Source organism: Jeotgalibacillus proteolyticus, from assembly GCF_050107735.1.
Lineage (GTDB): Bacteria > Bacillota > Bacilli > Bacillales > Jeotgalibacillaceae > Jeotgalibacillus > Jeotgalibacillus proteolyticus_A.
Genome location: NZ_JBNILO010000003.1, coordinates 1 through 444,199, shown reverse-complemented (window position 1 = coordinate 444,199; position 444,199 = coordinate 1). Strand labels below are relative to the sequence as shown.

Sequence of the window (444,199 nt, the reverse complement as noted above, 5' to 3'; positions counted from 1 at the left end):
ATCCGGGTGGGAGACAGTGTCAGGCGGGCAGTTTGACTGGGGCGGTCGCCTCCTAAAGAGTAACGGAGGCGCCCAAAGGTTCCCTCAGAATGGTTGGAAATCATTCGAAGAGTGTAAAGGCATAAGGGAGCTTGACTGCGAGACCTACAAGTCGAGCAGGGTCGAAAGACGGGCTTAGTGATCCGGTGGTTCCGCATGGAAGGGCCATCGCTCAACGGATAAAAGCTACCCCGGGGATAACAGGCTTATCTCCCCCAAGAGTCCACATCGACGGGGAGGTTTGGCACCTCGATGTCGGCTCATCGCATCCTGGGGCTGTAGTCGGTCCCAAGGGTTGGGCTGTTCGCCCATTAAAGCGGTACGCGAGCTGGGTTCAGAACGTCGTGAGACAGTTCGGTCCCTATCCGTCGTGGGCGCAGGAAATTTGAGAGGAGCTGTCCTTAGTACGAGAGGACCGGGATGGACGCACCGCTGGTGTACCAGTTGTCAAGCCATTGGCATCGCTGGGTAGCTATGTGCGGACGGGATAAGTGCTGAAAGCATCTAAGCATGAAGCCCCCCTCAAGATGAGATTTCCCACACGCAAGTGGTAAGATCCCTGAAAGATGATCAGGTAGATAGGTTCGAGGTGGAAGCATAGCGATATGTGCAGCTGACGAATACTAATCGATCGAGGACTTAACCAAATCGAAAAAGGTGTAGGCGACTGTCCAGCTTTGAGAGGCGTTGGAAGCTCGACTGACGTGACGCATTTTGTCACAGCAGGCAAGGTGAAACGACCGAAAAGCTAGGAGCCGAAACTGGATTCAACGTGGTGATTACTCGAAAAGCAATGTTTGTGTTGATGTCTTATCCAGTTTTGAAGGCGCGAGCCTTTCTATAATAGCGTCTAGTGATAATTGCGAAGAGGTCACACCCGTTCCCATGCCGAACACGGAAGTTAAGCTCTTCAGCGCCGATGGTAGTTGGGGGTCTCCCCCTGTGAGAGTAGGACGTCGCTAGGCGGTATTACATACTATAGTGGAGAATTAGCTCAGCTGGGAGAGCATCTGCCTTACAAGCAGAGGGTCGGCGGTTCGAGCCCGTCATTCTCCACCATCTTGCCGGTGTAGCTCAATTGGTAGAGCAACTGACTTGTAATCAGTAGGTTGGGGGTTCAAGTCCTCTTGCCGGCACCAGTTTTCTTTGAGCCATTAGCTCAGTCGGTAGAGCATCTGACTTTTAATCAGAGGGTCGTAGGTTCGAATCCTACATGGCTCACCATTAAATGTTCAGATGACAAACAAGTACATGCGGGTGTGGCGGAATTGGCAGACGCGCTAGACTTAGGATCTAGTGCCGCAAGGCGTGGGGGTTCAAGTCCCTCCACCCGCACCATATACTATGCGGGAGTAGTTCAGTGGTAGAACACCACCTTGCCAAGGTGGGGGTCGCGAGTTCGAATCTCGTCTTCCGCTTAGATAATTAATTTGCGCCCGTAGCTCAATTGGATAGAGCGTTTGACTACGGATCAAGAGGTTAGGGGTTCGACTCCTCTCGGGCGCGCCATACATATTTCGGGGAGTAGCTCAGCTTGGTAGAGCACTTGGTTTGGGACCAAGGGGTCGCAGGTTCGAATCCTGTCTTCCCGACCATTTAATTATCCACTCTAGGGGCCTTAGCTCAGCTGGGAGAGCGCCTGCCTTGCACGCAGGAGGTCAGCGGTTCGATCCCGCTAGGCTCCACCTTATTATAAAATTTCATTTGGCGGCGTAGCTCAGCTGGCTAGAGCGTACGGTTCATACCCGTGAGGTCGGGGGTTCGATCCCCTCTGCCGCCACCATATCAGGGACCTTTAGCTCAGCTGGTTAGAGCAGACGGCTCATAACCGTCCGGTCGCAGGTTCGAGTCCTGCAAGGTCCACCATTGTTTTCCTGGAGGAATACCCAAGTTTGGCTGAAGGGATCGGTCTTGAAAACCGACAGGGGAGTCAAATCCCGCGGGGGTTCGAATCCCTCTTCCTCCTCCATTTTTTATTTCTAATACTTGAGGCTTATGAGATAATATTTATCTTAAGCCGGCAACGACGCGGGGTGGAGCAGTTCGGTAGCTCGTCGGGCTCATAACCCGAAGGTCGCAGGTTCAAATCCTGCCCCCGCAATTACCAGGGTCCCGTGGTGTAGCGGTTAACATGCCTGCCTGTCACGCAGGAGATCGCCGGTTCGATCCCGGTCGGGACCGCCATTTTTAATCATTTTTTTGTTAAGGCTTTGTAGCTCAGTCGGTAGAGCAATGGACTGAAAATCCATGTGTCGGCGGTTCGATTCCGTCCAAAGCCACCTTTATATCATGTTATTGCTGTGGCGGTTGTGGCGAAGTGGTTAACGCACCTGATTGTGGTTCAGGCATTCGTGGGTTCGATTCCCATCAGTCGCCCCATATTTATTTAATTTCATACTCTTTGCGGGTGTAGTTTAGTGGTAAAACCTCAGCCTTCCAAGCTGATGTCGTGAGTTCGATTCTCATCACCCGCTCCAAAGGGGCCTATAGCTCAGCTGGTTAGAGCGCACGCCTGATAAGCGTGAGGTCGGTGGTTCGAGTCCACTTAGGCCCACCATTCCACAGTAGCTCAGTGGTAGAGCTATCGGCTGTTAACCGATCGGTCGTAGGTTCGAGTCCTACCTGTGGAGCCAATTATGGGGAAGTACTCAAGTGGCTGAAGAGGCGCCCCTGCTAAGGGTGTAGGTCGCGTAAGCGGCGCGAGGGTTCAAATCCCTCCTTCTCCGCTCTTTTGGCCCGTTGGTCAAGCGGTTAAGACACCGCCCTTTCACGGCGGTAACACGGGTTCGAATCCCGTACGGGTCATTTTAAAAACACATTCAACTTGAATGTGTTTTTTTAGATTTTTTTTTTGCAGAATAGGTTTGCAGGTTGAAACGGCTTGCTTGTCAGTAGAATTGTTATTATGAGCAAACAGGCGCAAAAAAGGAAGTCCAATCGTTCTGGACTTCCTTTTTTGGTTATTCATTTTTGTTATAGATTCTTCTATCATTGCCTTCAAGGTCGGTGCCGACTTCTTCTTCTTCGTTTTCATCGGATAGTTCATTAATGGAGTCATCTCCATCTTCATGACTTTCATACATCTCATCGTAATCCTTTTCGTCTCCTGCCATATCTGAAGGTGTTTCAGATGTGCCATACCTGGCAGCTTCACTAAAGCTGTTTTGATAATCTCGAACTTCTCCATCTTCAGAGCGAAGCGGATGGTCAGAAGAAGGAGAAATAACTGATTCCTCACTTGGCCTGCTATCTATATCGCCTGGAGTCTGCTCTTCTGCGGCTTCTACAACAGTCAGGGCAGTTGGCATGGCTTCCAGCCGTTCAATAGGGATATCCTTGCCTGTTACCTTGCATACTCCATAGGTGCCTTCTTCAATTGCCTGAAGAGCTGCTTCCACTTTTTCAAGCTCATCTTCAGAATGCTCATTCAGAGCCATATCGAGTTCTCTGTCAAACAAGTCGGTTGCGTTGTCTGCAGGGTGATTATCGTATTGAGAAAGTTCAGTAGAATACTCGTCCACATCTGCTTTATCATTCTGGTCTTCAGAAAGTTCTCTTTGCTGTTTCAATAATCTTTCTTTGAATGTATTTATTTGCTCGTTAGATAACACGTTAACCACTCCTTAGTAAAATACAAGCTGATACGCTTAGTTTATCCTCTGTGCAAAAAATGAAACCTTTTAGCAGAGTGAAAAACACAATGCACATTGAGTATTTGTTTACTTTCTCATCTCTGAATTTTTGAAGGCAGCAGATAGGTAAAAGAAAAGGAAGGATCGCAAACAGGTTTTGTTTGCGATCCTTCCTTACACATCAAGTAAAGTAACCGATTAAAAATCCAATGGACAGTAAAAATCCAAAAATAGTGTTTGTCTGAGCAGTTGCTTTCATGGCAGGCATCATTTGAATGGGCATGGTTTTCCCGATAAATCCTGTTGTTGCCTTAATGGCTTTTGGCACACTCAGGAAACTGATAAACAGCCAGGGTGACACAATGCCTGAAATGATTAAGACAACGACTGACCCGTAAGCTACAGCAAACATGGCGGCAAGCAAATAGATTGCATTTTTGCGGCCAAGTAAGATGGCTATAGTTTTACGACCATTTTCCTTATCCCCGTCAAGGTCTCTGATATTATTTGCTAATAGAATAGCACCTACTAATATAGACACGGGTAGTGAAACAAGCATAACAACTGAGTTTATTGCAGAAGTTTGAATGTAAAATGAAATGAGGATAATGACAAACCCCATAAAGAAACCTGCTGTCAGCTCGCCAAAAGGCGTGTAGGCAATTGGAAGAGGACCACCGGTATAAAAATAAGCTGCTGCCATACATACTAATCCTATTGCCCCTATCCACCAGGAGCTGTTGGCGCAAATATAAATTCCGAGCAGAAGTGCAATTCCAAACAGGAGGAAGGCGAGCCTGATTACTGTCTTAGGTTTAACCCCATTTCGAACAATGGCTCCGCCAATGCCGACAGATTTTTCATTGTCGAGTCCTCGGGTGAAATCGTAATACTCATTAATCATATTGGTTGCTGCTTGAATTAAAATGCTTGCCAGTAGCATGGCTAAAAATAATGGCCAGTTTAGATCGGTGTATTCCAGTGCCAGTACGGTTCCAAGTAAAACTGGAACAAATGCGGCAGTCAAGGTATGGGGACGGGTAAGCTTCCACCATATCTGAAAGCCTTGGTCACGCTCAGGCTGAAGGTGCATATGCTGTTCTCTCCTTAAAAGTACTATATGTTAATGAATGGTGAAAAATAGTCCATAGTAAAGTGTATTAAAATAACGCTTTATTTGTCAATGACCCAGAAAGATTTCGACAATTACCATTACCTTTATTATACTGCATTTTCAACAGGAATAAATGCGAAAAGAAAGAGTTGCATAATTCAATGTATTCCCCTCTTAGAACGAAGTGAGAAACGGTTGTGTTTCGTTGACATGATTATGAAAACAGGTGTATCTTTAAGAGAGAGAAACATGTTCGTAACAGTGATTTTTAGGGGGAAACATGGTGAGAATTTTACAACAGTCACATGGGCTTGCTGATTTTGAAGAAGCAATCAGAATCGCCCATCAATCCAAGCGGGAAGTTCTGTTTAGTCAGGTTGCACGAATCGACAGCGTGGCTCCTCTGCAGTTCTACGAAGCGGGGTACAAGCTGTATCAGGGAGAGCGCTCTTTCTGGCAGGATCGAACTGGAGAGCTTACCCTTGTCGGGGCAGGAAACGCTCAGACTTTTACTTCCAATAAAAAAAATGAACGGTTTATAGATATAAAACAGCAATGGAAGGAATTCCTGTCAGAAGCTGTCTGTACAGGAGAAAAAGAAACGGGTACTGGACCTGTAGCAGTAGGGGGATTTTCATTTGATCCCAGACAGGAAGCCGAGCTGGAATGGACCAATTTTTCAAACGGTTATTTTCATCTCCCATCTTTCATGCTTACGATCAATGCACAAGGAGACTGTTTTCTGACCAGCAACATCGTCTGTTCAGAATTTGATGATTCCAAGAAGCTTTGGGAGCGTATGCAAAAAGAAAGGGATCAGCTTTTGAATGAAACAGAAGAGTCCATGAAAGATGTATCTGTCATAAACATGACCGAAATAGAGCCTGAGAGGTGGAAGACTTCTCTTACGTCTGTGGTAAGGCGTTTAAAGAAAGGTGAAATGGAAAAGGTCGTACTTGCAAGAAAAATCCTGGTTGATTTTGACGGTAAAAAAAGATCAGATACGGTTCTTGAACGTTTGAGGGACGATCAGGCCTCAAGTTTCATTTTTTCACTCGAGGTGCTCGACAGCTGCTTTATCGGAGCCACTCCTGAACGGCTGGTTAAGAAATCCAAAAATGATATTTTATCCACCTGTCTCGCAGGCTCCATTGCCAGAGGGGGAACTTTAGAGGAGGACCGGCATCTGAGTGAACTTTTGCTACATGATGAAAAAAATCTTCATGAGCATGAACTTGTCGTAAGGATGATAACGGACAACCTGAAAGACCTCTGCTCAGATGTGAAAGTGCCCACGTCGCCTGCTCTTATGAAGATTCGTGATATACAGCATCTGTATACGCCAGTTAAAGGAGTTGCTCAAGAGGGAATGTCTGTGGTGGATTTTGTGGATCGTCTTCATCCTACACCTGCTCTTGGCGGTACACCTACGCATTTGGCGATGGATGTTATACAAAAGGAAGAAAAAATGAACAGGGGATTTTATGCAGCTCCCGTTGGCTGGATGGATGCCGAAGGAAATGGGGAATTTGCTGTAGCCATCCGCTCAGGTCTCCTTCATGACCGTCACGCTTACCTTTATGCAGGATGCGGTGTTGTAAAGGATTCAAATGCTGAAAGTGAGTATCAGGAGACACTGATTAAATTCCGTCCTATGCTTCGGGCAGTAGGAGGGACGATGCAATGAACCACCAGCAAACACTTACAGCCTATGTCAGCACGTTCATACAGCAATTAGTCCATGGAGGGGTAACCAAGGCCGTGATCAGTCCAGGCTCAAGGTCTACTCCTCTCGCTTATTTACTGCAGGATCATCCTATGATTGACTGTCATGTGAATGTAGATGAGCGCTCAGCCGCTTTTTATGCATTGGGGATGGCTAAAGTCAGCCGCAGTCCTGTAGTTCTCGTCTGCACGTCGGGAACAGCGGCGGCAAACTATTATCCTGCTGTAGTAGAAGCACATTATGCACGAATCCCGTTGATTGTGCTAACAGCAGACCGTCCGCACGAATTGAGGGAAGTAGGAGCGCCTCAGGCTGTCAATCAACTTCATTTATACGGACAGCATGTAAAATGGTTTGCCGATATGGCGCTGCCAGAGGATCGGGAGAATGTCTTACAGCATGTTGTCAGAACAGCCATCAAGGCAGTTGCAAAGGCAAAGGATGCTCCGATGGGGCCAGTCCATTTGAATTTTCCATTTAGAGAACCGCTTTCTCCTGTTTTAGGCCAATGGGAGACAGTGAAAAGGAAGCCGGTATCCATTGTAAGCAGTAAAAACACGTTATCTGATGAAGCTGCTGACTATATTGCCTCACAAGTAAATGAAGCAAAAAAAGGAATCATTATTGCAGGACCGGCAGCAGAGCCCAGTGCTAACCGGGCATTGCTTCAGCTGGCTGATAAGACTGGTTTTCCAGTGCTTGCAGATCCGCTCAGTTTTTTAAGAAGTGATCTGTCAGATCGGAATGCACTGATTGAGGGCTATGACGCATTTTTAAAAGATGAGAATGTAAAGCGGCTTTTAGCACCTGATTGTATTATTCGTTTTGGCGCAATGCCTGTTTCCAAACCGCTGCTGCAATTTATAGCTTCTTTAGAAGAAGTGCCCCACCTCCTGGTTGATCAGGGCACAGATTGGCGGGATCCATCTTCATCTGTCACAGATTACATTGACTGTGATGAGAAGAGTTTCAGCGAAGCGGTTTCTTCCCGGTTAACAGGCCAATCAAATAGTGAATGGCTTGCTTTATGGAAAAAAATAAACGAGACGACCATCAGTGAAATTGAGCGTCATATACACGATGAAAAAGATGAAGGTGCTGTAGTCGGTCGTGTACTTCAGTCTCTACCAAAGAATTGCCATGTGATGGCGGGGAATAGTATGCCGATTCGGGATCTGGATACATTCTGGACACGATTTTCTGCACCTTTTACTTTATGGGCAAATAGAGGGGCAAATGGAATTGACGGGGTAGTCTCTACTGCCTTGGGAATTGCCGCTGAAACTAAGGAGCCGGTGTATCTGATTATCGGTGATTTGTCGCTGTTCCATGATTTAAATGGCTTGCTTGCAGCTAAGCAGCACCCGGTTAACCTGCACATTATTGTATTAAATAATAATGGTGGAGGAATCTTCTCATTTCTCCCACAGGCAGAGGAACCTCTTCATTTTGAAACGCTGTTTGGCACACCGCCTTCTCTGGATTTTTCTCATGCAGCTAAGCTGTATTCACTTTTCTATCAAAAGCTGGAGTCAATTGAGGAAGTACAGTCAGGTCTTAATCAATTAATAAAAGAAAAAGGCGTTACCCTAACGGAAATTCAGACCGACCGGAATGAAAATGTACATGGGCACAGAGCGCTTTGGGCCAAAGTAAAAGCAGCTGTCAATGGAATGAACTGATGGAGATCATGATAAGGGGAGCTGTCTATCATATTGAAGTAAAAGGTGAAGGAAAACCGGTCCTGTTTCTTCATGGATTCACGAGCGACAGTTCCACATGGGAAACCATTATAAATAAGCTTTCCAAGTCTGCCATGTGCATCGCCATTGATCTGCCGGGTCATGGAAAGACGGTCATGCCCCATAATGATCTCTCCCGCTTTTCCATGGAGGAAGTCTGCAGAGATCTTGAGTTCATTTTGGAACATCTGAACATACGGGCTGCTGATGCTGTAGGCTATTCTATGGGAGGCAGAACAGCTCTGTCCTTTGCTGCATTTTATCCTGATAAAGTCAGGAAATTGATTCTTGAAAGTGCTTCTCCCGGTCTGGAAAACACGATGGAAAGAGAAGCGCGTAATAAGCAGGATGATCAGCTGGCTCAGTTTATTTTAAACGAAGGAATAGCGGCTTTTGTGGATAGGTGGGAAAACATCCCCTTGTTTGAAACGCAAAAAAAACTGGATATTGAAGTGCAGCAGAAAATACGCAAAAAACGGATGCAAAATAAGCCAGAATATCTGGCAGCCAGCCTGCAGGGAATGGGTACCGGCCGTCAGCCATCCTGGTGGGGAGAGCTTAATAAGATCAAACATGAAACGCTGCTTATCACAGGTGAAAAAGACCGTAAATTTTGTCAAATAGCAAAAAAAATGGCGGATCAGATGCCAAATGCAAAAAAAATGTTGATTCCTGAAACTGGTCATGCAATTCATGTGGAACAACCCGAAAAGTTTGGTACAATAATAGAGGAGTTTTTATATACCGACTAGGCAACTGGTCTACTACATATGAAGGAGGTTTCTTTTCATGACTCGAGAGTGGGTACAGGAACGAAACTACGAAGATATTTTGTACGAAACGTACAATGGTATTGCTAAAATTTCGATAAACCGACCGGAAGTGCGCAACGCGTTTCGTCCGAAAACGGTTATGGAACTGATTAATGCTTTTGCTTATGCCCGTGATGACGCAAGCATTGGGGTAATTGTGCTGGCTGGAGTAGGAGAAAAAGCATTCTGCTCAGGCGGAGACCAAAGTGTCCGCGGGCACGGCGGCTACGTGGGAGAAGATGAGATTCCCCGCTTAAACGTACTTGATCTGCAGCGTTTAATCCGTGTGATTCCAAAACCTGTTGTAGCAATGGTATCAGGCTACGCAATTGGGGGCGGACACGTGCTGCATGTAGTATGTGACCTGACTATTGCGGCAGACAATGCTGTATTTGGACAGACAGGACCTAATGTAGGATCATTTGATGCAGGCTATGGCTCAGGCTATCTTGCACGAATTATCGGACATAAAAAAGCAAGAGAAATCTGGTTCCTTTGCCGTCAATATGATGCTCAGGAAGCGTTGGATATGGGTCTTGTAAACACCGTGGTCCCTCTTGATCAGCTGGAAGATGAAACGGTTAAATGGTGCGAGGAAATGCTTGAAAAGAGCCCGACTGCCCTTCGTTTCATTAAAGCGGCAATGAACGCAGACACAGACGGTCTTGCAGGTCTTCAGCAATTCGCCGGGGATGCTACACTGTTGTATTATACTACTGAAGAAGCAAAAGAAGGCAGAGATGCTTTTAAAGAAAAACGCAAGCCTGATTTTGGCCAGTTTCCGCGTTTTCCATAATGAATGTATTCAAGCCTGCGGGAAATCTGCAGGCTTGTTTTTTTTAGCTGCACAGTAACCAAGGGATTCTTATTGTCCTGCCTTCCCCTTTATTACATGTGTAAAATGAGAATGCTATAATTAGTTGATAAAATAATTTGATCAAAAGTTATGCAGCAGGAAAGGAGCAACAAAAGTGAATCCAACCAGTCACTGGCTCACCAAGAGGGCTGCCCTGACCCCAAATCGATCAGCATTGTCCTTCCAAGGAGCTAATTGGACATTCAGGCAGCTGCTTGAGGAAACCAACTTAATGGCACGTAAATTGCAGTCATTTCAACTAACAGAAAAACCGGTAGCGCTGCTTATCCATAATACAGCAAAAGCTGTTTTTTTAATTCATGCTTTACAGAAACTCGGAAAAGAGACCGTCATTCTTAATGCAAGGCTGCAGGTACAGGAATGGACGTTTCAATTAATGGACAGCGGAGCGCAGTGTTTAATTGTCGAAGACCGTCTTGAAAAAGACGCTGAAACTTGTTTGGAAATCCTTCCCGTTTATACAATAGGCCATATTGAACGGCAGATGCCGTCCACCGAACCTTTTACTGAAGGCGACCGTATAAACTGCTCCATTATGTACACCTCTGGAACGACTGGAAAACCAAAAGGAGTACAGCAATCCTATGAGAATCACTTTTCAAATGCCATGGGAGCAGCGATTAATCTCGGACTTGATACGAAAGACCGCTGGCTTTGCGCCGTTCCCATTTTTCACATAAGCGGCTATTCTATTTTAATGAGAAGTGTAATATATGGAAACCACGTCACGCTGTATGAGAAATTTGATGAAGAGGCTATTCACAAAGAATTAACAGGGGGAACTGTGACCATGATTTCAGTGGTTTCTGCCATGCTCTCGCGACTTCTTGCGGTAAGGGGCAATGAGCGATATCATACTGATTTTAGATGTATGCTGCTAGGAGGCGGCCCGGCTGCTGAGCATGTGTTAGAAGAATGTTTTGAAGCAGGTATCCCGGTTTATCAAACGTATGGCATGACTGAAACCACCTCCCAGTTTGCCACACTTGGTCCTGAAGACAGCCGAAGGAAAATTGGGTCATCAGGCAAGCCTCTATTTATGAATGACATAAAGATCGTGGATCAAAATGATAAAGAATGCATGAAAAATACAGCTGGGGAAATTACGGTAAAAGGACCTGCAGTGTTTAGCGGCTACTTGAATCGTCCGGCTGCTAACGAATCATCCTTTAAAATGGGATGGTTCTATACAGGGGATATCGGCTATTTAGATGAGGAAGGGTTTTTATACGTTCTTGATCGCAGATCGGATTTAATTATTTCAGGGGGAGAAAATATTTATCCTGCGCAGATTGAAGCAGAACTCACTTCTCATCCCGGTGTTATAGAAGCAGCTGTAGTGGGAAGAAACGACTCGAAATGGGGGCAAGTTCCCGTTGCTTATGCAGTAAAATCCTTACCCGCTCTTAGTGAACAGGAGCTCATAGCCTACTGCAGAAAACGGCTTGCAGGGTATAAGGTGCCAGCAGAGATTATGTGGATGGACAAGCTTCCAAGAAATGCATCAAATAAACTGCTGCGCCGTGAGCTGAAGAAGAAAGGCGGAAAGCTGTGAAAATCACTCAATTTGATCTTCATGTAATTGAAATGGATCTCGTTGCCCCGTTTGTGACAAGTCTTGGCAGTGTATCCGGCAGGAGAGGGATTCTTGTAGAAGCACGCGATGAGAGTGGAGCAACCGGATACGGGGAAGCAGTAGCCTTTTCAACCCCTTGGTACACAGAAGAAACGGTGGCAACCTGCTTCCATATGATAAAAGATATCCTGGCACCTATGCTCTTAAATAAGTCTTTTTCTTGTCCCAAGGAGGCCGCTGAGAGGATGGCAGCAGTCAGGAAAAATCCAATGGCAAAAGCTGCTCTTGATATGGCAATATGGGACATCTACGCGAAAAAAAAGGGAGAGCCCCTTTCAAAAGTGATAGGCGGTACAAGAAAAGAAGTTCTGGCAGGGGTTGCAGTGGGAGCAGACACAATAGAAAAGCTCCTTGCACAGGTAAACCATGCAAAAAATGACGGATACAAAAGAGTTAAAGTGAAAATAGGACCGGGGAATGACCTCGAAAGACTCCGGGCTATTCGTCATTCTTACCCTGAAATGGCGATATTAGCAGATGCAAACTCCTCCTATTCCTCATTTGAAAAAGACTTACATGAACTAGATGCCTTTGGACTTCAAATGATTGAACAGCCGCTTCATCCCGATGATTTAGTTCAGCATGCTGCGCTTCAAAAAAAATTAAAAACACCGATTTGTCTTGATGAGAGCATTACTTCATTTCAGGACGCCTGGAGTGCGATTCAGCTCGGCAGCTGCAAGGTGATCAATATAAAAATAGGACGGGTCGGCGGTATAACAGAAGCGATCCGCATTCACGATCTTTGTGAAAAGCATGGCATTCAGGTCTGGTGTGGAGGAATGCTTGAATTCGGCGTTTCCCGGGCACATAATATTGCGTTGGCTACACTTAAAGGGTTTTCAATCCCTGGAGATATTTCATCCTCTAAGCGCTACTGGAAAAAGGATATTACAACACCTGAAGTACAGGTTAGCAACGGAATTATACACCCTTTTAAAGGGGCGGGCATAGGTGTGGAAATTGACTGGGAAAGAGTAGAGGAAGTGCGCACTCAGCACGAGGTAGTAAAGTGAAGGGCCAGCTGAATGAAAGTGAAAATGAAATATAGAAAAAATAAGAGCCGCTCCTTTTTCTTGGAGACCGGCTCTTGATTATTATTCTGCCTGAAGGGCTGTGCGTAGAGTTTCGATATTTTTTTCCATTAAAGAAAAATAATCTTCATCGTTGTCAATGTCTTCTTCAGTCAGGACTGAAAGATTATGGAGTTGGAGTGCCTCTGCACCGATCTCCTGCTGAATCACTTCAGTTAAATTGGAAGATACATTTTGCTCGAATAGGATATGCTGAATGTTATTTTCTTTAGCAAGCTCTATAACCTCTGTTAATTCACGCTGCGATGGTTCGTCACTTGTTGAGATGCCTGCAATGGAATTTTGTTCAAAGCCGTAGCGATTTTCCCAATATCCATAAGCTGCATGGGACACAAATAAATGATTGATTTGTGCATCATCAGCCAATTGCTCAAAGGATTCATTCACTTCATCGAGCTGCGAAATCACTTCTTCATAATTTTCATTAAAGTAGTCTTCCTGCTCCGGCATCTCTTCTACTAGAGAATCTCTTACCGCTTCTGCGAGAGATTTTGAAAGAACCGGATCCAGCCAAACATGAGGATCTACATCTCCATGGTCATGTCCTTCATGTCCCTCGTGAGCATGATCTTCTTCATCGTGAGCGTGCCCTTCTTCGTCATGAGCATGTTCTTCTTCGTCATGAGCGTGCTCTTCTTCGTCATGAGCGTGTTCCTCTTCATCGTGAGCGTGCTCTTCTTCATCGTGAGCGTGCTCTTCTTCATCATGAGCGTGCTCTTCTTCATCATGAGCGTGCTCTTCTTCGTCGTGAGCATCTTCCTCTTCATCGTGGGCATGATCATGACCTGCGCTGCCTTCAAGCTCCTCATCCGTTATATAATCAGCAGTGGGAACCATGACCAGTTCCTGGCTTTCCAGTACATCGGTTGCACTATCTACAAAGCCTTCGAGCCCAAGACCTATATAGAAAAACAAATCAGCTTCAGCAAGCTTAATCATATCCTGCTGAGACGGTTCATACGTATGTTCATCTGCACCTGGTGGATAGATCGTCTCTACTTCCACATACTCTCCGCCTATTTTTTCCGCAAAGTCCTGCAGAGGATAAACGGTCGTGTACACTTCCAATTTCTCATTTGAATCAGATGTTGATTCTGTATTACATGCTGCCAGGATCCAAGTGGTGGACGCAAGCAGCAGTACCCAAGCGGATTTTTTCACTTTTACTGCACCTCATTTTTAAATAGTAATAATTACGATTTATATTCAACAAGGCATAATATACTATGGATTCTTAAATAATGCAAGGAAAAAACCATCAAGATTTATTTTTCTTTGATGGTTTCTTTTCAGGAACATAATCGATTCCGCCACGATGAAATGGATGGCATTTTGAAATTCTTTTGACAGTCAGCCACCCGCCTTTTAGCGCACCGTGCTTTTGAATGGCTTCCATTCCATATTGGGAGCAGGTGGGATAAAACCGGCAGCTTGGAGGAGTAAGGGGTGAAATAAACTTCCGGTAAAAAGAAATAATGGATAGCAGTAGTTTACTCAATTAGAAATCACCTTTCATCAATTGATGAATTTGAAGGAGGTTCTGTATTTTTAACAGGCTTGTTTTTTTCTGGAAGAGGATCAACTGTATGCTCATAATCATATCCGCGGTTCGTTGCAATAATAAATAGAGCAGTAATTAAAACAATGACCAAAATAGACAGAAACATAAGACCGCCTAAAGACATGGAATTCAACTCCTTCCATTTCAGTTTAGCATCCAACGATGTTTTTTTCTTGTTTCATGTTTTAAGAATCTTCAGGAGGCAGCTCGCATTAAAAAGTCAATTGGTTTAAGTTAAACAACTTGTGGTAAACATTAAATATAGATTACCCATTAGGAGGATGAACAATGCCACAAGATCAATTAGTTCAAAATGTAAATCGACAAATCGCAAGCTGGACTGTGCTTTACACCAAGTTACATAATTACCACTGGTACGTAAAAGGGCACCAGTTTTTCACGCTTCATGAAAAATTTGAAGAACTTTACAACGAAGCGGGTGTTCATATTGATGAGCTTGCTGAAAGGCTTCTTGCTTTACAGGGAGAACCTGTTGCTACGTTAAAGGAATCGCTGGAGCTTTCGCTTGTTCAGGAAGCATCAGGAAATGAGTCGGCCGATCAAATGGTGGACGCATTATATAATGATTTTCAAACGCTTATGAACCATTTAAAAGAAGGTATGGAAATTGCAGGAAGCGTTAATGATGAAATGACTGGAGATATGCTGCTTTCTGTTCATCAAAGTCTTGAAAAACACTCGTGGATGCTTCGTTCATTTCTTGGAAAATAAAAAATATCTTAATATGCACCTGCTCTGTAATCCGATTACAGAGCAGGTGCTTTTTTAAGAATAAAACGAAAAATTTAGCAAAAAAAGACTGAGTGATGTCAAATAAAGTCATTGACATCACTCAGTTCCGTGACGGATTTTTATAGAAATGCAACTGTTCTTCAATGGTAAAGGTTCTCGTTTTCTTCAGATGCATTTTCGCTTTGGTCAAGTTTCCCCTTCAGCGATTCTACTATGTAGAGTCTGATAAAATAAGCAAGCTCGTCTTCCGACATATCTTTCACCATTGAAAGAAGTTCATCCCGGTTAAGCTGCTCCAATATGGTAAAAGCAATAATATCCAGATCTTCCTGGGTTCCGCGCAATTTTCCTCTGTACATTTCAAGAATTTCATCTACAAGTTTCATCAAAGGTTCATCCCCATTTCGCGTTGTGTCATGCTGGCCAAAATTCAAAGGGGTAAGTGGTATATAAATAACTATACCCAATATCACTGATTTAAACCATTAAAAAAAGCTTTGAAGAGCGCTGCAAATGGACATACTTTAGGAAAAGGAGGGAGAACAATGGACGACATGAAAAAAACATATTATGTCTCGGTGGCGCGAGGTGAAATTAATCGAAGCGGTGAATATTCCCCTTATGAATTTGTTGTAGATGCAACAGATGATCAAATCAGCAAACTCCGATACTTATTTGATCAAAATAATGACATTGGATTTGACAGTGCTGTCCGTGCTCAAACACCTTATGTCCAATATCATGATGATGAGCCGAACCGGCAGCAGGACAGCGTTCTGGTCGAAATTTATTCTTATATTCATGAAATAGGTGACGAAGCTGCAGTTAAGCACATTGAAAGCATGGGGATCGTACCTGCTACAAAAGAGCATCCATTTATTCAGGTGAAGGGCGATCACAAACTGGATGAAAAAATTTCTCCGGTTGATGACCAATGAAGAGGATTAAAGCCAATAAAAGATGAAAAAGAGCCTGAGACAAAAGAGTCTCAAGCTCTACAACAGATTCTCTTCGAGTCAGGCGTACGCTTCAGCAGGAACGGCGCTGAGCCCTCCTCAGGCTTGCATTAGGGGCTCAGCTTGCCGTCATGTCCTGCAGGATTTAAAGTTAAAAAACATATCAACTGAAGCTAAGAAAAAATTATCTCTGTGTTTCAACAGCAGAGTCCAGTACTTCCTGGGGAACGGTGATTTCATCGATCGTGTTAAAATTTTCATACACGGTTTCTGTCTGCTGATCAATTTCCAAAGATTCCCCTTGCATGGTCATAATCATGGTCATATCCATATCCAGACGTGAAGGGAGGAAGGTTTCTTTGTCTATTTCGATTTCATACATGACGTCCTCAAACTGCGTATCCTCGAACAGTTCTTCAGCAGACATACCCATGCCAAGGTCAGGCATTGTTTCACTTGCCTGTTCAATTAAAAACTCGCTAAACTTTTCACCTGAGGCATTCAGCGTTAAAATATAAGAAGAATCATCTTGTTCAAACGAGAAATCTTCCATAAATGGTTCTAGTGCTTTCAACTGCTCGTTAGGCTGATTCTGAGAATTTGATAATTGTATAATCTCGTCTGACATTTCTTTAGGGAGCTTTGTCCATTGCTCTGAGGCAGCGTCATACATATAAAATCCATCTTCAGTGAGATAAGATTCTACAGTCATGGCTTCTTCGCTTTCCATCATGCCTTCACCTGTCGTTTCAACCTTCTGGTAAAGTGCCAGAGGTTCTAAGACCATGTCCATCTCAATTGTGGAAGCGGTCTTCATTTCCATTTCTTCACTTGGGATCGTCAAATTTTGATCCATTTGGATGACAGCTTCCATGCTGGAGATGTCTTCGCCAGCTTGAACAGATTTTTCGTATACTTCTTCCAGTGTTAAATCTGAATTCTCGTTTTCATCTGAACCATCAACAGGATCTGCTGTATCCGAACAGGCTGCTAGTACAAGTGCTAAAGAAGCACTGGTCAAACCGATTGTCCATTTTTTTCGCAAAGTGAATCTCTCCTTTTGATTTTTTTTAGATGCTGTACTATAGGTAGTACGATTAAAAGTAGAAAAAGTTTCATATTCCGACTAAAAGTTTCCACAGATAACAAATTAAGACCAGTTTTGGGTTGTTTAAGGAGGGGTTATTTGCACGTATTTAATGATTTTGTAGGGAAAAGAGTTCATTTTTCTTTTGAAAAGCTTCCTTTTGGGGAAGAACCAAAACATGTGTGGATTTTAACCCGCTATCAACATAAATGGATCGTAACAAAACATAAGCAAAGAGGGCTTGAATTTCCTGGCGGCAAGGTGGAAGCAGGAGAAACCCTAAAGGAAGCAGCGATTAGGGAAATTAGAGAAGAGCTGGGTGGAGAAGCGGGTGAACTGCATTATATTGGTCAATATAAAGTGGAGGATCAGTTTCCGTTTATAAAAGCGGTTTTTTTCACAGAACTCGTCAAGGTCCATTCTCAGGAGCACTACTTTGAGACTGCCGGACCACTACTAGTGGGGGGGCAGTTACATTGCTTGAGAATGGGAGAGGAATTCAGTTTTTTAATGAAGGATCATGTGCTGATTCATGCACTGCATTTTTGGGAACACCATCTGAACAGAAAGGGGTGAAAACATGAAAGATGGAGAGATCATATCCAGAATTCCGTTTCCTTCCCCTAATCCCCGCGTAGCTCTTTTTCTTATTACAATGTGGTCAGCGGGATTAAAAGTAAAAGGGCTTTTAGCTGAACCTGAAGGCAATGAAAATCTCGATGGGTTTTTATATTTAAGAGGAGGCATAAAAAATGTAGGAATGGTGCGTCCTTCAAGAATCGCACAATTTGCAGATCAGGGATTTATTGTTTTTGCTCCTTATTATCGCGGAAACAGAGGCGGCGAGGGAAATGAGGATTTTGCAGGGAAAGATCGGGAAGATGCTTTTTCAGGCGTTCGTCTGCTCCAGCAGCATCCACGTGTTCTCAATCATAAAATTCATGTATTCGGCTTCTCAAGAGGAGGCGTAATGGCGCTCCAGGCCGGAGTTGAATTCTCTTCCATTGCGTCTGTTGTAACATGGGGAGGAGTATCAGATCTGACATTAACGTATGAGGAACGAAAAGATCTGAGAAGGATGATGAAAAGAGTAATCGGCGGTACACCTGCTAAAAAGGAAGACGCTTATAAATACAGAACTCCACTTTATGAATTGGAGGCCATGGAAGCACCGGTGCTTATTATTCACGGAGCAAAAGATACGAATGTTACTATTGAGCACGCATATCGATTAGAAAAGAGACTGAAAGAACTGAACAAAAAAGTGGAAACGATGTATTATGATAAATTTGATCATGTATTTCCACCGATTTATAATAGAAAGACCGTAAAGGAACTTTGCAGCTGGATGAAAATGCAGAAGGCTGATTTAGAATAGGAGGAGAGATGCAAGTGGGAATGCCGCTAGAAGTAAATACCATGATTGTGACAAAAGGAAAAGAGCACAGGCAGCAGGAAAATTTTTTTCAGCTTATTAAAGAAGGCTACCGTTTATACCCCATGCATGTACCGCTCGAAGTTAAGAGAACGAAAGAAGGGGAATTAAGCGGAACCGGGCAGATTCACCGGTTAGAGTGGAGAGACCAGTCCACCATCATTTCCTATGAGCTTTTAACACTTCAATCGAGCAACTGATAGAGCCGTGTTCAATTTTGCACCAATGAAAATTGAGGGCAGAATAAGACTGCGCAAGGTAAAGCTTGGAAAAGGGTTAAACTCACATCCTTGAACGCAGTAAACTGGTCAAAAAGCCTGAGACACTGTTGTCTCAGGCTTTTTGCCGTTTCAATTTTAGCAAGTACTATACAATCGGTCCGCCAAGCTTAATGATATTTTCATCCACATTGGAGAACTTGTTAAAGTTTTCTTTAAATTGATTTGCCAGTTCTTCAGCTTTGGCTTCATATTCTTTTTCCGACGGCCACGCGAATCGCGGAATCAGCACATCATCCGGTACACCTGGTACATGGGTAGGTGTTTCAAGTCCGAACAATCCGCTTTTCGTTGTTTCAGCATTGGTAAGTTCACCGTGCAAGGCAGCACGCACCATAGCACGTGTATAAGACAATTTCATGCGGCTTCCTGTACCATAAGCTCCCCCAGTCCAGCCGGTATTAACTAAAAAGACCTCCACGTCATGCTGTGCCATCTTCTTTCCAAGCATTTCAGCATAGACTGTCGGACGAAGAGGTAGGAATGGCGATCCAAAGCAGGTGGAAAAAGTTGCTTCCGGTTCCGTCACGCCCCGCTCAGTACCGGCGAGTTTTGAAGTATATCCGCTAAGAAAGTGATACATCGCCTGTTCTTTCGTTAATTTTGAAATGGGAGGCAGCACGCCAAATGCATCAGCTGTCAGAAAGATGATGGTATTCGGGTGTCCGGCTTTACTTGGATCCACAATGTTGGAAATAGCCTGAAGCGGATAAGCGGCTCGTGTATTTTCCGTTAAAGAGGAGTCGTTATAATCGGCTTCTTTTGTATCCGGATTTAATACAACGTTCTCCAGTACAGATCCAAACCGGATGGCATCGAAAATCTGCGGTTCTTTTTCCCGTGACAGCTGGATGCATTTTGCATAGCAGCCGCCTTCGATATTAAAGACGCCATTATCCGACCATCCATGCTCATCATCTCCGATTAAACGTCTGTCCGCATCCGCTGAAAGAGTGGTTTTGCCTGTTCCGGAAAGACCGAAAAATAAAGCTACATCACCTTCCGCTCCGATGTTGGCCGAGCAGTGCATAGGCAGAATATCTTTTTGCGGCAGAAGATAATTCATAATGGAAAAAATAGATTTTTTCATTTCCCCAGCATATTCAGTCCCGCCGATCAGGATGGTTCTTTTTTCAAATGACACGATAATAAAGGTTTCAGAACGGGTTCCATCAGTGGTTGGATCAGCCTTTACCGAAGGAGCAGATAAAATGGTAAACGGTTTTTCTCCGCCATTGTCCCATTGATCGCCCTGCTTCTGCCGGATAAACAGCTGGTGAGCAAACAAATTGTGCCACGCGCGTTCGTTAACGACACGGATCGGAAGTCTTGAGGTTTCATCCGCTCCGGCGAAACCTTCAAATACAAATACTTCATCAAGATCGTGAAGGTGATTGATGATTTTCGTGTAAAGCCGGTCAAATACGTCTGCGGAAATCGGCTGATTCACGTTTCCCCAATCAATCTGATCTCTAGTCGATGGTTCATCAACCGTATATTTATCTTTTGGAGACCTGCCTGTATATGTACCGGTCTCGGCTTTTACGGCGCCGGAGGAAGTAAGGGCACCCTCACCGCGCTCGAGAATCTTTTCTACCAAATTTGGCACTGAAAGATTCAGGTGGACATGGTCCTTATTTAGCAATTCAGATACATCAGTTGTTTTTCGGATTATGTTCATTATAATTCCCACCCCTAATAAAAAAATATCATGCACCTTTGTTCGACATTAGTATAACACATTGAGTTAAATAGTCTATACTATTAAAGTGATTTACTTACTTATTCATTCTAACAGAAAAAAGTACTTTGTGAGTTGACATCCAGGTTTCATTTGCGTATGATAGTTTTTTGAACGGATACTCTTATCCCGAGCTGGTGGAGGGACAGGCCCTATGAAACCCAGCAACCTGCTCTGCAAGAAAGTCCCCGTGACTTTTGCGATTCACTCACATGGAGCGAAGGTGCTAACCTGTAGCAGGGCTAATTATGCCTTGAACGATAAGAGTGAAAGGCGCGCTTTCCACAAAACCTTTCCTCATGAACCAAGCGGGGGAAGGTTTATTTTATGTCGTGCCATGACTTGGATGATCTACAAAAGGTTAACGTTCGATCTCTAAGGGTAATGAGTACCGTCCAACATATACGCTTCACAAGGAGGAGACACTATGTCAACAAAACGTCATTTGTTTACGTCTGAGTCTGTTACAGAAGGACATCCGGACAAAATTTGCGATCAGATTTCAGATTCTATTTTGGATGCTATTTTAAAGGATGATCCGAATGCCAGAGTAGCATGTGAGACATCTGTTACTACGGGACTCGTGCTTGTAGCCGGAGAAATTTCAACCTCTACGTATGTAGACATTCCTAAAATCGTTCGTGAAACCATAAAGGGAATTGGCTACACCCGTGCAAAATACGGTTTTGATGCAGAAACATGCGCAGTACTGACTTCAATTGATGAGCAGTCTGCTGATATCGCTGCCGGTGTGGATGTGGCGCTAGAAGACCGTGAAGGCAAAATGTCTGATGAAGAAATTGAATCCATTGGAGCAGGAGATCAAGGCTTAATGTTCGGCTTTGCCTGTAATGAAACAAATGAATTAATGCCGCTTCCGATCTCTCTTGCTCATAAATTATCACGTCGTTTAACAGAAGTACGCAAAGAAGAAATTCTTCCTTATCTGCGGCCTGACGGTAAAACACAGGTAACAGTAGAATATGATGAAAACAATCAACCGGTTCGTATTGATACGATTGTTATTTCCACTCAACACCACCCGGAAGTCAGCCTTGAACAGATCCAGCGCAATCTAAAGGATCATGTGATTAAGCCAGTTGTTCCGGCGCATTTGATCGACGAGGAAACAAAATACTTTATTAACCCGACGGGCCGTTTTGTCATTGGCGGACCACAAGGGGATGCTGGATTGACAGGGCGTAAGATTATTGTGGATACGTACGGAGGCTATGCTCGTCACGGAGGAGGTGCCTTCTCCGGTAAAGACGCAACAAAAGTTGACCGATCAGGTGCTTACGCTGCACGCTACGTTGCAAAAAATCTAGTCGCAGCAGGACTTGCAGACAAGGTTGAAGTTCAGCTTGCCTATGCAATTGGTGTAGCACAGCCTGTATCAATCTCGATCGATACATTTGGTACAGGAAAAGCAGAAGAAGATGTACTGATCGATCTTGTGCGCAGCAATTTTGACCTGCGTCCTGCAGGCATTATCCGTATGCTTAACCTGCGCCGCCCAATTTACAAACAAACGGCAGCCTATGGCCACTTCGGTCGTAATGATCTTGACCTTCCTTGGGAGCAAACGGATAAAGCGGATGCTTTGAAGGAACAGGCAGCTAGATAAAAAAGAATGATGTATTTTAGAGTCAGCTGGGAATTTCCCAGCTGATTTTTTTTGGATATATTTATTAAAATAACTGCGGTATCATGACAATAAGCAATGTAATCCTTGCAGAAAAGAATTTTAGTAAAGGCAGGAATGTAAATGAAACAATTTTGGGTGAGGTTCAGCCTCTTTAGCTTTATTTGGATTCTTATCATCTTATTTCAAAGCGAAAACAGACCTGTAAGCATTCTGGTTTTTGCAGGTGCATTGAGCGTCTACTTTTTTTTATCTCTTAATAAAGGCCTCTTTTTCCTGTATGTTGGACTGACACTCTTCATTTTTCCTCATGCGTTTTGGCTGCAGACAGACGCTGGTCTGGCTGTTTTAGCTCTGCTGTACCTTTCAATTGAAGCATCATTCCGATTAAAGCAATCTTATTTACTTTCTTATCTTTTACTGAATTTATTTTTTTCTCTCATCATAACCTGGCTTAGCGAGGGTCGGTCAGTTGAATGGCTGCTTCTGAGTGCACTTGTTTATTTCCCTGTTTTCAAGCTAAACAGAATGATCCTGGAACGCAATGAACAAAAAGAAATTTATGAAACCCTTTTAAATGAATACCGTAAAGTAAAGCTATTAAGCATCTCTGGAGAACGGAATGCCAGGCTTGAGGAACGGACAAGGATTGCCCGCGACATCCATGACTCAGTAGGGCATCGATTGACAGCACTTATTATGAAGCTGGAGGTCCTCACGATACAGGACAACAAAACGGGTTACGGAGAGCTAAAACGAATGGCCCAGGAGAGCTTGAATGAAACCAGACATGCGGTTAAAGCGCTGCAAACAGAAGAAAACGAAGGAATTGCAACCGTCGTGCATTTAATAAGAAAGCTCGAAGCGGAGAGCCATATTCTTGTGCAATTTACGATGAAACAAGGAGTATTATCCATCCCAATATCAAATGAAACAAGCGTTGTGCTTTATCGCGTCATACAGGAAGCCTTAACAAACGCGATGCGGCATGCTCAATCAAGAGAAGTGCATATAACGTTAGGAAAATCTGCTGCAGATTCATTATCATTCGAGATTAGAAATTCTATATTTAGAGCAGAGGCTTTTTCATACGGTTTTGGGTTAACCAATATGAAAAAAAGAGCAGAAGAGCTTAATGGAAGTTTGGAAGCCTACCAGACTGAAAAAGAATTTATTGTCAGAGGCGCAATTCCGATTCTATGGGGGGAGACAGTATGAATTTGAACATTTTGCTTGTTGAAGATCAGGCAATAGTAAGGCAAGGACTTAAGATTATACTTGAACAGGACCCGTCCATCCGTGTGGCACATGAAGCAGAAAACGGACGAAAAGCCATTGAAATCCTGCAAAGTCATATTGTCGATGTGGTTTTGATGGATATCAGAATGCCGGTAATGAATGGCATAGAAGCAACCCGTGAAATCAAGAAGCAGTGGCCGGCGATAAAAGTGCTGATCCTGACTACCTTTAACGATGAAGAATATGCGATGCAGGCTCTAAAAGAAGGAGCGAACGGATTTTTGCTGAAAACCTCAGAATCCGGGAAGCTTCTTGATGCTGTTTACAGCTGTATGAACGGGGGCTTAACCATTCATGATGAAGTAGCTGCAAAAGTGATGCCGCGATTATTGCAGCGGGATAAAAAAGAAAACCCCTCTAAAGCAGCCCACCCGTTTACATCTCGTGAATTAGCCATTATCAAATTAGTTGGGGAAGGGCAGACAAATAGAGAGATTGCAGAAAAGCTGTATTTATCTGTTGGGACGGTAAAAAATCATCTGACACTTATTCTCCAAAAGCTGGATCTTCGGGACCGGACTCAATTAGCCATTTATGCCGTTCGAAATGAATTGTCCGAACGCTGAAAGTAGATTAAAGTCCCAGTTTAAAATGTATAAAGTAAACATCGTTGAGTTTTCGGAGGGACAGTGACCATTTAAAAGGGGGAAGCAACTTGCAACGGATTTCAAAAAATAAAGATTTTGATGTCCTTGCAGGAATTACAGTAGCTGTTGGGATACTGGCTTATGCTTTTGTAAGGCATGATATTGTTTTTTATTTGATGATCACAGCTATCTTTGTTGAAGCTTATATTTATGAAAAAGACAGAAAACAGAATTATTTGAAATATACTTTATCTTTTGTTCTTCTAATTATCTTCCTGTATGTCCTACTGAACTGGCAGATTTTAAATTAAGTAAAAAAGCATTACATAACGAGAATGCATTCACGATCAGCTTTTTACTCGTGAGGGCATTCTTTTCTATATTTAAAATGACGCAGGTCACTTCAACAGAAGAAACTTATGACCTCAGCCACTTTTATCCACTTTGGCTGGAGCATAAGCTAAATGAACAGGAGGGTGAGGAAATGCTTGAATTAATTAACTTGTCCAAGAAGTTTAAACAGGTTTATGCTGTAGAAAATTTAAATATGTTTATTGAAAAAGGGGAAATTATCGGACTGCTTGGTCCAAATGGAGCTGGAAAATCCACCGCCATTTCCATGCTTTCTTCTCTTGTAGAACCTTCATCAGGCGATGTGAATTTCAACGGAAAAAGCATTCTGAAAAACCCTGCACCACTAAGAAATATTGTAGGCATGGTTCCACAGGACATCGCACTTTACAGTGATCTAACTGCTGAAGAGAATCTTCAGTTTTTCGGAAGAATTTATAACATTAAAGGTCTTGAATTAAAAAGAAAAATAGATGAAGTGTTAAAGCTCATTGGTTTGACAGACAGACGCAAAGATGTTGTGAAGAAGTATTCGGGAGGAATGAAGCGGCGGCTGAATATTGGTGTAGCTCTTTTACATGAGCCCGAGTTTCTTATTATGGACGAACCGACAGTTGGCATTGATCCGCAGTCGAGAAATTATATTCTTGAAACGGTCAAACGCCTTAACAGGGAAAAACAAATGACCATTCTTTACACGAGTCATTACATGGAGGAAGTAGAATTTTTATGTGACAGAATCTACATTATGGATCAGGGAAATCTAATTGCTTCCGGCACAAAAGATGAAATCAAAAGCATCCTGTCGGCAGAAAAAGTGATCTCATTGAAAGCTGATAATATGAATGAAGCGTTTATCGCGAGTTTAAAAGAAAATCCTCTTGTTAACCGCGTGGTGGTTAGTGAAAATGAAATAACGATTATGGCAGGAAAAGAAGTGAATATTTTCTCCCCGCTTATCAAAATGGCGGAGGATTCGCAGCTGGATCTGCATTCTCTAGACATTAAAACTCCTACATTGGAAGACGTTTTTCTCCATCTGACCGGAAGAGCATTAAGAGATTAGAGGTGAAGCTCAAATGATATGGCAATTTATAAAGAAGCAAGGCTTGCTTTTATGGAGAAATCCGATGCAGCTGCTGTTAGTAGTCGGTCTTCCAATTGTGCTGATTACAATTTTAGGGACGGCTCTCGGAGGGACCATGAATGGAGAGCCTACAAAAATCAATTTGAAAGTTGCACTGATTGAACACGAAGATGAAGAAAAACAAATAGACCGGTTTATTGAAGATTTTTCAGATGAAATCCCTCCTGAAATGATTGAAAGCATTCAGAAGGATGAGGATTTCAGGTTTATTCAGACATTAAAGAGTAAGGTTTTTGGTCATGAAGACATCAAAGCATTTATTGATTTTCAAGAAATGGATTTAAAGGATAAAGATCAAATCCTCAATGATTCAACCTATACATCCGCAATTGAAGTTCCCGAGCATTTCACCTATGAAATGTTAGAAGGAATGCTGACTAATCAAAACAATCAGCCAGCGCTTCTTGTGCTGAACAATGAGGGCAGCCAGGTTGGAGCAAAAATAGTGAATGATATTCTCGTACACTATCAGGAAGAGATTGGGTTTGCAAATTTCCTAACGTCCAATAATTTAGATCCAAGCATCTTGCAATCCACAGAGGAGATGCGTTTTAGTGAAACAGTCTCCATCAATCAAAGTCAACCCGTCACCTCTAAAGGGTATTACACAGTGGGAATGGCTGTAATGAATGTGCTGTTTGTCGCTTCGACCATAGGGACATTTGCTTTTCTTGAGAGAAAGATCTTTGTTTTTAACAGGATCATACTCGCCAATGTCTCCCGATGGATTTACTTTAGCGCTGTCTGTCTTTCAGGTACTCTTTTTTCATTTTGCCATCTGCTGATCGTATTTGGATTTGCCTGGGTATTTTTTGACGTATCCTGGGCGAATATACCACTCTTTTTACTCGTTTCATTGGCTTTTGCCATTTCAGTGGGGGGAATCGCTGCTTTATTGACAGCCATAAGCTACCGTTTTAAATCAGAAGTTGTTACGAGTTTCTTTTCAAGTATTTTAGTTACTATTATGGCGGTTTTAGGGGGAAGTTTTTTTCCATTAGGAGATTCTTCTGTGTTACTTCAAACACTCGGTAATTTTACACCGAACGGAGCTGGAATGTCTGCATATTTAGCCGTTCTGCGCGGAGATGAATTAGAAGCAATCAGTGAGCACCTTATTTTTCTTGTCTGTTTTGGTTTTGCCGCCATCGCAGCTGCGGCTTTCAGTTTTCCAAAAAGGGGGTCAAACATATGATTGGAATTTTTCTGGCAAGGATAAGATTGTTTATTCGTAAGCCGCTTACCTTTGTTATTTTTACCGGTATGTCGATCGGTTTTGCACTCGTTTTGGGAGGGTCAGGAGGTCCTGCAACTGTTCATGTCCCGCTTTATGCTGAAGATCAAGAGGTGCAAGACTCTTTTATTGGAAACGCATTGGAGGAAAATAAGACCTATTCTTTTGACTGGACATCAAAAGCGGAACTGGAAGAAAGAATAACGAACGGAAAAGCAGAAGCGGGTGCCATCCTTACAAATGAAGGGTATCAGCTTATTGTAGGCGTCGATTCTCCGAATGAAGCACTTATTGAAAATACACTATCAGATTTGTATCGAAAGCAGTATCAAGAAGAGGAAATTATGGCTGCATCAGGAAGAGAAAATCAGGCTGATCAGGAAAAGCTGCTGAATGAATTAAGGCTCTCTCAGGAAGCACCCGTTTTCACCATTTCAAACAGCCATTTTAGAGGAACAAACACCTGGATGTATGACAGTACGTTTCAAACCTTGTTTGGTTTTACTCTCTTCTTCGTTATTTATACGATTGCGTATAATGTGCTGCCTATATTAATTGAAAAGAAGGATGGAATATGGGACCGTATTATTTTATCACCGGTAAAAAAATGGGAGATGTATACGGCAAATTTACTGTACACGTTTTTTGAAGGATACCTACAGGTAGTGATCATTTTTCTGATATTCCGTTACTGGGTGGGAGTGGACTTTAACGGCCGGTTCATCGAGGCTCTTTTGATCGTAATCCCCTATGTATTTGCTATTGTCGCTATGTCGATATTTTTGACCGCACTTGTAAAAACGACTCAGCAATTTAATGCTGTGATTCCGATTCTTGCAATCAGTATGGCGATGATTGGCGGTGCTTACTGGCCGATCGAGATTGTGGAAGCAGAATTCCTGCTGGCTTTATCTAAAATAAACCCTCTCACCTATGGGATGGAAATTCTAAATGGGGTCGCAGTTTACGGTTTTCAAGTGGAAGAATTGCTTTTTCCAATTAGTATTCTGGTCATCATGGGAGTCGTCATGATGGGTCTCGGCATTCATTTAATGGAGAAAAGACATGTTTAACTAATTTATGCGGCTTTTACTATGAAACGTTTACGAACCGAAAGGAGAGTGCACAGTTGGATTTCTTATTGAATTTTATCATTATTGCTTTATTTATTTTCCCATTTATTGCATTCATTCACGAAGCAGGACATGCGTTTTTTATAAAAGTTTTTGGCGGTGAGATAAATGAATTTGCCATAGGGAGTGGCGATGTATTATGGGGAAAAAACGCGTTTAGGATAAATAAAGCTTATTTTGCAGGGGGAAGAGTGATTACTGTAACGGATGATTTATTTAGTAAAAATCAGAAAGTATTTATTATATTAGGTGGTGTACTCTTTAACCTTTTTTCTGCACTGGCACTAGACTTATACACTGGATATTCTTTTTTTGTTTTTCGAAATTATTTAGATAGTTTCGTTTTTGTGTCTTATATAAATGTATTCATTAACTTACTACCCTTTACCACGATCAACGGGAAGAGTGACGGGAAAAAACTAGCAGAGCTTTTTTAAAAGATAGTTTACGGATAGACCCTTTCATCAAAAAACTGGAGATATGAGAATGGGATGGCGGTATCATGCTGCAGGCAAAATAAGCTATTTCAAACTGCCATTCCTGAATTGGTTAAACCGATTCATGCATGCTGTATGATTTAAAGAAAAATAGAGGGATCATCTTCAGCCTTTCCTTATGGGACCCTTGCAAGAGAAGGAATATAGGGCAGCGTCTATACATAATGTAATGGAAAGGAAGGTGAAGCCTGATGATTATGAAAATCAGTGCAGCCGGCGCATCAGCTGCTTTTATCTGTTTGGCTGCTAAATTAATTCAAACCCTTGGGGTGACCCAGCTTACACTCGCGGAAGTGAAAAACAGCATTAACAGTTTAACAAAGGATTCACAAAAGTTGATTCAATCTGCCGAGCAGGCAACGGTGGACATCCAAAGTAAAGTTAAACTGCTGGATCCTTTGTTAGAGTCTGCGAAAGATGTAGGCGAAGTGGTTCACAGCGTCACGGATAAAGTTAAACAAGCTGGAATGGCAAAGAATATAGTGAGTGAACCTTCTGTGAATAATCCACAGTCCGGTAAAACGTTTCCTTTAAGTTCAGACATTTATACACCAAGCCATGAAAAAAATGTAAACCTCATCAGTTCTACACCTACAGGCGGCGTAAAGATAAAAATTAAGTAATCCACTACGTATACAGGCTGTACTCAAAACTTCTTCCTAAATGAATGGGAAGGAGTTTTTTCATTTTTAAATGAACAACAAAACCTTGCGCGTTGAGGTGCCTGAGAAAGGAATATACAGCAGGCTTGTACATAAAATGATGAAAAAGGGAGGGTTTTTTCAAATGACAATAGAATACAGTGTTGCAGCTATCGCTATTGCTTTTATCTGGCTTGTTGTAATTTTAATAAGATTGCTGCAAAAGGCGACGGTAACGCTTGGCGAAACGAATCAGACCCTTGCTGAAGTAAGAAATGCCGTACATGGTCTGACGGAAGAATCAAGCAAGCTTATCTCAACAGCTAATCAGGTTACGGTGGACGCAAAATATAAAATGCGTACAGTCGATCCGCTGCTTGAATCTGCAAAGGATGTGGGGGAAGTCATTCACAGCATTACAAATTCTGTGAAAGAAGCAGCTAATACGCGAAGTGAGGGAATGCCCTCACGACCAAAAAGAACCCCGGCCCGTCCTATAAAGAATTTGCGTTAGCAAGGGACAGGATTTTCTGAAGAGCGGCATATCAATTCTTAAGCTAAGCCTTTATTTTCAAAATAAAGATATAGAAGAATATCCCTGCGAAAAAACAGTTCGCGAGGATATTCTTTTCATTTTTCATCCTATGCAAGACTCCTATTATTTCTGGCGATCTACTAGACAAAATGGTACAATTTACTTCTACCATTCTATCCTCGAAACATCCTCATTATCTCACGGATTTAATCAATACATTTAGGGGGACATCCCGGTGACAACCGTTATACTGGCTGAAAAACCATCGCAGGCTAAAAGTTATGCGGAGGCTTTTTCAAAAGCAAAAAAACAAAGTGGATACTTTGAAATAGAAGATTCATTATTTACAGGAAAAGTATATATTACCTGGGGATTCGGTCATTTAGTTTCCCTGCAGGAGCCTCATAAGTACAAGCCGGAATGGAAAAAATGGAAGCTTGAGCTGCTGCCGATTATGCCGGATACCTTTCGTTTTACCGTTCCTTATAATAAGAGGGAGCAATTTAACATCATCAGCAGGCTCCTGAAGGAAGCAAGCGAGATTATTGTCGCAACAGATTCTGACCGTGAAGGAGAAAATATTGCCCGATCGATCATCACTCATGCAGGCATGGCGCATAAACCAACGAAACGATTATGGATCAATTCGCTTGAGAAAGATGCGATTAGAAGCGGGTTTCAATCCTTACGAGAAGGGCGTGACTACCTTCCATTATATATGGAAGCACAGACCAGGCAGATCAGCGACTGGCTGGTGGGCATGAATCTATCGAGACTGTATACTCTTTTGCTTCAAAAAAAGGGAGTAGATGGTCCATTCAGCGTAGGAAGAGTTCAAACGCCGACTTTATACATGATTTGGCAGCGGCACCATGAAATTGAGCATTTTAAACCGGAGCCGTATTGGGATCTTTTCGCTGATGTGAAGACTGCAGAGGGAAATTTTTCAGCCAAGCACGATAAACGTTTTACCAAAGAGGCAGAGGCGTATGGGCTGCTGGAGAAGCATCAGATTGAGCCGGGGCAGCCAGTAAAAAGCGAAATTTTAAAGGCTGAAAAAAAGAAAAAGAAAATGCAGGCGCCAAGTCTTCACAGCTTGTCTTCGCTGCAGGCCAATATGAATCGGCGCTTTAAATACAGCCCGTCTGCTGTATTGCAGACCGTTCAGGATTTATATGAAAAGAAAATCGTCTCATACCCCAGAACAGACTGCACGTTTATTACAAAAAATGAATTCCACTATCTGCATCATCAGCTTGATCAAATGAAGGCCGCAGCAGGAGTCCAGTTTGAAACGCATTACAGCCGGCCAAGACCGAAATACGTCCAAGACAGTAAGGTGCAGGAGCACTATGCCATTATTCCGACAAAAAAAGTGTTGACTCCGGACAAAATTAAGGGATTGGGACCTAAAGAACGAAATATATATACAGAAATTCTGCGTAGTGTGCTGGCCATGTTTCATGATGACTACCACTATGAAGAAACAAAAATTGAAGCATCTGTTCATGAACTGATATTTAAAGCAAGCGGCAAGGTGGAACTGAAAAAGGGCTGGAAGTCGCTATTTGGAGAAGATAAATCATCCAAGAACCAGGAGGAACAGCAGCTTCCTGCTGTCTTTCAAGGGCAGGAGGTTCTGTCGGTAGTCAATCCGAAAGAAGGAGTGACAAAACCCCCTAAGCCTTATACAGAAGGTCAGTTGATCACCATGATGAAAACGGCCGGTAAGACGGTCGAAGATGAAAAGGCACAGGCTATTTTAAAGGAAACAGAAGGCATCGGCACTGAAGCTACACGTGCTGCGATTATTGAAACACTGAAGAAGCAGGGGTATATTACGATTGCTAAAAATATTGTGACCGTTACGCAAAAAGGAATTACACTGTGTCAGGTCATTGATGGAACCCTCCTCAGCAGTCCGGAAATGACAGCTAAATGGGAAGCCTATTTGAAAAAGATTGGACAGCAGAATGGAAGCCAGCAGGCATTCATTGAAAATATACAGAAGTTCATCACTCACCTTTTAGAGGCTGCACCGAAAACGATTGATGAGAAGCCTCTTAAGAAAACAGAGAAAACGATGGGCGCTCAAAAAGTGCTGATCCAATGTCCAACCTGCAAAAAAGGGAATATTACGGATAGGGGAAAATTTTATGGCTGTTCAGAATATAAAGAAGGCTGTAAACAAACCTTTCCAAAAGTGCTCCTTGGCAAAAGACTGACACCCAATCAAATTAAGGCTCTGTGTGAAAAAGGAAAGACAGCCCCTCTAAAAGGATTTAAAAGCATCAAAGGCGGAAGATTTAATGCTGCTCTGCTGTTTAAAGACGGAAAAATTGAATTTGAATTCGCAAAATAAAAAGGCCTGAGATCCGCTTATGCGGTCCCAGGCTTCTTTTTGGTTTCCATCATTTTACGTACTTTTTCTTTGTGCTTGCTTGCAACGAGAATATAGAGAAAGTCCCCTGCAAGTATTTCGGTTTCGCCATAAGGCGTGATAAGCTCTTCATCCCTGACCATAGCGCTGATGGTGACTTCATTTGGCAGATCAAGTTCGTGAAGTTTTTTTCCTACTAATGCAAGATCTTTATTGGTTTGAAATTGAACCATTTCTGCATTTGCTTTGCCAATAGAGATCAGTTCAATTGAGTGATGAGGAGTGTCTTTTTTCGGACCGGTTAGCTTCAGTATCTTGGCTACATATGAGATCGTTGAACCCTGCAACAATGTAGAAGTCAGTACGATAAAAAAGACGACGTTAAAAAATAGCTGTCCTTTTTCAATCCCTGCTACAATAGGAAAGGTTGCAAGCACGATCGGAACAGCACCTCTCAAGCCCGCCCAGGAAATAAACAATTTCTCTTTGTTGGAATACTTCATCCCGATTGTGGATAAGTAAACGGCAATCGGCCGTGCAACGAAAATGAGCACGAAGGACAGTAGCAATCCATTTAAAATGATGTTCATTGTAAAAACTTGTGCAGGGAAGACCAGAAGACCCAGGATAATAAACATCAGAATTTGAGACATCCATGCAAATCCTTCGTTAAACTGAAAAATGGAATAACGGTAGGTCAGTTCTGAGTTTCCGATGACCAGAGCGGCTACATAAACTGCTAAAAATCCGCTCCCTCCTGCAACCTGCGTCACACTATAAGATAAAAGAGCAAAGGCAAGAGAAAAGATAGGATAAAGTCCACTCGAGTCCAACTTTATGCGATTGATCGAAACAGAGGCGATTTTACCAAGAATTAAGCCAAAAATAAGCCCAATTCCCATTTGCCAGAAGAAAGAAGGGATCATTCCCCAGATAGAACTTCCCTCAATGGTGATTAACTCAATAAAAGCCAGAGTTAAAAAAACAGCCATCGGGTCATTCGTACCTGATTCAGCTTCAAGCGTAGCACCCATTTTCGCTTTAATATTTCGTTCTTTTAATACTGCAAAAACGGCTGCCGCATCTGTTGATCCGACAATTGCCCCGAACAGAAGACCTTCAAGAAGGGTAACATCGAAGAGGAGAAACGCAATATATCCTACAATTCCTGATGTAATCAGTACACCAAACGTGGCAAGTGATAAGGAGGGGAGCGCAACAGAACGGACTGTCGCCCACTTCGTCTGCATCCCGCCTTCAAACAAAATAATAATCAAGGCCATGACGCCGATCAGCTGTGCGAGATTCATATTATCAAAATAAACAATCCCAAGCCCGTCACTGCCAATAATCATGCCCACAAGAATAAACAGCACAAGTGAAGGCAGCCCGAGTTTGTTGGAGAACTTTGCTACAATGACCCCGCAAATAAGCAAAAGCCCTCCTAACAGAACAAATGAATCAATTCCAAATGACTCAATAAACATGGTATTCCCCCTACTAAAACCCTATCGTTTTTTTCTTTGTTTTTCTTCTTCCTTTTTATACAGAACCGCTTTCTCCGCATACTCGCGGCTGATTCGTTCCATGTCCTCGATATCTTCAGGAGTTAATTTGCGCACCACTTTAGCGGGACGTCCAAATGCCAGCGTGTGGGGAGGAATTTTTTTCCCTTGTGATACCAGGCTTCCAGCTCCAATAAAAGCCCCTTCACCGATTTCGGCTCCGTCTAAAATAATGGAGCCCATTCCAATAAGGGCTTTCTTTTTAATTGTGCAGCTGTGCAGGATGACCTGATGGCCAATGGTGACTTCATCTTCAAGAATAAGAGGAGTGTTGGGACTTTGATGGAGGATGGAGTGATCTTGAATGTTTACTTTTTTTCCAATAACAGTGGGTGAAACATCACCACGGATGGTTGTGCCAAACCAGACACTTGATTGTGCCCCGATTGTCACATCTCCAGAGACCGTAGCATTTCCCGCAATGTAAGCGGAAGGATCAATCAATGGATAATGGTCTTTATACGGCAGGATCATGATATTGCTCCTTCTATGTATAGAATATATGATATAGTGTATTTTATCACAATATGTTTATATATGTGTGTGCAAAGACTTGAGGCTTGAATAAATTGAAGCCGATTTTGTATGCTTATACAAGTTTAACAGAGTGCATGAAGACAAGCAGGCAAGGGGGAATACTCCATGTGGAAATGGGAAACAGACGAAATTGCTCAAGGAGTGATCGTGATCATACACGGTGAACTTGAGCATCATGCCAGATACGGCTGGCTCATTGAAATGTGGCGATCAAAAGGCTACCATGTGATTATGGGTGATTTGCCCGGACAGGGTATGGCTAAGCGAACAGCAAGGGGGCATATTGACTCCTTTAATCAATATATAGAAGAAGTAAGACGGTGGCTCGAAGCATCCTATCAGTTTGATTTGCCCGTTTTTATTCTGGGACATGGAATGGGCGGGCTGATTGCTGTACGCCTTCTTCAGCAATTGCATGTGGAAACGGCGGGGCTCATTTTGTCCTCCCCCACGTTTGCACTAAAGCACACCCCGTCAAAAGTCAGTCATTTGCTGTCAGGCGGATTAAATAAATTGGCGCCGGAACACAAATTTAATTTTGATTTTCCGATTGATAAAGCAACCAGGAATCAGGAAATCATTGAATTAGATAAGGAAGATCCTATTTATGTGAATCGCGTGTCGGTGCGCTGGTACCGGGAGTTGCTGATGGCAATGAAGCAGGTGCCGCTTGAAAACAGCTCTTTTCCTCAGATCCCCATCCTTCTGATGCAGGGAGGAGAAGACTACCTAGTCGAAACTGCAGTCGCAAAAAAGTGGTTCCGGGATATGGATTTGCTGGAAATGCATTACAAAGAGTGGCCGCAATGTTATCATGAACTTTATAACGAACCTGAAAGAGATGAAATTTTTGCTTATACGGAATCCTTTACACGAAACAGACTTCGCAATATTGGATATGATGTTTAAGAAGAGGTGATTAAAGTGGTGCCTGCAGAACCGTTCTTTTTAATGAATCAAGTATATCGAAAAGTTTTCCCGGCCGTTCACATTCAATTGAATGGCTGGAAAGATCAGGCGAGTCGAATTCCGAATCAGGAGCTTCGGAAACAGGCGGTGGATAGTCTCGAACAAAAAGCCTTTCATTGTGAAGGCGGAGGAATTATGGCGCTGCTTGCACTGGCGCATAGAGAAGAAGCCATTCGTTTTATCGTAGCGTATCAAACGATTAGTGATTACCTTGATAATCTATGCGATCGGAGCACTTCACTTGATCCTGAGGATTTTTCCTGTTTGCATGAAGCGATGGAAGATGCATTGACAGCAGGTGCACCACTGCGTAATTATTATCGCTGCCGTGACCAGCAAGACGATGGAGGCTATCTTGGAGCTCTGGTCTTAACGTGTCAGGATGTGCTGAATAAGTTAAGCAACTACGATCAAATTAAACCCCAGCTTCTTGAGTTGTCCAGGTATTATTGTGATCTTCAGATTCATAAGCATGTTGATGTGAGTGAAAGAGAACAGCGTCTTAAGCGATGGTTTGAGGGCCACACTAAACAGTTTCCCGAGATGCAGTGGTACGAGTTTTCCGCCTGTACGGGTTCAACTCTGGGAATCTTTTGCTTAGTGTCCTACGCATTTCGCGAAGACTTCAAACCATCCTTTTCCACAGCGATCCGGAACGGCTATTTTCCTTACATACAAGGCTTGCACATCCTTCTGGATTATTTAATTGACCAGGAAGAAGACTTAGAAGAGGGAGATTTAAACTTCTGCTTCTACTACCCGGATCATCAGTCGTTGTTTGATCGTCTTCAGCATTTTGTTGAGGAAGCAGACAGGCATACAAATGAACTTCCTCACAGACGTTTTCACCAGCTTATTAACCGGGGACTGCTTGGGGTATATCTCTCAGATGAAAAAGTAAATAAGCAGAAAAGCGTAAGGCAGCTTGCAAGAAAGATGATACGCTCAAGCGGAGCGGTTAGTTTTTTCTTTTATTTGAATGGGAGAGTGTATCGAAACATACAAAAATGGATGCCTGCAAGAATTTCAGAAAAACGTTTATAAGTATATTATGTAAAGACTTCGATGAGAAAATATGCCTGTTTCTTATCAGTCATATTTGTCGAAATTGCGAAACATACAATGAAGGAATGGGAGTTATACAGACTTCTCATTCTCTTTTTTTCTGTAATCATGATAAAATAAACTCAGAAACTATTTAAATGGAGGCGTATAGATGGGAAAAAGGACACTACTTTTAATAGCAACAAATATTCTCGTTATGATTACGATTTTCGTGGTGTGGACGCTCATTGCCAATTTCACTGGCATCGGAACGTCATTTGAAACAAGTTCAAACAGCATTGGAATTAATTTTATCGCAATTGGTGTCTTCAGCTTAATTGTCGGCTTTGCCGGTTCATTTATTTCATTAGCGATGTCCCGCTGGATTGCGAAAAAGATGATGAAGGTCAAAGTATTAGATCCGGATGGTTCGCTTTCTGCTCAGGAGAGGGACATTGTTGACAAGGTGCACCGTTTATCACGTGCTGCCGGTTTAACTCATATGCCGGAGGTCGGTATTTATGCTTCCCCTGAAGTAAATGCTTTTGCTACAGGACCTTCTAAAAAGAAATCATTAGTCGCCGTTTCACAGGGACTGTTGAACAATATGGATGATGATGCGATAGAAGGCGTTATCGCTCACGAAGTCGCTCACGTAGCTAATGGTGATATGGTCACAATGACGCTGCTCCAAGGTGTTGTGAATACATTTGTCGTGTTTTTCTCCAGAATTGTAGCAATTCTAGTTTCACGCCTTGTTCGTGAAGAACTGGCATGGATTGTGCAATTTGCAGCCGTTATTGTATTCCAAATTCTATTCTCCATTCTCGGCAGCCTTGTTGTCAGCGCCTACTCCCGCCATCGTGAGTACCACGCAGACAGAGGCGGCGGCGACCTTGCAGGAAATGACAAAATGGCACATGCCCTTCGTTCGCTTAAAGCGTATGCAGACCGTGCACAGGTAAAAGACCACACGGATGATACCGCTATTCAAACCATGAAAATCAGTGGTAAAGGCGGGTTGAAGCTTTTCTCAACTCACCCTGACTTGGATGACCGAATTGCCAGATTGGAACGAAGATAATCGCCCTCTAAAGAGGCTGGGACAAAACTTAAAAAAGTTTAAAAATATGGATATATTTATTAATAGTAGTAGGTGAGCGGAGCGGAAGGCGGCGTCTCCTGCAGGACATGACGGCAAGCTGATTCTTTACAGAGCACGGCTCTGAAAAGGCTCAGCGCCGTCCCTGCGGAAAGCGTCCGACTGAAGCGCAGTGAACCGGTCGCAGAGCTTGAGACACTTTTGTCCCAGGCTCTTTTCTATTCAAAAAAGCATAATATCGATAATCAAAGAATCGGGAAGCATTCTGACCGATAAAATTACAGGCACATGATTCGACTTTTCTTTCGTTGTTTAGAATAATACCTTTATAAAGGAGTGATGAATATGACAGTAAAACTAAGTATTCTCGATCAGTCTGCGATTTCTGAAGGAAGTACTGCTGAAGAAGGACTGCGACAAACGATAGAGCTGGCTCAGCGGGCAGATGAATGGGGCTTTCACCGGTTCTGGGTTTCAGAGCACCATGATGCTGCAACGCTTGCAGGCTCAGCGCCTGAAATACTGATTTCCCATTTGGCTGCTAAAACAGATCGGATTCGTCTGGGATCCGGAGGGGTGATGCTTCCGCATTACAGTGCGTATAAAGTAGCGGAAAATTTCAAAGTACTGGCTGGACTCGCACCTGGGAGGATCGATGCAGGAATTGGCCGGGCGCCAGGCGGCATGCCGCGGGCTTCTTATGCTCTTGGTGAGGGTAAGCCAAGGGATGTTCACCGATATCCTGAGCAAATCGATGAACTCCTGCAGTATTTGCATGATGACCTTCCAAAGGAACACCCTTACTACGGGTTGAAAGCGACTCCGGTTACACAGACAACGCCAGACGTATGGGTGCTCGGGTCAAGTCCATCCTCTGCTTTAACGGCTGCTCAAAAAGGGCTTCCTTACACATTTGCTCTGTTTATAAATGGGGAGGGTGGACCTCAATATATGAACCACTATCTGGGCAATTTTACTCCTTCAGCTTATTATCAAAAACCGCAGAATAATGTGTCGGTGTTCACGGTTTGCGGTGAGACAATGGAAGACGCGGAACGCATCGTATCGAGCCTGGATTTGTCCATGATTATGCTTGAACAGGGCAAGCCATCTAAAGGGACCCCGAGTCCTGATAAAGCACAGAATTATTCCTATTCTTCTTATGAACAGGCGCGGGTCCTTCAAAACCGCAACCGGATGATCGTGGGAGACATCGATCATGTAGAGAAGGAAATTCACCGGATCAGCGAAGAATACCAGACAAATGAAGTGATGCTGACAACCATTGCTTATGATTTTCAGGATAAATTGAAATCCTTTGAACGAATTGCAGAAAGAATGCTGTAGTCACAAAGTTATCCCATAACAGGACTGCTGCAATGTTTGCTCTTAGATGATGGAATAAAAAAGGTCTGATGAAGTGAATTATTTTCTTCATCAGACCTTTTTGTATATGACTTAAAACCTTTCGGGACCAGGATCATGATACAATTTAATAAATTATCTATATTTATTCACAAAAAGGAGGAAAGACATGAAAGCATTTGAGGAGTATACAGCAGGGATTGAAAACCTGGATCATAGAAGCAAAGCAGAGGAAATTTACTCATGGATCGCTCATCGATTTCCGCACCTTGAACAGCAAATGAAATGGAATACGCCTATGTTTACTGATCATGGTACATTTATTATTGGCATAGACAAAGCGAAGCACCATATGAGCTTTGCACCGGAAGAAGCAGCCATGAAGCAGTTTGCCCAGTTAATTGAAGAAGCAGGCTACAGCTCAACAAAAGGGTTATTTCGTATAAAGTGGAACCAGCCGGTGGATTATGAATTATTGGAAAAAATAATTGAATTTAATATTCAGGAGAAAGCGGACTGTTCGACCTTCTGGCGTTAAAAATCTTTTCCCGGCATCCGCCGCTCAGGTATATTTTTTAGGAGACTGAGATATAACTCGAAAATTTTTGTAAATGACCCAGTATCTACTGTGAATAAAGAGGTGAGCGGAGCGGAAGGTGGCGACTCCCTGCAGGATATGACGGCAAGCTGAGACTTTACAGGGCAAAGCCCTGAAAAGGCTCAGCGCCGTCCCTGCGGAAAGCGTCCGCCTGAAGCGCAGCGAACCGGTCAAAGAGGCTGAGACACTTTTTTGTCCCAGCCTCTTTTTGTTTGCACGAACCACGCCTGTCCTGCTTGTTAAACTTCATATCGAGCTGTCTGATGTAAAAATGGCAAGTGTTTGAGGCATGAAAGAAGAAGGTAAAGTCTGATAAGGTTCTTTATATTTAACGGAAATTATAAAAAAGAAAGGAGTCGTATTTCATGAATAAAGCATGGTGGAAAGAAGCAGTCGTCTACCAGGTGTACTGGCGGAGTTTTTACGACAGCAATGGCGACGGAATTGGAGATCTTAAAGGTGTAATAGAAAAGCTGGATTACATAAAGAAGCTTGGTGTGGATGTAATTTGGCTGAACCCATTTTATGAATCACCGGATCGTGACAACGGGTATGATATTTCAAATTATGAAGCGGTAATGACTCAGGCAGGTACGATGGAAACGTTTGATATTCTTCTGGAGGAAATTCATCGCAGAGATATGAAAGTCATATTGGACCTCGTTGTAAATCATACATCTGATCAGCATGAATGGTTTTTGGAATCCAAGTCTTCCAAAACAAACGCGAAAAGAGACTGGTATATTTGGAAGGATGCAAAAAATGGAGGAAAGCCGAATAATTGGCGATCTTATTTTGAGCCCTCCCCCTGGACCTGGGATGAAGCAACGGAACAATACTACTTTCATTCATTTGCTGTCGAGCAGCCGGATTTAAATTGGGAAAATGAAGAAGTGCGCAAGGAGATCTATCGAATGATGAGGACCTGGCTTGATAAGGGAATCGATGGCTTTAGGATGGATGTAATTAATTTACTAGCAAAGCCGGAAGGATTCCCAGATGCAGAAGATCCCGATCATATATCCTACCTTGCTGACAACCCCGGCATTCATGACTATCTGCAGGAGATGAATCGGGAAGTGCTGAAGGATTATGATACGATGACAGTAGGAGAAATTCCATTCGTTACACCAGAAACAGGTTTGTTGTATGTAGACGAAAACCGTCATGAATTAAATACTCTATTTCATTTTCAGGTAGCAGATGAAATGCCTGTGATGGATCTTCCTAAGTATAAAGCGATTCAGCAGGCTTGGTATGACGGGCTTCATGACAGGGGCTGGAATTCTCAGTTTTTAAACAATCACGACCATACCCGGCAGGTTACCCGTTATGGAAACGATCAGGAATACAGAGCGGAATCAGCAAAGCTTCTGGCTACAATGCTGCATACGCTTCCCGGAATGCCTTATGTCTACCAGGGAGAAGAAATCGGGATGACAGGTGTCCGGTTTGACTCCATTAAGGACTACGAGGATATTGCCATGAAGAATAAATATAAGGAAGAGGTTGAAAAAGGCCGGGATCCGCAGGAAGTGTTTGAAAGTCTGCTCCTGCTAAGCCGGGACAACTCCCGCACACCTATGCAGTGGGATGATGGAGAGCAGGCAGGTTTTACAACAGGGACACCATGGATTAAAGTAAACCCAAATAAGAAAGAAATCAATGTTAAGCAGGCATTGAAAGATCCTAACTCGATATTTTACTATTACCAGCAGCTGATCGCCTTAAGAAAAGAACAGCCCGTAATGGTTTATGGAGACTATGAGGATCTGTCCCGGAAATACGAAACTCTTTATGTCTACACACGATCGTATGAAAAAAAGACATGGCTCATTTTGCTGAATCATTCAGATAAGGATCAGCGCTATAAATTCGAAGAAAGATGTATTGGAAGACCTGTTCACTGTGTAATCGGGAATTATGACAGAGGAGAAGCCGGAAGGATGCATTTAGAACCGTCCATCTTGTTAAAGCCTTATGAGGCCCGTATATATGAGTGGAGTGAATAACAAGTAATAAAAGGTCATTTTCCGCTCCGATAAATCGCTGTTATGGAGCGGAAAATGAACCTCTTGATCTGTTCTTAAAATGGTGGCAGAGTTCTTACAGCTGAACAGTTTAAAACATATTCCTTTTATTCCACACATAGTTCAGTATAATAGTTGATATAGCAACTATAATACAAAGGAGCGGTTTAAGATGACTATGCAAAGAGAAGTCAAAAATCATTGGTCAGTTGAGTACGAAGAGGCTTCTTTTCCTTTTATTCAAAAGGGGTGGGTGCTTCCTGCAGGAAAATGGAAAGAGTTTGATCCATTCATTTTAATGGCAGAAGACTGGTTTAAGCGGGGGGCATTTTCAGATCATCCACACCGTGGGTTTCAAACCATTACCTATGTGGTAGACGGCAGGCTGGAGCATATTGACAACGGAGGAGGACAGGATATCCTTGAGCCCGGTGATGTTCAATATATGAATGCCGGCTGGGCAGCAAGACATGCAGAAGAGGCAGTTGGGGAGGATATCGCTCATACTCTTCAGCTTTGGCTAAATTTGCCGAAGGATTTAAAGAAAAGTGACACAACATATCAGAATATATATGGAGAAGATGCACCGGTTGTGAAGAGGGGCGGCAGTTCAGTTAAGGTTTTTTCAGGAGAAATTGAAGGGGTTCAAGGCCCGCTTCAATCGGCTGTCCCCATTACACTTGCTGAGATATCAATGGAAAAAGGTGCTTCTTATACGCATGTTCTTCCAGAAACACATAATGCATTTATGTATGTGCTGTCAGGAGAATTGGAGGCAGGCAGTGGGGCAGTAAAGCTGTCCAAGCATGGAGTGGCATCCCTTTCGTATAATGAAGATGGAGATCAATCCCGATCAAGTGAATTCAACTTAAAAGCCAAAAGCAGAAAAGTTAAAATCCTTATTTATTCAGGAGAACCGATTAAAGAAGAAATTGTGCCATATGGTCCCTTTGTCATGAATTCAATGGATGAAATTAAACAGGCCTACGGCCTATAGGGATTTTCATGATGGAAAATTTGGCCCTCCGGCAAAGTAAAGAAAAACCCTAAACAGAAAAAGAATGAGGTAGACAGAGCTGAAAAAGTCCGCCTAAAGAGCATTGAACATAAAAAAGCCTGAGACAAAATTTTGTCTCAGGCTCTTCTTCAAGCTTTATAAATTTTTCTTCAATAGATAATCCAGTATTTCTCAGTACAGAACAGTCATTCTGAATGATTAAAAGGAGCCGGCAGCAACTGCAGCTTTTTCTAAGCCGTTTTCAATAATTTCTTCTGCTTTGTCAGGGAATTGGTTATGTCCTTCCACAATAACAGAAGTAATATCATGCACACCCCAGAAACCGAGCATCGTCTCAACATAATTAACAGCCATTTCAGAGGACTGTGCAGGTCCTTCAGAATATACGCCGCCGCGTGCATTTAAAATGGCAACTTTTTTATCTTCAAGCAGCCCGACAGGACCTTCAGCTGTGTAGCGGAATGTTCTGCCTGCTTGTGCCAGATAATCAAGGTACGTATGCAATACAGCAGGAACCGTAAAATTCCAGAGCGGGAATGCAAATACGACTTTGTCTGCTTCCAGGAATTGATTCAAATATTTATTTACAAGTACCGTAGCTTCTTCTTCCTCTTTAGTCAATTCCATGTTTTTAGACAGTTTGAACATGCCATTGATCATGTCAAGGTCGTAATACGGAAGTTTCTCTTCAAATAGGTCCAGCTCTGTAACCGTATCTTGCGGGTGTGTTTCTTTATAATTTTCAAGGAATTCTTTGTAAAGTTTCACGCTCACTGCCTGCTCAATCGGACGGGAATTTGCTCTAATAAATAGTACGTTTGCCATTGTAAAAACCTCCAGAATAGTATGTTTGCCACTTTAGGTGGCAGTATCGTGCAGCAACTAATGATTTGAATCCTGCATTCTTTAAATAGATTGGACATTTCGGCTGATTTTAGTCAACAGCCGCTCCAGTTCCGCTAGTTCATCCCCCGAAAGATCTTTGCATACAACTTTGTTAAATTGCTCTGCAACGGGAATAACCTGATTGCCTAAGTCTCTGCCTTTAGACGTCAAGTATATTTTTGTGACCCGTTTGTCCTGTAACCACTGAAGCCTTTTAATTAATTCTTTTTTTTCAAGACTTGAGGTCATTCGGGTAATATTTGTTTTATCTTTATTCAGCATTTTGCCCAACTGATTTTGAGTGAGCCCGTCTTGCTCCCATAGCAGCATCATAATCAGGTTTTGCTCAGGCGCCAGATTAAACGGCTCAAGCTTTGATTTAATAAAGCTGGTCAGAACAAGGTCCGTCTTATGAAGTTTAATGCTAATATAATCCTGAAAACGAAGATTCAAAACCATCACCTCAATTAGTTGCTATACAAACTAATTATTGATTATAAGGACTCCCTAAGGGAATGTCAACTGAATAGACTCTATTGAAATACATGGAAAAAAGCAGATCATATATGAAATAAAAAAAGCTGCTCTGACTGAGAAAGTCAGAGCAGCTGATATTTAACTTCTGCCAATGATAGCTTTTTTATCCGTTCACGACCATTCCACCGTTTACATGAATCATTTGTCCTGAAACATAGGAGGAGTCATCACTGGCTAAGTAAACATATGCAGGTGCCAGTTCTTCCGGCTGACCAGGGCGCCCAAGAGGGGTTTCCTCTCCAAAACTTTCAATATTTTCTTCCCCAAAGGTTGAAGGAATAAGGGGAGTCCAGATTGGCCCCGGTGCCACACCATTCACGCGAATTCCCTTTTTAGCAACTGACTGGGCGAGCGAGCGGGTAAAGGACGTTCTTGCTCCGTTCGTTGCGGAATAATCAAGCAGAATTTCTTTTCCGGCGTACCCCGTGATCGATGCAGTATTAATAATGGAGCTGCCTGCTTCCAGGTGTGGAAGAGCTGCTTTTGCCAGGAAGAAATAGCCGAATACATTAGTTCTGAACGTTCGCTCCAGCTGTTCCTCTGTAATATCTTCCAGTCTTTCCTGCGGATGCTGTTCTCCCGCATTGTTGACAAGAATATCAAGGCTGCCGAATTCATCAATCGTTTTCTGGACGACTTCCTGGCAAAATGCTTCCCGTCCCACATCACCGGCAAGGATCATGCACTTCCGATCCTCTTCTTCGACCATCGCTTTTGTTTTCTGTGCATCTTCATGCTCGTCTAAATACACAATGACTACATCTGCACCTTCTTTAGCAAAATGAACGGCTACAGATTGCCCAATGCCGCTGTCTCCTCCTGTGATTATAGCTGTTTTTCCAGCAAGCTTTCCACTTGGCTGATACGACTTGCCGCGGTAAGCCGGGCGGGGCTCCATTTCCGTTTCTTTGCCAGGCTGCTGATTTTGCTGCTGAACTGGAATTTCTTCATACTGACGACCCGGTTGTTGATTAGTCATGAAAATCCCTCCAAGAAAAGTTAATTTATATGAGATGTATTCCCAATTCAAGTAAAACGAAACTTCAAACTCGATTTAATTAAGATTGAGTTAATTAGAATAGTAACGGGTGAAGTTTAACAAAAGATAACGAATTTTTAGGCATAGTAAGAAAAGGAATAGAGAGATTGTGACATAACTCAAAAAAGCGCTTTGCATGAGAGGAAGGGAGAGTAAGGTGGCAACTCATGCAGGAGATTACAGTTTGCTATAGCCTGAGGAAAGTGTCCTCATGTAGTGCAATGAAAAGAAGAAAGAGCCCGGGACGCTTTGTCCCAGGCTCTGGTGGTTAAAGCCTGCTAATAAGTTTGCCAGGCTCTTTCATACATCTGAAGGAGAATCGGTTCGATTAAAGTATTTGGCTGGTAGTCAAATGATTCGCCATCCTGATTCTCAATTTCACGGTCGATGTCTTTTCCGAAAACCGTTAAACCCTGCAGGACTTCGTCATCTAAAAATCGGGTTTCAGCCTTAAGTTCAATCGTATCCACTACGTCTGCGATTTCTTCTCGTTTCGCCATGACAAACCCCCAGTCCCCAAAGCTTGGGATATCGACATGAAGATTTTCTGTGTGCAACCCTGCCTGCTGAACGGTGTAATCAATCGTCCAGTAGACATCTGTTGCAAACGTAGGGGAGGTGGATTGTATCATGACCGCTCCACCGGGGTTAAGATGATTTCGGATAAGCTGATAAAACTGCAGCGTATATAATTTATTTAAAGATTCGTTATTTGGATCAGGCAGGTCCACAATGATAACATCCCAGAAACCATCTGCTTCCTCGAGATAAGAAAAAGCATCCGCATGTTGAACGTTGACTCTCGGATCAGAAAATGAATCGCCGTTTAGTTCAAGCAAATCGTAATTCGTATTGGCAAGCTCTACAACTGCGGGATCTAAGTCCACCAGATCCACATGTTGAATATCGTCATATTTCCAAAGTTCTCGCAGCACAAGCCCATCACCACCGCCCAGCACCAATACATCTTCCGGATCTTTTACGCTTGCTACGGCAGGATGGACAAGTGTTTCATGATACCGGTACTCGTCTGTTGAACTCATTTGAAGCTGTCCATCCAAAAACAGTCTGACATCACCTTGTTCTTTTGTTAAAATAATTTGCTGGTAATCGGTCTGATCATGATAAATGATTGGATCTCTGTAAAGCTTTTGTTCAAAAGTAAAAGCAACTTCGTCTCCCCAGAAAACACCGGACAGCAGTATAAGAAAAATGGATGCGCCGGAAATCAGATGCAAGCGAAATCGGGCTATTTCTTTTTTAAAATAATATAAGACCCAAAGTGCAACACCAACATTAATAAGTGCCACCATGAAAGCGGTTTTTACAAGGCCGAACTCCGGGCGGAGGTAAAAAGCAAACAGCAGACCGCCAATCAGTCCCCCAGCGTAATCGGAGAACAGAACCCGTGCAGTGCTTTTACTCAGTGTAACCCCGATCTCATTTGCTTTCCGAATCAAAATTGGGAGTTCAAGACCTGTTAAACCGCCGATGATGAGCGTAATGGAATAGAGAAAAATCGCATCTGTTCCACCTGGCAGAAAAGCTGTCACACCGAAAAATAGAAAAGTGGAAAAGCCGCCAATTAAGCCAATAGCATATTCGATCCATATAAAAGAGGTAATTAGATTTTTGGTGACACGTTCACTAATGGACGCTCCGATGCCCATTCCAGTTAAAAAAAGTGAGATGGTGAGCGTATACTGCTTCACACCATCTCCCAAAATGTAAGAGCCTGCCGCTCCGAATAATACTTCAAAAATAATTCCGCATATCGATACAATTCCAGAAGCCCAATAAATGGCTTTGCTTTGTTTAATTCCTAAATCATTCAGGCTCTTCATCATATAAACTCCTTATAACTGCCTTCAGTTAAACGTGAGGCGTTTGTTACGTAATGGACGCGCCGATCACAAACGCAAGTCCGACAGAGACCCCAAAGCTGATAATTCCAACAGCCAGATTTCCTTTATGTAACTGTTCTTCCACTGAAAATTTACGGGTGAATAACTCGAAAAGCAAATAGGCAATAAGCTGCAGAACAACGCCGATACCGCCCCAAATTAAGGTCTCGGTAACTGCAAAACTATTATAAATCGCGAAGGCAAGGATGATGCATATGCCGATAATTTTACCACTGATCGAAAGTGCAACAGCTTTATTGCCGTTTAACACCTCATCCCAATCTTTATATTTCTTTGTTAATACCTCAAAAATAGTCAAACCGATTACTACGATAACAATGGCAATGGCAAAATACATAATGGTCAGTAAAAATGGTTCCATCATTCAATCTCCTCTCAATGTAAGTTATTTTCCGGCTCCGGTGCCGCCGCCGCGATTGCTAGAAGCGCCTCGAATCGTCGGGGTAGACGTTTTTCCAACATAGCTGCCTGAAGAATTATAGCCGCCATAGCAGCGTTCAGGATTTAAATTACAGGTTTGATTTCGCTGTGTGCTCCAATTGTTTCCGAAAATATTTCCAAGCAGACTTGCTAACAAGTACCCTTCAAAGAAGCCTGGGCTGTAATTATTTCGTACAAATTCTTCTTCTGCCACTTCGATCATTGTATTTGAAGCATTATCCTCTGATTGGGTTAACGTAACAAAATACTGATCATAAATAAAGATTTGTTTTCCTTGATTTTCTTCGCTCATCTCAGTGGGTTCTTCATGCTCCTGAAGTGAATCTGCAACAGAGGCAATATCCTGATTTTCAGCTCTGTACACACGGGCATACTGATCACTGTTTTCTGTACTGGCAATCGTATCGTATAAAGGATATGTATTGCTGATATATTCTTCGATCCCATCTTTAAAAATGGAGCCTGAACCATTTCCGCAAGCAGCTACAAATAGAAGGACGGCTGCGATCAATACAGATAAAATAGATTTTTTCAACTTGTTCACCTGCCTTTCATTGTTGCTTGGTACAAAAAGGGATAGGATCTGTTAGACAGATCCTATCGTGTTGTTGATTATTACGCTTTGCCCATTTTCTTTTTCAGCGCTGCAAGCTCGTCATCTACGCCGTTATCCAGCTGCTTAAATTCGTCATCCAGGCTGCGGTTTGATGAACGCATGTCTTCACTTGTTTCAGCTTCAGCTTCAAATTGAAGGACCTTTTCTTCCATTCGGTCAAAACCGCTTCTGGATTCATCAGACCCGATTCCTGACATCGTACGGTTCATTTTCGTACGTGTCTGAGCTGATTCAGCACGGGCTTTAAGAGAATCTTTTTTCAGTTTCATTTGATTGTATTCATTTTTCATTTCATCAAGTTTCTGGCGAAGAACAGCTGCATCTTCTTTTGCTCTGGTATAAGATTCCTGAAGAGAGGAAGCCTGTTCTGCATGAACTTTCTTATCTTCCAATGCGCGTCTTGCCAAATCTTCATTTCCGGCTTCGATCGCTTTCATTGCCTGTTCTTCACGTTTTGAAACCATGCTGTTGGCATCTTCCACTTTCTTTTGAAGCAATTTTTCGTTTGCAATTTGCTTCGCTACAGCACTCTCTACTTCGCGGATATCCGCTTCCATATCGCGCATAAACTGATCAAGCATTTTTACCGGATCTTCTGCTTTATCCAGCATGGCATTTAATTCTGAACCTACAACCGTTTTTACCCGTTTAAAAAATTGAAACATGTGAATTCCTCCTGTATATTCTTTTTTTTATTGAGAGCCGGCAATAATTTTCAGCTCGTATTCTTCAATCTCATATCCTGTGCTTGCTTCAACATCATTTCCCCAGATCTCAATAGAAAGGGCTTTTTCGTCCTCGTCATCATAATAGGAGAAATACTTGCACTGGGCACCATCTACATTTTGGCTTCTGCCTTCTCCACGCACGGTTGCTGTCCCATGCTCATCCTGGTAATAAACTATGCCTTCATGCTCGATTTTTTTAGGCAGAGGCTCCTGCAGTTTAAGGGATGCTTTTTCATATATGCCAAGCTCAAGCTCATCATCCATTTCCACACTAAGCCAGATCACTTTAGACACACCCTGGAGCTGATACGCATACCACTTGAAGCCATGGTCATTATAGGAAAGCTTTCCTACCACTTCATAGTCCTCGAGGTCGTACGTTACAATATCCTTCACTTTTAAATTCATAACTGTGCGCTCTTCTACAGCAGCTCGTTCTTTCTCCTTGCTGCCAAATAATCTACTGAAAAAGCTCATAACGTCATCACGTCCTTTTTTCACCCTTCCTGATTGGCTACATTCATTAATACGGCCAGGATAGAAAAAGGTTTCTTAAATTGAGAAAAAATTTTAATCCTCTTCCTCAACGATACCATTATATTGGCTTTAATGAAAATTTCTATTGCGGGGTGTAAATCATTTTGAAATACTAAATAGAAATACATGGAAATGTGGAGGGGCAGCATGATTAAAAAGCTGGATATTCAAAACCGGGAGACAGCAAGGAAAGTGTTAGCTGTTCAGCTTCCTGCTTATCAAATAGAAGCGGAAATGATTGACTATTGGGATATTCCTCCATTAAAAGATACTGAAGAAACGCTGCAGGCATGCGACGAAATTTTTTACGGGTGGTTTATAGATAGTCAGCTTTCCGGGGTAATTTCCTTTAAGAAAATTGGTGATGTAATCGATATTCATCGTCTTGTTGTTCATCCTGGCCATTTCAAAAAAGGAGTAGCAGGAAAGCTGCTGCAATATATAGAAGAAACCTACAAAGGATATGTGTTTCAAGTATGCACGGGCTCGAAGAATGAACCGGCTATTCGTTTATATGTAAAGCATGGGTTTCGTGAAAGGGAACGGATCAAATTGGATGATCGATTGGAAATTTCATGCTTTGAAAAATGATGTTTAGGCTAACAGGAAGATAAGACAAAAAGGAGTATGGCTAAGGGGGTGAGCAAATGCTTGTGAGAGGAATAAACCATTTTCTATTTTCCGTTTCAAACCTGGAAAAATCGATTGAATTCTATGAATCTGTATTTGAAGCAAACCTGCTTGTTAAGGGAGAAACGACTGCCTATTTTGACTTAAACGGAATGTGGATTGCGTTGAATGAAGAAAAAGGCGTACCGAGAAAAGAAATAAAAGAATCGTATACACATATAGCATTTACAATTGATGATAAAGATTTTGAAGAAGTCTGTACTCATCTTCATCAGTTAAATGTCGACATTATTCCAGGAAGACTGAGAGCAAAAGAAGATAAGAAATCAATCTATTTTCAAGACCCGGACGGGCATAAATTTGAGTTTCATACTGGTACACTTATGGACCGCATCGAGCATTATAAGAAAACCAAACCACATATGAAGTTTAATGAGAGAGCTATAAAGGATCTTGCGGATACCCAACCCGGATCTTAGAAATGATCTGCTGGTGTTTTCGTAGAAGAAGTGATTCCTTTACAGCATTTTAAAATTTTCAGCCTACTGTTCCATGCCCCCTTTTTTATCCTTTAATTGGGTTTTTTTATTAGAGTTAGGGGTACATGGTAAAAAAAGGGGGCGTTTTACATGCTGAAAATAACAAAGATAGGCGGAGCGGCTGCTTTAGCTTTTTTGCTGGCAAGCTGTCAGGACGCTGAAAACGAAACTTCGGAGGAAAGTGTTGAATCGGTTAATGAAACTTCTCAAAATGAAACGGATTTAGAAGATAAGGAAGTAACGGAAACTGAAGAAAGCTCTGAAGAAAATAGCTCAAATGGGGATATGGAAGAGGATTCTTCAAGTGATGCATCCGATATTCAATCAAATGCCGAAGAAGGAGCAATAGCGACTGATTACTTCATTCAATCACACACATACATTGCTGAAACCGCCATACTAACAGCATATAGTATCAAACGCAAGGACGGGCAAAACAGTTCACCAGAGGAACGGCTGAAGCAGTCACTCATTGAAAATGATCCTTCGGAACAAGAAATTCTTCGCAACTATACTGAAATGACTGCAGAGTGGCCTGAGCTGCATGTAAATTTTACAGAAGAGGGAAATCAATTATCCACAACCTCTGCTCAAACGAATATGTTTTATGACTCTCTGATCGGCATAAGCGACTTATATGGAATTGAACAAATTATATTTTTCAATCCTGATGGGGAGAAAGATATCATTGTAGCCCAAAGTCCAATCGATGAGCCTATAGTGATTGAAGAGGAGAGAGGTCAAACGCGTGGATATTATACCATCTACGATAAAGACTTGGAGCAAACCTTGTTCCTGCCCGGTGGTGCGCTTGAGGAGAAAACGGCTGATGAAAACGGAGAGGCTTTATCTTTCTCAGATACAATAGAAGCAATGAAGACAGTTGAAAATGAAGGCGCTTTTTACGGTTCGGCCATGATAGAGGGGCTGGAGGTTGTCAGCGCTTCACTCGAAGATGGCATTGCTGAAGTTCATTATACAATGGATGAGGAGATCGTAACGGAAGATGATCAGACGGTGCTTGAAAACGCAATTCAACTCACTGCCCTTGACTTCCACTCAGAGGAACTCCTAATGGTGAACGATACCCTGGAAGAAAGCAAAATGTTTCCACTAATTGAGCGTTAATTGTTTAATAGCCGGAATTTTTCCTCGAACACACCCGTTATAACCACAGGTTGTTAGGAGTTATTGTTAGGAATAAAAAATTAAAGGACATCACTAATTAAAAGTTTCACTTAATGCGAGATGAATAGGGGGGACGCTATGTATAGCACTGAAACGCTGCCCATATGGTTTTGGGCGGCGAACTATTTATTTATAGCACTCACAGCTGCTTCCGCAATATTCAGTATGGTGCAAAAAAAGAATACAGCTGCGGCACTGATCGTATTGCTGATCACGTTCATCATTCCAGTGGTGCATGTCGCCAACGGCATTTCACGGCCGGAGGGGCAAAATGAAATTGAGTATTGGTTTGATGCTGTTCAAAAAGGAGCAGCATGGGCTGTTTTTATATTGGCAGGGTTCAGTTTGCAGCTTGTTTGGTGGGGATGGTTTCTTTTGAAATTTAAACCGTGGCAATCACTAAATGCTGCGAGTGACGGTAAGTGAAGAGTCGAAAAATGAGTTTGAAAGCTTATTGGCGTGTTCAATTGAAAAAAAAGTATAAGATATTTTCTGCAGCAGTTGGAATTTCACTTCTGGGTTTGTTTTTTATACTCAGAATAATTCTATTGTCACTACACATTTAAACATACAGTCTAGGAAGCTGCCGGATGAATTTTCAGGGTTTACGATTGTCCATCTGTCTGACCTTCATAGCAAAAGCTTTGGAAAAAACCAATCTAGACTCAGGGAAGAGCTGCAGGAGTCAGAGCCTGATCTAGTTGTATTTACTGGGGACCTGATTGATTTAAGAAGATACAAGGATGAAACTAGTATGAACGGGATGGATAAGCTGACTAAAATCGCATCTGTCTATTATGTAACCGGCAACCATGAGGCAAGATCAGGGAAATTTAACGATCTGGAAAAGAAACTAGAAACAGCAGGTGTTTTCGTTTTGAGAAACACATCCGTTGTACTGGAAAGGCAGGGGGCATCGATTCAGCTTTTAGGAGTGGATGACCCGCTGCAAGTCATGGATCATAATGAGGCAAGTGCAATGGACAGTGTGCTGACAACTGTTACTAAAGAGATGAATGAAGATGACTTCAAATTTCTTCTTTCCCACCGGCCAGAACTACTCTCTCTATACAGCCAATTTGATTTGGATCTTGTTTTTTCAGGTCATGCACATGGCGGGCAGATCAGATTTCCATTTATAGGCGGTATTATCGCACCGGGGCAGGGAGTATATCCTGAATATACAGCAGGTGTATATAGTAAGGATGACACGTCCATGATCGTCAGCCGCGGCCTGGGGAACAGCCTTTTTCCTCTTAGGGTATTTAATCGTCCTGAAATTATTGTCACGAAACTGATCTCAGATAGAAACGGATAATGCGAAAGTCTGTAAAGCGATCTTGCTCAGGACCGATACCGCTTTGCAGACTTTCGCCATAGGAGGAAAAAGAAAGCAAGGCTGATATAGCCGAAAAGAGGATATAAAAATCCTAATAAGGCGCTGTACGAAAATGAACTGAAAGCAGCACAAAATAAGACAACCGCAATGATGACATACATTCGTCTTGCCCGGATATACGTCGTAATCTGTTTTTCTGCTCCATATACATTGCCCACGATTGAAGTGAAGATTTCACCGAAAATTACGAGAATATAAATCCAGTAAAAGGAAAGCATGGCTCCTTTCATTACGGCTGCCATGGGAATTTCATAATGAGTGAAATCCGGCAGTGTGACGAGCGTCAGGTTACTTGAGATGAGAATAAGGGTTAACACACTTCCTCCTAGTATTCCCCCTATACGCACAGCCGTTTTATCATTAACTTCTGCTGCGAGCGGGACAAGGACCGCCTGAGCCATTGCCAAATTCATAGCGGGATAAATAAACGGCGATGCAAAAGCTTTCCATATGCTGTCCTGATTTGGCACCATAAGCAGATGTTCCATGAAACCATCCCCAGTAACAGAATAAAACATCAGCAGTAAAGTGAAACCAATCAAAAGCGGAACAATGAACGTATTAACCGCTACAAGTCCTTTTGTGCCTAATGTCATAATCATTATCAGTAAGATTATCGTAAGCACCACACCTGCCATCTTAGGCAGTCCCAGCTGTTCTTCAAATAACGCTCCTGCTCCTGAAAGCATCACTGTACAAAAACCTAATAGCATCACAAGCATTATCAGGTTTATTCCTTTTGAAACCCTTCTGCCAAACAAATGCTCATTCAGCTCTTCATAGGAACGGGCCTTTAAATCAATCGCTTTTATCATCAGGCTTGTCCCGAGCGTAATAAAAAAATACCCGCTCATGGCTATTCCAAAAAGCCCCCATATACCATATTGCGAAAAAAATTCTACAATTTCCTTCCCTGTGGCAAATCCTGTTCCTACTACAGTCCCTACATAAACAGCAGCAATCTGACATCCCTTATTCCATGGCTTCACATACATTCCTCATTCCTGCTGGAAATACGTACATTTCACCTAAGCTCCATTTACCGGATTTTAAGGTATGGAACTAGCTTATGTTTTTCAGGATTGCAGTAGAAGAGGAGGGGAAGATATAAACCCTGATATTGTGTTTGTCTCCAAAAAAGAGTATAGTTAAATGAGAATGATAATCAATCGTGATGATAAAAGAGGAGCGGATCGCTATGCATAACCAGGAAATCTTTGATGTCACTGTGATTGGGGGAGGTCCTGCAGGACTTTATTCCGCCTTTTACAGCGGGCTGCGGGAATTAAAAACAAAAATTATTGAGTATCAGCCGCAGCTTGGCGGAAAAATCCATGTGTATCCTGAAAAGATGATCTGGGATGTTGGCGGACAGACTCCTCTGCCTGGTGCAAAATTAATTGATCAGCTGGTGGAACAGGGGCTGACATTCAACCCTGATGTGGTAGTAAATGAAAAAATACAATCAATCAACCGGACCGCTGAGGGCCTGTTTCAATTAGACGCTTCTTCAGGAAACCGGCATCTTTCTAAAACCGTAATCGTTGCAGTTGGAAGCGGCATCTTAAATCCTCAAAAGCTGACGATAGAGGGTGCGGACCGATTTGAAGTAACGAATTTACATTATACAGTTAAGTCATTACAGCGATTTAAAAACAAAACCGTCCTTATATCAGGAGGGGGAAACTCAGCTATTGACTGGGCTAACGAGTTAGAGCCTATTGCAAAAAAAATCTATCTGACCTACAGGAAGGATTCATTAAAGGGGCATGAGGCACAAGTATCACAGCTGCTGAACAGTTCAGCGGTCTGCATGCTTTCAACTTCTATAACGAAACTGGCTGCTGCGCCAGATCATGAAACCATCGAAAAGGTAGAGCTCACCAATCAGGAGAGCGGCGAAGTAACCATACTTGATGTAGATGAAGTCGTCATTAATCACGGCTATGAAATTGATTCAGCGCTTATTAAAAACAGTGAACTCGGCATACAAATGATTGACGATTTTTATGTATCCGGCAGTGCCAGCAGTGAATCCTCCGTGCCGGGTCTTTATGCTGCAGGAGATATTTTAAAGCATGACGGAAAACTTCATCTGATAGCAGGAGCGTTTCAGGACGCAGCCAACGCTGTGAATAAAGCAAAACAATTTATTCAGCCTGAAGCAAGCAGCGCTGCGATGGTCTCCTCACACAATGAAGTGTTTAAAAAGCGCAATAAAGAGCTGGTGAAGGAAATGATGAAGTGAATCAAAGGGATTAAGTGCAGAGCCTGGGGCAGATATGTCTCAGGCTCTTTGAGCGATTCACTTCTCCACAAGTCAGATTATTTTTCTCCTCAAGGGCTTCTGTTATGATGGGAGAGAATCTTATAGAAAAAAAGAACTTTTCAGAGGTGACAGGATGAGCAGTAAAAAAATTATTTTTTTTGATATTGACGGCACGCTATTAGACCATGATAAGAAATTGCCGGCATCTACTAAGGATGCAATCAGCAGGCTGAAGGCCAACGGTCATTATGTGGCAATTGCAACAGGAAGGGCGCCGTTTATGTTTGAGGATTTGCGCAGGGAGCTGTCGATCGATACCTTTATCAGCTATAACGGCCAATACGTGGAGCATAACGGGGAAATGATCGTAAGCAACCCTCTCCATTACGACAGCTTAAAACAATTAACAGAGTCAGCTGCAGTGAAGAACCACCCGCTTGTTTACATGGGGAAAAGCGAAATGAAAGCCAATGTAGAGGAGCACGACAGGATTACAGCGAGCTTTAATTCGTTAAAGATTAAATCCTTTCCAACACATGACCCTTCCTATTTTCATATGGAAGAAATTTATCAGACGCTTCTTTTCTGTGAAGGAAACGAAGAAGAGGCGTATGATGAAAAATTTGAGCATTTTGACTTTATCAGATGGCATCCTCAATCTGTTGACGTGATACCGGCGGGAGGTTCAAAAGCTAAGGGGATTGAAAAGGTCATTGAGGTCCTTTCTTTGAATATGGAAAATGTATATGCATTTGGAGATGGTTTAAACGATATTGAAATGCTGGCTTCCGTTGGACATGGCATCGCAATGGGCAATGGCTGCAATGAAGCAAAAGAAGCTGCAGATTTTACGACAGCTGCAGTTGATAAAGATGGGATTGCAGAAGGATTGAAGAGGGCAGGTTTACTCTAAGCCAATTAACAAACAAGACAGTAAAATGTATTAACAGGAATTATAGAATAAATAGAAGAGGCTGAAACAAAAATGTCTCAGCTTCTTTGACCGGTTCTCTGCGCTTCAGGCGGACGCTTTCCGCAGGGACGGCGCTGAGCCTCTTCAGGGCAAAGCCCTGTATAGTCTCAGCTTGCCGTCATATCCTGCTGGAGTCGCCACCTTCCGCTCTGCTCTCCTACTACTATTCATAAATATATCCTCATTTTTTAAACTCTTTTGATCGGTTCGCTTCAGGCAGAGAGTTTCCTTGTGAAGCTTTAATTTTTCATGACATTACCCAGCAAATGCAGAAGCAGGTTAATTCCGAACTCCGCGTTTTTCAATCGCGATGATAAACGGCGAAGGGGTCTGGGTGTTCATAAATTGATACCTCAGAACGTGAGCCGTTTCACCATCAATGGTTTGAACAAATCTCAGAAGGTAATCCCGCTCAACTGCACCTTCAGGATGACCGTGGTAAATAACCAGGACAATTATTCCACCCGGCTTTACCATCTCAAGCAATTTCTCAATGGCTGTGATTGTCGTCCTCGGTCTTGTGACGAGTGTTTCATCCCCGCCAGGCAAGTATCCAAGATTAAAAATAGCTCCCGAGATTGCTCCGTGGTGGACAGGAGGAATTGCCTGGTCTGCCAGTTCATGCCCTTCCTGAAACAGCATGACCCGGTTTCTTAATTGGTGTTCCTCCAATTTAGATGCAGTTTCATCTATCGCTTCCTGCTGAATATCAAATCCATATACACGTCCATGTTCACCTACAAGCTGTGCTAAATAAAGCGTATCATGGCCATTGCCCACTGTAGCATCCACTACGACATCGCCTTTTTGAACAACCCGTTCAAGCAGCTGGCGCGCATATGGCAGTATGCGGTCTAAATTCATGGCTGCGGACTCACCTCTTTAAAATGTTTTCCCTGATAGGACCCGCGACGGATCAATTCCTTATCAATATCGTTTAAGACATTCCATTTATCCACACTCCACATCGGTCCGATCATTAATTCAATAGGTCCGTCACCAGTAATTCGGTGGATAATCATTTCCGGCGGCAGGATTTCAAGCTGGTCACACACTAACTTCACGTAGTTCTCCTGTGTTAAAAACTCCAGCTTTCCTTTTTCATACTGCTTCACCATAGGAGTGCCCTTTAAAAGATGCAGCAAATGAATTTTTATTCCCTGAACATCCAATTCAGCAACTGCTTTTGCTGTTTCCATCATCATTTCATAGTCTTCTCCTGGAAGGCCGTTAATAATATGAGAGCACACCCGGATTCCACGGTCACGCAGTTTTTGAACGCCTTCTTTATAGCATTCAAAATCATGGGCGCGGTTAATCAGTGTGGCTGAGGATTCATGAACAGTTTGCAAACCGAGTTCGACCCATAGATAAGTTCGCTCATTCAGCTCTGCCAAATAATCCACAACATCATCCGGTAAACAGTCAGGACGGGTTGCAATGGACAGTGCCACCACATCATCAAAGCCGAGAACCGTTTCATATTTTTCACGCAAAACGTCTACAGGTGCGTGTGTATTGGTGAAGGCTTGAAAATAGGCCATGTACTTGCCGTTTTTCCATTTTTGATGCATTCTGTCTTTTACTTCATTAAACTGCTGCTCTAGCGGATCCACCCGGTTGCCTGCAAAATCCCCGGAACCTGCTACACTGCAGAACGTACAGCCGCCGTGAGCAACAGTGCCGTCGCGGTTTGGACAGTCAAATCCTCCGTCCAGTGCAACTTTAAAAACTTTATGGCCAAAATGGTTTCGCAGATGGTAATTCCATGTATGGTACCGTTTTTGGTCTTCCGCATATAAAAACGGATTTAATTCACTCATATTAATTACTCCTTTAAAAGCAGGTTCATCACCTGTTTTCTTTATCATCTATAGCGCATTCTATCATGTTCCAGCAGCCATCACCAATCAATTGAAGGGTAAATAGGAAAATAGACACGCAGGTGGACTGGTCATACTTTTATTCATACATAGTAGCAACTCAGAGAATAAATTCTTAATTAAATGAACCATATTTTAACAGGCACACAGTTTTTTAAAAAGCCAGTATTCGTCTTCCTATAAAAATATCCAAAAACAACAATAAAGTTATTGTGCATTTCTGGGATTCTAGCTAAACTAATTTGGTGCTCGAAATATAAGATCAAGTGAAAAGAGGAATACGTATGCCGCGAAAATTGTGGGTACTGGTAATCGGAATGATGATAAATGTGACAGGATCATCTTTTCTATGGCCGTTAAATACCATTTATATACATGAACATCTTGGAAAATCCTTATCTGTAGCAGGTCTTGTTCTCATGGCCAATGCAGCTGCAAGTGTAGTGGGGAATCTGCTTGGCGGCTGGCTTTTCGATCGTATTGGAGGCTACCGGTCCATTATGACAGGAATAATCATATCCGTTTGTGCGCTGCTGGGGTTAAACTTTTACCATGAATGGCCTTCTTATTTATTTTTTCTCATCATTATTGGTTTTGGATCAGGGATCGTTTTTCCCTCTATGTATGCAATGGCAGGCTCGGTATGGCCGGAGGGTGGAAGAAAATCGTTTAACGCCATATATCTAGCTCAAAATATAGGCGTTGCTTTAGGAGCAGCTTTGGGAGGCATCGTTGCTTCTGTGTCGTTCGATTATATTTTTCTGGCGAATTTTCTTATGTATGCTGCATTTTTCATGCTTGCTGTTGTGAGCTATAGAGGAATTACCATTAAAGCGAATATCCAAACGAGTGTGCTGCAGGAATCAAGTCAGATTAAAAACAGGACGGCTTTTACTGCGCTTCTGATCCTGTGCGGAGGATACCTGCTTTGCTGGGTCGGATATGTTCAGTGGCAGTCTACCATCGCGACCTACACGCAGCAGATCAATATCACGCTTACACAGTACAGTTTGCTTTGGACAATAAACGGTACACTGATTGTTCTTGGGCAGCCCTTAATTCGCCCTGTCGTCAAAACATTTGAAGAAAATTTAAAAAAGCAGATGATCATCGGGATTGTTATTTTTATGGTGTCTTTTGCTGTAACCGCTTATGCAGGCTCGTTTCAAGGCTTCCTGGCTGCCATGGTCATTTTAACAATTGGAGAAATGCTGATCTGGCCTGCGGTGCCTACCATTGCGAATCAGCTGGCGCCAAAAGGAAGAGAAGGGTTTTATCAGGGAATTGTTAACTCTACCGCTACCGGCGGAAGAATGATCGGCCCTTTTCTGGGAGGGGTGCTTGTTGATTCCTATGGAATGGGAATCCTTTTTGGATTTTTAATTATCCTGCTCTTTATTTCCATTGGACTGACCGTTTTTTATGATCGTCCACTAAAAAAGGAAAAACAAATTGTTTCACTCAATGGTTAAAAGATGGAGCTTATGGTAAAGCTGAATGTAACAAAAGGCTTGCATGCCCATGCTTTATTGCATACAATAATAGAGAAACCAATAGGTAAGACGTTGAAGAGGATTAGTAGGGATTTCATTTCGAGCCAAAAGAGAGCTGACGGAAGGTGCAAGTCAGTCGAATGAATGCCGAACTCGCCTCTGAGTCGATTGTGCGAAGCAGTGCTAGTGCAATCCGTATTCCGCGATAAGGATGATAACTTTTTCAAAGTGCGTGTACACGAATTTGGGTGGTACCGCGGGAGACTGATAAATAAGCTCTCGTCCCATGATAGGGGCGGGGGTTTTTTGTATTTTTATAGGCATTTGTAACTAGAGGAGGAACTGGAATGAGTTTTAATCATCAGAAGATCGAAAAAAAGTGGCAGCAATATTGGTCAGATCATAAAACATTTAAAACATCCGACGATATCGGGAAAAAGAAGTTTTACGCACTGGATATGTTTCCATACCCGTCCGGCGCAGGTTTACATGTTGGACATCCGGAGGGCATGACAGCGACAGATATTCTGTCACGCTATAAACGGATGAACGGCTATAATGTTCTTCATCCTATGGGCTGGGATGCATTTGGTTTGCCGGCTGAACAGTATGCGCTTGATACAGGAAATGATCCTGCAGAATTTACGAAAAAAAATATTGATACATTCCGCCGCCAAATCCAGGAACTCGGCTTTTCCTATGATTGGGACCGGGAAATCAGCACAACAGACCCGAGCTATTATAAATGGACACAATGGATTTTTCTAAAACTCCACGAAATGGGTCTTGCTTACGTTGATGAAGTAGCAGTCAACTGGTGTCCTGCACTTGGCACGGTTCTGGCAAATGAAGAAATCATCGACGGCAAAAGCGAGCGTGGAGGCCACCCTGTTGAGCGCAGACCGATGCGGCAGTGGGTGCTTAAAATTACCGCTTATGCAGATCGCCTGATTGATGATCTTGAAGAGCTTGACTGGCCTGAAAGCATTAAAGACATGCAGCGCAACTGGGTGGGGAAATCTGAAGGCGCAGAGGTTCGCTTTCACATAGAAAATACAGAGGAATCCTTTGAAGTATTCACCACGCGCCCGGATACTCTTTTCGGTGCCACATATGCTGTGCTGGCTCCCGAGCATCCGCTTGTTGACAAGATCACAGCAGTAGATAAAAAAGAAGAAGTTGCACAGTATATCGATAAAATTAAATCAAAAAGTGATTTAGAGAGAACGGATTTAGCGAAAGAGAAAACAGGAGTCTTCACAGGCGCTTACGCCATTAATCCTGCAAACAACCAGAAAATGCCGATCTGGATCGCTGATTATGTCCTAATGAGCTATGGCAGCGGCGCCATTATGGCGGTTCCTGCGCACGATGAACGGGATTATGAGTTCGCAGTTGAATTCAATCTTCCAATCGTTGAGGTGGTTGAAGGCGGAGATGTTTCAAAAGAAGCCTACACCGGAGATGGTGCACATATCAATTCAGACTTTTTAAATGGCCTTGGAAAAGAAGAAGGGATTTCAAAAGCAATTTCATGGCTTGAAGAAAAAGAACTAGGCACGAAAAAGACAACCTACCGTCTTCGTGACTGGCTCTTCAGCCGTCAGCGTTACTGGGGTGAACCGATTCCGATTATTCACTGGGAAGATGGAACAACGACGGGTGTGCCGTTTGAGGAACTACCGCTTGAGCTTCCAAAAACCAAAAATATCAAACCATCCGGCACAGGTGAATCTCCGCTTGCCAATATTGAAGAGTGGGTGAATGTAACCGACCCTGTGACAGGCAAAAAAGGCAAGCGTGAAACCAACACAATGCCGCAGTGGGCTGGAAGCTGCTGGTATTACCTGCGTTATATTGATCCTAATAACGACGATGCGATCGCAGACCCTGAAAAAATTAACCATTGGCTGCCGGTCGATATGTATATTGGCGGAGCAGAGCATGCGGTGCTTCATTTGCTTTATGCCCGCTTTTGGCACAAGGTTCTCTACGATCTTGGTGTAGTACCAACAAAAGAACCGTTCCAAAAGCTGTTTAATCAGGGAATGATTCTTGGAGAAAACAACGAAAAAATGAGTAAGTCAAAGGGCAACGTTGTAAATCCCGATGAGATTGTGAAAACGCATGGGGCCGATACATTGCGCGTTTACGAAATGTTCATGGGGCCGCTTGACGCATCCATCGCCTGGTCTGAAAATGGTCTCGATGGCTCACGCCGGTTCCTGGACCGCATCTGGCGCCTTTTTGTAACTGAAGATGGAGCCTTAACTCATAAAGTGCAAAACAAGCCAAATGACTCGCTTGAAAAAGTGTATCATCAGTCCGTTAAAAAGGTGTCAGAAGATATTGAAGGCATACGGTTTAACACAGCTATTTCTCAGATGATGGTGTTTGTGAATGAAGCATACAAAGCTGAAGTGATTCCAACCCAATATGCAAAAGGCTTTACTCAGCTCCTTGCTCCATTTGCTCCCCATTTAGCAGAAGAGCTTTGGGAAAAACTTGGAGAAACGAATCTCTCCTACTCTGACTGGCCGGCATTTGACGAATCAAAACTGGTGGATAACGAAGTGGAGATTGTCGTGCAGGTGAACGGCAAAATGAAAATGAAACTGATGATTGCAAGAGACGCAGGCAAAGAAGAAATGGAAAAACTTGCGACGAGTGAAGAAACGATACAATCAGCCATTGAAGGCAAAACCGTACGTAAAGTGATTGCGGTTCCCGGCAAGCTGGTGAATATCGTAGCGAATTAAAAATAATAGGCAGCCGGAAATGCCCCTGATGGTTTTAGGAAGTCTCCGGCTTTCTTTTTTGCTATACTGACAGTATGTTTAACTTTGAAAGGATGATTAAAGTGTCTGAACTGAAAACCATAACGCCACAAGAGGTACAAAAGAAAATTGAAGCTGGTGAGCCTATTCATTTAATTGATGTCCGTGAAGAAGATGAAGTAGCAGAAGGCATGATTCCTCAGGCGAAGCATATTCCGATGGGAGACGTCGCCATGCATCTTGATGACTTAAATGAAGAAAATGAATATGTCCTGATTTGCCGCTCAGGAAAGCGCAGTGAAAATGTTGGCTGGTTCCTGCATGACCACGGCTACAAAGTCGTCAATATGACTGGCGGTATGCTTGATTATACTGGGGAAACAAAACCGAAGGCGTAAATGATAAGTTTATTTGCGTAGTTTATTTGTGGCTGGGACAGAGGCAGACCATTATCTGCTATGTTCCAGCCTCTTTTTTCTATCTAAAGAAGCATCTGAATGAAGAATGCAAAATGTTTCCTGCTTGGGATCCCCGTACTACTCTTGGTTTAATACTCTACTTTTACCGCAAGCGTCTTCCACTTTTCAAAAGGAACATTCATGTTTTTACTATCTATTGAATAAAAAGGGATCATTCGCTCTTCATGTTTTTTGTTAATTTCCTCATAGATATACTTATCATCAAACCCACCCGCAGCAGCTGCTTCCTGATTTGCCGCAAAGTATACCTGATCCAGTCTTGCCCAATAGACCGCACCCAGACACATGGGACAAGGTTCACAGCTGGTATAAAGAGTACAGCCTGTGAGCTGAAAGGTCTGAAGTTTCTCACATGCCTTCCGAATGGCTTGAATTTCTGCATGAGCAGTAGGGTCATTAGAGGAGGTAACCTTGTTTTGCCCTGTCGCAACAACAGTTCCATTTTGATCAACCACAATCGCTGCAAAAGGACCGCCGCCTTTTGTGTTGAGATTTTCAACAGCCAATTCGATTGTTTTTTCTATAAACGCCTGATGATTCATGTTCAGCTCCTCCACTCAGTTCATTTTATCTCGTATTCTTTTATATTATATTAGTAAATAGCATCTAGATGATCTCATAAAATCCAATACCTGGGCAGTAATCCATTTTTTGTTGACAACGCTTTCATACGTTACTATAATAAAAGATAAGTTAATATCAGTGGCAGAGAATGAGAGATCACACGACAGTCTTAATTTAATTGGGACTCGTGTGATTTTTTTGTTTGTAAAATCAGTCTCCACTAGGACGTTTCGTAAGAAGGGAGGAAATCAATAAATTCTTGACACATTTCAGTAAGCGTTATCACAATTCACATGCGCATAATGGTATTAAGTTGAGAGGGGTTTAAAAATGAGGGAGAAAAAAGGGGTACAAAGATTACTGATTGTATCAATTATTTTATGTTTGGTCAGCATGATTGGAGCGTCGCTCGTCCAAACATCCGGGGGCAGCATCACCATAAAAGATCTAAGGTGGGAAACGCCATCCGGACATTTGATGAGCGCTCTGCTGCTCATTCCTGAAAATGCTACGGAGGAAACGCCGGCACCAGGGATTGTCACAAGTCATGGCTGGTATAACAATAGAGAGATGCAGGATTTAAATTATGTTGAAATGGCGCGCAGAGGCTATGTGGTGATGTCGATTGATATGTATGGACACGGAAATTCAGATGCGGTTCCACCCTCTGAATGGCCTAATCGTGGAACCGGAATGTATGATGCCGTAGAACTGATGGCTGACCTGCCCTATATTGACATAAACAGTATAGGTGTCACAGGCCATTCAAATGGTGCAAGAGCTGCCAACTGGTCTATTTTAGAAGACAATAAAAAAAGCGAGGAAGATCAATTAATCTCATCTGTGCTTCTTGTAGCGAATGATGCAATGTATACAAATGATCCTGGAGAACCTTTGTATTGGGCAATGAGAACGGATGAACAGGAGTTTGCAAATGTATATGGGTCACGTGACACAGGAATTATTGCAGCACAATACGATGAATTCTTTTTCCGCAGTCTAAGTGAGGATGGCGCTGTAACAGTTCCCCGCAATTATATTCAAACCGAATATGCACAGTCTTTCCTGAATTTCGGCGCAGACCCTGCTGAGGCAGAAGAGCGTGAAAGCTATTCTATTTATCGTCAGAATGTTGACGGAGAGGAAGCTGTGCGGGTAATTTATAATCCGGCCCAGATTCACCCGTGGAATCATTTCTCAGCAAACGTCGTGGAGAGCACACTCGAATTTTTCGATGAAACAGTAGGAGCACCAAATCCTATAGAACCTGCCAGCCAGATTTGGCAATTTAAAGTGCTCTTTAATTTTATAGGTTTAATTGGATTTGTGATGTTTGTTATTAGTTTCACTAAACTTATGCTATATACAGAAACCTTCCGATCTTTAAAAGCTCAAAAAGAGGTAACCGCCCGGACAGCACCTAAAGGAGCAGGGTTGCTGTGGTTCTGGGGTGGACTGATCGTAAGTGCACTTGTATCAGGATTTTCTTATTTGGCCCTATACAACTGGAGCATGGAGAACATTCCTGCCTTCTATAATCAGGCTCCCGTCTTTTATATAGGGATCTGGTCAGCGGTAATGGGAATTACGACCCTGCTTATTTTGTTTTTATCTTACAAGCTCTTTTCTAAAGGCCAGGGGATGGATCTCCGTGATTCCGGCGTCATCATAGGATTCAAACCTCTTCTTAAAACGATTGCATTGGCTCTTATCGTTTGTTCGGCTGCTTTTAGCTTGGTATTTATTGCCGATTATTTCTTCAAAACAGATTTTCGTATATGGATAATAGCAGTAAAAGCTTTTACACCTGACAAAATCTTAATAGCTCTTAAATATCTCCCGTTTTTTCTTGCCTTCTATGTTGCCAATTCTATTGCTGTCAATTCATTTAATTTTGTAGCTGGTGGCAAAAAGAAATGGATCAACATCGCATTGCTTACTTTATTTAATGGGATTAGTGTGGCAGTTTTGGCTGTTATTCAATATACAAGTTTCTTTGTTACAGGAGAAATTTATTTTGCAGATCTTTCTCCTATTATTGGTATCTGGCTTCTGCCTATGATTATTATCATACCGCTTGCTGCAATCGTGACCCGGAAAATCTATCTGGCAACGAATAACCCGTACTTAGGAGGAATCATATACGGAATTCTAGTCACAGTAATTATGGTTACAAATACGCTAACTCAATTGTAGAAATACAATTAAGGATGATGTTAATAGAATCTTATTCATTGGGTTAATATGAGGTGAACAGAGTGGAAGGTGGCGGCTCCAGCAGGATGTGACGTTGAGACTCCGCAGGGCGAAGTCTGCAGAAGGCTCAGAGCCGTCCCTGCGGAAAGCGTCCGTATAAAACGAAGTGAACCGTTTAGAAAAGGTTGAGACACATTTGTCCCAGCCTTTTTTACTTTAAAAACTAGAAATCTTTATAAAAATATGTAACGATTGTTTAGTCAGAATATTAAAAATATGATAAATGCATTTGGCTGAAGGGGTGGGATTAAATGGGGTACGATGCAATTGTAGTAGGAGCAGGACTGGCTGGTCTGACAGCTGCAGCAGAGATAGCAGATGCAGGCAGGAAAGTGCTCATTGTTGATCAGGAGCCGGAGGCATCTTTTGGCGGACAGGCATGGTGGTCATTTGGAGGCTTGTTTTTAGTGGATTCTCCGGAACAGAGAAGACTTGGTATCAAGGATTCGAAAGAATTAGCCTGGCAGGACTGGCTTGGGACTGCAGGTTTTGACCGGGAGGAGGATCAGGATTACTGGGGAAAAAAGTGGGCAGAGGCCTATGTTGATTTTGCTTCCGGTGAAAAACGCGAGTGGCTTTATGGGATGGGCATTCGTTTTTTTCCTGTCGTAGGATGGGCAGAAAGAGGAGGGCAGCTTGCAGATGGGCATGGAAATTCCGTCCCCCGCTTTCATATTGTCTGGGGGACCGGACCGGGCATTCTTAAACCTTTTAAACGGAGAGTTCGGGAGCATATAAAAAGCGGGCTCATTGATTATCTTCCGAGACATCGCGTTAACTCTTTAATACATCTTAAAGGACGCGTGATTGGCGTAGATGGAGAAGTTCTGGAACCAAGTTCAGCAAAAAGAGGAGAAGAAAGCAGCAGGAAGGCGCTTAAAAATTTTGCTGTTCAAGCGAAGACGGTTCTTATATCAAGCGGTGGAATAGGAGGAAATCATTCATTAATAAAAGAACACTGGCCTGATCGACTCGGACCGCCCCCTGAAAACATGATTTCCGGTGTGCCCGCTCATGTGGATGGACGAATGCTTGCCATCGCAGAAGAAGCGGGAGGGAGGCTGGTCAATCGGGACCGCATGTGGCATTACACAGAAGGAATTAAAAACTTTGCTCCTGTCTGGAAAAACCATGGAATCCGTATATTGCCAGGTCCTTCTTCAATATGGCTTGATGCAAAAGGAAAAAGATTCCCATCTCCAAATTTTCCAGGTTTTGATACATTGGGGACACTTCAGACGATCGCGAATTCAGGATTTGACTATTCCTGGTTTATCCTTACTCAAAAAATCATTGAAAAAGAATTTGCTTTATCCGGATCAGAACAAAATCCTGATCTCACTGAAAAAAGCATAAAAAAAGTCTTAAAGCGAATCTTGCCTGGTCCAACAGACCCTGTAAAGGCGTTTATGGATTATGGAGAAGATTTTGTGGTTGAAAACAATTTGGAGGATTTGGTCAGGGGAATGAACAAGCTGGCAGGCTCGAATCTGTTAAATGTTAATGACATTGAAAAGCAATTGGAATCACGGGATCGTGAAATGGATCATTCGTTTACAAAAGATCTTCAAATCACAGCGATCCGCGGGGCAAGAAACTACGCTGGAGACAAATTGATTCGGGTTGCCCCTCCCCATAAGATCCTTGATCCGGAAAATGGTCCGCTGATTGCAGTGCGGCTGCATATCGTAAGCCGCAAAACGCTTGGTGGACTTCAAACAGATTTATCAGGCCGGGTGCTGAACCATTCAGGTAAAGTTGTTGAAGGTCTCTATGCAGCAGGTGAAGCCTCGGGATTTGGAGGAGGCGGTTTGCATGGCTACCGTGCGCTTGAAGGGACCTTCCTCGGCGGCTGTTTATTTACAGGGCGTGAAGCTGGAAGGGCAATGGCACGTGAAGCGGCGGAGAAAAACTAAATAAATAATTTTGACTTACTTAATTTTTAGCTCAGGAGAGGTCCGTGTTCCCGTACATTGAAAATTCATTTTCTATCTTTATTATTCTCAAGAAAAGAGGGGTACTGATAAAATGCTTGAATGGAAAGAGGTTATATAGTAAATTGTTAATTGAGAGTGATTATCAATTTCAAATAATAAAACTTTATAACTGCAAAGATAGGATGGTTTATTTGACGCAAATGAATGATCAAACCACAGACTCACCGCTTTCAAAAGTAATACGGGAACGCCGTTCGATAAAAGCGAATTATACAGACGATCCGGTAGATGAATCACTGATCATGGACATTCTTGATGATGCTGTTTGGGCACCGAATCACGGTCTGAGGGAACCATGGCGGTTTATCTTCGTCTCTTCTGAGGAAAAAGAAAACTTTTTAGAAAAGCTGGTACTAACCTTTCCTAAAGAAATGCAGGAAAACAGGCGTCAGTATTTTAAACAGCCGGCAGCATTTCTTATCATCGTTGTACCGGAAGATCCTCGCCAAAAACAGCGCGAAGAAGATTTTGGAGCAGTAAGCTGCCTTATACAAAATTTTCAGCTGCTGGCCTGGGAGAAAAAGCTTGGTGTTGTGTGGAAAACGAATCCGCATATAGTTGATCCTAAGGTGCGATCTTTGCTTGGGGTGAAACCGGGTGAAAAAATAATTGGATTCTTGCATCTTGGTTTCTTTAAAGAAGAGTCCATTCCATTAGGAAGAACACGGACAAATCCCCGTGAGAAGTTAACGAGATTTCAGGATATTTAATGAGGATGTTTTCTAAATAAAATAAAAGGACAGGTGATGACCATGCTAAGTCAAACATTAATTAAAGGGTTAAATGATCAAATGAATTATGAGTTCTACTCCGCTCATATTTATCTGGCTACAGCAGCTTACTGCTCAAATGAAAGTCTCGATGGTTTTGCGAACTTCTTTCTTGCCCAGGCAGAAGAAGAGCGTTTTCACGCGATGAAATTTTATCAGTTTATTATCGATATGGGTGTTCGTGCAGAAATTGACAGCATGGCTAAACCAAATAATCAATTTGATTCTGTTCTGGAGGCATTTGAGAAATCTTTGGCTCATGAAAAAGAAGTTACAAAGCGGATTTATGCTTTAGCCGATTTAGCCTTGGACGAACGGGAGCATGCCACAATGAATTTCCTGAACTGGTTTATAGAAGAGCAAGTAGAAGAACAGGCGACTTTTGATGCGATTATTCAAAAATTAAGAAGAATCGACAAAGACAGCAATATGTTTTATATGCTTGAAAATGAATTAGGGAAACGGACTTTTGATGGAGCGAACGAAAAATAAAAGTATAAATTAAGGAGGAGGCTGGGACAAATTGTCTCAGCCTCTTTGACCGGTTCGCTGTGCTTCTGGTGAACGCTTTCCGCAGGGACGGCGCTGAGACCTACTGGGTTCTAAAGTAACCGTTATATACTGCAGGAGCAGCCACGTTCGCTCCGCTCTCCTACTACCATATAATAAATATATTATCATTTTTAAAACTATTTTTTAGTTTTGTCCCAACCTCTTTTTTAAGTAATCGATTATTATTTATTTACTAGAGTGGATGGTTTTGAAACTTTGAGCTAATCTGTGCGTAGTAAAGAGAAAGCGAAGAAAATGCAGGGGGAGTTTAAATGGAACTTGATTTTTTCTGGATTGGAGCAGGTCTGACCGCAATGGGCTACTTCATAGGAAGCGGGTTAAAAACAAGCAGAAGTCCCAAAATGGGCTTTTTAGGAATGAGCGGCGATCAAACATTAATGAAAACAGAAGATTTGGCTATTTTTCTCCCGATGAGCAAAGAAGAGATAGAAGAATTATTTGTACAGTACCCAAGTGCCCCAAGGATTGTTGTAAACGGCACAACGTATGTAAACTGGGAGGTTTTTTCTGACTGGCTGTCGAAAACAGATACGTACCGTCCTTAAATTACCAGAAACATAATAATTGTAAGTAACAGCGTTAAAATTGGAATAGAGCCTAGGACAAATTGTCAAAGGCTTTTAGGCGGCTTAACTGTGTTTCATATGAATTTTCTTTCCTCCTCAAGTCGCCTCCTTTCTAACCCTCCCCCCATAATTATGAAAAAACTCCCCCTTTTTTTCCATTCATCAGTTATATTAAAGCCTTTTTTTTGTTTTAATCATAAGTTAATCTTATTGATATACTGTAATTTTATCGAATTTACTTATAAATGTGTTTTCGTTATCCTTACGATAAAGGAGGCGGTTAAAATGGACTTATTGCTAATTTTCTTTACAGGCATCGCGGCCACCACGCTTGGAACGCTTGCAGGGGGAGGGGGGCTCATCAGTCTGCCTATGATGCTGCTGATCGGAATGCCGGTTCATTCAGCGATTGGAGCAAACAAGGTGTCCAATACTTTCAGCTCGTTTTCCGCTTTTGTTTATCTAGTCAGGAGAAAACAGGTTAATGTAAAAGAATCAATTTGGCTCCTGCCGGTAAGCCTGGTTGGAGGAGGGACCGGTGCTGCAATTGCCTCATTTTTGTCATCTCAGACGATGACAATCGCTGCTATATTTCTGCTGATTTTTGCCATGGTAACTTCTTTTTTCAGTAAAGCTTCATTTGAAAAAACAGAGCCGTTTAAAATAAAGCCTGCAAGTGCTGCTGGGGTTTACGGGATAGGTGTGTATGACGGACTTTTCGGACCTGGCCAAGGAACGCTGATGCTTTATTTATTCAGCTGGCTTGAAATTTCATACTTAAAAGCGGTAGGCCTTGTCCGTCTCGCCACTTTTTCATCCTGCATCGGGGCAGCAGCGGTTTATATCACAGCTGGCCACATCATGTGGGGACTGACACTCGCTTTAATGGCAGGTTCCTGGATTGGTGCACAAACGGGAGTAAGGCTGGCGCAGCGAATGAAGACCGCGTATGTAAAGCCAATGCTCCGGATCATTACTCTGCTGCTAATTATTCAGCTCTTGATCGAATACTTGAAATGATTTTATAAATAGATTGCGTGTATATAGAAAATTTGAAATAATTGTATTTATCGTTGCTTTAACCAACGTGTGAAAACGCTTCTAATTATGAAAAGAAACAAAACAAATTAAAAGGGGAAATTGGATGAAAGTCGTCTTATTATTCGGACCACAGGCTGTCGGTAAAATGACAGTGGGACAGGAACTATCCAAAATTACAGACTTAAAATTGTTTCATAATCATATGACGATCGATTTACTCGTTCCGTTATTTGATTTTAGCCCGGAAATGTGGAGATTAACCACATTGTTTCGTGAGGAAATTTTTAAGGAGTTTGCCAGAACCAATCAATACGGATTAATTTTCACTTTTGTATGGGCGTTTGATTTGCGGGGAGATTGGGAGTTTCTCGAAAAGGTCAGTTCCATATTTACTGAAAGTGGGGGAGAGGTCTACTATGTGGAGCTCGAAGCCGAACTGAAAGAAAGGCTTGAACGAAATGTAAGTCCAAACCGTCTTCAGGAAAAGCCGACGAAAAGGAATATAAAACAATCCGAAGAGAACCTGCTGGAGTCTGTTCAAAAACACCGGCTAAACTCCATGCCGGGATAAATACAAAAAGAACATTATATAAAAATAGATAACACAAACTTAAACGCAAAAGAAACAGCAAAAAAGATTAAAGACTTTTTTACTTTATAAGTAAAAACAGAAGACCGAGACGTACTTGTCCCAGCCTCTGTCAATCCTATTATCCGATGTCGCCTGCATTCGTTCCTGCTAACCGCCCTGTTACAAGAGCTGAGGTGATGTTATATCCGCCGGTGTAGCCATGGATATCGAGCAGTTCACCACAAATAAACAATCCTTTGCATTTTTTTGAGTGCATTGTTTTAGGCTCAATTTCTTTAACGGAAACTCCGCCTCCGGTCACAAAGGCTTTTTCAATGGATTGTGTTCCATTGACGGAAAGCTCAAAGGATTTCATCAATTGTGCCATCAGCCGTATTTTATCGCCAGCGATGGTACCTGCCTGCTGATCCGGATCAATTTCTGCGCGTTCCATTAAAAAGTGAAGATAGCGCTCCGGGATTTTCCCCTTCCACACATTCTTGACCGCTTTTTTTGCTTCTTCCTTTGCTTCCTTATGCATCTGCTGAAAAAGCTCCTCTCCTTTAATAGAAGGAACGGCATCGATCCGTATCGTTACAGGGTCGCCTTTTTGCTTTTTCATTTCTTTGACTACATACTGGCTGCAGCGCAGTATAGCTGGACCGGATAAACCAAAATGAGTAAAGAGCATGTCCATTTCATGAGTTACAAGCGGCTTTTCTTTTTTGTTCAGCACGCTGACAGCAGCTCCTCTGAGAGCAAGTCCCTGAAGCTCGCGATTTTGTATAAAGGGTTCTTGTGAGAGAAGCGGCACTTCGGTGGGAAACAGTTCGGTCACAGTATGTCCCGCTTTTTCAACCCATGGATACCCATCACCGGTTGAACCGGTTTGAGGGACGGATTTTCCCCCTACTGCAAGAACAACAGCGTCCGCTTTTATTTCATCGCCGTTCACAAGAGAAATTCCTTCAACTTCCCCGTTGCCGACTAAAAGATCCCGAACCTCGACATTCGTTCGGATCTCCACGTTCAATTCTCCAAGTCTGCGCAATAGGGCATCCACTACCGACTGGGCTTTATTTGATACGGGAAACATACGTCCGTGGTCTTCCTCTTTCAGTGCAACTCCGAGTCCTTCAAAAAAATCAATGATATCTTCGTTGTTAAAAACAGAAAAAGCACTGTATAAAAATCGGCCATTTCCGGGAATATGTTTAATGATTTCTTCTACTGGAAGACGGTTCGTCACATTGCATCTGCCGCCGCCTGATATGGCCAGCTTCTTTCCGAGCTTTGTTCCTTTATCCACAAGGAGGACATGTTCTTTTTTCTCCCCGGCGGCAATAGCAGCCATCAGCCCGGAAGGTCCTCCTCCTACAACGATCACATCATATTTCATCCTTTTCACCATCTTTTCCTGTACGTTCACTTGCCTTATTTTATCCTGCTCAGTTTGGATGTTCAATCATTTCTCTTATTCATAACAGAAAATCAATTGTCAATCAAAGAATGGAGTAGTACACTATTGGTTAGTGTCGAAATATGAGTTTTCCTTAGATTAGGAAGTGAATAGATCAAAATGTCCACATCAACATTAGTAAGAGGAACCTTTATTTTAACGTTAGGTACGTTTATATCGAAATTTTTAGGGCTGTTTTATGTCATCCCTTTTTATGCGCTTCTGGGCAATGAAGAAGGACCGGTATCGCTTTATTCATATGGTTATGTTCCCTATACAATCTTTCTTTCCATCGCAACGGCGGGGGTGCCGCTTGCGGTTTCGAAATTTATTGCCAAATATAATGCGCTCGAGGAGTATGAGATCGGACGAAGGCTTTTCAGGTCCGGGCTTTGGTTCATGACCTTATCAGGTTTTATTTCTTTTTTAATTATGTTTTTGTTTGCACCATTTTTTGCTGAATTGGCAATTCCTGCAAACGAGCAGAAGATATCTGCTGATCAGGTCACGACCGTTATACGCGCAGTGAGCTTTGCCCTTATTATTATACCTTTTATGAGTTTAATACGGGGATTTTTCCAGGGGCATCAGTCAATGGGGCCAACAGCTGTTTCAAATGTAGTGGAGCAAATTGTTCGAATCGTCTTTTTGCTCGTCGGCGTATATGTAGTCCTTTATCTCATGGATGGTTCTATTACAACCGCCATTGCTGTCGCAACATTTGGTGCGTTTGTTGGAGGAGCTGCTAGTTTAGCTTTATTAATCTGGTATTATTTTAAACGAAAGCCTCATCTGGATAAAATGCTCGAAAAAGATCGGGGCAGGGTGGATGTATCGCTTAAAGAAATGTATAAGGAAATTGTTCTGTACTCAATTCCGTTTGTCCTGGTAGGGGTGGCCAATCCACTCTTTCAATTGATGGATATTCTTACCTTTAACCGTGCCATGGCTGAAATTGGCCTTGCAGCAGTATCGGATTTTCAGTTTGGGATTTTAACGTTTACTACACATAAACTTGTGATTATTCCGGTTTCTCTCGCCACAGCCTTTGCGATGACATTGATTCCTGTCATTACCAGCACCTTTTCAAAAGGAAACTGGAAATCTTTAAATCAGCAGATGGATCAAACCTTTCAAATTCTATTGTTCTTAACCATGCCGGCTGCCATCGGTCTTTCATTGCTGGCTGAACCGGCCTATACCGTATTCTACGGGTACAGTGAACTTGGCACTGAAGTGCTGCGGACATATTCACCCGTTGCCATTCTTTTTGCTCTGTATACCGTAACAGCTGCTATGATGCAGGGGATCAACGAACAGCGTTGGAGCGTTCTGAGCTTGCTTGTTGGTCTGCTGGTCAAGCTGTCAATCAATATTCCGCTGGTACAGCTTTTTGAAGTGCAGGGGGCAGTGCTTGCGACAGCCATTGGCTATTTGGCAGCGATCATAATTAATCTGATTGTTCTGCGTCATTTTGCTGCATACAAGTACCGTAAAGTGGTAAGACGCACAATGCTTATGATTATTTTTAACGTCGTTATGGCTGTGCCAGTTTTAATCATTTACTTTGGGCTTGCGTCCTTCATGAACCCGGAAAGCAGGCTGCAGGCTTTGCTCATCCTCGCGATATGCGGTATTGTTGGAGTGTTCGTTTATTTTGTTTTAAGCTTGAAAACACGTTTAGCAGATCAGCTGTTTGGAGACCGGATCACGAGACTCCGAAAGCGATTTACATCATAGATCACGAAAAGCCGGTTCATAAGCCGGCTTTTGGTCTGTAAAAAAGGAGGAAGCTCATTGAGATTAGATAAACTACTGGCAAATATGGGCTATGGCAGTCGAAAAGAAATGAAAAAATTATTAAAATCAGGCGCCGTAATCGTAGAAGGGACGCCTGCAAAAGAAGGCAAGATGCAGATTGACCCTTTAAAAGAGGAAGTGACTGTAAACGGTGAAAAAATTATTTACCGTGAGTTTATTTATATACTATTGAATAAACCACCTGGTGTTATTTCAGCAACAGAAGACCGGCAGCACGAGACGGTAATCGACCTCTTGCCAGTCGAACTATCTGTTTTTGATCCTTTTCCGGTTGGACGGCTGGATAAAGATACGGAAGGTCTGCTTTTATTAACAAATGACGGACAGCTTTCCCATCAACTGCTGTCTCCAAAGAAACATGTCCCTAAGACGTATTTTGCAACCATTGATGGGGAAGTAACAAACGAAGATGCTGAAGCGTTCAAAAAGGGAGTCATGCTCGATGACGGGTACGTAACAAAACCTGCTGATTTGATCATTATCAAATCGGGGACGGTCTCAGAAATTGAACTGACCATTATGGAAGGAAAATTTCATCAGGTTAAACGAATGTTTCAGTCGGTCGGCAAGGAAGTCACGTATTTAAAACGGCTTTCGATGGGCTCGCTGAAACTGGATCCGTCACTTGCACTTGGCGAATTCCGTGAGTTGACGCCACACGAGCTTGAACAACTTCAAAATGGGAAATAAAAGAAACAGCCCTTTCCGAAAAACGGAAAGGGCTGTCTTTAGCTATCTTACGAGATTTTCACTTTTTTGTGTGTCGTCGTCCATTTGCCACGACTAGGACTGCTCACTAAATCGTTATAGGCTAACACATTCAAATCTCTTTGAATGGTGCGAGGTGTGATGCCAAATTCATCAACCAAATCATTTGTTGTTACCGTTCCATTTTCTTTGATGAACATGTACACAGATTTGATGCGAGTCAGCATCCGATTCGTAGTTGGTTTCAAAAAACCACTCTCCCTCATCTTTTTTTCATGGGCAATAACTGCAATAAACCTCTTTGTTGAGTATCGCTCAACGACACATTTTTTTGGTTGCCTCACGACAGCCCCTTTTCGTTAAAATTCGACAATCTCATTGTCTGACAATTTCATTGTACAATTTATTGAATGATTTTTCTAGTCCGAAGGGCAGTTTTTACATGGCATTTACATTTTAACAAGTTTATTTTGGAGGATGTTTTGGAAAAAATGACTCCCTTTTCCTGATACTTCCGTATAAAAGAGAGAAGGAGTTGTTGAGAAAAATGCTGAATGTTGACATAAAAGAAGGCGGTTATGCGCCAAATGATGCCAGAATTGAAAATGTTTGTTTTTCTGTTGGACCGGGAGAGCTTGTTGCCATGATCGGAGCAAACGGAGCAGGAAAAAGCACAACAATAAAAGCGATAATGGGACAGCTGCCATTTCTCGATGGAGAAGTAGAGATATTAAAAGGAATCCGCTACTCATTTATTCCGGAAAGACCGGTTTTTTATGAAGATTTAACACTATGGGAGCATATAGAATTTGTTGCTGCAGTTGAAGATCTTGAAAAATCAGAGTGGGAGCCGCTCGTTCAGTCATGGCTGTCTCGCTTTCGCCTGGAGCGTGTCATTCATGATTTGCCAGGATCCTTTTCCAAAGGCATGCAGCAAAAATCCATGCTTATATTAGCTATAATGTCAAAGCCTTCTTTATGGATCATTGATGAACCCTTTATGGGGCTCGACCCATCCGCTGTAAAGCTGCTCTTAGAAACGCTTCAAGAAGAGCGGCAAAGAGGAGCCGGTATTTTGATGTGCACCCATGTACTTGATACGGCGCAAAGAATAGCGGATCGGATTTTGATCATGAGTCAAGGCGCCCTCTATGTATCAGGTACACTCTCTGAAGTGCTTGAAGCCTGTGATGTGCCTCATGGAACATTGTACGACTGCATTCCGGAAGGAGATCTCTAATCATGCCTCTTACACTTTTCAGAGATCGGTTAAAGAAAGATTGGCGCTATCAAAAAGATGTCTGGTCAAGCGTCATGGACTGGACAATTGTCTTCTATTTGATTTTTCCTGCCCTTTTCTTCAGTGGCTTATTTTACCGGTCGCTTTGGACCCGTCCTCCTGAGTGGTTCGACATGATTAACCCGCTTGGCTGGGTATTGCTGTTTTTCTTTTTTACTCTGTCCGGAAAATGGCGTACATACCTTTTTGAAGCAGATGCGGTGTTTCTCACAAAACGGCCGGAATGGATTAGCCAAATTTTACAGTCTGCATGGGTTTATAACTTTTTTGCCTCTTTTGTTTTCAGTTTAGCGGCATCGATTATGTTTTTACCTTATACAGTTGGAATAGTAGATGCAACGATTCTTCAAAATATCCTGCTGCTGCTTATGCTGACTATTATTCGCACACTCTGTAAAGTATGCCTTTCCTGGATTGACTTTTCTTTTGCAGGATTTAAAAATGGATGGAGAGCTGCCGCTTTTCTCGGATCGCACTTACTTGTCAGCGCATTAATTATGGCAGGAATCGCTTATACACCGTTGCTTATGCTCATGGCTGTTCCTTTGCTTTTTTATTTAGTTAGAAGAGTGTTCAACAGGACAATGGCTGACCCGAAATGGCTGCCCAATCACGGATTGCAGGAAGCAAAATGGAAGGTGCGCTGGATTCGGCTGATTTTTAGCCTCTCAAAAGAAGTGGAAACGCCGCCTCATACGAAATTCAGAACAAGACCATTGCTATTTCGCAAATCCAGACGGATCATTAGACCGATTACTCCTGTGACCGGAATGCTGGAGCTCTTTTTAAAACATCATTTAAGAAACCCTAAATTTATTTATTATTATCTGCGAATTTTAGCACTCATTATTTTAGCTGCCATATTGATTCCAGTCAGCTGGCTGTTTATTGCTGCAGCTGCTCTTTTAGCTTTAGGCTGTACAGCTATTCATAAAATGATGTGGGAAACGCTTATAGAAAAACATGCGATAGGTGTTAAATACAGATTCGATAAAAGTTATGAGCGTGGGAAAAACTGGACTGCTGCGGCTATGTTCACGCCAATTGTGCTCATAGCATTGGCTGCTCTATTAATATAAGTAAATGAACGTCAGACAATTTCTTCAATGCAGTCAAACAATACGTGCTTGTCACAGAACAATCGATTATAATGATAGACATTACGAAAAAGGGGTGAAGATTCAGTGCCCATTCAATGGACAGAAGAAGTTGAAAAGCATAAAGAGGAAATCATTGAAAACCTTCAGCAGCTCGTACAGATTCCAAGTATCTTAGACGAAGAGAATACAACCGAAGAAGCACCTTTGGGCCAGCCTGTAAAAGATGCGCTGGAGTGGATGCTTACACTCGGGGATAAAGACGGTTTCATCACAAAAAACACTGGAAATCTAGCAGGGCATATTGAAATGGGAGAGGGACGTGACATACTTGGAGTTCTCTGCCATGTAGATGTGGTGCCGGCTGGTGATGGCTGGTCTTTCCCGCCTTTTAAAGGAGTGGTGGAAAATGGAAGGCTTTATGCCAGAGGAGCCATTGATGATAAGGGTCCTACAATAGCTGCCTACATGGCCATGAAAATTCTGCGTAATATGGACGTTTCATTTGATAAACGGGTACGAATGATTGTCGGGACAGATGAGGAAAGTAAATGGCGCTGTGTGGATCATTATTTTGAGCACGAAGAAATGCCATCTATCGGTTTTGCACCTGATGCAGATTTTCCTATTATTCACGCTGAAAAAGGAATAATCGACTTTGATTTATTTTTCAGCAAGAATCTGAAGGATGAGAAAGCACCACATATGGAGATGCGCTCATTTGTGTCAGGTGAAAGGTACAATATGGTGCCGGATCGTGCAAAGACTGTATTAATCCCCGTTTTGGATCAGACCTATCTTCTTCAGGAATTTGAGGAGTATTTAAAGGAAAATGAACTGAGCGGAGATTACTTTATTGAAGACGGCGATTTAACCATTGAATTGTATGGAAAATCCGCTCATGCAATGGAGCCGGATAACGGGGTTAACGCAGGTCTTGCATTACTTTCTTTTCTGCAACAATTTGAACTCGATGTAAACGCGCGTGCGTTCTGCCGATTTGCTCAAACAATGCTGCATCAAGACTCAAGAGGACATAATCTCGGTTTAACAGGAAGCGATGAAATCAGCGGTGATTTAACGATCAATACAGGAAAAATCCGCTACAGTAAAGAAGAGGCTTATTTCGGATTGAATGTCCGCTATCCGGTTACATATGATATGAAAAATGCGCTTTCCAAGCTGACTGCCATGCTTGATCAAAAAGATATTGAAATTAAAAATATGGACGATTCACCGCCCCACCATGTAGATGGGAATGATCCTTTTATTAAGACGCTGCTTCGCGTATACGAAGAGCAGACCAATCAAAAAGGGAAGCTATTGGCTATAGGCGGCGGCACATATGCCAGGTCGCTTGAAAAGGGTGTCGCGTTTGGTGCTCTTTTCCCAGGAAGAGCGGATGTAGCGCATCAAAAGGATGAATATATTGAAATTGAAGATCTTTTGAAAGCAACAGCCATTTATGCACAGGCTATTTATGAGCTTGCCTGCGTAAAATAATTTTCTTTATTCTGCTTGAACTAAAGAGTAATCAGAACCCGTTTCCTTTGAGGACGATCACCGATTCAATTTCAACGAGTAAAAGGAGTGAGTGTAATGGCAATAGTACTTTACAACGATCAATTTGTTTCCCGTGAGGAATGCACAGTGGATATCGAGGATCGTGGATATCAATTTGGAGATGGTGTTTATGAAGTCATCCGAATTTACAGCGGGAAGATGTTTACTGGAAAAGAACACATCACCCGTTTGTTTGAATCTGCTGAAAAGATCAGGCTTGATCTTCCATTTACAAAAGAAGAACTGATAGAAAACCTTTACAAGCTGGTTGAAAAAAACAATCTTCATACCGGAACCATCTATTTGCAGGTAACTCGTGGGACATCTGCACGGCAGCACCAATTTCCTTTAGAAGGAAAACCGGTTTTTACTGCTTATACAAAAGAAGTAGCCAGACCTGAAGCTCAGATGAATGAAGGAGTGAAGGCAATTGTTGCAGAAGATGTACGCTGGTTAAGATGCGATATTAAAAGTTTAAACCTGCTTGGAAATCTTCTCGCTAAACAAGAAGCATACTCACAAGGCAGCTTTGAAGCAATTTTGCACCGTGAAGGTACTGTAACAGAAGGCTCTTCTTCCAACGCATTTATCATCAAAAATAATAAGCTCTTTACACATCCTGCAACCAATTTGATTTTAAATGGCATTACCCGCAGGGAACTGATCCGATTATGTCCTGGAATCGGACTTGAAGTAAAAGAAGAGGCCTTTACGCTTGATGACCTTCTAGAGGCTGATGAGGTATTTATTGCAAGCACCACAGCTGAAATAATGCCTATCGTGCAGATTGACGGGAAAGCAGTTGGAAATGCTGCGCCTGGTGAATGGACTCAAAAACTTCAGTCAGTATTTAAAGCTTCCATTCAGGAACAATGTGGAGAATTAGTAAAGGTTGAAAGATAATAAATGACATGCAGCTGCATCTTATCTGGTCAGGAGAAACCTCTGACTGGGGAGATGCAGTTTTTTAGATGAAATTAAACTATTAAAAAATATGCAGAGCAGGAAAGGCTGATGTTGAATAAAGTATTTGATTTTTGCAGAAAAAACGGCTGGAACTCAATTAGTCCCAGCCATTCCAGCCATTACGATTCAAATCGGAACAAATCACTTGATAGATACCGTTCGCCCGTATCACAAGCGATAAATATAACGACAGAATCCTCCGGCATATTTTTTGCGGTCTCAAGCGCTGCATAACAGGCAGCACCAGAGGATGGACCGACAAGAATTCCTTCTTCGCGAGCTAGTCTGCGTGTTATTTCATAGGCATCCTCATCTTTAATCTTATGAATTTGATCATATACAGATTGATTTAAGATCGAGGGAATAAAGCCGGGGCTGGTTCCTACAAGCTTGTGTTTGCCGGGTTTTCCTCCAGATAAAACGGGCGATCCCGCAGGCTCTACTACATGCACCTGCAGCTCAGGAAAGGCTTCTTTTAAAACTTCCCCAGTACCCGTGATCGTTCCACCTGTTCCTGCTGTTGCAACAAATGCACTAAGCGGTTTTTTCAGCTGTTTCACGGCTTCCATAATCTCTAAAGCAGTTGAATGACGGTGTGCATCCGGATTAGCTGAGTTGTCAAATTGCATAGGCAGGAAGCTGTCCTGAATCTCTTCAGCAAGCTCTTTTGCTCTTTTAATGGCGCCGGGCATTTTATCATCTCCAGGCGTCAGCACAACTTCTGCGCCGTAAGCTTTTAAAAGATTAATCCGTTCAGAAGTCATCGTATCGGGCATGACAAGAATAGAGCGGTAGCCTCTGGCAGCAGCATTCATCGCAATTCCGATCCCTGTATTGCCGCTGGTAGGTTCTATAATCGTTGAGCCCGGCTTTAAAAGCCCCTGCTTTTCTGCTTCAATCATCATGTTAAACGCTGCACGGTCCTTTACGCTCTTGCTTGGATTGTAATACTCAAGCTTTGCATAGACTGCAGCGCCGCCTTTTGGCTGAAGCCGGTTAAGCTTAACGAGAGGGGTATCTCCAATTAGTTCTGCTATATTTTGAACGACCTTCATTCTTCATCATCCTTTCAAACTTTCGATCCAATGATAACTCTTTATATTCTACCTTTAACGGCTTCGTCAATCAATTATGTCTACTTGCTCTAAAAGATATACCAAATGGACGAACAGCGGTATAATAAATAAAAAAGGAAATGTTTAACGGAGGTGTCATTCATGTCCACACCACATTATTTTATAGCGATTGAACTTTCTCCTTTTGTCAAAGAAAAAATTGAAAATCAAAAAAGCAGCTGGCAGGAAACACTTGATTTTAAGCAATGGACACATAAACAGGATCTTCATATTACTCTTGCATTTTTGGGAGCTGTTTCGGAAAAAGTGCTGGCAGAGATCCAGACGCAAATGAAAGAAATCATTCCCGCTTTTCCAAGTGTTTCAATAAGAATTAATCACATTCAGACATTCGGAGAAAAAGAATCTCCGCGTATTTTTTGGGCAGGCCCGAATCGGGGGGATGAAATTCAGCCTTTATACGACCAGGTGCAGAAAATCATTCGATCAGCTGGACTGAAATCGGAAGACCGCCCGTTCAGGCCGCATATTACGATTGCAAAGAAATGGCAGGGGTCAAAAAAATTTCATCCGCCTGAAGATTTTGTTCCGTTTGATATGAAAGTCTCATCGGTCTGCCTGTATCGCATTCATCCGCAGGAAACCCCTAAGTATGAAGTTGTTTCTCAATGCAGATTAAGATAAACAGAGACCTCTAAAAAGAGGAGTGGCAAAGTGGCACAATTGATTAAATTGCAGGACTATGTTTCCAGATATGAAAAAGACAGCCTTCGTTACCCTTCACAATTTGTCCGATTAAAAAAACAGCAATGGTCTAAAATTAAGGAGCAATGGGAAGAAGGCTCTGTTTTTTTAAATGACGAGGATGCGAAGCAGTTTAGAAATGATATTCAAGGGAAAGAGGGTCTTGTTAAACGCTTTAGGAAAATCTGGGTGAAAGAAGAGGAGCATCCTCTGTCTGAAGCGGCAGAACAGCCGTCAGAAAGTGACTCCTTTAATTTTGAACCCAAAGTGTATTACCGCCCCGACACCCTTGATGATTTGAAGCATCTTTATATGGATCAGCTTTATCAGATTCAGCTGACATGGGCGAGTTCTACACTCACAGAAAAATCGTATGTGGACGGCAAATATGCAAGAGAAGAACCGCTCCGTTTTTTTCTTCAGCGATTTCCCGATACGTATCTTGTTATGTATGAACCTGTAATGCTCATCAAAAAGGCACCTATTGAGCTGGATATCCTGGTATTTACACCGACGGAACTTTGGTGCATTACTCTTCTTGAAGATGCGGATCAGTCCGCTTATCTTGGTTCAATGAATCGATTCTGGACGGTAAAAGCGGGTGAACAGGAAAAAAGAATGTTAAATCCATCTATTTCTCTGGACAGGACCGAAACCATTATTAAGGGGTTATTTAATCAGCAGAACCTTGACTTTCCGATCAGAAAAGCGATTATATCCAGGAATGGATACATTGATTTTAAAGATGCTCCTTATGGTTTAACTTTACTTGATAAAAAGAGTTTTCCTGACTGGTTCTCTCAGCAGAGAAGCATGCGTGCGCCATTAAAAGGTGCTCAGCTTCGGGCGGTTAAGACTGTACTGGACCTTACCCAGACGACTTCAGTCAGAAGAATGATGTGGTCCGAGGAACTTCAGGAGACGGATCTGCCGGAGAATTCAGAATGAAAGTGATTTTTATCGTGAACCCCCATGCGAAAAACGGCTATGCCTATAAGCGGTTTTTAGCTGTAAAGAACAAGGGGGAAGCGAATTCAATCGAATACTGGGTTACTTCAGCACCCTTTGAGGCAGTTGAAAAAATTAGGCACTACTGTGAAAATCATGTTCATGAGAAGACTCTTTTTGCAGGAATTGGGGGAGACGGGACGATGCATGAGCTGGTCAATGCGACAGCAAGGTTTCCTCATGCATATGTAACATCTATTGCTGCAGGATCGGGCAATGATTTTGCACGGCATTTTTCTTCATTTCCTCTTCTGCCGGAATCGTTTCACGAACTTTCGAATTGGGACGGCACGAATGAAAAACATGATGCCGCACGTTTCAAAGGACAAAAGACTGGATGGTTTGTTAATAACCTCGGAATTGGATTTGATGCAGCAGTGGCAAATTCATCGAACCGTTCCAGGTTTAAAAAATGGCTGAATCGAATAAAGCTGGGAAAATTGATTTACGTATACTATTTGATCTACCATCTTATAAGCTATAAACCTCAGTCTATGAAGGTCCAAATCGATGGCAAAACGTTAAACCTGAAGAAGGTTTGGTTTATTACAATAGCTAACCAGCCTTACTATGGAGGAGGCATGATGATTGCCCCTTATGCAAGGTCAGATGACGGGATGCTTGATTTGACAATCGTGCACCATTTATCACGTCTGAAATTTCTTACCGTCTTTTTTTCTGTCTTTTTTGGTGGTCATCTGCGCTTTAAAGAGGTGACAACTGAACAAGGAAAACAGATAAAAGTGGAAACAGAAGAACAGGCTCTCATTCATGCCGACGGAGAGTTTGGGGGCAGCTTAATTCGAAATCATCCGATATATGTCGAAGTAGAACCGAAAAGCTGGTCATTTGTCCCATCGAAAAAACAAGGGTCTTGACGAAAGCACCCTCTAAACGATAGAATTTTAAAAAGGATAGCTATTGTCTTTTACAGCACCAATAGCTATCCTTTTTTTATTTTTTTATGAAAATGATCCAAGTGCTGCTAAGGCGAATGATGAATTTAAAGCATCGATAGGATTGAAGCTTAAACGGAAAATTTTTCTTTAAAGACAAAGACGTAGAAGGTGAATGAATTTGGAACACTTGTTTGATAAAGAATGGGAAATCATGTCGGCAGGCGGGGCCTCTGGTGAAGCTTTTTTCGCACGGCTTGACGAAGAAAAACTATTCTTAAAACGCAATTCTTCCCCTTTCATTGCTGTCCTTTCAGCGGAGGGAATTGTCCCTCGCTTAAAATGGACAAAGCGTCTTGAGAATGGTGATGTAATTACAGCCCAGCATTGGCTGAACGGTCGTGAACTAAAGGCAGATGAGATGGCAGGAGCAAGAGTGGGGAAACTGCTCAAAAAAATTCATAGCTCCAAAGCATTGACCTCCATGCTGCGCCGTTTGGGAAAAGAACCGTATGAAGCATTCGTGATGCTGGACGAAGTAAAGTCCACTCTGGATATAGAATTAAATATGTTAAAACCAGTACGGGAAGCTATTGAATTTTTACACGAACATGCCAAAAAAGTAACGACAGGCGACTATGTGGTGTGTCATGGCGATGTAAATCATAATAATTGGCTGCTGTCTGAAGTGGATGAACTGTTTTTAATTGACTGGGATGGCGCTATGCTGGCAGATCCTGCTGTAGATGTCGGAATGCTTTTATACTGGTACATACCGGAAAAAGACTGGGAACAGTGGATGGAACAATATGGTGAATCACTAACCGATCACTTCCGCATCCGCATGAAATGGTATGCCGTATGTCAGGCTCTTTTTATGCTGCAGTGGCAAAAAGACAAAGGGCGTCTGCACGACGTAGCCAAGTGGATGAACTTTTTGCAGCGGTGTTTTCAAAGTGACTGTCCGAATGAGAACAAGAAATAGCCCGGTGCCTTTTCTAAGAAACCATTTAGAAAAATGCCGAGGCTATTTTTAATGAGAAGAAGAGGTGCAAGAAAATGAGAACGAGAAATAAACCTTGGGCTGCCGAGCGGCTTGCAGATTACCCTCACTACGCAGTGCCTGTCCCGGAAGATATTAAGGGAAGTTGGTCAGAGGAATTTGGCAATCACAATCCTTTACACATCGAAGTAGGAACGGGTAAAGGCCGCTTTGTTACAGAGATGGCTCGAGCCAATCCGGATGTCAATTACATTGGCATCGAGCTTTCCGAAAGCGTAATTGTCACGGCACTTGATCGTGTTATTGAAGCTGAACTTCCCAACGTTAAGCTGTTGAATATCAACGCAGAAGACCTGACAGCTGTTTTCGAAAAGGGAGAGGTTCAGCGTGTGTATTTAAATTTTTCTGACCCGTGGCCAAAAAACCGCCATGAAAAAAGAAGATTAACCTATAAAAAGTTCTTGGATTTATACAAAACTGTGCTTCCTGAAAAAGGGGAGATTCATTTTAAAACGGATAACCAGGGCTTATTTGAATATTCCCTTCAAAGCTTTTCTGCGTATGGTCTTTTATTGACATTCGTAAGCCTTGACCTTCATAAGAGTGATTTTGAAGGAAACATCATGACCGAGTATGAAGAAAAGTTTTCTAAAAAAGGACAGCGGATTTATCGCTGTGAAGTACAATATCAATAGATTTCCTGCAGAACGTTTCGATGACGTTCTGTTTTTTTGTTATACTAATGCTGGAAGCGTATTCAATTAAAGGAGTGATGAAGATGGATTCGTTCAGCTTTGGAGAATGGACACTAAGATGGCTCGACGGAGGAGTCACCAATATGGATGGCGGTGCTATGTTTGGCGTGGTTCCAAAACCGCTGTGGTCAAAAAAATACCCTGTCAACGATCAAAATCAAATTGAACTGCCTACTGAGCCCATTCTGATTGAAATGGACGGACACCGGGTCTTGCTCGAATCGGGCGTAGGGGCTGGGAAGTTAAGTGAAAAACAAAAACGAAACTATGGCGTGACGAGAGAATCACATATGACAGAATCCCTCAATAAGCTGGGAATGAAAGCAGAGGATATTGATATTGTCATAATGACGCATATGCATTTTGACCATGCTGGCGGTTTAACCCGCAAAGAAGGCGGGGAGCTTGTTTCGGCTTTTCCTAATGCGAAAATATACGCGTCAAAAGTGGAATGGGATGAAATGAGAGCTCCGAATATTCGCTCGAAAAATACATACTGGGAAGAAAACTGGAAATCAATCGAGGATCAGGTCCTACCTTTTAATGGGGAGATTTCGATTTTGCCAGGCTTAAAAATGATTCATACGGGCGGTCACAGTGATGGACACTGCATTGTGCTTTTGGAACAGAACGGGGAAACGATGATTCATATGGCAGATCTGATGCCTACGCACGCTCACAAAAATCCTTTATGGGTACTAGCTTATGATGACTATCCTATGAATTCAATAGCAGCAAAGCAGAAATGGATAAAAAAAGGGATACAAGAAAACTGGTGGTTCATTTTTTACCATGATTCCTTTTACAGGGCAGTAAAATGGGATCAGGATGGAAAGGAAATAATTGAGTCTGTAAAAAGACATTCTTTTGGTGATTAATAGAAAAGAATAAGTTGTCTCAGATTTAGACGCGGGCTATTTTGCTATCTACAGTCGGGGTTGAGACGAAAATTCCTTTCTGCCAACCTGCGAAATAACCTTTTAAGGAGGGGAAAGTTGAAATGACACCTGAAGTCAATCTTCCTGTCCGTGTGACTGAAGTACCTGATTTAAGGGAGGCAGTGGGCTGGGGGAGGAGAGATCAAGATTATCCTCTCTTGCTTGAACGCTGTAATTTCTGGGCAGGGATCCGCAATGAAAAAGGTTTGCTGATTGGATTTGGATATGTGGCAGGGACCGGTCTTGAGCATGGGTATATGGAGGATGTTATGATTCATCCTCACTACCACAAGAGAGGACTTGGCGGTATGCTGGTCTCAATGCTGCTCAATGAAACTGCAGTGCACGGAATAGAGATCGTCACTGTAACCTTTGCTTCTAAGCACACATCTTTCTATGAACATAATGGATTTGTTCTATGTGATGGAGGCATTTGGCGGAAAAAGTGTGTAGTTCTATCATATGCAAGAATATAAAGGCATTACTGTTTTGCTTGTTCCTTCCGGCCTATGACACCAAAAAGAGTTATCCCGGCTGCCACTCCAATTGAGATAGAAATTAACCGGCTGACATCAAGAAGTTCCGGTGCGAAAAATAAATAAAATAAGCAGACAAAGCAGCTTAATGACAGAAAAGAGAGTAAAAAACGAATTACGCTCTTTTTAAGGGCCTCAGCGGGACTATTCTTTAACTGAATAGCTGCTTTTACGATGAAAAAAATAAATAAACCAAAGAGAAAGGCAATGTAAAACAAGACAAAAGGGAAAAACGCTGGATGTGCTGTATTTGTAAACATGCCCCATGCAATGATAACTGTACTGGTTATAAAAACGATAAACAACATGACCAGCAGCCTCACTGTTGCCATTCGTCAGTTCCTCCTTGTTTTGCAGCATACCAAATTCTTCGTGACAGACTGCATAAAAAGATTCCTGTCACTGATAAGACAGGAATCTTTTACTCTCAAATTTTATAAACATCCATTACAGTGCCTGTTTTTGCATCTGCAATAAATTCAAATTGCTCTAACTCATTTCCCTGATGACGGGAGATGCCCCCGCGGTAAACCTGATTTTTAATTGCAAGAATTTCATGCTCTTCGGGTTTCATTTGAATCCATGAACCATCAATTGATCCGCGCTTTTTAAATTGATTTTTAACGTCCTGAAGTACTTTATCGGCAGGAACAGAAACTGCTTTTGACGTGCCCTGGCTGATGGCATACCCTGCAGCTAAGCCGACTGCTGCTCCGATTGTAACATCCTTCCAATTCATTTGATCTCACCTCCGAATTGCTCAAACTATCCTAAGTATACAGAATTCTTCTGTGTAAATCACCTATCTTTTCCATTCCGGCTGAATTGTTCTAAACAGTGGCAAGTCGAAAGAAAGTTCTGTAAAATAAACATGAATCTACATATGGCAGGTAACTACGAGAGGGGATTTTTTTGTGAATCAAGATACACTGGCTTTATTTAAAACGTTAACAGAGCTTCCGGGAGCACCGGGCAATGAGCATGCGGTCCGGGCTTTTATGAAGCAGGAGCTCTCCAAATACTCCGATGAAATCGTACAGGATGGTCTTGGAAGCATTTTTGGACTGAAAAAAGGTCCTCAGGATGGGCCAGTTGTGATGGCAGCTGGACATATGGATGAAGTTGGTTTTATGGTAACAGGAATAACTGACAATGGCATGCTGCGCTTTCAGACGCTTGGCGGGTGGTGGAGTCAGGTTTTGCTTGCCCAGCGGGTTGAAATCATAACAGATGCAGCTCCTGTTACAGGTGTGATCGGCTCCATCCCTCCTCATTTATTAAGTCCTGAGAAACGGGCAAAACCAATGGATATTAAAAATATGCTGATTGATGTAGGGGCAGACGACAGGGAAGATGCTGAATCGATGGGGATTCGTCCCGGTCAGCAAATTGTACCGATTTGTCCATTTACACCGATGGCGAATCATAAAAAGATTCTGGCAAAAGCCTGGGATAATCGCTACGGCTGCGGGATCTCGATCGAATTGCTAAAGGAACTGCAGGGAGAAAGCCTAAATTCTACGCTTTACAGCGGAGCGACGGTGCAGGAGGAAGTCGGACTCAGAGGTGCGCAAACTGCAGCTAATCTGATCAAACCGGATATTTTCTTCGCAATGGACGCCAGCCCTGCAAATGATATGACTGGAGACAAAAACGAATTCGGTCAGCTCGGAAAAGGAACCCTTTTGCGTATACTGGACCGCAGTATGGTAACGCACAGGGGAATGAGAGAATTTGTTCTGGATACAGCCGAATCCAACAGCATACCATATCAGTATTTTGTATCTGCCGGAGGAACAGACGCAGGACGTGTCCATACATCCAATGAAGGTGTGCCAAGTGCTGTAGTGGGCATCTGTTCCCGTTATATTCATACGCATGCTTCCATGATTCATATTGATGATTATGCTGCTGCAAAAGAATTGCTTGTAAAGCTTGTAAAATCCTGCGATCGTTCTACAATTGAATCGATTCGTCAAAATTCATAATTCTAATGACTGAGTCAATTGTGGTAGCAGCCGGCACGCAAAACAAAGCAAAAATTGCAGCGATTGAGAAAGCATTCCATTCTTTATCATACGAGTCTTATCGTATAGTACCCACTGAGGCTTTATCTCAAGTAAGCCAGCAGCCCTTTGGTGATGAAGAAACCATGACAGGTGCAGTTAATCGTGCCAGTAATGCTCTGCTATTAACCTCAGACGCGCGCTTAGGGATTGGCCTGGAAGGAGGCGTCGTGGAGACATCTCATGGTCTTTTCCTGTGCAACTGGGGAGCATTGAAGGATAAGGATACCGATGAGCCCATTCTGGCCGGAGGAGCGCGAATTCGCCTCCCGAATGAAGTAGCGGATCAATTACGGCTTGGTGGAGAACTTGGGCCTGTTATGGACCGCTTCAGCCAAAGAAAAGAAATTCGCCAGCAGGAGGGTGCGGTCGGTATTTTTACAGCAGGCCGCATGACGCGTGCTGATATGTTTTCACATATCGTAACTCTCCTTTTGGGACAATGGGAAATGAATAAGTAAAAATATAACCAGTTTTAACAGGAAAGCCTTCAAAACAAGATACACAGTTATGAAGGCTTTCCTTTTTTTGCGGGGAATCGGATGTCTAAGGAGGAATGGCATTGGAAATCTTTACTTTTAAAAAAGAAGACGGCAAACGTATTGAAGCTTTTGATTCCAATTTTGTGATGTCCCGTATTACCCAAACCTTCAGCCCCTCCATGATCGGGTGCATGTACCTTGAAGAAAACGGAGTGATCGGCTATCATCAGGCCGTAATGCCTCAGCTGCTTTTGATTGTAAAGGGAGAAGGGGAAGTCCGGAGCAATAACGGGGAGTATTTTCATGTGAAAACTGGAGATGCTGTATTTTGGGGAAAAGACGAATGGCATGAAACAAGGTCGGAGGAAGGCTTGATGGCCGTTGTGATCGAAAGTGAAGAATTGACCCCATGGGACTATATCAAAAAATAGAGCTCTGTCTTTTCCTAGGGTGTGAAAAGAGTCGTTGATCAATTTTTTGCAAAGATGAAGTAAGATTTGGATTATTTTTAGAGATAGGGGACATGATGGATGAAAGCTGTTCAAGTGACTGGATATGGCGATGTGGATAAATTACAGGTAGTAGACATACCTGTGCCTGAACCGAAAAGCAATGAAGTTCTGGTGAAAGTAAAAGCGTGTGCGATAAACAACACTGAAATCTGGATGAGAGAAGGCGCCTATGGAGCCGGGTCAAAATCAGGCTGGAAACCGGAAGGCGTAGAATTCCCCCGCACACCAGGCTCTGATATTACGGGGGTAGTAGTGAAGGTTGGGGATCAAGTGGACCCACTAATGATGGACAAGGACGTTGTTTTGTTTCCTTTCACCTCCAGTGGAGAAGAGGGATCGGAGCATATATCAGAAGATATGTCATTTATTGGTTCTGAATACGATGGAGGCTACGCTGAATACGTGGCCTGGCCTGCTGAACTTTGTTATGACATGCCACTTTCCAGCTATTCAGATAGCGCCGTATTTTCAGTCAGCGGTTTAACAGCCTGGCATATGGTAAACCAAATTCATCTTAAGCCGGGAGAAACGGTTATGGTCACAGGGTCTAATGGCGGCGTCGGATCTTTAAATGTACAAATAGCCGCGAAAGTATTTGGAGCTAAGGTAATCGCAATTGTTGGAGACATGGATGCGGAAGAAAAATTAAAGGAATTAGGAGCCGCACATGTTTTATCTTATAAATCAGCTCATCTTTCAAAGGAAATTCTAGAAGTAAACGGAGGGCCGATAGATGCTGTTCTGGATGTTGTAGGCGATGCATTATTCTCTGTTTCTCTTGAGGTCCTTAAGAAAGGAGGAAAGTTCTGTATATCTGGATCTGCCGGCGGACAGAAAACCAGCCTCGATTTTAGAACGGTCTATTTAAAGCATATTACTATGTACGGATCCGTCCTTGGAACGCGGGCCGAATTTAAAGAGATGCTTACTGCCATTTCTGCAGGCAAGATCAAGCCTGTCATCGACCGGACTTTTACTCTGGAAGAAGCAAAAGAAGCGCAAGTCTATTTTAAGAATAAAGGTAAATTAGGAAAGATATTGTTGATCCCTTAATACGGTAATCGCTCATGAGATTACTTTGGATAAGTGAGGGTCATTTAAACCAAAAAAGAATAGTTCAACTGATCGAAAGAGTTTGGGGCATGATGTCTCAGGCTCTTTGATCGCTTCAGGAGAATGCTTTGAGCAGTACGGGAGCTCAGGGCTTCTCACTGCCTTTCACCCCTCAGAGCCTCAAGCACCCGTTATCTCCTGCAATAAGCCGCCATATACTCCTGCCTCATAACAACGATAAATGCTGCCTATAAATTCTTCTTTTTATGTCCAAATCGTTTATAAGGATGATTTTACTTCCTGCTTTTTAATAAACTTGACTGAATAGAAGTGGATGAAACTTAATTAATCTCTATTCCGTAAAAGAAATAAGAGAGGAAGGGTGACGACTATGAAATTCAGTAAATGGATTCCAGTTTTGATCGCCGCTTTGTTTTTTATTTTTCCACATAAAGGTCATGCGGTCGACTATTCAATTTCACAGTTCAATATTGTAGCAGAAGTTCAGGAATCCGGCGAAGTGAATGTTTCAGAAACACATACGTATGAATTTGATAGTGAATTTAATGGGATAACCCGGCATTTAGTCCCTAAGGACGGTTCGGCTATTGAGAACGTAAAAGCAACTGAAAATGGGGAAGAGCTGGAATTGTCTGTTGAAAACGACCTTTATCGTATTTATCGTGCAGGAGAAGATGAAACCATCGAAGTGACCATTACCTATACCATCAAAGATGCTATTCAATCTAATGGAGATCTTGCTGAATTCTACTGGGCTTTTTTTGGTGATGTAAATGAGTCTGACTATGGAAATGTATCTATCACACTAATCCCGCCTTCGCCAACAAGTGATGTGACGGCTTTTGGTTATGATCGTGCTTTTGACAAGGAAAGCATACAGGACAATGGAACCGTTCGTTTTGAATATGGAAAAGTGCCTGCCCAAACAAAGGGGGACATAAGAGCTGCCTGGGATGGTGATTTGTTCAGTTCTTCCATCGTGAATACAGATGAAGATCTTCGCGCTGAATTAGCAGCAGCAAAAAAATCTCTTGAACAGGAGGCTGCTGCCTATAATGAACGTCGTGAACTGATCGCTGTGATTGGAATCTCGGTGCTTGCCATTTATGGGTTGTATCTTCTCTATTTAATAATAACGGGGGTTCGCAGGTCAAAGTCTGTTCAGAAAGAAGCACGCAGCCATGAGCCTTCAGGAAAGGGTATACCTGCAGAGATCATGTCTTTGCCTGCATTGATTTGGTACATGAATGGGCATCTTCCTAATGAATCGATTGGTGCTTCTTTATTAAATTTAGTCCGAAAAGGGAACGTCATTCAGCTTACAGAAAGTGAATTTAAGATTGCACATCGAAGAAATTTAAAGGAACAGGAAGAGATTTTGCTCGATTGGCTCTTTACTGAAATTGGTAGCGGAGATACATTTTCTTTAAAGGAGCTCGAACAGTACACCTCTATAAAGGAAAACCATACTCAGTACCAGCAATCAGAAGCACACTGGAAAGAAGCTGTGCACAGGGAAATGAAGGACCATCAGCTTTATGAGGATAAAACGAATCATCGGCTGGCTGCAGGGTTTTCATCTCTGATTCTTTTGCCTCTGATAATTCTTTTTCCGTTACACGATTTAATGCCTGAACTGTTTGCTGCGGTGATGCTGATGATGGCTGCTGTTGTCTATGCTATTGCTTACTCACCTAGAACGGTAAAAGGTGTTTTAATAAGAAATGAGTGGATAGAGGCGAAGCGAAGCTATTTTAACACTCCGGTTCACGAATGGGAGAATTGGAATGAAGATGAAAAGATGAGAATGTATCTATATGGTCTCGGTTCGAATGATAAAGATATCATGGATAAAAATGATAAACTAATCACTGCCTTCAAACCGTTGCCTGCCGCCGCTGCCTCAGCTTATTCAGTGGATATCTCAACGATAGCCATCCTTTCTGCAGTTACAGGCCCCAGCTTTCACTCTGCTAATGAGTCTGCTTCCATCCAGAGTTCCTCTAACGCCTCGTCAACAGGAGCTGGCGGCGGGGGAGTTGGTGGAGGCGGCGGCGGATCCGGTGCTTTTTAACACAAGCAAAAAAGAGGTCTGGAATAACGAAAAATATAAAAGTAGGCAGTGTATAAGAGTTGTATGGGTTAACTAAAGCGACATCTCGCTGAAGCGAAGTGAACCGGTAAAAGAGGTTGCCGCAAAATTCAAAAAGTTTAAAAATGAGGATGTATTTATTAGTAGTAGTAGGTGAGCCGAGTGGAAGGTGGGGACTCCTGCAGGACATGACGGCAAGCTGAGACTTCGCAGTGCACGGCCCAAGAAGGCTCAGCGCAGTCCCTGCGAAAGCGTCCGCCTGAAGTGAAGTAAACCGGTAAAAAAAAGCTTGAGACACTTTTGTCCCAAGCTCTTATTTTTGTAGTAAGCACTCAAACCCAACAGGTTCAAAAAGAGTTGATTTGGTCCATTAGGTCGCTGAGTATTTTAATGGAGCCCTGCGTATCTTTTTTTAATTCGAGTGAATGGTCTGCTTCAGGAATACAGAATAATGAAAGAGAAGGATTGTGCTTCAATCGATTAAATCTCTCTTCCTGATAATACGGATCCTTACTGCCAATAAAACATAAACCATCCGCATTGTGTTTCAGCATGGCTTGATAAACGTCTTCTTTGTGAAGCAATGGCGTCATCCACACTGCTTTTGCCTCGCTGAATGTTTCCATTTTTAATAAAGAACTGACGGCTATAGTCCCAAGAGATTTTCCCATTAAATAATAATCTTTATACGATTCGTTATCGAGCAGGATGTTAATAACGGTATGCACATCAAAATTAAGAGCTGTAATTAATTCAGATTGCTCAAAATGATCGTAGTCGGGTGTTGAATAGCGGTAGTTGATTTGAAGGACATCGAACCCTCGATCAATATAAACTCCCGTTGAATAATGAAGAAGCGGAGCCTGCGCTGTGTAAACAAGACCTGGAAGGACGATCAGCAGTCCTTTTGGCTGCTCCTGCTTAAATAACGTATATGGAACCACTAACCCTTTATACCCCTGAGTTTCATGCCGCATTATTTCCATACACAATGGTTCCCCTTTCAACTGACAGTAGAATAAAAACATTTGATCTTCCTGCCATTTTTATTTTAATTTTCTTCAAATATGTAGGAAATTGCCTTAAGTGCCTGACCAGGTGTTTCAACTGTTACACTTGCTTTGCGTGAAAGCTCCTTTAATGCATGGTGAAGTTTCTCTGGGCGGATTAAAATCAAAGGCTTATGCATCGTAATGGCAGCACTTGCATCCATCGCGGTATTCCATTGCTTGTATTGCTCGCCAAATAATGCAATAACGAGGTCTGACTTTTGCAAAAGGACCTCAGTACGCAGGTTATTCATTGCTGAAGCCGCATCATCCTTGAAAATGGGAGCCGGCTGTTCCCCTAAAATTTCTTCCCCAATTTGATCAGACCGTTCATGATTTTCCATTGGACCCACAAAATTCAGCTGCCAGGGCAGTTCTTTGGCCATTGATTTCAGCTGCTCACGCCAGTTGCTGTGAATTTCTCCTGCTAAGTAAATGGTTAATTCCATAAGACCACTCCTTTCATTTCTTTCAAAAAGTATATCATAATCAGAATCTTGCTAAAAATTGTCTGCTTTCTTCTATTGTCAAGTGACAGTGCGAACGGGTATCATGGTAAACGAAGCGTTTTAATTCTGCAGGAGGTACCATTCGTGAAAAAATTATTTATAATTGCAGGCTTATCTGCTGTATTGGGTGCGTGCAGCCCATCCATCGAAGAAGAAAAAGAGAAAACGGTAGACGAGGTAAAAGAAATTTTCGAGGATCAGCCTAAAAAAACAAATGAAGAAATAGATGAGCTGTCTTTTAGGCTTCCATTTAATACATCAATAGAAGAAGAGGACCACCATAATCTTGTATTAGAAAAAGGGAATGAGACATTCGTTCTGTTTCATCACCTTAATCGTGAAGCAGGTAATGAAAGTGTCTATCAAATGACAACGGCTTCTGAAGAGTCCTGGCTTGTAAATGAAACATTTACAGAAGGTGGACGTTTTGGGTATGTTCTTGTCAGACAGACGGAAGAAGAAAACTATGAACTTGTGACTGGTGCAGACCATGTAAAACTGACTACTATCTCATCATTAAGCGATTTATCAGACAATGCCAAATGGATGATGGAAACAGTACGTTCTGCAGAATGGAAGGTTGAATAGGTTTCTCTCAAATATGTAACCGGATAGAGGCTGAGACTTTTTTATTTGTCTCAGCCTCTATTTTTCTATATAAATCTTTACATTTTTGACAAGTGTCTTTACACTAGTGATGTTAATAGAATGGGGGATTTGGAGTATGAAGTGGCTTCAGAAAAAGGGTATACGTTTGTCTTTTAAAACCTATTTAATTGATGGACTAAGCTATATGGCATTAGGACTTTTTGGATCACTTATTATCGGCCTTATTATTAAAACTGCAGGTGAACAGCTGAGTCTCCCATTTTTGGTAGAAATGGGTGCCTTAGCGATGACCATAACAGGACCTGCCATTGGTGTAGCGGTGGCGTATGGTTTGAAAGCTCCTCCTCTGGTCCTGTTTGCCGCTGCTGTAACCGGTGCTGCCGGGTATTCCCTCGGTGGACCTGCCGGCGCGTACGTTGCTTCACTTCTTTCTACAGAGATCGGCAAGCTTGCAAGCCAGTCCACCAAGATCGATATTATTGTCACTCCATTTGTGACCATCGCAGCAGGTTACTCTGTCGCTGCTTATATTGGGCCTGTGATAGCGGAGTTTATGACGTCGTTTGGCGGGTGGATCGTATGGGCGACTGATCAGCGTCCTATCATCATGGGCATGCTTGTAGCCATGCTCATGGGACTTGCTCTGACGGCTCCTATTTCCAGTCTCGCAATTGCTTTAATGCTGGATTTGAGCGGGGTAGCTGCCGGCGCTGCGACCATTGGATGCAGTGCGCAAATGGTTGGTTTTGCTGTTGCAAGCTACCGGGAAAATAAATTCAGCGGACTGATTGCCCAGGGAATGGGAACTTCTATGCTCCAGGTTCCGAATATCCTGCGAAATCCGCTTATTCTTCTTCCTCCAACCATCGCCGGGATGCTGCTAGCTCCTATAGGTACAACGATTTGGGTAATGGAAAACAATGCTCCTGGAGCGGGGATGGGTACAAGTGGTTTTGTTGGACAGATTATGACGTTTCAAACTATGGGATTCACTGCTGAAGTCATGATTCAGGTTATCGTGTTGCATTTTATTGGACCAATGGCCATTGCCCTGTTACTATCTCATTATATGAGAAAGCTGGGTCTTATAAGAGACGGGCAAATGAAGATTCATACAGGAGGCAGTGAAAAATGAAAAAACTTGAATCTGTTGAGCAATTTCAGGAATTTAAAAATAGCGGCAAGCATGTGTTTATGTTTTCTGCTGACTGGTGTCCGGACTGCAGGGTAATTGATCCCATCCTTCCGGAAATAGAAGAGAAATTTTCGGATCATACATTTGTTTATGTGGACAGAGATGAATTTATTGACCTTTGTATTGAACAAAATGTTTTTGGCATACCGAGCTTTGTTGCCTTCGATAACGGCAATGAAACAGGCCGGTTTGTCAGTAAAGATCGGAAAACAAAGGAACAAATCGAGAAGTTCTTAACAGATCTGCCAGCGTAACCGGCAAAATGACATAAAATTTAACATGAAATGCTGACCTGCCCCAAAGGAAGGATTTCTCCTTTAGGGTCAGGTCATTTTCATGTACAATAGAGTGTAGGATGAAAAAGCACTCTCCTAAGTCAGGAGGAAACAAGATGAGTAAAAAAATGGATTCCATTAAAATGAAACGGCTGCTTGAAGAACGGCTTAAGCGGGTAGATCGAACGATAAGCTATAATCGTGAAAAAGACGAAATCCGGATTGAAAACAATGATACTCAAAAAGGGATTGACGTTTCCATACCAAGTGTGATTGGGAAATGGAATGAAAAAAAAGAGGCAGCGATTGATGAAGTTGTTTATTATGTGGAAGAAGCGCTTAATGTAATGGGAAAAGAAACGAAAGTAGAGTCAGCTCAGAAGCAGGTTCTGCCTGTTATTCGTTCCACTTCTTTTCCGGTGGAAGCTTCTGAAGGCATGCCTTTTATATTTGACGAGCACACAGCTGAAACACGGATCTACTATGCTGTTGATCTTGGCACTACGTACCGTTTAATCGACAAAGGTTTTATGGATAAGCAAGGCTGGACACAAAAGCAGATAAAAGAAATGGCCCTCTTTAATGTACGATCTCTGCCAACTGAGGTAAAAAAAGATGAAGTAGCCGGCAATGTATTTTATTTTATGAATACAAATGATGGCTATGATGCCAGCAGGATCTTAAATGAATCCTTTTTAAAAGAAATGTCTGCTAAAATGGAAGGTGAGATGACAGTCGCCGTTCCGCATCAGGATGTTCTGATTATCGGAGATATGAGAAATGAAACCGGGTATGATGTCCTTGCTCAAATGGCGATGTCCTTTTTTGCGGGAGGGCATGTTCCGATTACCGCGCTTTCCTTTATATATGACAACGGAGAGCTTGAGCCAGTATTTATCATGGGAAAAAATAAAAGAAGAGAATAAGGAGAAACAGACATGAATGTTTTTTACAACCGTAATGGCATTGGAGATGTATTACTGATTACATTAGCATCGGTCCCTGCAGATGCAAGATCATTTGAACGGAAAAATGATGCAGCGAAGATTATCAACACTGAAACAGGTGAAACAGCAGGGTACAATCTTTTTAATGCTTCTGCCTACTTTCAGACCGAAGAAATTGGACCTGTTGAGATGAATGCAGAAAAACTCGCTCTGCTGAATGAAGCGCTGCGTAAAAATGGCTTCCCTGAAGAGCTTACTGCTGATTTTTCACCCAAATTTGTTGTAGGCTATATTGAATCGAAAGAAAAGCACCCCAATGCAGATAAGCTGAATATCTGCCAGGTTCAAGTCGGTGAAGAGAAGCTGCAAATTGTTTGTGGTGCTCCTAATGTGGACAAGGGTCAAAAAGTAGTGGTAGCGAAAGTCGGCGCAGTGATGCCTGGTGGTATGGTGATTAAAGATGCCGAATTAAGAGGTGTTCCTTCAAGCGGCATGATTTGTTCTGCGAAGGAGCTGAATTTAAAAGATGCTCCACAGGAAAAGGGGATTTTAGTCCTTGAAGATTCATATGAAGCAGGAGAGCCATTTCCTCTCTCTTAATGCTTCAACAATTCTGCCCTGTTTGTTTTCCTATAAGGCTAGGAAGATCAGCAGGGTCTTTTTTGCGGACTGTATTGGCTTTTAAGGACGGTGACAATAGAATCCGGACTATTTAAATACGTCTTCACCCCTTATTCTGTCATAATGTGCACCGTTTTACCCAATTCATGGTTTTGACTCCAATTTAAGAAAAAAACTGATAAAATGTAAAGGAACTTAAAGAAATGAGTGATCGTAATGAGTTGGATTAAAAAAGTTCTGTCCTACCTTCAGCAGGAAGAAAAAGAGGATCAGGTTAGACGGTCTTTACCTCTGTCGAAGAAAAAATCTTCTGCTGCAAAGAAAGTTAACCAGATGGATACCAAAATGGTTTATCAGTATCCGAAGGGAGCATTTCGCTTTCCTATTATACCGGATGAAAAAACAGAACGTCCCCCGAGAGAACAGGGAACTAAGAAGACTGGCAACAATTATGATGCTGAAAGAAAAGCGTCTGAGCGGGTATATGACGAAAAAATTAAAGTGAAAAAAGAAGGTTCAAAAAAGCCTTTTACACCAACAGAAGTTCCGTCACCGATCTATGGTTTTCAAAAAAGGCCGGTTAAACCGGAGATAGAGGAAATCGAATACGAACTTCCAGTAACGGAAAGAAAAATAAATCCGTTTAAAACGGCTGTTTTTACAAATGAAGAGGCGTCTGTTTATAAGCAGCAGACTGAAACGCAAGAACCCGAGCAAAAAGAAGAAGCAGCGGCTGAAGAAAAAACGATGCTGTCTTTCGAACAAGAAACCAGTAATGAGCAGTTGTATTCCGAAAATCCTTTTGAAATCAGGGGAGGAACTTCCTTCACAGGGATTGACAGAGAAAGAACTGAGGAAGAGACTGTCCAATCAGCAGCGAATGAAGAACCATTGGTTGAGACTGTAAGCATTGAGCAGCCTGATACAGAGCCTAAGGTAATGGATGAAAAACCAGCACCTCTCCATCTTGTACCAGATTCAACCACAGATGACGAGGAGGACAGCGATGCAGAGATTGAAAAAGAAAAACCCGCTGTCAGTTCGGATAAAGATGAGCCGCTTAATCGGGAATTGCCAGTTTCTGAACCAGTGAAAAGTGAACAAACGGCTCCAGTTAAAAAAGAAAAAAAAGGCGGCAGCCTGCCTTTTAATGTTTTAATGCTCAAACAAGACAGAAGAAACGCCCGCGACAGAGAGCAAAAAAAAACGGTAAATAATCAGCGGGAGCAGGTCCCATCGCAGGGCACCCCTCATTTAAAGGAACCGCATGAGGAAGACACAGTCATTCCAAATGCTTCACTTGAAACTCCGCAGGAAGAGCTGTCTTATTTTGCTTTTCCTTCAATGGATCTTTTAATGCCGCCGATTCACGCTGAAGTGGATCAGGACTGGCTTGATGAGCAAACTGCCGTGCTTGACGATACATTGTTTTCTTTTAACGTAAATGCAAAAGTAAAACATGTAACACAGGGGCCATCGGTTACAAGGTTTGAAATTTTCCCCGAAAAGGGTGTGAAGGTCAGTAAGATAACAGGCCTTACAGACGACATTAAGCTCAGCCTTGCTGCACGGGATATCAGAATGGAAGCTCCAATACCTGGCAAGATGGCGGTAGGGATTGAAATCCCGAATCCATCAAGCCGCCCGGTTGCCTTGAAGGAAATCCTTGACCACCCTGCCTTCAAAGAGTCGTCTGCTGCACTTCCGATTGCTCTTGGTCTGGATATTGAAGGCCAGCCAGTTGTAACCGATATTGGGAAAATGCCGCATGGACTGATTGCCGGAGCTACCGGTTCAGGAAAGAGTGTATGTATAAATTCAATCTTAATCAGTTTGCTTTATCATTCATCACCGGATGATCTAAAGCTTTTGTTAATTGATCCTAAAATGGTCGAGCTTGCACCATACAATCACATCCCGCATCTTGTCAGTCCCGTTATTACTGACGTAAAGGCTGCAACAGCAGCTTTAAAATGGGCTGTAGAAGAAATGGAAAGAAGATATCAGCTTTTTGCCCATGCGGGAGTCAGAGACATCAGCAAGTATAATCAAAAAGCAAAAGAAGCACGCCAATTCAATCAGAAACTTCCTTACCTGGTTATAGTTATTGATGAACTGGCAGATTTGATGATGATGTCTCCTGCTGACGTGGAAGAAGCCATTTGCCGTATTGCCCAAAAAGCACGCGCATGCGGAATTCATTTGCTGATTGCAACGCAGCGACCATCCGTTGATGTGATAACCGGTTTAATTAAAGCAAATGTGCCAACACGAGTTGCTTTTTCAGTCAGTTCCCAGGTGGATTCCAGAACAATTATTGATACCTCAGGAGCAGACAGGCTTCTTGGAAGAGGCGATATGCTCTTTTTAGGCAATGGAGCCTCGAAGCCGGTGCGTCTTCAAGGTACTTTTGTGTCTGACGATGAGATAGATGCCGTAGTTTCTCATGTCAGAAAGGAACGGGAAGTCAATTACCTTTTCCATCAGGAAGAGCTCTTGGCAAAAGTGGAAATACAGGAAGAGGAAGATGAACTCCTTATTGACGCCTGTGAACTTGTCGTTTCTCACGGAGGGGCATCGACCTCGCTGCTGCAGCGACAGTTCAGAATCGGGTACAATCGGGCTGCCCGTTTAATCGATATGATGGAAAAGCAGGGCTGGATTTCTGAAGCAAAGGGAAGCAAGCCAAGAGATGTGCTAATGACGAATGAAGATCTGGAATCACTGCAAAATACAGGAACAAGTCAATAGTCTATACCATTCTGATTTTCAGCACATAGTTTATTGAAAGAGACAAACGTGCTATAATAAAAAAATATGCGTTTTCAACTAATCTGATTAACACCATCCTTTGCCTCACATATACTGCAACAAGGCAGAGGATCGTTGGAGGTTTAAATATGACAAGTTATCATTTTGTAGGAATAAAAGGATCTGGAATGAGTCCTCTGGCTCAAATATTGCATGACATGAATCATCATGTTCAGGGTTCCGATATAGACAAACATTTTTTTACACAAGTTCCCCTTGAAGAACGTGACATTCAAATTTTGCCGTTTAGCCGTGAAAATATCCGCCCGGGCATGACAGTCATTGCAGGAAATGCTTATCCGGATGAGCATGAGGAGATAGAAGAAGCCCGCAGCCAGGGATTAGAAGTAATCCGTTATCATAAATTTCTCGGTGATTTTATGAAGCGGTATATTTCGATTGGCGTCTCAGGCGCACATGGCAAAACATCGACAACCGGCCTGCTCGCCCATGTTATGCAAGGTGGGGACAGAACCTCGTTCTTAATCGGAGACGGTACTGGAAAAGGAATGGAAGACAGCAAATACTTTGTTTTTGAAGCGTGTGAGTACAGAAGGCATTTTCTTTCCTATTCACCTGATTATATGATTATGACCAATATAGATTTTGACCATCCTGATTATTTTGCTGATGTAGATGATGTTTTTTCAGCGTTTCAGGAAATGGCTATGCAGGTGAATAAAGGGATTATTGCGTGCGGTGATGATGAACAGCTGCAGAAAATGCAGGCGAATGTGCCTGTCTTATTTTATGGATTTGATGAAGATAATGACTTTCAAGCAAGAAATATTGTTACAACGCCTGAAGGAACCACTTTTGATGTACAGGTCCGAAATGAATTTTACGCAACGTTCACCATTCCAATGTTTGGAAATCATACGATCCTGAATGCATTATCAGTTATTGCTCTTTGCCATTACGAAGGCTTCGATACAGAAGTTGTTCAGGCTCAGCTTAAGACATTCAGCGGGGTTAAAAGGCGTTTTACTGAGAAAAAGGTTCAAAACCAGATCCTGATTGATGATTATGCCCATCACCCGACTGAAATTAAAGCAACACTCGACTCTGCTTCAAAAAAATACCCGGGCCGTGAAATTGTGGCCATTTTTCAGCCGCATACCTTTACCAGGACACAAACGTTCCTGAATGATTTTGCTGATTGTCTGAATAAAGCCGATCAGGTTTATCTGTGTGATATTTTTGGGTCAGCAAGAGAAAATCATGGCAAGCTTACAATCCATGATCTTAAGGAAAAAATTGATGGAGCTGTTCTTTTAAGTGCTGAAGACCCTTCTCTACTTTCCAAGCATAAAGACGCTGTGCTCATTTTTATGGGAGCAGGAGACATTCAGAAATTCCAGCAATCCTATGAGGACTGGATTTTAGCCAAAAGCTGATCGTAAAAAGAGGCTGGTATAAAACTCTACAGAATCTAAAGAATGAAGAAGTATATACCTATACTAAATAGGAGAGCGGAGCGGAAGAGGCGACTCCAGCAGGATGTCACGGCAAGCTGAGACTCTACAGGGAATTGCCCCGGAAAGGTTCAGCGGTGTCCCTGCGAAAAGCGTCCTCCTGAAGCGCAGCGAACCAGTCAAAGAGCTTGAGACACTTGTGTCCCAAGCTCTTTTTTTGTTCTTACATCCATCATGATTTAAATCTTTTCGTAATCAGCCAACCGGTTGCATCTTTTGTTCAATGAAAAATTTTTAAATGAGAAGGAATTAAGCTGGTGTAAATAGAAAATATAAGGAATAGCAAGTTTAGTGTATAAATTGCAAGGGTATATCCACTATATGAAATAGGAAGGAGATGAATCATTCATGGAAATCATACTTTACATTAGTGCAGCGATCGCTGCTGTAGGTTTTTTAGTACTTTGCATCAGCCTTGCCACTACACTTACTGCTATGAAAAAAACGCTGGATAATCTCGCAGGTACAGTAGGGGCTCTTCAAAATCAGCTTGACGGCATTACGAAAGAGACGACAGATTTATTACATAAAACGAATGGTCTTGCTGAAGATATTCAGGACAAGTCGTTAAAATTAAATACTGTTGTGGACGCGGTTAAAGGTGTCGGAACGAATGTTCAGCAGCTGAATAACTCAATTGGTAAAATCACGCATTCAATCAGCCGTTCGGTTGAAAATAATGAAGAAAAAATTGCTCAGGTTGTACAGTGGAGCAATGTGGCAATGGAAATTCGAGACAAATGGAAGGCACGCAGCGCAAAGCCTGCCAACTTCTCAACAGATTACCCGGAACCACAGCGTGCACTTCCGCCCGCTGACGAACAGAGATCCTATTAATTTACATTTCCAGTAAGATAAACAGGAGGTAATCTAATGGCTCAATACGATAAACATTCAAACTATGATACGGTTTCAACGAAGGAAAGCAGCTCTAAAGAATTTATCCTTGGAGCAGTAATCGGAGGAGCGATTGGTGCAGCAACTGCTCTGTTTCTTGCTCCAAAGTCGGGTACCGAGCTTCGTCAGGACTTGAATAACCAGGCAGGTCTGCTTAAAGAGAGATCTTATGAATGGAAGGATCAGGCTGTTACTAAGGGAAATGAGTTAGCGTCTACAGCAAAAGAAAAATCAGCAGGCATTACACAGACTGTTCAAAACCAGTCCAACTCCTTAGTTGAAAAAGTGAAATCAATGAAAGAGAAAAATTCGTCTTCAGATCAGGAAGAAACTGCTGATTCAGGAGAGGAAGGTTCAGCAGATCTTCCGAGGAATGAAAGTACGGTATCTTCTATTCCAACCGTAACTCCTGTCGATCCGGCAACTCCAAAAACAGATCCTGCTCCTTTGAGTGAGGATACGAAATTAAATAAGTAATTCACAGAAAAACGGTGAAGCTTTACTTCATCGTTTTTTCTTGGAAATGATCACAAAGGAGTGTTTAATTTGAATAAAATTGATTCAATTGATGAATTTAACGAGCTACTCTCAACTAAGCAGTCATTTTTTCTTTTAAAGCACAGTCTGACATGCCCTATAAGCGCTTCTGCTTATGAAGAGTACAAAAAATTTGATGCCCATAAACAAGCAGACACATACTATCTGGCTGTACAGGAATCAAAAGAGCTCTCAGCATATATTGCGGATCAATTTGGTGTAAAGCATGAGTCGCCGCAGGCACTGTACTTCAAAGATAAAAAACCTGTATGGAGCGCTTCCCACTTTAAGATTAAAGAAAAAGCACTTAAAGATCAGCTGCAGTAGAGGCACATCAAGATTTATCATAGTATCCCTAGCTGTTGAAAAAGCCGCCTTTCCAAATGGAATGGCGGCTTTTGTTGCTGTATACAGCTTATTTAACTAACGTAAAGCTCCAGAACATCACCTGTTTTAATCGGCTCATCAAGAGAAGCATGCACGCCGTTTTTTTGAATAACAACTTTACCGGTAGTACCAGTTGGAGGCTGCCAGTCTGAATGACGAAATACATCCTGAAAAACAAATTCTCTTGAGCTGCTTTTATGGATGATTAATTCTTCGTCATAAATTAAAGAGTCTTCGTCCTTTAACGGCTCATTATTTCGAAAAATGATAGCAGATGGTTGATTCAGAACAATCAGATCTCCATTAAAAGATACTTCTATTTTATGATGGGGAGGAAGAGCTAATTCTGTGAGAAGGAGAGCTGCTGTTGGCTTTGAATGTCCTTTTACTTCAATCACATCATTCTGTTTTACTTCCCCCGATAAAAATTCAGGCCGTAATGGAAGATGATTAACCTTAACTTTTGCATCCCATTGAGGGAAAAAGGTGCGCTTGCCATCTAATATAAGACGAAATGATTTACTCTCATTTTTCTGGATGTCTATACCTGCCTGCCTGATTACTTCGAGATAAGACAGATTCTTATTAAATTTCACTGAATCTCTGTCCTCCAACTCATAATCCGGGGACTGTACTACACCATTCACTCTTATTTCTTTTTTCACCACATAGGAGCTCGTGTTTATCTCAACCTTTATATCAAGTGACTCTTCTTCTAGAATATCGCGAATTCTGGTTGTGAATGGCTGACCCTGTTCTCCTTGTTGAATGATAATGTCATCTCCCGGTCGAATGGGATCGTTGATTTGAGCAGGCAGGCCATTGAGCAAAATTACAGGCGGCTGACCTTCACCCCCGGGTATAGTGAGCTTTTGACTATTCAGCATAATCAATTTTGCTGGCGAAGGTTTGCCTTGCATCGTTGAAATCTTAATTCCGCCAGCAAGAAGGGCATCTGAAATTAAAAGCTGTTTTACTTCAAACAGCCGTACTTCATGTGCATTTAAGGTGACTGAAACGTAATTTATTGGTGATTTCTTAGCGGCAATTGCGATTCCAACGGGGGTGATAAATTCAGGACCCTCCGTGATAGAATCTTTAAAAGTTAATCCTTGCACCGCTTCAATCCCTCTTATAGCTACTCTCGATGAGAGCAGATTCAATTGTTGAGAAAGAATCTCCGGCAGCAGCGGGGTTAGACTTCCACCGCCAACGAGCATGACTGCTTTTGGGGAGTTCTGATTATTTAAGCGCATTATTTCCTCGGAAATGGCCGCAGCCAATTTTTCTGCAGAAGGGCGGAGAGCCTCTATCATGTCATCTTGAGACACTTCGCTTTCAAAGCCCAGAATATCTGAAATGACGAGTGTGTTTGACGTTTGGATCTTTCTCTTCGTTTCTTCTGCAAGCGGAAAATCCAATATAAAATGTTCACTGAGGGATTCAGTTATTTCATCACCGGCAATGGGCACCATGCCATAGGCGACTACTGTTCCGTCATTTGTAATGGCGATATCCGAAGTTCCTGCTCCGATATCAACAAGCGCTATATTCAGCTTTCTCATAGAATCCGGAATCAGCACGTTAATCGCTGCGATAGGTTCTAATGTAAGTGCACCCATAGAAAGACCGGCTCTCTTTAACGAAGCAATCAAAGATTCAACCACTATTCGCGGCAGAAAGGTAGCAATAATTGCTACAGATGCGGTATCGCCTTTTTGATCCTCCAGGGAGCCAATGTTTTGTCCGTCTACCATATAATGCAGTACCGAATACCCAACGCAGTGGTAATGATGGCTATTTTCATCTTCGGCTGCTTTCTCCTGGGCTAATTGAACAGCTTGGAGCTCCATATGTAAAATATCCTGCTGCGAAAGATTCTGATTTTTTGAAAGGGGCAAGTCAAAACGTGCCTGACTTGTAATCAATGCCCGTCCTGCGGCAGCAACCGATACCGACGTCAAAGGACCATAATACTGCTCAAACTCCTCTTTAATTTCAACAATCAATTCAGCAACGGCAGGAACGTGATGAATCTGGCCATCGAGCATTGCCCGGCTCTTATGATCTTTCTGTATGATTTTTTCTACAGTGTAATGGTCTTCCTGATAAGATAAAATAAGACCTACAATTGAACGGGTTCCGATATCCAGGGCAAAAATTCTTTCAGTATTCAATAAGAACTGCACATCCTTTACTGTATTACTTTAACGCTTAAAAGCGTTTAATAAATAAAGTTTTTCGTGACATTCTAAGAAGGTTGGATTATAATAAGGAACAATTGATTAGTTGCTTTCAACATTCTCTTTTATAAAAATAGCAAGTCCTTTGAAAAGAGGGCTGTGCTATCCAAAATGTACCACACTTTGGGCAGAGGGAAAAGATGAAATCAATCAATTAAATTACTTGAAAAAAGGTCTGTTAACAGGTTTCACTCTCTGACAGCTGGATAGACAGTCCGTTTATTCGCCAGCCAGAGGAAGTCAACGCCCACGTTAACTGAGACTCAAAAGAAAGGAATGTTTAATATGAGCAATGTGGAATTGGATCAGCTTAGAAAAAAAGTAGATGAGATGAACCTTCAGCTACTGGACGTTATCAATCAGCGTGCAGAGTTGGTACAAGAGATCGGACGAGTAAAAGAAAAGCAGGGTGTTAACCGTTTTGAGCCAGTACGAGAACGCGCCATGCTGGACCTTTTAAATGAAAACAACAAAGGACCATTTCTCAATTCCACGATTGAGCATATTTTCAAAGAGATATTCAAGGCTGGTCTTGAGCTTCAAAAAGACGATCATCGCAAGGCGCTCCTTGTATCGAGAAAGAAAAAATCGGATGATACAGTGGTAGAGCTTAAGGGTGAACAAGTTGGTAATGGCAAGCCGCAATTTATATTCGGCCCATGTGCTGTGGAATCCTATGAACAGGTTGCTGCGGTTGCCAAGCAGGTGCAGAGCAAAGGACTTAAATTGCTTCGCGGCGGAGCATACAAACCAAGAACCTCTCCTTATGATTTTCAGGGCCTTGGCCTTGAAGGATTGCAGATTCTTAAGCGTGTTGCAGATGAATATGATCTGGCGGTAATCAGTGAAATTGTAAATCCGGCTCATATTGAAGAAGCTGTAGATTATATTGATGTAATTCAAATAGGTGCGCGGAATATGCAAAACTTTGAATTGCTTAAAGCAGCAGGCGCAGCAAAGAAACCAGTCCTGTTGAAACGCGGTCTTGCTGCAACAATTGATGAATTCATTAATGCTGCTGAATATATCATGGCTCAGGGAAATGATCAGATCATATTGTGTGAGCGGGGAATACGCACTTATGAAAAAGCAACAAGAAATACACTGGATATATCAGCAGTGCCAATCCTGAAACAAGAAACACATCTGCCAGTTATGGTGGATGTAACCCATTCAACCGGCAGAAGAGACTTGCTTCTTCCTACAGCAAAAGCAGCTCTTGCTATCGGCGCAGATGGCGTAATGGCAGAGGTACATCCTGATCCGGCAGTTGCTTTATCTGATTCTGCTCAGCAAATGAACTTCGAGCAATTTGATCATTTCTGGGGTGCAGTTCAAGAGTTTTTAGGTGTTCATGCGAAATCCTAGTTGAGAAGAACTCTTCCTGTCTGATGCAATTGCATCGGATGGGAAGAGTTTTTTGTTTGGCTTTATACCCAGCTGCACATACTAATAAATACGAACGTTTTATGTCTTCTTACTCTAATGATTGAAAGCGTTACAACACTAGCGTATGATTATGTACATATGTGAACAAATAGCTGTACAGACAAGTTAATCTTAGATTCTGTCCGCTTTTTCGTGTAAAATGAAAACAAATGAAAATGAGAATGCTTAAAGGAGCGCTTACAATGAATATAACGATTTATGATGTAGCAAGAGAAGCAAATGTATCAATGGCGACTGTTTCACGTGTTGTCAATGGCAATCCGAATGTCAAACCGGCTACAAGAAAAAAAGTGCTTGAAGTCATCGATCGTCTTGGCTACCGTCCAAATGCAGTAGCAAGAGGGCTGGCAAGTAAAAAAACAACTACAGTAGGGGTTATTATCCCTGATATTTCCAATATCTTCTTCGCTGAGCTTGCACGTGGAATTGAAGACATTGCCACGATGTATAAATACAACATCATTTTAAGCAACTCAGACCAGAATGAAGAAAAAGAGCTTCATTTATTGAATACGATGCTTGGAAAACAAGTGGACGGAATTGTATTCATGGGAGGAAATATAACGGAGGAGCATGTGGCTGAATTTAAGCGTTCACCTGTCCCGATCGTTATTGCAGGCTCAGTCGATGCTACAAATGAAACACCGTCTGTTAATATCGACTATCATCAGGCTTCTTTTGATGCTGTATCACGCCTGGTTGAAAAAGGCCATAAAGAAATTGCTTTTGTCAGCGGACCATTTCACGATACGATCAACCGGGCATTAAAGCTTGAAGGCTATCGTGAGGCACTTCAGGAAGCCGGCATTGATTATACAGATGATCTGGTCATTGAGGGCGATTATACGTATGACAGCGGACTTGAAGCATGGTCACGTCTGCAGGAGCTTTCAACAAAACCGACTGCTATCTTTGTAGGTAATGATGAAATGGCGCTTGGCGTAGTGCATGGTGCGCAGGATCAGGGATTAAATATTCCAAATGATACTGAAGTCATCTCGTTTGACAGCACAAAACTCGCTCTAATGGTTCGCCCGCAGCTAACATCTGTTGTTCAGCCGCTATATGATATTGGTGCGGTTGCGATGCGTTTACTCACAAAATTAATGAATAAAGAAGAAATTGATAATCAAACAGTGGTTCTTCCTCATCGAATTGAAGGCAGACAATCAACAAAAAACGAAGGCTAATCAGCCGATTGTATAACGGCAGGGGAGACGGTTATGAAAAATCTTGATTTTCTGACGCCTGCTGGGGTGGCAGCAGGGATATTGATGATTGGTATTGCAGTAGCGTGGAATGGGGGATTGGAGGGCTTTTCTTCCTTTCTCCACCTTCCTTCTTTTTTAATTGTTTTTGGCGGCATTCTGGCTGCCATGCTCGTCAGTTTTCCAATCCGTGAACTTAAACGGTTTGGCAGAGTAAGTGTTCAGTCTTTTAAAAGCTCAAAAGATAATTTAAGAGAAACAGTAGATTTGTTTGTTCATCTTTCAGAGATTGCCAGAAAAGAAGGCATCCTTTCGTTGGAAAAAGAGCTTGCAGAGATTCACAATCCATTCATTAAAAGAGGCATTTATTTAACGATAGATGGTGTCGATGCAGAAACCATAGAAAACATTCTTCACGCTGAAATGATCTCATTGGAAGAGCGCCATCGCAAAGGAAGAAGAATGGTGGAAAAGGCAGGGGATTATGCACCTGCGTGGGGAATGATCGGAACGTTGATTGGGTTGATTTTGATGCTGAAAGATTTAAATGATCCCGCTTCTTTAGGACCGAATATGGCTATTGCTCTTTTGACGACGTTTTATGGCGTCCTTCTTGCGAATCTTGTTTTTAATCCAATGGCTGCAAAGCTTGCGACTTCGACAGAAAAAGAATTATTTACAGGCTGGGTCATTGTAGAAGGGGTCATTGGCATTCACAACGGACAGAACCCAAGAGTTCTTGAGGACCAGCTTGCTGTTTATTTAACCGGGGAAGAGATGACACCTGGAGTCCGTAATGGCTAAAGGTAAAAAACAGATTATCAGAGTTGAGGACCGATCGTCAGATACACCAAAATGGATGATTACATACGCTGATTTTATTATGCTGATTCTTGTTTTTTTTATTCTGTTATTTTCCATTTCTCAAATGGATGAAGAAAAATTTGATGCAATTGCGCAATCGTTTAAGGAGGAGGGCTTATTTGATTCCTCTCCTTCTATTGTTCCTTTTGAAGATCCTATTGACGGAGAGGAGCAAAACGATGAGCAGCTTGACAGTCTCATGCAGCAGATCCAGCAGTATCTTGAAAGTGAGAATCTGCAGGATACAGTTATAGCTTCAAGGACTGATAGGGGGGTGGTCATTGTTTTGCAGGAACAGGTTTTATTTAATTCGGGAGAAGCGGAAATTCTTCCTCAGGCATTTTCTGTACTCGACAAAGTAGGGGAACTGCTTGAAGGAATTCCTAATTTCGTGAGAGTGGAAGGACATACAGATGACCGTCCTATACAAACTGCTCAATACCCCTCAAACTGGGAGCTTTCAACAGCCAGATCAAGCAGCGTTCTCCGTTATATGCTTGACTCCCAAAAGCTTGAAAGTGAGCGTTTTGCCGCGGTCGGCTATGGCGATACAAGACCCGAAGTTCCGAATGACGGCCCTGCCAACTGGACGTTAAACCGAAGAGTAGAAATTGTGATATTAAATCGTTTTTATGAAGAAGAGTCAGAACAGTAAAGAAGCAATGAATAAATACGAATAAATCAAAATAAAGAATGCCCTCAAAAATTTTTCATGAGGGCATTCTTTTTAGTTTAGTGAATGGCTTAAAGCAGTCTTACTTTATGGATTGAGACCGTATAGGGTAAAGCGCTTTCTCCACAGTCTGCTGATTTTTTTCTGAGATCTCTTTTTTTCTTGGAATCTCTTTATATAGCTGATCTGGGTCGGACCAGGTGCTGATTAACGGAACAGGCGATTCCTTTTGCCATTGATTAAGCCAGTCTGAAGAAATCGCATCAGATGGAAGTTTGAAATCGGACATCTCCAGCCAGATTTGAGCCCATGCTCTGGGTACTACCCGCCAAATATCATATCCTCCGCCTCCAACAGCTATCCATCTGCCTTCACAGTACTCATGGGCGAGCTGATGAGCCAGTCTGGGGATTTCACCATATATCTTCATAGTCGATGAAAGGTGAGTGAGCGGATCTAAACAATGGGCATCCGCACCATTCTGCGTCAAGATAACATCCGGTTTAAAAAATTCAACAATTTCCCGAAACGATTGTTCGTATGCTGCGAGAAATGACTCATCTTCCGTAAACGCGTCAAGTGGAATATTGAAGGAGTATCCATATCCTTTTCCATGACCGCGTTCATTAACCGCTCCTGTGCCGGGGAACAGGTAGCGTCCCGTTTCGTGAATAGAGAGTGTACACACGGAGGGATCATCATAAAATGACCATTGAACCCCATCTCCATGGTGGGCATCTGTATCAATATATAACACTTTTGCCCCGTATTTTTCCTGCATGTACTTTATGGCTACTGAGCTGTCATTATAAATGCAAAATCCGGAGGCTTTTCCTCTGAAGCCGTGATGAAGACCCCCGCCAAGATTGACTGCATGCTGTGCTTTTTTTGACATCACCATATCTACAGCTGTCAGCGTACCTCCCACAAGCCTTGCACTCGCTTCATGCATGCCTTTAAATACAGGAGTGTCTTCTGTCCCAAGCCCGTAGCTTTCAGCTTTCTCCCCAGGCAGCTTTCCCTCTCCTGCGAGCTTTACTGCTTCTATATACGCTCTATCATGAACAAGCGACAATTCTTCATCAGTTGCCAGCCTTGGCGGAATAATATCCTCGTCAGAAATGGCGTTTGTTTTTCGCAGCAGATCCAGCGTGAGCTGCAGTCTTTTCTGATTAAACGGATGGTCATTTGAAAAACGGTAATTCAGCAGGTCATCCGAATAAATAAAAACAGCATTTTTTAAAGCGGATGGTTGGGAAGTTGTGGCCATAATACATCGTGCCCTTCCTCGCGCAGATCATCAATGACGGACATGGGATTCATTGTCTGTACGCGAAATACTAAAATCTTATAATTTTCGTCTTTCTTATCTGGATAAACAAGCACACTATGAATATTGGAATGATTTTTCCGAATGATTCCGGCTACTTCAAAAAGCATGCCTGCTCTGTCAGGAACTTTTACTTCAATTTGCGAGCCAGGCTGCTTCGCACCAGTCAGTTGAATTAAGGTATGTAATAAATCTGTTTCAGTTACCATGCCGATTAATTTTCCATCACTCACGATAGGCAGGCATCCAATTTGTTCTTCCATGAACAGCAGCGCAATTTCTTCTACAAAATCTAAAGGGTGTCCTGTAATTACAGGTGTTGTCATGATGTCCTTTACTTTAGTATTAAATAGTTCCCGCGAATCTGCAGGTTGAAAGGGGGAAGGAGAAAACTCCTTAATATCCCTGTCTGTTAAAATTCCTATCACCTTCTGAGAGGAATCCAGTATAGGCAGATGTCTGATTTTAAATTCTGCCATTTTTTCGATCGCCTGTGCCAGGGTGGATTCTGGAGTAAGTGTGTGCACATTTCGAATCATCATATCTTCTATAATCATGACGGACTTCCTCCTAGCGATTAGTACATAAACCGGTTCATAAAGCGCAGCTGATCAAATTGTTCAATGGATGATGGATGAATCCGCTTTCCAATCCTGGCCATTAAACAATTTGCCGGGTGCGAACTGATTTCGGGATCGTCTGTTGCGTAATATTCCAAACCGCCTGCATTCATCATCTTTTCCATTACTTTTCGATATTCCCATACATTCAGACCTGTTCCTTTTAAATCCCAATGCCAGTAGTATTCAGTTGTGATAATAATGTAATCTTCCATGGCATCATCCATCATGGATACTCGAAGAAGATTTTTTCCTACAGACGCACCGCGGAACTTCGGAATGACTTCAATTGCACCAAGCTCAATTAAATTCTCCATTTTGCCGTGAGACCAGCGTTCAAGGGGATCCGGATACAGATACGTTACATAGCCGACGATCGTATTATGATCTCTGGCAATAATAATTCTTCCTTCAGGAAGGTCAGCGATTTCGATCAGTGCTTTATGCTGCTGGGCCGGCGGTCGAAAAGCCACAAGGTCTTCATGAAATTCCAGGGAAGAAAGGTCGTTTGCTGATAAGGGCCCTTCAATCACAATGGAACCTTTCGTTGTTTTGAGTTCCTTTGCATTGTAAATTTTAGTATGGTCCATATGGACGGCTCACCTACATTTCATAGAGGTTCTATCTATAGCATACCTTAAAAAATAAAGCGCTTTCAACTAAAACATTCAGATAAGTCGAATGCCGCACTAAAAAGTCTATTATTTTTAAAAATTGAGATAATTACGTTTTTGTACTATACTGAAGTGGACATTTCTTACATAGGGGGACGATTTTATGAAATTGGAAGCGTTACCATCAGTAAATGGGAAATATAATTTAAAAGACTACGACGAAGCAGTATCAAGCTTCAATTGGAAAGAAGCTGAAAAAAACTTTTCCTGGCATGAAACAGGCAAAATAAATATGGCATATGAAGCAATTGACCGTCATGCTGAAAACGACAAGAAAAACAAAGTTGCATTATATTACAAAGATGGAAGCCGCAATGAAAAATATACCTTCAGAGAAATGAAGGAGCTGACGAATAAAGCTGCGAATGTATTAAAAAGCCAGGGAGACATAGAAAAGGGAGACCGAGTATTTATATTTATGCCCCGATCGCCTGAATTGTATTTCAGCCTGCTTGGTGCACTGAAAATTGGCGCTATTGTCGGCCCTTTATTTGAAGCCTTCATGGAAGGGGCGGTCAAAGACCGACTTGAAGACAGTGAAGCAAAAGCCATTATCACAACACCCGAATTACTTGAACGTATACCTGTAAGCGAGCTTCCAAATCTTAAACACATCTTTGTAGTAGGAGAACAGGTAGAAGAAGATGGTGTTATTATCGATTTCATGAAGCATTTTGCTGCTGCGAGCCGGTCCTTTGCCATTGAATGGCTTGAGAGGGATGATGGTTTGATCTTGCATTATACATCAGGCTCTACCGGAAAACCCAAGGGTGTTCTGCATGTTCAGGAAGCGATGCTGCAGCACTATCAGACCTCAAAATGGGTGCTTGACCTGCGTGACGATGATATCTACTGGTGTACAGCGGATCCTGGGTGGGTCACGGGAACTTCTTACGGTATTTTTGGACCGTGGCTGACTGGTACCACTTCTGTTATTGTAGGGGGGCGTTTCAGTCCTGAAGCATGGTATCAGACATTGGAAGATTACGAGGTTACAGTCTGGTACAGTGCCCCTACTGCATTCAGGATGCTGATGGGAGCCGGAGATGAGCTTGTGAAAAAGTATGATCTTTCTGCTTTGCGCCATGTGCTTAGTGTTGGGGAGCCTTTGAATCCTGAAGTTATCCGGTGGGGGATGAAAGTATTCCAGCACCGCATCCATGATACATGGTGGATGACAGAAACAGGCGGACAAATGATCTGCAACTACCCGACTCTTGATATAAGACCCGGTTCAATGGGAAAACCATTTCCTGGAGTCGAAGCAGCAATTGTAGACGATCAGGGAAATGAGCTGCCCGCGAATCGAATGGGAAACCTGGCATTAAAAAAGGGATGGCCTTCGATGATGAACACCATCTGGAATAATGAACAAAAGTACGAGTCCTACTTTATGCCAAATGGATGGTATGTTTCCGGTGATTCCGCTTATAAGGATGAAGAAGGCTACTACTGGTTCCAGGGCCGCATTGATGATGTCATCATGACGTCAGGAGAGCGTGTTGGGCCATTTGAGGTTGAAAGTAAGTTAGTGGAGCATCCTTCCGTTGCTGAAGCAGGTGTAATCGGCAAGCCAGATCCTGTGCGGGGAGAAATCATTAAAGCTTTTATAGCGCTGCGTGAAGGATATGAAGCATCAGATGAGTTAAAAGAAGAGATTCGCCAGCATGTCAAAAAAGGGCTGTCAGCTCATGCTGCTCCGCGTGAAATTGAATTTAAAGACAAGCTTCCAAAAACCAGAAGCGGTAAAATCATGCGCCGTGTGCTCAAAGCATGGGAACTGGACCTTCCAACTGGCGACTTGTCCACCATGGAGGATTAATAGAAAAAGTAAAAGAGGTCAACCGGCAACCGGTTGACCTCTTTCTTATGCTGCTTGTTATTCCTCATCATCCGCTGTGTCTTCACTTGAGTCAGAAGAATTTTCTTCACCCTCACCGTCATCTTCTTCCTCGTCTTCCGGAGGATCTTCCGGTGGCGGCTCTTCTTCTTCAGGAGGATCCTCAGGCTCTTCGTCTTCCGGTGGATCAGGAGATTCAACGGGTTCTTCAGGTTCTTCTTCATCTTCCTCATTATTGCCATTTCCGTTCCCGCTGCTGTTTCCTCCTGATGGTGGAGTTGAAGCAGGCGGAGTTGACGTTTCCTGTGATTCTTCACTTTCTTCAGGTTCATCAGGTTCCTCCGGTTCAGGAGGAGGTGCTGATCCTATTCGCACTTCGTTTGAACGTGCAGATTCTCTTCCTGCAACGTCAACTGCAACTACTTCATAGGTGCCTGAAGAAAGAGAGGCAGTCAGTGTATCATCGACTTTCCGAATGGCGACTTTGCTGTTTCCTGAATAGACGCGATAACCTACCACATCACTGCTTCCTGAAGGAGTCCATGTAACTGAATCTCCGGAAGCTCTTGCTGTTACAGAACCAGGGCTGCTCCCGTCATCTTCAAGTCTTTCGTCAGCAACAAGCAGATTATCGAAATAATCATTGGTATCAGAGAATAGCTTTGAAGCATCTCCTCCATAAGGATAAAGCATCTTTTCTGCGAAATCAGGACTCAGTAAAGCGCCTGTGGATGAAAATTCATCCGGTGTTGAATCAAGCGCAACATATCTCTGTCCATTGATTGTAACGTATTTAGAAGTGGATAACCCTTCGCTTTCTCCTGAAGGCTTGTACGCTTCCGTTGCTATTGTGCTGACTGTCAGCCCAGCGTCAGAACATGCATCGTCTGCCGGGAGACCTGTAAAGGAGCAGATCGACCGGTTAACAACTCCATCTGGACGTGCGAATTCTTCAGAAGGGTCAATCAAATCAGGATTAACTTCTCTGGCCTGATTCATCATCTGTGCCCAAAGCGTGATGGCTCTGCGGCTTGCTTCTGTTCCCATTGAAGATGGCTGATCATAGCCAAACCAGATGCCAAAAGTAATATTCGGATTTGTGCCGATAAACCAGTTGTCATGAAACTCACTGGATGTTCCTGATTTTGAAGCCCAGTCAGTTGAGAAATTTAAAGCTTGTGGAGCTGCTGTGCCTGAGCCGTTTACCATCGTATCTCTCATCATGTCAAGCGTGACGTAAGATGCGGCCGGTGAAAATATTTTCTCCGGTGCTGTCTCATGCTCAAAAATCACATTGCCTTCCCGATCAAGAATTCGCTCGATCATATAGGGTTCATTAAATTGGCCCATATTTCCGATAGCAGCATACGCAGCGACATTTTCTTCCACTGTCAATCCATGATCCAGCCCTCCCAAAGAAAAGGCAGGATATGAATATTCAGCATCACTGATTCGTTCGGGCCCAGTTTTTTGCAGAAACTCTCCTGGATTGTACCCATCGGCAAGCATCTTGCCAAAAAGTCTGGCAGCAGAAAGGTTATGAGATTTGGCAAGAGCTGTTCTAGCAGGTAAAATCCCATATTCCTGACCTGTTACAAAGTTAACAGGTGTCCACCCATTATGAGTAAAGCTTACGTCAACGACCGGACTTGCTGCTCCAATCAGTCCATATTCAACTGCTGGTGCATATACAACAAGCGGTTTGATAGTTGAGCCGGTAGAACGATAGGTTTTGGTCGCGTGATTGGTCTGTTCCTGTTCAAAATCTCGGCCGCCGGTGAAAGAGATGATTTTCCCTGTATGGTTTTCCATCAAGACAGATCCTACTTGAACAGGGGCGTTTATTTCCACGCTTTCTCCAGTTTCTTCGTCAATGTCAGTAACCAGCTTATCAGGACCATAATTTTCATATTCATTTTTAGCGACTTCCATTGCATCATACAGATCTTTATCGATGGTGGAGTGGATTTCATATCCACGCTGCCCTAGATCTCTTTTGGCAATTGCCTCATACTCATCATTAAGCGACTGACTGTCTTCTACCTGTTCTTTAGGGTAGCCGTCCTGTTCAGCAAGATAATATTTTAAGATATCAACAGCTCGGTCTTCCAGTTCGCTGGTCACATACGGATAGCGGTCTACAGCACTGGAGGAAGGGGGGATAAAGTCCTGTGTTAAATCATAGTTTAGAGCTTCATCATGCTCCTCTTGAGTTATTGAACCTTCCCGGAGCATTCTATAAAGGACTTCCTGTTTCCTTTCTACTCCCGGCTGAAGGCCTTCAGGTGATTTCAATTCACCTGCATTGGTAAAAGGGGTATAGCCAAAAGGCGCCTGTGGCAGACCGGCGATAAATGCGGCCTGAGGAAGCGTCAGATCCTTTGCATCCACACCGAAAATACCCTGAGCAGCTGTCTGAACACCGGCGATATTATTTCCTGAGGAATTCCTTCCCATATCTGCCATATTCAAATAAGCCTGAAGGATTTCTTCCTTATCAAAAAATCGTTCGACACGAAGCGCAAGCAGAATTTCTTTTGCTTTTCTGTCAAAAGAGACTTCATTGGTCAATACCTGGTTTTTGATTAACTGCTGTGTGAGAGTGCTTCCCCCTGTTTGATTTGCAGAGTTGGTCACTTCCTGAAATAGAGCACGCATTATCGCTTTAGGCACGACACCGTCATGCTCCATAAAATATTCATCCTCAGTGGCAATTACAGCATCAATTAATAGGGGAGAAACATCTTCGAGGACAACCTGTTCTCGTTCCAAGTCCGTTCTTATTTTCCCTAAGTACACTTCATTGGCGAAATAAATATCGGAAGTTTCTGTGTAATTATATAAATCCGTCTGAAGGGATTCATAAGAAAGCACTTTTTCGTCCTTTACAAGAGACGCAAAATATCCGGCACCTACTCCGCCTGCAAATGCTGCACCCAGAACTCCAAAAATAATGAGAAGTAAAAAAATATTCCACAAAACCTGATAGGAGATTCTGAATTTCTTTGCAGCACCTGCATTTACAAAAGCAGATTTTATAGAAAGCATGCGTTCTTTAAAGGCAAGTTTGCGATCTGACAATAGTTATCATCCTCCTTAAAACATCTTCTTTATTATAACATATTTTGCAGGAATTCAATGGATATTGCGGCATAATGTGCACGATGAAATCATAGGGGGCTTGACATCCTTCTAATTTGTGTGGTAAAAATACGTTAACTAAACCCTATATTGAAGCATTGAAGAGAATAAGTAGAGAATCCTCCCTGTTATTTAGAGAAGCGGTGGCCGCTGAAAACCGCTACAAAGGATTGATTGAATTACACTCTCTGAGCTGTTTTCTGCCCTGGTGGAAGACCGGATAACCTCCGTTATAAAATGAAGTGGAAGAGACAACGTTCTCTCAAGCTGGGTGGTACCGCGCATAAAAGCGTCCCTGCATAAGCAAGGGGCTATTTTTATGCGCTTTTTTAATTAGAAGCGCAAGCGGCCCGTCTAGACCCGACAAGTTTAAGACCCGGAGCAAAAGGAGGCGGGATTATGCCTCCGTTGATCTGGGACTTAAAACCTCGAGGGTCTGGCCGCTGGAGCTGGATAAAGTAAAAGCGCAAGTGGCCCGTTTAGACCCGACAAGTTTAAGACCCGGAGCAAAAGGAGGCGGGTTTATGCCTCCGTTGATCTGGGACTTAAAACCTCGAGGGTCTGGCCGCTGGAGCTAGATAAAGTAAAAGCGCAAGCGGCCCGTCTAGACCCGACAAGTTTGAAAGCATGAGAAAAGCAGGAGCATCAATTCAAAGTGAAACGATTATCCCGATAAAGGAGGAAAAAAGATGGAATTGCTCAATGATTTAGCGTGGAGAGGAATTATTTATCAGCAAACGGACGAGGAGGGAATGAAAGAACTTCTTGAAAAGGAATCCGTATCTTTATATTGCGGGGCTGATCCAACAGGAGACAGCCTTCATATTGGACATCTACTGCCTTTCTTAACGATGAAACGATTTCAAAATCATGGACATCGCCCAGTAGTTCTTGTAGGGGGAGCAACGGGACAAATCGGTGATCCGAGCGGTAAAAAAGAAGAGCGCTCACTGCTCACGACGGAGCAGGTCGAGTACAATGTGAAATCCATTCAGGCGCAGCTTGAGAAAATCTTTGCTGTTTCAGGCAAGACAGGTGCTGTCATGGTGAATAACCTGGATTGGATCGGCAAAATCGATATGATCTCATTCCTTCGGGACTACGGAAAATACGTAGGCGTGAACTACATGCTGGCAAAAGATACAATTTCATCAAGGCTCGAAACAGGCATTTCGTTTACAGAATTCACGTACACAATCATTCAGGCTATGGATTTTAACCATTTGTACAGAGAATTTGATTGTAAACTGCAAATTGGCGGCAGTGATCAGTGGGGGAATATTACAACAGGTCTTGAACTGATCCGTAAAATGAATCACGAAGCAAAAGCATTCGGCATGACGATTCCGCTTGTCACAAAGGCGGATGGAACCAAGTTTGGCAAAACAGAAAGCGGAGCAATCTGGCTTGATGCCGAGAAAACGTCCCCATACGAGTTTTATCAGTTCTGGTTTAACGCTTCAGATGAGGATGTAGTAAAATATCTTAAGTTCTTCACGTTTCTTGAAAGAGATGCCATTATTGAGCTTGAAAAATCTGTTCAGACAGAGCCGCATTTACGCGCAGCTCAAAAAGCACTGGCGGAAGAAATGACGAGAATGATTCACGGGGAAGAAGCGCTCGAAGAAGCTCAGCGTATTACGGCAGCCCTGTTCAGCGGAGACTTGAAAACTCTCAACAGCACTGAATTGAAGCAAGGATTTAAAGATGTTCCGGCTCACACGGTGGAAAAGGAAGAGTCAGCTTTGTTGATTGATGTGCTGGTGAATGCAGGTATTTCTTCATCCAAGCGTCAGGCGAGAGAAGATGTAACAAACGGAGCTGTATACATTAACGGCGACCGTATTACAGATCTAGATGCGGTACTTGAAGGGGACTTGAGGTTGGATGGTGAATTTACCATTGTACGGCGGGGCAAGAAAAAGTATTTTATGATTCGTTACGCATAATAAAAATAGAGCTTGGGACAAAAGTGTCTCAAGCTCTACGACCGGTTCACTTCGCTTCAGGCGGACGCTTTCCGCAGGGACGGCGCTGAGCCCTCCTCAAGGCTTTGCCTTTCGGGGTCTCAGCTTGCCGTCATATCCTGCAGGAGTCGCCACCTTTCACTCCGCTCACCTATTACTATTAATAAATATATCCTCTTTTTTAAAACTTTTTTGAGTTTTGTCGCAGCCTCATTTTTTGTTTATAATTTAGAATTAATATTAAGATTATAAAAAGGGGAAAAAATGCCGGTTATTAAACATGAAATCACTATCAGCGCACCAATAGAGAATTGTTTTGATCTGGCAAGAGACGTTGATATACATACGAAAACGACTGGTAATACAAGAGAAAAAGTAATTAGCTCGAAGAAAACCGGCCTGCTTGAAAAAGGTGATAGGGTTCAATTTGAAGCTGATCACTTTAAAATAAAGCAGAGGCTGATGTCCCAAATTATTGAATTGGACCGGCCTTATTTTTTTAGGACAAAATGATAAAAGGTGCTTTTCATTCTTTCCATCATTCTCATTATTTCAAGAAAGAAGGCACCCAAACCATAATGACAGATGTATTTGATTATCTATCACCTTTAGGTCCGCTTGGAAGAGCTGCTGATAAGCTGTTTCTTAAATAATACATGAAAAATTTTCTTTCCGTCCGCGCACTTGAATTAAAGCGGATTGCTGAAGATATGTCTGCAGGCAGCAGATTTGTGTTATTTTAATATGCCTTAAAAACACGAACCCACAAAGCCTTTGCTGAGTAGTAATGCTGCTGATCCTCAGTTGAAAATGCTTGTTTATTAAGAAGCGTTACTCATTAAATGCTTCCGGGAGCATCTTAAATCCATCGATCTCTGCGTCTTCTTCTATTTCAATCATAATACAGCGCTTCCCATTATAATTAACCTGCCTTACGAATTCGAGATCCTGGGGGCTAATTGAAATGTTTGCAACTTTCGTATTGATTTTAATCGATTTCGATTTATATTTTGGAACAATGCTGCTTGCTTTCAGTTCATAGGATTCGTTATCCGTAATCATACCGAAAGCTTCTTTAATCTTTTCCCCATCCACTTTCTCGCCGCTGTTACTCAGTACACGCTCCACATCTTTATAATCAAGTTTTGGCGATTCACCTTCGTCATTTTCCTCAATGGCTGTATTGATTTCTCCGTATACTTTTGCAAGAGTGGAGGGGGAGAGCTGGTCTCCAACTACATTCCTGATTACCTGCTCAAACACTGCTTTATCTTCTTTTGCTGTCATAATTTCTTCACTATTTAAAACTTCATCTATAAAGCGGTAGTCAGGCTCATTTGCTTTGCCTGCTGCATAAAGAATATGATTTACGTCAGCAGATTGGTTCGTAAAGCATGGAAAGAGAAAGCCCGTTAGTGGATTTTTAAGGTCAATGACAGGATCCACTTCGATTTTGTATTTAAACTCTTTTTCAATATAGTCAAATTGAATTTCCTTTTTCGGCTCGTCTGTTTTATTAACCGTGCAAAGAATAAAATGATGAGCGTAAACAGCATCGCGGTCACTCGTTTCAGCCTCGTCATTTCGGCTTTTCGTGGGCTTCATGTATTCGGCGCGAATAAACGTAATTACCGTATCTTTTTCATATGGCTGGTCTCTGATCATTTTTTCAGTCATGATCAGCATCTGGTCCTGCCAGTCATCCGTACCGCCCAGTAATCCTTTATGTAAAATCAGCTGACTGCTGTTCTCAGCATCACGCTGAAATTTTAATTCGAATAATTTTTCATTTAATCCTCCCGTAAGCACTTTTTTAAAATTGTTCATAAAAAGTTCCTGCTGATTACTGTCCAACAGTTCAAAAGGCTGTTTTTGAGCATGATAGATTTCAGTGGATTCCTTCATAATATACACATTAAATATTTCAGAGATTCTTAACAGATCATTGTCTGCTTTAAATTGCTTGCGGATGCCGGCAATATCTTTTTTTTCCATTTATATGTTCACTCCTGAATGTAAAGTTAAGGATTTTACTGCACTTATTTTACCATATAGAGATTGGATTTAAGCGATAAATGTTTAGCTTAGTATAACGCTCTGAAAAATAAGAAAAGCCCAGAAACCTTAATAAACAAGGCTTCTGGGCTTTTGGATGGAAAGCTGATCTGCGTTAAAATTAACGAGAGTAGAACTCAACGATAAGAGCTTCGTTGATGTCAGCTGCCAGTTCTGTACGCTCAGGGAAACGAGTGAATGTTCCTTCAAGCTTGTCTGCATCAAATGATACATACTCAGGCGTGTAGCTGTTAAGTTCCATTGATTCTTTAACAATATTTAATTTGCGTGATTTTTCACGCACTCCGATTACTTGACCAGGCTTCACGCTGAATGAAGGGATATCTACACGAGATCCGTCCACAGTAACGTGTCCGTGGTTTACAAGCTGACGTGCCTGACGGCGTGTGCGCGCAAGACCCAGACGGTAAACAAGGTTATCAAGGCGGGCTTCAAGAAGAATCATGAAGTTGTCACCATGCTTGCCTTGCAATTTGCCTGCTTTATCAAACAAGTTGCGGAATTGACGCTCAGTCACACCGTAAGTATGACGAAGCTTTTGCTTTTCCTGTAATTGAAGACCATACTCAGAAAGTTTTTTACGCTGAGTTGGGCCGTGTGGACCTGGAGCGTAAGGACGCTTTTCTAATTCTTTACCTGTACCGCTTAGGGAGATACCCAAACGACGGGAGATTTTCCATGAAGAACCTGTATAACGAGCCATAAGTTGACTCCTCCTTGTGTTTTTATTTTGTTGTAAAATAAAAACCGTACGCGTGATTTATCATTCACTGTCATTTTGTCATCTTGCACCATCGCCCTGCAGCAAGGGTTACGCGATGCACCTAAATGAATAGGAACAAAATGAACAATCAATGCATTCACAATAGGCTGCATTATTTTACACAACAACCATCATATAATGCTCACGTTTGAAAGTCAACCATGAGAAGAAAAGAAGTCTAAAAGAATCTTTTCTGCGCTGCGTATTCTTTCTTGTACAAAAACGGAAGAATGATAAAATATATATAAGACAAATTTCCTATATATCAGCCCATTTTTAGGGTGATGTGATACAATGAATTAATGGTAATATTTGATAAAGAACGTGTTGAGAAGCAGGTGCACTTTGCCTCGTTATTAGATAGATCAGCTGGAGGTGGTTCGATTGTTAAATCTTCCTCATACGATGGATCGGTTTAAAGCAGGAGTTTTTGATATTTTATCTTATTCAATGAATGGACAGCCATCAATTCGAAAATGGTACCACGAATTAAAAAAACTTCTTGTAACCGAATTTGAATTTGATACCGTACAGTATTTTTACATAATAAACAATCGGCTGTATTCGTATGAAAGGGAGCAGCCTGTCCTTCAGCTTGAAGGAGATTTGCTGATAAACAAATTGAAACATACCCATTATGTGATTGCAGACAAGAGCTGTGGAGAGTTGATTTCAGAAAAAGATATTTTAATTTCATGCATGGAAAAGGGTGTGTTGATGGGGTTTATCTCCCTCCGTCCGGAGAAAAACAATACAACAGCAGACTCCCGGTTCACTGCTGAAATGGCAGACCATTTATCCGTTCTTTTTGAAAATGTGATGAAAATGATTTCTACTACAGAAGAACGAAAACGATACCATGAGCTTTTTGAAGTAACGGAAGCTTTTAATTCAATTATGGATGTTAACGAAATTCTGTCGAGAATTATTGAATCGCTTCGTAAAACGTTTCCTGCATTTACGTTTACCTTGCTGCTGTCAGATGATCATGACGATACGAGTAACCTCCCTATTGAATATTTAGATTACCAGACGTCGAATCCAATAATATTACAAGCCTTTGTCACATCAGAATTGCTTATTGATGAGGAGAAGACTACGGCAACGCTGTATGCTCCCCTGAAAGGAAAGCAGGGTGTGTACGGACTTCTTCAGGCGAAAGCAGGGAAGTCGGGGGCTTTTTCCGAAAATGATAAAGAATTCATTAAGATTTTGTCGTTTACAGCGGGAAATGCGCTTGAAAATGCTAAATTGTACGAGCAGTCTCAGCGATTGATCGAGGATCTTCAATTGATCAATGATGTTTCGCATGAATTAAATTCCAATCTGAATTTATCCAATATGATGGCATATTTGGATAAACAAATTTCCAAAGCTTTCTCCCCTTCAGCGATTGGATTCATTTTAACTAAAGGAATAGAAGTCGAAATTTTGGACGGAAGCAGTCAATTTTTCAGGACACCGGAAAGCGAATTGTACATTGAACTTGCGAAGGGTCAGTTTAAAAATGGAGCCGAATCCTTATACATAGCAGAATTGTCATCAAAGATCGGCCGTCAGACGGAATTTCAATCTCTAATGGCAGTTCCGATGATACATAATGATCAGGTAAAAGGGTTTTGCATTGTTCTTCATGAGCAGCCGTACTTTTTTACTTTTGAAATGTATAAGCTTCTACAGTCGATTGTCCATCATTCTTCACTTGCTGTTGCTAACTCCATGCTGCGGGAAGAGCTGCAGGAAATGATCAACAAAGACCATCTTACAGATCTATTCGCCCGAAAATATCTGGATCAGTATATTGAAGAGTCCATGCTTGAGCATAAAACAGGTGTGTTTATTTTAATTGATATTGATGATTTTAAAAAAGTGAATGATACTTTCGGCCATCAGATTGGCGATGCTGTCATTATTCAGCTTGCTGAGGAGTTAAAAAAAGCAGCGCAGTCGATCGGAATAGGAGCAAGATGGGGCGGGGAAGAACTCGCTTTATATTTTCCGGATTTGACTGCAGAAGCAGCACTCAAGGTAGCAGAGGATCTTCTTCACTCAGTACCGGCTCAAACAAACCCGCCTATTACTATTTCCTGTGGAGCCGCTGAATGGCAGCAGCCGCATAGTGATTCATTGATTAAGTTAGTTAAAAGGGCAGATGACGCACTTTATACAGCAAAAAACAACGGAAAAAATCAACTTATCTTTCATCCATATCAGTCACTCGAAGTAAATTAAAACGCAGACGAGGTTGGAACATAATAGAAAAAAGTATTAAAATGAAGCAAAATATATTTATTAGTAAGAGGTGAGCGGAGTGGAAGGTACTCCTGCAGGATATGACGACAAGCTGAGATTTTACAGGGCAACGCTTTGAAAAGGCTCAGCGCCGTCCCTGCGGAAAGCGTTCGCCTGAAGCGCAGTGAACCGGTCGCAGAGCTTGAGACACTTTTGTCCCAGGCTCGTTTTTTAAAAATATAATAATGCAATAAAAAAGAAAATGGCAATCACCCCTTTTCACAATCGTATGCTTCGAATAAAATAGTAAATGAAAGCGATTACATTTTAGGGGGAGCTTTTTATGAGCAAGGGAAAAAAGCGGCCTGAAACCGAGATGATTCATTCAGGGTACAATTCAGCTGAACACTTGGGATCACTAACGCCGCCGATTTACCAGACATCTACCTTTACATTCTCCAATGCAGAGCAGGGGGCAGAGCGTTTTGCCGGAGAAGAAGAAGGATATATTTATTCGCGGCTTGGGAATCCAACTGTCCGCATATTGGAGGACCGTATAACGGCGCTTGAGAACGGGGAGGGGGCACTGGCATTCGGTTCAGGTATGGCAGCTGTATCAGCAGTTTTATTTCACCTGATTCAGTCGGGTGACCATATTTTATGTTCCAGAGGAGTGTATGGCTGCACGTTTGGTCTGCTTGAAATGCTGGAAGAAAAATTCCAAGTTGAGCATGACTTTATTGAAATGTCAGAAGAAGAGCATATAAGAAATTCAATTAAAGAACACACCGCATGCATCTATATTGAAACACCAATTAATCCGACAATGGAACTCGTTGACCTGGCCATGGTATGCCGAATCGCAAATGAATTGAACATTCCGGTCGTTGTTGACAATACATTTTGTTCTCCTTATCTTCAGCAGCCGCTGCAATACGGGGCGGACTATGTCGTTCACAGTGCAACAAAATATATTGGAGGGCACGGGGATGTAGTAGGCGGTTTATTAGTGGGTGATTCGCTGGAGCAAATAAACGCCATTCGTATGACCACGCAAAAAGATATCGGCGGAATTATGTCTCCATTTGATGCATGGCTTCTGCTAAGAGGCTTAAAAACCCTTGCTGTCAGAATGGATCGTCATTGTGAGAATGCAGAAAAAATAGCCACCTACTTAATGGGTCATGATAAAGTAAAAGCGATTTATTATCCAGGAAATAAGAGTCATCCGCAGTATCCAATTGCAAAAGCACAGATGACCAACTATGGAGGGCTGATTTCTTTCCAAATTGAAGGAACAAATGAAACAGCCAGACAGTTTATGAATGAGTTAACTATGATTAAGATTGCAGTTAGTTTAGGTGATGCAGAAACGCTCATTCAGCACCCTGCGACTATGACTCATTCCATTGTGCCTTTAGAATCAAGAGAGAAAATGGGGGTTAGCGATACGCTGTTAAGACTGTCAGTTGGACTTGAGGCATGGGAGGATATATGTGAGGATCTTGAACAGGCGTTTCAAAAACTGAATCATATTGCCCTGCCTGCAACCTGATTCCGAGGTATAATTAAGAATTGATAGAATTCAGGAAAACGAGGAATACAATAAAAAAGCATGCCCTTCCGCATCTTTCACGGGAGGGCATGCTTTTTTTAAACAGTACGTAGTTCAATTATAAGTAGTCGGTTAGAATTTCAACGAATTTCTCCAGCTGCTCCTGATCGGTCTGATCAAAACGATCTTTTACGGGGCTGTCAATATCCAGCACTCCAATAAGCTGTCCGTCTTTTACAATCGGGACTACAATTTCGGATTGAGAAGCGGCATCGCATGCGATATGTCCTGGAAAAGAATGAACGTCTTCAATTCGCATGGTTCTGCGTTCGGATGCAGCTGTTCCGCATACCCCTTTGCCAAGTGGAATTCTGACACAGGCAGGCAGTCCCTGAAAAGGTCCGAGAACTAATTCATCCCTCTCAACTAAATAAAACCCAACCCAGTTTGTTTGCTCAAGAAATTGATTCAGCAGGGACGATGCATTGCTTAAATTAGCTATTTGGTTACTTTCGCCTTCAAGCAGGGCCCGAAGCTGTTTTTGAACGGTGATGTACTTTTCTTCCTTTGTTCCTTTATACATTTCGACAGTAAACAAATCGTTCACCTTCTTTGTGATAGAATATTCTGTCTATTGTGCATAGTTACTCGATATTTGATGATAAGTTTATAAAGGTGTGCAAGCATATCTGAAGAATATCTATAAAGACAGTAATCTATTTTTAGCACAATCTATGATTGGAAGCAATCATTAAGAAGGGGATGGATGGAAATGGCCATTTTACAGCAGCGTGAAACAAAATCTGAGGTCATGATTGCAGCTGTCGACTTATTTTATACGAAGGGTTATCATGCAACAAGTATACGGGAAATTTCTTCTAAAGCAGGAGTAAATGTTGCCACTGTTTCTTATTATTTTGCGGGGAAACAAGGACTGCTCGAAGAATGTTTAGTTGCTTTTTTCGAGCCGTATCTTGACCTTCTTCAAAAAGTGGCAGATTCGTCCATTCTAAAAAATGATCCTGCAAGGTCCCATATGATGGAGGCAGCTTTTTCCCTGATTGAATTTCAGCAGCAAAATCACAGGTTTGCGCGCTTTGCATGGAGGGAAGTCACCATGGACAGTCAGATGGTAAGAGAAATGACTTCCTGCTACTTAAGAAAAGAGCAGTATATCTGGAAGCTGCTCCTTGCTCAGGATATTGAAAAAGGGATATCCATTAAAATATCCCCATCGTTTTTTCTTATACAGTTAACATCCATGCTATCTATGCCGTTTTTACAAAGTCAGACCATTCAGGAGCTTTGGAACATAAACCCTAGCGAAAAACATTTCACTCGCGTTTACAGCAGTATTCTGAAGGAATGGTTTTTAGGTGTAACATGTGAATCTGTTATTACATTAAGCTAATGAATCCCAAAACAAAAGCCCGTCTTTTCCCTGAAGAAGATCTTTTGACTGGTGTGCATCTGAGCCATAGACAAGAGGAATTCCCAAAGAACGTGCTTCCTTTGCAATATCATCTGACGGATAAGGCTCCCGGCAATAGGGTTTATAAATTCCCGCTCCATTATAGTCAAGCTCGTATCCCCGTTGTTTTATCTCCTGCAAAATAGTATTGATCATCTCTGTTTGGGGATAGAAAGGTTTAAAGAGATGCTGAAACTTTCTGCTAAGCGTCATATGACCGATCCGTTTTGGCTTAAAAGGACCCAGATCCGCTTTTACTGAGGCGAGCACGGTTTGATAATAAACAGTATGAACCTCGTCTACTGAGCCATAGCGGGCGACCATATCAGAGAACACGGAATCACTAAAATCCATACAGTCATACTTTCCATCTTTTAATAGGAAGTGCACGGACAGGATGGAATCATCTAATGCTGGTCCGTACTCTGCAATGAATTTGGCCGTCTCTTCTTCAAAGCCTTCAATATAATCAATCTCGAGACCTGCATGAATCATGAGGTCTTTTTTATATTCCATTTTTAAGGAAGATAGATCAAGCAGGTATCGGTCAAGATCTTCAAGCCTCATTCCACTGTCCTGATCTGGAGTTGGATCTTGAAACGACGGCGGAAGAGGGGCGTGCTCAGTGAAAGAAATTTCAGTATATCCAAGATCAAGTGCATGCTCAATATAGGTTTTAAAGGAATCCTTCGTTCCATGGGGACAATAGGGACTATGTACATGGCCATCTCGAAGTTTCATCTGTCTGAACTCCTTTCGCAAAGTAGTTTAAAAAGGCGAATTTTACTAGAAACTTTAAATTTAATTAGAATCCTATATAATCCTGTCAAAAAAATTAGAAAAAGCAAGAAAAATCACTGATAACATGGTATCATAAAGTCATTATCATGAACATCCAATGATTGTTAACCAGGATATCGGTTGTTTGGACAGGAGGCGTAGGATGGAGTACATAATCGGTTCCGTCATATTGATCGTAATAATCATTGCCATAGCCCTATTTTGGCGAAAGAGAGAATATAAAGAAGTGGACCAGCTGGAGGCTGCAAAACTTGACATTCAACATCGCCCAATTCTCGAGGAAATGACAAAGGTGAAACAATTAAATATGAACGGTCAAACAGAAGAATTATTTGAAGGCTGGAGAGCTTCATGGATCCAGGTCGTGGATGTTAAGCTCGCAGAAGCCGATACTCTTTTATTTGATGCTGAAGAATACATTGATAAGTTTCGATTTAAAAAATCGAGAGAAATCAGAGATCAGATCAGACATATGCTGAGCGATGCAGAAAAAGAAATGAATCAGATTTTAGAAGAACTGGAAGAGCTGATGGGAAGCGATGAGAAGAATAAAGAGGAAATGGCAGCGATCCAGACAGATTATCAGCATGCCAAAAATGAATTATTCTCACAGCGTCATACATACGGCAAGGCTTCAGAAGCCATTGAACGGAAAATTGATGCAGTGGAGCCCAAGCTTACTCAATATAAGGAAATGACAGACCAAGGAAACTATCTGGCTGCACGCGAGCTCGTGCTCACGCTCGCTGATGAGGTAGCTCACATTCTCTCCCAGTTTCAGGAACTTCCTGAATTATACAATGAAACCCACTATTCTATTCCTTCGCAGCTTTCAGAGTTGAAAGAAGGATTTGAAGAAATGAGAAATGCCGGTTTTCCTTTATCCCATATTTCGATTGAAGAGGACACTGCCTCCATTCAATCCTCAATTGATAAAGGAAAAACTCATGTGAACCTGCTTGAAATGGATGATGCAAAACGGCTTGTAGCTGCTGTGCATCAGCATGTAGATGCATTGTACGATTCACTGGAAAAAGAAGTGGAGGCCCGCTCATATGTAACAGAGAATTGGGAGGGCACTACTGAGCTGCTGAATCGTCTGATAGAACAAAACCAGGCACTGCAGACGGAAACTGAATTTGTCCGTCAAGGTTACCAGCTTGATCAAAATGACTTTGGCATTCCAAAGGAATTGGATAAAAAGCTTGTGCGAATCGAGAAAAGATTTTCGATTTTAAAAGAGCGCAGACTAACAGGTGATACTGCTTTTTCTGCCTTATCAGGGGAATTAGAAGGAATCAGGACGGAACTTCATGAAATTGAGCCTGCCCAGACTGATTTTAAAGACCGCCTGCAGCGGCTTCGTCAGGATGAAGTAAGAGTGCGGGAAATTGATTATCATCTCAGAGGGCTGCTGAAAGAGCAGGAACGTTTACTGCGTCATGCCAATCTTCCGAGATGCCCAGAGTATATTTCAGCACAGTTTGACAGTGCGTATGATCAGCTTGACCTCCTGGAAAAAAGCTTGAACGACAAACCGCTGAATATTATTTCAATTCAGCAGCATTCCTCTACCTCAGAAGCAATGGTTGAATCGGTTTGCAGAGAAACGGAAGAAATGATTCAGTCAGCTCAATCTGTTGAAAGAGTTATCCAATACGGCAACCGTTACCGGAGCCGTCACGAAACGGTATATATTGGCTTAAATGAAGCTGAACTGCTGTTCCGTAAAGGCCAATATCAGGATGCATTAGAACAGGCAGCAAGTGCTATTGAAAAAGTGGAGCCCGGTGCATTAAAGCGGATCGAAGAGCTGTCCGGCAGCCAAATAGAAGAAACACAATTCGCCAAGCAATAAAAAGCTGGCTTCCAATTTACGTTGGAAGCCAGCTTTTTTATATTTGATTTGCAGAAGGTTTGACAGGGTGCTTTAAAACAATCGCTGTAAATAAACCAATCACTGCACCTGCAACCGCAGGAACAGTCCATCCTACTCCTTGTTCCATTAGAGGAAGAAAAGAGAGAGAGGAAGTCAAAATATTGTCCCCGAATCCTGCAGCGGCAAGCCCATCACTTATCCCTACAATAAACGTTGGAGTAACAGCGCCAATGTATACCGCCTGATAGCCCTTAAAAGAAGAGTGAAGAAATGACAAAAGAATCAACACGATTGCCATAGGATAAATCATGACCAATACCGGAACCGAGAAGGCGATTAACTGAGTTAAACCGACATTTGAAATAACCATGCTGAAACCAGCGAATATAAATACGAAAGCTTTATAGGAAATACCCGGCACCAGCCTTGAGAAATAAGTGGCAGTCGATGACACCAGTCCGATCGAAGTTGTAATGCAGGCGGCAGCAATGGCAAGTCCTAAAATAACCGCACCGCTCGAGCCGTATAGGGAAGAGGCTGCTGCTGATAAGATGGCTCCTCCATTTGACTGCTCGCCAACGGCAGATATGCTTGTCGCGCCTAAATAACTCAGAGCGATGTAAACAAGTGCTAAACCTGCTGCAGCAATTAAACCGGCCAAGATCGTCACCCGCACTATGGATTTTCTGTCTTGGACTTGTTTTTCTTTAATTGCTGTAATGACGACAATAGCAAAGACTAAAGCTGCAATCGCATCAAGGGTCAGGTATCCTTCAATAAAACCTGTAAAAAACGCCGATGTTTCATACCCGGCAGCAGGCTGTCCCGGATCTCCCATCGGTGTAATAAATGCTCCAGCAACGAGGACACTTAACACAACAATCAGGACGGGAGTAAGAATTTTCCCTATGCGATTAACGAGACGTGACGGGTTAAGGGATAAAAGAGCAGTGAGTGCAAAAAACACCAGAGAAAACAAAAATAACGGCCATCCTGATTCCATGACGCTCTCAGACATGAAAGGAAGCAGTCCGATTTCATAGGAAACAGTTGCGGTTCTTGGGATCCCGAAAAATGGACCTATCGCCAAATATAATGTAATTGTAAAGATTATTCCGAAAATTGGGTGTACACGGCTTGCCAGCTGCTGCGGGTCTCCACCAGATTGAGCAATGGCAATTACTCCTAACAAAGGGAGTCCAACTCCGGTAATTAAGAATCCGATTATAGCTAAAGCAAGATGTTCGCCTGCCTGCTGCCCTAATAATGGGGGAAAAATCATATTTCCTGCACCAAGAAATAAAGCAAAAAGCATTAAACCAATTGTAAGAATGCCGCTGAATGACAATGTATGCTGTTTCATAACTACCTCCAATAGACAAACCTTTTTAACACTGAAATAGTTTACCATAGATTGTGAGAAATTTGTCGAAAATTGAAATAGTCAGAATTTTTAAAGGAAGGCCAGTTAAAAGTAATCCCATTCAATATAAAGTTTAGTTCATGAATGCAAAATCAGCAGCGGGAGCAAAAGTCGTATTCTGCGTTTGGTGAGAAATATGATATGATAAGTCAGTATTTAAACCAGTTCATGATTTTAACGAAAGAGTGTGTTTCTATGATTTATCTTGATAACAGTGCTACGACAAAGCCTTCTAAAGAAGTGCTGACTTCTTTTATAACAGTGACAGAAAAGTATTACGGTAATCCCTCTTCTTTGCATGGCCTTGGTTCAACAGCCGCAAACCTGCTGGATAAAGCAAGAGAGCAGGCGGCAGCAATTATCGGTGCAAACAAGGATGAAATCATTTTTACATCCGGGGGCACAGAAGCCAATAACCTAGCCATTAAAGGAATCACAGAATCTGTAAAGCACAAAGGAAATCATATCATTACCACCCAAATTGAACACCCCTCCGTTTGGAATGTATATAAAGAACTTGAACAAAAAGGATTTAAAGTGTCTATCCTGGAAGTTGGGAGAGATGGAAGAATCTCGTTAGATGAGTTAAAAAATCTGCTCACTAAAGAAACGATTCTTGTTTCCATTATGCATGTAAATAACGAAATTGGGACGATTCAGCCCATTGAGGAAGCAGGCAAACTGATTAAGAAGTATTCCAGTGCTTATTTTCATGTGGATGCTGTTCAGAGTTTTGGCAAGATCCCAGTCATGGTAAATCAAAGCCTGGTGGACATGCTTTCCATTTCTGCACATAAATTTCACGGGATAAAAGGAGCAGGGCTCCTCTATAAAAGAGCAAAAGCTCCTATTCTTCCTCAAGTAACAGGCGGAAATCAGGAAAGCGGATTTAGAAGCGGAACGCAAAATGTGGCCGGGGCTGTTTCCATGGCTAAAGCGATGAGAGAAATCACCGAAAAATTTAACTCAAATCACGTGAATGGACTGAAGGCCGAACTGATTCACTATTTCTCAGCCCTGCCTTATACCTGTATTCTTACTCCCGAAGCCTTTTCTGCTCCTCATATTATTAATGTCTCCGTGCCAGGGTTAAAGGGTGAAGTCATCGTACATGCGCTTGAAAAGGAAGAGATTTATATTTCTACAACAAGTGCCTGTTCATCAAAAAAAGCAGAAGTAAGCCGAACGGTTCAGGCAATGGGGTGCTCTCCCGAAATTGCCAAAGGATCGGTGCGTATCAGCATGGCTTACACCACTACAAAAAGTGACATTGACCAATTACAAAAAGTATGGAGCACGGTGATTCCATCTTTATTGAAAGGAATTAAACGAAAATGAAATATGATCGAATTTTAATACGCTACGGAGAAATTTCAACAAAAGGAAAGAACCGCAACCGTTTCGTCAATCAATTGAAGCTGAATATTAAAGAATCACTTACCGGGTTTTCAGCGGTTAAAATTGAAGCAGGCAGAGATCGAATGCATATTTATTTGCAGAATCCTGAAGATGTGGAAGGGATTATCAAAAGACTTAAGCCTATATTTGGCATTCAATCCTTCAGCCCGGTCGTAAAGACAGCCTCTGAGCTGACAGAGATAAAAGAGCATGCAGCAAAGCTCGTTGCATCACTAGTCCAGGAGCAAGCTACCTTTAAAGTATCTGCCAGAAGAGCCGATAAGTCGTTTCCCCTTGATACGAATGAATTAAACAGAGAGATCAGTTCATACGTTCTTAATCAAGTTGAGGGTTTGATTGTTGAAATGAAAAACCCTGAGATTGAACTTGTGACAGAGGTGCGGGAAGAAGGGGTTTATTTATCTGCCCAAAAAATACCAGGTGCGGGCGGAATGCCTATTGGTGCTTCAAATAAAGCTAGTTTAATGCTGTCGGGAGGTCTCGACAGTCCGGCAGCCGGCTATTTTATGATGAAACGCGGAGTGGAAATTGAAGCGATCCATTTTCACAGCCCTCCATTCACAAGCGAACAATCTAAGCAGAAAGTAAGAAAGCTTGCAGCTCAACTGGCTGGATACTCCGGCAGAATCAAGCTTCATATTGTACCTTTTACAGCGATTCAACAAGCGATTCAAAAACAAGTTCCTGAAAACTACACCATGACTTCTACAAGAAGAATGATGCTGAAAATTGCTGACCTTATTCGTGAACAAACGGGATCCAAGGCGATTGTTACCGGTGAAAGTCTGGGGCAGGTAGCGAGTCAAACACTAGAGAGCATGCAGGCAATTAATGCGGTAACAGCTACACCCGTCCTCAGGCCGCTTGTCACAATGGATAAAACGGATATTATCGAAATAGCCAAGGAAATAGGGACCTACGAATTGTCGATTCTTCCTTATGAGGATTGCTGTACAATTTTTACGCCTGCAGCACCAAAAACAAAACCAAAACTGGATAAAGTAGCTTTTTATGAAAGCTTTATTGACTTTGACTTGCTTATCCGTGATGCGGTCAATGCCACTGAAACTGAAATCCTTACACCAAATACACTCTTAAATGAAAGCAGTGATGAATTTTCGGGATTATTGTAAGATAGAACAAATAGGACAGAAATCCAGTTGTATCAGTGATTTGATTACACCTAAAAGCCTTCTGGCCATGTGTTTTTATCTGTGATTTAAGGAGTGCAGAAGAACAGAAAAATAATAGAATAAATTACCAGTGTTAACTTCCGTGTTTCTGCACATTCTATTCTCACAAGGAGGTGAAAACACATGGCAAACAGAAGTTCAAATCAACTGCTTGTTCCAGGTGTAGCACAAGCACTAGACCAAATGAAATACGAAATCGCAACTGAATTTGGAGTACAACTAGGACCAGATTCTACAGCTCGCTCTAACGGTTCTGTAGGTGGAGAAATCACTAAACGTCTTGTTCAAATGGCTGAACAGCAATTAGGCGGTTCTTCAAAATAATTAACCCAATAAAAAGCCGGCAGCTAAATTGAGCTGTCGGCTTTTTTATGTCCAAAATTGCTCCATACCATTCATTTTCTCTTCATACTCCCTTTTATTGAGCATACGGCTTCATCTTTAAAGAAATATTTTGTAAACTTACACTAGTACAAATTATTTTAAGTGTTTTTTACATAGATTTAGGGGGATGTATGATGCAGATTTGGACAAATGGAACGATATATACAATGAAAGAAGAAGGAGAAAAAGCAGAAGCAATTCTTACTCATAACGGCAAAATTGTAGAGGTTGGAAACAAAAAGGATGTGCTTGCGGCTGCAAACGGGCAGGCTGAATGGATTGATTTAAAAGGGAGCACATTGTTTCCGGGTTTTGTAGATAGTCATCTTCATTTAATTGGCGTGGGAGAAACGCTTCTGAGACTGGATCTGTCTTCCATGAGATCAAAACGTGAAGTAATGGAAGCAGTTCAGCTAAAGGCTGAGGAACTGCCGGAAGGAGAATGGATTCTTGGCGACGGCTGGAATGAGAATCAGTGGACAAGCCCTGAAGTGATTACGGCAGAAGAGCTCGATGCTGCTGCCCCAAACCATCCCGTTCATTTAAAACGAATATGCAGGCATGCTGCTGTTGTTAATTCCATCGCACTTCAGGCAGCTAAAATAGACCGGAATACCCCGGATCCTGAGGGCGGACTGATAGATCGGGATTTGAATGGTGAACTAACCGGTTTATTAAAAGATCAAGCGCAGGATTTTATGATTCCGGCTTTGCCTCCAATCGAGGATGAATATATTCAAAATTCATTAAGAGAAGGGCTCAAGCATGCCTGGTCTTTGGGACTGACTGGCGGTCATACAGAAGACTTAAGCTACTATGGAGATTTTACCCGCACTTACCGCGCGTTTCAAAAGGTAATCGAAGAGGAGGGGAATCACTTCAGAGCTCATCTTCTGGTGCATCACCAGGTAATTGAAGACTGGCATCGGCAGGGCCACTCCTTTTTGTCGGGGTCAAGATATGTAGAATTCGGAGCGATGAAAATATTTGCTGACGGTGCATTAGGCGGCAGAACCGCGTTATTAAAAAATGGCTATGCAGACGATGCATCTACAAATGGAGTCGCCATCCATCACCCCGATAAGCTGAAGCAGCTTGTATATAAAGCGAGACAATATGATATGCCCATTGCCGTGCATACCATTGGCGATCTGGCTTTCGAATATATGCTCGATGCGATAGAGCAGTATCCGGCTGTAAATGGACAAAGGGACCGCCTGATTCACGCTCAGATTCTAAATGAAGATCTAGTAAAGCGCGTAGAAAAACTTCCGGTTGTCCTTGATATTCAGCCACGCTTTGTTGCTTCGGATTTTCCGTGGGTGGTAGAGCGGATTGGTGAAAAGAGAATGCAGTGGAATTATGCATGGAAAACACTTTTAGAGCGGGGAATCGCCTGCGCGGGGGGCTCAGATGCTCCTATTGAACCACTTGGCCCGCTGCTGGGAATTCATGCAGCTGTCACGAGAACAAATCCGCTTGATCCGGAAGGCACCGTATATGGCGAAGATCAATGCCTCAGCCTGTTTGAAGCAATCGAACTGTTTACGAAAGGAAGCGCATTTGCCTGTCACCACGAGAACAACAGAGGAATCCTAGAAAAAGGCTATGCAGCAGATTTTACCGTTCTTGAAAAAGATCCGTTTACTACTCCTGTAGGAGACTTGCTATCCATGAAGGTCTATAGAACTGTAGTCGATGGGAAAACCGTTTATAAAGCAGAATGAAGATAATGAGGCTGAGGGTTTGACGAGCAAGTATAATTAGGTTCAAGCCCCCGTCTGCAAAGAGTCCTGCTGAAGCGAAGTGAACCGGTCTAAGAGTCTGAGACATACTTGTCCCAGGCTCCTCTTTTTAATGAAAAGTCAGTACATATCACCAACTGATTAGTAATGAGAGACGATGTATGGCTTAACTCCCCTTGACAGTTTTTAAATCGGGCGTATAATTGATTTATTTCGATTACCTAAAGAATGGAGAACATTATGGAAAATGAGGAAAAAAAGGGGATATTCTTCGCAGCGTTTGCGTATGCATTATGGGGACTGCTGCCGATTTACTGGAAATTCCTATCTGATGTCAGCCCGGATGAAATTTTAGCCAACCGGGTGTTCTGGTCGTTTTGGTTTATGATGGTTTTATTAGCCGCTACAGGAAATATACGCGCATTTAAGGTCGAAGGGCTGTCCTTGCTTAAGAAGAAAAAAAGACTTCTTGCTTTGTTTGCCGCTTCTGCATTAATCAGCTTAAACTGGTTTTTCTACATATGGGCAGTGAACACAAATCAAATGGTAGAAGCAAGCCTGGGGTATTATATAAACCCGTTGGTATCCGTTTTACTCGGTGTCATTGTTTTAAAGGAAGTGCTTTCTAAAGCACAGGTCATCTCCTTTATTTTAGCGCTGATCGGCGTTTTAATTATTACCATTTCCTATGGAGTTTTTCCGTGGATCGCTTTTACTCTGGCCTTCTCATTTGGACTTTACGGACTGGTAAAGAAAATGATAAAAGTAGACCCTGCGATTGGGCTGACACTTGAAACCTTGACGATCATGCCCGCTGCCCTTATTTATATGGGATTCCTGTTTCAAAGCAGTTCTCCCGCTTTATTTTCAGGGGATTGGAACATCGACTTGCTGCTGATCGGAGCAGGAGCTGCTACTGCTGTACCTTTGCTCTTTTTTGCCAAAGGAGCGCAGAAAATACCCTTATATATGATTGGTTTCTTGCAATATATCGCACCAACACTGACCTTAATTCTGGGTATTTTTATTTATAATGAGCCGTTTACCTTAATCGATTTAATTTCTTTTGTGTTTATTTGGTCAAGTTTAACACTGTTTACGTTTTCGCGATCTAAATGGTATATGGCAAGACCTCCAGGTATGAAAAAAGCAGCCAGCCAATAAGTTTAAAACGCATGGGAATAAAAAAAGACAAAGAGCTTGGGACATAACTGTCTCAAGCTCTTTTACCGGTTCGCTGCGCTTCAGGTGGACGCTTTCCGCAGGGACGGTTGCTTGAGCCTTTTCAGGGCGTTGCCCTGTAAAGGCTCAAGCAACCGTCATATCCTGCTGGAGTCGCCACCTTCAGCTCCGCTCTCCTCTTACTATTACTAAATACTTCTTCATTCTTTAAGCTTTTTGGAGTTTTGTCCCAGCCTCTTTGCTGGTTTTAGACAGACGCTTTCAGCAAAGTCTGAGCCTCATCAAATCGTTAGACGAAGCGTCACTGCTATTTATAGAAATGTTCTTTTTACTTTTTCCCAGAAAGAATTGTCTTTTAATTTGACTGTTTTGACGATGTGGTCACTTAACATTAGATCGACTTCTTTTACATGACTAATGCCGAGCGCTTCATTGTCCAGACCCATAACAGGATAATCATTGCCGTCTTGCGTGACTGATAATCTTAATTTTCTCTGCCCGCTTAAAATAAACGAAGATCCAAGTGAACGGAATCGATTATTATTAAGGGAAGCAAGCTCGCTTATCTGCATGCATGGCAGCATCGGATCGACTACAGCACCTCCTACAGATTTACTGTAGCCGGAGCTTCCTGTCGGAGTAGATACGATCATTCCATCTCCTCTGAACGTTTCGAAGTGAAGATCATCAATAAAGACATCCATCACAAAGGTTTTGACAATTCCGGTACGGATGCTGAATTCATTTAAACAAAGAAAGGTTGTCTCATTATCCACGTTTACCTGAATGGTAGGATATTTGCGCACTTCAATTTGTTCTGTGGTCATCGCTTCAATCATCGTGGATAAGTCATCAATGTGAAAATCACAATACAAACTTCTGCTGCCTGAAGTGGAAATTCCGGCATAAAGACAATCCTGGCGGAAACCGGTTTTTCTAACAGCCTGCAGGAATGCACCATCGCCGCCTATACTGACAATAATATTAGCTTCTTTAGAATCTTTTACAACAGAAAATCCATAACGTTCTGCTAAATCGGTGAGAGTAAGAATTTGATCCTTTGTTTTGTCGTCTTTTCTTGCATAAAAGAACATATTTCGACGTTGTTCCATCTTTCCGACCTCCAATAGCATTGTTAGTTAGCCTGTATGTTTGGTACAATATGTAATGCTATCCTTATCTAAGCACAGATGGCAGAAGAATCATTTTCTTCATCTGTTCATATAAGGAATACTTATAAAGTGTACCACGAAATGAAACATATCGAAAACTCAACCGTATGAAAGAGATACGCTTTAAAGGAGGAAGTTAGGAATGACCGCAAAAAGGTGGATTGCTTTAGGAATTGCGGCTGCTTTATTTATTGTGTCAATCGGTGTAAATGCAGCTACAGCTTTTATTACAATGGATTTTGAAGAAGCTTTTTCAGGGACTCAGACAGCAGGACTCCCTGAAGAAGTGATTGAAGGCGGCACGGGAACAGAACGGATCGCTGTTCTTGATTTAAATGGAACCATTCAAGATACAGGAGAGCAAACGGGTTTGTTTGCCGGGGCAGAATATAATCACAGTCATTTTATGGAGCAATTAAATCAAATTAAAGATGATTCAACCATAAAAGGCGTGGTCATGAGTGTGAATACACCAGGCGGCGGCGTCGTTGAAAGTGCTGAAATTCACGATAAGCTTCTTGAGATTCAAGAAGCGGGGAAAACTGTTTATGTGTCAATGGGGGCACAAGCGACGTCCGGAGGCTACTATGTGGCTGCTCCGGCAGATAAAATATTTGCAAGCAAAGAAACCATGACCGGATCACTCGGTGTTATTATGCAGAGCATTAATTTTGCAGGGCTTGCCGAACGCTACGGAATTGATTTCGTAACCGTTACTTCCGGAGAATTCAAAGATATGCTGAGTCCTTCAGAAGAAGTGGATGAAAGAGATCTTGAAATTGTTCAGAGCATGCTCGATGATTCGTATGATGGATTCGTTGAAGTAATTGCAAATGGCCGGGAAATGCCGGAAGAACAAGTGCGTGAAATTGCAGATGGCCGGATTTACAACGGTATTCAGGCTTTGGAACTTGATTTAATTGATGAGTATGGGTATGAAGAAGATGTCATTTCAGGGATAAAAGAAGATCTCGAGATTCCAGATGCAGAGGTTATCCATTATACAATGGCAAACGACTGGGGCTCATTATTTACTTACCAGACGCAAAAAATATTTGGCGGAATGGAAGGGCAGGTCCTCTCAGATTTAATGAATAAAGTTGGCGGACCGCGTCCAATGTACTTATATACTGACTAACAGGGGGCAGCAGATATGGATTATAAAGATGAACAGATGCAGCAGCCACAGCCACAGCCCCCTGCAGAGGAGCAAGTGGTAAAGGAAGAAATACCGTCCTGGAATTCTCAGCACCACGAATACGCAACGCCCCACTACAGCGGCTTTTGGATGAGAGTGTGGGCCTACTTGTTTGATTTGCTGGTTATTGCAGCCATTAATGGACTTATTATTTATCCGGTTCTTCGTCTTACGGGTTCAATGAATTCCTCAGGCGTAGTTAGTATTGGGGGAATTGCAACAAGCATCATGTTTCTCGCTTATTTTGTTTTGATGACTAAGTTCTTTGGACAGACGCTGGGAAAAATGGTGTTCGGATTAAGAGTCAGGTCAGTAAAAGGATCCTCGTTAACTTGGTCTGCTGTTCTTTTCAGAGAATTGATTGGCAGATATGTGCTAAGTATCTTTACGATTTTTGGCCTGCCAGTTTTTCTTTTCTTATATGCAGTAGTCGCATTTACTCCAAAAAAACAGGGGCTTCACGACTTCATTGGGGATACCGCTGTTGTACACGAGAGAACAGTTATCCCAACAGTACAATCCTCTCACGAACCAACGGCGCAAACCGCGGTTAGACACTGATATTGTTTGAATAAAGGTTTAATGAAAAGCTTGTTAATACTAACACAAAATAAGTAAGCAGAAACCTGTCTTTCATTAGGCAGGTTTTTTTATGAATTTTGGACATAATAGGAAAAAAGAGAAGAAAAAAGGAGAATCCATATGTGGATTATAGCTGGTATAGGATCATGCATACTTGTCCTTCTTTTCTATATTTATTTTTCGAAAATTACCATATCCATTCAATTAAACCTTAGAAAAAACCTTCATCACGCAGATATTCAGCTGAAAGTTTTTAACGGGCTGTACAGAAAGAAGTTCTCCATACCTCTTTTTGAACGGGAAGGAACCGCAATTGTCTATTCTGAGCAGACAAACACTGAAACAGATGCAGAAAAATTGTTTTCGATTCAGGATATGAATCAAGCAAAAGAGGTATATGACCGATTCCTTCAACAATTCAAGCACGTGAAAAAGCATACGAAGGATTTATTGAAAAAGGTCAAAGTTGAGAAGCTGGCAACAGATGTAAAAATCGGGCTGGAAGAAGCAGATTGGACTGCTTATCTAACGAGCGGGATATGGGTGCTCAATAGCTGGATCATCCTTGTTTTGTCCCCTATTTTTCAATTTAAATGCAAGCCGCAGCAATCTGTTCAGCCATTATACGGAGTAAATGCATTTGCACTATATCTTTCTTGCATAGCATCGATCCGTCTGGGGCACCTTATGATAATCGGCGTCCGTTTTTGGTTGGATCGAGGATTGCCAAAACATAAAAAGGTTGGTGAAGTTCATGGAGCACCCTATTGAAGGACTAATGGCCACAGCAATGGAACATTTAAAAGAAATGGTAGATGTAAATACCATTATAGGTGATCCTGTTGAAACGCATGATGGAAGCACCATTATGACGGTCTCCAAGGTTCGTTTTGGCTTTGCAGCAGGAGGAAGCGAGTTTCAATCTGATATGGACGGAGCAGGAAATGGTTCAAGCAGTTCAGGACATCCCTTTGGAGGGGGAAGCGGCGGTGGAGTTTCCATTACGCCGATTGCCTTTTTGATCGTTGGAAAAGAAGGCATTAAAATGCATCATCTTAACGAAGGAACACATCTTCTTGAAAAACTAATGGATTTGGCCCCAAGCATGGTATCCAAGATTCAGCATCAGTTAAATCAGGGGTCACAGTACTCCCAGGACCATGAAAAATATCAATAAACGAATTCGAATTAGTTGCTTGTATCAGCACCCTTTCAGTATGATGAACGTGAAAGCGCTAAGTACATAAAAGGAGGAATGATAAAAATGGCAGCTATTACATTTAAAGAAAAACCAGTTACATTGCAAGGCTCAGAGGTAAAGGTCGGAGACAAAGCACCGGATTTTTCTGTGTTAGCCAACGATCTTTCTCCCGTTACACTGCAGGACACAAAAAATACGGTACGATTATTCAGCGTAGTACCTTCCCTTGACACAGGTGTCTGTGATAAGCAGACAAGAAAATTCAATGAGGAAGCTGCTGAACTCGGTAATGTAAAAGTACTTACGGTCTCAGTAGACCTCCCGTTTGCACAGCGCCGCTGGTGTGGAGACAATGGAATCGAAAATGTACAGACCGTCTCAGACCATCGTGATCTATCTTTTGGCAAGGCATATGGTGTTGCCATTGAAGAAATGCGCCTGCTGGCAAGAGCTGTTTTTGTCATAGACAGCAGCGACGAGGTTGTTTACGTAGAATACGTAAAAGAAGCAACAGACCACCCGAACTATGAGGCAGCCATAGACGCTGTAAAAAGAGCAAAATAAAACACGCCCCTGCAAAGTTTTTGCGGGGGTTTAACTATGTAAAGCACTAAAGGGGCCAGGCCCCTTTAACGCTTTACTGTACGAACTCTCAGCCGCTTTTCTTTCTTTTTTGGTGTATGCGCGGTAAAATGGGTTGTTGAGATTTTGGGACAGGAGGGATTACCCGGAATGAATGGTTCTCCGGTTGAAACTGTATTTAGTATGTTAAATGACACGGCCGTTTCTCTGCAGGATGCAAGAGCTTCTTCTTATTTAGAAGCTTTAGCGGAAAGCGGGGAGTACTGGTTTAGTGGTGAAGTAGATGAAGAGCTGGATGAGGTAATAAAAAAAAGGCTTGCTCATGCTTATGAAAGCCATCCATTGGAGAATTACGGTAAAGAAGAAATCCGCAAGGCCTATCAGCTGGCAATTTTGAAGGGGATGAAAGAGCATATACAGCCTAATCACCAAATGACCCCGGACTCGATTGCGATGGTTATCGGCTTTTTGCTCGATAAATTCACATCAAACGAGCAGGAGCTGAAATTGCTTGATCCAGCGCTTGGCACGGGGAATCTGGCTTTAGCGATTATGAACCAGCTTGAAGGAAAAGTATCGCTTACTCATGGAGTAGAAATTGATGAAGTATTGGTGCGATTGGCGTATGTGGGAGCTAACCTGACAGAGCAGCCTCTTCATCTTTATACACAGGATGCATTAGAGCCGTTGTTTATTGATCCGGTTGATGCGGTTATCAGTGACTTGCCCGTCGGCTATTATCCTAATGATGAGAGAGCGGCGGATTATGAGCTTCAAGCAAAGGAAGGTCATTCCTATGCACATCATCTCTTCATTGAGCAAAGCATTCAGCATGTGAAAGAGGGAGGCTACTTATTTTTTCTTGTGCCAAATGGGCTATTTGAATCGCCTTTTGCCTCGCAGCTGCATGAATTTTTACAAAAACAGGTTCATATCCAAGGCTTGTTGAAATTACCTGACTCCCTGTTTAAAAGTGAGCAGGCGGGAAAAAGTGTTTTAATTCTTCAGCGCCAAAAAGAAGGGGTAAACCCTCCACGCCAGGTGCTGCTTGCTGAAATGCCAAAATTAAGCAATGCACAGGCGGTTCAGTCGATGATGAACAAGATCGGATTGTGGATGGAAGAAAATAAAAAATAAGTACGCAGGAACTGTTAAAGAAAGAGTATAAAAAAGAGAAGTGCCGAGAAGACTTAACATGTCTATACTGTATTATTATTTGAAAACAGGCCGGGACAAAACTCCTAAGAATTTTGAAAATGAAGAAGTATTTATCAATAGTAAGAGGAGAGCGGAGCGGAAGGTGGAGATTCCAGCAGGATATGACGGTTGCTTGAGACTATACAGGGCAAGGGCCTGTAGAGGCTCAAGTCCCCGTATCTTCGGAAAGTGTCCTCCTGAAGCGCAGCGAACCGGTCAAAGAGCTTGAGACACTTTTGTCCCAAGCTCTTTTTCTGAAAATAAACACTTCTAAGTGTAAACGTTGTCACAGCAAGCTTTCTCTTGAAGTGCAGTACATTCAGTGATTAAATGAAAAAGACAACATGCAGCGAATAACCAACTATGGTTTTAATAGGATTACGAATTTTTGCAGCGCTAGGTTTTCCACACGCTGCCCAGAATTTTTTTCAGGTTGTGAAAAGAGTCACATCTTCTCTCATCACTAGAACTGCACAAATCATTGAACAGAATTAAACAAGAAGGAGCGAATTCCACTATGACAAAAGTCATTGCAATAAACGCCGGAAGCTCGTCATTGAAATTTCAGCTTTTTGATATGCCGGAAGAAACGGTGATTACAAAAGGAATTATCGAGCGAATCGGATTAGATAATGCTGTTTTCACCATCACAGTGGATGGCGAAAAGCAAAAAGATATTACGGATATTCCAAATCATGACGTAGCCGTTCAAATGCTGCTTTCAAAGCTGACATCCTCGGGCATTATTCAGTCTCTAAATGAAATTGACGGAGTAGGTCATCGTGTCGTACACGGGGGAGAAGTATTTAATGATTCGGTAGTTATTACAGAAGAAACGATTGCTAAATTTGAAGAACTTTCAGACCTTGCGCCTTTGCACAATCCTGCCAACATCACCGGTATTCGTGCATTTCAAAACGTTCTTCCGAATACACCGGCCGTTGCTGTTTTTGACACAGCCTTTCATCAAACTATGCCTGAGAGTTCTTTTTTATACAGCCTGCCGTATGAATACTACAAAGAGTATGGTATTCGTAAATATGGATTCCACGGCACATCTCATAAATACGTTTCACAGCGTGCAGCTGAAATGCTTGGACGTCCGCTGGAGCAATTAAGACTGATTTCCTGTCATTTAGGAAATGGAGCGAGTATTGCTGCAATTGAAGGTGGACGCTCTATCGATACTTCAATGGGCTTTACGCCTCTTGCAGGTGTGACAATGGGAACCCGCAGCGGAAACATTGATCCAGCGCTTATTCCCTTTATTATGGAAAAAACAGATAAATCAGCAGAAGGTGTACTGGATGTTTTAAATAAGCAATCAGGTATGCTTGGCGTTTCGGGCTTCTCAAGTGATTTACGTGACATTGAAATTCAGTCAGCAGAAGGTAATGAACGTGCCCGCCTTGCATTGGATGTATTTTCTAACCGCATTCATAAATACATCGGATCCTACGCTGCAAGAATGAACGGAGTAGACGCCATCATCTTCACAGCAGGAATTGGTGAGAACAGTGAAACCATTCGTGCTGAAGTCCTCAATGGTCTTGAATTCATGGGTATTTACTGGGACCCTGCATTGAACAAAACACGCGGAGAGGAAGCATTTATTAACTACCCTCACTCTCCGGTGAAAGTAGTCGTGATTCCAACAGATGAAGAAGTCATGATTGCAAGAGATGTAACCCGCTTATCTTAAGACTCATCCATCCAGCCTGTATTCCTGATTAAGGAATGCAGGTTTTTTAAATGAATATCTTCTTTTTCAGCCCATAAAATTAAACAATGCAGGTTAACTGTTTTCCTTATAGATGATCCTCAGTCCGGGCATACTATTGGAAAAATGAGGTGGGTTCTCCATGAGCTGGTCAGAGCGTGAAAAAGAAGTATACGAAGACATTACAACATGGCGTAAAGAGCTTGGTTCTTTCAGAGGACATGATTTATCCATGACATTCTCAAGATGGCTGGATGGGTCTTTTAAAAGTCTTCCTCCCACAGTCAAGGAAGAAGTGTTTGCTAAAATGGATGCAGCCCTTTTTCATTTGCACAGTATTATACAGGGATCTCATCTTCACAAAGACACAGTGGAAAGACTGCTGTCGACGGCTAAAGCATTTGATGAGAAAATCAGCTTTCTTCATGAATTTAGCTGCCTGCGAATCGATCAGCTGCAGTATATGGCGATTCAGCAGAGCGGGCGTCACAAACTGTATTCCTTTATTCAGGGCGGGATCGCAGGGACGGGCGGAGCTGTGGCTTTTAGTACAGATTTGCTTGCCATGACCATTTTGAATATAAGGGCTATTCAATTTGTTGCTACAGCATATGGACGTGACGTACAGACTCCTTATGAAATGACACTTTCTCTAAAGCTATTTCACGCTGCCACGCTGCCGATCCGTTATCAGGCAGAGGCCTGGGATAATTTAATCCGTTCATTGGAAACGCATGAAATAAGCTATTTTTTTAATGGAAATGATGAATTAACCAATGAACGATGGCTTGAAGGACCTGTAAAACAATTATTTAAATCCACCGCGATCAGTATGTTCCGCAAAAAGAAATTTTCGGATCTCCCCATTATCTCAATGTCCATTGGTGCTTTTTCAAATTATCAGCTGACCAGAAGAGTAACCGATTTTGCTGAAAAATTTTATCAATACCGTTTTTTATGTGATAAAAAATAAGCTTCAACCAAACTGCCATGTGAAACGAACACGGTAGTTTTTTTTTACATATTTATCTGAAAATTAAAACTTTTAAATTTTTATTATTATCTATTGTAAGTTCTAAAAGGACCTGTTAGTATGTACACATCCTATAAAGAATAAATATACATTATAATAAATAAAAATACGAAAGAGGTTGATTAGTATGAATCAAAATAAAAAAGTTGTTTTAGCGTATTCCGGAGGTTTGGATACCTCTGTTGCCATTCAATGGCTAAAAGATCAGGGATATGATGTGGTAGCGTGCTGCCTGGATGTAGGGGAAGGAAAAGATCTTGATTTTGTGAAGGAAAAAGCGTTGACCGTTGGAGCAACAGAAAGCTATGTGATTGATGCAAAAGAAGAATTTGCACAGGATTATGCGCTGACAGCCCTTCAGGCGCATGCAATGTATGAAGGGAAATATCCATTGGTTTCTGCACTTTCACGCCCGCTGATTGCGAAAAAACTGGTAGAAGTGGCTGAACAAAGCGGAGCACATGCTGTGGCTCATGGATGTACGGGCAAAGGAAATGACCAGGTAAGATTTGAAGTTGCTATTCAGGCCTTAAATCCTGATCTTGAAGTAATCGCACCAGTCAGAGAGTGGGGCTGGTCAAGAGAAGAAGAAATTGATTATGCAAAAAAACACAATATACCAATTCCAATTAATCTGGACAGCCCCTATTCAATCGACCAAAACCTTTGGGGAAGAAGCAATGAATGTGGAATTTTAGAAGATCCTTGGGCAGCTCCACCAGAGGGGGCATACGATCTTACAGCGTCTCTTGAAACAACACCCAATGCTCCCGACCTCATTGAAATAGAATTTGAACAAGGCGTCCCCATTGCTTTAAATGGTAAAAAAATGTCCCTTTCCACTATGATTCTTACTTTAAATGACCTTGCAGGAAAGCACGGAGTAGGGAGAATTGACCATGTTGAAAACAGACTTGTCGGCATAAAATCAAGAGAAGTATATGAATGTCCTGGTGCTGTAACCTTAATGAAGGCTCATAAAGAGCTTGAAGATTTAACGCTTGTTAAAGAAATGGCTCATTTTAAGCCTGTGATTGAAAAGAAAATTACAGAGATGATATACGAAGGACTTTGGTTTTCTCCCTTAACTCCTGCTCTTCAGGCCTTTTTGAAAGAGACGCAGCAGTATGTAAATGGAGTCGCAAGAATAAAACTCTTTAAAGGTCATGCGATTGTAGAGGGAAGAACGTCGCCTAATTCCCTTTATAATGAAAAACTTGCTACGTATACAGCGGACGATGAGTTTAACCATAGTGCAGCGATCGGCTTCATTCAGTTATGGGGACTTCCAACCAAGGTTCATTCCATGGTCCAAAGTAAAAAAGGGGAAACCGTCTCATGAGTAAACTATGGGGAGGACGTTTCGCGCAATCGCCTGAAGAATGGGTCGATGAGTTCAATGCCTCTATCGGCTTTGACCAGCATTTGGTGTTTGAAGATCTCCAGGGGTCTGTTGCACACGTTACGATGCTCGGAGAATGCGGAATCCTTTCTGCTGAAGAGGTCCATGAAATACTCGGTGGACTGGCGCGCCTGAAAGAAAAAGCAGAAAGGAATGAATTAACGTATTCCGTAGGAAACGAGGATATTCATTTAAATTTAGAGCATTTGCTCATAAAAGAAATTGGGCAGGTGGGGGGAAAGCTCCACACAGGACGAAGCAGGAATGATCAGGTAGCCACTGATATGCATCTATATCTTAAAAATAGAGTAGAAGAAATTGGGGTGCTGATCAGAACCGTCCAAAAAGCAATCCTTAAGCAGGCGGAGGCACATGTTGAGACGGTCGCGCCTGGATACACTCATTTACAGCGGGCTCAGCCGATTTCATTTGCGCATCATTTGCTCGCTTATTTCTGGATGCTTGAGAGGGATCATCAGCGATTTGAAGACTCGATAAAACGAATTGACAAATCACCGCTGGGAGCTGGCGCTTTAGCCGGAACGACTTTTCCAATTGACCGCCATCGTTCTGCAGAACTGCTCGGTTTTTCCTCCATCTATGAAAATAGCATGGATGCGGTAAGTGACCGTGATTTTATCGTTGAATTTTTATCCAATGCGTCTATGACGATTATGCATCTTTCAAGGTTTTCTGAGGAACTGATTATCTGGTCAAGCCAGGAATTTCAATTTATAGAGCTTGCGGATGCATTTTCTACAGGAAGCAGCATTATGCCGCAAAAAAAGAATCCTGATATGGCAGAGCTAGTCAGAGGAAAAACGGGCAGGGTGTTCGGTCATTTAATGTCTCTTTTAACGGTGCTCAAAGGATTGCCGCTAGCTTATAACAAAGACATGCAGGAGGATAAAGAAGGCATGTTTGATACCGTTCATACATTGATGGGTTCGTTGAAGATATTTGCCGGTATGATTGACACTATGCATGTTCATAAGGATCGTCTGCAGAAAGCAGTTAATGAAGATTTTTCTAATGCGACGGAGCTTGCAGATTATTTAGCAGCGAAGGGGGTTCCGTTTCGGGAAGCCCACGAAATTGTTGGAAAGCTGGTGCTCGTGTGCATTGGGCAGGGCATTTACTTAAAAGATCTGCCTTTTCCTACACTTAAAGAGGCGTCTCCAGTAATTGAAGAAGATATTTATCAGGTGCTTGAACCTTTACGGGCTGTGGAGCGAAGAGATTCTGCGGGAGGAACGGGCTTTGATCAGGTAAGAAAACAAATAGAACAGGCAGCGTTTCTTGTGCAGTCTGTTCCTTCAAGATAAATGATAAAAGCGGTCCTGTTGAGCAGGGCCGCTTTTATTCGCATTTGACTATTATATAGTGAAATCATCTTTAGCAGGTTCTTTCTCCGGCGGCTGATCGGTCCGGACGACAAGCACGTCACATTTAGCCGCTCTGACAATATGCTCGGAAATGCTGCCAATTAAAAAACGTTCCATCGCATTTAAGCCGGTAGCCCCGCAGATAATAAGATCTGCTTCAACTTTATTGGCAAACTCTTTTGGTACAAGTACTTTTGGGGAGCCGTATTCAACAAACACATTAATTTTGGTCACACCTTTACGTTCTGCTTCCGCTTTATATTCACCAAGCATTTCTTCAGCAAAGCTTTGAGCTCTCTTTGCTACGCTTCGATCATAAGCTTCTACTACAGCAAAGGATCGAGTGTCAATCACGTGAAGCAAATTTAAAGTGGCATTGTTCCGTCTGGCAATATCAATAGATTTTTTGAAAGCCCACTCTGCTTCTTTTGATCCATCGACAGCTACTAAAATATGATCATAACTAAGTGTCATGTTTATCTCCTCCTTAGTTCTATTGTACACCCTGACGGCCTGAATATCTTTACCAATTATTGAATATTTCAAAACAATTTGATTTTTCTTTAACGGCTTTTACCCTTTATAAATTTCATAGCAGTATAAGTGATTCCGGCAAGTACAAAGACGATAAAGCCGGGGGATAAAGAAGAAGGGACCAGCAGATAAATAGGTATAAAAATAATGGCAGTTTGCAATGCTTCAGCGTTAACAAGATTTTTTCCTGCCGATAATAAAATTAGGTCCCCATCCAGAATTCTAGTTTTCTTTATAAATATAAAATCAAATACAATGATGGATGACAGCGGGATCACCGCAGCACCCAGGAGAGAAATGAACTGCTCTGCCTGTTCTACAATAACGGGGAAAAGACTTAATGCGGTTGCGGCTGCTCCAAAGATTACAGCGCTTTTAACCCGTCCAAGTACGGGAAAAGCATTTAAAAGACTGTACCCGCCAGTATATGCGTTGCTCAAATTAATCGAGATCATGGAGACGAGTGCACCAGTCGCGATTAGTAAAAGAAGCAGATAGGAGTCTGTAAGTTCCCCTGCAGCTGCAAACGGATTAAGTGAACCGAGTGCAGCGGCGTAAAATGCGCCAAGAAAAGCAGTAATAATAAAGCCGGATACATTTCCCGCGAGTACACCCCAAAAAGCCTGCCCTGGCGACGCAGCATATCGTGTCATGTCTGAAGATGCACTGACTCCTGATACATATTGAACAAATGCCAGGCTTGAGAAAAAGAAAAAAGAGCTCATTTGAAATGACCCTGTTTCCATAATGGAGGCAGAAGCAGAAAAGCTGTAAGTTAGAATAAGATAGATCATCGCTGCCTGCCCTAAAAACAAAAGAGGCAAAAACCATTTTGCTGCCTTCTTCACTGCATCAAATCCAATTAAAGCTAAAAAAGCCATTCCTGCTGCCAGAATGGGAGCGAGGAGCCAAAGAGGGATGGAGACACCTGTAAGGGGAGTCAGCAGCGAAATAAACACAACCGATCCCCCGATTGTCTGGACACTAAACCAGTAAAGGGAAGTTAACGACCGTATAGGAGAAGCGAAATATCTTGAGAGTTTTGTGCCAATCATTGTTCTGATAACAAATTGTGCAGGAAGACCATACCGAGCTCCTGGCAAAGACAGGAGAGAGACAAGTAAAAAAGCGGCAGCAGCCCCCAGGATTGTTGAAGCAATTGCCCATCCAACCGATAGTCCTCCTGTTAGGACAGCGAGAGCAGGAACCAGCACATTTCCTGTATTTACTGAAAAAGCCAACTGAATACCGGCGTATTCAAACCAATTTGTTTGTTTTTGTTCAATTGGAATGGCCTCAAGACCAAAGCGTTCAATTTCAATCCTGGGCTGTTTATAGATTTTCTGCATGCGGATCTCCATTTCTTTGTAAGCGTACATGTTTTTGTTCAAGTTTAGCATACTACATAAATAATAAAGCAATGATCAATAATTAGAAAAAATAGTTTATTCTAATAACGAAAATAAATTGAGACATCATTCATTTCATTTGTTAAAATGGTAGTGCCTAACACCGTCCTGAATCCTTAAAAGCCGGTGTTTTGCGGACAGATGAGGATTTAGATAAATGGAGGGGCTTTATATGCGTATTGGGATTCCTAAAGAAATTAAGAATAATGAAAATCGTGTAGCAATTACGCCATCCGGTGTTCATCATTTAGTGATCCAGGGACATGAAGTGTTTGTTGAGCACGATGCCGGCACCGGTTCGGGATTTACAAATGAGGATTATATTGCAGCCGGGGGGAAAATTGCTGCAACAGCACAGGAAGCATGGTCTTTTGATATGGTGATAAAAGTAAAAGAGCCTATTTCAAGTGAGTATTCCTACTTTAAAGAGGGTCTTATCCTATTTACATACCTTCACCTTGCTCCTGAGCCGGAGCTTACAAAGGCTTTAATTGATAATAAAGTTGTCGCTATAGCCTATGAAACGGTTCAGCTTTCGAATGGATCGCTGCCTCTGCTGACGCCTATGAGCGAAGTAGCAGGAAGAATGGCGACCCAAATTGGCGCACAATTCCTTGAGAAGATCCATGGTGGAATGGGAATTCTTCTTGGAGGCGTTCCTGGAGTAGCGAGAGGAAAAGTTACCATTATTGGAGGAGGCGTAGCAGGAACAAATGCTGCTAAAATGGCAGTGGGACTGGGGGCGGATGTCACGATTCTTGATTTAAGCCCGGATCGCCTGCGCCAGCTTGACGATTTGTTCGGCAAAGACGTCACAACGCTTATGTCCAATCCGTTAAATATTGCAGAAACAATTGCAGAATCAGACCTTGTGATTGGAGCTGTATTAATACCCGGTGCCAAAGCGCCAAAGCTCGTAACAGAAGAAATGATCAAAACGATGAAGCCGGGGTCCGTAGTGGTGGATATTGCGATTGACCAGGGTGGGATTTTTGAAACGACTGACCGGATTACGACTCATGACGCACCAACGTACACGAAACACGATGTTGTCCATTATGCAGTCGCCAATATGCCGGGAGCTGTTCCCCGGACTTCTACAATCGCACTGACAAATGTGACCGTGCCTTATGCGGTTCAAATTGCTAACAAAGGTTATAAGCAAGCCTGCCTCGATAATGAAGCTTTGTTGAAAGGAATTAATTGTGCGAACGGCTTTGTAACTTATAGTGCTGTAGCGGAAGCTCATGGGCTGGACTATGCCAGCGCCCGGGAATTGCTGATTCCAGTAAAAGCCAACTAAAATAAGTGTGCAGGCTGTGAAATTAAAGGTCTGCAAACTTTTTTGGCAGGCACTTCATTAATGGTGTCAAACTGCATTGAAAAAGAATGTACTCTTGACTGCTCAGTCAGGAATACATTCTTTTTTTGCCGCATATAGCCAAAAAGCCTTTAGTAATATTGAAGTGTTTTAGGAAATTTAGTCAGTGTTTCATACCCGTTTTTTGTAACTAGTACATCGTCTTCAATCCGGACTCCCGCAACGCTCGGGACATAAATGCCAGGTTCAATCGTAAACGTCATGCCTTCTGTAAGAATAAAGTCGCTATCAGATGTAATGGAAGGATATTCATGCACGTTTAAACCAAGACCGTGTCCCAAACGGTGAGGAAAGAAGTCCCCATAGCCTGCATCTTCAATAACCTTCCTTGCAGCCAAATCAAGATCGCTTGCTTTTACCCCCGGCTTAACCATTTCCAGCGCTTTAAGCTCCGCTGCAAGAACGGCTTCATAGATTTTGATTTGTTCCTTAGAAGGCTCCCCAAAAGCAACCGTTCTCGTAATATCGGAGCAGTAGCCTTGATAAACCACTCCAAGATCAAATAGGACAAGATCGCCTTTCTTTATTTTGTTCAGCCCTGGAGTGCCATGAGGAGAAGCAGCGTTTTTCCCAGTGAGAACCATTGTGGAAAATGACATTTCTGTTATGCCTTTTCGTTTTAACTCAAATTCAATTGCAGCAAGGATTTCAAGCTCTGTTTTTCCTTCTGCCAGCTCACTGCATGCGGTCTCTATGGCAAAATCAGCCAGTTCAGCCGCTTTGCGCAGAAGGTCCGTTTCTTCTGAGGACTTAATAACGCGGAGATTATTAAGCTCCTGATCGATTGAATGCACCTTGAAAGTGTCAAACACCTCTTCTAGCTGACGCAGCCGTTCGAGGGTCAAATGGCTGGTTTCAACAGCAAGTGAAGCCACATGAATATTTTGGCCTTGAAGATATGTATGAAGTAATTGGATCGGGTTTTCCGTATCACTGTATCCGATTATATGGTGTTCCCAGCCTGCATGGCGCGCTTCTGCTTCCTCCATCCCAGGGCAGATTAACGTGCTTTCTCCGGTTGCTGGAATGAATACAGCAAGCCATCTTTCATGAGGGTTGCTTCTGAAGCCTGTAGTGTAGCAAACGTTTTCGGTTGAAGTTAAAAACGCCGCATCTAGCGAGTGGTCAGATAAATATTGTTGAATCTGTTCTATTTTTTCTTTCAAAGCTCATTCCTCCTGTTCATATCATGCGTATTGCTGCATTAGAAGCTCCACACTTTAAATTAAATCGTAGCATACTTTTGAAAATTATAAAGCTTCCTGCAGCTGGAGTAATGTAATTTGATTCGGTAGAAGAGAAGTGAATGACAATCAAACAGGTTTTCAGTTAAAACAGAGAGGGAATGGGTCAAATAGAATGCTACTACTGCTAAGGAGGAATTACTCTATGAAAATCTCTTATCACGGTCATTCCATTGTGAAAGTGGAAACAAATGGAACCACTATTTTATTTGACCCTTTTATAAACGGAAATGAACTGACAGATTTGAAGGTTGAAAATGAAAAGCCCGACGTCATTATTCTAACTCACGGACACAATGATCATGTGGGGGACACGGTTGAAATTGCTAAGCAAAGTGATGCTTTGGTTATCGCACCGTTTGAACTTGCCACGTATCTTGAATGGCAGGGATTGAATACACATCCCATGCATATTGGCGGGGGATATGACTTTGAGTTTGGCAGAGTGAAGCTTACGCAGGCCTTTCATGGTTCCTCCTACAGTACGGAGGATAAGCAGATTATTTATACAGGCATGCCCGCGGGTGTTTTGCTGACGGTGGAAGGCAAAACCATTTATCATGCCGGAGATACCGGATTATTTGGAGACATGAAATTAATTGGAGATCGCAATCAAATTGATCTCGCGTTTCTTCCGATAGGCGACAATTTCACGATGGGGCCGGAGGATGCAGCTTATGCCGCTAGTCTTCTGAATGCTAAAACAGTCGTGCCTATTCATTACAACACGTTTCCACCAATTAAACAGGATCCGGAGAAATTCGTGCAGCTTTTACCGGAGGGGCAGGGAAGAGTAATGCATGCGGGCGATACTATCGAATAATAGTAAGAGGAGAGAGGAGCGGAAGGTGGCGACTCCCTGCAGGATTTGACGGGGGCTTGAGACTATACAGGGTAAGGGCCGGAGAGGCTCAAGCAACCGTCCCTGCGTAAAGCGTCCGCCTGAAGCGCAGCAAACCGCTCAAAGAGCTTGAGACATTTTTGTCCCAAGCTCTTTTTGTTTTAATTTTGCTTTGTTTGAACCAAAGGCCTCATAATGAGTATAATAAAAAGGCGAATACATGATCGGATTGAAAGAGAGGGACAGCCTGTGGCTACAAAGCATGAACAAATATTAGCACATCTTGATTCTCTGCCTGTAGGGAATAAAATTTCTGTGCGTCAGGTCGCCAAGCAGCTTGATGTGAGTGAGGGAACTGCATACAGGGCGATTAAGGAAGCGGAAAATCAGGGTCTAGTAAGTACGATCGAGCGAGTGGGCACGATTCGAATTGAGAAAAAAATAAAAGAAAACTTCGAACGCCTGACATTTGCTGAAGTCGTGAACATTATAGACGGACAAGTTGTCGGAGGCAGAGCCGGCTTACATAAAACATTAAATAAATTTGTGATCGGTGCAATGAAGCTTGAAGCGATGATGCGGTATACGGAAGCGGGCAATCTGCTTATTGTAGGGAATCGGACAAGGGCTCATGAATTGGCACTTGAGGCAGGAGCAGCAGTGTTGATTACCGGAGGATTTGATGCGGATGAATCGACAAAAAAACTGGCCAACGAGCTCGAACTGCCGGTAATTTCAACTTCATATGATACATTCACAGTTGCCGCGATGATTAATCGGGCGATTTACGATCAGCTGATTAAAAAAGAAATTGCTCTTGTTGAAGATATTTTAATTCCATTTGACAGTGCGCACTTTTTAACTTCAAAGGATAAAGTATCCCACTGGTCAGCTTTAAATGAAAAAACCCGTCACAGCAGATTTCCTGTGGTGGATCCGCAAACGATGAAAGTCGTGGGCATGGTTACCTCAAAGGATATTCTCGGAAAAGACAGTGAGGAATCAATTGACCGGGTGATGACAAAATCCCCATTAACAGTGAGAGTGAAGACGAGCGTAGCTTCTGCTGCCCACATCATGATCTGGGAAGGAATTGAACTTCTTCCGGTTGTCGATGATCATGACCACTTAGGAGGGGTCATCAGCCGCCAGGATGTATTAAAAGCCTTGCAAATGATTCAAAGACAGCCTCAAATTGGAGATACCATCGACGACATTGTCTTCAAAGAGCTGAGAGTGGATAAAGATGCTGAAAGGCCCTATCAATTTCGGGTAACTCCGCAAATGACCAATCAGCTTGGCGCCATTTCCTACGGTGTGTTCACCTCTCTTGTAACGGAAGCTGCAAATCGTACACTGAAGGAATTTAAACGAAGCGACCTTGTTATAGAAAATATTACAATCTATTTTATTAAACCTGTTCAGCTGGATAACTTGATTGAAATTCAGCCGAGGCTGCTTGATGTAGGACGAAAATTTGGAAAAGTGGACGTGGAGGTATTCAGTGAAGGAAATTTAGTGGGGAAAGCCATGATGATGTGTCAGCTTTTGGATCGCTAAAGCACTCAAACCGGCTCAGTGAGCCGGTTTGAGATTAAGCAGCATGTGACGGCTGCTTATAACGCTGTTACATGAACCTTCAGACGTTTTCATTTTCATACTTTTTCCACTGTGCATCTTCTTTTTCTAAAAATGGAGTAAGATGCTTGTATGCTTTGTAACGCATCCAGGCACTGCCAAAGCCTATTAAGATGAATGCTGCGGCAATTACATAGGTGAGGATCAGGTCGGTTGAGAATTCAAAGTCAAATAGAAAAAGCTGGTTTATTCCAAAAGCGCCCATTCCCAGCCCAAGCGCGATGCCTGCACGGCTGGCCTGCCACTGTTTTTCCACAGGACGGGGAGAGCGTATTTGCTTCGTTTTAAAGTACAAATATGCAACAGCAGATAAAATGATAATAAATACTAAAATCGGCATGCAATAACCTCCAAAAACTTGATCTTCCCATATTGTAGCGGCAATAAACATGAAAATCCACTTTTGATCCTGAAAGGAATGATTCATAATGAAAAAACAAATTCTCGATACGATAAAAAACTATCAATCGATCATCATTCACAGACACGTGCGTCCCGACCCGGATGCATACGGATCCCAGGGCGGTCTGGCTGAACTAATCTCTGCTTCCTTCCCTGAGAAAAACGTTTACACAGTAGGACAGGAAGAAAAATCTTTATCGTTTTTACGCAGGCTCGACACAGTGCCTGACGATTTATATAAGGACTCACTCGTTATTGTATGTGATACGGCAAACCAGGAGCGGATTGATGACGCCCGCTATAAACTTGGAGCGGAATTGATAAAAATTGATCACCACCCTAACGAAGACCCTTATGGCGACTATCTCTGGGTAGACACTTCCGCAAGCTCTGCCAGTGAGATGATCTATGAGCTGTATCTTGAAGGGAAAACCTCAGGATGGCAGATGAATAATGAAGCTGCCCGTCTTTTGTTTGCAGGGATTGTTGGAGATACAGGAAGATTTCTTTTTCCAAACGCTACACAAAAAACATTTCAATTTGCAGGCGAATTAATTCAATTTGATTTTGACCGCAGTGCTATTTTTAATGCTCTTTATGAAATGGAGGCTCATCAGTTGAAGCTGCAAGGCTATGTCCTGCAAAATTTTTCGATGAATGAGAATGGTGCAGCTTATATAAAAATGACGCAGCCCCTTTTGCAGGAGTATGATGCTACCCCTTCTGAGGCATCACTTCTTGTCAGCACGCTTGGAAGCGTAAAAGGAATTAAAGCCTGGGTGTTCTTTATTGAGGAAGAATCGGAAATCCGCGTCAGATTTCGCTCAAAAGGACCGGTTATTAATGGACTGGCCAAAGAGTACGGAGGGGGAGGACATCCTCTTGCAGCAGGAGCTTCGATAAGAAACTGGAATGAATCAGATGAGATTATTCAAAAGCTTCAGGGAATCTGCAAGAACGAAGAATGATAGGAGGTAAGCAGGATGCCGTTTGTTCACTTGCAAGTCACGAGTTCCTTTGATCTCCTGTCCAGTCCCATTACGCTTTCTGCTTTGATTCAAAAAGCAAAATCTGACAGGGCTTCAGCCATAGCGTTGACAGATCGCAATGTTATGTACGGAACTGTGCCTTTTTACAGGGAGTGCATAAAGGAAAACATAAAACCGATCATAGGGTTAACCGCTGATATCTGGATTGAGGAAGATGAACGGGCATATCCACTAGTACTCCTTGCTGAAAATCAAACCGGATATCAGCATTTAATTAAAATATCTAGTGTGCTGCAGACAGGCCATGAAAGAGGCATTCCTCTCAAATGGCTGTCGTCCTATTCAGCAGGGTTAATTGCCCTGACGCCTGGGTCTGAAGGAGAAATAGAAACCTTTCTTTTAGAAAAGAATTTTGAAAAAGCAGCACAAAGAGCCCAGACGTACCGTGGTATCTTTGGTGAAGACTCATTCTTTTTTTCCGTTCAGGACCACGGTCTTGCTAAGGACCAGCAGGTAATAGAGGAGCTTGCTGTTCTGGGAAAGAAGCTTGAAATCCCTTTAGCAGCAGCAGCTGACGTCCGTTACCTAGAAAAGGAAGATGCATTCAGCTACCAAGTGATCACGGCGATCCGGGATGGTCTTAAAATAGAAGAGTCAAAGCTTGAAGGAAATTATGCTTTCACAATGAAGAACCAAATGAAAGAGCTTTTCTCTGATCTGCCTGAGGCTCTTGAGCATACCATAGAGATTGCAGAGCGGTGCAATATAAAAATTGATTTTTCCCAGTCTTATTTACCTCGTTACCCCGTTCCAAATGATGTCACAGCAAAAGAAGTATTGTCACATCTTTGCATGGAGGGCTTAAAAAAACGAAAGGCCGCTTCCCCTGTTTATGAAAAACGTCTTGCGTATGAGCTTTCTGTGATCGACCGGATGTCATTTAATGATTACTTTCTTATCGTATGGGACTTTATGAAATTCGCAAGAGAAAATAAGATTTTAACCGGGCCGGGGCGAGGATCTGCTGCCGGTTCATTGGTGGCGTATGCCCTTTTTATCACGCATGTGGATCCGATTGAGCATGATTTGCTGTTTGAACGATTTTTGAATCCTGAACGGATTACCATGCCGGATATTGATATTGATTTTCCCGATCACCGCCGGGACGAAGTCATTCAATATGTGGCAGAAAAATATGGTTCTAAACACGTCGCTCAAATTAGCACATTTGGTACATTGTCTGCAAAAGCCGTCGCAAGAGATACTGCACGTGTTTTTGGATTTACATCGGGAGAAATGGAGGTCATTTCAAAATCTATTCCGTCCCGATTGGGCATTGTTCTTCATGAAGCCTACGAGGAGTCTGCTTCGCTTCGTCAGTTTGCTGATCAGTCCAGCAGACATCAGCAGTGGTTTGAATCTGCAAAAAAACTTGAAGGTCTTCCACGGCATACCTCCACACATGCAGCTGGCGTTGTAATCAGCGACAGACCTCTTGCGGATATTGTTCCGCTCCAGCACGGCCAGGAGTATGTCCACTTAACACAGTGGCCAATGGACCTTCTTGAAGATATCGGTTTGTTAAAGATGGATTTTTTAGGCCTTAGAAATTTAACTTTACTCGAAAAAATTACTCAATCCATCGTACAAAAAGAAAATAAGCAGTTCCGACTGGAAGACATTCCAACCAAAGACCAGCCTACATTTGATTTGCTGAGTAAAGGATGGACAGTGGGCATCTTCCAGCTTGAATCTGATGGGATGAAAAATGTACTCCGTTCATTGAAACCGTCCTCTTTCAATGACATAGTGGCGGTAAATGCATTATACCGGCCCGGTCCTATGGATCATATTCCTTCCTTCATTAAAAGAAAACATAAGGAGGAACCCGTGCGCTATGCACATCCCGATTTGACCAGAATCCTTGCTCCAACCTATGGAATTATTGTGTATCAGGAGCAGATTATGCAGATTGCTGCTGAAATGGCCGGCTTTAGTTTAGGTCAGGCAGATATGCTGAGGCGGGCAGTGAGTAAAAAAAAGAAAGAAGACCTGGATCGGGAGAGAGAGCGGTTTGTTATGGGATCTACTGGCAGAGGATATGATGAGCAGACAGCGCAGCAAATATACGATCTGATTGTCCAATTTGCCAATTACGGCTTTAATAAAAGCCATGCTGTCGCATACAGCCTTATAGGGTATCAGCTTGCTTACTTAAAAGCGCACTACCCTACTCACTTTATGGCTTCGCTCATGACCTCTGTGACAGGTAATGAAGATAAATTGCGTCTTTATATACGGGAATGTGAGAGACTGAAGATTCCAGTTCTGCCCCCATCGGTTCAAAAAAGCCAGCGATACTTTGCCGTTGAAAAGGAAGGGATCCGCTTTAGTATATCTGCAATAAAAGGAATAGGTAAAGGAGCGGCAATCGATTTAGTTCAAACTAGAGAGCAGAAGCCGTATAAAGACTTATTTGATTTTTGCGTGAGAATGCCGTCAAAATCAGTCAATCGTAAAATACTTGAATCCCTCGTTTTTTCAGGGGCTTTTGATGAATTTGATAAGGACCGATCTACAATGCTTGCTTCCATCGATGTGGCGATTGAACATGCATCTTTGATGAAAAGTGAAGACGGCGGGTTATTTGAAGACGAATTTTCAATCTCTCCAAAATACATTGAAAAATCTCCCATGCCTGCAGAGGACAAACTTCAATTTGAAAAAGAAGTACTGGGTTTATATTTATCTGCTCATCCTGTTTCTTCTATTCAATCCAGGCTAAATAAGCTAGGGGCTCTGTCAATTGACGAAATCAATAGAAGCTCTAAAACCTTTTTAGTCGGTGCGCTGATTACAGACATTCGTATGATCCGCACAAAAAAAGGAGAGGCGATGGCATTTCTGGTTTTAAGTGATGCCACCGGCGATGCAGATGCTGTAGCTTTTCCGGACACTTACCGGCATGCAGCCTCCCTTCTAAAGCAGGGAATTGTGGTGATTGCAAAAGGGAAGGCTGAGGAGCGAAATGGTAAGCTGCAGATTATTTTACAGGAAGTGAAACGGGCGGAAGACTGGAAGAGCGAAACAGAAACACAAAAACTGTTTTTGCGAATCCCTTCCCAGCTTAATGGATCATCCCTGCTGGATCTGGTTCGAAATCTTTGCAGCCGGCACCGAGGAAATTCACCGGTTATTATTCATATAGAAGAAACAAAGCGGACGATTCAACTGCAGCAAAATGAATGGATAAATCTGCATGACGATGTTATTAAACAGCTGAAGGAGCTTTTGGGTGAAACGAATGTAATAATTCAATAAACCATTCCTGCTGTTTTCTCAGTTTATTGACTAAACGAAGGTAAAAATTCATCATCTCATAAATCTGCAAAGGCTGTCCTAATTAAGCACTATTAATCTAAAATATAAGGGTAGTTGAGAGAATAGCCACTCCAGCAGGATATCAGGGCAAGGTGCAGGAAAGTTTCATCTCACTTCCTGCGGAGGACCTTGGCTAAAAATGCAATGAACCAGTCGAAGAGCTTGAGACAGTTTGTCCCAGGCTCTCTACTTTTATCTAGATGCTTTTTTGATTGTCGAATACCCCGGAGCGCTTACATGCAAGCCTCAGTGCTGCGGTAACCTCTTCTCCTATTTAAAGAATCAATTGCAATTTTAAAGTGGTTTTTGATATAGTGGTTTAGAGAATTATGTGGTCTGACCAATTGTAAAAAATAGGGGGAATCCCCCGATCAGGGAGTGAATTACCTTGTCATTACGCGACGAAGCCTTACATATGCACAGAGTGAATCAAGGGAAATTGGAGTCAAAATCGAAAGTATCTGTCAGAAATGCGGAAGATCTGAGCCTCGCATATTCTCCAGGAGTGGCTGAGCCATGTAAAGAAATTTATGATAAACCTGAAACCGTATATGATTATACGATGAAAGGGAATATGGTAGCGGTAGTATCAGATGGGACTGCAGTGCTTGGGCTCGGCAATATCGGACCTGAAGCGGCGCTGCCTGTAATGGAGGGAAAGGCCGTTTTATTTAAAAGCTTCGCTGGCGTAGATGCTTTTCCGATCTGCCTCAATACAACAGATATTGATAAAATCGTAGAGACAGTAAAGCTGCTTGAACCTACTTTTGGCGGCGTGAATCTTGAGGACATTGCAGCTCCGAGATGTTTTGAAATTGAAGAACGCTTGAAAAAAGAAACCAATATTCCAATATTTCACGATGATCAGCATGGCACGGCCATTGTGACTGTAGCAGGCCTGCTTAACGCCCTAAAAATAACAAACCGGGAATTATCGAACATCAAAGTCGTAATGAATGGTGCCGGGGCTGCCGGAATAGCCATTATAAACCTTTTATACAGCTATGGAGTACGAGATATTATCATGTGCGACTCGAAAGGCGCTGTCTATGAAGGACGTCCATATGGAATGAATGCAGTCAAGCAAGGCGTGGCAAAAATCACAAACCGAAGCAGGGTTGATGGCTCTCTTCAAGATGCCATCCAAGGTGCAGATGTCTTTATAGGGGTTTCGGTTGCTGGTGCATTAACTGAAGAAATGGTTCGTACAATGAACGACGAAGCCATTATTTTTGCTATGGCGAACCCTGTTCCGGAAATTATGCCTGAACTGGCGAAAACAGCCGGAGCAAAAGTGATCGGGACCGGCCGTTCCGATTATCCTAATCAGGTTAATAATGTACTGGCTTTTCCAGGGATTTTCAGGGGAGCATTAGATGTGCGTGCAACTCATATAAATGAGAAGATGAAACGTGCTGCAGTAGAGGCCATTGCTTCGTTGATTTCTCCAGAAGAGCTGAATGCTAATTATGTGATTCCTGCACCATTTGATCCGAGAGTGGCCCCTGCTGTTGCAGCAGCTGTAGCAACGGCAGCTATGGAAACAGGGGTAGCCAGAAAGAAAATGGATCCCGAAGAAATCAGGCTGAAGACTGAACGGCTATCTTTAATTGGAAAATCAGAATGATGATCTGCAGTGACTAAATCTACTGCTCAATTAAAAGTCTATTTATCCGTTGTTCATAAGTTAAAAGAAATGATTCAGCGTGACCGTTTGTCTGCTGGAGACCGTCTTCCCTCAGAGAGAGAATTATCTGAACGTCTGAGCGTGGGGCGTTCTTCAGTGAGAGAAGCGTTCCGTGCACTGGAGCTTCTTGGTTTAATTGAAACTAGGCAAGGAGAAGGAACGTTTTTACGGGATTTTAGAGATCATCACCTGGTCGAGCTTCTTGGAATGTTTATTCTTCAGAATGGACAAGCAGAAAAAGATGTACTGGAAATGAAGATATGGATTGAGATGGGCAGTATGAACCGCCTGCTGCAAAATGACGCCTCCACATTAAATTGGTTGTTTGAGTCAATCATGGCTGGTTATCAAAATGGAGAGATTACAACCATTAACCACTTCAAGTCCTCGCTTTTCGAATCTTCAGGAAATCGTCTTGCTTACAAAGTCTGGCTGGTCTTATATGACTTTGACCGAATGTCGAGCAAGGAGTCTGCTGCTCTTGATAAAGAGCTTATTTACACTGTTAAAAAGGCAATGCTTTCACAAGATATGACGATCATACGGACATTTTGTACTGAGCCTGTAACCTTGCAAAGAGCAAAGTAAACATGCATTTCATGTGGTTGAGTTAAAGAGCAATCAGCAATTAGATAAATATTCACATGGGGGAGGATGTACCTTGCTTAAAGATATATTCACAAAATCAAACAAACCGAAAAAGAAAAAATATGCTACGATTCCGCCGGAGAATGCTAAACACGACGTTCCGGAAGGAATCATGACGAAATGTCCAAAGTGTAAAAAGATTATGTATACAAAAGAAGTGAAAAAAAATGCTAAAGTCTGCCTGCACTGTGGTTACCACCACACTATGACAGCTGCCGAAAGAATCAGCAGCTTAATTGATGCAGACACATTTCTCGAGATCAATCAGGAGATGACTTCGCAAAATTCCCTTGATTTTCCGGATTATATGGAAAAAATGGAGAAGGACCGTAAAAAAACCGGTTTAAACGAAGCGATTGTGACCGGCAGTGCGGAAATCAACCGGCATAAAGTTGTCCTTGCGATTATGGATTCCAATTTTCGGATGGGCAGCATGGGATCTGTAGTTGGAGAAAAGATATCCAGAGCCATTGCGCTTGCTGAAGAAATGTCTGTACCTTTTATTATTTTTACAGCAAGCGGAGGAGCCCGCATGCAGGAAGGCGTGCTTTCGTTGATGCAAATGGCGAAAACAAGCACGGCGTTAAAGAAATACAGTGCAGCAGGCGGATTGATTATCTCGGTGATGACACACCCTACAACAGGAGGGGTATCGGCAAGCTTTGCATCACTGGGCGATTATAACTTTGCAGAGCCAGGCGCCTTAATTGGTTTTGCCGGCAGAAGAATTATTGAGCAGACAATCCGCGAAAAGCTGCCGGAGGACTTTCAAACTGCAGAGTTTTTGCTTGAACACGGACAGCTTGATGCTGTTGTTCCGAGGACGGATTTAAGAGATACACTGACAACGGTTCTCGCAATCCATGAGCAGGGGGTATCAGCGTGGTAAATGAACTTGAATTTGAGAAACCGCTTGTTCAGTTAAGAGAAAAAATTAATGAACTTAAAACATTTACGGTTAATTCTGATGTCGACTTATCTTCAGAAATTGAAAAGCTTGAAACCCGTCTTGAAAAATTGGAAGAAGACACTTATATGAATATAAAACCATGGGATCGTGTTCAAATTGCCCGTCACCCTGAAAGGCCGACAACGCTTGATTACATTGATGAACTGTTTGAACAGTTTATTGAACTTCATGGTGACCGGCTATATGGCGATGATCATGCGATCGTTGGCGGAATCGCTTTTTACAAAGGAAAGCCCGTGACCGTTATCGGACACCAAAGAGGAAAAGGAACGAAGGATAATATTAAACGAAACTTTGGAATGCCGCATCCTGAAGGGTATCGTAAGGCATTGCGTTTAATGAAACAGGCAGAGAAATTTAACCGTCCTATAATTTGTTTTATTGATACAAAGGGAGCCTACCCGGGAAAGGCTGCTGAGGAACGCGGCCAAAGCGAAGCGATTGCACGCAATCTATTTGAAATGGCAGGGTTAACCGTACCGGTCATATGTATAGTCATTGGAGAAGGCGGAAGCGGCGGTGCTTTAGCGCTAGGGATAGGAAATCATTTGCATATGCTTGAAAACTCCACTTACTCGGTGATCTCTCCTGAAGGGGCAGCCTCTATTCTATGGAAAGATGCGTCTTTGGCAAAAAAAGCTGCTGAATCCATGAAAATAACCGCTCCGGATTTAAAGGATATGGGGATAATTGATGAAATTGTTTCTGAAGTTAGGGGCGGGGCTCACCATGATGCAAAAAAACAGGCGGAAAAAATAGACGAAGTGCTTCAGGCGTCTCTGAAGGCACTATCTTCTCTTTCTGGCGAAGAACTTATTGCACACCGTCATGAAAAATTTCAAAAGATTGGATCGCATTCTGTTTTGAGCGAAATCCTTTAGGGAATAGTAGACGTGTACTGAATTCAGTACACGTCTGCTTTTTGTACAGTGTGATTCAAAACCCTGCAGCTTTAAAAAGAGATTTTTTACTCATTCAGGCAAAGGGTTCCTTTAAAATAAAACTGATTAGCAGAATTTGGGCGGTGAAAACCTTCCAGAGTTAAAAATTTGCTCGGAATCTGTAGAATTATGTCTAAAAAATGAACTTTGGTTAGAGTGAAGCGTTTACATTAGAACGATTATTTCGTCTATTTTTGAACATGCAGTCTAGATATTGAGAACCCTTCGTCTTCATGGTATTTTTAATGGGGAGAAAGATCACTTGTATACTCAACTTCACTCAAAATAGGTTTTCCATGTGTGAAGTTCTTAACATATATTTACTAATTTTTCCAAAAGGTGGGAATGATAGAATGAAAAGAATCGGTGTATTGACCAGCGGAGGAGATTCCCCGGGAATGAACCCTGCTGTTCGGGCAGTAGTACGTAAAGCGATCTTCCATGGTCTGGAGGTATATGGAGTCTACCAGGGCTATCAGGGATTGATTTCCGGAAATATTGAAAAGCTTGAACTAGGTTCAGTGGGAGATATCATCCATCGGGGAGGAACAAAGCTCTATTCTGCGCGATGTGAAGAGTTTAAAACGGTTGAAGGCCAGAAAAAAGGTATTGAGCAGCTGGAAAAATTCGGAATTGAGGGATTAGTTGTGATCGGTGGAGACGGCTCTTATATGGGAGCGAAAGCCCTCACAGAACATGGCTACCCTTGTGTTGGAGTTCCTGGAACGATTGATAATGATATTCCTGGAACGGATTTTACAATTGGCTTTGATACCGCAGTGAACACCGTTATTGATGCGATTGACAAGATTAGAGATACTGCCACCTCGCATGAACGTACATTTATTATTGAAGTGATGGGACGAAATGCAGGTGACATAGCACTTTGGGCTGGTTTATCCGGCGGTGCAGAAACAATTTTGATTCCTGAAGATCCTCATGATTTGGATAATATTGCTGAACGGATATTAAAAGGACATGCCCGCGGTAAAAAGCACAGTATTATTATAGTAGCAGAGGGAGTTATGTCAGGAAATGAACTGGCACAGAAACTCAAGGAGAAAATTTCTCTTGAAACGCGTGTATCCGTTCTTGGGCATATGCAGCGCGGAGGTTCTCCGACGGTTTCAGACCGTGTACTTGCAAGCCGTCTTGGCGCACGCGCGGTTGAACTGCTTATGGAAAACAAAGGCGGACGCGCAGTGGGCATTGAGAAAAATGCATTGGTGGACTACGACATCATCGAAGCACTGAAAATGGAACGCAAAGCAGATATGGACTTGTATCGCTTATCACAGGAACTGTCGATTTAATCATCTGATAGAAACAATAAAAGAACTATTGGGAGGTACTAAACGAATATGAGAAAAACTAAGATTGTATGTACAATTGGTCCTGCAAGTGAAAGCATTGAAAAACTGACGCAATTAATGGAAGCGGGCATGAATGTAGCACGCCTCAATTTTTCACACGGTGATTTTGAAGAGCATGGAGCGAGAATTAAAAATATCCGCGAAGCTGCTTCAAAGCTTGGAAAAAGCGTAGGGATCCTACTTGATACAAAAGGACCTGAAATCCGTACAAACACGATGGAAAACGGCGCAATTCATTTAGAAGCAGGCAATCAGATCATTGTCTCCATGAATGAAATGGTAGGGACTGAAGAAAAGTTCTCCATTACGTATGACCGCCTTGTTGAGGACGTGGAAGTGGGGTCTAAAATTCTTTTGGATGACGGTTTAATCGGGTTGGAAGTTTTGTCAATCGATCGTGATTCACGAGAGCTTACAACGAAGATTTTAAACAGCGGAACCCTGAAAAACAAAAAAGGCGTAAATGTACCGGGCGTATCTGTTCAGCTGCCGGGCATTACGGATAAAGATGCACAGGATATATTGTTTGGAGTGGAACAAAAAGTAGACTTTATTGCTGCTTCTTTCGTCCGCCGTGCGTCAGATGTGCTGGAAATTCGTGAGCTGCTTGAAAAAAATGGAGCTGCAGCGATCAATATTATTCCTAAGATTGAAAACCAGGAAGGCGTAGACAATATCGGGGAAATCCTTGAAGTGTCAGACGGCCTTATGGTGGCACGCGGAGATTTGGGAGTTGAAATTCCTGCTGAAGAAGTGCCTCTAGTTCAAAAAGACTTGATTAAAAAATGCAACGCAGTAGGCAAGCCTGTTATTACAGCTACGCAAATGCTTGATTCCATGCAGCGTAATCCGCGTCCAACCCGGGCAGAAGCAAGTGACGTTGCAAATGCTATCTTCGATGGAACAGATGCAATCATGCTGTCAGGTGAAACTGCAGCTGGTGATTATCCTGTAGAATCGGTTAAAACAATGAATGATATTGCTTCCAGAGCGGAAACAGCACTTGATTATAAAACAATTCTGTCCAACCGCAGCAAGCGTTTTGAACCAAATATGACAGATGCCATCGGACAGGCTGTAGCGCATACCGCATTAAATTTAGAAGTGAACGCTATTATTGCTCCAACTGAAAGCGGGCATACAGCACGAATGATTTCAAAATACCGTCCTGAAGCAACAATTGTAGCAGTTACAGCAGATTCGGCTGTGTCACGCCGTCTTGCGCTTGTGTGGGGTGTTTATCCGCAGGTAGGAAGACAGACCTCTACAACGGATGAAATGCTGGATATGGCTGTTTCAGAGAGCCTGAACAGCGGATGTGTAAAACACGGTGATCTTGTTGTAATTACTGCTGGTGTTCCAGTTGGCGAGTCAGGTACAACCAACCTCATGAAAATTCACATCGTTGGAGATGTATTGGCAAAAGGTCAGGGAATCGGGCGCAGATCCGGTTATGGCCGTGCGGTGATCGCATCAAATGCTTCAGAAGCGCTTGAAAAAGTGAAAGAAGGCTCTGTGCTTGTAACAATCGGGACTGATAAAGATATGGTGCCTGCACTTGAAAAATGTTCAGCGCTTATCGTGGAAGAAGGCGGTCTTACAAGCCACGCAGCAGTAGTGGGACTAAACCTCGGTTTGCCTGTCATTGTAGGCGTCGACAATGCGACATCTCTTTTCCAGGAAGGTCAGGTAGTAACAGTAGATGCTGAGCGCGGTGTTGTTTACAATGGCCATGCAAGCGTACTGTAAAAGAAAGTAACAGGAATTTTCAAGAGAGGCTGGGCACAATAAGTGTCCAGCCTCTTGTTTATACTTTAAAGTAGGCAGTTAAGTCGCATGATGAACGTTTATGCAGCTATATTCATTTTGTACTTCCATTGATTCGGACTAAGGTTCTCCTTTTATTCATATACTCTCTAGTCCAATGCTTCTTTCTATCGCCCTTTATGCGTATATGCTATAATCGGGTTAAGTTTTCTATATAAGGAGGATCCGCTATTGAGATGGATCATGCTTTTAATTATTGTGGTACCTGCAGCAGAGATTGCCATTCTTCTTTCGGTAGGCAATTTGATTGGGGTCATTCCGACCTTTTTGCTGATCTTAGCAACAGGAGTTTTGGGTGCTTATTTAGCAAAATCAAAAGGCCTGCAGGCGATTAAAAATGTTCAAAATCAAATGGGCATTCAGCAGCCGCCCAGTGAGATCATTTTGGATGGAGTCTGCATATTAATTGGCGGTGTACTTTTGCTGACACCGGGCTTTTTGACGGATATTACAGGCTTTTTGCTTCTCATTCCTCAGACGCGCAACCGATTTAAACCACTTATTTATAAATGGTTCCGTAAAAGAATGAGTAAAGGGAATATGATTATTTATAGATAAAGGGCTGAATAAAACGATAAGGAATGATCCCGTTTAAAGGATCGTTCCTTTTTTTATGTAAATCCAAATCAGCCTGATTGTACCTGCTTTTATCAATGTGCTGACTGTCAGAAGTATGAGAGGTGAAAAAAGCACACCCATTACGCCTACACTTTGAAATGAAATATATATGATCAAAAATGTAATGAAAGGATGAATGCCTAAGGTTTGTCCGATGATTTTTGGTTCGAGCACCTGCCTTGAAAGGGAAATGACTGTCTGTGTAATCAATAAACCGATCATCAGCTGCATGTCCCCGCTTACCCAGCAGTAAAAAACCCACGGAATGAAAAGCAGGCTTGTCCCAACGATAGGGATAAGATCCAGTAAAGCCGAAGTAAGGGCGATGGCTGGAGCGCCTTTTACATCTAAAATTAACAACCCGCATAGGACAATCACAGCTGTAATAGCAGTGAGGAGCATCTGAGCCTGAACGTATGACCAGGTGTAAAACTTTACCGCCTTTATCAAAGAAGAGATATGCACAGACAAAGCCGAACCGAAAAAGGGTTTCAGCACTTTCTTTAAGGCGGATGCTTCTTTTATAAAAAAATAAGCAGAAATTAAAGCAATTACTCCTCCAACAGCGATCCCGGGGAGAGAAGATAAGAAGCGGGACAGCTCAATAAATAGAATTTCTCCAAAGTTTTGAATGAGTACGACTGCCTGATCTTTCAGTGAATGAATAACGTCATCCCCTGATGTTTCTTCAATTACACCCTTAGATAAAAGAAAAGCTTCAGCTTTTGCGATCATCGGGAGTATATAAGAAATGCTTTGTTCAATTGCAGTGCTGAGCTCTGAAAATAATCCGGGAATTTGTTCAATAAAGCGGACGATGTCATGCCAGAACAAAAATCCGAATACTGCGATCAGTCCTGCTATTAAACTGCAAAAAGCGAGAATGGTTATAATAATACTTAATGAAAATGGAATTCTGCAGCTGGCGGTAAGCCATTTAGCAGGATAATACAAAATAAAAGCAATTACTGCGCCTGCAAGTACCGGGAGCATATAAGTATAGGCTAAAATGAAGACGGCAGCCAGGCTCATCATTGCGGCGGCTGTCCATAGGATTCTGGTGGATACAGCAGACTGGTTCATACGCACACCAACATTTCTGAAAGGTTGTTTGTTTATGTGTATGAACAATGGGGAAAATTAATGTTTAGAATAGGAGCTGTCTTGAAAATGAATCAGGCATTACTTTTTTTACTGTTGCTTCTTGGTATTGCTGTGCTGGCTAAAAACAATTCACTTATTTTTGCTGTGGCTTTATTGCTGGTTATTAAAGTAATTGGAGCCGACCAGAAAATTTTCGAGGTGATTCAATCCAAAGGAATTAACTGGGGCGTTACAATTATAACGATTGCCGTTCTTGCTCCGATCGCCAGCGGGGCAATTGGTTTTAAAGAACTGACAGACGCAGTAAAATCTCCCTACGCCTGGATTGCTCTTGCTTCCGGTATTTTAGTGGCATTGATTGCCAAAGGGGGCATCTCCCTGCTTGAAAATGATCCTCATATCACAGTCGCTCTTGTACTGGGAACAATCCTTGCAATAGCGCTGTTTAAAGGGATTGCGGTTGGTCCGCTGATTGGTGCCGGCATCGCGTATTTTGCCATGAGAATCTATGAGTGGATTAGTCAAATTTCATAGTTTATTGGAAAATAAAATCGTAAATTTATGCGTTTTCATTCACAAAGTTCTGATTATTGATTATAATGAAGGATGAAAGCGCATCCTTTGTTACTTTTTGTTGAAAAAAGGTTATTTATTGGCCGAAAAATGAGCATGCGCTCAGGTTCGTTTATTCAGGCCGGTGAACCAGGATGAATCTTCCTTGTTTATGCCTGTACATAAGCTAAATAGGGGCTAAAATACATTTCAAAAGGAGAGATTGGTATGACTGCAACAAGAGGTTTAGAGGGTATAGTGGCTACGACGTCATCCATCAGTTCGATTATTGATGACACACTTACATATGTTGGGTACAATATCGATGACCTTACAGAAAATGCAAGCTTTGAAGAAGTCATTTACTTGTTATGGCATCTTCGCCTTCCAACTGAAAGTGAACTGACTGAACTAAAAAAACAGCTCGCTGATAATATGTCCCTTCCAGAAGAAGTTATAGCACAGCTAAAGGCTATGCCGGTAAAATCTGTACATCCTATGGCGGCTCTTCGTACGGCTGTTTCTTCGCTTGGTCTTTTTGATGAAGAAGCGGACGTCATGGAAGACGATGCAAACTACCGGAAAGCGATTCGTCTGCAGGCTAAAATGTCCTCAATCGTAACTGCTTTTTCCCGTATTCGCCAAGGCAAGGAACCCATTGCGCCTAAAGCTGATTTGAGCTTTGCAGCTAATTTTATGTACATGCTTACAGGTGAAGAACCAGCTGACATTCAGGAAGAAGCGATGAACAAAGCGCTAGTTTTACATGCGGATCATGAACTGAATGCTTCCACCTTTACAGCGCGTGTCTGTGTGGCCACGCTGTCAGATGTATATTCAGGCGTCACTGCAGCCATTGGAGCTTTAAAGGGTCCCCTTCACGGAGGAGCGAATGAGCAGGTCATGAAAATGCTCACAGAGATCGATTCTGTTGAAAATGCAGAAGCAATTGTTCGTAAAAAGCTTGAAAACAAAGAAAAAATTATGGGCTTCGGTCATCGTGTATACAGGCAGGGAGATCCCCGCGCCAAACACTTAAGAGAAATGTCTAAAAAACTTACGGAATTAAGTGGAGAATCAAAATGGTACGAGATGTCAATTAAAGTGGAGGAAGTCGTAACATCGGAAAAAGAGCTTCCGCCAAATGTTGATTTTTATTCGGCTTCTGTGTACCACAGCCTGGGCATCGATCATGATCTGTTTACGCCAATTTTTGCTGTAAGCCGTGTCTCCGGCTGGCTGGCGCATATTTTGGAGCAATATTCAAACAACCGTCTAATCCGCCCTCGTGCTGATTATATCGGACCTGGAATGCAGGAATATGTACCGGTGGATAAACGGGGCTGATATGGCTTTTAGTTTACAAATGATGAATTAACTGATGTAATAAATTAGATGATGATAAGAGGCCGGCTAAATCTTCAGCCCGCTTCTGACAATGAACCTGGAGGGAAATTCTTATGACACAAGGTGAAAAAATTACAGTTGATAACGGGACATTGAACGTTCCAAACAACCCGATTGTTCCATTTATTGAAGGAGACGGCACAGGTCCGGATATTTGGGCTTCTTCTTCCCGCGTTCTGGATGCAGCGGTTGAAAAAGCGTACAACGGCGAAAGAAAAATCGTTTGGAAAGAAGTACTTGCAGGTCAGAAAGCATTTGATCAGACAGGTGAATGGCTTCCTCAAGCGACTCTTGATGCCATTAATGAGTATTTTATTGCCATCAAGGGACCGTTGACTACTCCGATCGGCGGAGGAATCCGTTCGTTAAACGTAGCACTGCGCCAGCAGCTGGATTTGTTTACCTGCCTGCGTCCGGTGCGTTACTTTGAAGGGGTGCCTTCTCCTGTTAAACGTCCGGAAGATACAGATATGGTTATTTTCCGTGAAAATACAGAGGATATCTATGCTGGAATTGAATTTGCTGAGGGTTCTGATGAAGTGAAGAAATTAATTTCTTTCCTTCAGGACGAGCTTGGCGCTAAAAACATCCGATTCCCTGAAACATCAGGAATTGGCGTTAAGCCGGTTTCAAAAGAGGGTACAGAGCGTCTTGTCCGTGCAGCAATTAACTATGCACTGACTGAGAACCGCAAGTCAGTTACTCTTGTCCATAAAGGAAATATCATGAAATTTACAGAAGGTGCCTTTAAATCATGGGGCTATGATTTAGCAGAAAGAGAATTTGGCGATAAGGTCTTTACTTGGGCTCAATATGATGAGATTAAGGACGCACAGGGACTTGATGCTGCCAATAAAGCACAAAGCGAAGCTGAAGCAGCAGGTAAAATTATCGTTAAAGATTCGATTGCTGATATCTTCCTGCAGCAAATCCTGACCCGCCCTGCTGAATTTGATGTAGTAGCTACGATGAACTTAAACGGAGACTACATTTCTGATGCGCTTGCAGCACAGGTTGGCGGAATTGGAATTGCTCCTGGAGCAAATATCAACTACGATACCGGGCATGCCATTTTTGAGGCGACGCATGGTACAGCACCTAAGTATGCAGGACTTGATAAAGTAAATCCTTCATCGGTTATCCTTTCAGGTGTGTTATTGCTTGAGCATCTTGGCTGGAGTGAGGCAGCAGCTCTTGTTCTTTCCTCTATGGAAAAAACAATTGCTTCTAAAGTAGTAACCTATGATTTCGCACGATTAATGGATGGAGCGACAGAGGTTAAATGCTCTGAGTTTGGAACAGCTCTTATCGAAAATATGCAATAAACGGAAAAACCAGTTTTCTGGCTTCTTCATTATCAAATGCGGACTCTCTAATCCTTCTTCTTTTCAGAAGGATTACGAGATCATCCGGCTGATGGGAAGAGACCAGTTTTCTGGTTCTTTCTTTATCATCGCCACTATACGAGATTGGGAGGAATTACAATGGGATTTAAGCGAAACAAGATTTCAATCATTGGAGCGGGATTTACAGGAGCAACTACCGCCCTATTTCTTGCACAAAAAGAACTTGGTGACATTGTGTTAGTTGACATTCCTCAAAATGAAGATCCGACAAAAGGGAAGGCGCTGGATATGCTGGAGGCAGGCCCCGTGTTCGGCTATGATGTCTCTATTAAAGGCACCTCTGATTATAAAGATACCGCTGCATCGGACGTTGTAATTATCACAGCAGGTATTCCGCGAAAGCCTGGCATGAGCCGGGATGACCTTGTTCAAACCAATGAGAAAATCATGAAGTCAGTCACGAAAGAAGTGACAGCGCATTCTCCGGATAGTACGATTATTGTTTTATCCAATCCAGTAGATGCGATGACGTATACAGTCTTTAAAGAATCAGGTTTTCCTAAAGAGCGGGTCATAGGACAGTCAGGTGTGCTGGATACAGCCCGTTTCAATACGTTTGTTGCAGAGGAACTGAATTTATCGGTCAAAGATATTCAAGGTTTTGTCCTGGGAGGCCACGGAGATGATATGGTGCCGCTGACAAGGTACTCGAACGCTGGAGGCATTCCGCTTGAAACCTTAATCCCGAAAGACCGGCTGGACGCCATAATTGAGCGTACACGTAAAGGTGGAGGAGAAATTGTTGCTCTTTTAGGAAATGGTTCCGCGTACTATGCTCCTGCGGCTTCTCTAATGGAAATGACGGAGGCGATCTTAAAAGATCAAAAACGTGTTTTGCCGTCCGTTGCCTATCTTGAAGGTGAGTATGGATTTGAAGGTATTTATTTAGGCGTGCCAACGGTTCTTGGCGGCAATGGTATTGAAAAAATTGTAGAGCTTGAGTTATCTCAAGACGAGAAATCCCAGCTTCAGAAATCAGTTGATTCTGTAAAAAGTGTGATGGGAGCATTAACAACCTTATCATAGTTAGGGTCTCTGGACGATCATGGTCCATTCAACTTGAAGGAATCGTCAATCAGGCGATTCCTTTTTACATCACGAATGATAGAATTAGTGGTAAAATAATGATCAGGCACCAGTATATGAATGAAGGGGGAGATCTACGTGTTGATGGGGAAAAAGAGAAAAATGGGGCGAAATATTGAAGATATGACGATTGGGGAAAAACTAACCTTGACAGAAAAAATAGAAGACAAGGATCTTCTGCTTTTCCTTGGGTTAACTAACGATGCAAATCCGCTGTATATTCAGCATGATTATGCATCTCAAACACCTCATAAAAAACCAATTGTGCCATCTATCATGCTTACAGGCTTTATTACCTCTGCAGTCTCAAAGTATCTGCCTGGGCCGGGGTCGCATATCATTGGTCAAAACCTGAGTTTTCCGAAAGCGCTTCCACACTACGCTACTGTAGAATTTCTATTTGAAGTCATGTCAATTGACCGTCCAAATGCTCAAATTGAAATTAATGTTAAAGCAGTCGATGAACAAGGAGAAGTTGTTGTGACTGGAAGTGTTACAGTATGCCCTCCTCATAAACTTGAACGATTTGAAAACTCAGCACTTGATAATTTCTAGAGATTAGGAAAAAATTACTTTCTTCAACATTCCGGCTTTACTGTTGGAATGATCGGTAATAAGGATATACTACACTTTAAGGAAGCAGGGGCATAAAAAATAAATGATAAAAGAGTCTTTATATATCATTAGTATGAGGTGAGCGTAGCGGAAGGTGGCGACTCCGGCAGGATATGACGGCAAGCTAAGCCTTTACAGGGCAGCGCCCTGAAAAGGTTCAGCGCCGTCCCTGCGGAAAGCGTCCGCCTGATACGCAGTGAACCGGTCAAAGAACCTGAGACACTTTTGTCCCAGGTTCTTTTTTAAGTATGATAAAAGGTAAAATTTTTTTGTTCCGATTTTGGACGGCTTTTCAAAAAGAAAGTGGAGCCCCTTTTGTAGGTGTGATGACCCAATATAAGAGGACTGTATATTCAATAAGGAATAAAAGCCGCCTTAAGTTTAGCAAAGACCTTGAAACTTATCGAAATGCACTTAAATGTGTACTATAATGAAAGTGGTGTTATTGGATGAATAACCGGTTTTACTACACGATGCGGAGGTAGAACATGAGTAAAAAAGTTCTAGTAGTAGATGATGAGCAATCAATTGTAACATTGTTAAAATATAATTTAGAGCAGGCAGGATATGAAGTAATAACTGCCCTGGACGGACAAGAAGGGAAACAAAAAGCAATTGATGACAATCCGGATCTGATTGTACTCGACTTGATGCTGCCTAAAATGGATGGAATTGAAGTATGTAAACAGCTCAGACAGGAGCATATACAGACTCCAATCATTATGCTGACAGCAAGAGACGATGAATTTGATAAAGTGTTAGGTCTGGAGCTAGGTGCAGACGACTATATAACGAAGCCTTTCAGTCCGAGGGAAGTCGTAGCAAGAGCAAAAGCCATTTTACGACGCACAAAGCAGGCTGAACCCCAAGCTCCGGAGGAAGAGGAAGAAGATACTTCATTTAGGGTAGGGGATGTTAAGGTTTTCCCCGACCAATATGAAGCCTTTTATAAAGACAGGCAGTTAGAATTGACTCCAAAAGAATTCGAGCTTCTGCTTTATCTGGTTGAAAACAAAGGGAGAGTTCTGACAAGAGACCAGCTTCTGCAGGCTGTATGGAATTATGACTTTGCTGGGGACACCCGCATCGTAGACGTGCATATTAGCCATATTCGTGAAAAGATTGAGGAAAATACGAAAAAACCACTTTATATTAAAACCATAAGGGGCCTTGGCTATAAAATGGAAAAGCCGAAAAAGGATTAACATGTCCAGCTTTCGAACGAGGCTCTTATTTGCACTAATTTCTTTAATTATATTGGTTCTTGTGGGGCTGGGTGTGCTGCTTGGGGAACTTTTTAAATCGTATTACTTAAACGCTCTGCATTCCAGAATGGAAAAAGAGGTGGAGATTGTTGTAAATGAGGTTGAACTTCAGCCTTTCTTTACAACTGTGGCTTCATCACGTTTTGATGAGTTGAGCGATGTACTCGACATACGAATTATGATGATCAGTGATTCAAGCAATGTAATTTATGACAGTCAAAACAATATAGATATTAATAACCATGACCGTACGATTCAATTGATAGGGGAAGATGATTTGACCCCTGAAGATCCAATCACTCAATACCAGGCAAATGAAAACACGACGTACTATGCTAAAAGTGTGGCTGCAGGAGAGACAGCAGGATTAGTAATTGTCGCTGCCAGTTTTGATGAACTGGAGGCGGTGTACCGTCAAATCTGGACCATCTTAGGGATAACTCTGGGTGCTGCTTTATTAATCATTATTTTACTGGGATCGAGAATTACGAACCAATATACAAAACCCATCGAATCAGCGACTAAAGTCGCGATTGAACTTGCAAAAGGCAATTACCGTGCTAGAACATATGAGGATCGGGTAGACGAGACGGGAATGCTCAGCAATTCTATTAACGTACTCGCCAGAAATCTGCAGGAAATGGTGACACTTCAAGCCATTCAGCAGGACAGACTTCAAACGCTCATTGAAAATATGGGCAGCGGACTGATCATGATCGACCGTCAGGGACATATCGTGCTGGTAAACCGCACATTTTTGGAATTTTTCCGTTTGCAGACAGATGAAGTGATTAATAAAAGATATGTAGATATTATCTCTGATAAGCAGGTTCGTGAAGTAGCAGAAGAAGTTTTTATGACAGAGCAAAGAATTCGTAAACAAATTCACATCTCCTCTGTGTTATCTAAGCTACATTTGGAAGTGTATGGAGCACCGATTATTGGAGATGGAAGTGTGTGGCAGGGAATTGTTCTTGTTTTTCACGATATAACAGAGCTGAAAAAGCTCGAACAAATGAGAAAAGATTTTGTTGCGAATGTCTCTCACGAAGTAAAAACCCCTATCACCTCCATCAAAGGCTTCACTGAAACACTTTTAGACGGCGCAATGAATGATCAGGAGGCGCTGGAGTCATTTCTGACGATTATTTTAAAAGAAAGTGACCGCCTGCAGGACTTAATTCAGGATTTGCTGGATTTGTCCAAGGTTGAGCAGCAGGGCTTTAATCTCGCCGTGGCAGATGTCAATATGACCAATTTGCTCCATGAAGTGACGGCCATTATGAAACAAAAAGCAGATCAGAAAAGCATGAAAATCGTACTTGATGGGGATCAAAATCTTTTTATTGAAGGCGACCATGACCGTCTAAAGCAAATTTTCATAAATTTAATCAGCAATGCACTGACTTATTCACAGCCCAGGGGTGAAATAAGGCTGACGGTGACGGATCAGAAGGAGAATATTTTGATTAACGTTGAAGACGATGGGATTGGAATGGAACAAGAGGAGATTCCAAGGATCTTTGAACGGTTTTACCGGGTAGATAAAGCAAGAAGCAGAAATTCAGGTGGAACGGGGCTTGGACTTGCGATTGTTAAGCATATTGTAGAGGTCCACCATGGAGATATATCTGTAAAAAGTGAGCCAAATAAAGGAACAGCATTTTTAATTTCGCTGCCAAAGAAACATAGGTTCAATAAGTAAGACTTTACATTCACTTTACATTACAAGGGTTTTTTCTTAACATTTAGTTGATAAGATACTAAGTGAAAACCCCTTCATCCAAGGAACCCAGAGAAAAGACGTGAACAGACCCCGTTCACGTCTTTTTTCGTGTTTTGTAATGGAAATGAAACACTCATGAAACTTTCTCCCAACATTAACCGTAGAACAGGTATAACGATTTGGAAAGGAAGATGACAATGAGTGTTAAAAGAATTACAGCGGGGCTGGGACTGATTACAGCCGCGATCCTGCTCATTATTGTTTTATTCACTTCCTGGTATACAGTTGATGAATCTGAGCAGGCACTTGTGATGACTTTTGGTGAAGCGAACGAAACGATAACTGAATCAGGGTTAAAATTTAAAATGCCATGGCCAATCCAGCAGGTTGAAGTTCTGTCTAAGGAAACCTTCAGTCTGCAGTTTGGCTACGAGCAAGAGGATGGAGAAATTCAATCGTTCCCTGAAGAAACGAAGATGATAACAGGCGATGAAAATATTGTGCTGGCTGATCTTGTGGTTCAGTGGAAAATTGTCGATGCTAAAAAGTATTTATTTAATGCAGAGGATCCTGAAGTGGTCCTTTATGATACTACAGCTGCATCAATTCGCAGTATTATTGGAAGTTCAGAAATAGATGATGCGCTGACCTCGGGGAAGGCGGAAATTGAGCTTGAGGTAAGAGAACTGCTTTCAACGCTTATGGAAAAATACGATATGGGAATCTCCATACAGGCTGTACAGCTGCAGGATGTGGAGCTGCCAAATGAAGAGGTGCGCCAGGCGTTTACTGCAGTTACAGATGCCAGAGAAACAATGAATACAAAAGAAAACCAGGCGAATAAATACAGAAATCAGCTGATCAATGAAGCAGAAGGGGAAAAAGACGCAATTGAATTCAGGGCCGAAGGTGAAAAAACAGCCCGGATCGAAGAGGCGCGCGGAGATGTGGCCATTTTTGATAAATTATATGCTGAATATCAGAACAATCCTGATGTAACCAGACAGCGTTTGATTTTAGAAACCCTTGAAGAAGTTCTTCCAGATGCTGAAGTATACATAATGAACGATGATGGCGGCACGTTAAAATATTTGCCCCTTAATCCATTAGAGCGTTCACAGCAGCCTGTACCGCAGGAAGAGACAGAAAGTGAGGAGGGGCAATAATGAGCGATGACAAAAATCCAAACAGCAAAGTATTTGATTTTTCCAGTACTAAAAAAACAAATGGATCTTCCCTTGAGTGGAAAAAATACTCTAAAATAGGCACTTTTATTATATTGTTTGTCGTTCTGCTCATTACAGCATTACTGAATGTTTTCATAGTTAAAGAGGGCGAATACCGGGTTGTTAGACAGTTCGGGGAAGTTGTGAAAATTATTGAAAGTCCTGGTTTGCATACGAAAATTCCTTTTATTCAAAGTGTGACGACTCTTCCAAAATACCAGATGACCTACGATGTCTCTGAAGCAGAAATCAATACGAGGGATAAGAAGAGAATTATTATCGATAACTATTCTGTGTGGCGCATTACGGACCCGAAAAACATGATTTCAAATGCTGGTACCATGATTAACGCAGAGTCACGAATGGAAGAATTTATTTATTCGGTCGTCCGAACAGAACTTGGACAGCTGGATTATGACGAAATTATCAACGACGAAAAGTCTTCCCGTGGAAGTTTAAATGATCGGGTTACTGAACGCGTGAACGAACTGCTGACTCAGGAGTCATTTGGAATAGAGGTAGTGGATGTCCGTATGAAACAAACGGATCTCCCAACAGAAAACGAGCAATCTGTTTTCACAAGAATGATTTCCGAACGGGAATCTACTGCTCAGGAATATTTATCAACCGGAGATGCTAACAAAAACAGAATTGAAGCCCAGACAGATCGCGAAGTCCGGGAGATGCTTGCTGTAGCAAATGCAGAAGCCGATGCAATACGAGCGGAGGGTGAGGCGGAAGCAGCAAAGCTGTATAATGATTCTTTCTCGAAAGATCCTGAATTTTATGAAATTTACCGTACGCTTGAATCGTATAAAACCACAATTGATGACAAAACGATGATTATTCTTCCGGCAGATTCTCCATATGCGAGCTTGCTGTCAGGAGCTTTGGAATAAGCGTTTAGTAAATCAATCCAGAAAGTGAGCCGTTGTTTTCTCTTTCATTTTAGACATGCTAAAATGAGAGAAGCAGCGGCTTTTGTATTTATTAAAAAGTCAGGCTTACGAGATCGCCCATTTAAGGAGGAGTTTACTTGAGTAAAAAATTAATGCTGATTGATGGCAACAGTATCGCATATCGAGCTTTCTTTGCACTGCCGTTACTCAATAATGATAAAGGCGTACATACAAATGCAATATACGGCTTTACCACTATGCTGACAAAAATGATTGATGATGAAAAGCCAACCCATCTTCTGGTGGCTTTTGATGCGGGAAAAACCACTTTTCGTCATAAAACTTACTCGGAATACAAAGGTGGAAGACAAAAAACACCTTCAGAGCTTTCTGAGCAGTTCCCTTTTATCAGGGATCTTCTTGCCGCTTATTCTATAAAGCATTATGAATTGGATCAATATGAAGCGGATGACATAATCGGAACGCTGTCTTTGCAGGCAGAGAAAAAGGGGTTTGATGTTGTCGTTGTGTCAGGGGACAAGGATTTAACGCAGCTCTCCTCTGAACATACCCGGGTGGAAATTACCCGCAAAGGCATTACAGATATGGAGTCATACACACCCCATCATATCAAAGAGAAATATGGTCTTACTCCAGATCAGATTATTGATATGAAAGGCTTGATGGGGGACTCCTCTGATAATATTCCGGGAGTTCCTGGAGTAGGTGAGAAGACGGCCATTAAACTTCTTAAGCAATTTGGTACTCTTGAAGCACTGCTGGATTCAATAAGTGAAGTCAAGGGAGCAAAATTGCAGGAAAAACTGACTGAATTTAAAAATCAGGCAAAAATGAGTAAAGATTTAGCAACAATCACACGGGTAGCCCCTGTAGAACTTAAACTCGAGGAACTAGAGAGGCAGGAGCCTGATCAGGAAAAGCTGCGTTCGTTATTTAAAGAGCTCTCATTCCAGACGCTTCTTGATAAACTGGGGGATAATCAAGAAGAAGATATTGAGTTAAAGGATTTGGATTGGACGTATGCAGAGGAAATTACAGAGGAAATGCTTTCCCCAGAAGCAGAGCTTTACATTGAATTGTTTGATTCAAATTATCACACAGCTGATATTTTAGGAATTGGACTTCATCACAGGGGTGGAACCTATTTTATTCCTGTAGAAAAAGCAAGAGAATCTGCGCTTTTTAAAAAATGGATTGAAGATGAGGAAAATCAAAAATCAGTTTACGATTCCAAGCAGTCTATTGTAGCATTCAGCCGGCTTGGAATGGATTTGAAAGGGATAGATTTTGATCTTTTAATTGCGTCCTATGTGATCGATGCTTCACAGGCAGCTGATGATTTCGCATCCATTGCAAAAAGACACGGCGCTGATGCTGTACAACCAGATGACGTCTTGTACGGCAAGGGAGCTAAAAAGAAAGTCCCGGATGAGAAAATTCTCGGGGAGCATATTGCAAGAAAAGCTGCAGCGATTGGTAAAATAAAAGACCGCTGCATTCGGGACCTGGAGAAAAATGAGCAGTACGATTTATTTGACGAGCTTGAACTTCCTCTAGCTGAAGTATTGGCTGAAATGGAGAAAACCGGGGTACTCGTCGATGTGGACCGCCTGAAGGAAATGGGAGAAGAATTAAAAACAAAACTGGCTCAAATTGAAAAAGACATCCACAGACTGGCTGGTGAATCCTTTAATATAAATTCCCCAAAACAGCTTGGTGTCATTTTATTTGAAAAGCTTTCACTTCCAGCAGTGAAAAAAACGAAAACCGGGTATTCAACTTCAGCAGATGTCCTTGAAAAATTACAGCCGGAGCATGAGATTATAGATCATATCCTCCTGTACAGACAGCTTGGTAAGCTTCAGTCCACTTATATTGAAGGGCTGCTGAAAGTGGTGGATAAAGAGTCGTGTAAAATTCACACAAGATATAATCAGGTTTTAACACAAACCGGCCGATTAAGCTCAACAGATCCAAATTTGCAAAACATCCCGATCCGATTGGAAGAAGGACGTAAAATTCGTCAGGCTTTTATCCCTTCCAAAAAGGACTGGATCATGTTCGCAGCGGATTATTCGCAGATCGAACTTCGCGTTCTTGCACATATTTCCATGGATGAGGGCTTAATTGAAGCATTTAATAATGATATGGATATCCATACGAAAACAGCAATGGATGTTTTTGATGTAAGCAGGGAAGAAGTAACGTCAGGCATGAGAAGACATGCGAAAGCGGTCAATTTTGGAATTGTGTACGGGATCAGCGACTACGGACTTTCCCAAAGTCTCGACATCCCAAGAAAAGAAGCAGCAGAATTCATCAAGCGTTATTTAAGCAGCTACCCGAAAGTTAAGGAATACATGGATGATATTATTAAAGAAGCAAAACAAAAGGGCTATGTTGAAACACTTCTCCACAGAAGAAGATATATCCCTGAAATTACGAGCCGGAATTTTAATCTCCGGGGGTTTGCTGAAAGAACCGCAATGAACACGCCAATCCAGGGAACCGCTGCCGACATCATTAAAAAAGCAATGATAGATATGGCTGACCGTCTGAAACAGGAAGGCTTAAAAGCTGAAATGCTGCTTCAGGTGCATGATGAGCTGATCTTTGAATGTCCTGAAGAAGAGGTTGAAATTCTCCAGCGCATTGTTCCGGAAGTAATGGAAAAAGCAGTCGAGCTTGTGGTGCCGTTAAAAGTGGATTACTCGTACGGCAAGACCTGGTACGATGCCAAGTAATAAATACCGGGGAGTGTAAAGAATGCCTGAATTACCAGAAGTAGAACATGTGAAACGGGGACTTGAACCTTATGTAGTGGGGGAGAGGATCGTTTCTGTACAATTTTCAGAACAAGTAAAGAATTCACACGCGGGTGGAAAACAGGCGATTATAAAAGGAGCGGATCTTGTTGATTTCTCCGAATACGTAAAAAACTACCGGATCACCCGCATCAACCGGCGCAGCAAATACTTATTATTTCATATGGAGAATGAAACGTCAGAAGGCATCCTTCTTTCGCATTTAGGAATGTCCGGTGCATGGTTTGCCATTGATTCAGTAGAACAGATTACAGAAGAAAAATTCCGTAATCATGTTCATGTTATTTTCACATTTGAGAGCGGCAGGCTGCTTATTTATTCAGATATAAGAAGATTTGGCGAACTGCGATTTTTAGAAAAGCTGGAAGATCATCCGCCGATCATCGCGATCGGTCCCGAACCCTTTGACGACAATGCTCAGGAGCTGTTTTTGGCTTCTTTAAACCTGCCAAAATTTCATTCGAAGCCTGTAAAAGATGTGATCATGAACCATCAGGTGATTGCAGGGTGTGGAAACATCTATGCAACAGAGGCATTGTTCAAATCAAAAATACATCCTAACCGGACAGTGTCACGCGTTGGGCTGGGAAAAAGAATTGAATTATTTAATAATATTGTCTCTGTTTTGCAAGAAGGCATCGACGCCGGAGGAAGCAGCATCTCAGACTACCGGAACGTTAACGGCCAGGCAGGATCGATGCAGGACAGACTGCAAATGTATGGCAAAAAAGAATGTCCGTTATGCGGAGCCAATGTAAAACAGGCTGTTATTGGAGGAAGAAACTCTCATTACTGCGGGAAATGTCAGCGGTAAAGAAAGAAGGGACGACAATGATCATTGGTCTGACAGGCGGGATCGCCAGTGGAAAAAGCACCATCGCCAACCGTCTTATCAAGAAGGGGTACACAGTCATAGATGCAGATTTGGCCGCCAGAAAAGTGGTGGAACCAAATCAGGAGGCGTATCGTAAAATAATAGATCAGTTCGGGAGTGAGATCGTCGCTGAGGACGGAACAATTGACCGCGCAAAGCTTGGATCGATTATTTTTACCAGTGAAACGGAGAGAAAAAAACTGAACAGCATTGTTCATCCAGCCGTGCGTAAAGAAATGCTAGAGCAAAAGGAAATGGCTATTCATGAAGGCAGGAAAACGGTATTTCTTGATATACCCCTTCTATTTGAAAGCAAGCTCCAATGGATGGTGGATAAAATCATCGTGGTGTACGTTCAGGAAGACATTCAACTTAAAAGGCTGATGGAAAGAAATCAGTATACAGCGGAGGAAGCACAGGCGAGAATTTCTTCTCAAGCTCCTCTTTATGAAAAAAAAATGCAGGCAGATGCAGTCATAGATAATTCAGGGACAATGGAGCAGTCCTTTCTTCAACTGGAGCAGCTTCTCATTCAATGGAAATCCGTCCCTTAAAACAAAAGGTTTGAGGCTAAGTCAAAACTCTAAAAGTGTAGATATTGCCTAAGAATTTATCAATAGTATGAGGAGAGCGGAGCAGAAGGCCGCAACACAAGCAGGAGATGACGGCTGCTTAAGACTTTTTGCAGGGCAGGGGTTAAGAAAAGGCTTATGATCCCATCACTGCAGACAGCGTCCGTCTGAAGCGCAGCGAACCGGTCAAAGAGCTTGAGACAAATTTGTCCCAGGCTCTTTTTTAAAACTAATCAACATAAGGATGATCTTTACGTATATATGTGAATTTTATCTTTTAAAACGCGGTTAATATGTTATACTAATCTTAGTTATTCATCTATCAGTATAACATTATTAGGAGGATCTAGATGACACAGACTACTATTGCCATTAATGGGTTTGGACGTATAGGAAGAATGGTATTCCGTAAAGCAGTGATGGAACCTAGCCTTACCATTGCCGCTGTTAATGCGAGCTACCCTGCTGAAACACTTGCCCATCTGCTGAAATATGATACGACTCACGGTGTTTTTCAGGGAGAAGTCCGTGCTGAGGGGAATGCTTTAATCGTAAATGGTCAAAAAATCATGTTAATTAATCAGCGGGATCCGCTGAAGCTTCCATGGAAAAACATGAATATTGATATTGTTATAGAAGCGACGGGCAAGTTTAATGCACGTGATAAAGCCGCTCTTCACCTTGATGCGGGCGCTAAAAAAGTAGTGCTGACAGCGCCGGGCAAACTGGAAGATGTCATGATTGTTATGGGAGTAAATGAAAACGCTTTAGAAATCAAAAAGCACGACATCATTTCAAACGCATCATGTACGACGAATTGCCTTGCCCCAGTGGCTAAAGTGCTGGATGAAGCCTTCGGAATTGTAAATGGACTGATGACAACCGTGCACGCATACACAAATGATCAAAATAATATTGATAATCCTCACAAAGATCTTAGAAGAGCCCGCTCATGCAGCCAGTCAATTATCCCAACCTCGACGGGAGCGGCAAAAGCACTTGGCAAAGTACTTCCCAATCTTCAGGGGAAGCTCCACGGTATGGCACTGCGTGTCCCGACACCCAATGTATCACTCGTTGATCTTGTAGTGGATGTACAGCGGGAAGTGACAGTAGATGAGATAAATCAGGCGTTTATTCAAGCAGCTGACAATGGACTGAATGGCATTATCTCCTATACGACAGAGCCTCTTGTATCGGTCGATTTTAATATGAATTCTCATTCTGCCATAATAGATGGATTATCTACAATGGTGATCGGTGCAACAAAAGTCAAAGTGCTCGCCTGGTACGATAATGAATGGGGCTACTCCTGCAGGGTAGTGGATCTTGTGAAACACGTGGCTCACAAAATGCAGATAACTTCATCTCAAATTCCTGTTTCATAGTGAGTCTAACGAAGTTCTGCATAAATGATAGAACTCGTCCCGTTAGAGCTTAGTGAACGGGGGTAGAGCTTGAGACACCTCGTCTCAGGCTCCTTTGTTTTTATATAAAGATCTTTCATCAATTAAGTTATTCCTCTTTTTCATTCTTTTCTTTTTCTCTTTTTTCCTTTAAAACTTTGTGAAAAGGAACCGGCAATTGCAGCAAAAATATCTCCAATCAGCGTAATAAGCGCGGCCATGTTTTTTCCTCCTTAAATTACGGTCTTCTATGCTTACGTTTTTTAGCGCCATTTGTTTCAAAATAAATTAATTGATTGCAATAAGCTGAAAAAAAACGTATACTATTTTTCGTGATCTTATTTGGTTCCACACAAAGCATATCTTTACTTAAAGGGTTAGGACCTCATCGGACTAACTTTCCCCCGTGGTAAGGATCGTATGAACAACCAAATAAAATCAAATTTAATTAAGGGGGAACGATCATGGAAACAATGGGTCGTCATGTAATTTCAGAACTTTGGGGCTGTGACTTTGAAAAGTTGAACAGCATGGAGTTAATTGAACAGGTATTTGTAGATGCTGCCCTAAAAACAGGTGCAGAAGTAAGAGAAGTAGCGTTTCATAAGTTTGCGCCGCAGGGTGTCAGCGGTGTTGTCATCATTTCAGAATCTCATTTAACAATCCACAGCTTTCCCGAGCACGGATATGCCAGCATTGATGTTTACACATGTGGAGATCTTGATCCCACAATAGCTGCTGATCATATTGCTAAGTCGTTGAATGCTAAAACCAATGAAACCATTGAAGTGCCAAGAGGCATGGGACCTGTACGTGTTGGAAAACCAACAGTCAGCGCCGTTTAAGCATACAATTAATTAGTGAAAGCATTATATAGAGTATAAAAAGAATGTTTCCCGACGGTTTCTTTCGGAAAACATTCTTTTTAATATGGAGAAATAGTTGCTTAATCCCTAAACAATAAGCAGGAATTCTGCGTTGGCGGAAAGGGCATCCGCCTGAAACAATTGAACCCGCTTAATTCAATTTACATTCACTGTAAAAGTGTTCAACGTAAAAGAATGTACATTCGTTTTGTTCTTTTCTATAAACATTGATAGAATAGTAGATAGAAGAGTATTACAGGAGGAGATTGAATTGGCAGGAATACGCGGATTATTTAAGCGGTTTAGTTCAGAATGCGAAACGTCAGATCAGCATAGAGAAGAAGAGCTGCAAACACATTATTTTAAGGCATCTTTTGACAAAGCCTTTGGTATGGTGGAAAAATTTTATTCCTCACCAGGCTATTCCATTACTTCAGAGTCAAAAGAGCACGGTGAAATGATGATTCAGAAATCGAGCAATCCGAAAATGTTCATTATAGCGACCATTGTAAGCACCAGGCCATTACATACTGCAGTGGATATTAAAGTTTCTGCTGAATCCACCATCATCGGCGGAGCGTATCCGAAATTAAAACAAGAGATTTTAAAGTGCTATGCTTACTTAGGCAAGGAGCTTAGAAAAGATCAGCGATGAGCCTTCTTGTGCTTTGATCCTATTTTTATTATGATAGAAGCAAATAATCACGTTGTGGAGCTGGTTTTATGAAATGCCCGTCGTGTCATGAAAATACGACAAGAGTCATTGATTCCAGACAAATCGATGAAGGAAAAGCAATCCGCAGAAGAAGGGAATGCGAATCCTGCCACTATCGATTCACTACCTTTGAAAAAGTGGAGGAAATCCCTTTGATTGTAGTGAAGAAGGATGGAATACGGGAAGAGTTCAGCAGGGAGAAGATCTTAAGAGGTCTTATTCGTGCATGTGAGAAGCGGCCGGTGCCTTTTGAGGAATTAGAGAAAATTTCTTCCTCAATCGAAAGAGAACTCCGTAATCAGGGGATTTCTGAGACGCCTTCAGTTGATATCGGAGAACTCGTAATGGACAGGCTGTCAAAAGTGGACGAAGTCGCGTACGTCCGATTTGCTTCCGTTTACCGGCAATTTAAAGATATAAATGTTTTTATTGATGAATTAAAAGAAATAATTAATAAAGAACGAGCATAAGGGAGCTTAAGCGATGCCTTAGCTCTTTTTTTGTCTATTGCATGAAAAGGAAGGGCCGATTTATCATGACAAATATGTGGAGAGAAGTTCAGCCCACAGACGACTACCGTGTTCAATTAAACGGATTGTTGCACGAAACGGACAGGTCGATTATTCAGTCACTTTACCAGCCGCTGGTTGGATCTTCATCCATAAGTTTGTATTTTATGCTTTGGGAAGAAGTGCAGGACCATAATCTTGAGAGTGATCCTGTCACGCATGCGACGCTTCTTGGCATGCTGAACGTTTCAATTGATCAGATCTTTGAAGCAAGAATCCATCTGGAAGGGATGGGTCTGCTTAAAACGTTTGTCAAAGGTGGAGAATCTAAAGAATTTTTATATCAATTGCAGCCTCCGCTGCAGGCAGATGAATTTTTTGAAGACCCCATGCTCAGTGTTTTCCTTTACCGGCAAGTGGGCAATACTCAGTTTCAACGGCTGAAAAAAAGATTTTGTGTACCTTTTGAAGAGCTGACCTCATACAGAGAAGTGACCCGCTCCTTTCAGGATGTCTACGCATCTGAAGCATTAATGAGCAGAATGCCTGAAGACAGCCGTCTGCCTGGTGACAACGAATCGCTTCTTTTTTCTGGACAAAATCCCGGTATTCAAACTGATTTTTCAACATTTGATTTCCATTTGCTTCTCGCTGGTCTGTCTGAAAGAATGGTGCCAAGAAAGGCGATGAATTATAAAGTTAAAAGTATGGTATCAAAGCTTGCGGCTTTATATGGACTTAATGAGATGGATATGAAAAATATTGTCCTCTCGGCAGTTACCGAGGAAAATGAGATTGATTTAGAGGTCTTAAGAAAATCTGCAAGAGATTTTTATCAGCTGAATCGAAATCAGAATCTGCCCGGTCTTGCATCTGCTGTTAACAAGCCCGATCCTCCAGCTAACCACTCAGTCCGTTCAGACTCTAATGATGGAGAGCTGATGGAATACCTTGAAAAAGCCTCGCCGGTGCAGGTATTAAAAGATGCCTCTAATGGAGTGGAACCCTCTAAATCAGAGCTGGCGCTAATTGAGGACTTGCTTTATCATAAAAAGCTGCCTCAGGGAGTGGTCAATGTTCTCCTTCAATTTGTCCTGCTGCGAACAGGGATGAAATTAACGAAAGCATTTGTTGAGCAAATTGCCACCCATTGGGCGCGATCGAATATTACGACAGTGGAAGCTGCTATGGATTTAGCAAAAAAAGAACACAAGAAATACATGGAGTGGAAAGAGGAAACAAATAACGGCACTAAAAAACGAAAAAGCAATAAGACGATTCGAAAAGAGCAGCTTCCTGACTGGTTTAAAAACAGACAGCAGGAAGATAGCCCAAATCAATCTGATGAGGAACTGCAGGATCCTGATTTTGAAGAAAAAAAACGCAGGTATTTGGAGAAGCGTCGTCAAAAGAAGCTTGAGGCAGGTGATCAATAATGGATCCAATAAACCGCACACTGAAGAAACTGGCAGGATCTGATCGTTTTCAGGAAAGATACAACGAAATGAAAAAACAAATCACTTCCAATCCTGAAGTGCAGCAGTTTTTTGAAGATCATAAAGAAGAGCTTGCACCAAATGCACTGGATCAGGGGATGATTAAGCTGTATGAATTTATTAATCGTTCCCATTCATGCAAAAGCTGTCCAAGTCTTGAGGGCTGCATAAACACGATGTCAGGGTTTGAGCCGAAAATTATCATACAAAGCGGCCTGATTGATCTGGAGTACCACAGATGTCCAAGGAAGCGGTCATATGATGAACAGCGGCGGACTGAAACGCTCATTCAAAGCATGTACGTTCCTAAAGATGTTTTAAGAGCAACTCTCGATGATGTAGATATTGATAATGACGACCGCATGCGTGTTCATGAAATAGCGGAAGACCTGGTAGACAGACTGATCAAAGATCCGGAGCATTATAAAGGATTATTCATTCACGGTGAATTTGGGGTAGGGAAAAGCTATATCTTAGGAGCGATTGCGAATGAGCTGAAAAAAAATAATCGCGCAAGCTTTATTCTCTATTTCCCCGAATTTCTGCGTGAAATGAAGCAGTCTCTTGGAGATCAGTCTTTTCACAGCAAAATGGATGCGGTGAAAAAGAGCTCCATTCTTATGCTTGATGATATTGGGGCTGAGTCATTATCCAGCTGGGCAAGAGATGAAGTGCTTGGCACGATTCTGCAGTACCGCATGGCAGAAGAGCTTCCTACATTTTTTACTTCTAACTTTGACTATAAAGGGCTTGAACATCATCTTACGTACTCACAAAGAGGAGAAGAAGAGCCGGTTAAAGCAGCGAGAATTATGGAGCGGATTAAGTTCCTGACGATTCCCGTGCATATGAGCGGGAAAAATCGCAGAAATTAAGCGGATGCCTGAAAAGAGACTTGCTTTTCTAAAGTCTTTGCTCTAAAATGACATCAAACGAAACACACTAATTCCATATCAAAAAGTATCGATAAGGACATGTATGGTTACGACGGATTCCAAGAGAAAAAGGGGCATAGGCTGAAACCCCTTTAATTACGAGTAGCTGATTCACCCCCTTTGAACTGTATGAGCGAAGTCACAGTAGTTCATATCGGATGCAGCCCGTTAGCTGAGCCAGAGATTCTAATCAGACGATTGATTAGAAAGAAGGGTGGAACCGCGAGTTTGCTTATTAAGCCTCGTCCCTTTCCGGGGATGGGGCTTTTTTGTGTTTAATTCAGCCTGTAAACGGCATCTAAATTAAGGAGTGAGAACAATGTCAGAAGTAATCAACATTACATTTCCTGATGGCAATTCTAAAGAGTACCCAGCAGGAACTTCAATTGAAAAAATAGCTTCGTCAATTTCTTCAGGGCTAAAGAAAAAAGCAATTGCAGGTAAATTCAACGATGCAGTAATTGATTTGCGCACCCCGCTGACTGAAAGCGGAGCTGTTGAAATTTTAACTCCTGACAATGAGGAGTCTTTAGAAATCATGCGCCATAGTACAGCTCATTTGCTCGCGCAGGCTGTAAAACGCCTTTACCCGGATGCTAAGCTTGGCGTCGGACCTGTTATTGAAGGCGGGTTCTACTATGATATTGATACAGAATCTTCGATCTCAACTGAAGATCTTCCACGAATTGAAAAAGAAATGAAAAAAATTATCGGTGATAACATAAATGTAGAACGTGAGGTTGTCAGCAGAGATGAAGCAATCGAGCGTTTTAAGGCGATTCAGGATCCCTATAAGCTTGAACTGATAGATGCCATTCCTTTGGATGAGGATGTAACGATTTATAAGCAAAGTGAATTTTTCGATCTATGCAGAGGCATCCATGTTCCTTCGACAAAGCATATAAAAGAATTTAAGTTATTAAGTGTGGCAGGAGCTTATTGGAGGGGCAACAGTGACAATAAGATGCTTCAAAGAATTTATGGTACAGCTTTCTTTAAAAAAGAAGAACTTGATCATCATTTGAAAATGATCGAAGAAGCAAAAGAACGGGATCATCGTAAACTTGGCAAAGAGCTTGATTTATTTACGAGTTCACAATTGGTTGGACAGGGACTTCCTCTTTGGCTGCCAAAAGGGGCGACGATACGCCGTACCATTGAGCGCTACATTGTCGATAAAGAACTCTCCCTGGGATATGAGCATGTGTACACACCTGTTCTCGGAAGCGCTGATTTGTATAAAACAAGCGGACACTGGGAGCACTATGAAGAAGGCATGTTTCCTCCTATGGAAATGGATAATGAAACATTAGTGCTGCGTCCAATGAACTGCCCGCACCATATGATGGTGTATAAACAGGACATTCACAGCTACCGTGAGCTGCCGATACGAATTGCGGAACTCGGCCTCATGCACCGCTATGAAATGTCAGGTGCCCTATCCGGCCTTCAGCGTGTAAGAGCGATGACATTAAATGATGCTCATATTTTCGCGCGGCCTGATCAAATTAAAGAAGAATTCCAGCGTGTTGTTCGTCTTATAGAAGAAGTATATAAAGACTTTGGCTTAAATGAGTATAAATTCCGTTTATCCTACCGAGATCCTGAGGACACAGAAAAATATTTTGACGATGATGCCATGTGGAATAAAGCCCAAGCCATGCTTAAAGAGGCGATGGACGAAATGGGACATGACTATTTCGAAGCAGATGGAGAAGCTGCTTTCTACGGACCAAAGCTTGACGTCCAAGTAAAAACAGCTATTGGCAAAGAAGAAACATTGTCAACGGTCCAGCTTGATTTCCTCCTTCCTGAACGCTTTGACCTGAATTATATTGGGGAAGATGGAAAGCAGCACCGGCCGGTTGTCATTCACCGTGGTGTAGTTTCCACAATGGAACGATTTGTCGCCTTTTTAATTGAAGAGCATAAAGGCGCACTTCCTACATGGCTTTCTCCGGTTCAGGTGCAGGTCATTCCTGTATCTCCAAGCATCCATCTGGATTATGCTAAAAAAGTACAGGATGAATTGCGTTTAAATGGTGCCCGGGTGGAAATTGATCTCCGTGATGAAAAAATGGGCTATAAAATCAGAGAAGCACAAATGAAAAAAATCCCGTACATGCTTGTTGTAGGGGATCAGGAAGCAGAGAAAGAAGAAGTAAATGTAAGAAAATACGGAGAGCAAAACTCTGAAACGATTGCATTTGCGGACTTTACTGCTGCATTGAAGAAAGAAACACATAAAGGATAAGCACTAAAAAAATGATGGTCTTGACCGGTTCATTTCCGTTTGAGGTGCAGTGTCTATGGCGGGGCGGGAGATTGAGCCGCTTTCCCAGCAGGAGTCCGTTGAACCTGCTCGGTCGAATGGATACAGGACCACACGAAAAAAATTCTATACAAACCAAAAAAGGTCCTTATGAATAGTTGCTTATTCATAAGGACCTTCTTTTGATCATTAATTGAGTATAATCATTTATAGTAAAGAGGATAATTACTCCTCTTGCTGCTCAATTTCCTTTTCTGTACCATCCTCAAAGGTAATTTCAATCTCGATTGACTGATACCCTTCTTCAACTTCAAACCCCTCAATTACTGCCTGAACGATTTCTTCATCAGAGGTTTGGTCTGTGAAATCAAGTTCACTCAATACAGGTTCAATTTCCTGATAAGCATCGTCACCAGCAAGAGTGAGGGCATTTCTTTGGTCTTCATAAACTGCCTCTACGTTTTCGTCAGCATTATATGAAACCTCTAAATCATTTTCAGTTCCTTCATAATCAACTTCTAAATCAAATTCAAGGTAGGAAATTGTAGGAACTTCATCCTGTGACTCTGATTCAGCAGCTTCATTTTCTTCAACAGAAGGCGCATCTGCCGGTTCCTCAACTGTTTCATCTTCTTGAGCACATGCTGATATGAGTATGACAGATCCTGCAAGAGTGATTGGCAATAATTTTTTCATATAAAAACCTCCTGATGTATTAAATCAACTGTTCGTATTTAATAATAGCCTAATTAAATTTTTTTAAACAAAATTGGGTTGCAGTATATAGACTGTCATGGTATGATCAAACATGTTGATTAATCGATAGGGATTGACAAGCACTCGCCGATAAGGTACAATCGAAAGAGTGAATTGAATACAAGTTTGTGGTAAAAGAAGAGGCAGCCCGCTTCTCACCTGACTGGCGCATTAAGCAGCTAACAGGTAACACGTGATCCTATTAGACATTGTCTGTCTTTATAGAAAACACTGATGCGGGAAACAGCTTCGTTTCCGGCTTTTTTTGTGTGATCATTTACGAGAAAGCAGTTGAATAGACCCTTTAGCCCCAACCGCGTATTCGCGACATCAATCCGGAGGTGGATTACTATTAGCAAAGACGTATTATTAAACGAAGGTATTCGTGCACGTGAAGTTCGGCTGATCGATCAAAACGGGGAGCAGCTTGGCATTAAATCCAAGAATGAAGCCCTTGAAATCGCAGCTCGTGTAAACCTGGATGTAGTACTAGTTGCACCGAATGCAAAGCCGCCAGTAGCCCGTATCATGGATTACGGCAAATTTAAATTCGAGCAGCAAAAGAAAGACAAAGAAGCGCGTAAGAACCAAAAAATCATAAATTTGAAAGAAGTACGTTTAAGTCCTACGATCGAAGAACATGATTTTAATACGAAGCTTCGCAATGCCCGTAAGTTCCTTGAAAAAGGGGACAAAGTGAAAGCATCTATCCGCTTCCGCGGCCGTGCAATTACGCACAAGGAAATTGGACAGCGTGTGCTTGAGCGTTTCGCTGAAGCATGCAAAGACGTTTCCACCGTTGAAACGAAGCCAAAAATGGATGGCCGCAGCATGTTTCTTATGCTCGCCCCAACGAACGAAAAGTAAGTTTTAAGGAGGACAATACTCATGCCAAAAATGAAAACTCACCGCGGATCAGCTAAGCGTTTCAAAAAGACTGGATCTGGAAAGCTTAAGCGTTCACGCGCGTTCACAAGTCACCTTTTCGCTAACAAATCAACAAAAGCTAAACGTAAACTGCGTAAGAGCTCAACGGTTTCAGCTGGCGATTACAAACGCATCAAACACATGATCTAATCAAACTAAAACAGTACAATGATTTATTAGGAGGTTTTTAATATGCCACGTGTTAAAGGTGGAATCGTTTCACGTAAACGTAGAAAAAGAGTTCTTAAACTCGCAAAAGGTTATTTCGGTTCAAAGCATACTCTTTACAAAGTAGCGAACCAGCAGGTAATGAAATCAGGAAACTATGCTTTCCGCGACCGTCGTCAAAAGAAGCGTGATTTCCGTAAACTATGGATCACACGTATTAATGCAGCTGCACGTACAAACGGCCTTTCTTACAGCCGTTTAATGCACGGACTAAAGCTTGCTGGAATTGAAGTAAACCGCAAAATGCTTGCTGATCTTGCTGTAGCAGACGACAAAGCATTTGCTCAGCTTGCTGATGCTGCTAAAAATCAACTGAACAAGTAATAATATGAATCAGGCTGTCCTTATAGGGGCAGTCTTTTTTACATAACAAAAGCAGTTCTGCTTTGGGGAATAAAAAATCTGATTGATAGATGAGTTCAACGATAAGATTTACAAAGCTCACGTTCAATCAGTATAAGGAGCTGTAATATGAATCCTGCAGTAATCACTTTTATTTTCACACTTTACCTGGCAGTTATGTCACTGGTCGGCTTTTATTGTATGGGAGCAGACAAAAAAAGAGCGAGAAAAAATCAATACAGAATTTCAGAAAACACACTATGGGCCATAACCATCCTGGGAGGGGCTCCGGGAACTTATGCCGGGATGAAAAAATTCCGGCATAAAACGAAACACAACGCCTTTAAATACGGTCTTCCGTTCTTCGCAATTGCATATGGAATGGTCCTGCTTATACTGTGGATTTAAAAAAGAGGAAGAATTGCGATTTCACCGCGTTTCTTCCTCTTTTTTTGCTTTTATCATTAATTCTTTTATCGGACTCTTCCAGTCGATTTGTGCCATCGGGTAGCTGCTTTTAATATCTGTTTCAAGAAAAAGAAAATCCTCGACTGTAAAACCTTGAAGTTTGGAAGGATCTTTTGTCCATACGAAAATGGATAGCACTTCAAAAGAACGGTCTGATTCACCAAGGTACTTTTCACCTTGAAACAGAACACCTTTGTACGTGAGAAAAAAATTCTTTCGGACGTTTTTTGCGTCGTCGTAAAAATAATACTCTTCTTTTTCGTGAGCCAGTTCAAGTTTTCGTTTGGGATCAAATAAATACTTAAAGCCTTTGTATAATAAATAAATAATAAGTGCTAAAATCACCAAACGAAGAACGATCAATATCATTATGCGATCCCCCTGCCTAAAGTCAGTCCTTACTGCTATACGAAATGGATATGAAAAAGGTTTCATTTTTTTAAGGTTTTGAAGGGTTTCCTGCAGCATGATTTCTGGTACACTGTGAGGGAAAGGACGTGCAAAAATGAACTGGACTAAGCTTTATGACATGCAGCAGCAGCTGGATGCATTCATTGAAAAAGAGAAAAATATTGAAAATCAGAATCTGTTTGATAAAAAAATTGTAGCGCTGTTTGTTGAAGCAGGAGAGCTGGCAAATGAAACACGCTGCTTTAAATTTTGGAGTGAAAAAGATTCCTCAGATAAAGATGTGATCCTTGAGGAGTATGTGGATGGAGTACATTTTCTGCTTTCACTGGGGCTTGAAAAAGGCCTCAGATATGAAGGATCTAAAAGAGAAAAGCCAGCTGCAGAGCTTACGGATCAATTTAAAAAATTATATGGAAGTATTCATTCATTCGCTGTAGATACTGATTATCAGACGTATGCGCAAGCCTGGGATGTTTATCTCGGCATCGGCCGCTCGCTTGGATTTACAGAAGATGAGGTCATGCAGGCTTACGTAGATAAAAATGAGATTAACATTTTAAGACAGCAGCAAGGCTATTAAAAACATTTAAGGCAGGTTAGGTCAATTTTGTGAATGTTTAGACGAAATGGTATAATGCTTAATGGAAAGAATGATGGGGAGGCTGAAAAAATGACGAATTTAACTGAACAGCTGCAAATGCTGAAAGATTTAACGGATGCAAAAGGGATCCCGGGCAACGAACGGGAACCGCGAGAGGTCATGAAAAAATACATAGCTCCATTTTCTGATGAAGTGACAACGGACGGCATTGGCAGTTTAATTGCTAAGAAAACCGGTGAGCAGGGCGGACCACGGGTTATGGTAGCAGGACATCTTGATGAAGTAGGATTTATGATTACCCAAATAGATGATAAAGGCTTTCTGCGCTTTCAAACAGTTGGAGGCTGGTGGTCTCAGGTTATGCTGGCACAGCGTGTAACGATTGTTACCAGGAAAGGGGATATTACGGGAGTAATTGGATCTAAACCGCCGCATATTCTGCCGCCGGAAGCACGCAAAAAGTCAGTTGACATAAAAGATATGTTCATTGACATTGGTGCGTCTTCACGGGAAGAGGCAGTTGAATGGGGAATTACGCCTGGCGACATGGTCGTGCCATACTTTGAATTTACTGTCATGAATAATGAAAAAATGCTTCTTGCCAAAGCGTGGGATAACCGTATTGGCTGTGCAATTGCGATTGATGTTCTTCGCGGCTTAAAAGATGCAAGCCATCCAAATGAAGTGTACGGCGTTGGCTCAGTACAGGAAGAAGTTGGGCTCCGCGGAGCTAAAACGGCGGCTTCAGTTATTAAGCCGGATATCGGCATTGCAGTTGACGTAGGCATTGCGGGTGACACACCTGGTGTTACTTCTAAAGAAGCCTCCTCAAAAATGGGGAAAGGTCCTCAGGTTATTTTATATGACGCTTCAATGGTAGGTCATAAGGGCCTTCGTGATTTTGTCACTTCTGTTGCAGACGAGCATGGAATTCCTTATCAATTTGACGCAATAGCAGGAGGCGGAACAGATGCGGGCTCCATTCATCTGGCTGCAAACGGGGCACCATCGATTGCCATCACGGTCGCTTCACGGTACATCCACTCCCATGCTGCAATGATTCATAAAGATGATTATGAAAATGCAGTAAAACTTATTGTTGAACTAATAAAAAAATTAGACCGTGACCAGGTAAATAAAATTACTTTTGAATAATATGTAACCAGACTTCACCTCTTGCGTATAGAAGGAGGTGAAGTCTTTTTTAGGAGGAACGAACATGGTCTTTGTTGAATATGCGTTAATTTTTCTGGCAGCTGCTACACCATGGCTTGAAATTGCACTTGTTATTCCTCTCGGGATCGTAAGGGGGCATTCGCCTGTTTTGGTCATGCTCACAGGATTCCTTGGTAATATGCTGACTGTTGTCCTGCTCGTGGTATTATTTGAACAGGTGAAATCCTATTTTGCAAAAAGATCAAAAAATGATAAACCGAAGAGAAACAAGAGGCAGGAAAGAGGACGGAAAATCTGGAACAAATATGGACTCCCGGGTCTGGCACTTTTAGGACCGATCTTAATAGGAACTCATATCGCAGCTTTTATTGGCATGAGTCTTGGCGCTCAAAAGTCGTGGACGCTGCTCTGGCTGACAATCAGTATTGGCGTTTGGTCGCTTGTTTTTGGTATCGGGACCATGCTTGGGTTTGATTTCTTTATTCAGGGACAGGAAAGCTAAAGAATACTTTATTCATTTCCTTTGCAAAGAAATTCACTCGTACCTTTAAAAAAGTTAAAGCACGCGCTGCGGGCAACTGTTTGGAGATTCCAATCAGCATTCCATCAGCGCGTGCATCAACTTTCTCAGCTGTCTTTACCTGCAGCTTTTTTAATGCTTTAATCCGCCTTCAAGCGTCCCTATCATTTGATCCCGTTCGTCCTTTGAACTTTTATTCCAAATAAGCTCAAACAATACACCTAAACCCGGGAGCAGATGCTCATCCTGACGCTCGATTGAATCCACAATGGTAGCCTCTAATTCCTGTGGAGAATTATCCTTCACATTATGGATAACCGTTTTTCTGATATTTAAATCCATACAAAAAACCTCCTATCGCTTAGAGTTCTATTATTTTCCCCAGTCTCTGCTTTTTTATCCGCAATCGCTCGTATATAATGTAGGGACGACTGGATATAGGAAAGAAGGAATAAAATGAATTTTCTACAATCACTTCAAAACCCGCAGGTAAAAGGGTGGAAAAAGCTTTTGACAAAAAAAGGCCGGGATCAATCCAATTTATTCCTGGTAGAAGGATTTCATTTAGTTGAAGAGGCAATAAAAGCAAATGCAGTAAAAGAAGTGATGATTCGTGAAGGAATTGAAATCCCTGACTGGCTGGACGATTCTATTCCCGTTACAGGGCTGACAGAGGAAGTTACAAAAGTGATTGCAGAAACAGAACATACTCAGGGAATCTTTGCTGTTTGCAAGCAGGAATCCCGAGCTCTGACAGAGTTTAATGCTGAGACCATTTTGCTGATAGATGGCGTTCAGGATCCGGGAAATATTGGCACGATGATCCGCACGGCAGATGCAGCTGGAATTGATCTCGTTATCCTTGGCAAAGGTTCAGCTGACCCTTATAATGCAAAGGTTTTACGATCGGCTCAGGGCAGTCATTTTCATTTGCCGATTGTAAAGGAGGATCTAACAAACACCATTCAGACCTTAAAAGAGAAAGGGATTCCTCTTTACGGAACGGCTCTGCAGAATGCATCCTCCTTTAAAGACGCGCCGTCCGGTGAACCATTTGCCTTGATTATGGGCAATGAAGGAGCAGGGGTTAATAGAGAGTTCCTTGATCTGACAAATCAGAATTTATATGTGCCGATTCAAGGCAAAAGCGAATCACTCAATGTAGCTGTAGCAGCTGGAATCCTGCTGTTTCATTTAAAAGGATAAGAAAAAAGGTTTGAAAGCAGACAGAATTAGTTTATACTAATACCATTAATGCTATAAAAACATTGACGGAGAAAAGTAATCAGGCAAAAACATGCAGGGAGAGCGCCCCTTGATTGAAAGGGTGCTTATGGGATTGCTTGATGAAGTTCACCTCCAGAGTTGACATCGGGACCACATTACGTGTAAAGATGCTCCGGCTGCGAATAGCCGTTATCCAATTAAGAGTGAGCAGTTTATTGACTGTTAACTAGGGTGGTACCACGGAATCCAAGCGCTTCGTCCCTAACCTTTCAGGGGAGAAGTGCTTTTTTGCGTTCAAAAAATGAGTAGAAATAGGGAGGAATTCGTGATGGAAGAAAAATTAAAGCAGCTTAAGCAGGAAGCAGCTGCTCAAGTTGAACAGTCTGTTGATTCAAAGCAGTTAAACGATGTCCGAGTCGCTTATTTAGGAAAAAAAGGTCCTATAACAGAAGTGTTAAAAGGAATGGGAAAGCTTTCAGCTGAAGAACGACCTAAAATGGGAGCTCTTGCCAACGAAGTGCGCGATGACATCACAAAAGCAATTGAAGCAAAACAGCAGCTGCTTGAAAAAGCAGAGATTGAAAAAAAGCTGGCAGAAGAATCAATTGATGTAACATTGCCCGGCCGGCCCGTTAACAGTGGAACGCATCACCCGTTGACTAGCATCATCGAAGACATTGAAGATCTGTTTATTTCAATGGGATACACAGTGGAAGAAGGACCGGAAGTGGAAAAGGATTACTATAATTTTGAAGCCTTAAATTTGCCTAAAGGCCACCCCGCACGTGATATGCAGGACTCATTTTATATCACGGAGGATATCTTGCTCCGCACCCATACCTCCCCTGTTCAAGCGAGGACAATGGAACGTCATAAAGGCAAAGGTCCTGTAAAGATCATCTGTCCGGGTAAAGTTTACCGCAGAGACAATGATGACGCGACTCATTCTCACCAATTTATGCAGATCGAGGGTCTGGTTGTCGATGAAAATATCCGCATGAGTGATTTAAAGGGGACTTTAAATGTTTTTGCAAAAAAAATGTTTGGAGAAGACCGTGAAATCAGGCTGCGTCCAAGTTTCTTCCCATTTACCGAACCCTCTGTTGAAATGGATATCTCCTGTAAAATTTGCGGAGGCAAAGGATGCAGCGTCTGCAAAGGCACGGGCTGGATTGAAATTTTAGGAGCGGGAATGGTTCATCCGAATGTACTCGAAATGGCAGGCTTTGATTCAAAAAAATACACCGGCTTTGCATTTGGAATGGGACCCGAACGGATCGCTATGCTGAAATATGGAATCGATGATATCCGCCATTACTATGCAAATGATCAGCGTTTTCTTACACAGTTCGGACAAAAAGAATTTAAGTAATATAAAAAGGAGGGTATGAAATGTTTGTATCTTATAAATGGCTACAGGATTATGTAGATCTGTCAGGTGTTTCACCGGAGGAGCTGGCAGAAAAAATAACTCGCTCAGGTATTGAGGTAGAAGGCATAGAGGTTTCCGGTAAAGGCATTGAAAATGTTGTCATTGGACATGTGCTATCTTGCGAAAAGCACCCGGAAGCGGACAAGCTGAATATTTGCAAAGTAGATGTTGGAGAAGAAGAGCCCGTGCAGATTATCTGCGGGGCAGCCAATATTGGAAAAGATCAAAAAGTGGCTGTCGCAAAGGTCGGGGCAGTATTACCCGGCAATTTTAAAATAAAAAAAGCAAAGCTCCGCGGGGAAGCATCAAACGGAATGATTTGTTCGCTTCAGGAACTGGGTGTAGAAGGAAAATTAGTGCCTAAAGAGTTTGCTGAAGGAATTTATCATTTTCCAAAGGAAGCAGTAGTTGGAGAAGATGCGATTGAAGCATTGGCCCTAAATGATTCCATTCTGGAGCTTGGGCTGACGCCAAACCGTGCAGACGCCATGAGCATGCTTGGAGTGGCCTATGAGGTGGGAGCCATATTGGACCGGAAAGTTCATTTGCCTGAACTTGATTACAGCCAAAGTGAGGAGCGGGCTTCTGACCGGATCACGATCGAAGTTGAAGCTGAAAAAGAAAATCCGATTTACTTAGCGAAAGTCATTGAAAACGTGAAAATCGGACCATCCCCCCAATGGATGCAGAGCCGGTTAACTGCTGCAGGAATTCGGCCTCACAATAATGTTGTGGATATTACAAACTACGTATTGCTGGAATACGGTCAGCCGCTTCATGCATTTGACTTGGATCAAGTAAAAACAAATAAAATTGTAGTTCGTTTAGCGAAAGAAAATGAAAAAATTGAAACGCTGGATGATGCGATAAGAGAACTTAAGTCTCATCACCTTGTGATCACAAATGGTGAAGAGCCTGTAGCAATTGCCGGCGTAATGGGTGGAGCGAATAGTGAGGTTTCTTTAGAAACGACAACTGTTTTGCTTGAATCAGCTTACTTCGCTCCCCGTTCCGTCCGCCAAACCTCAAAAGACCATGGACTTCGCAGTGAAGCAAGCTCACGCTTTGAAAAAGGAGTGGATCCAAAAAGGGTCGAACTTGCTGCAGAACGGGCAGCACAATTACTTTCACTGTATGCAGGTGGAGAAGTATTAAGCGGCACGGTCGGGACGGACAAAATGGATAAATCAGAAAAACAATTATCCATTACGCTTGAAAAAATCAACCGTGTACTTGGCATGGAACTGACAGTTGATGAAGTTCTTAATTTATTCAGAAGACTGCAGATCGAAGCAAACGCAGATCAGTCCACAATCCATGTATCCGCACCGACAAGACGCGGTGATCTGGTAATCGAAGAAGATTTAATTGAAGAAGTAGCACGGCTTTACGGCTACGACCATATCCCGATGACTCTTCCTGTGCACGAAACGAAACCAGGCGGGCTGTCAACCCGTCAGCAAAAAAGACGGTTAATCCGCCAGGTGTTTGAAGGTGCAGGGCTTATGCAGGCCGTAACGTATTCATTGACAAATGATCAAAAAGCAAAAGAATTTGCTTTGGATGTACGTGAACCGGTTAAACTGATGATGCCAATGAGTGAAGAAAGAAGCAATCTTCGTTTAAGCATCGTTCCCCAGCTGCTTGAAAGTGTTTCTTACAATCTTGCACGTCAGCAGGACAGAATTGCCTTTTATGAAACCGGCTCTGTCTTTTTAGAAGAAAGCAACTCGGAGCTTCCTCGTGAAGATGAGCATCTTGCCGGAGCGGTTACAGGATTGTGGCAGTCTCATGCATGGCAGGGGGAGAAAAAACCGGTGGACTTTTACGCTGTGAAAGGAGTGCTGGATCTGCTTTGGGAACGGCTTGGAGCAGCACAAGACATCCGCTATGAACAAAGCAGGGAAGAACATCTTCATCCCGGCCGTACAGCTGCCATCTATCTTAAGGACGAAAAAATCGGATATATTGGCCAGGTTCATCCTTCAAAGCAAAAAGAACTTGATTTAAAAGAAACATATGTATTTGAAGTGAAGCTTGAATCCGTTTATACCTACGAGACAGCGCCTCTTCACTACACAGCGATCCCGCGTTTTCCATCGATCGTTCGTGATATCGCACTAGTTGTAAACAGTGAAGTGCTGGGCGGAGACCTTGAGCGTATCATTAAACATGCAGGCGGCAGTCTTTTAAAATCTGTTAAGCTGTTTGACCTTTATCAGGGAGAACATATGGAAAAAGGCAAAAAGTCACTTGCCTTCTCCCTCATTTATATGGACCCTTCACGAACACTGACAGACGAGGAAGTAGTAAAAGCGCACGAAAAAGTACTGCATGCAGTTAAAGACCAGGCTGGAGCAGAACTGAGAGGATAAAAAAAAAGGAACATCACCGCAAAAAGCCGGCACAGTGTTTTGCCGGCTTTTTGTATATAGTGACGCATTAAAGGAGTAAAGGGGCCAGGCCCCTTTACTCCTTTAATGCGTTTCACAACCGCTGTGCTTTTTGCGTGTTAGCAAAATGCAGCTTGGCGAAGTGGTTTAATTCGTGCAGTCCTTTTTGTTTTATTAGCTTTGCAGCCATGATATCCACTTTCGCACCGGCTCCTTTAGGAAGAGTAAATCCGGCATCCGCGCTCAAGTCGTCCATTGCGCGCAGAAAGGCGTAACGTGCGATTATAGAAGCCGCCGCAACGGCTAAATGGATTCCTTCAGCTTTTGTACTGAAATAAACATTTTCCCTCATGATATCAGGCTGATTTTTAAGGTGGCGGTAGTAGACATCCTTTTCAGCAAATTGGTCAATTAAAATCCCTTCCGGCTTTTCCGGTGTAATTTTACTTATGACATGCAAAATAGCCTGGTTATGCAGGACTGCCTTTATTTTTCCTTGTGTCCATCCACTAGACTGGCGTTCATTGTACTTTTCGTTCGGCAGGGTCAGCAGACTGTATGGGATTGTTTGAATAAGCTTTTTTGCAATCTCTATAATGGCTGGATCTTTCAGATGCTTGGAGTCCTTTACCCCGTACTCTTGTAAAAGAGCAATCTGGTCTTTTCGGACGTAGCAGGCTGCAACTGTGATGGGTCCAAAATAATCTCCAGTACCCACCTCGTCAGAACCAATGATGGACATGGTGGAAATAGAGGGTGGTAGAACCGCCTTTGTTTTTGCAGCAGTTGACTCTTTTTGGCGAGGTGAAGATGTAGAGGACTTATCCGCCCATTTAGCAGATTCCTTTTCTCCTTCTTTTCCCTGAAACAGCACCTTCCCCGATTTATATGCTGTAATCGAGTAAGCAGAAGATTTCGCTGCAAACACCGCCCCGGGTGGCGTAGTATTTTTTAGAATGTGAGAATAGTGTTTTTTCATGTCATTTATTACATCATTTGGCAGAGATAAAACGGCATTTGGCATATGTAAAGCTCCTTTATTTTGTTCAACCGCGCGATTTTGCGGCTGTTTATCATCTTTTCTTTTCATCTTGAAAAGGTACGTGTTATGATAATGAATAGGATTCTCGAAGAATGGGGGCTTATACGTTGTCTCAGAATGAAAAAAATCGCATAAGCGTTGATATCTATGGACAATCATACTCCATTGTCGGCAGTGAGTCCACGTCTCATATTCGGCTTGTCGCTTCAATGGTTGATGATAAAATGAGAGAGATCAGCAGTAAAAATCCCTCTCTTGATACATCAAAACTAGCTGTCCTAACGGCTGTTAATGCGGTTCATGATTATCTTAAGCTTAAAGAAGAAATAGAAGAATTAGAGAGTGAATTAAAAAAACTAAAGGATTGAATGCTTGATGCTGGATTTGATTTTATTGATTCTGCTAATTATGGGGTTTTTAGTAGGATTAAGAAGAGGATTTATTTTACAGTTTATTCATATGATCGGATTTTTTATTGCCTTTTATGTTGCGTATGTGTACTACGATGTTCTGGCTCCGAAGTTAACGCTCTGGATCCCATATCCCAGTTTTGACAGCCAGTCGGAGCTTGGAATGATTGCAGAGACTGTGAATTTTGAAGATGCTTACTACCGGATCATCGCGTTTGCCATTATCTTTTTCGGTGCAAAAATTGTTATGCAGCTGATTGGCTCGATGTTTGATTCGGTTTCCCAGTTTCCGCTTTTGCGGCCATTGAATGTAGCCGGAGGCGGGGCGCTGGGATTGATTGAGATATACATTGTTCTATTTGTTTTGCTTTATATAGCGGCTATGCTGCCGATTAATTCAGTTCAAAACGCACTAAGCGGTTCATGGCTTGCTGAATTTGTTTTACAGCAAACACCTATATTCTCTGAGCAAGTAAAAGAATGGTGGCTGGAATCTCGTTCGTAAGCCGGGAAACCTGCTTAATAGGATGCCTGGATCTCCATTTTTGGAGCCAGGCTTTTTATTATGTGCTATGTTTTGCTAAGATGAACAGTGAAGCGGAGGGAACACAGATGAATAAAAAAGATCTTATAAAATTACTGGAAACGATTGCCGTTTATATGGAGTTAAAGGGTGAAAACTCATTTAAAATCAGCGCCTTCAGAAAAGCTGCTCTTGCGATCGAAACGGATGATCGGAGTCTGTCACAAATTGGCGATTTTACAGCTCTTAAAGGAGTAGGAAAAGGCACTGCTGCCGTCATAGAAGAGTACATTGAAACAGGCGAGTCAAGCGTGCTGGCATCTTTAATGAAAGAAGTGCCCGAAGGACTTGTGCCCCTGCTGAAGCTGCCGGGACTCGGCGGAAAAAAGATTGCAAAGCTGTATCAGGAATTAAATGTTGAAAATATAGATGACTTAAAAAAGGCGTGTGAAGAACAAAAGGTACGGGGACTTGCAGGCTTTGGTGCAAAAACAGAAGAGAAAATTCTTGCGGTCATTGGGGAAGCAGGCAAAAGACCCGACCGGCTGCCGATATCATTTATGCTTCCTATTGCAGAGGAGCTTGATAAAATTCTTTCCACAATATCTCAAGTCAACCGTTTTTCAAGGGCGGGCAGTTTAAGGAGAGCAAGAGAAACAATTAAAGATTTGGACTACATCGTGTCAACAACGATGCCTGCTGAAGTCAGAGAAAAGCTTACAGCCATTTCAGGTGTGAAAGAAGTCGTATCAAATGGAGATACGAAGGTATCAATTGTACTGGACCGAGGCTGGGACGTATCCGTGGATATTAGACTTGTACAGGAAGAATCCTTCGCTACGACTCTGCACCATTTTACCGGCTCTAAAGACCATAATGTAAAAATGCGTCAGCTGGCTAAAGAACGCGGAGAGAAAATTAGCGAATATGGTGTAGAGTCCGTAGAAACCGGCGAAATAATGCATTTTTCAACGGAAGAGGAATTTTTTAAACACTTCGGTCTGTCATTCATTCCCCCAGAGGTTCGTGAAGACGGGAAAGAAATAGAAAAACATGAAAAAGCCGCTGACTTGATCCAGAGATCTCATATTAAAGGAGATCTTCATATGCACACGACCTGGTCTGATGGTGCCTATTCTTTAGAAGAAATGATTGAAGCATGCAGAGAAAAAGGCTACGACTATATGGCAATTACTGATCATTCCCACTATCTGAAAGTAGCAAACGGACTTTCGGCTGAAAGGCTTGAAAAACAGCTGGATGAAATTAAAAGGCTGAATGAAAAATATACCGATATTGAAATTCTTTCCGGTGTAGAAATGGACATCTTACCGGACGGTTCCCTTGATTATGAAGACAGTCTGTTAGAAAAAATGGATATTGTTATTGCATCAATCCACTCAAGCTTTTCTCAGTCTCAGGAAAAAATTATGAAGCGGCTGCAAACGGCTCTTGAAAACCCTCATGTAGATATCATTGCACATCCTACCGGCAGACTGCTTGGAAGAAGAGAAGGCTATAAAGTGGATGTGGAGAAACTGATTGAAATGGCAGCCAGTACTCAAACAGCATTAGAACTTAACGCAAATCCAAACAGGTTTGATCTAAGTGCCGAATATGTGAAACTTGCCCAGTCTAAAGGAGTGCCGATCGTCATCAATACAGACGCCCACGACCGGACTCATCTGGAGTTTATGGAACATGGCGTGCAGGTGGGCAGAAAGGGATGGCTGGTTCCTGACTCCGTTTTAAATACCCGGTCATGGAAAGAGCTGTCCCGCTTTTTGAACAGGCATAAGTAAGGAGGAAGTTCATTGAACGCAAAAGCACTAAATACATTGGAGTTTACAAAGATTAAGCAATTAGTAAAAGAATTCGCAGCATCTGAACTTGGGACCAATCGAATAAATAAAATGGAGCCATCGGTTTCCTTTGACGAAGTTGTTCAGCTTCAGAATGAAACGGATGAGGCAGCAACTGTACTGCGCATAAAGGGCGGCATGCCGCTTGGGGGCATTTTCGACATACGTCCCCACGTAAAACGGACGCAAATAGGCGGCTCGCTCAGTCCAATGGAACTGGTTAAGATTGCAAGTACCATACGGGCAAGTAAAATGATCCGGATTTTTATAGAGAAATTAGTAGACGAGGAGGAATTGAGCCTTCCGATTCTTGAAAATAAAAAGGAATCTATGGCGGTGCTCACGCCGCTTGAACATCTCATCTATGATGCAATTGACGAAAATGGAGAAGTGCTTGATTCAGCGAGTGCAGAGCTGCGTTCGATTCGTCAGAAAATCCGTTCAAGTGAAAGCAGAATCAGAGAAAAGCTCGAAAGCACAATCCGGTCAAAAAATGCACAAACAATGCTGTCAGATGCGATCATCACGATTCGGAATGACCGATATGTAATTCCAGTTAAGCAGGAGTACAGAGGGCATTACGGAGGGATCGTGCATGATCAATCCTCATCAGGACAAACGGTTTTTGTCGAACCGGAAGCCATTGTGAATTTTAATAATCAGCTACGGGAACAGCGGCTGAAAGAACAGGAAGAAATAGAACGCATCCTGCTTGAATTAAGCCTTGCAGTCAGTGCAGAGGCCTATGACCTGCTGCTGACAACCGATATACTGGGCGATATTGATTTTATGTTCTCAAAAGCCAAATATGGCAGATCCATTAAAGCAACAAAGCCTGAAGTGAATAACCAGGGAATCATCCACTTAAATAAAGCAAGACACCCGCTTTTGCCAATGGAAGAAGCGGTAGCAAACGATATCTTTCTGGGTGAAGACTTTACAGCAATTGTCATCACCGGTCCCAACACGGGAGGAAAGACAGTCACGTTAAAAACGATTGGATTGTGCACCTTAATGGCGCAGGCGGGTCTTCCGCTCCCGGTGCTTGATGGTTCAAAGATCTCAGTGTTTGAATCAGTTTGGGCGGATATAGGGGACGAGCAATCAATCGAACAGAGTTTAAGTACTTTTTCATCCCATATGGTGAATATTGTGAATATCCTGAAGCAAGCAGACAGCGGCAGTCTTGTGCTGTTTGATGAATTAGGCGCTGGAACCGATCCGCAGGAAGGCGCAGCACTTGCCATATCCATTTTGGACGAGGTACACAACAAAGGAGCAAGAGTGGTTGCCACCACTCATTACCCTGAGTTAAAAGCATATGGCTATAATCGCGACGGAGTGGTAAATGCGAGTGTAGAATTCGATGTGAACACTCTGAGTCCCACGTACAGGCTCTTAATTGGAGTGCCCGGACGCAGCAACGCTTTTGATATTTCAAAAAGGCTGGGGCTTGAAGAACATGTGATACAGCATGCCAAAACATTTGTTGGTACTGACAGTAAAGCGGTTGAAGCAATGATCGCATCACTCGAGTCCAGCCGAAAAAGCGCAGAGCAGGATTATGAAGATGCACATGATTATTTAAAAGATGCGCAGAATCTTCACAAAGATATGCAAAAACAAATGAGCGAATTCTGGGATAAACGGGACGAAATGTATGAAAAAGCCCGCCTAAAAGCGAATTCGCTGGTTGAGCAAGCGAAAAGTGAAGCAGAAGAAGTCCTCTCTGATCTTAGAAAACTGCGAATGGAAAAAAATGCAGATGTTAAAGAGCATGAGTTGATCGATGCGAGAAAGAGACTTGAGGAAGCTGCTCCTGCTCCTTCTCCGAAACAAAAAAAAGCGGCATCTAAAAAACCGTCGGCCAGAGTTCTAGAAGCGGGAGATGAAGTCGAGGTTCTTACATTTGGACAGCGGGGAACCCTATTGGATAAGGTGTCTGACACAGAATGGAGCGTGCAAATAGGGATTTTAAAAATGAAAGTGAAAGAAAAAGATCTTGAATTCAAAAAAGCTGAGAAAAAAGCAGAACCAAAGCCCCTCGCATCCGTGAAAGGAAAAGATTTTCATGTTGGCTTGGAACTGGATTTACGGGGAGAAAGATTTGAAAATGCCCTGCTTAAAGTCGATAAGTATATTGATGATGCGCTGCTTGCAGGCTACCCAAGAGTTTCAATCATCCACGGCAAAGGAACGGGTGCTTTAAGATCCGGTGTACAGGAGAAATTAAAGAGTCATCGTTCGGTTAAAAAAGTAAGACTTGGTGAAAGCGGAGAAGGCGGAAGCGGAGTTACCGTTGTGGAATTCAAATAATGATAAAATTTAATTAAGGTGGCTTAGGTATGAATCACTTCTGGCAGCACCCATTAGTTGAAACCGCAGGATATTACAGTGTTGTTGTTTTATGCATGATTGTTTTTCTTGCGGTATTTGAAATGGTGACGAAATATAACAACTGGGAAGAAATTCAAAAGGGAAATTTGGCTGTTGCTATGGCGACGGGAGGAAAAGTATTTGGTATTGCAAATATCTTCCGTTATTCAATCGATCAGCACGATACGTTAATTTCCATGATGGGCTGGGGGGTTTACGGCTTCGTCCTCCTGCTTGTTGCTTATTTTATGTTTGAATTTTTAACGCCCCGCTTTAAAGTTGACGACGAAATACAAAACAACAATAAAGCGGTAGGATTTATCTCGATGGTCATATCCGTTGGTTTATCCTTTGTGATCGGTGCAAGTATTACATAGAGGGGGACAGGCATGGAAACATTAGCAAAAATATTAATTGCTTGCTGTGCAGTATTTATCGTGATTGGAGTCATTTATTTAGCTTTATAATAATAAATTTAAAGATACAGTTTTAAACTGCCGCAAAACATGAGCAGGGCTTTAGCCTGTGTTTTGCTAAAATCTGATACGCTACAGATGTGTAAAATATCAGAAACTGTGTCTTTTTTCTTATCGCTAAATTGTAACCGCTTTCCTTTTCGATTATAATAGAATAAGAAATGAGAATTTTCTAATATTTATATAATACTAAGGGAGGGAATGAAATGGAAAATCAGCCCTGGCTGAATCTTTACCCGGATACAATTCCGACGCATATTGATCTGGAACATAAGCCTGTACATGCTTATTTAACAGAAGCGGCTAAACTTTATCCGGATAAAAAAGCGGTTCATTTTATGGGGAAGGAATTTACGTACAGGGAAATGCATGAAAATTCGTTGAAAATGGCGAAATATTTACAGGATATTGGCATTGAAAAAGGAGATAGAGTTGCGATCATGCTTCCGAACACTCCTGCCTCTGTTATCGCTTATTATGGAATCCTGTATGCCGGTGCGATTGTCGTGCAGACAAACCCGCTGTATACGGAAAGAGAAATTGAATATCAGATGAAAGATTCCGGTGCTAAAGCAATTGTCACGCTGGATATCCTTTTTCCAAGAGTTTCATCGGTTTTCAATAAGACTGATCTTAAGCATATGATCATTTCAGGAATCAAGGATTTCCTGCCGTTTCCTAAAAATTTGATTTACCCTTTTATTCAAAAAAAGCAGTATGGCATGACGGTTAAGGTTGAACATAGCGGTAGCAACCACTTACTCACGGAAATCCTGAAAATATCTTCACCTGATCCGGTTGAACACGCACTCAATTTTGAAGAAGACATTGCCATCCTTCAGTACACGGGAGGTACGACCGGTCACCCAAAAGGAGTTATGCTCACCCACAAAAATTTAATTGCCAATGCCTCCATGTGTGATGCCTGGCTGTACAAAAACAAAAAAGGTGAAGAAATTATATTAGGAATTCTGCCGTTCTTCCATGTGTACGGAATGACGACCGTGATGATTTTATCCATCATGCAGGGCTATAAAATGATTCTCCTGCCAAAATTTGATGTGGATACGGTACTGAAGACGATTCACAAGCAGCGACCTACGATTTTTCCGGGAGCGCCGACCATCTATATTGGCATTTTGAATCATCCCGAACTGAGTAAATATGATCTGACGAGTGTGCAATCGTGCATAAGCGGTTCCGCCCCACTGCCAGTAGAAGTGCAGGAAAACTTTGAAAAACTGACAGGAGGAAAGCTGGTCGAGGGATATGGATTGACAGAGTCATCGCCTGTCACGCATTCAAATTTTATATGGGATCAGAAAAGAATTAAGGGAAGTGTAGGAGTTCCATGGCCGGATACGGATTCAAAAATTATTTCTATGGAAACCGGCGAGCCTCTTCCACCGGGAGAAATTGGTGAAATAATCGTGAAAGGCCCGCAGGTTATGAAAGGATATTGGAATCAGCCGGAAGAAACAGCTGCTATCTTAAAAGATGGCTGGCTTTACACCGGCGACCTTGGCTACATGGACGAAGCAGGATATTTCTATATCGTGGATCGGAAAAAAGATATGATAATAGCAGGCGGATTTAATATTTATCCACGTGAAATTGAAGAAGTTATGTATGAGCATCCAGCCATTCAGGAAGTGGTTACTGTAGGCGTTCCTGATGCATACAGAGGAGAAACAGTGAAAATTTTTGTTGTCCTGAAGCAGGGACAAGAAGCTACTGAAAAAGAATTGGACGATTTTGCCCGTCAGCACCTTGCTTCCTATAAAGTCCCACGCATTTATGAGTTCAGAGAAGAACTTCCAAAAACAGCAGTAGGGAAAATTCTTCGAAGACAGCTTGTGGAGGAAGAGAAGGAGAAGCAGTCAAACCAGAAGTTGGGTTAGTTTTGACGGGAAAGAGTGAAGAAGTCCACTCTTTCCAAATTTAAATTAGTTGGTTTATACTTGACTAATAGAATGACAGTTAGTAAGATGAAATTATGAATGATCATTCATTCATAATTTCTTTTTTTCGTTTGAACATTGATTACAGGTTGAAAGGTGATGACCCATTGAAAAAAGATAAACCAAAATATAAGCAGATTATAGACGCAGCCGTTGTGGTCATTGCTGAAAATGGCTATCACCATTCCCAGGTTTCTAAAATTGCCAAACAGGCTGGAGTCGCAGATGGCACCATTTATCTTTATTTTAAAAATAAAGAAGACATTTTAATTTCTCTATTCGAAGAAAAAATGGGGCAGTTTGTGCGGTCCATACGCGGGAAAATGACCGGTGAGGAAGATGCCATTAAGCAGCTTGAAATTCTAATTAAGAGCCACTTTCAAATGCTTGCAGACGATCATCACCTTGCGATTGTTACACAGCTTGAACTAAGACAGTCCAATAAAGATATTCGTTTGAAAATTAATAAAGTACTAAAAGAATACTTATTAGTTGTGGATGAGGTTTTAAATAATGGCGTCCAGAGCGGATTGCTGACAGAAAATTTAGATATTCGTTTGGCAAGGCAAATGGTCTTTGGTACGATTGATGAGGTGGCCACCACCTGGGTAATCAATGACCAGAAATACAATATTACCAAGCTTGCTCCGGGCATTCATTCATTGCTTGTGAACGGGTTGAAAAAGTAAAGGGGGAAAGCCGATGGGCTTTTTAACATGGGAAAACGATCAGCTGGTATCCATTGCTTCTATCGAACGTCCTCCTGCAAATGCTCTAGCCAGTCAGCTAATTGAAGAAATCGATCAATGGCTGACTGCAGTGGAGCATGATCCTGAAGTAAGGAGCCTCCTTATTCATGGAAAAGGACGATTTTTTTCAGCAGGAGCAGATATAAAAGAATTTACTCAAATTGAAGACGGAGCCGCATTTAGTGAACTGGCAAGAAGGGGCCAGCGGGTATTTGAAAGGATGGAAAGGTTTTCAAAGCCCATTGTTGCTTCCATCCATGGAGCTGCACTTGGCGGCGGGCTTGAATTGGCAATGGGATGCCATATCCGCTATGTAAGTGAATCTGCAAAGCTCGGACTGCCTGAATTGCAGCTTGGGCTGGTGCCTGGGTTTGCAGGCTCTCAGCGTCTTCCGAGGTATGTTGGCTTTGCAAAAGCAGCTGAAATGCTTCTGACAAGTGAACCAATTTCCGGTATTGAAGCTGTCAAATGGGGACTTGCCAATCAGGCTTTCCCTGAAGAAGAAGTTTTCGAAAAATCGAAAGCGCTTGCATTAAAAATGGCACAAAAAAGTCCAATTTCAGTCAAAGCGGCACTGGATTTGCTTCAATACGCTAAAACAGCAGACTTTGAAGAAGGAGTGCAGAAAGAAGCAGACTGGTTTGGGGAAGTGTTTGTATCAAAAGACGCAAAAGAAGGAATTGACGCTTTTATTCAAAAGCGCAGCCCGGTGTTTAAAGGAGAGTAAAGCATACTTAAATGGAGGGATTTTAAATGAATATTTACGTACTAATGAAAAGAACATTTGATACTGAGGAAAGAATTTCGATCAGCGGCGGGAAAATAGCCGATGATGGAGCTGAATTTATTATTAACCCTTATGATGAATATGCAATAGAAGAAGCGATTCAGCTTAAGGACGCACACGGAGGAGAAGTGACGGTTGTGTCTGTTGGATCAGAGGAAGCAGAAAAGCAGCTGCGGACAGCACTTGCAATGGGTGCAGATAAAGGAGTTCTTATTAATATAGAAGATGACGTGGAGGAAAGCGACCAGTTCACAACGGCCCGTATTCTTGCGGAATACTTAAAAGATAAAGAAGCTGATCTAATTATTGCAGGGAATGTGGCAATCGACGGAGGATCCGGTCAAGTAGGACCGCGTGTTGCAGAACAGCTGAATATTCCATATGTCACCACCATTACTAACATTGAAGTTGATGGGCAAACTGTCACAATCGTACGCGATGTTGAAGGGGACTCAGAAACGATAGAAACATCTCTGCCGCTTCTGGTTACTGCGCAACAGGGTTTAAACGACCCCCGCTATCCATCGCTTCCTGGCATTATGAAAGCGAAGAAAAAACCGTTGGATGAAATTGAATTGGATGATTTAGATCTGGATGAAGACGATGTGGAACCAAAGACAAAAACAATTGACATCTATTTGCCTCCTAAAAAAGAAGCAGGACGCATTTTAGAGGGAGAAATAGATGATCAGGTAAAAGAACTGGTTCAATTGCTTCATAAAGAAGCCAAGGTGGTCTGAGCAACTTAAATTAATCATCACTTTCAGGAGGGACAATCATGACGAAAAAAATAATTGTGTTGGCAGAATCACGTGAAGGAGCACTCCGCAATGTATCGTTTGAAGCCATTGCAGCTGGCAAAAAAATCTCAGACGGCGGAGAAATTGTAAGCGTTTTATTGGGAGATGACGTTTCCACTCATGGCCAGGAACTGATTGCTTACGGTGCTGATAGAGTCGTTACTGTACAAAATGAAAAGCTGAAGCAGTATTCTTCAGACGGCTATGCGCAGGGTTTGCTTGCTGTATTGGAATCAGAAAATCCTGACGGGCTTGTTTTTGGTCATACAGCATTGGGAAAAGATCTTGCCCCGCGTATTGCAAGCAAGCTTGGCAGCGGACTTATTTCAGATGTGACGGCGATAGAGGAGGGCGGGGATGAACCTGTCTTTGTTCGGCCGATCTACAGCGGTAAAGCTTTTGAAAAGAAAGTTGTATCGGATGGTCTTGTCTTTGTGACAATACGTCCGAATAATATTGACCCCCTTCCGAAAGAAGAAAGCCGGTCAGGGGAGGTCACTTCACTGGATGTGGAGATAAAAGATCTGCGTACCATTATTAAAGATGTGGTTCGAAAAGCGACAGATGGAGTTGACCTTTCAGAAGCCAAAGTGATTGTTGCAGGTGGCCGGGGAGTGAAAAGTGAAGAAGGATTTGAGCCGCTGAAAGAACTTGCTGACCTGCTGGGCGGAGCAGTTGGGGCGTCACGGGGCGCATGTGATGCAGAGTACTGCGATTACTCTCTTCAAATCGGACAGACTGGAAAAGTTGTAACACCTGATCTGTACATTGCCTGCGGATTATCCGGAGCGATCCAGCACATGGCCGGCATGTCCAACTCAAAAGTCATTGTCGCAATTAATAAAGACCCGGAGGCAAATATCTTTAAAGTTGCAGACTACGGTATTGTTGGCGATTTATTTGATGTAGTTCCGTTGCTTATAGAAGAATTTAAAAAAATTAAAGCATCCTGATTTATCTTGTAAACGAGGTTGGGACAAAACTCAATAAAGTTTAAAGAACGAGTTAGTAACTATAAATAGTAAGAGGTGAACGGAGCGGAAGGTGGCGACTCCAGCAGGGTACGACGGCAAGCTGAGACTTTGCGGGGCAAGGCCCTGGAAAGTCTCAGCGCCGTCCCTGCGGAAAGCGTCCACCTGAAGCGCAGCGAACCGAACCGGTCAAAGAGGCTGAGACACCAGCCTCTTTACTATGGAGAGACATAATAATCGTATTAATAATAATACAGCAGGAAAATGGGAAACATACAGATGTTTTGAAAGCCGCTGTAAGGTGATTTTTAATCATGCAGGCAAAAAAGTGGATTCCCCCATAACGGGGTGCTATACTTTGTCTATATTCGGCATTATAAAGGAGGAAATTAACATGGCAATTGCACATGCAACTGATCAAACATTTACAACTGAAACTGGAGAAGGCTTAGTCCTAGCAGATTTCTGGGCACCTTGGTGCGGACCATGTAAAATGATTGCTCCTGTTCTTGAAGAACTGGATGCAGATATGGGTGAAAAAGTTAAAATCGTTAAGCTTGATGTGGATGAAAATCAGGAAACTGCAAGCAAATACGGTGTAATGAGCATCCCGACTTTAGTGGTGCTTAAAGACGGAGAAGTAGTAGACAAAGTGGTTGGTTTCCAACCGAAAGAAGCACTTGAAGAGCTTCTGAACAAGCACGCTTAATAAATCAGACCAGGCAAACAATGCCTGGTTTTTATTTTGTCTTTTTTTCTTCAGAAATTTTTCGAACATACGACCCCCTATTTTTGCATTTATCCCATTCATTCCTTATGATGAAATAAGTAAACTATTTTCACCTACAGGAGGGCTAGTGATGAATGATCTGCTGAAGAATAAACTTGCTGTCCTGCCTGATCAGCCTGGTTGTTATTTAATGAAGGATCGCCAAAATACCATCATCTATGTAGGAAAAGCAAAAGTATTGAAAAATAGAGTGCGTTCTTATTTTACAGGATCTCATGACGGTAAAACCCAAAGGCTTGTCTCCGAAATTGAAGACTTTGAATACATTGTCACCTCCTCTGATATTGAGGCGTTAATTTTAGAGCTTACCTTAATTAAAAAGCATGATCCTAAATACAATGTGATGCTTAAAGATGATAAATCCTATCCTTTTTTAAAAGTAACAGCAGAAAAGCATCCACGGCTGCTCATTACACGAAAAGTAAAAAAAGATAAAGGGCGCTATTTCGGCCCGTATCCAAATGCGCAGGCAGCAAATGAAACGAAAAAATTACTGGACCGGATGTATCCGCTGAGAAAATGCAGCACCCTGCCGGACCGTGTATGTCTTTACTATCATTTAGGTCAGTGTCTGGCTCCGTGCGAATTTAAAGTGGAAGACACCGTATACCGTCAAATGACAGATGATATTGCCCGGTTTTTAAACGGGGGATTCAAAGAAGTGAAAAGCGACCTTCAGAAAAAGATGGAGTCTGCTTCAGAGAATCTGGAATTTGAAAGAGCGATGGAATATCGTGATCAAATAAATCATATTGAAGCGACGATGGAAAAACAGAAAATGGCCATGAATGACTTTACGAATCGCGATATATTTGGCTACAGCGTCGACAAAGGCTGGATGTGTGTTCAGGTCTTTTTTATTCGTCAGGGCAAGCTGATTGAACGGGATGTTTCGTTATTTCCGATTTATGATGAACCTGAACAGGAATTTCTAACCTTTATCGGACAGTTTTATATGGAACCCAATCACTTTAAACCAAAAGAAGTACTTGTTCCATCACAGATTGATGCGGAACTGGCAGAAAAGCTGCTTGAAGTTCATGTCCGTCAGCCTGTGCGGGGTCAGAAAAAAGATCTGCTGCAGCTCGCAGAAAAAAATGCGAAATTTGCTCTTTTGGAAAAATTTTCTCTTATTGAACGCGATGAAAACAGGACGATTAAAGCAGTTGAACAGCTTGGTGAAGCTATGAACATTCACCCCCCGCTGCGTATTGAAGCGTTTGATAACTCAAACATTCAAGGGGCGGATGCGGTGTCAGCACTTGTTGTTTTTATTGACGGGAAGCCGGCAAAAAAGGAATACCGGAAATACAAAATTAAAACCGTACAAGGGCCGGACGACTATGCTTCGATGCGGGAGGTCATCAGAAGGCGGTATTCGAGGGTGCTGAAAGATGGGCTTCCACTGCCTGATCTGGTGTTGATTGATGGAGGCAAGGGACAGATCGAAGCGGCACGGGAAGTGCTTGAGGATGAACTAGGGCTGGACCTTCCACTTGCCGGTCTGGCTAAAGATGACCGTCATCAAACCTCTAATCTTTTGTTTGGAAGCCCGCTTGAGATGGTTCCGCTGAGCAGACGCAGTCAGGAGTTTTACCTGCTTCAGCGCATTCAGGATGAAGTGCACAGATTTGCCATCACATTTCACCGGCAGCTGCGCGGGAAAAATTCAATTCAGTCAGTTCTCGATGAAATTCCGGGTATTGGTCCTCAGCGTAAAAAGAAACTGCTGAGGCATTTCGGCTCTGTGAAAAAGCTGAGAGAAGCTTCACTCGAAGAAGTAGTGAGTGCGGGAATTCCACCAATGCTTGCTGAAGAGATTGTAAAGAAACTTAAAGAATAGATTGAATGAAAAAAACCATTTTGCTATAATAGGACAAAGTAAATATACACTCACTTTTCTTTTTAAAGTGGGGATAGAGGTGCGAAAGTCAAGAGTATCTGCGCGGAGGAGGATGAATCCGGGGAAGCGCAGAAAAAGGGGCGATCGCCGAAGTCTGCTTTTCTTTCATCAGAAGGCAAACTGGTTCTGTATTTAAAAAATGCAGGGCTGTCAAGATGATGTTTTCATCTTGGAGAGCTATCTCACCTGAGCAGCGATGGACATTTCAGTTCAAAAGCAATGGGGATACTCTTCCCATTGCTTTTTTTGTGCATAAATAACAGCAGGGGCACACGGCTGTTCAGGAATGAGAAATAATTATGTGAGAAGAGGCTTGCAATGAGTTTAATTGTACAAAAATTTGGCGGAACATCGGTAGGATCAGTGGAGAAAATACAACATGCTGCGACAAGAGTCATTCAGGAAATTCAAAATGGTCACCAGGTGGTGGTGGTAGTTTCTGCAATGGGAAAAACAACAGATGAACTGATACGGCTCGCAGCAGGGATTACTGAATCTCCGAATAAGCGGGATATGGATATGCTTTTAACTACTGGGGAGCAAATGACCATCTCGCTCCTTTCCATGGCATTGCAGAGCAAGGGCTGTTCAAGTGTTTCCATGACTGGATGGCAGGCAGGCATTCAAACTGAAGCGGTCCACAGCAAGGCAAGAATTACTCATATCGAAACAGCGCGCATGAAAGAAGAGCTGGCAAAAGGCAAAGTAGTCGTAGTAGCCGGTTTTCAAGGAATGGACGCGAACTTTGAAATTACGACACTCGGCAGAGGCGGCTCAGATACGACAGCGGTTGCTTTAGCATCTGCCTTATCCGCTCAGCGTTGTGACATCTTCACCGATGTAGACGGTGTTTATACCTCTGATCCGAGATTTATAAAGGGAGCCAGAAAGCTTGAAGGAATCTCCTACGATGAGATGCTTGAGTTGGCGAATTTAGGAGCTGGGGTTCTGCATCCCCGTGCGGTAGAATATGCAAAAAATCATTCTCTGCCTCTTACAGTGAGGTCAAGCATAGAGGAAATTGAAGGTACGCTGATTGAGGAGGAATCGAAATTGGAAGAAAATCTGGTTGTCCGCGGAGTCGCATTTGAAAGTGATATCGTACGAATGACAGTTTATGGGCTGGAAAATGAAGTGACAGGCATTTCATCTATATTCACCGTCCTGGCAGAAAATCATATTAATGTGGATATCATTATTCAGAGCCGGACAGAACTGAATTCAACTAATCTCTCTTTTTCCATTAAAGAAGCTGAGCTTGAAGAAACACGCAGCGCACTGCTTCAAAATAAGGAGCGGTTAGGCTTTTCAAAAATCGAACATGAAGCAGGACTTGCGAAAGTGTCCATCGTCGGTTCGGGAATGGTATCAAATCCCGGAGTAGCCGCTCAAATGTTTGAGGTTTTAGCTGAAAATGAAATTGCTATAAAAATGATCAGCACCTCTGAAATTAAAGTATCAACAGTTGTAGAAATGGAGAAAATGATTCCTGCTGCTCAAGCGGTTCATGACAGTTTTTCATTAGCTTCGCTCCAGCCAAGACCGCAGCTCACAAATTGAATAAATAAAACAAGGCGCCAATTTAAACAGCGCCTTGTTTTCATGTAAATTTTATTATTTGATCTTTCTTGAGGGCAGGCCATAAGGATCCTTTGAATCCCATTTAAGAGTAAATTGAATGATGGCGTTTTTTTGACGCTGGCCAATGGCTTCAGTCTGGCATTGCTTGATCATAGCAAATTGTTCCGCAAGAAAGCCTGCTTCAAGAGTAAAATGCTGGGCTTGATTCGTTTGAATTCTCTTTTTTAGAAGCTCTCCCCCAAGTTCAAGCGTCAATTCGTCGTTTCGCTGTTTAAGGATCTTGAGGCTCCCCCAATCCGCCTTTTCAAAAAAATGAATGAGTTCTCCTTCATTTTGACACGGGTGTTTGCGGGCAAGGTTTTTTCCTGCCCAGTAAAGTATTTCATTTGTATGATTTCCAAGTAACTCCGGCAGCAACTCGTCCCGAATGAGAGAATAACCGAAGGATCCTGCAGTGATTTCGTTTTCTTCAGACATGCTGTGACCCTCACTTTCCACTCTTCTATTATACGAGTTTACTTGTTAAAGTGTAAGAGACGCGGGGTGAAATAATGGAATTGTCCCCTTATATTTTCATAAAGAGGGACAAAAGTCACTCATTCTGGTTGTAAGCGTTATAGTAAAATAGCAAAGTTAAATGTCCACAAAAAGTTAACATTCAGAATTATTTTTATGTATACGTTTTCTTGACGGTCAATTCTTATCGGAGTACAATTAAGTTGTCACATAAATGTTATATTGTGCGAAATAGCTTGATTATCGTCGAAATGTTTGAAAAATTTGACGAGATTCATAAGCTGGTATTTTTTGGAGGGGGTAACGTTCGATGGCTAATAGTCGAGAGTTTTACTGGAGGAGGCTGCATTCTTTACTGGGGGTTATTCCTGTAGGGATCTTCCTGATTCAGCATCTGATTGTGAATCATTATGCGACAAGAGGTGAAGAGTCGTTTAACAACGCAGCGCATGTAATGGAGGGCTTGCCTTTCAGATTGATCCTGGAAATTTTTATTATCTTTGTCCCGCTTTACTTTCACGCAATTTATGGCGTGTATATTGCTTTTACTTCAAGAAATAATCCACGACAATATGGAACATTCAGAAACTGGATGTTTATTATGCAGCGCGTAACGGGCGTATTTACACTGATTTTTGTTACATGGCATATCTGGGAAACTCGTATTGCCGCAGCGTTGGGAGCAAAAGTCAACTTTGGAATGATGGAGTCGATTCTGGCTGATCCATTTATGCTGGCATTTTATATAGCAGGCGTTGTATCTACTACCTTCCATTTCGCTAATGGGCTATGGTCATTTTTAGTAACATGGGGTGTAACGATCAGTCCAAGTTCACAAAGAATTTCCACTTATGTGACGTTAGGTATTTTCCTGGCACTTACGACTATCGGGATTCGAGCAATCCTGGCTTTCGTTTAATACACATATTTTACACATATAAATCGTTGAGCAAACGCTCAGTCAGCGGATAAAAGTAAGGAGAGTGTCTAAATGAGCAAAGGCAAAATTATCGTTGTCGGCGGAGGACTTGCAGGTCTAATGGCAACGATCAAAGCAGCGGAAGCCGGCATGGCAGTGGATCTGTTCTCACTCGTTCCGGTTAAACGTTCACACTCCGTTTGCGCACAAGGCGGTATCAATGGGGCAGTGAATACGAAAGGAGAAGGGGATTCCCCGTGGGAACACTTTGATGACAGTGTTTACGGCGGAGACTTTTTAGCAAACCAGCCTCCTGTAAAAGCAATGTGCGATGCTGCTCCCGGCATCATTCATTTATTAGACCGGATGGGAGTAATGTTTAATCGTACACCTGAAGGCCTCCTGGATTTCAGACGTTTTGGGGGTACTCAGCACCACCGTACGGCTTTCGCCGGCGCAACAACGGGACAGCAGCTTCTTTATGCGCTCGATGAACAGGTGCGCCGTCATGAAGTAGCAGGCCTTGTTACAAAATATGAGGGCTGGGAATTCCTCGGCTCCATTCTGGATGATGACGGAATCTGCCGTGGAGTGGTTGCGCAGAATCTTTCCAGTATGGACATTCAGTCATTCGCTGGTGATGCTGTCATCATTGCAACCGGCGGACCAGGAATCATTTTTGGAAAATCAACTAATTCAGTCATTAATACAGGTTCAGCAGCTTCGATTGTCTATCAGCAAGGTGCTTATTACGCCAATGGAGAATTTATTCAAATTCACCCTACCGCGATTCCGGGAGATGACAAGCTGAGACTGATGAGTGAATCAGCTCGTGGAGAAGGCGGACGTGTCTGGACTTACAAAGACGGCAAACCATGGTATTTCCTTGAAGAGAAATATCCTGCTTATGGAAACCTGGTGCCTCGTGATATTGCCACACGTGAAATTTTTGATGTCTGCGTTTTCCAAAAACTCGGCATTAATGGTGAAAACATGGTATACCTGGATCTATCTCATAAAGATCCAAAAGAACTTGATATTAAACTTGGCGGCATTATCGAAATCTATGAAAAGTTCATGGGTGACGATCCAAGAAAGCTTCCAATGAAAATATTCCCGGCTGTTCATTATTCAATGGGCGGGCTATGGGTAGATTACGATCAGATGACGAATATACCAGGTCTTTTTGCTGCAGGAGAATGTGATTACTCTATTCACGGAGCAAACCGACTGGGTGCAAACTCCCTTCTTTCCTCTATTTATGGCGGAATGGTAGCAGGGCCTAACGCAGTGGCTTATATTAATGGCCTTGAAAAGACCGTGGAAGATATCTCACCGGAGGTTTTTGAACGCCACGTAAAAGAAGAACAGGATAAGTGGGATCACATCATGTCGATGGATGGGGAAGAGAACGCTTATGTGATTCACAAAGAGCTCGGCGAATGGATGACTGATAATGTAACGGTTGTCCGTTATAATGATAAGCTTGAGGAAACAGATGCTAAAATACAGGAGCTTCTTGAGCGCTTTGAGAACATTAATATTAATGATACGAATAAATGGAGCAATCAGGGGGCTGTCTTCACACGCCAACTGAAAAATATGCTTCATCTTGCACGGGTGGTTACGATTGGTGCACTTCAGCGAAATGAAAGCCGCGGCGCCCATTTTAAACCTGATTTCCCGGATCGTAATGACGAAGAGTTCCTAAAAACGACGATGGCGAAATTTAATCCGGCCACTAATTCTCCCGAGATTCATTATGAGGATGTGGATACATCCCTAATTGAACCTCGTAAACGGGATTATTCGAAAAAGAAAGGAGCTAAGTAATCATGACTGCAACGGAAACGATGAAAGAACAAAAAATGATTCGATTCGAGATATACAGACAAGATGACCTTGACTCCACTCCTTATATGGAAGAATTTGAAATCCCTTATCGTGCCAATATGAATGTGATTTCCGCTTTAATGGAAATTCGACGCAATCCCTACAATAAAAAAGGGGATAAGACAACACCTGTAGCATGGGACATGGGCTGCCTTGAAGAAGTATGCGGAGCCTGCTCAATGGTCATTAACGGCTCCCCTCGCCAGTCTTGCACGGCTTTGGTTGATCAGCTTGAACAGCCAATTCGTCTTGAGCCGATGAAAACATTCCCTGTCGTCCGTGATCTGCAGGTTGACCGCAGCCGGATGTTCGATTCATTGAAAAAGGTAAAAGCATGGATCCCGATTGATGGCACGTACGACCTTGGACCTGGTCCGAGAATGCCGGAAAAAAGAAGACAGTGGGCCTACGAATTGTCAAAATGCATGACCTGCGGCGTCTGTCTTGAAGCCTGTCCAAATGTAAACAGCAAATCAGACTTTATCGGGCCGGCCCCACTTTCACAGGTACGCTTATTCAATGCACATCCAACGGGTGCTATGAACAAAAACGAAAGACTTCAGGCAATTATGGGAGATGGGGGACTTGGAGCCTGCGGAAATTCCCAAAACTGTGTCCAGGCTTGTCCAAAAGGCATTCCGCTTACTACTTCGATTGCTGCGCTTAACCGTGACACTAACTTGCAGATGTTCCGAAACTTCTTCGGAAGCGACAACGAAGTTTAGGGCAGGACGTAACAATTAGATTAGTGAAATAAAGAAGAGTGAACTCATGAATACCCATTCGTGAATTCACTCTTTTTTTGTGTCGATTTTGCCAATGCATAGCTAAAGTCAGATTAGTTTATTGGAGGATGCTTACTTCATAAGTGAGTAAGCAATATATGACTCCCTGTTTTTGTATAAGCAGCATTTAGTAGTACAGCCTCACCGCAAAGCAACCCTTCCTTTGGAGCACGCAAACAGCGGCAAAGGTAGCGGACGGGAGGGGTATAGGCTATACTGGAAGAATATGAATAGGTATTCATGTTTTAGGAGGGAGAATGTCATAATGAAAAGTAGTTACATAGAAAACCTGGAAGACTGGAGAAGTGAATTCAGCTTTTATTATGAAGTGAAGGTTCGTTTTTCTGAGACAGATCTTTTTGGTCATATGAATAATACAGTTCCATTTATCTACTTTGAACAAGCAAGGATCGAGTTTTTAAAGGAACTCGGTTTTATGCGAAAATGGATGCACCCTGATCATGACAGCATCCCGGTTGTGGCAGATTTACAATGTGACTTTCTTCAGCAGGTTTATTTTGATCAGCATCTAAGAATCTATGTCAAAGCGGCTGGTATTGGCCGGTCTTCAGTGGATCTTCACTACTGCGGTGTAAATGAAAAGCGGGAGGTTGTTCTAACAGGCAGGGGAACAATGGTCCAAATTAATAAGGCCACCGGGAAAAGCAAACACTGGAGTGAAGAGCAGAAGAATGCCATGGAGGAAAAAAGAAATTCTTCATATGTAAAATAGATTGGCAAATCAACGCACTCCTTGCAATGTTGACTCATAAACTGGATAAACTGGCTTCAGTTTAGCAAGTGAGGAGGAAGAAATCCGATGAGTCGATCACAGTACAACAGAGCATCCATTTTAACAAAAAGAGAACGTGAAGTTTTTGGTTTGCTGCTTCAAGATAAAACCACTAAGGATATTGCTGGTGAGCTTTTTATTAGTGAAAAAACCGTGCGCAATCATATCTCTAATGCGATACAGAAATTAGGTGTGAAGGGAAGGGCACAGGCAATAGTGGAGCTGCTTAGAATGGGTGAACTGACATTGTAAAAGGGGATTTTCCCTTTTTACAATTATACATATGAGCCGGTCAAAAAAAGATTCTTGATATTTGCGCTAAAAACGGTCACAATCAAAGTAGAATTAATTCGAAGGAGTGTAGAGGGCTGATGGAAAAGAAAGGTACTCAGGAGCTTCATCCTGCTGGAGTGATGGCAGGAATTGAAAAAGACCTGCGCTATATTTCTGGCATTATTAAACAAAAAGGCCGGGAAATTCTGAGCCAGTATACAATTACGCCACCACAATTTATAGCCTTGCAATGGCTTTTTGAAGCAGGAGATATGACGATTGGAGAACTTTCAAATAAGATGTACCTGGCCTGCAGCACGACCACTGATCTTGTAGACCGGATGGAAAAAAATGAACTGGTAATGCGAGTGAAGGATGAAAATGACCGCAGGGTCGTGCGCATTCATTTGCTGAAAGAAGGCGAGCGGATCATTGAAGAAGTGATCAAAAAACGTCAGCAGTATTTAAATGAAGTACTTGTCGATTTTTCCGGTGAGGAAGTTGAGCTTCTTTCCAAAGGACTAAATCGCTTGCACAACGAAATGAAATAAGAGTGAGGGGCTTTTTTTGAGCAGATCAATTGGTGTAATGGATTCAGGTATCGGAGGGTTGACAGTCGCAAAAGAGATTATGCGTCAGCTGCCCAATGAAAACATCGTTTATGTTGGTGACACGGCACGTTGTCCCTACGGACCGAGACCGAGTTCAGAAGTAAAACAATATACATGGGAAATGGCCCGTTTTTTATACAATCAAAATATTAAGATGCTCGTCATTGCCTGCAATACAGCAACCGCGGTTGTTCTTGAAGAAATTCAGACTGCGCTTGATATACCGGTAATAGGAGTTATTTCTCCCGGAGCACGCTCTGCTGTAAAGTGGACCAAAAACGACCGTATCGGGATATTAGGGACATCGGGAACGATTAAAAGCAGAGCTTATGAGACTTCCCTAGCTGATCTCAGACCTTCTGTTATCTCTTTTCCGCTTGCCTGCCCGAAATTTGTCCCGCTTGTTGAAAGTGGAGAGCATGCAGGGGCAATGGCGAAAAAAATTGTAGCAGAAACACTGGTAGAGCTGAAAAACACCAAAATCGATACATTGATATTGGGATGCACGCACTATCCTCTGCTTCAGCCGCTGATTGAGCAGTATATGGGCTCTTCTATTACAGTTATCTCGTCAGGGGATGAAACAGCCAGAGAAGTAAGTGCAATATTGGCTTACAGGGGTGAATTAAATGCCCGGTATGAAAAAGAATGCCACCGTTTTTATACGACCGGATCATCCAAGATTTTTGGACAAGTAGCCAAGGAATGGCTGCAGGATGATGATCTGATGATTGATATGATTCAATTGCCGAGGGAGTAATGTCCCCCGGCTTTTTTGTTTTCATAAAAGGTGATTATCAAAATCATGGTTCAGTAAAGGCAGACTTTGATATACTATGTAAGAATTAACGCCAAAGACTAGACCTGCATTGCATTTAAATCGTTTAGCTGGCAGAGGAGGACATGGAATGAGGATTGACGGGCGAAAAGAAAATGAACTTCGACCTATTACAATTGAAAAAAACTACTTAAAACATCCTGAGGGATCTGTATTAATCTCAGTTGGTGATACAAAGGTAATTTGCACAGCAAGTATTGAGGAACGTGTCCCTCCTTTTATGAGAGGACAGGGAAAAGGGTGGATCACGGCTGAATATGCCATGCTGCCGCGTGCTACCGGGCAAAGAACCATACGAGAATCTTCAAAAGGGAAAGTACAGGGCAGAACGATGGAGATTCAGCGTTTAATTGGAAGGGCACTCAGATCGGTTGTGAATCTCCCGGCCCTGGGAGAGCGGACCATCTGGATTGACTGTGATGTTATACAAGCTGATGGCGGAACAAGAACGGCCTCCATAACAGGTGCATTTGTAGCCATGACCTTAGCTGTTTCTAAGCTTGTGGAAGATAAAAAAATCAGCTCCTTTCCGATTACGGATTTTTTGGCGGCAACTTCAGTTGGCATTAGTGAAGAGCATGGTGTCATTCTGGATCTGAACTATTCAGAAGACAGCACTGCGAATGTCGACATGAATATGGTGATGACAGGGGCAGGAGAATTTGTTGAACTGCAGGGAACAGGTGAGGAATCCACTTTTTCACATGCACAGCTTTTAAGTATGCTTGAAGCAGCAGATCTTGGAATCCGGAAAATAATTGATGAACAGCAAAAGGCGCTTGGTTCTGCCGCGTCGTTCTTTTCATCAGGGAAATCAAAGGTTGATCCTGTATGAAAAAAGTGCTTATAGCAACAGCGAACAAAGGGAAAGCAAACGAATTTAAAAATCTTTTTGCGCCTCTTGGCTTTGAAGTAACGACATTGCTTGATTATCCTGAAATGGACGATATAGAAGAAACAGGTGAGACGTTTGAAGAAAATGCGATTTTAAAAGCTGAGGCAGCCTCCAGCCAGTTTAACGTCCTCGCTATTGCAGACGACAGCGGCTTATTAATTGATGCGTTAAATGGAGAACCGGGTGTTTACTCAGCCCGTTATGCAGGTAAAGAAAAGAATGACGAAGAAAATATAAAAAAAGTCCTTCAAAATCTCCAGGGCGTTCCTTTTCATGAAAGGACAGCGCGTTTTCATTGCACTCTTGCCATCAGTATTCCGGGCAAAGAAACGTTCACGGTAACTGGAGAATGTGAGGGCAGGATAACCAATGAAAAAATAGGAGAAGGCGGATTTGGATATGATCCGATATTTTGGATTGAAGATCAATCCCGCACTCTTGCTCAAATGTCAGGAGAAGAAAAAAGTGCAATCAGTCACAGGGGCAATGCACTGAAAAAGCTGAAAAGAATGCTGCCTAAAATTGTTAACTGAGGTGATTGGATGAAAATACTTGCAGTAAGCGATAATCATGGAGACAGAGAACGGATTGTGGAGCTTAAAAAACGCTATAAAGACAGCGTTGACGTCATGCTGCATTGCGGTGATTCGGAACTTCCTTTTGATTCGCCGGAAATGGAAGGGTTTGAAAGAGTCCGCGGAAATTGTGATATGGATTCAGCTTATCCGGATGAAAAAGTTGTAAAAGTAAAAGATGCTACGATATTCATCACCCACGGTCATTTATATGGCATCAAGCAGTCTCTGGATAAAATTCATTACAAAGCATCAGAAGAAGATGCAGAAATCACATTTTTCGGGCATTCACATTCCCTCGGAGCAGAAGTTATAGATCAGCGCCTGTATATCAATCCGGGAAGTATACAGCTTCCACGTGATCGCAAGGAGGCTTCATATGCCATCGTGGAAAAAAATGAAAAAGAGGTTACGGTTCATTTTTACGACGAAGGGCATAATGAACTTACCTCTTGGAACGGACAATTAGCTTGAAAAAAGTGGCGCGTAAAACATGCGCCTTCTTTTTTTTGAAAAAATCGTTGACTTTCATTTATTCTGCTACTATAATAATAATTGTCCTTAAAAAATACTACATACTGTCCCAGTAGCTCAGCTGGATAGAGCAACGCCCTTCTAAGGCGTCGGTCGGGAGTTCGAATCTCTCCTGGGACGCTAACGTTATGAATAGCGCTACGACACGTTTTGTTATCCGGTCAGTCAATCCGGTGACAATGCGATGACGTGGCGTTTTTTCGTGTGTCCGTAGGACTTAGCAGTTAGCATCCGTCGGACAACACCAATTGGAGGGCGAACATGACTAAAAGAAAAACATTTGCGGGGAAAGGCGACAGCCGACTATAAGAACTCGATGAACAATCACATATAAGAAGTAATCAAAGTAGGGCGTGAAATGGGTTGAGAAGAACGTATGGCACTCGTAGAAGAAATAACCGATGCTCACTAAACTCACAGATTTAATACTGTTCGAAGAGTTAAGCGATACAGACCCTGATAAAATGCTGACCAATGAGTGCCCAATCCTATCTGAACGTCAGAAGGAAGCAAGGTTAACCGGAAGAAGAAACAACCGAAGGAAGGACGGTATTGTAAGGACAGCAGTACCACTTGAGCACGGCCAGTTCGCTCCAACCTGTGGCGAGGACTATTCACCACATAGAAGAGCGTTCAATAACTCGTTCTAAAACAAAACGCCCCTGTCGGTTAGACGAAGGGCGCTTTTTTATTGCCGTTTTAAGTTGTATACTTGTCGCTCCAGTCGGTCGATCTTGTCAGCAAGGAAACCTATGTCTTCAATCCTATCGCTAGTTGACTGCTCGAATTGACCTCCGGCGCCTTTAACAGACTTTCTACGTTATCGAAACGTGAATCCATTCGTGCGCCCAGGTCGTCGATCTTATCGTTTAACGCTTTGTATTGCTCGGCGTTGGTGTTCCTTAGTTCCATAATTAATTCGATTAGTTTAGCTTCCATTTTGATCGTCCTCTCCTTCGTATATTGTGAATAACTCGCTCGGCGTAACTTTAAGCGCCAGGCACGACTTCTCGATTAGTTGGATAGGTATTATCGTTAGATCGTTGTTATGGAACTTTCGTACTGTTTCAAAGCGATAGTCCGCCTGACGCGAGAACTCACGGATTGACATTCTACGTAGTTCAAGTAACTGCTTAAGGTTTGACTTTATCATAGTTGCAACTCCTACTCCGTTACCTGTTGCTACGTATTTGTATAAGTCACGTGCTCCGGTATCTTTATAGCGAGGGGGTACTCGGCCGCCGTTGGTTTATCCGATTTACAATGATCTTCTTTTACTAAAAGAGTACCATAAACGTGCTTACCGTGGCAAAGATACCTTCGGTCCGGACTTAAAACTTGAGTCACTGTTTCCTTCGCATATCAAGATGAATTCGGCAAGGCAGAACGACTACCACGTCAAACTCGTAAAACTACGAACGTCTTGACTACCGAATAGCGAAGCTATTAGAACGGTCGAACGATAGCGTTGTAGCCGATGCGCGAGGACTATTCTATTGTTCATAAAGTCATAACCGACAATCAGACGGAACTTCTCCATAGTTAGGTTAAGCAAGGACTTTGCAGGACTCTATGTCTACAGCACGTTAAGGTTGTCTACTGTTACGTAATGTTCATACTCCTGGTTAGTGAACCACTTCCGACCGTGTATCGTTCGCTATTATTCGAGCGTGACCTGGAGGAGTTTGCTAACGCTTGGCATCGAGCAGTCTTCGCATGGAAACAAGGAAGGGTACGGAAGAAATTCAATGTTGGCGTTGTTGGTCTTTATAAACTCCTTCGGAGAGTCTACGGCTATGAAACCGCAAGAACAATCCGTTTGACGTAACGATAAGCATAATGGAAACATTCTCAAGCGTCGGTCGGGAGTTCGAATCTCTCCTGGGACGCTACATGTTTCGGTTCACAGCCAGGATATACCTTGGCTTAGAACGCGGAAATGATGCTATCACTCTGTGGTAGCATTTTTTATTTTCATATCTGCGCGACGTTTACCTGCTTATTTAATTGTAAATTCCACTACATTCTTCTATAATGTGTGGAGGAATTAATGTGGATCCCAATAAGCCTATGAGCGCATGAGAACTAAGTCTTTCTTCATTTACAATTTATTTTCTTTCTAACTAAACGTCAAACTGTCTTCCATATTCCGAAGCCTATTGATTGGCCGGTAAGGAACTGAAATATGTCCCAGTAGCTCAGCTGGATAGAGCAACGCCCTCCTAAGGCGTAGGTCGGGAGTTCAAATCTCTCCTGGGACGCTGAAAAACTGAAGAAAGCCTGCTGCATTTTCGTATGCAGCAGGCTTTTTGTGTTTATCTGAAACTAATTCAGCCATTGCATCACATGCTCGACCGTTTCTTCGTATGTTTCTCCTGCTATAGACGTTGCACCGGCTTCTTTCATGGGAACAGCAATATATTCTCCATTTTCACCTCTGATCACCTGTGTGGGCTCAATAAATAAGTTTGAAAGCTGAATGGTGGTTTGATCATCGGCAACTGTTTTCGTTACATCTAAAGTGGCTACACCACCTACATCCGTAAAATCAAAATTTTGACCGGAATAGAAATTTCCAAGTGAATAAAATACTGCCGTGTTGCTGCCATCGGGCTGCTGCAGGATGTCGATTGGCTGTAATACATGGGGATGGTGGCCGAAAATGATATCCACCTGCTCATCTGCCAAAACCTGCGCAAGGGAAGTTTGATAATTGTTTGGCAGCCTTTCGTACTCGTTGCCCCAGTGCATATGAACAACTAAAACATCGGCTTGATCGCGAAGAGCTTTTACTTCTGACCGTATCCGATCTTCTTCTATAAGCGCTACGGAATCTTCAAACCCTGCAGGAACAGGGATGCCGTTTGTGCTGAATGTATAGGAAAGGATGCCGAACGTGATGCCGTCGACATCGATCACACGATGATCTGCCCTGTCTTCAGCGTCTCGATAAGCTCCTGCATAAGGCAAACCGAGTTCATCGTATAAATCAAGTGCGCTCATTAAAGGGGGTATGCCGCGGTCTATTGTATGATTATTGGCGGCGATGATCATATCAACTCCGACATCTTTCAGTTCGATCACAATTTCCTGAGGGCTGTTAAATGAAGGGTAAGCTGATAACCCGAATTCTGTGCCCCCGGGAACAGATTCCTGATTAGCCATTAAAAAATCCGGCGCGGACACAAGCGGCTGAATGGCTTCTAATGATGGTCCGAAATCAAACACCCCCGGCTGTGTTTCCTGCATTTCATAAACCCGATCATGTAGGAGAACGTCGCCTATTGCTCCTATTTGAACTGTGGTTTCTGTGTTATGCCAGACAGGAGAAACCTCTTTAGATAAAAGCTCCACGGACCGTGCCGGCATGGATACAGTTGTTTGAATACTGTCTTCCTGACACGCGGAAAGAATGAAAAATGACACCAACCCCGTGAAAAATAGTTTTATATAACGCATATTTATCTCCCATTTCTCTAAATAATTACATTCATATTACCATAGCGGTAAGATAAATATCATAAATTTAAGTTAAAAAAATCCATATAATTGCTTTTATATATTCAAGTTAAGGTAATGATTTTTTTAAAAAGAGGTAAAATTGAAGAAATGACAGGAGTTTCGTAACTAAATAATTGGAATGAAATCCATTGAACGACAAAGATTTTGAATCTGTCATGGTAAGATGGGGGCGTACATATAGCAATTGGGCCAAAACAGCAGTAAATGAACTTATTTATTTCTTACATTTTAATTGTTCGCTATCGTAAAAAGAATTGAGCATTAATTAATTTACAGGGTAAATATGCTAATAAAATAATCTCTTTTTTTCCCATGTTAAAAATGAGCCCAATCTTATATTGTATATGGTTTTGTTTATATGTATTTCATTTACATTTGGTCAATGCGCCCATTAATACAGCCTTTTAAAAGGCTTTTTTCCCAATGTTTACTCGACATCTTTCGACTTAGGGATAAAAATCTGTGCGTTATAATGAAAGAACAAATGTACGGGCGGACAGTCATATCCTTTTTAAGATTGGTTTGAGGAGGGGATATGCCATTTAAACCAGCAGGAAATATGCAGCTGCATAAAAGTGCTAAGTATGCGCTGTTCTTGCGCTGGTGAATAACATTATTTACGGAGTTCAGAAGTGATATCCAGCGAGTAAAAGATCCATCAGGAATCAAAGAATATTTATACCCTTGCTGTGGAGTAAAATAGCGGCGTTCTTCTATTTCAGAAGGGCGTCGTTTTTATATAAATTTGTTTAAGACTTGTTTATTCCTTACTTAAAATCCTTTTGATAACAAATTATTAAAAAAATTCCGCATATTCATTTGAGAGAGGATATACAAATAAGAACCTACAAAGGAGATGATAAAAATGCTGGACGTTAAAAACTTAATAATGGAATATCAACTAACGGGCAGTGAGGAGTGCTTCAATGAACTTTATGCGGCGTATGCGCCTAAGGTGTTCAGGTATGCGCGAAAGCAATCGTTTCAGCGGAAGTTAATGTGGCAGGATGTGGAATCAGAAGCAAATCAAACATTTTATCAGGCAGTCAAAGTGTATGACACTCGTATAGGTGATTTTGAGCCATTCCTGTTTTTGATGCTCCGCCGCAGAATGATGAATATCAGCCAAAGAGAAAGCACTTACGACGCTAATATAAAGCGGCTTGCGGAATCGGGAAGTGAGCAGATCGAGGATACAATAGAGAATTCGGTCATAAAAAAAGAGCAGCGCCAACTGCTCGAGGATCTCATTGCGAACGCTACCGTATCAAGCCGCCAAGCTCTGATAGCATTCGCAAAGTCATATTCATTCCGCGAAGCCGCCAAGCAACTCGGAACAACTGATAAAACGGTTAAAAATCGAATCTTAAAAATTGCAGAAAAGCGCCAAAACCTTTGGCTGGCCGATTACTTAACCGCTTAATCGAGCATCGGATGACCGCCCGATGAAGAATGTGCAGCTGTAAAAAGAAACACATCCCATAATTCATTATACACAGCAGAGCCCAGTTTTAAACCGTTGATCTGGCAAAATAGTAAAACAATGCTTTGATCCTACAAACATATATTCGCAGGTTGCTTGAATGATAGATTGCTAATGAATGTACACTGCAGCAGCAAAATAATACCGGGGGTGCATGATATGAATGAGCAATTTCAAAATGAAGAGCTGAAAAAAATGTCAGAAGAAATTAGAAAGCTTGAAAACTGGATGGTGAGGCTCGACGAAAAACAGACGACCATTTTAAGGATTGAAAAGCTTGCAGATGAAGCCTATCAGATGGCAGATCAGGCGGAATGGAAAGCGAAGGAAGTTGCAAAAGACGGGCAGGTGAATACAAGAGATCTGCAGGCGCTGGAAACCCGATTTAAATGGTCCGTTGGTGTTGTTGCTCCGTTTTTTATGTGGGTTGTGGGAGAGATTTTTTCAAAATAAACGATTATTCAAGAAGTCTTTTTCAGCCGGTGAATCCTAGATCGGGTTTCCTTTATTCAACTGCCGTCATATGTTTTATACATTATGCACCTTTCCGTTTTGGTTTTTAGCAGTACTCATGCTAAACTCAAATCACTTACAATATCGGAAGGGTGTATGATCCGTGTCCAAACGTCCAGGTAAAAAGAAATTAAACGATCAAAAAGTTGTGCCTTTTCCGCAGCTAAAAGACAGGCTTATAGAAAAAGGTCTTGAGAAGCTGCAAGAGCAGCATCATGCAGAAGCTATACAGCTGCTCAAAGATGCCTATGCTTTGGATCAGGAGGATTCCGTCACCCTGACTTCTCTTGCGGTCGCTTTATATGAGGATCATAAATGGACAGAAGCAAAAGAGCTGTGCGGTAAAATGCTCCATGAAGGTATAGGAGACTATGAGGAAACCCTTGAGCTTTACATTATGAATCTATTTCAGCTGAGGGAGCATGACGAGATTGCAGAGACGATTCAGACGGTCCTCGATGAAGGCGTGCTTTCTTCAGAGCGAAGGGAGCGCTTTGAACATCTGCTGTCCATCAGCTATAAGCAGGACCAGCAGGATCAGCATGAAGAAAACTCCTTCCAATCTTTCAGCCTGCAAAAAGATCTTGAGCAGCAAATGGTACAGGTGGCAAACCTTTCAAAGCAGAACATTCACCCCATAAAAGAGTCTTTGATTGATGCCATACAACTAAAGCAAACACACCCTTTTATTAAAACCATGCTGCTGAATATTTTAAGAGAACAAGGAATACAGACAAGCATTCTTGTAGAGAAATGGGGAAGAAAACAAGAGGTGATCCCCTCTCATTTAAAAGAGCCGTTTGAATCAGAGCGATTCGAAGAAGTGCTGACGCGGATTCAAAATGAAGCGGGTCATGAAGATCCAAATCTTGTTGAATTGGCAGTCGATTTAATGAGAAGACATCTTTTTCTACTTTATCCGTATACGTGGGCAGAGCAGGATCCGTCTATTATTGCCAAGGCATACTTGCATTTAGGTGAAAGGTATATGGGACTTGAGATGGAATGGAATGAACACGAAACGAACGGAATCGCAGATGAGATTGAAACATTAGAAATGGTTCCCATTATATGAACTGATGCATAGCTGTTGAAAGAGTGTTATCCTATGTTATAATACAATGGTTGCATAATGGGGCTTGTGATGCCAAAAAGCACAAAGTCAACGTATCACCGCTGAAAAAGCGTGACCATTAAATTACTATAGATGTGTTGGAGGGAATTAAGTATGTCAGCAAAATGGGAAAAACAAGAAGGAAATGTTGGAGTATTAACTGTAGAAGTTAATGCTGAAACTGTAAACAAAGGATTAGATGATGCATTTAAAAAGGTCGTTAAGCAAATTAATGTACCTGGTTTCCGTAAAGGAAAAATGCCGCGTCAGATGTTTGAAAAACGTTTCGGTGTGGAATCTCTCTATCAGGACGCACTTGACCTGATTCTTCCTGAAGCCTACGCAAATGCTGTAGATGAAGCTGGCATTCAGCCGGTTGACCGTCCAGAAATTGATGTAGAGCAAATGGAAAAAGGCAAAGTGCTTATTTTCACTGCGAAAGTCATTGTGAAGCCTGAAGTTAAATTAGGTGAATACAAAGGACTTGAAGTGGAAAAAATGGAAACAGAAGTAACAGAAGACGATGTTGCAGCTGAATTGAAGACTCTTCAGGAGCGCCAAGCAGAGCTTGTTGTAAAAGAAGAAGGAACAATTGAAAATGGCGACACTGTTACACTTGATTTTGAAGGGTTTGTTGATGGAGAAGCGTTTGAAGGCGGCCAGGCGGAAAACTATTCTCTTGAAATTGGTTCAGGCTCATTTATTCCTGGTTTTGAAGAGCAGCTTGTTGGTCTTTCTGCCGGAGAAGAAAAAGATGTCGAAGTTTCTTTCCCTGAAGAATACCATGCTGAAGAACTTGCCGGGAAACCTGCAGTATTCAAAGTAAAGGTTCACGAAATTAAAGCTAAAGAGCTTCCAGCTCTTGACGATGAGTTTGCAAAAGAAACAGACGACGAAGAAGTGGAAACACTTGATCAGCTTAAAGAAAAAACAAGAGCCCGTTTAGAAGAAGAAAAGAAAAACACTTCTGAAGCAGCTCTTCGCGATTCTTTATTGGAGCAGGCATCTCAAAATGCAGAAATTGATGTTCCAGAAGCAATGATTACAACTGAAGTTGACCGTATGCTCCAGGAATTTGAGCAGCGCCTGTCTTCTCAAGGCATGAACCTTGAACTTTACTTCCAGTTCAGCGGTCAGGACGAAGAAGCTCTTCGCGGTCAAATGAAAGAAGATGCAGCGAAACGTGTTCGCACAAACCTTACTCTTGAAGCCATTGCAGAAGCTGAAAACATCACAGTAACAGAAGAAGATGTTGAAAACGAATTAAGCAAAATGACTGAGCAGTTTGGTATGTCAGTTGAGCAGATCAAAACAGCTCTTGGCGGATCTACAGAAGTGCTTGAAAATGATCTTAAAATGCAAAAAGCGATTGATTTTCTTGTTGACAACAGTCAAACAGTTGCATAATTTCAAGTAAGGTAATAATATATATAGAAATGCAGGGCGCGAAGGTATTCGTGCCTTGTTTTCTACATACATATCAATTTTACATAGTCCTATGGACAAAGCACGCATCTGCATATTGTACAGTTCATGATATTTCCGTCTCATTAACCGCTGTGTTACAATTTTAATATAAGCTGTTTTTGCATGAAGGTGTACAGAAGAAGAGCATAATACTTGTCATAAATGTGCATCACAAGTATGATATGAGTTTGAAATAAGGGGTGAACGTAATGTTTAAATTTAATGATGAAAAAGGACAGCTTAAATGTTCTTTTTGTGGAAAAACGCAGGAGCAGGTTCGTAAATTAGTTGCGGGTCCGGGCGTATATATTTGTGACGAATGTATCGAGCTTTGCACAGAAATCGTAGAAGAAGAGCTGGGTACAGAAGAAGAAGTGGAGTTTAAGGATGTTCCTAAACCGAAGGAAATCCTGGGCATACTTGATGAGTACGTGATTGGTCAGGAAAGAGCAAAAAAATCTCTTTCTGTAGCCGTATACAATCATTATAAACGGATTAATTCAAACAGCAAAGTGGATGATGTGGAGCTTTCGAAAAGTAATATTTGTTTGATTGGACCTACTGGTTCAGGTAAAACGCTTTTGGCGCAGACATTAGCCCGCATTTTAAATGTACCGTTTGCTATTGCAGATGCCACGTCTCTGACTGAGGCCGGCTATGTAGGGGAAGATGTTGAAAATATTTTGCTCAAGCTGATACAATCGGCTGATTACGATGTAGAGCGTGCTGAAAAAGGGATTATTTACATTGATGAAATTGATAAAGTAGCCCGTAAATCTGAAAATCCATCCATTACACGCGACGTTTCAGGTGAAGGGGTGCAGCAGGCACTGCTTAAAATTCTTGAAGGAACAACAGCAAGTGTTCCGCCTCAAGGCGGACGCAAGCATCCTCATCAGGAATTTATCCAGATTGATACAACCAATATCCTCTTCATTTGTGGAGGAGCATTCGACGGAGTGGACCAGATCGTAAAACGGCGTCTTGGTCAAAAAGTCATCGGTTTTGGATCAGATCCAAACAAAGGCGATGTGAAAGAAAGAGAACTTCTCGCAAAGCTTGTACCTGAGGACCTATTGAAGTTCGGATTAATTCCGGAATTTATCGGCCGTCTTCCTGTCACAGCTACTCTTGAACAGCTTGATGAAGAAGCGCTGGTTTCTATTTTGACACAGCCTAAAAATGCTTTAGTGAAGCAGTATCAAAAAATGCTTGAGCTTGACGATGTAGAGCTTGAATTTGAAGAAGGTGCACTTCTTGAGATTTCCCGAAATGCCATTGAGCGCAAGACAGGGGCTCGGGGACTTCGCTCCATTATTGAAAATATCATGCTTGATGTCATGTTCGATCTGCCTTCCCGTGAAGATATAAAAAAATGTATCATCACCCAGGAAACGGTTGAACGCAACGAACGTCCTATACTTGTTCTTGAAGACGGAACAAAAATCGGCCCAAGTGATGAACAAAAAACTTCTGCTTAAAATTGAAGGAATAAAGAGGCTGACTCGTTAGACCCACTATCGAGTCAGTTTTTTTTGCCATTATAAGCATGATCATGGATGCTGACCCCTAGAAAAGGGTACAGTAACTACATCATTTAATTTAGTTTTAACAAGTCAACAAATGTACCTGGCATGAAAAACGGGTCAGGTCTTACAATAACGGAGGTGCAGTTTTGATGTCAGAAAAGAACAACCATACCGTACCGCTGCTTCCCCTGAGAGGATTGTTGGTTTACCCGACAATGGTCCTGCATTTGGATGTAGGCAGGGAACGGTCTGTTCAGGCTCTTGAAAAAGCAATGATGGATGATCACTTAATTTTTCTTTCCACTCAAAAAGATATGACGGTAGATCAGCCCGAACAGACAGACCTTTATTCTATGGGAACACTAACGAAGGTAAAGCAGATGCTAAAGCTGCCAAACGGTACGATCCGAGTGCTCGTAGAAGGGTTGGAACGTGCGAAGATTACTTCATTTCTTGATGAATCGAGCCACTACACAGTAGAAGTGGAAACGGTTCCGGATTCTCCTGATAAAACAGCTGAACTGGAAGCACTAATGAGAACGCTGACCGATTACTTTGAACAATACATCAATTTATCGAAAAAGGTTTCCACAGAAACGTTAAATACTGTGACCGATATAGAAGAACCGGGAAGACTTGCAGATATCATTGCTTCTCATCTTCCGTTAAAGCTGAAGCTGAAACAGGAGCTTCTCAATACAACAGATATTAAAAAAAGAATTACACGTGTAATTGAAACCATTAATAATGAAAAAGAAGTGCTGAGCCTTGAGAAAAAAATAGGTCAGCGCGTTAAAAAATCAATGGAACGCACTCAAAAAGAATATTATCTGCGTGAACAGATGAAAGCGATCCAGAAAGAATTGGGAGATAAAGACGGAAAATCAGGTGAAGTAGCAGATTTGGCAGAAAAAATAAAGAAAGCCGAAATGCCTGAAAATGTATTGAAGATAGCAATGAAGGAGCTCGACCGGTATGAAAAAATCCCGGCTACTTCTGCGGAAAGTTCGGTTATTCGAAATTACATTGACTGGCTAATACAGGTCCCGTGGACAAAATCAACCTCAGATGATCTGGACATTAAACGGGCTGAAGAAATTTTAAACCGCGACCATTTTGGACTTGAAAAAGTGAAAGAACGGGTTTTAGAATATTTGGCAGTTCAGCAGCTAACAAAGTCTCTTAAAGGTCCGATTCTTTGTCTGGCAGGTCCTCCTGGAGTTGGTAAAACCAGTCTGGCGCGCTCCATTGCAGAATCAATTGGCCGCAAGTTTGTTCGTGTATCACTTGGAGGAGTGCGTGATGAGTCAGAGATCAGAGGACACCGCAGAACATACGTAGGGGCAATGCCGGGACGCATCATTCAAGGAATGAAAAAAGCAACTACCGTAAATCCTGTGTTTCTGCTGGATGAAATTGATAAAATGTCTAATGATTTCAGGGGAGACCCCTCTTCAGCCATGCTTGAGGTGCTTGATCCTGAACAAAATAATTCATTCTCCGACCACTATATTGAAGAGCCTTACGATCTTTCGAAAGTGTTGTTTATTGCAACAGCAAATAATCTTTCGACCATCCCAGGTCCGTTAAGAGACCGGATGGAGATCATTAATATTGCCGGCTACACGGAACAGGAAAAGGTCAATATTGCTAAAGACCATCTGCTTCCTAAGCAGTTAAAGGAGCATGGTTTAACAAAAAGCAAGCTTCAGCTTCGTGACGATGCAGTACAGGAAATTGTTCGGTATCACACTCGGGAAGCCGGAGTCCGCGGCTTAGAGCGCCAGCTTGCCACCATCAGCAGGAAAACAGCCAAAATAATTGTCAGTGGAGACAAAAAACGGGTTGTCGTTACTTCAAACAGTCTCGCTGATTTTCTCGGCAAACGAAAGTTCCGTTACGGGCAGGCAGAGACAGAGGATCAAATCGGAGTTGCAACTGGGCTCGCTTATACAACAGTCGGAGGAGACACGCTGCAAATTGAAGTGTCCTTATCGCCTGGAAAAGGAAAGCTCGTCCTGACAGGAAAACTTGGCGATGTCATGAAAGAATCAGCACAAACGGCCTTTTCATTTGTGCGCTCCAAGGCCAGAGAATTAAATCTTGAAGAACAATTTCATGAAAAATATGATATTCACATCCATGTACCAGAAGGCGCTGTGCCAAAAGATGGTCCTTCTGCCGGGATCACGATCGTAACAGCATTGGTATCTGCTTTAACCAATCGGCCGATACGAAGAGAAATCGGTATGACGGGCGAAGTTACACTTAGAGGAAGAGTTCTTCCGATCGGCGGATTAAAAGAAAAATCCCTGAGTGCCCATCGCGCAGGATTAACGACCATCATTATCCCGAAAGATAATGAGCGGGATATTGATGATATTCCGGAAAGCATACGAAATGAATTAACCTTCATCCTCGTTTCACATGTGGACGAAGTACTTGAACGGGCTTTAGCAGGTGATGGAAAATGAAAATAACTAAATCAGAGATCGTTATTAGTGCAGTTAAACCAGAACAGTACCCCGAGGGCGGACTTCCAGAGTTCGCTCTTGCCGGGCGTTCGAATGTTGGAAAATCCTCATTTATTAATAAGATGATCAACCGGAAATCCCTGGCAAGAATATCGTCAAAGCCGGGAAAAACCCAAACGCTGAATTTCTATTTGCTTAATGAATTGCTTTATTTTGTTGATGTACCTGGCTATGGCTATGCAAAGGTATCAAAAACAGAGCGTGCAGCCTGGGGAAAAATGATTGAGACTTATATGACTGACCGCCAGCCGTTAAAAGCAGTGGTTCTGATCGTTGATTTACGGCATCCTCCAACCAAGGATGATGTTATGATGTATGACTTTTTAAAGCATTTTGATATTCCATGTCTGATTGTCGCAACGAAAGCTGATAAAATTCCTAAAGGAAAATGGCAAAAACATATGAGTGTGACCAGACGTGAATTGCAGATTGAAGATGGAGACGAGTTAATTATGTTTTCATCTGAAACGGGAGTAGGCAAAGAAGAAGCCTGGAAGTTTATTACGAAACAAATGAGTGATTCATAATATATCAGAAATATAGCTATGAAATATAACATGGCTGAGGTGTATGGGGCGAAAGGTGACAGCTCCTGCAGGATATGACAGTTGATTGAGACTTTTAAAAGGCAGTGCCTTGAAAAAGATCAGCTGCTACTCTGCGGGAAGCGTTCGCCGGAAGCACAGCGAACCGTTTAATGAGGCTGAGACATGATTATTGTCCAGCCTCTTTTTTAACCATTTTCAGAAAATCCGTTCCAAGCTGATTATTTTAATAATAACGAATGATCACCTGTCAGAAAAAATACATAAGTTGAGGTTTAATGATTTCTCCCTAGGCAATAATAGCTATACGAGGCAAGGTTTTGGAAATTGAGCCGATCAGTTGAAACAATCTTTACACTTTGGTAGTCTATAAAAGAGATAACTGTCACATAATGGTGCGATGCAGGAAATATTCCTGTGCATTATGTGAAAACGTGACCACCTGTGTCGAAAGTGGTTTCAAGGGATGTTCACATTTGAAACAATGGCACAGATTTTGACGTGTTATAATGGTAGTAATGATTAAATGGTGGGGGTGTCATTCAAAACATGCACATTATAGTGGTAGGGTTGAATTACAAAACGGCCCCTGTTGAGATAAGAGAGCGTCTTTCTTTTCAGGAAGCGGATCTTCAGCATGCAATGGAGTCTCTGCAGACTAAAAAAAGCATTCTGGAAAACGTGATTGTATCTACGTGCAACCGTACAGAAATCTACGCAGTCGTGGATCAGCTTCATACAGGTCGTTATTATATAAAAGATTTTTTAGCAAATTGGTTCGGTATAAGTAAGGAAGAATTCAGTCCTTATTTATTTATATATGAAAAAGATGGTGCAATGGAGCACTTGTTTAAAGTGAGCTGCGGTCTGGATTCAATGATCGTCGGAGAAACACAGATTCTTGGTCAGGTTCGCAAAAGCTTTTTCACTGCCCAGCAGGTCGGTGCTACAGGGACAGTTTTTAATGAATTGTTTAAGCAGTCCATCACACTTGCCAAAAAAGCTCACTCTGAAACGGATATTGCGTCAAACGCAGTTTCTGTTTCCTATGCTGCGGTTGAGCTGGCAAAGAAAATTTTTGGTGACTTAAATAAAAAGCATGTGCTGATTCTTGGAGCAGGAAAAATGGGTGAACTGGCTATTCAAAATCTGCAAGGCAGTGGTGCAACTAAGATCACCGTCATTAACCGGACTTTTGAAAAAGCACAGACGCTGGCAGCTAAGTTCGATGGACAGGCTAAAGAAATGCGTGAATTGCAGTGCGCACTGATGGAAGCTGATATTTTAATTACTTCCACCGGCTCAAAAGAGGCGCTGATTGATAAAGAAGCGATGACATACGTAGAACGGATGCGAAAAGGTCGTCCGTTTTTCATGGTGGACATTGCAGTTCCGCGGGATCTTGATCCTGCAATCAACGAGCTTGATAATGTATTTCTGTACGATATAGATGATTTAGAAGGAATCGTTCAGGCGAATCTTGCAGAGCGAAAGCAAGCTGCTGAAGCGATTGAAATCATGGTGGAAGAAACGATTGTGAATTTTAAGGAATGGCTTAATATGCTTGGTGTTGTGCCGGTTATATCTGCACTGCGTGAGAAAGCGCTGGAAGTTCAGGCTGAAACCATGCAAAGCATTGAGCGGAAGATGCCAAGCTTAACCGAGCGGGAACGTAAAATCCTGAACAAGCATACAAAAAGTATTATTAATCAGCTGTTAAAGGATCCGATTTTACAAGCGAAGGAGCTGGCAGCTTTACCGGATGGAGATGAAAAACTGGAGCTTTTCATGAAGATTTTTAACCTGGAAGAACAGGTGAAAGGCTCCCTCCATACTTCTGATGCAAAAGCAAAAGAATCAGACTGGTTGGCAAAGCCTGAACCGCAGCTTTCCTTGCAGCCCTGAGCGGGGGATTACAGATGTTTGAATTGTCAATGACTCGTCTCCATGAGGTAATGATTATCCTTTATTCAGTAAGTGTCCTGCTCTATTTTATGGATTTTCTACAAAAGAACCAGAAGGCAAACCGTTTTGCCTTCTGGCTTTTAGCAGTTGTTTGGGTACTTCAAACCATTTTTTTAATTTTATATATGATTAGAACAGGAAGAGTCCCTGTTCTTACCCTTTTTGAAGGGATTTATTTTTATGCGTGGGTGTTGGTTACACTGTCATTAGCGATTAATCGCCTGATGCGTGTAGACTTCACCGTTTTTTTTGTCAATGTAATCGGTTTTATTTTTATGGCTATTCACACATTTGCCCCTATACAGGCTTCAACCAATGCTGCTGCAGAAAGACTGATGTCAGAGCTGCTGCTCATTCACATCACGATCGCATTATTATCATATGGGGCATTTTCTCTCTCTGTTGTTTTTTCCATTCTCTATCTCTTGCAATATCGGATGCTGAAACAAAAGAAGTGGGGACAGAAGCTTCAGAGAATCACAGATTTATCAAGGCTTGAAAAAGGATCCTTTATTCTGAACGTCATTGGTTTCCCAATGCTGCTGCTCAGCTTGATTTTGGGTGTTCAGTGGGCAATCATCACGCTTCCCTATATGATTTGGTACGACGTTAAAATCGTTGGTTCCTTCTTCTTACTGGCTATATACGGGGTATTCTTGTATGTAAAGGTAGGAAAGGGTTTATCAGGAAAAACATTGGCAATGCTGAATATAGCAGCGTTTCTATGCCTTTTGATCAATTTCCTGCTCGGAGGCAGATGGTCTTCTTTTCATTTTTGGTACTCATAATGCCAAACATCTGTAAATGAATGATTAGCTGCGCTGCCTGTAATGAGGCACGGCAGGAAAGAAGTAAAGGAACAGGCAGTAAAGGGCAAGTGCATCACCGCCCCTGTACATAGGAGGAATTAAGCAGAATGCGAAAAATTATTGTAGGTTCAAGAAGAAGCAAACTGGCAATGACTCAAACTAATTGGGTTATAGATCAATTAAAAGCGCTGGATCCATCCACTGATTTTGAGATAAAAGAAATTGTAACAAAAGGGGATCAGATTCAAAACGTCATGCTGTCAAAAGTAGGGGGAAAAGGTCTGTTTGTTAAGGAAATCGAGCAGGCGATGCTGGATGGAGAAATTGATATGGCGGTCCACAGTATGAAGGATATGCCGGCTGAACTTCCTGAAGGGCTTGTGATCGGGAGTATACCGGATCGCGAGGACCCACGGGACGCATTAATTTCAACTGGCGGCCAGACTCTTTCTCAGCTGCCGGCCGGTTCAATTATTGGAACCAGCAGTTTAAGAAGAAGTGCTCAAATTCTCATGAATCGTCCGGATTTGAAAATCCAATGGATCAGAGGAAATATCGACACGCGGCTTAATAAGCTGAAAACAGAAAATTTTGATGCCATTATACTCGCCGCTGCCGGCCTTTCAAGAATGGGCTGGTCCGCTGATATTGTAACAGAATTTTTAGAGCCGTCTGTGTGCCTTCCAGCTATCGGGCAGGGTGCCTTGTCAATTGAGTGCCGTGAAAACGATGCTGAACTGCGGCTGCTCCTTGATCAATTTACGAATCCTGAAACAGAATCGACTGTCGTAGCTGAACGCGCTTTTCTACATAAAATGGAAGGCGGCTGTCAAGTTCCCATAGCGGGCTACGCGACTCTTCAGGATGATATGATTTCCTTGACTGCACTGGTTGCCTCTCCGGATGGAAAAACGGTTTATAAAGAAGTGGTCACCGGCAAAGATCCAATGGCAATCGGTCATGAAGCAGCAGCTATTTTAACGAAGCAAGGTGCGAAGGATCTGATTGATCAGGTGAAAGCTGAACAAGAAGGACAATAAAATGAAAAGCTCATTAAACGGGAAGACAATATTGCTTACCAGGCCCTATCACTCCGCCCTGGAGGATCATGAACTGGCAGCTGAACGGCAGGGTCGTTCAATAATTGTCCCGATGATTGAGACACAAGCAATCGAATACGATGATAAAAATGAAATTATTCGAAAACTCCCTTTATATTCATGGATAGTATTGACCAGCAGAAACAGTGCTGTATATGCCATTAAATGGCTTCAGAAGCAAAACAATGACTGGTTGAAATCAATTAAAATTGCAGTCATCGGAGAGAAAACAGCGAAGTACGTAAAAAGCCAGGGGTATGCTATTGCTTTTTGTCCAAAAAGCTTCCGGGCGGCAGATTTTATTAAGGAATTCCCTTATGACCGGGCAGCGAAAGGGCGCGTCCTGTTTCCGCAGGGAAATCTGGCCCGCCCCACGATCTTAAATGCGTTCCAGCAGCGCAAAATTCCATGTGATAAATGGGTCCTTTATAAAACCATTCAACCGGAGAAAAGCAGAAATAAATTATTGACAGCTTTTAAACAAAAAGACTTCTCGGTTATTACATTTGCCAGTCCTTCTGCTGTCCGGAATTTTGTCGGGATCGTCAAGGAAGATGAACGTCTTTATGAAGCCTTAAAGCAAGGAAAATGGATCATTGCCAGCATAGGGCCGACAACAACAGAGGAATTAGCAAGATTTAAACTGCCGGTTCACGTTGAACCCGGGGTATATACAATGGAAGCGATGATAGAAGCCATCGCTGCGTATATAAATAAGGGAGTTTAGGAGGAAGTAGAAATGAAAGAGATACAATTCGATCGGCACAGACGTCTTCGCACGTCAGAATCACTAAGGTCCATGGTGCGGGAAACCTGGCTTCGTAAAGAAGATTTAATTTATCCTTTATTTGTTGTAGAAGGTGATAATATTCATAACGAAGTTTCTTCAATGCCTGGCGTGTATCACATTTCTTTGGACGGGGTCGTAAAAGAAATGACAGAGCTTGTTCAATTGGGCATAAAATCAATTATTCTTTTTGGTGTACCGAAAGAAAAAGATCCCCTTGGCGGACAGGCTTACCATGATCATGGAATTGTGCAGGAGGCTACCCGTTTGATTAAAAGCGAGTTTCCTGAATTAGTCGTTATTGCTGATACCTGCCTGTGTCAATACACAGATCACGGTCACTGCGGAATTATCGAAAACGGTTCAGTACTAAATGACCCCACTCTTGATTTATTGGCCCGGACAGCTGTCAGCCAAGCAAAAGCGGGTGCAGATATCATTGCCCCATCCAATATGATGGACGGCTTTGTGGCAGCGATCCGCAGCGGTCTCGATGATGCAGGTTTTGAAGATGTTCCAATCATGAGCTACGCAGTTAAATATTCTTCTAGCTTTTACGGTCCTTTTCGGGACGCTGCTCACAGTTCTCCCCAGTTTGGCGACCGCAAGACCTATCAAATGGATCCTGCTAACCGCCTCGAGGCTCTGCGCGAAGCAGAAAGCGATGTAAACGAAGGAGCGGACTTTTTGATTGTAAAGCCTGCCTTATCCTATCTTGATATAATGAGAGATGTAAAAGACCGTTTTCCGCTTCCTGTAGTTGCTTACAATGTAAGTGGTGAATATTCGATGATAAAGGCAGCTGCACAAAACGGCTGGGTAAATGAAAAAGAAATCGTCATGGAAAAACTTACGAGCATGAAACGAGCGGGAGCAGATTTGATTATTACGTATCATGCAAAAGATGCTGCAGCCTGGCTGTCAAACTAATCGATATGGAGGGATGAATATGCCAAATTACAACCGTTCGAAAGAGGCATTTACTGAAGCAGAAACACTTATGCCGGGTGGCGTCAACAGCCCTGTCCGCGCATTTAAATCTGTAAACATGGATCCCATTTTCATGGAAAAAGGAAAAGGCTCGAAGATTTATGATATCGATGGCAATGAATACATTGATTATGTCCTGTCCTGGGGACCGTTAATACTGGGCCATGCTCAAGACAGGGTCGTTTCTGCTATTCAGGAAATCGCAGCTGGAGGGACAAGCTTTGGTGCACCAACGACGCTTGAAAATAAGCTGGCGAAACTGGTCATTGACCGGGTTCCTTCTATAGAAAAAGTCCGTATGGTTTCTTCAGGCACCGAAGCTACGATGAGTGCTCTCCGGCTGGCGCGCGGGTTTACAGGCCGCGATAAAATTGTGAAATTTGAAGGCTGCTATCACGGGCATGGAGACAGTCTGCTGATTAAAGCAGGATCCGGTGTGGCGACGCTTGGTCTTCCAGACAGCCCCGGTGTCCCAAAAAGTATTGCGCAAAATACGATCACAGTTCCTTATAATGATTTGGAATCAATTCAATATGTATTTAATGAATTCGGGTCCGAGATTGCAGCTGTCATCGTTGAGCCGGTTGCAGGAAATATGGGAGTAGTCCCTCCTGTTGAGGGATTTCTTGAAAAGCTTAGAGAGATAACAACAGAGTACGAGTCACTTCTGATATTTGATGAAGTCATGACCGGATTTCGGGTAGGCTATCATTGTGCACAGGGACATCTTGGGGTTACCCCTGATCTGACGTGCCTTGGCAAAGTAATTGGAGGCGGTCTTCCTGTTGGTGCCTTTGGGGGACGTAAGGACATTATGGATCAAATAGCACCAACAGGTCCGATCTATCAGGCTGGAACGTTATCAGGAAATCCTCTTGCCATGACAGCAGGATTCGAAACCTTATCACAGCTGACCCCTGAATCCTATGACTATTTTATTGAGCTCGGTGATCTTCTTGAAGAGGGGTTCACTGCTTTAGCTGCTGAATATTCGATCCCGCACACCGTCAATCGTGCGGGCTCCATGCTGGGCTTTTTCTTTACAAATGAAAAAGTAACTAATTTTGATCAAGCTAAATCAGCAGATTTACAACTATTCGCAGAATTTTACCGTCACATGGCTGACAATGGTGTTTTTCTGCCTCCCTCTCAATTCGAGGGGTGGTTTTTATCCACTGCCCACACAAAAGAGGATGTAGAAAAAACACTTCAGGCAGTAGAGGCTTCATTTAAAGCTATTTCAACAAGATGATTCTTTTGCCGGTCCAGGGTTTAGCAGCCTGAGACCGGTTTTTTGTTATACTTTAAAGCAGGAAGAAGGTGGAGAGTATGGCAAATTCTAAATGGAAGTGGCTTTTCTTAACTGCTTTATTTTCCACTGGAATGGGCTTCGTTTTTTACGCAGGTGGAATATTTCTTCCGTGGTTATTAGGACCATTGATCATTATGATGATCCTGCGCAATGTGACGGACTGGCCATTTTACTGGCCAAGCTGGTTAAGAAATACAGGCCTTTTAATTGTTGGAGTTCAGATGGGCACCTCCTTTACTTCACAAGCGCTAATGACTATGGTGCTTTATTTGCCTCTTATGCTGGTTTTAACACTACTGATCACAGGATTTACGGCTGTTTCGGCACTCACACTTTCAAAAAATACAGAATATCCTTATCAGACCGCATTACTTGGAAGTTTTCCGGGAGGGCTGTCCCAGATGGTGCTGCTTAGTGAAGAAGTAAAGGGTGCACAGCCTTCAGCGGTCGCTTTAATGCAAACCATCCGCATACTGCTCGTCATAACAGTGGTTCCATTTTTAGTTACATTCTTTTTCCCCGCTGCACAAGGAGAGACAACCGGATCTGTACAGCCCCTGATCACCAGCCTGCCATTCCTGTGGTTATTCCTGCTTGCTGCATCAGTGCTGGCTGTCTTAAAAGGAATGCAGAAAGTACATTTTCCCATTCCATTTATGCTCGCGCCGCTGCTTTGTGTAGTGGCTTACAACGTACTCACATCCTCCCCGTTTGCTCTTCCTGAGACCATTGTTGCAGCTGCCCAGATTCTGCTTGGGGCTCATCTTGGGCTTCAGATGGAGGGAGTGAGAGGATTATTATCGATAAAGCCGCTGGTAATTGTTGTAGGGATTAATTTGGCGTTAATTTTGTTTTGCATAGGACTGTCCTTTGCATTAAACGCTGTTTTTTCGTTTCCGCTGATTGATCTGTTTTTAAGCGCTGCACCTGGAGGAGTCGCAGAAATGGCGATAACCGCTTATTCTGTTGGAGCAGATGTTTCAACAGTGACGAGCTTTCACTTGTTCAGGATCTTTTTTATTTTATTTGCTGCTGCACCCGCTACAGTTTTCCTGCTGAAGAGGTCTTTAAAAAGAGCGGGATAAGAATGTATCTGCCCTTTCCTACGAGTATTCCGTCATATTCTTTTTGATATTTGCATATAAAGCAAGAGTAGGAGTTTTGCAAATGGAGAAATGAGGGAGGAAACGATGAAGAAAAATCACATGCCCCTATCGCTGAATGAATCAATTGTTCTTGATGGAGAAATCGGCTTAAAAGAAATTCGTTCGCTTTCTTTTGAACCGAGTGTTTCAATTACTGAGCATGCTGACCATATTCTGATTGAAGGATCGCTTTATTTGGCTGGAGAAGGTATCGCAAGTACGCAGTCGGGCTATGATGAACATAAGTACAGAGGCTATGACCGCATTCAGGTTATCAATCAACCGCAGGACGAGCAGCTTGAGTTTGAACACTACTTTCCTATAACGGTAGCGGTATCTTCTTCTCGTGTCTCTAATATTCATTTATTGGATGTTTATATTGAGCATATCGATTATGAATTAAAGGACGAACGCCTTTTGTCCATCCAGGCTGATATTGTTGTGGATGGGGTATCACAGCAGAGTGAAACGGTCCAACCTGCTGCCTACGAGACGCAAGAAGAAACTGAAGAGGGGACCGAATCGCTCGAAGAAGATCGGGAGGAAGTGCATGAACTGCCTATCAGGCTTTTGCCTAATCCGCTGAACGAATGGAATGGCCAGCTGCCGCAGGAGGAGCAGGTAGAGTTTGACCTTGATGATCAAGCAAGCTCGGTGAAGAAGAATGACCCGAGTGAAATCGAGCCGTTCATCTCATCTGAAAATATGGTTATACCGGAGAATGAAGTAAGAGCGACCCCAGCTGCAGAGTCACTCTATGCACCTTATAATGAGGATTATACATCTACTGACTATTATAATGGGGTTGAAACTGAAGAAGTGGTTGATTCTGCAAGTGAAACTGAAACTGATAGTGAAGAGAATTCTTCAGAGCGCAGTGATGATCAGGCTTTAATGAGTTTTGTATCTTTGCTCGAAGAAGAAATGACCACAATCAGAATTCATATTGCCCAGCAGGATGAAACGCCTGAAATGGTTGCTGAGCGCTATGGTGTTTCTATGATTCAACTGATGAAGAGCAATCAATTTGAGTCCAGGGCGCCATTTGAAAAAGGCAAGCTCGTGTGGATCCCTTAAATCCATTCAAAATAAAGAACGCAGGCAATCCCGATTAAGATTCCGAGAAGAAGTACGTCAAAAGTAGTTGGAAGCAGAATAAGCCGCACGGTCTGGAAACAGCAAAAGGGAATAATCAGCGCCTGACAGCTCGTGCGGCATTTTTTCCACCAGGGAGGCATGGGCTTTGGAAACATTCTTTTAGCCATTTTGTTTCTTCCTTTCCATATATCAACATCTGATAGTATATGCGAGACTGAAAAATTGGACATTCTTCATCAAAATATTGACGTACATGTCCAACATCCGCTACTATAGAAATACATACTAAAAGCGTTGATTGGGAAGAGTACACGATCATTCGTTCTTCAGAGAAGAAATTCATTTGCTGAGAGAATTTCCAGAATCGAATCCGTGGAAGTCCCCCATGAGCTGCTTAAATGAACAGGAATGCATCCTAATTAGTTTATAGCCGGTTAAACACCGTTAACGGAATTGAGTGCACAAATGATTGTTATTTTGTGTAAAAAGGTGGTACCGCGAATTCGCTCCTTTCGTCCTTTTACAGGCGAGAGGAGTTTTTTTGTTTTTTTACTTATTGTATTTAACAATTATGAGGGAATCCCTGAAAGTGCATTGAAAACCAGACAACGATTATAAAATCTGAGGAGGAAGAAAATTGGATACAAAAGAACTGTCAATGCCTACTAAATACGATCCATTGTCCATTGAAAAAGGCCGGTATGAATGGTGGCTGGAAAAAAAGGTTTTTGAAGCAAAAAGCAATCCGGAGAAAGAACCTTATACAATTGTGATTCCGCCGCCAAATGTAACTGGAAAGCTGCATCTTGGACACGCCTGGGATACGACGCTTCAGGATATTTTAACGCGTATGAAAAGAATGCAGGGCTATGATGTGCTATGGCTGCCGGGAATGGATCACGCAGGAATCGCCACACAAGCTAAGGTTGAACAAAAGCTGAAAGAACAAGGATCATCCCGCTATGACCTTGGCAGGGAAGCTTTTATTGCAGAAAGCTGGAAGTGGAAAGATGAATATGCCGGTCATATCCGCCAGCAGTGGTCAAAGCTCGGTCTAGGGCTTGATTACTCCCGTGAACGTTTTACACTCGATGAAGGTCTGTCTAAAGCAGTTCAAAAGGTGTTTGTTTCTTTGTATGACAAAGGATTAATCTACCGGGGTGAATACATTATTAACTGGGACCCGGCTACAAAAACAGCTTTGTCTGATATTGAAGTGATTCATCAGGACGTGCAGGGAGCCTTCTATCACATGCGCTACCCATTAACAGATGGCAGCGGAGCCATTGAAATTGCCACGACGCGGCCTGAAACCATGCTTGGTGATACTGCTGTAGCCGTTCATCCGGAAGATGAACGCTACAAAGCGCTTATCGGAAAAACGGTTACGCTTCCGATTGTGGGACGTGAAATTCCAATCGTAGCCGATGATTATGTGGATATGGAATTTGGGTCCGGTGCGGTTAAAATAACGCCTGCTCATGATCCAAATGATTTTGAAATTGGCAATCGTCATAATCTTGAACGTGTTCTTGTAATGAATGAAGATGGCACGATGAACCAGCAGGCAGGTGCGTATCAGGGAATGGACCGTTTTGACTGCCGGAAACAAATTACGAAGGATCTTCAGGATCAGGGCGTCCTGTTTAAAATTGAAGAGCATCTTCATTCGGTTGGCCACTCTGAACGAAGCGGAGCAGTAGTAGAGCCTTATTTATCGACTCAGTGGTTTGTGAAAATGGCGCCGCTTGCTGAAGAAGCGATCAATCTGCAAAACGGTGATGACAAGGTAAACTTTGTTCCAAACCGTTTTGAACAATCGTATGTTCGCTGGATGGAGAACATCAGAGACTGGTGCATCTCCCGCCAGCTTTGGTGGGGACACCGTATACCTGCGTGGTACCATAAGGAGACAGGCGAGATTTATGTTGGAGAAGATGCTCCTGCAGACCCTGAAAACTGGAACCAGGACAATGATGTGCTGGACACATGGTTCTCTTCTGCTTTATGGCCATTTTCCACAATGGGCTGGCCGGATGAAAATGCTGAAGACTTCAAGCGGTATTATCCGACTGCAGCGCTTGTAACCGGCTATGATATCATTGCGTTCTGGGTTTCAAGAATGATTTTCCAGGGGCTTGAGTTTACTGGAACCAGACCATTTAAGGACGTATTAATTCACGGCCTGGTTCGGGATGCGGAAGGCAGAAAAATGTCTAAATCGCTTGGCAACGGAGTAGACCCGATGGATGTAATTGGGCAGTACGGTGCAGATTCTCTTCGCTACTTCCTGTCAACTGGTTCATCACCAGGACAAGATTTGCGTTTTTCAATGGAAAAAGTAGAATCTGTATGGAACTTTGCGAATAAAATTTGGAATGCCTCCCGTTTCGCTTTGATGAATATGGATGGCTTGACGTTTGAAGAAATTGATTTGTCCGGAAAAAAATCAGTGGCAGATCATTGGATTCTTACCCGTCTGAATGACACGATTAAAAATGTAACGAGTCTGGCAGACCGCTATGAGTTTGGCGAAGTTGGCCGCACGCTTTATAATTTTATTTGGGATGATTTCTGCAACTGGTATATTGAAATGTCGAAGCTTCCGTTAAACGGGGAAGATGAAGAAGCTAAAAAGACAACCCGTTCCATTTTAGCTTACGTACTTGATCAAACGATGCGTCTGCTGCATCCATTCATGCCGTTTATAACAGAAGAAATATGGCAGAACCTTCCCCACGAAGGCGAATCCATTACAGAATCCTCATGGCCGGCAGAAAAGCATGAATTAACGGATCGTGAAGCTGAAGAGGAAATGAAGCTATTAATTGAAATTATTCGTGCTGTTCGGAATATCCGGGCAGAAGTAAATACTCCGATGAGTAAGCCGATAAAATTGCTGATTAGAGCCCAGGACGCAAAAGTACTTCGCCAGCTCGAAAAAAATGAAGCGTATTTAGATCGGTTCTGTCATCCTGAAACGCTCACCATGGGAACGTCAATTGTCATCCCTGAAAAAGCGATGAGTGCAGTCGTAACAGGAGCAGAGCTGTTTCTGCCGCTGGAAGGTTTATTAAACGTAGAGGAAGAAATAGCCCGTTTGGAAAAAGAGCTTGTCAAATGGACAAAAGAAGTAGCACGGGTAAACAATAAATTAAGCAATGAACGCTTTGTAAGCAAGGCCCCTCAATCAGTGGTAGATGAAGAAAAAGCCAAAAAGCTTGACTATGAAGCGAAGCACAAGGCTGTTCAATCCCGTATTGAAGAATTGAAAAATATATAAAAAATTATCAGAGACGAGATCGGGACTAAACTTATAACAGTTTAATAAATAATTATCTATAGTATGAGGTGAGCGGGCGGAAGGCGGCGACTCCTGCAGGATATGACGGCAAGCTTAGCCTTTATAGGGGACGGCCCTGTAAAGGCTCAGCGCCGTCCCTGCGGAAAACGTCCGCCTAAAAGCGCAGTGAACCGGTCAAAGAGCTTGAGACATTTTTGTCCCAGGCTCGCTTTTTTAATAGAAAGGACGATGGAAAGAATGAATTCATATGAAGAAGCGATTGAGTGGATTCACGGGCGATTGCGACTTGGAATTAAACCCGGACTTGCCAGAATGGAGTGGATGATGGAGGAGTTGGGGAATCCGCACAAAAACATTAAAGCCGTTCACGTCGGAGGAACAAACGGCAAGGGATCAACTGTTACATTCCTAAGGTCCATATTGAGCGCTGCAGGAAAGAAAACAGGAACCTTCACCTCTCCATATTTTGAAACCTTTAACGAACGGATCGCTGTTGATGGACAGCCGATAACGGATTCTGAGTGGCTGATGCTGGCACAAAAAATCAAACCTCTGGCAGACCGGCTCGAAGACACGGAGTTAGGCGGTCCTACAGAATTTGAAGTCATTACGGCTATGATGTTTCTTTATTTTGGAGAGTGCCGGACAGTCGATGCCGTATTGATTGAAGTAGGACTGGGCGGCCGGCTGGATTCAACCAATATCGTTCAGCCGATCTGTTCCATCATCACCTCGATTGGACTTGATCATGTAGCAATTCTTGGTGATTCATACGAAAAAATTGCATTTGAAAAAGCTGGTATCATTAAACAATCTGTGCCTGTGATTGGGAATGTAAAAAATGAAGAGGCAAACGAGGTGATTAAAAAAACAGCAAAAAGGCAGAATGCTCCTATTTTCGAATTAGGGGAAGATTTTTCGGTGCATGTAGAAAAATCAAATAAAGTTGGCGAAAAATTTATTTATCAGGACTCTGCGCGGCTGGTGCCGGTTGAAATGGACATGACAGGGGAACACCAGGCAGAAAACGCTAGTCTAGCAATATTTGCCGGTCATCTTCTGCAAAAAGAGCTTGAATTTGAGTTAACAGCCCAAACGTTGCAGACTGCACTTGAAAAAGCGTATTGGCCGGGCAGAACGGAACTTTTGTCAGAGAACCCTCTGATTATGATGGACGGCGCTCATAATAAAGAGGGAGTTGAAGCACTGTTAAAAACCGTTAAACAGAAATTTTCTGACCGAAACATTCATTATCTTTTTGCTGCTGTAGGAGATAAGGATTTAAAGAACATGATTGAACAACTGGAAAAGTCGGCAGAAAGTATTGCTTTTGACACGTTTGACATGCCAAGAGCTGCTTCAGCAGAAGACCTGCTCAAGCTGTCAGCTCATAAAAAGCGCGATAGTAAGGACTCCTTTGACTGGATTGAAGAGGCTTTTAAGAGCGAGAACAACGATGTTTATATTATAACGGGTTCTCTATATTACTTATCTTCCATTGCTCAGGAGGTAAAAAAACAGATTAGAAAGAAAAATATAAAGTGACTTTGGCAGTAAAATTTGGTAATATTATGCGTATATTGTGACTATTAACTTATGAAGGCGGAGTTGGTGAAGGATGGAAGGAGTTACTGGCAAAATAAAATGGGCTTTATGGCTTATTTGGATGGGTGTTTTTCCCGCTGGTCTTTATTACTCCTATCAAATTGATCCTCCTTCTTTTGATTCCTTATGGATTCCGTTAAGTTTGATTGCTCTTGCAATCATTTTTTCTTTTCTGCCTTTTACAGTAGACAGCACGACCATTTTCATTATTCACTGGATTAATCTTGCTGCATTTTTAACTTATGGTCTATTTTTTGAATTAATTTTGATGCAGATTGTTTTGATTCCTCTCCTGCTGAGGTCGGGGATGACGTGGAATACGTCTTACCGATACGCTTTAAATTCAGCTATGATGCTGATGATTAGTATCATTGCAGGATTAACCTATTATTTTTATGATTTTTCTGTAACGGAGGATTCATTATGGAGGATAACGGCCGGAGCTGGCCTGTATATATTAATTCACATCGTTTTTAATCACTTCTATTTATATTTTTTCAGTTTAATAGTGAAAAACGGCTTTCCTTTTTTCTCGAGGGACACATTGTTTGATTATCTGGCCACTTTATTAAGCATGCCATATGGACTCGCTTTTTACTTTCTGTTAAACGAGGTGGGCTTAGCTGCAGTTTTTTATTTAGGTCTGCCATTTTTGGCGGTAGCCACTGTGTTGAGATTGTATAACAATTCAGAACAGGTAAATGAAGATCTCGGGAAAGCGGGGAAAATCGGCCATCAGCTCGCAGCCCAGCTTGAAGTAAATGAAGTCCTGGACTTATTTGTTAAGAAATTAACAGAGCTTATGCCGGTGGATTATGCGTACATACTTGATGTGGAAGAAAAGGAACAGAAGCTGAAGCTGCTGCGCAGATATGAAAATGAAAAAATTGAATTTAATAATCTTGCCCCTGTATTAAAAGGTGAAGGTATTAGCGGAAATGTATGGGTCAGCGAAGAATCTGTCCTTTATAATAAGAAAATTGAATGGAACGAAGTGGTGGAGGGCTATATGCCCCAAGACACAGAAAGCATTCTGTCTGTGCCGATCAAACGGAATAATAAAACCGTGGCTGTGCTGCTCGTAGCCTCCAAAAGAAAAAATGCATACCGGCCACATTTGGTTCCAATCGTGGATCTTTTGTGTTCATATTTTGCGGTTGCGATTCAAAATGCGCGGAATCATCAAAAAACCATTACGAGAAGTGAGCGGTGTGCATTAACAGGGCTGTATAATTACCGCTATTTTGATGAAAGGCTGGGGCTTGAATTTTCCCAGATGGAAAATGGCAGTTTAGAGGAACTGTCCTTACTTCTCGTCGATATTGATCATTTTAAGAAAATCAACGATACATACGGTCATCAAAGCGGCAATGAATTGCTGCGTGCCCTTGCTTCAACTCTCTACACACTTGTAGGAGACAAGGGAGTAGTTGCGAGATATGGCGGAGAAGAGTTCGTCGTTTTGCTTTGCGATGTTTCAAAAGAGGAAGCACTCATAATAGCAGAAAATATACGAAAAACTGTAGAAGAGACTGTATTCCAAACATTTCATGAATTGAGTGATAATAGGGAAACGATTGATGTAAAGATGACGGTGAGCATTGGGGTTTCAACAGCACCGGAAGATACAGATGATGCTCAAAATTTAATGAGAAATGCAGATCGAGCACTTTATATTGGAGCAAAAAGAGCGGGAAGAAATCGGGTGGCTGCAGGTGCGTAAAAAATATTCTCCATTTCATCTGCGATATGCTATGATGAAGGTACTAGAACTAAAGGAGGATAGACGCATGAGAAAAGTACTGCTGTTTACCATTGCTTTAATCGTAATGTTCACGTCTGCTTTTTCAGCTCCCCGCACCTCTGTGCAGGCAGAAACACCTCTTCAAAAATTACAGGTGCTTGAAATTACTCCGGATGGACAGACTACTTTATCCAGTCTGACAGCGGAAAGTTCTTTTCAGTATGATGGATATGATATTGACATTGAGACGATGGCAATGAAACGCTTTGTCGCTTTGCGTGAAGAAATTGACGGAAAGTACGACATTGTCATTATAGGAGAAGGATTTTATAATCCTGCCGGAGTAAATGGCCGGAATCATAATACTTCATCGGTGCAGAACGATTTAACCAATCTTAAAGCAGACGAACTGATTGAAACCTTTGTAAATAAGGGACAGCCTCTATTGATTCATAAAGACAGTGTGAATAATGGGGCCATTCTTCAAAAGCGGCTTGGCAGTTTGCAGCAGCCCTCAGTGGTCTATTATAAAAAAGCAGACTGGGACAATCTGGGTAAAGATTTTGAACAGCTAATGAGCAGTACCTATCAGCAAAAACCTTCTTTTACATTAACTTCAAAGCCCAAACCTATTTCATACAATTCACTTGAAGCATATAAGCGTGGAGAGACTGTGCAATTTGACTTAAATATAGATGCACCATCCTCTGCTTCGAGCCGTTCAATGAAACTCAGATTATACATCGACAGGGACTTCAATGACCGATTTCAATCCTCTGAAATTGTAAAAGAAGTCAATGTAGCTTCTCAAACACCTTCACTCACGTACGAACTTCCCCTTGGCTATTCCGGAGTCCGTACCTGGAAGCTTGAACTAATTGAAGTTAAAACGAATACCGTTTTAAAAGATTATGAAATCGGTCAATTTTTATTTGAAGATGAGCCGATAAAGATAAATGTGCTCCAGGTATTTAAAGGCAGCAACAGTTCTTTAAAAAATTCAAAAAACATGAATCAAAGCTATCTTTCTAAAGATAAGCAATACGCAATTTCGATTGATGCGACAGATTTTTCTGTTTTCAATTCCGGGGCAGGGTCTTCACAAAGCAGCCGGCTGTATTCACATGAACTAATCAACGGTAAGTATGATATGGTGATTTTCGGTTTTGCGGATACGTACAACACCTCCAATTTAAGCCAGGGTGCCGTAAACTCATTAAAAAAGTTCATTGATTCAAAGCAAAGTATTTTATTTACGCATGATACGATTTTTAACCGCAATAATGTATGGGTGAATAATTTCAAAACCACAACCGGTCAAAAGGATCCTGAGACTAATTTAGGTCTTAATGCTCCGAATCAGTCCAAAACGACGAAAAAAGTTAATGAAGGGCTTGTTACGACTTTTCCGTTTGACCTGCCAGAAAATGTTGGTATTCAAACCACACATAATCAGTACTATACACTGGATTTAGAAGATCCCAATGTAATTCCCTGGTATAACATCACAGGCAGTGCAAGAGATACAAATGACAGCTGGAATCATTATTATACGTATTCCAAAGGTAATATTACGTACTCAGGGACAGGGCATACCTCTTCAAATTTTCCGGATTCAGAACAGCGCCTATTTGTAAATACTATGTATCGTGCATTTGCAGGTTCCAATCATGCACCTGTTATCACCGTGCTGTCGCCTGAAAATAACGAAACAATTCCATCTAATCAAAAGATTCCTTTGTCATTTAAAGTAGAAGATTTCGATCTTACTTCTACCACCAATGATGTAAAAGTTTATGTGAATAATAAACTGCAATACGAAGAAAATGAAAGCTTAAATGGAAAGACATTTAATTTACAGCTTGACCATGATCTGAAAGATGGAGGTGCTGTAGAAATAAAAATTGCAGCACAGGATCAGGAAGGTGCAGAATCTGTTCAGTATGTTACACTTGAAATTTTAAAAAATGAAGATTTGCTGGAAGTGGCAAGATCATTTGAACCAGAAAAATCAATGTACGAGGCAGCCAAAGATATAATTAATGTGAAATACAGCATCACTCCAAAAGAGATCAACCGGAGTTCTTCTGCAGGTGAAGGAGACCAGACGCTGTCAAACCTGACTTTTCGCGAGACGTTTGCACCGGGAATTGAGGTAGTGGAAGTGCCCCACGGTTTCAGGAAATCAGGTACTAAAGAATCCGGTATAACGGTAGAAGGAAAAATTAAAAATATACTGTACGAAACGAAAGACGACAAAACCTATACAGCAAAGCCTGTTAATTTAACTCTAAAAATTCGTGCAGATCAAAGCGAAACTTATCTTCTGCAGCAAGCCAGCTTAACCTACAAGGACTTTTTTCTTGAAGAAAAAAAAGCAGAGTTTAACCGGCTTTCTCTGTCAGCAGCTTATGCACTTAATGAAGTGAAGCTAACACCATCAATGGTTCTGGATAAAGGACTGGAACGCAATTTAAGAGCTTCAGGAGATTTTGCGTATTCACCATCTAATGCAGCGGTTCAGGAAATTAAATGGTCATCAAGTGACGAATCGATTGTCAGCCTATCGGAAAATGGAGTGATAAAGGCTGCGGGAAAAGGATCGGCCCAAATCACAGTCACAGTCAAAGATGTTTTTGGAAATCAGATAACCAAAACAGCTACTGTCACGGTGCGCGTTCCGATTGAGTCCATTTCACTTGAAAGCATGGAACTTTTTGCAGGAGAAACAATTGATCTCCCTCTTAAAGTAAATCCGGAAGATGCATCTGGAAGTGTGGAAATTATCTTTGAAAATGACCGTATTGCATCAGTTAATACGGCCACAAAAAAAATAACTGGAATAAGACCGGGTTCAACCAGAGTGGTTGCCAGAGGGGTAAATGAAAATGGAACCATTGTGGAAGCAGAAGCACTCGTCACGGTAAAAAGCCGGGAAATAGAAAAAATCATGGTGAATCCCAAGGAAGTTACGATCAATAAATTTGAAACCTTCAGTGATTTTGAGCTAAACGTATTACCGGAGTATGGGGATAGTGCGACTATTACTTGGACTTCAATAGATCCTTCGATAGCGCAGGTAGTATCGCCTGGAGTCATAAGGGGAATGCGGCCAGGAACTACTACCATACTTCTTCAGGCTCCAAGCGGGGTGACAGAAGAAATAAAGGTAACCGTTCATTCACCGCTTACCGACGCAGCGTTTGACCAGGACTATATCGTCATTTCCAAAGGGGAGACCTATTCACTTTCAGGAAATCTTTTACTAAACCCGACGGATGCTTCTACAGTCGAGAGTATTGTTTATAAAGATACGTCAGCTGACAACCCATTTATTCTTGTGGAACCGGATGGCTCTGTATTTGGAAAAAGAATAGGGGAAGGCAGTATGGTTGAAGTGATTGTTATAGATCAATCAGGGAACGAATACAAAGATACGATTCTTGTTCATGTAAGAGAAGAAGATACGGATGATGAAGACAATGAAAACGGAGACGACCGCTATTAAAATTGTATAGGACTGAGAATCCGGTCCTTTTCTCTTTTATAAAATGAGGTGAACAAATGAAAAAAAAGATACTGATGACTCTGGCAGCGCTATTTATTGTGATAGCGGCTGCCGGTGGAATCCGCTATATGCAGATTCAAAATCTCAAGGGGGAAAGTGAGCCGTCTGCCTTTTTTGAGTCCATATTTGAAAAGGATAAAGAAAAAGTGCAATCGATGCTGGACAACGGCATGTCGCCAAATTCTAAAGATGAAATGGATCAAACCGCGCTGGAAACAGCAATCGAGCTTAATGCAGTTGAGATTGCCAGGTTGTTACTGAAAGAGGGGGCTGATGTAGAACCGCATTTGTCCCTAACTGCACTACAGGCGATGGTAGACCCTGCACTTGGGGAAGAAAACAGCTTAAACGATTCTATGTTTGAATTCCTGAAAGATATGGCTGAAGAAGAGCCCGGGATTCTTCAATTTCAAGCGGCAAACGGTGAAAACCTCTTATTTGAAGCGATTCGTAACCAGCATAAACCGACTATAATATGGCTTCTGGAAAAAGGGGTGGATCCTCATGCAATTAATGATCACGGGGAAACGACCTTTCATGCAGCCGTTAAATACCCGGCGGATCAAACAGGATTTTATTTTGAGGCAGCTCAATATACAAGGGGTACTGCCAATGCAGATATGGAAACACCGCTGTCTTTAGCAGTAAAATCAGGTCAGCCAGGATGGGTTCCGCTGTTAAAAGAGGTTGAAGATATTAATAAACCAAATGCAATGGGATGGACACCCCTCATGTTTGCTGTAGATTTTGGGTTTGAGTCCATCGTCGAGGAATTAATAGATTCAGGAGCTGATTTGTCCCTGGTAAATCAGGACGGAGATACCGCTGTCACCTTAGCGCGGAAGTGGGAGAATAAAACCATTATTGAACTTGTAGATGAGTAAAAGAGGCTGAGACACTTTTGTGTCCCAGCCTCTTTTTGCTTGCATACGATGCACTCCCATGTTCTTGAAGGAGATTAATTTATTTTTCTATAAGGCTCCTCTATAACATCCAGTTTTTCTACTGCCGGGAGAGCCTGCTGTTTATCTATAAAAAGGCGCTGATCATTGCGGATAAATAAGCGGGATTTGCTATAGTAATCCTCTCCTTCATTTTCCGGGTCTGCCAGGGAAAATAAAATATCATCCGCTCCCTGGACCGTATCTCCTCTGAAACTGTTAAATTCAAGAGAGCCTTTGCTGAAGATTCCGCCTTCTACATAAACATATGATCCGACTGAATATATTTCAGCATCTTCATCTGTGTAAAGAAAAGCATTCAGCTGGTTGGGAAATTCATTAAAGCTTTCCGGATTGCTGAAAGAGTTTAACAGGGCAATATCGAGTCTTCCTCTGCTCATTAAAATAAGCTCTCCATCTCCGTTTATTTTTTTTATATTTGCATTAAAAATAGTGGTGGAACCCAACACATACATAACTGAATCCATTTGATGATCCCCTCTGATCACCACATCGCCAAATACAATCATATTAGCCTGAATAAGTGCCTCCTCCTGAGCAGCACTTTCTAGGATAAGATCACCCATGACAACCATCCATTTATCATTGTTCAGTGTTACAGAGTCAGTATTCAGATAAGAGTCTTTCAAAAACAAGTGGTTTTTTTCAGGCTCCAGCTCGCCGATCACATTTTCTTCATGCAGCACCGTATCTGATGTCAGCTGGTTCTGATATTCATTTTTTGTAAGCGTCCGCCCGACAGTCTCCTGCCCCTTTATAGTCAGCAGGTCCCCGCCCGCAGCAAGCATCTCCGTCTGCTCCTCTGTAAAAGACGAATCCATTTCTTTTAATTTGGAAGTAACAGTGGGAAGGAGTCTGACATCAATATAGCCGCTGTCTGAGCCTATGGCAGGAGCTTGTACGCTAAACGCATCACGGATCATTTCATCAGCCGTTTTCGGCAGCCAGTGAACGGATCTTTTTAAAGTTGAATCAAAGCAAGGGGAGGCAGGACCGCTTTTGCAGCTTGCCGCAACCCCATTTACAATCAACTGGGAATTTTTTTCTACAGTAGGAAAGTAACTCACAACCGTTTTACTGTTTCCTTCATATTTATACTTTGCTTCGTCAGAAATAAACAATTGCTTGTCAGCATAGATGTCCCCATCAATGTACATTCCCCCATGCAGGCTCAGCGTATCTCTGGCACCGGCTCCATACTTTAAAAAACCGGGCATAGCTGTTATATAAATCGTTTTAGAAAAGTTTTGCTTGTATCCTTTGCTGCTTACCTCATAAACTCTCGTATACTCTGTGACGGGATCGAGAGTGTGCTCGGAGGAAGCATCGATAATTTCCAGAGTAGAGTGTTGGGTTAGAAGAGCTGAGATCATCGTATCAAGTTCGTTTTGATAAAAAGGCCCAGGTGGAGAAAATGGGAATTGCTGAATTCTGTTTTTTAAAACTGCCACCCCTTCTTCAATTGATTTTATCGCTTCAGAATCCTGTACGATGGTTTCCTCTCTAATCTCGGTTCTTTTTGCCCCGCCTATTGTCGCTGTTAAAATGGCTGCACCTAGTGTGGTGAATACCAGTATGATCAGCATCACCGTCAGGAGGGTGTAGCCGTCTTCTTTTTTCAATGAAATCCCTCCTTCTTAAAAGCCGAAACTCGATTGCAATGTCACAGGATTCATACGCTCCGCCACCCGTTCGTTTTGAGGTAAAATAGCAAGCTCAAGTTCAATAATCCCATTTGATTCACGCTCATTACACGCTTCTGATGAGCAGCGCAGCTGAAGAAAGCTCTGATCTGATCCGGTTAAAATCTGAATGGTTTCCCCCTCTAATACAAGCTCCGGTTCATCACCCGCAGCAATCGCACTACCATACGTTTCTTTTTCTTCTTTGGTAATGGTGTCAATCCAGATTTTGTTTTCTTCAAAGTAGATATATGTATCATCAGAAGTATCAGGCTGACGTATTAAATAACTTTCCACTTCCTTGTCAGATAACCGGATCAGCTTTACACCCTTTTGGTTCCCGTTTGAATAAGGTTCAACAAAATCAGGTTTCTGTTCAGACATTTCATTAAAAATCATCGTAGCGATATAGTCCGTCTCATCCCGCGCACTACCCAAGGAAGACGTTTTTTCATAAAGGCTGTAGCCGGAAATAAACACTCCATAAATGGACACTATGAAGATGGAAGATACGGCCAATCCTGTGAGCAGTTCTACTAGGGTCATTCCTTTGTTGTTCATCCTATTCATTCCGCAGCACTCCTCTAACCAGTACTTCCTCCATGCGTTTTCTTTCCCACTGAACAGAAGCTTCTATAGGAATCAATTCGCTTTTCATCTCTTCTGTCTCCTGTTCATTCGAGCCTTCAAATTCAGTGAGTGTAACAAAAACGGAATAGGTCTGATTATTAATAACGGGACTGAAATTGGAACGGCATATTTCTTCCTGGCCAAATAATAAAGATCCGTTGATCACAGCGCTGCAGGAATCAATAGTCAGTTCCAATTCCGATAATCCTTGCTGGTGAAAATAATCCCTTACATGCTGAAAGTCCTGATTTTCGATATAAGTAACGACATTTTTAGCTACGTTCACGCCGACCGTATTGTCTTGATTGGAAAAAGTAAATTGGTAGGAATTTAAAAAGAAGGTTAGTAAAGAAAAAACAATTATATTCAGTAATGTGATAGATACCAGCACTTCAAGCAGTGAGAACGCTTTATTATTTGAAAAAAGTTCTATTTTCAATCTTTTTCACTTCTTTCAATTTAGTTAACTTTATTATACAATATTTTATATATAAATCATAAGTACTAATTCTACTTTTTAGGAGTGAAGTAATGGCTTCATATATTTTTGCTGCTGTCGGCATGCTACTGCTTATCCCTGTATTGTATTTTATTCCTATTGGTTTTTCAGTTGCAGGAAGATTGCTGCTTGCAGGAGCAGCTCTTTTATCAGCGTTTGCTGCGATTGCTCTCCAGCCATTTATAAATACCCTTCAAAGTGTGCTGATCGGCTCCATGCTAACGATTGCGGCTGCCATTTTGCTTCCCCGTGCAGCGGCAGGGATTTTTAAAGAAGAGGAGGAGGATCAGGATATATTTTCTTTTTCTGAACCCATTCCTGCTGGACCTTACGCACCAAAAGGATACAAGGACTACGAGGAAGAGATAGAAGAAAATACGGGGATAAAAGAATCATATGAATCCAAAGAGCTTAGTAAAAGTGAGTTAGACTGGTTCTTAGCTCCTGCCCCTGAAGAAGAAAAGTCTGCGGAGGAAGAGCTGAATCCTTCAGCCGATGAAGAAATAGGTATCGTAGAGCCGGCAAGCAAGATCGATGAAAACCCAGGTCAGGATGTAGAAATCGAGAAGAATACAGCGGAAAAAATTGATCATTATTATGAGCCGGAAACAAAAGAAGAGGAGGACGAAGTAGCTTCCTTTTTGGATACAAGAAATAAAATAATGCTCAATGATTTGCCGAAAGAAGACGATAATATAATAGAGACCGCTGAAAACCCAAATGAGGGAATGGATGAAACTGCCTTTAACCGTTCATGGCTTGAAGCTGCTGTTTCATCCGAAACTGCCATCGCTGATGAAAAAGAAGATGGCGATTCAGCACTTGATGAAGAAAGTATCTCATTTGCAGCTGAAGATAATGAAGAATTAATGCATTCCTTTACCTTTTCTTTGGAAAAGAAAGAAGACGAAAGTGATCAGCCTCAAGCGGCAGAAGCTGAATCTATTAATCTTGAAAAAGACGAAGAAGATAAAACTGATTTGAAGGAAGATTATTCTCCGCAAAAATCAGAGCCTGATTTAACAGCTGAGCCTGACTTGGAACAACCATTGTCTGAACCGTACAAAGAGGATTCTGCCGGAGCGGAAACCGAACCTTTACCAGTAATTGAAGCTGCAAGCGAAGCACAGGAAGTATTTACTGAACAAGAGGTAATGGCTCCAGCTTCTAAGGAAAGCTCTGCAGCAAAACCTCAGCCGGCTGTTATTGGTCCTGAGTTGTTCCAAACCATTCTTGATCAGTTTTCTTTCATGCAGGCGTCGCTTTCTGCTTCTGAATACGAAGATTCAATCAGAAGCGTCATCGTGCTGCCGCTTGCCCAGGAACAAAAATTAGCTTTGTACCGCCACTTCCTGCTTTACCTGATTGAAAAGAAGGAAATGAACCGCGCAGCACAGATTGCAGAAGAAATGGCTGATGAGTTCAGCATCTACGCTGCAGTAACAGAGGAAATTAAGATGTTCGGAGAATTTATCGCTCACTCAAAGGTCAATGGATAATAGATTAAAAATTGAAAAGAATAGGTGTGGTTATTTATGAAAAACAGTACAGAATTAATCGGTCTTCCCGTTATCTCCATCACGGACGGTTTGGAAATTGGAACAGTGAAGTCGATTGTCGTGAATCCTGAAAAAAGATCTGTGGACTTTATTGCAATTGAGCACGAGGACTGGCAGACAAGTGTACGGGCGATTCCGTTCAAAAAAATTATCGGACTTGGTGAATATGCTGTAACAGTTGAGCAAAGCAGTGCCATTATTGATTTAAATGAAATTCCATTAGCTAATCAATTGCTAAACCGGAAAATTTCCATTACAGAAACAAAAGCAATGAGTAAAAAAGGAAGGCTAATAGGAGAAATAAAAGACTATTATTTCAATGAAGACAGCGGCTTGATAGAGCATCTTGAAATAGAATCCGCACAGCAAAGAGGCTACCTGAAAGCGGAAATGGTTATTACGTACGGAAAAGACATTATCGTGCTTGAAGAAGCGGCCTACAGTTCATTTCAATCTTCTCTTTTTGAAGAAGAAGCACCTGCAGCTGAACAGGAGCCGGAAGGTGTTACCCTGCTTTCTCAGATCAAAGACAAGCAAAGCAGCTTATTGGTGGGCCGTAAATTAACGACCGATGTGAAGGATGACAAGGGGATTTCCATTTTGCATGCAGGCAGTGAGCTGACAAAAGCAGATATTGAGCTTGCCCAGCGCAAAGGACCCGCAGTTTTTGCCAAATTGGCTACCTCAGTAAACTAAAGGAAAGTGGGTGTTGGGAATGGGGAACAGCCAGATTGTAAAATTACTGCTTACCGGATTTCTTTCCTTCTTCATTATTTACGGAACCTCACAGGCTGGTCCTAAAATCCTTCCCGGCTTGCCCGGCGGCTCAAGCGTTTTTGAAGAGGATACCCAAATAGGCGGAGTAGATGTTGGAGGTATGAACCGGGATGAAGCGGTCATTGCTCTTATTGATGACACCCAGACCTGGAAAGAACAAGTATCTTTAGTGATTGCTGAAAACGAACAAACAAGCCCCGTCGAATTGTCCCTGGTTCATTTTCTGTTCGAGGAGTCAGTTGAAGCTGCTTTAGATCAACAGTCAAACCCGCTAAAGGTCAAATTGGATATTCAGGAGATTTTAATCGGCATTGAACAGGATCTTTCTGTCCCTGCGTCTGAGTGGGTGGATCCTGCAAAGCTGCAGTTTGAAATTGAAAAGAATGTACAGGTTCTTTTTACTGAGGAAACAGTGATGATTCCCTTAACCGCCCTTCTGCCGGATGACAAAGAACAATCAATCATAACAGAAGAAGCAGGTGATTTTACACTCTCGGGAAACCAGCAGCTTTTTGTGGAAGAACATAAAATAGTGCCGATTGAATCCGGCGGTACCTTTTCCATACTTTCTCTCGCATCTGCTTATGGCGAGGAGTTTTTAACCGATGAGGAATTCTCCCAGCTGGCAAGTGTTATCCACAGTGCTGTCATCGATTCACCTTTGACGGTTACAGAGCGTTCAATCTCTCTGTCCCTGCCTGCATGGGCAGAAAGGGGCAAAGAAGCTAAAGTAGAGAGAGAATCCAGCCGTGATTATAAATTCATGAATGATTCATCAGCACCGGTCACCCTGGAAATGGAGATTGTACAGCAGTCGCTTTATGTACGGATTAATGGACAGCAGCATTCTCATTCATATGAGTCGGCCGCAGATGACATTCAAACGATCAAACCGAAAATTATTAACCAGTACAGTCCCTTTGTTCAGTCCAATGTCACAAGAATATCAGAAGAGGGCAGCGATGGATATTTGATTCCTATGTATCAGCGGGTGCTGGACGCAGCAGGAGCAGAGGTTGAAAAAAACCTGTTGTATGAGGACTTCTATCCGCCAGTACACCGGGTTGAAATCAAAAGCCTGGAGCGTCCTGAAATCAGGATCGAACAGGATGATTCTCCTTCTGTTTCAGTAGAAAGTGAGAACCCTGTAGATGGGTCAGGATCCGATGACACGCAGGATACAGAATTAAGCGGTGAGACAGAGGAAGAACAATCAGCAGATGGTTCATCAGCACCTGAACCTCAAGGTCCGGCCGGTGATGAGTCACAAAACGAAAAACAAGAGGAACAAAAAGAAGATAGATCTGATCAGGGAACTTCTCAAAAATCTGAGAATGAAGAAGACGAAGAAGATAAATAGCTGATTAATACTGAAATCGGGGTGTCATAATGTCCATACAGCAACGGAAACGGCTTGGAGATATGCTGATTGAAGCAGGGGTTTTAACATCTGAGCAGCTTACCGTCACGCTTGCTGAAAAGCAGCAGCATATGAAACTCGGAGATGCGCTTCTTGAAAGAGGGTTTATCACCGAACAGCAGCTTATTGAAGTACTTGAGATTCAGCTTGGAATTGAACAGGTCAGCCTGTACCGCTACCCAATAGACACGAATCTCTTTACGCTCATACAGAAAGAGCAGGCGCAGCGCAACTTAATCATCCCCTTGAAAAAAGAAGGAGACAAGCTTTACGTTGCCATGGCGGATCCGATGGACTATTTCATAATAGAGGATCTGCGGCTGTCTACAGGCTTCAATATAAAACCTGTTATCTCTACGAAAGACGATATCATCCGGTCCATTAATAAATATTATGAGACTGAAGAGGGCTTCGAGGAACTCAAGCTTGAAGACAAGCAGGAGATTACCAATCAGGATTTAACGGATATGGAATCCCCGATTATCCGCCTTGTAAACCAGCTTTTATCTTCTGCAACCTCTCAAAAAGCAAGTGATATTCATATTGATCCGCAGGAAACAAAGGTTCTGTTCCGGATCAGAGTGGATGGTGTACTTAGAACAGAACGAATACTCCCGAAGCATATTCAGGGCATGCTGACCGCTCGCATTAAAATACTTGCCAATATGGACATTACAGAGCAGCGTGTACCGCAGGATGGACGGATTAAAATTAATGTGGATTATAAGCCGATCGATTTGCGTGTATCTACACTTCCTACGGTTTATGGAGAAAAGCTTGTGCTGCGTATTTTGGATCTTAGCAGTTCATTAAATGATTTGCATACACTCGGTTTTAACCCTTTAAATCTAAAGCGCTTCACGTCCATGATCGATAAACCGACAGGCATTGTCCTGATTACTGGACCGACTGGATCGGGTAAATCCTCCACATTGTATGCAGCGCTGAACAAATTAAACAGTGAAGATGTCAACATCATTACCGTGGAAGACCCTGTTGAGTATCAAATGGAAGGAATTAATCAGATACAGATGAATTCCAATGTGGGACTTACATTTGCTGCGGGGCTGCGTGCCATTTTGCGTCAGGATCCCAATATCATCATGGTGGGGGAAATACGGGATCAGGAAACAGCAGAGGTTGCGATACGAGCTTCCTTAACCGGCCATCTTGTGCTGTCAACCATCCATACAAATGATTCACTAAGCACCATCACGCGGCTTTTTGATATGGATGTTGAGCCGTTTCTTATCGCTTCGTCATTAAGCGGAGTGGTTGCTCAGCGGCTTGTACGTAAAGTTTGCCGGGACTGTGCTGAAAAAATGCAGCCTTCTCAACGGGAAAAAGACATTTTTGCTAAAAGGGGCCTCACCCTTGAAACCGTCACTAAAGGCAGCGGCTGTGCTTCCTGCAATATGACAGGCTACAAGGGGCGGATTGCGATTCATGAAGTCCTTGAAATTGACGAAGAAATGAGAAGAGTTATTTTAAATAATGATGCTTTTTCCAAGCTTCGTGAAATTGCCATTAAAAATAAAACCATTTTTTTGCTTGATGACGGTCTGTTAAAAGTAAAACAGGGGATCACAACGACAGAAGAAATTCTGCGCGTCGCAATGGAATAGGAGATCGAACATGATAGAGCAAATCCATTATCTTTTAAAATCCGCCTTCGAACTGAATGCCTCTGATCTGCATTTAACTGTTGGATCGCCGCCTGTCCTTCGCATTGATGGAAGTCTGAAAAGATTAGGAAAAGAAAAACTGACCGGTGGCCATACAGAAAATATGGCAAAAGCCATTTTTCCAAAAGGGAAATGGGAGCAGTTTGAAGAAAATGGGGAGCTTGATTTTTCATACGGGCTCCCTGGAGTGTCGCGCTTCCGGATTAATGCGTATCATCAAAGAAATTGTATTTCTATGGCGATTCGTGTGATCCCCTCCTCCATTCCAACTCTTCAAAGTCTTCAGCTTCCCGTTGTGATTCAGGACATCTGCCAGCTTTCTCAGGGGCTTATTTTAGTGACAGGACCAACCGGCAGCGGCAAGTCCACCACACTTGCTTCCATGATTCAATTCATGAATGACACCATGAAAAAACATATTATTACCTTAGAAGATCCGATAGAATACCTGCACAGTCATGGCGGGTGCTTAATTGACCAGCGGGAGGTCGGCTATGACACCAAATCATTTTCAAATGGCCTTCGAAGCTCCCTGCGCCAGGACCCAGACATTATTTTAGTAGGAGAAATGCGGGATCTTGAAACCATCCACACAGCCATTACCGCAGCAGAAACCGGTCATTTGGTTCTGGCTACGCTGCACACATCCAGTGCAGCTTCTACCGTTGAACGAATTATTGACGTATTTCCAGCTGACCAGCAGCCTCAGGTCCGCATTCAGCTTGCATCTGTTCTGAAAGCGGTCATTTCCCAGCGTCTTCTTCCGCTTGCTCAAAAAAAGGGAAGGGTCGCTGCTGTTGAGGTTATGCTGAACAATTCAGCTGTAGCCAATTTAATCCGCACGGAAAAAATACACCAGCTGCCTTCCGTGATTCAAACCTCGATGGCGCAAGGGATGCAGCTGATCCAATCGAGTGTTAATGAGTTATACCAAAAAGAGAAGATCACACTGGAAACGGCAAAACCTTATATGTAAGGAGCGGAATAAATGGCTCGATTTAAATACGAAGGCAAAACAAAATACGGGCAAAAAAAAGGGATCATCACAGCGGTCACGCGAAAAGAAGCCATCCAGCAGCTTGCAGTAGACGGCATTCGTGTGCTGGATATCCAGGAACAGCAGGAGACGCTGTTAAATAAAGATCTTGCCATCGGAAATCCAGTAAAGCTTCAGCATTTGGTTATTTTTGTCCGTCAGTTCTCCACTCTTTTAAAGGCAGGTGTGACCGTCGTTGATGCCACAGCAATCCTGTCGAAGCAAACGGAAAGCAAGGCGCTGAAAAAAGCTCTTTCTGCCATCGAACTTGAATTGCGGGAAGGAAACACACTTTCTGATTCAAGTGTTAAGTTTGATCGCATTTTTGAACCTTTTTTTATCAATATGATACGGGCAGGAGAAGCAACCGGTAATCTGGATGAGACACTGGAACGGCTGGGTGATCACTATGAAAAGCAGTACAACACAAGAAAGAAAATCCAGTCAGCGCTGTCCTATCCAATCGTCGTTGGGCTTGTCGCCATAGGTGTCGTGATCTTTCTATTAACCTCAGTTGTGCCAACATTCGTTACAATGTTTGCTGACTTCGGCGGCGAGCTTCCGCTGATCACTCAATTTGTTTTAAACGCGAGCGGGTTTATGGTCAGCTGGTGGTATTTAATTGTGGCTGCAATGATCGGACTAGCTGCTGTAGTGTCGGCAGTAAAAAAGCATCCGTCCACCAAGTATCATTTTGATTATGCTGTTCTTAAAATTCCGCTTTTTGGAAAGTTAATTCAAAAAGCGGTGCTTGCCCGATTAACCCGAACTATGAGCTCTTTATTCTCAAGCTCAGTTCCGATCCTTCAGGCACTGACCATTGCAGAATCCATCGTTGAAAACGAAGTGATGGCAAGAGTAGTTAAGCAATCAAGAGAATCGCTTGAAAAGGGAAATTCGCTAACAGAACCGATGAAAAACCATTGGGCCTTTCCTCCTCTTATTTCTCAGATGATTCAAATCGGAGAACAAACAGGTGCTTTGGACTCAATGCTTGGAAAGGTCGCAGACTTCTATGAAAAGGAAGTCGACAACGCTACCGAACAGCTCAAATCCCTGATTGAGCCTATCATGATCGTTGTACTGGCAGGCATGGTTGGAACGATCGTAACATCGATCATGGTGCCGATGTTTGAGATATTTAACGATGTGCAAAATTTTTAAAATATTGTAAAATAGGTATTTTTTCATTGTTCATTTATGGTAGTATAAAGTAGTATAAAAGATACAATAATTGAAATGGAGGCTATAAAATGTTTAAGAAAATGAAGAAAATGCTCAAAAACGAAAAGGGGCTTACACTGATTGAGCTTTTAGCCGTAGTCGTTATCCTTGGAATCATTGCCGCAATCGCCATCCCTGCCATTGGAGGAATCATCGACAATACACGTAAAGACGCCCACGTTGCCAATGCTCAGCAGATGATTAGTTCGGCGAAGATTGCTTTAGCGGGTGATAGTACCCTTTTACCTACAACTGGTGACGTATTTATTCCGCTTGCTTATTTGGAAGATGAGGGATATATAGAAGAATTAGTAGATCCGGATGAACAAACTGATGGATATGACATAGGCACCGCTACAATAGCAACCGCCGCTCCCGATGGTTCTTATGTGGAGGCTACTAAAAACGATACAACTAATCAGGTTGAATATTCTGTGGTTCTAGTGGGAGACGAAAGAAATATTGACGCGGCTGAAGAAGATTTAGATAGAGATTCTGTAGAAGATAATTCTTAGAAAGTAAATTAGGGAGAAAAGCCACCCAGCTTTTCTCCTGTTTCTACTATTCTATTACCCCCAATAAATTGCAGTCACTATGCCAGATTTTTCCAACAAAGGAGTTACATCTCATGCTCAAATCATTGTTTAAGCGCTCGAACCAGCTTGTCCATATGGTGTTTACTGAAAGAGCGATCCGCATGGTCGAGTTTAAATCGATCAGTCCGCTTGAGGCGAAGCACACGTTTCACACCCCTCTTCCAGAAGGTGTGATTGAAAAAGGGAAAATTGTTGACCTGTCCTTGCTGGAATCCATCGTGGAGCAGTGTGTGGCTGATTGGAAAATCAAGCATAAAAAAGTGCAATTTATTGTGCCGGATCCGTTTGTCATTATCCGGCAGATTGAATTAAAGGAAAATTTGTCCCAGCAGGAAATACAGGGCTATTTATATATGGAGCTTGGGAATCGCATTCAGCTTCCCTTTGATGAGCCAGTTTTTGACTTTGCGAAGCTGCCGACAGAAAGCGGGAAAGATCTGCTGATTTTTGCGTCCCCTGAAGACGTTGTCAAAAGCTATCGGGACCTGCTTGAAAAGGCAGGGCTTGAACCGGTTACAGCCGATATTTCTCCGTTAGCCCTATATCGGTATTATGACCGTTATAGTGAGATTAAAGAAGAAGATCATCTGCTGATTTTACGATTTGACCAACGGCAGCTGACAATTTCCATTTTTCATCAGGGCTATCCATATTTTATGCGTCCTATTGCATTTGAAGAAGATCGTGGAGAAGAAGCCTACGGGGAATTGTACAGCGAAATTTCAAAGATCCTGAGCTTTTACCGCTACTCCATTCATCAGGGAAGCGGGGAGATCAGCCGGGTTTACGTAAGTGGAGACTGGTCTGATCTGGATGCTTTTGCAGAAGGACTGAAGCAGGAATTGACATTGCAATTTCAATATCCATTTCAGCCAGAGTATTCTGAGGATGACCTGGAAATGCTTCCGGATCAATTTGAAATCGTGACAGGGCTGGGCTTAAAAGAGGTGGAGGCATGAAGCAGATCTCAATTAATCTTCTGCCGAAAAAACAGCGCCGGCAGCGGTTACAGCTGTGGGTTGTGGGACCGCTCGCTGCTTTTTTAGTCATTTCTACCGTTTTCATTACTGTTCTCCACTATACTAAATCCCAGGAGCTGAACCGAACAGAATCGGCATACAGCCAGGTGGTTCAGGAAAGAGAAATACTTGAACAGCAGCAGACCGCAAATGCTGGCACAGGTTCAGTGGAACAGCTTGAAATGGCGATCGAATTTATGAAAACCTACCCGATTGATACGGTGCCGATACTGGATCATTTTACGGAACGCTTGCCTGAAAGAGGGTTTTTTCAATCCTTTCAATATAATGAATCGGGAATTATTGTGCTGAGTGTTCAATTTGATTCAAGCAGAGAAGCGGCTTTCTACCTCTCTGAATTGCAGCAGTCAGAATGGGTGGCAAACGCAGCTGTTTCAAGCATCACAACGTCAGAAATCCAGTCGATTGAAACCACTGATGCAAGCGATGATGAAGGAGCTGTGCTTCCGCGTTATGTAGCTCAATATACAATTGAGCTTTCTGAAACTATCGGGATGGAGGAAGAGACAGATGAATAGTCAATTTAGCCGTCCTTTTCTGATTACCCTTTTGCTTGGAGCAGCAGCTTTTTTCATTCCGCTCTTTTTATATTTAAACTGGCTTCACCCGGTAAACAGCGAGATTACGGAGCAGAAAAAGCTGGTTAAAAATGAGGAGGCGCTCGTATCCGCCCTGCTTGATACTCAGATTGAGAGTCCAACTGAAGATGTTTTAACAGACAGCGCCTCTTTGCAGACACAAATACCGGTTAAACCTTTAACGGAGCAGCTAATCCTTGATCTTGAGAAAGCGGAGCTCTTATCAAACAGTTTCATTGAATCCATTGCCATTGCAGAAACAGAAATATCGCCAACCTCTTTGCAGCCTGAGTCAGAGCCTCAAATGGAGAACCCGCTGGATGAACCTGAAGAGGAAGCAGCAGCGGTTCCGGCTGTAAGTCCCGAGGAACTCGCGCTTATCCCGGAAGGTTTGCATAAGGTTTCGGTGAGTCTAACCGTGCAGTCTCCCACATACTTTGAACTACAGCGGTTTTTAACTGTAATCGAAGAACTCCCTCGCATTATGGAAGTGGAACAGATTGGCTTTAACGATAGAGGGGAGGTTATTTCGCTCAATGACTCTGCTGAGACGCTGTCATTTTCTATTACAATTGGAGCGTATTACTACCCTGGCTTAGAAGAATTGATAGAGGACCTTCCGTCCATAGATTCTCCAGCCCCGGCTCAAAAGAAAACGCCACTTTCAACGTTTCCTGAAGAACAGGAGGAAGAAGACGAGTCGTTATGAGGAAGAAAAATGGCTTTACACTTATTGAAGTGCTGGCGGTCGTTGTCATTGCAGGAATTCTATTCAGTATAGGGGCGGCGATGATGCAGACAACCATTATGATATCGAGGCACGATTCCTTTCTTGCTACGGCTCATTCCTTAGAAGAGGCAGCACGGCAGTATTCCTATCACCACCGAATAGGCAAGGAAGAAACAGAGCGCGTTACATACAGTGAGCTGATTGGGGAAGGACTGATTGAAAGGGTGAAGGATCCTTATACCGGCGACCTTTTTGAGGATGATAATACTACCTTTATCAGCTTTAAAAACAATGAGCCGCTTTTGATCTGCTTAAAAGGATATACACATGAAAGCTGCGGGGATTCGAATGGTGAAGGCCTTTCTTTTTCTTTATTGTCGCGGGAGAGAATTGTCAGGATGGAATAAGCTGAACGCTGGTCGACGAGGGGTGCTCGAATGTTATGACGATAGTATACACAAGTGTTTTATTTTTCTACGGAACAATTCTAGGTTCTTTTTATAATGTGGTAGGACTTAGGCTGCCGGAGAAGAAATCCATTGTTTTTCCCGGGTCCAGCTGTCCCAAATGCCATCATCAGTTAAAATGGTTTGAATTGATCCCTGTCCTGTCATACATATTTTTAAAAGGCTCCTGCTCAAAATGCAGGTCACAGATTTCTGTCTTATATCCCGCCATGGAGATGCTGACAGGGATATTATTTGCTTATGCGTTTTGGGTGCACCAATTTTCGGTTGAATTCGCGGCGGCCATTTTATTTATTTCACTGCTCGTCATCATAACCGTATCTGATTTAGCTTATATGATTATTCCTGACAAAATCCTGCTTTTTTTTGGAATCGCTCTGCTTGCAGTCAGAATAGTGGAGCCTCTTTCGCCCTGGTGGGATGCTTATTTAGGGGCTGGTGTTGGGTTTACTCTGCTGTTGCTGATTGCCATCGTGTCAAAAGGGGGCATGGGAGGCGGAGATATAAAATTATACGCTGTAATCGGATTGGTGCTAGGTGTAAAACTGACTTTACTGTCTTTTTTTCTCGCAACCCTCATCGGAACCATTGCAGGGCTTGCGGGTATCGTCTGGAAAAGTAAAAACAGGAAAGAGCCGGTTCCATTCGGGCCGTCAATTGCAGCAGCTTCCATCCTTACGTATTTCTGGGGACAGGATCTGATCGACCTTTATTTCAAGCTTCTATTTTATTAATCGAATCATGTCACTATTTTTCAGGAACAGGACGACACAAGTCTTGTTCTTTTTTGGCTTGTCCGTGATAGGCTGATGGACAAAGAGGACATGAGGAGGATGCATTTGGAGCCGAGCCAGCACAACCCAAAAAAAGATGAACAACCGATTGAAAATCAGCCGAGTCAAAATGCCGTCATTTATTTGCCCAAACTGACTAAGAAAAAAATGGGGAAAGGAGTTTCTTCTATAAAGGGTGTCATTAAGAAAGGAAGACCCATTATTTTCGCGGCTTTCGTTTCAACGGTGTTTGCCACGATTGCTTTCACCGTCATTGATCCGGAACGGGTGAATCAGACCGCACTGACCGAGCAGACGGATCCTGTGGCTGCAGAAGCCGCAGAAGCCGCGAGTTCAGGGGAGGCGGTTCCATTGCCGGAACTGTCTATGTGGGTCGTACAAGCAGGTGTTTTCAAGGAAGCAGCATCGGCTGAAACGAATTTCCGTGCTATTACCGCTGAAATGCCAGTTATTCAAACTTTAAATGAAGATTTTATTGCTTTGTGGGTAGGTGCCGCATCTGATGAATCTTCAGCCAAAGCAATTGCAGAAAAGTACCAGACAGAACAGCTTCCATTGTACGTGAAACAGGTGTCAAGTGGAGAATCAGAGCTTCAACTCAGCGAGAAGGATGCCCAATGGGTGAAATCTGCAGCTGCCATTACGCAAAGTATTCTGGCTCAGGATCTCAATTACGACTCAATTAATGAACTTATAGCTTCTCCTCCAGAAAATGAACTTCTTCAGGATTTGTTTGCGTCCATGACCTCTCTTGCAGAATCTGCCGGCGGATCAGAGCTTGATCAGTCACGGGCATCTCTAAGTGTAGTGGAAATGGCGTGGGAATTGCCGCAAAAAAAAGATCCGGATCAATAGGAAGACAATGGGGGATATGCTACAATAAGCGTATCTCCCATTCTAATTCCATGTTAAGAGGTGCCATTCATGTCCCAAATCATTTTAGCTTCGTCCTCACCCAGAAGAAAAGAATTACTCTCCTACTTACCCTTCCCATTTTCAGTTCACCCAAGTTCCTATGAGGAAACATTTTCACCAGATGAAGACCCTGAAAAAACAGTCCTCCGCCTCGCAGAAGGAAAGGCGGAGGAAGTAGCACGCCGATTTCCGCAATCGGTTGTGATTGGCTGCGATACGATTGTTGCAGGCAAAAAAATACTTGGAAAACCAAGGGATGAAAAAGAGGCAGTCAGCATGCTTGAAGAGCTGTCGGGTAACACTCATACTGTATGGACAGGCGTCTGCATCGTTTCACCGCTGCGTAAAGTTGAATTCGCTGAGCGGGTTGATGTAACATTTTGGCCGCTTAGCAAAGAAGAAATTACTGCCTATGCTAAAACAGCTGACCCTTATGATAAAGCTGGCGGCTATGGAATTCAAAGCGGAGGAGCTTTGTTTGTGAAGCATATAAAAGGAGATTATTACACCGTTATGGGCCTGCCTGTTTCCAGACTACATCGTGAGATCGCAGCTTTTATGCAAAGCTGATGCAGCTTTTTCCCCGGAAATTTAAGGAGGATACCTGTTGATTACCAAGCCTCAGACAACATTAATGATAAGGGATTTTGCTGAAGAAGACCGCCCCAGAGAACGCCTCATCACACAAGGCCCCCAAAGTTTATCCAATCAGGAGCTCATTGCTATCTTGCTCCGAACAGGCACTAGAAAAGAATCTGTCTTAAATCTTTCAAATCGTCTGTTACATCAGTTCGAGGGTTTACGTCTATTAAAAGAGGCCTCTCTTGAAGAAATTATGACAATCAGCGGGATCGGTCAGGCTAAAGCTGTCCAGGTAATGGCAGCGATTGAGATTGGCCGGCGTATTTCCAACCTGACCTTTGAAGACCGCTACGTAATCCGTTCGCCTGAAGACGGGGCGAATTTTCTAATGAATGATATGCGGTTTTTGCAGCAGGAGCATTTTGTCTGCCTTTATCTGAATACAAAAAATCAGGTGATGCATCAGCAGACCATTTTTATCGGCAGTCTTAATGCTTCCATTGTTCATCCGAGAGAGGTTTTTAAAGAAGCGTTCAGACGTTCAGCTGCCTCGATTGTTTGTGCACATAATCACCCGAGTGGAGACCCGGCGCCGTCGAAGGAAGATATTGATGTAACTAGAAGATTAGTAGAGTGCGGAAAGATGATAGGCATTGAAGTGCTTGACCATTTAATCATTGGAGATAAGAAGTATGTCAGCTTAAAGGAAAAAGGGTATATGTAACTCTGTTATTTTAATGTTGGGTGATATATAATAAAAGCTATGGTTTTTGCAAGAGTGCTAGAATAAAGTCAGGCACTTTTTAGCAGTGGAATTAGAAAGGGAGATACTCCATGTTTGGATCAAAAGATATTGGAATCGATTTAGGAACAGCAAATACACTCGTTTACATAAAAGGAAAAGGTATTGTTGTGCGCGAGCCGTCCGTTGTGGCTTTGCGCCAGGATACAAAAGATATTGTTGCGGTGGGAAATGAAGCGAGAAACATGATCGGAAGAACGCCGGGGAATATTGTCGCGCTTCGTCCGATGAAAGATGGCGTAATTGCTGATTTTGAAACAACATCTACGATGATGAAGTACTACATGAATCAGGCATTAAAAAACAGCGGATTTTCTTCACGCAAGCCTTATGTTATGGTCTGCGTGCCCTCAGGAATCACTTCGGTTGAACGCAGAGCCGTTATTGATGCAGCAAGACAGGCGGGAGCGCGTGATGCATTTCCGATTGAAGAGCCTTTTGCTGCAGCTATAGGCGCCAACCTTCCTGTATGGGAACCAACTGGAAGCATGGTTGTGGACATCGGGGGCGGAACAACAGAAGTAGCTGTTATTTCACTCGGCGGTATCGTCACAAGCGAGTCGATCCGCGTGGCAGGGGATGAGATGGATGATTCGATTATCTCCTATATAAGAAAGCAGTATAATTTAATGATTGGTGAGCGGACAGCCGAAATGATCAAAATTGAAATCGGTTCGGCTATTGTATCGGATGAGCCGAGAGAAATGGACATCAGGGGCCGTGATTTACTGACAGGTCTTCCTAAGACGATTCAAATTGCCGAAACAGAAATTACACAGGCTTTATCAGATACCGTTACTTCGATTATTGATTCAGTGAAGAGCACGCTTGAAAAAACCCCGCCGGAGCTTTCGGCTGATATCATGGACCGGGGGATTGTACTGACAGGCGGCGGCGCACTGCTAAGAAAGCTTGATGAAATGATTACACGGGAAACAGAAATGCCTGTGCATATTGCCGAAGAGCCTTTAGATTGTGTTGCAATCGGAACCGGAAAAGCATTGGACAATATTGATTACTTTAAAAAGCAAAAATAATCGCGTTTACTTTAATTGAGGTGTTTTAAATCATGCCCCCATTTTTTATGAACAAACGGCTTATTGTGCTCCTGCTCAGTATTATTCTGCTGGTTGCGCTAATTGGCTTTTCTTTAGGCGAAAGAGATAAAATTTCCTGGCCGGAGCAATTTGCAAAGGACATCGTAGGTTTTGGGCAGAATATCGCTTCCAAGCCAGCCGGATTCACGCAAGGCATCATCGAAAATGTACAGGACCTGACAAATACCTACTCTGAAAATCAAACGCTGAAAGCGAGATTGGAAGAATTGGTGCTTCTTCAAACTCAGGTGACGGACTTAACCCGTGATAATGAAGAGCTGCGTGAAATCGTAGAGATTGAAGAGAATTTACGGGATTTTAACGTTGTAAATGCAACAGTTATTGCAAGAAACCCTGATCAGTGGCAGGAATCTATTATTATTGATAAAGGCCAGATTAACGGAATTGAAAAAGACATGGCTGTTCAGACAGCAAGCGGTATGATCGGCAGAATAAAAGATACAAGCCAGTTTACTTCAACGGTGGAACTATTAAGTGCCAGAAATCCTAATAACCGCGTTTCTGCTTTAATTCAGTCAGAGGAATCCAATGTGTTTGGACTTGTGGAAGGCTTTGATCTTTCGCGGGATGAGCTGATGGTAAAAAAAATTCCGTTCGATCAGGAAGTTGAAGTAGGATCAAAAGTGATCACATCCGGGTTAGGCGGTGTCTTTCCTAAAGACCTGCTGATCGGGGAAGTCACAGAGGTGTCACCCGATGAATACGGACTCACCCAAACAGCTTATGTGAAGCCGGCGTCAAGCCTGTATGACCTGGAACATGTAATGGTCATTGAGCGGACAGCTGCAGGACAGGATGAAATTGAAGAGGACAGCCAGGGTGAGGAGGAAGAAGAATGACGCGTTTAATTCTTCCGATTCTTGGCGTTGTTATTTTTTACAGTGAGAGTATTTTTGCAACATTTTCTCCAATTGAAGCGTATGGCGAAACCAGATTTCTCGTTCCGCGCTTTTTGTTTTTATTTATCCTGCTTCTTAGCGTGTACTATAAGCCAAAAACCGCTTATATTTATGGATTTACCTTCGGGCTTTTATACGACGTGTTTTTTACAGGTATTATCGGCATTTATATGTTTTTATTTCCTTTATTGATATATATAGCTTTATATATATTGAAATTTATTACTCAGAACCTAATCGTAGTTGGACTGCTCGGACTTTTCCTTATTGCACTTATGGAATGTGCCGTTTACCAGTTTAATGTACTGATCGGGGTTGCTGGTATAGACTTTAAGACGTTTCTGACACAGCGATTATATTCCACACTCCTTTTTAATTCTCTATTTTTGCTGCTGCTTGCTTATCCTTTAAAATCATGGATCGGGAATTTGCAGCATGCACATTTGGAGGACTAACAAGAAAGTGAATGCAAGGGTATTGAGGTGAAAAAATGGGTAATCGGCAAAATGTCATGATTAAAGGTACAAAAGACGGCTTCATTCTAAAACTGGATGATCGTTGCGGGTATGACCTGTTAAAAGAAGAGCTGATTGAAAAATTAGCTGTACAATACAAGGCGATGGATGATCAGCATGTAATATCTGTGAAAATTGAAGCAGGTAACCGCTTTTTAACCGAAGACCAGCAAGAGGAATTAAGAGAAATTGTGAAAAGCCAAAAAAGTCTTATAGTTGATGAGATTCAAAGCAATGTGATTACGGTCGATCTCGCTGAACAAATTATCCGTCAGCGCGAGATGTCGACTATTGCAGGAATCGTCCGCTCCGGTCAGGTCATTGATGTGGAAGGTGACTTCCTATTGATTGGTGATGTAAACCCGGGAGGAATGATCAGAGCCGGCGGGAATATTTATATCTTGGGAACGTTAAAAGGAATCGCGCATGCCGGATGTTACGGAAATGAAGATGCTGTTATCGCAGCTTCACAAATGCTACCGTCCCAATTAAGAATATCCAAATATTTAAACCGTGCGCCTGATTTGGACAAAAATGATTATGATTCACATGAAATGGAATGCGCCTACATAGACGAAACAGAACAAATCGTGGTGGACCGGCTTCAGGTGTTAAGGCATATACGGCCGTTCATCACGAATTACAAAGGGGGAATGTAAAGTGGGCGATGCAATCGTTATTACCTCTGGAAAAGGCGGAGTAGGAAAAACGACCACTACCGCAAACCTTGGAACCGCTATAGCGATGCAAGGAAAAAAAGTTTGTTTGATTGACACAGATATCGGCCTGCGTAATCTGGATGTGGTTCTGGGTCTTGAAAACCGAATCATCTATGATTTAGTGGATGTAATTGAAGGACGCTGCAAAGTGCATCAGGCGCTTGTAAAAGATAAACGTTTTGATGATCTTCTGTATCTTCTTCCGGCTGCTCAAACGAGTGACAAGTCAGCTGTCGATCCGGCTCAAATGAGAGAGCTTGTGGATCAGTTGAAGCAGGACTATGACTACATTTTGATTGACTGTCCTGCAGGAATTGAGCAGGGCTATAAAAATGCGATTGCAGGTGCGAATAAAGCAATTGTGGTCACCACACCTGAACGCTCTGCTGTGCGTGATGCAGACCGGATTGTCGGACTGCTCGAACAGGAGGAAATTGACCCTCCCATGCTGATCATTAACCGGATCCGGAACCACTTGATGGAATCAGGCGATATGCTTGATATTGACGAAATTACCACACATTTGTCCATCGATCTTCTTGGGATTGTAGTAGATGACGACCAGGTAATAACAGCTTCGAATAAGGGGGAGCCTATCGCAATGAACCCCGACAATAAAGCATCATTAGCTTACCGGAATATTGCGAGGCGAATCCTCGGTGAATCGATTCCACTCATGTCATTAACAGAAGAGAAAAAAACGTTTTTTCAAAAGTTGTTTGGTTTTATGTCCAAAAAATAATGGATGTATACGAGCGGAAAGCCATTATAATCATTTATCTTATAGACAAGGTTTTCAAACTGACCCTCAAGGATGCGGGGGTCAGTTTTTTCATATTTTTCTTTTCTTCGCCATATGGTTAGAGTACAGAAACTGCTTAACAAGAGGAGTGAAAAGATGAGGCATCCATCATTGATCAAAATGCAAGCTGCTGAAAAAAGAAAGGGAAGAATCGGAAAAAGTACTCCGCGAAGAACTGCGCCAGCGCAAAAGCAGGAGCCCTCTTCATCTTCTCCGCAAGATCATGCATACTGGTTTGTGAACCGGCTGCTAGTTAAATCCATCGTGTCAGTAGTAATCGTTGCCGCTGCTCTTTGGATTCACGACCACCCGCAATCAATTCCTGACAAAGTAAAGGAACCAATTATTACATTAGCTGCTACTACTTTTTCCTTTGCTTCTCTCCAGGAAAAATGGGGAGGCTATCTTGGCTACTCTGAATCCGGGCCGCAATCAGCCGTATACAGCTCAGAATTGTTGTATGCCGCCCCTGTTTCTTCTTTTTCTGATTCAACTATGTCCAAGCAAGGCGATCAGCTGGTGATTTCAGCAGGAAAAGGAGAAAATGTATACGCAACTGAATCAGGTATTGTTCTTTACATAAGCACAGCTGAAGATGAAAAGATGATGGTGATTCAGCATGCTGATGATCGGGAAACAATTTACGAAGGGATTGATCCTGCCTCATTTCGTCCATTTGATCATGTGCAGCGCGGCCAAATAGTCGGACAAGTTGTGGGGGACGGGGGATTCATGTTTTCAGTTCGGGATAAGCAGGGCTTCCTGGATCCGTCTGAATTATTTTTAGAAAATGAACAGTAATGTCAGGATCAAACTATCCATTCATCCTTTAACCTGGTCGCTGGCCGGCATTTCTTTTGTAACCGGTCAGTTTATTTCCTTTTTCCTGTTATTTCTGATTATCGTGATTCATGAATGCGGCCACACAGCAGCTGCCTGGTACTTTCGCTGGAAGATCGTTTCCATCTCACTTCTGCCTTTTGGAGGGAAACTGGAAGTGGAAGGCATACTGGACCGTCCGCTTGCAGAAGAGCTTGCAGTCGTGGCGGCGGGCCCTATACAGCATGTTTTTATTGGGGCGGCAGCATTTTGGCTTCTTCAAGAGTGGTCGTACTACGCACTTTTCCAGCAAATTAATCTTACTTTGCTTCTATTTAATCTTCTTCCTATTTGGCCGCTTGACGGGGGCAGAATCCTTTTTTTACTTTTAGCTAAAATCACCTCCTATAAGCAGGCGGTGAAGGAAACAATTCTCATCAGCTTATCAGGTACAGCGGTCACATTTTTAATTGTATTTTTTTACCTCGGACTGACAGTTCAATGGGTGTTTGTGTTAGTTTACGTGGTATTTAGCTGCTTTTTACATTGGAAGCACCGTCATATTCTTGAAAGACAATTTTGGCTCGAACGGCTATCTAAACGTGCTCCGCCGGCACATCTGCCGCGGATGATCCATCTCACCTTGCAGGACCCGATCAGCCAAGTATTGCACTCACTGAAGAAAGGTCAAAGGGACATGATTATTATAAAAAATAATCAAAAAACAATCGGTCTGGTTCCGGATCATTCCGTTATTGAATATTATTTTAAACATGGAAACTCGTCCAGGACGCTGTCGTCCCTTCTTCAAAAATAAGCCTCTTCAGTTGATGCGTATGCTGCCTGGAGCAATCATGCTATACTGCAATCAACAGATTAATTTGAGAGGAAGAAAAGAAGCTTTGGAAAATCAGATTATTATTAATGCCAGAGAACGTGAAAAAAGATGGCTGTTTTTACAGGGAAATAAAGCAATGAGGTACGAGATTTACCCTCCTGATCAACCGTCTAAGGTCGGCAATGTGTATGCGGGGGTCGTGCACTCTGTAAAATCTTCTTTAAACGCAGCGTTTGTTTCTTTTGACAGCAGAAAAAACGGGTATCTTTCTCTCCAGGAAATTCCATGGGCAGCTAAAAAAGAACCCATCCACTCAGTGCTGCACCAGGGCCAGAAGCTGATGGTGCAGGTCCGTAAAGATGAATCCGAAACTAAAGGAGCGCTGCTAACCTGCAATATTGAATGTACAGGGAGAGGCATGGTGTATTTTCCTTATGGACAAAGTGTTACCATTTCGAAAAAAATTGAAAGCGGCTCTGCCCGTCAAAAGCTGGCGGCCTGGGCAGGGATTCAGCTTAAAGAAAGCGGAGGTTTAATTTTCCGTACCGAGGCTGAAGAAATGACCGACGAAGATCTGTCTAAGGAAATAGAGGATCTAAGAGGAACCATAAAAAAATGGGAACAAAAAATGAGTACATCCAATTCTTCAACCACAGCAGTTTTTGAACGGTCTGCCTTTAACGACAGCATTAAAAAACTGATCGGGCAGCATTCAAAAGGTACGATATGGGTGGACGATCCGGAGATGCATCAGGCTGTTAAGGAAATCCTGTTATCCAATCCATCGGTGCAATGGCAAGGTGAGCACTACAGAGGCGATGAAAATATCTTTCACTCAAAAGGCTTCCATTCTATTGATGAAAAGGTGTTAAAAAAAGTGGTATGGTTAAATGATGGGATTTCCATTGTAATCGAAAGCACTGAGGCCATGACTGTTGTCGATGTGAATTCAGGCAAGCTTGCGCGGTCGGGAAACAATCGGGATATGATCCGGAAAATAAATGAGCGGGCGGCTCTTGAATTGATGCATCAGCTTCAGCTTCGGGATATCAGCGGCATCGTCGCGATCGATTTTATTAACATGAATGAGCAGGAAGATATTAACTCTGTGACTAGGCTGATAGAAAAGCGTGCAGCTCAAGACTTTAAGCACGTAGAAGTAATAGGATTTACGCCGCTAAGTTTATTTTTACTCACCCGCAAAAAAACGAGGCCTTCGACAGAGGAATTAAGAACGGTCCGATGCCCTGTATGCAGTGGTAAAGGAAGAGTGCTCTCTCCTGAATCTCTTGCCTTTCAATTGGAACGTGAACTATTCGAGAAAAGAAGGGAAATTGATGTTGAAGTCGAGGTGGAAGCAACAAAAGAAATTATTGCTGCCTTTAATGGGAAAAATGGTTCATTTGCAAAAGAGTTAGAGGAATTACTTGGTTTTTCAATCGATTTTAAAGAGATTTCTCACAACCATCCTATTTATTCTATTAAACGGATTTCGTGAGTAAGAAATACGCTTAAAAACCGTTGACATGCGCCATTCATTTGTGATAACATTCATATGTTACTGTTTGTAGCACCCGTGCTACAACCGCGCATTACAGGTTTAAGTATCTTAAAAGATCACCTGTTAGATGGCGAGTCTGAGTGATTTAAGGAGGTGCAGGAGAATGTACGCAATTATTGAAACTGGCGGCAAGCAAATTAAAGTTGTTGAAGGCCAAGAGGTTTACATCGAAAAGCTGAATGTTGAAGCTGGCGAAGAAGTAACGTTTAACAAGGTTTTATTCGTAGGCGGAAGTGATGTGAAAGTTGGAAGTCCACTAGTGGATGGAGCAACGGTTACAGGTACTGTTGAAAAACAGGGTCGCGCTAAAAAGATCACTGTTTTCAAATACAAGCCAAAGAAAAACCAACATCGTAAACTGGGACATCGTCAACCATACACGAAAGTTGTGATTGGCAAAATCAACGCATAAGGCTGGATGATATGATACAAGTGATCATAGAACGTGACGATAACCGTATAAAAGCTTTTCAGATGGATGGACATGCTGATTGGGATGAGTCAGGAAAGGATCTGGTTTGTGCCGGTGCTTCTGCTGTTTCATTCGGAGCGGTAAATGCAATTTATGCGCTTACTGCTGTAGAACCGATCATTGAGCAGTCCTCTGGCGGAGGCTATTTGCGGATAGATCTTCCTTCTGATGCTGAAAAAGCTGATGATGAGCGGGTTCAGCTCCTGCTTGAAGGAATGATTGTATCGCTGCAATCGATCGAACGTGAGTATGGACAATATATCAAAATAACCTTCAAATAAGTGGGAGGTGGAGTAAATGTTAAGATTAGATCTTCAATTTTTCGCATCGAAAAAAGGAGTAGGTTCTACTAAGAACGGTCGTGATTCAATCTCAAAGCGTCTAGGCGCTAAGCGTGCGGATGGACAGTTCGTTACGGGTGGTTCAATCCTTTTCCGTCAGCGTGGAACTAAGATTTATCCTGGAGCTAACGTAGGACGCGGAGGCGATGACACTCTTTTCGCTAAAGCAGACGGCGTAGTGCGCTACGAGCGTGTAGGCCGCGATAAGAAGAAAGTCAGCGTATATCCTGTAGTTCAGGAAGCGTAAGGTATAAGAAACTCTGGCCGTATTCGGTTAGAGTTTTCTTTTTTTTCAGCTCAGCTTTCATTTACCGCTGGTTTTCTTCAGTGCATTAGACGACCGCTTTCGTGCTGAGAGGATGAGTGAATCCTTAAAAGTTTTGTACAGTGGCCATGCCGGCAAGTGATGGTTCCTGCTGCTAAAAGGACGCTTATCTATGAAATGATAAGAATTCTTCTAACAGCAGGAAGCGGCAACTTTTTTAGAAGTCCGGCCAAGGTTTTGGTATACTTAAGTACAGGATAATTGGTGATGGTAGGGGGATGCTGATGAAGGATGCAACTCATGCTCTTGAATTACTTCAGCACAGTCGGCATGATTGGATGAATCGTTTGCAAATGATCAAGGGCAATTTAGAATTAGAGAATATTGATCGGGCAAAGGAAATTATTGAAGAAATTATCATTGAGGCGAGACAGGAAGCGCAGCTGTCTTTGCTTGGTGCACCCATGCTATGCGAATGGCTGTTAACCTACAATTGGAAGCGGCGTTCTAATCTATGTTTAAAATTTGAGCTATTAAATCAGGGGAAAATCCCCCATGAGATGGATTCTCCTATTTTTTCATGGTTAGAGAGCACAGTTGGCAAGATAGAATCGATGGTTCCTGACCGTTCAGGAAACGAATTATATTTAATTTTCCAAGTGAATGAAGACAGTTCGTCATTTATCATTACACTCGAATATGAAGGCGGACCATTGAGCTCTCTGCCTGCCGCTGTCTTGGCTGAATCAGAAGGGCCGCAATTAAAATGGAATGACTGTTCGGAGGATTCTTTTATCGTGCAGACTTCATTCAACTGGGCTGAAAACCACGATCGTTAAAGAAATAAGGAGGATCACATATGTTTGTTGATCAGGTCAAGATTTATGTAAAAGGTGGAGACGGCGGGGATGGAATGGTTGCATTCCGCCGTGAAAAATATGTACCAAAAGGCGGTCCTGCAGGCGGAGACGGCGGACAGGGCGCAAATGTCGTCTTTATAGTGGAAGAAGGATTAAGAACCTTAATGGACTTTCGTTACCAGCGCCATTTTAAAGCCCCAAAAGGCGAAAATGGCATGTCAAAAAATCAGCATGGCCGCGGCGCTCAGCATATGGTTGTAAAAGTTCCGCCCGGCACGGTGGTAAAAGATGAAGCCAGCGGAGAAGTCATCGCTGATTTAACAGAGCATGGCCAGCAGGCAATTATTGCGAAGGGCGGCCGTGGAGGCCGGGGAAATTCCCGCTTTGCTACACCTGCCAACCCTGCGCCTGAGCTTTCTGAAAAAGGGGAGCCTGGCCAGGAACGAGAAGTGATTATGGAACTTAAGCTGTTGGCAGACGTAGGACTTGTTGGTTTTCCGAGTGTAGGAAAGTCCACTCTTCTTTCAGTTGTGTCCTCTGCTAAGCCGAAAATTGCAGAGTATCATTTTACGACAATTGCCCCAAATCTGGGAATGGTGGAAACAGAGGATGGAAGAAGCTTTGTTATGGCCGACCTTCCAGGTTTAATTGAAGGAGCACATACAGGAGTCGGACTCGGTCATCAATTTCTCCGCCATATTGAGCGGACGCGTGTAATTGTCCATGTGGTGGATATGTCTGCACTGGAAGGACGCGATCCATATGAGGATTATGTAACGATTAATAATGAATTAAAAGAATATAATCTTCGTTTGACAGAGCGTCCCCAAGTGGTTGTCGCCAATAAAATGGATATGCCGGAATCTGAAGAAAATCTGAAGATCTTCAAGGAAAAAGTGGGACCGGATGTAAAAGTGTTTCCGATTTCCGCTATTTCAAGACAGGGATTAAAAGATTTAACATACACAGTGGCAGATTTAATTGAACAAACGCCTGAATTCCCTCTTCAAGAAGCAGAAGTGGATGAGACCATCAATCGCGTTTTATATAAACACGATGGTGTGCAGGAAGAGTTTAAAATTTCTCGTGATCCGGATGGCAGCTTTGTCATTACCGGTGATTCAATTGAACGTCTGTTTAAAATGACTGATTTCAGCCGTGAAGAATCCATACGCCGATTTGCCCGCCAGCTGCGTGCTATGGGAATCGATGATGCGCTGCGCGACCGTGGAGCTGAGAATGGCGATACAGTTAAAATTGTTGAATTTGAATTTGATTTTGTAGATTAGTAACTGACACATTTATATGGGAGTGAAGACGGTGACAAAAAAAGTCCTGGATGAAAAATTTTACCTCGTCAGGGAAGATATCCTTCCTGAAGCCATGAAAAAAACGCTCGATGCTAAAGAACTGCTTGAGCGCGGGAAAGCCGATTCAGTTTGGGAAGCGGTGAGACAAGTCGATCTTAGTCGAAGTGCTTTTTATAAATATCGTGATACGGTTTTTCCTTTTCATACAGTGGTAAAGGAGCAAATCATCACGCTCTTCTTTCATTTAGAGGATCGATCAGGCACCTTGTCGGAACTCCTTGGTGTTGTGGCTACCTGTCAATGTAATATTTTAACGATTCATCAGACGATTCCGCTGCAGGGAAGAGCAAATGTGACGTTATCACTGAATGTTACAGATATGGCGGTTTCTTTGGATGAAATGATGTCGAGATTGAAGCGGCTTGAGTTTGTGGAAAAAGTAGAAGTGCTTGGGTCAGGTGCTTAAACATCCTTAAAAGAGGTGATCAGATGAAAGTTGCATATTTAGGACCTGAAGCTTCTTTTACGCACCACGCAGTAAAAAAAGCATTTGCAGAGGCCGAACTTGTGTCCTACGATACAATCCCTGATTGTCTGGAAGCCCTGACTGCTTCTCAGGCAGACAGAGCAGTTGTCCCGCTGGAAAATGCGCTTGAGGGGTCTGTCCCGATCACAGTGGATTATCTTTTTCATGATGTGGACGTTCATATTACAGCAGAACTCGTATCTCCCATTGAACAGCATTTAATGGTGCATCCGTTAAATCAATCCAGGTGGGAGAGTGTGAGTAAAATAAAGTCCCATTCCCATGCACTTGCACAATGCCATAAGTATCTTTATTACCGTTTTCGAGGCAGGACGCTTGAACCGTCCACGTCAACAGCCGCCGCGGCCCGTTACGTCAGTGAGCATCCGGATGAGAACGTGGGTGCGATTGGGAATGCTCTTGCTGCGCGTACATATGGGTTAACCATTGTAGAAGAAAACATACATGATTTTCACTTTAATCATACTCGATTTGTCGTGCTTTCGAGGGAGTCCTCAGCAGACAGCCTGGCTCTTGAAGGTGGTTCTCAAAAATCAACACTTATGGTGACGCTGCCTTCTGATGATAGACCAGGGAAACTGCATCAGGTCCTTTCCGCTTTTTCCTGGCGTCATTTAAATTTAAGCAAAATAGAATCCCGTCCGCTTAAGACGGGTCTTGGCAATTATTTTTTTATTATTGATGTTGAACAGGCAATGGAAGGAGTATTGATGAAAGGCGCTATTGATGAACTTGAAGCCGTTGGCTGCACAGTTAAAGTGCTTGGAAGCTATCAAAAATACTCTATACCCGCAAATTAAACAGCTTGAAAAACACAAAAGCCGCCGAAGTCCTTCCTGCTGCAAAGGATTCGGCGGCTTTTTTGCTGCTTATTAATCTTTAACCAGGATTCCTGCTTCATCCAGCGCATCTTCAATTTTCTGGAGCAAGGGTTCAGACTCACCTTCAATTTCATGCAAATGAATCCCGTCGGTCAGCTGGGATAAAAAAGAGGCATCTGTAGCAGTAATTTTCTCCATAAAATTCTTCACATCCGTTACGGTATGAAGCATCATGGAAGCAGTCAAATCTCCATACACCGGATGCTCGATTGACACATTCCTGATGGATGCACCACCCTCCACTATTATCAGCATCTCTTTTTCAGACTGCTCCGGCGTATGTTTGCAGACAATGGTTTTTGTGATTTTTGCAGTCTGCGGCTGAGGCATATAAAGGTAGCCCTGACTGGTCGCAAGTATCGGCTCCTGCTTTGCTTTTAATAGTGTAATATCACTGACAATCACCTGCCTGCTGACATTCATGACTGAAGCAAGCTCTCCTCCTGTTACAGGGGATTGAGAGTTCCTTAGCTTGTCTAAAATCTTTTGTCTGCGAATATCCCCATTTATTTTCCTGTCCCTTGGCATTTCTTCAACCTCTTTCACGATAATGTTTGTCGTAATTGTATCATAAGGTCCCTTTTGTTTGATAAAAAAGTGGCAAATATCCGCGTTAATCATAGGATATAAAGAATGATCCATAAAGGAGGGAATAGTGTGAAGATCCATGTTGTTCAAAAAGGAGATACATTATGGAATATCGCCAAAAAATATAATGTTTCTTTTGAAGAATTAAAAGCAGCGAACACGCAGCTTTCTAATCCGGATATGATAATGCCTGGCATGAAGATCAAGGTGCCATCAAATGGTAAAGCAAGTAAAGAAGTAGTGGTAAAAGAAACGGTAGTAAAAGAATCGGTGGTTGAGCATCCTTATGTAGAGCAGAAACCTAAAATGCAGTTTCAGCCAATGCCGATGCCCATTCCGCAGCAAAAACCAATTATGATGCAGCCGGAGATTGATATTCATCAAACATATAACCTGCAGCTGCACCAATCTCAGCCGCAGTACCATCAGCAGCCAATTCAAATGCCGATGCCTCATATGCCTTTACCGGAGCTTCCCAAAGCCCCTTCGCCTAAAAAAGAAGTGAAAAAAGAAGTAAAGCAAGAGACGAAAAAAGAAATGAAAGAAAAGCCTGCCGTAGAGGGAGTACAGCAAGGGATGCCGCAAATGCCGGAAGATTGTCAGCCTGTAACGCCTATTATGCCGGGAGATGGCTTTGACTATCCGTTTCCTCACCCTATGGGCATGCCTCAAGTTCAGGGAGCCCAGATGATGCCGCATCCACATCACGAAATGCATAATGATCACGGAATGATGCCCTCTCCTCAGGTTCAAGGTACGCAAATGATGCCGCATCCACATGATTGCATGGAAATGCCTCAATGGAATCCTCAGCAGACTGCAGGAGCGGGCCAGCATATGAAAAAACCATGCGGCTGCGGAAATCAAATGCATCATCCGCACCATATGCACCAGATGAATCCATGGGGCCAGCAGATGCCATATGGCAATAACCCGCATATGGGAGGCTATGGACCTGGAATGAATCAGCCTTTTATGGGAATGGGCAATATGCCTATGGGCCAGCCTGAACAGAATGGAGTTCAGGGCATGATGTACGGTCAAGGAATGGATCCTGGCATGAATGGTCAGGGAACGAATGGAATGATGATGAACGGCCAGGGAATGGATCCTGGGATGATGATGAACGGCCAGGGAATGAATGGAATGATGAACGGTCAGGGAATGGATCCTGGAATGATGATGAACGGCCAGGGAATGAATGGAATGATGATGAATGGTCAGGGAATGAGTCCTGGAATGATGAATCAAGGTCCTGGAATGATGAACAGTCAGGGGTTTGAGCCATACGGAATGCCGGGAATGAATCCGGGCATGATGCAGCCAATGCCGCGTTTTTATGAAGAAAAAGACGAAGGTAAGTAACATAGATTTTCCAATCAAGAAGACGATCCCTTCGTCTTCTTTTTACATACAAAAAACGGTATTAATTGGACAGGTGACAAAGGAATGAACCTTATCATTTTATCAAAAGCTATCCATAAACAAATGGAGGGCAATCAAATGAAAAAATATGCAGGACTATTATTTTTCATGTTTATTATGTCAGGCTGTTATTCAGATTATCAAGGAGCAGATCCTCACCAGAAGCCGCCTGTACTCTCAAGAGAAAATGACCGGTTTGATCAAAATGAAGATCGGGATATCAAGGAGCTGGATGGTTTATGGGTACAGAATTCAGGAGCAAGGGAACAGATCCATCAAGGAGAATTTTCAGATCAGCTGACCAAGCTGGTGGAAAAAATAGACGGTGTGGATTATGTGAAAGTGATCGTTCATGAAAAGGAAATAGCTGCAGCAGTCACCCACTCAAATGATGAAGATGTTGAAACACAAGTATATAACGTGGTGAGAGATCATGCAGGAGATGACTATGAGATTTATGTGTCACAGGATAAAGCAGCGTACCGGGCAGCTCAGGGAGTGGATCGGGGTCTGCGCATAGGCTATGATGAAAAATGGGAACATGAGAACATGGAAGTATTAAAAGAGCTAATGACAAAAATGTCATAATTCAGATGCCTTTTTATGTATAAAGGAGTGATTCTATAGGGACACTACCTTTAAGGAGGTGTTTGAATTGATCAAGCTTGTATCAAATGTACTTTTTGCAGCTTTTGCGCTTTTCCTACTAAATGGATTAACATACCACACTGCTTTTGGAGAAGAAGTACACACCATTTCTGTAACGCTTGAGACCATTTATGAGGATGGAGACAAAAAAGTAGAGACACGAACGGAGGAAGTAATGGCAATGGAGGACTTCTGGGCGAAGTATACAGCCTGGCAGCTTGTCACCATGTCAAAAGAAGAAGTGGTTTTCCGATCACAGGTAGAAGAATTATCCCCGCTGGCTATTTACAGTGGTTACAGTACTATATCACCTTAAAACAGCCGACTCGTGATGCCGGCTGTTTTTTGTTTGAATTAAAATGGTCCCTTAGGTTCTATAATTGCTGAAGAAAACGCAAAGGTCTGTTAAGATAAGAACAGACGTTTTGTTTTTCTGTCACAAATTCATTAAATTATCTTCAGATAAAAATATGATACAATGAAGAATGGACTTGAAGGGACGAATTTAGAAATGTATGAATACATAAAGGGTGAAATCGCATCTATTAGTACAGAATATATTGTGCTTGACCATCAGGGGATTGGCTATCAGCTATTTATGCCTAATCCATTTGTTATGTCCCCAAAACAGGGGAAGCCTGCTCAACTATACATCTATCAGCATGTACGCGAGGACCAGATTTCATTATTTGGTTTTCCTTCGATGGAAGAAAAGCTGCTGTTTATGAAACTTCTCAACGTGTCAGGCATTGGACCAAAAGGAGCTTTGGCGATTTTGGCTTCCGGTGCGCCTGAGCAGGTTATCCAGGCAATTGAAAATGAAAACGAAACCTTCTTAACGAAGTTTCCAGGTGTAGGCAAGAAAACAGCCAGACAAATGATTCTGGATTTAAAAGGGAATCTTCAGGATGTTGTGCCTGACTATTTTCCAAACCTTTTTGCAGATCCTGACCGTAATGTCTTCACTGATAAAAAAGAACTGGAAGAAGCGCTTCTTGCTTTAAAAGCCCTTGGCTACTCAGAGCGCGAGGTAAAGAAATTGGAGCCTGCGCTGCGTAAAGAAACATTAACGACCGACGAATACATTAAAAAAGGATTGCAGCTGATGCTGAAGCTGTCGTAAGGAACCGAAAAAGTGGAGGGGGGACCGAAGAATGGAAGACCGGATTTTATCAAGCGAAGCGGAAGATACCGAAGAACAATCGTTTGAACAAACACTGCGGCCGCAGCTTCTAGAAACGTATATTGGACAGGACCGTGTGAAAAGCAACCTCGAGATTTTTATACAAGCAGCCAGAAACAGGGAAGAAACGCTTGATCATGTTCTTCTCTATGGTCCTCCGGGTCTGGGGAAAACAACCTTGGCATCTGTTATTGCAAACGAAATGGGCGTGAATATGCGTACGACCGCCGGACCGGCGATAGAGCGCCCGGGGGATCTTGCCGCTATATTGTCCTCATTGGAGCCAGGCGATGTACTGTTCATTGATGAGATTCACCGTCTGCCCAGGGCAATTGAAGAAGTTCTTTACCCGGCGATGGAAGATTTCTGCCTTGATATTGTAATCGGCACCGGACCCAGTGCCCGTTCTGTCAGGCTTGATCTTCCGCCGTTCACTCTGGTTGGCGCCACGACAAGAGCGGGGGCCATCTCAGCGCCGCTTCGGGATCGTTTTGGGGTGTTAAGCAGACTTGAATATTATGAAGAAAAAGATTTAATAACCATCGTTGAGAGAACATCGAGCATTTTTAATACCGAAATCGATCGCGAGGGCGCCCTTGAAATTGCCAGAAGGTCCCGTGGAACTCCGCGTATTGCAAACCGCCTGTTAAAAAGAGTGCGGGATTATGCTCAGGTCAGAGCGGAGGGGGCGATCACTTTTCCTATCGCTCAGGAGTCGCTTGAACTTCTTCAGGTAGATCAGCTTGGACTCGATCACATCGATCATAAACTTCTCCTGGCGATCATCGAGCGCTTTAAGGGAGGTCCGGTAGGTCTTGACACCATCGCTGCAAGCATTGGGGAAGAGTCTGCCACCATTGAAGATGTCTATGAACCGTACTTGCTGCAGATCGGATTTTTGCAGCGTACCCCAAGAGGGAGAATGGTGACAGACAGTGTATATCATTATTTTAATATGGAGCTGCCCCAATGACTTTACCTAAAACCATTATGCTGATTGGTGCAGTCCTTCTGGTGGCAGGATTTGTAATGCAATTTATTAAACTTGGCAAATTGCCTGGTGATATTGTTATAAAACGTGAAAACATGACTGTTTATTTTCCGATTGTTACGTCAATTGTAATTAGTGTGATTCTGACAGGAATCTTCTTTCTTATCGGTCGTTTTCGCTAAAGTTAGGAGTAATGAAATTGGATATACAAGATTTTGATTTTTATTTGCCTGAAGAATTAATTGCCCAGGTGCCGCTGCAGGACCGCACATCTAGCCGCTTAATGGTGCTCGATAAAAAGACGGGCAGTATTTCACACGAATCATTCCGCTCAATTGAAGACTATCTTCAAAAAGGGGACTGTCTCGTCTTAAATGACACCAAAGTTCTGCCAGCCCGTTTAATCGGTGAAAAGGAAAACACGGGTGCAGCAATCGAACTGCTTTTGCTGAAACAAATAGAAGGTGATCAGTGGGAAACGCTTGCCAAGCCTGCAAAACGGTTGAAAGTAGGCACGACTGTCGTATTTGGCGACGGTCAGCTGAAAGCAGTCTGCACGGCCATTGGCGAGCAGGGCTCAAGAATAATGGAGTTTATGTATGAAGGAATCTTTTATGAGCTGCTTGATGAGCTCGGTGATATGCCGCTTCCGCCATATATAAAAGAAAAACTGGATGATCGTGACCGCTACCAGACGGTTTTTGCCAAAGAAAGAGGTTCGGCTGCTGCCCCTACGGCTGGACTGCATTTTACAGATGAGCTTCTTGAATCGTTAAAGCGCAAAGGGGTAAATATTGCCTTTATCACTCTTCATGTTGGACTTGGCACCTTCCGTCCGGTCTCTGTTGATTCAATTGAAGAACATGATATGCACAGTGAATATTATCAGCTGAGCGAAGAAACGGCTCAGACATTAAATGCAGTGCGCAATTCGGGTGGAAAAATTGTAACCGTTGGAACGACCTCGACGAGAACGCTCGAAACGATTGCGGATGCTAATGGAAGATTTAAAGCATCGAGCGGGTGGACCAATATTTTTATTTATCCAGGTTACACATTTAAAGCAGTGGATGCTCTGCTGACGAATTTCCATTTGCCGAAATCAACTTTGATCATGCTTGTGAGCGCACTAGCCGGCCAAAATCAAACGCTCGCGGCCTATGAGGAAGCCGTTAAAGAAAAATACCGCTTCTTCAGCTTCGGCGATGCCATGTTAATTAAATAGAGAGGAAGTAACTAAATTGACTGCTATACGTTATGAACATATTAAAACATGCAAGCAAACTGGAGCGAGGCTCGGCATCGTGCATACTCCGCACGGCTCCTTTGAAACACCTGCTTTTATGCCGGTAGGAACAATGGCGACTGTGAAAACAATGTCTCCAGAGGATTTAACCGAGCTTGGCGCTGGGATTATTTTAAGCAACACCTACCATTTATGGCTTCGCCCCGGTCATGATATTATTAAAGAAGCTGGCGGACTGCACAAGTTTATGAACTGGAATAAACCGATTTTAACGGATTCCGGCGGCTTCCAGGTATTTTCTCTTAGCAAGTTTCGCGACATTAAAGAAGAAGGCGTCCATTTTCGAAATCATATTAACGGAGACAAGTTGTTTTTGAGTCCGGAAAAAGCAATGGAAATTCAAAATGCACTTGGCTCTGATATTATGATGGCCTTTGATGAATGTCCGCCTTATCCTGCCGAAGAAAAATACATGAAGGATTCCGTGGAGCGGACGACAAGATGGGCAGAGCGCTGTCTTGAAGCACACTCGCGTCCGCAGGATCAGGGTCTTTTCGGCATTATACAAGGCGGAGAATATGAAGCGCTGCGAAAGCAAAGTGCAAAGGATCTAGTTTCCATGGATTTCCCCGGTTATGCGGTTGGCGGATTATCAGTAGGAGAGCCGAAGGATGTTATGAACAGAGTGCTTGAGTTTACAACTCCATGGATGCCGGAAAATAAACCGCGCTATTTAATGGGGGTAGGATCACCGGATTCATTGATTGATGGAGCAATGAGAGGCATTGATATGTTTGACTGTGTCCTGCCAACAAGAATTGCCCGGAATGGCACGCTTATGACAAGTGAAGGAAGACTTGTCGTGAAAAATGCGAAATATGCCCGTGATTTTGGACCGATCGATCCGAATTGTGACTGCCACGTGTGCAAAAACTATAGCCGTGCCTATATCAGGCATTTGATTAAATGTGAAGAAACGTTCGGAATTAGACTTACTACTTATCATAACCTGCATTTTCTGATAAACTTAATGGGGCAAGTTCGCCAGGCGATTAAAGAAGACCGTCTGGGCGATTTCCGGGAAGAGTTTTTTGAACAATACGGTTTCAATAAGCCGAACGCAAAAAACTTTTAATAGATTGAACGGCAGGAAGGAGGAGTTAAAGCAATATGGAAACGTTGATTACTTTAGTACCGCTTATTTTAATGTTTGCCTTAATGTATCTTTTTTTGATTCGCCCGCAGCAAAAGCGTCAGAAGAAGGTAGTTGAAATGCAAAGCAGCCTTGCAAAAGGTGATAAAGTTGTGACGATTGGTGGCCTTCATGGCATTATTGATGCACTTGACGAAGGACAGGTTATCTTAAAATGCGGCGATGGCAGCCGTCTAACGTACGATCGAAATGCAGTGCGTGAGGTTGTAGACAAGCAAACGGGAATGTAATCCCATATAAAAAAAGCTGGCGAGTGAAAACTCGTCAGCTTTTTTATCAGGCTTTTTCTCCTTTTCCTCCAAAAAGATTCACTCCCGCAATCCCCCCCACAAGAGAGATAAACAATGTGAGTGAGGCATGTAGAATAGACTCAGTCCAGGCTGCCCCTTCAGCGGATAATAGAAACGAAAGTGCGGCCATGATCACGCCAATGATTCCTCCAACAAACAGCCCTTTTACTTTTGAGACAGCGCCGCCCACGATGGAGCCTGTTAAAACTACTGCAAACATAGACCCGTTCAGCCATTTTTCCATCTCAAGTTCTTTCAATGGAGTTAACGCGAGTAAAGTAGCCATAATGATTGAAATGGTGAGAACAGCAATGGCAATGACGATTACCCCATACGTAATTCCTTTTCCGATCTTAAGCCATTCAGACATATCCATCCTCCTGTTCTTTTGTGTAAGGATCTGCTAAGCAGGTCATACTAAATGATAAAAAGCTGTGTTTGAGAGGGTGTGGCCATTGGCGGAGGAATATATTTTGGTTGGAATTAGAACCGTTATCTTATATGGCCTTGTCCTGCTTATTTTTCGATTAATGGGCAAGCGTGAAGTGGGGGAACTGAGCTTATTGGATCTTATTGTTTTTATGATGATTGGTGAAGTAGCTGTTTTTGCGATTGAAGATCCTTATGTCAATATGTTTAAAGCTGTTTTTCCCATGCTTTTGCTCATGTCTCTTCAGGTTCTGCTTTCCTGGTTTTCATTAAGAAATAAGTCGTTTAGGGATTTAGTGGACGGCAAACCCTCTGTCCTAATTAGAAACGGACAGTTAATGAAAGACGAAATGCGCAGAAACCGTTACAACATTGATGACTTAATGCAGCAGCTGCGTGAAAAAGAAATTTTCAATCTGCATGATGTGGAATTTGCCATTCTTGAACCGTCCGGGATTCTCACCGTTTTGAGAAAAGGAAGAAAAGAAGGTGAATTGTCTCTTCCACTTGTCATGGACGGTATAATACAGAAAGACCATTTATCCAGCATACACAGAGATGAACAATGGCTTAGGGCTGAGCTGAAAAAAGAAGGATATGATCAATTGGATAAAATATTCTTTTGTTCATTTGAGGACGGAAAATGGTATGTCAGCACGGGACAATAAATTTATCCTTTTTTTCTCCAGCTTGAAAAAAATGACCAATCCTCTTGTTTAATGACATTTAAAAAGCGCCCCAGAACTAGATAGATTCCAATCAGGATCACCATTGTGATAAGCGGGTGCATGAAATAATCAGGAAGAAGTGAAGAAAAAAGCTTTTTTTCAAGTACATACATGCAGAGCATCAACAAGGCAACGGCTCCATATTGTGCGTAAGGGATTTTGATCGGTACAAGCTTTCTCATAGTGAAAAAATGAAGCAGTGTAACCATTACCAGCCCCACCATAATGCCAATAGCCGCCCCGGTTATCCCCATACCGGGCTGCAGCATTAATGCAGCCATTACGACAAGCTTTACTACAGCACCAATCAGACTGTTCATCATGGCCGCACCAGCCGCATCGTATGCCTGGAGAACTGCATGAAGAGGGCCCTGGTAGTAATAAAAAATAAACAGCACTGCCATAAAGTGCAGCAGGTTTGCACCATTAGTGGAATGATAGAGAGCCTCAAGAAGGTATGTCCCATGTGTCAGCAGAAGAATTGAAAAAAGTCCGCCGGTCACAAGCGAAATTCTCAGTGCCTGCTGAATCCGGTGCTCGACGGTTACAAACTGATTTTTTGCTTTCGCTTCACTAATTGCAGGAACCAAAGCTGTGCTGAGTGAAACGGTGATAAAAGAAGGCAGCAAGAGCAGCGGCAGTACAAAACCGGTCAGCATCCCGTATTCTTTTGTGGCAAATGCAGCTGTGAAGCCCACCATTGTCAAACATTGCATCACGAGTATCGGTTCTAAAAACCAGGCGATCGATCCAATCATCCGGCTGCCGGTGGAAGGAAGGGCAATGCTGAGAAGCTGCTTTGCAATGGTTTTGCGTGGAGGCTGCCCCCCGTTCCCGGCTTGAATGTGTATTTTTCTTCTGGAATAAACAAAGTGAAGGTACAAATAACCAAGCGATAATAACTCCCCGCCGATTGAGGCAAGCATGGCACCGGCAGCAGCATATTCAATGCCCATTGGCAAAAGCATTCCAACGAGTATGTAAAGCAGGACAAGGCGGATAAGCTGTTCAATGATTGACCCGACTGCCGTGACACCCATTTGCTGTTTCCCCTGAAAGTACCCTCTTAGTACAGCTGAAAATGCAGCAATAGGCACAACGGGAAGAATGGCGACGAACGGCCAAAAGGTTCTGTCATCTGCAAATAATGTTTCCGTTAGAAATGGAGCAAGTAAAAACATCACTGGAGTAAAGGTCAAAGCAAGAGTACCCGTGATTATGAGGGAAACGTTCAGGATTCGCTGGACAACCTGTTCATCTCTTTTTGCCGTCGCTTCAGATACATATTTTGCGATTGCAACAGGAAGACCGAGCTGTGTAATCGTAATGACAAGCATTAATGTAGGAAAGGTCATCATATAAAGACCGACGCCTTCTTCGCCGACCATTCTTGCAAGCACCATACGATGGATGAACCCCAATACTTTCGTCAGCATAGCTGCAAAAATAAGAATCAAGGTTCCTCTTATAAATGTAGACAATTGGCAATCCACCTTCTCAAAGAGAACTTTTTTCGGTACAATTAACCATATGCTCGTAATAGGACAGCCTATGACGAAAATATAAAGATAGGCCAATTTATAGGGGGAGAAAAATGGATAAACATACTTCATTTGAAGAAGTGGTCGTTCAATTAGGACCTGCACTTAGCAGTAAAAGGGAAGAACTTCATCTATATGGTTACGATTCTGTGACAGAACAAGCCCTTTGGCAGTACCTGGTGCAGAAAAAATGGAGGAAGTGTAATGATGAAATTCCCCTTTATGCAGTGGTAAATGACATTCTTACTATTAAGGCCGGAGATTATATGAACTGGACGACGCGCAATGAATACAAGACTTCTTCACAAAATGTGGAGTTAAATGAAGAGGAGCTTCATTTGTTGCTGCACGGTGAACAGGAGTTAGACGAGAATAAAGATCAGTCATCAGAACACGAATCTGAAAGCCATTGACACCCAATAATAAGTAATTCATAATAAATCTGTTGCTAAAATTCGGATAATTTTTCTCTAGTATGGATTGATTAAAAAATGAATTTCATAGCATTTTTAACGAACAGCTAATGTGCATTTAAACTTGAGGAGGACTTATACATAATGGTAAAAAGAAGCAGAATCGTCACCTTCATCTTACTGATTGTTTTAATTGGTGGCGCAATGGGGATGACTACCCAGACAATTTTAGGAAATATTAAGCTGGGTCTGGATCTTCAGGGGGGTTTTGAAGTTCTCTATCAGGTTAAAGGAGAGGACGGTGAAGAAGTCCCTCCGGATGTTGTATCAGACACAGCCCAGGCACTTGACCGCAGAGTCAACGTTTTAGGCGTAAGCGAGCCGGTCATTCAAGTTGAAAACGGCAACCGCATACGCGTTCAGCTTGCGGGAGTGGAAGACCAGAATCAGGCAAGAGAAATCCTCTCTACAGAAGCAAACCTTACATTCCGTGATGTAAATGATAACGAAATGCTCAGCGGGTCTGATTTAGTAGAGGGAGGATCTACACAGACATTTAATGAAGAGAATCAGCCAATCGTCCGATTGGAGCTGCAAAGCGGACAAAAGTTTGCGGAAGTAACACAGGAAGTTCTTGAAATGGGACCGCCAAACAATAAGCTGGTCATCTGGCTGGATTACGAAGAAGGAGATTCCTACGCTGAAGAAGCCGGTAAAGAAGAGCCGAAATTTATTTCAGCACCGAATGTATCTGAGGTTATTTCAACCACTACACCTGTTATTGAAGGCAGCTTTACTCCTCAAGAAGCTCAGGATTTAGCAGATCTGCTTAATGCAGGTGCACTTCCTGTTGAACTGGAAGAAGTGTATTCCACTTCTGTAGGTGCTTCCTTTGGCTTAATGGCAATGGATCAGACAATATTAGCCGGTATTATCGGCATCTCATTGATTTTCCTTTTTATGATCGCTTTTTACCGTTTCCCAGGCTTAATTGGTGTTCTTACACTATCCGTTTACATTTACCTGATCTTATTAATTTTTGATTGGATGAATGGTGTCCTGACGCTGCCGGGTATTGCGGCACTGATTCTTGGTGTCGGGATGGCGATAGACGCCAATATTATCACCTACGAAAGAATTAAAGAAGAATTGAAAGTCGGCAAGCCTGTTCGTCAGGCATACGAAGAAGGAAGCAAATCCTCTTTATGGACGATTTTTGATGCGAATATTACAACCTTATTAGCTGGAATAGTACTGTTTTACTTTGGAACAAGCTCAGTAAAAGGATTTGCGACCATGCTGTTAATCAGTATAATTGTAAGTTTTGTTACTGCTGTATTTGGAACTCGTCTTTTCATGAGTCTTTGGGTCAGAAGTAAATTCCTTGACAATAAAAAAGGCTGGTTTGGCGTAAAGGCTTCTGAAATTAATGATTACAATGAAGAGGTAGATTCACTGGATTTGCCTACTAGATTTGACCGTTTTGATTTTGTTCGCAGCCGGAATAAATTTTTCGCCTTATCCGGTGTGCTTATTGTGGCAGGGCTGGCGGTTCTAATTATATTCCGCTTAAATCTCGGTATTGATTTCACGAGCGGTACGAGAATGGATGTACTTGCGGATACGTCGCTCACTGAAGAGACCGTTGAGGAAGACTTGGCTGAAATTGGACTTGAGGCGAGCAGCATTGTGATATCCGGTGAAAATCAGGAAACTGGAGTCGCAAGGTTTACAGAGTCACTGGATCAGGAAGAAATTGCAGAGTTGAAGACATATTTTCAAGACAAGTATGGCTCTGATCCAAATATATCTACAGTAGATCCAATTATAGGGAAAGAGCTGGCTCAAAACGCGATATACGCAGTTGCCATTGCCTCGCTTGGAATTATTTTGTACGTTTCAATTCGATTTGAGTTATACATGGCTCTTGCATCCGTGATCGCCCTCGTTCATGACGCATTTTTCATTATCGCTGTTTTCAGCATTCTGCGTCTTGAAGTCGATATTACCTTTATAGCGGCCGTGCTGACGATTATTGGTTATTCAATTAATGATACGATTGTTACGTTTGACAGAATTAGAGAAAACTTAAGAAAACTGAAGCTGGTGGAATCAAAAGAACAGCTGGCTAAAGTGGTCAATCAGTCACTCCGTCAGACACTGGGCAGATCGGTTAATACCGTTCTGACAGTCGTTCTGGTCGTTGTTGCAATGATTTTCTTTGGAGCCACTTCCATTCTGAATTTCTCTATTGCCCTGTTAATCGGTTTAATCGCAGGAACCTATTCTTCTGTTTTTATCGCCACTCAGTTCTGGTATGTACTGAAAAAACGCGAATTGAAGAAAAAAGGTTCGTTAGTTACGTATAAAGAGAAAAAAGAATGGTCAGATGAGCCAGTTGTGTAATGTGTAGTAGCAATATGGGTTGAGCTGAGCGAAAGATGTCGGCTTGCTGCAGGATATGACGGTTGCTTGAGACCCCTTAAGGCTAAGCCCGAGGAGAGTGGTTTCATGCAGCTGTCCCTGCGAATAACACACGCCTGAAGGCAGTGAACCGCACAAAGAAGGAACCTGAGGCAGTTGTCTCAGGTTCTTCTTAATTTCAGGCTAGGGCTTTGCTATCAGAGGATTAGTAATTTAGAAATAAGGGTAATTTACCTGTATCCAAGTATTATTAAGAAAGGGGGACATGCTATGAAGTTTCAGTGGGTATTGATTTTAGGAATTATATTTGCTCTTCTAGTAGCAATTTTTGCTGTTATTAATGTCGATCCTGTAACTGTAAATTTTGGTTTTGCTGAAACAGAAATGCCTTTAATTCTGGTTATTTTAGGCTCCGTTTTAATGGGGGGACTAATTATTGGATCAGTCGGCCTCTTCCGTTTATTTGTTACTCAGCGGAAAGTGAAGCATCTTGAAAGTGAAAACCTGAAATTGAACGAGCAGCTGGCGAAAGCAGAAGAAAATCGTACAGAACCGCTTCCTTCGCGCACAGATTACCGCAGAACAGCGCCTGATGGATCAGGAGAATAATAACTGCAAAAAAGAGGCTGGGGCATAACTAAAAGCCTTAGAGAAAGTAATATAATGTACCGTAAGTATAAGGTGAGCGTAGCGGAAGGTTTCGACTCCTGCAGGACTTGACGGCAAGCAGAGACTCCTATAGGCAGAGCCTTGAGGAGGGCTCAGCGCCGTCCCTGCGGAAAGCGTCCACCTGAAGCAAAGTGAACCGGTTGTAGAGCTTGAGACATTTTTGTCCCAAGCTCTTTTATTATGGAAAGGAGTGACCATGGCTCATTGAATAGGAGGTAAACCTGCTGTATAATGAAGAACGCTAAAGAGGTGAGAAAATGTTACAATCTAAAACAAGATGGAATATTCATCCCATTAATAATGAACATGTCCTTACACTACAAGAAGCTCTCGACATACCGGCTGTTGTAGCTCAATTGCTTGTTCAGCGGGGAATCACGGCTGTTGAAGAAGCAAAATCGTTTTTATATGTTGAAAGCCAGTCTTTTTATGACCCATTTCTGCTATTAGGAATGGAACAGGCTGTTGAACGAATTAAACACGCTGTTACTAATCAGGAGCTCATCATGGTCTATGGTGATTACGATGCCGATGGAGTTACGAGTACTTCGGTTATGCTGAGCGTGCTGCAGGAAATAGGGGCGAATGTTGAATTCTACATACCAAACCGCTTTACAGAAGGATACGGACCAAATGAGGATGCGTTTCGATTTGCAGCCGAGCAGGGAGTATCATTGCTGATCACAGTAGATAATGGCATCTCAGGCATTAAGGAAGCACAGGTATTAAAGGAGCTTGGAGTTGATTTAATTATCACCGATCACCATGAACCGGGTCCAGAGCTGCCAGAAGCGCTTGCCATTATTCATCCTAACCATCCGAATGGAAGCTACCCCTTTAAAGAGCTGGCAGGTGTTGGAGTAGCATTTAAAGTGGCGCATGCCCTATTGGGAAAACCGCCCGTTCATCTCCTTGACCTTGCAGCCATTGGAACGATCGCAGATTTAGTTGCGCTGCGGGATGAAAACAGGCTTCTGGTGAAAAAAGGGTTACATGAGCTGCGCCAAACCCGCCGTAAGGGAATTCAGGCACTTTGCAAAATTGCAGGTGCTTCATTGGCAGAGCTGAATGAAGAATCCGTTGGTTTCGTAATTGGACCGCGGTTAAACGCAGTTGGAAGGCTTGCGGATGCTGATCCTGCTGTCGAACTGCTGATGACTGAAGAGATGGAAGAAGCAGAAGCACTCGCACAGGAAATTGATCAGATAAATAAAGAACGTCAGACCATTGTCAGTGATATTACAAAAGAAGCAATTGAACAAGTTGAAAATTTATATCCCCTCGAAGAAAACCGGGTGCTTGTTATCGCTAAAGAGGGCTGGAACCCGGGTGTAGTCGGTATTGTAGCTTCAAGATTAGTAGATCGCTATTATCGTCCCGTTATTATGCTGTGTCTGGACCCTGATGGAAATAAAGCAAAAGGTTCAGCTAGAAGCATTGAAGGGTTTAATATGTTTGAGGAACTGTCACGTAATCGTGATATACTTCCGCATTTTGGCGGTCACCCTATGGCAGCCGGAATGACTCTTCCAATAGAACAAGTAGACGAACTGAGGGAGCGTCTGAATCACCAGGCGGGAAAACTTTCAGATGAAGACTTTATTCCCATTACAGCGATTGATACGGTTGCTTCCCTGGAAGAAATTGATTTACATTCAATTTCGCAAGTTCAGCTCCTTGCACCATTCGGGATGAAAAATCCAAAACCGAAAGTTCTGATCGAACAATCATCAGTGACTTCGCTGCGGAAAATAGGAGCAAGCCACAATCATTTAAAACTAACGCTTCAAAAAGATCAGTCTACGCTCGACGGTATTGCTTTTGGTCTGGGAGAAATTGCCGATCATATTTCACCGCTGGCAAAAGTGGATGTGATTGGGGAGCTTTCAATTAATGAATGGAATAATAGCAGAAAGCCTCAGCTTTTTGTTCAGGATATTCAGGTTAATGAGTGGCAGCTTTTCGATGTAAGAGGAATTTCCCAGCCGCAGAGATGGCTTCCGACTCTGCCTGAAGAACGCCAGTTTATTGCATTTGATCCAAAAACAAAAAAAGAGTTTTTGCAGTATATAGACGAGGAACAGATCAAGGTGATAGAAAACCGGGAACAAGCGGCGGAACACTCCATAGATCATAAGCAAATTATACTTCTTGACCTCCCGCAGGATGAAGAACAAATTCTGTCTTTAATTCGCAACGGACTCCCGACCCGGATTTACGTCCATTTTTATCAGGAAAATCCTCAGTTTTTTAGCGGCATGCCTAAAAGAGATCAATTTGCCTGGTATTATGGTTTCCTTAAGAAGAGGCAGTCCTTCGACCTTCATAAAAATGGAGATGCTCTTGCAGGTCATAAAGGATGGACAAGAGAAACGATTAATTTTATGACAAAGGTGTTTTTTGAGCTGGAATTTGTTACAATGAGTGATGGAATCGTTACGGTGAACAATTCTGTTCAAAAACGTGATTTATCCCATTCTCCTGCCTACCAGTCAAAAGAAAGAATGGTTCAGCTGGAGCAGGAGTTGTTATATTCGTCTTTTCAACAGTTGAAAAACTGGTTTGAACAGCACATAGACGGGGCGAAGAGACCTGAGGAGGAAGAAAAGGTATGGACTTAAAGCAGTATGTAACAATCGTGGAAAACTGGCCTAAAGAGGGAATCCGATTTAAAGATATTACGACTCTTATGGACAATGGAGATGCGTATCGCTATGCGACGGATCAAATTGTAGAATATGCGAATGATAAAGATATTGATATAGTAGTAGGTCCGGAAGCAAGAGGATTTATTATTGGCTGTCCTGTTGCTTACGCACTTGGAATCGGCTTTGCTCCTGTCCGGAAAGAAGGCAAGCTTCCGCGTGAAACGGTTAAAGTGGATTACGGACTTGAATACGGAAAAGATGTTTTAACCATTCACCGTGATGCGATTAAGCCTGGTCAGCGGGTTTTAATTACAGATGATCTTCTTGCTACGGGCGGAACCATTGAGGCAACCATCAAGCTCGTTGAAGAACTTGGCGGAGTAGTAGCAGGAATCGCTTTCTTAATTGAGCTCACTTACCTTGATGGGCGTGACAAATTAGAAGGATATGATATGCTTACACTAATGCAATACTAATAAATGATGAGAGTCCCACAATCGGGGCTCTTTTTATATACAGTTTGTGTCGAAATAAGCCGTTTTTACTCCATTCGTCATGAAAAAAAGTCATAATCGCTTTACAGACGAACGATTTTTTTTAATAATAGGTACAATACACAAAAAATTTATTTCAAACGATAAAGGTGATATAGCGTATGGCGAACGAACGAGTACTTACCGCGGATGAAGTGTTCGTGATTGCATCAACTTACATGAACAATAGTCAGGTGGATATAGTGAAAAAAGCATATGCCCTGGCAGCTGAAGCTCATAAGGAACAGTTTCGCAAATCCGGGGAGCCATATATCATTCATCCGATTCAGGTGGCGGGTATCCTGGCAAATTTACAAATGGACCCGTCTACTGTTGCTGCCGGTTTTTTACATGACGTAGTGGAGGATACAGATTACTCCTATAAAGATTTGGCCGAGCAGTTTAGTGAAGAAGTGGCGATGCTTGTTGATGGTGTGACGAAGCTTGGAAAAATAAAATATAAGTCAAAAGAAGAGCAGCAGGCAGAAAATCACCGAAAGATGTTTATCGCAATGGCGCAGGATATCCGGGTGATATTAATTAAGCTCGCTGACCGTCTTCATAATATGAGAACGTTAAAGCATATGCCGGTTGAAAAGCAGATTCGCATTTCAAATGAAACACTTGAAATTTTTGCCCCTTTAGCGCACCGGCTTGGAATTTCAACGATTAAGTGGGAGCTTGAGGATACTTCTCTTCGCTATTTAAATCCGCAGCAATACTACCGAATCGTTAATTTAATGAAGAAAAAACGCAATGAGCGTGAAGAATATGTAGAAACGGTCATCCGGGAAATTAAGGACCAGGTGACCGATGTTAATATAGATGCAGATATCTATGGACGCCCCAAGCATATTTATTCCATTTATAAAAAAATGGCGATGCAAAATAAACAATTTAATGAAATCTATGATCTGCTTGCAGTCAGAGTCATCGTAAGCAGCATTAAGGACTGCTATGCAGTTCTCGGCATCATCCATACGTGCTGGAAGCCAATGCCTGGAAGATTTAAGGACTACATTGCCATGCCAAAGCCTAATATGTATCAATCTCTTCATACGACCGTCATCGGCCCTAAAGGAGATCCCCTTGAAGTTCAGATTAGAACATCGGATATGCACCGCATTGCAGAGTTTGGTGTCGCGGCGCACTGGGCTTATAAAGAGGGAACAATTGTAAGTGAAGACAATAAGGCATCAGTTGAAAATAAACTGACATGGTTCCGCGAAATTCTTGAATTCCAGCAGGATTCTTCCGATGCAGAAGAATTTATGGATGCTCTTAAGTTTGATCTTTTTTCTGACATGGTCTATGTGTTCACACCAAAAGGAGATGTGATGGAACTGCCGGCTGGCTCTGTTCCAATTGATTTTGCTTACCGGGTCCATTCAGAAATCGGCAATAAGACCATTGGTGCAAAGGTGAACGGTAAAATGGTTCCGCTTGATGCCACCTTAAAAACGGGCGACATTATTGAAATCATGACGTCGAAGCATTCGTACGGACCGAGCCAGGACTGGCTGAAAATTGCCCAAACCTCCCAAGCAAAGCATAAAATCAAAGCATTCTTTAAAAAGCAGCGCAGAGACGAAAACATGGATAAAGGCCGGGATATCGTCGAACGGGAAATCCGGTCGCTTGAATTTAATCCTAAAGAAGTACTGACAGAAGAAAATATCAAAAGAGTTTCAGAGAAATTCAACTTTACAAATGTGGAGGATATGTATTCTGCTGTAGGATACGGCGGAATTACGGGAGTGCAGATTGCCAACCGCTTAACCGAAAAGCTCAGAAAGCTCCGTGATGAAGAAGATACACTTGAAAAAGCAATGGCGGATATTAAGCCTCCTTCTCACCGAAAAAAACGCGAGGCGGGAGTAACGGTAAAAGGAATTGATAATCTGCTGGTACGTTTATCTAAATGCTGCAGCCCTGTGCCGGGAGATGATATTATCGGCTTTATAACACGAGGCAGGGGAGTTTCTGTACACCGGACAGACTGTCCTAATATACAGGATGATGCAAATGCGAATGCACGGCTCATTCCAGTTGAATGGGAGGGCACCCCGCAGGACAAAAAAGAATATAACGTGGATATTGAAATATCCGGCTATGATAGACGAGGGCTTTTAAATGAGGTACTGCAGGCGGTAAATGAAACGAAAACAAATATTTCAGCTGTGAGCGGACGAACTGACCGCAATAAAATGGCTACAATTAATATGTCCATTATGATTAAAAATGTAAATCATTTGCAGCGTGTGGTTGAACGAATTAAGCAAATTTCAGATATCTACTCCGTTCAGCGGATTGTGAACTAATGACCGGAGGGGGATGTAAGGATCATGAAAGTCGTTCTGCAAAGAAGTAAGCAGGCATTTGTCTCTGTAAATGGAGAAGTTACAGGGCAGATTGATAACGGTCTCGTTCTTTTAATAGGAATCACCCATGAGGACGGGGAAAAGGAAGCAGCCTATATGGCAGAAAAAATAGTGAATCTTCGAATTTTTGAAGATGACAGCGGGAAAATGAATGAGTCCCTGCTGGATCGAGGCGGTCAAATTCTATCTATTTCCCAGTTTACTCTATATGGAGAAACAAAAAAGGGGAGAAGACCCAATTTTATGGGTGCTGCGAAGCCTGACCATGCTGAAAAAGTATATAATTTGTTCAACAGTTTACTTGAGCAAAAAGGTGTGATCGTGGAAAAAGGCGTATTTGGAGCCATGATGGACGTGTCTCTTGTGAACGATGGTCCCGTTACATTAATAGTGGAAACTCCTTAAAAACGTAAGTAAAAAGGAACCGCCAGCACTCCCAAAAGGGGCCAGGCGGTTCCTTTTTCATTCAAAATAGTCTACAACTCCATTATAGATACCGGTTGCTGCGATTTCTCTAAACTGATCATTCGTGATGACTGCTTCTTCTGAAGGGTTGCTGATATATCCTAATTCAAGAAGAATGGCGGGAATGGAGTTTTCCCTCAGCACTAAGTAATTGCCGAACTGCACGCCGCGGTCACGCAGATTTAATTGTTCCTGAAGTCCGGTGTGAACGGATTGGGCAAAAGACTGATCCATATCTCCGTAGTAATAAGTCGTATATCCGCGAACGCTCCTGTCATCTATTGAGTCATAATGAATCGATATAAATAAATCTGCGTCGTTTTGCTGTGATGAAGCTACACGGGTGTGCAGATCAATATATCTGTCGTCCTGTCTGGTCATAATGACGTTGGCACCGGTGCTTGAAAGTTTATGATACAGGATTTCAGCCGTTCTAAGCGTCAACGATTTTTCATAGGATCCGCTTGCACCAACTGCCCCGCTGTCCCGTCCTCCATGACCGGCATCAATGACGATCGTAGCTTCTTCTAGAGAGGCTGCAGGGAGATCCGCCCCTTCTTCCTGTGCATCTTCTTCAGTTATCTCTTCTGGTTCTTCTTCTGCCGGGTTTTCTGCAGCTTCTTCTGTAGAAACAATCCAATTGGCTATAAATCCTGAGGAGCCATCATTAAGTTCAATTTCAAACCATTCCCCATTTTGAGATACAGCTGTATACTGTTCACCTGAGTTGACTCGTGCAACAACCTCCGATTGAACAGACGGCATGCTTCGAACATTCGATCCGTTGTATAAAACTGTTAACCGACTGCCGTCATCCGTGGAAGCATCCACGGAGGTTACCGTTCCGCCGGGTTCTGTATACCAGCTGGCGATCCAGCCTTCTTCTCCGGAGGGCGAAGCAATTTTAAACCAGTCCCCGGATCGCTCTTCAATCATAAAAGATTCTCCATAGTTCACTGTTGATAAAGGGCTGCCTGCATGACTAGGTTCTTCTCTTACAGTTAATGCGTCCACCATAATGGTGATGACGGCATCTTCAACGCCTGCATCCCCATTTAAGGCCTGCTGATCAGTCTGTGCTGAAGGTGTATTTGCCTGCACATAAGCAGAACTGACCCAGCCGTTTAGTCCATTTCCTTCAATATGATACCATCCATACTGTTCTTCAATGATTCTGACGCTGTCTCCCTGGTTCAACGACCCGATCACCGTTCCGGTTGATGAGAAATCATCCCTCACATTTAACCGGTCAACTGAAATCGTTGCCATCTCAGAGCTGTCTGCAGCGTCGGATCCAGGTAAATCTGTTTCGGCAGTGACCTCGGACAAATAGTCTGAGGTCACCCAGCCATTTGTGCCATCCTGCATTATAATTTCTGCCCAGCCGCTTTCTTCTGAAACGATATCAACCTCTTCTCCATGCTGAAGAGATCGAACGATGCTTTCATCTGTTCCAGGTCCGCTTCTTACTCGTAATTGATCCGCCGTAACTTTTGCAATTTGAGAGGAAGCCGCTGCTTCAGGTTCTGCCGATTCCTGCTGTACCGTCAGCCATTCAGCGACCCAGCCTTCTTTTCCACCGGAAAGTCTGAGCTTAAGCCATCCATACTCTTCATCCAGAATTTCATATGTATCCCCATCATTTGCTGTTGCAACAGTCGCATAAGCAAGTCCGGGCCCTTCTCTCATGTTTACATGATCCGAGGCAATAACAGCACTGTTGCTTGTTGCAAGAACCGTTTCAGCCGGAAGTGAAAAAGAAGCAAACAGAACGCTGGCCAAAATGGAACCGATCAGTTTCATTCACAACACCTCTCTGTTTTGTCTTTCCTCTATCTTATACTGATGAAAGGTATCCGTCATTAGAAAATTCAAATAAAAAGTCTTTTCATTTAAGCTTGACAATCATGTGGCGGCTTATTATGATTGATTACATTATAAAAAACGTAAAACAACCAATGATGGGGAACAGTAAATAAGAATACGCATGAACAGAGAAAAACCGCCAAGGCTGCAAGCGGTTTTGCATGACGACTTATTGAATGAACACCCCGTAGGTTCAATTCTGAAAAGGTCTCTTAGTAGGAACTGACGTATGCAGGCGTTAACTGCCTTGAGTGGAAGCTTTTTATGCTTCAATTAGGGTGGCACCACGGGAATAAACTCCCGTCCCTTGTTTTAGGACAAGGGACGGGAGTTTTTTGTGTTCATATTTTCCGGTCTTTGTCGATCGTTTAATCCGAATTGATAGTTGAAGGAGGAAATTTCATGTCTATTCAAATTCCAAGAGGCACACAGGATATTCTTCCTGGAACCGTTGAAAAATGGCAGTACATTGAAAAAGTGGCGAAAGAACTTTGTGAGCAGTATCAGTATAAAGAAATCCGCACGCCTATGTTTGAGCATACAGAATTGTTTGAACGTGGTGTAGGGGATACGACAGATATTGTCCAAAAAGAAATGTACACCTTTCAGGACCGTGGCGAAAGAAGCTTGACGCTTCGTCCGGAGGGAACAGCAGGAGTCGTTCGTTCCTTTGTTCAGCATAAACTGTTCGGCCAGGTCAATCAGCCGGTCAAATTATTTTACAACGGCCCTATGTTCCGTTATGAACGGCCCCAGGCTGGCCGCTTCAGACAATTTGTTCAATTCGGTGTTGAAGCAATTGGCAGCGACGATCCTAGCATTGATGCAGAGGTGATCTCGCTTGCTATGGAACTGTATACGCGTCTTGGCTTGAAAAAGCTGAAGCTCGTGATTAACAGTTTAGGTGATACAGAAAGCCGGATTGCCCACAAAGAAGCATTAATCAATCACTTTAAACCGAGAATCAACGAGTTTTGTCACGATTGTCAGATGCGTCTTGAAAAAAATCCTCTTCGAATATTGGATTGCAAAAAAGACCGGGATCATGAATTAATGGCAACTGCGCCTTCACTTGCTAATTACCTGAATGCAGAGTCCTCTGCTTACTTTAATAAGCTGCAGCACTACTTGACCTTGATGGGGATTGAATTTGAAGTAGATTCAAATCTTGTAAGGGGGCTGGATTACTACAACCACACTGCATTTGAAATTATGAGCAGCGCAGAGGGCTTTGGCGCCATTACTACACTATGCGGGGGAGGCAGATACAATGGGCTGTCAGAAGACCTCGGAGGCCCGAGTGCACCAGGAATCGGATTTGCTTTAAGCATCGAGCGTCTGCTGTCTGCTCTGGATGCAGAGAGCATCGAGCTGCCTGCTGAAACTTCCCTGGACTGTTACTTTGTCACGATGGGTGAACAGGCAAAGGATAAAGCCGTTGAACTGACCTATAAAGCAAGAAAGCATAATTTGAGTGCTGAGATGGATACATTAAATCGCAAAATGAAAGCACAACTTAAAAGCGCAGATCGTTTGAAGGCAAAATTTGTAGCCATTATTGGAGAAAATGAACTCAGTGAAGGAGCGGTTGTCGTGAAAAATTTAGAGAGCGGCACGCAGGAAAACGTTCCATTTGAACAATTATTTGATTATTTAACGCAATCTTAAGGAGGAAAATCAATGTTTGGACGATCATTTTATTGCGGGGAAGTACCCGCCTCAGCGATTGACGAAAAAATAGTTTTAAAAGGATGGGTGCAAAAGCGCCGTGACCTTGGTGGTCTGATTTTTATTGACCTGCGTGACAGAACGGGCATTATTCAAGTTGTGTTTAACCCTGCTATTTCAGAAGATGCCTTAAAAAAGGCGGAAGCCATCCGCAGCGAATATGTGCTCAGCATTGAAGGAACCGTTCAGGCAAGAGAAGCCGGCACTATAAACTCCAATATTGCTACAGGGACAATTGAAGTTCACGCTACAGAGGTGACTGTCATCAGTGAAGCGAAAACACCTCCTTTTGCCATTGAAGATAAAACAGAAGTAGCAGAAGATATTCGCTTAAAATACCGGTACCTAGACCTGCGCCGTCCTGTTATGACCGAAACCTTCAAAGTGCGTCACAACATTACGAAGTCGATTCGCCGCTTTCTCGACGATGATCAGTTTATAGAAGTGGAAACGCCAGTATTGACGAAAAGTACACCTGAAGGCGCACGTGACTATCTGGTTCCAAGCAGAGTGCATGAGGGGGAATTTTACGCTCTTCCGCAGTCGCCGCAATTATTTAAGCAGCTGCTTATGGTCGGTGGATTTGATAAGTATTATCAAATTGCCCGCTGCTTCAGAGACGAAGATCTGCGTGCTGACCGGCAGCCTGAATTTACGCAAATTGATATTGAAACAAGCTTTATGAGCCAGGAAGAGATCATGGAAATGAATGAAAATATGCTTTCAGTCATGATGAAGGACGTCAAAGGTATAGACATTGCACTTCCTTTGCCGCGAATCACCTACAGCGAAGCGATGGAGCGGTTTGGTTCTGATAAGCCCGACACGCGCTTTAAAATGGAACTAATTAATTTATCCGAGTCGATGGGAACTTCAGGGTTCAAGGTCTTCAGCGGTGCAGTTGAAAATGGAGGCCAGGTTAAGGCGATAAATGTAAAAGGCGCAGCAGACAGCTATTCAAGAAAAGATATTGATGCACTTGGCGAATTCGTTTCCCGCTATGGCGCGAAGGGTCTTGCATGGCTTAAAACCTCCTCAGAAGGATTTGCCGGACCGATTGCTAAATTCTTTGGAGAAGATGAGATGGCCCGTCTTGCGGCTGAAACAGATGCAGCAGAAGGTGATCTGCTTCTGTTTGTAGCAGATAAAAAACCGGTTGTCGCTGATGCCCTGGGTGCGCTGCGGTTAAAGCTTGGAAAAGAGCTTGGGCTGATTGATCACTCTCTATACAATTTTCTCTGGGTGACAGACTGGCCGCTGCTGGAATATGCAGAAGATGAAGGCCGTTATTATGCTGCCCATCATCCTTTTACAATGCCTGTAAGAGAGGACATTCCGCTTCTTGAAACGGATCCTGCAGCTGTAAGAGCACAGGCATATGATATTGTACTGAACGGGTATGAATTAGGTGGAGGTTCTCTTCGGATTTTTGAGCGCGGGATTCAGGAAAAAATGTTTAAAGTTCTTGGGTTTTCAGAGGAAGAAGCTAAAGAGCAATTTGGATTTTTGCTTGAAGCCTTTGAGTACGGTACACCGCCGCATGGAGGAATTGCACTCGGTCTTGACAGACTTGTTATGCTATTGTCTGGAAGCACCAACTTACGGGACACCATTGCATTTCCAAAAACAGCAAGTGCAAGCTGTGTCTTAACAGACGCACCAGGAGAAGTAAGTGAAGCTCAGCTGGATGAATTAAAGTTATCTTTGAATCTTCAGAATAATAAATAAATTGCCGTTGTTAAAGATTGATCTTTAAGAAAAGGTATGCTATTATTTACAAACAAGGCAAGTCCTGATGTGTACGTTATCTGCTCAATTCGTTTTGACCGAACACTTCTATTATTGGGAGCCTGCGTTTTTCTGCACCGTGCATGCCTTTTGCGAGGACGCATTAAGCAGAAAACAGGGCACCCACCTGCTGAGAGCGGGTTCAAAACAATAGATCTTTAATGAGACGGCACGATTGGGATTTGCCAGCACTTACATACTTTTAAAACCGCCTGATCGTATCGGCGGTTTTTTTATGCTTTTATGAAGGCTCATTGATTTAACAAAGAAAGTAAGCTATCCTTAGTTTCGTTATCCTAAACTAATTTGGAGTTGATTGACATGCTTCACCAATTTTCAAGAAACGAACTTGCTATTGGATCAGAAGGAATTGACCTTCTGAAAGGAAAAACAGTCGCAGTGCTCGGCATTGGCGGTGTGGGTTCATTTGCCGCTGAGGCGCTTGCACGAAGCGGAGTCGGCCGCTTAATTCTCGTAGACAAAGATGATGTAGATATCACAAATGTAAACCGTCAAGTGATTGCACTTCTTTCTACTGTAGGTCAGCCAAAAGCAGACCTAATGAAAACCAGAATTAAAGATATTAATCCTGACTGTGAAGTGATTTCACTGAAAATGTTTTATACAGAAGAAACCTTCGAAGAGTTTTTCAGCCACGGTCTTGATTTTGTAGTGGATGCCTCTGATACAATTTCCTATAAAATTCATTTAATGAAAGAATGCCTGAAAAGAGAGATTCCGATTATTTCAAGTATGGGAGCAGCCAATAAAATGGATCCAACCCGTTTTAAAATTGCAGACATATCAAAAACCCATACAGATCCAATTGCAAAAGTAATCAGAAAACAGTTGCGTAAAGAAGGCATCCCTAAAGGCATTCCCGTCGTTTTCTCAGATGAGAGCCCTATTATTATACGTGAAGAAGTCAGAAAAACGGTTGGCAATGACGAGGCTGCGATAAGAAAAGCTAAAATGCCGCCGTCCTCTAATGCTTTTGTTCCTTCAGTCGCAGGGTTAATCGCGGCGAGCTATGTCATAAATACGCTGTTAAAAGATATCATGATTAAACGCGTCCAATAATCTGTAAACCAGTCCTTAATACAAAACGGACTGGTTTTTTCTTATGCTATGCTCCATTAACAGATGAAAATTGAAACAACTTTTCTAGTTAATCTGTTAGTATAGGTGAAACTTTCTTCCAATTCACACGTAAATTACAAGACAAGCCAAATTAAATGAGAAAAAACAGGAGGGAAGGCATGACTAAAAAATCGATTGTAGAGTTGAAAAATGTCACGAAGGTAATCAAGGGGAAAACCATCATTGATAAAGTTTCGTTTGACGTATACGGAGGAGAAGTGTTTGGTTTCCTCGGGCCTAATGGAGCAGGAAAAACTACCACTATCCGAATGATTGTAGGATTAATGAAATTAACAGATGGTGATGTTCTGATCGAAGGAAAAAGCATTAAAACTGATTTTGAAGGAGCCGTGCGGCATGTAGGGGCGATAGTTGAAAACCCGGAAATGTATAAATTTTTATCCGGCTATAAAAATTTAGTTCACTACGCACGAATGTACAAAGGAATTTCTAAAGAGAAAATTAATGAAGTAGTCAAACTGGTAGGACTTGAAAAACGGATTCACGAAAAGGTGAAAACCTATTCACTTGGAATGCGTCAGCGGCTGGGGATTGCTCAAAGCCTTTTGCACGATCCAAAAGTACTGATCTTAGATGAGCCTACCAACGGACTAGACCCTGCAGGCATTCGTGAAATCCGCGACTACATAAGACGCTTGGCAAGAGAACGGGATATGGCGGTAATTGTATCCAGTCATTTGCTTTCAGAAATGGAAATGATGTGTGACCGCATAGGAATCATCCAAAATGGCAAATTAATTGATGTTCAGTCTATGGACGACTTTGTTTCTACTGAAGGAAAGCTGTTCAAACTTGAAGTAAAAGAGCCTCATGAAGTGAAGAAGAAAGTTCTTACACATCATGCTGAATGGACGGTAGAGGTAGTGGAACAATCACTGGTGATTGATATGACTAAAGAACAAATTCCGGAGCTTATCCGTTTTTGTGTGGCGGAGAATATAGATGTGTACGGTATTTCTCCGGCAGCTAAAACACTTGAAGACAGGTTCCTTGAAGTAACGACAGAGGGAGGACTGGTAAAGCATGGGTAATTTAATCCGCAATGAATGGATGAAGATTCTGCACCGCCCGGGTACATATGTGATGGCTGGACTGCTGATTTTAGCGGTCATCGCTTCAGCTGTTATTGCTCTTTTTATAAATTCCACTTTAGCGACGGATGATGACTGGCGTCAGGTTTTGGAGACGGAGAACGAACAGATTCAAATGACGATCGAGTCGGGTGAAGAAGGCTTTTACACGCCAAGTCCCGAAGGAAAACTAGCCTTAAACGAATATCGTCTTGAAAACGATATCGAACCAAATAACGGTGATTCAATGTGGAGATACATGGAAAATAACTCCTTTATGATTTCATTGGTAGGTTTATTCTCCATTATCGTAGCTTCCGGCATTGTTGCAGGTGAGTTTTCATGGGGAACAGTCAAATTATTAATGATCCGTCCGATTGCCCGCTGGAAAATTCTTTTAGCTAAATTTCTCACGGTTGCGACTTTCGGTCTATCATTAATTGGGATTTTAACTGTCCTGTCATTGATCCTAGGTGCTATATTCTTTGATTCCGGATCAGCAGTTCAACTGACCTTCTCAGATGGAGAAGTAAGGGAAAGCAATATGATTTTCTATCTGATGAAAGTTTACCTGTATAATTCAATCGATGTTATACTCCTTACCACAATGGCATTTATGATTTCAGCTGTTTTTCGCAGCAGCTCTCTTGCGATCGGTATCAGCTTATTCCTTTACTTTGTCGGCGGAACAGCTACGGGCTTTATTGCGATGTACTATGACTGGGCTAAGTACAGTCTGTTTGCCAATACGAACCTGACGATGTATGAAATGGGAATGCCCCTAGTAGAAGGCATGACGATGACGTTTTCCATTATCATGATCTTGATTTACTTCACAATTTTTGTGGCATTAGCGTTTACGGTATTTACTAAACGGGATATCGCCGCTTAAACCACATCATTTCTTTTGAAAAAAAGAGCATGGGACAATATGTCTCATGCTCTTTGATCGGTTCACTGCGCTTCAGGCAGACACTTTCCGCAGGGACGGGGGCTTGAGCCTTTTCAGGGCCTTGCCCTGTAAAGGCTCAGCTTGCCGTCATCTCCTGCAGGAGTCGCCACATTCCGCTCCGCTCACCTCATACTACATATAAATACGTCCAAATTTTTAAATCTTTTTTTAATTCTATCCCACCGTCTTTAAATTTGGCATACCGGGCGAAATCGACTATTTCATTTTTTCATAAATTTGCTTCAATGCCTGTTCAAATTTTCCCGTTGTTTTGGGCTGATAGTAAGCTGCTTTTTTTAATGAATCGGGAAGGTACTGCTGTTTGACCCATCCGTTTGGATAGCTGTGAGGGTACAAATACTCCACACCTCTTCCCATTTCTTTTGCTCCTTTGTAATGGGCATCTTTTAAATGATCCGGCACTGACCCGCTTTTTCCGGCACGAATGTCTCCGAGAGCCGCATCAATTGCGCTGATGGCAGAATTTGATTTGGGTGAAAGACAAAGCTCGATTACAGCATTAGCAAGCGGAATACGCCCTTCAGGAAAACCAAGTCTTTCAGCGGATTCAATTGCTGCAAGCGTTCTTGGCCCCGCTTGAGGACTCGCAAGCCCAACGTCTTCATAAGCAATAACCAAAAGTCTTCTGGCAATAGTCGGCAGGTCCCCGGCTTCAATCAGCCTTCCCAGGTAATGAAGGGATGCGTCCACGTCGCTGCCCCTGATTGATTTTTGAAATCCGCTCATGACATCATAATGAGCGTCCCCGTCTTTGTCGTGAGAAAAACTTTTTTTCTGAAGACATTCTTCTGCAATTTCTGCGGTTACTCTTATGCTGTCATCCTCAGCCAAAGTTGATTTCACGGCAAGTTCAAGCGCGTTAAGTGAGCTTCTTACGTCTCCATTGCTTCCGTGGGCTAATAGCTCCAACGCTTCATCCTCAAGGATTACCTTTTGTTTTCCCAGGCCGCGCTCATCATCTTCCAATGCTCTTAAAATAGCGGTTTTCATATCGTCAGAGGATAATGGATGTAGCTCGAAAATTTGACACCGGCTTCGAATGGCGGGATTAATCGCGTGATACGGATTGCTTGTAGTCGCGCCGATAAGGGTGATCATGCCGTTTTCAAGGTAGGGTAGAAGAAAATCCTGCTTGGTTTTATCGAGGCGATGAACTTCATCGAGAAGCAAAATGACTTTACCGGACATTTTCGCTTCTTGAGCAACGATTTCCATATCCTTTTTATTATTTGTGACGGCATTCAGCGTGCGGAAAGCATACTGCGTGCTGCCTGCTATAGCTGATGCAATAGAGGTTTTGCCAATCCCCGGCGGTCCGTAAAGGATCATGGAGGACAATTGCTTTGCTAAAACCATTCTGCGAATAATTTTGCCTTCTCCCACCAGATGTTTCTGTCCTATCATTTCATCTATCGTTCTCGGTCTCATACGAAAAGCCAGTGGTTTAATGCTCATATGATCACTCCATACTAATAGTCTATCTTATTGCTAATCATAGTAGTAAAACAGTTGAAATGCCAACGATTGCAGTTCTATGCTATAATATCAAAAGTTAAACATCGAGGGGCAGAGGTGGATTTTGTAATGAAAATATCAACAAAAGGCCGTTATGGCCTGACCATTATGATTGAGCTGGCAAAACGATATGGAGAGGGTCCTACCTCTTTAAAAGCAATCGCTAAAACGCACGACTTATCAGAGCATTATCTTGAACAACTAATCGCTCCTTTGCGAAATGCAGGTTATGTGAAAAGCATTCGCGGGGCTTATGGCGGATATATTGTAGCAAAGGAACCGAATGAAATAACTGCAGGAGACATTATTCGGGTGCTTGAAGGGCCGATCTCTCCAGTAGAAGGAATTGAAGACGAAGCGCCTCCTCAGCGGGAATTATGGATGAGAATCCGGGATGCCGTCAAAGATGTACTCGACCACACGACAATAGAAGATCTGGCAAATTACACGGATGAAGGCCAGTCAGATGCTTACATGTTCTACATTTAAAACGGGAGGGAAAAAGAGTGATTCAAATTTATGCAGACCATGCTGCGACAACACCGATGCATCCTGAGGCTGTAAAAGTAATGACAGAAACATTATCTGAGAATTACGGAAACGCCTCAAGCATTCATTCTGTCGGCCGCAGGTCCCGCCACCTTCTGGATGAAGCACGAAGTCAATTAGCATCCAGTATTGGGGCGCATTTTAATGAAATTATCTTTACCAGCGGTGGTACAGAAGCTAATAATCTTGCGATTGTTGGAACAGCAAATGCTCTTAAGGACAAGGGCCGTCATATAATTACAACAAAAATAGAGCATCATGCTGTCCTGCACCCCTGTGAAGCATTGGTTGAGCAGGGTTTTCAAGTTACATTCCTGGATGTGGATGAGGCTGGTCAGATTTCGATCAGTGAATTAAAAAAAGCATTGCGCGAGGATACCATTCTGGTCACAGTTATGTTTGGAAATAACGAAGTAGGCTCCATTCAGCCGATCCGGGAAATAGGCGAGCTGCTGAAGGAGCATCAGGCGTCTTTTCATACGGATGCTGTACAAGCCTACGGACTCGAGAACATAAATGTTGGAGATTTAAACGTTGACATGCTCTCCGTTTCGGCTCACAAAATTAACGGACCTAAAGGGGTCGGTTTTCTTTATGTGAAAAACGGCACACCTCTTTCACCAGGACTTCTTGGAGGGGAGCAGGAACGTAAGAGAAGAGCAGGCACTGAAAATATACCAGCTCTTGCTTCTTTTGCCAAAGCGGTCGAAATTGCATGTAAAGAAAGAGAAGATAAAACAGTGCAATTAAGGTCAGTAAAAAACCATTTGCTGCAAAAGCTAAGCGAAAAAGAAGTCGCTTATGAAGTGAACGGATCTCTTGAGCACTCACTTCCGCATGTGCTAAACTTAAGCATCGCAGAAACAGATGTTGAAGCAATGCTTGTTAATCTGGACCTGGCAGGTATTGCGGTATCCAGCGGTTCTGCATGTACAGCCGGATCTCTTGAGCCCTCGCATGTCCTTTCTGCCATGTACGGCAAAAATGATGAGCGCTTGAAAAATTCTGTCCGCTTCAGCTTCGGACTCGGCAGTACTACAGAAGATGCTGACATAATAGCTGATCAGGTTGCTCTAATCGTAAATCGTTTTAAATAAAGATCAGCTGATGAAATAATAGATAAAGTGGTGAGGAAAATGAAGAAATCACCGAAAGATACCCGTGTAGTGGTAGGAATGTCAGGAGGAGTCGATTCTTCTGTCGCTGCTCTTTTGCTTAAAGAGCAGGGCTATGATGTGATCGGAATCTTCATGAAAAATTGGGATGACACAGATGATGCAGGTGTATGTACAGCAACAGAGGATTACAATGACGTCATTCGTGTTTGCAACCAAATCGGCATCCCCTATTATGCGGTTAATTTCGAGAAGCAGTATTGGGATAAAGTGTTCACGTATTTTCTGGAAGAGTACAAAGCAGGACGCACGCCGAATCCGGACGTCATGTGCAACAAGGAAATTAAATTTAATGCCTTTTTAGAGCACGCGTTAAAGCTTGGAGCGGATTACCTGGCAACAGGCCACTACGCGCAGGTTGAAGAGCGAGATGGAGAAGTTAAAATGCTCCGGGGGCTGGATGAAAATAAAGACCAAACGTACTTTTTAAATCAGCTGACCCAGCAGCAGCTTGCGAAGGTAATGTTTCCGATCGGCGGGATCAATAAAAAAGAAGTACGCAGGATTGCCGAGGAAGCAGGACTTGCTACAGCTTCAAAAAAAGACAGCACGGGCATCTGTTTTATTGGAGAAAGAAATTTTAAAGAATTTTTAGGGCAATACCTGCCTGCTCAGCCGGGGGATATGGTAACGATGGAAGGCAAGAAAGTCGGATCGCATGATGGCTTAATGTATTATACGATTGGCCAGAGACACGGGCTTGGCATCGGTGGTTCCGGAGAGCCGTGGTTCGTACTTGGAAAAGATTTAGAGAAAAATCAGCTTTTTGTCGGTCAGGGCTTTGATCACGAAGCGTTATACTCCCACTCTTTAATCGCGGCTGATCTCAGCTGGACATCAAGTAAAGAACCGGAAGGAACATTCCGCTGTACAGCAAAATTCCGTTACCGCCAGTCCGATCATGGCGTTACGGTTCATATGAAAGACGGCGGTCTGGCAGAGGTGGTTTTTGACGAACCTTCTAGAGCTATTACCCCGGGACAGGCAGTTGTTTTTTACAATGGCGACGAATGTCTTGGCGGAGGAACGATCGATAAAATTTATAAGGAACAAAAGCAGCTTGAATATGTAGGCTGAGGACAGGAATGCTCGGGAACTCTTTTACTTTCGCTCTGAAACTTGAGAAAGAGAGTAAAAGTTTCCCTGAAGCATTCTTTTTTCGTTTCGGTTCAAATGAGCACGTATGTTATACTTTTAAGCAGTATCCTGTTGCTTAAAAAAGAGCTTTAGCAAAGAATTTCACATGATTAAAGCTGGTAACAGAAACAGCAACAGCAGGGAGATGAGTCTTACATGAATTTAAATGAACAAGCCATAAAAAAGTTGCAAGAAGGCGAATATCAGGAAGCCATAGAACTTCTAAATCAGGCGATTGAAGAGAAGCCGGAAGATGAAACAGCTTATATTAATTTCGGCAATGTACTTGCGCAAATGAACGAAACGGAAAAAGCAGAACGCTTTTTTCAAAAAGCGATAATTTTAAACGAAGATGCGGGTCTGGCGTATTATTCTCTGGCAAATTTGTATTATAACGAAGAGCGGTTTTCAGAGAGTGCCCGCCTCTATGAGAAAACACTTGAAAAAGGAGTAGAGGATTCCGACGTTTATTTTATGCTCGGAATGTCCTTGAAAAACGAGGAGAAAGTCAAGCTGTCACTCCCTTATTTGCAGCGTGCTGCAGAGCTTTCACCGGAGGATGCTGAAGCGTATTTTCAATTCGGGCTCGCACTCGCACAGCTTGAAATCGGGGATGAAGCATTAAAGCAGCTAAAGCATGCAGTAAAGCTTAATCCACAGCACGCAGATGCGTTATACAATCTGGGAGTCGCGTATGCAGGATTCCAGGAAGATGCAATGGAAGCCCTAAGCTGTTTTGAGCAGGCGATAGCTGCCCAGCCGGATCATTATTTAGCTTTAAATGGCCGGGAAATTATGAGGCAGGCTTTGGAGTCAAAAGGGTAAGAGCAGGGGGAACACCTGATGAGCAAAGAATCCATGGATTTATTTAACGAAGAAGAGCCGTATATAAAAGGCAGGCATATTGTGACGATCTTTCACAATGAAGACAATATGTATTCAGTCGTCCGCGTACGGGTCGAAGAAACCAATACGTCAAATCAGGAAAAAGAAGCGGTTGTTACAGGACATTTTCCTAAAATGCAGGAAGAAGACACCTATATTTTTCATGGTAAATTTAAAGAACATCCGCGATTTGGGATGCAATTTCTTGCGGATCGGTTCAAAAAGGATCTGCCGCAGACGAAACAGGGGATTGTTCATTATTTATCAAGCGATCTTTTCTCGGGAGTTGGAAAAAGAACAGCTGAAAAGATTGTAGATACACTGGGCGAAAAAGCCATTTCAAGAATCATGAATGATGAATCAGTACTGCACGAGGTCCCAAAGCTTTCGCAGGAAAAGGCAAAGCATATTTATGATGTCCTTATTGAACATCAGGGTTTAGAACGGATCATGGTTCACTTAAATGACTGGGGGTTTGGCCCTCAGCTTTCTATGAAGATTTATCAGCATTATCAGGAAGCTACGTTGGAAATTCTGCAAAAGAACCCTTACGAGCTTGTTTATCACATTGAGGGTGTAGGGTTTGGCAAGGCGGATGAGCTTGGCAGACACCTAGGTTTATCCGGCAGCCATCCGGACCGTATAAAAGCAGCCTGCCTCTTTTGTCTTCAGCAGCTTTCCATGCAGGAAGGCCACGTTTATGCCCAATCAAAAGACCTGCTGATCAAAGTGAAAGAGCTCCTGCAGAAACATCAGCCTGAACAAATAGAATATACCGATATTTCAAATCAGCTGATTGAACTGCATGAAGAAGGAAAGGTCATTGGAGAAGAGAAACGGATTTATCTTCCTTCTCTCTATTTTTCTGAAAAAGGACTTGTTACTAATATTAACCGGCTTCTTTCGCATAAGGAATATGAAGATCAATTTCCGGAGTCTGAGTTTCTACTGGCGCTTGGCAGTTTGGAAGAACGGATCGGGGTTTCGTATGCTGCTTCTCAAAAAGAAGCCATTCAAACCGCACTGACTTCTTCACTCATGATTTTGACCGGGGGGCCTGGAACCGGGAAAACGACTGTAATTAAGGGGATTGTCGAACTGTATTCGGAACTTCATGGTGTATCCCTGGATGTGGATGCATATGGAAGCGAAGAACCGTTTCCAATCGTTTTGGCTGCTCCTACCGGCCGGGCAGCGAAAAGAATGTCTGAATCAACCGGACTCAAGGCAATGACCATTCACCGGCTTCTTGGCTTTACAGGACAGGAAGATATGGAGGATGACGAAGAACGGCTGGTACAGGGCAAGCTTCTTATTGTCGATGAGATGTCGATGGTTGACACCTGGCTTGCTAATCAGCTTTTACAGGCCGTGCCGGATACCATGCAGGTTATTATTGTAGGGGATCAGGATCAGCTGCCATCTGTTGGCCCCGGACAGGTTCTTCAGGATCTTATTCATTCTAAGCTTGTTCCTACCGTGCAATTGACAGATATATATAGGCAGGAAGAAGGGTCTTCCATCATTGAATTGGCCCACCAAATGAAAGAAGGAAAGCTGCCGCAGGATTTAAGAAAGCAGCATGCTGATCGCTCATTTATTGCCTGCCACGCTTCTCAAATGGATGAAGTTGTGGGGAAAATAGTGAAAAATGCAATTAAAAAGGGGTATACGGCAAAAGACATACAGGTGCTTGCGCCGATGTACAGAGGACCTGCCGGCATAGACAGGCTGAACAAAGTGCTGCAGGAACTAATGAACCCCAATCCTGATAAAACAAGAAAAGAACTGCAGTGGGGAGATATTGCGTATCGAATCGGCGACAAAGTCCTTCAGCTTGTAAATCAGCCTGAAAGCCATGTTTTTAATGGAGACATGGGTGAAGTTATTTCCATTTTTTACGCGAAGGAAAATACCGAAAAGCAGGATATGGTGCTGGTTTCTTTTGATGGAGTGGAGGTCACATACACCCGTCAGGATTTAAATCAAATTACACATGCTTTTTGCTGCTCCATACATAAATCACAGGGCAGCGAGTTTCCTATTGTGATCCTTCCTGTAGTAAAAAGCTATTATCGAATGCTTCGAAGAAATTTGCTTTACACCGCCATTACAAGAAGCAAGCGATTTTTAATTATGTGCGGGGAAGAAGAAGCTTTCCGTTTTGGAGTAGAAAGAAAAGATGATACTGTCCGGCTCACTACATTACGCTCGAAACTGGCAGATGAAAAACAAGATTCTCCTGCTGAAAAACCTCATGCACAGGGGATTGAAGAAGCGGATCCTTTGATTGGAATGCAAGGAATCTCTCCGTATGATTTTATGGAGGCTTAAAGATGTTGTGTTTAATGAAGTATGTAAAGCTGCTGAGTCTGTACACATTGGGACTTCAACAAAAATGAATAAGTTTAACAAGTTGAAGCAGCGCAGAGTGGATGAGGTGTTTGATCAAATAGTACTCATCCCGCATAGCATAAATGAATAAAAAAAAGATATAAGGGCAACGATGGGGAGAAAAGATCCTAAAATTGGAGGCTTCTCATGAATTGTCCTTGCTGTAACCATCGTGACATCGGAAAAATAGGAACGAAGCATTATTATTGCAGACAATGCTGTATTGAATTTTTAGTCTATAGAGGCAAGCTTGTATTATATGAAATATCTGAAGATGGGTCGATAGAAAGTTTAAATGACCTGTTCAATGAGGCGGAACTTTTGAGCGAACAAAAATGGATTCACTTATAAAAAAGTGGCTGCCGCGTCTAATCCTTTTCCTGCTGCTGCTGCTTTGCGGGTGGATTTTTTCTTACTTATGGAGATATATACAACCGGTTTTTGCAGGGCTTTGGCTTGCGATTGTACCGCTCTTGATAAGTATATTGTTTGCATACCTTCTGCTTCCTTTGGTTCATTTCTTAATGCGGGCAAAATGTTCAAACAGGCTTGCTGTCTCGATTGTTTTTGTAGTGCTGACTGCTGTTGCAGGCGCTTTGTTTCAATGGGGGATACCGGCTTTTATAAGAGAATGGAATCACTTTCTCACTCATCTTCCGGATTTGCTTGACACGGTCTCTGCCTGGAATCTTGCAATGGCAGAATGGCTTTCATCTATGCCCCAGCCGGTGAGCATAAGAATACAGGATTTTATACAATCTATTCAAATGACGATCGAGCAGCGTGCAGAACAACTGCTGGCGGGAATGAATCACTCCTTAAAGTGGATCATTGCCCTTTCACTCGTACCATTTATGACATTCTATTTGGTAAAAGACCGCATCCTAATCAGAGATTATCTTATGAAGCGCGTGCCTCAAGACAGAAAAAAGCAGGTAGTCCTATTGGCAGCGGATCTAGACCAAAAGCTTGGGTCTTATATAAGGGGGCAGCTGTGGCTTAGCGCAGCTGTGGCCGCATTTTCTTTTGTGGTCTTATATGCAATCCAGCTTCCGTATGCACTTCCCTTGTCTCTTCTGCTCGGGATTTTTAATGTTATTCCATATTTGGGACCAATTATTGGGGCACTTCCCGCTTTGCTTGTAGCCAGCACCCTATCAGGAAATATGGTCATATGGGTAATTATTGCTGCATTTGGCATTCAGATGGTTGAGAGTCATCTTCTTGCTCCATGGATTATGGGGAAAACCATTCATATTCATCCGGTTATGATTATGCTGCTATTACTGATAGGTGGAGAGCTTGGCGGAATGGCAGGCTTAATTGCTGTAGTGCCGGTGTATATGATTATTGGAATGATGATTCATTCGTTCAAACAACGGGGAAACGAAGTACCGATTGACAAATGACGGCTTCCTTATCTATACTTTCTGTAGGAAAATAAGAGCAACTCGAAGATGGAACCAGTACATTACAACCTGTTCAACAGCAAAGTCAGAGAAAATTCCCCCTCGGCTGAAAGGGAATTTGCATACATTGTAATGGAAAGCTAATCCGGAGTGCAGATAAACTCTGCCGTTCGCCGCGTTAAGGCGCTCAAAGTGATAAGTTGTGCTGAATTTTGCAGTACAGTTTATAACCAGGGTGGTACCGCGAGTTTGCTCTCGTCCCTGCAGGGGGATGAGGGCCTTTTTGTGTTTTCTTAAGATATATACATAGTTAAAAGGAGGAATTTAGATGCAAAAATGGTCAGGTGCAGAAATCAGACAAATGTTTTTGGATTTCTTTAAGGAAAAGGGCCACGATATAGAGCCGAGCGCTTCTCTAGTCCCTCATGAAGATCCATCCTTGCTTTGGATTAACAGCGGAGTTGCAACACTGAAAAAATATTTTGATGGACGGGTCATCCCACAGAACCCGAGGATTGTAAACGCACAAAAATCGATTCGTACGAATGATATTGAAAATGTAGGAAAAACTGCCCGTCATCACACGTTCTTTGAAATGCTCGGGAATTTTTCAATTGGAGAGTACTTTAAAGAAGAAGCCATTGAGTGGGCTTGGGAATTTCTTACTTCATCAAAATGGATCGGGTTTGATGCAGAAAAGCTTTCCGTTACGGTTCACCCGGAAGATCATGAAGCCTACGATTTGTGGAAACAGAAAATCGGTTTGCCGGAAGAACGGATTATCCGCCTCGAAGGCAACTTCTGGGATATCGGAGAAGGACCGAGTGGACCAAATACGGAAATCTTCTTTGATCGGGGAGAAGCTTTTGGAAATGACGTAAACGATCCAGAGCTGTATCCCGGTGGAGAAAATGATCGCTATCTTGAGATCTGGAATCTTGTTTTTTCACAATTTAACCATAACCCGGATCACTCATATACGCCGCTCCCGAAAAAAAATATTGATACAGGAATGGGACTTGAGCGAATGGCCTGTGTGGTGCAGGATGTGCCCACAAATTTTGAAACAGACTTGTTCATGCCGATCATAAAAGCAACCGAAAGTATTTCGGGACAGAAATATCAGCAGACAGAAGAAAAAGATATCTCGTTTAAGGTCATTGCTGACCATGTCAGAACCGTTTCCTTTGCAATTGGCGACGGGGCGCTCCCGTCCAATGAGGGCAGAGGGTATGTACTAAGGAGACTTCTTCGCCGGGCAGTCAGATACGCAAAACAAATTGGCATTGACCGTCCATTTATGTATGAACTGGTGCCGGTCGTAGGCGATATTATGATTGATTTTTATCCAGAAGTTAAAAAGAAAGAAGATTTTATTCAAAAAGTGATTAAAACCGAAGAAGAGCGATTTCATGAGACATTAAACGAGGGGCTTTCCATACTCTCCGGTCTAATGAATAAAGCTAAGGAAGATGGATCGGGTGAAATCAGCGGCAAAGATGTTTTCAGACTGTATGATACGTTTGGCTTCCCTGTTGAACTAACTAAAGAATACGCTGAGGAAAATGGTTTGCGGGTAGATGCAGCCGGATTTGAAGAAGAAATGAATGCTCAGCGTTCAAGAGCGCGGGCAGCTCGTCAGGAAGGCGGCTCCATGCAGATACAGGGCGGCATTCTCGGAGATATTAAAGTATCCAGTGAATTTGTCGGCTACCAGCGCCTGCTTCACGAATCCACGGTTGAGGTTATCATCAGCAGCCAGGAGATGACTGAATCAGCGGAAGAAGGGGAGGAAGTTCAGCTGATTTTGGCGGAAACACCTTTCTATGCTGAAAGCGGAGGTCAAATTGGAGACAAAGGAACGATATCCAATGATCAGGTGCTGCTGCGAATAAAAGACGTAAAAAAAGCACCTAATGGACAGCATCTTCACACGGCTATTATTGAAAAAGGATCGCTTGCAAAAGGGGATCAGGTCCTGGCAGCAGTTGATCCAGCGTCAAGAACGGAAATCACTAAAAATCATACAGCTACTCATCTCCTGCATCAGGCATTAAAAGACGTGCTGGGTGATCATGTTAATCAGGCAGGGTCACTCGTTCAGGAAGACCGGCTCCGGTTTGATTTCTCTCATTTTGGACAAGTTCAGGCAGATGAGCTTAAACGAATTGAAGAAATTGTCAATGACAAAGTATGGGGGAGCTTCTCTGTGGAAACTGCTGTAAAATCCTTAGAGGAAGCAAAATCCATGGGCGCTATGGCGTTGTTTGGTGAAAAGTACGGTTCAAAGGTCCGTGTTGTCTCAATTGGTGACTACAGTCTCGAGCTTTGCGGCGGCTGCCATGTCAGCAATACTTCCTCCATCGGTCTTTTCCGTATTGTATCAGAGGGCGGCATAGGTGCAGGAACACGCCGTATTGAAGCGGTGACAGGCGAAGCAGCATACCGTCACATGAATGACCAGATTCAGGTGCTTCAGCAATCAGCTGCACTTGTGAAATCTAACCCTGGTGATCTGCCTGCAAGAATTTTAAGCATGCAAACGGAGCTGAAAGAGCTGCAAAGAGAAAATGACTCTCTTCATGCTAAAATGTCTAATATTGAAGCTAAAAGCATAATGGATCAGGTTATTTCTGTAGAGGGAATAGCTGTCCTGGCTCAAAAAGTACAGGCTGCGGATGTAAATAGCTTGCGGACGATGGCTGATGATGTTAAAAATAAATTGGGTTCGGGAATTTTAGTCCTGATTGCTGTTCAGGGAGAAAAAGTACAAATTATAGCATGCGTAACAAAAGATTTAATTGATCAGGGCTACCATGCCGGAAAGCTGGTTAAAGAAGTCGCTGCGATTTGTGAAGGCGGAGGAGGCGGCCGTCCTGATATGGCTCAGGCCGGCGGTAAGAACCCGTCGAAAGTGGATGAGGCTCTTCAATTCGTTCCTAAGTGGGTAAAATCCGTTTGATTCTCTTCTAAACTGGTGTACAATAAATACATGTTGAACAAAAGGAATAAATAGATATTCCGGAATGAGGTGCTGAAGATGAGCTCATTTGATAAAACGATGCGATTTAATTTTGGGGATGATTCCGCAGACAAAGAGGTTCAGCGCGTGCTGATACAGGTCTTTGAAGCACTGGAAGAAAAAGGATACAATCCCATCAACCAAATTGTAGGGTACCTTTTATCCGGCGACCCGGCTTATATTCCAAGACATCATGATGCACGAAACATTATCCGCAAGCTTGAAAGAGATGAAATCATTGAGGAGCTTGTGAAATTTTATTTACACCAGCACAAAGAGGAAAAATAATATGCGAATAATGGGACTAGATGTCGGCACAAAGACAGTGGGTGTAGCCATCAGTGATTCTTTTGGCTGGACCGCTCAGGGAATCGAAACCATAAAAATTGATGAGCGCGGCGGTCAGCTCGGATTTAAGCGGATTAAGGAGCTTGTAGATGAGCATGAGGTTTCTTCTATAATCGTTGGCTTGCCGAAAAATATGAATAATACGATCGGTCCCCGTGGAGAAGCCTGCCAGCAGTTTGCAGAAAAACTGCATAAAAAGCTTCAAATTGAAGTAAAACTATGGGATGAACGATTAAGTACAATGGCAGCTGAAAGAGTGCTGCTTGAAGCAGACGTCAGTCGTGCGAAAAGAAAAAAGGTCATTGATAAAATGGCCGCAGTGATGATACTACAAGGCTATTTAAACAGCCGGAAATGAAGAGGTGCTTACAATGGAACATGGAGAAAAACATATTACAGTAGTAGATGAACAGGGAAATGAAGTACTATGTGAAGTACTGTTCACATTTGATTCAGATGAGTTTAAAAAGTCATACGTATTATACTTTCCGGTAGGAGAATCTGAAGAAGAAGAAATTGAAATTCACGCTTCTTCATTTGAACAGGACGACCAAAATGCAGAAGGCGAATTGAAGCCGATCGAAACAGAAGAAGAATGGGATATGATTGAAGAGATGCTTAATACATTCCTTGATGAAGAGGAAGAAGAGTAACCGTCGCTTCGGTAGTCATAATAGATCGTAAGAGGTGAGCGGAAGGCGGCGACTCCATCAGGATATGGCGGTTGCTTGAGACTTTACAGGGCAGTGCTTTTGAAAGGCTTAAGGCCCCGTCCCTGCGGAAAGTGTACGCCTGAAACGCAGCGAACCGGTCAAGGAGGCTGAGACATTATTGTCCCAGCCTCTTTTCTTTGCTTACAGGCAATTGTTGCCTGTGTAAAATTTTGTTGTATAATAGACCTATTGAACAATATCAGCTTCTGTTTGTTGCTGTCTTATGTGGAGGGAAAGCGTTTGAACGACAATCGGTCAAAATACCAACAATGGATTCAAAACTTACAAGAACGGAAGAAGGAAGCCAGACATGTGAGGAAAATTGTTTTTTTCTCAATGATCGTAGTGATTCTGCTTATTTTAGGCGCAGGCATTGGGGGCTATTCTTATATCTCATCTGCTTTAGAACCTATGAATGCTGATAATAATACTCCGGTAACGGTTGAAATACCGATCGGATCGTCAGTCGATACGATAACGGCAGCGCTGGAAGAAAATAATATTGTAAAAGATGCCAGAGTGTATAAATACTATTTGAAATTTAATAATGAGTCTGAATTCCAGGCAGGTACTTACGAGTTAACCCCTTCCATGACACTGTCAGAAATAACTGAAAGTCTTAAAACAGGAAAAGTTTATCATGAACCGCTTTTTTCAGTAACCGTTCCGGAAGGTCTCCGGCTTGAAGAGATTGCATCGATTGTAGAAGAGCATACGGACTATACAGAAGATGAATTTATGGAAACAGCGACTGATCCCGAATTTATCGCTTCACTTCAAGAGCAGTTCCCTGAATTAATTACAGAGGAAGTTACTGAGGATTCTATTAGATATTCACTAGAAGGCTATCTTTACCCTGCCACTTATCCATTCTATGAAGAAAATCCTGAATTAGAAGTCATCATTACACAGATGGTAGAAGGAACGAATACTGCTTTTGCTCCTTATCTTGAATCGATAAATGATTTTACTGCAGGTAATTTTACTTCTGAAGGGGAAGACCCGAATGTCATGACGGTGCACAAAGCACTGACTTTTGCTTCCCTGCTTGAAGAAGAAGCAACGGCTTCAACAGACAGGGAGATAATTGCGGGTATATTTTATAATCGCCTTGGGGATGGAATGCCGCTGCAGACAGATCCTAGTGTCTTATATGCGCTGGGTGAGTGGAAAGACCAGGTTCTTTATGAAGATCTTGAAATAGATCACCCTTATAATACGTATCAAAATGCAGGGCTTCCGCCTGGTCCGATTGCTGCTCCAGGGATAGAGTCCATTGAAGCAGCATTGAACCCTGAAAGTACAGATTATTATTATTTTCTTGCTGCTTCTGAAGATGGTGTCGTTTATTATTCCGAAACGCTTGAAGAGCATGAGGAAAAGGCGGAGCAATACATTTACAGTGTAAATCGGGAAGAAGCTGACGAAACAGAAGAGTAGAGGTCTGCAGGAGGAAAGGTTATTCACTTTCCTCCTGCATTTGTGTTAAAATAGAACAAGTATTTTGAGGCGTACTTTAAATGTCGGTAAAAGTGGAAAGCATTCACTGGCTTTCTTCTTTTCATGTAGAGCGGCGGTTTTAGAAAAGAACGCTTTTTTTTATGTGTATGGATGGATGTAAAGGCGGGGTTTAGTTGAATAAAAAAGTATATGAGTATATAGAAAAGTTCTACAATGATCGCCCGGCATTTTTTATTAAAATGGAAGAATACGCAGACGAGCATGACGTGCCTATTATGGAACTGGACGGCATAGAAACCCTGCTTCAATGGCTCCGGTTTCAACAGCCGGAAAAAATTCTTGAGGTGGGAACGGCAATAGGCTATTCAGCTCTACGCATGGCGCATTCGCTGCCGGATGTCCAGATTGTCTCGATTGAGCGGGATATAGAACGACTGGATCAGGCAAAACAATTCATCGAGCAATTTGGTAAAAATCAGCAGATTATTACCTTGTACGGAGACGCACTGGAAATAACAGAAGAGGTTGCTTCATACGGACCGTTCGATGCTATTTTTATTGATGCAGCCAAAAGTCAGTACGGACGTTTTTTTGAGCTTTATACTCCACTTCTAACTCAAAATGGGGCAGTTTATACGGATAATGTTTTGTTTAAAGGATTGGTTGCAGAGGCGCAGCCTGAAGTAAGCAGAAATGTAAAACAGCTTCTTCGTAAAATTGACCGGTATAATCACTGGCTGATGGACAACCAAGATTTCGAAACGGTCATACTGCCTGTTGGCGATGGTCTGGCCATAAGTAAAAAGAGGTGAAAAAATGAAAAAACCGGAATTGCTTGTGACGCCTTTTTCAGTAGGTCATCTTAAAGAGTTGTGTGAAGCGGGAGCGGACGCCTTTGTAATCGGTGAGCAGCGATATGGTCTGCGCCTGGCGGGTGAATTTTCAAAAGAAGAATGCAAGCAGGGGATCTCCATCGCACACACATATGGCAAAAAAGTATATATAGCTGTCAACGCCATTTTTCATAATGATAAAGTGGATGAATTAAATGACTATTTAAGCTTCTGTGAAAAAGCAGGTGCAGACGCCGTTATATTTGGAGATCCGGCTGTCTTAATGGCGGCACGTGAATCCGCACCCAATCTTGCGCTGCACTGGAACACCGAAACAACAGCTACGAACTATTTCACCTGCAATTATTGGGGAGAAAAAGGGGCAAAGCGAGCAGTGTTAGCTAGAGAGCTATCCATGGATGCCATAGTTGAAATGAAGGAAAAAGCAAAAGTTGAAATAGAAGTTCAGGTTCACGGGATGACATGTATGTTTCAGTCCAAGCGGTCTTTACTTGGCAATTACTTTCTTTATCAGGGCAAGTCACTTGAAATTGAAAATCGTAAAGACAGTAAAAACATGCTGCTGCATGATGTAGAACGAAGTAATAAGTATCCCATATTTGAAGATGAAAATGGCACACACATCATGAGCCCGAATGATATGTGCATAATTGATGAACTTACCGAAATGATGGAAGCAGAAGTGGATTCATTTAAAATTGATGGTATTCTTCAAACGCCAGCATATACCACAACGGTTACTTCACTTTATCGAAAAGCCATCGATCTCTGTGCGGAGAAAAATGAAGTTTATGAGGAAAAAAAAGAGCAGTGGCTTGAAGCAATTGAGCAAATTCAGCAGCCTCACCGTCCGCTTGACACGGGATTCTTCTTTAAAGAAACCGTTTATTAATATAGGAGGAAAAAAGATGGCGATCATGATAAATACAAAAATTTCAGCGATGAAGGATGGCAAACGCGTCATCGTAAAGAAGCCTGAATTGCTTGCCCCTGCAGGAAATCTTGAAAAGCTTAAAATTGCTGTTCATTATGGTGCAGATGCTGTTTTTATAGGCGGGCAGGAATACGGCCTTCGTTCAAACGCTGGTAACTTTACGCATGAAGAAATGATGGAAGGAGTCCAGTTTGCAAAGCAGTACGGAGCAAAAATATATGTGACTACAAATATTTTTGCCCATAATGAAAATGTCGACGGTTTGGAAGAGTATCTTCGCGGCATTGCTTCTGCTGGAGTAGCAGGTATTATTGTAGCCGATCCTTTAATTATTGAAACATGCAAACGGGTCGCTCCTGATGTGGAGGTTCATTTGAGCACTCAGCAATCCCTTTCAAATTGGAAAGCGGTTCAATTTTGGAAAGAAGAGGGGCTTCACCGGGTCGTTCTTGCAAGGGAAACCAGCGGCGATGAAATTCAGGAAATTAAAGAAAAAGTCGATATAGAGGTCGAAAGTTTTATTCATGGTGCAATGTGCATTGCATACAGCGGGAGATGCGTATTGAGTAATCATATGACTGCTAGAGATTCTAATAGAGGCGGCTGCTGTCAATCCTGCCGGTGGGATTATGATTTATATGAAACGCAAGATGGACAGGAAAAAGCCCTCTACAACCACGATGATGCCTCATTTGCAATGAGCCCGAAAGATCTTAAGCTGATAGAATCTATTCCTAGAATGATTGAAATTGGAGTGGATAGTTTAAAAATTGAAGGCCGGATGAAATCCATTCATTATATTGCTACCGTAGTGAGTGTGTATCGTAAAGTGATTGATGCCTATTGTGAGGATCCTGAAAATTTTATAATTAAAAAAGAGTGGCTGAACGAATTGGATAAATGTGCAAACCGTGAAACGGCTACAGCTTTCTTTGAAGGCAGACCGGGGCATGAAGAGCAGATGTTTGGCGAACACGGCAAGAAAACGAAATTTGATTTCGCCGGCTATGTTCTCGACTATAACGAAGAGTCTAAAACGGTTACGCTGCAGCAAAGGAACTTTTTTAAACCAGGACAAGAAGTTGAATTTTTCGGGCCGGATATGGAAAATTTCTCACAGAAAATCGATAAAATTTGGGATCTGAAGGGCAATGAACTTGAAGCAGCCCGTCACCCGCTACAAATCATTCAATTTAAAGTTGAGCGACCTTTGCGTGCGCACAACATGATGCGAAAGGAGCTCGTTTAAGAACAATGAGAAATAAACCAGTTGTAATCGGTGTGGCCGGAGGATCTGGATCAGGTAAAACATCAGTGACAAAGTCAATATATGATTTCTTTCAAGGACATTCTATTGCAATGATTGAGCAGGATTATTATTATAAGGATCAAAGTGATATACCTTATGAAGAACGTCTGGAAACAAATTATGATCATCCTCTGGCATTTGATAACGACCTTTTAATTGAACATATAAAAGCACTTCAGGAAAGAGAAGCGATTCAAAAGCCTGTCTACGACTACACGGTCCACACAAGAGCCCACCGTACTATCCCGGTAGAGCCTAAAGATGTTATCATTCTTGAAGGCATCCTAGTGCTTGAGGACGAAAGGCTCCGCAATTTGATGGATATTAAACTTTACGTGGATACAGACTCAGATCTCCGTATCATTAGGAGGCTGCTGCGGGATATTAATGAAAGAGGCCGTACAATCGATTCTGTAGTTGACCAGTATATCAATGTTGTCAGACCTATGCACAATCAATTTATTGAACCAACGAAACGATACGCTGATATTATCATACCTGAAGGCGGCCAAAATCATGTGGCCATCGATCTTATGGTAACGAAAATTCAAACGATTCTTGAACAAAAGTCAATTGTGTAATATGATAGCAAAGAATGTAAAGGGGATTCCACAATCATCCTCTTTTTTCACTTACTTCATAAAAGAGGTAATGAACACATAGCATGACAAAGAAGAAAAATTGGTTTTTATGCATTCAAAGGAGTGAAGGGTTTTGTCAAAAGAAAAAGTATTTCCTATGACCCAAGCAGGAAAAGAAAAGCTTGAACAGGAATTAGAGCAATTAAAGTCCGTAAAACGTAAAGAAGTAGTAGAACGAATAAAAATCGCACGCAGCTTCGGTGATTTATCAGAGAACTCAGAATATGATTCAGCAAAAGAAGAGCAGGCATTTGTTGAAGGACGTATATCTACACTTGAGGCCATGATCCGCAATGCTAAAATTATTGAAGAAGACGGATCAATGGATGGAGTGGTCACGCTTGGCAAAACGGTTACCTTCGTTGAGATGCCAAACGGCGATGAGGAAGCGTATACCATTGTTGGAAGTGCGGAAGCGGACCCATTTGAAGGACGTATTTCAAACGACTCTCCGATTGCCAAAAGCCTCCTAGGCAAGGTGGTAGGCGATGAAGTGAAGGTTCAGACTCCAGGCGGAGATATGGACGTAAAAATTGTTTCAATTAAATAATGCCCTTTCTTATACTCCGGATGAAGTAAATTAATTCATCTGGAGTTTTTTTTGAAACGTTTAGCTTCACTCGTGCGTCTAACTGGGTATACAGGTCTACTTTCCTGAATAGGGATCTATTTCACTTGCTTTTGGCATGTATAAGCATGATATGCTTGTCTAGATTCTTTTTTGGATAAACCATATACAGGAGTGATTAACAATGGCTAAGGGCAAAAATTCAAGATTACAATTTCAGGAGAAGAAGCGAAAAAGCAATCTGATCCTTAATTCTTCAATCGCAATCGTCGTGGGGTTGATTATTATAGTAGGTTCTTTTATATTCTTTAGCAACGAGGATTCAAATCTTGCATCAGAGGAAGAAGAGCAATCCATTGCAGAGCAGCATTTGGAATCTGATCAATCGGATGAAGAACAAAACGATTCTCAAGGTGAAAACAGTGGTGATGAAAATAAAGAAAACGGCTCATCTCAAAATGAGGATCGTGAACAAGCGGATGAAGAAAGTGAAACAGCCTCAATAGAAGAAGCAGAAGAAAAAGCAGCGGAAGAAGAAAAGGCTGAGCAAGAAGCAGCAGAAGAAAAAGCTGAACAAGAAGCAGCTGAGCAAGAAGAAGCTAAGAAAGAAAAAAGAGAAGAAGAGAAGGAAGAAAAACGCAGGGAAGAAGAACGAAAAGAAAAAGAGGAAGAAGAGGCTGAGTCAGACTCAGACTCAGATGCGACTTCAACTGAGTCCAGTGATGATCCAGAGGTGGCAGAAGTTATAACAAATAAAAATTGGGAACCTATAGGAACTTCTCAGACAGGTGACCATGTTTCATCTTATGAAGACGGAGTGGACTGGGATGAAAAGGTGGAAGCCATTTCGTATGCAACAGGAATTGGTGTCAATGATATGACAATCTGGCACATCGGCAACCATGAGGGACATCCTCAAAAATCGGTAGGTACTGTTTCTGCTTCCGGCTCAGAAACTAAATACCGGGTCTACCTGGAATGGATTGATGGACAAGGGTGGAAACCGGTGACAATGGAAAAACTCGTTCCAGGTGCATAGTAATTAGCAAGAGGATGAGCCTTAACAGGGCAAGGACTGATTAAACTCAAGAACCTAAATCTCTTAAAGAGCCTGAGATGTGTCTATCTCAGGCTCTGTTTTAGTTATAATGCTCCAAGCGTGAACAGCCGCTAATCAGCTTTAAAATGCACTACAGCGGTATACATGATTCTCCCTTTGCCATCTAGCGTTACGGCGTGAGAAACAGAATGCACATGAAGCATAATGGCTTGATTCTGTTCAATTTTACCTTCGATTTTTCTTTCAAGCTCCTTTAAAACATACGCTTCAAAAAATTCTACTTTATCTTGAATAAGTTCGATTTGAAATGACATATACACTTTCCTCCCTGGAGCGATTCAATCTCTTTATTTTACCACGTACAGGGAACAATGAGTTTGAAATAATGAGATTCCTGTGGTAAAGTCAAGTCAGTTTTGATTATGATGTGAGATGAGGGAAAAAGATGAAAATCGGGATCATTGGTGCAATGGAAGAAGAGGTAGCTTTACTTCGTTCGAAAATACAGGAGCCTGAAACGGCTGTCATTGCAAATAGCGAATTTACCAGCGGAAAAATCAAAAATATTGATGTGGTACTGGTAAAAAGCGGAATTGGAAAAGTGAATGCTTCCATGACAACGACCATATTACACGAACGGTATCAGCCTGACGTCATTATCAATACCGGTTCTGCCGGGGGGTTTGACCCTGCATTAAATGTTGGAGACATAGTCATCTCCACAGAAGTACGCCATCATGATGTAGACGTTACTGCGTTTGGATACGAGTATGGGCAGGTTCCTAATCTTCCTGCGGCATTTAAAGCAAATCCGACGCTTCAGGCACAAGCGGCAGAACATGCGGCATTGATAAACGGTATTCAAGTGGTCAGCGGATTAATTGCAACGGGGGATTCTTTCATGAATGATCCTGTGAAAGTTGAAGCACTTCGGAATAAATTTGTTGATTTACAGGCTCTTGAAATGGAGGCAGCTTCTATTGCACAGGTAGCCTGCCAATATGAAACACCCTTTGTTATCATCCGTTCGCTTTCTGATATTGCTGGGAAAGAATCAGATCTGTCCTTTGATCAATATTTGGAAAAAGCAGCCGTAAATTCTGCTAATCTTGTATTAGCAATGGTTGAAAACCTTTCGCTTGAAACGTTTAAAAGATAAATGGTCACGATTCGTCGGTCAGCCGCTCTTCCTGGGAAAATTCGTGGAAAAGCTTCATTAAGGCCCTTTTTTCAATTCTTGAAACGTAGCTTCTTGAAATGCCAAGTTCTTTGGCAATTTCTCGCTGCGTTTTTTCTTCGAGTCCGTTAAGGCCAAATCTTTGGGTAATGACATCTTTTTCCCTTGGTTCTAAAGATTGAATAAACGTCCTCACTTTCTCCTGATTCATTTTATTATGAATCAATTGATCCAGCTCATCGTCTTCCCCTCGAAGGACATCTATAAGGCTAATGGCATTTCCATCTTTATCTTCACCGATGGGATCATTTAAAGAGACATCTTTTTTTACTTTTTTCAACGACCTTAAAAACATAAGGATCTCGTTTTCGATACATCTGGCAGCATAAGTTGCTAATTTCGTCCCCTTTTCAAAGGAATAGCTTTCAATCGCTTTTATGAGCCCGATTGTCCCAATCGAAATAAGATCTTCATTGGATTCTCCGGTATTTTCAAATTTTTTCACGATATGGGCTACGAGCCGGAGGTTATGCTCAATCAGTACTTTTCTTGCTTCATCATCACCCTGCAGCGTTTTTTCAATCATTTCTTTTTCTTTTTCCTTAGAAAGAGGCTGCGGGAATGCATTTTGCTTAAAATAGCCCATGAGTGCGGTTCCGTCACCTATCGCCATTAGTAGCGCCAATAAGATACTGGACATAATCTAACCCCCTTTCATGTCTTAGTAAGACTATATGAAAGAAGGGGAAGAAACTTGCCAGTCCTACTGCAATCTGCTATGTGAAATAACTTGAAAAGGTTAGAAATTGAGAAGGTCTCTACGGTAATATGAGGTGAGCGGAGTGGAGTGGGAGGTGAAGGCAGCAGCAGGATGAGATCTCAATAGGGAATTGTCCAGAAAGGCTTAAGCTCCCGTTCTTGCAGCGGTGTGAGCCGGTCAAAAAGCCTGGGACACGGTCCCAGGCACTTTACCTACATTTTTTTAATTCGAAGAGGGCTTACCATCAAAAGGGATAAAATAAAAATGATTGTGATAAGTGAAGCGGGACTGAGTAAGGGAGCCGCAAGAAAGCTTAATGCGAGTAGACATCCGGCTGCTGTGATCGGAAGCCCTTCAAAATAAGGCGAGGGCTCCTTAGCATTAAATCGCGCCAGTCTATACGCGCCGCATCCAATATAAAAAACGGCTAGTACCATACCGCTGACTCCATAATCGTATAAAAAAGAATGGTAAAGTAAGAGTGCTGGTGCTGCACCAAATGATACAAGATCGCTCATTGAGTCAAGCTGACGCCCCATTTCGGATTCAATTCCTAAACGTCTGGCTGCCATGCCATCAAACCGATCCATAAAGGCTGCTATAAAAATCAAAAGAGCTGCTAAAGAAAATTGACCGGAAGTGCTGTATAAAGCAGCGAATCCCCCCAGGACAAGATTAGAGAGAGTCAATGCATTTGCGGTCTGCGCTTTTACTTTTTTAAAGGTGAAACCTATTACCTGCATTAAAGACACGCGGGTCCTCCTCATAACCGTAATAATAGTAGTATTGTTATTGTAACCTTTTTGTTAAGAATTGTTAAGACTATAATTATTATGAAAATGGAGTTAATGCAGGCTGTAAAGGCAGATTTGCGGGAAATTTGTCCAAATAGCGAACAGAAAGTAAAACACTCCCGTATTTTTATTCTCGTATTTTCATAAATTTCAGGCAATATGTTTATTTCTTGAAATACGATGGACAGATCCTGACAAGATACTACATTAGCAATTTTTCCAACCTCTTATCAAGAGCTTCATATCTTCCGATTTTTCAGGACAAATTTACTCTGTATAATCTTCTCTTCTGTTCCAGGCTCGCGCTTTCCACTCTATACTTGCTGCACATCTCAAGTATAAAAGAATGGATAAGGTCGTGCATTTTGTGTGTTTCAAAGTTGTGAAAGAATAGCTGGATGTAAAACTAAACTGAAAGTAAATAAGCTGTTTTAAAAAGAAATAACAGGGTAGCTTACTAGGCTTGGAGTATTGAGCGGGGAGATATACTTTCTGCGGTAAAGCCGTAACTTTGATTCACTTGTCCTGACTGATGAAATCTTTCAGTTAGAGCCTCTGTTTACCTGATCAGGTGATCGGTCAGTTAGAAGAGCGGCGGTATCCAGGTTTAATGCGTTTAAATTTAAAAAATGAGCTGGGCTGAAATAGTCGATGTCATTTGTAAAAGTGATGGGGAAATCAGGGCTTGAATAGTCTGGTTCTGCCAGAGTTGTTGTATAAATTATTCCCTTGGAATTTTAAAACTTCCGGCAGCAATGATCAAACAGGCGGAGGATCGCACGTTTCAATCAGCCCTGTGTGGGTTAAAGAGTTAATGTCATCGATCTTTTCTCAATTGCTTCTTGAATAAGTTTTATAAAGTCATCAGATAAATTAAGTCTTTTTGCTTCTGAAAGAGCTTCGATTAATAAATGCAATGGTAATTTATCCACAAGTATTACTCCTTTCAAATTAGCTGGTAATATTAGAGTAGCAGATCATTTTTGAAAGAACAAGCGTTCCTCTTATCCACAGCATATAGTGGATAAGCTGTGTAAAACATGTAGATATCTATGCTGTCTTCAATGGCTTCATGGAAATTTTAAGGGACAAGTTATCCACAATTTTAAAAACCGTCAGAATTTGTCGAACGATTCTTATCATTTCAACTAATTAAGTGGGTTTTGATATCCTTATAAAGATACTGTATTATTAGTACTTAAAGCTAAAAGAGGTGAATCGAAATGATTAAATTATTTTTGCCAAATGAATTTGTCGCAAGTGTGTTTGAAATTACTCCTCAAAAACTGAAAGAACAAGGGATTAAAGCAATCATTACAGATCTTGACAATACACTTGTCGAATGGGACAGAAAAAATGCGACCCCAAAGCTTTTAGAATGGCTGGAGTCCATGCAGAAGAATGATATTCTCGTAACGATTGTTTCGAACAATAACCAGCTGAGGGTCTCTGCATTTTCGGATCCCATCGGCGTTCCCTTTATTTATCATGCCAGAAAGCCAAGAGGCAAAGCTTTCAGACAGGCAATTAAAGATATGAATGTTAAGAAAGAAGAAACGGTTGTAATCGGGGATCAGCTTCTCACAGATGTGCTTGGCGGCAACAGAAATAAACTGTATACAATTTTAGTTGTACCTGTGGCCAAGACAGATGGTTTCTTTACCAGAATTAATAGAAGAGTTGAAAGAAGAATTCTGAAATTTTTTAAACGCAAGAATATGATTCAATGGGAGGACCCTAAGTGAGTGAACTAACTATAGGCTGTATCGGCTGCGGCGTGGAGATACAAACAGAAAATAAAGAGGGCATAGGCTATGCTCCCCCTTCAAGTCTCGAAAAAGAACATGTGATTTGCCAGCGCTGTTTCCGTTTAAAGCATTACAATGAAGTTCAGGATGTTGCTTTAACAGACGATGATTTCCTGAAAATTTTAAACGGTCTCGGCCAGGTAGATGCACTTATCGTTAAAGTGGTGGATATTGTAGATTTTAACGGAAGCTTTTTACACGGACTCCATCGTTTTGTAGGCAAAAATCCGGTATTGCTAATCGGAAATAAATCAGATATTCTACCGAAGTCGGTAAAACCGAATAAATTAATCAACTGGATGAAATATGAAGCGAAGCAGCATGGATTAAAGCCGGTGGATGTTTTGTTATGCAGTGCTGAAAAAGGCCACCACATAAAAGAAGCACTTGCGGCGATTGAACAGTACAGAAAAGGAAAAGATGTCTATATTGTCGGCTGCACCAATGTGGGCAAGTCTACATTTATAAACCGAATTATAAAAGAAGTCACAGGAGAAGAAGATGTTATTACGACTTCTCAATTTCCGGGTACAACTCTTGATATGATCGAAATTCCCTTAGATGACGGCCAGGCGATTATAGACACTCCGGGAATTATCAATAGAGATCAGATGGCTCATGTTATTAACAAAAAAGATCTTAAGCATGTTATGCCCCGAAAAGAAATGAAGCCAAAAATCTTTCAATTAAACGAGGAGCAGACTCTTTTTATAGGAGGACTTGCGAGGTTTGATTATCTTAGTGGTGGCAGAAAATCGTTTACCTGCTATGTATCAAACGAATTGGAGATTCATCGTACAAAACTGGAAAAAGCAGATGATCTCTATTCCAGGCATAAAGGAGAAATGCTCTCACCGCCGCGTCTCGAAGATATTGAAAGCTTTCCGGAACTTATGAGGCACGAATTCATGATTAAAGAAGAAAAAATGGACATTGTTTTTTCCGGATTAGGCTGGATTACAATTAATGAAAAAGGGGCAAAAGTCGCTGCATACGCACCTAAAGGAGTCAGCGTACTAATTCGAAAGTCACTTATTTAACGTCAGGGGGAATAGAATGACTTCGCTGTATGGAGTGATCGGAAACCCGATCACACATTCCAGATCACCACAAATGCATAATCGCTGGTTTGCTGAGGAGGGCATCGATGGTCAATATTTCCCTTTTGATATCGAGCCGGGGCGTTTAGAAGAAGCAGTCAGAGGCATGAAAGCGCTGAATATTGCGGGCTGGAATGTCACGATTCCTTTTAAAGAAGCAATTATGCCCCTGCTTGACCAAGTTGATGATGATGCAATAAAGATTGGTGCCGTCAATACCGTTAAAAATTGCAAGGGCAGGCTGGTCGGCAGTAATACAGATGGCGCAGGTTTTGCAGCGTCCCTTTTAGAAAAAAGAACAACAGAGGACATCAAACAGTCCTCTATCCTGATTATTGGTGCGGGTGGAGCGGCAAAGGGAATATATTATGCTCTCACCAAGCTGACTCCGGCAAGTATTACAGTCGCTAATCGCACAGAGGAAAGAGCCGTATCTTTGATTCAATCCATTATTACCCCGGTTAAGGCTCAGGCTGTCACGATTCAGGAGTGTGAGAAATTACTTTCATCTTATGATATTGTGATTAATACATCTTCAGTCGGTATGTTTCCCCATACAGAACGGCTGCCTATTCATGTCTCAGGTTTGAAGAATAACGCACTTGCGGCTGATATCATTTATAATCCGCTTGAAACAGCTTTTTTAAAGGAAGCAAAAAAATGTAAGGCTGATACATTAAACGGTGTGGGGATGTTTGTTCATCAGGGGGCTATGTCGTTCAATCAATGGACAGGCACCAGACCGGACACAGTAAAAGCGATCAGCAGGATAACAGAAGAATTAGGAGGACCATCATGTTAACAGGAAAACAGAAAAGATTTTTACGAGCAGAGGCGCACCATCTTTCCCCTATCTTTCAAGTGGGAAAAGGCGGCGTTAACGAAAATATGATTAAGCAGATAGGCGAAGCATTAGAAGCTAGAGAGCTGATTAAGGTGAGCATTCTGCAAAATTGTGAGCAGGATAAAGACGAAGTGGCAGCAGTAATTCATAAGGGAACAAAGGGTGAAATAGTTCAGCAGATCGGTAATATTATTGTTGTCTACAAGGAATCTAGAGAGAACAAAAAATTGGAACTGCCAAAGGTCAAATAATGAAGCCGAAAAAAGTGGGACTACTCGGAGGAACGTTTAACCCGCTGCATATCGGTCATATGATTATGGCGAATGAAGCCTATCATGAACTGGAGCTCGATGAGGTCAGATTCATGCCGAGTGCAAAGCCTCCTCATAAACAAAGTGATCTGCAGGTGAAGGATACTCACAGGATCCGTATGATTGAGCTTGCTATTGAAAATATGGAGCATTTTAAATTGGAATTAATTGAATTCGAACGTTCAGGTTTATCTTATACGTATGATACAATAATACAGTTAAAGAATTTAGAACCTGAAACTGAATTTACATTTTTGATTGGCGGGGACATGATCGACTATCTCCCCAAGTGGTACAGAATTGAAGATCTGCTTGATCAAATCCGTTTTGCCGGTTTCATGCGCCCCGGTTATGCTGGAACTACAGACTATCCGGTGCTTATGCTTCGATCTCCAATGATAGAACTTTCTTCTACACTGATCAGAAACAGGCTGAATCTTAATAAAGATGCTACTTTCTTACTTCCGCAAAAGGTTTATGACTATATAAACATGGAGGGATTATATGAATTGTAAAGAAGCGCTGGCTTATGTCAAAGAAATTCTGCCGGAAAGAAGATACGAACATACCCTGGGAGTCGTGGAAACAGCCAAATCTTTGGCTGGAAAGCATGGAGCAGATGTTAGTAAAGCAGAAATGGCAGCCATTTTGCATGATATTGCAAAACATCACAGCAGAGACGATATGAAAAAGATTATTGAGCAGGAAAATTTCGATTCAAGACTGCTGCTTTTTCATCATGAATTATGGCATGCGCCGGTTGGAGCTTATTTAGCCAAAGTAACGCTGAATATTGAATCGCAGGATGTATTAAATGCAATCCGCTACCATACGACCGGAAGAGCAAATATGAGTCTGCTTGAAAAAATTGTTTATCTTGCTGATTATATTGAGCCTGGAAGAAAATTTTCAGGCGTAGAAGAAGTGAGGGCACTCGCTCATGAAGATCTGGAAAAAGCACTCAGAAAAGCAGTTAAACAATCGATCTTATTTTTACTACAAAAAAAACAGCGCATCTTTCCTGATACTTTAGAGTGTTATAACGACGTGATGTTACAAAAGGAGAAAGATAAATATGAACCAAACTGAACTATTAAAACTTGCTTATATAGCTGCAGATGACAAGCGGGCAGAGGATATTGTTGCATTAAACATGAAAGGCATTTCCCTTATTGCGGACTATTTTGTGATCTGCCACGGTAATTCGGACAAGCAGGTTCAGGCAATTGCCAAAGAAGTTAAAGATCGTGCAGAGGAAGAAGGCTATGCGATCAAACGGATGGAAGGCTATGACGAGGCAAGATGGGTGCTAGTGGATCTTGGTGATGTAGTCGTTCATGTTTTTCACAGAGAAGAACGGGACTACTACAAACTTGAAAAGCTTTGGGGAGACGCTCCGCTTGAAGACCTGACGAGCAGCATAAACGGATGAGCTACGGCCGTTTTGCCCAAATCTACGATCAGTTAATGAGTGATATGCCATATGATCAGTGGACGCGGTTCCTTTTGGAAAAGAAAGATCAGTTCCATATTCAAGGAAACAGATTGCTCGATGTGGGATGTGGAACTGGAGAATGGACGCTTCAAATTGCCCAGCATGGTTTTGAGGTTACAGGGATTGATCTTTCCGATTCCATGCTTGCAGTAGCCTCGCATAAAGCACAGCAATCCGGTGTTGAGATATCGCTTTATCAGCAGGATATGGCTGAAGCTGGAGGGTTTGACCCTTTTGATATTATTACCATTTTCTGCGATTCACTGAACTACCTTGAGACTGAGGAACAATTAAAAAAAACCATTCAAAATATGGCCAGCCTATTAAATGATGGCGGTCTGCTGTTATTTGATGTTCATTCTCCCTATAAAATTCAGGAACTATTTATTGATCAAACATTTACGTACGATGACGGTGCAGTCGCTTATATTTGGAATTCTTTTGAAGGGGACCATCCCCTCAGTGTAGAACATGAATTATCTTTTTTTGTACTTGAAGATTCCAGCCAGGACAAGTATTTGCGCTTTGATGAATTTCATAAACAAAGAACTTATCCGGTTGACTATTATAAATCTTTGCTTGAAAATGCCGGCTTTAAGATTGAAGCTGTAAATGCGGATTTTTCAACTTCACTAAGCCCCTCTGCTGCCAGTGAAAGGATATTTTTTACATGCAGAAAGCAGGGTTAATTATCCCTTTCAATTCTTAAAAGGGATATTTTCAGCCAGCTTACACCACTATTTTCATGTTAAGAGCCTGAGACAGAGATGCCTCAGGTTCTTTCGTCTGTTCAATGACCTTCAATCGGACTTTTCGCAGAGACGGCCCTGAGATGTATACAGGAGCTGGAGTCTTTGCATCCATTTCAATCCCTTCATAAGATCGATATCACCTTATGTTCTAAACTTTTTTCAAATTTGTCCCTGACTATTTTTATTTTAAGCTGTTTTTTACAATTAATTATGAAATAATGGTTTTGCCCCTTTCTTTTTCTCCCTGCTGAATTTCAGGGAGGTATTGTACAATGGTCTGGCTTAAAAATAATATCCGCACACTTCTTATTCTTATTCCTGTTTCACTTATTATCCTCATCCTAGTTAATCCTCTGGATTTTTCCTCAAACAATTCCGTTCCCTCTCCATTATCTGCAAATGCCGATGCTCAGCCGACTATAGTAAAAGAGGAGGCTGTACCTGCAGCAGAACCCTCTTTAACCATGACTATGATTGTGGATGTTAAAGGTGCTGTCCATTCACCCGGAGTATATGAAGTGAAAGAAGGGGACAGGGTGACAGACGCATTAAAGCTTGCCGGCGGGGAAACCGAGGAAGCGGACATGAAGTTTGTTAACCTGTCTCAAAAGCTCCAGGATGAAATGGTTATATACGTACCAGAAGCTGGAGAAGAGGTCACTTCTGGTCCGGCTGTCTCTCCTGAAGCAATCACTGGAACGGGAGCAGGGGGGCAGTCTCAAAAAATTAATATTAACACAGCAGATGCTGCAGAACTGCAAACCATTAACGGAATCGGCCCCGCAAAAGCTGAAGCCATTCTCGCGTACCGGGAAACAGAAGGAAACTTTCAATCAATAGAGGACATTAAAAACATTTCCGGCATCGGGGACAAAACATTTGATAAACTAAAAGAATCAATTGATGTAAAATAAGTATAAAAAATGTCATGGGAGATTAGAAAGGAGCATTCTATATGGACAGAATATCGTGGGACCAATATTTTATGGCTCAAAGCCATTTGCTTGCACTGAGAAGCACGTGCACCAGGCTGGCTGTAGGTGCAACCATTGTCAGGCAAAAACGAATTATCGCGGGAGGGTATAACGGTTCAATTGCTGGAGGAACTCATTGCGCTGATGAGGGCTGCTATGTTATCGATGAGCACTGTGTAAGGACTATACACGCCGAAATGAATGCCCTGCTTCAATGTGCTAAATTTGGAGTTCCTACAGAAGAAGCTGAAATATACGTCACCCATTTTCCATGCCTGCAATGTTCTAAAGCCATTATCCAGGCCGGAATAAAGAAATTATATTACTCGGAAAATTACAAGAATCATCCATATGCTATTGATCTTTTTAATCAGGCAGATGTTGAAGTGAAGCAGGTTAAATTTGATGCTCAATCGCTTGAACCATTATTATCATATACAGTTCCCGGATCCCAGTAATGAAATGGACCATTCCCGGTGCGCTGATGGCTCTTTTGGGAGCTTCTCTTGCGCACTCTCCTCTTTTTGGAGCTATGCTCTTACCCTTTTACATCCTCGCCTGGAAAAAATATGCGCCGGGACGCCTTCAGCTTGCCGGACTTGTCATATGTGGTCTTCTCTTTTTTTTTATGACCGAAGTTGAAATAAAAGGTCTCAAGACGACTTTAAGCGGTGCAGAAACTGACCTGCCGCTCCGTATCACAGAACCAGTAATAAACAAAGGACAGACGGCGGGAGTACAGGCCGTCACCTTGAACGGTGAACGATTGCAAATAAGCTTTATCCTTCCTTCTGAAATCCCCTCATCTGAACTCCAGGCACTTTCTCCAAGCTGGTGCACATGGAAAGGAACGCTAAAACCCCCTTCCCCTGCACGTAATCCCCATTCATTTGATTATCAAGCCTACTTGAAACAGCAGAATATTCACTGGACGTTTCAAATTAAAGAATTGATTCCTGATGGACCATGCTATGAGGTCCTGCTGACACCAAAAGAAAAAATTGGATTTATGAGGCAAAGAGGCATCGAGCATTTGAAAAAGATTTTTCCGCAAGATTTGGCTCCTCTTGGAGAAGCGCTCATTTTTGGGTCAAGAGAAAATATGGATGATGATTTGCTGGAGTCTTACCAGAAAATAGGAGTTATACATCTTTTAGCGATATCAGGCATGCACGTCGGCATGATGACAGCCATTATTTGGTGGTTATTGCTGCGCGCAGGGCTCACACGGGAAAAAGCAAGAATTATTATTTTGATCGGTTTGCCGTTTTATGCACTGATTACAGGTGCTTCACCACCAGTAATCAGAGCTGTCAGTATGGTTCTAATTGTCCTGCTGCTTTCTTTCATCACTAGAAAAACTCCGCTGCTGCAAGCTCTATCCGTCACATTTATGATTCAGCTGGCCATTAATCCAATGAATCTGCTTCAGGTGGGATTTCAGTTAAGCTATGCCGTCAGTCTGACGATTCTTCTAAGTGCACCACGGATTCTTGCCGGTGCTTCCGGGGTGCTCTCCATCCTAAAAGTTTCAGTTGCAGCGCAAATTGGGGCAATGTCTATTTTACTTTATCATTTTCATGAATTATCGATTGCAGCATTCATTGTAAATGTATTTTACATCCCCGTGTTTACCATCATATTATTGCCGGGTCTCTTTTTTTTATATCTGGTTTCCTTTCCAGCACCTCAATTTGCGTCCCATGTTTTACAATGGGCAGCTGAGGGTGTTCTTATACTGGATTTTTTAACCCTGCATCTTGCTTCCTTGCCATTTGCTTCTATTGTTCTGGGGCAGCCTTCTCCGTTTTTAATATTTCTTTATATTTGTTTGTCTCTTTACTTCTTTTACAGAATGGAGATCGTTCAATCGTTAAAGCCTTTCATCTTTCTTATTCTGCTTTTAAGCATGGACTGGCTTTCAAGCCGGTTTAACCCAACAGGTACTGTTCTGTTTATTGACGTAGGTCAGGGGGACAGTATATTGATTGATCTTCCATGGGGGCAGGGTACGTATTTAATTGATACGGGGGGAGCGGTTCAATTTGAAAATGTAGATTTTTCTGTAGGAAAAGACATTGTTTGGCCGGTTTTAAAAGGAAAAGGAATTACCTCGGTAGACACAATTATTCTTACACATGGAGATTGGGATCATATTGGAGGCACATCAGATTTGGCAGATTATATATCGATTCATGAGGTATGGATTACCCCGAGCTCGTATGAAAAAGATACTGTTAAAGAATTACTGGAAGAACTTCAAAAACGGTCGATTGGAGTAGTAGAGAAAAAAGCCGCTCCGTCGTGGGAAAAAGGAGGAAATCAATTTGAAATTATCTACCCCTTCGATGCGGTCTATGAAGGCAATAACGATTCGCTTGTGCTATGGGCTTCCATTGGAGGTTTAACCTGGTTTTTCGCAGGTGATCTTGAAACTGAGGGTGAATTGGACATTATTGATCATTATTCTATGCATGCTGATGTGTTAAAGGTGGGTCATCACGGAAGCAAAAGCTCAACAGCTGACGAATTTCTAACGGAACTTTCCCCTGAGTATGCAATTATTTCTGCAGGTGTAAACAATCGCTATAATCATCCGCATCATGAGGTCACTGAACGACTGAAGGCCCGCCGGATAAAAGTGTTAGGCACCCATACTCACGGTGCGATAGAATATCGGTTCAGAGGAAAAAAGGGAACCTTTCAATGGGTACTTCCATACGATGAAGAATAAAGACCATTCAACATGATCCTGCTTCTTGATTGGGTTTTTATTAACAATAAAAAAAGAGCCTGCAACAAGCCGGCCCTTTTTTAAATAAAAATCAAGATCCTACAACTGAGATAATGGTTCCTACAGCGAATAGAACTGTAAAAAAGCCAAAAGATACAACGAACGCTACACCGGAGTCAATAAGATCGTTCCGTTTTGACTGGACATTATTTTCGAATTCGTTCATAAATACCCCTCCTATTTCTATTTTAGTATAGAGGATGCATAAAAAAAAATCCATACCCAGAAAAGTTTTTTCCTGTCCTGGTACCGTTTATCACAAATAGTTCATGTTTTTGAGGTGATAATAAGCTTAGGTGCTCCGCTTTAATCAGGATTTCCTAGGACCCTGAGTAAAGCGTTTAAATACCCGCTTACGCTGGTGGTCCAGCCTAAGCGGTTCCCTTTACATATGCTGCCTCTTGTCAAACAAGCGAAAGTTTCTTACGATAGTAGCAGGCTGTAATGAAATGGAGCGTGCAGGATGATTGTAAAAGAATGGACCGCCATGAAGCAAAAAAGATTCGCTCCGGTTTATTTAGTATATGGAGATGAGCCTTTTTTAATAAAAGAAACGAAACAGGTACTGCTGAAACACTCTATTCTTGAAGAGGAAATGGATTTTAATTTTTCGTCCTATGATCTAGAGGACGGGGATACGCTTGATCAGGCCATGGAAGACGCTGAAACGTTCCCGTTTATGGGGGAAAGAAGGCTTGTCTTTATACATAACCCTATGTTTTTGACTGCTGAAAAAAAGAAGGAAAAGGCTGAACACAATGTAGCACCGCTTCAGTCTTATCTTGATTCCCCTGCCCCTTATACTATTTTAGTTTTTATTGCCCCTTATGATAAATTGGACGAAAGAAAAAAAATCACCAAGCAGCTCAAAAAGGCTGCAACCGTCCTGGAGGCAAGAAAATTAAAGGAGCAGGATATTATTACGTGGGTCAAACAGCGGGCTGGTCAGGCAGGAGTGCAAATTGATGACCAGGCAGTAAGTAAGGTAATTGAACTGGCGGGAACCAATTTATTTCTTCTTTCAGGTGAAATTGACAAACTTGCCCTGTACGCATATGAATCAAGTCAAATTACGCTTGAAATGGTGGACAAACTGACGGCAAGATCTATTGAACAAAATGTATTTGAGTTAATTGATCGTGCAGTACATAATAAAATTGACGAGGCGCTCAGGCTTTATTGGGACTTATTAAAGCAAAAAGAAGAGCCATTAAAAATTCTTGCTCTGCTATCCGCACAATTCAGATTAATCTACCAGGTCAAATCACTGGGATCCAAAGGATATGGACAGCAGCAGATTGCGTCGCAGCTGAAAGTTCATCCCTTTAGAGTAAAGCTTGCCGCTAAGCATGCACAGGCTTTTTCTGATGAACAATTAACCGGAATTATGCTGTCACTTGCTCAATCCGATCTTGAAATGAAATCCTCCGGTTTAAACAAAGAAATGGTCATCGAACTTTTTTTAACCAAAATTCAAACGCAGTAAAATAACCAAAACAAAAAACCCTCAATAAAATTGAGGGTTTTTTGTTTGGAAGAATTATGCGTTAGCTTTTTTCATTAGGCTCGCTTTTTTGCGGTCCGCGTTGTTTTTGTGGATTAAGCCTTTTTGTGCAGCTTTGTCCAGTTGTTTAACAGCGCTGGAAAGAAGTTCAGTTTTGTTTTCAGCGTTTTCGTCAGCAGCAGTTTCAAAACGTTTAACTGCTGTACGCATAGCTGATTTTTGCTGAATATTCTTTGCTTTGCGTGCTTCACTTGTTTTCGTACGCTTGATAGCAGATTTAATATTTGGCATTCATGTCACCTCCCAAATTGGATCGAGGTTCTATATGACTCGATTTAACAATTCAACACCCGCATTTGCGAGTACTAGTTCACTCGCTATGCGAATTACTAGTTTAGAACAATGTGTTACCTTTACATAAGAACAAGGGATATTTTATCAAATAGCAAGAACAAATGCAATAGATGTAAAGAAAATTAGTCACAAGAACAGCGGAAAGAAGAATAAAAAATATTGAAAGTGCATGGAATGGTTTTACTCTGTGAATCCTATAAAAAAACGGAAGTAGGGATAATATGATTTCCATGCGTACTGATTTAGCGATAGAAGCCTTTGAAACCGCAGTTGAAGAACAACTGGTTCAGGAGCCTTCAATTAAAGAGGGGATACAAATAACAGAAGACAAAATTGACCAGTTCATCGTAAGCAAAGTCATTATCGACAAGCAGGCTGAAGAATTGCTGGGAAAAAAAGAAGGCCATTACTGGACTCTTGAAGTTCCACAGCTCAGAACACAGAATGAAACCCTTCAGCAGTCTGTGTCGGCCGCTTTTGAAAAAGTGATCCGTCAGTTTCTCCCATTGTCACAGATTTCTTCAGAAGCACATATTTTGATTGTGGGTCTTGGGAACTGGCAAGTGACCCCTGATTCACTTGGACCTCTTGTGTGTGAAAATGTTTTTATTACAAATCATTTATTTTTGCACGAACCTCACGCAGTTGAAAATGGCTATCGGAAGGTATCCGCTATTGCGCCTGGTGTAATGGGGTTAACCGGTATGGAAACCAGTGATATTATTCATGGGATTGTAGAAAAAATCAAACCGGAAGCTGTGATTGTTATCGATGCATTAGCTGCCCGGGCAGTTGAGAGAATTCATTCCACGATTCAAATTTCCTCCACAGGTATCCAGCCAGGAGCAGGTGTCGGTAATAAAAGAAAAGAAATCAGTAAACAAACCCTTGGAATACCTGTAATATCAATCGGGATTCCAACCGTAGTAGATGCCGTTACGATTACGCAGGATACACTGAACTACTATTTAAAAACGCTTGGACAAAAAAGAAGAATGAAGGGAAATGCCTCAAATTCATTGTCAGTTGGAGCTCTTCCCGGAACTAAAAAGCTGACAGAAGAAGATGAACCTTCTGAAGATGAAAAAAAATTCTATCTGGGAATGATGGGTGAATTGGAAGAAGAAGAAAAAAGACAGCTGCTTGAAGAAGTGCTGGCTCCACTTGGACATAATCTCATTGTTACACCAAAGGATACAGATTTGTTTATGGAACAGGCGGCAAATGTTATTGCAATGGCAATTAACAGTGCCCTTCATGAAAGTTTATCAAATGGTCAGGGATCAACCTTTACTCATTAGATGAAAATTGGCTGCTAACCAAAGAGGGCTTGGGACAAACGTGTCCCAAGCTCTTTTATGGATTCCTGCGCTTCAAACAGAAGCTTTGCGCAGGGAAGGCTCTGGGCCTTTCCAGAGCCTTGCACTGAAAAGTCTCAGGTTATCGTCAAATTCTGCATGAGTTGCCGACTTCCTCTCCGCTCTCCTCTTACTATTTATAAAATTTCTTTATTCTTTAGACTTTATTGATTTTTGTCCCGCCTCTTTCTTTATCAACCTCACGCACCGTTCAGGGTTTTAAAACTAAAACATGCTCCTAAAACTCATTTTCAAAAGTTGTTTTTTTATAGGTCCATAAAATCTTTAAAATGATCTTAAAATGTTGAGAATCCAAAAGAACAGTTCTTTCATTTTCCGGCAAGCATAAAATTAAAAGAGTCTTTTATGCGAGGTGGGGAGAAACGATGAAAAAAACAAAAATGATCTTACTAGAACCCGTTTTATCTAAAACGGTACATTCCATTGTCCGGACTACGTTGTTACTCTTGTCGCTGACGCTAACTGCAATCTCTATGCCTTATGTGCTCAATTGGTCTGATAGTCATTCAAGCCAGTGGCAGAAAGGACTGCCGGAAAATTGGACAAAAGCGTTTGTTCAAATGGAAACCTCCTCTATAACAGGAGAAGGTCCGACAGAGCTCGAACTATGGCTTAAAGATTTTTCACTGGTTGTTTCCGATCCTTCAAGGTGGCTTACCACAGAAGGGATGCTAATAAAAAATTCAACAGTTTATGCGCAATCGAGCCACGGTTCCAATTTTCCTGAGCCGTTTGAATCTGTTCCCCCTACGGATTGGTTTTTAAATGGAGAGGAAGAGGATGCTCTTGAACCAGTGACAGAACTCCAGGAGAGTCCTGCAGCATCTGTGATTGTGCCAAATAAAGTTCTTTTGTATTTTACACATTCAAGAGAGTCATTTCTTCCTTATTTGCCGGATACAAAAGATCCAAACCTTGCTCACAATTCAAAGGTAAATATTACGCAAATGGGTCCGTTCTTAAAAACTGCGTTTGAAAAAAGAGGAGTAGGAACCGTTCTGGATCGAACGGATGTTGTCGGAAATTTAAAGGATAATGGGCTGGATTATTACGCCCATGCCTATGATGAATCGAGAAAAGTCGTGCAGACAGCAACTGCTTCCCTGCCCGGTTTGACCTATCTTATAGATGTGCATCGTGATTCTGCACGACATGATGTCACGGCACTTGAGCATGAAGGCAAAGTTTATGCAAGAGTCGCTTTTGTAGTTGGAGGAGAACACGCTGAGAGTGATAAAAATCTAGCTTTGGCAAAAAAAGTCCACGAGAAAATGAACGAAAAGATTCCCGGGATTTCGAGGGATGTGTATTTGAAGGAAGGGGCAGGCACCAACGGCAAATTCAATCAGGACCTGTCTGTCAATTCCCTTCTACTTGAACTGGGCGGGGTTGATAATACGTTCGAGGAAATGCAGCTGTCTGCAGATATATTTGCTGAGGTTCTCTCAGGAATTGTCCTCGAAGCGGAAGCGGTCAGTCAGCCTTAGCTTTATGTAAAGCGTGCGTTGAAACGTTGCCATGAACCTGTTATACTGTATCCTAGCAGAATTGCGTCGAAAAAACAGGAGTGGACATGGAATGAATCAAGAGCAACGATCAAACAGACAAAAGAACATCCGAAACTTTTCTATTATTGCCCATATTGATCATGGGAAATCAACTTTAGCAGACCGGATTTTAGAGAAAACAAAAGCCCTGACATCAAGAGAAATGAAGGCCCAGCTTTTGGATTCTATGGACCTTGAGCGTGAAAGAGGCATCACCATTAAGCTGAATGCTGTTCAGCTTAAGTATCAGGCAAACGATGGTCAGGAATATACATTTCATTTAATTGATACTCCGGGACATGTGGATTTTACCTATGAGGTTTCCCGGAGTCTTGCAGCATGTGAAGGAGCAATTCTTGTAGTAGATGCTGCTCAGGGTATTGAGGCGCAGACATTAGCCAACGTTTACCTGGCATTGGATAATGACCTGGAGATTTTGCCGGTCATTAATAAAATTGATCTTCCTGCAGCAGACCCTGAAAGAGTTCGCAAGGAAGTCGAAGATGTAATAGGTCTGGATGCGTCAGAGGCAGTGCTTGCTTCTGCCAAAGCGGGGATCGGAATTGAAGAAATTTTAGAGCAGATTGTTGAAAAAGTGCCTGCTCCATCAGGAGACCCGGAGGCACCGCTAAAAGCGCTCATATTCGACTCTTTATATGATCCTTACCGTGGAGTAGTTGCATACATAAGGATCGTTGAAGGAAAAGTTAAACCAGGTGACAAAATCCGCATGATGGCGACTGGAAAAGAATTTGAAGTCAACGATATCGGCGTGTTCACCCCTAAAGCAACCCCTCAGGAAGAACTGACGGTAGGCGATGTAGGGTATTTAACAGCGGCGATTAAAAATGTTGGAGATACTCGGGTTGGTGACACGATCACAAGTGCAGTCAAACCTACAGCAGAGGCGCTTCCGGGCTACCGAAAGCTGAATCCGATGGTGTATTGCGGTTTGTACCCAATCGATACTGCACGATATGTAGATTTGCGGGAAGCGCTTGAAAAGCTTGAGTTAAACGATTCGGCTCTTCAATTTGAACCTGAAACCTCCCAGGCTCTGGGCTTTGGCTTCCGATGCGGATTTCTCGGCCTTTTGCATATGGAGATTATTCAGGAAAGAATTGAACGTGAATTTAAAATTGACCTGATTACAACAGCCCCAAGTGTTATTTATGATGTGCATCTTGAAGATGGAACGCAGCTTATGGTGGATAATCCTTCGATGATGCCTGAAGCCCAATCTGTTAACCATGTAGAAGAGCCATACGTAAAAGCGACGATTATGGTTCCAAACGATTATGTCGGTGCAGTAATGGAACTGTCTCAAGCAAAACGAGGGAATTTCATAGATATGCAGTATATGGACGATTCGCGCGTAAACGTTATTTATGAAATGCCGCTGGCAGAGATCGTGTATGACTTTTTTGATCAGCTGAAATCCGGTACAAAAGGTTATGCCTCCTTTGACTATGAGCTGATCGGCTATAAAGAGTCCCAGCTCGTTAAAATGGATATCCTGTTGAATGCAGAGAAGGTCGATGCACTCAGCTTTATCGTTCATAAGGATTTTGCATACGAACGAGGTAAAATAATTGTAGATAAATTAAAGGATTTAATTCCAAGACAGCAGTTTGAAGTTCCGATTCAAGCAGCGGTCGGTCAAAAAATTGTCGCAAGATCCACAATAAAAGCGATGAGAAAAAATGTACTTGCCAAGTGTTACGGCGGAGATATTTCCCGTAAACGAAAGCTTCTTGAAAAACAAAAAGCAGGTAAAAAACGAATGAAAATGGTAGGATCAGTTGAAGTGCCGCAGGAGGCATTTATGGCCGTTCTTCAAATGGACGACTCAGAGAAATAAATGCACGATAAATGAAACAAGCAAATGGGGAGAGTGCTTTGTAATGAAGCGATACTCATCCCCTTTTTGCATGAGCAGAGGTGAAATCATGACAACAGCAGCTTATATTCATATCCCTTTTTGCCACCATATTTGCCACTACTGTGATTTCAACAAAGTGTTTATGAAAAACCAGCCTGTAGATTTATATATTGAACGGCTTCTTGACGAAATCAGATTGCGCAAAGATGTGGACCAGCAGCCTCTTACAAGTATTTTTGTAGGAGGGGGGACCCCTACAGCGCTTGATCATAATCAGCTTGAACAGTTGTGCAAGGGAATTTCTGAAATTCTCCCTTTTAGTTCAACCATTGAATATACATTTGAAGCAAACCCTGGAGATCTTTCGTTGGAAAAAATACAAGTACTCCGGAAATACGGAGTAAACCGGCTGAGTTTTGGTGTACAATCTTTTAATGATGAACTGCTTCATAAGATCGGTCGGAATCATAGAGGCAAAGATGTGTACAGATCAATTACAGATGCACAGCTGGCCGGGTTTTCAAATATCAGCATTGACTTAATTTATGCACTGCCAACCCAGACTCTTGCTGATTTTGAAGAAACGCTTGATAAAGCATTAGAGCTCGACCTTCCGCACTATTCAGGCTATTCATTAATTGTTGAACCTAAAACAGTCTTTTATAATCTCATGCGCAAAGGTAAGCTCCCGCTTCCTGGTGAAGAAACCGAAGCAGCCATGTATGAACTGCTAATGAAAAAAATGAGAGAAAAAGGATTAAATCAATACGAAATTTCCAACTTTGCTAAAGAAGGCTATGAAAGCCGGCACAATCTGGTGTATTGGAATAATGATGAATACTACGGATTTGGAGCGGGCGCCCATGGGTATGTAAAAGGAATCAGGTACTCGAATATAGCTCCCGTTTCAAAATATATGGAGGCGGTAAGCAGCAGAAGCCTTCCTACGTTAAATGAACAAAAAGTTCCTCTGCATGAAAAAATGGAAGAGGAGATGTTTCTGGGTTTAAGAAAAACAAACGGAGTATCAATCACTAAATTTAGTGAAAGATATAATGAAGATATACTGAATCGGTTTGATAAGGCGGTTGAAGATGCCCAAAACAAGGGTCTGCTGACAATCGAAAATGACCATTTAATGCTGACACATAAGGGGAAATTTTTAGGGAATGAAGTTTTTCAATCTTTTATAGGAATAATCGAAACGAACTAATTGACAGGTAAACGCTGTTTTGATAAGTTAGTGTTAGATTTAGCACTCGGGGTAACAGAGTGCTAACAGGGGTGATGAACGATGCTAACGGATCGACAATTACTTATTTTGCAAGTGATCATTGATGACTTTATTCGTTCTGCTCAGCCTGTGGGCTCGAGGAGTCTATCGAAGAAAAATGAAATTCAATTTAGTTCGGCTACAGTTCGAAACGAGATGTCTGATTTAGAGGAAATGGGTTTTATTGAAAAGACACATACTTCTTCAGGCAGAGTCCCTTCTGAGAAAGGATACCGTTTTTATGTAGATCATTTACTTTCTCCGCAAGCTTTGCAGCAGCAGGATATTTCACAAATCCATTCGATATTTGCAGAAAGAATATTCGAAATGGAAAATATCGTGCAGCGGTCGGCTAAAATATTATCTGAACTAACGAATTATACATCGATTGTACTTGGTCCTAACCTGCAGGAAAACAGAGTTAAGCAAATCCAAGTGGTCCCACTGTCTGAGGGGACTGCCATTGCAATCATTGTAACGGATACAGGTCATGTGGAAAGCCGGCGCTTTTCATTTCCAAAAGATATGAAAGCAGAAGATATTGAAGGGATGGTGCGCCTGTTGAATGACCGGCTTGCTGGAACTCCTTTGATGGAGCTTCACGACCGTCTTTACAAAGAAATGGCCATCTTGCTGAAGCGGCACATTGCTAATTATGATTTAATGCTTCAGGCTTTTGCAGAGATCATGAATGTTCCGGTTCATGACAAGTTATTTTTCGGTGGCAAAATGAACATGATGAATCAGCCTGAGTTCAGCGATATTGAGAAGCTCAGACTGCTTATGGACATGATTGAACGTGAAGATAATTTGTATCATTTAATTCGCCCGACTGAAGGAATAGGCATACAAGTAAAAATAGGAAAAGAAAATGATAATGTTGCAATGGAAAACTGCTCATTAATTACCGCTACTTTTCCCATTGCCAGTGGTCAAAAAGGCTCGCTTGCAATATTAGGTCCTACAAGAATGGAGTATTCCAGAGTGATCAGCCTGCTGAATATGCTCAGTGGTGATTTATCAAAAGCTCTGTCCAATCTTTACGGCAAATCGCAGGAAAAGTAAGAGCCTTTAACGTATAGACAGAGACTGAGATCAGTTTCTGTCTTAAAATCCGACGTTTAAAGCTTAAAGATAAGGGAATAGGTTGTTTGGCTAAAGAACACGAGTCATTTCAAGGAGGTGAAACAAATGTCAGAGAACGAACAAATCAAAAATCGCGAACACGCAGAAGAACAAACCCGCGAAACAGAAGAGACAATTGAAAAAGAACTGTCTTCTGAGGAAGCGACTGAAAGCGGAAGTGAAGAAGTTGAAATAGACTACGAAGCTAAGGCTGAAGAAGCAGAAAACCGCTATTTACGTTTGCGTGCTGATTTTGACAATTACCGCCGCCGTATTCAAAAAGAAGGAGAAGCAAAGGAAAAGTATCGTGCACAAAGTCTGATCACGAATATTTTACCTGCTTTAGATAATTTTGAACGGGCGCTTACAATAGATTCATCCGATGATTCAACTGGTTCCCTGCTTAAGGGAATGCAAATGGTCCATTCAAGTTTGCTTCAAGCATTAAAAGAAGAAGGACTTGAAGTCATTGAAGCGGTTGGACAGCCGTTTGACCCGAATCTCCATCAGGCTGTTATGCAGGTATCTGAAGAAGGAGTTGAGTCAAACACTGTAGTGGAAGAATTCCAAAAAGGATACCGGCTAAAAGACCGGGTAATCCGTCCATCAATGGTAAAAGTAAACGAATAATTTCGTTACATACTGATTAGGAGGTAGTTTACATTATGAGTAAAATTATTGGAATTGATTTAGGAACAACAAACTCTTGTGTCTCTATTTTAGAAGGCGGAGAGCCAAAAGTAATTGCAAATCCTGAGGGTAACCGCACTTCACCTTCTGTTGTTGCATTTAAGAACGGTGAAAAGCAGGTAGGGGAAGTAGCCAAGCGCCAGGCGATTACGAATCCAAACACCATTATGTCGATTAAAAGACATATGGGCACAAATCACAAAGTAGAAGTTGAAGGAAAAGAATATTCTCCACAGGAAATTTCTGCCATGATTCTTCAATACATGAAATCATATGCTGAGAGCTATCTTGGAGAAGAAGTAACAAAAGCGGTCATCACTGTTCCTGCTTACTTTAATGACGCAGAACGACAAGCTACTAAAGATGCCGGTAAAATTGCGGGTCTTGAAGTGGAGCGTATCATTAACGAGCCGACTGCAGCAGCATTAGCTTACGGACTTGATAAAATGGATCAGGACCAGACGATCCTTGTTTATGATCTTGGCGGCGGAACATTTGACGTATCCTTGCTTGAACTTGGCGACGGTGTATTTGAAGTCCGTTCAACAGCTGGTGACAACCGTCTTGGAGGAGATGACTTTGACCAGGTCATCATTGATCACTTAGTTGCAGAATTTAAGAAAGATAATGGCATTGATCTTTCTAAAGATAAAATGGCTCTTCAACGTTTGAAGGATGCTGCTGAAAAAGCGAAAAAAGACCTTTCAGGTGTTACATCTACACAAATCTCACTGCCATTTATTACTGCCGGCGATGCTGGACCGCTTCACTTGGAATTGAATTTGTCACGTGCTAAATTTGATGAACTTTCATCAAAACTAGTAGAACGTACAATGGGGCCTACACGTCAGGCAATTAAAGATGCTGGATTATCTTCTTCTGAAATCGACAAAGTTATTCTTGTCGGCGGTTCGACGCGAATCCCTGCAGTTCAGGAAGCAATTCGCAAAGAAACAGGAAAAGAGCCTTCTCAAGGAGTAAATCCTGATGAAGTTGTAGCTATGGGTGCTGCGATCCAGGGTGGAGTTCTTACAGGAGATGTAAAAGATGTTGTTCTTCTGGATGTCACACCACTTTCACTTGGTATTGAAACAATGGGCGGCGTTTCAACAAAGCTTATTGAACGAAATACAACGATTCCGACTTCTAAATCTCAAACGTTCTCGACAGCTGCCGATAATCAAAACGCTGTAGATATTCACGTGTTGCAAGGTGAACGCCCAATGGCAGCAGACAATAAAACCCTTGGACGCTTCCAGCTTGGGGATATACCTCCAGCACCGCGCGGAGTTCCTCAAATCGAAGTAACGTTCGACATTGATAAAAATGGTATTGTTAATGTAAGTGCTAAAGATCTAGGCACTGGTAAAGAACAAACCATTACAATTAAATCGTCAACCGGGTTATCTGATGATGAGATCGAGCGTATGGTACAAGAAGCTGAAGAAAATGCAGAAGCTGATAAGGCTCGCAAAGAAGAAGCTGAAGTACGCAACGAAGCCGATCAACTGGTATTCCAAACAGATAAAACACTTGCTGATCTTGGTGAGAATGTTGATGAAGACGAGAAGAAAAAAGCAGAAGCAGCTCGCGACGAGTTGAAAGAAGCGATTGAGAAAAATGAATACGAAGAAATTAAAACCAAGAAAGAGTCCCTTCAGGAAATTATTCAGGCACTTACAATGAAGATGTATGAAGAAGCTGCAAAAAAAGCTGAAGCAGAGCAGCAGGCTGCAGGCGGAGAAGCAGAGTCTAAAAATGACGACGTTGTAGATGCGGATTTTGAAGAAGTAGACGAAGATAAAAAATAATTTATAGATAGTATAGGGAAAAGTCAAAGCCGCAGTTTGCATGGCTTTGGCTTTTTTCTTGAAACAAAGCAGGAGTTTGCATGGCAGACAGAAAAGGTGAATTATTAAAAAAATTCACACTTATAAGGAAGCCATTGTACAGAAGAGCTGTGTAGTGATAAAATAACCTTCATGTAAAAGGACCCGGGAGTGTGCAGATGATGAGTAAACGAGATTTTTATGAAGTGCTTGGTGTTTCAGAAAGTGCTTCTAAAGAAGAAATTAAAAAAGCGTATAGACGTTTATCAAAAAAATATCATCCGGACATCAATAAGGATGCAGATGCTGGTGATAAATTTAAAGAAATTAAGACAGCCTATGAAAACTTAAGTGATGATCAAAAGCGTGCTCACTACGATCAGTTTGGCCATACAGACCCCAATCAGGGATTTGGCGGCGGTGGAGCAGGATTTGAAGGCTTCGGCGGATTTGAAGATATTTTCAGTTCGTTTTTTGGCGGCGGTGGAAGACAGCGTGACCCAAATGCCCCAAGACAAGGAAATGATCTTCAGTATACAATGACGATTACTTTCAACGATGCAGTGTTTGGAAAAGAAACAGATATTGAAATTCCTAGAGAAGAAACCTGTGAGACATGCGATGGCAGCGGAGCAAAACCAGGTACTAAACCAGAAACATGCCAGCATTGTAAAGGAGCAGGTCAGCTTAACGTTGAACAGCAGACTCCATTTGGAAGAATTGTGAATCGAAGAGTATGTCATTACTGTGAAGGTTCAGGGAAAATTGTTAAAGACAAATGTTCAACCTGCAGCGGTTCAGGTAAAGTGCAAAAACGCAAGAAGATACATGTGAAAATTCCAGCCGGCGTAGATGATGGACAGCAAATGCGAGTAGGCGGTCAGGGTGAACCGGGTATTAACGGAGGACCTGCAGGGGATCTTTATGTGGTATTCAGAGTAAGAGCGCATGAGATATTTGAGCGTGAAGGCGACGATATTTACCTAGATATGCCTATTACATTTGCTCAGGCGGCTTTAGGCGATGAACTTGAAGTTCCGACGATTCACGGCAAAGTGAAATGGAAACTGCCAGCAGGAACCCAGTCCGGCACAGCCTTCCGATTAAAAGGAAAAGGCGTGAAAAATGTACATGGATATGGTACAGGTGATCAGCATATTCGCGTAAAAGTCATCACACCAAAAAAACTGACAGAAAAACAAAAGGATCTGCTGAGAGAATTTGCTGACATCAGTGGTGATGTTCCTGACGAACAGCATGATGGTTTTTTTGATAAAGTAAAGCGCGCATTCAAGGGTGAGTAAACTGGGAATGGAGTTGGTAGAATGAGATGGTCTGAAATAAGCATCCATACAACAAACGAAGCAATTGAGCCAATTTCGAATATTTTGCATGAAGCTGGAGCCAGCGGAGTAGTGATTGAAGATCCGAGAGAACTTACGAAAGAACGAATAGACAAATTCGGTGAGATCTACCAGCTTGATCCCGAGGATTACCCCGACCAAGGCGTGCTTGTAAAAGCGTATTTATCCGTCAATAGTTTTCTGGCAGAAACGGTAGACGGCATTAAAACAGCAGTCAGCAACCTGGTTTCCTTTGATATTGACATTGGTGAAAATAAAGTGGAAATCAGTGAAGTAAACGAGGAAGAATGGGCTACTGCCTGGAAAAAATATTATAATCCGGTCAAGATCTCTTCTACTTTTACGATTGTGCCAACATGGGAAGAATATGAGCCGGTATCAAGTGATGAATTAATTATAGAACTTGATCCGGGCATGGCTTTTGGCACCGGTACCCACCCAACAACGGTCATGTGCATTCAGGCGCTTGAGCGCACGGTAAAAAAAGGCGATCGGGTGATTGATGTCGGCACAGGTTCCGGTGTCCTCTCTATAGCTTCAGCCCTGCTTGAAGCAGAACATATCCGCGCACTGGATTTGGACGATGTAGCTGTGACAGCGGCCAGGCAGAATATTGAGTTAAACAGTGTATCTGACAAGGTGACTGTTGAACAAGGAAATCTGCTTAATGAACAAACAGAAAAAGCAGAAGTCATTGTGGCAAATATTTTAGCGGAAGTCATTTTGCTTTTTGCAGACGATGCTTTTAAACTTACGGTACCGGGTGGAACATTTATAACATCCGGTATTATTCAGGCTAAAAAACAGCTTGTAAAAGATAAACTTACCCAAGCAGGCTTCAGGATTGAGGAAGTCGTGACGATGGAAGACTGGGTAGCCATTATTGCAAAAAAACCATCTGAAGTCGTGCGTGAGAGCTGATTATGCAAAGATATTTTGTACAAGAGCTTCCCAATGAAGAAGGTTTATTTACTGTAAGTGGTGAGGATGCTCATCATATGGCCAATGTAATGAGAATGCAGCCGGAAAGTGCGTTTATAGCTGTCTTTGAGAATAACAAGGCTGCTGCTTGCAGGATTGTCAGATTGGATAAGTTGAAGATACTCTGTTGTGCTGAAGACTATTTAGATCATTCGCCGGAGCTCCCTGTGAAGGTATCTATCGCTCACGGACTGCCGAAAGGGGACAAATTTGAACTGGTCATACAAAAGTCGACTGAACTTGGCGCCTATTCACTGATTCCCTTTTTAGCAGCGCGTTCCATTGTAAAATGGGATGAAAAAAAAGGCTCAAAAAAAGTAGATCGATGGAACAAAATTACAAAAGAAGCAGCTGAGCAGTCACATAGGCTTCATTTACCGCAGGTGGAAACGCCTCATACTTTTAATGAACTGTTAAAAGCTGCCGAATCATTTGATTCAGTCATTGTTGCTTACGAGGAACAGGCGAAGCGAGGGAATATTTCTTCTTTTGCAAAAGCACTGGGGGCAGTTTCGGACGGACAATCCATTTTAGTGGTAATAGGTCCGGAAGGCGGGCTTTCTGAAAGGGAAGTTAACCAGCTAGAAGAAATTGGGGCTGTAAGCTGCGGGTTTGGACCGAGAATATTAAGAAGCGAGACGGCTCCGCTATACGCGCTTGCGGCTATCTCGTATCAATTTGAGTTAATGAGGTGAAATAATGGCTACAGTTGCTTTTCATACACTGGGATGTAAAGTAAATCATTATGAAACAGAAGCCATCTGGCAGCTATTTAAATCCAATGGGTATGATCGTGTCGAATATGATCATTCCTCGGATGTGTATGTAATCAATACGTGTACAGTAACGAATACCGGCGACAAAAAAAGTCGTCAGGTGATTAGAAGGGCCATCAGGAAAAACCCGGATGCGGTCATTTGTGTGACAGGTTGTTATGCACAGACCTCCCCTGCTGAAATTATGGCAATACCTGGTGTAGATGTAGTTGTCGGTACACAGGACCGTACAAAAATGCTGGATTATATTGAGCAGTACAAAAACGAGCGGAAACCCATAAATGGTGTAACCAATATTATGAAAAACCGTGTCTACGAGGAGCTTGATGTTCCTGCTTTTACGGATCGTACTCGTGCTTCTTTGAAAATTCAGGAGGGCTGCAATAATTTCTGCACGTTTTGCATTATCCCCTGGGCTCGCGGACTTATGCGTTCAAGAGATCCTAAAGAAGTTCTTCATCAGGCTCAGCAGCTTGTGGATGCAGGCTATAAAGAAATCGTGCTTACAGGCATTCACACCGGCGGGTATGGGGAAGACATGAAAGATTATAATCTTGCCATGCTGTTAACAGATCTTGAAAAAGAAGTTAAAGGCCTTAAAAGAATTCGTATATCGTCTATTGAAGCAAGTCAGCTGACTGACGAAGTAATTGAAGTAATTGACCGTTCCAACATGGTAGTCCGTCACCTTCATATTCCGCTTCAGTCCGGTTCAAACACTGTTTTAAAAAGAATGCGCCGCAAATATACGATGGAGTTTTTTGCAGAGAGATTGGAAAAACTTAAAAAAGCGCTGCCGGGTCTGGCCGTTACTTCTGATGTGATTGTCGGTTTTCCAGGTGAAACAGAAGAAGAATTTATGGAAACCTTTAATTTTATTAATGATCAGAAATTTTCAGAGCTGCATGTTTTTCCTTATTCTAAAAGAACAGGAACTCCTGCAGCACGCATGGATGACCAGGTAGACGAAGAAGTGAAAAATGAGCGGGTTCACCGTCTGATTGAGCTGTCAAATCAGCTTGCCAAGGAATATGCATCTCGTTTTGAAAATGAGATCCTAGAAGTTATTCCTGAAGAACCATTTAAAGAAGCCTCAGAAGAAAATCTCTTTGTGGGCTATACCGATAATTATCTTAAAGTCGTTTTCCCGGCCACAGAAGAGATGATTGGCAAATTAGTTAAAGTTAAAATCAGTGAAGCTGGATATCCTTACAACAAGGCTGAATTCGTCCGTGTGCTTGACACAGATTCTCTTGTTGTAAACTAGCTTGAAAGTTGATGTACTTTAAGGGGGAGGAGCCGTGAATCGTCTCCCAGCAGTGCCGTTTTCCTGAAATGAACCGATCGAAGAGGCTTGGACGAAACATAATAGAATTCAAAGAAATGAAGAAGTTTTGATAAATAGTAAGAGGAGAGCTGAGCGGAAAGCGTCCGCCTAAAGCGCAAGGAACCGGTCAAAGAGCCTGAGACTTATGTCCAGGCTCATTCTTATATTCCGCATATTCGTTCTGGCAATGTTATCATTAATGGCTTATTCCTATGTCAAATGGTATAATAGGTACGGACATCTAATCAAAGGAGACTGATTTTAATAATGAATATTGCAAAAATGATTGATCATACTTTGCTTAAACCGGAAGCAACGAAAGAACAGGTTACTGCACTATGTGAAGAAGCAAGTGAACACGGTTTTATTTCAGTTTGTGTAAACCCTGCATGGGTCCGTTTATCAAGTGAAATTCTTCATAAAACAGATGTAAAAGTATGTACAGTTATTGGTTTTCCATTAGGCGCATCTGCAACAGAAACCAAAGCTTTTGAAACAAAGCAGGCTATAGAAGACGGAGCTTCTGAAGTTGATATGGTCATCAATATCGGCGCACTAAAAAGCGGTCAATATGAAGAGGTACAGCAGGACATTCAGGCTGTTACAGCTGCTGCTAAAGGAAAAGCGCTGACTAAAGTGATCATAGAGACATCTTTGCTTACAGACGAGGAAAAGGTTATTGCGTGTGAGCTTGCAGTCAAAGCAGGGGCAGATTTTGTTAAAACATCTACGGGCTTTTCAACAGGCGGCGCAACAATTGAAGACATTCAACTGATGAGAAAAACAGTCGGTCCAGATATTGGAGTCAAAGCTTCTGGCGGTGTGCGTTCAACAGAAGATGCTGCGAATATGGTTAAAGCCGGTGCAACACGGATCGGTGCAAGTTCAGGGGTTAAAATTCTGCAAGGATTAACGGCGGACAGCGATTACTAAAACTGCTCTCAGGTCAAGTATTTCTTAATTTGATTCCCGAGTTGTTTTGTATTAAATATGGTTGACCGAAACAACCCATTATATTATACTAGATAAGTACATGGGATATTACCCGTGAATGCCAGTAAGTATCCCTATCTTACTGCATGCAATGAAGGATAGCTTTTGTTGTTCTCTTTGCTTGAACTTGTAAGTGTAGTGTGTTCGGAGGGAGGGAAAGAGAGATGTCAAGAACAGTTGTTCGCAAAAACGAATCGCTTGAAGATGCTCTTCGCCGCTTCAAAAAGACTACATCAAAGGCTGGTACTTTACAAGAGTTCAGAAAGCGTGAATTCTATGAAAAGCCAAGCGTGAAGCGTAAGAAAAAGTCTGAAGCAGCAAGAAAGCGTAAGTTCTAATTAAGAATAGAGGGTGCCGGTATTGAGTCTTCTTGAGCGTCTTAACAAGGACATGTTAACAGCGATGAAAAACAAAGAAAGAGATAATCTTTCCGTTATTCGTATGGTCAAAGCTTCTATGCAAAATGAGGGATATAAACTCGGACGGCAGGAATTGAGTGATGACGAAGCGTTAACTGTACTTTCTCGTGAATTAAAACAGCGGAAAGACTCATACCAGGAGTTTAAAGCTGCAGGCCGAGAGGATCTCGCTGAAAAACTTGAATCCGAAATTGTATTAATTGAAACCTACATGCCGCAGCAGCTGACAGAAGAAGAACTTGAGTCGGTCGTTCAGGAAACGATTACTGAAACAAACGCTTCTACAAAAGCTGATATGGGCAAGGTTATGAGTGCCATTATGCCTAAAGTGAAAGGCAAGGCTGATGGAGGAAGAGTGAACGCTCTTGTCCTTAAACACTTATCATAAAAAGCTGACCACCAATTTGTGCTCTCAGTTTAACTAACAAGCCGTGATGGTAAACCCATCACGGCTTGATTATTTTCCAGCTGTTAGTGCACAATGTAAGAGAGGCTTTTTTTTATTTTTTGAAACTTTTTATTGTCCCACTCGTATATAAGATAAGCGACAGTACATTTAAGAGAGGAGGTTGAAAATGATTCGTAAAGGAACAGTCATTTTTCTTGCCGCTGCATTCTTTCTTTCACTCTTTTTACCTTTTCAACCAGCTCAGGCAGCAGACGAAGTTGTATACGTTGTGCCGCTGGAAAAAGAAGTGGAACGGGGGCTGGCCTCCTTTCTTGATCGGGCGATTACAGATGCTGAAGAAGCCGGTGCCGATGCCATCATATTCGACATAAATACACCTGGCGGAGCAGTTAATGCTGCTCATGAAATTGCCAAAACACTTCGCGAGACAGAATTGAGGACAGTCGCGTTTGTAAATGATGATGCCATTTCTGCAGGCGCTTTCATTGCCCTGTATGCACAAGAAATTTATATGACCCCTGATGGAAAAATGGGGGCGGCGGCAGTAATTGATGCTGCAGGCAATATGGCGGATGAAAAAGCCAGGAGCTCATGGTTCACTGCGATGACGAACGCAGCGCAATCAAAAGAAGGCCGGGATGTACAAATTGCTCAGGCGATGGTAGACGAAACCATTGATCTGCCTGAATTCAATGCACCAGAAGGAAGATTGCTGACATTGACAGACGAGCAGGCAGCAGAGGCAGGCTACTCTGATGGAACTGTAAATGATCTTGAGGGCGTTCTTTCAAAAATTGGAATGGAAAATGCAGAGGTACGCAGCATTGAGCCAAGTTTTCTGGAAAATGTGGCGCGCTTTATCACAAACCCAATTATTGTACCTATACTTCTTTCCATTGCCAGCATAGGTTTAATTGTTGAATTATATTCTCCTGGCTTCGGTGTAGCAGGAATAATGGGGTTGAGTGCCATGATGATGTTTTTCTTTGGCCACTTAGTAGCGGGATTGGCAGGATTTGAAGTGCTGATATTGTTTCTAATAGGAGTTGCATTAATCATTGCTGAATTTTTTGTCCCGGGAGGTATTCTGGGCATACTTGGATTAACTGCAATCGTTGCAAGTATCTTGCTATCCGGCGACAGCGTTGTGTATATGGGTATAGCCCTCTCCATTGCGTTGCTGGTGGCTGTAATTGGGATGGTGGTTATGGTGAAATTTCTCGGTAAAAATCTTCACGTTTTAAAACGCATTATATTAAGTGATTCAACGAATACGGAAAGCGGCTATGTTTCCAATGTCAACAGACTTGAGCTTATAGGCAAAACAGGTGTAACAAGAACTCCACTTCGTCCTTCTGGGACGATTGTTATAGATGACGAACGTATCGACGCAGTGACCGAAGGCGGCTACATTGACAAAGAAAAGCAAGTCAAGGTGGTAAAAGTGGAAGGCTCGCGGATTGTTGTCCGGGAAGCAGAGTAAAAGGAGTGGATCAGTAAATGGGAACAGAAGCTATAATGTTGGTTGTCATTATCATTGCAGTCGTTATCGCGCTTAGTGTATTATTTACATTCGTGCCGGTAATGCTGTGGATTTCAGCTCTTGCAGCAGGAGTAAAGGTAAGCATCTTTACTTTAGTTGGAATGAGATTAAGACGTGTTATACCAAACAGAGTTATTAATCCGATGATTAAAGCATCAAAAGCTGGTGTGGATGTCACGATTAATCAGCTTGAAAGCCATTACCTTGCGGGTGGTAACGTAGACCGAGTAGTAAACGCTCTGATCGCTGCTCAGCGTGCAAATATTGAGCTGGCGTTTGAACGTTGTGCTGCGATTGATCTTGCAGGCCGTGACGTGCTGCAGGCAGTTCAAATGAGTGTTAATCCTAAAGTGATTGAAACACCGTTTATTGCCGGTGTGGCTATGGATGGAATTGAAGTAAAGGCCAAAGCCAGAATTACAGTTCGTGCAAACATTGAACGTCTGGTCGGGGGAGCCGGTGAAGACACGATCGTAGCCCGGGTTGGAGAGGGGATTGTCAGTACGATTGGTTCAAGCGATAATCATAAAAAAGTACTTGAAAATCCGGATTTAATTTCTCAAACCGTTCTTGGCAAAGGTCTTGACTCGGGAACAGCATTTGAAATTCTTTCAATTGATATTGCCGATGTTGACATCGGTAAAAATATCGGTGCAGAACTCCAGACAGAGCAGGCAGAAGCTGATAAAAACATCGCTCAGGCAAAAGCAGAAGAGCGCCGCGCGATGGCTGTTGCACAGGAGCAGGAAATGAGAGCCCGTGTAGAAGAAATGAGAGCAAAAGTTGTGGAAGCAGAAGCGGAAGTTCCACTAGCGATGGCTGAAGCACTGCGTGAAGGCAATATTGGTGTTATGGACTATATGAACATAAAAAATATTGATGCGGACACAGATATGCGTGATTCCATTGGCAAACTCTCAGGAGATAAGAAGGAAAAATAATCGAATGTCCGCATGAATTTGCTGACAATAAATTATTATAGATCCTAAAAGGGAGGGTGCCTCCATGGAACTTATCATTATGGCGATTCTTGCTGGTATTGTAAGCTGGATCGGGAATCAAAAGAAAAAAGGAGAAGACCTGCCAACACAAACACAGCAGCCGTCTTCTTCTCAGCAGCGCGAGAATCCTTCCAGACAGCAGGCTGAATCGCATCAAACAGCAGCTGAAGTGGAGCGTGAACCCAGAAAAGACCGGGTTAAAAACGCTCGAGAAGCTTTTGATCGCAGGGCAAAAGATTTAGCTTCAGAATATCAGCGTCAAAGAAGTGATATTGAAGCGGCTAAACCTCAGCGGAACCAGCCAAGTATAGAAAAAATTGAAACTCCAGCAGCTGATTTGACTGTCAGCATCGAACAGGCCCGCCCTGGACGCGGCAGCAGCCAAAAGAAGGCAGCTGCCAAACCTGCAGGCCCAAAAGTTGAAGAACTATCTCTTAAAAATGGTCTCAAAGAAAAAGATCTTGTAAACGGTATTGTCCTGGCTGAAATTTTAGGGCCGCCGAGAGCAAAAAAATTACATTCAAAGAGGCTGACACGCTAAAATAGTTATGAGCCCCCCTTTCTTTTCATATAGATGAAAAGAGAGGGGGGCTTTTTTATGTCAAGGTGGCTGACACGTACGAAACATTGGATAGGCAGTACCCTTCAACTTCCTGATGATTTACTGCTCGATCTGCCAAGAGTGACATGGATCGGTTCCTTTCTTTTGCATATTGAAAATCATAAAGGGCTATTAAAAGTGGAGCATCACAGTATTGTTGTAAAAGTTTTTGATGGGCTTGTGGAAATCAATGGAGATTCTCTGCAAATACAATCCATGCTTCAAGATGAAATGACCATAAAAGGGAATGTGTCTGAAATTATTTATAACCGGCAGCAAGGTGGAGAAAGCGTATGAAACCAACATTACCCGGAACGATCGGTGTTACCGTTAAAGGAAAAGGATATCCAGTGGTTCTTCAAAGGCTTCATCAGCAATCGGTAGTTCTTCACTCTATCACTTCATCTGGTGATGACGAAATTCATTTTTTTATTTCTCACAATGAGCTATCCCGTATCCGTAAAGCTGTTTTTAAAACAGGCTGCAAAGTCAGTCTGAAAAAAGGAACAGGACTTGCTTATGAGCTTGAGAATGCCCTTAAATTTCGTTCTTTTATTTTGTGGCTGGTGATCGCAATTGTGATCGTAATGGCTAGTACGAGATTTCTTTGGTCGGTTGAAATGCAGGGGGCCACTCCTGAAATAAGGCAGGAAGTCGAAATTGCGTTGAAAAAGCTGGGCTTTACACCTGGAACTTATAAACAGTCGCTGCCTGCTGAAAATCAGATATCACCCGTCCTGTACAAGGAGGTAGAACAGCTTTCATGGATGGGGCTCGAGTGGCAGGGTACCAAGCTGATCGTTCATTTAAAAGAAAAAAAGGGAACTACTCAGACCGAAAAACTTCCTCCTTCCCATATAGTTGCAGCTAAAAAGGGAACGATTCAATCGATGCAGATTGAATCGGGACAAGCAGTTGAAAATGTAAATAGCGTAGTAAAAAAAGGACAGCTGATCGTGTCAGGTCTTGTTGGGAGAGAGGAAGACAAGAAACCCGTTCCTTCGAAGGGCGTTGTCATGGCTGAAACTTGGTACGAAGTAAATGTAACGGTTCCTGATAAACTTGTAAGAGAAACTTTAACCGGAAATTATAAAAGAAAATGGTCGCTTCAATTGTTTAACTGGACAACCCCGTCCGTATCCTTCTCAAGAGACTCATTTGATCAGGCAGTTGAAGAAAGAAAAACGGATGACATCGAAATTGCGGGTGTGCGTCTCCCTGTTCAGAAAAAAACCACTCATATTTATGAAACGGAAAGAACGAGTACAAAAGTTAACCGCGAGGCTGCAAGAGAAGTAGCTCTGAGGGTGGCAAGAGAAGAAGTTTTATCGCTAATCGGAGGGACTGGCAGTATTCAACAGGAAAAATTTTTGCATGAACAAATTGACAATGGTAAAGTAAAGTTAACCATCTATTTTCAAGCAATAGAGGACATAGCAAAAGTACAACCTTTTAGCGAGGAGACACGCGAATGACTGATGAACGAATCACCATCGATTTACCATTGGAAGATCCAAATGAAGCTGTTTCTTTGTTTGGCACATCCGATGCGCATTTAAAAACGATTGAAAATGAACTTGATGTCACTCTTCTTTCCCGTGGTGAAACTATACGAATAACCGGAGCGAAAGAGAAAACGGAACAGGCCAAGCAGGTGGTTAATCAATTATTAAGTGTGATCCGCAAGGGAATTCAAGTAAGTGAACGCGACGTAATTTATGCGACACAAATGGCCTTAAGGGGTACAATAGAATATTTTGATGAAATTTATGATGAAGAAATCACTAAAAGTGTAAAAGGAAAATCCATTCGTGCAAAAACGATGGGTCAGCGGCAGTATGTTAAAGAAATTAAGAAAAATGATATGGTCTTCGGCATTGGGCCGGCTGGTACAGGAAAAACGTATCTGGCAGTTGTCATGGCTGTAAATGCTTTAAAGAAAAATAATGTTCAGAGAATTATTCTCACTAGACCAGCTGTCGAAGCAGGGGAAAGTCTGGGTTTCCTTCCTGGAGATCTTAAGGAAAAGGTGGACCCGTATCTCAGACCTCTTTACGACGCATTAAACGATGTATTGGGAGCGGACCATACTCAAAGGCTGATTGAAAGAGGCATCATTGAAATCGCCCCACTTGCCTATATGAGAGGGCGAACGCTGGATGATGCTTTTGTAATATTAGACGAAGCGCAAAATACGACAAGGGCTCAGATGAAAATGTTTCTAACGCGGCTTGGTTTTGGTTCGAAAATGGTCATCACTGGTGACCAGAGTCAGGTGGATCTGCCAAAGGGAATGGAATCAGGCCTGGTAGCAGCACAAAAGATTTTAAAAAATGTTCAAGGCATCTCTTTCAATTATCTTGAACAGGCAGATGTGGTCAGGCATCCGCTTGTTGGAAAGATTATCGGAGCTTACGAACAAAAAGAAGAGAAGTAAAAAGTCTGTCCTGCTTTTTTCCCAAGCAGGACAGACTTTTCATTTTTATTGAAGAAATTTCTGCTATACTTAAAAAAGAATGGCATGATTTAGAAGTTTTAAAGGGTCCCTTATTTATACATAAAACACTGTTTTAATGAAGAAAACCGGGGAGCTTACTCGCTAAGAGGAGTGGGGATATATGGAGTATTGGATCAGAAGAATACGAACTCTGCTAAGCTATCGATTGTTTAAGTGGCTATTGCTTAGTATTGTAGCTTTGATGACATTTGTTTTATTATTCAGTCACGTCCGTCTTGAAACGTACGATATCCGATTATTTTCTGTAGCCGAGGAGACAATCCGATCACCCAAAACCATTGTAGACGTAAGACGTACAGAAATAGAACAGCAACGGGCAGTGGATGAAATTTCAGAAGTGTACACCTACCGGCCGGAAATACTTGAAAACCGTACTTCGCTGATTTCTTCCATTTTTGAATTTGCGATGGATTTTAATCCTTCAGCGGATGATGCTGAAGAACCAGAAAATACTGTAACCGTAACAAATGACATGATGACTGATTTGAAGGAAGCGCTGTCTGAAGATGTATCAGAAAATGTAACCACAGCTATTGATGACTCAGTCTTTGAACAACTCTTGTCCTCTAGTGACAGTGAATTGGAAAGGACAAAAGGAATTTTGGTATCTCAGCTTGAATCCACGATGTCCAATCCCATTACACAGTCTGAAGTAAACGGAACCAAAGATTCTCTTGAGGAACGTCTTGCAGGCCTGGCTATTCAAGATGATTTAAAAACAGCCTCCATTGAATTAGGCCGCTTTGCAGTAGTTGAAAACAATCTTTTTGATGAAGAACAGACAGAAGCAAGGAGAGATCAGGCCAGGGAAGATGTTGAGCCGGTTCAAATACTTGAAGGGCAGGTCATTGTGCAGGAAGGGTACCTGATTGACAGAGATATATACCGTCAGCTAGAAGCATTGGGTCTTACGACGAATGATGATACCATCGCTCCTTTTGCAGGCTTGATTTTGTTTTCACTTCTGGTATTTTTGGTTTTATATTTCCAGTTTTCCTCCTGGAAGATTGAAGAAGAAAAAAAGCAAAACTATTTGACCTTAGTCAGTATTATTTTTCTGCTTTCACTTGGGTTAATGAAGGTGACCGAACTGGTAGGAGAGCTGGATATTGCTCAAATTCAGTACCTATACCCCGCTGCAATGGCAGCGATGCTGATCAGAAGCATGATCAATACGAGGCTGGCTCTTGTCACCACGATACTCCTTGCAGCCTGTGGGAGCATTATTTTTAATGACAGTATTACCGGTTCCATTAATGTTGAAATTGCTCTCTATTTTCTATTCAGCGGGCTTGCAGGCGTCTTGTTCCTTTCTCATACAAAGCACCGTACGTATTTGCTTCGTGCGGGGTTGTTTGTCGCAGTGGCAAATGTACTGGTATTGCTCTCTATGGGTTTAATTGAAAACGCTCAGTACAGTTTGCTTGATTGGACGCTTTACCTTATTTTTGCGACAGTGTCAGGAATTCTGGCATCAATCCTTACAATTGGCTTACTTCCTCTATTTGAAGCCGGATTCGGAATTTTGTCGACAATGAAGCTGGTGGAGCTCTCAAATCCCAACCATCCGCTCTTGAAAAGGATTTTAACTGAAGCACCCGGAACGTATCACCATAGCGTAATGGTCGCAAATCTTGCAGAGTCAGCCTGCGAAGCAATAGGAGCAAATGGGTTGCTTGCGCGGGTAGGTTGTTACTATCATGATATTGGAAAAACAAAACGTCCCCATTTCTTTATTGAGAACCAGATGAACATTCAAAATCCTCATGATCGGCTGAGTCCTGAGGCTTCCAGAGATATTATTATTTCACATGCTTTGGACGGAGCTGAAATGCTCAGAAAATGGAAACTGCCAAAAGATTTTATCGATATAGCTGAGCAGCATCACGGCACGACGCTTTTAAAATATTTTTATTATAAAGCAAAAGAATCTGGTAAAGAGGTTCGGGAAGAAGATTATCGCTACCCTGGGCCAAAACCGCAGACAAGAGAGGCTGCCGTAATCTCTGTAGCTGATAGTGTTGAAGCTGCGGTGCGCTCAATGAAGGATCCAACGTCTGAAAAGATTAAGGGGCTTGTTCAATCCATTATCCAGGATCGCTTACAGGACGGACAGTTTAACGAATGCGACCTGACTCTAAAAGAACTTGAAATCATTAAAACAGCTTTTTGTGAAACACTAAACGGGATCTTTCATTCAAGAATTGAATACCCTGAATTCACAAAAAAGCAGGAAAGGAAGAAGCAGGCATGACGTTGCAAATTGATTTTTTTGATGAAACGGAGTCTCTCACAGACAAAGATATTACATTAGTAGAAGATCTTCTCCTTTTTGCTTCAGAAAAAGAAGGAGTTCAAAACGGTGAGTGTTCAGTCACCTTTGTAACCAATCGTAAAATTCAGGAAATTAATAAAACCTACAGAGGAAAAGATCAGCCTACGGACGTAATTTCATTTGCAATGGAAGATGAAACGGAAGGTGATGCAGCAGTCATCGGTGAAGGGATGCCGCGAATGCTCGGAGATATTGTGATATCCGTTCAAGTTGCAAAAGACCAGGCAGCTGAATATGGACATTCTTTTTCACGGGAACTGGGATTTCTGGCATTACACGGTTTCTTGCATCTGCTCGGCTATGACCATATAAAAGAGTCGGATGAAGCGGTCATGTTTGGCAGACAAAATGTGATTTTAGAGGATTTTGGTTTGGCGAGGTCATAGTATGAATCTAAAGCGGTTATTTTCCTCCTTTCGTTATGCTTGGGATGGAGTAAAAGATGTAGCTAAGCACGAGCAAAATTTTAAAATTCATTTAATTTCTGCCTGTGCAGTTGTTCTGGCGGGATGGTACCTGCAGATATCTGTACTGGAATGGCTGTTTATTTCATTAGCGGTTTCAGGTGTTCTGGCAATGGAATTAATGAACACTGCAGTTGAAAGGGCTGTGGATCTGATTACTTATGATCGGCACCCGTTGGCTAAAAAAGCGAAAGATGCTTCAGCAGCTGCAGTTTTTGTTTGTGCTGCAGGCGCAGGCATTACAGGTGTCATCATCTTTTTGCCGAAAATAATCAACATTTTTCTTTAGGCTTAACAATCGTTTCGTTCTAAGAGCGCTTTTTTAGATGAAAATATAGTACAATAAGAAATACTTCAAGGGATCATTCGAATTCCACGCATTGAATATGCAATGAAGAGAAAGTAGTTATCTTAAAGGAGAGCTGAAGAATGAACTTAGAATTGTTGGTGAATGAAGCAAAATCCGCCCGTGAAAAAGCGTACGTGCCATACTCGAAATTCAAGGTAGGAGCAGCGCTGCTTACTGAGGACGGAAAAATTCATCATGGATGCAATATTGAAAATGCTGCTTACAGCATGTGTAATTGCGCTGAAAGAACAGCGCTGTTTAAAGCGTATGCTGAAGGGGATCGTAAATTTAAAGCGATTGCGGTAGTAGCTGATACAAAGCGCCCGGTTCCGCCTTGTGGTGCCTGCAGACAAGTTATTGCAGAATTATGCAGTCAGGATATGATGGTGTATTTAACAAATTTAAAAGGAGACGTTCAGGAACTGACGGTAGCAGAATTACTTCCTGGCGCTTTTTTACCGGAGGATTTAAATGGAGAAAGAAACTAAACACAAATCAGGATTTATTTCCATTGTAGGGCGACCGAATGTCGGGAAATCTACATTTTTAAATCGAGTCATTGGGCAGAAGATTGCCATTATGAGTGATAAACCACAGACAACACGAAACAAGATACAGGGAGTTCTCACGACTAATGACAGCCAGATGATTTTTATAGATACACCTGGTATACACAAGCCTAAGCATAAGCTTGGCGACTTTATGATCAAAATGGCAACCAATACTTTTCGGGAAGTTGACCTGATTTTATTTATGGTGAATGTAGACGAAGGGCTGGGCCGCGGTGATGAGTTCATCATGGATCTGTTAAAAGATGTGAAAACACCTGTCTTTCTCGTGCTCAATAAAATAGACACCGTTCATCCAGATGAATTGCTGCCGATTATCGATCAATACCGCTCCCGTCAAACGTTTCAGGAAGTAGTTCCCATTTCAGCTCTTGAGGGCCAGAATGTAGAAACGCTGCTTGAGCAAATTCAAGCCAATCTGCCTGAAGGACCTCAATATTATCCCGCAGACCAAATCACGGATCATCCGGAGCGCTTTATTATTTCTGAGTTAATTCGTGAAAAAGCGCTTCATTTAACTCGTGAAGAGGTCCCTCACTCTATCGCTGTTTCAATTGAAAAAATCAGCAAGGAGGAAGGGAAAGAATTAATTAATGTCATGGCAACGATTATCGTGGAACGTGATTCTCAAAAGGGAATTGTTATTGGAAAACGTGGTGCGATGCTTAAGGAAATAGGACAGCGGGCAAGGGAAGATATTGAAAATCTTCTTGGTTCAAAGGTTTATCTTGAACTGTGGGTGAAAGTTCAAAAAGACTGGAGAAATAAAGCCAGCAACTTAAGAGACTTTGGTTTTAAGGAAGATGATTATTAAAGCTGGATGCTGACTACAGGATTGGGAAATGTTACGAGCCATCATTCTATGGAAGAAGTGGCACACTAAAAACGTACTGACATTCATGGACAACATGAAAGGTGTGAAGCGTATGTTGGATTTTACGTGGGAAGTTTTTAGTCAAACCGGGAATGTAGAACTTTATCTTTTGTTTAAAGAGATTGAAGGTCAAGGTGAAGAGCTGAAGCCAGAAACCGCATCCCAGGGCGAATCAGAGTACTTATCCGGCTCTCAGATCCAAATATAAAGTAATCATCGAACAGGAATAGCAGCAGGGAGGATACTATATGCTCCAAAAATGTGAAGGTATTGTTGTTCGAACAAGTGATTATGGTGAATCAGATAAAATTGTGACTATTTATTCAAGAGAATTTGGTAAGTTTGCAGTTATGGCCAGAGGTGCAAAAAAAGCTAACAGCCGGCTTTCTTCTATTTCCCAGCTTTTCACTTATGCATATTTTTTGTTTCGTAAAGGAAATGGCATGGGAAGTCTGCAGCAAGGAGACCTTGTGGCTTCTCAGAGGGGAATAAAAGAAGATTTATTTAAATCGGCCTACGCTGCTTATATGGTGGAATTGCTGGATAAAGCAGTTGAAGACCGAAAAACAAACCCTTATTTATTTGAGCTGCTTGCGCAATCCTTATCTTATCTTAATGAGGGATATGATGAAGAAGTAATTTGTTTGATATTTGAAATGAAACTGCTTCCTGTTTTCGGGGTTCAGCCAGTGCTTGACAGATGTGCTCATTGCGGTGAAACAGAAGGTCATTTTTCCTTTTCCATAAGAGAAAATGGTTTGCTTTGTCACCGCTGCTGGTCTAATGATTCATATGCTTTAAAAATTACACCGCAGACAGTCCGTTTATTGAAGCTGTTTTATTTTCTCGACTTGAACCGACTGGGTTCCGTTTCACTGCAGGAACAAACGAAGAAAGAGCTTAGGCTTGTCATCAGAACCTATTATGATGAATATGTAGGCGTCTTTATAAAATCAAAATCATTTTTAGAGCAATTGGATAGAATGAAAACCGTTTTACATGGCGATAGTCCGGAAGAGAACAAGAATAACACGACAAAATAAGCGGCGAATTGAAGATGAATGAAGTATAAAAAGCCTGAGACAAAATGTCTCAGGCTTTTTGGGCGGTTCACTGCGCTTCAGACGGAGGCTTTCCACAGGGACTTTAGCATACCCGGTGTCAGGCATTACTACCCGCGTCTGAATTAATAACGCTGCAGAACCGTTAAAATTTAATTGCGTTTGCTAAAAAGGCCTTTACTTCTGAGATCGGCATTCTAATCTGGTCCATTGTATCCCGATTTCTCACCGTTACTTGTTTGTCTTCCAAAGAGTCAAAATCAAACGTGATGCAATAAGGAGTTCCAATTTCGTCCTGACGACGGTAACGTTTGCCTATAGACTGGGATTCATCAAAATCCACCATGAAATCCTCAGCAAGTTCCTGCTGTACCTTGATTGCTTCCTCGCTTAATTTTTTTGAAAGCGGCAATACCGCAGCTTTAAATGGTGCGAGGGCAGGATGGAAGCGTAAAACCGTCCGCTGGTCATTGTTTTCGAGCTCTTCTGTTTCAAATGCATCGCATAAAAAGGCAAGTGTTACCCTGTCAGCACCAAGGGATGGCTCAATGCAATATGGAACGTACCGCTCATTTGTCTGCTGATCCAGGTAAGTGAAATCTTCGTTGGAGTATTCCATATGACGCTTTAAATCAAAATCTGTCCGGTCAGCAATTCCCCATAATTCACCCCATCCGAAAGGAAAGCGGTATTCAATATCAGTTGTTGCATTACTGTAATGAGAAAGCTCATCTGAATCATGATCACGCAGTCGCATGCTTTCTTCACGCATGCCCAGATTTAGCAGCCAGTTTTTACAAAACTCGCGCCAGTATGCATGCCATTCAAGATCTTCACCAGGCTTACAGAAGAATTCGATTTCCATTTGCTCAAATTCACGGGTCCGGAATGTGAAGTTCCCGGGAGTAATTTCATTTCGAAAACTTTTACCAATTTGGCCGATGCCGAATGGCACACGTTTTCTCATCGTCCGTTGAACATTTTTAAAATTGACAAAAATACCTTGAGCCGTTTCCGGACGCAGAAAAATTTCATTGGTCGTTGCTTCTGTTACACCCTGAAAAGTTTTAAACATTAAATTAAACTGGCGGATCTCAGTGAAATCTTTACTTCCGCAGTTTGGACATGCAATGTCATGTTCAGTAATCAATTCTGTCATTTTAGAAAAAGGCAGTCCATCTACAATTAATTCCTCGCCCTTAGCTTCAATTGCTTCTTCGATTAATTTATCAGCCCGGTGTCTGGCTTTGCAGCTTTTACAGTCGATCATTGGATCATTGAAATTGCCAATATGACCGGAAGCTTCCCAGGTTTTTGGATTCATTAAAATGGCTGCATCTAATCCCACATTATATGGAGATTCCTGAATGAACTTCTTCCACCAGGCTTTTTTTATATTATTTTTAAGCTCTACTCCAAGCGGCCCATAGTCCCATGTATTTGCGAGCCCTCCGTAAATTTCTGATCCCGGAAAAACAAATCCGCGATGTTTTGCTAATTGCACAATTTCGTCCATTGAAGACATAACCAGCACTCCTTTTATTTGATTTGCGAAAGTCCACATAAAAAATCCGTCCCTGGGCTAGTAAATAGCCCAGGGACGGATTTGACGTCCGCGGTTCCACCCTAGTTAATGCGATGTGCATTCACCTTCGTTGCATGCATTGCTCAGGATTGCCGTTTTCCCTGCTTTCCGGGCTCTCACCATCTCCGGTCGCTTCTTTTTTGCAGCAGGTACTTATTGATCCTTCATCGCGCTAATATATGGGTAATGTATATCTATCCTACCATGATTAATTACGATTCACAATATAATCTATTCGCTCAAAAAATCGAATCAGTTGCACTTCATGGATATCCGTTTTAAAGTTGTAAAATAAATGCTTATTATATTATGATGCAGTGATCGAAAAATTATCACTTATAGTATATAATATTAAGAATAAGTATGACTTAATGTACTGCTTTAAGGTGGTGACTATAATAGAACTTAATAAAAGACAGACAGAAATTCTGCAGATTGTTAAAGGGAACGGTCCGATAACTGGAGAACAAATAGCAGAAAGACTGCATTTAACTAGAGCAACTCTGCGTCCTGATTTAGCAATTTTAACTATGGCGGGGTTTTTGGATGCAAGACCCAGGGTAGGCTATTTTTATACCGGTAAATCAGGAACACAGCTTCTGACCGAGAATTTAAAAAAGCTGTACGTTAAAGATTATCAATCACTTCCAGTGGTCGTGCACGATAATTTATCCGTGTATGACGCTATATGTCATATGTTTTTAGAGGATGTCGGGACGTTATTCGTAGTCGATCAGCATGCTTTGCTCGCAGGTGTGCTGTCACGTAAAGATTTGCTTCGCGCAAGCATTGGTCAGCAGGATTTAACTAATTTACCGGTAAATGTTATTATGACCAGGATGCCAAACGTGACGTATTGTGAAAAAGACGATCTTTTAGTAAATGTAGCAACAAAATTAATTGATAAGCAAATCGATTCTCTTCCGGTTGTGAGAAAAGTGGAACGGGGATATGAAGTGTTTGGCAGAATCACGAAAACAAATATCACTAAAGCCTTTGTCAGCTTGTCAAAGGATGAGTCGTAGTCTATGGGTGGTGGAAAAATGAATGAAATTAATGTGTACGTGGTTTCTGATTCTGTAGGTGAAACAGCAGAACTTGTGGCAAAGGCCTGCGTTAGTCAGTTCAGACAATCCAGAAAATCAATATCGATTAAACGATTTCCTTATGTAGAAGAAACAGCAAATGTGGATGAGGTCATTGCACTTGCCAAGGATGACGAAGGCATTATCGTTTACACCCTTGTAAGACCTGAGATTCGCCATTACATTCAAGAACAGATTAAGCGTTTTAATATAACCGCCCACGATGTCGTAGGGCCGATTATAACCTCTCTTCAAACTGCAAGTGAAGAGATGCCTATTAATGAACCCGGTATGGTTCATGAGCTCGACGAAGACTACTTTAAAAAAATAGAGGCGATTGAATTCGCGGTAAAGTACGACGATGGCAGGGACCCCAGGGGCATTTTAAAAGCAGATATTGTACTAGTGGGAGTGTCTAGAACCTCCAAGACGCCATTGTCCCAATATCTTGCTCATAAAAGGCTGAAGGTTGCCAATGTTCCCTTGGTACCGGAAATTGAACCTCCAGCAGAGCTTTTTAAAGTCAACCCATCCAAATGCTACGGACTGAAGATCCGCCCTGAAAAACTTAACTATATACGAAAAGAAAGACTTATTGCATTGGGTTTAAATGATGATGCCACATATGCAAAAATGGAAAGAATTCAAGAGGAAATGGATCATTTCGAAGCAATTGTTAAAAAAATAAACTGTCCTGTAATTGATGTAACAAATAAAGCAGTTGAAGAAACGGCTAATATTATTCTAAATGATATTTTTAATTAATAGATAATATGGAGTTATGCTGCTGCCTTCAATAGAAAAAAAACTGAATGCGTTTAGAAAATGGAGGCACTTCTTTTGGTGATTTTTAACTCAGCAAAAGGCGGCGAATCCAACAGGATGTGACAGAATCAAGCGTCCGCCTGCAGCGCAGTGAATCGTTTAAAGAGCCTGTGACACAGGCTCTTTAAATTTGGACAGTACTGATAAACCCGCCCCCCCACATTTCAATCCTCAACTAAACACACCAACTAATTTAACCCAAAATAAAATGTTGGCGAAAATAGAGCAAATATACTATAATAAAAAATTGTGATAAAAAATTTTTTTACTAATTATTTTTCTGAATAAAAGGAGTTCTATCTTTTATGTAGAATACCTTGTTCATGGAGATACAAAGAGATGATAGAATGGTTTTTATTGATGCCGATGCCTGCCCGAAAGAACTGAAGAAAATTATTGAAGAACAGGCACTTGCCTATGGTACAAGCTACCTTTTTGTAGCTTCCTTTCAGCACTTTAGTGCGGACGCTGATCAAAAGGTATGGACCTTCATTGATGAGGGAAAAGAAGCAGTGGATTTATATATTTTAAATCATGTTAAAAGAGGTGATCTGGTCATAACTCAGGACATTGGACTAGCTTCTTTAGTTCTTCCAAAGGGAGTTTATGCCTTGTCAACCAGGGGAAAGCAGTATCAAGAAGACACAATAGATACAAGTTTGGCATTTCGCTATTTACATCAAATGGAACGCAAAAAAGGGCGTTACGGTGGCGGTCCCAAAAAGCTTTCAAGTGAGGATGTTAAAAATTTTTCAGACCGCCTCATAAAATATTTAGCGCGCCATGCAGGAAAAAATTGATTTATGGCGAAATGACTATTATCACACTAGACTAAATGGTGGTGTTTTTTGTGTCTGACAGAATTCCGGAAGAAATGGTCGAGGAGATACGAAAGAAAACGGATATTGTCGATGTAATCAGCGACTATGTTCAGCTGAAGAAACAGGGGCGCAACTATTTTGGCCTTTGTCCATTTCACGGCGAGAATTCACCCTCATTTTCTGTTTCTCCTGAAAAACAGATTTTTCACTGTTTCGGCTGTGGTGCAGGAGGAAACGTCTATAGTTTTCTGATGGACCATGATGGTGTGTCTTTTAAAGAAGCAGTTGTGATTGCTGGATCTAAAATTGGTATGGATATCAGCTTGCAGCAGGATGAAACAGCAAATGAAACGGATGGAAATACGAAGCAGCTCTACAAGGACCAGCAAGATGCTCACGAGCTTCTCGCCAAATTTTATCACCATTTACTGATGAATACCGAAGAAGGTCAGCATGCATTAGAATACATGCTTCAAAGAGGCTTCACAGAAGAGCAGCTTAAGCAGTTTCGTATTGGCTGGGCTTTGCCCAGCTGGGACTTTACTTCTGAATTGCTTAAAAAAAGAGGGTTTGACCTTTCTTCAATGGAGCAGGCAGGACTAATTATAAAGCGGGATAATGGATCATATTTTGATCGATTCAGGGAGCGTATTATGTTTCCGGTTGAAAATGACCGGGGACAAACTGTAGCTTTTTCCGGAAGAATTATCAATTCTGATAAAAAAGATGAACCAAAGTATTTGAATTCTCCGGAAACACCGCTGTTTCAGAAAAATAAGATTTTGTTTAATTACCACAGGGCCAGAGGCGCCATCAGAAGAGAGCAGTCCGTTGTCCTTTTTGAAGGATTTGCAGATGTAATTTCGTCTAATGAATGGACCGCGAACGGAATCGCTACAATGGGGACTTCCCTTACAGTACAGCATATCGGACTGATCAAAAGACTGACTGGCCAGGTCATCATTTGCTATGATGGAGACAAGGCCGGGTACGAAGCAGCGTTTAAAGCAGCGAGGGAACTTGCCTCTTCAGGCCTGAAAGTCAAAGTCGCATTGCTCCCGAACGGTATGGATCCAGATGATTATATTCAAAAAAAAGGCGGGCAAGCCTTTAAACAGGAGATCATCGATTCCAGCGTTTCGGAAATGGCGTTTAAAATGCATTATTTCCGTTCAAAAAACAATTTATCCTCTGAAGACGGCCGCTTGTCCTATATTAAGTCTGTTTTAAAGGAAATTTCTTCCTTGAAAGAGACAATTGACAGAGAATTTTATATTAAGCAGCTGTCTGATGAATTTAATCTGTCGGTAGAAGGCTTGTCTCAGCAAATGATGAGTATTACGCCCCAAGACGAGACAGCCAAAGAAATTCAGCAGCCCAAGCCGTCGGGCGTCTTTCAGTGGAGGTCAACACTTCTTCCGGCATACCTTACAGCAGAAAGACATCTTATAGCTCATATGATGGCCAATGAAGATACAGCTTATACAGTTCAGAACCTTTTAAGCGGCAAAACGATGAATAAAGATGAGCATCAGGCCATCTTCACTTATCTGCTTGCTTATTACGAAGAAGGTCATCATTCTGACGCAGGGGCATTTGTTCATATGCTTCCTGACCGACATCTGCGGGCAATTGCCACAGAGATCAATATGATGGATATCAACCCCGAAGTGGGAAGCGATGAACTGAATGATTATGTGGCAGAAGTGTTAAAATATCAAAAGTTGTTGAAGATAAAGGAAAAAGAAGTTGAAGAAAAAGAAGCAGAACGTAAAAATGATTTCAGAAAAGCTGCCGAAATTGGAATGGAAATTATTCAATTGCGGAAAGCTTTGAAAAGATAAAGTCGTGCAAGCTTGGAAGGAGGGGGACCAATGGCTGAAAAGTCAACACGTTCCAAACAATCAGAAACTGAAGTAATTACGATTGATGTTATAAAAGCCCAGCTGCTGGAAGCAGGTAAAAAAAATGGTGAAATTACCCTTGAGGATATTGCGGAAAAGTTAGCGAGTTTTGAACTTGACAGCGACCAGATGGATGAGTTTTATGAACAGCTGGGTGAACAGGGAGTAGAAGTTGTAAAAGAAGGCAACGAAGGTGACCCGAGTGTAACTGAACTGGGGAAAGAAGAAGAGGAAGAATTTGACTTAAATGATTTAAGTGTTCCTCCCGGAGTTAAAATAAACGATCCGGTCCGTATGTATTTGAAAGAAATCGGCAGAGTGGATTTATTGTCCGCGCAGGAAGAAATTTCACTTGCAACCCGTATTGAACAAGGGGACGAAGAAGCCAAACGGCGCTTGGCAGAAGCAAACCTTAGACTCGTTGTAAGTATTGCGAAAAGATACGTCGGGCGTGGCATGCTATTTTTAGATTTGATACAGGAAGGCAATATGGGCCTGATTAAAGCTGTTGAAAAATTTGATCATAGTAAAGGATTTAAATTTAGTACGTATGCAACATGGTGGATCAGACAGGCGATCACACGTGCGATTGCGGACCAGGCCAGAACGATCCGGATTCCTGTTCACATGGTGGAAACGATCAATAAATTAATCCGTGTTCAGCGGCAGCTTCTGCAGGACTTAGGACGGGAGCCATCTCCAGAAGAAATTTCTGAAGAAATGGACCTTACTCCTGAAAAAGTAAGAGAAATCCTAAAAATTGCGCAGGAACCTGTATCGCTTGAAACACCAATAGGTGAAGAAGATGACTCCCATTTAGGAGATTTTATTGAAGATTCAGAAGCTCAATCCCCTTCTGAGCACGCTGCATATGAACTCCTTAAAGAACAGCTCGAAGATGTACTGGATACATTAACAGACCGAGAGGAGAACGTACTCAGACTGCGATTTGGACTCGATGACGGCCGCACGCGCACTCTGGAAGAAGTTGGGAAGGTGTTTGGCGTTACACGGGAGCGTATCCGTCAGATCGAAGCAAAAGCCCTCAGAAAACTTCGTCATCCCAGCAGAAGCAAACGATTAAAAGACTTTTTGGAATAGGCCATACTGCCAATTCTCTTTGAAAAAAGAGGATTGGCTTTTTTTATAAGATCTTAAATAGGAGCGGTGTTCATGAGAGAACAAAGAAAAGAAATCATTACAAATGAAATTTTGTACTGGAAAGCAAATAAGATTCTTCCTTCCCATTATTGTGATTATTTACTTGCATTGTACAATGAAGGGGAAGCGGTCAGTGAGAAGTCTCCCATTTCAAAGACTCGCGCTGTATTGTCTCTTAATCATTCAACCTCGAATTTCTACTCCATGATTACCGTATGGATGGCGTTAATTTCTTTTGTTGTTTTCAATTTTACTGAGTTATCTGTAATATTGCAAACAGCGTTTTTATCGATTTTTGTCGTTTTGCTTTTCATTCAGGGATTCAAAAAGAAAACAAATAAATGGGTACGGCATATATCTATTATTACGGCAGTTTTTATCCTTCTTCTTCAAAGTTTACAGATTTGGGAAAAATATTTTTCAGACAATCTGCCCCTGCTGTTTTTTTTAATAGGGATTCAATGTGTAATCTGGATGGTCATGGGGTGGAAATTTAAATTAAGCTATTTAAGTGCTGGCGGCTTTTTGGGATTGGCTGTATTAATGATTTGTATCTATCAATATAGGTAACTGATTGAGATAAACTTGTAGAATAGGCTTGTCATCTCTTATAATAGAAATGAAAGCGGATACAAACAAGGGGGATGAATATGAATTTTGAACTTACACAAGAACAGCAGATGATTCAGCGTACGATACGTGAATTTGCCCAGGAAGTTGTAGCACCTGGTGCATTGGAGCGGGACCGAACCAAAGCATTTCCAAAAGATGTGATGAAGCAGCTTGGGGAACTGGGAATGATGGGGCTGCCGTTTTCTGAGGAGTACGGAGGTGCTGGGGCAGATACAACAAGCTTTGCAATCGTAACAGAAGAATTAAGCCGTGCTTGCGGATCAACCGGTATTACATATTCAGCCCATATTTCATTGGGGGGAGCCCCTATTCACATGTTTGGCACGGACAAACAAAAAGAAGCTTATTTACCTCAGATTTGTTCTGGAGAATCGCTGGGGGCATTTGGTTTAACAGAGCCTAATGCAGGTTCAGACGCCGGGGGGACCCAGACGAGTGCAAAAGAAGAAGGAACTGATTTCATTATTAATGGAAATAAAAGCTATATTACAAATGCCAGCTGGGCAAAATATCTTGCTTTAACTGCTATTACCGGAACGATCAATGGACAAAAAGAAATCAGCGCCATCATTGTGCCGACGGACGCAGAAGGCTTTAAAGTAATTGATAATTATGAAAAAATGGGCTTGCATTCATCTAATACAACGGAACTTGTGCTGGAAGACGTTAAAGTACCCCGCGAAAACCTTCTAGGAAAGCGCGGTGAGGGCTTCAGGCAGTTTTTGATAACGTTGGACGGGGGACGGATTGGAATTGCTGCTATGGCTGTAGGAATCGCACAGGCGGCATACGAGCGAGCGCTCAGTTACTCTAAAGAACGTCATCAATTCGGCCGCCCGATCTCGTCCTTTCAGGTAACACAATTTAAACTGGCAGATATGGCAATGAAAATCGAACTGGCAAGGACCATGACGTATAAAGCAGCCTGGCTGAAGGATCAGGGGAAGAAATTTACTAAGGAAGCTTCAATGGCGAAGCTGTATGCATCAGAAATCTGTATGGAGGTTTGTAATGAAGCTATACAAATTCATGGCGGATATGGGTATATGAAAGAGTATCATGTAGAAAGATACTTAAGAGATGCAAAACTTCTTGAAATTGGAGAAGGAACCTCTGAGGTCCAGAGAATGGTCATTTCACGAGAAATCGGCTGTCAGTAAACGAGTTGGAAATAAACCCTTTTTTAAAAAAATGATTTTCTTTGTGTCTAAAATGCGACAAAAAGGGAAAAGTTGAGTATTGGGTCTTTCCGATTGTCGAATAGTAGAGTAAAATATGTAGTGTTCAAACTGCTTTCATATGAATGATTGCTACATAATTTTTTTAAAAAAGGGAGGGTACTGTATGAATAAAAATCCTATTATACCATTTCTACTGATCATGGTTCTTGGATTCGGCGTGGTGTTTTTTATGTCTATTCAAGGACTTAATGAATCCGAAGAAGCAGCTGAAGAGGAAGAAGGCGGCGGTGAAGAAGCAGGAGGGGGAGACTTCGATCCTGAAGCTCACTACCAGTCCACGTGTATAGGCTGTCATGGTGAGAACTACGAAGGCGGCGGCGGTGGTCCTTCACTTGTTGGAGTCGGAGAACGACTTGATGAAGGAGAAATAGCTGACATTTTGGTAAATGGACAAGGCTCAATGCCTGCCGGTCAAGTGGATGAAGCCAATGCTGATGCCATGGCCGAATGGGTGGCTCAAATCGGTTCTGAAGAAGGCGGAGGAGAGGGCTCAGAAGAGGGCGGAGAAGAAGAAGGATCTGAAGAAGAATCCGAAGAAGGATCTGAAGAAGGCGGAGAAGAAGGTTCTGAGGAAGAAGGAGCTTAATCTCTCTTGACTTAAACGATCAGATTTTCCAATTACGATTAAAAGGGGCGGCCATAACAAGTGGTGCGCCCCTTTATCTTTTTATACTGTTAAGAGGTGAAAGAATGAATAGCCATCAGCTTTCTAGACGATTAACGGCGGTAGCATCTTTTGTTCCAAAAGGATCTGTACTCGCAGACATTGGCTCCGATCATGCTTATCTGCCATGTTATTTAGTTCAAAAAAAAATAGCTGTTTCAGCAATTGCAGGCGAGGTGGCTGAAGGTCCATTTCAGTCTGCTCTTAATCAAGTAGAGGAAGACGGTCTGAAGCATTTAATTAACGTGAGAAAGGGGAGCGGTCTTTCTGTTTTAGAAATAGGCGAAGCAGATGTCATCACGATTGCAGGTATGGGGGGACCGCTAATTTCTCAAATACTTGAAGAAGGAAAAAGTAAACTGGCCGGTGTACAACGGCTAATTCTTCAGCCAAATATAAACGCTATCTCCATTAGAGACTGGCTGACCCAAAATCAATGGAAATTGACTGCAGAAGAAATTCTTGAGGAAGATGGGAAGGTTTATGAGGTTCTGGTGGCAGAACCATCCGAGTCTGCAATTGAACTTACGTATACAGACCGCCTTCTTGGACCATTTTTGGTAAAAGGTAATTCTGCTGTGTTTCAGCAAAAGTGGCGAGAGGAATACAAGCAGTGGGAGAGGATCTTGCAACAGCTGACACAGGCGGAGCCATCCGGGATGATTGATGCAAAGAAAGAAGAACTTAGAGTGAAAATGAAGATTGTAAAGGAGGTATTGCGTTGAAAGTAGAAGCAAACGGACACCAAATAATTGAGCTTTTTGAGCAGTTCTCACCTAAAAATCTAGCGATGGAAGGAGATCCAGGTGGTTTACAGATCGGCAGACTAAATCAAAAGGTAAAAAAGGTGATGACAGCGCTTGATGTATTAGAGGAAGTAGTGGATGAAGCGGTCAAAGAGGGTGTTAATCTGATTATTGCGCACCATCCCATCATTTACAGACCGCTTAAAACCATTCAAACTGATGTTTCTTCAGGGCGGATCATCGCTAAGCTGATTCAGCATGATATTGCGGTGTATGTTGCTCATACAAACCTGGATGTGGCAGATGGCGGTGTAAATGACTGGCTGGCACAACAACTTAAGCTGACAAATACAAAAGTTCTGGTTCCAACCACAGAGGATCGTTTGAAGAAATTAATTGTGTTTTCCCCTGAAAGCCATGCAGAACAAGTCAGGAAAGCAATGACGGAAGCAGGAGCGGGACAGGCAGGTGATTACTCTCACTGCAGTTTCACTTCTACTGGCACAGGACGCTTTATGCCGGCAGAAGGATCGGATCCCTATATTGGATCAGTGAATGAACTGGAAGAAGTGAAAGAAACAAGAATTGAAACCATTCTGTTTGAGTCAATAGAAAAAGAAGTTATTCAGGCAATGCTAAAAGCCCATCCGTATGAAGAAGTGGCTTATGATGTTTTTGAAGAATCAAGAAAAGGTCCGAAACTGGGGCTGGGCCGGGTTGGTACGCTGGATAAGAAGATGACGCTAAATGAATTTGCAGATTTTGCTAAAATTCAATTTAATGTTCCTGCTCTTAGATATGTAGGGGATCCTGCAGCTTCTATTCAAAAGGTCGCTGTACTTGGAGGAACCGGAAACAAATACATGAAAGCAGCAAAATTCAGCGGCGCCGATGTTTACGTCACAGGTGATGTGGATTATCATACAGCACATGACGCTGCTGCTCTGGGTCTGTGTATTGTTGATCCAGGTCATAATATCGAAAAAGTCATGAAAAATGGAACTGCAGAGGAAATGAAGAGGAGATGTGAGGAAAAAGGGTATGATGTGGAATTTGTCGCATCATCCATTCATACGGATCCTTTCTCTTTTAAATAAACAGGGGAAATTGAAAAGGCTGGCAGATGGAAAAGAAGTCCGTCTGCCAGCCTGTTGTAAATGTTACTTTTTTATATCCTGCGTCTGAGCAGAATACGGCAAAATTGTTATCGGTTTAGATGGAGTCTTGATCCTTGGCAGTATTTTGGAAAGCGGCACTTTCTTTTCGTTCTGCCAGGTTGTTTTGTCATTTGGATCAAATTGATTTACGTAATTCATCACTTCTTTAACAATTGGGGTTGGTGTAGAGGCGCCGGCAGTAACCGCAACTGTTTGAGCACCTGTCAGCCATTCGGATTTGATCTCTGTTACATCAGCTACCCGGTAGGCTGGAGTACCTGCAATATCCTGTGAAACCTGTGCCAGCCGATTGGAGTTATTGCTCATTGGGTCCCCAACTACAATAAGTACATCTGCAGCCCCTGCCTGCTCAGCTACTGCTTCCTGTCTTACCTGGGTAGCCAGACAAATTTCTTTATGCTCCTCAGCCTGAGGATACTTTTCTTTAACTTTTTCAATTACTTCTAGTACGTCCCATTGACTCATTGTCGTTTGGTTTGTGACAATAATTTTATCATTTGAAATGACAAGGGAGTCAACATCAGAAGGGGTTTCAATCAAGTGAACAATGGATGGAGCCACGCCAACAGCCCCTTCAGGCTCCGGGTGTCCTTTCTTGCCGATATAAACAACATCATAGCCCTGCGATTCTTTTTCTCTTATCAAATCATGAGTTCTGGTCACATCGGGACAAGTCGCATCGATTGAAGTTAATCCTTTTTGCCTCGCGATCTCCCTAACTTCAGGAGAAACACCGTGCGCAGTGAAGATAACCGTTCCTTTTTCTACTTTCTCTAAAATATCTTTTCTATTTTCACCGTCCAATGTGATGATGCCCTCTTCTTCGAATGCGTCTGTAACATGCTTGTTATGCACGATCATGCCTAATATATAAATGGGTCTTGGCAGAGTTTTATCCATTGCTGCGTTTCGGGCGATCACCATGGCATCCACTACGCCGTAGCAGTAGCCTCTTGGTGTTATTTTAATTGTATTCATTAAAATCCTCCTACTTGAACGATCTGTATACGACCATTATAAAGGAGTTATCCACTGCCTACAAATAATATTCGTCGTTCTTACACATAGAGTTTGGGCACTGAGGTTTTTGGTTTTGCAGGCTTTGGTATATCAGCGGACTGTTTTTGAGACAGCTTCTCGTCCTTTTCAATAAGCAGCAGACTGTCCTTTGCCTCCACTTCAGTTGATGCATCCGTGTCACTTTCTTTATCTTCGCTATTTAGACTGCGGTAAAGCTTCCACATAGCAGGGAAATTCCTTACAAGAGGTCCATATTGCTGAATCATTGGAAGGGCCTGTTGAGCTGTTTGAATCATCTGCTGAGTACTGCCGACCCATTTCTGGATGCTTTCCATCGAAAAGACTCCTGCTGCCCCGCTGCCTGAGCCAGCCCCTCCTGGAGACAGCAATGAGGCGATTCCCCTCGAAGCGGAAGCGGGTTCAGTCACACCGGAATAAAAGGGGTTGATTTGATTTGCTGTGGAGTTTCCTGCTCCCTGAAATAGATTTCTCAGCCCCCCTTGGCTTTGCTGCTTTTGACGGCCGAAAGCTGAAAAAAGTCCCTTTTTTTGAGCAGGCTGCTGTCCTTGTGTAAAAGGAGATATTCCTCCGAAAGGAAAGCCGGATTGCCTGGAGTAATTTGAATGAAAAGGCTGATGCTGAGAGCGTAAACCAGCGGGCAGTTGAAACCCTGTATTTGAAATTTTTTGTCTCCGATTCATTATTTTCGCCTCGCTTTACATGGATGACTAATTCAGTATATGCAATTTTAAAAAAAGAGGAAGGGATGTCCATCTATGGATGTTCAAAAATCGTTTCTGGTGTTTTGGGATAAACTTGACTATAATAGAGTTTTGGACACATCCAAGATTCATTTGATCGAGGATAATGAAAAAGGAGTGATTGACAAATGTCGCACGGTTTTACAAGATATGAATTTAAACCTTTTATAGATGAAGCAATTAACGCATTAGGTTTCCATGAACCAACACCTATTCAAGAGAAAATGATCCCTATGATTAAGAAGGGCCAAAGTGCAATTGGGCAATCCCAGACTGGCACCGGAAAAACACATGCTTATCTGCTTCCGCTTCTGGATAAGATTGATTCCGAAAGAGAAGAAGTTCAGGTCGTTATTACCGCACCCACACGGGAATTAGCTAAACAAATCCATCATGAAGTAGTAAAAATTACAGATCGCTTTAATCAATCCATTTCCAGCAAATGTTTTGTTGGCGGTACAGATAAACAGCGCGCCATTGATAAGCTTAAATCGCAGCCTCAGGTAGTGGTAGGGACACCTGGAAGAATTAATGATCTTGTTAAAGAACAGGCACTATTTGTTCACACAGCCGGATCTATTGTTATTGATGAAGCAGATTTAATGCTCGAGATGGGATTTATTGAAGACGTAGACCAAATTGCAGCGAGAATGCCGGAAGATCTTCAAATCCTTGTTTTTTCTGCGACTATACCTGAAAAACTAAAGCCTTTCTTGAAAAAATATATGGAAAATCCTCAATATGCCCATATTGAACCTAAACAGATTCTCGCACAGAATATTGAATTTGTACTCGTTCCTAAAAAGAGCCGGAGTAAAATTGAAGTACTGCATGATGTACTGCAGTCATTTAATCCATATTTGGCAATTGTGTTCACGAACACGAAAGCTAAGGCTGATGAAGTGGCAGATGCATTACTTTCTAAAGGTATGAAAGTGGGAAGAGTTCACGGAGGACTGCCGGCCCGTGAACGTTCAAGAATGATGAAGCAGATTCGGGATCTTGAGTATCAATACATTATTGCGACTGATCTCGCCGCAAGAGGAATTGATATTCCAGGGGTCAGCCATGTTATTAATTTTGAACTGCCGACAGATCTGGACTTTTTTACACACCGTGTAGGGCGAACGGCGCGTGCTGGTCATTCAGGCGTTGCTGTTACATTGTATGAACCAAGTGACGAGGATGCATTGAATCAGATTGAGAGAAAAGGAATCAGCTTCAAGCATCAGGAAGTTCGAAATGGCGAATGGGTAGACCTGACGGAGCGTCATAAAAGGACAAACCGTAAGAAAACTGAAAATGAAACAGATGCAAAAGCGAAATCACTTGTCAGAAAACCGAAAAAAGTTAAACCGGGATATAAGAAGAAAATGCAATTTAAGATGGATAAAATTAAAAAAAGAGAACGCCGCATCAAACGCCGCAATAACGATTAAATAATCTATCTGAAAGGAGATCATCATGTTGAAAATCGGTTCCCACGTATCTATGGGCGGTAAAAAAATGCTGCTGGCTGCAAGTGAAGAAGCGGCATCTTACGGCTCTTCAACATTCATGATTTATACAGGCGCACCTCAAAATACGCGCCGGAAAGCAATTGAAGATTTAAATATTGAAGCGGGCGCAAAGCATATGAAAGAAAACGGAATCACGGATATCGTCGTTCACGCCCCTTACATTATTAATATCGGCAATACCTCAAAGCCCGAGACATTTGAACTCGGCATCAATTTTCTTCGTTCTGAAACCGAGCGGACAGCAGCTCTAGGATCTAAACAAATTGTTCTGCATCCAGGTGCTCATGTAGGTGCAGGGGAAGAAGCAGGGATTGCAAGAATTATTGAAGGCTTGAATGAAGTGATAACCAAAGACCAGGAAGTTCAGATTGCGCTTGAAACGATGGCGGGAAAAGGTTCTGAGTGCGGGAAGAGTTTTGAAGAAATTGCCAGGATCATTGATGGAGTAACTCATAATGAAAAGCTCTCCGTCTGTTTTGATACCTGCCATACCCATGATGCCGGCTACGACCTGGTTCATGATTTTGATGGTGTTTTAAATGAATTTGACAAAATGGTCGGTATTGACCGAATTAAGGTCGTCCATGTCAACGACAGTAAAAATGTCAGAGGCGCTGCCAAGGACCGCCATGAAAACATCGGCTTTGGGCATATCGGCTTTGATGCATTATCTTACATTGTTCATCATGAAGCCTTTAAAGATATCCCAAAGATCCTGGAAACTCCTTATGTCGGTGAAGATAAAAAAGATAAAAAGCCTCCTTATAAATTCGAAATCAGCATGTTAAAAGAAAAAACGTTTAACCCTAAAGTACTCGAAGAAATTTTTAACCAATAAAAAATAAGCTGTGAGCTGAGACTCACAGCTTATTTTCATGCAAAAATGTTTGAACAATCGTTTCCAACTTGCGTGAACGGGCAGTTCCAAGGATTTCTTCTGTCCGCTTAAAAAGCAATGAGCGTTCTTTCTCATTAAAAAAATCAATTTTGTTCTGTTTTAAAAGTCGTGCTAAAATTTCACTTTCTCTATTGGTAAGTTTCAAGTCAAAAGGAGCAGCATATCGTCTAAGCTCTTCAGCCGTCAGCTGATGCAGTTTTGTGTTCACAAATGTTTGCAGCCATTTCATTATAATCGCCTCCTACCGTCACTGTATGCACAAGGCGCCTATAAGGTGAGAATAGAATCAAATCATTTACAAGCGGTGTGTTTTTGTGTATACTCAGTATTTGTAAATCGGAACGATTCTTGTTCGAAAGGGATGTTACTATGGAGTCATCCAATGTAATCGAGTTAAAAAATATACACTATCGCTATGATCGCGATCTGGTTCTGACAAATATTAATCTGGCTGTTCCTAAAGGAGCTTTTTTAGGAATTGTCGGACCAAACGGATCAGGAAAATCGACAATGCTAAAAATAATACTTGGTCTGCAAAAACCCAGAAAAGGTTCTGTCGTGCTTTTTGGCCAGCCGCAATCTAAATTTCGTGACTGGGAAAGAATCGGCTACGTATCCCAAAAAGCAAATGCCTTTAATACAGGATTTCCTGCAACTGTATATGAGGTGGTTGCAAGCGGGCTAACAAAAAAGGCGGGTTTATTTAGAATGATCGGGAACAAAAGAAGACCTCAAATTGAAAAAGCTATCCAGGCTGTCAGCATGGAGGATTTCAAGGACCGCAATATTGGTGAATTATCAGGAGGACAGCAGCAGCGGGTGTTTATTGCGCGTGCCATCGTAAGTGAACCCGATGTATTAATTCTGGATGAACCAACAGTTGGAGTAGATTCGAAAAATGTGCAAACATTTTATGATATGCTCGAGCGGCTTAATAAAGAGCTTTCCATAACATTAATGCTTGTTACACATGATATTGGCACGATTACAAATAAGGTTACACACGTTGCCTGCTTAAATAATACGATGCATTTTCATGGAAGCACGGAGGATTTTGAACAAGTAAAAGACAATGAGCTCTCACAGTTTTATGGTCATGACGTTCAGCGTCTTCATCACGACCATGATCACTCCAGCGAGGCGCAGACCTTATGATTCAGGCGATATTTGAATATGAGTTTTTACAAAATGCTTTTTTGACAGGGTTAATTATTGGGGTGATCGCTCCCTTGTTAGGCGCGTTTATTGTAGTAAGAAGACTGTCATTGATCGCAGATGCCCTTAGCCATGTAACATTGTCGGGAATTGCAGCAAGTTTATTTTTAAGTAAAACGTTTGTTGTTTTTAACGGCCTGAACCCATTGTGGCTCGGAATGGGATTTTCAGTAGCAGGGTCTTTATTTATAGAGAGGCTCAGAACGGTGTATAAACATTATCAGGAGCTTGCCATACCGATCATCCTTTCCGGGGGAATCGGGATAGGCGTCATTTTTATTTCTCTCGCTGATGGATTTAATACGGACTTATTCAGCTACTTATTTGGAAGTGTCAGTGCAGTCAGCAGAAGCGATCTTTGGCTGATACTTGCGATTGCTGTCACCGTAATTTCAGTCGTAATTTTATTATATAAAGAATTATTTTTGCTGTCCTTTGATGAAGAGTACGGAAAAGCATCCGGATTATCCACCCGTTTCCTTCATCTTGTATTCATGATCATGGTGGCGCTGGTTATTGCGGCATCTATGAGGATTGTGGGAATTCTGCTTGTGTCCTCTTTAATGACACTTCCGGTAGCTGCTGCCATGAGAGTAGCCAGAGGCTTTAAGCAGACGATATTCTTTTCCATAGCTTTTGGAGAAACAGCGGTTATCTTCGGATTGTTCAGTGCTTTTTATCTTGATCTGGCACCTGGTGGAACGATCGTTTTGTCCTCAATCCTGATTTTATTAGCAGCCATTGCTTTTAAAAAACTTCAGGCCATGAGAAAATAAGACAGGGGTGATGCACAAATGAATGTAACCTATGCGATGCAGCTGTTAAAAGATAAAGGATATAAACATACCGGCAAGCGGGAATTTATGCTTGAGTATTTTGCTAAGCATGACAGATACATGACAGCTAGAGAAGTACTTGAAGCGATGAATCATGATTATAAAGGGCTGAGCTTTGACACGATCTACCGAAATCTTTCCCTGTTCGAAGAGCTGGGAATATTAGAAGAAACGGAACTGTCGGGAGAGCGTCACTTTCGCTTTACATGCAAAAGCCACGAACATCATCATCACTTTATTTGCATGGACTGTGGAAAGACAAAGGAAATTCATACATGTCCGATGATTGATTTAAGCGAAAACCTGAATGGTTATAATGTTTCCGGTCATAAATTTGAAATTTATGGTACATGTCCAGAATGTCAACAATAAAAAAGAGCTTGGGACAAAAGTGTCTCAAGCTCTTTGACCGGTTCGGCTGCGCTTCAGGCGGACGCTTTCCGCAGGGACGGGGGCTTGAGCCTCTCCAGGCCCTTGCCCTGGTTAGTCTCAGCTTGCCGTCAAATCCTGCAGGAGTCGCCACCTGCCGCTCCGCTCACCTAGTACTAGTAATAAAAATCCTCGTTTTTAAACTTTTTTTAGTTTAGTCCCAGCCTCATTTTTATGTTGTTTTTATCAGCCACTCGTTAACCCACTTTTTTGCATCCAGCCAGTTATTTACCCGGATAACACCCTGAGGTATGGGCTCACGGTTATAAGGGGTATCAAACAGAATTACAGGAATATCACACTCTTCATGAATCATGACTGCATTATCATGCTTATCCTCAAAGAAAATATCCACGTTAAACTTCTGCGCAGTTTTTACTTTATCATGCGAACCAATCAATTCTATATGGTCGTATCGAATATTTTTTTCCAAGAACCAGTTCATCGTTAAATCAATATGCTTGTAGCTTCTAGCGCTAATAAAAAATAATTCATGATCGTCCTTCCACTGCTCTAAAATTTCATCTGCATGCTGCACAACTGGAGAGGAAGAGTAAATGGCTGGCTCTGCTTTTAAAAACCATTTTGAAAAGGCATCCGGCGAAATATCAGGCAGCGCTTTGGTTAAATCATATTCTGTCAAATCATCCAGAGACAAGGTTCTGTCAAACGCTTCGTTAATATGAGGGATGAGAGATGTAGGGCAAGTTACAGTTCCGTCAATATCTATTCCAAATCGTTTAGTCATTCATCAAAACTCCTTTGTATTCATTTATTTATTGTAGCATAAACACTCCTGAAAAAATTCATCAATAGGAGAGCGATCTTTTGTTCATACTAAGACTGCCGAACGGGCAGGAAAGGAGGAGACGTGAATGTATGAAGAAGAAAAAAATCAGACGGGTTTGGAAAAAGTTCCTGAAAGAACTGCCTACAACCAGGAGATGGCCAGTGAACTGGCTCAAGTAGATGTTGGAAGAGAGCAGTCCTATGCGAATAATAATGAACCCTCGCGTGATGGGAAGATTGAGAATACAAACAAAGGAACATGGCTCGGGTTATCTTCCCTCATCTCGGGTATCATTGCTTTCTTTACTTCACCGGTGATATTTGGTTTAATTGCGATTGTTCTTGGTTTTATTGCACGAAAAGCGGGAAGCACCAAAGCGTCCGGCTGGGGGATCGGCCTTGGAACAGTAGCTGTGTTTTTTGGATTTTTGATTGCCCCTTTTTTCTAATAAAAATCGGACCGACAGCACACCGTCGAGTCCGATTGATTAATCTATTCATCATTCAGGAGAATGCTTTTTCCCGTAATTTAAGACAAAGCGGCAGCTTCAGCTTCTTCCCGCTGCTTTTTATAATGCTCTTCGGCCAGTTTGTCAATTTCAATCTTTAATTCTTCGACCATTGTTTCTTCAGGTACTTTGCGAACCGTTTTTCCTTTCATAAAAAGGAGACCCTCGCCGCGAGCACCGGCAATTCCTATATCTGCTTCCCGCGCTTCACCTGGCCCGTTTACAGCGCAGCCAAGGACGGCAACTTTAATAGGGGCTTTAATTGTTGAAATATACTCTTCCACTTCATTTGCGATGGAAATTAAGTCGATTTCAATGCGTCCGCATGTAGGGCATGAAATGAGTGTTGCAGCATTTGACGCTAAACCAAAGGATTTAAGCAATTCGCGTGCTACTTTAACTTCCTCAACCGGATCCGCACTGAGTGAGATCCGCAGTGTATTCCCAATCCCTTTACTCAGTATCGCGCCAAGACCGGCAGCACTTTTAACTGTTCCTGCAAAGAGTGTACCTGATTCCGTGATGCCCAGGTGAAGTGGATAGTCAAATGCACGTGACGCTTTTTCATAGGCTTCAATTGCCAGATTTACGTCCGATGCTTTCATGGAAACGATAATATCATGAAAATCAAGATCTTCAAGAATTTTTATGTGATGCAGGGCGCTTTCCACCATGCCGTCTGCTGTTGGATAGCCATATTTCTCGACAATCTTCCGTTCCAGGCTCCCTGCATTAACCCCGATCCGGATGGGGATGTTTTTAGCTTTTGCAGCCTTCACAACGGCTTCCACTTTTTCTCTTCTTCCTATATTGCCCGGATTAATTCGAATCTTATCCGCTCCGCCTTCAATTGCTTTAAGGGCAAGCTTATAGTCAAAATGAATATCTACAACAAGAGGAATATTAATTTGTCTTTTAATGTCAGCAATAGCATCTGCTGCACGTTCATCAGGACATGCGACTCTGACTACCTGGCAGCCTGCTTCTTCTAAACGATGTATCTCAGCTACTGTCGCTTCAACATCATGTGTTTTGGTTGTGGTCATACTTTGAATAAATAGTTCGTTGCTTCCGCCAATGGTCAGATCACCGACTTTGACTGGTCTTGTTTTTGAACGATGTATGATGTCACTCAAGTGTCATTCGCTCCCTTTTTGTATACTTGCTTTCCTATTGTAGCTGATTCTTTATTATTTTAACAGTCTTCAATTACGGATGACAAGAAATAGAGTGCAGGCAGCATCAGTTTGCAATCGGAAGCAAATACTGTTCTCCGGCCACGATTTTATGTGGAGGCAAACCGCCATTCAGCATTGTGAATTCCTGAGAGAGTGTATCGATGTTAAAAGTCACAGGCAATATATCATGACGTTTCATCATAGTGATTAGCGTATCTCCTGGCTTAGCTTCAGCCTCAATGCTTGTTATTTCAATGGTTTCACTGTCCAATTCATGAATGATCGTCCCTTGTGTAAAATCCGCATATCCAATATACATAATGAGCATTATCAACAAAGCGAAGATCATTTTTTTCATCTCATCACCCCGATATCTTTCTACTGAAAGATATGGCTTAACGGATTTTATAGACCTTCTTTACAGCAAATTAATATTTATGCCATCAAAAATTTAAAAACTAATGAGAAAATAGACCTATATCTAATGGGAGGTTATTTGTATCATGAAGTTTAAACTCAAAAGAAGAAAAGCAGCTGATCTTATTAATAAAATTCGATTAACTAAAAGAGGCGGCTTTTCACTAAAAACCAGACTCCTAGTTCCGTTGCTTGCTATTGTTTTTGTCTCAACATCTATTATCGGCTTGCAGAGCTATTCATCGTCTGTAGAGAGAACGACTGAGTTAGTAGAGCAAAGGCTGATGAGAGAGGTTACATTATCCAATGAGATTATACGCAATTCTATGATGATGCATGTTGGAGATGAGGAAGCATTTATAAAACAGGTCAACCAGGCTGCAGAACAGCAAAAAGCAAACTTGGGTCAGGATGGGTTATTTGCAGAAATTTTTCTGTTGCAGGAAGGCGTATCTTCAGGCTTAGGCCGTAAAGCAACTAACTTTACCCTTTCTGCTGAGACAATAAATGGTATTGGCGAGAAAAAGAAAGGAATTATTCACAAAAAAGAAAATGGCAGAGATTATACATTTGCATTTTTTAATGTCCAGGAATTAAAAGGAGAATATGTTATTGCCATTCCTCAAGAAAATTACCTGAGTCAGCAGGAGGAACTTGCAAAATCTATTATGGTCCTGCTTCTTATAGCAATAATAATTACCTTCTTATTAACAACCTGGATTGTTCACTCCATATCTAAGCCTATTCAGCGGCTGCAAAAGGATATGAAAGCTGTTAGAGAAGGGTTTATACATAGTAATAGAGACGAACTCAAAACATCAATACCTGAAATTGTTTCCCTTAATAAAAGCTTCTCGGTCATGATGGACCATATTTCACTCCTGGTGAGTAATTTAAAAAACACAAGCACGAATCTGTCATCAGTCGGAGGAGAACTCAAAAGCGCATCAGAAGAACTTGTGTTGAATAATGTACCCATGAAGAAAAACGTTTCTCAGATGAAAAGCGGGGCTGAGTTAACCTTTGAACAATCAGCTTTAAGCCTGGAGCATTTTAATCAGATGAATAGTCATTTAACGAATATGATGAATCAAATGGAACAATTAATAATTAATACAGGAAAGATGAAAAACTCGAGAAAAACCGGAGAACAGAGCATTGATCTTATAACAGGGTCGCTTACAGAATTTGTACAGAAACTGACTCCATTTTCAGGAGTTATCCATGATATTGAACTGCAGTCCGAAGAAGTAAGTAAAGTTGTTGCGTTTATAAATGATATTGCTGAGAACACAAAGCTGCTGGCATTAAATGCTGCTATTGAAGCTGCAAGAGCAGGTGAAGCAGGAGCAGGGTTTGCTGTAGTAGCAAAAGAAGTACGAACGCTTGCGGAAAAAGCAGCTGAGGCTACAGATTCTATTACTGATTCTTTATTTAAAATGAAAAAAATGACAAGTCATGCGGTGGAACAATTCCATGAAATAGAAGAATTATCGATTTCAAAGGTGCGTGATGCTCATTCGAAAAGAAAAGCGTTTGATAAAATGATGGAAGAGATGAGTCTTGCTGAATCCGGCCTGAATGAATTGAAAGAACATACTCATACGGTTCAAAAAACGATGCCTGCAGTTAAAGAAGCTACAGAATCCGTTTCTGCAATTGCAAAATCAGCAAATCATAATGCAGAGCTTGTGGATGCAGAATTTGCTGCTCAGGAAACCAGAATGCTTGAAGCAGCAGAGCTGGGAAATCGGTTAGCTCAAATCTCCTCAGAACTTGATGAGTTAAGCAGATCAAATTTGCTGCAGGAGGAAGGTCCTTCCCGCGAATATCCAAAGAAACGATTTAAATGGAGCCTATTAAAGAAAGCATCCTGAACACAGGATGCTTTCTTTCTTATTATGAAACGCTTTTTTTCGCTGGTATTTCTTTAATGGAAAGGTAAATCATGATCGATGTTACAAACCAGTTTATTAAGCTGCCGGCAGGTATTGTGGAGCCAATGAGTGAGAAAATAGTAAAGAACACAGTAGGTAAAGTAAGGCTATAAGCGGTAATGCGAAAGCTGTGGCGATAGGATAACTTTCTTTGAAGAATTCTTGCAATAAACAAGCCTATTGCAGAAAATATAAGGACTTTAATAAATAGGAATCCAGTGGATATCACGTACATAACGAAAAAGATAAAAAAGTAGAGAATCCCTTTAGCTCCGTCCAAAGACGATAGTAAATCAGTTAAACCATCGGTGCTGAAATTGATTCCTGTAAACATGGAATAAGGATATTGCTGAATTTGCGGACCGAAAGAAAAAACGGCTTCCTTTTGAAGAAGTGCTAACGTATTTGCATCTCCTATTAAATCGTCGGCTTCGATCGTACCTGAGTCATCAACTATAACCGTTAAATCCGAACGGTTAACTGTAACAGGTTCTTCATTGGACGCATTAAGGGTGCCATCCTGAACCTCAAAAGAAGGAAGCTCATTTTGAAGTAATTGCTCCCCTTCATCAAATAACGTGCTGCCAAGCTGTGTTACTTGAATGATAACGGGAATTAAAGAAATAATAGCAAGGAAAAATAAAAAGAGAATTGTCTTACCAATTCCCTGAAACCGAAACCTTGCAATATCCCTCGGAGAGTAAAGGCTTTTCCAAAATTGTGTAAACAAATTCATAACAGGACGTCCTCCTATATCTTTTCTAAGTCCATTTTATATTTTAATCGTTCAACGCACGAATTCAAACATAAAAAGTTAGTGAACAATTTATAATTTTCTACCTTTTGTAACACAAATGTAACATTAATCGGTCTTTATTAACCAATTGTAAATTTTATCGAAAAAGTGTTTACTTAAAGCATAAAAAGAATTAATAATTGTAGAGGGTTTTCAAGAAATTTGTCTAAATATGTTTAACAGGGGTTGAAATGATGGAAGTAAATTGGCAGGAAGTGTTCTTTCAATTTATTGGAGGATTGGGTATCTTTCTCTTTGGTCTTAAGTATATGGGTGATGGATTACAGAGATCTGCAGGAGACCGGCTAAGGGAAATTTTAGATCGATTTACGACAAATCCCTTTATGGGCGTACTTGCAGGTATATTTGTAACAATTCTTCTGCAAACAAGTACAGGAACTACAGTTATAACTATTGGACTTGTTAGTGCCGGCTTTATGACCCTGAGACAAGCCATCGGTGTAATAATGGGTGCTAACATTGGTACAACCGTTACAGCTTTTATTATAGGGATCGATATTGGAGAATATGCACTGCCGATCGCGGCGCTTGGTGCTCTGCTCCTGTTCTTTATAAAAAATAACAAAGTAAATAATGCTGGCCAGATAATTTTTGGTTTTGGTCTCTTATTTTACGGGCTGGAGTTAATGAGCGGAGGAATGAAACCGCTGCGTGAACTTCAAGCATTTATTGATTTAACACAAAGCATGAGTGAAATACCGGTTCTTGGTGTTATTGTTGGGACGGTATTTACTATGATTGTACAAAGTTCTAGCGCCACAATTGGTGTCCTTCAAGGCCTTTATTCAGAGGACTTGATTTCTCTTAATGCAGCAATTCCTGTTCTTTTCGGGGACAATATCGGAACAACGATTACAGCCGTACTGGCTGCAATTGGAGCTTCTGTTGCTGCGAAGCGTGCAGCAGCAGTTCATGTGCTTTTTAATATTATTGGTACCATTATCTTTATGCTCCTGCTGGCGCCTTTTACTTGGTTCATAACGTGGATCGACAAGTTCCTGCAATTGGAACCTGCTATGCAGATCGCTTTTGCACATGGTACCTTTAATGTAACCAATACAATACTGCAATTTCCGTTTATTGCTTTACTTGCTGTATTAGTAACAAAAATTATTCCAGGAAAAGATGTTGTGGTTGAATTTAAGCCAAAACATCTTGATCCTCACTTTATTGAACAGTCACCTTCTATTGCGCTTGGACAGGCAAAAGAAGAAGTGCTGCGAATGGGGTCATTTGCAGTGCAGGGATTAAATGAATCGTTTGAATACCTGAAAACGAAGAATACTAAACATGCTGAACTCGGCTACCAGATTGAAGATGCGATTAATAATTTGGATAATAAAATTACGGATTATCTGGTGCAGCTGTCAAGAGCTTCTTTATCTGCTGCTGAATCTGAAAGGCATTCCAATTTAATGGATTCCGTTCGGGATATTGAACGAATCGGCGACCATTTCGAAAATATTATTGAATTAGTGGATTACCAGCAGTCTAACAAAGTCAAAATGACTGAAGAAGCTATGGAAGATCTAAGAGAAATGTTTACGCTGACCATTGACGCAGTATCAAGTTCGATTGAGGCACTTGACCAAAATGATCAGGCAATTGCACGAGATGTGGCTGAGAAGGAAGATCTTATTGATAAGATGGAACGCAAATTCAGAAAGAAACATATTCTACGACTAAATGAAGGGCAGTGTTCAGGCCAGTCAGGAATTGTTTTTGTGGATATTGTTTCGAATCTTGAACGAATCGGCGACCATGCTGTAAATATCGCTGAAGCCGTATTAGGACTGAGAAAATAAAAGAGCAGAGAGGGGAGCGGTTCAGCTCTTCTCTTTTTTTATCTAGACTGACCTGCAGATGGTAAAAGTAAGTCAGTTAGAATGCAGCTTTCATCCTGCTTCTGGTATATTAAATCATAGAGAGGGGGAAATTCATTGGAAATTATGTACTGGGTATTGATCAGTCTTGTGTTCTTAATTGCGTTTATAGGATTAATTTATCCCATAATACCAAGTGTGATTTTTATCTTAGCAGGATTTATTTTATATGGACTGTTTTTTTCGTTTTCTCCTTTTAACTGGCTGTTTTGGACAATCCAGCTATTATTTGTGATACTGCTGTTTGGAGCGGATTATGTGTCGAACTTATTCGGGGTTAAAAGATTTGGAGGTTCTTCTGCCGGCATCTGGGGAAGCACAATCGGCCTTTTGATTGGTCCATTTGTTTTGCCGCTGATCGGAATTATTGCAGGTCCATTTATAGGAGCTGTAGCCGGGGAATTACTGGTGAATCGAACATCTTTGAAACAAGCAGTGAAAATTGGATTTGGGTCTTTATTAGGCTTTGTTACCTCGATTGTAACAAAAGGGGCTGTTCAGTTATTCATGATCGCATATTTTTTATTTACTGTTCTTTAATGATTAATCTTAGTTGACTTGGGTAATTTAAAAGGGAAGAGTAAAAAGCAAGCAAAAAAATTGAAGAATGATTCAAGATTTGATACGCTAGGTTTTGAAGTTAACGAATCGTTTGATGATTCGACTAATTTACATAAGGAGGAATTTAATCATGGGTTATACATTACCAGAATTACCGTACTCGTATGATGCACTTGAACCACATTTCGACAAGGAAACCATGAATATTCACCACACGAAGCACCATAACACATATGTGACAAAATTAAACGATGCTCTTGAAGGCCACAGTGACCTTCAATCAAAAACAATTGATGAGCTGATGGCAGATTTGAATACAGTTCCTGAATCTGTTCAAACAGCAGTAAGAAACAACGGAGGCGGTCACGCCAATCATTCGTTCTTTTGGAAGATCCTTTCTCCAAACGGTGGCGGAGAGCCATCAGGAGAATTAGCGGCTGCAATTAACGAAAAGTTTGGCAGCTTTGAAAAATTCAAAGAAGAGTTTGCAGCTGCAGGAGCTGGACGCTTCGGTTCTGGCTGGGCTTGGCTCGTTGTAAATAATGGCCAGCTTGAAATTACAAGCACTCCTAATCAGGATTCACCACTTACAGAAGGTAAAACACCAGTTGTCGGTCTTGACGTATGGGAGCATGCTTATTATTTAAAATATCAAAACAAGCGTCCTGACTATATTAACGCTTTCTGGAATGTAGTAGATTGGAATGCAGTTGAAAAACTTTATGTAGCAGCAAAATAAAGAATAAAAAAACCCGCACATTTTTGTGCGGGTTTTTTGTCGTTTTAATGAAAAAAGTGCTAAACTGTAGAAGATAGCAAACAGATTCTATAAAATGAATATAATCAGGTTTATATATAGAAAGGAAGTATGCGGTTGAAAAAGGAAACAGGACGAACCAGAGAAAAAAAGCAAAAAAAGAATCACGTTTCATCACGGATGAACGTTCTTTTCTTTGCTGTTTTTTTAATGTTTTCTCTCTTGATTCTTCGGCTAGGTGTTCTCCAGATTGTAAATGGTGAAAATTACGTCAGAGAACTAGAAAGAACGGAAGAGGTAGAAGTAAATACGAGTGTGCCACGGGGAAAGATTTTTGACCGGAATGGAAATATAGTAGTAGACAATCAGCCTGTCAATGCCATTACATATACAAAAAATCAGCAGACTTCTCAAGAGGAAATGACGATGGTGGCAAAAAGGCTTGCTGAACTAATTACCGTTGAAACAAAAAAAGTAACAACCCGTGATAAACAGGATTATTGGGTGCGCGAAAATCCCGAAGCAGCTAAAGAAAAGATCACTGAAGAAGAACAAATGTTGTTTAGTGACGGCGAATTAAGTCAGGCTGAATATGACGATTTGATTAGAGAAAGAATTACAGAAGATGAACTGAATGCACTCACAGACTCAGAATTAGAAGTTCTGGCTATTTACCGCGAAATGCAGTCCGGATACAATCTTTCTCCTCAAATTATTAAAAATGAAGACGTAACAGATGAAGAATTTGCTACTGTAAGTGAACATTTGAATACTCTGCCGGGCGTAAATACGACGGTGGATTGGAATCGTCAATATGCTTATGGCGATGTTTTCAGGTCTGCTCTTGGCAGCGTGAAATCCATTCCTCAAGATAAGATAGATTACTATCTTGCCAGGGACTATACACGAAACGACAGAGTCGGAACAAGTTATCTGGAGCTTCAGTATGAAGACATCCTTCAGGGGCAAAAATCGAAAGTTAAAACGATAACGGACAAAGCCGGCAATGTCATTGACAGTCAGACAGTTCATGAAGGAGAACGCGGAAAAGATCTGGTTCTTTCAATAGATATGGAGCTGCAAAAAGAAATAGAAAAAATCGTTGGAGATTATGTTGAAAATCTGAAACGAGGTGGAGGACGGCCGATTTTTGACCGTGCTTTTGTGGTAATGATGGAGCCTGATACAGGTGAAGTGCTTGCTATGGTCGGGCAGCAATTTGACGAAGAAGAAGATGAAATCATTGATTACAATATCGGTGCGTTTACCAGTGCGTATGAAGCCGGTTCAAGTGTAAAGGGAGCAACAGTGCTCTCAGGGTATCAGGATGAAGTGTCCTTTCCTTATAAAGGGTATGTGGATGAAGTAATAAAAATTAAAGATACTGCCCCAAAAGGTTCTTATTACGGGAACCGTGAAGCATATCGGCAAATGACGGATTTAGAGGCGCTCGAGATTTCGTCAAATGGATATATGTTTAAAGTGGCCATTGATATGGCTGGAGCCAAGTATACTCCAAATCAGCCAATTGATATTGGTAGATCATCTTTTACAAAATTCAGAAATTATTTTGGACAGTTTGGTCTTGGTGTGGAAACAGGAATTGATATGCCCGGAGAGAATACCGGATTCCAGGCTAACAATGACTTTGGGCCGGGTAAATACCTGGATTTATCTATTGGCCAGTTTGACACCTACACGGCTATGCAAATGGCCCAATATGTCTCTTCGATTGCGAATGGCGGAAACCGCATTGCACCAAAAATTGTAAAACAAATAAGGGAACCAAGTCAGGAAAATGATACGCTTGGCCCGCTTCTTCAGGAAATGAAACCGGAAGTGCTGAATAAACTCAATAATACCCAGGAAGAAATCGACCACGTGAAGCGGGGCTTCTTTGCAAGTTTCAATGGAGCTAATGGTACAGGTCAGGATTTAAAAGGAAACGGCTATGTCGCTGCAGGAAAAACCGGTACAGCAGAGGTGGTTTACTTCGGGCCAAAATACGTCGAAGACTATTTGGGGGCTCCCCCTGAAACAATCAACTCAACTCTTGTCGGCTATGCGCCTGCAGATCAACCTGAAGTTGCTTTTTCCGTTTTAGTACCTTGGCTGTATCCTAACGATGGAACAGAACGGCTTCGGGTAGACGCAAATGAAGATTTGGGAACCGCTATTCTCGAAAAGTATTTTGAACTGAGAGAAGAACGGATGGACGAAGACGGCGCTGACGAAGCAGTTGAAATAGAACTGGCTGAAGAAGAAGCAAATGTCGGAAACTAGGTTTATAAGAGATTGAAAAGAGGCTAGGACAAAGCATAAAAGAATTTAATGAAATGAAGAAGTTTTTATAAATAGTAAGAGGAAAGAGGTGCGGAAGGTGGCGACTCCAGCAGGATATGACGGTTGCTTGAGACTATGCAGGGCAAGGGCCTGGAGAGGCTCAAGCAACCGTCCCTGCGGAAAGCGTCCGCCTGAAGCGCAGCGAACCGGTCAAAGAGCTTGAGACACTTTTGTCTCAAGCTCTTTTTGTAACCTTTTTTTCAGCAGATAAACCTAAAACAAAAGTTAATTTACAAAAGCTTTACATTTGATTTATATCTACTTAATAGTCTCCTAGTATTGTATTACCTGTAGGACAAATCAACCAACACTTTAGGAGGAATTACAGTATGAAAAGTTTTAAGTACTTGGCAATGACAACTATGCTGGGGTCAGCAATTTTCTTGGCTGCTTGCGGCGGAGAAGAAGAGGAAGCGACAAACGGTACAGATGGAGAAGCTACTGACGTAGAAACTTCAGAAAATGAAGACGCTGAATCTGATACTTCTGGCGAAGATGGAGAAATGGAAGGCCAAGTAACAGGAGATGGATCATCTACAGTAGCCCCGATTATGGAGGCAATTGTTGAAGAATATGCTGGAGCACAGCCTGGAGTGCAGGTATCATCCGGAGTATCCGGAACAGGCGGAGGATTTGAAAAATTCATCGCAGGTGAGACTGCATTTTCAAATGCCTCACGTCCAATTAAAGACGAAGAAGCTGCTGGTTTAGAAGAAGCTGGAATTGAATATACAGAAGTAGAGCTTGGCTATGACGGGCTATCTGTAGTAGTAAATTCAGAAAACGACTGGGTGGATCATTTAACAGTTGAAGAATTAAAAGCAATGTGGGTTGAAGATGGCGAAGAAAAAACATGGGCTGATATCCGTGAAGGATGGCCTGAAGAGCCAATCGAGTATTATTCACCAGGTACAGACTCAGGTACGTATGACTACTGGAATGAAGTTATTCTAGAAGATGAAGATATCGTACGTTCAGCTACTCTTTCAGAAGATGATAACGTACTTGTACAAGGCGTACTTGGTTCACCAAATGCTATTGGTTACTTTGGATATGCTTACTACCTTGAAAATCAAGATACTCTAAAAGTCGTTCCAATCGACAATGGAGACGGGCCGGTAGAGCCAAATAACGAAACAATCGAATCTGGTGAATATGCACCGTTATCACGTCCATTGTTCACGTATGTAAGCAATGCTGAAATTGGCGAAAATCCTGCTGCAGCAGACTTCATTACTTTCGCAATTGAAAATGCAGGAGACCTTGCAGAAGCTGTAGGATATGTTCGTGCTCCACAAGATGTATACGATGAAGATATGGAAACAATTGAATCTTTAAAATAAATAATGGATGGAGAAGAGGAGCGTGAGATTCACGCTTCTCCTCTCATTGTGTCTTTCGGATATAGGAGGGTTTTCACATGTCGATGAAGGAATCAAATTCAACATTAAATGTACAGGAAATGATTGCGCAAAAAAGCAATCGGGGTCTCTTGTCATTCGTTGAAAAACTAATGCCGAAGTTATTGCTGGCAATTGCTATTGTTTCTGTTTTGACAACGATAGGTATACTGGCTACACTGATCGTAGAAACTTACATTTTTTTCACTCGTGTTCCGTTTTGGGGCTTTATTACAGGAACCGAATGGTATCCATTTGCAAATTCTACGCCAACCTATGGGGTTCTGCCATTAGTGATAGGTACATTGAAAATTACCGGGATTGCAGTTGTGGTAGCAGTGCCGATAGGTATTGCCACTGCCATTTATTTGAGTGAGTATGCGAGCCTTCGTGCAAGAAAAGTTATTAAGCCGATTTTAGAAGTGCTTGCCGGTGTTCCGACCATCGTGTATGGTTTTTTCGCTCTAACATTCGTTACGCCGATTTTACGATCCATTTCCCCTGAGGTAAGCATTTTTAATGCGATCAGTCCTGGGATAGTAGTCGGAATTATGATCATTCCAATGATTGCATCTCTTTCTGAAGATGCAATGAATTCAGTTCCCAATTCTATGAGGGATGGGGCATACGCCCTCGGCTCCACTAAGCTTGAAGTCGCTTTAAAAATAGTTCTTCCTGCAGCGATATCCGGAATTGTCGCTTCAACCGTTCTGGCAATTTCAAGGGCAATTGGTGAAACGATGATTGTAGCGGTGGCAGCAGGATCAACTCCAAGGTTTGATGGTGACCTTACAGGTTCTATTCAAACCATGACAGCATATATCGTTCAAGTTACTACTGGTGATGCTGGGTTTGGTACAACGATTTACTACAGTATTTATGCTGTTGGATTTACGTTGTTCATTTTCACCCTGATCATGAACATGCTTGCACAATATATCTCCAAGCGCTTTAGAGAGGAGTATTAAAATGAATTACATTAATCATGAATCTGTAGCGAAAAAGACGAATAGCCGCTTATTAAAAAATAAAGTGCTGAAAAGCATATTTTTAGCAGCAACGATGTTTGGATTAATTGTACTGGCAATCCTGCTTTATCGCATTGTCACTCAAGGAAGTGAGTATCTGAGCCTGGAATTTTTCACGAGTTTCGCGTCTAGGGTCCCAGAGAATTCCGGAATAAAGGCAGCCATTCTAGGGTCGATTTACCTGATGCTTGTGGTAGCTCCTATTTCAATGTTTTTAGGTGTAGGAACAGCGGTTTATTTAGAAGAGTATGCAAAGAAAAATAAACTAACAAATTTTATCCGCATTAATATTTCAAATTTGGCTGGAGTGCCGTCCGTAGTGTTCGGATTACTTGGATTGACAATCTTCGCCCGTTTCTTTGGACTGGGAATCTCGATTTTAGCAGCGGGTCTTACCATGAGTTTGTTGATACTGCCGATTATCATAGTTGCGGCTCAGGAAGCTATACGATCTGTACCGAAAGAACTAAGGGATGCTTCCTATGCCATGGGCGCTACAAAATGGCAGACCATCTTGCGTATAGTATTGCCTGCAGCCATTCCGGGGATACTGACAGGAAGCATTCTGGCTTTATCAAGAGCTATTGGCGAAACAGCACCGCTTGTAGTATTGGGAATTCCAACAATATTGATGTTTACCCCAGATAGCATTATGAGTACGTTTACCGCTTTGCCAATGCAAATCTTTGACTGGACGAAACGTCCACAGGTTGCTTTCCATGATGTAGCGGCCGCGGGGATCATCGTACTGATGACGCTGCTAATTATCATGAATTCAATTGCTGTATTTATTCGTAATAAATATCAGAAAAGATATTAATTATTAAAGAGGATGAAGGGAGCTTTTCCTATGACAACGACAGTGAAACCGAAGATACAAGTACCAGAAAAAAAGAAAGAATCTGCAAGCAGAGGTTCTGTTTATCAGTCCAATCAGCTTAACTTATGGTATGACACTAATCATGCATTGAAAAATATTGATTTAGATATTAAAGAAAACGAAGTTACAGCGATTATCGGGCCTTCAGGATGTGGGAAATCCACATATATCAAAACACTTAACCGTATGACAGAAACGATTCCTTCTGTGAAAACATCAGGTGAAATCATTTATCGTGGAAAGAATATTCTTGAAAAAGGTTATAAGGTAGAGGAATTGCGTACAAAGGTTGGAATGGTCTTTCAAAAACCAAATCCTTTTCCTAAATCAATCTATGACAATATTGCTTATGGTCCCCGTATACATGGGATAAAAAACAAAAAAATACTTGATCAAATCGTTGAAAAGAGTCTGCGCGGCGCAGCGATTTGGGATGAAGTTAAGGATCGTTTAGGCGAGAATGCATACAGCCTATCAGGTGGACAGCAGCAAAGGATCTGCATTGCAAGGTGTCTTGCGATTGAACCGGATGTTATTTTAATGGACGAGCCTACTTCAGCTCTTGATCCAATTTCAACTTTAAAAGTAGAAGAGCTAGTTCAGGAGCTGAAAAAAGAATACAGTATCATAATTGTTACCCATAATATGCAGCAAGCTGCACGTATTTCAGATAAAACTGCATTCTTTTTAAATGGGGAAGTAGTTGAATTTGATCAAACAGATAAAATCTTCTCCAACCCAACTGACAAGCGGACGGAAGATTACATTTCTGGTCGTTTTGGATAATAAAATCCAGTAAAAAGAATTGGGGAGGAATTTAGATGTCTGTTAGAGAAAGATATGAAGCGGATCTTGCAGAATTGAATCGAAAAATCGTAGAGCTGGGAACGTTTGCTCAAAAAGCACTGGACCGGTCTCTGAAAGCCCTAGAAAACCATGATATTGAAGATTCTTTGCTTATTATGGATGAAGATATTAAAGCAAACAGAATCGAAGAAGAAATTAATGACCAGGCTATTCTGCTTATTGCAAAACAACAGCCGGTAGCGACTGATTTAAGAAGAGTCATTGTAGCGATTAAAATTGCTGCTGACTTAGAAAGAATCGCTGATTTTGCAGTGAATATTGCAAAATCTACTATTCGAATCGGTGATGATCCATTTGTTAAGCCAATTGAACATATTCATGAAATGCATCTGGAGACGTCTAGAATGATCGCACTTGTTCTTGAAGCCTTCATAGATGAGGATATAGTGAAAGCAAAGCAAATTGCCGATATGGATGACAAGGTTGATTCGTTATATGGTCAGACGATTCAGGACCTGTTAAGCATTAGTGCAAACAAACCTGAAAAATTGTCTCAAATTACGCAGCTTTCATTTATTTGCAGATATCTAGAAAGAGCAGCTGATCATGTGACGAATATTTCAGAAAATATTTTTTACCTTGTAAAAGGTACGAGATATGAACTGAATAAATAATATTAGCTTCATAAAAAGTTTAAACCCCTGACAATCATTTTTGTCAGGGGTTTTTTATCTGCTGTATTAACTGGCACATCGAAATGATTGTGTATAAGCCACCGTTTGTTGTGAATAGTGCCATTAAATTTAGTGGAATCAGTTACTGATCAAAGAGACTTGGGGCTTCGAAGAAAAGGAAATATGTAGAATAAAGCTGTGCGAGTCCTTCAAAATGGAAATGTACTTATCAAGGAATTGGGTTATAGCTGAAAAGAAAAAAATGAGGCAAAGTATAGTAGTAAGAGGTGAGCGGAGTTGAAAGTGGCGGCACCAACAGGATAATAAGGCTCTAGCCCTCGTCCCTGCGGAAACATACTAACAATAACAGCACAAACCAAGGAAATGGTTTGTGCTGTTATTGTTTTTGTAGAAGTGAAGAGAAGTCGTGCGGACGCTTGGATCTTAGAATCCAAATGATGAAACAAGAAAAAATCTTATCTTGTAATTAATTCAGCAATTTCTTCTATTGAAAGAGAAGAGTTCACATCATATTTACCAATTTGAATGTTTTCTGTTAATTGCTGCTCGTTCAGGTACTCATCCAGTTTTGAAGCTTCTTCGATAATCTCAAATTCTTCAAGTTCCTGACTAATTTCAGGAGAGGTCATTCCAGGCTCAATAGTTAAGATGAATCGAGTAGTGGCGGGGGCTGCATTTGATTCGCCAGATGCTTCTTTAGATTTGCTAAGCTCAATTACTCTGTTTTCCCACTCTTTGATCTGAGCATTGAGAGAATCATGTTCCTCTTTGGTTAATGTTACTGTATTTGCCGAATCTGCGCTGGCGGAAGCTGAAGTCTGCTGATCTTCATCAGTAAAGTATAAACTCGCAGCAAACATAATAAACCCTCCTGCGAGCATTCCTGCAGCCAAAGCCCGTATGGTGCTTCGATCCATTTTTATTTCCTCACTTTCTTGATTGAATAATGGATTGTACTTCTTCTTTTGGAAGAGAAGACAAAGTTATAATCTGATCAGTGGACACGCCTTGCTTATGTAAAGAAAGTACCTGATTTACAATAATTTCATTGATCGGTTTCTTTTGAACCGTTTTTGGTGCTGACGGAGCTTTTTTTGATGGAATAAATTTTGTATCGACCATCAGCTCCTCTTCAAGTACTTTTATTCTTTTTTTAAGCTGAGATATTTCCTGATAAAGGTTCATGGATAAATCTTCAATTTCCTGTTCGTTTGATTTTGAACGGTCTTTAATAAAAAATGACAGTACAAGTAACAAAATGACAATTCCCGCGACGATTAAAGCGGCTGTCTGCATAGTTTCACCCCCATATGAATACGTACAATATTGTAACATGAGCCTATTCGTTCGTGTGATTAGTTTTAAAAATATGTATCATTATTTATCAACAATTAATTTTATGAATTGGGTTCTTCAGTATAGATTTTTTATTTTAATAGTGGTATTATTGAAAAGTCGTATGAAATCGAATAGCTAAATTAGCATTTGAATGTTTGGAGGGATAAGACATGCGTGTAAACATTACACTTGCTTGCACTGAGACTGGTGATCGTAATTACATCACTACGAAGAACAAGCGTAACAACCCAGATCGTATTGAACTTAAAAAATATAGTCCACGTTTGAAGAAAGTGACTCTTCACCGCGAGACTAAATAATGTTTTACAGTTGCCAGAAATGTTGTATTCAACGTTTCTGGCATTTTTTAATTGTCCAGATGCATATGAAGAGGGAGGAATAAGATGAGTAAACAAGAACTAAGAAAGCAAATGAGTTCGATCTTAAAAAAAAATAGTAATGAATCCATACAAAGCCGTTCAAAAGGCATTCAAGAAAATTTATATCAAACAAATGATTGGAAACAATCAAAAAGCATTGGCATTACAATTTCCCGATTTCCTGAAGTCGATACGTTCTCTATTATCAGACGTGCCTGGGAGGAAGAAAAAATGGTTTCTGTCCCGAAATGTCAGCGCGTTGACAGAAGTATGTGTTTTTACAAAATTCAAAGTTTTACTGAAGTGGAGCCTTCGTTTTTTGGACTGCTTGAACCGATAGACTCACTTGAGACCACTGCATCTGATCAAATCGATCTCATGATTGTCCCTGGAATTGCTTATACTAAGGAAGGATACAGACTTGGTTATGGCGGCGGATATTACGACCGGTATTTACAGCACTACAAAGGGGCAACTGTTTCTTTATGTTTTGATGAACAGCTGATAGAAAGTGTTCCGATAGAACCCCATGATCAGCCTGTTGATCTCGTCATCGGAGAGTCATTTGCTTTTGGGAAGGGATACCAGAAATGAGCAGGCATTCTTTCTTTACATCTTTTCCAGTCATTCGATATAGTTATAAGACCAATGGTTGCAGCGGAAAGAAGTGAGCTAATTGATTGAAAAAGCATATAAAGAGTTTTGGCATGCAGCTTATTACTTACTTATGATCCAGCAGTATCGCCTTATCAGTCTTTCTCCCAACCACAACGAAATATGGCTTGAGAGTGGGGATGCGAAAGACTCTGCAATAGTCAGGCTTTACTATTCCGGCTCATTGCTGACAACGAAAGAGAGCTTAAATGAATTTCTTCAAAAAGATATGTCCTCTTTGTTTGCCAAGTCAGAGGAAATACGAAAACACCTAAAAAAACGCAAGCTCACAATTGAAAACTGTTTATTTTTTCATTTCTCTGAGAGTGAAAATGAAAAATGGAATACAGAAGAGAATTTCGTGGAAAAGAATGAAAGGATTACTGTTCGTACGGTAACTGTAACGCCAATTACTGATAGTGTTTCGACAGGGGATAATCACCTATTGTTTAGATCCAGCCCTGAAGAAGCTAATCATGAACTAGAGGTTATTGAGCACGCCCACATATTTAAAAGATTAGTACAGGAGCATGTGAAAGAGCAGAAAAAAAAGGAGCAGGAGTTATTTAATGCTTCAAAGCCTATTTGGAGCTACTTGCTAATTGCTGTTCATTTAATTATCTTCTATTTACTAGAAAGAAATGGTGGAAGCACTAATACCCAGACGTTAATCGATTTTGGAGCTAAGTATAACCCGCTGATTACTGAAGGGGAATGGTATAGACTCATCACACCAATGTTTCTTCATATTGGATTTCTGCATTTATTTATGAATACACTTGCTCTTTTTTATTTGGGACCTCTGATTGAGAGGATTTTTGGCGGGTGGCGCCTTCTTATACTATATATGACCGCCGGATTTACAGGTTCACTAATGAGCTATGTATTTTCTTTTGCGATATCAGCAGGAGCAAGCGGAGCGATATTTGGATGTTTTGGAGCGCTTCTTTACTTTGGACTGCGTCATACCAAAATATTCTTCAGAACAATGGGTACAAACGTTTTAGTTGTCATAGGAATTAATCTCGCCTTTGGTTTTACCATTCCCGGTATAGATAATGCTGCTCACATAGGAGGATTAGTTGGAGGTTTTCTCGCTGCCGGTTTTGTTTCACTGCCAAATGAGAAGAATGCAGCAAAAAAAGTTCTTTATTTTTTGACTGTACTCTTATGGGTTTCTCTTTCGGTTTATGCAGGGTTAAATGGATCATTCGTTCAAAAAGATCCAATGTCAGTTAACGCTCTTGCTCAGGAAAGTATAAAAAACGGAGAACTCGAGATGGCCTATGGGCATCTGTCCGCTTTGGAGAAAATCGGAGAAGCTACACCAGAAACCTACTTTCTGCTGGCATTTATTCAATTACAGGAAGAGAACTATGAAGATGGGAAAGTTAATCTTGAAAAAGCAATAGATGGCCGCGGTCATTTTCATGAGGCACACTACAACCTTGCATTGGTGTATTTGGAAATGGGTGACAGCGAAAAAGCAATGACTCATGCAGAGGCAGCCTTATCCATTGAATCGGAGCATGAACCCTATGAGGAGTTGGTCAACAGGTTAAAAGATGAACGTTGATCTCTTTCAGTACCCTTTCGTGCATTGCTATTGAGGTTGTGGTTTTAATCGATTATACTTGTTGATGAGATCTTTGAACGGGGGACAGTTTTAAAATGGACCTGGCAACAATTTTGGATGTGCAGCAGCTATTAAAGCGTTTTGGCATATTTGTTTACATAGGAGACCGCAAGACGAATTTAGAAATGATGGAAGTTGAAATAAAGGAGCTTTATCATTCCAATCTCATTAATATTCAGGAATTCCAAAAAGCAGTCCTGCTTTTAAGAAGTGAAATTCAACATGAAAATAATTCTGGACGGACAGGTGATCGATAAAGATGGAAAAATTGATTATAGGTGTGGATATAGGCGGTACAACAGTAAAAATGGCATTAATCCAGGAAAGTGGAGACATAATGGAAAAGTGGGTCATTTCCACCAATACTAAAAATAACGGAATTCAAATCATTCCTGATATTGCAGCTGCTATAAAAAGCAAGATAACGGAAAGGTCCATTGACCCTTCCAGCATTTTAGGGATAGGTGTAGGAGCTCCGGGACCTGTAAATATGCAGACTGGAATTCTTTATACAGCAGTTAATATTGGCTGGGAGAAACCGGTTGCTTTACGCGATGAACTTCAAGCTTTAACAGATCTGCCAGTTGTAATTGAAAATGATGCAAATGTGGCAGCGCTTGGCGAGATGTGGAAAGGCGCTGGTGACGGTGCGAGAGATGTGATTTGCGTTACATTAGGGACAGGTGTAGGAGGCGGCGTTATCGTTAATGGCGATATTGCACATGGAATCAAAGGAGCAGCGGGAGAGATCGGCCATATTACGGCAGTACCAGTGGACGGTTATTATTGTAACTGCGGAAAATATGGCTGCCTTGAAACCGTAGCATCTGCAACAGGGGTTATTCGTCTGGCAACGGATGAACTTAACCAGAATGATGAGCCTTCTGTTTTAAGGGATATTCTCCATGAGCAGGGACGTTTAACAGCGAAAGCAATCTTTGAAGCCGCTCAAAAAGAAGATCAGGCTGCTCTTAGAATTGTAGATAAATTGACTTTTTATCTGGGATTGTCTCTGGCAAACCTTGGGAGCGCACTGAATCCCGAAAAGATTGTGATTGGTGGAGGCGTATCTCATGCAGGTGACACTCTGTTAAAGCCTTTAAGAGCCAAGTTTAAAGAATATGCATTTCCAACTGTTGCGGAATCTACAACGATAGAAGTAGCAACATTAGGCAATGATGCAGGTGTAATTGGTGCTGCCTGGCTGATTAAATATAAACATTAACAGCTGAGACTATTCAAACAAATGATTTCCTATATTCACCTCTTGAAAATAAGTATTTATATTTTAATACTTTCATACGATACTGATCCAAGCTGTCATTCTTGAAATGGCAGCTTTTTTATGTATAATGAATAATTGTTGTCATAGAGCGATGATCGGCTATTTATTAAGGAAATATTAATGAATTTCTCATAAAGTGAAACTTTTACAGGTTTAATACGTCTATAAAGGTGGAAATGTAAATAAGATCTTAAAGTTGTGTAAAGATTGATTTGCAATTATGAAGAAATAGAGGTATTATAATGACTTACCTGAAGTTATCATCCACATATTTGAAATTAATTGAAGAATATTCTAATTACGTACTGTTTGAGGAGGAAAGAGAATGAACAAAAAATGGTCAATGCCAAAGCTTTCTCTTGTCATTATAGCCATTGCGTTCTTATGGATTAAGACCTATGTGTCTTATTATGCAGCGTTTAGCATTCAAATCGATAACATGATGCAGGCAATAATATTATTTATTAACCCGCTAAGCTTTTTGCTTTTAATTTTTGGTGTAGCATTATTTATTAAAAAAGAGAAAAATAGAAACATATACGTGATAGCGACTTCAGCTGTCCTTACACTTATTCTTTTTGCGAATATGGTGTTCTACCGTTTCTTTAATGACTTTATCACACTTCCTGTACTGTTTCAGACAAGCAACTTTGGCGACTTAGGCGGAAGTGCACTTGAAAATGTTTACTGGACAGATGCTTTGTACTTCATTGACGTTTTATTGCTGATTGCAATCGTTAAACTGAAGCCTGCATTTATTGGATTCAGAGAAACAACCAAAATCAACAGAAGAGCTTATTTTCTTGTGGCGATCGCTACATTCTTCTTTAATTTAGGACTTGCTGAAACAGAACGCCCGCAATTGCTGACAAGAACATTTGACAGAGAAATGCTGGTAAAGAATATCGGGACATATAATTATCATCTATATGATATTTATTTGCAGTCCAAGCAGTCAGCACAGAGAGCTCTGGCAGATAGCAGCGAGCTTGTAGATGTTAATAATTACGTTGAAACGAAACAAACCAACTCTGCCGATCAATTTCAAGGAATCGCAGAAGGTAAGAACTTAATTGTTGTAAAATTGGAGTCCACCCAGAATTTTGTCATTAATAATGAAATGAATGGGGAGACTATTACTCCTTTCCTGAACTCTTTAACAGAGGACCAGGATACGATTTATATGGATAATTTTTATCACCAGACTGAGCAAGGAAAAACGTCAGATTCTGAATTTCTGTTGGATAACTCATTATATCCGCTCGGACGGGGAGCCGTTTTCTTTACTCACAGCGGAAATGAATTTCAGACGTTGACAGACAGCTTAAACAATGAAGGGTATTTCACTTCAGCGATGCATGCTAACAATAAGAGTTTCTGGAACCGCGACATCGTGTATGAAAATTTTGGCTATGATCGATACTATTCTCTTCCTGACTACACTGTGGGGGAAGGTGAAGCTGTAAACTGGGGAATGAAGGATATACCGTTTTTCCAGCAGTCAGTTGATCATATGAAAGAAATGGACCAGCCATTTTATTCGAAGATGATTACTTTGACGAATCACCATCCATTTTATTTGGATGAAGAAGATAAGTTTATTGACGAGTATGACTCAAATTCAGGTACGTTAAACCGTTACTTCCAAACAGTTCGGTATACCGACGAAGCGATTAAAGAATTTTTTACTTCTTTAAAAGAATCCGGTCTGTATGAAGATTCCGTAATCGTAATGTATGGTGACCATTATGGTATTTCAGAAAATCATAATACCGCAATGGGTCAGTATTTGGACAAGGAAATTACTCCTTTTGAATCTACTCAGCTTCAACGAGTGCCAATGTTTATTCATGTGCCAGGTTCAGGGATTGGTACGACCGATCATTCTCTTGCAGGACAAATTGATTTAAAGCCTACAATTCAAAACCTGATGGGTATTGAAACAGGTAATTCCATTCAATTTGGTCAAAACATTTTTTCTGAAGAAAACGATGATTTTGTTATCTTGAGAGATGGCAGGTTTATTACTGAAGACCTTGTGTATGCGGGCGAAACATGCTGGGATAAAGAAACCGGCGAAGAAACAGATATGGAAGCCTGCGCACCTTTTAAAGAACGAGCTGATGAAGAACTGGCCTATAATGATGAAATAATATACGGTGATCTGCTTCGTTTCTATGACGCAGAAAACGGCCGTTTAATTGAAGACGATACGTTAATTGAAGAATAATATATATCTTAAAGTTTCGGGCTTCTCATTGTGAGAAGCCCGTTTTTTGTACTTTGAAGTGCTTAATTTCTGCAGATAGAATAAAGTTTAACAAGGGGGGAGATTATGGAGATTATTGTGCGTGCGGGGGATACCTTCCTATTGTATTCTCAGCTATTTTCAGTTCCACTTGATTTAATTGTAGACTCGAATGCGGATACCGATCCTAATCTGTTAGCAATTGGCCAAACGGTGAAAATTCCTGGATATATGATATGGCAGTATACAGTGCAGCCGGGAGATACTTTCTGGACCCTTCATAATCGCTTTTCAATACCTTTACAAAGGCTGTTATTTGTTAATCCAATGGTACAGCCGCAATACCTTAAGATAGGAAGCATATTACGGGTTCCGGTGCGCCTCGAAAATCAGCCCCTTATTCGTTCAAAAGAATATGCATTCGATGAATTGGAGCAGGATATAAACCAATTAAAATCTGCGTATCCATTTTTAACAATTACGGAAATAGGAACTTCTGTAGAAGGCAAGCCAATTTATATGATCAGGGTAGGAAAAGGCTCACGCCGGGTTCAATGGAATGCCTCCTTCCATGCAAATGAATGGATTACGTCTCCTATTTTAATGTCACTTCTTAATGAACATTTATGGCATTTGACCAATACAGAGTCCAACAGCCACAGTGATAGAATTAAAACCTATAGTGAGTGTTCTCTTTATATAATCGGCATGGTTAACCCGGATGGTGTTGATTTAGTGGTGAAAGGACCAACCGAAGCGAATGAAGAGTCTGTAGTCGCGATTAATAATGGATCGGAAGATTTCTCTGGCTGGAAAGCAAATATTAACGGTGTAGATTTAAATGATCAATTTCCTGCAGGATGGGAGCTCGAAAAAGAACGAACAAACGTGACCTCTCCTTCCCCCAGAGACTTCCCGGGGAATGCTCCTCTTGACCAGCCTGAATCACAAGCCATGGCAGAACTAGCAAATCAAATCCCTTTCGATATGATGATAGCGCTGCACACTCAGGGGGCTGAATTTTATTGGGGATATGAAGGTCTTGAACCAGCCATATCCCAGCTCTATGCCTCCGTGTTCAGCGAGATTAGCGGGTACAGGGCAGTTCGCTATGTAGATAGCCACGCAGGTTATAAAGATTGGTTTATTTTGGAGTTTAGAAAACCAGGTTTTACATTCGAACTGGGCAAAGGGGTTAATCCTCTTCCGCTGGATCAGTTTTCTGAAATTTACAACGCAATGAATCCTGTCTTTATTCGAAGTATAAAAGGTATTACGTAAAAGAAAACATGGAATATGGGAAACTTTCACCTTTCGCATTCGTCCAGATAAGTATATGCTTATTAGAAAGCCGGATGGATACGGATGCGAATAGGAGGAAGGATTGTGTGCAAAGAGTAATGGTAATGATAGGGTTCATCCTTTTGATCGTATCTGGTTGCAGAAGTGACGCTGCGGAATCGCCGCTGCCTATAAAAAACAATCCAGATTATATGGACAAGCAGGCGGCGCCGATTATTCTTCCTGCTAAGACTTTTTACAAAGTAGTGGACTGGGAGAACGATGAATCCTTTCTTTTTGTTCAGCAGGAAGGGTCGCAAGCAAGCATTAAATCCTACGATATTAATACAGGAGACGTACATAAATTATCCTCAGTCGATGGAATCATCGTTAATGCTTCGCTCAGTCCTGCTAAAAAATTTTTACTGCTTCACCTGGCAGTAGATAGTCAAACCGCAAAAGTTATCATCATGGATATGGAGAACAGAGAAGAAATTTGGGAAAAGGAAATCCGTTCATATGACTTGACTTATGACTGGAATCCATTTAATGAATCTCAAATTTTATTTACAGTTTTTCAGGAAGATTGGGAATACAAAGTGTGGCATGCTGACAGCCGTACTAGCAGCTGGAAAGAAATAAAGAATCTTCCCCCTTTTTACAAATGGAAGACCAAGGACTCTGTCATGTATCAAGAATGGAAAGAAGGAGGCTCTGAATCTGCTTCTGCTTTAATGGAGCTCTATATTCAAAATAAGAAAGTAGAACGGATTGACCCTGCTATTTTGGCATTTGATTTTATGGCTCCATACCTTCTTACTGTTTATGTAAATGCCGAAACGAATATGTACGATTACAAAATCAGTCAATCAGGCAAAGAAATTTCACAATTTTTTATACCTGGATTTAAAGTGTTTTCTGACTGGGTAATTCCTCAGCATGATTTCATCCCTCATACGAACGAATTGATCATGTTTAAACCGAATACAAAAGGGGTATCAGAATTTGGAGAAAAAACATTTTCAATGGTTCGAATGGATTTACATACAGGCGAGGAAAAAGTAATTAAGCAAACAGCTGATCATGCTCCTCTTGCCTGTTCGCCTAATGGTTCATATTGTCTTACTGGGCACAAGCTGTCCTATGCAGTTAACATGAATAACGGAGAAACGAAGCAGCTGATTATATATGAGGAGGAAATAGAATAAATGGCGATTATAGATATTACAGTAATACCAATTGGAACCGTAACTCCAAGTGTAAGCAGCTACGTAGCAAACATACAGAAAATTTTAGCTAAATGGGCAGCAGAAGGTGAAATCACGTATGAGCTGACGCCAATGAGCACGTTAATCGAAGGTGAATTAGCTCTTTTGTTTGAAGTAGTAAAAGAAATTCATGAATCCCCTTTTAATGAGGGTATTGAACGTGTTGCCACAAATATACGTATTGATGACAGAAGAGACCATAATGATCATTCCATGCAGAATAAGATGGCTTCGGTTCAGCATCGAATGGAACAATAAGAAAAGAGTTGACTTTTAAAGTCAACTCTTTTCTTATTGGCTTATGAGAAAAGCCATAATCTGCTTCAATTAAACCGGATACCCATCATAAACAATTGTCATGATCGTGAACCATCCGAAAACGCCGAGTGTTGCAAGACCAAATGCAATACCCATGATGTTTTTGCCCTTGAACGAAGAAAGCGTTCCAATTACAGCTAATATCGTGACTAATGCTAAGATAATTGTTAAGCCGTTCATTTCTATGCACTCCTTTCATTCCATTCACTCATTATAAGTATGATCGTTAATAGTGCTGCTTATATGCAAACTCTACTTATATTTTATATTTTTTTCTGAGCAATGTCGAGAACTAATCGTGACACTTTGGTGATGATGTGTAAAATCAAGTCAATATTTCATACGTACGTGATACACTAACGGTGAGGTGATGAAAATGGAATGGATACAAATGCCTTTAGGCCCTCTTCAAACCAATGCTTATATTTTATATGATAAAAATAACAGCTGTTTAATAGTGGATCCTGGAGAAGAGCCCGGCAAAGTTAAATTATTTATTGAAAAAAAGAAATTAAAACCTGCAGCCATTGTATTGACACACGCTCACTTTGATCATATAGGTGCAGTAGATGCATTGCGGAACGAATACAAAATTCCAGTTTACTTGCATGAAAACGAGCGTAAATGGCTTTCAGACCCGGAGAAAAACGGATCTGCACATTTTGCGGGAATTCCATTAATTCAAGCTGCAGATCCTGATCGAACCTTTTCAGAAGAAGGCGCTGTGGCTATCGAACATTGGACGTTCGAGCTATTATTTACACCTGGTCATTCACCGGGAAGTGTAAGCCTGTACTTTAAAGAAGAAGAACTTGTCATTTCGGGCGATGCACTATTTCAGGGGAGCATAGGCCGAACAGATTTAAGAGGAGGCAACCACCATCTTCTGCTAAAAAGCATTCATGAAAAACTCCTGAGTCTTCCTGAAGATACATATGTGCTGTCCGGTCATGGCCCTGTGACCACGATCCGCAGCGAGATGGACTCTAATCCATTTTTGAATGGTTTTTAATAGAGGCACAGATCTACAAAATAAGCCTCCAGCATATGTGCTGGAGGCTTATTTTGTATTAAAGCGGTCCGTTAAGCGGCATCTTGAAGGTCGTATAGTAAGTAAAACCTGCAAAGAAAAGCGTTAAGTATACAAAGAAAACATAAACATACATACGTTCAGATAATTTCAAATACCCTAGTAGGATGAAAAATCCCGTCTGGGCAAGGAAAAGCAATGATGTCTTAGGCATATGTCCAACATAAAATAGTACAGAAAAAATTCCAGTCCAGAAGCCCATGACACGATACATCTTATCCATCCAAATCCCTCCTTTATACGAACAATCCATCGATCTTATTATATAGGATAGCATATTGAAATGTAAATAACACATCACTTTGGATTGTGACAATAACGTGATTTTTAACAGGTAACCTATTACTGATCAGCTTTAAACCGGATGCTGCTAGTTTACCACGTTTATACAAGGATATTCAGGTTCCGACATTTGTTGCGATTTATTGAAGCTTTTACACAACAAAAAAAGAAAATAACTATTTTTATTATTTTTATGTAAAACAGGTGTACATCCTTTGTATAGGTGGTATACAATAATATATATACAAATACGATACAAAAGTTATACTAAAGTTATACAAAAAAGAGGAGGAAATAAAATGAACCCAATAACATTCTATACGTACCCCAGCTGTACATCATGCAGGAAAACAAAAAAGTGGCTTAAAGATAACGGTGTCGAATTTAACGAGCGTCACCTTTTCAGAGAAACTCCTTCCTACAGTGAACTACTTCAACTTCTTTCTCTTACGACAGAAGGCCTGGATGAAATATTGGCTACAAGAAGCCAGTCGTTTAAGAACCTGACTCAGGATGTTGAAGATCTTCCATTATCTGATGTTGTTAAATTGATTATAGAAGATCCTAAATTACTTAAGAGACCAATTTTGACTGATGGCAGCAACATGATCGTCGGCTATAATCCGGAGGGTTTAAGAAGTTTGTCAAATAAGAAAGAGGTATTAATGATGACTAGCTAGCGAAGGAGGGCCAAAGCCTTTCTTTTTTTTTATGGGGGTAGTATTTCCTTTGGGTATTTATTCTCTTCAGATAATTCAAAAAAAGATAGAATTTTTTGAAGGGATGTTGTATAGTGAAATGGAACCAAAATGAAAGGATGTGAAAAGATGACTTTTGGTACAGAGCGCTTTGCCGCTCATCTGCTAAAAGAAGCGTACACCAGAAATTGCTCCGACATTCACATGATACCCAGAGGGGAGGAAATAGTGATTCACTTCAGGATTTTAGGAGAACTAGTTCTGTATAAATCATTATCTGCTTCAATGGGAGACCGCTTGATCTCGCATTTTAAATTTAAATCCTCTCTTGACATCGGGGATAAGCGAAGACCGCAGAGCGGATCTTTTTCCGTAATGGTGAATGAAGAATTAGTCGCACTCAGGATATCAACCCTTCCCGCTTCCTCCTTTAAAGAAAGCCTTGTACTAAGGCTGCTTCCACAAACCTTTTCACTCCCGATTGAACGTCTTTCCCTTTTCTCAAAACCCGCCCAGCAGCTTTTATCTCTTGTGAGTTACTCTCATGGATTAATTTTATTTACCGGACCGACCGGCAGCGGAAAAACCACGACTTTGTATTCCCTCATCCAATATTGTGCAACCCACTTAAACCGCAACATCATCACCCTTGAAGACCCGATTGAAAGAAAGCAGGACCATGTTTTACAAGTGCAGATTAATGAACGGGCAGGTATTACGTATGCAGCAGGCTTAAAAGCAGTATTGAGGCATGATCCGGATATTATAATTGTCGGTGAAATTAGAGATGCCGAAACTGCTCAAATAGCGGTCCGTGCAGCTTTAAGCGGTCATTTGGTTCTTTCCACGCTACATGCGAAAAATGCACAAGGAGCTATTTATCGTATGCTCGACCTGGGAACTACTCTGGAGGAATTGAAGCAAACGCTTTTAGGAGTAACTGGCCAGCGGCTCGTAAAGCTTACTGAATCTATGCAGCCTCAAAGACGGGCATCCATCCTGGAAATTATCACAGGAACAGAACTTGCGGGCGTCATTAATCATTCAGCCCCGCTAAAAGAAAGAAGCACAATGAATAAATTGCTATTGAAAGGAGTGGCATTAGGATATGTCTCTGAGGAGGAGTATTTTCGGTGGAGGGAAGAAGAACCTGCTCATCATGCCCAAGCATCAAGGGCCCTTCCTTAAAAAACTGGGCGAACTCAAAGGAAACGGCTATCCATTAGATCGCGCAATCGAATTTTTGCTGCTGAGCCAGCAAGTTAATTTATCAGCCATTCACCATGAGGTTTTAAAGGATTTTTTAAACGGGCATTCTCTGAGTGACACGTTAAAGAAGCTGGGGTTTCCGTCTTTTGTATGCCTGCATATATATTTTGCAGAGAGGTTTGGAAATGTGGAAGCTACTTTAGCGGATACAGCCGTTCTTATGGAGCATAAAAGAAAAGAAACAAGGCGGCTGGCAAAGCTTTTACACTATCCTTTATTTTTATTTTGTTTGTTTCTGGTCATCTTAACTGTCCTGAACCTTTATTTACTCCCTCGATTTACCACACTTTATTCCTCTCTTGGACAAGATTCCAATGGTCTGGTATCCGTCATATCTTCTATGTTTAGTCAGCTTCCATATATCGTTGCAGGAGTGGCTATGCTGTGTCTGCTTTTTGGCGCTTGGTGTTTTTATTATTTTCGTACTAAAGATTCTCATGAAAGATGGACAACATTAGCTGGAATTCCCTTTATTGGCTATTATGTGCAGCATTATCACAGCTATGTATTTTCAAGAGAAGCTTCCTACCTTATGAAAGGAGGAATGTCATTTCAGGAAATGCTTAACGTGTTTGTATCGCAGCCTTACCGTAAACTTTATCATTATATGGGAGAATTTATCTCAGACGAGTTAAGCAGAGGTCAGTCTATGCACCAGACGCTGCTTCAGCTTCCTTATCTTACTGAAGAATTAAAAAGTATAACAGAGCATGGTGAGGAAAACGGCCAGCTGGAAGAAGAATGGCTTTTTTACAGCCGTTACTGTTTAAATTCGTTGGAAGAACGAACTGAAAAAATATTTTCTTTCATACAGCCGTGCCTTTTCGGACTGCTTGGTTTGGCTATTATTGGAGCTTATCTTGTCATTCTGCTGCCGCTATTTCAAATTATGCAAACAATTTAGGAGGAAAAAATGAAAAAGAAATTAACGAACGCATTGAAAAATAACCGGGGTTTTACTTTAATTGAAATGGTCATTGTTTTATTAGTTATTTCTATATTACTGGTAGTGAGTTTACCTAATATTTCTTCTCAAAGCAGTTCCATAAACGGGAAAGGGTGTCAGGCTTTTGAGCAGATGGTGCAGGCACAGGTAGAGTCCTATCGGTTAACGAACAATACACTGCCTGCCTCTATTGAAGCGCTGCAGACAGAAGGATATCTGAGAGAAGATGAAACGACTTGCCCGGACGGCAGAACACTTGAAATTAAAAGTACCGGGGAAGTGGCGATTGTTGAAGCTGCACAATAAAGGCTTCACGATGGTTGAACTGATGGTCGTTTTGCTGGTGATGACCGTGCTGGTTTCAGTGTGTGGATCTTTTGTATACAAATCGATGCAGATAAAAGAAGAAAGACTGTTTAAAGAGCAGCTGTCCCAGGATTTACACGATGCTCAGCTGACTGCATTAACGAGCGGAGAATATGTAAGCCTCTATTTTTATCCTCACACCTCTTATTACTATATCTTAAAAGGCTCCGGTTCCCAGGAAAAGTATCTAGCGAAAAGAGAGCTGCCGGATTCTATTAAAATATTGGATACCACAACCCTGCCTGCATTTAAATTTTTACCCTCCGGCAGTACAAATACATTCGGTTCGCTGCGTTTTTCTGTTAACGGTAATCCTTACAGTGTTCACTATTTTCTCGGCAGGGGGAGGTTTTATATTGCTGAAGGGTGATAGGGGTTTTGCTGTTTATGAAGCCATTGTTTCTTTGGGATGTATTGTCTTTCTTTGTGCTGCAATTATCCCTGTTTTATCACACTCTGTAATGAAAGTGGATGAGTCTAAAAGAAAAGCTGCTTCCTGGGTTATTCTTACAGAGCAATTACAAAGTATTCAGTACACTGGTGATTACCAGGAAAATATCCATAGAGACGGTATCGTTTATACCACAACTTGGACAGAAAATGAAAGGATTTGTATAAGGTATGAAAATCGATCGTCTTCGTTGTCTGAAACGTGTATTCAATAAGGATAACGCGGGCTTTACTCTTGTGGAGGCAGTTCTATGTCTGGCCGTTCTCACTATCATTGCGGCGCTGATGCCTTTACTATATGCAAATCTTTATTCTGTAAATCATCAACTAGAAGAATCTATTCATAAAGAATGGGACTTGTTTTCTATCCAATTTCGGAATGAAGTCATGCTGCACGATGTTGAGAAGATTGAACCAAAAAGACTGACGTTAAAAAGTAAGGAGGGGGACACGATTGTGTTCTCTCTCTATGGTTCTCTGCTGAGGCGTCAGGTGAACGGAACAGGACACGAGGTTTATTTAACCTCAATAAAGGAACTGTCTTTCTCGTCCTCGGACGCAATGATCGGATTGGAGGTAAAATTTTTAAATGAGAAGCAAAGAGAAGGCAGATTTATGGACCATTATTAAAGGCCAATCCGGCAGTCTGATGCTGCCTGCAATTCTCCTGTTCGCCACCGTTTTATTTATCGGCGGAGGAATTTCAGCCACCTGCATTTCGCAAATTACTCACTACGAAAAAATCAGCGGATACTACAAGAAGGAAGCAATGGTTGAATTAAATAAGGTAAAAAGGATAAGATCAGTAGAAAGCAGTTCTACTACTCAAGTTCATTAAAGTGGAAATTGCACGCTGTTTGGAGGTTTAAAAATGAAAAAGAATCAGCATTTATTTTTAATCGGTTTTATGGGAGCAGGCAAATCGACAATCGGAGCTAAACTGGCTCATAAGCTGACAAGGGAATTTATCGATCTGGACAAGACGATAGAGATTGCTGAAGAAATGACAATCCCTGAACTGTTTTCGTCAAAGGGAGAACGGTATTTTCGGGAAAAAGAATCTGAATCTCTTAAAGAAATAAAAGGGGAAAAGGTAATTGCGACGGGAGGTGGAGTTCTTTACTTTGAAGACACACTATCCTGGATGAAAGAAAATGGCACAGTCATTTATCTTCACGCACCATTTTCTGTTTTGCATGAACGCATTGCTCAGGATACAAACAGGCCGGTTGCGGTTCGCAGTACGAAAGATCAGCTGGAAAAAATCTTTATGGAGCGGCATACTAATTTCCAGCGGGCGGCTGAGATAAGCGTTTCAACTCATTGTGACGTTGAAGAAACGATTTTTAACATTTTGAAAAAGATAGGCCAGCACTCTTAATTATTCCTTGCATAAACAAGGCCGCCAATTGGATAGTCAAATCTGATTTTGGGTTCATAGAGTGCTGAAAGATGTTCATATTCTCTCAGATCTTTTTTTTCTTTAAGCTGGTTTAAAAACGGAATCATTTTATCCTTCAGCCCTCTTGCTTCAGAAATTTCTTTTGAAAACAATGTCTTGCCTGTACTTTCGAGTTCAGTCAGGCTTTTTTGAATCGCTCTTTCAAACTGTACAATTGGGGACATTGTGACATGTCCGTCGGGAAGCGTACCTTTTAATGACTTGTAGTCAAAAAGATTTTCCCCGATTTTTATACTCCCTGTTGTTAAGGAGACTGCTGCTTCCCTCCAGTAAGAGGGGGCTCCTGGAGGATCCATTGTAAATAAACCCTGAATAATAATCCAAGGATAAAGCGGTGCGTAATGAGAGGTTGCCGACTCTGCGGTTTCATATCCTTTAAACATACGTGTTTCAAGATGAGCGGCCTCCACCAGCTGCTTGAAAATCGGATTCAGCGGTGTGGCTACTATAGAATTTGGCGGAGGCGAGCTCCCGTCATTTTTTAATATAGAGATGGTCATGGGTTCACCGGCCTGATTAGTGGCATCACGATAATGCCAGTAAAAAGGCCGGTTCATAAACTTCCGGTCCAGTTCTTCATTTAAATGAACCATAGATTGAGAAGGGCCTTTGGTAACCTGAACTCCTTTGTAATCTAAAAATTCGTGTACAAGCTCCCAATGAAGTGCGTTAGACATTATGACTGCTCCTTTTCGGATGATAATTCATAAAAATGTTCCAGCTGATTTAATTTCAATCTCATTTCTTTTTCTGAACGTGAGTGAAGCAAAGCGTCTTCAAGATAGCGGTTTATTTCTTTTTTGGTAGTCGAAGAAAGTAAATCGTCGTGTTCACCAATGATATATTGGAATAGTGAAACTTTTTCCTGCAATACATGCCAGATCCGTTCTTCAATCGTGTCTTTGTTTAAAAGGTAGTATATTTCCACATCTTCTTTTTGCCCAATTCTGTGTATACGTCCGATTCTTTGTTCAAGCTTCATGGGATTCCACGGAATATCGGCATGGATCATATATTTGCAAAATTGAAGGTTTAATCCCTCTGAACCGGCTTCAGTCGCAATTAATACCTGCGCTTTTTCGCGGAATAAATCGGTCATCCACTGTTTTTTTCCTTTTTTAAAGCCACCTCTGAAAGGAACAGAAGTAATATTGTGCTGCTTAAGAAACCAGCTTAAGTAGAGCTGTGTTGCTCTATATTGAGTGAAGACGATTACTTTTTCTTCTGTATTCTGGATAAAGGCTAAAATTCGCTGAGCTTTTGCTGTGATCAGTTGATCAGGAGTAACGTCTAAATTTATTCCCAGCTGGCTGCTGATTTCTTTATTCTGCTCTCTGTTCAAAGCTTTTAAAAGGGCAATAATTGAACTGCATCCCTGCTTGAGGAGGGTGATGTGAGAGAAGGCGTGCATATTCATTTCTTTTTGACTTCGATAGAATTGCTCAATTGAGTTATACAATTTTTTTTCATAGGGAAGCTGTTCAATCCACTCTATATGAATAGAACGCTTTGTCCACGAAATATCAGTTTCTTTCCTCCGGGTTCGTATCATAAAATCATCCAGCTTCTTTTTAATGACTAATTTTTCTTTCTCATCTTTACAGCCTTCTCTATACTCCTGTAAGGATCCCAGAAGCCCCGGCCGAAGAAGAGAAGATAAGTGATATAGATCCTCTGATTTATTTTGAATTGGGGTAGCAGTTAGAAATAAACAGTAACTCTTTGATAAAGAATGAATAAATTGATAGTTCAGCGTTTTTGGATTCGTTAGTTTATGTGCTTCATCCACGATGACCATATCATAATGGTGCTCTTCAATTTGTTCACGCAGAGGCGGGCGTTTTAGCAAATCGATGGTTGCGATGGTTACAGGAGATGATCGCCATTCTTTTTTTCCTTTATGCACAATACTATTAATTCCAAAGTGAACAAATAATTCACTTTGCCATTGTCCTCCAAGAGAAGCCGGTACTAAGATCAAGACGGACTTTACGTGTCCCCGGTACATATATTCTTTTAAAATTAAACCAGCTTCGATCGTTTTGCCTAAACCAACTTCATCTGCTAAAAGTGCTCTTCCGCCCATTTCAAATACAACCTTTTTGGCAGCATCAAGCTGATGGGGATGTAAAGTTAAATGATCAAGTTCTTTTAAGCAGCCAAGTGTTTTTTCAGGATAAAGGTATTCTTCTTTTCTTGTAGCCATAGAATGCATCAGTAAAGAAGAATTTAAGGAATGCTGTGATGAGTCCAGCCAGGATAAAAATGAGGTTGGCCAATTTGAATCCTGAAAATGAAGTGAATGATTCATATTTATCAAACCTTTCAAGTGTGGTAGCTTTTTATAAATTCGCTTAAAAACGAATCTTTTATATTCTGAATAAAAAAACATTGCCTAAAAAACAAAATAAATGATAGGATAAAGGGGATTCATTAGAAAAAATAAAATAAAAACCGAACATTTCATTACAAAACTTTGTTTGTTGTTCATAGTATGCCCATAAGTTAAGAAAATATGAGCGAATGAAAGCAGGGGGAGAGATCCTTTTTATAAAGGACGCCGAAGGAGCAAGCATGCATGTGAATCTCTCAGGCAAAAAGACTCCTGCTGGACGCAACTCTGGAGAGTGTTTCGTAATGAAACCACCAAAGAGGACAGCCGAATTTTGGTAAACTTTCAGGTGAAAGGACAGGGATCCCTAATTTATATGGGGATGCCCTGTCTTTTTTTGCATACATAACAGCAAACAATAATGGAGGGAGCAATTAAGTGACTGCATCATTGAAGAAAACACCTTTATTTGACCTTTACAAAGAGTCAGGCGGTAAAACCATTGATTTTGGAGGATGGGCTCTGCCGGTTCAATTCTCAAGTATTAAAGAAGAACATGAAGCGGTCAGAACGAAAGCAGGATTATTTGACGTTTCTCATATGGGTGAAGTCGATGTGAGAGGGAAAGACAGCCTTCAATACTTACAAAAAATGATGACAAATGATCTTTCAAAACTGAAAAATAATGAAGCGCTTTATACCGCGATGTGTTATGAAAATGGTGGCACTGTTGACGATTTGCTGGTTTACAAGCTGAAAGATGACCACTATCTTCTTGTCATTAATGCATCCAATATTGACAAAGATGCTGCCTGGCTCCAAAAACACGTAAATGAAGAAGTTCAGGTTACCGATATTTCGCCAAAAATTGCCCAGCTGGCTATACAAGGTCCAAAAGCTGAAGCCATTTTGCAGCAAATGACAGAAACGAACTTATCCCAAATTCCATTTTTTCATTTTCAAAATGATGTTCATATTAAAGGTGTCTCTGCTTTGGTTTCCCGAACAGGCTACACGGGTGAAGACGGCTTTGAACTTTATTGCCAGGCGGATCATGCTCCTGTTCTATGGAAAGAAATCCTAGAAGAAGGCAAGAAAGAAGGACTTATTCCATGCGGTCTTGGAGCGAGAGATACACTTCGATTTGAAGCCAAGCTCGCATTGTACGGTCAGGAGCTGACAGCAGAAATTACTCCTGTTGAAGCAGGAATTGGTTTTGCTGTTAGAACTGAAAAGGAAACTCCATTTATTGGGCAAAATGTTCTTAGAAATCAAAAAGAAAATGGGGCACCGAGAAAATTAGTGGGCATTGAAATGGTGGAACGGGGAATCCCCCGTCATGGTTATCCGGTATTTTCCGGAGAAGAAGAAATCGGCTTTGTCACAACAGGGACGCAGTCGCCGACTTTAAAAAAGAATATTGGCCATGTGTTACTTAAAAAGGAATATGCTTCTATCGGAAATGAAGTACTGGTTGAAATAAGAGGGAAAAAAGTAAAAGCTGAAATCGTAAAAACACCTTTTTACAAAAGAAAATAGGATTTATGAAGGAGGACAATTATGAATCATCGTTATTTGCCAATGACGGATCAGGACCAAAAAAAAATGCTTGAAGCAGTTGGCGTTGAAAATATAAATGATCTTTTTTCAGATATACCCGAAAAGGTTCGTTTTCAGGGAGATTTAAACATCAAGCCGGCCAAATCTGAAACTGCCCTGACAAGAGAACTTTTAAACATGGCGGCAAAAAATGCTGATACAAAACAATATATTTCATTTTTAGGGGCTGGTGTATACGATCACTATTCTCCTGCTATTGTAGATCATGTTATTTCACGTTCGGAATTTTACACGGCTTATACCCCTTATCAGCCTGAAATATCACAAGGCGAGCTGCAGGCGATTTTTGAATATCAGACCATGATCTGTGAGCTGACGGGGATGGAAGTAGCAAACTCGTCAATGTACGATGGTGGTACTTCTTTTGCAGAAGCGGCCATGCTTTCGGCAGGACAGACGAGAAGGAAGAAGGTGCTCGTTTCTGAAGCCGTAAATCCGGAATCAAGAGCGGTGCTCAAAACATATGCAGCGGGACAGCATATTGAAGTTGTAACGGTTCCTCAGAAAAATGGTGTAACCGACCTCGAAAAATTAAAAGAAATGCTGACAGATGAAGTGGCAGCTGTAATGGTCCAGTATCCAAATTTCTTTGGGCAGATCGAACGTCTGGACGAAATTGAGGCCATTACCCATAGTACAAAATCGATGTTTGTAGTGTCTTCCAATCCGCTTTCCCTCGGTGCTTTAACGCCGCCTGGACAATTCGGAGCAGATATTGTTGTTGGAGATGCACAGCCATTCGGCCTGCCTCAAGCATTTGGCGGACCTCACTGCGGTTATTTTGCTGTTACAAAAAAACTGATGAGGAAAGTACCCGGCCGCTTAGTAGGGGAAACGACAGATGATGAAGGACAAAGAGGATATGTTTTGACGCTTCAGGCTAGAGAGCAGCACATCAGACGGGATAAAGCAACGTCTAACATTTGTTCCAATCAGGCTCTTAATGCACTTGCTGCCTCTGTTGCCATGACAGCCCTTGGCAAAAGAGGAGTTGCAGAAATTGCACAACAGAACTTTAAAAAAGCTCATTATGCAAAACAGCAGCTTGTATCAGCCGGTATTCAGCTTGCAGAAGAAGGCTATACATTCAATGAATTTGTCATTAAATTAAACCGGCCGATAAAAGAAGTTAATGAGGCGCTTTTACAAAAAGGAATTATTGCAGGATATGATGTAGGCCGAGACTATGAAAACCGTAAAAATCAGATGCTTGTAGCTGTAACGGAACAGCGCACAAAAGATGATATCGATACCTTTGTAAAGGAGCTGATTCAATATGCATAAAAAAGATCAGCCGCTTATTTTTGAATTATCAAAAGATGGTCGAACGGGATACAGCTTAACACCGCTTGATGTACCGGACGTAGACATTGACTCACTGGCACCGAAAGGGTTTATTCGTGAAAGGGCTCCGGAACTGCCTGAAGTGGCAGAACTTGATATAATGCGGCACTATACCGCATTATCTAAGCGAAATCATGGAGTGGATTCAGGCTTTTATCCGCTTGGATCATGTACGATGAAATACAATCCGAAGGTAAATGAATCTGTGGCGAGGTACGCAGGATTTGCTCATATTCATCCTTTGCAGGAAGCCTCATCTGTTCAGGGGGCTATGGAATTAATGTATGATTTGCAGCAGCACCTGATTGAAATTACAGGCATGGATGAGGTAACACTTCAACCGGCAGCAGGAGCTCACGGAGAATGGACCGGTTTGATGATGATCCGGGCATTTCATGAAGCAAATGGCGACTTTAAACGAACAAAAGTCATTGTACCGGATTCAGCCCACGGAACCAATCCTGCTTCAGCAACAGTAGCAGGCTTTGATACGATTACAGTGAAGTCCGACAATCAAGGTTTAGTGGACCTTGAGGATTTAAAGCGGGTTGTTGGAGAGGACACTGCGGCACTTATGCTGACGAATCCGAATACACTTGGATTGTTCGAGGAAAATATCCTGGAAATGGCTTCAATTATTCATGAAGCAGGCGGGAAACTGTATTATGACGGTGCGAATTTAAATGCTGTGCTTTCTAAGGCGCGTCCTGGGGATATGGGCTTTGATGTGGTCCACTTAAATCTTCATAAAACATTTACAGGCCCGCATGGCGGAGGCGGTCCCGGTTCAGGACCAGTGGGAGTAAAGAAAGATTTAATTCCTTATCTTCCTAAGCCGATCTTAGTTAAAAACGGGGATCTTTATGACTTCGACTACAATCGTCCTGATTCAATTGGCAGAGTAAAGCCATTTTACGGCAACTTTGGTATAAACGTCCGTGCTTATACTTACATCCGTACCATGGGACCCGATGGATTGAAGGCTGTAAGTGAGTATGCAGTACTAAACGCGAATTACATGATGAGGAGACTTGCTCCACATTTTGATCTGCCATTTGATCGTCATTGCAAGCATGAGTTTGTATTGAGCGGGAAACGCCAGAAAAAGCTGGGTGTGCGAACGCTGGATATTGCAAAGCGCCTGCTTGATTTCGGATACCACCCTCCGACTATTTACTTTCCGTTAAATGTCGAAGAGTGCATGATGATTGAGCCAACCGAAACTGAATCAAAAGAAACACTTGACGCATTCATAGACGCAATGATCCAAATTGCCAAGGAAGTAGAAGATTCACCGGAAGTCGTTCAAAATGCTCCGCATACAACGATTATCGGACGTCTGGATGAAACAAAAGCAGCGCGGCAGCCGGTTCTTCGCTATATTAAAAAAGAAACAGTGGAAGTATAACATCCTCCCACTAAAAAAAGATCCAAAGAGTAATCTTTGGATCTTTTTGCTGTCATTTTATAAAATATAGTTGAATTAATCCTATTCAAGCGAGTCTTGTATAAATACAGGAAGTGATATAGGAATTATTTCCGTTTAATTTTGCCTGTCCACTTTTTAAAGCCGCCTTTAAGCTGATAAAGGTCCTTTACTCCTTTTTTGTGAAGAAGCTGAGCGGCGCGTCCGCTTCTCATGCCGTTTTGACAATAGAGATAAACCGGTTTATCAGGACGGATTTCACCGATTCTCATTTTAAGCTGGGAAAGAGGGATGTTTCGTGCCCCCAGTATATGACCGCCATCGTATTCCCGCTGTTCCCGGATATCAATCAGCTGAGCCTTGCGATAGCCGCTCTTAAACTCTTCCTCTGTTAAGGGTTTTAAAATGCGTTTCTGACGAAAATATGTGTAAGTTGAGTATAGTATGATCGCAACTAATACACCAATTAAGACATAAAGTGATTCCAACTCTTTGACCCCTTTCTATTTATAACACTCCTTTTATTATAGGGTGCATTTGCCGGAAGTTCAAAGAAAATTATTGTAAAACGCGGCTCTTTGAAAAAGTTTCTTCTTCTGTTAGACTAAAATCGACATAATTTAAAAGAATTGAGAGATGTGTGATGGAAACTTGGAGATTTATTGATTCAGGAAACGCTTCACCGGGCTTCAACATGGCGCTGGATGAAGCGCTGCTGGACTGGCACAGTGAAGGGAAGATCCCGCCAACCATTCGTTTCTATGGATGGAATCCCGCCACTCTGTCAATTGGTTATTTTCAAAATGTCCAAAAAGAAATTAATATGGACGAGGTTGCCAGGCATGGTCTTGGATTTGTCAGACGGCCAACAGGTGGCAGAGGAGTTTTACACGAACATGAACTGACCTATAGTGTAATTGTTAGTGAAGAACATCCTGCCATGCCCCAAACAGTTACCGAGGCCTACCGGGTTATTTCCGAAGGGATTTTACATGGTTTTCGCGACTTGGGTCTGGATGCTTATTTTTCTGTACCAAAGACAGCGGATGAGAAAAATCAGCTTAAAAATCCAAGAAGCTCGGTCTGTTTTGATGCACCTTCGTGGTATGAATTGGTGGTTGAAGGAAAAAAAGTGGCAGGAAGTGCTCAAACGAGACAAAAAGGCGTCATACTTCAGCATGGCTCAATCCTGCTCGACATTGACGAAGAAAAATTATTCAATCTGTTTCACTATCCAAGTGAACGCGTGAAAGAAAGAATGCAGCAGGCATTTAAGAAAAAAGCCGTTGCGATTAACCAGATGGCTGACAGCCCCGTAACGCTTGAACAAGCTAAAGAAGCATTTCGGCATGGTTTTGAAAAAGGGTTATCAATAAACCTGGAAGAGTATGCATTAAATCAGGAAGAGCTTGAATACGTTAATGAGATCATGACAAGACGGTATAATAATGACGAATGGAATTTTAAAAGGTAATTATAATTTTCAGAGGCTGATCTTAAATTAAAAATGTACGAGGGTCATAATTAATAAAAAACGGGCAAGTTCGCTCGTTTTTTTTGTTTTTTTAAGATGAATATCTTCAAGAAAACTTTGTCGTAAATTGCAAGTCTTGAAATAGACCAAAATAAGCTGATTTTTCCTAAATTACCTGTTAGACCTGCTGTTTTCTTTTAATATCAAGTATTTTTCGATTTGACATTTATTTTTTAATTGACTGAAAAAACTATATATAGTATGAGAATAAATTTCGAAAGTACTATATGTTGTGTTTTCTTTTAAAAAAGAGTACACTACAATCAATCATTATCTTATGGAAGGGGATAGAACGATGACCTCGTTATCTACTCAGCATACAGAACTAAATATAGAACAATTAAATCAGGATATTGCAAAATTCGACCCGGTTCACCCAATTACTCCGGATATGAAAATTACTCATAAAGGGGTTTCGCGTCTGGTCATGCTCGACCGTTATGCCTTTAAGGATACGGAAAAAAAATCACTGCGAACGGGTGATTTTGTTGTGCTCACAATTCGTGAAGATCCAAAATTTCCTGCCAGAGGATTGGGATACATACAAAGTATCAACTCCGAAAAAAGAGAAGCAAATGTTCTAATTGAAGAAGAGTTTAGAAACTCTCTGGATACGCCAAAAGAAATCGAAACGGGCATCGTGGTACGGTCGCTGGATGTAATAGAAAAACCGCTTGAAATCTTCTATGAGCAAATTGCCCTGCGAAATGCAACTGGGCTTGCTTCTGTTGAAAAAACAGAGGAGGACCGCATAAAATGGACCAAAGAATTTTATAATGAATTATCCAGCCTACATTTTGTTCCCGCGGGAAGAGTGCTGTACGGAGCAGGGGCAAAAACGGATGTTACGTTCTTTAATTGCTACGTTATGCCATTTGTGAAAGATTCGAGAGAAGGCATCTCTGATCACCGGAAGCAGGTAATGGAAATAATGAGCCGCGGTGGAGGTGTTGGTACAAATGGTTCCACACTCCGTCCAAGAAATACACTGGCACGAGGAGTTAATGGCAAATCCTCTGGTTCAGTATCATGGCTGGATGACATCGCGAAATTAACACATTTGGTAGAGCAGGGCGGCTCCAGAAGAGGAGCTCAAATGATCATGCTCTCAGACTGGCATCCGGATATCATTGAATTTATTATTTCTAAAATGCAAAATCCCCGCATCCTTCGCTTTCTTCTTGAAACAACTGAGGATGAGTTTATAAAGAAAATTGCACAGGAAAAATTAAAGTTTACCCCCTTGACTGAGCAGGAAGTCGGCATGTATCAGAGCATCGTAAACTATAAAGGGATTCCTGGATTTGGCGGATTTAATGAAAAAATCATCGAAGATGCAGAAGAAAAGCTGGCAACTGGCGGTACTTATTCTGTTCATAATCCTGAATTCCTTACAGGAGCAAATATTTCCATCTGTTTAACAGATGACTTTATGCAGGCAGTGGATAAGGATGAAGAATATGCACTTAGATTTCCTGACGTGGAATCCTATTCAAAAGAACAAATGACTGCATACAATGATTCCTGGCATGAAGTTGGAGATGTGCGTAAATGGGAAGAAGCAGGAAATGCGGTCCGAACGTACCGCACAATTAAAGCGAAAGAGCTGTGGAATCTAATTAATATCTGTGCAACGTATTCTGCCGAGCCTGGAATTTTCTTTATCGATAATGCCAACGACATGACAAATGCCAAAAGCTACGGTCAACAGGTCGTTGCAACAAATCCTTGCGGCGAGCAGCCGCTTGCGCCTTATTCAGTCTGCAACCTGGCAGCTGTAAACCTTGCTGAGTTTGCTGATAAAAAAGCCAGGAAGGTACAATTTGACAAGCTGAAGAAAACAGTCGAGATTGGTGTTCGAATGCAGGACAATGTCATTGATGCCACTCCTTATTTTCTTGAGGAAAATCAAACGCAGGCACTTGGGGAAAGAAGAGTAGGCCTTGGTGTTATGGGACTTGCCGACTTGTTGATTTATTGCGAGAAAGAATATGGCTCAGAAGAAGGCAATAAACTGGTAGATGAAATTTTTGAAACAATTGCTGTGACGGCTTACCGTACCTCTATTGAACTCGCTAAAGAGCGTGGAGCATTCCCATTCCTTGAAGGAGCAACTTCTGAAGAAACAGTACATTTAAGAAATGCTTTTACAGAAACAGGCTTTATGAAGAAAATGCCTGAGGATATTAAAGAGGGGATACGCGAGTACGGCATAAGAAACTCTCATCTGTTAACTGTTGCACCGACAGGAAGTACAGGTACCATGGTTGGTGTTTCAACAGGGCTTGAGCCATACTTCTCATTCACCTATTACAGAAGCGGACGACTCGGCAAGTTCATTGAAGTAAAAGCAGATATCGTCCGTGAATACCTGGAACTCAATCCTTCTGCTTCGGAAAATAATCTGCCGGATTTTTTTGTTACAGCAATGGAACTGGCTCCTGAAGCGCATGCTGATACACAATGTGTAATTCAAAGGTGGATTGACAGTTCAATTTCAAAAACAGTGAATGCTCCGAAGGGCTACGCCGTAGAACAGGTAGAAAGTGTATATGAGAGACTCTATAAAGGCGGAGCAAAAGGCGGTACGGTTTATGTAGATGGAAGCCGTGATTCGCAGGTGCTCACGCTAAAAGCAGAAGAAAACAATATGAATGAATCAACTCAAAAGACAAAGCAGAACGTTGTGCTTGTTGATACGATTCAGGACTTGCGGTCCACGAATGTCACGATCGGATCTGAACTGGGCAATACCTGCCCTGTCTGCCGCAAAGGAACGGTTAAAGAAATTGGCGGCTGCAACACTTGTACAAATTGTAATGCTCAATTGAAATGCGGTTTGTAAAATAAAATTGAGATTGGCATAAAATGCAAGAAATTGAAGAAGCGGTATTCATTACTGGTATGAGGAGAGCGCAGGGTGGTGCCATCTGCAGGATACAGTTGCTTGAGCTTTTACAGGACAAAACCATAAAATGCAAAAACCCCTTCTCTGTGAAACCGTCCGCCTAAAGTAGAGCGGAGTGAAACCCTCAATGAGCCTGAGACACTTGTCTCAGGCTTTTGTGCGACGGGCAGTCGCAAGGAGTGCTGGCTTAGCCAGCACTCTTCTTTTCGCTTTTCAGATAGAGACGTCATTTCGATGAAACGACTAGTTGAAGAAAAGAGGAGTGGATCCCAGATGGTG

General features: G+C 42.1%; 425 protein-coding genes, 22 tRNA genes, 2 rRNA genes, 1 other RNA gene, 1 pseudogene, 4 riboswitches and 8 other annotated features. Of the genes and pseudogenes, 368 read left to right on the top strand and 83 right to left on the bottom strand.

Going from position 1 to position 444,199, the window contains the following annotated elements; translation table 11 throughout:
• The 22 genes from ACQCT8_RS07550 to ACQCT8_RS07445 form a co-directional block, all read left to right on the top strand.
• Positions 1-686 (top strand): 23S ribosomal RNA (locus ACQCT8_RS07550); the annotation flags it as partial.
• 202 nt (positions 687-888) lie between these two features.
• A 5S ribosomal RNA gene (rrf, locus tag ACQCT8_RS07545) occupies positions 889-1,004 on the top strand.
• 18 nt (positions 1,005-1,022) lie between these two features.
• Positions 1,023-1,098: transfer RNA gene (locus ACQCT8_RS07540), tRNA-Val, on the top strand.
• A 4-nt stretch (positions 1,099-1,102) separates the two neighbouring features.
• A tRNA-Thr gene (locus ACQCT8_RS07535) sits at positions 1,103-1,178 on the top strand.
• Between the two features lie 9 nt (positions 1,179-1,187).
• A tRNA-Lys gene (locus ACQCT8_RS07530) sits at positions 1,188-1,263 on the top strand.
• A gap of 29 nt (positions 1,264-1,292) precedes the next feature.
• Positions 1,293-1,377, top strand: a tRNA-Leu gene (locus tag ACQCT8_RS07525).
• Positions 1,378-1,385: 8 nt separating this feature from the next.
• Positions 1,386-1,457 (top strand) — tRNA-Gly (locus ACQCT8_RS07520).
• Between the two features lie 14 nt (positions 1,458-1,471).
• A tRNA-Arg gene (locus ACQCT8_RS07515) sits at positions 1,472-1,548 on the top strand.
• A gap of 9 nt (positions 1,549-1,557) precedes the next feature.
• A tRNA-Pro gene (locus ACQCT8_RS07510) sits at positions 1,558-1,634 on the top strand.
• A 17-nt stretch (positions 1,635-1,651) separates the two neighbouring features.
• Positions 1,652-1,724 (top strand) — tRNA-Ala (locus tag ACQCT8_RS07505).
• A 21-nt stretch (positions 1,725-1,745) separates the two neighbouring features.
• Positions 1,746-1,822: transfer RNA gene (locus ACQCT8_RS07500), tRNA-Met, on the top strand.
• Positions 1,823-1,828: 6 nt separating this feature from the next.
• Positions 1,829-1,905, top strand: a tRNA-Ile gene (locus tag ACQCT8_RS07495).
• Positions 1,906-1,915: 10 nt separating this feature from the next.
• Positions 1,916-2,008 (top strand) — tRNA-Ser (locus tag ACQCT8_RS07490).
• A gap of 58 nt (positions 2,009-2,066) precedes the next feature.
• Positions 2,067-2,140: transfer RNA gene (locus ACQCT8_RS07485), tRNA-Met, on the top strand.
• 7 nt (positions 2,141-2,147) lie between these two features.
• Positions 2,148-2,223, top strand: a tRNA-Asp gene (locus ACQCT8_RS07480).
• Positions 2,224-2,245: 22 nt separating this feature from the next.
• Positions 2,246-2,318 (top strand) — tRNA-Phe (locus tag ACQCT8_RS07475).
• A 24-nt stretch (positions 2,319-2,342) separates the two neighbouring features.
• Positions 2,343-2,418: transfer RNA gene (locus tag ACQCT8_RS07470), tRNA-His, on the top strand.
• A 24-nt stretch (positions 2,419-2,442) separates the two neighbouring features.
• Positions 2,443-2,516 (top strand) — tRNA-Gly (locus ACQCT8_RS07465).
• Positions 2,517-2,519: 3 nt separating this feature from the next.
• Positions 2,520-2,596, top strand: a tRNA-Ile gene (locus ACQCT8_RS07460).
• 1 nt (position 2,597) lies between these two features.
• Positions 2,598-2,672: transfer RNA gene (locus ACQCT8_RS07455), tRNA-Asn, on the top strand.
• A 5-nt stretch (positions 2,673-2,677) separates the two neighbouring features.
• Positions 2,678-2,765, top strand: a tRNA-Ser gene (locus ACQCT8_RS07450).
• Positions 2,766-2,772: 7 nt separating this feature from the next.
• Positions 2,773-2,844 (top strand) — tRNA-Glu (locus tag ACQCT8_RS07445).
• Between the two features lie 155 nt (positions 2,845-2,999).
• On the opposite strand, the gene ACQCT8_RS07440 is transcribed toward ACQCT8_RS07445, so the two are convergent.
• Entirely contained in the window at positions 3,000-3,650 is a 651-nt protein-coding gene (locus tag ACQCT8_RS07440; RefSeq protein WP_426869862.1) for a TraR/DksA C4-type zinc finger protein, read from the bottom strand.
• 202 nt (positions 3,651-3,852) lie between these two features.
• On the bottom strand, positions 3,853-4,764 hold the full coding sequence (locus ACQCT8_RS07435) for a 1,4-dihydroxy-2-naphthoate polyprenyltransferase (RefSeq protein ID WP_426869860.1): 912 nt from the start codon (positions 4,762-4,764) through the stop codon (positions 3,853-3,855).
• A gap of 304 nt (positions 4,765-5,068) precedes the next feature.
• On the opposite strand from ACQCT8_RS07435, the gene ACQCT8_RS07430 reads away from it, so the two are divergent.
• The 6 genes from ACQCT8_RS07430 (at position 5,069) to menC (ending at position 12,594) form a co-directional block, all read left to right on the top strand.
• Positions 5,069-6,472, top strand: coding sequence for an isochorismate synthase (locus ACQCT8_RS07430; protein WP_426869858.1), 1,404 nt, complete (start codon positions 5,069-5,071; stop codon positions 6,470-6,472).
• Positions 6,469-8,193: a 2-succinyl-5-enolpyruvyl-6-hydroxy-3-cyclohexene-1-carboxylic-acid synthase gene (gene menD / locus ACQCT8_RS07425; RefSeq protein ID WP_426869856.1), complete on the top strand. Its 1,725-nt coding sequence runs from the start codon at positions 6,469-6,471 to the stop codon at positions 8,191-8,193. Before ACQCT8_RS07430 ends, menD begins: the two co-directional genes overlap by 4 nt.
• Positions 8,193-9,005 (top strand): 2-succinyl-6-hydroxy-2,4-cyclohexadiene-1-carboxylate synthase, encoded by an 813-nt coding sequence (menH, locus tag ACQCT8_RS07420; protein ID WP_426869854.1) that lies wholly within the window; start codon positions 8,193-8,195, stop codon positions 9,003-9,005. The genes menD and menH overlap by 1 nt, the downstream gene beginning before the upstream one ends.
• Before the next feature lie 37 nt (positions 9,006-9,042).
• A complete protein-coding gene (gene menB, locus ACQCT8_RS07415) occupies positions 9,043-9,861 on the top strand; it encodes a 1,4-dihydroxy-2-naphthoyl-CoA synthase (protein WP_426869853.1) in 819 nt (272 codons plus the stop codon).
• A gap of 175 nt (positions 9,862-10,036) precedes the next feature.
• Positions 10,037-11,497, top strand: a complete 1,461-nt coding sequence (locus ACQCT8_RS07410) for an o-succinylbenzoate--CoA ligase (protein ID WP_426869852.1) — start codon at positions 10,037-10,039, stop codon at positions 11,495-11,497.
• Positions 11,494-12,594, top strand: a complete 1,101-nt coding sequence (gene menC / locus ACQCT8_RS07405; RefSeq protein WP_426869850.1) for an o-succinylbenzoate synthase — start codon at positions 11,494-11,496, stop codon at positions 12,592-12,594. The genes ACQCT8_RS07410 and menC overlap by 4 nt, the downstream gene beginning before the upstream one ends.
• An 81-nt stretch (positions 12,595-12,675) precedes the next feature.
• On the opposite strand, the gene ACQCT8_RS07400 is transcribed toward menC, so the two are convergent.
• The 3 genes from ACQCT8_RS07400 to ytzI form a co-directional block, all read right to left on the bottom strand.
• A complete protein-coding gene (locus tag ACQCT8_RS07400; protein ID WP_426869849.1) occupies positions 12,676-13,833 on the bottom strand; it encodes a metal ABC transporter solute-binding protein, Zn/Mn family in 1,158 nt (385 codons plus the stop codon).
• Positions 13,834-13,930: 97 nt separating this feature from the next.
• A complete protein-coding gene (gene yidD / locus ACQCT8_RS07395) occupies positions 13,931-14,170 on the bottom strand; it encodes a membrane protein insertion efficiency factor YidD (RefSeq protein ID WP_426869847.1) in 240 nt (79 codons plus the stop codon).
• A 7-nt stretch (positions 14,171-14,177) separates the two neighbouring features.
• Positions 14,178-14,357, bottom strand: a complete 180-nt coding sequence (gene ytzI / locus ACQCT8_RS07390) for a YtzI protein (RefSeq protein WP_426869845.1) — start codon at positions 14,355-14,357, stop codon at positions 14,178-14,180.
• A 164-nt stretch (positions 14,358-14,521) separates the two neighbouring features.
• On the opposite strand from ytzI, the gene ACQCT8_RS07385 reads away from it, so the two are divergent.
• Positions 14,522-14,965, top strand: a complete 444-nt coding sequence (locus ACQCT8_RS07385) for a Dps family protein (RefSeq protein WP_426869843.1) — start codon at positions 14,522-14,524, stop codon at positions 14,963-14,965.
• 161 nt (positions 14,966-15,126) lie between these two features.
• Here ACQCT8_RS07385 and ACQCT8_RS07380 read toward each other — a convergent pair whose 3' ends face one another.
• Positions 15,127-15,372 (bottom strand): DUF6154 family protein, encoded by a 246-nt coding sequence (locus ACQCT8_RS07380; RefSeq protein ID WP_426869841.1) that lies wholly within the window; start codon positions 15,370-15,372, stop codon positions 15,127-15,129.
• Positions 15,373-15,531: 159 nt separating this feature from the next.
• Here ACQCT8_RS07380 and ACQCT8_RS07375 point away from each other — a divergent pair, with 159 nt between their 5' ends.
• Positions 15,532-15,924 carry a hydrolase gene (locus tag ACQCT8_RS07375; RefSeq protein WP_426869840.1) on the top strand — a complete coding sequence of 131 codons (393 nt, stop codon included), beginning with the start codon at positions 15,532-15,534 and terminating at the stop codon, positions 15,922-15,924.
• 202 nt (positions 15,925-16,126) lie between these two features.
• Here ACQCT8_RS07375 and ACQCT8_RS07370 read toward each other — a convergent pair whose 3' ends face one another.
• A complete protein-coding gene (locus ACQCT8_RS07370; RefSeq protein WP_426869838.1) occupies positions 16,127-16,987 on the bottom strand; it encodes a DUF6612 family protein in 861 nt (286 codons plus the stop codon).
• Positions 16,988-17,128: 141 nt separating this feature from the next.
• On the opposite strand from ACQCT8_RS07370, the gene ytkD reads away from it, so the two are divergent.
• The 3 genes from ytkD to ACQCT8_RS07355 are packed head-to-tail and all read left to right on the top strand — an operon-like array spanning position 17,129 to position 18,664.
• A complete protein-coding gene (gene ytkD / locus ACQCT8_RS07365; protein WP_426869837.1) occupies positions 17,129-17,605 on the top strand; it encodes an RNA deprotection pyrophosphohydrolase in 477 nt (158 codons plus the stop codon).
• A gap of 4 nt (positions 17,606-17,609) precedes the next feature.
• Complete coding sequence (locus ACQCT8_RS07360; RefSeq protein WP_426869835.1) at positions 17,610-18,407, top strand: alpha/beta hydrolase family protein; 798 nt, start codon at positions 17,610-17,612, stop codon at positions 18,405-18,407.
• A 14-nt stretch (positions 18,408-18,421) separates the two neighbouring features.
• Positions 18,422-18,664, top strand: a complete 243-nt coding sequence (locus ACQCT8_RS07355; RefSeq protein WP_278242243.1) for a DUF2584 domain-containing protein — start codon at positions 18,422-18,424, stop codon at positions 18,662-18,664.
• Between the two features lie 166 nt (positions 18,665-18,830).
• Here the strand turns inward: ACQCT8_RS07355 and pckA are convergent, their stop codons facing one another.
• On the bottom strand, positions 18,831-20,423 hold the full coding sequence (gene pckA / locus ACQCT8_RS07350) for a phosphoenolpyruvate carboxykinase (ATP) (RefSeq protein WP_426869832.1): 1,593 nt from the start codon (positions 20,421-20,423) through the stop codon (positions 18,831-18,833).
• 181 nt (positions 20,424-20,604) lie between these two features.
• Positions 20,605-20,750: riboswitch (SAM riboswitch) on the top strand.
• A gap of 160 nt (positions 20,751-20,910) precedes the next feature.
• Between pckA and metK the strand changes: the two genes are divergently transcribed.
• From metK to ACQCT8_RS07295, 11 genes are all read left to right on the top strand, one after another.
• Positions 20,911-22,110: a methionine adenosyltransferase gene (gene metK, locus ACQCT8_RS07345; protein WP_278242241.1), complete on the top strand. Its 1,200-nt coding sequence runs from the start codon at positions 20,911-20,913 to the stop codon at positions 22,108-22,110.
• Positions 22,111-22,251: 141 nt separating this feature from the next.
• Complete coding sequence (locus ACQCT8_RS07340; RefSeq protein WP_426869830.1) at positions 22,252-23,346, top strand: sensor histidine kinase; 1,095 nt, start codon at positions 22,252-22,254, stop codon at positions 23,344-23,346.
• A complete protein-coding gene (locus ACQCT8_RS07335; RefSeq protein WP_426869828.1) occupies positions 23,343-23,993 on the top strand; it encodes a response regulator transcription factor in 651 nt (216 codons plus the stop codon). The genes ACQCT8_RS07340 and ACQCT8_RS07335 overlap by 4 nt, the downstream gene beginning before the upstream one ends.
• A gap of 89 nt (positions 23,994-24,082) precedes the next feature.
• Positions 24,083-24,325, top strand: coding sequence for a hypothetical protein (locus ACQCT8_RS07330; protein ID WP_426869827.1), 243 nt, complete (start codon positions 24,083-24,085; stop codon positions 24,323-24,325).
• A 173-nt stretch (positions 24,326-24,498) separates the two neighbouring features.
• Positions 24,499-25,431 (top strand): ABC transporter ATP-binding protein, encoded by a 933-nt coding sequence (locus ACQCT8_RS07325; RefSeq protein ID WP_426869825.1) that lies wholly within the window; start codon positions 24,499-24,501, stop codon positions 25,429-25,431.
• A gap of 13 nt (positions 25,432-25,444) precedes the next feature.
• A complete protein-coding gene (locus tag ACQCT8_RS07320; protein WP_426869823.1) occupies positions 25,445-26,707 on the top strand; it encodes an ABC transporter permease in 1,263 nt (420 codons plus the stop codon).
• On the top strand, positions 26,704-27,819 hold the full coding sequence (locus ACQCT8_RS07315; RefSeq protein WP_426869822.1) for an ABC transporter permease: 1,116 nt from the start codon (positions 26,704-26,706) through the stop codon (positions 27,817-27,819). The genes ACQCT8_RS07320 and ACQCT8_RS07315 overlap by 4 nt, the downstream gene beginning before the upstream one ends.
• A 56-nt stretch (positions 27,820-27,875) precedes the next feature.
• Positions 27,876-28,316 carry a site-2 protease family protein gene (locus tag ACQCT8_RS07310; RefSeq protein ID WP_426869820.1) on the top strand — a complete coding sequence of 147 codons (441 nt, stop codon included), beginning with the start codon at positions 27,876-27,878 and terminating at the stop codon, positions 28,314-28,316.
• A 251-nt stretch (positions 28,317-28,567) separates the two neighbouring features.
• On the top strand, positions 28,568-28,999 hold the full coding sequence (locus ACQCT8_RS07305) for a DUF948 domain-containing protein (protein WP_426869818.1): 432 nt from the start codon (positions 28,568-28,570) through the stop codon (positions 28,997-28,999).
• A 163-nt stretch (positions 29,000-29,162) separates the two neighbouring features.
• Entirely contained in the window at positions 29,163-29,531 is a 369-nt protein-coding gene (locus ACQCT8_RS07300; protein ID WP_426869816.1) for a DUF948 domain-containing protein, read from the top strand.
• A gap of 256 nt (positions 29,532-29,787) precedes the next feature.
• On the top strand, positions 29,788-31,914 hold the full coding sequence (locus tag ACQCT8_RS07295; protein WP_426869814.1) for a DNA topoisomerase 3: 2,127 nt from the start codon (positions 29,788-29,790) through the stop codon (positions 31,912-31,914).
• Between the two features lie 17 nt (positions 31,915-31,931).
• Here ACQCT8_RS07295 and ACQCT8_RS07290 read toward each other — a convergent pair whose 3' ends face one another.
• Together ACQCT8_RS07290 and ACQCT8_RS07285 are read right to left on the bottom strand one after the other, a co-directional pair.
• The gene (locus ACQCT8_RS07290; RefSeq protein ID WP_426869812.1) at positions 31,932-33,419 is read right to left on the bottom strand and encodes a potassium/proton antiporter; all 1,488 of its coding nucleotides are present in this window, start codon (positions 33,417-33,419) and stop codon (positions 31,932-31,934) included.
• 21 nt (positions 33,420-33,440) lie between these two features.
• Positions 33,441-33,971, bottom strand: coding sequence for a gamma carbonic anhydrase family protein (locus ACQCT8_RS07285; protein ID WP_426869810.1), 531 nt, complete (start codon positions 33,969-33,971; stop codon positions 33,441-33,443).
• 168 nt (positions 33,972-34,139) lie between these two features.
• Between ACQCT8_RS07285 and ACQCT8_RS07280 the strand changes: the two genes are divergently transcribed.
• The 7 genes from ACQCT8_RS07280 (at position 34,140) to ACQCT8_RS07250 (ending at position 42,139) form a co-directional block, all read left to right on the top strand.
• Positions 34,140-34,943 (top strand): alpha/beta fold hydrolase, encoded by an 804-nt coding sequence (locus ACQCT8_RS07280; protein WP_426869808.1) that lies wholly within the window; start codon positions 34,140-34,142, stop codon positions 34,941-34,943.
• 42 nt (positions 34,944-34,985) lie between these two features.
• Positions 34,986-36,047: a tetraprenyl-beta-curcumene synthase family protein gene (locus tag ACQCT8_RS07275; RefSeq protein ID WP_426869884.1), complete on the top strand. Its 1,062-nt coding sequence runs from the start codon at positions 34,986-34,988 to the stop codon at positions 36,045-36,047.
• A gap of 172 nt (positions 36,048-36,219) precedes the next feature.
• Positions 36,220-37,131, top strand: coding sequence for a protease HtpX (htpX, locus tag ACQCT8_RS07270; RefSeq protein ID WP_426869806.1), 912 nt, complete (start codon positions 36,220-36,222; stop codon positions 37,129-37,131).
• 363 nt (positions 37,132-37,494) lie between these two features.
• Positions 37,495-38,496 (top strand): LLM class flavin-dependent oxidoreductase, encoded by a 1,002-nt coding sequence (locus ACQCT8_RS07265; RefSeq protein ID WP_426869804.1) that lies wholly within the window; start codon positions 37,495-37,497, stop codon positions 38,494-38,496.
• Positions 38,497-38,683: 187 nt separating this feature from the next.
• Positions 38,684-39,052 (top strand): iron chaperone, encoded by a 369-nt coding sequence (locus tag ACQCT8_RS07260; RefSeq protein ID WP_426869802.1) that lies wholly within the window; start codon positions 38,684-38,686, stop codon positions 39,050-39,052.
• 425 nt (positions 39,053-39,477) lie between these two features.
• The gene (locus ACQCT8_RS07255; protein WP_426869800.1) at positions 39,478-41,124 is read left to right on the top strand and encodes a glycoside hydrolase family 13 protein; all 1,647 of its coding nucleotides are present in this window, start codon (positions 39,478-39,480) and stop codon (positions 41,122-41,124) included.
• A gap of 190 nt (positions 41,125-41,314) precedes the next feature.
• The gene (locus ACQCT8_RS07250; protein ID WP_426869799.1) at positions 41,315-42,139 is read left to right on the top strand and encodes a pirin family protein; all 825 of its coding nucleotides are present in this window, start codon (positions 41,315-41,317) and stop codon (positions 42,137-42,139) included.
• Between the two features lie 219 nt (positions 42,140-42,358).
• Here ACQCT8_RS07250 and ACQCT8_RS07245 read toward each other — a convergent pair whose 3' ends face one another.
• The 8 genes from ACQCT8_RS07245 to ACQCT8_RS07210 all read right to left on the bottom strand — a co-directional run bounded on the left by ACQCT8_RS07245 (position 42,359) and on the right by ACQCT8_RS07210 (position 48,808).
• Positions 42,359-42,985 carry an FMN-dependent NADH-azoreductase gene (locus ACQCT8_RS07245; RefSeq protein ID WP_426869797.1) on the bottom strand — a complete coding sequence of 209 codons (627 nt, stop codon included), beginning with the start codon at positions 42,983-42,985 and terminating at the stop codon, positions 42,359-42,361.
• Positions 42,986-43,066: 81 nt separating this feature from the next.
• A complete protein-coding gene (locus ACQCT8_RS07240; RefSeq protein WP_426869796.1) occupies positions 43,067-43,504 on the bottom strand; it encodes a MarR family winged helix-turn-helix transcriptional regulator in 438 nt (145 codons plus the stop codon).
• Between the two features lie 181 nt (positions 43,505-43,685).
• On the bottom strand, positions 43,686-44,561 hold the full coding sequence (locus tag ACQCT8_RS07235; RefSeq protein WP_426869795.1) for an SDR family oxidoreductase: 876 nt from the start codon (positions 44,559-44,561) through the stop codon (positions 43,686-43,688).
• 338 nt (positions 44,562-44,899) lie between these two features.
• Positions 44,900-46,465 (bottom strand): polyamine aminopropyltransferase, encoded by a 1,566-nt coding sequence (locus ACQCT8_RS07230; RefSeq protein ID WP_426869793.1) that lies wholly within the window; start codon positions 46,463-46,465, stop codon positions 44,900-44,902.
• Between the two features lie 46 nt (positions 46,466-46,511).
• Complete coding sequence (locus ACQCT8_RS07225; RefSeq protein WP_426869791.1) at positions 46,512-46,907, bottom strand: DUF350 domain-containing protein; 396 nt, start codon at positions 46,905-46,907, stop codon at positions 46,512-46,514.
• A 24-nt stretch (positions 46,908-46,931) separates the two neighbouring features.
• Positions 46,932-47,522 (bottom strand): DUF4247 domain-containing protein, encoded by a 591-nt coding sequence (locus ACQCT8_RS07220; RefSeq protein ID WP_426869789.1) that lies wholly within the window; start codon positions 47,520-47,522, stop codon positions 46,932-46,934.
• 80 nt (positions 47,523-47,602) lie between these two features.
• A complete protein-coding gene (locus ACQCT8_RS07215) occupies positions 47,603-48,268 on the bottom strand; it encodes a PspA/IM30 family protein (RefSeq protein ID WP_278242216.1) in 666 nt (221 codons plus the stop codon).
• A gap of 27 nt (positions 48,269-48,295) precedes the next feature.
• Positions 48,296-48,808 (bottom strand): DUF4178 domain-containing protein, encoded by a 513-nt coding sequence (locus ACQCT8_RS07210; RefSeq protein ID WP_426869787.1) that lies wholly within the window; start codon positions 48,806-48,808, stop codon positions 48,296-48,298.
• A 207-nt stretch (positions 48,809-49,015) separates the two neighbouring features.
• On the opposite strand from ACQCT8_RS07210, the gene ACQCT8_RS07205 reads away from it, so the two are divergent.
• The 5 genes from ACQCT8_RS07205 (at position 49,016) to ACQCT8_RS07185 (ending at position 52,543) form a co-directional block, all read left to right on the top strand.
• Positions 49,016-49,459, top strand: coding sequence for a GNAT family N-acetyltransferase (locus ACQCT8_RS07205; protein WP_426869785.1), 444 nt, complete (start codon positions 49,016-49,018; stop codon positions 49,457-49,459).
• Between the two features lie 56 nt (positions 49,460-49,515).
• A complete protein-coding gene (fosB, locus tag ACQCT8_RS07200; protein WP_426869783.1) occupies positions 49,516-49,977 on the top strand; it encodes a metallothiol transferase FosB in 462 nt (153 codons plus the stop codon).
• Positions 49,978-50,127: 150 nt separating this feature from the next.
• On the top strand, positions 50,128-51,165 hold the full coding sequence (locus tag ACQCT8_RS07195; RefSeq protein WP_426869781.1) for a hypothetical protein: 1,038 nt from the start codon (positions 50,128-50,130) through the stop codon (positions 51,163-51,165).
• 138 nt (positions 51,166-51,303) lie between these two features.
• Positions 51,304-51,651: a hypothetical protein gene (locus ACQCT8_RS07190; RefSeq protein WP_426869780.1), complete on the top strand. Its 348-nt coding sequence runs from the start codon at positions 51,304-51,306 to the stop codon at positions 51,649-51,651.
• Between the two features lie 61 nt (positions 51,652-51,712).
• Complete coding sequence (locus ACQCT8_RS07185; protein ID WP_426869882.1) at positions 51,713-52,543, top strand: metallophosphoesterase; 831 nt, start codon at positions 51,713-51,715, stop codon at positions 52,541-52,543.
• Between the two features lie 26 nt (positions 52,544-52,569).
• Here the strand turns inward: ACQCT8_RS07185 and ACQCT8_RS07180 are convergent, their stop codons facing one another.
• On the bottom strand, positions 52,570-53,613 hold the full coding sequence (locus tag ACQCT8_RS07180) for a YkvI family membrane protein (RefSeq protein ID WP_426869778.1): 1,044 nt from the start codon (positions 53,611-53,613) through the stop codon (positions 52,570-52,572).
• Positions 53,614-53,822: 209 nt separating this feature from the next.
• Here ACQCT8_RS07180 and ACQCT8_RS07175 point away from each other — a divergent pair, with 209 nt between their 5' ends.
• Both ACQCT8_RS07175 and ACQCT8_RS07170 read left to right on the top strand, forming a co-directional pair.
• Entirely contained in the window at positions 53,823-54,872 is a 1,050-nt protein-coding gene (locus tag ACQCT8_RS07175; RefSeq protein WP_426869776.1) for an NAD(P)/FAD-dependent oxidoreductase, read from the top strand.
• Between the two features lie 154 nt (positions 54,873-55,026).
• Positions 55,027-55,806 (top strand): Cof-type HAD-IIB family hydrolase, encoded by a 780-nt coding sequence (locus tag ACQCT8_RS07170; RefSeq protein WP_426869774.1) that lies wholly within the window; start codon positions 55,027-55,029, stop codon positions 55,804-55,806.
• A 339-nt stretch (positions 55,807-56,145) separates the two neighbouring features.
• Here ACQCT8_RS07170 and ACQCT8_RS07165 read toward each other — a convergent pair whose 3' ends face one another.
• Entirely contained in the window at positions 56,146-56,730 is a 585-nt protein-coding gene (locus ACQCT8_RS07165; RefSeq protein WP_426869772.1) for a class I SAM-dependent methyltransferase, read from the bottom strand.
• The gene (locus ACQCT8_RS07160; protein WP_426869770.1) at positions 56,727-57,689 is read right to left on the bottom strand and encodes a TIGR01212 family radical SAM protein; all 963 of its coding nucleotides are present in this window, start codon (positions 57,687-57,689) and stop codon (positions 56,727-56,729) included. The genes ACQCT8_RS07165 and ACQCT8_RS07160 overlap by 4 nt, the downstream gene beginning before the upstream one ends.
• Positions 57,690-58,033: 344 nt before the next feature.
• Here ACQCT8_RS07160 and ACQCT8_RS07155 point away from each other — a divergent pair, with 344 nt between their 5' ends.
• From ACQCT8_RS07155 to ACQCT8_RS07145, 3 genes are all read left to right on the top strand, one after another.
• Positions 58,034-59,221, top strand: coding sequence for an MDR family MFS transporter (locus ACQCT8_RS07155; RefSeq protein ID WP_426869768.1), 1,188 nt, complete (start codon positions 58,034-58,036; stop codon positions 59,219-59,221).
• A gap of 84 nt (positions 59,222-59,305) precedes the next feature.
• Positions 59,306-59,532: a binding site (T-box leader), on the top strand.
• A 57-nt stretch (positions 59,533-59,589) separates the two neighbouring features.
• Entirely contained in the window at positions 59,590-62,001 is a 2,412-nt protein-coding gene (leuS, locus tag ACQCT8_RS07150; RefSeq protein ID WP_426869766.1) for a leucine--tRNA ligase, read from the top strand.
• Between the two features lie 101 nt (positions 62,002-62,102).
• Positions 62,103-62,417, top strand: coding sequence for a rhodanese-like domain-containing protein (locus ACQCT8_RS07145; RefSeq protein ID WP_426869765.1), 315 nt, complete (start codon positions 62,103-62,105; stop codon positions 62,415-62,417).
• 149 nt (positions 62,418-62,566) lie between these two features.
• Here ACQCT8_RS07145 and ACQCT8_RS07140 read toward each other — a convergent pair whose 3' ends face one another.
• Positions 62,567-63,040: a nucleoside deaminase gene (locus ACQCT8_RS07140; protein ID WP_426869763.1), complete on the bottom strand. Its 474-nt coding sequence runs from the start codon at positions 63,038-63,040 to the stop codon at positions 62,567-62,569.
• A 352-nt stretch (positions 63,041-63,392) separates the two neighbouring features.
• Here ACQCT8_RS07140 and ACQCT8_RS07135 point away from each other — a divergent pair, with 352 nt between their 5' ends.
• The 7 genes and pseudogenes from ACQCT8_RS07135 to ACQCT8_RS07105 all read left to right on the top strand — a co-directional run bounded on the left by ACQCT8_RS07135 (position 63,393) and on the right by ACQCT8_RS07105 (position 70,926).
• Positions 63,393-65,258 carry an alpha/beta hydrolase family protein gene (locus tag ACQCT8_RS07135; RefSeq protein ID WP_426869761.1) on the top strand — a complete coding sequence of 622 codons (1,866 nt, stop codon included), beginning with the start codon at positions 63,393-63,395 and terminating at the stop codon, positions 65,256-65,258.
• Between the two features lie 311 nt (positions 65,259-65,569).
• The gene (locus tag ACQCT8_RS07130) at positions 65,570-67,234 is read left to right on the top strand and encodes an FAD-binding dehydrogenase (RefSeq protein WP_426869759.1); all 1,665 of its coding nucleotides are present in this window, start codon (positions 65,570-65,572) and stop codon (positions 67,232-67,234) included.
• Positions 67,235-67,455: 221 nt separating this feature from the next.
• Positions 67,456-68,025, top strand: coding sequence for a nitroreductase family protein (locus ACQCT8_RS07125; protein ID WP_426869880.1), 570 nt, complete (start codon positions 67,456-67,458; stop codon positions 68,023-68,025).
• A gap of 42 nt (positions 68,026-68,067) precedes the next feature.
• Positions 68,068-68,577 carry a ferritin gene (locus ACQCT8_RS07120; RefSeq protein ID WP_426869878.1) on the top strand — a complete coding sequence of 170 codons (510 nt, stop codon included), beginning with the start codon at positions 68,068-68,070 and terminating at the stop codon, positions 68,575-68,577.
• A gap of 332 nt (positions 68,578-68,909) precedes the next feature.
• On the top strand, positions 68,910-69,203 hold the full coding sequence (locus ACQCT8_RS07115) for a DNA-binding protein (RefSeq protein ID WP_426869757.1): 294 nt from the start codon (positions 68,910-68,912) through the stop codon (positions 69,201-69,203).
• A 306-nt stretch (positions 69,204-69,509) separates the two neighbouring features.
• Positions 69,510-70,244, top strand: a complete 735-nt coding sequence (locus tag ACQCT8_RS07110) for a sulfite exporter TauE/SafE family protein (RefSeq protein ID WP_426869756.1) — start codon at positions 69,510-69,512, stop codon at positions 70,242-70,244.
• A gap of 124 nt (positions 70,245-70,368) precedes the next feature.
• A pseudogene (locus ACQCT8_RS07105) lies at positions 70,369-70,926 on the top strand (shikimate kinase).
• A 49-nt stretch (positions 70,927-70,975) separates the two neighbouring features.
• Here the strand turns inward: ACQCT8_RS07105 and ACQCT8_RS07100 are convergent.
• Entirely contained in the window at positions 70,976-72,235 is a 1,260-nt protein-coding gene (locus tag ACQCT8_RS07100; protein ID WP_426869876.1) for an NAD(P)/FAD-dependent oxidoreductase, read from the bottom strand.
• Positions 72,236-72,415: 180 nt separating this feature from the next.
• Between ACQCT8_RS07100 and ACQCT8_RS07095 the strand changes: the two genes are divergently transcribed.
• Positions 72,416-74,035: a putative polysaccharide biosynthesis protein gene (locus tag ACQCT8_RS07095; protein ID WP_426869754.1), complete on the top strand. Its 1,620-nt coding sequence runs from the start codon at positions 72,416-72,418 to the stop codon at positions 74,033-74,035.
• Between the two features lie 57 nt (positions 74,036-74,092).
• Positions 74,093-74,806: a pseudouridine synthase gene (locus tag ACQCT8_RS07090; protein WP_426869752.1), complete on the top strand. Its 714-nt coding sequence runs from the start codon at positions 74,093-74,095 to the stop codon at positions 74,804-74,806.
• A gap of 47 nt (positions 74,807-74,853) precedes the next feature.
• Here ACQCT8_RS07090 and ACQCT8_RS07085 read toward each other — a convergent pair whose 3' ends face one another.
• Positions 74,854-75,072 (bottom strand): DeoR family transcriptional regulator, encoded by a 219-nt coding sequence (locus tag ACQCT8_RS07085; RefSeq protein ID WP_041060221.1) that lies wholly within the window; start codon positions 75,070-75,072, stop codon positions 74,854-74,856.
• Between the two features lie 299 nt (positions 75,073-75,371).
• Between ACQCT8_RS07085 and ACQCT8_RS07080 the strand changes: the two genes are divergently transcribed.
• From ACQCT8_RS07080 to dat, 4 genes are all read left to right on the top strand, one after another.
• A complete protein-coding gene (locus ACQCT8_RS07080; RefSeq protein ID WP_426869751.1) occupies positions 75,372-76,064 on the top strand; it encodes an ABC transporter ATP-binding protein in 693 nt (230 codons plus the stop codon).
• Between the two features lie 2 nt (positions 76,065-76,066).
• Positions 76,067-77,203, top strand: coding sequence for an ABC transporter permease (locus ACQCT8_RS07075; RefSeq protein WP_426869749.1), 1,137 nt, complete (start codon positions 76,067-76,069; stop codon positions 77,201-77,203).
• A gap of 105 nt (positions 77,204-77,308) precedes the next feature.
• Positions 77,309-78,724: a dipeptidase PepV gene (gene pepV, locus ACQCT8_RS07070; protein ID WP_426869747.1), complete on the top strand. Its 1,416-nt coding sequence runs from the start codon at positions 77,309-77,311 to the stop codon at positions 78,722-78,724.
• Between the two features lie 96 nt (positions 78,725-78,820).
• On the top strand, positions 78,821-79,687 hold the full coding sequence (gene dat / locus ACQCT8_RS07065; protein ID WP_426869745.1) for a D-amino-acid transaminase: 867 nt from the start codon (positions 78,821-78,823) through the stop codon (positions 79,685-79,687).
• A gap of 182 nt (positions 79,688-79,869) precedes the next feature.
• Here dat and cysK read toward each other — a convergent pair whose 3' ends face one another.
• Positions 79,870-80,805, bottom strand: a complete 936-nt coding sequence (gene cysK, locus ACQCT8_RS07060) for a cysteine synthase A (protein WP_426869743.1) — start codon at positions 80,803-80,805, stop codon at positions 79,870-79,872.
• Between the two features lie 162 nt (positions 80,806-80,967).
• Here cysK and thpR point away from each other — a divergent pair, with 162 nt between their 5' ends.
• The 7 genes from thpR (at position 80,968) to ACQCT8_RS07025 (ending at position 86,646) form a co-directional block, all read left to right on the top strand.
• Entirely contained in the window at positions 80,968-81,510 is a 543-nt protein-coding gene (gene thpR / locus ACQCT8_RS07055; RefSeq protein ID WP_426869741.1) for an RNA 2',3'-cyclic phosphodiesterase, read from the top strand.
• A gap of 30 nt (positions 81,511-81,540) precedes the next feature.
• On the top strand, positions 81,541-82,518 hold the full coding sequence (locus tag ACQCT8_RS07050; protein WP_426869739.1) for an NERD domain-containing protein: 978 nt from the start codon (positions 81,541-81,543) through the stop codon (positions 82,516-82,518).
• Positions 82,515-83,456: a diacylglycerol/lipid kinase family protein gene (locus tag ACQCT8_RS07045; protein ID WP_426869737.1), complete on the top strand. Its 942-nt coding sequence runs from the start codon at positions 82,515-82,517 to the stop codon at positions 83,454-83,456. Before ACQCT8_RS07050 ends, ACQCT8_RS07045 begins: the two co-directional genes overlap by 4 nt.
• Positions 83,457-83,655: 199 nt before the next feature.
• Complete coding sequence (locus tag ACQCT8_RS07040) at positions 83,656-84,459, top strand: phosphotransferase family protein (RefSeq protein ID WP_426869735.1); 804 nt, start codon at positions 83,656-83,658, stop codon at positions 84,457-84,459.
• Between the two features lie 74 nt (positions 84,460-84,533).
• Complete coding sequence (gene trmB, locus ACQCT8_RS07035; RefSeq protein ID WP_426869733.1) at positions 84,534-85,172, top strand: tRNA (guanosine(46)-N7)-methyltransferase TrmB; 639 nt, start codon at positions 84,534-84,536, stop codon at positions 85,170-85,172.
• Positions 85,173-85,255: 83 nt separating this feature from the next.
• Positions 85,256-86,110: a YtnP family quorum-quenching lactonase gene (locus tag ACQCT8_RS07030; RefSeq protein WP_426869731.1), complete on the top strand. Its 855-nt coding sequence runs from the start codon at positions 85,256-85,258 to the stop codon at positions 86,108-86,110.
• 122 nt (positions 86,111-86,232) lie between these two features.
• Complete coding sequence (locus ACQCT8_RS07025; RefSeq protein WP_426869729.1) at positions 86,233-86,646, top strand: GNAT family N-acetyltransferase; 414 nt, start codon at positions 86,233-86,235, stop codon at positions 86,644-86,646.
• Positions 86,647-86,651: 5 nt separating this feature from the next.
• Here the strand turns inward: ACQCT8_RS07025 and ACQCT8_RS07020 are convergent, their stop codons facing one another.
• Positions 86,652-87,038, bottom strand: a complete 387-nt coding sequence (locus ACQCT8_RS07020; RefSeq protein WP_426869727.1) for a hypothetical protein — start codon at positions 87,036-87,038, stop codon at positions 86,652-86,654.
• A 95-nt stretch (positions 87,039-87,133) separates the two neighbouring features.
• Positions 87,134-87,445: a hypothetical protein gene (locus ACQCT8_RS07015; protein WP_426869725.1), complete on the bottom strand. Its 312-nt coding sequence runs from the start codon at positions 87,443-87,445 to the stop codon at positions 87,134-87,136.
• A 175-nt stretch (positions 87,446-87,620) separates the two neighbouring features.
• Between ACQCT8_RS07015 and ACQCT8_RS07010 the strand changes: the two genes are divergently transcribed.
• The 5 genes from ACQCT8_RS07010 (at position 87,621) to ACQCT8_RS06990 (ending at position 92,914) form a co-directional block, all read left to right on the top strand.
• On the top strand, positions 87,621-88,694 hold the full coding sequence (locus tag ACQCT8_RS07010; RefSeq protein ID WP_426869723.1) for a M42 family metallopeptidase: 1,074 nt from the start codon (positions 87,621-87,623) through the stop codon (positions 88,692-88,694).
• 5 nt (positions 88,695-88,699) lie between these two features.
• Entirely contained in the window at positions 88,700-89,233 is a 534-nt protein-coding gene (locus tag ACQCT8_RS07005) for a DUF84 family protein (protein ID WP_426869721.1), read from the top strand.
• Between the two features lie 101 nt (positions 89,234-89,334).
• Positions 89,335-89,685, top strand: coding sequence for a cupin domain-containing protein (locus ACQCT8_RS07000; RefSeq protein WP_426869719.1), 351 nt, complete (start codon positions 89,335-89,337; stop codon positions 89,683-89,685).
• A 99-nt stretch (positions 89,686-89,784) separates the two neighbouring features.
• Positions 89,785-90,819, top strand: a complete 1,035-nt coding sequence (locus ACQCT8_RS06995) for a zinc-binding dehydrogenase (protein ID WP_426869717.1) — start codon at positions 89,785-89,787, stop codon at positions 90,817-90,819.
• A 391-nt stretch (positions 90,820-91,210) separates the two neighbouring features.
• Positions 91,211-92,914, top strand: coding sequence for a DUF2207 domain-containing protein (locus ACQCT8_RS06990; RefSeq protein WP_426869715.1), 1,704 nt, complete (start codon positions 91,211-91,213; stop codon positions 92,912-92,914).
• A 365-nt stretch (positions 92,915-93,279) separates the two neighbouring features.
• On the opposite strand, the gene ACQCT8_RS06985 is transcribed toward ACQCT8_RS06990, so the two are convergent.
• Together ACQCT8_RS06985 and ACQCT8_RS06980 are read right to left on the bottom strand one after the other, a co-directional pair.
• Positions 93,280-93,918: an alpha/beta family hydrolase gene (locus tag ACQCT8_RS06985; protein WP_426869713.1), complete on the bottom strand. Its 639-nt coding sequence runs from the start codon at positions 93,916-93,918 to the stop codon at positions 93,280-93,282.
• Between the two features lie 65 nt (positions 93,919-93,983).
• The gene (locus tag ACQCT8_RS06980; protein WP_426869711.1) at positions 93,984-94,430 is read right to left on the bottom strand and encodes a YtoQ family protein; all 447 of its coding nucleotides are present in this window, start codon (positions 94,428-94,430) and stop codon (positions 93,984-93,986) included.
• A gap of 144 nt (positions 94,431-94,574) precedes the next feature.
• Between ACQCT8_RS06980 and ACQCT8_RS06975 the strand changes: the two genes are divergently transcribed.
• The 10 genes from ACQCT8_RS06975 (at position 94,575) to ytxJ (ending at position 104,184) form a co-directional block, all read left to right on the top strand.
• Entirely contained in the window at positions 94,575-95,078 is a 504-nt protein-coding gene (locus tag ACQCT8_RS06975; protein WP_426869709.1) for a hypothetical protein, read from the top strand.
• Positions 95,079-95,214: 136 nt separating this feature from the next.
• A complete protein-coding gene (locus ACQCT8_RS06970) occupies positions 95,215-96,234 on the top strand; it encodes a PTS transporter subunit IIC (protein ID WP_426869708.1) in 1,020 nt (339 codons plus the stop codon).
• On the top strand, positions 96,231-96,548 hold the full coding sequence (locus ACQCT8_RS06965; protein WP_426869706.1) for a thioredoxin family protein: 318 nt from the start codon (positions 96,231-96,233) through the stop codon (positions 96,546-96,548). Before ACQCT8_RS06970 ends, ACQCT8_RS06965 begins: the two co-directional genes overlap by 4 nt.
• 137 nt (positions 96,549-96,685) lie before the next feature.
• Positions 96,686-97,495, top strand: coding sequence for a DUF1444 domain-containing protein (locus tag ACQCT8_RS06960; protein ID WP_426869704.1), 810 nt, complete (start codon positions 96,686-96,688; stop codon positions 97,493-97,495).
• 12 nt (positions 97,496-97,507) lie between these two features.
• On the top strand, positions 97,508-98,116 hold the full coding sequence (gene ytpR, locus ACQCT8_RS06955) for a YtpR family tRNA-binding protein (protein ID WP_426869703.1): 609 nt from the start codon (positions 97,508-97,510) through the stop codon (positions 98,114-98,116).
• A gap of 237 nt (positions 98,117-98,353) precedes the next feature.
• Positions 98,354-100,888 carry a DNA translocase FtsK gene (locus tag ACQCT8_RS06950; RefSeq protein ID WP_426869701.1) on the top strand — a complete coding sequence of 845 codons (2,535 nt, stop codon included), beginning with the start codon at positions 98,354-98,356 and terminating at the stop codon, positions 100,886-100,888.
• 149 nt (positions 100,889-101,037) lie between these two features.
• Positions 101,038-102,345, top strand: a complete 1,308-nt coding sequence (murC, locus tag ACQCT8_RS06945; RefSeq protein WP_426869699.1) for a UDP-N-acetylmuramate--L-alanine ligase — start codon at positions 101,038-101,040, stop codon at positions 102,343-102,345.
• A 426-nt stretch (positions 102,346-102,771) separates the two neighbouring features.
• The gene (locus ACQCT8_RS06940; protein ID WP_278242165.1) at positions 102,772-103,260 is read left to right on the top strand and encodes a DUF948 domain-containing protein; all 489 of its coding nucleotides are present in this window, start codon (positions 102,772-102,774) and stop codon (positions 103,258-103,260) included.
• A gap of 36 nt (positions 103,261-103,296) precedes the next feature.
• Positions 103,297-103,797, top strand: a complete 501-nt coding sequence (locus ACQCT8_RS06935; protein ID WP_426869696.1) for a YtxH domain-containing protein — start codon at positions 103,297-103,299, stop codon at positions 103,795-103,797.
• Between the two features lie 69 nt (positions 103,798-103,866).
• Complete coding sequence (ytxJ, locus tag ACQCT8_RS06930) at positions 103,867-104,184, top strand: bacillithiol system redox-active protein YtxJ (protein ID WP_426869694.1); 318 nt, start codon at positions 103,867-103,869, stop codon at positions 104,182-104,184.
• 92 nt (positions 104,185-104,276) lie between these two features.
• Here the strand turns inward: ytxJ and pilM (ACQCT8_RS06925) are convergent, their stop codons facing one another.
• Positions 104,277-106,421 carry a pilus assembly protein PilM gene (pilM, locus tag ACQCT8_RS06925; protein WP_426869693.1) on the bottom strand — a complete coding sequence of 715 codons (2,145 nt, stop codon included), beginning with the start codon at positions 106,419-106,421 and terminating at the stop codon, positions 104,277-104,279.
• Between the two features lie 351 nt (positions 106,422-106,772).
• Between pilM (ACQCT8_RS06925) and ACQCT8_RS06920 the strand changes: the two genes are divergently transcribed.
• The 4 genes from ACQCT8_RS06920 (at position 106,773) to motS (ending at position 110,663) form a co-directional block, all read left to right on the top strand.
• On the top strand, positions 106,773-107,855 hold the full coding sequence (locus tag ACQCT8_RS06920; RefSeq protein ID WP_426869691.1) for a bifunctional 3-deoxy-7-phosphoheptulonate synthase/chorismate mutase: 1,083 nt from the start codon (positions 106,773-106,775) through the stop codon (positions 107,853-107,855).
• A gap of 263 nt (positions 107,856-108,118) precedes the next feature.
• Complete coding sequence (gene ccpA, locus ACQCT8_RS06915) at positions 108,119-109,126, top strand: catabolite control protein A (protein WP_278242160.1); 1,008 nt, start codon at positions 108,119-108,121, stop codon at positions 109,124-109,126.
• Between the two features lie 33 nt (positions 109,127-109,159).
• A complete protein-coding gene (locus ACQCT8_RS06910) occupies positions 109,160-109,948 on the top strand; it encodes a MotA/TolQ/ExbB proton channel family protein (RefSeq protein ID WP_426869688.1) in 789 nt (262 codons plus the stop codon).
• A complete protein-coding gene (gene motS, locus ACQCT8_RS06905) occupies positions 109,941-110,663 on the top strand; it encodes a flagellar motor protein MotS (RefSeq protein WP_426869686.1) in 723 nt (240 codons plus the stop codon). Before ACQCT8_RS06910 ends, motS begins: the two co-directional genes overlap by 8 nt.
• Before the next feature lie 100 nt (positions 110,664-110,763).
• Here motS and ACQCT8_RS06900 read toward each other — a convergent pair whose 3' ends face one another.
• From ACQCT8_RS06900 to ACQCT8_RS06890, 3 genes are read right to left on the bottom strand one after another with little or no spacing between them, the layout of a single operon-like run.
• Positions 110,764-111,951, bottom strand: a complete 1,188-nt coding sequence (locus ACQCT8_RS06900) for an acetoin utilization protein AcuC (protein ID WP_426869684.1) — start codon at positions 111,949-111,951, stop codon at positions 110,764-110,766.
• Positions 111,921-112,568, bottom strand: a complete 648-nt coding sequence (locus ACQCT8_RS06895; protein ID WP_426869683.1) for an acetoin utilization AcuB family protein — start codon at positions 112,566-112,568, stop codon at positions 111,921-111,923. The genes ACQCT8_RS06900 and ACQCT8_RS06895 overlap by 31 nt, the downstream gene beginning before the upstream one ends.
• Before the next feature lie 20 nt (positions 112,569-112,588).
• Positions 112,589-113,221 (bottom strand): GNAT family N-acetyltransferase, encoded by a 633-nt coding sequence (locus ACQCT8_RS06890; protein WP_426869681.1) that lies wholly within the window; start codon positions 113,219-113,221, stop codon positions 112,589-112,591.
• A gap of 187 nt (positions 113,222-113,408) precedes the next feature.
• Here ACQCT8_RS06890 and acsA point away from each other — a divergent pair, with 187 nt between their 5' ends.
• Entirely contained in the window at positions 113,409-115,127 is a 1,719-nt protein-coding gene (gene acsA / locus ACQCT8_RS06885; RefSeq protein ID WP_426869679.1) for an acetate--CoA ligase, read from the top strand.
• A 57-nt stretch (positions 115,128-115,184) separates the two neighbouring features.
• Here acsA and ACQCT8_RS06880 read toward each other — a convergent pair whose 3' ends face one another.
• Positions 115,185-118,226 carry a transglycosylase domain-containing protein gene (locus ACQCT8_RS06880; protein ID WP_426869677.1) on the bottom strand — a complete coding sequence of 1,014 codons (3,042 nt, stop codon included), beginning with the start codon at positions 118,224-118,226 and terminating at the stop codon, positions 115,185-115,187.
• Positions 118,227-118,375: 149 nt separating this feature from the next.
• Positions 118,376-118,586 (top strand) — a binding site (T-box leader).
• Positions 118,587-118,975: 389 nt separating this feature from the next.
• Between ACQCT8_RS06880 and tyrS the strand changes: the two genes are divergently transcribed.
• Together tyrS and ACQCT8_RS06870 are read left to right on the top strand one after the other, a co-directional pair.
• Complete coding sequence (gene tyrS, locus ACQCT8_RS06875) at positions 118,976-120,235, top strand: tyrosine--tRNA ligase (RefSeq protein ID WP_426869675.1); 1,260 nt, start codon at positions 118,976-118,978, stop codon at positions 120,233-120,235.
• 282 nt (positions 120,236-120,517) lie between these two features.
• Positions 120,518-120,766, top strand: coding sequence for a hypothetical protein (locus ACQCT8_RS06870; RefSeq protein WP_426869673.1), 249 nt, complete (start codon positions 120,518-120,520; stop codon positions 120,764-120,766).
• Between the two features lie 318 nt (positions 120,767-121,084).
• Here the strand turns inward: ACQCT8_RS06870 and ACQCT8_RS06865 are convergent, their stop codons facing one another.
• Together ACQCT8_RS06865 and rpsD are read right to left on the bottom strand one after the other, a co-directional pair.
• A complete protein-coding gene (locus ACQCT8_RS06865; protein WP_426869671.1) occupies positions 121,085-122,248 on the bottom strand; it encodes a DUF4317 domain-containing protein in 1,164 nt (387 codons plus the stop codon).
• Positions 122,249-122,429: 181 nt separating this feature from the next.
• Complete coding sequence (gene rpsD, locus ACQCT8_RS06860) at positions 122,430-123,032, bottom strand: 30S ribosomal protein S4 (RefSeq protein WP_278239767.1); 603 nt, start codon at positions 123,030-123,032, stop codon at positions 122,430-122,432.
• 444 nt (positions 123,033-123,476) lie between these two features.
• On the opposite strand from rpsD, the gene ACQCT8_RS06855 reads away from it, so the two are divergent.
• Both ACQCT8_RS06855 and megL read left to right on the top strand, forming a co-directional pair.
• On the top strand, positions 123,477-125,324 hold the full coding sequence (locus ACQCT8_RS06855; RefSeq protein ID WP_426869668.1) for a diguanylate cyclase domain-containing protein: 1,848 nt from the start codon (positions 123,477-123,479) through the stop codon (positions 125,322-125,324).
• A gap of 343 nt (positions 125,325-125,667) precedes the next feature.
• On the top strand, positions 125,668-126,879 hold the full coding sequence (gene megL / locus ACQCT8_RS06850; protein ID WP_426869666.1) for a methionine gamma-lyase: 1,212 nt from the start codon (positions 125,668-125,670) through the stop codon (positions 126,877-126,879).
• Between the two features lie 118 nt (positions 126,880-126,997).
• On the opposite strand, the gene ACQCT8_RS06845 is transcribed toward megL, so the two are convergent.
• Positions 126,998-127,477, bottom strand: a complete 480-nt coding sequence (locus tag ACQCT8_RS06845; RefSeq protein ID WP_426869664.1) for a GAF domain-containing protein — start codon at positions 127,475-127,477, stop codon at positions 126,998-127,000.
• Between the two features lie 168 nt (positions 127,478-127,645).
• On the opposite strand from ACQCT8_RS06845, the gene refZ reads away from it, so the two are divergent.
• Positions 127,646-128,290, top strand: a complete 645-nt coding sequence (gene refZ / locus ACQCT8_RS06840; RefSeq protein WP_426869662.1) for a forespore capture DNA-binding protein RefZ — start codon at positions 127,646-127,648, stop codon at positions 128,288-128,290.
• On the opposite strand, the gene hisJ is transcribed toward refZ, so the two are convergent.
• Complete coding sequence (gene hisJ, locus ACQCT8_RS06835; RefSeq protein ID WP_426869660.1) at positions 128,282-129,091, bottom strand: histidinol-phosphatase HisJ; 810 nt, start codon at positions 129,089-129,091, stop codon at positions 128,282-128,284. The genes refZ and hisJ overlap by 9 nt on opposite strands.
• A gap of 202 nt (positions 129,092-129,293) precedes the next feature.
• Here hisJ and ACQCT8_RS06830 point away from each other — a divergent pair, with 202 nt between their 5' ends.
• Positions 129,294-131,009: a septation ring formation regulator EzrA gene (locus ACQCT8_RS06830; protein WP_426869658.1), complete on the top strand. Its 1,716-nt coding sequence runs from the start codon at positions 129,294-129,296 to the stop codon at positions 131,007-131,009.
• A gap of 37 nt (positions 131,010-131,046) precedes the next feature.
• On the opposite strand, the gene brnQ is transcribed toward ACQCT8_RS06830, so the two are convergent.
• Complete coding sequence (brnQ, locus tag ACQCT8_RS06825; RefSeq protein WP_426869657.1) at positions 131,047-132,393, bottom strand: branched-chain amino acid transport system II carrier protein; 1,347 nt, start codon at positions 132,391-132,393, stop codon at positions 131,047-131,049.
• A 255-nt stretch (positions 132,394-132,648) separates the two neighbouring features.
• Here brnQ and ACQCT8_RS06820 point away from each other — a divergent pair, with 255 nt between their 5' ends.
• The 5 genes from ACQCT8_RS06820 (at position 132,649) to rarD (ending at position 138,358) form a co-directional block, all read left to right on the top strand.
• Positions 132,649-133,791 carry a cysteine desulfurase family protein gene (locus tag ACQCT8_RS06820; protein WP_426869655.1) on the top strand — a complete coding sequence of 381 codons (1,143 nt, stop codon included), beginning with the start codon at positions 132,649-132,651 and terminating at the stop codon, positions 133,789-133,791.
• Entirely contained in the window at positions 133,788-135,005 is a 1,218-nt protein-coding gene (gene thiI / locus ACQCT8_RS06815) for a tRNA uracil 4-sulfurtransferase ThiI (RefSeq protein ID WP_426869653.1), read from the top strand. Before ACQCT8_RS06820 ends, thiI begins: the two co-directional genes overlap by 4 nt.
• Positions 135,006-135,188: 183 nt before the next feature.
• Positions 135,189-135,389, top strand: coding sequence for an alpha/beta-type small acid-soluble spore protein (locus ACQCT8_RS06810; protein ID WP_041060119.1), 201 nt, complete (start codon positions 135,189-135,191; stop codon positions 135,387-135,389).
• Between the two features lie 191 nt (positions 135,390-135,580).
• Positions 135,581-137,176: an amidohydrolase gene (locus ACQCT8_RS06805; RefSeq protein WP_426869651.1), complete on the top strand. Its 1,596-nt coding sequence runs from the start codon at positions 135,581-135,583 to the stop codon at positions 137,174-137,176.
• Positions 137,177-137,431: 255 nt separating this feature from the next.
• The gene (gene rarD / locus ACQCT8_RS06800) at positions 137,432-138,358 is read left to right on the top strand and encodes an EamA family transporter RarD (RefSeq protein WP_426869874.1); all 927 of its coding nucleotides are present in this window, start codon (positions 137,432-137,434) and stop codon (positions 138,356-138,358) included.
• A 329-nt stretch (positions 138,359-138,687) separates the two neighbouring features.
• Here rarD and ACQCT8_RS06795 read toward each other — a convergent pair whose 3' ends face one another.
• Positions 138,688-139,488, bottom strand: coding sequence for an NAD kinase (locus ACQCT8_RS06795; protein ID WP_426869649.1), 801 nt, complete (start codon positions 139,486-139,488; stop codon positions 138,688-138,690).
• A gap of 202 nt (positions 139,489-139,690) precedes the next feature.
• Between ACQCT8_RS06795 and sppA the strand changes: the two genes are divergently transcribed.
• The 10 genes from sppA (at position 139,691) to argH (ending at position 149,788) form a co-directional block, all read left to right on the top strand.
• Positions 139,691-140,686, top strand: a complete 996-nt coding sequence (gene sppA / locus ACQCT8_RS06790) for a signal peptide peptidase SppA (RefSeq protein WP_426869647.1) — start codon at positions 139,691-139,693, stop codon at positions 140,684-140,686.
• A 15-nt stretch (positions 140,687-140,701) separates the two neighbouring features.
• Positions 140,702-141,307 carry an RDD family protein gene (locus ACQCT8_RS06785; protein ID WP_426869646.1) on the top strand — a complete coding sequence of 202 codons (606 nt, stop codon included), beginning with the start codon at positions 140,702-140,704 and terminating at the stop codon, positions 141,305-141,307.
• A 141-nt stretch (positions 141,308-141,448) separates the two neighbouring features.
• Positions 141,449-142,099: a hypothetical protein gene (locus ACQCT8_RS06780; RefSeq protein ID WP_426869644.1), complete on the top strand. Its 651-nt coding sequence runs from the start codon at positions 141,449-141,451 to the stop codon at positions 142,097-142,099.
• A complete protein-coding gene (gene ytfJ, locus ACQCT8_RS06775; RefSeq protein ID WP_426869642.1) occupies positions 142,083-142,505 on the top strand; it encodes a GerW family sporulation protein in 423 nt (140 codons plus the stop codon). Before ACQCT8_RS06780 ends, ytfJ begins: the two co-directional genes overlap by 17 nt.
• Positions 142,506-142,592: 87 nt before the next feature.
• Positions 142,593-143,093, top strand: coding sequence for a thiol peroxidase (gene tpx / locus ACQCT8_RS06770; RefSeq protein WP_426869640.1), 501 nt, complete (start codon positions 142,593-142,595; stop codon positions 143,091-143,093).
• A 168-nt stretch (positions 143,094-143,261) separates the two neighbouring features.
• Positions 143,262-144,248 (top strand): class I SAM-dependent methyltransferase, encoded by a 987-nt coding sequence (locus ACQCT8_RS06765; RefSeq protein ID WP_426869638.1) that lies wholly within the window; start codon positions 143,262-143,264, stop codon positions 144,246-144,248.
• Positions 144,249-144,825: 577 nt separating this feature from the next.
• Positions 144,826-146,010: an acetate kinase gene (locus ACQCT8_RS06760; protein ID WP_426869636.1), complete on the top strand. Its 1,185-nt coding sequence runs from the start codon at positions 144,826-144,828 to the stop codon at positions 146,008-146,010.
• Positions 146,011-146,170: 160 nt separating this feature from the next.
• A complete protein-coding gene (locus ACQCT8_RS06755) occupies positions 146,171-147,001 on the top strand; it encodes an EcsC family protein (protein ID WP_426869634.1) in 831 nt (276 codons plus the stop codon).
• A 187-nt stretch (positions 147,002-147,188) separates the two neighbouring features.
• Positions 147,189-148,403: an argininosuccinate synthase gene (locus tag ACQCT8_RS06750; protein ID WP_426869632.1), complete on the top strand. Its 1,215-nt coding sequence runs from the start codon at positions 147,189-147,191 to the stop codon at positions 148,401-148,403.
• Complete coding sequence (gene argH / locus ACQCT8_RS06745; protein ID WP_426869630.1) at positions 148,400-149,788, top strand: argininosuccinate lyase; 1,389 nt, start codon at positions 148,400-148,402, stop codon at positions 149,786-149,788. The genes ACQCT8_RS06750 and argH overlap by 4 nt, the downstream gene beginning before the upstream one ends.
• Before the next feature lie 51 nt (positions 149,789-149,839).
• Here argH and ACQCT8_RS06740 read toward each other — a convergent pair whose 3' ends face one another.
• Positions 149,840-150,322: a universal stress protein gene (locus tag ACQCT8_RS06740; RefSeq protein ID WP_426869628.1), complete on the bottom strand. Its 483-nt coding sequence runs from the start codon at positions 150,320-150,322 to the stop codon at positions 149,840-149,842.
• Positions 150,323-150,411: 89 nt separating this feature from the next.
• Positions 150,412-151,731 (bottom strand): purine-cytosine permease family protein, encoded by a 1,320-nt coding sequence (locus ACQCT8_RS06735; RefSeq protein ID WP_426869627.1) that lies wholly within the window; start codon positions 151,729-151,731, stop codon positions 150,412-150,414.
• 232 nt (positions 151,732-151,963) lie between these two features.
• On the opposite strand from ACQCT8_RS06735, the gene ald reads away from it, so the two are divergent.
• Positions 151,964-153,094 carry an alanine dehydrogenase gene (gene ald / locus ACQCT8_RS06730; protein ID WP_426869625.1) on the top strand — a complete coding sequence of 377 codons (1,131 nt, stop codon included), beginning with the start codon at positions 151,964-151,966 and terminating at the stop codon, positions 153,092-153,094.
• 149 nt (positions 153,095-153,243) lie between these two features.
• Here ald and ACQCT8_RS06725 read toward each other — a convergent pair whose 3' ends face one another.
• Complete coding sequence (locus ACQCT8_RS06725; RefSeq protein WP_426869623.1) at positions 153,244-154,338, bottom strand: M24 family metallopeptidase; 1,095 nt, start codon at positions 154,336-154,338, stop codon at positions 153,244-153,246.
• A 223-nt stretch (positions 154,339-154,561) separates the two neighbouring features.
• Between ACQCT8_RS06725 and ACQCT8_RS06720 the strand changes: the two genes are divergently transcribed.
• Positions 154,562-155,239, top strand: a complete 678-nt coding sequence (locus ACQCT8_RS06720; RefSeq protein WP_426869621.1) for a metal-dependent hydrolase — start codon at positions 154,562-154,564, stop codon at positions 155,237-155,239.
• 267 nt (positions 155,240-155,506) lie between these two features.
• A complete protein-coding gene (locus ACQCT8_RS06715) occupies positions 155,507-156,817 on the top strand; it encodes a DRTGG domain-containing protein (RefSeq protein ID WP_426869619.1) in 1,311 nt (436 codons plus the stop codon).
• Positions 156,818-156,896: 79 nt separating this feature from the next.
• Here ACQCT8_RS06715 and ACQCT8_RS06710 read toward each other — a convergent pair whose 3' ends face one another.
• Positions 156,897-157,235: a YtpI family protein gene (locus ACQCT8_RS06710; RefSeq protein ID WP_426869617.1), complete on the bottom strand. Its 339-nt coding sequence runs from the start codon at positions 157,233-157,235 to the stop codon at positions 156,897-156,899.
• Positions 157,236-157,323: 88 nt separating this feature from the next.
• On the opposite strand from ACQCT8_RS06710, the gene ACQCT8_RS06705 reads away from it, so the two are divergent.
• The 9 genes from ACQCT8_RS06705 to ACQCT8_RS06665 all read left to right on the top strand — a co-directional run bounded on the left by ACQCT8_RS06705 (position 157,324) and on the right by ACQCT8_RS06665 (position 169,671).
• Positions 157,324-158,265, top strand: coding sequence for a DHH family phosphoesterase (locus ACQCT8_RS06705; protein ID WP_426869615.1), 942 nt, complete (start codon positions 157,324-157,326; stop codon positions 158,263-158,265).
• A gap of 15 nt (positions 158,266-158,280) precedes the next feature.
• Positions 158,281-161,607 (top strand): DNA polymerase III subunit alpha, encoded by a 3,327-nt coding sequence (dnaE, locus tag ACQCT8_RS06700; protein ID WP_426869613.1) that lies wholly within the window; start codon positions 158,281-158,283, stop codon positions 161,605-161,607.
• A 448-nt stretch (positions 161,608-162,055) separates the two neighbouring features.
• A complete protein-coding gene (locus tag ACQCT8_RS06695; RefSeq protein ID WP_278239735.1) occupies positions 162,056-163,294 on the top strand; it encodes an NAD(P)-dependent malic enzyme in 1,239 nt (412 codons plus the stop codon).
• Positions 163,295-163,363: 69 nt separating this feature from the next.
• Positions 163,364-163,942, top strand: a complete 579-nt coding sequence (locus ACQCT8_RS06690) for a FadR/GntR family transcriptional regulator (RefSeq protein WP_426869872.1) — start codon at positions 163,364-163,366, stop codon at positions 163,940-163,942.
• Between the two features lie 73 nt (positions 163,943-164,015).
• Positions 164,016-164,891 (top strand): acetyl-CoA carboxylase, carboxyltransferase subunit beta, encoded by an 876-nt coding sequence (accD, locus tag ACQCT8_RS06685; protein WP_426869611.1) that lies wholly within the window; start codon positions 164,016-164,018, stop codon positions 164,889-164,891.
• Positions 164,885-165,853 carry an acetyl-CoA carboxylase carboxyl transferase subunit alpha gene (gene accA / locus ACQCT8_RS06680; RefSeq protein ID WP_426869609.1) on the top strand — a complete coding sequence of 323 codons (969 nt, stop codon included), beginning with the start codon at positions 164,885-164,887 and terminating at the stop codon, positions 165,851-165,853. Before accD ends, accA begins: the two co-directional genes overlap by 7 nt.
• Positions 165,854-166,266: 413 nt before the next feature.
• Positions 166,267-167,226, top strand: coding sequence for a 6-phosphofructokinase (gene pfkA / locus ACQCT8_RS06675; RefSeq protein ID WP_278239731.1), 960 nt, complete (start codon positions 166,267-166,269; stop codon positions 167,224-167,226).
• Positions 167,227-167,274: 48 nt separating this feature from the next.
• Complete coding sequence (gene pyk, locus ACQCT8_RS06670) at positions 167,275-169,035, top strand: pyruvate kinase (RefSeq protein ID WP_426869607.1); 1,761 nt, start codon at positions 167,275-167,277, stop codon at positions 169,033-169,035.
• 249 nt (positions 169,036-169,284) lie between these two features.
• Positions 169,285-169,671, top strand: a complete 387-nt coding sequence (locus ACQCT8_RS06665) for an FxsA family protein (RefSeq protein WP_426869605.1) — start codon at positions 169,285-169,287, stop codon at positions 169,669-169,671.
• Positions 169,672-169,704: 33 nt separating this feature from the next.
• Here the strand turns inward: ACQCT8_RS06665 and ACQCT8_RS06660 are convergent, their stop codons facing one another.
• A complete protein-coding gene (locus tag ACQCT8_RS06660; protein ID WP_426869603.1) occupies positions 169,705-170,814 on the bottom strand; it encodes an AI-2E family transporter in 1,110 nt (369 codons plus the stop codon).
• A gap of 87 nt (positions 170,815-170,901) precedes the next feature.
• Between ACQCT8_RS06660 and ACQCT8_RS06655 the strand changes: the two genes are divergently transcribed.
• The 19 genes from ACQCT8_RS06655 to thrS all read left to right on the top strand — a co-directional run bounded on the left by ACQCT8_RS06655 (position 170,902) and on the right by thrS (position 193,490).
• Entirely contained in the window at positions 170,902-171,369 is a 468-nt protein-coding gene (locus ACQCT8_RS06655; protein WP_426869601.1) for a DUF441 domain-containing protein, read from the top strand.
• 246 nt (positions 171,370-171,615) lie between these two features.
• Positions 171,616-172,734: a citrate synthase gene (citZ, locus tag ACQCT8_RS06650; RefSeq protein ID WP_426869599.1), complete on the top strand. Its 1,119-nt coding sequence runs from the start codon at positions 171,616-171,618 to the stop codon at positions 172,732-172,734.
• Between the two features lie 113 nt (positions 172,735-172,847).
• The gene (gene icd / locus ACQCT8_RS06645) at positions 172,848-174,119 is read left to right on the top strand and encodes an NADP-dependent isocitrate dehydrogenase (RefSeq protein ID WP_426869597.1); all 1,272 of its coding nucleotides are present in this window, start codon (positions 172,848-172,850) and stop codon (positions 174,117-174,119) included.
• Positions 174,120-174,278: 159 nt separating this feature from the next.
• Positions 174,279-175,226, top strand: coding sequence for a malate dehydrogenase (gene mdh / locus ACQCT8_RS06640; protein ID WP_426869595.1), 948 nt, complete (start codon positions 174,279-174,281; stop codon positions 175,224-175,226).
• A 138-nt stretch (positions 175,227-175,364) separates the two neighbouring features.
• Positions 175,365-175,841, top strand: a complete 477-nt coding sequence (locus tag ACQCT8_RS06635) for an enoyl-CoA hydratase (protein WP_426869593.1) — start codon at positions 175,365-175,367, stop codon at positions 175,839-175,841.
• A gap of 548 nt (positions 175,842-176,389) precedes the next feature.
• Positions 176,390-177,106: a response regulator transcription factor gene (locus ACQCT8_RS06630; protein ID WP_426869591.1), complete on the top strand. Its 717-nt coding sequence runs from the start codon at positions 176,390-176,392 to the stop codon at positions 177,104-177,106.
• Position 177,107: 1 nt separating this feature from the next.
• Positions 177,108-178,871, top strand: coding sequence for a two-component system histidine kinase PnpS (gene pnpS, locus ACQCT8_RS06625; RefSeq protein WP_426869589.1), 1,764 nt, complete (start codon positions 177,108-177,110; stop codon positions 178,869-178,871).
• 218 nt (positions 178,872-179,089) lie between these two features.
• Positions 179,090-180,058, top strand: a complete 969-nt coding sequence (gene hflK, locus ACQCT8_RS06620) for an FtsH protease activity modulator HflK (protein WP_426869587.1) — start codon at positions 179,090-179,092, stop codon at positions 180,056-180,058.
• Positions 180,058-181,017, top strand: coding sequence for a protease modulator HflC (gene hflC, locus ACQCT8_RS06615; protein WP_426869585.1), 960 nt, complete (start codon positions 180,058-180,060; stop codon positions 181,015-181,017). The genes hflK and hflC overlap by 1 nt, the downstream gene beginning before the upstream one ends.
• Before the next feature lie 137 nt (positions 181,018-181,154).
• Entirely contained in the window at positions 181,155-183,782 is a 2,628-nt protein-coding gene (gene polA / locus ACQCT8_RS06610) for a DNA polymerase I (RefSeq protein ID WP_426869583.1), read from the top strand.
• A 22-nt stretch (positions 183,783-183,804) separates the two neighbouring features.
• Positions 183,805-184,677 carry a bifunctional DNA-formamidopyrimidine glycosylase/DNA-(apurinic or apyrimidinic site) lyase gene (gene mutM, locus ACQCT8_RS06605; protein WP_426869581.1) on the top strand — a complete coding sequence of 291 codons (873 nt, stop codon included), beginning with the start codon at positions 183,805-183,807 and terminating at the stop codon, positions 184,675-184,677.
• Between the two features lie 17 nt (positions 184,678-184,694).
• Entirely contained in the window at positions 184,695-185,291 is a 597-nt protein-coding gene (gene coaE, locus ACQCT8_RS06600) for a dephospho-CoA kinase (RefSeq protein WP_426869579.1), read from the top strand.
• Positions 185,292-185,659: 368 nt separating this feature from the next.
• Positions 185,660-186,697, top strand: a complete 1,038-nt coding sequence (locus ACQCT8_RS06595) for a glyceraldehyde-3-phosphate dehydrogenase (protein ID WP_426869578.1) — start codon at positions 185,660-185,662, stop codon at positions 186,695-186,697.
• A 482-nt stretch (positions 186,698-187,179) separates the two neighbouring features.
• Positions 187,180-187,560: an adenosylmethionine decarboxylase gene (gene speD / locus ACQCT8_RS06590; protein ID WP_426869576.1), complete on the top strand. Its 381-nt coding sequence runs from the start codon at positions 187,180-187,182 to the stop codon at positions 187,558-187,560.
• A 292-nt stretch (positions 187,561-187,852) separates the two neighbouring features.
• The gene (locus tag ACQCT8_RS06585; RefSeq protein WP_426869574.1) at positions 187,853-188,236 is read left to right on the top strand and encodes a hypothetical protein; all 384 of its coding nucleotides are present in this window, start codon (positions 187,853-187,855) and stop codon (positions 188,234-188,236) included.
• Between the two features lie 68 nt (positions 188,237-188,304).
• Positions 188,305-188,766 (top strand): transcriptional regulator NrdR, encoded by a 462-nt coding sequence (gene nrdR, locus ACQCT8_RS06580; protein ID WP_278239712.1) that lies wholly within the window; start codon positions 188,305-188,307, stop codon positions 188,764-188,766.
• 65 nt (positions 188,767-188,831) lie between these two features.
• Positions 188,832-190,241, top strand: a complete 1,410-nt coding sequence (locus tag ACQCT8_RS06575; RefSeq protein ID WP_426869572.1) for a replication initiation and membrane attachment family protein — start codon at positions 188,832-188,834, stop codon at positions 190,239-190,241.
• Positions 190,241-191,176, top strand: coding sequence for a primosomal protein DnaI (dnaI, locus tag ACQCT8_RS06570; RefSeq protein WP_426869570.1), 936 nt, complete (start codon positions 190,241-190,243; stop codon positions 191,174-191,176). The genes ACQCT8_RS06575 and dnaI overlap by 1 nt, the downstream gene beginning before the upstream one ends.
• A 79-nt stretch (positions 191,177-191,255) precedes the next feature.
• Positions 191,256-191,489: a binding site (T-box leader), on the top strand.
• A gap of 66 nt (positions 191,490-191,555) precedes the next feature.
• Positions 191,556-193,490, top strand: a complete 1,935-nt coding sequence (gene thrS / locus ACQCT8_RS06565) for a threonine--tRNA ligase (RefSeq protein ID WP_426869569.1) — start codon at positions 191,556-191,558, stop codon at positions 193,488-193,490.
• A 243-nt stretch (positions 193,491-193,733) separates the two neighbouring features.
• On the opposite strand, the gene ACQCT8_RS06560 is transcribed toward thrS, so the two are convergent.
• Positions 193,734-194,204, bottom strand: coding sequence for a YusW family protein (locus ACQCT8_RS06560; protein WP_426869567.1), 471 nt, complete (start codon positions 194,202-194,204; stop codon positions 193,734-193,736).
• A gap of 189 nt (positions 194,205-194,393) precedes the next feature.
• Positions 194,394-194,538, top strand: a sequence feature (ribosomal protein L20 leader region).
• A gap of 77 nt (positions 194,539-194,615) precedes the next feature.
• Here ACQCT8_RS06560 and infC point away from each other — a divergent pair.
• The 4 genes from infC (at position 194,616) to ACQCT8_RS06540 (ending at position 196,169) form a co-directional block, all read left to right on the top strand.
• Positions 194,616-195,131, top strand: coding sequence for a translation initiation factor IF-3 (infC, locus tag ACQCT8_RS06555; RefSeq protein WP_041060427.1), 516 nt, complete (start codon positions 194,616-194,618; stop codon positions 195,129-195,131).
• Positions 195,132-195,152: 21 nt separating this feature from the next.
• Positions 195,153-195,341, top strand: coding sequence for a 50S ribosomal protein L35 (gene rpmI, locus ACQCT8_RS06550; RefSeq protein ID WP_104057088.1), 189 nt, complete (start codon positions 195,153-195,155; stop codon positions 195,339-195,341).
• Positions 195,342-195,383: 42 nt separating this feature from the next.
• Positions 195,384-195,743, top strand: a complete 360-nt coding sequence (gene rplT, locus ACQCT8_RS06545; protein ID WP_278239707.1) for a 50S ribosomal protein L20 — start codon at positions 195,384-195,386, stop codon at positions 195,741-195,743.
• 147 nt (positions 195,744-195,890) lie between these two features.
• Complete coding sequence (locus ACQCT8_RS06540) at positions 195,891-196,169, top strand: DUF1294 domain-containing protein (protein WP_426869564.1); 279 nt, start codon at positions 195,891-195,893, stop codon at positions 196,167-196,169.
• A 21-nt stretch (positions 196,170-196,190) separates the two neighbouring features.
• On the opposite strand, the gene ACQCT8_RS06535 is transcribed toward ACQCT8_RS06540, so the two are convergent.
• Positions 196,191-196,598, bottom strand: coding sequence for a sigma-w pathway protein ysdB (locus ACQCT8_RS06535; protein ID WP_426869562.1), 408 nt, complete (start codon positions 196,596-196,598; stop codon positions 196,191-196,193).
• A 136-nt stretch (positions 196,599-196,734) separates the two neighbouring features.
• Here ACQCT8_RS06535 and ACQCT8_RS06530 point away from each other — a divergent pair, with 136 nt between their 5' ends.
• From ACQCT8_RS06530 to ACQCT8_RS06520, 3 genes are all read left to right on the top strand, one after another.
• Positions 196,735-197,220 (top strand): dUTP diphosphatase, encoded by a 486-nt coding sequence (locus ACQCT8_RS06530; protein WP_426869560.1) that lies wholly within the window; start codon positions 196,735-196,737, stop codon positions 197,218-197,220.
• A gap of 90 nt (positions 197,221-197,310) precedes the next feature.
• Positions 197,311-198,396 carry a M42 family metallopeptidase gene (locus ACQCT8_RS06525; RefSeq protein WP_426869558.1) on the top strand — a complete coding sequence of 362 codons (1,086 nt, stop codon included), beginning with the start codon at positions 197,311-197,313 and terminating at the stop codon, positions 198,394-198,396.
• Positions 198,397-198,460: 64 nt separating this feature from the next.
• Positions 198,461-198,919, top strand: a complete 459-nt coding sequence (locus ACQCT8_RS06520) for a small multi-drug export protein (RefSeq protein WP_426869556.1) — start codon at positions 198,461-198,463, stop codon at positions 198,917-198,919.
• Positions 198,920-199,069: 150 nt separating this feature from the next.
• On the opposite strand, the gene sspI is transcribed toward ACQCT8_RS06520, so the two are convergent.
• Positions 199,070-199,279, bottom strand: a complete 210-nt coding sequence (gene sspI, locus ACQCT8_RS06515) for a small acid-soluble spore protein SspI (RefSeq protein WP_278239702.1) — start codon at positions 199,277-199,279, stop codon at positions 199,070-199,072.
• A 114-nt stretch (positions 199,280-199,393) separates the two neighbouring features.
• Between sspI and ACQCT8_RS06510 the strand changes: the two genes are divergently transcribed.
• The 3 genes from ACQCT8_RS06510 to pheT all read left to right on the top strand — a co-directional run bounded on the left by ACQCT8_RS06510 (position 199,394) and on the right by pheT (position 203,971).
• On the top strand, positions 199,394-200,143 hold the full coding sequence (locus tag ACQCT8_RS06510) for a TrmH family RNA methyltransferase (RefSeq protein WP_426869554.1): 750 nt from the start codon (positions 199,394-199,396) through the stop codon (positions 200,141-200,143).
• A 53-nt stretch (positions 200,144-200,196) separates the two neighbouring features.
• Positions 200,197-200,430: a binding site (T-box leader), on the top strand.
• A gap of 62 nt (positions 200,431-200,492) precedes the next feature.
• Positions 200,493-201,536 carry a phenylalanine--tRNA ligase subunit alpha gene (gene pheS / locus ACQCT8_RS06505; RefSeq protein ID WP_426869551.1) on the top strand — a complete coding sequence of 348 codons (1,044 nt, stop codon included), beginning with the start codon at positions 200,493-200,495 and terminating at the stop codon, positions 201,534-201,536.
• Positions 201,537-201,556: 20 nt separating this feature from the next.
• A complete protein-coding gene (pheT, locus tag ACQCT8_RS06500; RefSeq protein ID WP_426869549.1) occupies positions 201,557-203,971 on the top strand; it encodes a phenylalanine--tRNA ligase subunit beta in 2,415 nt (804 codons plus the stop codon).
• 112 nt (positions 203,972-204,083) lie between these two features.
• Here the strand turns inward: pheT and rnhC are convergent, their stop codons facing one another.
• Entirely contained in the window at positions 204,084-205,013 is a 930-nt protein-coding gene (gene rnhC, locus ACQCT8_RS06495) for a ribonuclease HIII (RefSeq protein WP_426869547.1), read from the bottom strand.
• Between the two features lie 110 nt (positions 205,014-205,123).
• Between rnhC and zapA the strand changes: the two genes are divergently transcribed.
• The 13 genes from zapA (at position 205,124) to ACQCT8_RS06430 (ending at position 220,199) form a co-directional block, all read left to right on the top strand.
• A complete protein-coding gene (gene zapA, locus ACQCT8_RS06490) occupies positions 205,124-205,399 on the top strand; it encodes a cell division protein ZapA (RefSeq protein WP_198134256.1) in 276 nt (91 codons plus the stop codon).
• Positions 205,400-205,406: 7 nt separating this feature from the next.
• Positions 205,407-205,946: a CvpA family protein gene (locus ACQCT8_RS06485; protein ID WP_426869545.1), complete on the top strand. Its 540-nt coding sequence runs from the start codon at positions 205,407-205,409 to the stop codon at positions 205,944-205,946.
• 107 nt (positions 205,947-206,053) lie between these two features.
• Complete coding sequence (gene polX / locus ACQCT8_RS06480) at positions 206,054-207,766, top strand: DNA polymerase/3'-5' exonuclease PolX (protein ID WP_426869543.1); 1,713 nt, start codon at positions 206,054-206,056, stop codon at positions 207,764-207,766.
• A 12-nt stretch (positions 207,767-207,778) separates the two neighbouring features.
• A complete protein-coding gene (locus tag ACQCT8_RS06475) occupies positions 207,779-210,142 on the top strand; it encodes an endonuclease MutS2 (RefSeq protein WP_426869541.1) in 2,364 nt (787 codons plus the stop codon).
• 29 nt (positions 210,143-210,171) lie between these two features.
• Positions 210,172-210,579 (top strand): DUF350 domain-containing protein, encoded by a 408-nt coding sequence (locus tag ACQCT8_RS06470; RefSeq protein WP_426869539.1) that lies wholly within the window; start codon positions 210,172-210,174, stop codon positions 210,577-210,579.
• Between the two features lie 305 nt (positions 210,580-210,884).
• Positions 210,885-212,579: a long-chain-fatty-acid--CoA ligase gene (locus tag ACQCT8_RS06465; RefSeq protein ID WP_426869537.1), complete on the top strand. Its 1,695-nt coding sequence runs from the start codon at positions 210,885-210,887 to the stop codon at positions 212,577-212,579.
• Positions 212,580-212,746: 167 nt separating this feature from the next.
• The gene (locus ACQCT8_RS06460; RefSeq protein ID WP_426869535.1) at positions 212,747-213,328 is read left to right on the top strand and encodes a TetR/AcrR family transcriptional regulator; all 582 of its coding nucleotides are present in this window, start codon (positions 212,747-212,749) and stop codon (positions 213,326-213,328) included.
• Between the two features lie 13 nt (positions 213,329-213,341).
• The gene (locus tag ACQCT8_RS06455; protein WP_426869533.1) at positions 213,342-214,115 is read left to right on the top strand and encodes an enoyl-CoA hydratase; all 774 of its coding nucleotides are present in this window, start codon (positions 213,342-213,344) and stop codon (positions 214,113-214,115) included.
• A gap of 26 nt (positions 214,116-214,141) precedes the next feature.
• Positions 214,142-214,915: an electron transfer flavoprotein subunit beta/FixA family protein gene (locus ACQCT8_RS06450; protein WP_426869531.1), complete on the top strand. Its 774-nt coding sequence runs from the start codon at positions 214,142-214,144 to the stop codon at positions 214,913-214,915.
• A 38-nt stretch (positions 214,916-214,953) separates the two neighbouring features.
• Positions 214,954-215,928 (top strand): electron transfer flavoprotein subunit alpha/FixB family protein, encoded by a 975-nt coding sequence (locus tag ACQCT8_RS06445; RefSeq protein WP_278239688.1) that lies wholly within the window; start codon positions 214,954-214,956, stop codon positions 215,926-215,928.
• Between the two features lie 412 nt (positions 215,929-216,340).
• On the top strand, positions 216,341-216,655 hold the full coding sequence (trxA, locus tag ACQCT8_RS06440; protein ID WP_041059927.1) for a thioredoxin: 315 nt from the start codon (positions 216,341-216,343) through the stop codon (positions 216,653-216,655).
• A gap of 151 nt (positions 216,656-216,806) precedes the next feature.
• A complete protein-coding gene (gene uvrC / locus ACQCT8_RS06435) occupies positions 216,807-218,579 on the top strand; it encodes an excinuclease ABC subunit UvrC (protein ID WP_426869528.1) in 1,773 nt (590 codons plus the stop codon).
• 66 nt (positions 218,580-218,645) lie between these two features.
• Positions 218,646-218,827, top strand: a riboswitch (Lysine riboswitch).
• A gap of 130 nt (positions 218,828-218,957) precedes the next feature.
• On the top strand, positions 218,958-220,199 hold the full coding sequence (locus ACQCT8_RS06430; RefSeq protein WP_426869526.1) for an aspartate kinase: 1,242 nt from the start codon (positions 218,958-218,960) through the stop codon (positions 220,197-220,199).
• Between the two features lie 54 nt (positions 220,200-220,253).
• Here ACQCT8_RS06430 and ACQCT8_RS06425 read toward each other — a convergent pair whose 3' ends face one another.
• A complete protein-coding gene (locus ACQCT8_RS06425) occupies positions 220,254-220,697 on the bottom strand; it encodes a DUF2507 domain-containing protein (RefSeq protein WP_426869524.1) in 444 nt (147 codons plus the stop codon).
• Between the two features lie 349 nt (positions 220,698-221,046).
• Between ACQCT8_RS06425 and ACQCT8_RS06420 the strand changes: the two genes are divergently transcribed.
• From ACQCT8_RS06420 to ACQCT8_RS06370, 11 genes are all read left to right on the top strand, one after another.
• Positions 221,047-221,655, top strand: coding sequence for a succinate dehydrogenase cytochrome b558 subunit (locus ACQCT8_RS06420; RefSeq protein ID WP_426869523.1), 609 nt, complete (start codon positions 221,047-221,049; stop codon positions 221,653-221,655).
• Positions 221,656-221,727: 72 nt separating this feature from the next.
• On the top strand, positions 221,728-223,488 hold the full coding sequence (gene sdhA / locus ACQCT8_RS06415; RefSeq protein ID WP_426869521.1) for a succinate dehydrogenase flavoprotein subunit: 1,761 nt from the start codon (positions 221,728-221,730) through the stop codon (positions 223,486-223,488).
• Between the two features lie 20 nt (positions 223,489-223,508).
• Positions 223,509-224,273 (top strand): succinate dehydrogenase iron-sulfur subunit, encoded by a 765-nt coding sequence (gene sdhB / locus ACQCT8_RS06410; protein WP_426869869.1) that lies wholly within the window; start codon positions 223,509-223,511, stop codon positions 224,271-224,273.
• A gap of 325 nt (positions 224,274-224,598) precedes the next feature.
• Positions 224,599-225,066, top strand: coding sequence for an acyl-CoA thioesterase (locus ACQCT8_RS06405; protein WP_426869519.1), 468 nt, complete (start codon positions 224,599-224,601; stop codon positions 225,064-225,066).
• 87 nt (positions 225,067-225,153) lie between these two features.
• Positions 225,154-225,378 (top strand): helix-turn-helix domain-containing protein, encoded by a 225-nt coding sequence (locus tag ACQCT8_RS06400; RefSeq protein ID WP_278239681.1) that lies wholly within the window; start codon positions 225,154-225,156, stop codon positions 225,376-225,378.
• 119 nt (positions 225,379-225,497) lie between these two features.
• On the top strand, positions 225,498-225,950 hold the full coding sequence (locus ACQCT8_RS06395) for a MarR family winged helix-turn-helix transcriptional regulator (RefSeq protein WP_426869517.1): 453 nt from the start codon (positions 225,498-225,500) through the stop codon (positions 225,948-225,950).
• A gap of 16 nt (positions 225,951-225,966) precedes the next feature.
• Entirely contained in the window at positions 225,967-226,770 is an 804-nt protein-coding gene (racE, locus tag ACQCT8_RS06390) for a glutamate racemase (RefSeq protein ID WP_426869515.1), read from the top strand.
• Positions 226,771-226,918: 148 nt separating this feature from the next.
• The gene (gene rph / locus ACQCT8_RS06385; RefSeq protein WP_426869513.1) at positions 226,919-227,683 is read left to right on the top strand and encodes a ribonuclease PH; all 765 of its coding nucleotides are present in this window, start codon (positions 226,919-226,921) and stop codon (positions 227,681-227,683) included.
• Positions 227,680-228,276, top strand: a complete 597-nt coding sequence (locus ACQCT8_RS06380) for an XTP/dITP diphosphatase (protein WP_426869511.1) — start codon at positions 227,680-227,682, stop codon at positions 228,274-228,276. Before rph ends, ACQCT8_RS06380 begins: the two co-directional genes overlap by 4 nt.
• 9 nt (positions 228,277-228,285) lie before the next feature.
• Positions 228,286-228,792: a metallophosphoesterase gene (locus ACQCT8_RS06375; RefSeq protein WP_426869509.1), complete on the top strand. Its 507-nt coding sequence runs from the start codon at positions 228,286-228,288 to the stop codon at positions 228,790-228,792.
• Between the two features lie 106 nt (positions 228,793-228,898).
• A tRNA-Arg gene (locus ACQCT8_RS06370) sits at positions 228,899-228,972 on the top strand.
• A gap of 808 nt (positions 228,973-229,780) precedes the next feature.
• Here the strand turns inward: ACQCT8_RS06370 and ACQCT8_RS06365 are convergent.
• Entirely contained in the window at positions 229,781-230,005 is a 225-nt protein-coding gene (locus tag ACQCT8_RS06365; protein ID WP_426869507.1) for a helix-turn-helix domain-containing protein, read from the bottom strand.
• A gap of 1,034 nt (positions 230,006-231,039) precedes the next feature.
• Here ACQCT8_RS06365 and ACQCT8_RS06360 point away from each other — a divergent pair.
• Positions 231,040-231,113: transfer RNA gene (locus ACQCT8_RS06360), tRNA-Arg, on the top strand.
• A gap of 64 nt (positions 231,114-231,177) precedes the next feature.
• Here the strand turns inward: ACQCT8_RS06360 and ACQCT8_RS06355 are convergent.
• On the bottom strand, positions 231,178-232,311 hold the full coding sequence (locus ACQCT8_RS06355) for a CapA family protein (RefSeq protein WP_426869505.1): 1,134 nt from the start codon (positions 232,309-232,311) through the stop codon (positions 231,178-231,180).
• A 928-nt stretch (positions 232,312-233,239) separates the two neighbouring features.
• Between ACQCT8_RS06355 and ACQCT8_RS06350 the strand changes: the two genes are divergently transcribed.
• From ACQCT8_RS06350 to ACQCT8_RS06280, 15 genes are all read left to right on the top strand, one after another.
• Positions 233,240-233,797, top strand: a complete 558-nt coding sequence (locus tag ACQCT8_RS06350) for a sigma-70 family RNA polymerase sigma factor (protein ID WP_426869503.1) — start codon at positions 233,240-233,242, stop codon at positions 233,795-233,797.
• Between the two features lie 219 nt (positions 233,798-234,016).
• Positions 234,017-234,310 (top strand): hypothetical protein, encoded by a 294-nt coding sequence (locus tag ACQCT8_RS06345; RefSeq protein WP_426869501.1) that lies wholly within the window; start codon positions 234,017-234,019, stop codon positions 234,308-234,310.
• A 163-nt stretch (positions 234,311-234,473) separates the two neighbouring features.
• Positions 234,474-235,445: a hypothetical protein gene (locus ACQCT8_RS06340; protein WP_426869500.1), complete on the top strand. Its 972-nt coding sequence runs from the start codon at positions 234,474-234,476 to the stop codon at positions 235,443-235,445.
• A 153-nt stretch (positions 235,446-235,598) separates the two neighbouring features.
• Positions 235,599-236,891: a trigger factor gene (gene tig / locus ACQCT8_RS06335; protein WP_426869498.1), complete on the top strand. Its 1,293-nt coding sequence runs from the start codon at positions 235,599-235,601 to the stop codon at positions 236,889-236,891.
• A gap of 269 nt (positions 236,892-237,160) precedes the next feature.
• A complete protein-coding gene (gene clpX, locus ACQCT8_RS06330) occupies positions 237,161-238,432 on the top strand; it encodes an ATP-dependent protease ATP-binding subunit ClpX (protein ID WP_278239670.1) in 1,272 nt (423 codons plus the stop codon).
• Positions 238,433-238,629: 197 nt separating this feature from the next.
• The gene (gene lon / locus ACQCT8_RS06325; RefSeq protein ID WP_426869495.1) at positions 238,630-240,954 is read left to right on the top strand and encodes an endopeptidase La; all 2,325 of its coding nucleotides are present in this window, start codon (positions 238,630-238,632) and stop codon (positions 240,952-240,954) included.
• Entirely contained in the window at positions 240,951-241,541 is a 591-nt protein-coding gene (gene yihA, locus ACQCT8_RS06320; protein ID WP_426869493.1) for a ribosome biogenesis GTP-binding protein YihA/YsxC, read from the top strand. Before lon ends, yihA begins: the two co-directional genes overlap by 4 nt.
• 567 nt (positions 241,542-242,108) lie before the next feature.
• Positions 242,109-243,464: a glutamyl-tRNA reductase gene (hemA, locus tag ACQCT8_RS06315; protein WP_426869491.1), complete on the top strand. Its 1,356-nt coding sequence runs from the start codon at positions 242,109-242,111 to the stop codon at positions 243,462-243,464.
• Positions 243,465-243,478: 14 nt separating this feature from the next.
• Positions 243,479-244,312, top strand: a complete 834-nt coding sequence (locus tag ACQCT8_RS06310; RefSeq protein ID WP_426869489.1) for a cytochrome C assembly family protein — start codon at positions 243,479-243,481, stop codon at positions 244,310-244,312.
• Between the two features lie 128 nt (positions 244,313-244,440).
• The gene (gene hemC, locus ACQCT8_RS06305; protein ID WP_426869487.1) at positions 244,441-245,373 is read left to right on the top strand and encodes a hydroxymethylbilane synthase; all 933 of its coding nucleotides are present in this window, start codon (positions 244,441-244,443) and stop codon (positions 245,371-245,373) included.
• 1 nt (position 245,374) lies between these two features.
• Positions 245,375-246,160 carry a uroporphyrinogen-III synthase gene (locus tag ACQCT8_RS06300; protein ID WP_426869485.1) on the top strand — a complete coding sequence of 262 codons (786 nt, stop codon included), beginning with the start codon at positions 245,375-245,377 and terminating at the stop codon, positions 246,158-246,160.
• A gap of 12 nt (positions 246,161-246,172) precedes the next feature.
• Entirely contained in the window at positions 246,173-247,150 is a 978-nt protein-coding gene (gene hemB / locus ACQCT8_RS06295) for a porphobilinogen synthase (RefSeq protein WP_426869483.1), read from the top strand.
• A 19-nt stretch (positions 247,151-247,169) separates the two neighbouring features.
• The gene (gene hemL / locus ACQCT8_RS06290; protein WP_426869481.1) at positions 247,170-248,462 is read left to right on the top strand and encodes a glutamate-1-semialdehyde 2,1-aminomutase; all 1,293 of its coding nucleotides are present in this window, start codon (positions 247,170-247,172) and stop codon (positions 248,460-248,462) included.
• Positions 248,463-248,539: 77 nt separating this feature from the next.
• Positions 248,540-249,607 (top strand): AbrB family transcriptional regulator, encoded by a 1,068-nt coding sequence (locus ACQCT8_RS06285; RefSeq protein ID WP_426869479.1) that lies wholly within the window; start codon positions 248,540-248,542, stop codon positions 249,605-249,607.
• A gap of 105 nt (positions 249,608-249,712) precedes the next feature.
• Complete coding sequence (locus tag ACQCT8_RS06280; protein WP_426869477.1) at positions 249,713-250,744, top strand: hypothetical protein; 1,032 nt, start codon at positions 249,713-249,715, stop codon at positions 250,742-250,744.
• Here ACQCT8_RS06280 and ACQCT8_RS06275 read toward each other — a convergent pair.
• A complete protein-coding gene (locus ACQCT8_RS06275) occupies positions 250,741-250,932 on the bottom strand; it encodes a hypothetical protein (protein WP_278239659.1) in 192 nt (63 codons plus the stop codon). The two genes, ACQCT8_RS06280 and ACQCT8_RS06275, sit on opposite strands and share 4 nt — an antisense overlap.
• Before the next feature lie 118 nt (positions 250,933-251,050).
• Positions 251,051-251,288, top strand: a binding site (T-box leader).
• A 114-nt stretch (positions 251,289-251,402) separates the two neighbouring features.
• Here ACQCT8_RS06275 and ACQCT8_RS06270 point away from each other — a divergent pair.
• From ACQCT8_RS06270 to ACQCT8_RS06250, 5 genes are all read left to right on the top strand, one after another.
• Positions 251,403-254,048 carry a valine--tRNA ligase gene (locus tag ACQCT8_RS06270; protein ID WP_426869475.1) on the top strand — a complete coding sequence of 882 codons (2,646 nt, stop codon included), beginning with the start codon at positions 251,403-251,405 and terminating at the stop codon, positions 254,046-254,048.
• A 258-nt stretch (positions 254,049-254,306) separates the two neighbouring features.
• Entirely contained in the window at positions 254,307-255,614 is a 1,308-nt protein-coding gene (locus ACQCT8_RS06265; RefSeq protein WP_426869473.1) for a bifunctional folylpolyglutamate synthase/dihydrofolate synthase, read from the top strand.
• Positions 255,615-255,687: 73 nt separating this feature from the next.
• Positions 255,688-257,397, top strand: a complete 1,710-nt coding sequence (locus tag ACQCT8_RS06260; protein ID WP_426869471.1) for a sensor domain-containing diguanylate cyclase — start codon at positions 255,688-255,690, stop codon at positions 257,395-257,397.
• A gap of 67 nt (positions 257,398-257,464) precedes the next feature.
• On the top strand, positions 257,465-260,926 hold the full coding sequence (locus ACQCT8_RS06255; protein ID WP_426869469.1) for a DUF5057 domain-containing protein: 3,462 nt from the start codon (positions 257,465-257,467) through the stop codon (positions 260,924-260,926).
• 56 nt (positions 260,927-260,982) lie between these two features.
• Complete coding sequence (locus tag ACQCT8_RS06250; protein ID WP_426869467.1) at positions 260,983-261,870, top strand: ankyrin repeat domain-containing protein; 888 nt, start codon at positions 260,983-260,985, stop codon at positions 261,868-261,870.
• 74 nt (positions 261,871-261,944) lie between these two features.
• Here ACQCT8_RS06250 and ACQCT8_RS06245 read toward each other — a convergent pair whose 3' ends face one another.
• From ACQCT8_RS06245 to ACQCT8_RS06235, 3 genes are read right to left on the bottom strand one after another with little or no spacing between them, the layout of a single operon-like run.
• Positions 261,945-263,570 carry a hypothetical protein gene (locus ACQCT8_RS06245; protein WP_426869466.1) on the bottom strand — a complete coding sequence of 542 codons (1,626 nt, stop codon included), beginning with the start codon at positions 263,568-263,570 and terminating at the stop codon, positions 261,945-261,947.
• A gap of 15 nt (positions 263,571-263,585) precedes the next feature.
• Positions 263,586-264,200: a PilW family protein gene (locus ACQCT8_RS06240; RefSeq protein ID WP_426869464.1), complete on the bottom strand. Its 615-nt coding sequence runs from the start codon at positions 264,198-264,200 to the stop codon at positions 263,586-263,588.
• Positions 264,193-264,699, bottom strand: a complete 507-nt coding sequence (locus ACQCT8_RS06235) for a type IV pilus modification PilV family protein (RefSeq protein WP_426869463.1) — start codon at positions 264,697-264,699, stop codon at positions 264,193-264,195. Before ACQCT8_RS06235 ends, ACQCT8_RS06240 begins: the two co-directional genes overlap by 8 nt.
• A 92-nt stretch (positions 264,700-264,791) precedes the next feature.
• Between ACQCT8_RS06235 and ACQCT8_RS06230 the strand changes: the two genes are divergently transcribed.
• The 30 genes from ACQCT8_RS06230 to pheA all read left to right on the top strand — a co-directional run bounded on the left by ACQCT8_RS06230 (position 264,792) and on the right by pheA (position 290,830).
• On the top strand, positions 264,792-266,258 hold the full coding sequence (locus ACQCT8_RS06230; RefSeq protein ID WP_426869461.1) for a hypothetical protein: 1,467 nt from the start codon (positions 264,792-264,794) through the stop codon (positions 266,256-266,258).
• Between the two features lie 36 nt (positions 266,259-266,294).
• The gene (locus ACQCT8_RS06225) at positions 266,295-267,014 is read left to right on the top strand and encodes a PRC-barrel domain-containing protein (RefSeq protein ID WP_426869459.1); all 720 of its coding nucleotides are present in this window, start codon (positions 266,295-266,297) and stop codon (positions 267,012-267,014) included.
• Positions 267,015-267,033: 19 nt separating this feature from the next.
• Positions 267,034-268,455 (top strand): VanW family protein, encoded by a 1,422-nt coding sequence (locus ACQCT8_RS06220; protein WP_426869457.1) that lies wholly within the window; start codon positions 267,034-267,036, stop codon positions 268,453-268,455.
• A gap of 29 nt (positions 268,456-268,484) precedes the next feature.
• Positions 268,485-270,140 (top strand): GspE/PulE family protein, encoded by a 1,656-nt coding sequence (locus ACQCT8_RS06215; protein WP_426869455.1) that lies wholly within the window; start codon positions 268,485-268,487, stop codon positions 270,138-270,140.
• Between the two features lie 10 nt (positions 270,141-270,150).
• Positions 270,151-271,176 (top strand): type IV pilus twitching motility protein PilT, encoded by a 1,026-nt coding sequence (locus tag ACQCT8_RS06210; RefSeq protein WP_426869453.1) that lies wholly within the window; start codon positions 270,151-270,153, stop codon positions 271,174-271,176.
• Positions 271,177-271,188: 12 nt separating this feature from the next.
• Positions 271,189-272,400: a type II secretion system F family protein gene (locus tag ACQCT8_RS06205; protein WP_426869451.1), complete on the top strand. Its 1,212-nt coding sequence runs from the start codon at positions 271,189-271,191 to the stop codon at positions 272,398-272,400.
• Between the two features lie 89 nt (positions 272,401-272,489).
• A complete protein-coding gene (locus tag ACQCT8_RS06200) occupies positions 272,490-272,975 on the top strand; it encodes a prepilin-type N-terminal cleavage/methylation domain-containing protein (RefSeq protein WP_426869449.1) in 486 nt (161 codons plus the stop codon).
• A 113-nt stretch (positions 272,976-273,088) separates the two neighbouring features.
• Positions 273,089-274,015, top strand: coding sequence for a type IV pilus biogenesis protein PilM (pilM, locus tag ACQCT8_RS06195; protein ID WP_426869447.1), 927 nt, complete (start codon positions 273,089-273,091; stop codon positions 274,013-274,015).
• Entirely contained in the window at positions 274,012-274,614 is a 603-nt protein-coding gene (locus ACQCT8_RS06190) for a PilN domain-containing protein (protein ID WP_426869446.1), read from the top strand. The genes pilM (ACQCT8_RS06195) and ACQCT8_RS06190 overlap by 4 nt, the downstream gene beginning before the upstream one ends.
• A complete protein-coding gene (locus ACQCT8_RS06185; protein WP_426869444.1) occupies positions 274,607-275,383 on the top strand; it encodes a hypothetical protein in 777 nt (258 codons plus the stop codon). The genes ACQCT8_RS06190 and ACQCT8_RS06185 overlap by 8 nt, the downstream gene beginning before the upstream one ends.
• Complete coding sequence (locus ACQCT8_RS06180) at positions 275,380-275,811, top strand: type II secretion system protein (RefSeq protein ID WP_426869443.1); 432 nt, start codon at positions 275,380-275,382, stop codon at positions 275,809-275,811. Before ACQCT8_RS06185 ends, ACQCT8_RS06180 begins: the two co-directional genes overlap by 4 nt.
• A 35-nt stretch (positions 275,812-275,846) precedes the next feature.
• Positions 275,847-276,605 (top strand): prepilin peptidase, encoded by a 759-nt coding sequence (locus tag ACQCT8_RS06175; RefSeq protein WP_426869441.1) that lies wholly within the window; start codon positions 275,847-275,849, stop codon positions 276,603-276,605.
• 105 nt (positions 276,606-276,710) lie between these two features.
• Positions 276,711-277,520, top strand: a complete 810-nt coding sequence (locus ACQCT8_RS06170; RefSeq protein WP_426869439.1) for a hypothetical protein — start codon at positions 276,711-276,713, stop codon at positions 277,518-277,520.
• 69 nt (positions 277,521-277,589) lie between these two features.
• Positions 277,590-278,150 (top strand): Maf family protein, encoded by a 561-nt coding sequence (locus ACQCT8_RS06165; protein WP_426869437.1) that lies wholly within the window; start codon positions 277,590-277,592, stop codon positions 278,148-278,150.
• Between the two features lie 64 nt (positions 278,151-278,214).
• The gene (gene radC, locus ACQCT8_RS06160) at positions 278,215-278,886 is read left to right on the top strand and encodes a RadC family protein (protein ID WP_278239797.1); all 672 of its coding nucleotides are present in this window, start codon (positions 278,215-278,217) and stop codon (positions 278,884-278,886) included.
• A gap of 110 nt (positions 278,887-278,996) precedes the next feature.
• A complete protein-coding gene (locus ACQCT8_RS06155; protein WP_278239636.1) occupies positions 278,997-280,001 on the top strand; it encodes a rod shape-determining protein in 1,005 nt (334 codons plus the stop codon).
• A gap of 32 nt (positions 280,002-280,033) precedes the next feature.
• Positions 280,034-280,921 carry a rod shape-determining protein MreC gene (gene mreC, locus ACQCT8_RS06150; RefSeq protein WP_426869435.1) on the top strand — a complete coding sequence of 296 codons (888 nt, stop codon included), beginning with the start codon at positions 280,034-280,036 and terminating at the stop codon, positions 280,919-280,921.
• Positions 280,918-281,436, top strand: coding sequence for a rod shape-determining protein MreD (gene mreD, locus ACQCT8_RS06145; RefSeq protein ID WP_426869433.1), 519 nt, complete (start codon positions 280,918-280,920; stop codon positions 281,434-281,436). Before mreC ends, mreD begins: the two co-directional genes overlap by 4 nt.
• 35 nt (positions 281,437-281,471) lie before the next feature.
• On the top strand, positions 281,472-282,155 hold the full coding sequence (minC, locus tag ACQCT8_RS06140) for a septum site-determining protein MinC (protein WP_426869431.1): 684 nt from the start codon (positions 281,472-281,474) through the stop codon (positions 282,153-282,155).
• Between the two features lies 1 nt (position 282,156).
• Positions 282,157-282,957 (top strand): septum site-determining protein MinD, encoded by an 801-nt coding sequence (gene minD, locus ACQCT8_RS06135; protein ID WP_426869429.1) that lies wholly within the window; start codon positions 282,157-282,159, stop codon positions 282,955-282,957.
• 156 nt (positions 282,958-283,113) lie between these two features.
• On the top strand, positions 283,114-283,818 hold the full coding sequence (locus tag ACQCT8_RS06130) for a peptidoglycan DD-metalloendopeptidase family protein (protein ID WP_426869428.1): 705 nt from the start codon (positions 283,114-283,116) through the stop codon (positions 283,816-283,818).
• Positions 283,808-284,653, top strand: a complete 846-nt coding sequence (locus tag ACQCT8_RS06125; RefSeq protein ID WP_426869424.1) for a site-2 protease family protein — start codon at positions 283,808-283,810, stop codon at positions 284,651-284,653. The genes ACQCT8_RS06130 and ACQCT8_RS06125 overlap by 11 nt, the downstream gene beginning before the upstream one ends.
• 85 nt (positions 284,654-284,738) lie before the next feature.
• Complete coding sequence (locus ACQCT8_RS06120; protein WP_426869422.1) at positions 284,739-286,172, top strand: ribonuclease E/G; 1,434 nt, start codon at positions 284,739-284,741, stop codon at positions 286,170-286,172.
• A gap of 75 nt (positions 286,173-286,247) precedes the next feature.
• Positions 286,248-286,323, top strand: a sequence feature (ribosomal protein L21 leader region).
• 15 nt (positions 286,324-286,338) lie between these two features.
• A complete protein-coding gene (gene rplU, locus ACQCT8_RS06115; protein ID WP_426869420.1) occupies positions 286,339-286,647 on the top strand; it encodes a 50S ribosomal protein L21 in 309 nt (102 codons plus the stop codon).
• 11 nt (positions 286,648-286,658) lie between these two features.
• Entirely contained in the window at positions 286,659-286,988 is a 330-nt protein-coding gene (locus tag ACQCT8_RS06110) for a ribosomal-processing cysteine protease Prp (RefSeq protein ID WP_426869418.1), read from the top strand.
• Between the two features lie 16 nt (positions 286,989-287,004).
• Positions 287,005-287,295 carry a 50S ribosomal protein L27 gene (gene rpmA, locus ACQCT8_RS06105; RefSeq protein WP_278239626.1) on the top strand — a complete coding sequence of 97 codons (291 nt, stop codon included), beginning with the start codon at positions 287,005-287,007 and terminating at the stop codon, positions 287,293-287,295.
• A gap of 302 nt (positions 287,296-287,597) precedes the next feature.
• Positions 287,598-288,152 carry a Spo0B domain-containing protein gene (locus tag ACQCT8_RS06100; protein ID WP_426869415.1) on the top strand — a complete coding sequence of 185 codons (555 nt, stop codon included), beginning with the start codon at positions 287,598-287,600 and terminating at the stop codon, positions 288,150-288,152.
• A gap of 20 nt (positions 288,153-288,172) precedes the next feature.
• A complete protein-coding gene (gene obgE / locus ACQCT8_RS06095) occupies positions 288,173-289,462 on the top strand; it encodes a GTPase ObgE (protein WP_426869413.1) in 1,290 nt (429 codons plus the stop codon).
• Between the two features lie 16 nt (positions 289,463-289,478).
• Complete coding sequence (locus ACQCT8_RS06090; RefSeq protein WP_426869411.1) at positions 289,479-289,949, top strand: ACT domain-containing protein; 471 nt, start codon at positions 289,479-289,481, stop codon at positions 289,947-289,949.
• 23 nt (positions 289,950-289,972) lie between these two features.
• Positions 289,973-290,830, top strand: a complete 858-nt coding sequence (pheA, locus tag ACQCT8_RS06085) for a prephenate dehydratase (protein ID WP_426869409.1) — start codon at positions 289,973-289,975, stop codon at positions 290,828-290,830.
• Positions 290,831-290,902: 72 nt separating this feature from the next.
• Here pheA and ACQCT8_RS06080 read toward each other — a convergent pair whose 3' ends face one another.
• Positions 290,903-291,439 carry a transcription repressor NadR gene (locus ACQCT8_RS06080; RefSeq protein ID WP_426869407.1) on the bottom strand — a complete coding sequence of 179 codons (537 nt, stop codon included), beginning with the start codon at positions 291,437-291,439 and terminating at the stop codon, positions 290,903-290,905.
• A 129-nt stretch (positions 291,440-291,568) separates the two neighbouring features.
• Between ACQCT8_RS06080 and safA the strand changes: the two genes are divergently transcribed.
• The 9 genes from safA to yajC all read left to right on the top strand — a co-directional run bounded on the left by safA (position 291,569) and on the right by yajC (position 298,435).
• Positions 291,569-292,864, top strand: coding sequence for a SafA/ExsA family spore coat assembly protein (safA, locus tag ACQCT8_RS06075; RefSeq protein ID WP_426869405.1), 1,296 nt, complete (start codon positions 291,569-291,571; stop codon positions 292,862-292,864).
• An 84-nt stretch (positions 292,865-292,948) separates the two neighbouring features.
• Positions 292,949-293,512 carry a YhcN/YlaJ family sporulation lipoprotein gene (locus tag ACQCT8_RS06070; protein ID WP_426869403.1) on the top strand — a complete coding sequence of 188 codons (564 nt, stop codon included), beginning with the start codon at positions 292,949-292,951 and terminating at the stop codon, positions 293,510-293,512.
• A 67-nt stretch (positions 293,513-293,579) separates the two neighbouring features.
• Positions 293,580-293,888: a BofC N-terminal domain-containing protein gene (locus tag ACQCT8_RS06065; RefSeq protein WP_426869401.1), complete on the top strand. Its 309-nt coding sequence runs from the start codon at positions 293,580-293,582 to the stop codon at positions 293,886-293,888.
• Positions 293,889-294,083: 195 nt separating this feature from the next.
• Positions 294,084-294,695 (top strand): Holliday junction branch migration protein RuvA, encoded by a 612-nt coding sequence (gene ruvA / locus ACQCT8_RS06060; RefSeq protein ID WP_426869399.1) that lies wholly within the window; start codon positions 294,084-294,086, stop codon positions 294,693-294,695.
• A gap of 31 nt (positions 294,696-294,726) precedes the next feature.
• Positions 294,727-295,728: a Holliday junction branch migration DNA helicase RuvB gene (gene ruvB / locus ACQCT8_RS06055; protein WP_426869397.1), complete on the top strand. Its 1,002-nt coding sequence runs from the start codon at positions 294,727-294,729 to the stop codon at positions 295,726-295,728.
• A complete protein-coding gene (locus ACQCT8_RS06050; protein ID WP_426869395.1) occupies positions 295,725-295,928 on the top strand; it encodes a DUF2905 domain-containing protein in 204 nt (67 codons plus the stop codon). Before ruvB ends, ACQCT8_RS06050 begins: the two co-directional genes overlap by 4 nt.
• An 11-nt stretch (positions 295,929-295,939) precedes the next feature.
• On the top strand, positions 295,940-296,971 hold the full coding sequence (gene queA, locus ACQCT8_RS06045) for a tRNA preQ1(34) S-adenosylmethionine ribosyltransferase-isomerase QueA (protein WP_426869393.1): 1,032 nt from the start codon (positions 295,940-295,942) through the stop codon (positions 296,969-296,971).
• Positions 296,972-296,987: 16 nt separating this feature from the next.
• On the top strand, positions 296,988-298,127 hold the full coding sequence (tgt, locus tag ACQCT8_RS06040) for a tRNA guanosine(34) transglycosylase Tgt (protein WP_426869392.1): 1,140 nt from the start codon (positions 296,988-296,990) through the stop codon (positions 298,125-298,127).
• Positions 298,128-298,162: 35 nt separating this feature from the next.
• Positions 298,163-298,435, top strand: a complete 273-nt coding sequence (gene yajC / locus ACQCT8_RS06035; protein ID WP_426869390.1) for a preprotein translocase subunit YajC — start codon at positions 298,163-298,165, stop codon at positions 298,433-298,435.
• Positions 298,436-298,481: 46 nt separating this feature from the next.
• Here the strand turns inward: yajC and ACQCT8_RS06030 are convergent, their stop codons facing one another.
• On the bottom strand, positions 298,482-298,865 hold the full coding sequence (locus ACQCT8_RS06030; protein WP_426869388.1) for a TIGR04086 family membrane protein: 384 nt from the start codon (positions 298,863-298,865) through the stop codon (positions 298,482-298,484).
• An 85-nt stretch (positions 298,866-298,950) separates the two neighbouring features.
• Between ACQCT8_RS06030 and ACQCT8_RS06025 the strand changes: the two genes are divergently transcribed.
• Entirely contained in the window at positions 298,951-299,592 is a 642-nt protein-coding gene (locus ACQCT8_RS06025; protein ID WP_426869387.1) for a DUF421 domain-containing protein, read from the top strand.
• A 2-nt stretch (positions 299,593-299,594) separates the two neighbouring features.
• Here the strand turns inward: ACQCT8_RS06025 and spoVB are convergent, their stop codons facing one another.
• Positions 299,595-301,133: a stage V sporulation protein B gene (gene spoVB, locus ACQCT8_RS06020; RefSeq protein WP_426869385.1), complete on the bottom strand. Its 1,539-nt coding sequence runs from the start codon at positions 301,131-301,133 to the stop codon at positions 299,595-299,597.
• A gap of 113 nt (positions 301,134-301,246) precedes the next feature.
• On the opposite strand from spoVB, the gene ACQCT8_RS06015 reads away from it, so the two are divergent.
• The 7 genes from ACQCT8_RS06015 (at position 301,247) to dtd (ending at position 310,666) form a co-directional block, all read left to right on the top strand.
• Positions 301,247-301,606 (top strand): post-transcriptional regulator, encoded by a 360-nt coding sequence (locus ACQCT8_RS06015; RefSeq protein ID WP_426869384.1) that lies wholly within the window; start codon positions 301,247-301,249, stop codon positions 301,604-301,606.
• 144 nt (positions 301,607-301,750) lie between these two features.
• Positions 301,751-304,012: a protein translocase subunit SecDF gene (gene secDF / locus ACQCT8_RS06010; protein WP_426869382.1), complete on the top strand. Its 2,262-nt coding sequence runs from the start codon at positions 301,751-301,753 to the stop codon at positions 304,010-304,012.
• Positions 304,013-304,300: 288 nt separating this feature from the next.
• Positions 304,301-304,639 carry a LapA family protein gene (locus ACQCT8_RS06005; RefSeq protein WP_426869380.1) on the top strand — a complete coding sequence of 113 codons (339 nt, stop codon included), beginning with the start codon at positions 304,301-304,303 and terminating at the stop codon, positions 304,637-304,639.
• A 317-nt stretch (positions 304,640-304,956) separates the two neighbouring features.
• Positions 304,957-307,320 (top strand): single-stranded-DNA-specific exonuclease RecJ, encoded by a 2,364-nt coding sequence (gene recJ / locus ACQCT8_RS06000; protein WP_426869378.1) that lies wholly within the window; start codon positions 304,957-304,959, stop codon positions 307,318-307,320.
• Positions 307,311-307,823, top strand: a complete 513-nt coding sequence (locus ACQCT8_RS05995) for an adenine phosphoribosyltransferase (RefSeq protein WP_278239604.1) — start codon at positions 307,311-307,313, stop codon at positions 307,821-307,823. Before recJ ends, ACQCT8_RS05995 begins: the two co-directional genes overlap by 10 nt.
• A 179-nt stretch (positions 307,824-308,002) precedes the next feature.
• Positions 308,003-310,201: a RelA/SpoT family protein gene (locus ACQCT8_RS05990; protein ID WP_426869375.1), complete on the top strand. Its 2,199-nt coding sequence runs from the start codon at positions 308,003-308,005 to the stop codon at positions 310,199-310,201.
• 24 nt (positions 310,202-310,225) lie between these two features.
• Positions 310,226-310,666 carry a D-aminoacyl-tRNA deacylase gene (gene dtd / locus ACQCT8_RS05985; protein ID WP_426869374.1) on the top strand — a complete coding sequence of 147 codons (441 nt, stop codon included), beginning with the start codon at positions 310,226-310,228 and terminating at the stop codon, positions 310,664-310,666.
• A 57-nt stretch (positions 310,667-310,723) separates the two neighbouring features.
• Here dtd and ACQCT8_RS05980 read toward each other — a convergent pair whose 3' ends face one another.
• Complete coding sequence (locus ACQCT8_RS05980) at positions 310,724-312,529, bottom strand: SH3 domain-containing protein (protein ID WP_426869372.1); 1,806 nt, start codon at positions 312,527-312,529, stop codon at positions 310,724-310,726.
• 146 nt (positions 312,530-312,675) lie between these two features.
• Positions 312,676-312,903 (top strand) — a binding site (T-box leader).
• Between the two features lie 91 nt (positions 312,904-312,994).
• Here ACQCT8_RS05980 and hisS point away from each other — a divergent pair.
• The 6 genes from hisS (at position 312,995) to ACQCT8_RS05950 (ending at position 319,231) form a co-directional block, all read left to right on the top strand.
• The gene (hisS, locus tag ACQCT8_RS05975; RefSeq protein WP_426869370.1) at positions 312,995-314,260 is read left to right on the top strand and encodes a histidine--tRNA ligase; all 1,266 of its coding nucleotides are present in this window, start codon (positions 312,995-312,997) and stop codon (positions 314,258-314,260) included.
• 12 nt (positions 314,261-314,272) lie between these two features.
• Positions 314,273-316,048, top strand: a complete 1,776-nt coding sequence (aspS, locus tag ACQCT8_RS05970) for an aspartate--tRNA ligase (protein WP_426869368.1) — start codon at positions 314,273-314,275, stop codon at positions 316,046-316,048.
• Between the two features lie 58 nt (positions 316,049-316,106).
• Positions 316,107-316,294, top strand: a non-coding RNA gene (ssrS, locus tag ACQCT8_RS05965) — 6S RNA.
• 135 nt (positions 316,295-316,429) lie between these two features.
• Positions 316,430-317,188, top strand: a complete 759-nt coding sequence (locus tag ACQCT8_RS05960) for a tRNA threonylcarbamoyladenosine dehydratase (RefSeq protein WP_426869366.1) — start codon at positions 316,430-316,432, stop codon at positions 317,186-317,188.
• Positions 317,189-317,367: 179 nt separating this feature from the next.
• Positions 317,368-318,300: an ABC transporter ATP-binding protein gene (locus ACQCT8_RS05955; RefSeq protein ID WP_426869364.1), complete on the top strand. Its 933-nt coding sequence runs from the start codon at positions 317,368-317,370 to the stop codon at positions 318,298-318,300.
• Positions 318,293-319,231, top strand: coding sequence for an ABC transporter permease (locus ACQCT8_RS05950; RefSeq protein WP_426869362.1), 939 nt, complete (start codon positions 318,293-318,295; stop codon positions 319,229-319,231). Before ACQCT8_RS05955 ends, ACQCT8_RS05950 begins: the two co-directional genes overlap by 8 nt.
• Positions 319,232-319,507: 276 nt before the next feature.
• Here ACQCT8_RS05950 and ACQCT8_RS05945 read toward each other — a convergent pair whose 3' ends face one another.
• The gene (locus ACQCT8_RS05945) at positions 319,508-320,767 is read right to left on the bottom strand and encodes a replication-associated recombination protein A (RefSeq protein WP_426869360.1); all 1,260 of its coding nucleotides are present in this window, start codon (positions 320,765-320,767) and stop codon (positions 319,508-319,510) included.
• Between the two features lie 129 nt (positions 320,768-320,896).
• Here ACQCT8_RS05945 and cymR point away from each other — a divergent pair, with 129 nt between their 5' ends.
• The 17 genes from cymR to ACQCT8_RS05860 all read left to right on the top strand — a co-directional run bounded on the left by cymR (position 320,897) and on the right by ACQCT8_RS05860 (position 339,265).
• Positions 320,897-321,316: a cysteine metabolism transcriptional regulator CymR gene (gene cymR, locus ACQCT8_RS05940; RefSeq protein WP_426869358.1), complete on the top strand. Its 420-nt coding sequence runs from the start codon at positions 320,897-320,899 to the stop codon at positions 321,314-321,316.
• A gap of 17 nt (positions 321,317-321,333) precedes the next feature.
• Positions 321,334-322,473 (top strand): cysteine desulfurase family protein, encoded by a 1,140-nt coding sequence (locus tag ACQCT8_RS05935; protein WP_426869356.1) that lies wholly within the window; start codon positions 321,334-321,336, stop codon positions 322,471-322,473.
• A gap of 27 nt (positions 322,474-322,500) precedes the next feature.
• The gene (gene mnmA, locus ACQCT8_RS05930; protein WP_426869354.1) at positions 322,501-323,628 is read left to right on the top strand and encodes a tRNA 2-thiouridine(34) synthase MnmA; all 1,128 of its coding nucleotides are present in this window, start codon (positions 322,501-322,503) and stop codon (positions 323,626-323,628) included.
• 216 nt (positions 323,629-323,844) lie between these two features.
• Positions 323,845-324,513 carry a tetratricopeptide repeat protein gene (locus tag ACQCT8_RS05925; RefSeq protein WP_426869352.1) on the top strand — a complete coding sequence of 223 codons (669 nt, stop codon included), beginning with the start codon at positions 323,845-323,847 and terminating at the stop codon, positions 324,511-324,513.
• 18 nt (positions 324,514-324,531) lie between these two features.
• The gene (recD2, locus tag ACQCT8_RS05920) at positions 324,532-326,907 is read left to right on the top strand and encodes an SF1B family DNA helicase RecD2 (RefSeq protein WP_426869351.1); all 2,376 of its coding nucleotides are present in this window, start codon (positions 324,532-324,534) and stop codon (positions 326,905-326,907) included.
• A 395-nt stretch (positions 326,908-327,302) separates the two neighbouring features.
• Positions 327,303-328,376, top strand: coding sequence for an AI-2E family transporter (locus ACQCT8_RS05915; protein ID WP_426869349.1), 1,074 nt, complete (start codon positions 327,303-327,305; stop codon positions 328,374-328,376).
• A 328-nt stretch (positions 328,377-328,704) separates the two neighbouring features.
• Complete coding sequence (gene alaS / locus ACQCT8_RS05910) at positions 328,705-331,338, top strand: alanine--tRNA ligase (RefSeq protein ID WP_426869347.1); 2,634 nt, start codon at positions 328,705-328,707, stop codon at positions 331,336-331,338.
• A 78-nt stretch (positions 331,339-331,416) separates the two neighbouring features.
• On the top strand, positions 331,417-331,686 hold the full coding sequence (locus ACQCT8_RS05905) for an IreB family regulatory phosphoprotein (protein WP_278239586.1): 270 nt from the start codon (positions 331,417-331,419) through the stop codon (positions 331,684-331,686).
• Between the two features lies 1 nt (position 331,687).
• Entirely contained in the window at positions 331,688-332,104 is a 417-nt protein-coding gene (gene ruvX / locus ACQCT8_RS05900) for a Holliday junction resolvase RuvX (protein ID WP_278239585.1), read from the top strand.
• A 13-nt stretch (positions 332,105-332,117) separates the two neighbouring features.
• The gene (locus ACQCT8_RS05895) at positions 332,118-332,399 is read left to right on the top strand and encodes a DUF1292 domain-containing protein (RefSeq protein WP_278239584.1); all 282 of its coding nucleotides are present in this window, start codon (positions 332,118-332,120) and stop codon (positions 332,397-332,399) included.
• Positions 332,400-332,771: 372 nt separating this feature from the next.
• Positions 332,772-333,899, top strand: coding sequence for an endolytic transglycosylase MltG (gene mltG, locus ACQCT8_RS05890; RefSeq protein ID WP_426869346.1), 1,128 nt, complete (start codon positions 332,772-332,774; stop codon positions 333,897-333,899).
• A 194-nt stretch (positions 333,900-334,093) separates the two neighbouring features.
• Positions 334,094-334,732 (top strand): O-methyltransferase, encoded by a 639-nt coding sequence (locus ACQCT8_RS05885; protein WP_426869344.1) that lies wholly within the window; start codon positions 334,094-334,096, stop codon positions 334,730-334,732.
• A gap of 4 nt (positions 334,733-334,736) precedes the next feature.
• Positions 334,737-335,666, top strand: coding sequence for a peptidase U32 family protein (locus ACQCT8_RS05880; RefSeq protein WP_426869343.1), 930 nt, complete (start codon positions 334,737-334,739; stop codon positions 335,664-335,666).
• 25 nt (positions 335,667-335,691) lie between these two features.
• Complete coding sequence (locus ACQCT8_RS05875; protein ID WP_426869867.1) at positions 335,692-336,957, top strand: peptidase U32 family protein; 1,266 nt, start codon at positions 335,692-335,694, stop codon at positions 336,955-336,957.
• Between the two features lie 5 nt (positions 336,958-336,962).
• Positions 336,963-337,598 (top strand): uridine kinase, encoded by a 636-nt coding sequence (gene udk, locus ACQCT8_RS05870; protein WP_426869341.1) that lies wholly within the window; start codon positions 336,963-336,965, stop codon positions 337,596-337,598.
• A 133-nt stretch (positions 337,599-337,731) separates the two neighbouring features.
• Entirely contained in the window at positions 337,732-338,208 is a 477-nt protein-coding gene (gene greA / locus ACQCT8_RS05865) for a transcription elongation factor GreA (protein WP_278239578.1), read from the top strand.
• Positions 338,209-338,410: 202 nt separating this feature from the next.
• The gene (locus ACQCT8_RS05860; protein ID WP_426869339.1) at positions 338,411-339,265 is read left to right on the top strand and encodes a DUF1510 family protein; all 855 of its coding nucleotides are present in this window, start codon (positions 338,411-338,413) and stop codon (positions 339,263-339,265) included.
• 131 nt (positions 339,266-339,396) lie between these two features.
• Here ACQCT8_RS05860 and ACQCT8_RS05855 read toward each other — a convergent pair whose 3' ends face one another.
• Positions 339,397-339,600, bottom strand: a complete 204-nt coding sequence (locus tag ACQCT8_RS05855; protein ID WP_426869337.1) for a DUF2536 family protein — start codon at positions 339,598-339,600, stop codon at positions 339,397-339,399.
• Between the two features lie 131 nt (positions 339,601-339,731).
• On the opposite strand from ACQCT8_RS05855, the gene mtnN reads away from it, so the two are divergent.
• Positions 339,732-340,445, top strand: a complete 714-nt coding sequence (mtnN, locus tag ACQCT8_RS05850; RefSeq protein WP_426869336.1) for a 5'-methylthioadenosine/S-adenosylhomocysteine nucleosidase — start codon at positions 339,732-339,734, stop codon at positions 340,443-340,445.
• 4 nt (positions 340,446-340,449) lie between these two features.
• On the opposite strand, the gene sigK is transcribed toward mtnN, so the two are convergent.
• The 3 genes from sigK to sda all read right to left on the bottom strand — a co-directional run bounded on the left by sigK (position 340,450) and on the right by sda (position 342,949).
• On the bottom strand, positions 340,450-341,163 hold the full coding sequence (gene sigK, locus ACQCT8_RS05845; protein WP_426869334.1) for an RNA polymerase sporulation sigma factor SigK: 714 nt from the start codon (positions 341,161-341,163) through the stop codon (positions 340,450-340,452).
• Positions 341,164-341,435: 272 nt separating this feature from the next.
• A complete protein-coding gene (pssA, locus tag ACQCT8_RS05840; RefSeq protein WP_426869332.1) occupies positions 341,436-341,975 on the bottom strand; it encodes a CDP-diacylglycerol--serine O-phosphatidyltransferase in 540 nt (179 codons plus the stop codon).
• An 845-nt stretch (positions 341,976-342,820) separates the two neighbouring features.
• The gene (sda, locus tag ACQCT8_RS05835) at positions 342,821-342,949 is read right to left on the bottom strand and encodes a sporulation histidine kinase inhibitor Sda (RefSeq protein WP_278239572.1); all 129 of its coding nucleotides are present in this window, start codon (positions 342,947-342,949) and stop codon (positions 342,821-342,823) included.
• Positions 342,950-343,240: 291 nt separating this feature from the next.
• Here sda and ACQCT8_RS05830 point away from each other — a divergent pair, with 291 nt between their 5' ends.
• The 11 genes from ACQCT8_RS05830 to ACQCT8_RS05780 all read left to right on the top strand — a co-directional run bounded on the left by ACQCT8_RS05830 (position 343,241) and on the right by ACQCT8_RS05780 (position 352,035).
• A complete protein-coding gene (locus tag ACQCT8_RS05830) occupies positions 343,241-343,762 on the top strand; it encodes a YqeG family HAD IIIA-type phosphatase (protein ID WP_278239571.1) in 522 nt (173 codons plus the stop codon).
• Positions 343,759-344,865, top strand: coding sequence for a ribosome biogenesis GTPase YqeH (gene yqeH / locus ACQCT8_RS05825; protein ID WP_426869329.1), 1,107 nt, complete (start codon positions 343,759-343,761; stop codon positions 344,863-344,865). Before ACQCT8_RS05830 ends, yqeH begins: the two co-directional genes overlap by 4 nt.
• A 16-nt stretch (positions 344,866-344,881) precedes the next feature.
• A complete protein-coding gene (gene aroE / locus ACQCT8_RS05820; RefSeq protein ID WP_426869327.1) occupies positions 344,882-345,727 on the top strand; it encodes a shikimate dehydrogenase in 846 nt (281 codons plus the stop codon).
• Positions 345,721-346,020, top strand: coding sequence for a ribosome assembly RNA-binding protein YhbY (yhbY, locus tag ACQCT8_RS05815; RefSeq protein ID WP_426869326.1), 300 nt, complete (start codon positions 345,721-345,723; stop codon positions 346,018-346,020). Before aroE ends, yhbY begins: the two co-directional genes overlap by 7 nt.
• A complete protein-coding gene (locus ACQCT8_RS05810) occupies positions 346,020-346,595 on the top strand; it encodes a nicotinate-nucleotide adenylyltransferase (RefSeq protein ID WP_426869324.1) in 576 nt (191 codons plus the stop codon). Before yhbY ends, ACQCT8_RS05810 begins: the two co-directional genes overlap by 1 nt.
• A complete protein-coding gene (yqeK, locus tag ACQCT8_RS05805; RefSeq protein WP_426869322.1) occupies positions 346,585-347,169 on the top strand; it encodes a bis(5'-nucleosyl)-tetraphosphatase (symmetrical) YqeK in 585 nt (194 codons plus the stop codon). The genes ACQCT8_RS05810 and yqeK overlap by 11 nt, the downstream gene beginning before the upstream one ends.
• Positions 347,156-347,512 (top strand): ribosome silencing factor, encoded by a 357-nt coding sequence (gene rsfS / locus ACQCT8_RS05800; protein ID WP_278239565.1) that lies wholly within the window; start codon positions 347,156-347,158, stop codon positions 347,510-347,512. The genes yqeK and rsfS overlap by 14 nt, the downstream gene beginning before the upstream one ends.
• Positions 347,509-348,264: a class I SAM-dependent DNA methyltransferase gene (locus tag ACQCT8_RS05795; RefSeq protein WP_426869319.1), complete on the top strand. Its 756-nt coding sequence runs from the start codon at positions 347,509-347,511 to the stop codon at positions 348,262-348,264. The genes rsfS and ACQCT8_RS05795 overlap by 4 nt, the downstream gene beginning before the upstream one ends.
• 335 nt (positions 348,265-348,599) lie before the next feature.
• Entirely contained in the window at positions 348,600-349,241 is a 642-nt protein-coding gene (locus ACQCT8_RS05790) for a helix-hairpin-helix domain-containing protein (protein WP_426869317.1), read from the top strand.
• A 41-nt stretch (positions 349,242-349,282) separates the two neighbouring features.
• Positions 349,283-349,759: a ComE operon protein 2 gene (locus tag ACQCT8_RS05785; RefSeq protein WP_426869316.1), complete on the top strand. Its 477-nt coding sequence runs from the start codon at positions 349,283-349,285 to the stop codon at positions 349,757-349,759.
• Positions 349,759-352,035, top strand: coding sequence for a DNA internalization-related competence protein ComEC/Rec2 (locus tag ACQCT8_RS05780; RefSeq protein ID WP_426869314.1), 2,277 nt, complete (start codon positions 349,759-349,761; stop codon positions 352,033-352,035). Before ACQCT8_RS05785 ends, ACQCT8_RS05780 begins: the two co-directional genes overlap by 1 nt.
• Positions 352,036-352,126: 91 nt before the next feature.
• Here the strand turns inward: ACQCT8_RS05780 and ACQCT8_RS05775 are convergent, their stop codons facing one another.
• Positions 352,127-352,261: a YqzM family protein gene (locus tag ACQCT8_RS05775; RefSeq protein WP_041059486.1), complete on the bottom strand. Its 135-nt coding sequence runs from the start codon at positions 352,259-352,261 to the stop codon at positions 352,127-352,129.
• A gap of 297 nt (positions 352,262-352,558) precedes the next feature.
• Here ACQCT8_RS05775 and holA point away from each other — a divergent pair, with 297 nt between their 5' ends.
• On the top strand, positions 352,559-353,581 hold the full coding sequence (holA, locus tag ACQCT8_RS05770) for a DNA polymerase III subunit delta (RefSeq protein ID WP_426869312.1): 1,023 nt from the start codon (positions 352,559-352,561) through the stop codon (positions 353,579-353,581).
• 54 nt (positions 353,582-353,635) lie between these two features.
• Here the strand turns inward: holA and rpsT are convergent, their stop codons facing one another.
• Positions 353,636-353,890 (bottom strand): 30S ribosomal protein S20, encoded by a 255-nt coding sequence (gene rpsT / locus ACQCT8_RS05765; RefSeq protein ID WP_426869310.1) that lies wholly within the window; start codon positions 353,888-353,890, stop codon positions 353,636-353,638.
• A 284-nt stretch (positions 353,891-354,174) separates the two neighbouring features.
• On the opposite strand from rpsT, the gene gpr reads away from it, so the two are divergent.
• The 27 genes from gpr (at position 354,175) to recO (ending at position 381,244) form a co-directional block, all read left to right on the top strand.
• Positions 354,175-355,254, top strand: coding sequence for a GPR endopeptidase (gene gpr / locus ACQCT8_RS05760; protein ID WP_426869308.1), 1,080 nt, complete (start codon positions 354,175-354,177; stop codon positions 355,252-355,254).
• Between the two features lie 443 nt (positions 355,255-355,697).
• Positions 355,698-356,819 (top strand): stage II sporulation protein P, encoded by a 1,122-nt coding sequence (spoIIP, locus tag ACQCT8_RS05755; RefSeq protein ID WP_426869306.1) that lies wholly within the window; start codon positions 355,698-355,700, stop codon positions 356,817-356,819.
• 91 nt (positions 356,820-356,910) lie between these two features.
• The gene (gene lepA / locus ACQCT8_RS05750; protein WP_426869305.1) at positions 356,911-358,740 is read left to right on the top strand and encodes a translation elongation factor 4; all 1,830 of its coding nucleotides are present in this window, start codon (positions 356,911-356,913) and stop codon (positions 358,738-358,740) included.
• 88 nt (positions 358,741-358,828) lie between these two features.
• A complete protein-coding gene (hemW, locus tag ACQCT8_RS05745; RefSeq protein WP_426869865.1) occupies positions 358,829-359,974 on the top strand; it encodes a radical SAM family heme chaperone HemW in 1,146 nt (381 codons plus the stop codon).
• Positions 359,975-360,055: 81 nt separating this feature from the next.
• A complete protein-coding gene (hrcA, locus tag ACQCT8_RS05740; RefSeq protein WP_426869303.1) occupies positions 360,056-361,099 on the top strand; it encodes a heat-inducible transcriptional repressor HrcA in 1,044 nt (347 codons plus the stop codon).
• 126 nt (positions 361,100-361,225) lie between these two features.
• A complete protein-coding gene (gene grpE, locus ACQCT8_RS05735; protein ID WP_426869302.1) occupies positions 361,226-361,789 on the top strand; it encodes a nucleotide exchange factor GrpE in 564 nt (187 codons plus the stop codon).
• 35 nt (positions 361,790-361,824) lie between these two features.
• Entirely contained in the window at positions 361,825-363,660 is a 1,836-nt protein-coding gene (gene dnaK / locus ACQCT8_RS05730) for a molecular chaperone DnaK (protein ID WP_426869301.1), read from the top strand.
• 200 nt (positions 363,661-363,860) lie between these two features.
• Positions 363,861-364,982: a molecular chaperone DnaJ gene (dnaJ, locus tag ACQCT8_RS05725; RefSeq protein WP_278239550.1), complete on the top strand. Its 1,122-nt coding sequence runs from the start codon at positions 363,861-363,863 to the stop codon at positions 364,980-364,982.
• Between the two features lie 21 nt (positions 364,983-365,003).
• Positions 365,004-365,963 (top strand): 50S ribosomal protein L11 methyltransferase, encoded by a 960-nt coding sequence (gene prmA, locus ACQCT8_RS05720; protein ID WP_426869298.1) that lies wholly within the window; start codon positions 365,004-365,006, stop codon positions 365,961-365,963.
• 2 nt (positions 365,964-365,965) lie between these two features.
• On the top strand, positions 365,966-366,718 hold the full coding sequence (locus tag ACQCT8_RS05715; RefSeq protein WP_426869296.1) for a 16S rRNA (uracil(1498)-N(3))-methyltransferase: 753 nt from the start codon (positions 365,966-365,968) through the stop codon (positions 366,716-366,718).
• Between the two features lie 4 nt (positions 366,719-366,722).
• Positions 366,723-368,066: a tRNA (N(6)-L-threonylcarbamoyladenosine(37)-C(2))-methylthiotransferase MtaB gene (mtaB, locus tag ACQCT8_RS05710; protein ID WP_426869294.1), complete on the top strand. Its 1,344-nt coding sequence runs from the start codon at positions 366,723-366,725 to the stop codon at positions 368,064-368,066.
• Between the two features lie 327 nt (positions 368,067-368,393).
• A complete protein-coding gene (gene deoC, locus ACQCT8_RS05705) occupies positions 368,394-369,059 on the top strand; it encodes a deoxyribose-phosphate aldolase (protein WP_426869292.1) in 666 nt (221 codons plus the stop codon).
• A 224-nt stretch (positions 369,060-369,283) separates the two neighbouring features.
• Positions 369,284-369,457: a 30S ribosomal protein S21 gene (rpsU, locus tag ACQCT8_RS05700; RefSeq protein ID WP_041059446.1), complete on the top strand. Its 174-nt coding sequence runs from the start codon at positions 369,284-369,286 to the stop codon at positions 369,455-369,457.
• Positions 369,458-369,479: 22 nt separating this feature from the next.
• Complete coding sequence (locus ACQCT8_RS05695) at positions 369,480-369,926, top strand: GatB/YqeY domain-containing protein (protein WP_426869289.1); 447 nt, start codon at positions 369,480-369,482, stop codon at positions 369,924-369,926.
• A 187-nt stretch (positions 369,927-370,113) separates the two neighbouring features.
• Complete coding sequence (locus ACQCT8_RS05690) at positions 370,114-371,430, top strand: NfeD family protein (protein WP_426869287.1); 1,317 nt, start codon at positions 370,114-370,116, stop codon at positions 371,428-371,430.
• A gap of 17 nt (positions 371,431-371,447) precedes the next feature.
• A complete protein-coding gene (gene floA / locus ACQCT8_RS05685; RefSeq protein WP_041059438.1) occupies positions 371,448-372,431 on the top strand; it encodes a flotillin-like protein FloA in 984 nt (327 codons plus the stop codon).
• Between the two features lie 64 nt (positions 372,432-372,495).
• Positions 372,496-373,032, top strand: coding sequence for a hypothetical protein (locus ACQCT8_RS05680; protein ID WP_426869285.1), 537 nt, complete (start codon positions 372,496-372,498; stop codon positions 373,030-373,032).
• Between the two features lie 57 nt (positions 373,033-373,089).
• Positions 373,090-373,389: a YabP/YqfC family sporulation protein gene (locus ACQCT8_RS05675; protein ID WP_426869283.1), complete on the top strand. Its 300-nt coding sequence runs from the start codon at positions 373,090-373,092 to the stop codon at positions 373,387-373,389.
• Entirely contained in the window at positions 373,386-374,567 is a 1,182-nt protein-coding gene (locus tag ACQCT8_RS05670) for a sporulation protein YqfD (protein WP_426869282.1), read from the top strand. The genes ACQCT8_RS05675 and ACQCT8_RS05670 overlap by 4 nt, the downstream gene beginning before the upstream one ends.
• Positions 374,564-375,529 (top strand): PhoH family protein, encoded by a 966-nt coding sequence (locus ACQCT8_RS05665; protein WP_426869280.1) that lies wholly within the window; start codon positions 374,564-374,566, stop codon positions 375,527-375,529. The genes ACQCT8_RS05670 and ACQCT8_RS05665 overlap by 4 nt, the downstream gene beginning before the upstream one ends.
• Positions 375,530-375,710: 181 nt before the next feature.
• Entirely contained in the window at positions 375,711-377,864 is a 2,154-nt protein-coding gene (locus ACQCT8_RS05660) for an HD family phosphohydrolase (protein ID WP_426869278.1), read from the top strand.
• The gene (gene ybeY / locus ACQCT8_RS05655; RefSeq protein ID WP_426869276.1) at positions 377,861-378,331 is read left to right on the top strand and encodes an rRNA maturation RNase YbeY; all 471 of its coding nucleotides are present in this window, start codon (positions 377,861-377,863) and stop codon (positions 378,329-378,331) included. The genes ACQCT8_RS05660 and ybeY overlap by 4 nt, the downstream gene beginning before the upstream one ends.
• Before the next feature lies 1 nt (position 378,332).
• A complete protein-coding gene (locus ACQCT8_RS05650) occupies positions 378,333-378,698 on the top strand; it encodes a diacylglycerol kinase family protein (RefSeq protein ID WP_426869275.1) in 366 nt (121 codons plus the stop codon).
• 140 nt (positions 378,699-378,838) lie between these two features.
• Entirely contained in the window at positions 378,839-379,246 is a 408-nt protein-coding gene (locus tag ACQCT8_RS05645) for a cytidine deaminase (RefSeq protein ID WP_426869273.1), read from the top strand.
• On the top strand, positions 379,230-380,141 hold the full coding sequence (gene era / locus ACQCT8_RS05640) for a GTPase Era (RefSeq protein ID WP_426869271.1): 912 nt from the start codon (positions 379,230-379,232) through the stop codon (positions 380,139-380,141). Before ACQCT8_RS05645 ends, era begins: the two co-directional genes overlap by 17 nt.
• Positions 380,142-380,253: 112 nt before the next feature.
• Positions 380,254-380,409: a YqzL family protein gene (locus tag ACQCT8_RS05635; RefSeq protein ID WP_426869269.1), complete on the top strand. Its 156-nt coding sequence runs from the start codon at positions 380,254-380,256 to the stop codon at positions 380,407-380,409.
• Between the two features lie 40 nt (positions 380,410-380,449).
• On the top strand, positions 380,450-381,244 hold the full coding sequence (gene recO / locus ACQCT8_RS05630) for a DNA repair protein RecO (RefSeq protein ID WP_426869267.1): 795 nt from the start codon (positions 380,450-380,452) through the stop codon (positions 381,242-381,244).
• Positions 381,245-381,407: 163 nt separating this feature from the next.
• On the opposite strand, the gene ACQCT8_RS05625 is transcribed toward recO, so the two are convergent.
• A complete protein-coding gene (locus ACQCT8_RS05625; protein ID WP_426869265.1) occupies positions 381,408-382,787 on the bottom strand; it encodes a glycine--tRNA ligase in 1,380 nt (459 codons plus the stop codon).
• Positions 382,788-383,218: 431 nt separating this feature from the next.
• Between ACQCT8_RS05625 and ACQCT8_RS05620 the strand changes: the two genes are divergently transcribed.
• The 10 genes from ACQCT8_RS05620 to ACQCT8_RS05575 all read left to right on the top strand — a co-directional run bounded on the left by ACQCT8_RS05620 (position 383,219) and on the right by ACQCT8_RS05575 (position 393,024).
• Entirely contained in the window at positions 383,219-383,872 is a 654-nt protein-coding gene (locus ACQCT8_RS05620) for a helix-turn-helix transcriptional regulator (RefSeq protein WP_426869263.1), read from the top strand.
• Positions 383,873-383,890: 18 nt separating this feature from the next.
• Positions 383,891-384,697: a pyruvate, water dikinase regulatory protein gene (locus ACQCT8_RS05615; RefSeq protein WP_426869261.1), complete on the top strand. Its 807-nt coding sequence runs from the start codon at positions 383,891-383,893 to the stop codon at positions 384,695-384,697.
• 407 nt (positions 384,698-385,104) lie between these two features.
• Entirely contained in the window at positions 385,105-385,557 is a 453-nt protein-coding gene (locus ACQCT8_RS05610; RefSeq protein ID WP_426869259.1) for a YaiI/YqxD family protein, read from the top strand.
• 50 nt (positions 385,558-385,607) lie between these two features.
• The gene (dnaG, locus tag ACQCT8_RS05605; RefSeq protein ID WP_426869258.1) at positions 385,608-387,422 is read left to right on the top strand and encodes a DNA primase; all 1,815 of its coding nucleotides are present in this window, start codon (positions 385,608-385,610) and stop codon (positions 387,420-387,422) included.
• A gap of 30 nt (positions 387,423-387,452) precedes the next feature.
• Positions 387,453-388,583 (top strand): RNA polymerase sigma factor RpoD, encoded by a 1,131-nt coding sequence (rpoD, locus tag ACQCT8_RS05600; protein WP_278239527.1) that lies wholly within the window; start codon positions 387,453-387,455, stop codon positions 388,581-388,583.
• 72 nt (positions 388,584-388,655) lie between these two features.
• Entirely contained in the window at positions 388,656-389,213 is a 558-nt protein-coding gene (locus tag ACQCT8_RS05595) for a hypothetical protein (RefSeq protein WP_426869256.1), read from the top strand.
• An 80-nt stretch (positions 389,214-389,293) separates the two neighbouring features.
• Positions 389,294-390,436: an acyl-CoA dehydrogenase family protein gene (locus ACQCT8_RS05590; protein ID WP_426869254.1), complete on the top strand. Its 1,143-nt coding sequence runs from the start codon at positions 389,294-389,296 to the stop codon at positions 390,434-390,436.
• Between the two features lie 184 nt (positions 390,437-390,620).
• Positions 390,621-391,103, top strand: coding sequence for a cytochrome c550 (gene cccA, locus ACQCT8_RS05585; protein WP_426869252.1), 483 nt, complete (start codon positions 390,621-390,623; stop codon positions 391,101-391,103).
• A gap of 104 nt (positions 391,104-391,207) precedes the next feature.
• Positions 391,208-391,906, top strand: coding sequence for a tRNA (adenine(22)-N(1))-methyltransferase (locus tag ACQCT8_RS05580; RefSeq protein WP_426869250.1), 699 nt, complete (start codon positions 391,208-391,210; stop codon positions 391,904-391,906).
• Positions 391,903-393,024, top strand: a complete 1,122-nt coding sequence (locus tag ACQCT8_RS05575; protein ID WP_426869248.1) for a Nif3-like dinuclear metal center hexameric protein — start codon at positions 391,903-391,905, stop codon at positions 393,022-393,024. Before ACQCT8_RS05580 ends, ACQCT8_RS05575 begins: the two co-directional genes overlap by 4 nt.
• A gap of 63 nt (positions 393,025-393,087) precedes the next feature.
• On the opposite strand, the gene ACQCT8_RS05570 is transcribed toward ACQCT8_RS05575, so the two are convergent.
• The gene (locus ACQCT8_RS05570) at positions 393,088-394,083 is read right to left on the bottom strand and encodes a 4-hydroxy-3-methylbut-2-enyl diphosphate reductase (protein WP_426869246.1); all 996 of its coding nucleotides are present in this window, start codon (positions 394,081-394,083) and stop codon (positions 393,088-393,090) included.
• An 80-nt stretch (positions 394,084-394,163) separates the two neighbouring features.
• Positions 394,164-394,826, bottom strand: coding sequence for a VrrA/YqfQ family protein (vrrA, locus tag ACQCT8_RS05565; RefSeq protein ID WP_426869245.1), 663 nt, complete (start codon positions 394,824-394,826; stop codon positions 394,164-394,166).
• 188 nt (positions 394,827-395,014) lie between these two features.
• Here vrrA and ACQCT8_RS05560 point away from each other — a divergent pair, with 188 nt between their 5' ends.
• Together ACQCT8_RS05560 and ACQCT8_RS05555 are read left to right on the top strand one after the other, a co-directional pair.
• On the top strand, positions 395,015-396,325 hold the full coding sequence (locus tag ACQCT8_RS05560; protein WP_426869243.1) for a DEAD/DEAH box helicase: 1,311 nt from the start codon (positions 395,015-395,017) through the stop codon (positions 396,323-396,325).
• Positions 396,326-396,350: 25 nt separating this feature from the next.
• Complete coding sequence (locus ACQCT8_RS05555; protein ID WP_278239519.1) at positions 396,351-397,244, top strand: deoxyribonuclease IV; 894 nt, start codon at positions 396,351-396,353, stop codon at positions 397,242-397,244.
• Between the two features lie 22 nt (positions 397,245-397,266).
• Here ACQCT8_RS05555 and ACQCT8_RS05550 read toward each other — a convergent pair whose 3' ends face one another.
• A complete protein-coding gene (locus tag ACQCT8_RS05550) occupies positions 397,267-397,533 on the bottom strand; it encodes a DUF2624 family protein (RefSeq protein WP_426869240.1) in 267 nt (88 codons plus the stop codon).
• 140 nt (positions 397,534-397,673) lie between these two features.
• Here ACQCT8_RS05550 and ACQCT8_RS05545 point away from each other — a divergent pair, with 140 nt between their 5' ends.
• Genes ACQCT8_RS05545 through ACQCT8_RS05535 form a run of 3 tightly spaced genes read left to right on the top strand, consistent with a single transcriptional unit; the run spans position 397,674 to position 399,727 of the window.
• Positions 397,674-398,459, top strand: coding sequence for a metal ABC transporter ATP-binding protein (locus tag ACQCT8_RS05545; protein ID WP_426869238.1), 786 nt, complete (start codon positions 397,674-397,676; stop codon positions 398,457-398,459).
• Positions 398,456-399,295 (top strand): metal ABC transporter permease, encoded by an 840-nt coding sequence (locus ACQCT8_RS05540; RefSeq protein ID WP_426869236.1) that lies wholly within the window; start codon positions 398,456-398,458, stop codon positions 399,293-399,295. The genes ACQCT8_RS05545 and ACQCT8_RS05540 overlap by 4 nt, the downstream gene beginning before the upstream one ends.
• Before the next feature lie 18 nt (positions 399,296-399,313).
• Entirely contained in the window at positions 399,314-399,727 is a 414-nt protein-coding gene (locus tag ACQCT8_RS05535) for a Fur family transcriptional regulator (RefSeq protein WP_278239515.1), read from the top strand.
• A 229-nt stretch (positions 399,728-399,956) separates the two neighbouring features.
• On the opposite strand, the gene ACQCT8_RS05530 is transcribed toward ACQCT8_RS05535, so the two are convergent.
• A complete protein-coding gene (locus ACQCT8_RS05530; protein ID WP_426869233.1) occupies positions 399,957-400,532 on the bottom strand; it encodes a hypothetical protein in 576 nt (191 codons plus the stop codon).
• 127 nt (positions 400,533-400,659) lie between these two features.
• Here ACQCT8_RS05530 and ACQCT8_RS05525 point away from each other — a divergent pair, with 127 nt between their 5' ends.
• A complete protein-coding gene (locus ACQCT8_RS05525; RefSeq protein ID WP_426869231.1) occupies positions 400,660-401,022 on the top strand; it encodes a hypothetical protein in 363 nt (120 codons plus the stop codon).
• Positions 401,023-401,102: 80 nt separating this feature from the next.
• On the opposite strand, the gene ispG is transcribed toward ACQCT8_RS05525, so the two are convergent.
• Positions 401,103-402,218 (bottom strand): flavodoxin-dependent (E)-4-hydroxy-3-methylbut-2-enyl-diphosphate synthase, encoded by a 1,116-nt coding sequence (gene ispG / locus ACQCT8_RS05520; protein WP_426869229.1) that lies wholly within the window; start codon positions 402,216-402,218, stop codon positions 401,103-401,105.
• A 106-nt stretch (positions 402,219-402,324) separates the two neighbouring features.
• Positions 402,325-402,618, bottom strand: coding sequence for a hypothetical protein (locus ACQCT8_RS05515; RefSeq protein ID WP_426869228.1), 294 nt, complete (start codon positions 402,616-402,618; stop codon positions 402,325-402,327).
• A gap of 145 nt (positions 402,619-402,763) precedes the next feature.
• On the opposite strand from ACQCT8_RS05515, the gene ACQCT8_RS05510 reads away from it, so the two are divergent.
• Complete coding sequence (locus ACQCT8_RS05510) at positions 402,764-404,554, top strand: methyl-accepting chemotaxis protein (protein WP_426869226.1); 1,791 nt, start codon at positions 402,764-402,766, stop codon at positions 404,552-404,554.
• A 22-nt stretch (positions 404,555-404,576) separates the two neighbouring features.
• Here ACQCT8_RS05510 and ACQCT8_RS05505 read toward each other — a convergent pair whose 3' ends face one another.
• Positions 404,577-405,350, bottom strand: coding sequence for a DUF1189 domain-containing protein (locus ACQCT8_RS05505; RefSeq protein ID WP_426869224.1), 774 nt, complete (start codon positions 405,348-405,350; stop codon positions 404,577-404,579).
• A gap of 254 nt (positions 405,351-405,604) precedes the next feature.
• Between ACQCT8_RS05505 and ACQCT8_RS05500 the strand changes: the two genes are divergently transcribed.
• From ACQCT8_RS05500 to phoU, 9 genes are all read left to right on the top strand, one after another.
• Entirely contained in the window at positions 405,605-407,236 is a 1,632-nt protein-coding gene (locus ACQCT8_RS05500; protein WP_426869222.1) for a Na/Pi cotransporter family protein, read from the top strand.
• A 135-nt stretch (positions 407,237-407,371) separates the two neighbouring features.
• Complete coding sequence (locus ACQCT8_RS05495) at positions 407,372-407,854, top strand: DUF456 domain-containing protein (RefSeq protein WP_426869220.1); 483 nt, start codon at positions 407,372-407,374, stop codon at positions 407,852-407,854.
• A gap of 151 nt (positions 407,855-408,005) precedes the next feature.
• Positions 408,006-408,614 (top strand): superoxide dismutase, encoded by a 609-nt coding sequence (locus ACQCT8_RS05490; RefSeq protein WP_426869218.1) that lies wholly within the window; start codon positions 408,006-408,008, stop codon positions 408,612-408,614.
• Positions 408,615-408,749: 135 nt separating this feature from the next.
• On the top strand, positions 408,750-410,915 hold the full coding sequence (locus ACQCT8_RS05485; RefSeq protein ID WP_426869216.1) for a peptidoglycan D,D-transpeptidase FtsI family protein: 2,166 nt from the start codon (positions 408,750-408,752) through the stop codon (positions 410,913-410,915).
• A 389-nt stretch (positions 410,916-411,304) separates the two neighbouring features.
• The gene (locus ACQCT8_RS05480; protein ID WP_426869214.1) at positions 411,305-412,318 is read left to right on the top strand and encodes a PstS family phosphate ABC transporter substrate-binding protein; all 1,014 of its coding nucleotides are present in this window, start codon (positions 411,305-411,307) and stop codon (positions 412,316-412,318) included.
• A 77-nt stretch (positions 412,319-412,395) separates the two neighbouring features.
• Positions 412,396-413,343: a phosphate ABC transporter permease subunit PstC gene (gene pstC, locus ACQCT8_RS05475; protein ID WP_426869212.1), complete on the top strand. Its 948-nt coding sequence runs from the start codon at positions 412,396-412,398 to the stop codon at positions 413,341-413,343.
• 1 nt (position 413,344) lies between these two features.
• A complete protein-coding gene (pstA, locus tag ACQCT8_RS05470; protein WP_426869210.1) occupies positions 413,345-414,223 on the top strand; it encodes a phosphate ABC transporter permease PstA in 879 nt (292 codons plus the stop codon).
• Between the two features lie 30 nt (positions 414,224-414,253).
• Positions 414,254-415,069 (top strand): phosphate ABC transporter ATP-binding protein PstB, encoded by an 816-nt coding sequence (gene pstB / locus ACQCT8_RS05465; protein WP_426869208.1) that lies wholly within the window; start codon positions 414,254-414,256, stop codon positions 415,067-415,069.
• A gap of 35 nt (positions 415,070-415,104) precedes the next feature.
• The gene (gene phoU, locus ACQCT8_RS05460) at positions 415,105-415,764 is read left to right on the top strand and encodes a phosphate signaling complex protein PhoU (protein ID WP_426869206.1); all 660 of its coding nucleotides are present in this window, start codon (positions 415,105-415,107) and stop codon (positions 415,762-415,764) included.
• Between the two features lie 476 nt (positions 415,765-416,240).
• Here the strand turns inward: phoU and ACQCT8_RS05455 are convergent, their stop codons facing one another.
• Positions 416,241-416,702: a hypothetical protein gene (locus ACQCT8_RS05455; RefSeq protein WP_426869204.1), complete on the bottom strand. Its 462-nt coding sequence runs from the start codon at positions 416,700-416,702 to the stop codon at positions 416,241-416,243.
• 10 nt (positions 416,703-416,712) lie between these two features.
• Positions 416,713-417,081 carry a hypothetical protein gene (locus ACQCT8_RS05450; protein WP_426869202.1) on the bottom strand — a complete coding sequence of 123 codons (369 nt, stop codon included), beginning with the start codon at positions 417,079-417,081 and terminating at the stop codon, positions 416,713-416,715.
• Positions 417,082-417,293: 212 nt separating this feature from the next.
• On the opposite strand from ACQCT8_RS05450, the gene rpmG reads away from it, so the two are divergent.
• The 9 genes from rpmG (at position 417,294) to ACQCT8_RS05405 (ending at position 426,133) form a co-directional block, all read left to right on the top strand.
• Complete coding sequence (gene rpmG / locus ACQCT8_RS05445) at positions 417,294-417,443, top strand: 50S ribosomal protein L33 (protein WP_039809691.1); 150 nt, start codon at positions 417,294-417,296, stop codon at positions 417,441-417,443.
• A gap of 84 nt (positions 417,444-417,527) precedes the next feature.
• Positions 417,528-418,097: a 5-formyltetrahydrofolate cyclo-ligase gene (locus ACQCT8_RS05440; protein ID WP_426869199.1), complete on the top strand. Its 570-nt coding sequence runs from the start codon at positions 417,528-417,530 to the stop codon at positions 418,095-418,097.
• Between the two features lie 82 nt (positions 418,098-418,179).
• Positions 418,180-419,733 (top strand): rhomboid family intramembrane serine protease, encoded by a 1,554-nt coding sequence (locus tag ACQCT8_RS05435; protein WP_426869197.1) that lies wholly within the window; start codon positions 418,180-418,182, stop codon positions 419,731-419,733.
• A 101-nt stretch (positions 419,734-419,834) separates the two neighbouring features.
• Positions 419,835-420,050 carry a YqgQ family protein gene (locus tag ACQCT8_RS05430; protein ID WP_426869863.1) on the top strand — a complete coding sequence of 72 codons (216 nt, stop codon included), beginning with the start codon at positions 419,835-419,837 and terminating at the stop codon, positions 420,048-420,050.
• 2 nt (positions 420,051-420,052) lie between these two features.
• Positions 420,053-421,018, top strand: coding sequence for an ROK family glucokinase (locus ACQCT8_RS05425; RefSeq protein WP_426869195.1), 966 nt, complete (start codon positions 420,053-420,055; stop codon positions 421,016-421,018).
• 385 nt (positions 421,019-421,403) lie between these two features.
• Positions 421,404-423,308: an LTA synthase family protein gene (locus tag ACQCT8_RS05420; protein ID WP_426869193.1), complete on the top strand. Its 1,905-nt coding sequence runs from the start codon at positions 421,404-421,406 to the stop codon at positions 423,306-423,308.
• Between the two features lie 105 nt (positions 423,309-423,413).
• Positions 423,414-424,607 carry a M14 family metallopeptidase gene (locus ACQCT8_RS05415; protein ID WP_426869191.1) on the top strand — a complete coding sequence of 398 codons (1,194 nt, stop codon included), beginning with the start codon at positions 423,414-423,416 and terminating at the stop codon, positions 424,605-424,607.
• A 107-nt stretch (positions 424,608-424,714) separates the two neighbouring features.
• Positions 424,715-425,815, top strand: a complete 1,101-nt coding sequence (locus tag ACQCT8_RS05410) for a hypothetical protein (RefSeq protein ID WP_426869189.1) — start codon at positions 424,715-424,717, stop codon at positions 425,813-425,815.
• The gene (locus tag ACQCT8_RS05405; protein WP_426869187.1) at positions 425,816-426,133 is read left to right on the top strand and encodes an MTH1187 family thiamine-binding protein; all 318 of its coding nucleotides are present in this window, start codon (positions 425,816-425,818) and stop codon (positions 426,131-426,133) included.
• Positions 426,134-426,202: 69 nt separating this feature from the next.
• Here ACQCT8_RS05405 and ACQCT8_RS05400 read toward each other — a convergent pair whose 3' ends face one another.
• Positions 426,203-426,373 (bottom strand): DUF2759 domain-containing protein, encoded by a 171-nt coding sequence (locus tag ACQCT8_RS05400; RefSeq protein ID WP_041059290.1) that lies wholly within the window; start codon positions 426,371-426,373, stop codon positions 426,203-426,205.
• A 196-nt stretch (positions 426,374-426,569) separates the two neighbouring features.
• On the opposite strand from ACQCT8_RS05400, the gene ACQCT8_RS05395 reads away from it, so the two are divergent.
• Positions 426,570-427,205 (top strand): MBL fold metallo-hydrolase, encoded by a 636-nt coding sequence (locus ACQCT8_RS05395; RefSeq protein ID WP_426869185.1) that lies wholly within the window; start codon positions 426,570-426,572, stop codon positions 427,203-427,205.
• Between the two features lie 58 nt (positions 427,206-427,263).
• On the opposite strand, the gene ACQCT8_RS05390 is transcribed toward ACQCT8_RS05395, so the two are convergent.
• On the bottom strand, positions 427,264-427,506 hold the full coding sequence (locus ACQCT8_RS05390; protein WP_278239490.1) for a DUF2626 domain-containing protein: 243 nt from the start codon (positions 427,504-427,506) through the stop codon (positions 427,264-427,266).
• A gap of 358 nt (positions 427,507-427,864) precedes the next feature.
• Between ACQCT8_RS05390 and ACQCT8_RS05385 the strand changes: the two genes are divergently transcribed.
• The 9 genes from ACQCT8_RS05385 to ACQCT8_RS05345 all read left to right on the top strand — a co-directional run bounded on the left by ACQCT8_RS05385 (position 427,865) and on the right by ACQCT8_RS05345 (position 432,675).
• On the top strand, positions 427,865-428,245 hold the full coding sequence (locus tag ACQCT8_RS05385; protein ID WP_426869183.1) for a Spx/MgsR family RNA polymerase-binding regulatory protein: 381 nt from the start codon (positions 427,865-427,867) through the stop codon (positions 428,243-428,245).
• Between the two features lie 147 nt (positions 428,246-428,392).
• Positions 428,393-429,451: a competence type IV pilus ATPase ComGA gene (comGA, locus tag ACQCT8_RS05380; RefSeq protein WP_426869181.1), complete on the top strand. Its 1,059-nt coding sequence runs from the start codon at positions 428,393-428,395 to the stop codon at positions 429,449-429,451.
• Complete coding sequence (gene comGB / locus ACQCT8_RS05375; RefSeq protein WP_426869179.1) at positions 429,423-430,436, top strand: competence type IV pilus assembly protein ComGB; 1,014 nt, start codon at positions 429,423-429,425, stop codon at positions 430,434-430,436. Before comGA ends, comGB begins: the two co-directional genes overlap by 29 nt.
• 9 nt (positions 430,437-430,445) lie before the next feature.
• The gene (gene comGC, locus ACQCT8_RS05370; protein ID WP_426869177.1) at positions 430,446-430,784 is read left to right on the top strand and encodes a competence type IV pilus major pilin ComGC; all 339 of its coding nucleotides are present in this window, start codon (positions 430,446-430,448) and stop codon (positions 430,782-430,784) included.
• Complete coding sequence (comGD, locus tag ACQCT8_RS05365) at positions 430,768-431,214, top strand: competence type IV pilus minor pilin ComGD (protein ID WP_426869175.1); 447 nt, start codon at positions 430,768-430,770, stop codon at positions 431,212-431,214. The genes comGC and comGD overlap by 17 nt, the downstream gene beginning before the upstream one ends.
• Positions 431,201-431,509 carry a hypothetical protein gene (locus ACQCT8_RS05360; RefSeq protein ID WP_426869173.1) on the top strand — a complete coding sequence of 103 codons (309 nt, stop codon included), beginning with the start codon at positions 431,201-431,203 and terminating at the stop codon, positions 431,507-431,509. Before comGD ends, ACQCT8_RS05360 begins: the two co-directional genes overlap by 14 nt.
• Positions 431,466-431,924 carry a competence type IV pilus minor pilin ComGF gene (comGF, locus tag ACQCT8_RS05355; protein WP_426869171.1) on the top strand — a complete coding sequence of 153 codons (459 nt, stop codon included), beginning with the start codon at positions 431,466-431,468 and terminating at the stop codon, positions 431,922-431,924. The genes ACQCT8_RS05360 and comGF overlap by 44 nt, the downstream gene beginning before the upstream one ends.
• Positions 431,884-432,132, top strand: a complete 249-nt coding sequence (locus tag ACQCT8_RS05350) for a hypothetical protein (RefSeq protein WP_426869170.1) — start codon at positions 431,884-431,886, stop codon at positions 432,130-432,132. The genes comGF and ACQCT8_RS05350 overlap by 41 nt, the downstream gene beginning before the upstream one ends.
• A 33-nt stretch (positions 432,133-432,165) precedes the next feature.
• Complete coding sequence (locus ACQCT8_RS05345; RefSeq protein WP_426869168.1) at positions 432,166-432,675, top strand: shikimate kinase; 510 nt, start codon at positions 432,166-432,168, stop codon at positions 432,673-432,675.
• Here ACQCT8_RS05345 and ACQCT8_RS05340 read toward each other — a convergent pair.
• Together ACQCT8_RS05340 and ACQCT8_RS05335 are read right to left on the bottom strand one after the other, a co-directional pair.
• A complete protein-coding gene (locus tag ACQCT8_RS05340) occupies positions 432,672-433,433 on the bottom strand; it encodes a YqhG family protein (protein WP_426869166.1) in 762 nt (253 codons plus the stop codon). The genes ACQCT8_RS05345 and ACQCT8_RS05340 overlap by 4 nt on opposite strands.
• Positions 433,433-435,067 carry a DEAD/DEAH box helicase gene (locus tag ACQCT8_RS05335; protein ID WP_426869164.1) on the bottom strand — a complete coding sequence of 545 codons (1,635 nt, stop codon included), beginning with the start codon at positions 435,065-435,067 and terminating at the stop codon, positions 433,433-433,435. The genes ACQCT8_RS05340 and ACQCT8_RS05335 overlap by 1 nt, the downstream gene beginning before the upstream one ends.
• Before the next feature lie 212 nt (positions 435,068-435,279).
• Positions 435,280-435,371: riboswitch (glycine riboswitch) on the top strand.
• Between the two features lie 3 nt (positions 435,372-435,374).
• Positions 435,375-435,451, top strand: a riboswitch (glycine riboswitch).
• A gap of 75 nt (positions 435,452-435,526) precedes the next feature.
• Here ACQCT8_RS05335 and gcvT point away from each other — a divergent pair.
• The 3 genes from gcvT to gcvPB are packed head-to-tail and all read left to right on the top strand — an operon-like array spanning position 435,527 to position 439,460.
• A complete protein-coding gene (gene gcvT, locus ACQCT8_RS05330) occupies positions 435,527-436,627 on the top strand; it encodes a glycine cleavage system aminomethyltransferase GcvT (protein ID WP_426869162.1) in 1,101 nt (366 codons plus the stop codon).
• A gap of 21 nt (positions 436,628-436,648) precedes the next feature.
• Positions 436,649-437,992, top strand: coding sequence for an aminomethyl-transferring glycine dehydrogenase subunit GcvPA (gene gcvPA, locus ACQCT8_RS05325; protein WP_426869160.1), 1,344 nt, complete (start codon positions 436,649-436,651; stop codon positions 437,990-437,992).
• A complete protein-coding gene (gcvPB, locus tag ACQCT8_RS05320; RefSeq protein ID WP_426869157.1) occupies positions 437,985-439,460 on the top strand; it encodes an aminomethyl-transferring glycine dehydrogenase subunit GcvPB in 1,476 nt (491 codons plus the stop codon). Before gcvPA ends, gcvPB begins: the two co-directional genes overlap by 8 nt.
• 125 nt (positions 439,461-439,585) lie before the next feature.
• Here gcvPB and ACQCT8_RS05315 read toward each other — a convergent pair whose 3' ends face one another.
• Positions 439,586-439,966, bottom strand: coding sequence for a rhodanese-like domain-containing protein (locus ACQCT8_RS05315; protein WP_278239475.1), 381 nt, complete (start codon positions 439,964-439,966; stop codon positions 439,586-439,588).
• A 155-nt stretch (positions 439,967-440,121) separates the two neighbouring features.
• Here ACQCT8_RS05315 and ACQCT8_RS05310 point away from each other — a divergent pair, with 155 nt between their 5' ends.
• Together ACQCT8_RS05310 and ACQCT8_RS05305 are read left to right on the top strand one after the other, a co-directional pair.
• Complete coding sequence (locus ACQCT8_RS05310; RefSeq protein WP_426869155.1) at positions 440,122-440,952, top strand: lipoate--protein ligase family protein; 831 nt, start codon at positions 440,122-440,124, stop codon at positions 440,950-440,952.
• Positions 440,953-441,307: 355 nt separating this feature from the next.
• Positions 441,308-443,857, top strand: coding sequence for a vitamin B12-dependent ribonucleotide reductase (locus tag ACQCT8_RS05305; RefSeq protein ID WP_426869153.1), 2,550 nt, complete (start codon positions 441,308-441,310; stop codon positions 443,855-443,857).
• A gap of 110 nt (positions 443,858-443,967) precedes the next feature.
• Here ACQCT8_RS05305 and ACQCT8_RS05300 read toward each other — a convergent pair.
• The coding region (locus ACQCT8_RS05300; protein ID WP_426869151.1) for a hypothetical protein at positions 443,968-444,199 on the bottom strand (232 nt) is incomplete at its 5' end.

Coding starts and splice junctions, on each gene's coding strand:
- dat (WP_426869745.1), top strand. CDS start 78,821: ATGGCAATAGTACTTTACAACGATCAATTTGTTTCCCGTGAGGAATGC.
- ACQCT8_RS05775 (WP_041059486.1), bottom strand. CDS start 352,261: ATGAACGAATTCGAAAATAATGTCCAGTCAAAACGGAACGATCTTATT.
- recD2 (WP_426869351.1), top strand. CDS start 324,532: ATGAGCAAAGAATCCATGGATTTATTTAACGAAGAAGAGCCGTATATA.
- minC (WP_426869431.1), top strand. CDS start 281,472: ATGGGTAATCGGCAAAATGTCATGATTAAAGGTACAAAAGACGGCTTC.
- ACQCT8_RS06705 (WP_426869615.1), top strand. CDS start 157,324: ATGAAAAAACAAATTCTCGATACGATAAAAAACTATCAATCGATCATC.
- pckA (WP_426869832.1), bottom strand. CDS start 20,423: ATGAACATAATCCGAAAAACAACTGATGTATCTGAATTGCTAAATAAG.
- ACQCT8_RS07255 (WP_426869800.1), top strand. CDS start 39,478: ATGAATAAAGCATGGTGGAAAGAAGCAGTCGTCTACCAGGTGTACTGG.
- ACQCT8_RS05895 (WP_278239584.1), top strand. CDS start 332,118: ATGGAACATGGAGAAAAACATATTACAGTAGTAGATGAACAGGGAAAT.
- ACQCT8_RS07235 (WP_426869795.1), bottom strand. CDS start 44,561: ATGACTAATCAACAACCGGGTCGTCAGTATGAAGAAATTCCAGTTCAG.
- sdhB (WP_426869869.1), top strand. CDS start 223,509: ATGAAAGAACAAAAAATGATTCGATTCGAGATATACAGACAAGATGAC.
- ACQCT8_RS06240 (WP_426869464.1), bottom strand. CDS start 264,200: ATGAATAGGATGAACAACAAAGGAATGACCCTAGTAGAACTGCTCACA.
- hflK (WP_426869587.1), top strand. CDS start 179,090: ATGAGTGTTAAAAGAATTACAGCGGGGCTGGGACTGATTACAGCCGCG.
- ACQCT8_RS05960 (WP_426869366.1), top strand. CDS start 316,430: ATGCTTCACCAATTTTCAAGAAACGAACTTGCTATTGGATCAGAAGGA.
- ACQCT8_RS07320 (WP_426869823.1), top strand. CDS start 25,445: ATGATATGGCAATTTATAAAGAAGCAAGGCTTGCTTTTATGGAGAAAT.
- ACQCT8_RS07120 (WP_426869878.1), top strand. CDS start 68,068: ATGCTAAGTCAAACATTAATTAAAGGGTTAAATGATCAAATGAATTAT.
- ACQCT8_RS07240 (WP_426869796.1), bottom strand. CDS start 43,504: ATGGTTTTGAATCTTCGTTTTCAGGATTATATTAGCATTAAACTTCAT.
- ACQCT8_RS06220 (WP_426869457.1), top strand. CDS start 267,034: ATGGGGAACAGCCAGATTGTAAAATTACTGCTTACCGGATTTCTTTCC.
- speD (WP_426869576.1), top strand. CDS start 187,180: ATGGAAACAATGGGTCGTCATGTAATTTCAGAACTTTGGGGCTGTGAC.
- ACQCT8_RS06205 (WP_426869451.1), top strand. CDS start 271,189: ATGGCTCGATTTAAATACGAAGGCAAAACAAAATACGGGCAAAAAAAA.
- ACQCT8_RS05790 (WP_426869317.1), top strand. CDS start 348,600: ATGGTCTGGCTTAAAAATAATATCCGCACACTTCTTATTCTTATTCCT.
- hemA (WP_426869491.1), top strand. CDS start 242,109: ATGCACATTATAGTGGTAGGGTTGAATTACAAAACGGCCCCTGTTGAG.
- ACQCT8_RS07260 (WP_426869802.1), top strand. CDS start 38,684: ATGAAAGCATTTGAGGAGTATACAGCAGGGATTGAAAACCTGGATCAT.
- obgE (WP_426869413.1), top strand. CDS start 288,173: ATGTTTGTTGATCAGGTCAAGATTTATGTAAAAGGTGGAGACGGCGGG.
- ACQCT8_RS05420 (WP_426869193.1), top strand. CDS start 421,404: ATGAACAAAAAATGGTCAATGCCAAAGCTTTCTCTTGTCATTATAGCC.
- ACQCT8_RS06345 (WP_426869501.1), top strand. CDS start 234,017: ATGAATGAGCAATTTCAAAATGAAGAGCTGAAAAAAATGTCAGAAGAA.
- ACQCT8_RS07380 (WP_426869841.1), bottom strand. CDS start 15,372: ATGAAACTTGTAGATGAAATTCTTGAAATGTACAGAGGAAAATTGCGC.
- ACQCT8_RS07175 (WP_426869776.1), top strand. CDS start 53,823: ATGCATAACCAGGAAATCTTTGATGTCACTGTGATTGGGGGAGGTCCT.
- ACQCT8_RS06215 (WP_426869455.1), top strand. CDS start 268,485: ATGTCCATACAGCAACGGAAACGGCTTGGAGATATGCTGATTGAAGCA.
- ACQCT8_RS05925 (WP_426869352.1), top strand. CDS start 323,845: ATGAATTTAAATGAACAAGCCATAAAAAAGTTGCAAGAAGGCGAATAT.
- ACQCT8_RS05860 (WP_426869339.1), top strand. CDS start 338,411: ATGGCTAAGGGCAAAAATTCAAGATTACAATTTCAGGAGAAGAAGCGA.
- ytfJ (WP_426869642.1), top strand. CDS start 142,083: ATGGAGCACCCTATTGAAGGACTAATGGCCACAGCAATGGAACATTTA.
- pheA (WP_426869409.1), top strand. CDS start 289,973: ATGAAAGTTGCATATTTAGGACCTGAAGCTTCTTTTACGCACCACGCA.
- radC (WP_278239797.1), top strand. CDS start 278,215: ATGATAAGGGATTTTGCTGAAGAAGACCGCCCCAGAGAACGCCTCATC.
- ACQCT8_RS06030 (WP_426869388.1), bottom strand. CDS start 298,865: ATGTCTGAATGGCTTAAGATCGGAAAAGGAATTACGTATGGGGTAATC.
- ACQCT8_RS06165 (WP_426869437.1), top strand. CDS start 277,590: ATGTCCCAAATCATTTTAGCTTCGTCCTCACCCAGAAGAAAAGAATTA.
- ACQCT8_RS06125 (WP_426869424.1), top strand. CDS start 283,808: ATGAACAGTAATGTCAGGATCAAACTATCCATTCATCCTTTAACCTGG.
- ACQCT8_RS06110 (WP_426869418.1), top strand. CDS start 286,659: ATGATACAAGTGATCATAGAACGTGACGATAACCGTATAAAAGCTTTT.
- era (WP_426869271.1), top strand. CDS start 379,230: ATGGAGAAAGAAACTAAACACAAATCAGGATTTATTTCCATTGTAGGG.
- ACQCT8_RS07015 (WP_426869725.1), bottom strand. CDS start 87,445: ATGAATTGGAAGGATGTTACAATCGGAGCAGCAGTCGGCTTAGCTGCA.
- ACQCT8_RS07215 (WP_278242216.1), bottom strand. CDS start 48,268: ATGTTTCAATTTTTTAAACGGGTAAAAACGGTTGTAGGTTCAGAATTA.
- ybeY (WP_426869276.1), top strand. CDS start 377,861: ATGACGTTGCAAATTGATTTTTTTGATGAAACGGAGTCTCTCACAGAC.
- aspS (WP_426869368.1), top strand. CDS start 314,273: ATGTTTGGACGATCATTTTATTGCGGGGAAGTACCCGCCTCAGCGATT.
- ACQCT8_RS06890 (WP_426869681.1), bottom strand. CDS start 113,221: ATGGACCATACTAAAATTTACAATGCAAAGGAACTCAAAACAACGAAA.
- ACQCT8_RS07265 (WP_426869804.1), top strand. CDS start 37,495: ATGACAGTAAAACTAAGTATTCTCGATCAGTCTGCGATTTCTGAAGGA.
- ACQCT8_RS06785 (WP_426869646.1), top strand. CDS start 140,702: ATGGATTATAAAGATGAACAGATGCAGCAGCCACAGCCACAGCCCCCT.
- sdhA (WP_426869521.1), top strand. CDS start 221,728: ATGAGCAAAGGCAAAATTATCGTTGTCGGCGGAGGACTTGCAGGTCTA.
- ACQCT8_RS05810 (WP_426869324.1), top strand. CDS start 346,020: ATGAAGCCGAAAAAAGTGGGACTACTCGGAGGAACGTTTAACCCGCTG.
- aroE (WP_426869327.1), top strand. CDS start 344,882: ATGACTTCGCTGTATGGAGTGATCGGAAACCCGATCACACATTCCAGA.
- ccpA (WP_278242160.1), top strand. CDS start 108,119: ATGAATATAACGATTTATGATGTAGCAAGAGAAGCAAATGTATCAATG.
- holA (WP_426869312.1), top strand. CDS start 352,559: ATGATTGTAAAAGAATGGACCGCCATGAAGCAAAAAAGATTCGCTCCG.
- ACQCT8_RS05415 (WP_426869191.1), top strand. CDS start 423,414: ATGGAGATTATTGTGCGTGCGGGGGATACCTTCCTATTGTATTCTCAG.
- clpX (WP_278239670.1), top strand. CDS start 237,161: ATGTTTAAATTTAATGATGAAAAAGGACAGCTTAAATGTTCTTTTTGT.
- ACQCT8_RS07315 (WP_426869822.1), top strand. CDS start 26,704: ATGATTGGAATTTTTCTGGCAAGGATAAGATTGTTTATTCGTAAGCCG.
- ACQCT8_RS07165 (WP_426869772.1), bottom strand. CDS start 56,730: ATGAATTTAGACCGCATACTGCCATATGCGCGCCAGCTGCTTGAACGG.
- ACQCT8_RS07210 (WP_426869787.1), bottom strand. CDS start 48,808: ATGAGCTTTTTCAGTAGATTATTTGGCAGCAAGGAGAAAGAACGAGCT.
- ACQCT8_RS06760 (WP_426869636.1), top strand. CDS start 144,826: ATGACAAAAGTCATTGCAATAAACGCCGGAAGCTCGTCATTGAAATTT.
- mtaB (WP_426869294.1), top strand. CDS start 366,723: ATGGCTACAGTTGCTTTTCATACACTGGGATGTAAAGTAAATCATTAT.
- ACQCT8_RS06450 (WP_426869531.1), top strand. CDS start 214,142: ATGAATATTTACGTACTAATGAAAAGAACATTTGATACTGAGGAAAGA.
- ACQCT8_RS05715 (WP_426869296.1), top strand. CDS start 365,966: ATGCAAAGATATTTTGTACAAGAGCTTCCCAATGAAGAAGGTTTATTT.
- hflC (WP_426869585.1), top strand. CDS start 180,058: ATGAGCGATGACAAAAATCCAAACAGCAAAGTATTTGATTTTTCCAGT.
- htpX (WP_426869806.1), top strand. CDS start 36,220: ATGGGAAAAAGGACACTACTTTTAATAGCAACAAATATTCTCGTTATG.
- ACQCT8_RS07075 (WP_426869749.1), top strand. CDS start 76,067: ATGCCTCTTACACTTTTCAGAGATCGGTTAAAGAAAGATTGGCGCTAT.
- rpmI (WP_104057088.1), top strand. CDS start 195,153: ATGCCAAAAATGAAAACTCACCGCGGATCAGCTAAGCGTTTCAAAAAG.
- dnaI (WP_426869570.1), top strand. CDS start 190,241: ATGGATCCAATAAACCGCACACTGAAGAAACTGGCAGGATCTGATCGT.
- ACQCT8_RS05665 (WP_426869280.1), top strand. CDS start 374,564: ATGACTGATGAACGAATCACCATCGATTTACCATTGGAAGATCCAAAT.
- ACQCT8_RS07005 (WP_426869721.1), top strand. CDS start 88,700: ATGACTGAGTCAATTGTGGTAGCAGCCGGCACGCAAAACAAAGCAAAA.
- ACQCT8_RS05555 (WP_278239519.1), top strand. CDS start 396,351: ATGTTGAAAATCGGTTCCCACGTATCTATGGGCGGTAAAAAAATGCTG.
- ACQCT8_RS06830 (WP_426869658.1), top strand. CDS start 129,294: ATGGAGTACATAATCGGTTCCGTCATATTGATCGTAATAATCATTGCC.
- ACQCT8_RS05620 (WP_426869263.1), top strand. CDS start 383,219: ATGTACTGCTTTAAGGTGGTGACTATAATAGAACTTAATAAAAGACAG.
- ACQCT8_RS07335 (WP_426869828.1), top strand. CDS start 23,343: ATGAATTTGAACATTTTGCTTGTTGAAGATCAGGCAATAGTAAGGCAA.
- alaS (WP_426869347.1), top strand. CDS start 328,705: ATGCAAAAATGGTCAGGTGCAGAAATCAGACAAATGTTTTTGGATTTC.
- ACQCT8_RS07020 (WP_426869727.1), bottom strand. CDS start 87,038: ATGGCAACAGTGAGGCTGCTGGTCATGTTGTTTATCGTTTTTATAACC.
- pstC (WP_426869212.1), top strand. CDS start 412,396: ATGTCGATGAAGGAATCAAATTCAACATTAAATGTACAGGAAATGATT.
- pfkA (WP_278239731.1), top strand. CDS start 166,267: ATGAAAAGAATCGGTGTATTGACCAGCGGAGGAGATTCCCCGGGAATG.
- hemB (WP_426869483.1), top strand. CDS start 246,173: ATGAAAGAGATACAATTCGATCGGCACAGACGTCTTCGCACGTCAGAA.
- ACQCT8_RS07230 (WP_426869793.1), bottom strand. CDS start 46,465: ATGAAGAGCCTGAATGATTTAGGAATTAAACAAAGCAAAGCCATTTAT.
- ACQCT8_RS06965 (WP_426869706.1), top strand. CDS start 96,231: ATGAAAAAACTTGAATCTGTTGAGCAATTTCAGGAATTTAAAAATAGC.
- ACQCT8_RS06280 (WP_426869477.1), top strand. CDS start 249,713: ATGAAGAAAAATCACATGCCCCTATCGCTGAATGAATCAATTGTTCTT.
- ACQCT8_RS06425 (WP_426869524.1), bottom strand. CDS start 220,697: ATGTCTGAAGAAAACGAAATCACTGCAGGATCCTTCGGTTATTCTCTC.
- secDF (WP_426869382.1), top strand. CDS start 301,751: ATGGTAAAAAGAAGCAGAATCGTCACCTTCATCTTACTGATTGTTTTA.
- ruvB (WP_426869397.1), top strand. CDS start 294,727: ATGGAAGACCGGATTTTATCAAGCGAAGCGGAAGATACCGAAGAACAA.
- ACQCT8_RS07110 (WP_426869756.1), top strand. CDS start 69,510: ATGGACTTATTGCTAATTTTCTTTACAGGCATCGCGGCCACCACGCTT.
- ACQCT8_RS06155 (WP_278239636.1), top strand. CDS start 278,997: ATGTTTGGATCAAAAGATATTGGAATCGATTTAGGAACAGCAAATACA.
- ACQCT8_RS05675 (WP_426869283.1), top strand. CDS start 373,090: ATGTCAAGGTGGCTGACACGTACGAAACATTGGATAGGCAGTACCCTT.
- ACQCT8_RS05540 (WP_426869236.1), top strand. CDS start 398,456: ATGATTCAGGCGATATTTGAATATGAGTTTTTACAAAATGCTTTTTTG.
- sigK (WP_426869334.1), bottom strand. CDS start 341,163: ATGTCCAGTATCTTATTGGCGCTACTAATGGCGATAGGTGACGGAACC.
- ACQCT8_RS06575 (WP_426869572.1), top strand. CDS start 188,832: ATGACAAATATGTGGAGAGAAGTTCAGCCCACAGACGACTACCGTGTT.
- ACQCT8_RS07100 (WP_426869876.1), bottom strand. CDS start 72,235: ATGAAATATGATGTGATCGTTGTAGGAGGAGGACCTTCCGGGCTGATG.
- ACQCT8_RS06710 (WP_426869617.1), bottom strand. CDS start 157,235: ATGCCGATTTTAGTATTTATTATCATTTTATCTGCTGTTGCATATTTG.
- lon (WP_426869495.1), top strand. CDS start 238,630: ATGTCAGAAAAGAACAACCATACCGTACCGCTGCTTCCCCTGAGAGGA.
- ACQCT8_RS05995 (WP_278239604.1), top strand. CDS start 307,311: ATGGACTTAAAGCAGTATGTAACAATCGTGGAAAACTGGCCTAAAGAG.
- ACQCT8_RS06455 (WP_426869533.1), top strand. CDS start 213,342: ATGGGCTTTTTAACATGGGAAAACGATCAGCTGGTATCCATTGCTTCT.
- dnaJ (WP_278239550.1), top strand. CDS start 363,861: ATGAGTAAACGAGATTTTTATGAAGTGCTTGGTGTTTCAGAAAGTGCT.
- recO (WP_426869267.1), top strand. CDS start 380,450: ATGCTCCAAAAATGTGAAGGTATTGTTGTTCGAACAAGTGATTATGGT.
- ACQCT8_RS07285 (WP_426869810.1), bottom strand. CDS start 33,971: ATGATCCTGCCGTATAAAGACCATTATCCATTGATTGATCCTTCCGCT.
- ACQCT8_RS05500 (WP_426869222.1), top strand. CDS start 405,605: ATGGAAGTAAATTGGCAGGAAGTGTTCTTTCAATTTATTGGAGGATTG.
- ACQCT8_RS07030 (WP_426869731.1), top strand. CDS start 85,256: ATGGATTCGTTCAGCTTTGGAGAATGGACACTAAGATGGCTCGACGGA.
- ACQCT8_RS05440 (WP_426869199.1), top strand. CDS start 417,528: ATGAGTAAACAAGAACTAAGAAAGCAAATGAGTTCGATCTTAAAAAAA.
- ACQCT8_RS06405 (WP_426869519.1), top strand. CDS start 224,599: ATGAAAAGTAGTTACATAGAAAACCTGGAAGACTGGAGAAGTGAATTC.
- ACQCT8_RS06485 (WP_426869545.1), top strand. CDS start 205,407: ATGCTGGATTTGATTTTATTGATTCTGCTAATTATGGGGTTTTTAGTA.
- ACQCT8_RS06300 (WP_426869485.1), top strand. CDS start 245,375: ATGAAAAGCTCATTAAACGGGAAGACAATATTGCTTACCAGGCCCTAT.
- ACQCT8_RS06470 (WP_426869539.1), top strand. CDS start 210,172: ATGAATCACTTCTGGCAGCACCCATTAGTTGAAACCGCAGGATATTAC.
- ACQCT8_RS06765 (WP_426869638.1), top strand. CDS start 143,262: ATGAATGGTTCTCCGGTTGAAACTGTATTTAGTATGTTAAATGACACG.
- mdh (WP_426869595.1), top strand. CDS start 174,279: ATGGGATTTAAGCGAAACAAGATTTCAATCATTGGAGCGGGATTTACA.
- ACQCT8_RS05505 (WP_426869224.1), bottom strand. CDS start 405,350: ATGAATTTGTTTACACAATTTTGGAAAAGCCTTTACTCTCCGAGGGAT.
- rnhC (WP_426869547.1), bottom strand. CDS start 205,013: ATGCCAAATGCCGTTTTATCTCTGCCAAATGATGTAATAAATGACATG.
- ACQCT8_RS05905 (WP_278239586.1), top strand. CDS start 331,417: ATGAGCTCATTTGATAAAACGATGCGATTTAATTTTGGGGATGATTCC.
- ACQCT8_RS05560 (WP_426869243.1), top strand. CDS start 395,015: ATGTCGCACGGTTTTACAAGATATGAATTTAAACCTTTTATAGATGAA.
- ACQCT8_RS07245 (WP_426869797.1), bottom strand. CDS start 42,985: ATGGCAAACGTACTATTTATTAGAGCAAATTCCCGTCCGATTGAGCAG.
- ACQCT8_RS06655 (WP_426869601.1), top strand. CDS start 170,902: ATGAATCAGGCATTACTTTTTTTACTGTTGCTTCTTGGTATTGCTGTG.
- ACQCT8_RS05405 (WP_426869187.1), top strand. CDS start 425,816: ATGGCGATTATAGATATTACAGTAATACCAATTGGAACCGTAACTCCA.
- mutM (WP_426869581.1), top strand. CDS start 183,805: ATGCCTGAATTACCAGAAGTAGAACATGTGAAACGGGGACTTGAACCT.
- ACQCT8_RS07250 (WP_426869799.1), top strand. CDS start 41,315: ATGACTATGCAAAGAGAAGTCAAAAATCATTGGTCAGTTGAGTACGAA.
- pstA (WP_426869210.1), top strand. CDS start 413,345: ATGAATTACATTAATCATGAATCTGTAGCGAAAAAGACGAATAGCCGC.
- brnQ (WP_426869657.1), bottom strand. CDS start 132,393: ATGAAACAGCATACATTGTCATTCAGCGGCATTCTTACAATTGGTTTA.
- ACQCT8_RS06755 (WP_426869634.1), top strand. CDS start 146,171: ATGAGCTGGTCAGAGCGTGAAAAAGAAGTATACGAAGACATTACAACA.
- ACQCT8_RS06870 (WP_426869673.1), top strand. CDS start 120,518: ATGCCGGTTATTAAACATGAAATCACTATCAGCGCACCAATAGAGAAT.
- mreD (WP_426869433.1), top strand. CDS start 280,918: ATGACGCGTTTAATTCTTCCGATTCTTGGCGTTGTTATTTTTTACAGT.
- ACQCT8_RS06070 (WP_426869403.1), top strand. CDS start 292,949: ATGAACCTTATCATTTTATCAAAAGCTATCCATAAACAAATGGAGGGC.
- ACQCT8_RS06005 (WP_426869380.1), top strand. CDS start 304,301: ATGAAGTTTCAGTGGGTATTGATTTTAGGAATTATATTTGCTCTTCTA.
- lepA (WP_426869305.1), top strand. CDS start 356,911: ATGAATCAAGAGCAACGATCAAACAGACAAAAGAACATCCGAAACTTT.
- rpmA (WP_278239626.1), top strand. CDS start 287,005: ATGTTAAGATTAGATCTTCAATTTTTCGCATCGAAAAAAGGAGTAGGT.
- ACQCT8_RS07435 (WP_426869860.1), bottom strand. CDS start 4,764: ATGCACCTTCAGCCTGAGCGTGACCAAGGCTTTCAGATATGGTGGAAG.
- ACQCT8_RS06015 (WP_426869384.1), top strand. CDS start 301,247: ATGGATAAACATACTTCATTTGAAGAAGTGGTCGTTCAATTAGGACCT.
- ACQCT8_RS07130 (WP_426869759.1), top strand. CDS start 65,570: ATGGGGTACGATGCAATTGTAGTAGGAGCAGGACTGGCTGGTCTGACA.
- ACQCT8_RS05950 (WP_426869362.1), top strand. CDS start 318,293: ATGGGTAATTTAATCCGCAATGAATGGATGAAGATTCTGCACCGCCCG.
- ACQCT8_RS06225 (WP_426869459.1), top strand. CDS start 266,295: ATGAAAAACAGTACAGAATTAATCGGTCTTCCCGTTATCTCCATCACG.
- ruvA (WP_426869399.1), top strand. CDS start 294,084: ATGTATGAATACATAAAGGGTGAAATCGCATCTATTAGTACAGAATAT.
- ACQCT8_RS07095 (WP_426869754.1), top strand. CDS start 72,416: ATGTCCACATCAACATTAGTAAGAGGAACCTTTATTTTAACGTTAGGT.
- tig (WP_426869498.1), top strand. CDS start 235,599: ATGTCAGCAAAATGGGAAAAACAAGAAGGAAATGTTGGAGTATTAACT.
- tyrS (WP_426869675.1), top strand. CDS start 118,976: ATGGAATTGCTCAATGATTTAGCGTGGAGAGGAATTATTTATCAGCAA.
- ACQCT8_RS06740 (WP_426869628.1), bottom strand. CDS start 150,322: ATGACACTTAGTTATGATCATATTTTAGTAGCTGTCGATGGATCAAAA.
- ACQCT8_RS06530 (WP_426869560.1), top strand. CDS start 196,735: ATGAACTGGACTAAGCTTTATGACATGCAGCAGCAGCTGGATGCATTC.
- ACQCT8_RS05340 (WP_426869166.1), bottom strand. CDS start 433,433: ATGTCTAACGCACTTCATTGGGAGCTTGTACACGAATTTTTAGATTAC.
- ACQCT8_RS07170 (WP_426869774.1), top strand. CDS start 55,027: ATGAGCAGTAAAAAAATTATTTTTTTTGATATTGACGGCACGCTATTA.
- floA (WP_041059438.1), top strand. CDS start 371,448: ATGGGAACAGAAGCTATAATGTTGGTTGTCATTATCATTGCAGTCGTT.
- ACQCT8_RS05610 (WP_426869259.1), top strand. CDS start 385,105: ATGGTTTTTATTGATGCCGATGCCTGCCCGAAAGAACTGAAGAAAATT.
- dtd (WP_426869374.1), top strand. CDS start 310,226: ATGAAAGTCGTTCTGCAAAGAAGTAAGCAGGCATTTGTCTCTGTAAAT.
- ACQCT8_RS05305 (WP_426869153.1), top strand. CDS start 441,308: ATGACCTCGTTATCTACTCAGCATACAGAACTAAATATAGAACAATTA.
- rpoD (WP_278239527.1), top strand. CDS start 387,453: ATGGCTGAAAAGTCAACACGTTCCAAACAATCAGAAACTGAAGTAATT.
- ACQCT8_RS05945 (WP_426869360.1), bottom strand. CDS start 320,767: ATGAGCATTAAACCACTGGCTTTTCGTATGAGACCGAGAACGATAGAT.
- ACQCT8_RS06985 (WP_426869713.1), bottom strand. CDS start 93,918: ATGGAAATAATGCGGCATGAAACTCAGGGGTATAAAGGGTTAGTGGTT.
- ACQCT8_RS05680 (WP_426869285.1), top strand. CDS start 372,496: ATGGAACTTATCATTATGGCGATTCTTGCTGGTATTGTAAGCTGGATC.
- ACQCT8_RS06735 (WP_426869627.1), bottom strand. CDS start 151,731: ATGCAGAAAATCTATAAACAGCCCAGGATTGAAATTGAACGCTTTGGT.
- ACQCT8_RS06355 (WP_426869505.1), bottom strand. CDS start 232,311: ATGCGTTATATAAAACTATTTTTCACGGGGTTGGTGTCATTTTTCATT.
- ACQCT8_RS05780 (WP_426869314.1), top strand. CDS start 349,759: ATGAAATGGACCATTCCCGGTGCGCTGATGGCTCTTTTGGGAGCTTCT.
- ACQCT8_RS05580 (WP_426869250.1), top strand. CDS start 391,208: ATGAATAGCCATCAGCTTTCTAGACGATTAACGGCGGTAGCATCTTTT.
- ACQCT8_RS06285 (WP_426869479.1), top strand. CDS start 248,540: ATGGCAAATTCTAAATGGAAGTGGCTTTTCTTAACTGCTTTATTTTCC.
- ACQCT8_RS06940 (WP_278242165.1), top strand. CDS start 102,772: ATGGAAATCATACTTTACATTAGTGCAGCGATCGCTGCTGTAGGTTTT.
- polX (WP_426869543.1), top strand. CDS start 206,054: ATGAATAAAAAAGATCTTATAAAATTACTGGAAACGATTGCCGTTTAT.
- ACQCT8_RS06950 (WP_426869701.1), top strand. CDS start 98,354: ATGAGTTGGATTAAAAAAGTTCTGTCCTACCTTCAGCAGGAAGAAAAA.
- ACQCT8_RS07155 (WP_426869768.1), top strand. CDS start 58,034: ATGCCGCGAAAATTGTGGGTACTGGTAATCGGAATGATGATAAATGTG.
- ACQCT8_RS06185 (WP_426869444.1), top strand. CDS start 274,607: ATGAATAGTCAATTTAGCCGTCCTTTTCTGATTACCCTTTTGCTTGGA.
- phoU (WP_426869206.1), top strand. CDS start 415,105: ATGTCTGTTAGAGAAAGATATGAAGCGGATCTTGCAGAATTGAATCGA.
- zapA (WP_198134256.1), top strand. CDS start 205,124: ATGGGGGCTTATACGTTGTCTCAGAATGAAAAAAATCGCATAAGCGTT.
- ACQCT8_RS06180 (WP_426869443.1), top strand. CDS start 275,380: ATGAGGAAGAAAAATGGCTTTACACTTATTGAAGTGCTGGCGGTCGTT.
- comGB (WP_426869179.1), top strand. CDS start 429,423: ATGCCCAAGCATCAAGGGCCCTTCCTTAAAAAACTGGGCGAACTCAAA.
- ACQCT8_RS05510 (WP_426869226.1), top strand. CDS start 402,764: ATGAAGTTTAAACTCAAAAGAAGAAAAGCAGCTGATCTTATTAATAAA.
- yihA (WP_426869493.1), top strand. CDS start 240,951: ATGAAAATAACTAAATCAGAGATCGTTATTAGTGCAGTTAAACCAGAA.
- ACQCT8_RS06310 (WP_426869489.1), top strand. CDS start 243,479: ATGTTTGAATTGTCAATGACTCGTCTCCATGAGGTAATGATTATCCTT.
- rpmG (WP_039809691.1), top strand. CDS start 417,294: ATGCGTGTAAACATTACACTTGCTTGCACTGAGACTGGTGATCGTAAT.
- ACQCT8_RS06100 (WP_426869415.1), top strand. CDS start 287,598: ATGAAGGATGCAACTCATGCTCTTGAATTACTTCAGCACAGTCGGCAT.
- ACQCT8_RS07375 (WP_426869840.1), top strand. CDS start 15,532: ATGGACGACATGAAAAAAACATATTATGTCTCGGTGGCGCGAGGTGAA.
- ACQCT8_RS07125 (WP_426869880.1), top strand. CDS start 67,456: ATGAATGATCAAACCACAGACTCACCGCTTTCAAAAGTAATACGGGAA.
- ACQCT8_RS07280 (WP_426869808.1), top strand. CDS start 34,140: ATGTGGAAATGGGAAACAGACGAAATTGCTCAAGGAGTGATCGTGATC.
- prmA (WP_426869298.1), top strand. CDS start 365,004: ATGAGATGGTCTGAAATAAGCATCCATACAACAAACGAAGCAATTGAG.
- ACQCT8_RS05455 (WP_426869204.1), bottom strand. CDS start 416,702: ATGGATCGAAGCACCATACGGGCTTTGGCTGCAGGAATGCTCGCAGGA.
- ACQCT8_RS06960 (WP_426869704.1), top strand. CDS start 96,686: ATGAGTAAAAAAATGGATTCCATTAAAATGAAACGGCTGCTTGAAGAA.
- ACQCT8_RS05590 (WP_426869254.1), top strand. CDS start 389,294: ATGAATTTTGAACTTACACAAGAACAGCAGATGATTCAGCGTACGATA.
- ACQCT8_RS06430 (WP_426869526.1), top strand. CDS start 218,958: ATGAGTTTAATTGTACAAAAATTTGGCGGAACATCGGTAGGATCAGTG.
- ACQCT8_RS07135 (WP_426869761.1), top strand. CDS start 63,393: ATGAGGGAGAAAAAAGGGGTACAAAGATTACTGATTGTATCAATTATT.
- hisJ (WP_426869660.1), bottom strand. CDS start 129,091: ATGAAACTTCGAGATGGCCATGTACATAGTCCCTATTGTCCCCATGGA.
- sppA (WP_426869647.1), top strand. CDS start 139,691: ATGACCGCAAAAAGGTGGATTGCTTTAGGAATTGCGGCTGCTTTATTT.
- spoIIP (WP_426869306.1), top strand. CDS start 355,698: ATGAAAAAAACAAAAATGATCTTACTAGAACCCGTTTTATCTAAAACG.
- ACQCT8_RS05385 (WP_426869183.1), top strand. CDS start 427,865: ATGAACCCAATAACATTCTATACGTACCCCAGCTGTACATCATGCAGG.
- ACQCT8_RS05395 (WP_426869185.1), top strand. CDS start 426,570: ATGGAATGGATACAAATGCCTTTAGGCCCTCTTCAAACCAATGCTTAT.
- grpE (WP_426869302.1), top strand. CDS start 361,226: ATGTCAGAGAACGAACAAATCAAAAATCGCGAACACGCAGAAGAACAA.
- ACQCT8_RS07225 (WP_426869791.1), bottom strand. CDS start 46,907: ATGGAACCATTTTTACTGACCATTATGTATTTTGCCATTGCCATTGTT.
- ACQCT8_RS05490 (WP_426869218.1), top strand. CDS start 408,006: ATGGGTTATACATTACCAGAATTACCGTACTCGTATGATGCACTTGAA.
- ACQCT8_RS06375 (WP_426869509.1), top strand. CDS start 228,286: ATGAAAATACTTGCAGTAAGCGATAATCATGGAGACAGAGAACGGATT.
- ACQCT8_RS06895 (WP_426869683.1), bottom strand. CDS start 112,568: ATGATTATAGAAGATATGATGATTCGAAATGTGCACACACTTACTCCA.
- queA (WP_426869393.1), top strand. CDS start 295,940: ATGAAATTGGATATACAAGATTTTGATTTTTATTTGCCTGAAGAATTA.
- ACQCT8_RS07025 (WP_426869729.1), top strand. CDS start 86,233: ATGACACCTGAAGTCAATCTTCCTGTCCGTGTGACTGAAGTACCTGAT.
- ACQCT8_RS05650 (WP_426869275.1), top strand. CDS start 378,333: ATGAATCTAAAGCGGTTATTTTCCTCCTTTCGTTATGCTTGGGATGGA.
- ACQCT8_RS05400 (WP_041059290.1), bottom strand. CDS start 426,373: ATGAACGGCTTAACAATTATCTTAGCATTAGTCACGATATTAGCTGTA.
- ACQCT8_RS05880 (WP_426869343.1), top strand. CDS start 334,737: ATGAAAAAACCGGAATTGCTTGTGACGCCTTTTTCAGTAGGTCATCTT.
- ACQCT8_RS06795 (WP_426869649.1), bottom strand. CDS start 139,488: ATGGAACAACGTCGAAATATGTTCTTTTATGCAAGAAAAGACGACAAA.
- ACQCT8_RS06865 (WP_426869671.1), bottom strand. CDS start 122,248: ATGGAAAAAAAAGATATTGCCGGCATCCGCAAGCAATTTAAAGCAGAC.
- ACQCT8_RS07275 (WP_426869884.1), top strand. CDS start 34,986: ATGAATCAAGTATATCGAAAAGTTTTCCCGGCCGTTCACATTCAATTG.
- cymR (WP_426869358.1), top strand. CDS start 320,897: ATGAAAATATCAACAAAAGGCCGTTATGGCCTGACCATTATGATTGAG.
- ACQCT8_RS06255 (WP_426869469.1), top strand. CDS start 257,465: ATGAGAAAAGTACTGCTGTTTACCATTGCTTTAATCGTAATGTTCACG.
- rpsD (WP_278239767.1), bottom strand. CDS start 123,032: ATGGCTCGTTATACAGGTTCTTCATGGAAAATCTCCCGTCGTTTGGGT.
- ACQCT8_RS06050 (WP_426869395.1), top strand. CDS start 295,725: ATGACTTTACCTAAAACCATTATGCTGATTGGTGCAGTCCTTCTGGTG.
- ACQCT8_RS05785 (WP_426869316.1), top strand. CDS start 349,283: ATGGACAGAATATCGTGGGACCAATATTTTATGGCTCAAAGCCATTTG.
- ytpR (WP_426869703.1), top strand. CDS start 97,508: ATGAATGTTTTTTACAACCGTAATGGCATTGGAGATGTATTACTGATT.
- ACQCT8_RS07045 (WP_426869737.1), top strand. CDS start 82,515: ATGAAAGTGATTTTTATCGTGAACCCCCATGCGAAAAACGGCTATGCC.
- ACQCT8_RS06080 (WP_426869407.1), bottom strand. CDS start 291,439: ATGCCAAGGGACAGGAAAATAAATGGGGATATTCGCAGACAAAAGATT.
- thpR (WP_426869741.1), top strand. CDS start 80,968: ATGTCCACACCACATTATTTTATAGCGATTGAACTTTCTCCTTTTGTC.
- ACQCT8_RS05915 (WP_426869349.1), top strand. CDS start 327,303: ATGGATTCACTTATAAAAAAGTGGCTGCCGCGTCTAATCCTTTTCCTG.
- ruvX (WP_278239585.1), top strand. CDS start 331,688: ATGCGAATAATGGGACTAGATGTCGGCACAAAGACAGTGGGTGTAGCC.
- ACQCT8_RS05480 (WP_426869214.1), top strand. CDS start 411,305: ATGAAAAGTTTTAAGTACTTGGCAATGACAACTATGCTGGGGTCAGCA.
- ACQCT8_RS06230 (WP_426869461.1), top strand. CDS start 264,792: ATGGCTTCATATATTTTTGCTGCTGTCGGCATGCTACTGCTTATCCCT.
- ACQCT8_RS05350 (WP_426869170.1), top strand. CDS start 431,884: ATGAGAAGCAAAGAGAAGGCAGATTTATGGACCATTATTAAAGGCCAA.
- ACQCT8_RS06805 (WP_426869651.1), top strand. CDS start 135,581: ATGATGCAGATTTGGACAAATGGAACGATATATACAATGAAAGAAGAA.
- rsfS (WP_278239565.1), top strand. CDS start 347,156: ATGAACCAAACTGAACTATTAAAACTTGCTTATATAGCTGCAGATGAC.
- ACQCT8_RS05795 (WP_426869319.1), top strand. CDS start 347,509: ATGAGCTACGGCCGTTTTGCCCAAATCTACGATCAGTTAATGAGTGAT.
- ACQCT8_RS07325 (WP_426869825.1), top strand. CDS start 24,499: ATGCTTGAATTAATTAACTTGTCCAAGAAGTTTAAACAGGTTTATGCT.
- nrdR (WP_278239712.1), top strand. CDS start 188,305: ATGAAATGCCCGTCGTGTCATGAAAATACGACAAGAGTCATTGATTCC.
- ACQCT8_RS06780 (WP_426869644.1), top strand. CDS start 141,449: ATGTGGATTATAGCTGGTATAGGATCATGCATACTTGTCCTTCTTTTC.
- dnaK (WP_426869301.1), top strand. CDS start 361,825: ATGAGTAAAATTATTGGAATTGATTTAGGAACAACAAACTCTTGTGTC.
- ACQCT8_RS05875 (WP_426869867.1), top strand. CDS start 335,692: ATGATAAATACAAAAATTTCAGCGATGAAGGATGGCAAACGCGTCATC.
- ACQCT8_RS05855 (WP_426869337.1), bottom strand. CDS start 339,600: ATGTCATTTCAAATCGAACTTATTCAAGATAAAGTAGAATTTTTTGAA.
- ACQCT8_RS06200 (WP_426869449.1), top strand. CDS start 272,490: ATGTTTAAGAAAATGAAGAAAATGCTCAAAAACGAAAAGGGGCTTACA.
- pnpS (WP_426869589.1), top strand. CDS start 177,108: ATGTCCAGCTTTCGAACGAGGCTCTTATTTGCACTAATTTCTTTAATT.
- mreC (WP_426869435.1), top strand. CDS start 280,034: ATGCCCCCATTTTTTATGAACAAACGGCTTATTGTGCTCCTGCTCAGT.
- ACQCT8_RS05310 (WP_426869155.1), top strand. CDS start 440,122: ATGGAAACTTGGAGATTTATTGATTCAGGAAACGCTTCACCGGGCTTC.
- ACQCT8_RS06420 (WP_426869523.1), top strand. CDS start 221,047: ATGGCTAATAGTCGAGAGTTTTACTGGAGGAGGCTGCATTCTTTACTG.
- ACQCT8_RS07300 (WP_426869816.1), top strand. CDS start 29,163: ATGACAATAGAATACAGTGTTGCAGCTATCGCTATTGCTTTTATCTGG.
- ACQCT8_RS07340 (WP_426869830.1), top strand. CDS start 22,252: ATGAAACAATTTTGGGTGAGGTTCAGCCTCTTTAGCTTTATTTGGATT.
- yajC (WP_426869390.1), top strand. CDS start 298,163: ATGGAAACGTTGATTACTTTAGTACCGCTTATTTTAATGTTTGCCTTA.
- menB (WP_426869853.1), top strand. CDS start 9,043: ATGACTCGAGAGTGGGTACAGGAACGAAACTACGAAGATATTTTGTAC.
- comGF (WP_426869171.1), top strand. CDS start 431,466: ATGAAAATCGATCGTCTTCGTTGTCTGAAACGTGTATTCAATAAGGAT.
- ACQCT8_RS06910 (WP_426869688.1), top strand. CDS start 109,160: ATGAAAAATCTTGATTTTCTGACGCCTGCTGGGGTGGCAGCAGGGATA.
- ACQCT8_RS06660 (WP_426869603.1), bottom strand. CDS start 170,814: ATGAACCAGTCTGCTGTATCCACCAGAATCCTATGGACAGCCGCCGCA.
- yqeK (WP_426869322.1), top strand. CDS start 346,585: ATGAATTGTAAAGAAGCGCTGGCTTATGTCAAAGAAATTCTGCCGGAA.
- ACQCT8_RS05645 (WP_426869273.1), top strand. CDS start 378,839: ATGAACTTAGAATTGTTGGTGAATGAAGCAAAATCCGCCCGTGAAAAA.
- uvrC (WP_426869528.1), top strand. CDS start 216,807: ATGAATGATCTGCTGAAGAATAAACTTGCTGTCCTGCCTGATCAGCCT.
- cccA (WP_426869252.1), top strand. CDS start 390,621: ATGAATAAAAATCCTATTATACCATTTCTACTGATCATGGTTCTTGGA.
- dnaE (WP_426869613.1), top strand. CDS start 158,281: ATGCCGTTTGTTCACTTGCAAGTCACGAGTTCCTTTGATCTCCTGTCC.
- ACQCT8_RS05530 (WP_426869233.1), bottom strand. CDS start 400,532: ATGACTAAACGATTTGGAATAGATATTGACGGAACTGTAACTTGCCCT.
- ACQCT8_RS05670 (WP_426869282.1), top strand. CDS start 373,386: ATGAAACCAACATTACCCGGAACGATCGGTGTTACCGTTAAAGGAAAA.
- gcvPB (WP_426869157.1), top strand. CDS start 437,985: ATGCATAAAAAAGATCAGCCGCTTATTTTTGAATTATCAAAAGATGGT.
- ACQCT8_RS06265 (WP_426869473.1), top strand. CDS start 254,307: ATGAATTCATATGAAGAAGCGATTGAGTGGATTCACGGGCGATTGCGA.
- ACQCT8_RS05660 (WP_426869278.1), top strand. CDS start 375,711: ATGGAGTATTGGATCAGAAGAATACGAACTCTGCTAAGCTATCGATTG.
- ACQCT8_RS06630 (WP_426869591.1), top strand. CDS start 176,390: ATGAGTAAAAAAGTTCTAGTAGTAGATGATGAGCAATCAATTGTAACA.
- ACQCT8_RS07205 (WP_426869785.1), top strand. CDS start 49,016: ATGATTAAAAAGCTGGATATTCAAAACCGGGAGACAGCAAGGAAAGTG.
- ACQCT8_RS06365 (WP_426869507.1), bottom strand. CDS start 230,005: ATGATAAAGTCAAACCTTAAGCAGTTACTTGAACTACGTAGAATGTCA.
- ACQCT8_RS05545 (WP_426869238.1), top strand. CDS start 397,674: ATGGAGTCATCCAATGTAATCGAGTTAAAAAATATACACTATCGCTAT.
- ACQCT8_RS06130 (WP_426869428.1), top strand. CDS start 283,114: ATGAGGCATCCATCATTGATCAAAATGCAAGCTGCTGAAAAAAGAAAG.
- ACQCT8_RS06445 (WP_278239688.1), top strand. CDS start 214,954: ATGACGAAAAAAATAATTGTGTTGGCAGAATCACGTGAAGGAGCACTC.
- leuS (WP_426869766.1), top strand. CDS start 59,590: ATGAGTTTTAATCATCAGAAGATCGAAAAAAAGTGGCAGCAATATTGG.
- ACQCT8_RS06690 (WP_426869872.1), top strand. CDS start 163,364: ATGATTCAGCGTGACCGTTTGTCTGCTGGAGACCGTCTTCCCTCAGAG.
- motS (WP_426869686.1), top strand. CDS start 109,941: ATGGCTAAAGGTAAAAAACAGATTATCAGAGTTGAGGACCGATCGTCA.
- cysK (WP_426869743.1), bottom strand. CDS start 80,805: ATGAAGGTCGTTCAAAATATAGCAGAACTAATTGGAGATACCCCTCTC.
- metK (WP_278242241.1), top strand. CDS start 20,911: ATGTCAACAAAACGTCATTTGTTTACGTCTGAGTCTGTTACAGAAGGA.
- comGC (WP_426869177.1), top strand. CDS start 430,446: ATGAAAAAGAAATTAACGAACGCATTGAAAAATAACCGGGGTTTTACT.
- ACQCT8_RS06400 (WP_278239681.1), top strand. CDS start 225,154: ATGAGTCGATCACAGTACAACAGAGCATCCATTTTAACAAAAAGAGAA.
- ACQCT8_RS05345 (WP_426869168.1), top strand. CDS start 432,166: ATGAAAAAGAATCAGCATTTATTTTTAATCGGTTTTATGGGAGCAGGC.
- ACQCT8_RS05635 (WP_426869269.1), top strand. CDS start 380,254: ATGTTGGATTTTACGTGGGAAGTTTTTAGTCAAACCGGGAATGTAGAA.
- thiI (WP_426869653.1), top strand. CDS start 133,788: ATGAAATATGATCGAATTTTAATACGCTACGGAGAAATTTCAACAAAA.
- ACQCT8_RS05515 (WP_426869228.1), bottom strand. CDS start 402,618: ATGAAAAAAATGATCTTCGCTTTGTTGATAATGCTCATTATGTATATT.
- gpr (WP_426869308.1), top strand. CDS start 354,175: ATGATTTCCATGCGTACTGATTTAGCGATAGAAGCCTTTGAAACCGCA.
- ACQCT8_RS06250 (WP_426869467.1), top strand. CDS start 260,983: ATGAAAAAAAAGATACTGATGACTCTGGCAGCGCTATTTATTGTGATA.
- murC (WP_426869699.1), top strand. CDS start 101,038: ATGACAAGTTATCATTTTGTAGGAATAAAAGGATCTGGAATGAGTCCT.
- citZ (WP_426869599.1), top strand. CDS start 171,616: ATGACTGCAACAAGAGGTTTAGAGGGTATAGTGGCTACGACGTCATCC.
- ACQCT8_RS05990 (WP_426869375.1), top strand. CDS start 308,003: ATGGCGAACGAACGAGTACTTACCGCGGATGAAGTGTTCGTGATTGCA.
- yhbY (WP_426869326.1), top strand. CDS start 345,721: ATGTTAACAGGAAAACAGAAAAGATTTTTACGAGCAGAGGCGCACCAT.
- rpsU (WP_041059446.1), top strand. CDS start 369,284: ATGTCAAGAACAGTTGTTCGCAAAAACGAATCGCTTGAAGATGCTCTT.
- ACQCT8_RS07115 (WP_426869757.1), top strand. CDS start 68,910: ATGGAACTTGATTTTTTCTGGATTGGAGCAGGTCTGACCGCAATGGGC.
- mtnN (WP_426869336.1), top strand. CDS start 339,732: ATGAAAATCGGGATCATTGGTGCAATGGAAGAAGAGGTAGCTTTACTT.
- ACQCT8_RS06380 (WP_426869511.1), top strand. CDS start 227,680: ATGAAAAAAGTGCTTATAGCAACAGCGAACAAAGGGAAAGCAAACGAA.
- ACQCT8_RS07385 (WP_426869843.1), top strand. CDS start 14,522: ATGCCACAAGATCAATTAGTTCAAAATGTAAATCGACAAATCGCAAGC.
- ACQCT8_RS06210 (WP_426869453.1), top strand. CDS start 270,151: ATGATAGAGCAAATCCATTATCTTTTAAAATCCGCCTTCGAACTGAAT.
- hemL (WP_426869481.1), top strand. CDS start 247,170: ATGCCAAATTACAACCGTTCGAAAGAGGCATTTACTGAAGCAGAAACA.
- pheT (WP_426869549.1), top strand. CDS start 201,557: ATGTTTGTATCTTATAAATGGCTACAGGATTATGTAGATCTGTCAGGT.
- comGA (WP_426869181.1), top strand. CDS start 428,393: ATGACTTTTGGTACAGAGCGCTTTGCCGCTCATCTGCTAAAAGAAGCG.
- ACQCT8_RS06535 (WP_426869562.1), bottom strand. CDS start 196,598: ATGATATTGATCGTTCTTCGTTTGGTGATTTTAGCACTTATTATTTAT.
- ACQCT8_RS05390 (WP_278239490.1), bottom strand. CDS start 427,506: ATGGATAAGATGTATCGTGTCATGGGCTTCTGGACTGGAATTTTTTCT.
- ACQCT8_RS05535 (WP_278239515.1), top strand. CDS start 399,314: ATGAATGTAACCTATGCGATGCAGCTGTTAAAAGATAAAGGATATAAA.
- rplU (WP_426869420.1), top strand. CDS start 286,339: ATGTACGCAATTATTGAAACTGGCGGCAAGCAAATTAAAGTTGTTGAA.
- ACQCT8_RS05570 (WP_426869246.1), bottom strand. CDS start 394,083: ATGAATACAATTAAAATAACACCAAGAGGCTACTGCTACGGCGTAGTG.
- ACQCT8_RS06595 (WP_426869578.1), top strand. CDS start 185,660: ATGACACAGACTACTATTGCCATTAATGGGTTTGGACGTATAGGAAGA.
- ACQCT8_RS07160 (WP_426869770.1), bottom strand. CDS start 57,689: ATGAGTGAATTAAATCCGTTTTTATATGCGGAAGACCAAAAACGGTAC.
- ACQCT8_RS06520 (WP_426869556.1), top strand. CDS start 198,461: ATGGTCTTTGTTGAATATGCGTTAATTTTTCTGGCAGCTGCTACACCA.
- ACQCT8_RS07360 (WP_426869835.1), top strand. CDS start 17,610: ATGAAAGATGGAGAGATCATATCCAGAATTCCGTTTCCTTCCCCTAAT.
- thrS (WP_426869569.1), top strand. CDS start 191,556: ATGTCAGAAGTAATCAACATTACATTTCCTGATGGCAATTCTAAAGAG.
- ACQCT8_RS06395 (WP_426869517.1), top strand. CDS start 225,498: ATGGAAAAGAAAGGTACTCAGGAGCTTCATCCTGCTGGAGTGATGGCA.
- deoC (WP_426869292.1), top strand. CDS start 368,394: ATGAATATTGCAAAAATGATTGATCATACTTTGCTTAAACCGGAAGCA.
- udk (WP_426869341.1), top strand. CDS start 336,963: ATGAGAAATAAACCAGTTGTAATCGGTGTGGCCGGAGGATCTGGATCA.
- ACQCT8_RS05615 (WP_426869261.1), top strand. CDS start 383,891: ATGAATGAAATTAATGTGTACGTGGTTTCTGATTCTGTAGGTGAAACA.
- acsA (WP_426869679.1), top strand. CDS start 113,409: ATGAAATTGGAAGCGTTACCATCAGTAAATGGGAAATATAATTTAAAA.
- ACQCT8_RS05955 (WP_426869364.1), top strand. CDS start 317,368: ATGACTAAAAAATCGATTGTAGAGTTGAAAAATGTCACGAAGGTAATC.
- ACQCT8_RS06990 (WP_426869715.1), top strand. CDS start 91,211: ATGAAATTCAGTAAATGGATTCCAGTTTTGATCGCCGCTTTGTTTTTT.
- ACQCT8_RS05595 (WP_426869256.1), top strand. CDS start 388,656: ATGAGAGAACAAAGAAAAGAAATCATTACAAATGAAATTTTGTACTGG.
- ACQCT8_RS06820 (WP_426869655.1), top strand. CDS start 132,649: ATGATTTATCTTGATAACAGTGCTACGACAAAGCCTTCTAAAGAAGTG.
- hemC (WP_426869487.1), top strand. CDS start 244,441: ATGCGAAAAATTATTGTAGGTTCAAGAAGAAGCAAACTGGCAATGACT.
- ACQCT8_RS07305 (WP_426869818.1), top strand. CDS start 28,568: ATGATTATGAAAATCAGTGCAGCCGGCGCATCAGCTGCTTTTATCTGT.
- rpsT (WP_426869310.1), bottom strand. CDS start 353,890: ATGCCAAATATTAAATCTGCTATCAAGCGTACGAAAACAAGTGAAGCA.
- ACQCT8_RS06090 (WP_426869411.1), top strand. CDS start 289,479: ATGGGAGTGAAGACGGTGACAAAAAAAGTCCTGGATGAAAAATTTTAC.
- ACQCT8_RS05980 (WP_426869372.1), bottom strand. CDS start 312,529: ATGAAACTGATCGGTTCCATTTTGGCCAGCGTTCTGTTTGCTTCTTTT.
- ACQCT8_RS07080 (WP_426869751.1), top strand. CDS start 75,372: ATGCTGAATGTTGACATAAAAGAAGGCGGTTATGCGCCAAATGATGCC.
- ACQCT8_RS06275 (WP_278239659.1), bottom strand. CDS start 250,932: ATGGCTAAAAGAATGTTTCCAAAGCCCATGCCTCCCTGGTGGAAAAAA.
- ACQCT8_RS06350 (WP_426869503.1), top strand. CDS start 233,240: ATGCTGGACGTTAAAAACTTAATAATGGAATATCAACTAACGGGCAGT.
- ACQCT8_RS06525 (WP_426869558.1), top strand. CDS start 197,311: ATGACGAATTTAACTGAACAGCTGCAAATGCTGAAAGATTTAACGGAT.
- ACQCT8_RS06750 (WP_426869632.1), top strand. CDS start 147,189: ATGAATCAAAATAAAAAAGTTGTTTTAGCGTATTCCGGAGGTTTGGAT.
- ACQCT8_RS06970 (WP_426869708.1), top strand. CDS start 95,215: ATGAAGTGGCTTCAGAAAAAGGGTATACGTTTGTCTTTTAAAACCTAT.
- fosB (WP_426869783.1), top strand. CDS start 49,516: ATGCTTGTGAGAGGAATAAACCATTTTCTATTTTCCGTTTCAAACCTG.
- ACQCT8_RS05425 (WP_426869195.1), top strand. CDS start 420,053: ATGGAAAAATTGATTATAGGTGTGGATATAGGCGGTACAACAGTAAAA.
- tpx (WP_426869640.1), top strand. CDS start 142,593: ATGGCAGCTATTACATTTAAAGAAAAACCAGTTACATTGCAAGGCTCA.
- ACQCT8_RS05550 (WP_426869240.1), bottom strand. CDS start 397,533: ATGAAATGGCTGCAAACATTTGTGAACACAAAACTGCATCAGCTGACG.
- megL (WP_426869666.1), top strand. CDS start 125,668: ATGAGCAAGGGAAAAAAGCGGCCTGAAACCGAGATGATTCATTCAGGG.
- hemW (WP_426869865.1), top strand. CDS start 358,829: ATGACAACAGCAGCTTATATTCATATCCCTTTTTGCCACCATATTTGC.
- ACQCT8_RS07290 (WP_426869812.1), bottom strand. CDS start 33,419: ATGTTTATTGAGTCATTTGGAATTGATTCATTTGTTCTGTTAGGAGGG.
- ACQCT8_RS05830 (WP_278239571.1), top strand. CDS start 343,241: ATGATTAAATTATTTTTGCCAAATGAATTTGTCGCAAGTGTGTTTGAA.
- ACQCT8_RS07140 (WP_426869763.1), bottom strand. CDS start 63,040: ATGAATCATCAGGCGTTTATAGAAAAAACAATCGAATTGGCTGTTGAA.
- rph (WP_426869513.1), top strand. CDS start 226,919: ATGAGGATTGACGGGCGAAAAGAAAATGAACTTCGACCTATTACAATT.
- menD (WP_426869856.1), top strand. CDS start 6,469: ATGAACCACCAGCAAACACTTACAGCCTATGTCAGCACGTTCATACAG.
- ACQCT8_RS06920 (WP_426869691.1), top strand. CDS start 106,773: ATGAGCAATGTGGAATTGGATCAGCTTAGAAAAAAAGTAGATGAGATG.
- ACQCT8_RS06980 (WP_426869711.1), bottom strand. CDS start 94,430: ATGGAATTAACCATTTACTTAGCAGGAGAAATTCACAGCAACTGGCGT.
- pheS (WP_426869551.1), top strand. CDS start 200,493: ATGGAAGAAAAATTAAAGCAGCTTAAGCAGGAAGCAGCTGCTCAAGTT.
- rplT (WP_278239707.1), top strand. CDS start 195,384: ATGCCACGTGTTAAAGGTGGAATCGTTTCACGTAAACGTAGAAAAAGA.
- coaE (WP_426869579.1), top strand. CDS start 184,695: ATGATCATTGGTCTGACAGGCGGGATCGCCAGTGGAAAAAGCACCATC.
- pyk (WP_426869607.1), top strand. CDS start 167,275: ATGAGAAAAACTAAGATTGTATGTACAATTGGTCCTGCAAGTGAAAGC.
- vrrA (WP_426869245.1), bottom strand. CDS start 394,826: ATGAATCGGAGACAAAAAATTTCAAATACAGGGTTTCAACTGCCCGCT.
- ACQCT8_RS07195 (WP_426869781.1), top strand. CDS start 50,128: ATGCTGAAAATAACAAAGATAGGCGGAGCGGCTGCTTTAGCTTTTTTG.
- recJ (WP_426869378.1), top strand. CDS start 304,957: ATGTTACAATCTAAAACAAGATGGAATATTCATCCCATTAATAATGAA.
- ACQCT8_RS06720 (WP_426869621.1), top strand. CDS start 154,562: ATGAAAATCTCTTATCACGGTCATTCCATTGTGAAAGTGGAAACAAAT.
- ACQCT8_RS07190 (WP_426869780.1), top strand. CDS start 51,304: ATGTATAGCACTGAAACGCTGCCCATATGGTTTTGGGCGGCGAACTAT.
- ACQCT8_RS06560 (WP_426869567.1), bottom strand. CDS start 194,204: ATGAAAAAATTATTGCCAATCACTCTTGCAGGATCTGTCATACTCATA.
- ACQCT8_RS05450 (WP_426869202.1), bottom strand. CDS start 417,081: ATGCAGACAGCCGCTTTAATCGTCGCGGGAATTGTCATTTTGTTACTT.
- menH (WP_426869854.1), top strand. CDS start 8,193: ATGGAGATCATGATAAGGGGAGCTGTCTATCATATTGAAGTAAAAGGT.
- ACQCT8_RS06810 (WP_041060119.1), top strand. CDS start 135,189: ATGGCAAACAGAAGTTCAAATCAACTGCTTGTTCCAGGTGTAGCACAA.
- ACQCT8_RS06935 (WP_426869696.1), top strand. CDS start 103,297: ATGGCTCAATACGATAAACATTCAAACTATGATACGGTTTCAACGAAG.
- ACQCT8_RS06465 (WP_426869537.1), top strand. CDS start 210,885: ATGGAAAATCAGCCCTGGCTGAATCTTTACCCGGATACAATTCCGACG.
- trxA (WP_041059927.1), top strand. CDS start 216,341: ATGGCAATTGCACATGCAACTGATCAAACATTTACAACTGAAACTGGA.
- ACQCT8_RS06900 (WP_426869684.1), bottom strand. CDS start 111,951: ATGGCCACAACTTCCCAACCATCCGCTTTAAAAAATGCTGTTTTTATT.
- refZ (WP_426869662.1), top strand. CDS start 127,646: ATGGAAATGGCCATTTTACAGCAGCGTGAAACAAAATCTGAGGTCATG.
- ACQCT8_RS06190 (WP_426869446.1), top strand. CDS start 274,012: ATGAAGCAGATCTCAATTAATCTTCTGCCGAAAAAACAGCGCCGGCAG.
- ACQCT8_RS05335 (WP_426869164.1), bottom strand. CDS start 435,067: ATGAATCATTCACTTCATTTTCAGGATTCAAATTGGCCAACCTCATTT.
- ACQCT8_RS05525 (WP_426869231.1), top strand. CDS start 400,660: ATGTATGAAGAAGAAAAAAATCAGACGGGTTTGGAAAAAGTTCCTGAA.
- ytzI (WP_426869845.1), bottom strand. CDS start 14,357: ATGTCTTTAGGCGGTCTTATGTTTCTGTCTATTTTGGTCATTGTTTTA.
- sspI (WP_278239702.1), bottom strand. CDS start 199,279: ATGGATTTAAATATCAGAAAAACGGTTATCCATAATGTGAAGGATAAT.
- ACQCT8_RS05690 (WP_426869287.1), top strand. CDS start 370,114: ATGATTCGTAAAGGAACAGTCATTTTTCTTGCCGCTGCATTCTTTCTT.
- ACQCT8_RS06175 (WP_426869441.1), top strand. CDS start 275,847: ATGACGATAGTATACACAAGTGTTTTATTTTTCTACGGAACAATTCTA.
- ACQCT8_RS06540 (WP_426869564.1), top strand. CDS start 195,891: ATGAATCCTGCAGTAATCACTTTTATTTTCACACTTTACCTGGCAGTT.
- gcvPA (WP_426869160.1), top strand. CDS start 436,649: ATGAATCATCGTTATTTGCCAATGACGGATCAGGACCAAAAAAAAATG.
- hisS (WP_426869370.1), top strand. CDS start 312,995: ATGTCTATTCAAATTCCAAGAGGCACACAGGATATTCTTCCTGGAACC.
- ACQCT8_RS06510 (WP_426869554.1), top strand. CDS start 199,394: ATGAATTTTCTACAATCACTTCAAAACCCGCAGGTAAAAGGGTGGAAA.
- hrcA (WP_426869303.1), top strand. CDS start 360,056: ATGCTAACGGATCGACAATTACTTATTTTGCAAGTGATCATTGATGAC.
- ACQCT8_RS06260 (WP_426869471.1), top strand. CDS start 255,688: ATGGAAGGAGTTACTGGCAAAATAAAATGGGCTTTATGGCTTATTTGG.
- ald (WP_426869625.1), top strand. CDS start 151,964: ATGCGTATTGGGATTCCTAAAGAAATTAAGAATAATGAAAATCGTGTA.
- ACQCT8_RS06995 (WP_426869717.1), top strand. CDS start 89,785: ATGAAAGCTGTTCAAGTGACTGGATATGGCGATGTGGATAAATTACAG.
- icd (WP_426869597.1), top strand. CDS start 172,848: ATGACACAAGGTGAAAAAATTACAGTTGATAACGGGACATTGAACGTT.
- argH (WP_426869630.1), top strand. CDS start 148,400: ATGAGTAAACTATGGGGAGGACGTTTCGCGCAATCGCCTGAAGAATGG.
- trmB (WP_426869733.1), top strand. CDS start 84,534: ATGAGAACGAGAAATAAACCTTGGGCTGCCGAGCGGCTTGCAGATTAC.
- ACQCT8_RS05625 (WP_426869265.1), bottom strand. CDS start 382,787: ATGTCTTCAATGGACGAAATTGTGCAATTAGCAAAACATCGCGGATTT.
- pilM (WP_426869447.1), top strand. CDS start 273,089: ATGCTCAAATCATTGTTTAAGCGCTCGAACCAGCTTGTCCATATGGTG.
- pstB (WP_426869208.1), top strand. CDS start 414,254: ATGACAACGACAGTGAAACCGAAGATACAAGTACCAGAAAAAAAGAAA.